Source organism: Sphingomonas sp. (genome assembly GCF_041661825.1).
Classification (GTDB): Bacteria; Pseudomonadota; Alphaproteobacteria; order Sphingomonadales; family Sphingomonadaceae; genus Sphingomonas.
Genome location: NZ_JBAZTU010000002.1, coordinates 561,724 through 1,017,047, shown reverse-complemented (window position 1 = coordinate 1,017,047; position 455,324 = coordinate 561,724). Strand labels below are relative to the sequence as shown.

The following is a 455,324-nucleotide window of genomic DNA, read 5'->3' as shown; positions in this document are numbered from 1 at the left end:
CGATATCGACCACTGCGTCGGTCAGGTTGATGTCGAGCAGGATGTGCGGGTGACGCTGCACGAACGCGCCGAGTAGCGGCACGACGCATAACCGGCCATGCGAGAGGGACGCGCTGACCCTCAGGCGCCCACGTGGCGCGCCCTGGTCGGCGATCGCCTGTTCCGCATCGTCGAGATCGGTCAGAATGCGCCGCGCCGCGCCGAGATAGGCCTGTCCTTCGGCGGTTAGCGTCAGTGCTCGTGTGGTGCGCAATAACAACCGGACGCCGAGCCGGGCCTCGATGCGGTCGATCGTCCGCCCGACCGCTGACGGCGTCAGATCTAGAGCGCGCCCGGCGCCCGAGAAACTGCCAGCGGCCGCTACTGCCGCAAACACTTCCAGAGCTCGCGCCCTGTCAGTCGCGGCAACCATCTGTGCATCCATGTCACAAATCCTTGGCTTTGCGATGCGCTACTGCTTGCCATCCATGCAGCCCATCTGTGCTTGGAGATACGGAAAGGGTCAATCATGGACTATCGTCAATTGGGCTCGACGGGCTTGCGGGTTCCCATCCTCAGCTTCGGCGCCGGCACTTTCGGTGGCTCTGGGCCGCTGTTCAGCGCCTGGGGTCAGAGCGATGCCGCCGAGGCGCGTCGGCTGATCGACATCTGCCTGGAGGCCGGGGTCAATCTGTTCGACACCGCCGACGTCTATTCGGACGGCGCGTCGGAGCAAGTGTTGGGCGAAGCGATCCGCGGGCGGCGCGACGCCGTGCTGATCTCCACCAAGACCGGTCTGCCGATGGGTGACGGTCCCGGCGACTGGGGCGTGTCCCGGGCGCGCCTGATCCGGGCGGTCGAGGATGCCCTTGGGCGCCTCGGCACCGACCATATCGACCTGCTTCAGCTTCACGCTTTCGATGCCTCGACGCCGGTCGAGGAACTGCTCGCGACACTCGACATGCTGATCGCCGCGGGCAAGGTGCGGTACGCCGGCGTCTCCAACTATCCGGGCTGGCAGCTGATGAAAGCGCTGGCCGCGGCCGACCGCCATGGCTGGCCACGTCTGGTCGCGCATCAGGTCTATTATTCGCTGATCGGCCGTTCCTATGAGGACGATTTGATGCCGCTGGCCGCCGATCAAGGCGTCGGCGCTCTGGTGTGGAGCCCGCTCGGCTGGGGCCGGTTGACCGGCAAGGTCCGCCGTGACGCCCCGATCCCGGAAGGGAGCAGGCTTCACCAGACCGCCGCCTTCGCCCCGCCGGTCGAGGACGAGCATCTCTATCGCGTCGTCGATGTGCTGGATGCCGTCGCCGAAGAAACCGGGAAGACCGTGCCGCAGGTCGCGATCAATTGGTTGCTGCAGCGCCCGACGGTCTCGTCCGTCATCATCGGCGCGCGCAACGAAGCGCAGCTCCGCGACAATCTCGGTGCCGTCGGCTGGTCGCTGAGCCCCGCGCAGATCGCGGCGCTGGATGCCGCAAGTGCCGTACTGCCGCCTTATCCCCACACGCCTTATCGGCAGCAGGAGGGCTTTGCCCGCCTCAACCCGCCTTTGGTCTGATCGTCGAGGCTCCTTCCATGAAACTCAATGCTCCTCTTCTCGCCCTCGCGGCGGGCGCCTTCGGCATTGGTGTGACCGAGTTCGCGCCGATGGGCCTGCTGCCCGTGATCGCACAGGACCTGCGCGTCTCGATCCCGGCGGCCGGATTGCTGATCAGCGCCTATGCGCTGGGCGTCATGCTCGGCGCACCGCTGATGACGCTGACCACCGGCCGCGTTCCGCGCCGGACCCTGCTGATCGGTCTCGCCGCCATCTTCACGATCGGCAACCTGCTGTCGGCGGTGTCGGACAGCTACGGCATGCTGCTGATCGCGCGGGTCATCACCTCGCTTAACCACGGCGCCTTTTTCGGCGTGGGCTCGGTCGTAGCCGCGAGCCTTGTGCCGCCGGACCGGCGCGCCGGCGCCGTGGCGGCGATGTTCATGGGCCTGACCATCGCCAATGTGGTGGGCGTGCCCCTTGCCACCTGGGCGGGCGACCAGCTCGGCTGGCGCGCGTCCTTCTGGGGCATCGCCGGGCTTGGTCTCGTGACCATGGCGGCACTCCGCCTGACCCTGCCGCCCATGCCGACCCCGGCCGGCGGCGACATGATGGCGGAGCTGCGCGTGTTGACGCGTGGCCCGGTGATCGCGGCGCTCGCGCTGACCGTGCTGGGCTCGAGCGCCATGTTCACTGTCTTCACTTATGTCGCGCCGATCCTGCGCGAGGAGACGGGCGCGTCGCTCGGCTTCGTCACCGCGATGCTGATGACCTATGGCGTCGGCCTGACGGTCGGAAACTGGCTGGGCGGCAAGTTCGCCGACCGGTCGGTGGATCGGACGCTGATCGTCACGCTAGGTGGACTCTCGGTCGTGCTGATCGCCCTGGCGCTGCTCATGCGCCATCCGGCGCCTACCGCCGGCCTCGTGTTTCTCTGGGGCGTGGCGAGCTTTGCCCTGGTGCCGCCATTGCAACTCCGGGTCATGGCCGCGGCAGCCGATGCCCCGAATCTGGCCTCGTCAGTCAATATCGGCGCCTTCAATCTCGGCAACGCGCTCGGCGCGGCGCTCGGCGGTGCGGTGATCGCAGCGCGTCTGGGCTATCCGGCGGTCGCCCTTGCGGGTGCGGCGACCTCCGCCCTTGGTCTGGCGATGGTCCTGTTCCTGACCCGCCGTCCGGCCGGCGCTCCCAGCGAGCGGCCCCTCGCGGGAGAGGCAGGATAGCGTGTTACGGCACGACGGCAGCGAATGGCCGCCGCATCCAGTCAATGAACGCGCGGAGCGGGGGGCGGACATGGCGATGGCCGGTATGATAGAGGTAGAAACCCGGAAAAGCCGGACTCCAATCCTCCAGCAAGGCAATCAGCCGGCCCGACGCCAGATCTTCCCGAAGGCTCGCCTCGAAGAGGAACCCGATACCGGCCCCATCGCGACATAGCGTCAGGGCAAGATCGTCATCATTCACGATCAGCGGCCCTTGAACCGCGATATTAAAGGGGGCGCCTTCTTTTTCGAACTGCCATTGGTGCAGCCGCCCGCTCTCCAGCCGCAACGCAATGCACGGCAGGTCGAGCAGATCGCGCGGGTGAGCCGGCGGGGCATATCCTGCGAGGAAAGCAGGTGATGCAACCGCGACCATCCTTTGCGGCCCGCCGATCGGGATCGCGATCGTATCGCGTTCGAGCTGCTCGTGCAGTCTGATGCCGGCGTCGAAACCGGCGCCCACGATATCGACCATGCTGTCGTCGACGTTGATCTCGAGTTGAATGGAGGGATAGGCCCGAACAAAGGCAGCCAGGCGATCTGCCAACAAAAAGGTCGTGCAGAGACGCGGCGCAGTGATCCGCAGGCGCCCGCGCACCTCGCCCGGCTTTGTACGGCTAGTCTCTATCGCTTGTTCGATGCTCGTCAGCGCCGGCGCCACCTGCGCCAATAACTGCTCACCTTCGGGAGTGAGTTGGACGCTGCGGGTCGAGCGTTCGAACAGGCGGGTGGCGAGCGACCGTTCGAGCCGCGCGATCGATTGGCTGATCGCTGACGACGACAGATTCAATTGGCGCCCGGCTTCGCGGAAACTGCTGACCCGCGCGACCGAGACGAAGATGCTTAGTTGGGAAAGATTTTCACGCTCCATTGCTCACTTCTAGTGAACAGTCCGCGTCATTGTCACCACCTACCGCTCCCGCCCCGATGTGCCGACACTATGCGCATGCTGAATCGGATCATCCTGGCTTCGTGCCTGCTCGCCGCGTCGCCCGGAGCGGCGCAGGAAACCATCCTCGCCGTCGGTCTGGAGGCGGACGCACGGCTGGTCGGAAGCGACGCAGTGCCTCCCGAGCGGATAATGCCGGATCAGGTGGTTTTTTTCGATCTCGTCTCGGGATCGCTGCGGCGATCGGGAACGATCGATGTCCCGGTCAGCTTCCAGGGGCCGCCAGCCTCGATCGCCATCACGCCGGATCGGCGCCTGGCCTTCGTGCCGGCGGCAAACGGCCGTGTCGCCGATGCTCCCCGGACACTCGTGCCGATCGATACGCTCTCCATCATCGATCTATCCGGTGACGCGCCTCGGCTGGTGCAGACGCTACGCCTTGGTCTTGCCGGCACATCGGCTACGCTGAGCCCCGACGGCGCCATGATGATCGTCACCCACGCCGACGACGACAGCGCCACGATCCTGCGCGTCGCGGGAAAGCGCGCCGAGATCGCGAGCCGTCTCAGATTCGACAAGGGCTCGCGGCCGCTGGCCGTGGCGTTCCTGCCGGACGGCCGCTCGCTGGCGATCACTTTTGCCGGCAGCAACCGGGTCGCGCTGTTCCGGTGGCACGGCACGGAGATCGAGCCGCGGCCGTTTCGGGAAATCAGCACCGGCCTCTATCCCGCATCGATCGCCGTCTGCGGCAACACCGGTTACGCGGTGGTGGGCAATTACGGGACGGTGTCGGGCGATAGGGACACGATCAGCCTGATCGACCTGCGCGCCGAACCAGCCCGGGCGATCGACACCGTCAGCGTCGGGCCTTCTCCGGAAGGCGTGGATTGCTCGGCCGATGGCGGTTTTGTGGTCACCGCGAACCAGAATATGAGCACGATCGACCGCGCCGACCCGCGCTACTCACCCGATAGCGAGGTCGTATTGCTCGCGATCAGGGACCGCAGGCTGGTCGTTGTGGACAGGGCAAAGATCGGCGCCTGGGCTCAAGGCGCGATGTTCGTATCCAGCGATCTCATCGTAGCGGAAAGCATCGAGGACCGCCGCCTCCATTTGTTCAAGCGCATGAACGACCGTCTTGTCCGTCTCAGCCCCATCACCTTCGAGAACGGCGGGCCGGCAACGCTCGGGCGATCGCCCGGTTAGACTTCAACCGTTCGCAGCATGGGTCAATCCGCAGTCAAGACGGGGTGATCCAGCCGGACGGTGTCGAGCAACCGCTCAATCTCCGCAACCTCGCGTGGCGTGCCGCTCGGTCGTACCGACCAGTTGAACGGACCATGGGTCGCGAGGTCGTGCAGATGCACCGGCCCGATCGCGATGCGCCAGCGGCGGGCGCTGCCGCCCAGCTTGCGGGTCAATCGCGCGATGAGCATGTCCTGGAGCTGGCTGGCGGTCATGGCCGGCCTCTTTGCCGTGTCCGCCGGGTTGCGCAACCCCTCCGCATGAGCCGTCATTTGACGGGCCGATAGGCCGGGTCGCGCACATCGATCGCTGCCTGCCAGACCCGCAGGACGTTGCCGCCCCACAGCTTGTCGATCTGCTCCGACGTGTAGCCGCGGCGCTTCAGTTCGGCGGTGACGTTGGCGGTCTCGCCGACATCGGCCCAGCCGGTGACGCCGCCGCCATGATTGAAGTCCGAGGAGAGGGCGACATGGTCGATGCCGATGCGCTTCACGGCGTAGTCGACCGCGTCGACCAGGTTCGAGACGGTCGCGACCGGTTCCTTGCCGACAATGTCGTGATAGCGGCGATCATACTCGGCCTGGCGTTCGGTCGAGAGCGCCTTGCCCGCGGGCGTCAGGCCATATTCGGCCTGGAGATCGGCGACTGCCTTCAGCGTCCCGGGGCTCCGCGCGCGCAGATAGGCGCTGAACGCGTTGATGCCGATCACGCCGGCCTTGGCCTTCAGCGCGTCGAGTTGCGCGTCACTCAGGTTGCGCGCGTTGTCGACCAGCGCGCGCACATCGGAATGAGTGGCGATGACCGGCGCGCGGCTGAGCGCAAGCACCTGGTCGAATGCCGCCTCCGACAGTTGCGACACGTCGATCAGCACGCCGAGATCGTTGAGGCGCTTCACCGCCTGGCGCCCGAGCGGCGACAGGCCACCATGCTCCGTCGGACGATCGCCCAGCTGGAGTGCAGGGCGCGAGGAGTCGGCGAATTGATTGTGTCCCGCATGGACGAACCCGATGATGCTCACGCCACGGGCATACCAGCGGTCGAACGCATCGAGGTCCTCACCCAGCGGCCAGGCGTTCAACAGGCTCTCGACGACCGCGAATTTGCCGGTTGCGACGATCCGGCGGACGTCGGCGGGCGAGCGTGCGAAATCCGCGTAGGTCGGGTTGCGGTCGGCGATCGCGTGGATCGCCGCATCGCGGGCAACGAAGGCGGCTTGCGCGGCTGCGAGAGACGCGGGATCACGCGCGCCCTGCGGCACGAACAGCGCGATCGCCGCCGTCGTCAGCCCGCCGTTGTGCGCGCGCTCCAGGTCGAATTGCGAGCTGGCATCCGATAGGCCGGTCCAGCCGGGTGCTACGGCCGATTTGGGAAGGTCGATATGAGGATCGAAGACGATCGTCTGTGCTGCGATCGGGGTGGTCGCGAGCATGGCTGCGAGGCACGTCATCAGATACCGCATGAGGCAGGTCCTTCCGGTCAGCATAAGTCGGGATAGCCAGCGATCGCGGCATCGATCTCCAGCGTGCGAAGCGGGACGAAACGGTCGACGCTGCCGGGGACGATGTCGGCGAGAAAGAGCGCGGCACGGACGTCGGCCAGCCCCGGGTCTGCCGCGACATCGGCCAGTGCGATGCGCAACGCCGCGACGGTTTCGATGCTGGTGCCGCGCGCCGTCACGAATGGTGGCGTCGATGAGGCGACAGTCGTGCCGATCGTCTGCAGCGATTCCGCCAGCTCAGGCTCGGCGCGCGCGATCGCGGCAAAGGTCACGGCATCGATCGCGGCGATGTCCGCATCGCCCATCACGATCGCGCTGAGACTCTGCCGGTGGGCCCCGGTCTCGCGCACCTCACCGAAGAAGCGGCCGCCGGTGGCGAAGGGGGCGACGGCGGCGCGCAACAGATTCATGCCGGTGTTGGACTGACGATCGTTGATCGCCGCTCGGCGGCCTCGATAGGCGTCGAGCGTGGTCGCATCGCCCTGACGGGTAACGAGGAAGCTGCGATGCAGCGCGGCGCCGGAGCCCGGCGTATCATAGACTGGCAGTGCCAGAACACGCAGCGCGAGCGTTGTGTCGGTGATCAGCGGGAACCCGCAAATCTGCCCGAACAGCAGGTCGGGATCATGCCAGCTGTCCTGGACCGAACGGCCGCGTTCGAGCCGGTCTGGCACCCCGGCCACGCCACGGTCGCGGAGGATACGCGCGATCGCAGCCCAAAGGCGGTCATTTGCGTCGCGCTGGCTCGCATGATCGTACATGCCGAGCGAGGCAGTGCCGGTCCTCACGCGCTCTTGTCGCGATATTGGGGGTGCAGCACCGCGTCGTGCGCGTTCACGGCAAAGCGGCGGAAGATCTCGCCATAGCTGCCATAGAGGACGGCGCCGTCGCCGATCAGGCGCGCCCGATGCTCGCGGTGGTAGGACGGCAGCCTGTACCACGGCAGGCCGGGCCGCTCATGATGCGCGGCGTGGAGGTTGTTGTTGAGGAACAGCAGCGCGAGCGGTCCACCTCGCTCGACCGTCGCAGCCCGGCCTTTGGTCGCGAGATCCGCCCGGTGCTCGGCATAGGACCGCAGATTCGTCAGCGCCATGCCGGGATAGACGAAGAACAGGACATAGCGGGTGATGCTCAGCCCGACATGATCGAGCCAGAGCAGCAGCAACCCGACCGCGAGCAGGTGCGGCAGCCAGTCGCGCGCCACCTGCAACGGGGCAGAAACGGCGCGCCTGCTCTCATGGGCGGCAAACCGCGCGATCGCGATCGGGGGCCCGAACAGCAGATGGCCGGGCAAGGTCGATTGGAGCCGGGCGGCCAGCCAGGCGAGGCCGAAGCGCCGGTCGACATAGCGGGATTCGGGATCCTCGTGCGGGTCAGTGATCGCCGGACTGGCATGATGGGCGAGATGGCTGCTGCGATAGAGGCGGTACGGGAGCCACAATGCCAGCGGCACGAAGCCGATGGCACCGTCGAGAAGCCGAATGCCGGTCGGGTGACCATGGATCGTCTCATGCTGCAGCGACCCGTGCCACGCGAGAAGCCAGCCGCCGCTCAGGACGAGCAGCGGCGTGGGGATCGAGCCATGCCTCGCAGTCACCACGATCCAGCCGGAATAGATCGCCGCTGCGACGGCGAGGGTCGGCCAATCGAGGTGGCGGCCTGGGCGGATTTCCAGCGGCGAGTGAGACGGACTCATAGGGGCGACGCGACCTTTCACAGTGTCGCGATCTAATCTCCATCAATTTGATGGGATATTCAACGCTGGCGCAAATTGGCTGCGGCGAAGTTTTGCTTTTCCGGGGCGGGCTGCTGTGCGCTCGGGCCCGTCCGATTCAAGCGACTGATTGGGTCTGGCGCTTATGTAGCGAGCGACTGGCCGTCATCGACGGTGACCACGGACCCGGTGACATAGGCGCTCTGATCCGAGCAGAGATAGATCAGTGCGCTATCCAGCGAATCCTCTCCCATCAGCCGCCGTCGCGGCCATTTGGCGATCTGACGGGCGCCGGCATCGGTGTGGAACCATTCTCCGTTGAGATCCGTCTCGATATAGCCCGGGCAGAGGATATTGACGTTGATGCCGCTGCGCGCCCAGTCGCGCGCCAGCGTCCGCCCGAGCTGGAGCGATGCCGCCTTGGAGGCGGCATAGAGCCCGAGTCCGGGCGAGATCGCGGTGGCGGTGATCGAGGAAATGATCACGATCCGGCCGCGCCCCGTATCGGGCGACCCCGCCGCGATCATCCGCCGCGCGCCCTCGCGCGCCGTCAGGAACACGCCGCGGACATTGACCCCCATCACCGCGTCGATCGCATCCGCATCCACGTCGAGCGCGGCGCCGGCGATATTCATCCCGGCATTGGCGATCGCCGTATCGACCGGGCCGAACCGCGCCGCAGCAGCATCATAGGCGGCAATGACCGAGGCTTCGTCGGTGACGTCCATCGGCACGGCCAGCGCCTCGCCACCGGTCGCCTCGATCGCCCGCACGACATCGGCCAGCTGGGTTTCGCGCCGAGCGCCGAGCACCACTTTGGCGCCAGCATCTGCCAGGACCCGGGCGAAGCGGGCACCGAGCCCGGACGATGCCCCGGTGATCAGCGCGACGCGTCCTTTTAGCGTTTCCATCGCGGTCCTCCCGTCAGCCCCGCGCCGCGGCGGCGTCGCGCTTGATCTTCTTGGCGAGACTCCATTTGTGCACCTCGGTCGGGCCGTCATAGATTCGGAAAGCGCGGATCTCGCGGAAGATCTGCTCGACGATCGTATCGCCCGACACCCCGGTGCCGCCCATCACCTGGACGCAGCGATCGGCGACGCGCATCAGCGCCTCCGAGACGGCGACCTTGGTCATCGAGCTTTCGGTCGTGCCGGGCGCGCCGCTGTCGAGCACGCCGGCGCACCAATCGATCATTAGTTCGGCCTGTTTCAGGTCGATCAGATTCTCGGCCAGCATGAAGCCGACGCCCTCATGATCGATCAGCGGCTTGCCGAACGCCTGGCGCCTGCAGGCATAGGCAGTGGCGATCTCGTTGGCGCGGGTGGCGCCCCCGTGCCAGCGCATGCAATGCGTCAGCCGCGCGGGCGCCAGGCGGACCTGAGCATATCTGAACCCCTGGTCGGGCTCACCCAATATCTGGTCGGCAGGCACGCGCAGCCCGTCGATCGCGACGATCGAATGACCGCCCGGCATCGAGCTGTCGATCGTGTCGAGCACACGCTCGATGCGGATCGCGGGGTCGGGCAGGTCGACCAGGAACAGAGTCGCGCCATGCTCGGTCTTCGCCATGACGATGCCGAGCGCCGCGCCATCAGCGCCGGTGATGAAGGCCTTGCGGCCATCGATCACCCAGTGATTGCCGTCCTGGCGGGCGATCGTCTTCATCATCGACGGGTCGGAGCCGGCGCCCCCCTCGTCGGCTGGCTCAGTCATGAAGAAGGCGGATCGCGCCTCGCCTGCGATCAGGGGTTTGAGGAAACGTTCTTTCTGCTCGGCGGTCGCGACCTTGCCGAGCAGGAACATATTGCCCTCATCGGGCGCAGCGACGTTGATCGCGACGGGGCCTAGCGGCGAGAGGCCGGCGGCCCGCAGCACGATCGCGGTCCCGGCGTGGTCGAGATGGCTGCCATCGGTGAGGATGTGCGGTGTCATCAGCCCCACGGCGCGGGCATGGGCACGCAGCTCGGCGACCAGCTCAGCCGAGGGGCCATGCGCACCGCAGCGTGAATCGCGCTCATAAGGGGCGATCGTCTCACGGACAAAAGCCTCGACCCGGACGGCGATATCGCGTGCGCTCTGCGTTGAGGTGTTGGTCATTCCAGTCCTATTCCCGTGGTCAGCCGGGTCGCGCCGGTCAGGATGCGATGTCGAGCGGCGCGCCGATGCGCAACGCGAAATCGGCGACCTGGCGACCGACCAGCGCGAGCTGCTCGGCCACTTCGGGATCGCTCGGCGCGCCATTCGCATCGAAGCGGCTCAGTCGGCAGTTGACCGCGGCGGCAAAGGGCGTCGGCCAGCCGCGAAAGGCGTGGACGATCGCGCGCAATGCCGCGATCGTGCTGCCCGTTGCCTGCCAGCCATAAGCGGTGGCGATCAGGCCCACCGGCAGATCGGTCAGATAGGGGCGGGCGTCGCGCGCGGTCTCCTCGAGCAGGTCGAGCGCGTTCTTGACGACGCCGGAGACATTGCCGTGATAACCTGGGCTGGCGAGGATCAGACCCGACGCGTCGCGTACCGCCGTTACCAGCGCGGCCTCGCCTGCCGTACGGGTCGACGATTTCGCAGTATAGTGCGGCAGCGCGGCGATTGCCTCGCCACCGAACAACAGGGTCCGTGCGCCCAGGGCCTCGGCCGCAGCGAGGGCGATGCGCAGCGCCGTCTCCGTCGAGGAACTGCCGCCGGTGGTGCCGCCGATGCCGACGATCAGGGGGCTATGCGCTGCCACGATGTCGCTCCATGCTTATTCAAACGATGATTGGTTATTTGCCGCGATCGGCGCGTAAGTCAACGCAGCTTATGGGCAGTGGTCAGCAGCACGGGGGAAGTGCCGTCGAGGAAATTGGCCTCGTCGGCGCGGGTACGCCGATATGCCTCGCTCCCGGCGACCGTCCGCATCTCGGCGGTCGATCCGAACCAGGTGATCGCGGCGCCGTGAAAGGCGATCGCGGGATCGCGCGCCGCCGCCGTCAGGTGGTTCTGTTCGTAGCGCAGGAACGGGATCGCGCAGGCAAGGGGGCCGTGACAATCGCGCCAATAGCGATCGAAATCACCATGGCGGAGGTCCGGGCGGCGCCGGATCAGCTCGATGCTCTTGATCGCGTCGGGCGGCTGCGGCCCGTCGCGGATGACCGTCACCTCGACCGGCAGGAGCACATCGTCGCCATCCGGCGAGGCCCGGGCGGTGCGGGCGTCGGCCGAGGCGTAATATTCCTCGGCATACCCATCGAACAAAGGCTCGCGAGCACGATAGCCGCCAGCGAGGCAATGGTTCTGGACATAGCCGAGCAGTCCGGCGATCGAATCCACCGTCGCCAGCGCCTCGGCCAGCCAGGTGGCATGGAAGATGTCGGGCGTCATGCCGGCCGGACGGCGGCGCAAGCGGATCAGCTTGTACACGGCCATCACATCTCCTGCGCCTGGGGGCGGATCAGGATCTCGTTGATATCGACCGCATCGGGCTCGCCGATCGCATAGGCGACGGCACGGGCCACCGAATCCGCTGGCAGGGCGATCGCCGCCGCCCCGGCGAGCCGCTTGAGTGAGGCGGGGTCGGTGATCCGGTCGAACAATTCGCTCTCGGTCGCGCCGGGCGAGACGATCGTCACGCGGATACCGTTGGCGGTCATCTCCTGGCGCAGCGCCTCGGAGATCACCCGCACCGCATGCTTGGTCGCGGCATAGACGGCCGATCCGCCGTTGATCTTGTGCCCGGCGACCGACGAGATCGAGACGATATGGCCGGACCGCTGCGTCTTCATCCACGGCAGCGCTGCGGCGATCGCATAGAGCACGCCCTTGATATTGGTGTCGATCATCCGGTCCCAGGCGTCGATATCGAGCACATCGAGCCGCGAGATCGGCATGACGCCGGCATTGTTGATCAGCACGTCGATCCGGCCGAACCGTTCCACCGCGCCGGCGACCAATGCCTCCATCGAGTCACGACTCGTCACGTCGGCCGTGACCGCCAGCGCTTTGCCACCCGTCGCCGTGATCTCGGCGACCAGCGCGTCGAGCCGGTCCGCGCGACGCGCGCCCAGCACCACTGCCGCGCCACTCGCCGCCAGCCGTCGCGCGATCGCCGCGCCGATGCCGCTGCTCGCCCCGGTTATCACCACCGTCTTGCCCGCGATATTGTCCATGCCTCTCCCTCCGCTTGACCTGCCGGTATCGGCCGATAGTTTATCTAACATTGATTGGAAATAAAACGCCTGATACGTCATCGGCTAACGTTTTGCCCAGCTGGAGTGCCCGATGCTGAAACCTACCGCCTATATCGTCGACGCCCTCAGGACCGCTGGCGGGCGCCGGAATGGCAAGCTCGCGGGCTGGCATCCGGCTGATCTGGGCGGTGCCGTTCTCGACGCGATCATTGCGCGCACCGGTTTGGATCCGGCCGCGGTCGAGGACGTGATCATGGGGTGCGTCAGCCAGGGCGGCGAACAGGCCTTTCAGATCGGCCGCAACGCGGTGCTCGCCTCGCGCCTGCCCGAAAGCGTGCCGGCGGTGACGATCGATCGCCAATGCGGCAGCTCGCAACAGGCGATCCAGTTCGCCGCGCAGGCAGTGATGTCGGGCACGCAGGATGTGGTGATCGCCGCGGGCGTGGAGAGCATGACCCGCGTGCCGATGTTCTCGCCGGGTGTGCTGTTCGAGCAGGCCGGGCTCGGCAAGGCCAAGTCGCCGCGCCAGGAGGATCGCTATCCCGGCATCCAGTTCAGCCAGTTCACCGGCGCCGAGGCGATCGCCCGGAAATATGGCCTGACCCGCGTTGACTTGGATCGCTACGCGCTGGAGAGCCACCGGCGTGCGGCCGCGGCCACCGAACGTGGCGATTTCGACGCGGAGATCGTACCGCTGGAGATCGAGACGCCTGACGGCCCTGTGCTTCATGGACGCGATGAAGGCATCCGGTACGACGCGACGTTTGAATCGATCGGTTCGGTCAAGCTGCTCCAGGATGGCGGGGTGATCTCCGCCGCCAATGCCAGCCAGATCTGCGACGGCGCGAGCGCCGTGCTGATCGTATCGGAACAGGCACTCAAGGATCACGGCCTGACCCCGCTCGCACGGATCCACAACCTGACCGTCACCGGCGGCGACCCGGTGATCATGCTCGAGGAGCCGCTGTTCGCGACCGACAAGGCGCTGAAGCGGGCGGGCCTGAAGATCGGGGACATCGACCTGTACGAAGTCAACGAGGCATTTGCGCCGGTCCCGCTTGCCTGGCTGCAGCACACTGGCGGCGATCCCAATCGGTTGAACGTCAACGGCGGGGCGATCGCACTTGGCCACCCGCTTGGTGCTTCTGGCACCAAGCTGATGGCAACCCTGGTTCACGCGCTGCACAAGCGCGGCGGGCGCTATGGCCTGCAGACGATGTGCGAAGGCGGCGGCACCGCCAACGTCACCATCGTGGAGCGGCTGTGAGCGAAACGCTCCGCGTCGAGCGCCGCGGCGCGGTCGACTGGGTCACGCTTGATCGGCCCGATCGGCTTAACGCGCTCGACGCGGCGCTGATCGATGCGCTGCTGCGCTATTTCGAGCGGCTCTATGACGATGACGCTTGCCGGGTGGTCGTGCTGCGCGGTGCTGGCCGTGCCTTTTGTGCCGGCGCGGACCTGGGCGGCGAACTGACCCGCCATGTTACCGATGACGGTATCGCCGCGTCGATGCGGGTGCAGCGCAAGATTCGCAACATCATGCTGGCGATGCGCCGCAGTCCGCAGCCGATCGTCGCCCTGCTCCACGGCGCCGCAGTCGGTGGCGGCTTCGCCCTCGCGCTCGCCAGCGATATCCGCCTCGCCGCGCCCGATACGCGGATGAACGCCGCCTTCATCAGGATCGGGATCGGCGGGTGCGATGTCGGCGTCAGCTATTTCCTGCCGCGGCTCATAGGCGCGTCGCTGGCGCACGAACTGATGCTCACCGGCCGCGACCTGCTCGCTGATCGTGCGCTCCGGCTCGGCCTTGTCGCCGATGTCGTCGAGCGCGAGCGGCTGGAGGAAAGCGCGGGCGTCTATCTCGAGGCAATGCTCGCCACTGCGCCAATGGGCCTCGCGCTCACCAAGGAAGTGATCAACGTCAATCTCGACGCGCCCGGGCTCGAGGCGGCGATGGCGCTCGAGGACCGCAATCAGGTGATGCTCTCGCAAAGCATGGATTTCCGCGAGGGCGTGGCCGCCTTCCGCGAGAAGCGCGCGCCGAAATTCACGGGTCGATAGGAGGGGGCAACATGGAGATTTCAGGCTGCGCCGCGGTGGTGACTGGCGGTGCATCGGGGCTGGGCGAGGCAACCGCGCGCGCGCTGGCCGCCAAGGGTGCGAAGGTCGCGCTGTTCGATCTCAACTGCGAGAAGGGCGAAGCGGTGGCGGCCGATATCGGCGGGCTGTTCTGCGAAGTGGACGTCACCTCCGACGCGAGCGTCGATGCGGGCTTCGCCGCGGCGCGCGCGGCGCATGGACAGGAGCGCATCCTCGTCAACTGCGCGGGCACCGGCAATGCGATCAAGACGGCGAGCCGCTCGCGCGAGGACGGCAGCATCAGACATTATCCGCTCGATGGCTTCGACCGGATCATCCAGATCAACCTGGTCGGCACCTTTCGCTGCATCGCCAAATCGGCCGCCGGCATGTTGACGCTGGAGCCTGGCGACGACGGCGAACGCGGGGCGATCGTCAACACCGCCTCGGTCGCGGCCGAGGACGGCCAGGCGGGGCAGGCGGCCTATGCCGCGTCCAAGGGCGGCGTAGTCGGCATGACCCTGCCGATCGCACGTGACCTGATGGGCGAGGGGATCCGCGTCAACACCATCCTGCCCGGCATCTTCGATACGCCGCTGCTTGCCCAATCGCCCCAGCACGTCCGCAATGCGCTGGCTGCCTCCGTGCCCTTCCCCAAACGGCTCGGCCGGCCGGCTGAATATGCACGGCTGGCGCTGATGATGGTCGAAAATGGCTATTTCAACGGCGAGGACGTCCGCCTCGACGGGGCGATCAGGATGGCACCGCGCTGATCGGAACGGGCTTGTTATCTAACAGTGGTTGGTTTATTCTCCGGCTAACGAGGAGAGGGATATGACGCCGATCACGGTCGCAGATGCCGAAGCCGTCAGCTGGGACCGCGAGGCCGATGTCGTCGTCATCGGTTTTGGCGGCGCGGGTGCCAGCGCCGCGCTGCAAGCGCGCGAAGAAGGCGCTGAGGTCATCCTGATCGATCGCTTTGGTGGCGGCGGCACCACCACCTATAGCGGCGGCGTGATCTATGCCGGGGCCACGCGCTTCCAGCGTGAGGCGGGACTGGAAGATAGCGTCGAGAACATGCACGCCTATCTGAAGATGGAAGTGGGCGATGCGGTGCGGCCTGAAACCTTGCGCCGCTTTTGCGAGGGTAGCGCGGGCGATGTCGAGTGGCTGGTCGCACACGGCGTCGGCTATGCCTCCGATACCTATCTCGAGAAGATCACGTATCCGCCCGAGGGCAAGTACCTCTATTATTCGGGCAACGAGAAATCGCCGTCCTTTGCCGCCCAAGCGAAACCCGTGCCGCGCGGCCACCGCGCAGTCGGCCCGGGCTTTGGCGGCGCGCACTATATCGCCGCGCTGCGCAAGGCGGCGATCCGCGAGGGCATCGCGCTGATGCTCCATACCCGCGTCACCCGGCTGGTCGCCGACGCCACCGGCCGCGTGCTCGGCGTCGAGGCGGTCGCACTGCCCGCCGACAAGCATGCCGAACATCAGGCGCATTATGCCGGGGTCAGCCCCTATGTGCCGCACAACCACGCGAAGACGGAGCGCGCGGCGAAGGCGATGGCGGCGCTGGAGGCGAAGCATGGCCGCACCCTGCTGATCCGCGCGCGGGGGGGCGTGATCCTTTCCACTGGCGGCTTTGCCTATAGCCGCGATCTGGTCGGCGAGAGCGATCCGGTGCTAGGCAGGCATTACGACGTCAGCCACCGCCTCTCGACCATGGGCAATGATGGCTCTGGCGTCGCGATGGGCTTGTCGGTCGGCGGCGCGACCGGGCACATGGACTCGGTCTATATCGCGCGCAACATCGCCCCGCCCGAGGCGTTGCTCGAAGGCATATTGGTCAATCGCGACGGCGAACGGTTCGTCGCCGAGGATGCCTATGTCAGCCTGATCGGCGGCGTCCTGGCGCGCCAGCCCGAAGGCAAGGCGTGGCTGATCGTGCCGGCCAGGGCTTTCCGCACGTCGATCCGCGAGGCGCTGACCTGCGGGTGGCAGCGCTTCAAATATTTCGGCGTGCCGATGCTGATCAATTATGCCCTGGGCGGCACCCGCCGCGGCAGCAGCGTCGAGGCGCTCGCGCGAAAGGCGGGGATCGATCCGGCAGCGCTCATCTCCACGATCACCGCGCACGATGCCGATCTTGCTGCGGGACGTCCCGACAAGGTCGGCAAGACCGAGGAACTCCGCACCGCGCTTGGCAAGGGGCCTTTCTACGCGATCAACATGGCGATGGAGAACCGCCACGCCCTCACCAAGTTCATGACTCTGGGCGGCCTCACCGTCGACGAGGACAGCGGCGCCGTCACCCGCCAGGACGGCAGCGCGGTGCCGGGGCTCTATGCCGCCGGCATGTCAGCGGTCGGCCTGCACTCCAATGGCTATATCAGCGGCCTGTCGCTTGCCGACGGCGTGTTCTCGGGCCGCCGCGCCGCACGCCATGCCGCGGCAGCATCTGGTCCCAAGCCGGCCAACCGCCCGCTCGAAACCGCCGGGGGGATTTGAAGCCATGAAGAACAACGCGCTTTCCAGCATCGATGAGATCATCGACGAGGCGAAGAACGGCCGGATGTTCATCCTGGTCGACGATGAGGATCGCGAGAATGAAGGCGACCTCGTCATCCCCGCCCAGATGGCCACGCCCGAGGCGATCAACTTCATGGCGCGCGAGGGGCGGGGCCTGATCTGCCTGTCGATGCTGAAGTCGCGGATCGAGCAGCTCGGTCTCGACCTGATGAGCCGCGACAACCGCACCGCCTATGAAACCGCCTTCACTGTCTCGATCGAGGCGCGCGAGGGGGTGACCACCGGCATCTCAGCCGCGGATCGCGCCCGCACCATCGCGGTCGCCATCAACGCCGCCAACGGCCCGGACGAGATCGTCACCCCGGGTCATGTCTTCCCGCTCGTCGCCCGTGATGGTGGCGTGCTCGTCCGCGCCGGCCACACCGAGGCAGCGGTGGACATCGCGCGCCTCGCCGGTCTCACTCCGGCCGGTGTGATCTGCGAGATCATGAACGAGGACGGCACGATGGCGCGGATGGACGACCTCGTCGCTTTCGCCCAGCGCCACAATCTGAAGATCGGCACGATCCGCGATCTGATCGCCTATCGCCTGCGCCGCGACCATAATCTGCGGAAAGTTGGTGAGGCGCGGTTCCAGAGCATGTTCGGCGGCGACTGGACCGCCATCACCTTCCGCAACAAGGCGGTCGACAGCGAGATGCTCGCGTTGGTGAAGGGGCATGTCGATCCGGACAAGCCAACGCTCGTCCGTATGCATGTGGTCGACGTCTTCACGGACATGCTCGGGGTTGCCGGCGAGCGTCATGGCCTGCTCCAGAGCGCCATGGCCGAGATTGCGCGCGAAGGGGCAGGGGTGATCGTGATGATCACGCAGCAGATGCCCAACATGCTGACCCGCTTCGTTGCCCGCAAATCGGACGAGAGCCCGGCGGTGAGCGATCTCGACGCGCTGCGCGATTACGGCGTCGGTGCGCAGATATTGTCAGCGCTCGGTGTCCACGACATGACCCTGCTGACCAACTCGCCGCGCACCCTGGTTGCGTTGCAGGGCTTCGCACTCGATGTGGTAGGGCACCGCGCGATGACCAGCACGCCGCCCTCGACCTGGATCCAATGAGCGAAACCGCGCCGTCGCTCCATGCGCCGCTGAGTCTTCGCCGCGGCCCCGCCATGCGCAACCGCATGGCGCTGGCGCCGCTGACCAATCTGCAAAGCCATGACGACGGCACGATCTCCGACGACGAATTCGCCTGGCTGGTGAAGCGCGCCGCCGGTGGATTCGGCATGGTGATGACGTGCGCCGCGAGCACGCACGCGCTGGGCAAGGGCTTCCCCCGCCAGCTCGGCGTGCACGACGACGCCCATCTCGCCGGCCTCGAACGCCTTGCCACCGCGCTGCGGAAGGCGGGAGCATTGTCGTCGGTCCAGCTCCAGCATTCCGGCGGTCGCGCCCCGCGCGACCTGATCCCCGGCGATCCCGTCGGTGCGATGGACGATCCGAAACGCGGCGTCCGCGCGCTCTCGACCGGGGAAGTCGAGCGGGCGATCGAGGACTTCATCCTTGCCGGTCTGCGCGCTGAACGCGCCGGCTTCGACGGCGTCGAGGTGCACGGGGCGCATGGCTATCTGCTCTGCCAGTTCCTCGACACCCGCAACGCCCGCGCCGATCGTTATGGCGGGAGCGCGGAGAACCGCGCGCGCATGATCCTTGAGGTGATTGCCGGTCTGCGCGCCCGTACCCGGCCCGATTTCCAGATCGGCGTGCGCCTCTCGCCCGAGCGCTATGGCGTCGACCTCGGTGAGATCCGTGCGCTTGCCGCCCGGCTACTGCGCGAAGGCCAGATCGATTATCTCGACATCTCCTGCTGGGACACCTTCAAGCAACCTGAGGATTCCGCCTGGCACGGCCGCACGCTGATGGACTGGTTCACGGATCTCGATCGCCACGGCACCGCGCTCGGCGTCGCCGGCAAGCTGACGAGCGCGGCGAGCGCTCGCCAATGCCTCGTGCGCGGCGCAGATTTCGTGCTGATCGGCCGTGGCGCGATCCTGCATCATGATTTCGCCCGGCGCGCCGAGGATGCCGACTTTGCCAGCGCGGCGCTTCCCATCAGCCGCGCGCACCTTGCCGCCGAGGGGCTGGGCGGTGATTTCATCGACTATATGGCGACCTGGCCGGGCTTCGTCGCCGAGGAGGAAGCGGCATGAGCCGGACGCTGCAGATCGTCGAGGTTGCCGCGCGCGACGGTCTCCAGAATGAAAGCGTGCTCGTCTCGACCGCCGACAAGATCGCGCTGATCGAACGCATGATCGAGGCCGGGGTCCGCCGCTTCGAGGTCGGCAGCTTCGTCAACCCGAAGCGCGTGCCCCAAATGGCCGACACGCCCGAGGTGATCGCCGCACTGCCCGATCGCGCCGATGTCAGTTATATCGGCCTGTGCCTCAACCTGAAGGGTGTCGAGCGCGCGGCGCGATCCCGTGACGGCAACAAGCGCGGCGTCGACGAGGCCGGCTGCGTCACTGTCGCCAGCGACAGTTTCGGCAAGGCCAACCAGGCGCAGACCTCGGCTGAATCGGTCGCCGAGAATATCGCGATGCTGGCGCTGGCGACGCGCGCGGGGCTGGTGCCGCAGGTCACGATCGCGGTGGCGTTCGGCTGCCCGTTCGAGAAGGCGGTGCCGCCGCAGCGCGTGCTCGACATCGCCCGCCGCCTCGCCGAGGCCGGCCCGGTCGAGATCGCGGTCGCCGACACGATCGGCGTCGCCGTGCCAGGCCAGGTCCGCGACCTGATCGGCGCGTTGCGCGAGCAGCTTCCGGCGGAGATCCGCCTTCGCGCTCATTTCCATGACACCCGCGCGACTGGTGTCGCCAATGCCTGGGCGGCGTGGGAAGCGGGCGCCGACATCCTCGACGCGTCGCTTGGCGGCCTGGGCGGCTGTCCCTTTGCCCCGGGCGCCACCGGCAATGTCGCGACCGAGGATCTGGTCTATCTATTCGAGCGCTCGGGCGTGCCGACCGGCATCGACCTCGACCGGGCGATCGCTGTCAACAGATGGTTCGCCAGCGTGATGGGCAAGCCGCTCCCCTCGAGTGTCGGCAGGGCTGGAGGCTTCTGATTTTGGCTGTTTTACGACTTATAATTTTTTTCCGCTGTTATGTTGGATTTTGGGGTTGGATTTATGGCTTGCTTTCAAGCGTTTGTGTCCGCTTTCCCTGTTATCGAATAACAGCGGAATAAATGCGGAATAACAGCGGGCATTTCCGCTGTTCCCCGGGAAAACAGCGGACGTCGATCGTCCTGTTTCTTCAAGCTGAGAATGAGCGGGACGGCCGCCCAGGGCGAGCGTCGTCCGATCGCATCCTGCCATGGTCTGTCGTCGAGTTTGAATCGAACCGCGACACGCGCCGGTGGATCAATCCACCTCAAATGCCTAGCTCGCCGGAGGCAGCATCGCGCTGGAAATGCCCTGATCGGCCAGCACGAACGACCCCTGCAGCGCCTTTGCCGCATCGGAGCACAGGAACAGCGCCACCTGGGCGATATCGTCGGGCTCCATCATCGCATTGCCATAGGGGCTGATCGATCGCGCCTCGCGGCGGACCATGCCTTCCTGCTGCTCGGGCGTCAGCTCCTCGCTTTCGAAGCCGAGCATCGGCGTGCGGACCGAGCCCGGGCCGATCGAGTTGCAGCGGATGTTCGATCGCCTGAGCTCGGGCGCCAGGGTGCGCGTGAAATGGGCGATCGCCGCCTTGGTCGAGGCATAGACGGCGAATTCGTTGACGCCGAGCACCGCCGCGCCGGAGGAGATGTTGACGATCGATCCGCCGCCGCTGCGGCGCATCACGGGCAGCGCAGCCTGGATCATCGAGATCGGGCCGATCACGTTCACGCCGAACATCAGGTCGATCCTCTGTGCGCTCATCTGTTCGATCGGCCCCCAGAAGCACACGCCGGCGCTCTGGATGAGGATGTCGAGCCGGCCATGGTCGCGCTCGACGCCGTCGATCAGCGCGGCGATGGCTGCGCGGTCCGTGATGTCGCACGTCGCGGCATGCGCCTTGCCGCCCGCGGCGATGATCCGGTCGACCACCGGCTGGATCGCCGCGAGCGGCTGTTCGGAGGTGACGATCACGGTCGCGCCGTTCCTGGCGAACAGCGCGGCGGTCGCGGCGCCGATGCCGGAACTGCCACCGGTGACGATGGCGATCTTGCCGTCAAGCATGACTGGTCTCCTGGATGCGGCCGGCGAAATGCCCTTCGCGGATCGCGATCAGCAGGTCGCGCGGCGCGTTGGCATCGCCGATCAGGTGCAGCTCGTACGGCCGCGGCGCCCGCGTCCCGCCGCCGAGCGCGCGGTAGAGATCGCTCTGCGCTTCGTTGTAGGAGATGAACACCACCGTCTCCGCCGGCACCTCCCAGGTCTGCTCGCCGTCGAGATAGCCGAGCGTGCAACTGTCCGCGCCGATCGCGACCAGTCGGCCGCCCACCACCAGCGTGAAATCGCCCTGGCGCAGCCGGCGCAGCGCCGGGCTGGAGCGGACGATCACTTCGATCTGCGGCGCGAACGAACTGTGCCGCGCGACGAAGGTCACCTTCACGCCGTTGACGATCAGCTGCTCGGCCGCGGCGATGCCTTCATAATGGCCGACATCGTCGAACACGACCGCCGACTTGCCGAGCTTGTCGGGCGGGAGGAACAGCAATTCGTGCGAGCTCAGCACATGCCGCTGGCCGAAGCCCGGCACCGGTGCTTCGGGCCGTGCGGCCTGCAGTCCGTCCATGCGCGGCAGCGATCCGGTTGCGACGATCACCACGTTGGGCTGTTCGGCCAGCACGTCCTCGGCCTCGGCATAGGTCGACAGCCGCACATCGACACCGAGATGATAAAGCTCCTGTTCCTGCCAGTAGGTGATGTCGCCGATCGTCGCGGACTTGGGCGCGCGCCTGGCGATGTTGATCGTGCCGCCCAGCGAAGGCTGCGCCTCGATCAGCACCACCTTGTGCCCGCACATCGCCGCCAGCCGCGCCGCCTCCATGCCGGCCGGGCCGCCACCGACGATCACCACCTTTTTCGGGTTGGCGACCGGCACGATCAGATCTTCGGACAAGGTGCGCTCATAGCCGACCACCGGATTGACGGTGCAGCCCATGCGCTGCTGCGCGGTGCGGATGCCGCCGACACAGCCCTGGTTACAGGCGATGCAGGGCCGCACCCGCTCGGCATTGCCGGCCAGCGTCTTGGCGACGAGGTCGGGCTCCGCGATCATCGGCCGTACGAAGCTGACCATGTCGCCCAGGCCTTCCTTGATCGCCTGGTTGCCTTCTTCAAGCGTGCGGTAACGGCCGGCGATCATCGTCGGCACATCGGCGCGTTTCGCGATCGGCTCGGCCGAGCTGAGCATATAGCCCGCCGGCTGGTCCATGCAGCCGAGCATGGTCGAGATGCTGTAGGGGCTGCCCATCGACGCGCTGACATAATCGACCATCTTGCCGGCGCAGAGCCGCGCGACGACCTCGCCGGCCTCTTCGGGGGTCAGCCCGCCGGGCGCGTTGTAGTCGGACAGGCGGATGCCGACAGGATAGTCCCAGCCGAGCCGGTCGCGCACCGCCTGCACGATGTCGCGCCCGAAGCGCATCCGGTTGTCGAGACTGCCGCCATAATCGTCGTCACGGCGGTTGGTCAGCGGGCAGAGGAACTGGTGGATCAGATAGCCATGGCCGAAATGGAGCTCGACGCCGTCGAGCCCGCTCTTCTGCACGCGCACCGCGGCATCGACATAGGCCTGGCTGATCTCGTCGATCTGGTCCTGCGTCATCGCGAACGGCGTGTTGACCAGGCCGAGCGGGCAGGGGACGTTGGAGGGAGAGATCGGCGCCTGGCCCGTCGCCGGCGCCCAGCGATGGCCGCCGTGCCACAGCTGTACGAAGGTCCGCATGCCATAGTGTGCGCCCGATTTGGCGAGCGCGGCAAAGCCTGGAATGATCGAATCGTCGACCGCGTCGACCGTATGGTTGGCGGACGAACGATGGATCACCGTCGCTTCGAGGATGTTGAGTCCGACCCCGGATTTCGCCCGCGCCTCGTGATAGGCGATCAACTCGTCGCTGATCACGCCGCGGCCATAGCTGGTGCCGTGGCTGGCGCGGACGATGCGGTTCTTCACCTCCAGCCCGTTGATCGTGATGGGACTCAGGATGTGATCGAGCGACACGGTGCACCTCTCCAACGCGCCGGCCGTTGCGGCCTGGCGCAACCTATAGCGACCAGACCACCTTGTCGGCGATCAGCCCGTCGATCTCCGCCGCCTCAAACCCCGCCTCGGCCAGGATCTCGGTTGCCGGTCGCGCGGTGCGCGGGTTGATCGCGGTGACGAGATCGGGATGGCCCGACAGGCGCGGCGCCGGCGCGGCAGTGAGTACGCCCCCGTCATCCACCGTCACCGTCGCCCGTGCGGCATTGTGCGGATCGTGGGCAAGCTCGTCCACCGTCAGCACCGGCGCGCCGCAGGAATCGATCGCCGCGAACAGCGGAGTCCACTCGGCCTGAGATTTTGTCCGGAACGCTGCCGCCACCCGCTCGCGCAGCGCCGGCCATGACGACCGGTCCATCTGCGCTTGTGCCGTGGCATCGACATCGGTCAGCCCCAGGATGGCAAGCATCGCCGCATAGAATTTCTGCTCGATGGCGCCGACCGAGAACCATTTGTCGTCGGCACAGCGATAGACGCCGTAGAAAGGCGCCTTGCCGATGAGCATCGAATGGGCCGGGTCGCCGTCCCACAACCCCAGTTCCAGCTCGCCGAACATCGCGCCGAGCATATAGGAAGCGCCGTCGACGATCGCGGCGTCGACCACCTGGCCCTGGCCGGTGCGCTGCCGTTCGACCAGCGCCATCAGCACGCCGATCATCAAGGTGTAGGAGCCGTTGGCGAGATCGCCGAGCAGGCCGGGCGGCGCGGTCGGCTTGTCCTCGCCGGTCACGTTGAGTGCGCCGGAAATGGCCAGATAATTGATGTCGTGCCCCGCGCGCGTCGCATAGGGGCCGCTTTGCCCCCAGCCGGTCAGCCTGGCGTAGATCAGACCAGGATTGGCCGCGATCAACGCATCGGGCCCAAGGCCGAGCCGCTCCATCACACCGGGGCGGAAACCCTCGACCAGGATATCGACCGACCGGGCCAGCCGCCGCGCGGTTTCCTGCCCGCCGGGCGAGCGCAGATCGAGCCCGATCGCATCCTTGCCGCGCGACATCGCGACGGCGGGGTCGAAGGGCATCGGATCGGGACGCCGGACGCTCAGCACGCTGGCGCCGAAATCGGCGAGCATCATCGTCGCAAAGGGCGCGGGGCCGAGTCCGCTCAGATCGAGGACGCGCAGCCCGGAAAGCGGGCCGCGGCCGGCCTGGCTGGCCTGCGCCACGGTCAGGCGTTCGCGGCCAGTGCCGGGCGCGGCTGTGCGCCGAGTTGCGGCACGACCTCATTTCCCAATATCTCGACCATCTCGACATATTCTTCGCGCGGCACGCCGCCCATGTCCATCTTGATCAGGTTGACGTCGGCGCCGACCAGATTGCTGAGTTCGATCAGCCGGTCGGCGAACTTCGCCGGCCCGCCGACGATCGCCGGGCCCTGAGTCGACAGGAACTCGTAATCGAAGGTCGAGGTGAGATAGGCGGGCGGGTTGTCGTTCACGCTCTTGATCATCGCCTGGTTGAAGGCGTGATACCCCGCGTAACGCGGTTCGTAGCGCTCGCGGGCGATGGCATCGGTCTTGCCGACCCAGCCATGCCAGCACGCGCCGACGCGTGCGGCGTGCTTGTGGCCCGCTTCGGCGAACGCCTCGCGATAGATATCGGCGACCGCGACGAACTTGTCGGGCTTACCGAAGGCGCTGGGCAGCATCAGGTTGAGGCCGAGTCTGCCGGCGAGCTTCGCCGTCGTCGGCGAGCTGCCGCCGCCGACCCAGAAGGGGGGGCGTTCGCGCTGAATCGGGGTCGGCTCGAGATGCTGGCCAGTGATCGGCGGGCGGAACTGCCCCTGCCAATGGACCGGCTCGCCCGACCATAACAGGCAGGCCAGCTCCATCGCCTCGGCAAAGCGGGCGGGCGAATCGGCGGCCGACTGGCCGAACAGGTCATAGGTCTTCTCGAAGAAGTTGCCGCGCCCGGTGACCAGCTCCAGCCGACCGTTCGAGATCACGTCGACGGTGGCATAATCCTCCACCATCCGCAGCGGATCGAGATTGGCGGCGAGCGCCACAGAGGTGCCGAGGCGCAGCCGGGTGGTGCGCTCGGCGATCGCCGCCAGCACCACGGCGGGCGACGAGAAGGTGTAGTTGATGCCGTGATGCTCGCCGACATAATAGCCCTGGATGCCGGTCCGGTCGGCGACCTCGGCCGCGTCCAGCGTCATCCCATAGCGCTCGCTCGCGGAGAACCGGCGCCCCGTCACGGGATCGTCCATGATGTCGCCCAACGACATAAGTGCGAGTTCCATGCATCCCTCCCGTATCGACGTTTGAACTTCTCTTACAGTGTATGTTTCGAATCGCAATAGGCTTTCGTAATCAGTGATTGGCCAGCGCCTGAAAGGGTGTGCTGCAGCGGCCGCTCACACCTGTAGAAGAGCCTTCACAAAGCTGTTGCCCGTCAATTCTGTCGATGTTAGGTTATGACTCGGAACGGTGCCGCGCTTCAGGCGGTCGGCGGAGCAACGAGAGGATATCGGGATGGGCGTTCACCACTTTGCGATCGCGGCGAAGGACTTCGACACCTCGCATCATTTCTACACCGAGGTGATGGGCTTTCCGCTTGTCGCGGGCGTGAAGCGCCAGGCGCCGGGCGGCGGCTGGACCAAGCACATGTTCTACGACATCGGCGACGGCCAGACGATGGCGCTGTGGGATTTGCGCGGGATCGAGGGCATTCAGCTCAACCCCGACGAATGGCGCGGCGCGATCTCGACCGGCCTCGGCCTGCCGCGCTGGGTCAATCACTTCGCCTTCAACTGCAAGGGCGGCGAAGAGGAGCTCCAGCAGCGCAAGAAGAACTGGCTCGACAATGGCTATCATGTGTCGATGACCGATCACGAGTTCATCCGGTCGATCTACACCTTCGATCCGGACGGCAATCTCGTCGAATGGACCTATGACACGCGGCCGATCGACGCGAGCGACACCCAATATGCGGAAGAGATCCTGGTGGACAATTCGCCGGCGACCGAGCCCGATTACGAGGGGCCGTTCGAACGTTCCACCGTGCCGAAATATCGCGCCACGCCGACGCCGATGCCGGTCGGCTGAACCTTCTAAGCCCCTCCCCTGAAGGGGAGGGGCTTTGAGTCGCGGCATGGGGAGCACGCGTGAGCATTCAGATTGAAACCCCGCCCCATGGCCGCAACGAGGGCGGCCCGGCGCTGATCGAGCTGTATCGGAGCATGGTGCTGATCCGCGAGGCGGAGAAGAGCTGCGGCGCATTGTTCGCCGCGGGCGAGATTCCCGGCTTCATTCATCTGAGCGACGGGCAGGAGGGCATCAGCGTCGGCGTGATGGCCTCGCTGCGACCCGACGATACGATCGCCTCGACGCATCGCGGGCACGGTCATGCCCTGGCCAAGGGGCTCGGCCTCGACGGCTTCTTCCGCGAACTGATGGGCAAGGCGGATGGCGCCTGCAAGGGACGCGGCGGATCGATGCATGTCGCGGACCTGTCGGTCGGCATGCTCGGCGCCAACGGCATCGTCGGCGGCGGGATCGCCATCGCGCTTGGGTCGGGTCTCGCCCAGAAGCTGCGCGGCGGCGACGGGCTGGCGGCGTCCTTTTTCGGCGATGGCGCACTGGCCGAGGGCATCATCCACGAATGCCTGAATATCGCCCAGCTCAAAACCATTCCGATCCTGTTCGTGTGCGAGAATAACGGCTGGTCGGAATTCAGCCCGACCTCGACCCAGGTGACCTTCACGCTGGAGAAGCTCGCGGCGGCGTATACCATCCCCTATTTCGGGATCGACGGATCGGATGTGGAGAAGGTCGCCGCGCTGGCCGCCGATCTCGTCGCGCGGATCAGGCGCGAGCGTGGGCCGATCGTCCTGGAATGCTCCACGACGCGCATCAGGGGCCATTATGAGGGCGATTCCCAGCGTTATCGCAACGACCCTGCGCCGCCGGTCGATCCGCTGAGCATCACGCGCGCGGCGCTCGAGGAGCGCGGTGTCGCCATCGCGGAACTCGAGGGGCTGGAGGGAGGCATCCGTGCCAGGGTCCAGCAGGCAGTCGAGGCAGCCCGGCTGAGCACCGAAGAGTCGCTGAGCGCCGCACAGGCCGAAGTCTATGCGGCGGGGGCGGCGCGATGAGCGAGGCCCGTTTCGCCCATGCGATCAACCGCTCGCTCGATGACGCCATGGCGCGCGATCCCCGGGTGCTGCTGCTCGGCGAGGATATCGCCAATGCCGGCGGCACCTTCGCGGTGACGCGCGGGCTGCTCGACAAATATGGTGCCGACCGGGTGATCGACATGCCGATTGCCGAGAATGCCATTGCCGGCATGGCCGTCGGTCTCGCGCTGGGCGGGTATCGTCCGGTGATCGAGATCATGTTCATGGACTTCATGACCTTGACGATGGACGCCGTCGTCAACCAGGCGGCCAAGCTCCATTTCATGTTCGGCGGGCAGGGTGCGGTGCCGATGGTGGTGCGCACCCAGCATGGCGGCGGGCTCAACGCCGGGCCGCAGCATTCGCAGTGCCTGGAGGTGTGGTTCGCGCATGTCCCGGGGCTGAAAGTGGTGGTGCCGGCGACACTGGATGACGCCTATGCGCTGCTGCAGAGCGCCATCGACGATCCCAATCCGGTGATCTTCGTCGAGAACAAGGCGCTCTATCCGATGAAGGGCGACCTGTCCGACGCGCCAGCGCCAGTGCCGCTCGGCAAGGCACGGATCGCGCGGGCCGGCAGCGACGTGACGATCGTCAGCTATGGCGCGATGGTGCACAAGGCGCTGGCCGCGGCGGAGACGCTCGCGGGCGAGGGGATCGATGCCGAGGTGATCGACCTGCGCACCGTGCAACCCTGGGACGAGGCCGCGGTGCTGGAGTCGCTCTCGCGCACGCACCGGCTGGTCGTCGCGCACGAAGCGGTCGAGGCGTTCGGCGTGGGCGCGGAGATCGCCGCGCGAATGGCGCAGGTGGGGTTCGACGAGCTCGACGGGCCGATCGTGCGGGTCGGCGGCGCCTTCATGCCGGTGCCGTTCGGGCGCACGCTCGAGGTGGAATATATGCCGGGCGCGGCGCAGATCGTCGATGCGGCGCGGGCGACCTATGACTGAGGATGCGCCCGCCGCGATCGTCATGCCCAAGCTCGGCCTGACCATGTCCGAGGGGTTGATCGCCGAGTGGCTGGTCGCGCCGGGCGATGAGGTCGCCGCGGGTCAGGTCCTGTTCGTGGTCGAGACCGACAAGATCAGCAACGAGATCGAGGCACCAGCACCGGGCCGGATCGTCTCGTTGCTGGTCGAGGCCGGCGATACGGTCGATGTCGGCACGCCTCTGGCGATGTGGACCGGGCCGGGCATCGTCGGCGCGCCGCCGGTTGTCCCGGCTGAGGCGGCGGCCATATCGCCGCAGCCGGACATGGACGCATTGGTCGCAACCTCATCCACCGGCGCTCAGCGAATCCGATCCACACCCTTTGCCCGGCGGTTGGCGAAGCTCGGCGGGATCGAGATTGCGCAGATCGCGGGGACAGGTGCGCGTGGCCGCATCCAGGCGCGCGATGTCCAGGCGGCGATCGACGCGCGCCACGCGAAGCCCGCCCGGTCGACGTCCGCAACGGGCCGCGACCTTCGTCCGCTGATTGCGGCGCGCGTGTCGCGCAGCAAGGCGGAAATCCCGCATTTCTACGTGACCGCCGATGTGCGATTCGATGCGCTGAACGCGCTGCGCGGCGATCTCAACACCGATCCGCAGGCACCGCGCAAGTTGAGCGTAACCGCTTTCCTGGCGATCGCTGTCGCCCGCGCGCTCGTGCTGGTGCCCGAGGCGAATGTCGTGTGGCGCGGCAACCGCGCCGAGCCCTTGTCGCGGATCGCGATCGGGATCGCGGTCGATACGCCGGGCGGGGTGATGGCGCCGGTGGTGCCGGCGACGGGCGGCATTTACACGTTCGCCGATGCGCTAGACGGCGCGATCGAGCGGGCGCGGCAGGGACGGATCGGCGCGGCCGATGCGGGCGAGGCGGCGATCGGTATCTCCAATGTCGGCATGTTCGCGGTGCGCTCGCTCACCCCGATCATCGATCCCGACCAGAGCTTCATGCTCGGCGTCGGCGCGCCGCAGGCGGTGTTCCGGCCGGGCCCAGATGGCGCTCCACTGGCAGTGCAGGAAGTGACTCTCAGCCTCGCCTGCGATCACCGCACGATCGATGGGGCAGGGGCCGCGCGCTTTCTCGCGACGATCGTCGACCTGCTCGAACATCCGGGCCGGCTGCTGGTACCGCAGGCATAGGATAGCCCATGCGTGACTGCGATGTCCTGATCGTTGGTGGCGGCGGCGCGGGCATGGCCGCGGCGATCGAGGCGGCGGACAGCGGCGCGTCGGTGACCGTGCTCGAGGCGGGCAAGCGCGCGGGCGGGTCGACGGCGCTGTCGGGCGGGGTGTTCTATGCCGCCGGCACCAGCGTGCAGCGAGCCGCCGGCGTCGCCGACGATGTCGAGCGGATGTATTGCTATTACATGACTTTCAACCGCTGGAACCTGGAGCCCTGGTTGATCCGGCGCTTCTGCGAGGAATCCGCGCCGACGCTCGAATGGCTGCTCGGGCTCGGTGTCGAGATGCCGGTCGAGGGGCTCTATATCTCCGGCGTCGAAGACGTGCCGCGCGGGCATCACACCCGCGGCTCAGGCGCCGCGCTGTTCGAGCATCTGCACGGCGCGGCCGTGGCGCGAGGCGCGGCGATCCATTGCAACGTCCGGGTCGACTCGCTGCTGGTCGAAGATGGCCGCATCGTCGGCATCGTCGCGCAGGGCGCGAAGATGCGTGCCGGCGCGGTGGTGCTGGCGACGGGCGGATATGGCGCCAATCGCGACCTGCTCGCGGCGTTCAACCCGGATATCGCCGGGCAGGATGTGCGCTGGTCCTTCTATTTCGGATCGGAGACGAGCCAGGGGGACGGCATCCGTATGGCGCGCGACCTCGGGGCGGCGGTGGTTGGAGAGGGCCGGCTGCTGGTCAACGCGTCGCCGGGTTTTTCGCGCGACGTCGCCGATTTCCATCCGCCCTGGCTGGTGTTCGTCAATCGCCACGGCCAGCGCTTCATGGACGAAACCTGGCCCTATTGCATCGCCGGCCACCGGATCGAACAACAGCCCGACCGGCTATGCTTCGCGATTTTCGACGAACCGACGCGCGCCGCTTCGCCCTCGCGGCACCCTTTCGCCGACAAGCTGGGGGTAGGCGATTTCGCTTATTCCGGCGACCGGCTCGCCGAGGAAGCGGCGAAGGGCAGAGTGCTGGTGGCGGAGACGTTGGAGGGACTGGCGGCAAAGGCAGGGGTCGATCCGGTCGGGCTGGCCGGGGCAGTCGCGCGCTACAATGAGGATGTGCGGGCCGGGGGTGATCACCAGTTCTTCAAACACGGTACGCTGACGACGATCGAGACCGCACCTTTCTATGCCGCCGAGGTGCATGCGGCGAGTTTCGGCGCGACCTCGGCCGGGTTGCGGATCGATCCCGATGCGCGGGTGCTCGGGGCGGACGCGCGGCCGATTGCGGGGCTGTACGCAGCCGGGGAGACGGCGGGTGGCGTGCTCGGGGAGCGTTACGTCGGAGGCGGAAATTATATCAGCAATGCACTGATCTTCGGGCGGATCGCCGGACGCGGCGCGGCGCGGTTCGCAGGATGAAGGTTCACGTCTCGAACGTGACCACCTGATCCAGCCCGACACGCGTCGTGCGGAAGCCGTTGGCGGGATGCTCCGGATCGGCATAACCGAAGGAAATGCCGCAGACGATCTTGCGGTGCGCCGGGATGTCGAAATGGGCACGAATGAAATCGGACACGCCGGCCAGCGCCGCCTGGGCGATGGTGGCGATGCCGAGGCTCTGCGCGGCGAGCATGACATTGGCGACATAGGCGCCGCAGTCGATCGCGCCGTAGATTCCGAGATCCTCTTCGGTGGTGATGATCATCACATGGGGGGCGCCGAACAGGCGGAAATTCTCGAGCATCTGCTTGCCCGATCCGACGCGGTCGCCATGCGTGACGCCGACGCTGTTGTAGAGCGCCCAGCCCGTCTCGCGCTGGCGTTCCTTGTAGATGCCGACATAGCGCGCGGGAAAGGCGAAGTCGGGCTGTTCGGGCCGAGTCTTCTGGTCCTCCCAGCGATTGCCCGTCGCGTGCGCGAAGAGCGCGTCGCGGAAGCGTTCGGTCGCTTCCCCCTCGGTCACGATCGCCTGCCAGGGCTGGGAATTGCACCAGGAAGCGGTGCCCTGGGCGATCCGCAGCATCGTCTCGATCGTCGCGTGCGCAACGGGGGTCGGCAGATACCCACGGCAACTGTGTCGAGCCGCGACCAGCCGGGCCAGTATCTCGGCATCGGCCGGCAATCGGGTGTCGGTAGCAGCGTCCATCATATCCTCCCCTGGAATGTTGCCCGAATATCGTGCCCGGCCCGGCTTGGCTACCTTACATCGTTTGATTATTGAATCCGGCAATGATAGCGTTTCGCGAAAGAATGCCGGAGGGGATGGTTTGACCGAGATCACGCAGGAGCTTCGCGACCGCGCAGCCGAGGATCGCGTGGCGATGCTGCGCCGCCTGATCGCGCGCATGGGGCGGATCGCAGGCGCGGGCGAGGACCGCTTCGTGATCGAGCCGGCCGCGGGCGCGTTCGACCGGGTCTATGGCGGGCAAAGTCTCGCCGAAGCGCTGATGGCCGCTGCGCGGACCGTCGAACCCGAGCGGCAGGTCAATTCGGCGCATTGCTATTTCCTGCGGCTCGGCGATCCGGCGCGGCCGGTCACCTATGTCGTCGATCGGCTGCGCGACACACGGTCCTTCTCCGTCCGTCAGGTGCGCGCCGAGCAGGACGGACAGGCGATCATCACCGCCACCTTCTCCTTCGCGACACCGGGGTCGGGGATCAGCCATCAATGGCCGATGCCCGAGGCGCCGGCGCCGGAGACGGTGCTGCCGCGCGACGTCGAGCTGATCGCGCTGCACGACGGCGACTTGCCGAAAAATGCCGGGGTGCCCTGGCCGATCGATCTGCGCCATGTCGATCGCCGGCCGTGGGACAAGGTCCTTGGCGATGGCCGCCACCGCGTGTGGATGCGCGTCGACGAGGAGTTGCCCGACGACCCGCTGCTCCATGCCTGTGTGCTGCTCTACGCCAGCGACCTGACCATGGCCGATGCCGTGACGGTGCAGCATCCGATCGTGTGGGAAGACCTGATCGCGGCGCGGGGAATGTTCGGCGCCTCGCTCGACCACGCCTTCTGGCTGCATATGCCGGTGCGGGTCGACCGCTGGCTGCTCCATGTCCAGGAATCGTCGCGCGCGGCGGACGGGCGCGGCTTCACCACCGGGCGCTTCTTCGATCAGGCGGGCAATCTGATCGCCTCGGTCGCGCAGGAAATCTTCATCAAAAAAAGCGGAGCGCGCGCATGAAACCCTGGGTGCATGACTGGGTGGCCTATCACGCGGCGCGCCAGCCCGAGGCGCCGGCGCTGACCAGCGTCGAGCGCGGCGTGACCCAGAGCTGGGGCGATCTCGACCGGCGCGTGGGAAGGCTGGCCTGGCTGCTGCGGCATCGCTTCGGCCTGGCGCCGCGCGACCGGGTGGCGATGATCGCCGAGAACGATATCCGTATCTTCGAGCTGCAATTCGCCTGCATGCGCGCCGGGCTGATCCTGGTGCCGATGAGCTGGCGGCTGGCGGTGGCCGAGATGGTGACTCTGGCGAAGGATGCCGAGCCGAAGATCATCTTCCAGGACGAGACCTGGCGGACCACCGGCGATGCCGTCGCCGACGCAGTGGGCATCGTGCCACGCGTGCTGTGGTCCGACGATCTTGCTGCGAGCGGGTATGACGCGATGATCGAGGCGGCGACCGAGACATTGCCTGTCACCGCGCATGACGAGGACGAGATCACGCACGTCCTCTACACCTCGGGCACGACCGGCCTGCCCAAGGGGGCATTGTGCAGCTGGGGGACACTGAAGCATCACGCGCTCAACAAGGCGCAGGTGTCGCGCATGGCCGAGCGCGGCGGGCATCATCTCAACATCGTGCCGCTGTTCCATGCCGGTGCGCTCAACACCATGTCCAACCCGATGCTCTATTGGGGCGGGCATGTGACGACGACGCGGCGCTTCGACCCGGCCGTCACCTTGCGGCTGCTGACCGACCCCGAAGTGGGCATCACCCATTTGTGCGGCGTGCTGCAGATGTACGAGATGATCACTGCCTTGCCGCAGTTCGACGCGGCGGAGTTCCCGGCGTTGCGCACAGGCCTGTTCGGCGGCTGGGGGCCGAAGACGGTGTGGGTGCACCAGAAATGGCAGGATCGCGGCTTCTTCCTGCAGCTCTCCTATGGCTCGACCGAGCAGGGTCCGAACGTCTCGGTGTTGAGTGGCGGGCGCGAACTGGCGCTGAAGAATTGTTCGGGATTCGTGATGCCGGGCACCGAGCTGCGGCTGGTCGATGCCGACGGGAACGACGTGGCGCAGGGCGAGGTGGGCGAAATCTGGACGCGCGGGCCGGCGATCACGCCGGGCTATTGGAACCGCCCGCGCGAGGATTATTTCACCGGCGACTGGTTCCGCACTGGCGATTGCGGGCGGCAGGACGAGGCGGGGCGGCTCTACATCGTCGACCGGCTGCGCGAGGTGTACCGGTCGGGCGGCGAGAATATCTATCCGGCCGAGGTCGAGCTGGCGCTGTCCGGCGCGCCGGGCGTGAAGGAAGTGGCCGTGATCGCGGTGCCCGACGATCGCTGGGGGGAGGTGGGCATGGCGATCGTCGAGCCGATGCCGGGCGCCGTGGTGACGCTCGACGGGTTGCTCGCGCATGCCGCCGACCGCATCGCGCGGTTCAAGCAGCCCCGGCATTTCGCCCTGATCGACGAGATGCCGCGCAACGCGACACTGAAGATCGACCGGGCGGCCTTGAAGAAGACCTATGGGGCGGCGCCCGCGGTCTGAGATGACATTGCGGTCCGCTTCAGGAACGCGCTGATCGCCTCGCCAAAGGCATCGTTGCGGTCGCCCGCGACCATGTGCCCGGCGCGCGAGACCGCCACCAGTTCGGCCTGAGGCGCCTGGCGGCGGAATTCCTCGATCGCGTCGGCATCGACCACGTCGCTCTGGGCGCCGGAGACCAGCATCAGCGGCAGTGACGCAGGCAGGCCGGCGAGCCTCTCGCTCAGCAGCTCGGTCAGCTCGGGGCCGGGGGCCTCGCCGACCACTGCCGGGTCCCAGTGCCAGCGCAGCCGGCCGTCAGGTCCCTGGCGCAGCGAGCGCATCAGGCCGTCAGGCGTCTTCGAGGGGGGCCGGTTGGGGTTATAGGCCCGGACCGCCGCCGCGGCTTCCTCAAGCGCGGCAAAGCCTTCGGGATGGGCCTGCATGAAAGCGCGGATTCGCTCGACCCCGCCCGACGCAAAGCGCGGCACGATGTCGACCAGCACCAGTGCGCGGACAAGATCGGGCACGGAGGGGGTGGCAAGCAGGCCGCTGATCCCGCCCATCGACGCGCCGACCAGCGCCGCCGGGCGGCCCAGCGCGCGCAATACCGCCACCAGGTCCCGGGCGTGTGCGGGCATGGAATAATCCTTGTCCGGTGCCCAACCGCTGTCGCCATGCCCGCGTGCGTCATAGGTGCCGACCGCGAAGCCGTCCTCGACGAGCCGTCGCGCCGTGCCCGCCCAGGCATGGCGGCTCTGACCGCCGCCGTGGAGGAGCATCACCAGGGGCGCCGTTGCCGGTCCTTGCACCTCGCCGCGGAGGGGGATGTTCTCGTCGGTGACGACATGGATCGGCGTGCTCAAGCCGGCTGGCCTTTCCGCGCGGCAAAGGCGGCGAACGCGGCGGCCGCCTCGGGCGTTGCGAGCTGCCGGATGAAGGCGTCGCGATCCGCGGTCAGTGCTGCCTCGATCGCCCCTGCATCGCGCATCAGCTCTTTGGTGGCGATGACCGCCGACAGGGGCTTGGCGGCCAGCGCGCGTGCCGCCGCCGATGCAGCCGCTGCGACTTCCTCCGCCGGCAGCGCCTTGTTGGCGATGCCGAGCGTCGCGGCCTCGACACCGCTCAGCTTCTCGCCGAGCGCGAACAGCGCGAACGAGCGGACATGGCCGATCCGCGCCGGGATCAGCAGCGCCGAGGCGGCTTCGGGGACGAGGCCGAGATCGATGAACGGCGTGCTGAGCTGCGCGTCCGCGGCGACATAGACGAGATCGCAGTGGAGCAGCATCGTCACCCCGATGCCGATCGCCCGCCCGGTGACGGCGGCGACGATCGGTTTGGGGCAGGTGCTGAGCGCGCGAAGGAACGGCCCGACATTCGACTTGGCGATGTCGGATTCGCCGGACGCGGAAGCCGCGAACATCGAGATGTCGTTGCCGGCGCAGAAATCGGCGCCTTCGCCACGGATTAGTATCGCCCCGATGGCCGGATCGTCCGCCGCGCCGGTCAACGCGGCGGCGATGTCACCGTACATCGCATCGGTGATCGCGTTCTTCTTGGCCGCACGGTCGAGGATGATCGTCATCACCCGATCGGCAATCTCGATCCGGATGTCGCCCATCGCCCTCACCCCTTGGCGGGCTGGAGCCCGCGTCCGAGCGAGGAGCCGCCGTCGCAATCGAGGATCGCGCCGGTGATATATTTGGCGGAATCGCTGCACAAATAGATGGCGAGATCGGCGATGTCCTGCTTGGTGCCGTAATCGCGTAGCGGGATCACCGCCTTAAGCGCAGCCTCGGCTTCGGGCGTCGGTGTCAGCCGCGCCATGCCTTCGGTATCGGCGATCGGCCCCGGCGCGATCGCATTGACCCGCACGCCCGCAGGCCCCCATTCCATCGCCAGCACCTTGGTGAGCATGTTGATCCCCGCCTTGGCGGCGCAGACATGACTCTGGAACAAGGTCGCGTTGACCGCCTGGCCAGCGGTGATCGAGATCACCGAGGCGCCGGGCTTGCGCAGGAATTCGTAACTGGCGCGCAGCACGTTGAAGGTGCCGAGCAGGTCGATATCGATCACTGTCTTGAAGGCATTGGCCGACATGCCGATCGCCGGCGCGAGGAAATTGCCCGCTGCGCCCGAGATGACCCCGTCGATCTCGCCCCAGGCGGCATGGGTGGCGCGCAGCGTTTCCTCGACCGCGGCATAGTCTCTGACATCGGCGGCGGCGCCCATCGCCTCGGCGCCGGCGGCCTTGAGTTCGGCGACGGCGGCCTCGACCTTGTCGATCTTGCGGCTGATGATCGAGATACGGGCGCCGGCCTCCGCCAGGCCGTGGGCGATGCCGAGATTGATGCCGCTCGAGCCGCCGGCGATGAAGACGGTCTTGCCCTTGAGCAGGCCGGGTGTGAAGGTTTGCATGGTCTCTCTCCTAGCAGCGGGGACGCCGGGTTTCGGCCCGGGCGATGATGGCGGCGGCGTGCGACGCGGTGTCGGCGGCGCCGGTGATGGGGCCGTTGGCGGGCAAGGTTGCGAGGCCGGCTGCGACGGAATCGATGCTCGGCGCGAAATCCCAGAAGCCGTCGAGATCGCCGATCCTGGCATAGCTGATCCACCCGGCGAAGGCCTGGACGATCGCGCCATTGTCGGCGCAGTCGGGATGGCAGAGCCACGCCGCGACCGGCGCCACCAGATCGGGCGAGAGATTGCGTCGGAGCGCTTCGGTATAGTCGGGCGGACGTTCGGTTGCGTCGACCATGCGAGTGAAGGCGCCGGGGCTGAGGCAATTGGCGGCGATGCCGGTGCCGCGCACGGCGGCGGCGATCGACAGGGTCAGCCCCTGTACCGCGGCCTTGGCCGAGGCATAGGCTGCGCTTGGCGCGGCGCCGTACAGCCCCTGAGTCGAGCAGGTATTGACGATTCGCCCGGCATCCGCGGCCTGCATATGCGGCAGTACGGCGCGGCAGAGATTGTAGGTGCCGCCGCAATGGCTGCGCCAGACGCGCTCGAACTCGGCGAGCGTCGTCTCGGTGAAGGGCTTGGGCGGCAGGAAATTACCCGCATTGTTGATCAGCGCGTCGATCCGGCCATGCTCGGCGATCAGGCGTGTGATTAGAGCGGCGCTTTCCTCGGGCGAGGTCACATCGGAGGCGTCCGCGCTCGCGCTGCCGCCGGCAGCGACGATCTCCGCCACCGCTTCCTCCGCCGGGATTGGCGAACGGCCGGTGCCGTCCATCGCCACGCCGAGATCGTTGACGACGACGTGCGCGCCGAGCCCGGCGATGTAACGGGCATAGCTGCGGCCAAGGCCGCCACCCGCGCCGGTGATCAGGACGATCCTGCCATCGAGCCGTCTTGCCCCCATATCCGCTCCCGGTTGACGCCATTAACAAAGCGTTGTTAGGTTTACCTTGTCGCAGGAGTCGAGACGCATGACAAGTTCATCCATCACCTATGCGCGCGTGACGGCCGAATTCGATCGCCCGATCGAGACGGTCTGGGCACGGATCGCCTGCTTCGGCGGGCTGGAAGACTGGGCGGATGGTGTCAGCGCCTGTTCGGTGGAGGGGAAAGGTGTGGGCGCGATCCGCACCGTCGTGCGCAACGGCAACAGCGTGCGCGAGCGGCTCGAGACGATCGACCCGGTGAAGCATGTGCTGCGCTACCAGATATTGCCGCCGCATTCGCTGCCGGCACAGGCAGTGCACGGCAATGTGATCCTGCGGTCGCTCGGGGCAGGGCGGACCGAGATACTGTGGCGATCGGACGCGACGGATTTTACGGTGCCGCCTGAGGTGATCGGGGCGCGGATCGAGGCTTTTTATGCGGCGTCGATCGAAGGGTTGCGGCGGGTGTTGGAGAGTAATTTTCCCTCTCCCTTTGGGAGAGGGAGGGGGCCCATCGCGTAAGCGATGGGAAGGGTGAGGGTGACCGGCCTGAGCGTCTCGCACTCAACCTCACCCCGCGCTGCTGCGCAGCTTGCCCCTCTCCTGAAAGGAGAGGGGAGGGGGTCACCGATCCCTTATCCGGAATCCTCCATCCACATTCAGGATTGCCCCCGTCACGAAACTCGCTTCATCCGAGGCCAGGAATACTGCCGCATCGGCAACCTCGCGCGGTTGGCCCAGCCGCCCCGTCGCCTGCATCATCGCCATTGCCTCCAGCAGCGCGTGATTACCCGATTTCGCGACATGCGCACGCATCAGCGGCGTGTCGACCACGCCGGGGCAGATCGCGTTGCAGCGGATCGGCAGGCGGTTCTCGCCGCAATGGAGCGCGGTGCTTTCGGTCAGGTTGAGCACGGCCGCCTTGGAGGCCGAATAGGCCGCCTGAGTCGATCCGGGCCGCTGGCCCCGCGCGGAAGCGATGTTGACGATCGCGCCGCCCTGCTCGTCCATCAGCCGCACCGCGTGGTGGCAGCCGAGAAAGACGCTGAGCGCATTGGTGTCCATCACGAACCGCCAGTCGGCTTCGGTCGCGTCGGCGATCGAGCCGGTGCGGCTGGTGCCGGCATTGTTGACCAGGATCGCGAGCTTGCCGAAGCGAGCCTCGGTTGCCGCGAGCGCGGCAACCCAGTCGTCGTCGCGAGTCACGTCGAGCCGGTGGTAGAGCGCGCGTTCGCCATGGCGCGCCGTCAGGTCACCACCCTCGTCGTCGAGATCGGCGACCAATACGCGCGCGCCCTCCTCGACGAACCGGTCGACGATCGCGCGGCCGATGCCGCGCAGGCCGCCGGTCACCAGCGCGACCTTGCCATCCAGCCGTCCCATGCGGTCAGCGCGGCGTGAAGCGGACGCGCAGGCTCTTGTACCCGTAAAAGATATAGCTCGGCACCATCTCGAAATCGTCCTGCAGGATCTCGACGTCGAAGCGCGCAAAGGCGCGGGTGAAGAACGCCACCAGTTCGGTGCGCGCGAGCATATGGCCGACGCAGAAATGCAGGCCCGGCCCGAACGACATGAAATCGCGCTGGTTGGGCCGGTCGATATCGGTGACGAAGGGATCGTCGAACATGCGCGCATCGATGTTCGCGCCCGCGTGCATGATCCACATCAGGTCGCCCTTGGCGATGGTCTGGCCGCGCATCTCGATATCCTCGGCGGCGTAACGCGTCATGCATTTCACCGTGCCGGGATAGCGCAGCAGCTCGGTAACCATGTTGAACGCGCAGGACGGGTCGTCACGTAGCCGCTGGAGCAGGGCCGGGTTGTCGACGATCCGGACGAGCTGGGTGGCCAGGGTATGGGCGGTGGTCTCTGCGCCGGCCACGACCATGCCATGAAGCTGGGCGAGCATTTCGTCATTGGTCAGCTTGTTGAGGCCATCGCGGGCATGGACCATGCCGGAGATGAGATCGTCGCCGGGGTTCTTCTCGCGCTCCGGGATGAAGGTGTTGAAGACCTCGTTCATCGTCCGGATCGACTGGTCGAGCTGGAGCAGCAATTCGGGGGTCACGGTCGCGGCGGCGCTCGCGGCGGTGAAATCCGAGGCGAGCTTGAACAGCAGCGGCTGATATTCCTCCGGAAGATCGAACAGCCGGCGCATCACGCGGGTGGGCAGCACGGCGCCGACCACGGACGAGAAATCGAACTCGCCGAGCCTTTCGCATTCATCGAGGATCTCGTCGACCACCTCGTTGATGAAGCCCTCGACCTTGGCGATCGCGCCGCGGTCGAAGGCCTTCAGCATCAGCACGCGGACGCGGGTCAGGTCGCGGCCGTCGAGGCGATTGACGAGCAGGCTGGTGTAGAGCCGTACTGCCTTGAGCTGCTCCTGCAGTTCGGGCGGCATGCCGCGGAACAACTGCTCGACACGCGAGGCGGACAGCCGACGATCAGCAAAGGCCGCGCGGACATCGTCATAGCGCGAGATGATCCAGCCGCCCTGGTTCTTGCTGTAGAAGATCGGGGCTTCTTCCTGAAGGCGGATCAACGGCGTCCAGGGATCGGCGAGGAAAGCGGGGTCGGCGAAACTGACATCCTCGACCTCGTCCAACTTCTGGGTTGCGCTCCGACCGCTCATGACCTCTCCCCGCGGATTTTCCCGCTGCTGCGCACCGCCTGGGGCTTCCAGACTTACGGCGATAGATAACCCCGGTCGCGCCTTATTGGCAATCGTTCATTTGTGCACCAGTGCTGAAACTTCCAGAAGAGTGTGAGTCGTGCTGCGTATAATCATACATCGCTTGAATGACTCGCAAGGCCGGCATAGCCTAGTGCGAACGATATGGGAGGATGCCCGATGCCGAACAGCCTGCTGAGCCGCATACCTGTCGATCAACTGCCGGAGGATCTGCGGCGCCTGCACGAATCGAGCATCGCGGTGGCCGGGGACGGCGATCGGCTCGAGATCTTCGGCAACCACCCGGCGCTTTATCGCTGGTATCAGGGCAATTTCTACGGCTCGATCTTCCAGAACGGTCAGGGCGACATGGTCGTCGAGACGAAGTGGAAGGAATTGATCCGGCTGAAGCTGTCGCTGACCAATGGCTGCTTCGTCTGCAATGCGCACAACGTCCCGGCGGCGCTCGCGGCAGGCTACAGCCAGGCGCAGATCGATGCGATGGGTGATGCGGAAAGCCCGCTCTTCTCGGCCCAGGAGCAGGCGGTGCTCGCGCTGGGTGAGGTTTTCGCGATCACGAACGGTGACGGTGCGCTGACGCCGGAGCTATATGCACGGCTGTCCGCGTTCTTCTCGGACGCGCAAATCCTGGAGCTTGGCTTCGTCGCGACGATCCTGAGCGGGTGGACCAAACTGATCTTCGCTTATGACATGGTCACCCGGGAATGCCCGATCAACAGCCCTGAGCGGGCGCTGGCACCGAGCGAAGTGCATGTGCGGTAGCTCCCCTCTCCCGCAAGGGGAGAGGGGAAGGATTTAGAGTGCCAGCCCCTTGGGATGCAGGCGGTAGAACGGGTCCCGGGGCTTCGGTCCTCCGCGATTCTCCAGCCCCGCATAGCGTCCGCTGTCCCACACCGAATTGCCCGGCCGTTCATTGTACCAGTCGATCGCCAGCGTCCGCGCGATGATGCGCCATTCGCCGGCACGCCGCTCATGCCGGTCGAGATAGCGGCCGCCGACCACACGCTCGAGGCGCCCGCCGCCATCGGCGGGGAAATCGTGGAAGCCCTGGAAATAGCATTCGGAAAAGGCGCTGTCGGGCCCGGTGATGTCGACCCAGATATTGGTGATGCTGTGCGCCGACATCACGCCTTCCATGAAGGGGAAGCTATAGGCGATGAACGCCTCGACATCGCCCTTGAACACGGCGTGGTCGTCGATCGCGTCCGGCCAATAGACCCGGCGCATCAGGTCTGCGTCGCGGCGGTCGATCGCGCGGCAATAGCCGAGCAGGACCTCGGTGATGGCCTGTTTGTCGAGCAATTCCTGAAGGGCCTCGGCCGATGGTGGCGCCAAAATGCTCTCCTGTTTTCCGTCGGCGCTTGACCGCGCGTTTTTCGGGTCTAGTTATACCAATCGCTGTTAGGAAAACAAGCGCGGCAGCGCCGATTGGGAGAGCGGGATGGGTGCCGAGGAAACCGTGCTGGCCTTTGTCGCGGCGTGGAACGCGCTCGATCAGGAGCGCATCCACGCGCTGATGGCGGACGACATCTTCTATCACAACATGCCGCTGAAGCCGGTGCATGGACGCGAGGCGGTCAAGGCGCATCTCGACGGCTGGCCGGTCGATGCCTGCGAATGGGCGGTCATCAACATTGCGACAAAGGGCAATGTCGTGCTGACTGAGCGGGTCGACCGCTTCGTGCGTGGGGAGGACCGGATCACCGTCCCGGTGATGGGCGCGTTCGAGGTGGCGGACGGGCGCATCGTTCAGTGGCGCGACTATTTCGACATGGGCGCGCTCAAGCCCGAGCTACGCTGACCATGACCGCGAGCATCGTGCCGGATGCCGAGCTGCGCACTGTCGCCGACCATGAGACGGGCGGGTACAAATGGTATGTGGCGGTGGTCCTGTGCTTCGCCCACACCGTCGCGATCATCGACCGGTTCGTGATGGTTCTGGTCGCCGAGCCGCTCCGCGCGACCATGCATCTGAGCGATCTGCAACTCGGCTTGCTCCAGGGCACGGGTTTCGCCCTGCTCTATTGCGGCTTCGCGGTGCCGCTCGGCGCGGTTGCCGATGCGACCAACCGGCGGAACCTGATCATGGTCGGGATCAGCCTGTGGAGCCTGGCGACGATCGCCGCAGCCTTCGCTACGTCGTTCGAGACGCTGTTCGCGACGCGTTTCCTGGTCGGCATGGGCGAGGCGTGCCTGGTGCCGGCGGGCATGTCGCTGCTCGCCGCCTATTTCGCGCCAGCCAATCTGGCGCGCGGCACCGCGATCTTCGGCATGGGCGCCAATTTCGGGCTCGGCTTCGCCTTTCTCGGTGGCGGTGCGCTGCTCTCGGCGCTGGTCGCGCGCGGTGGCCTGACCTTCCCCGGCGGCGCACATTTCGAGCCCTGGGAGGGGATTTTCATCGCGGCCGGCCTCGCCGCCGTGCCGGTGCTGATTCTGCTGCTCTGGTTGCGCGAGCCGCCGCGGACGCAGCCCGCGAGCGCGCGCATGGCGGCGCTGCGCGAGGGCTTCGCTTTCATCCTGGCCAATCTGCGCGGCTATCTGCCCTTCCTGGTCGTCGGCGCGATGACGGCGGTGACCGGCTATTCGGTGACGAGCTTCTCCTCGAGCCTGTTCGTCCGCATGCACGGGTTGAGCCCGGCGGAGGCGGGCAAGCTGATCGGACTGGTCGGGCTCCTTGCCGGGCCGCTCGGCACCTTCAGCGGCGGGTATGCGCTCGACCGCCTCCGCGCCCGCGGCGTCGACGGGGCGCCGCTGGTGGTGATGGGGGTGGGATCGGTTTTCGCGGTGATCCTCGCCACCGGCACTTCCTTCGCGTCGAGCCTGCCGGTCGCGACTGGATTCTTCTGCCTGTTCGTCTTCGAATCCACCTTCGTGCTGCCCGCGCTCTATGTCGGGATGCAGTTGCTCACGCCCGATCGCTTCCGCGGTATCGCAGCTTCGTTCAACATGATGGTTTATACGCTCGCCGGCCTTGGTCTCGGTCCGCCGGTGGTCGGCGCGATCAGCGATCGACTGAATCTCGGCGACCGCTCGCTCGGCTTCGGTATCGTCATCGTCGAACTGGCGATGGTGTTGATCATCCTGCCCGTCGCGCTTGTCTCACGACGCGGCTTCCAGGCGAAGATGCGGGCCGTGACGCGCTGAGGCGGTCGATTCCTCCGATTCGAACCTAACGCGCACTCCTGCCCCGCGACGAGCGCCGCGAACCCTATGCCAGACGGTGACATAGGTCAGATTCCTGAGGGAGATAGGTCTATTTTCCGATCTTTCTTGACAGAAAACAAATCACCATTAGATTTAATGGCAAGGTGCCCGATTGAGGCGCCAGCACGGCGCAGGCACCCGATGCGGGGGCCCGCCGACAGGACGGGAGGGCCTGATATGAGGATGAATCCGTTTTCGACGACCAGTGCGGCTTGGGTGCTCGCCGCCGCCATGGTCGCGGCATCGCCGGCCGCAGCGCAGGATGCCGGCACTCAGGCTGGCGCGACCACGCCCGCCAGGGCGACCGCCCAGGCCGAGGCTGCGCCCGCCGAGGGCGATCAGACGGGGAACGACATCATCGTCACCGCCCAGCGCCGCGCGCAGCGGCTGCAGGACGTGCCGATCTCGATCACCGCGCTGACGTCCAATGAACTCAGCAGCCAGGGCATCACCTCGACTCACGACATCGCCCAGTCGGTCACCGGCCTGACCATCACCGAGAGCGGCGGCTATGTGCAGCCCTTCATCCGCGGTGTCGGCTCGACCGTCACCAATCTCGGCGAGCCGGGCTCGGCCGCGACCTATATCGACGGCGTCTATATGCCGACGGTCAATGGCCAGCTTTATGAACTCGCCAATCTCGATTCGATCCAGGTGCTGAAGGGGCCGCAGGGCACGCTGTTCGGCCGCAATGCCAACACCGGCGCGATCATCATCACCACGCGCCAGCCATCCTATGAGCCGGCCGGTACCTTCACGGCGAGCTACGGCAATTTCAACGCGCTGAAGTTCAACGGCTTCGCGACCACCGGGCTGACCAGCAACATCGCGGTCTCGCTGGCCGGCAATTACGACAGCCATGACGGCTGGTTCCACAACCTCAATCCGGCCAATGGTTTCGGCGCGCGCGTCGGCGATGCCGAGCGCTGGACGCTGCGCGGCACGATCCTGATCGAGCCGACCTCCAACCTCAAGATCACGCTCAGCGGCGATGGCATGCATGGCGACGACGCCAGCCCGATCCTGATCCAGCCGATCAACGGCTATCAGGGCTACCTCCCGGGTGGGCTGAAGATCAACGGCCCTTATGACTTTATCGGCAACGAGCACGTCGGCTATCTGACCGGCCAATATGGCGGATCGGGTCGGGTCAACTGGGATGCCGGCAGCGGAATCGCCGTGACCTCGACAACGGCCTGGCGGCATTATCTGTCGCGCTCGGTGGCCTATGATTCCGATACGACGCCGACGCGCTTCGTTGCCATCTCCAACCGCGACGTTGGCAGCAACTTCACGCAGGAAGTGCTGGTGAACTCGACCGGCAAGGGCGCCTTTACCTGGGTCGTCGGCGGCTTCTACCTCCGGCAGGACGGTAAGCTCGATCCGCTCAGGACCTTTACGCCGGGCATGTCGGACCTGACTGTTCAGCAGGTGACCGAGGCCTTTGCCGGTTTCGCGGACGCGACGCTCAGGTTCGGCGCGCTCGAGGTCACCGGCGGCCTGCGTTACAGCACCGAGACCAAGACGATCTCGGGCCAGCGCAACGGCGCCGTCATCGTCACCGGGGCCAAGCACACCTGGAATGCGGCGACGCCGCGTGTCGTGCTCGCCTATCATCCCAGCTCCGACGCGATGATCTATGCGAGCTTCTCGCAGGGCTTCAAGAGCGGCGCCTACAACGCCAACGCGCTGTCGGCGACGCCTGTGCCGATCAATCCGGAAAAGGTGGACGCGTATGAGGCGGGCCTGAAATTCTCGCCGATGCCCGGCGTGACGATCAACGGTTCGGTGTTCCATTACATCACCAGCGATCTGCAGGTGCAGGCGCTGAACCCGAGCACCAACCTGATCGAACTGCGCAACGCGGCGAAGGTGCGCTCCAATGGTGGCGATCTCGACATCACTTACCGCCCGGTGCGCGACCTGAGCCTGAAGCTGGGCGTGTCCTATCTCAATGCCGTGTTCACCAGCTTCCCCGCTGCGCAGGTCTATCTGCCGGTGGCGGGCAGCGATGGCCGCAACGCCTCGACGATCCTCAACGTCACGGGCAAACGAAATGTCCGCTCGCCGGACTGGACGGTGAATTTCGCGGCGGACTACAAGATCCATGTCGGCGAAGGCTCGGTCGTCCCGTCGTTCAACGCCTATTATTCGTCGAAATTCTACTGGACGGTCGACAATCGCATCGTCGAGCCGGCGCATTTCGTCGCCAATGCCAGCATCACCTGGAACCTTCCGGGCGATCGTTTCTCGGTGGCGATCTGGGGCCGCAACATCACGGACGAAGTGCGCTTCCGCAACGTCTCGGCTTCCGGCCAGGCGGACCGGCGCGCGGCCGACGAACCGGCGCTCTACGGCGTCCGGCTCGGCTATAAATTCTGATGGGGGAGGGGCGGATGCCCACGGGTTCCGCCCCGATTCCGACCGACCCGGATGGGAATATCGATCACCACAGTGCAGATTTCGCGCGCGACCATGCGGCGCTGTATCGTCACGCCCGAGCCGAATGCCCGGTGCTCCGCTCCGACGCTTATGGCGGCTTCTCGATCCTGACCCGTTATGCCGACAACCGCGCCGCGTTGCGCGATGCCGAGCATTTCGCTTCGGGGCGGTTCCCACTCGATGACGGCCGGCTCGGCGGCGGCGTCGCCATTCCGCCGAACGGCATGCGGATCGGCATGATCGAAATGGATGGCGCCCAGGCGACCGCGCTGCGCGCGCTGCTCAAGCCCTGGTTCGAGATTCCCGCGGTCGAGGCGGCAAGCGCGCGGATCGTCCAGATTTCGCACTGGCTGATCGACACGCTGATCGCTCGCGGCGAATGCGACGTGGTCGAGGATCTCGCCCGGCCGATGCCGACCCTGTTGATCCTCGATATCCTCGGCCTGAAATTCGAGCATTGGCGCGATTACGGCAGGGTGCTGCATGAGGCGGTGGCCAAGGCGAGCGGCTCGATCGACGGCCTGCGCTGGCTGGCGGGCGATCTGCGGCGCAGTGTCGAGGAACGCGATTACGACCCCGACGGCCTGCTCGCGGCGCTGGTTGCGGCCGAGATCGACGGCGCGCCGCTCGGCCCCGGGCTGGTGTGCGAGCTGGCGATGATGCTGCTGTTCGGCGGCACCGACACCACCATCGCCGCGATCGGCCACGCGCTGCGCCATTTGACCGAGCACCCCGAGGATCGCGCCCGCCTGATCGCCGAACCGCGGCTGATGGCGGCAGCGGTCGAAGAGGTCATCCGCCTCTATTCGCCGAGCACCGGCGTCGCGCGCACCGTGACGGCGCCGGCCGAGATCGGGGGCGCTCAATTCGAGGCGGGCGACCGGGTGCTGTGCGCGATCAACTCGGCCAATCGCGACGAGACGGTGTTCGTCGATGCCGAGACCTTCGACCCCGAGCGGCCGAAACGTCCGCATCTCGGCTTCGGCTGGGGCGCACATGCCTGTATCGGCCAGAATCTCGCCCGCGCCGACCTGCGGATATTCCTGACCGAGATCCTCGAACGCATGCCCGACTTCGACGTCGATCTGGCACGAACCGGGCGGTACGACAGCATACCGTTGGTCAATGGCCATGCCCGTATGCCGATGCGGTTCACGCCCGGCCGGCCGAGCGGGCCCGTCGGTGCCTGGCCGGTGCTGACCGCGCCGCGCCTCAGGCCGATCCTCCGGGGATAAGGTTTTTAGGAAAGGTCGAACATCGCCAGCATCGATCCGGCGTGGTCGATGAAGCGCATCTCGTCCCGGGTCGCGTCCTGCGCGACTTCGGGGGCGGCACGGGCGCTCGCCATCTGATCGGGATCACTGAAGAAGATCATGCCGGCGCCGTCGAAACGGTCGGCGGGCGGGAGGCCCGGACACGTCGCGCTGTCGGCATGAAGCTGGCGGTAACCGGTGGCATCAACGCGCTGGCCGAAGGACGCATGCTCGTTCAGCCAGCGGGCGCGATAGGCAGCCGGGGTGAAGTCGGCGCGGCGTCGGGTGAGCATCGTCACGAGGATCGCACCGTCGCCTGGTGTGACGATATGCTGGATGCCGATCAGCAATACCGAGCCGGCGAGATCGATCGCACCAGCCGCGCGATTCAGAGTGGTGCGAAGTGCGGGGATTCTGGCCGATGCTGGTCCCGGTGCGAGGAGGATCGCGGCGAACGGGCAGGGCAGCAAGGGGAGCGGTGCGCCGGTGTCGGGATCGCGCTTGGGCAGGTCGGCACCGATGCGTTTGCCGACACGGACGCCGGGCATCGCTAGCGCGGCAGCGATCTCCGCGCCGGAGCGGCCCGGCGCGGCGGCGGCGAACAGGGCCAACGCCGGGCCAGCGGGATAGCTCATCCGGTCCGCTCGAGATGGGCGTCGGCCAGCCAGGGCGAGTCGCCACGCGTCCGTGCTTCCTGCGCGGCGATGGCGCTCTCGAAGGTCAGTGCGAGGGCTATATCGTCGATGCCGCCGAGCAGGCGCTCGCGGCGCTGCGCGTCGAGCGTGAAGTCGAGCACGCCGGCTGCATGGGCGATGGTGCCGGCTGCCAGGTCGATGGTCATGGTCGCCGTCGCGGGATCGGCGGCCTCGGCCATCAGCAGGTCGATCGTCGCGCGGGGCAGGGCGATCGGCAGGATGCCGTTCTTGAAGCAATTGCCGTAGAAGATGTCGGCGAAGCTCGGCGCGATGATGCAGCGGATGCCGAAATCGAGCAGCGCCCAGGGGGCATGCTCGCGGCTCGAGCCGCACCCGAAATTGTCGAGCGCGATGAGGGTGCGCGCCTGCCGCCATGGTTCGCGGTTGAGGATGAAATCGGGCCGCTCCCCGCCCTCGGCATCGGTACGGAGCGCGTGGAGCAGGCCCTTGCCGAGGCCGGCACGCGACACCGTCTTCAGGAACTTCGCCGATAACAGCATGTCGGTGTCGACATTGGCGATCGGCAGTGGCGCGGCCACGCCAGTGAGCGTGCGGAACGGTTCCATCAGGCCAGCGCCCGTACGTCGACGAGTGCACCGGCGATCGCTGCCGCCGCGGCCATGGCCGGCGAGACGAGATGGGTGCGCCCGCCTGGACCCTGCCGCCCTTCGAAATTGCGGTTGGAGGTGGAGGCGCAACGTTCGCCCGGCGCGAGCCGGTCGGGGTTGAGACCCAGGCACATCGAGCAGCCGGCATCGCGCCAGTCGAAGCCGGCCGCGCGGAAGATCGTATCGAGTCCCTCGTCCTCGGCCTGCCGCTTCACCGCGGCCGAGCCCGGCACGACCAACGCGCGGACGCCGGCGGCGACATGGCGGCCGCGGGCGATCTCGGCGGCGGCGCGCAGGTCCTCGATCCGGCTGTTGGTGCAGCTGCCTATAAAGGCGGCCTGGATCGGCAGGCCGGCGAGCGTCTGGCCTGGCGCGAGGCCCATATAGTCGAGCATCCGCTGGAGTTGCGCGCGGCGGGCGGGGTCGGCCTCCGCTGCCGGATCGGGCACCGTGCCGGCGATGGTGGTGACGGCTTCGGGGCTCGTGCCCCAGGTGACCATCGGCGCGATATCCGCCGCGTCGATCGCGATCTCGGTGTCATAGGTCGCGCCGGGGTCGCTGCGCAGCGACCGCCACGCCGCGCGGGCGCGCTCGAAGTCCGCACCTTGCGGCGCACAGGGCCGTCCTTCGAGCCAGGCGAACGCCGTGTCGTCGGGCGCCATCATGCCGGCGCGGGCGCCGGCCTCGATCGTCATGTTGCAGATCGTCATTCGTCCGGCCATGTCCATCGCGTCGATCGCGGTGCCGGCATATTCGATGACATGGCCGGTCGCGCCCGCCGTGCCGATTCGGCCGATGATCGCGAGGATCACGTCCTTCGGCGTCACGCCGGGGCCGAGCCGTCCGTCGATCCGCACCAGCATCGACCTGGAAAGCTTCTGGACCAGGGTCTGGGTCGCCAGCACATGCTCGGCCTCCGACGTGCCGATCCCGAAAGCCAGTGCGCCGAACGCGCCGTGGGTCGAGGTGTGGCTGTCGCCACAGACGATCGTCGCGCCGGGTAGGGTGAGGCCCAGCTCGGGGCCGACGACATGGACGATGCCGTGGCGCGGCCCGTCCAGCTCGGCATAGGGCAGGCCGAAGTCGCGCGTGTTGCGCTCAAGCGTCGCGACCTGGAGGTGGCTTTCGGGATCGCGGATCGCGGCCAGCCCGCCAGCGCGATTCTCGGTCGGCACATTATGGTCGGCGACCGCGAAGGTCAGGTCGGGGCGGCGGACCTTGCGGCCGGCGGCGCGCAGGCCGTCGAACGCCTGGGGGCTGGTCACCTCGTACAGCAGGTGGCGATCGATATAGAGCAGCCATTCGTCGCCGCCGAGCGGGGCGACGGCATGGGCATCCCAGACCTTGCGGTAGAGCGTGCGCGGAACAGCTTTGGCCATGTCAGATCACGCCGTCGCGCCGCAACGCGTCGATGCCGGCCGGGTCGATCCCGAGCAGGTCGCCCAATATCAGATCGGTGTGTGCGCCGATCGCTGGCCCTGCCCAGCGTATGTCACCGGGTGCTTCGACGATATGAGGGACGATACCGTTGTGGAGCACCGGATCGTCGAAACGGGGATCGGTGACCTCGCGCACCATGCCGCGCTCGCGATATTGCGGATCGGTGGCGATGTCGGCGGCGGTATAGGCACGCGAGCTGGGAATATCCGCCTCTGTCAGCATCGCCTCCAGCGTGTCGGCGTCGAGTGTGCGGGTCCAGTCGCCGATCATCCTGTCGAGTTGCGCGACATTGGCGACGCGTTCCTGGTTGCCGGCATAGCCCGGCTTGCCGATCAGGTCGGTGCGGCCGACCAGGTCCATCAGCCTGGCAAAGAGCGGCTCGCTATTGGCGGCGATCAGCATCCAGACGCCGTCTGCGGTCGGATAGGCATTGGTCGGCGCCGCGGTGGCGATTCCGCCGCCGGCCGGCTGCTTGATCTTCCCCAGCGCGCCATATTCCGGAAGCATCCCCTCCATCAGGCTGAGGATGCTTTCGGTGAGCGCTACGTCGATCGTGCGACCAAGGCCGTCGCCGCTGCCGCGATCGCGCTGCCATAGAGCGGCGAGCACGCCGAGCGCTGCATAGAGGCCGGAAACCGAATCGCCGATGCTCACGCCGACCCGGACCGGCGGCAGGTCGCTGGTCCCCGGCGCATGGTCGGTCAGATGGCGCAGGCCGCCGATCGCCTCGCCGATCACGCCGAACGCCGCCCGATCGCGATAGGGGCCGGTCTGTCCATAGCCGGAGATGTGCGCGATGATCAGATTGGGTCGGGCGCCGCGCAGCGTGTCGGGAGAAAGGCCGAGCCGGGCGAGCTGGCCGGGGCGGAAATTCTCGATCACCACGTCGCAATGCGGCACCAGCGCCAGGACGAGGTCGCGCGCGCGCGGGTGCTTCAGATCGATGGCCATGCTGCGCTTGTTGCGCGCGTGCATCGACCACCAGAGTGAATTGCCGTCGATCTGTTCGCCCCATTGGCGCGCCGGATCGCCGGCGGGCGGTTCGATCTTGATGACATCCGCGCCAAGGTCCGCGAGCAGGCGGGTCGCGAACGGCGCGGCCACGAAATGGCCGATCTCCAGCACGCGCAGGCCGCTCAGCACTTGTCGCGTCATGGCCGACGTGTCTGCCATCCGATCCCCTCGATAGCCGTTTTGCGTGATTGAATAACTAACGATGTTTGATATAAAAGTAAATGCCAGGAGGGGCGAGGATGTACGAACGCGCGCTGAGCCCGATCAACATGGGTGGCATCGAGGTCAAGAATCGCATCGCGCGCACCGCGCATGCGACGATGATGGCACGTGGCGGGCGAATCACCGACGAACTGATCGCCTATCACGCGGCGCGGGCGCAGGGCGGAGTCGGCCTGTCGATCCTCGAGGCGGCGGGGGTCCATCCCTCGTCCTTGCTGTCGCTAGCCAATCTCGATGACTCGATCGTCGACGGCTATCGCGCGTTGACGACGGCGATCGCGCCTACGGGCATGCGATTGTTCCAGCAGCTCTGGCATGGCGGGCATATCTATCCCGCGCCCGATGGCGGGCCGCCGCTGGCGCCCTCCGATATTCCGAGCCACATCGCCGGCATCGCGCCGCGGCCGTTGACCCGGCGCCAGATCGACGAGATCATCGCCGGCTATGCCGCCGCGGCACGGCGGTGCGAGCAAGGCGGGCTCGACGGCGTCGAGATCCATGCCGGCCATGGCTATCTGATCGCGCAGTTCCTCTCGCCCGTGCTCAACCGCCGCGAGGATGAATATGGCGGCGACCTGGAGGGGCGGATGCACTTCCTGATGCGCGTGCTGGGCGCGGTACGCGATGCGGTGTCGCCTGGTTTCGTCGTCGGTGTGCGTCTCAGCGACAGCGCCGATCCGCGGATTCTGGCGATGAGCGATGTGGCGATCGTCGCCGCGCGGATCGAGCGTGAGGGGCTGATCGACTATGTGAACATGTCCTATGGCGACTATTACGCGCTGCACCGTCAGGTCGGCGGGATGGACGCGCCGACCGGTTTCCAGATTCCCTTCACCGCCCCGCCGGTGGCCGACAGCCGCCTGCCGCGCCTGCTCAACGGCCGGTTCCGCACGCTGGAAGAGGTCGAGCAAGTGCTGCGCGCCGGCGAGGCCGACCTGATCTCGATGGTGCGGGCGCATATCGCCGACCCCGATATCGTCGCCAAATCGGCGGCCGGCCATCCCGAGCGTGTGCGGCCCTGCATCGCCTGCAACCAGGGCTGTATCGGCCGGGTCGCGACCTTCGGCCGGCTCGGTTGCGTGGTGAACACCGCGGCCGGCGACGAGACCAGGTTGGCGGAACGACTGATCGCGCCGGCCGCGCGGCCGCAGCGCGTGCTGATCGTCGGCGGCGGGCCGGCGGGAATGGAAGCAGCGCGGATCGCGGCGACCGCCGGGCATCATGTCATCCTTGCCGAGGCGATGCCGAGCCTTGGCGGGCTGACCAATGTCTATCGCAACGCCCCGCGCATGGGCACGATCGGCGACATTGCGGGCTGGCTCGAGCAGGAGGTCTATCGGCTCGGCGTGGAGGTCCGCCTGTCGAGTTGGCTCGATGCCGACGACATCGTCGCGGAAGGCGCCGACACCGTGATCCTGGCGATCGGCGCCGATCTCGATCCGGTGCTGCGCCAGGTGCAATTCCCGGCGGACACGGTTGAACTGGAGCACGGCGCGCGGATCATTTCGTCGATCGAGCTGTTCTCGGAACGCGGCATGGATCGCGGTCGTAGTGCCGTGGTCGTCGATGAACTCGGTCACTACGAAGCGATCGCCAGCGCGGAGCATCTGCTGGCGCAGGGCGTGGCGGTCACCTTCGTCACTCGGCACAAGATGTTCGCGCCGGGCATCGACATCACACTCCGCACCCAGTCAGCGCTCGAACGCCTGCACGCGCTGGGCGACTTTGCGCTGCGGGTCGGCACGCAACTGATCGCCGCGCGGCCCGGCAGCGTCGAGGTCAGGCCGCAATTCGGCGGGCGCGTCGAGACCGTGGCGGCGGATACCGTGGTGTGGGTGCCGATCCGCCCGGGTCAACCCGCCCTTGCCGGGGAGCTGGAGGCGCGAGGCGTCAGCGCGCTCTGCATTGGCGACATGCTTGCGGGGCGGAATTTGCAGACTGCGATCCGCGAAGGGCATCTTGCCGCGCGCGGGCTGCAATCGAGCGCAATCGTGCGGACGCCGGAACCGGTCGACGCATGAGCCCGAACAAGAAGCGCACTTCATCATCGCCGTCGGAAGGAATGAGGATGTTCACCGAGACACTGCACGCCGATGGGGTCCTCGAACTCGTCATCGATCGACCGCCCGTCAATGCCTTCAGCATCGGCCTGTTGCACGATCTCGCCGCGCGCATCGAAGCGGTGCGCGACCAGGCGGATGTGCGAGCGGTCGTGCTGCGCAGCGCGGGGCGCGGCTTTTGCGGCGGCGGCGACGTCAAGGAGGTCGAGGGGCTGTCGGGGTTCGAGGGGATTCTCGGCCAGTCCTCGGGCTCGCTCCGGACGAGCCTGGCGGTGCTGCAATGCGCGGTGCCGGTGATCTGCGGCGTACATCATTATTGCGTCGGGGTAGGCGTGCTCATCGCCGGTTCCGCCGATATCCTCGTCGCCTCGCGCGACACGCGGTTCGTGCTGGCCGAGATCGACAATGGCGCGACGGCGGGTGCGGTCCAGGCGCTGAAGTTGATGCCCGAAAAGCGCGTCCGCGCGGCGATGATGACCGCCGAGCCAGTGCTGGCGCAGGAACTGCACGCGCTCGGCAGCATCTATCGGCTGGTGGAGACCCATGACGCGGTCGCCGCGGAAGCGATGGCGGTCGCGGCCAGGGTCGCGGGCAAGAGCGCGGAGGCGATGCGGCGGCTGAAGACGTCGCTCAACAACAGCACCAAGGCGCATGAACTGAACACGCTGTACCGGGCCGAGATGAGCTACACCTACGAGCTCAACATCATGGGTGAAGCCTCAGCCGGCCGGTCAGCTTTTATCGACGGCGCCCGCGGCAGCTACACCGCCGACTGATCGTCAGGCCTTGTTCGCATTCGCCTCGGGTTGGAGTGGCGCGTCCATCCCGGCGGCGGCATAATATTCGTCGAGGACCGCATCGACCGCCGCCTTCGCCATCACCTCGAACACGCGCGCGCGCGAAATGTCGCGGTTCCGGCGGACATGGAACAGGAACGGATTCTGCTCCTGCCAATCGTCGGTGCCGGTGTCGGCATCGGCCGCCGATTCATAGGCGGCGGAGCCCAGTGCCAGCGACTCAAGGCCTTCCATCAACGGCATGATCACGCCGGGCGGGACGCCTTGCACCGCGAGCAGCCCGGCCGTGGCATTGTGCTCGGTGAGGCCGATGCGCAGCGGATGGCGGCGCATCAGGATCGGGATCAGGTTCGGGTGCGCGCGCAACGCCTTCCAATATTCGATCGCATTACTGATCAGCCATTCGCGCCAATCGGCGTTTGTCGTGTTCGGCGTGCGGACATTGGCCAAAGCGAGCTCGGAAGCGCCGACGAGGATATGCTCCTTGCTCTTGAAATGATGGTAGAGCGAAATGCCGCGCACATTGAGTTCGTCGCCAAGACGGCGGATGCTCAAGGCATCCAGACCTTCCTCGTCGATGATCCGCAACGCGACTTCGAGCGTCTTGCGGCGGGAAATGAGCGCCTGTTTTGGCCGGCCCATGGGCAGCTTTACTCCGGAAATGCGTGTCGTGTCTGGTATGGCTCTAGCCGGGCTTGGCCGATGGAGCGATCATTTTCGTCAGTTCGGCGCTTGACGAATTGCTTCATAAAACTATCAGTGTTAGGCAACTACTCACAAGGCCGCTCCATGGCGGTGGAAATCAGCGAGGCGGAGGGTGTCGATGCAATATGCCGCGGCGGACTGGGTGGCGAATTATGCCCGGACGCAGCCTGAGGCGCGGGCGCTCACCAATTTCGATACCGGCGAGACGCGCACCTGGGCGGCGCTCGACGCCCGGGTCGGGCAGATTGCCCATGCGCTCCGGCACGGATTGGGCCTCCAGCGCGGCGATCGGATCGTCAATATCTCCGATGGCGACCTGCGCCATTTCGAACTGCAATTCGCCTGCGCGCGCGCAGGCCTGGTGTGGGTGCCGCTCAACTTCCGCCACACCATCGTCGAGCTGAGCCGGGCGTGCCGCGAGATGCAGCCACAGCTGATGCTGACCGATGCCGTCTGGGGCGAGACCGCACGGGCCGTGGCGGCGGAGACCGGCATCCCGGTCACGCTCGACTGGGGCAAGGGCGGTGGGCTCGATGCCTTGCTCAACCAGGATCACTACCTGCCGGCGAGCGCAGATATCGATCCCGATGCACCGCTCCAGATCCTCTACACGTCGGGCACGACCGGTACCCCCAAAGCGGCGATCGTGACGCTCGGTGCGATGGTCTGCTATGCCCTGCAGCAGGTGCAGTTCTGCGCCAATGCCGAGCCCGGCGGGCATCTGTTCCAGCCCATGCCGCTGTTCCATTTCGGCGGGCTCAACACCGCCAGCAACCCGATCCTGTTCTTCGGCGGCCAGGTGACCGTGACGGCGCGCTTCGATGCGACCGCCACGACGGCGTTCTGCGGCGATCCAGCCAACGCGGTCACTCATCTCTGCCTGCCGCCGGTGATGTACCAGATGATGGCGGACAGCCCTGCCTTCGCCGCGGCCGATTTCTTGACATTGCGCCGCTTCATTTGCGGCGGCGGTCGCGTGTCGGAACGGCTGCGCGCGGCTTACGATCCCAAGGGGGCGCGCTTCGTGCCGCAATATGGCGGAACCGAGACTGGACCGGTCACCTCGTTGAATCCAGACCGGCTCGACAAGGTCATGGCCGGATCGTGCGGACAGAAGTCCAACTACATCGATATGCGCGTGGTCGACGAGCAGGGCGAGGATGTCGAGCGCGGCCAGCCCGGCGAGGTGTGGGTGCGGGGACCCGGCGTCACGATCGGTTATCTCGGTGCCGATGCGCGGATCGAGCGGCCGGAAGGCTGGCTGAAGACTGGCGATGTCGTGTGGGAGGATGAGGAGGGTTTCTTCTACGTCGTCGACCGGGTGAAGGACATGTACAAATCGGGCGGCGAGAATGTCTTCTCGGCCGAGGTCGAGGGCGTGCTCCTGACCAATCCGGCAGTCGCCGAATGCGCCGTGATCGGCGTCGCCGACGATCAATGGGGCGAGGTCGGGTTGGCGGTAGTGGTCGCGACCGCGGGGCATGAGGTGACGATCGAGTCCCTCCGGGCGACCTGCGAAGGCAAGCTCGCCCGCTACAAGCATCCCAGGCACGTGGCGCTCGTGGAGTCCTTTCCGCGCAACGTCACCGGCAAGATCTCGAAACCCGCACTCCGCGTCCAGTTCGGCGGCAGCCGCAGCGTGTGACCAGCAAGGATCCGAAGATGGCAGAGCCCGTCCGTTACAGCCGCACGCCGTTCCTGATCGTCCACCGCGAGAACAGGGTGCGCAAGGACGTTTATGGCGCGATCGACGATGCGATCGTGCTGCAGGCCCAGCATATCCGCGGGCCCAATCCGTCGGACACGGTGCTGATCGTGATGCATCCGATTGGCGCACCGGCCTGGTTGCCGGTGTTCGCGCAGCTTGCCCGCGCCGGCCACCACATCATCGCCTGCGCCTCGCGTTACTGGACCGGCGACGCGCCGCTCGAGATGGAGAATGTGCTGCTTGATCTCGGCGCCTGCATCAAGGATGCGAAGGAGCGGCTGGGTTATGGCAAGACGGTGCTGCTCGGCTGGAGCGGTGGCGGCTCGCTGATGGCGGGCTACCAGGCGGAGGCCGAGAAGCCAGTGATCCAGCTCAGCGCCTCGGGCGAGGAGACGCCTTTGGCCGGCGCGCCGCTGATCGCGGGCGATGCGATCATGCTGGTGGCCTCGCATCGCAGCCGGCATAAATTGCTGACCGGGCAGATCGACCCGTCCGTGCTCGACGAGGCTGATCCGGACAGGCGCGACCCGGCGCTCGATCTCTACGATCCCGCCAATCCGGCGCAGCCGCCGTACCAGGCCGATTTCCTCGCCACCTATCGCCAGGCGCAGATCGACCGCAACCGGCGGATCAGCGCCTGGGCGAAGGACAAGCTTGCGAGCCTGAAGGCGAAGGGCGACGAGCATGGCGAGTTCTGCTTCGTCGTGCACCGCACGATGGCCGATCCGCGCTGGATCGATCCGACGGTCGACCCCAACCAGCGCAAGCCCAACTGGACCTATCTCGGCGATCCACGCGTGGTGAATAACAGTGCGGCGGCGCTCGCCCGGTTCAATTCATTGCGCGGCTGGCTGTCGCAATGGAGCTATGACGACGCACAGGTGGACTCGGTCGATGCCGGGCCGCGCATTTCAGTGCCCGGCATGGTGATCACCGCGGGCGCCGACGATGCCTGCCCGCCCGAGCATACCGACCTGATGTTTGACGCGCTCGGCTCGACCGACAAGCGGAAGATCACGATCGACGGGGCCAACCATTATTTCACCGGCGCGGACGGCAAGTCGCATTTGACCCAGGTGGTCGGGATCATCTCCGATTGGCTCGCCGAGCGCGATCTCGTCAACGATACCGTGCTTGCCGCCACCCGCATCGCCGCCTGACCGGGAGACTATCATGGCCTTGTTCGACGATTATCAGGCGATCCTGTTCAGGCGGCGCGGTCGCGTGCTCGAGGTGACGCTCAACCGGCCCGAGAAGCTCAACGCGACCGACGCCGTGCTCCATGCCGAGCTGGCGCGCGTGTTCGTCGATATCTCGAACGATCCGGAGAGCGACGTGGTGGTGCTGACCGGTGCGGGCCGCGCTTTTTCGGCGGGTGGCGATATCGGCTGGATGCAGGAGATGATCGACCGCGAGAACGGCTTCGACCAGACCGCACGCGAGGCCAAGCAGATCGTGTTCGGGCTGATCGATTGCGAGAAGCCGGTGATCGCCAAGATGAATGGCCACGCCACCGGGCTGGGCGCGACGATCGCGCTGTTCTGCGACGTCATCTTCGCGGCCGAGCATGCCAAGATCGGCGATCCGCATGTCAGCATCGGCTTCGTCGCCGGCGATGGCGGCGCGGTGATCTGGCCGCAGCTGATCGGCTATGCCCGTGCCAAGGAATATCTGCTGACCGGCGACATGATGACGGCGCACCAGGCCGCGCAGATGGGGCTGATCAACCATGCGGTGCCGGCCGACGAGCTCGATGCGCGGGTCGACGCCTTTGCCGACAAGCTCGTCGCCGGGGCGACCCAGGCGATCCGCTGGACCAAGATGTCAGTCAATATCGGGCTGCGCGATCTCGCCACCTCGATCATGGATGCCTCGCTCGCCTATGAAGCGCGCTCCAACGACACCCCCGATCACCAGGAGGCGGTGCGGGCCTTTGCCGAGAAGCGGGCACCCGTATTCGGCCATGCAAGGGCAGGGACGTGAACTTCGACGAAGACGAGATCGTCACTTCGCTGCGCGACTCGCTGGAGAAATTCGTCGAGCGGGAGATGCCGCGCAGCGCGGCGCAGGATTGGGATGCGCGCAACCATTTCCCGCGCGAGGTGCACAAGAAACTCGCCGATCTCGGCGTGCTCGGCCTGACCATTCCCGAGGACTATGGCGGTTACGGCCGCGACATCGTGGCGACGATGGTGGTGATCGAGGAATTGTCGCGGCGGAGCCTCGCGGTGTCGGTGCCGTACATCATGGCCGCCTGCTATGCGGGCATGAACATCGAGGAATGCGGCACCGAGGCGCAGAAGCGCGAGCTGTTGCCGAAGATCGTGTCGGGCGATCTGCTGTTCGCCTATGGCCTGACCGAGCCCGATGCCGGCGCAGACCTCGCCAGCGTGAAGACGCGTGCCGAGCGCGATGGAGACGTGCTGCGGATCGAGGGCAGCAAACGCTTCTGCTCGGGGGCAGGGATCGCTGACTACATCTATACGTTGGTGCGGACCGGCCCGGCCGAGGAGCGCCATCGCAACCTCAGCTTCGTGCTGGTGCCGCCGACTGCGCCGGGCGTTACGATCACCAAGATCGAATCGATGGGCATGAAGGGGGCGGCGACGACTGATGTCAGCTTCGACAATGTCGAGGTGCCGATCGGGAATCTCGTGGGCGGCGAGGCGGGCTGGAATGGCGGCTGGAAGATGCTGGTGGGGCCGGGGCTCGACGTGGAGAAGCTGGAAGTGGCGGCGATCGGCATCGGCATTGCGCGCGCCGCGCTCGACGATGCCTGGGCCTATGCGCTGGAGCGCCGGCAGTTCGGGCGGACGATCGGCGAGTTCCAGTCGATCCAGCACAAGCTCGCCGACATGCAGACTCAGGTCCATGCTGCGCGGCTCGTGCTGTACCAGGCCGCCTGGCTGGCAAATGAGCGGCGGCCCTGTTCGGCCGAGACGTCGATGGCCAAGCTGTTCGCGACCGAGGTGGCCAAGACGGTAGCGCTCGAGTGCCAGACGATCCTCGGCGCCTATGGCTATGTGAAGGATTTCGATGCCGAACGTTACGTTCGGGACGCGCTGCTGATGCCGATCATCGGCGGATCGTCCGCGGTCCAGCGCAACAACATCTTCAAGCTGGTCGGCGCGCGGCGATGAAGGTTGCGCTGATCGGGGCGAGCGGCAAGGTCGGCGGACGTCTCGCCGCCGAACTGACCGCGCGCGGACATCAGGTGACGGGTGTCGCCCGGCAACCGGCCGAGACCGGTGTGGTGATGGTGGTGGCCGACGCCAACGACCGCGGGGCGCTCGCCGCGGCGATCCGTGGCAGCGATGCACTGATGGTCGCCGGCCGGTTCGTGTCGATGGATGCCGCAACGATCCTCGGCGCCGTGGCCGATGCAGGCGTGCCGCGCTTGCTGGTCGTCGGCGGCGCGGGCAGCCTGTTCGTCGCGCCCGGACTGCAGCTGATCGATGCGCCGGGCATGCCGGCCGAATTCCTGCCCGAGGTTTCCGCCGGCAAGCGCTTCCTCGAAACCCTCCAGGCGAGCGATGCCGACTGGACCTTCCTCTCGCCCGCGGCGCAATTCGGCCCCGGTGAGCGGACCGGCCTCTACCGGGTGGGTGGCGACGACCTGATGCGCGATGCCCAGGGCGAGAGCCGGATTTCCTATGAGGATCTCGCCAAGGCGCTGGTCGATGAGCTGGAAGAGCCGCGTCACAGCCGGAAGCGCTTCTCGATCGCCTATTGAGCGGTCGCTACCAACACCTTGCGGAGCCAGTGCATGACGATCCTTCGCCATTACAGGATGGCCGCGGCCGACGGCCGTGGCGGCGATCTCCGGTCCGCTCTTCAGGACCTTGTGGAAAAGGTCAGGCCCTTGCCCGGTTGCGAAGGGGTGCGGCTGTACGCCGATCCCGACGATTCCCTGACTTATGTCTTCATCGAGGAGTGGCGGTCGCTCGACGATCACAAGGCCGCAGGGCGCGCGCTCGGCAAGGAAGGGTTCGCACCGGTGATGGCGGTCCTCTCCGGCCCGCCCGAAGGCCGCTACCTCGAACCGATCCCCTGACACTTGTCTTCCGACCATAAGAAAGAGCGCGCCGGTACGGGTCCGGCGAGGGATGACATGCCGGATCCCGTACCATGGTTGAATCGACGCCTCTGACAGGGTTGTGGGGACGAGCGGTTGCGGTGTGGGGACGAGCGGCGGGAGATATGGGACACCACTTGTCCCATATCTCCCGCCCCCCACCTCGGTGAAGGGTTTGAAGAATATTATTATATATCAAATACTTAATGAGAAACAGATGATCCTGGGCGAGGCCGGGCGCGGGCCTCGCGAGATGGGGTGCCGTCGCGCGATTGCCGGTTATTTCTTCCCGGCGACTCCCTGAGCGGCAGCCCCCTTCTTCGCCTGGCGGATGACATAGGCCCGGATATTCTCCGCATCCTGGGGCGTCAGGATCTTGTCGAAGGCGACCATGCCCTGGTCCTTCAACACGCCGTCGATCACCACCGATTTCCACAGCGCCGGATCGTGCAGCGCGCCGGAGCGCCGCAGATCGGCGGTATAGGAGACCGACGCGTTGGCGCCGTGGCAGACCCCGCAGGTCCGGTCATATTCAGCCATGCCGAGATCCGCATTGCCGGTCGAACTCAGCCCGGCGACGTCGATCGGCGCCTGCTCGACGGCGGGTGCCTTGGGCAAGGTCGCGGTGCCGCCCAGCTTGAACACCATCAGCCGCCCGTTGCTGCGCGGCTGGTTCGGCACGATCTTCCCGACCAGCGCGCCAGCGCCGCCAAAGCCGGCCATCACCGCGATATATTGCTCGCCGTTGATCCGGTAGCTGATCGGCGGCGCGATGATGCTCTGGCCCGCCTTGAACGACCAGAGCGGTTTGCCGTCATAGGCGTCATAGGCGCTGAGCACGCCGTCCATGTCGCCCTGGAAGACCAGGTCGCCAGCGGTCGCCAAGGTGCCGCCATTCACGAACCAGCGTTTCGGTACCGACCAGCGCGCCTTTTGCGCAACCGGATCCCAGGCGAGCAGCTGCCCGGTCGTCGCGGCGAGGATCTGGGGGAGCTGGTCCTCGGGAAATTCGGGTATCGTGATGCCGGCATTCTGTCCCACCGGACGGTGCTGAAACTTGTCGAGCTTCTGATAGGCGCCGGTAGTGAATTGCACCGGGATATAGACCAGGCCAGTGCGGGGACTGAACGACATCGCCTGCCAGCTATGCGCACCGAACGGCCCGGGCTGCAGGACGGCAGGGCCGTTCTGGTAATGGACGTTGGGCACGAAATTCGGCCGGCCCGTCTTCATGTCGATGCCGGTCGACCAGGTCACCGGCGCGAACGGCTTGGCCGACAGCAGCTTGCCCGTCTTGCGATCGAGCACGTAGAAATAGCCATTCTTGGGCGCCTGCATCAGCACGTCGCGCGGCTGGCCGTCGATCTTCAAGGTCGCGGTCATGATCTGCTGGGTCGCGGTATAATCCCAGCTGTCCGACGGCGTGGTCTGATAGTGCCAGCGATATTTGCCGGTATCGGGATCGACCGCGACGATCGAGGAGAGGAAGAGATTGTCGCCCTTGCCGCCCGAGCGGACCTGGTAATCGAACGGCCCGCCATTGCCGGCGCCGATATAGAAGAGGTTGGCCTCCGGATCATAGGTCATGGCGTCCCAGGCGGTGCCGCCGCCGCCGCTCCTGCGCCATTCGCCGTCGCCCCAGCTCTGATAGGCCTTGGCCTTGAGCACGTCGTCCGACGCCGCGCCATCGGGTTTCCCGTCCGGATTGGGCGTCAGGTAGAAGCGCCAGGCGAGCTTGCCGCTGGCCGCATCATAAGCCGTGACGAACCCGCGCGCGCCCATTTCGGCGCCGCCATTGCCGATCGCGATCTTGTCCTTCACCACCCGCGGGGCGCCGGTGATGGTGTAGCGCATCGTCGATGGCGCGCCTTCCAGGGTGTTGACCTGCCAGGCGAGCTTGCCGCTCTTCGCGTCGATCGCGACCAGCCTGCCGTCGAGCGTCCCGACATAAACCTTCCCGCCCTGTACCGCGACGCCGCGGTTGATCGCGTCGCAACAAGCGCTGATCAGCGAGTCGTGCGGGGTCTTCGGATCATAGACCCAGCGCTGCTTGCCCGTCGCCGCGTCGAAGGCATAGACGAGTGACCAGGCGGTGCTGACATAGACCACCCCGTCCACCATCAGCGGCGTCGCTTCCTGGCCGCGATCGCTGTCGACTTCGGCCGACCAGGTCAGGCCGAGCTTGCCGACCGTAGAGCGGTTGATCAGGTCGACCGGGCTGAAGCGCTGCTCCTGCCGATCATGTCCGTAATAGGGCCATTCGTCCGACCCCGTCGCGCCGGTTCCTTGCGTCCCCGTGCCGTGGCAGCCGGCCATGAGCAACGCCAGCCCGCTCGCGAGCCCAATGAATGTCCGCTTCATATCACCCCCAAATGTCAGGCGAGGACCGATGACGGCTCTTCGTCCAGGATAACCGTCTTGGCTTCGAGATAGGGCAGCAGGCCGAGCCGACCGCCCTCCCGGCCGATGCCCGATCGCTTCCAGCCGCCAAAGGCGATGCCGAAATCGCTGCGAAACGCGTTGTGGCCGACGGTGCCGGCGCGCATCCGCCGCGCGACCTGCATCGCCCGGTCGCGATCGGCGGTGAAGACCGAGCTGTTGAGGCCGAAATCGCTGTCGTTCGCCATCGCGATCGCCTCTTCCTCGTCGCGCGCCGGGATGACCGAGATGACGGGGCCAAAAATCTCCTCGCGCGCGATTTTTGCATCGTTGCGCACGTCGCCGAACAGGGTGGGTTCGAGATAATAGCCGCGGTTGAAGCCGTGCGGCCGGCCGCCGCCGGTGGCGAGGGTGAAGCCGTCGGCCTTGCCGCTCTCGATATAGGATTCGATGCGGTCGCGTTGCCGCTTCATCGACATCGGCCCCATCTGGGTCGCGAGATCGAACGGGTCCCCGACCTGGATCTGTTTCAACGCGTCGGCGATTCCGTCGAGCAGGGCATCGTGGCGGTGCTGGGGGACGATCACCCGGCTGAGCGCCGAGCAGAATTGCATGCCGAGCATGCCGACCTGCGGCGCGATCGCACTGACGACGATATCGAGCGGCGAATCGTCGAGCACCACGGCGGCGGACTTGCCACCCAGCTCGAGTGTCGCGCGGGCCATGCGGCCGCCGCAGATCGAGGCGACGCGCTGGCCGACCGCGCTTGATCCGGTGAAGCTGATCTTGTCGACGCCTTCGTTGCGGACGAGCAATTCGGAAACGTCGCGGTCCGCCATCACGATGTTGATCACACCCGGCGGCAGACCCAATTCCTGGACGATCTCGCCGAGCAGCACGCCTTCCAGCGGCGCCTCTGGCGACATCTTCACCACGACGGTGCATCCGGCGAGCAGGGCGGGGGCCAGCTTCGAGGCGAGCATCAGGATCGGCGCGTTCCAGGGGATGATCGCACCGACCACGCCGACCGGTTCATGGATCAGCAGGCCGATATTGCCGCCCGCGGTCGGCGCATGCCGCTCGATAAAGGGGAAGTCGTCCGCCATCCGCGCGAAGTCGCGGATCATCGTGCACGACCCGGCGACCATGTGGCCGCCATAGCCGATCAACCCGCCGACCTCCGACGTCCAGATCCGCGCGAACAGATCGGACTTCGCCTCGATCGCATCGGCAAGGCGCGCCAGGAAATCGCTGCGGTCGCGATGCGACAGGCGCGGCCAGGGGCCGTGATCGAAGGCGCGCCGCGCGGCATTGACGGCCAGCTCGATATCGTCGGCGGTGGCGAAGGGCACCGCGGCGAAGACCGTCTCGTCGGAAGGGGTGACGATCTCGAACAGGGTGCGATCCCCGGGCTCGATCCATTCGCCGTCGATCAGGAAGCGGCCGCGCCGCACGCGATCGAGCATCTGTTCGTCCGCCGTCATCACATCTCCAGCCCTGCGGCCCGTTGAGTCGGCCGCTTTTGCAGGTTTACCCTAACGCTGTTTCATAATCGCGGCAAGGCGCCCTTCAACCGGTGGCCTGTCGCGACCTGATCATCTCGCACCTGCGAAAAACATAGGTTGCGTAAAGAACACGACGTCGAAACGATCTTTTGGCTGACCCAAAACTGGTCGTTGCAATCCATTGCGAACGACGATAACAAGCTAACACCGTATGGTTCAATGGCGAACCGGAGGGCAGGAGGACCGCCGACAAGAGCGGCCCCGGTTGGGGAGGACGAAATGAACACTCGTGTCATGTTGCTTTCAGGTGTCGCGCTGGCCGTTGGTGTCGCGGCCCCGGCCTATGCCCAGTCAGTCGAACCGGCCGCCGCAGGCGCGCAGCCCCAGGCCGACGATACTGCGCTGCCGGACATCATCGTCACCGCGCAGCGCACCTCGCAATCACTCCAGCAGGTGCCGATCGCCGTTACCGCCGTGACTGCGGGCGATCTCGCCTCGCGTCAGGTGATGAACACGCTCAACCTCGATACGGCGGTGCCGAACCTGACCCTGAGCGAGAATGGCGTATCGGTGACGCCGTTCCTGCGCGGCGTCGGCTCGAACCAGTCCAACCCGAACGACGAGGCGTCGGTCGCGACCTATATCGACGGCGTCTATATCCCGTCGGTCACCGGCAACATCTTCAAGTTCAACAATGTCGAGCGGATCGAGGTGCTCAAGGGTCCGCAGGGGACGTTGTTCGGCCGCAACGCCACCGGCGGCGTTATCCAGATCATCACGCGCGATCCGGTCCAGCAACCTCTGGTCGATGCCAGTGTGGGCTATGGCACCTTCAACACGCTCGAAGCCCAGGCCTATGTGTCGGGCGGGCTCGCCAGCAATCTGGCGGCCGATCTCGCCTTCAGCTTCGATCGCAACGGCGACGGCTATGGCAAGGACATCAACCGCAATGCCGACATCTTCCTCCGCAACCAGCTCGGTCTCCGCTCGAAGATCCTCTGGACCCCGGGGGCGAACACCGAGATCCGGCTGACGGGCGATTACAGTCGGCTGAAGTCGACCGGCGCCGACTATCAGCTGGCTCCGGGCGTGATCGGCGCGGACGGCGTCACCGGCTATCCGGGCAAGCGCAAGACCAACACCGACTTCCGCAACACGGCCGACAACGAGGTCTATGGCTTCTCGCTGCGGATCGATCAGGATCTGGACTTTGCGCGCCTGGTCAGCATCTCGGGCTATCGCCATGTCACGGGCGAATTCCAGCTCGATCAGGACGCGACGCCGACGCCGATCGTCCAGGCCACGATCAACCAGTTCGCCGAAAGCTTCTCGCAGGAAATCCAGCTGCTCTCGAAGAAGGATTCGACGATCGACTGGCTGATCGGCGGGTATTTCTTCGACGCCAAATATGCCTATACGCCGCTGCGCATTGCCGGCTTCGCCGCCGCGCCGCTTCCCAATATCGATCTGTTCGGCTCGCAGAAGACCCGGTCCTATTCGGGCTATGGCCAGGCGACCGTCCCGATCTTTGCCGACACCAAGCTGACAGGCGGCCTGCGCTACACCTATGAAACCCAGGATACCGACGGCTATACCGAGAGCGGCGGCGTGGTGTTCCCGCATGCCCCCAATCCGCTATGCCCCGGCGCCACCACCCATTGCCCGCAATCGCAGAACATCAAGAAGCTCACCTGGCGCGCCGCGCTCGACCATAGTTTCTCATCCGATATCCTCGGCTATCTTTCGTACAATCGCGGCATCAAGAGCGGCGGCTTCAACATGATCAACGCCGGCACACCCGGCTATCGGCCCGAGGTGCTCGATGCCTATGAAGCCGGCCTGAAGATGCAGCTCTTCGACCACAAGGTCCGTTTCAACATCGCGGCCTTCATCTATGATTACAAGGACATCCAGGTCTTCAACATCACCGGCGGCGGCGCGGTGCTGACGACCAATGCGGCGGCCGCGCGCGTCCACGGCGTGGATGCCGACCTGACGATCAAGGCATCGCGCTACTTCACCATCTCGGCGGGCGCGGGCTGGCTCGACGGCAAATATACCGACTTCCCCAACGCGACCTTCACGCCCTCCTCGCCCTTGCTCGGCGGGCAGAGCTCCGTGAATGCGACGGGCAACGACATGATCTATGCGCCGAGGGTCAGCGGCAACCTGTCGCTCGACTATCGCATTCCGACCAGCTTCGGCGACATCGGGCTGAACGCCACGGGATCCTATCGCGACAAGGTGTTCGTCTCGGCCGCGAACCGGCTGTTCATCCCGTCCTATGCGGTGGTCAACACGACGCTCGGCTGGACCTCGCCCGACAAGCGCTACGGCGTCCAATTCTGGGTCCGTAACCTGTTCGACAAGGATTATTACCTGAACCGTACCGAGCAGGCGCTGGGCGACATCCAGTTCCTGGCGCCGCCGCGTACCGTCGGCGTTACGGTCAGCTTCAAGAACCGTTGACCGGTCGGACCGGGCAACGGCAGGAATTGGTGACCGGCGGTCTGGCCGCCGGTCACTCGCCATCAAGGGAGTGACGATGGTCAGGGTCACGTACAAGGATGTGGACGGCATCGAGACCGTGGTCGAGGCCACGGAGGGCGCGAGCCTGATGGAGACGGCGGTGCGTAACGGCGTCGTCGCCATCGAGGGCGAGTGCGGCGGGGCGCTCGCCTGTGCGACCTGCCACGTCCACATTCCCGACGAATGGCGCGCGGTGACCGGCGAGGCATCGGACGACGAGCGCGAGATGCTCGAATTCGGCGTTGAAGTGCACGAACGCAGCCGCTTATCGTGCCAGATTCATGTCACCGCGGCGATGGAGGGGATCACCATCCTCACCCCGAGCAGCCAGCGTTAAGCGCGACCAGGAGAGCCAGGATGACCGCGAACCATACCGAGGCCGACTATAATCATCACAGCCCGGAGATCGCACAAGATCCCTACAGCTTCCTGGCAGAGGTCCGCGGCAAATGCCCGCTCGGCCATTCCAACGAACTCGGCGGCTTCTATTTCCCGACCACTTATGACGGGGTGAAACGGGTCTTCGCCGAGTACAAGACCTTCTCTTCGGCTGAAGGGGCCGGGTTGCCCGACCAGCTCGTGCGTTTGCTGCCGGTCGATCTCGATCCGCCGAGCCACACCCGCTGGCGCCGTGTGCTCAATCGCTTCTTCACCCAGGAAGCGGCCGAGGCGGACCGCCCGCGCATCCAGGGGCTGGCCGACGAACTGATCGACGCGTTCGCCGCGCGGGGCGCCGCCGATCTCGTCAACGAGCTGACCCGGCCGTTTCTCGCCATGACCACGCTGCCGGTGCTGGGCGTGCCGCTCAGCGACCGGCAGATGCTGTCCGAGAAACTGTTGTGGATGGTGCACCACCGCCTCAACGATCATGACGGATGGGTCCAGCGTTATGGCGAGATCGCCGGCTATCTCACCAACCTCGTCGCCGAACGGCGCGCCGCGACCGAGCGCCGCGACGACCTGCTGCAATGCCTGATCGAAGAGGAATTCGACGGCCGCATGCTGACCGACACCGAGGGGTATCAGGTCCTGATCCTCGCGCTGTTCGGCGCACTCGATTCGACCAGCTCGGCGATGAGCGGGTCGCTCTATCACCTCGGCGAGCATTCCGAGGACAAGCAGCGCCTGCTGTCGGGAGAGGTTCCCTGGGAAGGTGCGATCGAGGAGTTTCTGCGCTTCACCACGCCGATCCAGGCACTGCGCCGTACCGCGACGAAGGAAACCGAACTCGATGGCGGAATCGTCCACCCCGGGGATTTCGTGCTCGCGATCAACGGTGCGGCGAACCGCGATCCGGCCAAGTTCGCCGATCCCGACCAGTGCATCATCGCGCGCGACGCGCGCGATCATATGTCGTTCGGCACCGGCGCCCATGTCTGCATCGGCCGGCATTATGCGCGCGTGATGATCGACATCTGTCTCAAGACCGTGCTGCGCCGGATCGGCGACTATCGGATCGCTGACGGGTTCGAGCCCGATTACACGTCGAGCGAAGCCCGGGCGCTGAAGACGCTGCCGGTGGAATTCACGCCCCGCCCGATCGCCGGATGATCGCTGCCGATCGGGCCGCGAATACCGGGACGACGGCTGTCCGCCAGGGCTATGGTTTCGACGAGGCCCGGCTGAATGACTGGATGGCGGCGCATATTCCCGGTTATGCTGGCCCGCTCGTGGTCGAGCAGTTCAAGGGTGGTCAGTCCAACCCGACCTATCGTCTCGCCACCCCCGGCCGCGATTATGTGTTGCGGCGCAAGCCGCCCGGGGCCTTGCTGAAGGGCGCACATGCGATCGAGCGTGAGGCGCGGATCTTCTCAGCGCTCGGTGGGGCAGGTTTTCCCGTCCCGCATGTGCATGGCCTGTGCGACGATGAGGGGGTAGTCGGCACGCCCTTCTTCGTGATGGACATGGTCGAGGGGCGAATCTTCTGGGACGCGACCCTGCCGGAGATCGAGCGAGACGCGCGTCCGGCCTATTTCGACGCGATGAACGCGGTGCTGGCGCGGCTCCACGGGATCGATCCGCAGGCGATCGGTCTCGGCGATTATGGCCGGCCGGGCAATTATTTCGCGCGCCAGATCGCCCGCTGGTCGCGTCAGTATCTGGATGATGGGGAGGCCGGTCGCGATCCCGATATGGACCGGCTGGTCGAATGGCTGCCGGCGCACATTCCCGACGGGGAGGATGTCGCGATCGTCCATGGCGATTTCCGCATCGACAATCTGATCTTCCATCCGACCGAGCCGCGCATCCTGGCGGTGCTCGACTGGGAATTGTCGACGCTCGGTCATCCGCTCGCCGATTTTGCCTATCACGCCATGATGTACCATATGCCGCCGCACATCGTGGCGGGCCTCGCCGGTGCCGATCTGGCGGCGCTGAATATCCCGTCGGAAGCCGATTATGTGGCCGCCTATTGCCGCCGCACCGGACGGGCCGGGATACCGGACTATGGGTTCTATCTCGCCTTCAACTTCTTCCGCCTCGCTGCGATCTTTCACGGCATCAAGGGGCGGGTGATCCGCGGCACGGCCTCGTCTGCGCATGCGCGCGAGCGGGCCGAGAGCTTCCCGGTGCTGGCCGGGCTGGGCTGGCGCCATGCAACTGCGTTGCCGCAGCAGGCCGGCGCCGGTCATAGCGGTTAGCGCGCGTTCACGGGAATGCGCGTTCAGGGCATGTTTTGATGTCGCGCGCCGCCGACGTGGCGCGTTCGTTCCCGCGATGAAACTCCTCACGCAATTCGTGCGATTGTGCTTGAAGAAGATCAAGCTATAATACAGGATAAGCGAATAACGTGCGATATCGGGGAGAATAATGCCGACAGCTCAGATTATCGCCGACGATTCCATCGGGTCGGGCGGCGGTTCGGCCTTCCTGTGGTTCGTGGCGGGCGTTTCGGCGCTCGGCGGCCTGTTGTTCGGTTACGATTGGGTCGTCATAGGCGGCGCCAAGCCCTTCTACGAAGCCTATTTCGGCGTGGTCGAGCCCCAGCTCCAGGCGTGGGCGATGAGCTGCGCACTGGTCGGCTGCCTGATCGGTGCGGTGGGGTCGGGCGCACTCAGCGAAGCGCTCGGCCGACGTCGCGCGCTGCTCGTCGCGGCGCTTCTGTTCGCCGTTTCGGCGATCGGCACGGGGCGAGCGATGAGCTTCGACGGTTTCGTCGCCTGGCGCGTCATCGGCGGCCTTGCCATCGGCATGGCGTCGGTCCTGTCGCCGGTTTACATTGCCGAGATCGCGCCCGCCGAGATCCGCGGCAAGCTGGTCTGCCTCAACGAACTGACCATCGTGCTCGGCATTGTCGGCGCGCAGACCGTCAACTGGCTCATCGCCGAACCCATTGCGGCAGGAGCGACGATCGACGCCATCCGCGTCAGCTGGAATGGCCACACCGCCTGGCGCCACATGTTCGAAGCCGCGGTCGTTCCGGCGATCCTGTTCTTCCTCGGGGCGCTGGTCATTCCGGAAAGCCCGCGCTGGCTCGCGGGGAAGGGCCGGTGGGCCGACGCCGAGGCCGTGCTCGCGCGCTTCGGCGGCAGCGCCCGGGCGAAGATCGTTGTGGAGGAGATGCGCGCCGGCTTCGCCGCGGCGCCGTCGCGCGACGTCTGGGGCACGATCCGCCAGCCGCGCACGCGGCGGGCGCTCGCCATCGGCATCACGCTCGCCGTGCTCCAGCAATGGTGCGGGATCAACGTGATCTTCAACTATGCGCAGGAAGTGTTCACGGCCGCCGGCTATGCGCTCTCCGCGATCCTCTTCAACATCGTCGTCACCGGTGTCGTCATGTGCATCTTCACCTTCGTCGCGATCGGCACGGTCGACCGGTGGGGGCGGCGGCCGCTCATGCTCATCGGCTGCGCTGGCCTTGCTATGATCTATCTCGTGCTCGGCGCGCTCTATTTCGGCCATTTCCAGGGCTGGCCGCTGCTCCTGCTCGTAGTCGCGGCGATCGGCGTCTACGCTATGACGCTCGCCCCGATCACCTGGGTCATCCTCTCCGAGATATTCCCCAATGAAGCGAGGGGGGCGTCGGTCGCGATCTGCACCACCGCGCTCTGGGCGGCATGCTTCATACTCACCTACACCTTCCCATTGCTCAACGCGTCGGTCGGAACCGCGGTCACCTTCTGGATCTATGCCGGTATTTGCGCTGGCGGCTTCGTCTTCGTGCTGCGCAATCTTCCCGAGACCAAGGGGCAGAGTCTGGAAGAAATCGAGCAGGGCTGGGACCGCTGAGTCCCTTCGCAACATCTTCATGAGGCACGCATGACACTCAACTGGCTCGATCTCGCCGTCATGGCGGTGTATCTGATTGGCATCACCGCCTTCGGCATCATCGTCGGGTACCGGCGCAACAGCAGTGCGCAGCAATATTTTCTAGCCAGCCGTTCGCTCAACTGGTTCACGGTGGGCGCTGCCGTCTTCACCTCGAACATCTCGACGCTGCATCTGGTGGGCCTGGCTGCTGGCGGGGCGAAGGACGGCCTGGTCATCGGCAATTTCGAATGGATGGCGTCGTTCACGCTCATCCTGCTCGCCCTGATTTTCGCGCCCTTCTATATCCGGTCGGGCGTCCAGACCCTGCCCGAGTTCATGGAGCGGCGTTATGGCCCGTCTGCCCGCACCTTCCTGGCGGTGATCGGCCTGCTCGGCGCGCTGCTGGTGCATATCGGTATCAGCCTGTTTGCCGCCGCCAAGCTGTTCGAGAGTTTCCTCGGCCTGCCGATGTTCCCGATCATCGTCACGCTGTCGCTGTTCACCGTCGTCTACACGGCATTGGGCGGACTACGCGCGGTCGTGCTGACCGAGAGCATCCAGGTCTGCCTCCTGCTCGGCGGTGCTATCCTGATCACGACGCTCGGCATCCAGGCCTTGCCGGGCATCGGGGTGCACGATGTCGCCGCGTTTCGCGAGGCGGCCTCGCCCGAACGGTTGAGCATGCTGCAGCCGATCCACGATGGGGCGGGCAACCTCAACGGATTCTCATGGCTCGCCGTGCTGCTCGGCTATCCGATCCTCGGCATCTGGTATTGGTGTGCCGACCAGACGCATGTGCAGCGTGTGCTGGGCGCGCGCGATCTGCGGGCCGGGCAGAACGGCGCGCTGTTCGCCGGCTTCCTCAAGATCACCCCAGTGTTCCTGATGGTCCTTCCCGGCATCATCGGCTTCGTGCTGTGGCGCCACGGCGCGTTCCAGTTGCCGGTGGTTGCCGGTACCAGCCAGCCCGACTTCAATGCGATGCTGCCGGCGCTCATCAACCATCTGGTGCCGGTGGGGGTGCGCGGCCTGCTGGCCGCCTGCATGGCCGCGGCGCTGATGAGCTGCATGGCGGCGGCGCTCAACAGCTGCGCCACGCTCGTCTCGCTCGACATCGTCCGCCGGATCAGGCCCGAAACGAGCGAGCGCAAGCTCGTGCGGATCGGTCGCATCGCGACGGGGGTGATCATGCTGCTCGCAATGGCCTGGTCGACCCAGGGCGATCAGTTCGGCACCATCTTCGAGGCGATCAACAAGATTCCGATGACATTCGCGCCGGCGGTGACCACCGTGTTCCTCCTCGGCATCCTGTGGCCGCGCGGCAACAACCAGGGCGCGATGGCGACCCTGTTCATCGGCACGGCGATCGGCCTCGCCTATTTCATTATCGATCTCCCCTCGGTCGGGCGCGGGCTGCTTGGTCTGGCGCCGGCGGAGGCATTCGGTGGCCTGATCAGCGATCCGCACTACGGGGTCGGGATTCCGTTCATGCTCGTCGGGCCGCTGCTCGCGGCTTTGTGCATCGCGATCTATGTGGGTGTCAGCCTGGCGACGCCGCCAATGGATCCGGTGCGGGTCGCCGCCGTGTCATGGGATCATCCGCTCGCCTTCCTGCGCGGGCCGGTCCAGGGACCTACCGATCCGCGCATCGTCTCCGGGCTGCTCTTCGCGACAGTCGCCCTGCTCTACATCTTTCTGCATTGACGGACGCGTCGCGCGCCAGATGCGTCAGGCCGGGGTCGGCGCGGATGGCGCAAGGAACCCCGCCGCACGCAGATGACGCCACAAGCCGCCCGGAATGGCGGCCTCTGTCCAGCTGGCCAGGTCGGCCACCTGCGCCGGCGTGGCCAGGCCGGCGACGACGCTCGTGACGGCGGGGTGGGCGAGCGGAAACTGCAGCGCGGCGGCAGGCAAGGCGACCGCGTATGCCGAACACGCGGCCCATAGTGCCTGCGCCCGGGCGACGGCGGGCGCGGGTGCCGTCGCATAGTCATAGTGCAGCGCGCCGCCATTCGGGGCTTCGACGAGCAGGCCGGAATTATATGGCCCGCCGACGATCACCTTGACGCCGTCGCGCGCGCACCGATCGAGCAGGGGTAGCGCGCCCTGTTCGAGCAACGTGTAGCGCCCGGCGAGAAGAATGACATCGAGCGGCACTTCGTCGAGGAGCCGCTCGCAGACCGCGATTTCGTTGACGCCGATGCCGATGGCGTCGATCCGCCCGGTCTCCTTGAGGCGCCGCATCGCGGGATAGCCGCCGCCCAGGAAGTCGTCGAGATGCCGCCCGGCCGTGGCGCCGTGGGTGAGGGTGCCGAGATCGTGCGCGAGGAGCAGATCGACCCGCGCCAGGCCCAGCCGCGCAAGGCTCGCCTCATGCGATGCGAGCACGGCATCCTCGCGATAGTCGAAGTCCGGCTCATAGGGATCCGCATCGACAAAGCCGTGCCGCGTGCCGCCTGCTGCGGTGGGCGCGAGCAACCGACCGACCTTGGTCGACACGAGCGGCGCGGGGCCGCCGTGTTTCGCCAGCGCCATCCCCAGCCGGCGTTCAGCCATGCCGAAGCCATAGTGCGGCGCGACGTCGAAATAGCCGATGCCATGGGCAAGGGCCGCCTCGACCGTTGCGATGGCGTCGTCGTCCGACATTGCCCGATAGAGATTGCCAAGGGCACTGCAGCCCATACCGAACCGCGGTAGGCGCATATCGTCTATACCTCGATCAGCGCCTTGATGACATGGCTTTCCGGATCGATCCAGTCGAGCAGTGCACGTGGAAACTCGTCCAGCGTGGCGCGATGCGAGCCGAAGGCGTCGGTGGGCACCTTGCCCTCGCGCATCGCTCGCATGACGGTTTCGAAGTCGGCGATCGTGGCATTGCGCGATGCGAGCAGGGTCGTCTCGCGCTTGTGGAATTCGGGGTCCGAGAAGGTGATCGCTGAACTCACCACCGAGATCAGCACATAGGTTCCGCCGTGCGCCACATAAGCGAAGCCGGTCTCCATCGCCCTGGGGCTTCCCGTGGCGTCGAAGACGACATCGAAGAAATCGCCATTGGTGATGCGACGCAGCGACGCCTCGGTATCGTCCGACAGCGGTACGACATGGTCGACCTGAAGCTCGCGCGCCGCGAATGCCAGCCGGTCTTCGCGCGTGTCGACGACCGTGACGCGCCCGCCCGCCAGCACGCTGAACAGCGATGCCGCGAGTCCGATCGGGCCGGCGCCGACGATCAGGGCGCGCTGGCCGGGGCGGATCGCTGCCCGGCCGACGGCGTGCGCGCCGATCGACAGGAACTCGACCATCGCGGCCTGGTCCAGGCTCAGGCCGTCAGCCTTGAGGATGAACTGGACCGGGACGCTCACATAATCAGCGAGGGCGCCGTCGCGATGCACGCCGAGGACTTCCAATTTGCTGCAGCAATTCGTCTTGCCCTGCCGGCAGGCACTGCAGGTCCCGCAGGAAAGATAGGGCATGACCAATACGCGATCGCCCGCCGTGAGGCCGCTGCCTTCCGGCGCCGCTTCCACGTCCCCGGCGAACTCGTGTCCCATGACCCTGGGATAGGAAAGATAGGGCTGGCGGCCATGGAAGATGTGCATGTCGGTGCCGCAGATTCCCACCCGCCGGATACGGATCAGCGCCTCGTCCTCCGCCCTTGTCGGCTTCGGTCGCTCCTCCAGCAGGAGCGAGCCTGGTTCCAGACACACCAGTGACCGCATGCGAATCTCCAAACAATCTTGCCTTTACCTGTAATATAGGGATACACACTATTGTCGATAGGCATACGCATATTGGAGTGGATGTGGGACTAGTTGCGGTGCGATGCGCATGGGATGCCGGCTGCCTGCTTGGGGAGGGGCCGGTCTGGGACGCGCGCACGAGGGCCGTGCATTTCGTCGACCTGAAGGGCGGTGCCGTGCACTCCTGGAGCCTGGACGGTGGTCACCGGACATGGCAGCTCGACGGGATTGTCTCAGCGCTCGCGCTGACCGAGGCGCCGGACGCGATTCTGTGCGCCACCAGCCGTGGTTTCGAGTGCCTGTCGCTGGAGACTGGCGCGCGCACGCTCATTTCCCGGCCGCTGCCGATGGCCGATGGCATGCGCACGAACGACGGCGGGTGCGACGCGCAGGGCAATTTCTGGATCGGAACGATGGACGATGCGGAGCGTAGCTTTGCCGGAACACTCTACCGAATCAGCTTCGGACAGGAGCCGGTCACGAAGCTGGAGGGGGTCGGCGTGTCCAACGGGCTCGGATGGAGCCCGGATGGCAGCATGTTTTACTTCACGGATTCGCTGCGCCGGTCGATCTACCGGTTCGACTGCGATGTCGCGTCGGGTACCTTGGGTGAGAAAACCCTCTTTGCCGAACTGACGGATGGGGAAGGGGCGCCGGACGGCCTGACGGTCGATGCCGAGGGCCATGTCTGGAGTGCGATCTGGGACGGATGGCGGATCATCCGCTACGATCCCGACGGCCGTATCGACCAGGTCGTCGAGATGCCCGTGCCGCGCCCAACCTCGCTCGCATTCGGCGGGCCGGATCTCGCCACGCTCTACATTACCACGGCGCGCATCGGGCTGGCCGACGAGGTACTGCGCGCCGCGCCGCTCTCGGGCGCGCTGCTTGCACTCGAGCCTGGCGTGCGCGGCCTTGCTGCCAGTCGCGTGCAGCTGTGAAGGGCGTGCGCTCCCGCCGCATCGGCATCGCCGCCGCGCTCCTGTCCCTCGCGCTCGCCACCCAGGCCGAGGCGCAGAAGCTGGTGACGCCGGGCTATCTGTTCAATTCGGATCCGACCTGCCGCCAGATCGGCGACCGCTTCTACCTGTTCACCACGCAGGATCCGTTCACCGTTCCGTTCCAGCGCGACAACAGCTTCTTCCGCGGCATGTTCGCCTATCACGCGCTCAGTACAACCGACTTCGACCATTGGGTCGATCACGGCTCGATCCTGACCGGCCGCGACGTGACCTGGAATTCGGGCGGCGCGCTGTGGGACGGCGATGCGGGCATCCCGCACCAAGGTCGCTTCTACGCCTATGCGCCGTTTCGGGTGAACGCGAAGAGCGAGCAGAATTACGGCCGCTTCCAGCTCGGCGCGTTCGTCGCCGATCGGCTCGACGGCCCGTACCGCGACGTCTTTGCCGGGCCGATGCGCGGCATCGACGGCAAGCCGATCGAGGCGCTCAGCCCCTACGTCGTCACCGCTGATAACGGGGAACCCTATCTCCTTTGGGGTTCGGGCGACACTGACAAACATGAAGTGTGGATCGCGAAGCTCGCCGCGGACATGACGAGCCTGGCGGATGCGCCCCGGCAATTGCGCGTTCCAGAGCGCGACGCGTGCGGCAACCTCGAATATTTCGAAAGCCCGATGCTGTTGAAGTCGGGCGGGCGCTGGATCCTGACTTATGTCGCCTATAAGGAAATCAGGGCGAAGGGCTGCGAGGCCAAGGGTTCCTATGTCCGCTATACGAGTGGGCCCAGCATGTTCGGGCCGTTCGACCAGGAGGCGCCGCGGACGCTGATCTACCCCGCGCCCGGCGGACATGAATCGACCCAACAGGGCATGTGCCGGTACAAGGGCCGCGACTATCTGGCCTATCACGTCCCCTATGACGATGTGCAGCCCTATGCCGACCATCACCGGCAAGTAGCGGTCACCCGGTTGGAGTTCCTGAACGACGGTACGTTGCGCCCCGTCCGGCCGGAACAGGATGCCGGGGTCGGGACACCGGGGGTCACGCGTTTGACACTCGATGCCTTTGCCACGCGCAGGGAAGCGGTCGAGTTCCATGTTCGCACCGGTGCGACCGGCGAAGCGGGGCTGGCCGGCGAATATCAGATGAAGATGAAGCCGGGCGGCTATCTGCTCTATCGCAACATGGATTTCGGCACCGGCGCGCGGACCTTCCGGGCCGAGGTCAGTGCGGAAAATGCGGGCATCCGCGATGCCCGGCTCGAGCTGCGGCTCGATCATCCTGCCGGGCGGCTGCTCGGCACCGTCCAGGTCGAGCCGACCGCCGAGCAAACCAGCTACCGGCTGGCCGAAACGACGATCAACGCCCCGGTGCGGGGGGTGCACGACCTGGTCCTAGTCGCGCGAGGTTCGGGCGCGGATATCGACGGGCACGTCTTCAACATCACCTGGTTTGCCTTCGATCCGAAAACGGGTCGCGCGCGGCGATGATCTTCACGGGAGGAAAGCAGAATATGGCACTGAAGAATGTCCGGACGCGCCGAGGCGCTGCGATGGTCGCGCTGTTACTGGCGGGCGTGCCGTCGCTCGCGCACGCGCAGCTCTATCGCGACCCCGACGCCCCGGTCGAAAAGCGCGCTGACGATCTCGTCGGGCGGATGACCCTCGACGAGAAAGTGCGCCAGATGCAGAACGCCGCGCCGGCGATCCCGCGGCTCGGCGTGCCCTCCTATGAATATTGGAACGAGGCGCTTCACGGCGTCGCCCGGGGCGGCGAGGCGACGATCTTCCCCCAGGCGATCGGCATGGCGGCGACCTGGGACCGCGACCTGATGCACGCGATGGGCAACACGATCGGCGTCGAAGGCCGCGCGCGGTACAATCTCGCCCAGGCGCAGGGCAATCACGACCGCTATTTCGGCCTGACCTTCTGGACGCCCAACATCAACATCTTCCGCGATCCGCGCTGGGGCAGGGGACAGGAAACGCTCGGCGAGGACCCGTTCCTCACCGGGACGCTTGCCACCGCGCTGGTCCGCGGCATCCAGGGCGACGATCCGCGCTATCTCCAGGCGATCGCGACGCCGAAGCATTTCGCGGTCCATAGCGGCCCCGAGCCGCTTCGCCACGGCTTCGACGTCACCCCGAGCCCGCGCGACCTGAACGAGACCTATCTCCCGGCCTTTCGCCGCGCGGTGGTCGACGGAAAGGCGCATTCGCTGATGTGCGCCTATAACGCCGTCGACGGCGCGCCCGCTTGCGCGAACCCCGAATTGCTGCAGACGACGCTGCGCACCGCCTGGGGTTTCGACGGCTTCGTCACCTCCGATTGCGGGGCGATCGACGACATCACCCGCGGCCATCATTTCACCAAGACCAATGTCGAGGGAGCCGCGGTAGCGGTGAAGGCCGGCACCGACACTGCCTGCACCTTCCGCGACGAATATCTCGATCTGGGCGAGAGCGTGCGCAAGGGGTTCATTGCGGAGGGTCAGCTCGACGTGTCGCTTCGCCGGCTCTTCGCGGCGCGAATCCGCCTCGGCATGTTCGATCCGGCAGCGCGCGTTCCCTTCTCGAAAGTGCCGATCAGCGCCAATCACAGCCTCGAACATCAGGCACTGGCGCTCCGCGCCGCTCGCGAATCGATCGTGCTGCTCAAGAATGACGGCGTGCTGCCGCTGGCGGCGAAGGCCGGCAATATCGCCGTCATCGGGCCGAGCGCCACCTCGCTCATCGCGCTCGAAGGCAATTACAAGGGCACACCCGTCTCGCCCGTGCTTCCGCTGGACGGGATCGAGAAAAGGTTCGGCGCAGCGCGCGTGACCTATGCGCAGGGCGCGCCGTTCGTCGACCAGATCGCGCTCCCGGCGCCCCGCACCTTGTTCGGCCAGGGCCTAAAGGTCGAATTCTTCAACGGCACCGATTTCTCAGGTCCGGTTGTGGCGCGGCGCACCGATCGGCAGATCGACTTCGACTGGAACGCCGTCGCACCGGCCCCGGGCGTCGACCCCAACGCCTTTTCGGCGCGCTGGACCGGTACCATCGCGGTGCCGGCGCCGGGCGATTATAGTTTCGAAGTCGCCGACCGTCGTTGCGACCCGAGCGAAGACCATGAAAGCTATACGCTGCGAGTCGAAGGCGCCGGGGATTTCCAGGCGGGCTCGACCTGCGAGGATTTCGGCAAGCCGCGCAGCACGGTGACCGTCCATTTCGCGGACACGCGCCCGCGCCGGTTCAGCTTCGAATACAGTCACCGCTCGCCCCGCTTCTCTGCCGGGGTCACACTGTCCTGGAAGGCGCCTCGGCAAACCCTGCTCGACGAAGCAGTGGCGGCGGCGCGCAAGGCCGATGTCGCGATCCTGTTCGTCGGCCTGATCCCCTGGCTCGAGGGCGAGGAGATGCCGCTGAAGGTCGAGGGCTTCGACGGCGGCGACCGTACCGACCTGCGCCTGCCCGGGGCCCAGCGCGACCTGGTCGATGCGCTCGCCGCGACGGGCAAGCCGATCATCCTCGTTCTTGAAAGCGGCTCGGCGATCGCGCTCGGGCCGACGGGCGAGAAGGCCCGGGCGATCCTTCAGTCATGGTATGGCGGAGAGCGCGGCGGCGAGGCGATCGCCGATGTGCTGAGCGGCGCGGTCAATCCCTCGGGCCGCCTGCCGGTCACCTTCTACGTCTCCGCCGATCAGCTTCCGCCGTTCACCGACTATGCGATGAAAGGCCGGACCTATCGTTATTTCGACGGCAAGCCCGAATACCCGTTCGGCTGGGGGCTGAGCTATACCCGCTTTGCCTATTCCGACCTCTCGATCGGCGCCCCGACTCTCGCGGCCGGCGGCGAGCAGCGTGTCTCGGTAAAGGTGCGCAACGCTGGCAAGCGGGCCGGCGACGAGGTCGTTCAGCTCTATCTTTCCGTCCCGGCCATGACCGCGGCGCCGCTCCGCTCGCTTCGCGGCTATGAGCGTGTTCATCTCCTCCCCGGCGAAACGAAGACAGTGCAGTTCACCCTGTCGCCGCGCGAGTTGGCGTTTGCCGGCGAGGACGGTCGGATGCGGGTCGAGCCCGGGCGCTACCAGCTCTGGGCCGGCGGCGGGCAGCCGGGCGGGCAGGCGCAGGGCATCTCGGGGGAATTCCAGACCACGGGCAGCTCACTGCTCCCGCGCTGACCATCGGATCGAAAGGAGTGCGTAATGGCTAAAGGAATCGTCAGTGCCGAGGATGTCGCTGCCTATCAGCGAGATGGCTATGTCCTGGTGCGGGGCATGCTCTCGCCGGAGGAAATCGGCGCGGTCGCGCGGGCGGCGCGCGAGGACCGGGTGCTCGACCAGAAATCCTTCGGGAAGGACGATGGCGAAGGCGGCGTCGTCCGCCTGTCGCTGTGGAACCATCCGACCGACACGATCTACGGCATGGTGGCGCGGTGCCGGTCGATCGTCGGCTCGGCCGCCTTGCTGCTCGAGGACGAGCCTTATCATTATCATTCGAAGATGATCATGAAGGATGCGCGCGTCGGCGGTGCTTGGACCTGGCACCAGGACTATGGCTATTGGTACCAGAACGGCGTGCTCGAGCCGCACCTGACCAGCGCCTATATCGCGGTCGACCGCGCCACGCGGGAGAATGGCTGCCTGCAGGTGGTCCGCGGGTCGCATCGCCTGGGGCGCATCGAGCATCAGCTGTCGGGCGACCAGGCCGGTGCCGACCCCGAGCGCATGACGGAGATCCTCAAGCGCTACGAGCTCGTCCATGTCGAGATGGAGCCGGGCGATATCCTGTTCTTCCATGCCAATATGCTGCACCGCTCGGACCAGAACCTGTCCGAGCATTCGCGCTGGTCAATGATCTGCTGCTACAATGCGAAGTCGAACGACCCGTACAAGGAGTCGCACCACCCGCGCTACACACCGCTCGAGGTGGTTCCCGACAGCGCGATCCTTGAGGCCGCCGAGCGGCGGTTTACCACGGACGAAACGGCGGCGTGGCTCGACGATGCGGACGATCGGAGCGCGCGTGGCCTGACGGCCGCCTGAGCATGGCGACTCGACCGCGCCTCGCGAGCTTCATGCACTGGCTCGCGCTCGATGGGCTCGATACGCCGTCCCAGGGATGGCCGGCGGCGATCCGCGCCGCCGGCTATGATGGGGTGCAGTTCATCGAGCCGCTCGACGCAGGATTGGTCGAGGCAGTGCGCGCCGAGGGACTCCGCGTCTGTGGCAGCGGCCGGGTCAATCGGTCGGAGGATGCGTATCGGCTTGCGGCGGAAGGCGCCGCGGCCGGGCTCGAATGCCTGACGATCCATCTGGGCTGGGGCATCGAGGACGACGACGAGGCGTATCGGTTGATCGAGGCGGTGCTCGATGCGGCGTCGGTCGAGCGCTTGCCGTTGTTCGTGGAAATCCACCGGGCGACCCTGTTCCAGGATATCTGGCGGAGCGTAGGATTCGTCGGGCGCTTCCCGGAGCTGCGCCTCAACGGGGATTTCTCGCACTGGTATACCGGCCTCGAGCTCCCCTACGGAGATTTCACCCACAAGCTCGCCTTCATGCGGCCGGTGATCGACAGGATCGACTTCATGCACGGGCGGATCGGCGATGGCGGCGCGATTCAAGTCGGTCTCGGTACGCTCGAGGACGCGCTTGCGCTTCCGTTCGTCGAGCATTTCCGTCAGCTCTGGGGCGCCGTCTTCCGCAGCTTCCTTGACCGTCACGGCCCGAATGCCGAATTTCCGTTCGCGCCGGAACTTCTCTCGTCCCGGATCTTCTATGCGCGCACCCTTGATGGTCGCGAATATTCGGACCGTTGGGAGCAGTCGCGGCTGCTCGTGCGGCTTGCCGAGCGATGGCTGGACGAGGCTGCGGCATGACGGATCGGTACGCAGCGAGGGGTGTTGCATCGATTCAAACTGGCGGTCACCCATGGCAGGGTGGGATACGACGGTGTTCTCTCTGGCACCGCCCCGCTCTTTCTCATCGTTGTGAAATGGATTTCCCTGTTCCGGGAAAATTTTTCCCTGTTATTCAATAACAGGGAAATTCAACTAACATATTGTTTGTAAACTGTAATTTACGCTAAAATCTGCTCGATCGGCTCGAAAAATAAAAGATTTCCCTGTTATTTCCCTGTTCCATGGCCAGGAACAGGGAATTGGTGCTTTGTCGGTGGGGCGGTTCAGCCGATCGGCGTTCGGGTGTCCTGGATGCCGTGATTATCGTCCGGTAGGCCGCGCAATCCTGTGAGCCGCGCATCGCCTATCTCAGCCAGCGCGCCCCGCGCCGGTTCCGGGATATGGGCCGCAGGCGGCAGCCCCTCCTGCAGCACATAATAGCGCAGCATGACCTCGAGCACGCGGCGTTGGTCGGGCGGCAACCGGGCCATGGTCAGCATCGCCTGCATCGCCGCGTCGAGCGGATTGGCCACCTTTTCTCGGGGAGCGTCGACCCACCAATAATTGATCAGGACGTTCACCGCGTCGAGCGACTGGACGTGGTGCCACCAGTAGAAGGGCAGGTAGAGCGCGTCGCCCGGCTCGAGCCCCGCCACCAGCGCCATCGCCATCGCGTCGGCAAAGGCCGGGAAGCGGTCCAGGTCGGGCGCGGTCAGGTCGACCAGGCTGGTGAGTGGCCCGGCCGGGGTGAATTCGACCGGCCCGACATAGAGCTTGTCCATCGCCTCGGGCGGGAACAGCGTGAATCGCCGCCGCCCGGCGACATTGACGGCGATGTTCTCGCTGAGATCGGCATGGATCGCGACGCAGAGCGCATTCCCGATCCAGATGCGCGGTATCGCCACCGCCGGCGGCAGCGCGAGCGGGTTGGCCTCCATGAAGCCCGGCAGCAGCTGGGGCACCGCGGCGGATTGCAGAGCGAGCGCATGAGGTCGCGCGGTGTCGCGGTCGTGCAGCAGCCGATTGAGAAAATTGCCCAGGCTCGATCGACCGCGCAGGAAGTTGAGCCCGGAGAGATCGCGCTCGTACGACAGGCGACCCTTCACCTTCGGTGGCGCGACCACCACATCGACCGGCCCATCGACAGCCAGATCCGCAATGTAGCGCAGGATCGCCTCGTCGCTGTGCCGGGCCCGCGCCACGGCGGGCCAGTGCCGCGCTACGCCGCGCAGCACCGCGGGGCGCCCGAGCGGGCGTATCTCGGCCTCGAAGCGTGCCCGGTCGACCGCCTCGAACTCCGCGATGGGGGCTGGATCAGGCAGCCGGAACATGGTCGTCGGGCTGCGGCTCGGTCGCGTTCATCTGGCGCAGCGCGTCCATGTGCAGTGGCATTTCCGCCACCGCACCGGTGATGGCGGTCCGCGCCAGATCGATCTGGCGCCCGACCTTGTCGGGATCGAGCGCGTCGGTCAGCGGATCATATCCCGACGGCCAGCCATTCTGGCCGAGCATGACCGCGACCCAGCTGTTCAGGGTGAACAGGTCGTTGTCACCCTTGAGATATCGGCCGCGGCGCAGGAACAGGTCCATGCGCTGCGCCAATGTCTCGGGGACGCTCATCTCGCGGCAATAGCGCCAGAACTCCGTGTCGTCGCGCTGGGTCAGCTTGTAATGAAGGATGATGAAATCGCGCACCGCCTCGAAGCTCGCGCGCATCTGGCGATTATATTCGTCGCGCTCGGTGGGGGCGAAATCCTTGTCCGGCATCAGCGCGAGGAGCATCGAGATGCCGTGCTGGATCAGATGGATGCTGGTCGACTCCAGCGGCTCGACGAAACCCGCCGCCAGCCCGAGCGCGACGACATTGCGGTTCCAGGCGAGCCGCCGCCGGCCGGTCGCAAAGCGCAGCGGTCGCGCCGCGCCCAGCGCCGCGCCCTCCAGATTGGCGAGCAGGATCGCCTCTGCCCGGTCATCGTCGAGAAAGGCGGATGCGTAGACATGGCCGTTGCCGGTGCGGTGCTGGAGCGGAATGCGCCATTGCCAGCCGGCCTCGCGCGCGGTCGAGCGGGTGAAGGGGTGCGGCGCGCCGTGGTTCTCGCTCGGGACCGCGATCGCCCGGTCGCAGGGCAGCCAGTGCGACCAGTCCTCGAAGCCCGTCGACAGCTGCTGCTCGATCAGCAGGCCGCGAAAGCCCGAGCAGTCGATGAACAGATCGCCGCCGATGCGCGTGCCGTCAGCCAGCAGGATGGACTCGACGAAACCCGTTTGGGGATTGAGCGCGACGTCGACGACGCGGCCTTCGCGCCGCACGACACCCCGCCGCTCGGCAAAGCTACGCAGGAACAGGGCGTAGCGGGTGGCGTCGAAATGATAGGCATAGGCGATGTCGTGCGTCGGCTGGGACGGGTCGGCCCGCGGATGCGTGAATCGCCCGGCCAGTGCGGCCTGTGCCCCGATCGAGAAGGAGTCGATCGGCGGTAGCGGACGACGCTGCCGTTCGCGAAGATAGAGCTGGTGAAAGTCGATTCCCGCGATGTCGCGCCCGAACCGCCCAAAGGGGTGGATGTAGCGATCCCCGGGCCGCCCCCAATCGACGAACTCGATGCCGAGCTTGAACGTGCCCGAAGTCGCGCGCAGAAACTCGGCCTCGCCGATGCCGAGCAAATGATTGAACTTCTGGATCGGCGGGATCGTTGCCTCGCCCACGCCGATCGTGCCGATCTCGTCGGATTCGACCAGCACCACTTCGGTGCCGCCGGGAACGATGAAGCGTCCCAGCGCCGCCCCCGCCATCCATCCTGCGGTTCCGCCGCCGACGATGACGATCCTGTCGAGGCGCAGCCCTGTCATCGTACATTCTCCATCGGGAAGCGCTGCCCGGTTTTGACAGCCGCGGCGATCCGCTGCCGCGCGTCCGCAAGCGATATGGCGCTGGCAAGAGCGTCGCGCCGGCGCGGGCGGATGCCGAGCCCGAGCAGCAGGCCGACCCATTCGTCCGCCTCGATGCCGTCCTCGTCCCGCGGCACGAGCCGGCCGCGCTCGGCGAACAGCTCGATGTCCTCCGCGAGCGCGGCGGACAGGCCGGCTGAGCACCGGTCCACGCCGAGATAGTGGAGTTGGACGAAATCGCGCAGGCGGTCGGCCTCCATCGCGGCGCGGCGATTGTACAGGCCGATCTCGACCGGATTCAGGCCGCCTCCCGGCCAAAGCCCGATCAGCCGCTCGATCTGCTGGCAGACCAGATGCAGCGCCGTCGCCCCGATCGGTTCGAGCGCGACCGCCGCCGAGCCGATCGCGACCATATTCCCGCTGAAAGGCTCGGCGAGCCGACCCTGTTCCAGCGCAAGCGTGCACGTCTCGTCCGGCTGCGGCCCTTGCGCTGTTTCGAGGGGCGCGTCCTGCGCCAGTCCGGTCAACCAGATCATCGCCCCGGCGAGCGACATTTCCATCTGCCAGCCCCCCGGCCGAGCGACCAGCCGGTCGAATGGCGTCGGCGCCGTGGCCGAGCTTCGACGTTCCCAGACGAGCTGGCGCGTCGGCAGGCTGGCGGACCAGTCGATCCATCCCGCTTCAGGCCGGCCGGTCAGGGACCGTTGCCCGCCGGTCGCATCCACATAGAGGTCTGCCGTCAGGTCAAGGCCGTTCGACAGGCGCACCCGCTCGATGACCGCGCCGTCGGCCGACCGCGTGATGTTGGCAAGCGTCGCCTCGATGCGGACGACGCCGGCGCGCGCGCTCAGCGCGCGGAGCGCTCCCCGATAGCCATTGAGATCGAGTTGAAGCGCGGGCGTCCCGTCGACGCATCCGCCTCGGATGATCGCGCTCCACGCCGGAACCTCGGCGTCGTCGTACAGGCGCAGCCAGAGATGGTGGATCGGCACCCCCGCGCTGCCCTGCGGCAACGGGCAATGCGTCCGCAGAACGGCCTTGGCGCTCCATCCTTCGATCATCGTCCCGAAGCGGACGCCGCTCGTCGTGCGGTGCAGGATGTCGCGCTCGTCCAGGCCGATGGCGCGATGATAGGCACCAAGCGATGGCCGCGCCGCGCCGGCCAGATCCTCGACGGCATCCTGTGTCCGGCCAGTGTCGATCCAGCTGACCTCGATCCAGGGGAGGCGCCGCGCAAGCGCGACCGCCGCCATCGCGGCAGCCACACCGCCGCCGGCGACCACGACACGGCGCAGCCGCCCGGTCACGCCAGGCCCGCCGGGCAATAGTCAGCGACATAGTCGCCGTGCGGCGCCATCCCATCGCTCGTCGCGGCGATCCGGTCGCGCATCTCCCGCAAGGCCGCGGCCAGATCGGCATCGGCCATCATGTCCGCGCGGACGTCATGGTCGCGTGGGAGGACGCCCTGGCCGATCAGCACGGCAAGCCAGCTCGGTTCGAGGAACAGGCCCTGCGCATGCGGTTCGATCCGGCCCCGCGCGCGGAACAGCGCGATGCGCTCGACCAGGCTGTCGGGGATCGGCATCGTCCGGACATAGTCCCAGAACGCTGAATCGGCGCGATCGGTGGCGTGATAGTGGAGGATCAGGAAGTCGCGGATCCGGGCATATTCGAGGTCGAGCGTGCGGTTGAACGCGTCCCGTTCGACCGGCGAGCCGCTGCCTTCGGGAAACAGCTCGAGCAGGGCCGTGATCGCCGCCTGGATCAGGTAGATGCTCGTCGATTCGAGCGGCTCGAGAAAGCCGCCGGACAGGCCGATCGCGATGCAGTTGCCGACCCAGGCGCGGCGGCGGCGCCCGGCCTTGAAGCGCAGGACGCGCGGCTCGGCCAGCGGCGCGCCTTCGATCGCCCCGAGCAACGCGTCGGTGGCTGCCTGTTCGTCGATAAAGGCACTGGCGAAGACATAGCCGTTGCCGGTCCGGTGCTGGAGCGGTATCCGCCAGCGCCATCCCGCGGCCATGGCATAGGCCGAGGTGTACGGCGTGAGGGCCTGGGTCGTGCGACAGGGCAGTGCGACCGCCCGGTCGCAGGGCAGCCAGGCGCTCCAGTCTTCGAAGGGTTCGCCCATTGCTCCGTCGACCAGCAGCGCGCGAAACCCCGAGCAGTCGATGAACAGGTCGCCTATGATCCTGCGGCCGTCGGCAAGGATCAGCGCGCTGACGTCGCCGGTCTCGGGATGGCGTTCGGCATCCACCACCCGGCCTTCGGTGCGTACCGCTCCGGCAGCTTCCGCGATCCCGCGCAGATAGGGAGCGAAGCGCGTCGCATCGAACTGATAGGCATAGCCATAGCCCGCCTCGATGCGGCGGTCGTCCTGCGCCGGATGCGCGAAGCGATTGCCGCGCGCCATCGCCGCGGGCAGGCAGAAAGCGTCGAGTGGCCCCGGCACAAGACCCCGATGCAGCGCGCGTGTCCAGAGATGGTGAAAGCCCACGCCGTTCGCGTCGCGCCCGAACCGGGCAAAGGGATGGAGATACCGGTCTCCGGTCCTGGCCCAGTCGACGAATTCGATGCCGAGCTTGAAGGTCGCCGAGGTCGCCCGCATGAAATCGGCTTCGTCGATGCCGAGCCGCGCGTTGAACCCGCGCAGATGCGGCAAGGTCGCCTCGCCGACGCCGACGATCCCGATCTCCTCGGATTCGACCACCTGTACGATGCACGAATTGCCGATCAGGCGCGCGAGCGCCGCGGCCGTCATCCAGCCCGCCGTGCCCCCGCCGACGATCACGACGGAGAGAGGCGATATGCGGGCCTCGGCCGCCGTCATGGTTCGGGGGTGAGGGTGACGACCAGGCTTTGCTCCGCTTGGAGCGGTGCGAAGACCACCAGCCTGCGGCCCTGCAGCGTCTCGACCAGCCCGACCTTTGGCGCCGCATCGCCCGTGCGCGCGCCCTCGATCGTCACCCGGGCATTGCCCTGCCAGCCCTCGACCACGAACGCGGGGTTCATCAATGGCTGCTGCGTGCTGGCGGCGATCTCGATGCGGACCGGCCCGGCAGTCGCGCCGCGCTCGATCACATAGGCGCGTTGTGCCGCGTCATAGCGCGCCGTCCCGCCGTCGCCGACCTTCGCTGCCGGCGCCGTCAGCCAGGAGCGCGCACGGGGTGCCAGGTCGGCAGCGCCCTGCGTGGTCAGGCCGGTCAGCAGATGCCGCACCAGGCGCTTGTCGTCCTTCTCGGCGATCGGCCAATAGATATGCGAGAGCGAGCTGTGGCTCGGCCGGTCCGACGTCAGCGCCGGGCGCCCGCTCGACCGGATCTGCGCCACGGGCCAATGGTTCCACCATTCGAAGCTCGACATCGACGGTTCCCAGTTGATCCCTTCGAACTTCGCCGGCCCGGCGCCAGCGACCTCGAACGGCTTCCAGGTCGATTTGAGGTTGATCCACTGGATCATCGGGTCGTCCAGTCCAGTGAAATGGTCGGGGCCGCGAGGCTTGGCGAAGTCGGTCGCGGTGCGCCTGAGCCATTGATAGGTCTTCGTCTCGCCTTTCAGATTGGCCAGAGTCAGGGCGTCCAGATTGATATTGTCCTCGGGCGTTTCCCCCGCCGGGATCATGACGATCGATTCCTGGAACTCACTCGCCTCGCGCTCGGGATGGTCGGTCCACAGCACCTGCTTCCGCACGGCCACCGTATCGGGATAGACCGTCCAATATTCGTCGGCCCAGGCACCCCAGTTGCGCGGATCGGCAGCGTCCGCCAGCTTGTCGTTCTCGACTTCCGACAGCGCATAGCGCCAATGCACCACAGCACGGGCAGGCGTGCTCTCCAGGATCTCGACATGCGAATAGCGGACATGCTTGTCCGACATCGGCTCGCAATCCTCGCCATCGGGGCAGCGCGGCTTGCCGTAGATCTCCATGAACTGGTCGCTGTACCAGCGTCCGTTCTCGGTGACCCAGGCCGGAATATAATTGGCGCCCTGCCAGAAGACGAGCTGGGCCGGGGAATCGGCGAAGCGCACGACGACGTCGCTGCCATCCGCCACCCGGCGCGGGCTGTCCCAGGCGGGGTCGTAGCGCAAGGTCGCATGGAAAGCGCCGAACGGCCCCGGCCCGCCCGTCCATCGCGGCAGGCCGGGCGCCGGTGCGGTCGCGCGCTGGGCAATAGGGACATCGCCCAGCAGCGCGCGCGCCTGGCGGGCGGTCATCGCACGATCGAACACGGTCAGGCGCGCGATGCTGCCTTCCAGGCTGAAACGGACCGGCAGGATCGGATGGATCGCGTTGCTTGGGAAGGGCAGGGCCGGCGCTCGAACCCGGCCAATCAGCAGCGGCGTGTCGGAACTGTCGGGTGCGGCCGCTGGCACATCGGCCGCGGTGGCGGCAAGCGGCTCGCCGTTCATCCACAGCTGCATTTTGGCCTTGTCGAAGCTGAGCGCTACCAATGTCCAGGCGCGCGGGCCGATGGCTCGTGTGGAGACGATCCTTTGTGCCGCACCGCTCGCGTCGCGGCGTTGCGCGATCAGACGCCCATAGGCGTCGAACCCGAGGAAGAGCTTTCCGCCGGGGCCCGCCTGATCGAGGATCGGCGCCTCGTTCCAGGGCAGGGCGTCGAGCTTGATCCAGGCGCTGACGCTCCAGCTCGATCCATCGACCAGCCGCTCGACCGGCGCCATCGAGATCGACGTGGTGTCACCGTCAAGCCTGACGGCGGGGCCGAGGGGGGAGTCGGCAATGGTGAAAGCGCCGTCGATCCGGGCGCGGGCCCCGCTGACGCCGTCGACCAGTGCTGAGGCTTGCGGGTCGTAGGCGAGCCGGACGACTGCGTTCTGCGCCACGGCCGGGGTCGCAAAGGGGGCCAGGGCAGCGGCGCCAAGCAGACGAAGGAGAAAGGTCATGAAGGTTCCCGGAGAAAGATGTTAGCCGAACAGGAATTCGGGCGTGCCCGAGACGCCGATATCGAGCGCATAAAGTGCGCCCTCGTTGGGGCTGGCACGCTCGTCCGCCGGCAAGCCGAAGCGGGCTGAGGTGACGAACAAGGTGGTGAGGCCGGGGCCGCCAAAGGCGCAGCTCGTCGGCTGAGAGCAGGGCAACTCGATCACCCGATCGACATGTCCTTCCGGAGTGATGCGCATCACGCAGCCGCCGCCGACCCGGCAGTTCCACAATCCACCGTCGCGATCCAGCGCCGATCCGTCCGGAAGCCCGGGGGCGCCGCCCGCAAGGAGACGCCGGCGCTCGCCCAGGCCGTCGCGGCCCATCGGGTAGAAATAGAGTTCGTCGGCCAGGGTGTCGGCGCATCGAAAACCACCGTCCACGGTCCATGCCATGGTGTTGCAGATGCCGAATTCCCGCGGCGTAAGCGCGTCGACCCGCCCGTCTCGCCAGACGCGATAGATCGCGCCGCTCGAGCGGTTCATGGTGACGGGTTCGCCATCCGGGCCGATATTGTCCTGCATGGTGCCGACCCAGAAGGCGCCATCGGGCCCGACCTTGCCTTCATTGAGGCGATTGTCGGCAAGGTCGGGCTCCGGAATCGCCAGGGGACGAAAATCGCCCTGCCAGTCCCACAGGGTCACCGCGCGCCTCAGGCCGACTACGGCCTCGCCATTGGCGCACAATCCGATCGACGTGGGGAGATCCGGTGTGTCCCATGATTCAAATTGTCCCGACACCGGGGTAAGAGCGTTGATTTTCTGACCGACGATATCCACCCAGATGATGCGACCGGTCCGCTCGCACCACAGGGCGCTTTCTCCGACTGAATCGCCGCCCGCATGAATCCGTTCGATGCTGGCCACGCTTCCTCCTTGGTCATTGTCTCAAAACATTAGCTACCTATCATACAGAAATGTCAATAATGGCGCCAAAGGCTAGCGGAGAAAAGCGCATGAAGAACAGGACGGTGCTACTGACGGGTGGGCTGGGCTCATTGGGGCGGGCGCAGGCGCGTGCGTTTGTCGGCGCTGGCGCGCGGCTGCTGCTGCTGGACCGGGCATCTGCCGACGAGACGCGGCCCGTGATCGCGGAGATCGATCGCGCCGGGCCGGGCAGCGTCGACTATGTCGAACAGAATCTCACCGATCTTGAAGCCTCGCGCGCTGCCGTCGGGGCGCTCGCGCAGGCGTTCGGTGGGATCGACGTCCTGATCAACAATGCGGCGTTGATCGTGAACCGCCCCTTCGAGGCGTTCTCGCTGACGGAATATGAGGAGCAGATGCGGGTCAATGTCGGCGCGGCCTTCGCGCTGGCGCAGGCAGTCGCGCCGGCGATGAAGGCGAAAGGTGCTGGATCGATCGTCAATTTCTGTTCGGTGACGCTGAGCGGCGCGTGGGACGGCTATGTTCCCTATGTCGCGTCGAAAGGCGCGATGCTCGGCCTGACCAAGGGCCTAGCGCGTGAACTCGGCCCGTTCGGCATCCGCGTCAACGCCGTCTCGCCCGGCGCAGTGGTATCGGAGGCTGAGGCGCGCGTGTTTGGCGATCGCGCCGATGCCTACGCCGCCTGGGTCCTCGAGCGGCAATGCCTCAAGCAGCGCATCGAACCTGAGGATATCGCGTCGGCAGTGTTGTTCCTGGCAGGCGATGGCGCGCGCATGGTCAGTGGCCATGTGCTAGAGGTTGATGCCGGTTGGTGATCAACGTTGTCAGTATCTGTCAGCGAGCCTAAGATGTTATTGCAGTAGAGATTTGGAGAAAATGATGGCGGATTTTGATGCGCCGCTCGAGAAGGAGGTGGCATGGCGCGGCGACGGGATGGTCGCGCGTACGATCAATGCCGTCATCGACCTCATCCAGTCCGGCGGGCTTCGACAGGGCGACCCTTTGCCCGCCGAGAGCGCGCTCGCCAAGCGGTTCGGCGTATCGCGGATCGTGATGCGCGAGGCGAACCGGTCACTATCCGCGCTCGGGATCGTCGAGGTCGGCAACGGACGGGGCGCGCGGGTCTCCGTGCCCGACGAGAATGTGGTGGGGCTTCTGCTCGACCATGTGGTCCATACCCGCCATGTCACGGTACAGCAGGTGCTCGATGTACGGCGCAGCCTCGAGGTCCGCGCTGCCGCTCTCGCCGCGTTGCGCCGTTCCGATGAGGAGGCCGAAACCATTCTCGGCCATGCGCGCGCGATGCGCACCGCGTTCGACCGCCCTGACGACATCTGGCAACATGACATCGCGCTCCACGCTGCCATCGCCGATGCAAGCCAAAACCCGCTCTTTTCGATCATGATCAAGGCCTTTGCGCCGGTCACCCGGCAAACCTGGCCCCTGGGATGGAAGAATCGCGTCCATGCGGAACGGGAGGCGATGATCGTCGAGCACGAGGCCATCGCCGAGGCCATTGTGAACCAGGATATCGTGGGAGCGCGCAATGCGATGTCCGCTCATTTCGATGACACGGTGCGGGTCCTGGCGGGTGCTGGCGTCACCTAGCTGTATTGCGATTCGGCAAAACCTTTAATACAGGTGTCTCCCAGAATTTAGGGGAGGCACATGATAGACAGGCGAACGCTGATCAAAAGCGGCACTGCCGCTGGGCTTGCCGCGATCGTTCATCCCGCATTGGCGGCCGGGCGGAACGCCGCGCTTCGCGTTCGCCGGGAATGCCCCGACACGGCAAAGACCCGGCTGGCTGTGCAGGAATTGCACAGCGGCGTCGTCGCGCTGGGCCTGGCCCCTGGAATCATCGAATCGCCTGACCGGGTGCCCGGTCTCGAACTTGTGCTTTCGATCGTTCCAGCGCTGGGCGGCGAGAGTTATGAGATCACTCGAGCCGGTGAGGCGGTGTTGTTGCGGGCGGCCAGCGAACAGGCATTGCTCCACGCGGTGTTCGACCTGCTCGAGCGGCAGGGCGCGGTGTTCGGCCTCGACGGAATGACGACCCCGCCGGAAAGGGCAAAGGGCTGGACCCTTCCCGAAAACGGTCGGCCCTGGCGCGCCACACCTGCGTTCGCCACCCGGGGGCTGTTGCCCTGGCCGGACTTTCTGAACTGCATCAGCGTGTTCAACCAGGAGGACTTTCGCGCCTATTTCGCAGCAATGCTGCGTATGCGGCTCAATCTGTTCGGCATGCATGTCTACACTGACACGCTGCAGCCGACTGAATCCTATTTGTCGGTGCGCTTCGCGGGCGCGGGGCAACAGGCGGAGCTCGAGACGACTGCAACGCGCGGCTGGGGCTATCTGCCGCAACGGACATCGACCTATGGAATGGGCTCGGCGGCGCTGTTCGACCGGGAAACCTTCGGGTCGGACGCCGCACGCCTTGCGGCGGACAATTGGGAGGTCGCTGATCGCACGACGGCGCTGCTGCGCGATGGTCTTTCTTTCGCGCGCGATCTTGGCATTCGCACGGGTATCGGCTTCGAGCCGTACAAGCTCCCGGCGGCGATCGGCGAGGCACTGCCGCCCGAGGCACGATCGCACCCGGCGGGTTTCACCGAAAGCGCGACAGCCAAGCGCCTGCTTGAGGCCAGGCTGGCCGATCTGCTCGAACGTTACCCGATGGTGGACCATGTCTGGCTCTGGGAGGACGAGACCTCCAATTGGGACAGCCGTGCGAAGGACGTGCCGATCTCGACCACGGCCTTCGTCCAGGCCCATGATTTCCTGCGGCGCCATGCTCCTGAAAAGCGACTCGTGGTCGCGGGTTGGGGCGGGTTCGCGCGTCACTTCACGCACCTGCACCGGAGCCTGCCGGGTGACATCGTGTTTTCGGCGCTCGGTGATACGCTTGGATGGGATCCGGTGTCGGAGGCGTTCGGCGCGCTCGGGGACCGCGAGCGCTGGCCGATCCCCTGGCTGGAAGACGATCCCTCCATGTGGTTCCCGCAATTCCGCGCGTCGACCGTCGAACGGGATATGCACCGCGCCAGGTCGCTGGGGTGCCAGGGCATGCTCGGCATTCATTGGCGGCACCGGATCGTCGATCCCACTGCGACCTATTTTGCCAGGGCGGGCTGGGATGCGTCCCTCTCCACGCGCACGCATTATGCGCGCTTCGCCCGCGCCCAGGCATCGTCGGCGCGCGCGCCCAAGCTTGCCGAACTGATGCTCGACTGCGACACCGGCGGCGCCATCGCGTCGACCTTCACCGGTAAAACGACGCCCGACGGCCATGCCGGGCATGCCGAGCTTTCGGCTGACTATCAGGACGCCTTCAAATATCGCGAGAACACGCCCGACCCGGCGATGCTGGTGCGCCAGCGCCGCACGGCGGCCCGGTTCGAGGCGCTGGCGCGGCTTGCGGACTCAGCGCTCGAGCGAGAGCGGCTCGGCTACCTCGCTGGCTTCGTGAAGTTCATGGTGCCCTATTGCGACGCCTACACGAATGCGCACGCGCTCGATGCGGTGCTGGTGCGCGCCGATGCCCTGCGTAAAGTCGGCGACATGGCCGGGGCACAGGCGCTGATCCGGGCTGAGGGCTTGTCGCTCTGGCTTGCGCTCCTGCCCCAGGTACGTACGGCCGTGCTCGATTTCCAGGCGGTGATCGCGACCCGCAACGACCTCGGCCAGCTCGCCTCGATGCAGAACAAGCTGGTGCGCATCGCCGTCGAGCGCCTGAAGCTCTCGCTTGAGGAGTTCCTCGGCGAGCTTCCCGAGGAAGCGACGCAGGCCTATGTCGCAGCGCTGGCGCCGCCCGCGCCGACGCCACGCCTGTTCCTGCCGACCCGGCCCTCGATCCTGCGCGCCGGCGAGAAATTGCGCCTGTTCGTGGTGGCGCCCGGTGTCGCGCCGGGCACGCCGATCACGCTGCTGCATCGCGGGCTTGGTCAACCGGAGTGGTCGCGCTCGGCGGCTGTGCATGAGGGGCGGGCGGTGCATAGCGTCGCACTTGGCCCCTTCGACGTCGCGCCCGGCGTGCTCGAATATCGTGTCGAGGCGCAAGACGCGCAGGGCCCGATCTCCGATCCGCCCGCAGGGGGTGCCTATCACGCGGCGCTTTTCGCATGACGGGCGTCAATCCGGGCGGCCGTGTCTCCAAGGTGGTGATCCTCGGCGGCGGCACGGCGGGCTGGATGACGGCTGCCGCGTTGTCCAAGATCCTCGGCGGAGGCGGCGTAGCGATCGAACTCGTCGAATCCGACGAGATCGGGATCGTCGGGGTCGGTGAGGCCACCATCCCCCAGTTGCTGCACTTCAACGCGCTGCTCGAAATCGACGAGGACGCCTTTGTCCGCGCGACCGAGGCGACCTACAAGCTGGGCATCGAGTTCGTCGACTGGATGGCGGTCGGCGAGCGCTATTTCCACCCGTTTGGCTCCTACGGACTGCCGATGCTCGGGGTCGATTTCCAGCATTTCTGGCTGAAGGGCAGGTTGCTCGGCGACGCGATGCCGCTCGATGCCTATTCGCTCGCGGCGGTCGCGGCGCGCGAGGGGCGGTTCGTGCGGCCGATCCCGGCGCAAACGCGGTCGCCGCTCAGCCGCCTGTCCTATGCCTTCCAGTTCGATGCGAGCCTCTATGCCCGTTTCCTCCGCAGCATCGCCGAGCCGCAGGGCGTCCTGCGTACAGAAGGCATGGTCGTCGACGTGGTGCGTGACGGCGAATCCGGCCTCGTGCAGGCGCTCCGGCTTGCCGATGGCTCGCTAGTGGAGGGAGACCTATTCATCGACTGCTCGGGGTTTCGCGGCCGCCTGATCGAACAGGAGATGGCCTCGGGTTACGAGGACTGGAGCGACTGGCTGCCGTGCGACCGCGCCGTCGCGGTGCCGTCGGCGCGGATCGAGGAGCCCATTCCCTATACTCGCGCGACCGCCCGCGCCGCGGGCTGGCAGTGGCGTATCCCGCTCCAGCACCGCACCGGCAATGGCTATGTCTATTCCAGCTGCTTCCTGTCGGACGACGAGGCGATAGCGACCCTGCTCGGCAATCTGGACAGCGAACCACTCGCCGATCCGCGTCCGCTACGCTTCGTCAGCGGTTATCGCCGGCGTCCCTGGATCGGCAACGTCGTCTCAATCGGTCTCGCCAGCGGATTTCTCGAGCCGCTCGAATCCACCAGCATCCATCTCGTACAGTCGGCCATCGCCCGGCTGATGGCTCTGTTCCCGACGCGCGCCTTCGACGCCGCGGAGATCGAGGCCTATAACCGGCAGACGATCCAGGATTATGAAACCATCCGCGATTTCCTGGTGCTCCACTACAAGGCCACAAGGCGCGACGACACACCCTTCTGGCGCCACTGCCAGAACCTGCCGGTGCCCGAAGGACTGCGGCGCAAGCTCGACCTGTTCGGCGCCAATGGCCGGATCGTCCGGGAGAATGACGAGCTTTTCACCGAGACGAGCTGGTTCGCCGTCCTGGCCGGGCAAGGTGTCCAACCGCGCGGCTATCATCCCGTACTGGATTTGCTGTCGCGCGAGGCGACCCTCGACCGATTGTCCGATGTTCGCGAGGTAAACCGGCGGGTCGCCTCGATCATGCCACGCCATGCCGATTTCCTGGCAGGACACCGTGAGCTCCTGACGCCGCCATGAGGAAGGCATTTGGATTGAGTCTGGCCGCGCTGCTGCTGCTTCAGCCGGCGCGCGGGCTGACGGCAGCCGCGGAGCCGTCGTCCAGCGTGTCGCAGATCCTTTATGGCAGCTCCTATTACAGCGAATATATGCCCGCCGATGTGGGGCCCGATCGGATAGCGACCGACGTCGCTCTCATGCGGCAGGCGGGTATCCGCGTCGTGCGCATGGGGGAATCGAGCTGGGCGACCTTCGAGCCGGCCGATGGCAGGTTCGACTTTGCCTGGATGGACCGCGCCGTGGCTGCATTCGGCGCAGCAGGAATCAAGGTGATCCTCGGCACGCCGACCTATTCGCTCCCGCCCTGGCTCGCTCGCGCGCATCCCGAGTTGCTGGCGAGACCGCTGGGCGGCGGCGCGATCGGTTACGGCATGCGTCAGAACATGAACTATGACGACCCGTTGTTCCGGGGCTATGCGGAACGGATCGTTACGCGCCTGGTGACGCGCTACCGCGACAATCCCGCGGTGATCGGCTGGCAACTCGACAATGAGACCGGTCCGAACGGTGCCGCCAACGACGATATCTTCAGCGCCTTTGTCGGGCATTTGAAGACGAAATTCGGAACGCCCGAGACGCTCGACCGGGCGTGGCTCCTCAATTATTGGGGTCAGGCGATCCACGACTGGGACGACATGCCCCGGCCGGACTTCTCGGTCAGCCCGAGCTACAAGCTCGAGTGGAACCGCTTTCAGAAATCGCGGGTCACCCGATATCTCGCCTGGCAGGCAATGCTGGTGCGCAAGCTGCGCCGGCCCGACCAGATCGTCCTGCACGATTTCGCGAGCGCCATGCGGGGCGATGTCGACGAATTCGCCATCGCTCCCCTCCTCGATGTCGTCGGCATCAACGTCTATCACGCCGCCCAGGACAAGATGGACGGCCAGTGGCAGGCCATGACGGGTGACTATGCACGCTCACTCAAGCGACAGAATTATTTTGTCACCGAGACCAGCGCGCAGACGATCGGCTGGAACTCGCAAGGGCAATATCCACCCTTTGACGGGCAACTGCGGCTCGACCTTTACGCCAACGTCGCAAGCGGCGCGAACATGCTGCTCTACTGGCATTGGACGTCGCTGCATGCCGGGCTGGAGACATATTGGAAGGGGGTGCTTGGCCATGATCTCAAGCCCGGGCGCGCTTATGCCGAGGTCAGGCGTACCGGTGCGGAGCTGGCGCGGCTCGGGCCCGCGATCGCCAACCTGAAGGTTCGAAACCAGGTGGCGATCCTCTATAGCGCGGATTCCGCCACCGCGCTTTCGTTGATGCCGTACCAAAAGGAAGGTGGCGGCGACTGGAAGCCCGAGCAGACCAGCGGCTATGCAACCACGCTGCGCCAGATGCACCGCGCGCTCTATCAGGCCGATATCGGCGTCGACTTCCTGTCGGCGAACGACCCGGCGCTCGACCTGACGCGTTACAAGCTGGTGCTGATTCCCAGCCTCTACATTGCCGATGACGGGCTGCTTCAGCGGATCGAGGCCTATGTGCGCGGCGGCGGCCACGCGCTGATGACGATCAAGAGCGGCTTCGCCAATCAGGATAACGCTGTACGAGCACAACTGGCACCCGGCCCGTTGGCCGAGGTCGCTGGCTTCACCTATCAGGAATTTTCGACTCTCGACCGGCCAGTTGCGTTGAAGGGGGACCCGTTTGGGGCCGGCGAGGCCAATCAGGTCGGTACCTGGGCCGAGTTCATCGCGCTCGGCACCGCACATGCGCTCGCCTGGTACGATGATCCCGCGCTCGCCCGGTGGCCCGCGATCACCCGCAACCGCTTCGGCGCGGGGTCCCTCACCTATGAAGGGACCCTCGTATCGGACGGCCTTCAATACAGCGTCGTACGCGACCTGTTGCGCGAAAGCGGGGTTTCGTCGTTGGTACCGGTGCGACCCGACGTCGTCCGGACCCGCGAGGCCGTTGGTCGCGACGGCCGCCCCATCCGTTTCTTCTTCAACTTCTCCTCCCGCGTCCAGATCATCGCTTACCGCCACCCGGGCGGCACAGATCTGTTGCGCGGCAAGCCGGTCGGGACGGGGCAGGTGATCATGTTGGAGCCTTGGGACCTTGCCATCGTCAGAGAGAGTCGCGGAGGTATGCGATAGGAGAGATATGCATCATAGTGTGCAAATTAGGCATTGAACTATAATATAGCTTTGCTAATAACTGTCGCAGAATCGAGCGTGAGCAATATATTTGCCGCGCATCAGCTCGAACAGGGCAAGGGAAGGGGACGGCATGACGGCTTTGGACAAGGGGCTTCTTCGGCGACTGGCAACAGTGCGGACACTCGCGGCGGGCGTTTCGGCTATCGCCTTGTCGATCGGCACAGGTGCTCATGCGCAAAACGCCGATCAAGCGGCTTCTCTCCCGGCCGGGCAAGGTTCACAGGCCGGTACCGATCCGGCCCCGCAGAGTGACGCCGATGCGGCTGCCGGCGACATCATCGTCACTGGTATCCGCGCCTCGCTCCAGTCGGCGCAGTCGATCAAGCGCAACGCCGACACGTTTGTCGACGCCATCACGGCGCAAGATATTGGCGCGCTGCCGGACCGGTCGGTCGTCGAATCGCTGCAGCGCATTCCGGGCGTCACGATCAGCAAGTTCCAGGGCGGCAACGATCCCGACCATTTCTCCGCCGAGGGCACCACGGTCCAGATCCGCGGCCTCAGCCAGATTCAGACCCAGGTCAACGGCCGGGACAGCTTCACGGCCGGCTTCGGCCGCACGATCAATCTCGCGGACTTTCCCGCAGAGCTCCTGAGCTCGATCGAGGTCTATAAGGAGCCGACCGCCGATATGGTCGAAGGCGGCCTTGGTGGAACGGTCAACCTGAACACGCTGAAGCCATTGGATCGCAAGGGTTTCCACGCCGCGTTCGACGTCGAGGGAATTTACAGCGACTTCCGCGACAAATGGTCGCCGGTGGCCTCGGCACTGGTAAGCGATACCTGGGAGACGGGCATCGGCACCTTCGGCCTGCTGCTCGACTATTCCTATTCCGACCTGAAGGTCCGCTCGGATGGCATCCAGGCGACCAATTTCCAGACCCGCGACGGGCTGACCACGCCAGCGGGCGTGCTCCGCAACCGGCTTCCCGGGAAGAATGTCGCGTTTGCCCCGATCGGCGCAAGCTTCCGCACGCAAGAGACCGATCGCAAGCGCTACGGCACCGCGGTGGCCGCGCAATGGGAGAGCCCGGATCACACGATGCAGCTGACCGGCCAGTTCCTGCGCACCCTCGCGACCCGGGCCTGGACCGAGCACACTTTCGAGACTGAAAGCGGTCTGTCAGAGTACAACACCTTTCCGGCCGGATGCCTGCCGAGTGCAAACTCGTCGGCCAATTGTCCTGCCGGCTTCACCGACTATCAATATGACGCCGACGGGGTCTTCCAGAAGGGTTATATCACGCAGCCCGGCACGGGTTGGCGCAGCGCGACGTCGGGTCAGCCCAATTCGCCGAGCCCGACCGGCGGCATGCAGCAGAATCTGTCGCGGCGCGACCGGTTCGAGCGGACGGTGACCAGCGACTTCTCGCTCAACTGGAAATGGAAGCCGACGCCGCGGCTCTCGCTCTCGCTCGACGGCCAGTATGTCACCTCGCGCGCCCGATCGTTCGACTTCACCTCCTATACCGACACCTTCGCTGACGAGGAACTCGACCTGACCGGCTCCCTGCCGGTGGCGATCCCGCACAAGCCGCTGAACAATGCCTCGCCCAACGCGCGCATCGCCGGCCAGAACGACAGTCAGTATTTCGCCGATCCGGCCAATTATTTCTGGCGCGCCGCGATGGACCATATGGACGAGAGCGACGGGGATGAATGGGCCTTCAAGGGCGATGTCAGCTACGACATCGATGAGGACATCCCGTTCCTCCAGAAGATCCAGGGCGGAGTGCGCTATTCCGACCGCGAGCAGACCGTGCGCTATACCGCCTATAACTGGGGCTATGTAAGCGAGGTCTGGGACGGGACGGGCGATGCCGTCTATCTCAACCAGGCGGGCCAGAGTCAGGCCGAGCTGTTCCAGTTCGACGATTTCTTCCAGGGCAAGACACCGGGTCCGCAGGGCTGGTATTACGCCCATCAGCAGCTCGACAATTATGCTGACGCGTCAAAATTCTTCCAGGACATCAACAAGGTCTGGCAGCAGTCGAACGGTGGGTTCGCCGGTGGCTGGGCCCCGGTCGGCCAACGCGCCGGTGTGGTGCCTGGTACGCCTTATCTCCCGGGCGAGATCGACAGCTCGGGCGAGAGCACGACGGCTGCTTATCTGCGCCTCGACTTCGGCTCCAAGGAACCGGTCTTCGGCGGGGTGAAGATCCGCGGCAATATCGGGCTGCGTTATGTCGATACCCGAAATCACGCCACCGGGTCGATCCAGTTCCCGGCGAACACGCTCGGCGGAAGCTATGCCCAGATCTGCCAGACGGGGGCGTCGCCGCCGCCGATCTGCGCGCGGGGTGAGCCATTCTACAACAGCCTCGTCGCCTTCAGCAACGCGGCCTCGACCCAGGCGACGGTGAAGACCAACCTCGGTCACTGGCTGCCCAGCGTGAACCTGATCGTCAACCCGACCGACAATCTGCAGTTTCGTTTCTCCGCGTCGAAGCAGATCCAGCGGCCTGATTTCGGCTTCCTGCGCAACTATGTCGCGATGTCGGTCAATAGCGGCGAGGTACCGCTGACCGCGACAGCGGGCAATCCGTATCTCCGGCCCGCGGTGTCGCGCCAATGGGATATCGGTGCGGAGTGGTTCTTCGCGAAGGTCGGATCGATCAGTTTCGATTATTTCCAGAAGAACATCGACGGTTTCTTCTATCAGAGCACCGTCCAGCGAAGCTTCACCAACAATGGCGTGACCCAGACTGCCTTCCTGCTCGCGCCGGCCAATTTCAACGGCACTGGCACGATCAAGGGCTTCGAGGTCGGCTATCAGCAGGCGTTTGATTTCCTGCCGGGCATCCTCAACGGGTTCGGGGCCGGTGCCACCTACTCGCATGTCGTGAGCAAGGGGCTGCCCAACGCCTTTCTCTCGAACGTGTCGGTCGCTCCGGCGGCCCAACCCTCGACCGGGCGCGGCAATTTGCCCTTCGAGGGGCTGTCGCGGGACAATATCAACCTCACGGCCTTCTACGAGAAGGGGCCGGTGTCGCTTCGAGTGGCGTATAATTGGCGCTCACGGTTTCTCGAAACCGCGGTCGACGAGATCTATCCCTATTTCCCGGTCTACCAGAAGGCCACCGGACAGCTCGACGCCTCGGTGTTCTACAATCTGACGAAGCAGATCAAGATCGGCATCCAGGGCGTCAATCTCACCAACACGGTGACCCAGACCGAACAGCAATACACGGCGAGCGGGATGATCGCCCCACGCTCCTATTTCATCACGGACCGGCGCTTCGCGCTGATCCTGCGCGGGAATTTCTGACTCCCGGGTGCCCCCCGGGTCTCTCCTGTGGCCTTCCCGCTTGCGGGAAGGCCACTTTTTTTGGCGTATAACTGTCGAAAGGCGTCCATGCGAATTACCCGAGTGACAACGAAGATCGTGCACGCGGAAATGCGGAATTGGGTCTTCGTGCGTGTCGATACCGATGTGGACGGGCTCTACGGCTGGGGCGAAGCCACGCTGGAGTGGAAGACTCGTGCCGTCGATGGCGCGGTCCGCGATCTCGAGCCACTGATCATCGGTCGCGACCCCCGCGACATCGAACAACTCGTCCGCATCATGACCAAGCACAGCTTCTGGCGGCTCGGCGTCATCGGCCGCTCAGCGATTTCCGGGATCGAGATCGCTTTATGGGACATTTTCGGCAAATCCGTAGGTCTGCCGGTCTGGCGACTGCTGGGCGGCAAGGTCCGGGACCGGGTCAAGGTCTATACCCATCTCGGTATGGGCGACATGCGCGCGGTTTATGAGACCGACAGCGTGGAGGCGCTCGCCGAGCGCGGACGCGCCGTGGTGGAGAAGGGCTATCGCGCCCTCAAAGCGGTCTTCATCCCCTATTCGCACTACGGGGTCGATCGACGTACGGTAGACCATGTCTCCCGCATGATGGACGGCCTGCGCGCGGCGGTGGGGCCCGATATCGACATCATGGTGGATTTTCACGGCCGGCCGGCGTCGATCGGCAGCGCACTGGCCTATATCGAGGCGCTCGCGCCGGGCCGCCCGATGTTCGTCGAGGAGCCGCTGCCGCCTGGAGAGACGCTCTCGTTGGCCAAGCTGGCTGCAAAGACGAACGTGCCCATCGCGACCGGCGAGCGGCTGGTCGACCGGGTCGAATATGACGACCTGCTCAGGATGCGGGCGGTCGATATTATCCAGCCCGACATCTGTCACTGCGGTGGCCTGCTGGAAGCCAAGAAGATTGCCGCGATGGCAGAGGCCGCCTCGGTTGGCGTCGCGCCACACAATCCCCTGGGACCTATCGCCGGTGTTGCAGCGCTGCATTTTGCTGTCTCAACGCCCAATCACGTCATCCAGGAAGAGATGGTCGGTGCGGTGCCTTGGTATGACGATGTGGTGCAGGGGCCCATTCGCATGGTGGATGGCCATTGGCAGCTGCCCGAAGCGCCAGGGCTCGGTATCGAGGTCAACGAGGCGGTTTGCGACGCCCACCCCTTCCAGCAGGAAGTGATCCACGCCAGCGAAGCGGTGCTCGCCGACGGAACGATCGTGGACTGGTAGCCGGCGCGGGACCGACGGGCGGATCATCATCGAGTTTCACACCGCCTTGCGCTAGAGTGGCGTATGGAAGGCGAACGGTTCCTGCGCGACATCGTCGACATCGCGCTTCCGAGCATTGTGGGGAATGCCCATCTCGACTTCGCCGATCAGTAGTCGGGGAGCGAAGAAAGGCCCTGAACTTGCTATTGTCGACTGCTTGTGGGTCGATCGACGTCCGACCGCTACACTCGGCCAACCATCTCGAATACTTGAAGAAATATATCAAGGTGTATTGCCTGAGACGTTCTCGCAAGGTTGCGCTTCGGCCTGGATGATTGCGAAACATTTCGGGGCCCGCCGCCTATGGTTCATCGAGCCTCGTCACGGCGACTGTCGCCACGTCGATGCAGTTTCGCATCTTTTCCTGGATGATCGATGCCGCCTGTTCGTCGAGTCGAGGCTGCTCGATATCGATGATCATCGTGTCGCCGACCCGTACTGCCTGCACGCGAGACGGACAGAGCCCGCGTTGCGCGAAGTGATTCAATATCCGCAGGAGAATGTCGTCCGCGACCTGGGCGGAGATGGTAAAGCGGACCATCTTCGCTCACGCAGCGACCCGCCTCGCACTGACGATAATCTGCTCAGCCATTTCGTCGGCAACCCTGTGCGTGGGCCTCCGGTCGCGGTCTGCGGATGCCAGCAGGGCCGCCAGCCTGTTCGGGATCTGGCCGACCCGTTGGCGGACCTGCTCTGTGGTCTCGCCGAGATATTCTGCGGAGACATTGATGATCCCGCCCGCGTTCACGAGATAATCCGGCGCGTAGACGATGCCCCGTTCAAGAAGAGCCGCGCCGTCCTCGTCGGTGGCAAGCTGGTTGTTTGCGGCGCCACAGACCAGCCGAGCCTTGAGACGGGGAATGCTATAGTCATTCAGAACCGCGCCCAGCGCGCACGGTGCAAACACATCCGCCTCGACCGCGAGGATGTCATCGACGTCCACCACTCGAGCGTCGAGTTCCTGGGCGAGATGGTTCACCCGGGCTCGGTCGACATCGGCGATGATCAGGCGCCCGCCCGCCTCCTTTACGAGGCGGCAAAGATGTGCGCCCACGTTGCCGACGCCCTGGATCGCGACCGTCAGGCCTTCGACGTCCGAGCCAAAGGTGAGTTTGGACGCTGCCTGTATCGACTGGAACACGCCGAGAGCCGTCCAGGGAGAGGGGTCGCCACCGGCTTTCCCAGGCTGCGGTTCCAGGCCGGCCACAAAGGACGTTCGCTGATGGACAGCATGCATGTCGTCGAGCGACGTGCCCACGTCTTCGGCGGTTATGTAGCTGCCACCGAGAGCAGCGACTGCGTCGCCGAACGCGCCGAAGAGGGCGGCTCGATCGAATTCGCCGAGCGGGCGCCTGAGCACGGCCTTGCCCCCGCCGAAGGGAAGTCCGGCCAATGCGTTCTTGTAGCTCATGCCGCGGGCGAGCCGTACGGCGTCATGAGTCATCGCTTCATCCGATTCATAGTGCCAGAAGCGACAGCCGCCGGCAGCAGGCCCGAGCGCCGTCGAGTGAATGGCAATGACCCCGCTGAGGCCCGATCGCTCATCGTTGATGAGGTGGAGTCCCTCCTGAAGATCATTCCTGCCGACAACGCGTTGAACCATGGCCCTGCTCCTTCAATGAGGAATAGCTAGCACGTGTGGCGGCGATAAAAATTGCGCGTTATCGAAGCACAAGGTAGATAATCGAATGATCTATGCGGAATTAAACAGAATTGGGAAATATCCATGCTTGAGGACCTTGATGAGTTTGAGCGCAAGATCCTCGCTGTCGTTCAGCGCGACTCGTCGAAGCCGACGACCGAGATCGCCAATGAAGTTGGTTTGTCGCAGGCGCCCTGCTGGCGCCGTATCCAGCGGCTCAAGGAGGAGGGCTATATCCGCGCGCAGGTGAGCATCCTGGACCGGAAAAAAATCGGGCTGAACGCCCAGGTATTCGCTCAGGTCAAGCTCAATCAGCACGGGCGCGCGAACATGACGGCTTTTTCGGACGCGATCCGGGAGCTTCCCGAAGTGCTCGATTGCTTTGTCCTGATGGGAAATGTCGACTTCATGCTGAGGATCGTCACGAAGGACATCGAAGCATATGAGCGCTTCTTTTTCGACAAACTCTCCCAGCTTCCCGGAATTCAGGAAGTCAATTCCATGGTCGCCCTCTCCGAGATAAAATCGACGACCGAACTGCCTTTGCACATCGCCTTCGACATGCCCTCCCACTGAGAAAGGACTATCGGGAAGGGCGTTGCGCAGGGCACGCGCTTTGGCCTGCACCTCGGCCCGTGCCGCCATGACGCCGTCCGGAGTGCTCGGCGCAGCACCGCGGTCCTCAATAATTGAGATCGACGCTGATCAGGCCTCCCATCCAGGCTATCCAGACGATGCCGATCAAGGCGATGGCGACCATCACGCTGCGCACTTGCGCACCCCAGCTTCGACCGGGCGCGAATGCGAGCTTGGCATTCCAGACGCCGATGACCGCTCCGACGAGCGGGACGATGGCGGCGACCTGCAACAGTCTCGTCCAGCCGTCCAATCCGGCGTTGTAGACATAGAAGCGATTGCTCAGGACGGGCGCGAGCATCATGTACCAACCCCCCAGATAGACCAGGTCGCCCACCGCTGCGACGCGCGTCAGCAATTTCACGCGCGCCGCCTGTCCGGCGGGACTGACCTGTCCCGGATAGGAACGGCGCAGCCAGGCGGCCACCGGCCAAAGGAGTGCGGTCGCCAGCAGGATGAGGAAAGAGAAGAGGCCGACGAGCAGATTCAGCATGGAATTGCGTGCGAGCGGTACCGCCTGCGACACGGAAACGGGATTTTCGCTGTCGATGATGGTCCGGCGGCCCCCTGTATCGGTGACCTGCAATTCCCTCGTTCCGTCGACCTCCTGCCAGAGATTGGGCGCGATCTCGCGGAAGCTTTTGTCTTCGATCGATGCGAGGCTGATGGTGCCGTCCGGGTTGGCGGTCAGCACGTCCTGCTGCAGCAGGTAGAAGAGGCTGATGAACCCGGTTTCCACGCGCCGCGAGCTCTCGTAGCGGCCGGCGAGCGTGCCGGCATGCGCCGCAGCGTTGGCGATCGCCGGCGGAGTCGTGGCCGGCGGTGCCGGGAAATAACGATTCATGAACAGTGCGAAGAGACGCTGGCGCGCGCCGTAGACGGCACTATTCTCGCCGCGGCTGTTGAAGCTGACGAAGAAGCCGACGCCCTGTTCCGGCAGCAGATTCAGGTCGGTGTGGAACACGATCGTATCGCCGCCATGACCGATGACGAGCTTGCCGTTGCGGTGCTCGTAGAAAAAGCCATGCGCCAGCTGAGCGAAGCCAGGGGTCTCCTTGAGGGACGGACTGTGCATCAGCCGCATGGTCTCGGGGCGCAGGATCTGGCCGGTGCCGAAGCGCCCCTGCTGGAGATGGGCGATCATGAAGTTCGCCATGTCCGTGCCGGTGGCGCTGACGCTGCCCGCGGGCGCCGTCGTCACGAACTCGAAGGCGCCGGGTGGCATATTGCTCTGCGAGTAGCCCTTGGACATGGACGCTGCGAGCGCCGGGGGCAGGGGCTGGAAGAAGGTCGTACGGGGCATCTGCAGCGGTTGCAGGATATGGCGCTCGACATAGGTCGCGAACGGCTCGCCCGATACGCGCTCCACGATATACCCCGCGAGCGCCACGCCATAATTGGAATAGGCCGGCACCGTACCCGCGGGGAAAAGCTGGGGGCGAGGATTCTCCTTCAGATACCGCTCGGTCGTCTTGAACCGTGCCGGGTCGATTGCGAGAAGATCCTTCAGCCCCTCCTCGAATCCCGCACGGTGCGTCATCAGGTCGGTCATCGTGATCGCCCGGCCCGATTTTGGCGTGATCTTGAAATCGAGATACTTGTTCACGTCGGCATTGAGATCGATCTTGCCGGCCTCGACCAGCTGCATCACCGCGGTCCAGGTGAAGAGCTTGGAGGTCGACCCGATCCGCATCAGCGTGCGGTCGACATCCATCTTCGTCCCGGCGGCGACATCGGCATAACCATAGCCCTTCTTGAAGAGCACCAGGCCGTCCTTGACGATGACGACCTGCGCACCGGCGATCTTGCCCTGCTCCAGCGCGGCCGGGAGATTGCCGTCGAGCCAGGCGCCGACATCGGCCGCGGTGAGGGCGGGCGTTTCGGGGATCGGCACGGCGACGACCGGCGTTGCGACGACCGGCGGGCTCTTGGGCCCGATGGGTTGCGGCTGCGAAATGGCCGGCGCCACTGCCAGCATGCAGGCGAGCATCGCAATCAAGCCTCTTTTGGTGGTCGTCATCTCAATCCCTTAAAATGCTTTGCGATGCGCACCGGGCGCGTTTATTTTTCCGCGGGCGCCGGCGCGAACGCCAGATCGCGATAGTCGAAGCTGAAGTCGGCGATCGGCGACACGGGCGCGGCGGTGATCCGCGACACTCGCCCTTCGGCGTCGAGCGCGAAGGTCAGATAGGCCGACTCGATTCCCGGATCGTCGAACTTCGCGATGAAGGTGTCGTACTGATAATGTTCAAGCCGCGCCTTCATCCGCGGTGTCGGTACGAAGTCGACCGTCAGGCCCTGCGGTCCGGCGCCGACAGTCAGCTTGCCGTACCAGGGGTCGACATATTGCCCGGCATAGCGATCGAGCGGCAGCGATGGCCCGATCTTCGCCGGTGCCGCCACCTTGGCGGCAACCGCCGCTTCGGCCGCGGCGATCCGCTGCTTGCGGTAGGCGCCGAACCGCGCCGGCCAATCCTGTTTCGGACGGCCGAGATAATGGTCGAGCAATTCGTACATCAATCCTTGGCGCGGCTCGGTCTCTTCGCTGTTGAGCTCGATCGAAAAGCCGACATTCTTCTCCGGGATGAGCACCACCACCGAGGTGGAACCATAGACGCCGCCCGCGTGCCAGACGATCTTCGTGCCATGATAGTCGCGCACTTCCCAGCCAAGCGCATAGGACTGGAAGCTCGGCTGCGTGCCGGCGACCGGTTCGGGGAGGGTCGCGATCGGGATCGGCGTTACCGGCGTCCACATCTGCTTGGCCTGAGCCTCGCTGAACAGCCGCCCGCCGCCTGGCACTGCACCCTGTGCCAGCTGGACCTGAAGCCAACGCGCCATGTCGTTGGCGCTCGCGGCAACGAGCCCGGCGGGGCCGGACGCCTGGGGCAGATGATCGCGCTCGTCGAGCATGCGCATTTCGCCCGTGCCGCGCACGGGGCCGCCATAGCGGGCATGGGACTGCGAGCGATTGGCAACCGTGAACGTACGGGTAAACTCATCCTCCGCATGCATCATTCCGGCGGGCTTGAAGACATGCTCGCGGAGATACTCTTCCCAACTCTGGCCGCTGACTTCCTCGATCAATTGACCCGCGACGATGTAGAGCACATTGTCATAGGCATAACCGCTGCGGAAGCTCGTGGCCGGCTTCACATACCGCAAGCGCCTGACGATCTCGGCGCGCGAATAGCTGCCGCGTGGGATGTAGAGCAGATCGCCCGCGCCCAGCCCAAGACCGCTGCGGTGCACCAGCAGGTCGCGCACGGTCATCTCGCGCGTCACCCAGCTATCGTACATCTGGAAGCCGGGCAGATGATCGATCACCTTGTCGTCCCAGCCGAGCTTGCCGGCATCGACCAGCGTGGCGATCGCCGCGGCGGTCATTGCCTTGGCGGTCGACCCGATGGTGAAGATCGTATCGGCATCGACCTTTTGCGGCGCGCCGAGCTTGCGGACGCCGTACCCCTTGGCGAGCACCACCTTGCCGTTCTCGACGATCGCGACGGCCATGCCCGGCGTGCCTGACGCCTTGCGGAGCGCTTCGACCCGCGCGTCGAAGCCGGCGGGCAGCTCGGCGGTGGCCGGCGCGGCGAGCAGCGCCAGCGGCAGGGCCAAAGCGGACAACTTCTTCATAGCGTCTCCGGCTGATGGGCCGTGCCCCTGATGCGCCGGTAGGCGACGAGCAGCAGCAACGGCAGGACGTAGATGGCGATCAATACCCAGGCGAGCGCGCGGTAGCCCGACGCGATCAGGGTCACGAGCCCGATGCGTTCCGCGAGCAGCATGCAGGGCACCAGCAATGCCAGTGCCGCGAGCGCGCGGACCGCAGGAGAGAGAGTGATCCGCCGGCTGCCCGAATGCAGGATGCGTTCATTGACGGCGTGGACGGCGCCCGTCCCGCTTTCGAGCAAGGCGCCGAGGATCATTACCTGAAAGATGATGTGGAAGACCGGATGGCCGAGCCGGCTGAGGATATAGTCCGAGGGTAGCACCGCATTTGCGATGTCGGGCAGGAATGCCGTCATGCTGACGAAGAACAGCAGTGCCGGCAGCATCGCGAGTGGTGCCGCGATCAGCCCGGCGGTCACCGCGTCCCGTCCCGAGCGGAAATGCCGCGTGACGGGCAGCACGACGACGGCGCCGACGATGTTGTATCCGGCATAGGTGATGCCGCCCAATGCCCAGGGGCCTTGCGGCGGGGGCGACATGGCAAAGGCCGCGGCAATCCTGTCCCCGACACCGCTGAGCGCAAGGATCAGGAACACGGCGTAGGTTCCATACAACAGGGCCGAAACCCACACGAAGACGCGCTCCACCCCGGCATTGCCGAAAGCGACGCAGGCGGCGATGCCGATCATCAGCGCCAGCGTGCCGGCGATCGGCGGCGCTCCGAACGTGGCGGCGGCGATCTCGCCCGCGGCGGCGCCGAAGACGGCGAGGATCAGGATCAGGAAGATCGCATAGGCGACCTCGAACAGGATCCATCCCCGACCGAGCAATGCCCGGAAGAAAGTGCGGTAGTCCTGCGCCCTGGCGGCATGCGCGAAGGAGAAGGTCGCCGCAGCGACGACTGCCCAGATGAGCGTCGCGAGCAATATCGCGAGCAGCCCGCCCCACGGCCCCGCCGGCAGGAAGAATTCGGCAATCTCCCGTCCCGTCGCATAACCCCCACCGATGACGACGGCCTTGAAGGCCAGGCCCGGGAGCACGAACCGGCGGAAGCGATCGATCGTCGCGGGGCTCATGCCTGGCACGTGTCGAGCAGGCGTTCGAAGGCGCGTCCGCCGCGGATGGGGTCAGCTGCCGGCAGGTCCAGATGTGCGCTTGTCCAGGCGATTGCCCTGTCCGCCGCATTCGCAGGCATGCCGGAGGTGTTCAGGCTCACGCCTGCGCAGCGGATCGCTGGGTTGGTCAGCCGACCCAGCATCAGCGTCTGCTCGATGACCGCTTCGACCAACGGTACCCGGTAGCCCGCGGCACCCAGCATTTCCTCGCGTCCCGGCTGGTGACAGACGACGAACAGGTCGGGCTGGCTGCCGTGCAGCAGCGCCAGCGAGACCGCGGCATAGGATGGGTGAAACAACGATCCTTGCCCCTCGATCACATCGAGATGGTCGGGTGTTGCGTCGGGGCTGAGCAGCTCGGCTGCGCCGGCGGCAAAATCGGCGACCACTGCGTCGATCGCGATACCGTCGCCGGCGATCATGATTCCGGTCTGCCCGCTTGCCCGGAACGTCGCGTCGACGCCGCGCGTAACAAGGCCCCGGGTAATCGCGAGCGCGGTGTATTTCTTGCCCAGCGCGCAATCGGTGCCCACCGTCAGCAGCCGCCGGCCGGTGCGCTTGCGTCCGCTGGCGATCGGCAGATCGGTCGGCGGTACGCGCAGGTCGATCAGGCGACGACCGCGGCGTGCGGCGAGCTCGCGCAGCGGCGCCAGGGTGCTCAGCTGGGCATGCATGCCGGCGATCAGGTCGAGCCCGGCGTCGAGCGCAGCAAGCAGGGCGGGCATCCAGGCGGGCGGAATCAGCCCGCCGGGATTGGCGACCCCGATCACCATCGCGCGTGCGCCCTTTGCGGCCGCCTCTGCCGGCGTCATGCGCCGCAGCCCGGTGGTGACCGTCGCGGCCGGCAAGGCATGCTCGCCCAGGCAGCGATCGCCCGCCCAGTCGCGCAGCCCGAACGCCGTCTTCGCATATCCCGGTTCGACAATATCCCCCAGGAACAGCAGATACGGCGCCGGGAGGGCATGGATTCCGCCCTCCCGGACCGGGCGTTCCAGCGACAAGAGTTCTGTCACGCCTAGAAGCCCGCGCCCAATGTCACCCCGATCGTGCGGGGCCGGATCACGCCGGTTCCCACCGAGCCGAACGGCGAATTGCCTTCGCCGACGACGTTGGTCTTGCCATCGATATTGGTGAGGTTCTTCGCATAGACCTCGACCGAGTAGCGTCCGAACTCCACCCCGGCGCGCAGATCGGCCACCGCATAGGATGGGATGTGCGACTGGCGGCCATTAGCTGCCCGGTAGTCGGCGCTGAAGGGGCCAGCCTGCTCCCCGAGGAAACGGAGCGAGCCGCCGACATAGGCCGTGGCGCTGCCGCCGACCTTCCAGTCGTAATCGCCATTGACCGACACGGCGTATTTGGGCGTGAAGGGCAGCCGGTCGCCTTTGAGACCGCCAACGATCGGATCCGTGTCCTCGAGCAGCTTTGCCTGTGTGTAGGCGCCATTCACCGACACCTGGAGACCGCGTGTTGGCCGCATCGTCGCGGTGAACTCCACGCCGTCACTATAGGCCTTCCCGCCATTGGCGTTGACACCGTAATTGTTGATCGAGGCGAAGAGCTGGATGTCGCTCCAGTCGATGTGGAACGCCGCGATATCGATGCCGAAGCTGCGATCGGCCGTTTCGGCTTTCAGACCCACCTCATAGCTGATCAGCGAATCCGACCGATAGGTCTTGACGCTGGTGGGCGCGCCGGGGGGCACGATGTTCGGGCCGCCGGGCCGGAAGCCTTTCGCGACGCGGGCATATAGCGCGGCATTGGGGTTGATCTTGAACTTGGGCGCGACCGACCAGGTGAACACGTCCTCCTTCGACGCGGAATCGAGGGCAGGGGGCGCAAGCAGGCCCGTGCCGCCCTGATCCGCAACCTGGTCGTTGTGGCTGAAGCGGCCACCGGCCGTCAGGTCGAAGCGCGAACCGAGATGAAGCGTACCGTTCGCGAAACCTGCGAATTCCTCGTAGCGCGAGTGCGTTGCGCCGTCGAACAACTGTGGCACGCCGGCGAAGATATTCAGCGTGCCGTGATCGTAGACATCCAGCCGCTGCACGATCTGGCCCGTCTCGCGATCATAATAGCCACCGAGCAGCCATTCGAAGCTATCGCTCTTGCCGGAGGAGAGGCGCACTTCCTGGGTGAAGCGCGACACATCGGTGTGCTGGACAAGGCCGATATCCGCGGCGGGACCAGCCGGCTCGCTATAGAGCCCGAGCGCATTGCCATAGAGAGCCGAAAGGTCGTCGCGCAGCGACTCCTTCAACATGCTGTAGCTGGTCGAGGACGTGAGCGTCGCGAAGCCCAGATCGAGATCGGCCGTGCCGTTGTACAGCCGATAGGCGATGTCGGTATATTCCGGTACATATTGCGACTGGACGAAATTGCCATAGCGGGTCTTCAGCGAGACGGGGTCGCTTTCGACCACGCTGGCCGCGTCACTGTCGAGATTCTGCAGGACCGCGGTCAATCGGACCGAGAATGTACTGCTGGGCTTGAATAGCGCGGACACGCGACCGCCATAGCTCTTGGAATCGTTGATGTTCTTCGCGACGTCCGAGCCGGCCAGCCCGGTCGAATCGATAAAGCCGCCATAGCTGCGGTAGAAGCCCGATCCACGGATCGCCAAAGTGTCGGAGACGGGCAGGTTGACCATCGCCGAACCGAGATAGGACAGGTCGCCACCCTGCACTGACTCGAGGCTCGCCCGGCCACGGACCTCGACCTTGTCGAACTTCGGCTCGATCGTCACGAACTTGATGACGCCGCCAAGCGAGCTTGCGCCGTAGAGCGTACCTTGGGGGCCACGCAGGACTTCGACCCGGGCAACGTCGAACGTGTCGAGCTCGCCGGCCAGGATCGCGCCGTTCACTTGCCCGCTCGACGATCCGAAGGGCGTTTCGTCGATATAGGTCGCAACGGTCGCGGCCACGCCGCCGGTATTGATGCCGCGCAGGACGATCCGCGCCTCACCCGCATTGCTTTGCGCAATCTGCAGGCCGGGGACCAGTTTGGCATAGTCCTGGAAGTTGAACGCCTGTTGGCGCTCCAGCACGGCACCCGACACGACGCTCACGGATTGCGGCACGTCGATCAGCAGCTGCTGGCGCTTCTGCGCGGTCACGATGATGTCGGGGTGTTCGGTGTCTGCCGTCGTAGCGCGCTTCGCGTCGGGCGTGTCCTGGGCCGCCGCGGCACTCGCCGCCAGTGGGATGGCAAGCGCACTGGAAACGGACAAAAATAGCCGAATTTTTTTCATCGGAGGTATTCCCTGGGCACGTTTTTTATATTTTTGGAGTATTTGTCCTGATCAGAGAACTGTCAACCTAATTCGGCCCGTACGCGAACGCGTCGCTCGGATCGGTCTATCAGCAGCAGCATCGCGGCCGAGGCGAGCGCGACGGCGGCCAGGATCGCGAAGAATTCGGCGTGGCGGGTCCAGCTCCATAGCGTGCCGACAAAACCTGCCGCGAGACTGCCGGCGAAGCTCGCGAGGAACCAGGCGGCCACGGTCGTCGACCCGAGGCCGCGCGGCGCAAGGCGCGCGAACAGCCCGAGCCCCGTCGGCAGGATGTGGAGCTCGCCCAGCGTCAGTAGGACGAAGAACAGGACAAGCCACAGCCAGTGCGCGGTGTCGCCCACCGCTGCCAGCGCGGCTAGCAGTAGGAATGCCCCGGCAACGATTGTCGCGCCGACCGCCATCTTGCGCGCAGGGCGCTCCTCCGTCCCGGCTGCGGCGCGGCGGCGCCACAAGGCGAGCAATGGCGGCGTCATCACCATCACCAGCAAAGGATTCAGCGACTGGAACCATGTCATCGGAATGATCGCCGTGCCGGCATGCCGATCGACGCCGACGTCCGCCCATAAGGGCAGGGTGTTGCCGACCTGCTCATACGCGCCGCGAAAGACCGTGACCGAGAGCGCGATTGCAGCGAGCAGCAGCAGGGTCTCTCGCGGGAAGGACGCGCGCGGCGCATCCCGTTTCGGGAGCGGCGGTGCCTTTGCTTGGGCAGGAAGGTAGCGCTGCCCCCAGATATAGACGCACAGCCCGGTCAGCATCCCAATGCCGGCGAGGCCGAAGCCCCAATGCCAGCCGTAAAGTTCCCCGACCGTGCCGCACACCAGGGGAGCCAGGAATCCCCCGATGTTCACCCCGACATAATAGACATTGTACGCCCAGCCGACCCGAGGATCGCCCGGCTGGTAAAGGTCGTCGATCTGGCTCGGCAGGCTCGGCAGGAACAGGCCGTTGCCCAGCGCGATCGTCGCAAGTGCCGGATAGAACAGCGCCTCTGACGCCATCATGAAATGGCCGGCGGCCATCACGAGCCCGCCGGTGATGATCGCGCGGCGCTTGCCGAGCCAACGATCCGCGATCAGGCCGCCGATGATCGGCGTGAAATAGGCGCAGGCGGTATAGGCGCCGTACACCACCGATGCCGGGGCCTGGGCCATCATCAGCTGCTTGGTCATGTAATAGATCAGCAGCGCGCGCATGCCGTAATAGGAGAATTGCTCCCACATGTTCGTAAGGAACAGGATCGTCAGCCCGCGCGGCTGGCCGAACCAGGTGGGCTGGTCGTTCATGCCGCGACAGGCTCTCCCGCGCCCCATATCTCGGGCCCGGCGTAGAGCATGCCGTCCGCATAGGTGACCGAGGGGCTTCGATCTTGTGCGAGAAAGGTCGGGCCATCGAGATCGACCAGATCGGCCGATTGCCCGAGGATGAAGCCGGTCGCGGTCGCAAGGCTGGTGCCGATCATCGTGCCGACCATCACGCCGAGCCCGAGCCGCCTTGCTTCGGCCGCCATCAGCAACCCCTCGGTGAGGCCGCCGCACTTGTCGAGCTTGATGTTCACGACATCGAAGCGCCCGACGGCGCCCGGAACATCCGCGAGCGACAACAAGCTCTCGTCGCCTGCGAGCGGGATCGGCGAGGAGAAACCGTCCAGCTCCGCCTCACGTCCGCGTGCCAATGGCTGTTCCAGAAGGGAAACCCGGTGCTCGACAAGCCCGGCGACGAGCGACGGCAGGTCGTCACGGACGAAACCCTGATTGCCGTCGACGCCCAGCCATATGTCCGGCCGTGCCGCGCGGATCGCCGCGACCCGGGCGAGATCGAGATCCACGGTGCCCGTCAGCTTGACCTTGATCGACTTCGCATCGGCATAGGCGATCGCCCTGGCTGCCATCGCCTCGGGCGTGTCGGCGCTCACGGTGAAGGTGGTGACGATGGGACGCGGCGGCGCGTCCAGCCCGGCCAGCGCCCATACCGGCCGGCCACTTCGCGCCGCCTCCAACTCCCACAGTGCGGCATCGATCGCGTTGCGCGCGCCGCCGGGGGGCAGAACCCCCCTCAGCTCTTCGCGGGTCAGCCCCGCCTCGACGGCGCTGCGCGCATGCTCGATTGCCGAGCGCATATTGGCCAGATCGTCGCCGAGATAATAGGCGCCCGCCGCTTCCCCGCGACCGCGGTGGCTGCCGTCGTCGAGGGTGACCACGAGCACGTCGGCGGTTTCGAAGACATAGCCTGCGATGCGGAATGGTTGCGTCAGGTTCAGTGTGTCGGTGGCCACGCTCAGCGAAAGGCGCGCCATCAGTAGTTCACCGTCATTGCGAGCAGGCTGTAGGCCGAGGCGGTGTAGAGCACGATCAGCCCCGCACCGAGGACGATCACGCTCCATATCTTGCGTGCCCAGCCGCGACCGTCGCGCCAGGTCAGCCAGGCGTTCCAGGCAGCAATGCCGACCATGCCGACAAAGATGATGGCGCCGCTGATCTGCAGGAACCACAACAGGGTGTCGGCGCTTGCCGTCAGCATGCTGATGTCGCCGAACAGCACCGTGATCGCTGCCATCCAGCCGCCCAGTACCGCCAGCACCAGCAGCGCCATGATCCGCGTCGCGCGATACGCTTTGAGCGCCTGGCCCGTCACCGCGATCGGCGCGGCATAGCGCCGCCGGATCAACCAGCTCACCGGCCAGTAGAGGACGGTCAGCAACAGCGCCGCTAGGCTCGCATAGAGCGCTGGGAGCAGCCAGCCGGCCGACCGGATCGCCGGTACGCGGTCATAGACCATGAAAGGCGAGATCAGGTCGAAGCTCCACCGCACGACCTTGCCGTCGACGACCTTGGCGGCCAGCCGGTCATGTCCGTTATGATCGCGCCACACGAACGGCGCGATCTCGTCCCACACGATCACCGCCCCGCCCGGGCCCTTGAGCGCCGGCACCACCAGCCTGCCCGTGTCGTCGACGGTGATGTCGACCTGACCGACCAGATTGAGGATATTGATGAAGTTCGAGACCGACCGGCGGCTGACTTCCCAATGACCGACCATCATCCGCGCATGTTCAGCCGCGGTCTTCGCATCGACCCGGCCGTCGCGCCCGGTCGACGGGAAATAACGGTCGGCGAAATCCTGGAACAATTGCCCACGCACCACATGCGCCGCGCCCTCGCGTCCGGCGCTGTTGAACGACACGTAGAAGCCGACATGATCTGCCATGAAGAGATGCAGCGAGGTATGGAAGTGATTGGTGTCGCCGAGATGGGCGATCACTTCGCGCCCATTGATGTTGGTCTCGAAGAAGCCGAGCTCCATGCGGTTGAGCGGCGGGATCAGCGACATCGGATTCACCCGGTCGAGCGGGCTGTTGTGCATCATCGCCGCAGTTTCGGGCTTGAGGATGCCCCGTCCGTTGTCGAGATGCGCGATCATGAACCGCGCCATGTCGAGGCCCGAGGATGACAGCGATCCTGCCGGTGCCGGACCGACGAACTCATAGCCTTTGGCGGGGAGCGATGCCTGGTCGTATCCCGTGGACATCAGCGGCTGCAGCGTCTTGGGCAGTGGCTGGCGGAAGCTCGAATGCTGCATGCCGAGCGGGGCGAAGATGCGGCGCTCGACATAGTCGTCGAAGGGCACGCCTGACACGCGCTGAACGACATAGCCGGCCAGGGCGGTCGCCCAGTTGGAATAATCGGGCGTGGTACCGGCATCGAAGATCCGCGTGGGGACCCAGCGTTTGAGGTAGGTCTCGAGCGACGTGTTGATCTTCGGGTCGTAGAAGATGATGTTCTTGAGCACTTCCTCGAAGCCGCCGGTATGCGTCATGATCTGGCGCATGGTGACCGGCTTGCCGTTGCGGGCGGGAATCTTGAAATCGATATAGGTGTTGATGTCCTGATCGAGATCGATCTTGCCCTCTTCCACCTGCTGCATCACCGCCGTCCAGGTGACGAGCTTCGACGTGGATCCCGGCCTGAACAGCGTCGCCGCCGGGTCGACCGGGCGCCGCTTGGCCATATCGGCATAGCCATAGCCGCGCGCCGCGATCACCTGCCCGTCCTTGACGACCGTCACGACCGCGCCGGCGATATCGCCATTGTGGAGCGCGTAGGGCAGATAGCCGTCGAGCCAGGTGCTGACATCGGCACCCGTCAGCTCGTGCGCGCCAGCCGGCGCCGGGGCGGTCGCTGCGACCACCGCAGGGGCGGGCGACGGTGCGGCCACCGGTTTCTGCGCGGTCGCGATCCCGCCGATCAGCGCGACCGCGATCACGGCCAGCTTAGCCAAACGCATCGACCGTCTCCCCTTATCCGTTGCGGAGCCGTCCGAGTTTCGGTAGCATCGGACAATTGTTCCAATTGGGATTGTTTTATCCTGATTGGAGATATCGTCAATGACCTGAGAAAGGTTTTCCTTGTCGACTCCTTCACCGACCCTTGGTGCCCTGTTGCGCGGCCTCCGTGCACGCGAGGGCTGGACGCTCAAAGAGATGAGCGCGAAAACCGGCATTCCGGTATCGACGCTGTCGAAGATCGAGCATGACCGCCTGACGCTTACCTACGACAAGCTCCAGTTGCTCGGGCAGCGGCTTGGACTGCGGATGTCCGAACTGTTCGCGGAGACGGACGAGGAGCCGGCCCAGCCAGTCACCGCGCGTCGCAGCCTGGGCGATGTCTCGCGTTCGGTGCGCGTCGAGACGCCCAATTACGATTATTATTATCTCTGCACCGAGCTTCGCCGAAAGCGCATGATCCCGGTGATCACGAAGATCCGCGCCCGGTCCGCAGAGCAGTTCGGCGACCTCGTTCGTCACACGGGCGAGGAGTTCCTCTACGTCCTGAGCGGCAAGATCGTGGTGCACACCGAATTCTACGATCCGGTCACATTGGGCCCGGGGGAGGCGCTGTATATCGATTCGAGCATGGGCCACGCCTATCTCGCCGCGGAGGATTGCGACGAGGCCGAGGTGCTGGCGGTGATGTCGAGCGCCGAAGAGGAATTGATGGAGTCGCTGCTCACGCTCCATGAAGAACAGCGCCAGGGCGCCGTCGCGGCGAACGACGGTGTCGATGTGCCGGGCGCGGCTCGTCGTGTCAGGAAGAGCCGTTGAAGCGCTCCCTCTTCCTGTTGTCCGCAGTCGCGATGCTCGCGGCGCCGACGGCATCATTGGCACAGGACTATACCGCCCGTGTCGCGCGCATCCTGAAGACGACGCCGCTGATCGACGGGCACAATGACTGGCCGGAGGCACTGCGCGAACGCGAAGGGGACGCGCGCTGGACGGCCGATCTGACCGATCTTTCAGGGCGCCCCGTACGCTACAACACGGACATCACGCGGCTGCGCAAGGGGCTGGTCGGCGGCCAGTTCTGGTCTGTCTGGGTCTCTCCCACGCTCCCCGGCAAGGAGCAGGTCGAACAGACGCTGGAACAGATCGACCTCGTGAAGTCGATCGCCGCGCGCTATCCCCAGACCTTCACCATGGTTCGGACCGCCGACGAGGTCGTCCGTGCGCATGCGGCGGGTCGGATCGCGTGCCTGATCGGCGTCGAGGGCGGGGGGCAGATCGACAACAACCTGTCGGTCCTGCGCAGCTATGCCGCACTCGGTGCCGGTTACCTCACGCTCACGCATTCGCGGGCCATCGAATGGGCGGATTCGGCGACGGACGATCCCAAGCATAATGGCCTGACCGACTTTGGACGGTCGATCGTGCTCGAGCTCAACCGGCTCGGCATGCTGGTCGATCTCAGCCATGTGAGCGAGGCGACGATGCGCGACGCGCTCGCCGTGTCGAAGGCGCCGGTCATCTTCTCGCATTCGAGCGCGCGGGCGATCGACGACCACCCGCGCAATGTTTCCGATGAAGTCCTCAAGCTGGTCCGCGTGAATGGCGGCGTCGTGATGGTCAATTATGCGCCGGCCTATGTGTCGGACGCCTATCGCCGCTGGTCGGCGGATTCGATGGCCGAAAAAGCCCGGTTGAATTCACCGCCCTATGACGGGCTCGACATCGGGCAGCCCGAAAAGGCGAAGGCCGATTATGCGCTTTGGCTGAAGGGCCATCCCGCGCCGCGCGTGACCCTGTCCGAGGTGGCGGATCACATCGTGCATATCGCCCAGGTGGCGGGTGTGGATCATGTCGGGCTCGGGTCCGATTTCGACGGCGTCGGCGATGCGCTCCCGGTCGGGCTCGAGGACGTCGCGACGTACCCGGCGTTGCTCGCGGAACTGATGCGCCGGGGCTGGAGCGATGCCGATGTCGCCAAGGTCGCCGGCGGCAACGTCCTGCGCGTCATGAGGGGCGCGGAGCGCGTCAGGGACGGTCTTCGCTAAGCGGCGTCAGACGGGAAGGGCGGTCGTGTATTTCGTCATCGACAAGGCGAAGTGCGACGAACCGCCCGCGACCGACGGATGGCCGAGCAGCGTCTGCATCAGGAACTGATTGTAGCCGGCGACATCGGCCACGACGACGCGAAGCAGATAGTCCCAGTCGCCGGACATCGAGAAGCACTCGACGATCTCGGGGCGCCCGTCGACGAAGCTTTCGAACTCCTGTCGCGCGCTGAGCGCGTGGTTGTGCATGCGGATGTTGCACAGCACGTTCACGCCCCTGCCGATCGACGTCGGATTCACCAGCCGCACCGTGCCGACGAACACGCCGGCGGCCTCGAGCGCCTTGATGCGGCGCCAGCAGGACGCGGCTGACGCACCGACTTCTTCGGCAAGATCGGCATGGCTGAGCGTCGCGTCCGCCTGCAGGCGTGCGACGATTCGCCGGTCGATGGCATCGAGTCTATGGTCTGATTTCATACTATTGCATTATCGCGTAATTCTGTTTCACGGACAATGGCATTCGCGCGAAGATAGAGAGGAAATTCCGGCTGAGTCATGCGATTTGTCTCACATGGCCCACGCAGAACTCACCCGCCCCGAAGGCGCCGCTTCGGATTGGACGATCCCCCAGCGATGGGACGCCTATACCCCGCAGGAGCATGCGACCTGGGACGCGCTGTTCGCCCGCCAGGCCAGGATGCTGCCCGGCCGCACAGCGCCGGAGTTCCTGCAGGGCCTCGATGTCCTGCGTCTGTCGAAGCCGGGCATTCCGGATTTCGAAGAGCTTTCCGACCGGTTGATGAAGGCGACCGGATGGCAGGTGGTTGCGGTGCCCGGCCTGGTTCCCGACGATGTCTTTTTCGATCACCTGGCCAACCGGCGCTTCGTCGCGGGCAATTTCATCAGGCGGCCCGATCAGCTCGATTATCTGCAGGAGCCGGACGTCTTCCATGACGTGTTCGGCCATGTGCCCCTGCTCGCTGATCCGGTCTTCGCCGACTATATGCAGGCTTATGGAGAAGGTGGCCGGCGTGCGGCCGCGCTCGGCGTCATCGACAGGCTGGCGCGGCTCTATTGGTATACGGTCGAGTTCGGACTGGTCCGCTCCGGCGAGGGTCTCCGCCTCTATGGTGCCGGGATCGTTTCGTCCTTCACTGAGTCCGTCTTCGCCCTGGAGGATCCGTCCCCAAACCGGATCGGCTTCGACCTGAAGCGACTGATGCGCACGAAATATCGCATCGACGATTTCCAGCAGAATTACTTCGTCATCGACAGCTTCGAGCAACTGCTCGACCAGACGCTCAACACCGATTTCGGTCCGCTTTATACCGAGCTCGACGGGCAATCGGATATCGAGATCGAGGCCATCCTGCCCACCGATCGCGTCTTCACCTACGGGACCCAGGCCTATGCGCGGGCGAAGATGCCGGCATGACCGTCATCCTCGCCTGGCCGGGCGCTCCTCGCTCCTGAATCCGCGAGTCCAGCACGCAACGCCGCTGGTTCTTAATTAAGCATTTGATATACAACTATATTATCACGATTGGCTCGATAGGGCGGTGGCGGGAGATATGGGACATGACGGTGTCCCATATCTCCGCCGCTCGGCTCCTCAACCTGTCGCTGGCGCTGATTCAACCATGAGGCAGGATAGGGCATGTACCCCTTGCCGGGCTTGCACCGGCTCGCTCTTTTTTATTGTCGGATCAGCAATGCTCCGCTGTCCGGAAGATCAGATACCGGGGCAGGGGTGGCGCAGCACCGCGCCGCTTCGCGAGCCGGTCGGCTGACCCTTTGCGAGCGCGAGCGCCCCGTTGACGATCACCTCGCCGATGCCGTCGGGCGCGGCGGTCGGCGCCTCATAGGTCGCGCGATCCCTGATCGTCGCGAGGTCGAACACGACCAGGTCGGCACGCATGCCTTCGCGCAGCAAGCCGCGGTCGGCCAGTCCCAGCCGCTGCGCTGGCCAGGAGGTCATCTTGCGGATCGCGTCGGGTAGCGTGAGCACTTTTCGCGCAACCACATATTCGGCGATGATGCGCGGGAAAGTGCCATAGGAACGTGGGTGTGGGCGCCCCTGAGCCTCGGGATCGACCGTGCTGTCCGATACGGAGGCATCGGTGCCGATGCTCACCCAGGGCTGCTTCATCGCCAGGTCGATGTCGCGGTCGTCCATCATGAAGTAGAGCGCGGACGCGCGCGCCGGCAGCGCGCCGAGCCAGATGTCCCAGGCGGCATCGGCCGGGTCCTTGCCCAGCGCCGTGCCGATCTCGGCGAAGTTCTTGCCGTTGAAGCGCCGATACTGCTCGGTCTGGCCGCTCGCCAGCACGACGTTCTTCCAGCCGCCCGACGCATGGACGAGGTTCGACCAGTCGGGCTGCGGCCCGGCCGCAAGCTCCTTCTTGAGTTGCACGCGCACCCTGGGATCGCGGACTGCCGCATAGGCGGCGTCGCGGCCCTTGGCGAAGACGTGCGTCGGTACCGTCACGTCGAGCCCGGTGCCGCCGGCGCGATAGGGATAGATGTTCGCGCCGACATCGACACCGCGAGCGCGTGCCGCCTCGATCCGTGCGATCGCCTGCGGCATCAGTTTGCCCCACAGAGGCGCATAGGCCGCCTTGATGTGGAAGATCTCGACCTTCGCGCCGCTGCGCTCGCCGATCGCGACGGCCTCGTCGATCGCGGCGAGCAGCTGGCCGCTCTCGTCGCGCATGTGCGTCGCATAAAAGCCGCCGCACTTGCCCGGAATCGCCGCGAGCCGCGCGAGGTCGCCGGTCGATTGGAAAGTCGCCGGGGAATAGATGAGCGCGGACGAAATGCCGAAGGAACCGGCTTTCATTGCCGCGCGGACTTCGCCTTCCATCGCGCGGAGCTGGTCTTCACTCGGGCTCCCGGCGCCGTCGCCCATCACTTTCTCACGCGCTTGGATCGCGCCGTAATAGGTGCCGAAATTGACCGCGATTCCTTGTCGCTCGAGCGTGCCGAAATAGCCGGAGAGCTCGCTGGCGGGCACTGCGGTGCCGCCTTCTCCGGCGATGAGCGTGGTCACCCCCATGCGCAGCTTGCTCGCCGCCGATCCGTCGCGCAGGAGGGTCTTCCCTGACTGGTCGAGCATGTCGATGAAGCCGGGTGAGACATAGCGCCCGCGCGCGTCGATCTCCTGCCGCCCCGCTTCCTGGATCACGCCGATACGAGCGATGCGGCCGTCCCGGATGGCGACGTCGGCGGTGATCCAGGGATTGCCCGCCCCGTCGAGCACCCGGCCGCCGCGAATGACGATGTCATAAGCGGGGTCGGGTGCCGGCGCGGCGGCGCCCGCCAGCAACGAGATAAGGACGAGCGCGATCGAGCGGGTCATGCGGGTTTCCTTGAACTGGCGGATTCAGGCTTTTGCGGGAGAACCCTCAATCCTCGACATAGACATACTGGGTCTGCTGGCCGTCGTTGATCGTCAGCGTCCGCTTGCCGCCCCTGGTGCCGACAAGCGCATCGACGCCGATATTGCCCGGGCCGACCGAGATGATCGACATGGTGCTATCGGCATTCTTGCGGGTGGCGATCGGGCCTTCGACGAAGCCGGCCTTGATCCACTTCTGGCCCGCCTTCTCGCTGACCGTGATCTGACCGACGCTCGGATGGCTATAATGGCCGGCAAGGTTGCCGAGCACCGCGGTATCGCCTGGATAGGTCAGCCGGCTGCGGCGTGCCTGCGCCTGGGACTTGCCCCGCGCGGCCGCGGCGGCGACATCGCGCTCGGCTTCGGGCTGTCCGTCATAGAGGACCTCCATCAGGCGACGCAGGACCGGGCCGAACAGCTGCGCGCCCGGATCGGCATTGGTGAGGATCACCAGGCCGACGCCGGATTCGGGAAGCGCATACCAGTTGCTGTGGAAGCCGAGCAACGTGCCGCCATGGGTGACCACCTGAACGCCCCAGGCATCGCGCTGAAACAGACCCATGCCGTACCAGCTGTCCGGGCCGACCTGGACGCCCTTCTTGCGACGCTCGACCAGATTGGCTTCACTCACCAGCCGTTTGCCTTCGGGCGTCACGCCCTTGCCCAGCTCGAGCTGGACGTAGCGGACCATGTCGGCAGTGGTCGAGAAGGCTGCACCTGCAGGGCGATAAGGATAGGGCGCCGCGTTGAAGTCGTTGGACATCCTGGTCACCCGTCCGTCGATGTCGAGGCCGTGCGGCGATGCCCAGTTGCCCGCCATGCCCTTGGCATAGTCGAACGTGCTGTCCTTCATGCCCAGCGGCTTGAAGATCTTCTCCTCCATTGCCCGGTCATAGGCGGCGCCGAATTCCATCTTCGGGTAAAGGAGGTGCCCGGCGACATAGCCCGCCGCCGAGGCCATCTGATTGTTATACTGGAACAGATCGCCGAACTTGCTGGTGGGCATGGTGGCAGCGAGCTGCGTGAAGGTAGCCGCGGCGGGCGCACCCTTGTCGGCGAGGATGAAGCCATAGTCCTTGCGCGGCAGACCGGTGCAGGCACAGACGAGATGCCTGACCAGCACCGACTGGGTGACCTCGTCATTGCCGAGACGGAACTGCGGATAGAGATCCACGACCTTCTCGTCCCAGCGCAGCTTGCCTTCGTCGGCCAGCACCGAGAGGAGCAGGGTGGTAAGCCCCTTGGTGTTCGAGGCGATCATGAACTTGGTGTGCTCGTCGACCTTCTCGGGCGAGCCGAGCGCGCGCACGCCGATGCCGCCCTGCCAGACCACTTTGTCGTGATCGATCAGGGCAAAGCCGACACCCGGCACTTCCAGCTGACGGGCGCTCTGCTCGACGAAGCTGCGCAGCAGCTCGACGCGCTCCGGGGTAAGCCGCTTGGCGACCTTGCCCGCGAAGGTCTCCTGCCGATAGCCGGCCGGGCGCAGGCCGGCCTGCACCACGGACATTGCCGCCGAGCGCTTGGCGGCGGTCCCCGCTGAGCCGTCGACGATCAGCACGGTCCATGTCGTCCCCTTGCGCAGCGCCAGCGCGGAGCGCGTGGCGCGCTCGGTCGGCAGCGTTTCATAGGCGACGCTCACGCGCTCCTCCCAGCCGTCGCCCGGAGGGGCCGCCGTCGTGAGCCGCGGGGTCGGCGCACCGGTGGGACGGTAGATCGACCATGCCTTGGCGGCGGCTTCCTTCGCGTCGGCGACACCGCCGACATCGATCACCGCGAGCTTGAGGTCGCCTTCGGGTGAGGCGAACACGATCACCGGACCCTGGATCGTCGCGGTCCAGTCCTTGGGCTGGACATATTGAACTCCCGCCGCGGTTTTGCCGGGCGTGTCGGCAGTCGCGGCCGCCTGCGCATAGGCGGCAACGGGCGCGCAGGTGAGCGCAAGCGCGATCAACAGCTTCATGACGTGCTCTCCTCGGTCGGTCAGGGCTGAACCAGATGGTAGGCAGTGTGCGGCTGGGAGCTGAAGGACAGGCGCCGGTGCCCGTCCTCGCCGTAGAAGCGCAGGCGCTCATAGGGTCCGCCGGCGCGAGCGCCGGTCACCTGTTCGAACAGCAGCGGGCCGATCCGTTCCCAGTAGGTAGTGCGGCCTTCGCTGGTGACGGCGACCGCATCGGCGCCGGCGGCGACAACCTTGAGGTCGCGTTCGGGATTGGCCGGCTTTGCATAGTCGCGCCGGTTGCCGCGATAGGCGCCGAGCGGCAGCTTCTCGCTCGCCGGCGCGGCGACGCGCGGTGCCGATGCCAGCGGGAACAGGCGGCCGATCAGTGCCTCGGTCAGCTCGGTGCGGCCGCCATAGCTGCCCTGGCCGCCGGTTTCCGAGACGAAGAATCCAAGCCCGGCCTCGGGCGCGAGGATCATGTTCGAATGAAAGTCACCGGTGTTGCCGCCATGGCCAACAAGCCGCGGCCCCGCCTTGCGGACGACGAAGAAGCCGTGCGCCATGCCGGGCAGGTCGGGCGCGTTCGCATGCGAGTCGCTCATCAGCAGCCGGACCGATTCCGGCTTGAGGATGCGCGCCTTGCCCAGGCTGCCGCCGTTCAGCATCGCCATCATGAACTTCGTCATGTCGGGCGCGCTGCTCGTGCCGGAGCCGGCCGGCATGATCATGCTGAATAGCTCGAACGGCTGTGCGAGCAGCTTGCCATCCTTGTACCGGTATCCAGTCGCCATGCGCGGTGCCAGCGCGGGCGGCAGGGGCTCGCGGAAGGTCGTCGACTGCATGCCGAGCGGCGCGAAGATATGCCGCTCGACATAGTCGGGAAATTTCTCACCCGAAACCTGTTCGACGATATAGCCGGCCAGCGCCGCACCGTAATTGGAATAGGAGACCTCGGTGCCGGCCGGCCACAGCCGCTGCGGGATATGGGTCTTCATCCACTCGCGATAGGGCACCAGCTTGTCGAGCGACGGCGCGGTGATCCCGCCGACATCGCTCATGCCCGGCGTGTGCGAGAACAGGTCGCGCACCCGGATCGGCTTGCCTTCGAACTCGGGAATCTTGAAGTCTAGATAGGTGTTCACATCGGCATCGAGGCTGACTCGGCCAAGCTCGACCTGCTGCAGCAACGCGGACCAGGTGAACATCTTGGAGACCGATCCCGGCCTGAACAGCGTCTGTTGCGCATCGACCGCAACACCCTTGTCGACATCGGCGAAGCCATAGCCGCGCGCGAACAGCACCTTGCCGCGATAGACCACGGTGACGACCGCGCCGGCCACTTCGCGCGTGGCGATCTGCTGCGCCATCACGCCATCGACGAACTCGGCGAGTCCGGCGATCCGCGCCGCGGGAACGGCATAAGTGGTGGCGGGCTGTGCCTGCGCGATCGCGGCGGGAGGCAGGACTGTCGAGCCGAGCAATGCAGCGGCAACTGACGCACGGCGCAGGGCCGAGAATCGGGTCATGAAAGGTCTCCCGGACGAATGAAGCTTGAAGAATCCGCGGCGCGGAGAGGTGCTGCGGCAATGGTCATGCGAGACAGCTGTCGACAAGCGCGTCGAACGCTGGACCGCCGCGGATCGGATCGGCAACCGGCAGGCCGAGTCGCCAGCTCTCACGAGCCATCAGCGCGACCGCTTCCTCTTCTTCCAGCGCTGACGTGTTGAACGCAAACCCGCCGCAGCGGATTGCGGGGTTGGTCCGGCGACCGAGCAGGAAGGTCAGCTCGACGATCTCCTCAATGCTGGTCAGCTGGTAGCCGGCCGTACCCAGCATCTCGGTGCGTCCGGGCTCATGGCAGACCACGAACACGTCCGGCTGGCTGCCGTGGAGCAGACCGAGCGACACTGCGGCATAGGAAGGATGGGTAATTGCGCCCTGGCCTTCGATCACATCCCAATGGTTGGCGGGCGCGTCGGGCGAGAGCAGTTCCGCGGCACCTGCCTCGAAGTCGGAGACGACGGCGTCCATCGGGATCCCGCCGCCGGCGATCATGATGCCGGTCTGCCCGCTCGCGCGGAAGTCCGCTTCCACGCCGCGCAGCTCGAAGGCGCGCGCCAGCGCCAGCGCGGTGTATTTCTTGCCCAGCGCACAATCGGTCCCGACGGTAAGCAGCCGCTTGCCGCTGCGCTTGCGCCCCGTCGCGATCGGGATCTGTGTCGGCGGCACGCGTACGTCGATCAGCCGCCGGCCAAGCCGTCGCGCCGCGTCCGCCAGCTCCGGGATGTCGGCGAGGCGCATGTGCATGCCCGCGATCAGGTCGAGCCCTGCCTCCATCGCCTCGACCAGCGAGGCGCGCCAGCTCGGCGGGATCACGCCGCCCTGGTTGGCGACGCCGATCACCAATGCGCGCGCGCCGCGTGCGCGCGCCTCGGCCGGAGTCAACGCGTCGAGGCCGGTCGTGACCGTCGCGCCCGCGAGCCGCAGCTCGCCGACGCATTTGTCCGGTGCCCAGTCCCTGAGTCCGAACGCGGTCTTGGCGAAGCCCGGGATCGTGGTGTCGCCCAGGAACAGGACATAGGGCTGGGGGAGCGTGAGCGCCCCGACCATGCCGTCAAGGGGTGCATTCATCGCGCGGCTCGCCGTGTCGGAAGAAGGGGCAGGGTCGTCACGATCAACCACCCCAGGTCGCGGTCAGCAGCCGCTGGAAATTGCCGCCGAGCACTGCGAGGATGTTCGCGTCGGAATATTTGCGTCGGATCAGTTCCTCGGTGAGGTCGAACATCTTGAGCGGGTGATCGAACCCGTCGATGTCGATCTTCTCGCGAAAGGCATAGCTGTCCTTGTAGGCGCCGCGCAGCATCTTGTTCATTTCGGGCGACGTGTCGTCATAGCCGTAGAGGTCGGAGTCGGTGCCGATGCCGACATGGTCGATGCCGACCAGTTTCACGACATGGTCGATATGATCGACATAGTTCACGATCGTCGTCGGATCGGTCTTGCTCACGAAGTTGCGCACGCCGGTGATGCCCATTACGCCGCCCTTGACGGCAAGGGCCTTGATCGCCTCGTCGGTCTTGACGCGCGGATGATCGAGCAGCGCGCGGCAATTGCTGTGGGTGATTGCGATCGGCTTGGTCGAGATCGCGATTCCGTCGAGCGTGGTGCGGTCCCCGCAATGCGATACGTCGACCAGCATGCCGACATCGTTCATCGCCTTGATGATCTCGGCGCCGAAATCGCTCACGCCGCCGTCGACGCGGTCGGTCGACCCCGATCCGATGCGGTTCTGCGAATTATAGGTGAGCTGGGCGCAGCGTTGCCCGATCTCGTAGAAGGTCTTGACGTCGGCCGCGCGATTGAAATGGTCTGCGTTCTGCAGCCCCATGATCACTGCCACCTTGCCGTCGCGCTTGGCGCGCAGGATGTCGGCGAACGTGTCGATGCCGGTGAAGACATGGCTGTTGCGCGCGACGAAATTGCCCCAGATCGCGAAGAAGCTCAGCGCCTGTTCCTTCGCAGTGGGGCCGCCAATGCCGATTGCGTGATGGATCGCGTTGATGCCGCTCGCGCGGAAGTCCGCTGTCTCCTTTTCGCTCAGCGCCTTGGTGTAATATGCGGGGTCGAAGTCGATCTTGATCGGGGCGAGCATGTCCACGACCACCGCGCGGTGGACCAGATCCACCGCCCGCTTCGAGTAGGTCCGGTTGGTTACGGGGCTTATCTGGAGGCTGGCGCGCGCGACATAGGGAGCGGCGATGGCTGCGCCTGCGGCGCCGAACAGCGCCTGACGACGGGATAGAAACATGATGACTCCCCTGAGTTTCTTATCGGGATCATATGATCCTATTTAGAAACGTCAATCATTTTGGTGAAAATCGATGTCGCACGGGTCACGGCACGAAGGGCAGCTCCACATAGGATTGGCGGCCCGGCCCGTGATGGATGCTGTTGTCGGCGATCACGGCCTTGCTCTCGCTCTCGTTCGGCCCGCCGGTGTTGAGGTTGCGCACGAACTTGGGGAAGTTCGACGACGTGACTTCTATGCGGATGCGGTGACCGGCGCCGAAACGGATGCTCGTCGCGATCGGTGAGGGCTTGATCGTATAGACCTCGCCGGGGCGCATCATCGCCAGCTTGTCGAAGCCCTGGCGATACCGCGCGCGGAAGATCGTGTCGCCGATGATCCATGCGGTCCCGTCAGGTGCGACGTCGACCAGCTTCACGGCAAAATCGGTGTCGGGCGCGCTCGAGGAGACCTGCAGCACTGCGTCGACGAAGCCGCTCACCTCGATCGGATCCTTCAGCGGCTCGCTCGAATAGACCAGCACGTCGTTGCGGGCCTCGACGCCGCGCTGGTCGAAGGCGCCGGGGATGACGATGCCGCCATTGCAGCAGTCGCCGCCGCCTACCGTCGGCACCGGGTTCAACGGGTCGTAGCGATAGCGGTCGGGGCGCTGCGTGCCGGGCGCGGTGGCGACCAGCCTGCCGCCGCCGTTGAGGCTGTTCGCGTCGCCGTTGCTGCTGAGGTAGAATCGCAGCGGCCGGGTGCCGCGCGGCGGCCAGGTCCCCGCGCTCTTCCACGCATTCTCGCCCATCAGGAAATAGCGCACGTGCGGCGTCGAGTCCGGGAAGGCGGCGGCATTGCCCTTCAGCCAGCGATCGAACCAGCCGAACACCGCGCCGTCCATGTCGAAGCTCGTGTCACCCATCGCCCGCTCGCCGACGATAGTATTCGGCCCCATCCGCGAATAGCCGCAGTGCGTGACCGGCGCGATCACGGCATATTGGTTCGCGCTCGCCTCGGCATCGCCGCTGTTCATGCGTGCAAGGTTGAACAGCTCGAGATTGGGCCCGATCGATACGTCGTACCAGCTGTTGAACCACAGGGCGGGTACGCCCCAACCCATATCCTCGTGATAGAGGCCGCCCGCCCGCCACGCCGGATCGGCGGGCGTACGATTGATGAAGCTGTCGAAGGTCGCCGGCGGCTCGCCCAGGCTCGACATCAGCGCCGAGACCGGCAGGTCGCGGATATGTCTGGACCAGTCGACCTTGGGCTTGGTCGCGGCGAGATCGTTGTTGAGCGAGGCGCGGGCGCGGGTCGCTTCGTCCAGGTCGGGGGAAAGCTGCGCGCGCGCCGGATTGTCCACACCGTACAGCCACACGAAGAACAGGCTGCGCGGCACGCCGCCGGTGTACCAATTGCCCTGCTCCTGGAAGCGGCCGACCTTGCCGATGCCGGCGCCAGCCGACATCGGCACCATCGCGGCATGTGCCGGATGGTTCTGCGCGGCCAGCGCGAGCTGCCATTCGGCGGACGATGAGCAGCCCAGCGTGCCGACCTTGCCGTTCGACCAGTCCTGCGCCGCGATCCAGCTCAGCGTGTCATAGCCATCAGTCTGTGGACGGCCGAGGATTTCCCATTTTCCTTCGGAGAAATAGCGGCCACGCTCGCTCTGGACGATGAAGACATAGCCGCGCCGCACTGCCTCGAGCGCATAGCGCTGCGACGATCCGCGCAGGCGATGCTCGTTATAGGGCGTCTTCCACAGGACGACCGGCAGCCGGCCATGCGCGCCCCGCGGCGTGTAGATATTGGTCGACAGACGTACGCCGTCGCGCATCGGCACCATCACCGCGACTCGCGACTCCGCCGTCGTCGCGAGTTCGCGATCGAGCGCTTCGGGCGTGTATTTCGACAAATCCTGCGCCGCGGCCGGCTGAACCGAAGCGGCCGCGAGAAGGGTAGCTAACAGCGTAGACACGCGCGGCATGGGAAGGCTCCATCATTTCGGCACCGGAACCGATTCGGCGCACCCGGCGCTAGCAACCTCAATGCGACGGGCCTGTCAATAATAGGATAAAATGTCTCAAATTCGTATCATATCAGATAAAAATGAAACGACTTGTCCTGATTAGGACAATATGTCAGATTCCCGATATCAGCAATGGACTGAGTTCGAGCCGTAAAAGTGCGGCCGTATTCCGGGGGGTCAATCGATGCATAAAGCCGTTACCAGCCTAGCTCGCGTACTCGCTCACGGGGGCAGCTTGTCCGCCCTGGCGGCGGGATTGTTGATCTCACTGCCTGCGACGGCGCAAACGTCGCCACCGTCCGATCCCGTTGTCGAGGAACCGGACTCGGAGGAAACCATCGTCGTCACCGGATCGCGCATCGAGCGCGCTGGATTCGACCAGCCGACGCCCACCACGGTGATCGGCGAGGTCGAGCTGCGCCAGGGTCAGCGTTCGAACCTGCAACAGGTGCTGAACGATTCCCCGCAATTCCGCCCGACCACCACGACGCAGGTCTCGGCGGGCAACACCTCCAGCGGTAGCGCGCCGGTCGACCTTCGTGGTCTCGGCGCCAATCGCACGCTGACCTTGATCAACGGGCGGCGCTTCGTCGGGCAGAACAACCTCAACTATGTGCCCCTCGGGCTGGTGCAGCGAGTCGAGGTCGTCACCGGCGGCGCATCGGCTGCTTACAGCTCGGACGCGGTCGCTGGCGTCGTCAACATCCTGCTCAAGAACAAGGTCGAGGGGATCACCGTGGGCGTGCAGTCCGGCGTCTCGTCGCGCGGTGACGGTTCCCGCTATGGTGGCGACATTACGCTCGGTACCTCGTTCGCTGACGGCCGGGGCCAGTTGATGTTCGCCGGTGAATATGTGCGGGACCAGGCGATTCCCGACCGAAATTCGCGCCGCAACCTGGGCAGCGCGGCGATCGTCCGGCTCAACCCGAGCTCCACAACAGACCTGCGCCAGATGCTGGTGCGCGACGTCAATTCCGGCAACGTGGCTTCTGGCGGCCTGATCACCAGCGGCCTCTTCGCCGGCCAGGTGTTCAACGACGACGGCACGCTGCGCGCCTTCCGCGGCGGCACCTCGCTGGCGGCGAATCCCGCGACGACGCCTTTCCCCGCGCAGATGATCGGCGGCCTCGACGGGGTGGGCCTGTTCGACGTCGTGGCCGTTACCACGCCGCTGGAGCGGATCAGCACGTTCGGGCGGGCCACCTACGATTTTGGCGGCGTGACCTTGTGGGCGGACGCAACCTATGGCCGCTCGCGCTCCAAATATAATTTCCTGCCCGATATCGCGGCGCCGGCGAGCATCACCGTCCAGGCGAACAACCCGTTCCTGTCGTCGCAAATCCGCACTGCGCTCGCGGGCGCGGGGCAGACGAGCTTCACGGTCGGCCGGTTTTTCGACGGACCGTTCATGGTCGAATTCGACGGCACGCGCGAACAGAAGGAAGGCGCGATCGGCATCGATGCCGATCTGGGCAGCAGCTGGAAGCTGCGCGCGCACTACAGCCATGGCGAGACCGACTTCAGGCAGCGAGTCGGCAACACGCGCGTGGTTTCGCGCTTCAACAATGCGATCAACGCGGTGCAGGTCGGCAGCCAGGTCGTCTGCGCGATCAACGCCGACGCTTCGACAGCCAATGACGATGCGGCGTGCCGTCCGCTCAACCTGTTTGGACGCAACGCTCCTTCGGCCGACGCGCTCGCCTATACCCAAGGCACGCAGCGCAGCGACACGAAGAACAAGCTGGATGCGGCTGCAGCCGAGATCCAGGGCGATCTCTTCTCGCTCTGGGCTGGCCCAGTCACGGTCGCCGTCGGCGCCGAGGCACGCTGGGAGAACCAGCGCGCGGTGAGCGGCGCGCTCGACCTTGCCGGCGCGTTCGGCGGGCTGACGCTGTTCGGCAGCCCGGTGAGCGGCGGCTTCAACGTCAAGGAAGCGTTCGGCGAAGTCGCACTGCCGCTGGTGGACATCGAGAATGTGGTGAAGGTCGACCTGAACGGTGCCGCGCGTTATTCGGATTATAGCCGCAGCGGCGGAATCTGGTCGTGGAAGGGCGGCGCCACCGTCAGCCTGTTCGACACCGTCATGCTTCGCGCCACGCGGTCGCGCGATATTCGCGCACCAACGATCGGCGAATTGTTCGCGGTCCGCTCGCTCAACGTTGGGCCGCTGGTCGATCAGGATACCGCAGGACGGCTCGCCGCCAACCCGGCCTATAATTCGGCGCCGCAGCAGGTGCGGACCTTCACCGGCGGCAATCAGGACCTACTGCCCGAGATCAGCCATACCACGACGATCGGGGCCAGCTTCACACCCCGCTTCCTGCCTGGCGTCAATCTGTCGGTCGATTATTATGACGTCGAGATCAACGGTGCGATCACCGCCCTCTCCGCGTCGAACCTGACGGCCGCGTGCCGCAACGGCAGTGCCGCGGCGTGCGGCCGGATCACGCGCGATGCGACCGGGACGGTCGTCGAAGTTCTGTCGAACCAGCAGAATCTCGCGATCTTCGAGACGTCCGGCCTGGATTTCGAGGCGTCGTATCTCGTGCGCCTGTCAGATGTCGCCAATTCGATCCCGGGCACGCTGCGGATCCGCGCACTGGCAACTCATGTGCGCGAGTTCGTGCTCGACACCGGTATCCCGCCGGCCGGCACCACGGCGACCCGGGTCGATACCGCCGGCGATGTCGGCAGCGGCACCGGGAATACGATCCCCAAATGGCGTGGGACGTTGAGCTTCACCTATCAGGACGACTGGATGGGGCTGGATGCCCGCGTCCGCTATGTCGGAGGCGGCAAGCACAACCACCTGCTCGTCGACAATCCCGCCACGACGACCCTGGAAGGGCTGGTCAATAACGACATCGCCGCGCGCGCCTATCTCGATCTCGGCGCGCAGTTCAAGGTAGCGGACCGCTTCACGCTGTCGGCCAACGTCAACAACGTGTTCAACTCCGCGCCGCCGATCACGCCGGCACAGGCTTTGTACTATGACGCGATCGGCACCTATTTCACCGTCGGCGCGCGTATGAAGTTCTAATCGAGGGGGCGGGCGCGATACGCCCGCCCCAATTTTTCCCGAATAAGGGGCGTTCCCGATTCACCGGGAACCGAGTGCCCCGGCGTGTTGCCTGTTTCTTGCCCGGACCTTGTGCAATCCGAAGGCTCGCAACCGGCAGTGCTTGCAGCTTTCCCTGACTCCGACCGCGATTTCGCTCGCGCAAGGACGTGCTTGGCCCAATGCCTCGATGAAACGTTCCGGCGGCGAGGGCTCGCCCGAATCGGTGATGGCACCGATCTCCATGTGCATCCCTCAAGCGATCGCGATGGCCGGGTTCAGCCGGCCCCGCGGCAACGAACTCATTAAATCCGGCGAGATCCGATCGCCGAGGGCGGAAATTGTACCTTCCCGCGTAGCGCTGAGCGCCTTTTCCATTGATCGCGAGACGAGCAGTTTCCGACATGCTGCGTTCCAGACGCAACCCTTCACGCGAGCCATTAAACAGGCTGGTGACCCCTACGAGAGTAGAACTTTATTCTCAAGCAATATCAGGGTGTCCCTAAGTCCCCTGTAAAATCAGGGATTTGTCTTGTAGCGTGTTCGCGGTCGGTCGCCCTGATTTGCCTGAATTCCCATCAAAAAGTGGGAACGATTGTGGGATCATTTCAGGCAGGGAATAGAACCGATGGCTCTTACTGCGCTCAGGGTGAAGAACGCCAAACCCGGCCGCCATGTTGATGGTCGAGGGCTGTGTCTGCTGGTCAAGGACAGCGGCGCGCGGACATGGGTGCTGCGGATGCAGAAGAACGGCAGGCGGCGCGACTATGGCCTGGGATCGGCGCTGGATGTGTCGCTGGCCGAGGCACGCGACGCGGCGGCGGCGTTGCGCCGTCAGGTGCGCGAGGGCGTCGATCCGGTCGCCGAGCGGCGAAAGTCGCGCAAGGTGGTGCCGAGCTTCGAAACGGCGGCGCGGGCCTGCTACGAAGCGATGAAAGAAGGATGGAAGAACCAGCGTCATGCAAGCTGGATATCCAGCCTTGAGAACCATGTCTTTCCGCTGATCGGAACAAAGCCTGTGAACGAGGTGGACAGCGCGTGCGTGGTGGAGGTGCTGTCCCCCATCTGGCTCGACATTGCCGACACCGCGCGGCGCATCTTGCAGCGCATCGGCGCGGTGCTGGACTTCGCGCACATCAAAGGATGGCGGAAGGAAGAAACCTCGCTGCGCTCTGTCCGCAAGGGTTTGCCGCGTCAGGTGGATAAGGGCGGGCATCTCGAAGCCATGCCCTATGCCGAGGTTCCTGCGTTCATGGCGAAGCTGGCCGCAGCGTCGCCGACCACGGGGCGGGATGCGCTGCGGTTCACCATCTACAATGCGGTGCGCTCCAACGAGACGCGCTTTGCCGTGTGGACCGAATTCGACCTGGACAAGGGTATCTGGACCATTCCGGGCGAGCGGATGAAGGCGGGCGAAACTCACGTCGTGCCGCTGCCGTCGCCTGCCGTGGCGTTACTGCGCAAGCGGTGGAAGGAGCGCGAGAGCGATACCGGTCTCGTCTTCTCCGCCGATGGGGAAAAGGCGATCAGCGACATGACCATGACCAAGCTGTTGCGCGATGACGGAATCAAGGGCGTGACAGTCCATGGCTTCCGCTCCGCTTTCACCGACTGGTCATCGGAGAGAACGCGTTTTCCCAAGGAGGTAGCGGACAAGGCGCTGGCGCATAAGCTGCCCAACAAGGTGGAAGCCGCCTATCGTCGGACGGACTTCTTCGAAAAGCGGCGCAGCCTCATGGCGCGTTGGGCCGAGTATCTGGATCGCGTGCCCGCGAAGGTGAGCAAGGACGCCGGCCCCACGGCGTCCGAGCCTATGCCGCTCCGCGCCGCCGCCTGACCAGATCATGTAGGCTGGCGGTGGTGATGCGGGTGGACTTGCCGAGCTTAACCGTTTCGACTTCGCCAGCCGCTATCAACTCGTACAGCTTGGTGCGGCCGATGCCGATCATGCGGGCGGCGTCATTGACGCGCACGCAGATCGGATCTGGAGAGGGCGGGGCGATCATTGCCCCGCGCGCCCGGCGCGATCTTCGCGGTAGGCTACAGGATTGGCGATCCAGCGATTGACGGCGGACTCGTGCCAGCCGGCGCCGTGAATGCTGATCCGCACCTTATCGGGAAAGGTGCCATCGGCCATCTTGCGATAAAGCGTCGAGCGCGAGAGCCCGGTACGATCGAGAACGGTCTTCAGACGAATGATGCGATCAGGGTTGGACATGGGCGTGTCTTTCAAGTCACGGGTTTTCAAACGCCCCCATGAACTTGCATCGGATAGCCTGGCGTCCCAGGCAAGTGCCGTGTTGGGTGCTGGTTGACTCACAAGTGCTAGCGCCGGTGAAGACCGGCGGTCCGTGGCGGACTATGGCGGAAGGCGGCGTGATTTGGCGGAAACAGCTGCCGATTGGCATCAGCGCAGTTTCTGTCCCAGCGTTGCTTTTGTGTCACGTCTGCCGGCGCGGTTTTGCCGCGATTTAAGCCGCGTTGCGCTTTGCTCCGATCGGTTCTTCATGGCGCTTCATCCTGGTCGATGGTCTGCCCGCCATCGATCAGGCTACGTCAGTCCTTCCCGGCGCGAAACCGTGGCGGCACTGTCGTGCCGGTTTGCGCAGTTACGGTAGCCTTTGCGCTGCGAAAGCCCTTCCGCGCACAACCGGAAGCGTCATCGGATCGCCAGCTTCTCTTAGCTCGACAGGGCGGCTTGTTCGTCCAGCTTTTCGCGGCGCTCGACTTCGCGCTCAATGATCTCTCGGATGAATGCAGCTCGTCGCTGCCGCCCGACAAGCTTGTTGATGCGCTCGCCAAGACCCTCCGGCAAACGAATGTTGGTCGATTTCACCTTGAGCGACGGCCTTCCCATGCTCGCGTCGTAACCGCGCAAAGGGAGCTTTCAATCGGAAGCAGAATAAGCGGTGCCGCTTATGGCTCTGGGCGGAATTCGCCGCCTTCGAGACAGCAGACGAGGAAGGCAGCACCATGACTCCACGCAATCTCCCTCTCGATGATTCGTCGATTGCTCCCCGCACATCACGCCGCGCCCTGATTCGGGCGCTGGCAGTAACCCCGGTTGCGGCTTCCCTTGTGAACCCGGCCTGGGGCGAGGCCCTGGTGAGGCTCCACAAGGAGCACGACGACGAAACGGCATTGCTCTGTCGCAGCAGGGAAGGGCGGTGCCTCAGCAGGTTCCGCTATCATCGGGCGGAGAGCTTCTTTCAGACTCTCGAAGCCGGAATTCTCACGACCAATGACGATGTTTTCTATTATTCCGGTATCGTCGCCCAACTGGCGCTGAGCAGCTATTTGCTCGACATCGGCTTTGAGGATGAATGGTGCGCGCGATTCATCGGTTTGCGCGTGGCCAAGTCTCTTGCCTACGCCGAGGCTACCGGACTGGGCCATGATTGTCCGCACTTGGCGCGACTGGCGGCGGTGCTAACGCCCTACTGGAAATGGCGCCAACCGCGATGGAATGATCCAACACCATCCAGTGACGGCTTTACGGGAGATCAGGTGCGTCCGCTGCTTCGCGCGCTGCTAGACCGCGTGCATGAGGTGACAGGTCATACCCGGCCGAACGGCTGGCGGCGGCGCCTGGGTGGTAAATGAAGCGCGTCATGGCGAATGCGCCGGACCATGATGCGGCCACGCTTGTTGCTCTTGAAACTGCGACCGAGGCGCTGCTCCCGCTAACGCGCGTGGTGTTCCTGCTGCACCGCGTGGACGACCTTTCCTATGAAGCTATCGCTTGCCGCCTCTCGATCGGCGTTTCGGCCGTGGAAAGTGGTTTGGCTGACGCGCTGTATCGGTTGTGCTGCACTCTCGATGGCGACACCGCCGAGCGCGCCATGCCCGAGGCTCTCGCCGACGCTCATGCGCTCTTGAGCCGGCGCTATCGCTGCTATTGCGAAGGGAGGCTCCGCGCGCTCGACATTCCCGCGCCGCTTGATTGGGATGACGGCGAAGATGACGACGTCGCCGTGATGCGGGCGATGATACAATCGATGCCATCTGCAGTGCTGCAGACATTTATCCTCAGCGAGACCGGGAACCTGACGTGCACGCAGATTGCCAAGCGGATGGGGACGTTCCGATGGATTGTGCGCAGGCGAATGCTCCGCGCGATTTATCGCGTCGCTCAGCGCCCAGTGTCGTTCGAGCGATGGTTGCGAGGCATTTGAGCGGCGGATTGAGACCCAAATATTACCGCTTAGGCGGGTGGGCACCGCTCCCGAAAACTGACCGGCAGCTTTGCATCTTCACAGAGCATGGTGTCCCGACCGTCGAACGGCTTGGTCTGGTGGGAAGGGGAACGTCCGATTTTGCACAGGCTCGGGCGAAAGCGGATGCTTATGCGAACCACTCAACACCAACTATCAATCGACGTAGTTCGTAATTGCCGTGACGAGTAGCGGAGTCTTCGAGGATGCAACGCTTCAGAAGAACCACGGAATATCAGCGGGCGACGTGTAGATTTCCACGATCTTGCCGTTCCGAACAGAAAGCCAGCTGATATAGTAGAGCATTCCTTTGTATACCCATTCGATGCGAATGCGGTCGCTTGCCTTCAGGTAGTAGGGCGCGGCGGGTACGGTTTGCTCTCCGAAGGGAAGACCATCAAAATCGCCGAGCAGGGTGCATTCCAAATGCCCTGCAGCGGAGCAGGCTCGATTGTTCGGCCCCAGGGCAACAGTGGATTTGAACCTTCCCACAGTTCCACTGCGATAAGCGTTGAGAAAAGCCGCGACCACCCTAGCTTCGGTCTCCGGCAGGGGAGAGGCACCCGGCGCCGCAGGAATGAGGCCGCGTTGCTGCTTTCCGTTAGGACGGGTCACATCACCGATCCTCAGCCCGTCCCAAGGTCCTCCGTACAGACGTTTCTCGGGGTCACCGAGCAACCCGCCACTGGACGGAAAGTCGGCTTTGACAGGTATTAAAGTTAGATTGAGGTAGATTGAGCGAACGATGTTGTCTTTTACCCCGATGGCTAACAGTCGAACCGGCGCATCATCCGTTAGTGTCGGGCACACAAGTCGGAACAGAAAATAGACCCGATCGGGCTTTATCACGCCCGGACCAATATCCTCCGGCGACAGCGCCGTGCATCCGGTCAGTTCCGTGTGCATCCGGTCCGCCATGTTGACATCCGAAGCTAGGACGCCGGGAAATGTTGACGGGGCGCTGATGCCGACGATCTCCATATCGGGCGCGCCGGGCAAGGCCGTCGGTGCACCAGATTTTAGGATCGTAGTCACAGCCGTCACTGCCGCCGCACGGCTCGCTGAGCTCAGCGGCGTGGGCGGTGCGTCATAGCTTCTCGGCAGAGCCATCACCGCGCCCGGTGTGCCGGGAGCACTGTCGACCATGATCGCGCCGGTGGATTGGCCCAATAAAGGTGTGGTCCCCGCGAGAAAAAGCAGCAAAGGCGCGAGCAGCCGCACTACAAGCGCGCGCCTCCTCAACACGAATATTGGCGCCATGAGTTTGTCCCCCATGACAATATTCATATCCAGGCTAAGGTGATCCGCAATTGGAATCTTGCGGGAAAATGAACTGGAACGCGGACGGCGTGCGAAAAAATGCGCGCTCGTCACGGTTGGTTCCGGCTTTTTTCATTTCACGCCGATTGAAAGGGCTGGCCGAGGCGCTCTGTGGGGTTCGAAAAAGCTGACGGTCGGAATTCAGCGGAGCAATTTTTTCACTGAACGGCAACAACTGGGGCGGGAGCAGAACGGCCGGTTTTTAACAAGCAGTCCGGCAGCTATCGACACCGCGCCCACCGAAAGCTGGCCGGCGGGAAAGTCCCATTCCTTACCGCTCGCCGGTGGGCAATTCCCCTTTTGCGTCGATCCGCATGAGGGGCGAATCTCCTGCCTGTTCCGCCGCGAACGCACGGGTGCCTTTGCGCTTCCAAACGGCGAGCGCGTGATCGCGATCCTCACCGCGCAGTTTGTCCGAGATCGAGATCAACGCGCCGTAAAGTGTGGCGCGATCATCATCCGTCAGATCGATCAGCCCCGCCTTCACAATCAGGCCGCCGAGCTCGATCAGGTGCCGCGTTCGCTCCCGTCGTTTCACGACCCATTCGCGCATGTCGGTTCGCGCCTTCTTTGCCTCAAGCCGATGCCGCGCCGCCGTCGAGCGGTAAAGTGCCGCTCGGCTGGCGCTGAGTTCGCGGCGCAGGCTTTCGTGTTTGGCCCTGAAAGAACGCCGCGCCCCGCTTGCGCCAGCCCTCCTTTGTCGCAGCGTCCTTCATCGCGACAGCATCGAGCAGCGCGCCCGCGAGCATATCGGTGTCGAGCGCATCCGCCCCAGTCCCCGCAACCAGTTCGCCAAGCTGACGCACCCGGCGTTCCTTGAGTTGCCGCGCCTTGTCGGCGAGGGCTTTCAGTTCCGAATCGAAGTCACGGGGCTTGCGCATCGAAAGTCTCCTTGAGAGATGATGCGGCCATGATAATAGAGGGCAGGGCGTAATGCTGTAGCGTCACCGGGACAGTGTGGCACTCGCTAGTCCCTCACCGGAATTTTTCGAGTGAGGGCGCGCTTATACGTCGTGCCGACGTGCGCTCAGAAGTGTAGATGGTACGTCGCTATGGCGATCTACCATTTCTCGGTCAAAGTCATCAGTCGCGCCAGCGGGCGCAGCGCCGTCGCCGCTGCCGCCTATCGCGCGGGCGACCGGCTGCGCGACGAGCGGCTCGACCGCGACCATGATTTTACCAACAAATCGGGCGTCGTGCACAGCGAAGTGCTGCTGCCCGAGAACGCGCCCGAGGAATGGCACGACCGCGAACGGCTCTGGAACGATGTCGAGGCGTTCGAGAAGCGGAAGGACGCGCAGCTTTCGCGTGAGGTCGAGTCCGCCATTCCGCGCGAGATGACGCAGACGCAGGGCATTGAGCTTGCCCGCGATTTCGCGCAGGCCGAGTTTGTTGATCGCGGCATGATCGCCGACCTCAATGTGCATTGGGACATCGGCGCGGATGGGCTGGCCAAGCCCCATGCCCATGTCATGCTCACCATGCGCGAGGTTGGCGACGACGGGTTCGGCGCGAAGGTTCGCGACTGGAACCGCACCGAACTTGTCGAGCAGTGGCGCGAGCGCTGGGCCGAACACGTCAACGAAAGGTTGGCCGAACTCGATATCGATGCGCGCATTGATCACCGCTCCTTGGAAGCGCAGGGCATCGACCTTGAGCCGCAAGACAAGATTGGCCCGGCCGCGCAGCGCATGGGCGAGCGTGACCTTGAATCGGAGCGGATCGAGGATCACCGCGAGATCGCGCGGCGCAATGGCGAACGCATCATTGCGGAACCGCGCGTCGCCCTCAATGCGATCACCCACCAACAGGCGACATTCACCCGCCGCGATATGGCGATGTTCATTCATCGCCACAGTGACGGGAAGGAGCAGTTCGACGCCGCGATGAACGCGGTGCGCGGCTCGCCTGATCTCGTCGCCCTGGGGAAGGGCGGGCGCGGCGAAGATCGGCTTACCAGCCGCGAGATGATTGAGGCCGAACAGCGGTTGCAGCGCGCCGCCGAACTGATGGCGGAACGCTCGCGGCACCGCGTTTCGGAGAGCGGCCGGGAAGGGGCGCTGGCGGGCGCGCAGGAACGTGGGCTGGGCTTGTCGGGGGAGCAGCGGGCGGCGTTCGACCATGCGACTGATGCGCGGGGCTTGAGCATGGTCGTGGGCTATGCGGGAACCGGCAAGAGCGCCATGCTGGGCGTAGCGCGCGAGGCTTGGGAATCGGCGGGCCTCAATGTACGCGGCGCGGCCTTGTCAGGGATCGCCGCCGAGGGCTTGGAGAACGGCTCCGGCATCGGCTCGCGAACCATTGCCAGCATGGAACATGGATGGGCGCAGGGCCGTGACTTGCTCACGGCCCGCGACGTGCTGGTGATCGACGAGGCGGGCATGGTCGGCACGCGCCAGATGGAGCGCGTGTTGTCCCACGCGGCCGACGCGGGCGCGAAGGTCGTATTGGTCGGCGATCCGCAGCAATTGCAGTCGATCGAAGCAGGGGCTGCATTCCGGTCGATCCATGAGCGGCATGGTGGTGTCGAGATCACCGAGGTTCGCCGCCAGCGCACCGGCTGGCAGCGCGACGCCACGCGCCATCTTGCCACTGGCAGGACCGGCGAGGCGATCCGCGACTATGGCGATCACGGCGCGGTCCATTCGGCTGCCACACGCGGTGAGGCGCGCGATGAACTTGTCGATCGCTGGGACCGACAGCGGCAGGCCAATCCCGGCGATTCACGCATCATCCTTACCCACACCAATGACGAGGTGCGCGATCTCAACGAGACGGCGCGCGGCCGGATGCGCGATGCCGGCGAACTGGGCGACGATGTGCGGGTGAAGGTCGAACGCGGCGAGCGGGATTTCGCGTCGGGCGACCGCGTGATGTTCCTGCGCAACGAGCGTGGCCTTGGCGTGAAGAACGGCACGCTGGGCACCATCGAACAGGTCAGCGCGCAGAGCATGGCCGTCCGCACCGATGACGGCCGATCGGTCGCGTTCGATGTGAAGGATTATGCCCATGTGGATCACGGCTACGCGGCAACGATCCACAAGGCGCAGGGCATGACCGTGGACCAGGCGCATGTCCTCGCAACCCCAGGCATGGATGCCCACGGAAGCTATGTCGCGCTCTCCCGCCATCGGGATGGTGTCGAGCTTCACTACGGTCGCGACGACTTCGCCGATCAGCCCCGGCTTGGCCGCACGCTATCTCGCGAACGCGCCAAGGACATGGCGGGCGATTACGAGCGCGCCGATCCGGCGCGTGCATTCGCGGAACGGCGCGGGATCACGTTCCGCGAGCGCGTTGCCGAGATCGTCCGCGTCGGGGCAGAGAAAGCGCGCGGGATCTTCGACAGTTTCAAGCCGAAGATCCCCGCGCCGCGCGAACAGGACATGTTCGCGGATTTCCGGCCCGAACCGCGGGAACCGGCAAAGCCCGAGCTGTTGCGCGTCGGGGGACAGCGTGGTGCGATCGAGCGCTATGCTAAGGTGCTCCACGAGATCGAACGGACGCGTGAATCTCGCTCGGCCGTGATGCCGCACCAGCGCGAGGCGCTGGAGCGCGCCAGAGAGGCACTGGACGCTATCCGGCCCAATGCCTCAACCGATCTGCGCGCGGCCTTCCAGCATAGCCCGGAGCTTGTCGGCGAGGCCGCTAAAGGCCGCAGCCAGGCAGCGATGCGCGCGATGCAGCTTGAGTCCGAAATCCGCACCGATCCCTTTCAACGTGCCGACAAGTTCGTGGAAGGGTGGCAGCAGTTGCAGCGCCACCGCGAGGATTTGCAGCGCGACGGAGATTTTCGGGGCGCGCGCAAGGTTGGCGGCCAGATGGCGGGCATGGCGAAGAGCCTCGAGCGCGACGCGCAGGTGGAATCGCTGCTGCGCGGCCGACGCCATGAACTCGGGATCGGCACCGACATCAGCCGCAACCTGTCCCGCGACCTCGTGGATCATGTGTCTTTCGAACAGTCCCGCAGCCTTGGAATGAGCCGATAGGAGGAAGAAATGCCCGACGAACAATCCTTGCTGAGCGAGCCGGAACCCGCACCGGAAACTGCCGCGCAGGCGTTCGCGCGCCTGGATGGCCGGATCGCCATGATGGCGCGCGCGGTCGAGCATCTGGCCGCCGAGCGGGCGAGCATCGATATTCCCGACTACAGCGCCACGCTGGGCCAGATGAACACCCGGCTTGCCGCCATCGCGGAAGAGCTGGCTGACATTGCCGAAAAACCCGCCATGCTGTTGACACCGGAAGGGCTGGCGGCGCGGATGGACGCGGCGGCGGAGAAATCCCGCCGCGCCGACAGCGCGACGCTTCGTGAAGCGCGGGAGGCCCATCAGGAAGCGGCGAGGATTATCCGCGACCTTGCAGGAGTGGTCCGCGAGAAGCACGAGCAGCTCAAGCATGTTCTATGGGCCGCAGGCGGCGGCGTGCTGGCGGGATGCCTGTTGTGGTCGTTCCTTCCCGGCGTGGTGGCCCGCACGCTACCTGAGGGCTGGCATATGCCCGAGCGCATGGCGCGCCATATGGTCGGCGAGCCGACCTTATGGGAAGCGGGAACGCGGATCATGCGCGCGGACAGCCCGGAGGCTTGGCGGGCCATCGCGGACGCCGCCGAGATGCGGCGCGATAACCGCGAGGCCATCGACGTCTGCGAACAGGCCGCCAGCAAGGTCAAGCAGCCTGTGCGATGCATGATCAGGATGAGGGCTGGCGGAAGGTGAGGCGACCGGGCCGCTCCAGCTACGTGGCCGGCCGCAGTGACTCCTTCCTGTCCTCTCTCCTCTTCGACCTATGTCGATTCGCTCATGAGGATGCGCGGCATCTGGCATGGGCTGCCGTGAACAAGCTTGAATGCTACATCCTGCTGAAAGATGGCGACCCAAACAAAGCTGGGATTGCCTTATCGACTCGCAGATGGAGATCGGGGAACGCGCCGACCCCAACTTCGCTAATCTCGAGGCCAAGGGATATGATTTTGCGGCGTCGATGGCTCGTCTGTCCGAAGATAGCGTCGGCTACGCGATTTCTGCGGCGGCCTTTCCAAGTCGGCGGGGAGGGACTCCCGTTGACCCTTCCTGGCGCACTCTTTAGTGCACCAGGAAGCGGCGCCGATTCCCTCAGTGCTTGATGATTCCGGTCAAATCCTGATGGCCACGCCGCTTCCCTCTGCGCCTGATACGCCAGCCATCACGGCGCACCTTAACGAACACGTACCCGAAAATTAATGCCACCACGATCATCCCGACCCCGATGGCCAACAAGGTCGGACCGGTTGTGCCGAAGGACGACTCAGTCGTGCCTGTTGTCATCGAACGAGTCCCTATGCTGCTGAGCGTGCCGCAAGACATAGGCTGGAGCAGTGGTCGGGTAAAGGTACGGGCGGCATCAAGCGATGCAGCGGACCTCTTTCATCAAGGGGACGGCCTGGCTATGCTGCGAAGCATGGGGGCTGCATGAATATCGAACGACCGCAAGAACGGGCGGCCAGCCGCTCTCGTGTGAGCTATCGCCCGGAGATCGACGGGCTTCGTGCCGTCGCTGTCGCAGCCGTCCTGCTATTCCATTTCGATCGATCGCTACTGCCCGGCGGTTTTGTCGGCGTCGATATATTTTTCGTCATCTCCGGGTTTCTGATCAGTTCGATATTGCTGAGCGATATCTCGAACGACCGCTTCTCTCTTGGCCGCTTCTACCAGCGCCGTATATCCCGAATATTTCCGGCCGCGTTACTCGTCATTCTTGTGACGACTCTGGCAGCATCTCAAATCTATTCTGATCAGGATCTGGCATCGCTGGGCGTCACCGCCGCGGCGGCGGCGGTGTCGCTGATCAATTTCAAGCTCCTGTCGCAGCACGGCTATTTCGTGATGTCGGCGGACGCGCAGCCGCTCCTGCATTATTGGTCTCTCGCAGTCGAAGAGCAATTCTATCTCGTCTTTCCGCTGCTGCTTTGGCTGCTGATGCGATTCGTCGCTCGTCCGCTACGCGCCATGTTCTGTATGACCGTTCTCAGCTACGTGCTGTGCGGCTTCGTGACGGCATATTATCCAACCATCGCGTTCTACATGCTGCCTACGCGCGCATGGGAACTCCTCGCTGGTTCATGCCTGGCGCTCTATGTCGGTCATGGCGCGCACCGCGACGGGACGAGCGGCTGGTGGGCACCGTGGGCTGGTCTCGCTTTGATCGTATTGTCGGTTTTTGTAATAGATGAGGCCTCGCGCTTTCCAGGTTGGCTGGCCGCGTTGCCGGTTCTTGGGGCGGTCCTGCTGATCGCCCCTACCGATGGAACGAAATTCGGCCCGGTCAAGCTTCTCGCTCAGCCGGCTATGGTGGCGATTGGCGTCAGATCCTACTCGCTATACCTCTGGCATTGGCCGGTCTTCTCGCTTGTCGACTACCAGTTCTTCCAGGACGGAGACCTTTTGCGCGCTGTGTTGAAGGTTGGCCTCACCATGGCCTTGACCGAGTGCAGCTATCGCTTCGTTGAAACGCCGGCGAGGATCGCCCTGAACTCTCCGGCGCGCCGCTGGTATGTCTTTGCAGGCGCATTCGCTCTGGTCGGAGCGATCGGCGTAGCGGGCTTTCAGATGCGGTCGTCTCTCTATTTCGATGTGCCGCCTGGATCGATTGCTGCAGGGGGGAAAGTCGTCTCCGGTGGCAGTGGAGGGAAAGTTCTGCTGTCAGGCGATAGCGAGGCGGCAATGTACGGGGCGGAACTCGGATCGCTCGCTCGGGAGCGCGCCTTTACGCTCTATGCGGTCGGTGTGGCGGGCCAGAACGAGCTTCCCGGTGCAGACCAGACCCTTTGGCCCTCCGTCGAGACTCTGATCGCACAGACAAAGCCGGATGTCGTCGTGCTCATCAACGATTGGTCAGCGAAACTCACGAGCGCGGAGCCGTTGCGGCAGGCAATAGCTTTTAGTCTCGCTCACGCCCGACGCGTCGTTATCGTCACGCAGCCACCGATACTCCCCGACAACGTCAGCCGCGAAGCAATCCGGGCCGGCCTGCGCGGGCCGTTTAGGGAGCCGCCCGATCAGGCGCGCCGTCGCATGGCGGCCAACGCGATCATCGAATCCTTTCAGAGCGAGCGCGTCATCGTCGTCGAGGCCGCCGACAACTTCCTCGCTCCGGATGGATCGATCCGCATTGTGGATGCCGATCGACGGATGACGTTCAAGGACGCCCGTCACCTGTCGAATAGCGGCACGCTTATGGCCCGCCAGGAGCTTGGGGCAGCGCTCGGCCACGCGCTCGCTATTCCCTAAGAGAGCAAGGCAGTTCGCGGCGGATTCGTGGGCGGCGGACAGCCTGTCAGACCCAGCGAACCGGGATGCGGCCGAGGCGCCTCCAGGCGTTGAACACAAGGGCGGCGAGGTGCCGCCGCCGTGCCAGGCACCGGAGCGGCCCGGGCCGGCATCGAGGCAACGCTCAATGCAGAAAAAACGCTAAACTATCGGACGGATCTCCTGATCACCCCTTTCGAACAGCCTCGCGGACGTGCCGCGTTTGCTGGGGCTGCGTGTGACGGATGGGGGCGAGATGGTTTCGATTTTCACTGGGCTCGGCGCTGGTTTCGGGCGTGGATCGGCGACAACGCTGGGATCCTCGGGCTTGCTTGGGTCGGGTTCGCTGGGGCGCAACAACGAGCAGGTCTCGCTGAACGCTGCGACCGGCAACCTGCTGATCGGCCAGCGCGACGAGTTCCTGGTGGGGTTGGGGCCGGATTCGCCGATCGGGCGGACCTACAACAGCCTCGAGGATGTCACGGACGGCGACAACAACGATCATTGGCGCCAGGGCACGACGCGCGGCATCCATGGCCTGACCGGCACGCTCAACACGACGGGGAGCACCGTCAAGCGCACCTCGGGCGATGGGTCCGACATCACCTACACGTGGAACGCAACCGCTTCCGCCTATGTCGCCACCGACGGCGACGGTGCCCATGACACGCTGAGCTATGCCGCGGGCGTGTGGACCTGGACGGACGGTGCCAGCCAGTTCACCGAGAAATACGCAGCACACGGCGTCTATGGCCTGACCGGCACGGTCAACACGACCGGCAGCACGATCACGCGCATCAAGGCCGATGGCACCAGCAGCACCTATACCTGGGACACCGCGACCTCGAAATATATCGTCAGCGCGGGGACCGCCAGCACCGACAACCTGACCTATGCGGGCGGGGTGTGGACCTGGTCGAACAGCGGCACCCCGCTCACCCAATATTATTACAACAACGGCGCGAACTGGCGGATCACGGAGCTGGCCAACACGATTGGCCAGAAGCTTACCTTCACCTATGCCGGCGCGACCCTGGACAAGGTGACCACCCAGGACGGCAGCTATGAGCAATATAGCTGGTCAGGCGGCCATATCAGCCAGATCGTGACGGGTTATACTAACCTGGCCACGGGCGCTGCGAACCAGACGCTTACCCGAACACGCTACGGCTATGATGCGTACAACCGGCTGACGACGGTCACGGTCGATCTGTCGCCTAACGACAATGTCATTGCGGATGGCAAGACGTACGTCACTACCTACACCTACAAGTCTGCTACCGCCGGAACTCCCGGCTTCACCCAGGTTGCGACGATCGCCCAGACCGACGGTTCCTCGATCTCGGTCGACTATGATGGTGCAGGCCGCGTCACGACCTTCACCCAGGCGGTCGCCGGCGGCGTCACGCGAATGACGTCGATCGTGTACGGCGCCGGCTCGACGACGATCACCGATCCTCTGATGCAGGTGACCACGCTCGAGTACAATGCCGACGGGTCGCTGAAAAAGGTCACCGCGCCTCCGGCCTATAGCGGCGCGGCGGCCCAGGTCGCGCAGTTCGGCTACGATGGCAGCGGCAATGTCCTGACGACGACCGATGCGCTCGGTGTCGCTTCCACCTTCACGTACGACGCGTCGGGCAACATGCTGACCTCGACCGATCGCCTCGGCAACGTGGTCACCCGCACCTATAGTGCGAAGAACGAGTTGCTCACGGAGACCCGGACGGGATCGGATGCCAGTGGGGCGAGCGTTAGCCACACCACGCGCTATGCATACGACACAAATTATCTCCTGCGATATGCGGTCTCGGCAGAGGGGGAAGTGACCGAATATCGTTACGACGCGCTTGGTCGGGAGACGTCGCAGCTCGTCTATACCGATCAAAAATTTAGTCTCTCGGGATATACAAGCACCCAGCCTGTCCCGGAGACGTCCCTTAACGCATGGGTGGTGGGGCTGGCGGATCGCAGCACGGTACAACGCACGGATACCGCATATAATCTGCGAGGAGATCCAATCAGCACCACGAGCTATGGTGTCCTGTCAGCGGGCGGAACCGCTCCAGGAGACGTCTCCGTGATCCAGGCCGGGGCGGGTACCACGGCGAGTCTGCAAACGAGTGGCCTGACCCGCATTGCAAAAACGAGCGGCACTACTGCGTTTGACGCCGATGCGTCCTCAACCATGGGCGCGAGCGGGGATTTCGCCCTCCAGATAAAGCCAAATCAGACCAACGCCAATCTGATGGTAGGGGTGTCGCAAAACCCGAGCAGCTCGACCTCGAACGTCAGCCTTCAATATGCCTTCTATTTCCAGGGCTTCAACGTCAACAGCGCGGATAGCGGTAACGCGCTTCTGCTGAGTCCGTCATTTGCAGTCGGCGATACGTTCTGGCTGGTCAGGACCGGGACCACCATCAATTATTACAAGGGGGCGACGCTGGATGCAGCGATCGCGGCAGGCAGCCTTCGCACGGTCGCAGGGGCGACGGGTACCTTCTATTTCGACTGTACGGTGCAATCGACCGGTGCGTCGTTCGACGTAGCGTTCATGTCTGACCCCGCCGGAATCCAGGCCGGGGCGGGTACCACGGCGAGTCTGCAAACGAGTGGCCTGACCCGCATTACAAAAACGAGCGGCACTACTGCGTTTGACGCCGATGCGTCCTCAACCATGGGCGCGAGCGGGGATTTCGCCCTCCAGATAAAGCCAAATCAGACCAACGCCAATCTGATGGTAGGGGTGTCGCAAAACCCGAGCAGCTCGACCTCGAACGTCAGCCTTCAATATGCCTTCTATTTCCAGGGCTTCAACGTCAACAGCGCGGATAGCGGTAACGCGCTTCTGCTGAGTCCGTCATTTGCAGTCGGCGATACGTTCTGGCTGGTCAGGACCGGGACCACCATCAATTATTACAAGGGGGCGACGCTGGATGCAGCGATCGCGGCAGGCAGCCTTCGCACGGTCGCAGGGGCGACGGGTACCTTCTATTTCGACTGTACGATGCAATCGACCGGTGCGTCGTTCGACGTAGCGTTCGCAGCAATCGATTCCGGCACCGATACCTCCCGCACCGCTTATATCTACGACCAGGCCGGACAGGTGCTCAGCCGGACGATCACCGGGCTCGGCACCGAGACGTTCGTCTATGACGGCCTGGGCCGGATCACGGCATCGACCGACCTGAACGGCAACACGACCAGCTTCGTGTTCAACGATTCCACGATGCAAACGGTGGTCACGCTCACCAACGGCTATGTCCAGACCTCGGTCTATAACAAGGCGGGTGAACTGGTGTCGTTCACCGACTCCGGCAGCAACGTCACCGGTGGTACCGCCTATTACGCCTATGATCAGCGCGGCCAACTGCGCATCACGACCGACGCGACCAACCACAACAGCTATGTGGTCTATGACAAGACGGGCAGGAAGGTGGCCGATGTCGATCACTACGGAAACCTGATCGAATATCGCTACGACGCGAATGACCTGCTGGTCACGACGATCCGCTATGCTACCGCGATCACCTCAACCCAGCTCACGACGCTGCAAAATCCCCTGTCGAACGTCGAGATGTCGACGCTTCGGCCGAGTGCGGCCGCGACCGATATGTGGGCATGGACGGTTTACGACGCCGAGGGACGCGTCGTGGAGGCGATCAACGGCGACGGCGGGGTCACGACCTATCAATATGACGGAGAGAGCCGCCTGATCGGCACGGTCAGCTATTACAACAAGCTGACCTCGACTCAGGTCACAACCATCAAGGCAACGCCGCCATCCAGCGCCGTGCTGCCGACCGTGGATGCCGTACGCGACAGCGTCGCCCGTAATTTCTACGACAAGTCCGGCCGGCTGATCGGTGTGCTCGACAGCGAAGGCTATCTCAGCCGGATCACCTACGACGCTGGCGGCCGCAAGGTTGTCGAGACGGCGTTTGCGACGATCACCACGGCTGGCCTGCGCGCGACGGGCAGCTTCAACGCCTTGGTCACCTCGGTCACGACGGTCACGAACCCCGCCGATCGCATCATGCGCTATGTCTATGACGGGCAGGGTTATCTTCGCTTCCAGATCGATAGCCTGAACCAGGTCACCGAATATGTGTATGATTCAGGCGTTGCCGGGGGCGCGATCGGAGTCGTCAGGCAGACGATTCAATATGCAGGCACGATCGGTGCGCTGAGTGACTACAAGATCGCAACCGTCAAGATGGCGGTGGCGGCGCTTGCGAGCAACCCCGACAATCGCAAGAGTTGGGCGGTCTACGACACATCCAACCGGCTGGCCTATGCGATCGACGCCACCGGCGCGGTCACCGGATTCAGCTACGACAATCTCGGCCAGGTCACCAAGAGCGTCCGGTTTGCCACCACGCGGTCGACCGCGACCCTGCCCGATCTTGCGACGATGATCTCCTGGCAGACCGCCAATACCAGCGCCACGACAGATCGCGTCACCCGCAACTACTACACCGCGCGCGGCGAGCTCCGCTATGCGGTCGATGCGGAAGGGTATGTCACCCGCTTCGACTATGACGCAGAGGGTCGGACGATCGGCACTGCGCGGTGGGACACGGCTATCACCGCCAGCGACAGCACCACGATCGCCAACGTCGCGACCCTGGCGACCGGCACCTACGCCACCACCGCGACCAGCTACGATATGGACGGCCGCGTTGCCACCCGGACCGACGGCGAAGGCGTCGTCACCGGCTATGTCTACAACGCCAACGGCACGCTGCTCTGGACGACGGTCGCGACCGGGACGAGCGACGAGGCGAAGACCGTCTATGAGTACGACAATGCCGGGCGGGTGGTCACCCGGTACGACGCGTACGGCACGGCCGAGGTGGCAATCACCCGGTTCACCTATGATGGTTTCGGCAATGTCCTGACGGTCACCGATCCGGCCGCTGCCGTCACGACCCGCACCTATGACCGGCTGGGGCAGGTGCTGAGCGAGATCAACCCGCTCTCGGGCGCGGTCGCGTATCAGTACAACGCGTTCGGCGAGGCGGTGAAAGCCACCGACGAACGCGGTAACGTCAGCTTCAGCTATTACGATACTCTTGGCCGGGTCACGCTCAGCTACGATGCCGGGCAGTACGGCACGCAGAGCAGCTACACGGTGTTCGGCGAGCTCGCCTCGGTCAAGCGCTGGTACAACAAGGCGAACAATGCCGGCAGCGTCACCGTGACGACCCAGCCCACCTTCACCGCGGACGCCGCGCGCGATGCGACGACGAGCTTCCTCTATGACAAGGTCGGCCGTCTCCTCGGCTCGACCGACGCGCTGGGGGCGGTCGTCAGCTATACGCTCAATGCGTTCGGCGACATCGTCACCGAGGTAGATCCGCTCGAGAGCAGCCCGGCAACCACGATCCAGACCACGCGCACCTATGACCGGCGCGGCCTGCTGAAGACGCAGGTGGTGGATTCGGCGGGCGGGGGCAAGGCGCTCACCACGACCTATGGCTATGATGCGTTCGGCCGGGTCGTCTCGCTGACCAATCCCGCGAGCCAGGTCACGACCAGCAGCTATGACCGCAACGGGCGGCTCAAGACCCTGGTCGACGCGCTCAGCCACACCACGACCTACAGCTATGACAAGCGCGGCAACCTGGCGGCCGTCCAGGACGTGATGAGTCAGATCACGCGCTACACCTATGACGGCAACGACCGGCTGATCTACACGGTCGATGCGCTCGGCGGCGTCACCCAGAACAGCTATGACGCCGATGGCCGGGTGATCCTGAGCAAGGCCTATGCGAGTGCGATCTCGCTCGCCGGCCTGGTGACGATCACCACCACCGCCGCGATTACCGCTGCCCTGGCCGCGCGCGTCTCTCCCTCGAGCAACGACCAGCTTACCCGATCGGTCTATGACACGAACGGGCAGCTCCGCTTCAGCGTCGATGCCGCGAACTTCCTGACCGAGTTCGTCTATGACGCCGCCGGCAACGCCATCCGTAGCATCGCCTATTCGACCGCGATCGCATCGGCGCCCACCTACACCATGGCGACCATCGCCACGCAGATCGCCGGGATGAGCGCCCCCGCGATCGTCGCTTCGCCGATCATCCGGAATGTCTACAATGCCGACAACCAGCGCGGCTTCACGATCGATGCGCTCGGCAACGTCACTGCCTATACCTACGACGCCCAGGGCAATGTCGTGAAGCAGCAGCGGGTGGCGGCGAACTACGTCACTGCCGGCGACCCGACCGATGCCGCGATGGCGACGTGGCTCGCCAGCAACGGCAACGCGACCAACGACCGGATCTCGCGCGCGATCTACGACCAGAACGGCCAGCTGCGGTTCGATGTCGATGCCGAAGGCTATGTCACCCAATACACCTACAACGCCGCCGGCAGCGTCCGCACGACCGTCCGTTACGCTGACCGCTTCAACGGCACCGGCGGATTCACTGCGTTCACCGACGCTACGACATTGGCGCAGGCGATTGCCAATGTCGCCGCGACTCCGACCGCCCCTGCGGCGATCACCGAGTTCAAATACGATAGCGCGGGCCGGCTGACCGAGACGGTCGATCCCGAAGGCACGCGCACCGTGATGACGCTCAACCAGCTCGGCCAGGCGCTGAGCACGGCGGTCGCTTACGGCACCGCCGACGAGAGCGTCACGACCAACAGCTATGACGCGCTCGGCCGCGTGCTCACCGAGACGCGCGGCTACGGCCAGCCTGAGGCGACGACCCGCACCTTCATCTATGATTCGATCGGCAACATGCTCACCGAGCAGGATGGCCGTCTCAACACCGTGACCCGTACCTATGATGCGCTGGGCCATGTGCTGACCGTCACCGTGCCGCTCGATGCGAGCACGAACGCGGTGACCACCAACAGCTACGACGCGTTCGGCAATCTGGTGAAGATCGTCGATCCGCGCGGCAATAGCGGCTATTTCTATTACGACGCACACAACCAGCTGGTCCTGCAGGTCGATCCGGAGGGCTATGCCACCGCGACCAGCTACACCTTCACCGGCCAGACCGCGTCGGTCACCCGCTATGCGGTCAAGCCGACCGGTACGCCGGCGATCGGTGCGCCGCCCACTATCGTGTCCACGCCCGCCTCGGACGCAGTCTCGACCTTCACCTATGACAAGCTCGACCGCGTGCTCACGACGGCACAGGTCATCGATACCACGCCGTCGCACAACATCACCGAGAGCTATGGCTATAATGCCTTTGGCGACCGGACCAGCGTCACCAACAAGCTTGGCGGGCTCACCACCAACAGCTTCGACAAGCGCGGGCTGCTGCTGACCGAGGTCATTCAGGTCGCGGTGGGCAGCACGATCACCAACACCTACGCGTACGATGCGCGCGGCAACCTGACTCAGATGGTCGAGGCGAGCAGCACGGCCAAGCCGCGCACGACCGGCTACGCCTATGACAAGCTCGACCGGCTGACGACGACCACGCATGACCAGGTCACGGTCAGCACGAGCGACCTGTCCTCCACCTCGTTGGTCACGCCGGTCGACGTCCTGACCTATGATCGCCGCGGCAACGTCATCAAGTCGGTGACGGCGCAGGTCGGCGGCAGCGGCGGCGCTGCGACCTGGGCCTATTATGACGATGCCGACCGCAAGATCGCCGAGATCGACGCGCTCGGCACGATGAGCAAATGGACCTACGACGCCAACGGCAACACGCTCACCGCGACGGTCTATGGCGACGCGGTGACGCCGACCGGTCCGGGTGGTACGCCGCCGGCGCCTGTCTCCCCGACCAACGCCCGCACCACCACCTATGCCTATGACAAGAACAACCGGCTGACCACGACGACCGGTCCGGCGATCAAGATGGGCGGCTATAACGGCACCAGCTATGTGATCACGACCGATGCCGCGGTCGCGACCAACGAGTATGACGCGGCCGGCAACATCATCACCCAGACCGACGGCCGCGGCAACAAGACCTGGTCCTTCTACAACAAGCTCGGCCAGCAACTCGCCCAGGTCGATCAGGAGAATTACCTCACCACCTGGGTGCGTGACGCGAACGGCAACGTCACCAGCGAGACACGCTACGCCAACAAGATCACCGGCGCCTTCACGACGACGAGCACCGTTGCCGCGCTCCAGACGCTCGCCGGCACCAACGCGACGTCTGACCGCACCACGACCTTCACCTATGATCTCGCCGCACGCCGGTTGACCGAGACGCGCATCGGCGTCGTCACCCTGGCCAACACCAGCGGGACGCCGACGACCTCGCTGCAGGACTCGCAGATCGTCTACACCTATAACGGGCTGGGTGAAGTGCTGACCAAGCGCGAGGCGAACGGCGACACGACGACCTATGGCTATGACGCGATCGGCCGCACGCTCACCCAGACCGATCCCGGCTACAATAACCAGAGCGCGCAGGCGGTCGCCCGGCTGACCACCTACACCTATGACGGCCTGAACAACGTCCTGAGCGTCACCGTCAGCGACGCGCTTGGCCATTCCGGCGGCGAACAGCATGGCACCACCTATGTTTATAATATCGGCGGGCGTCTCGCGTCGGTAACCGACGCGCTGGGGAAAACCCGCAGCTACGCCTATGACGCCGCCGGTCGCACCCTCGGCGAAAGCTATACCCGCACGCCGGGAAGCGGCGCCGCGTTCAACGAGACGATCAACTATCGCTACGACACGGCCGGTCGGCTGACGTATCAGACCGTCGCGCACAAGGCGGTCGGCGCATCCACCTGGATCTTCGACGCGGATACCAACCAGATCCAGTACAATGCCTATGGCGATGTCACCGCGCGCGGCATGAACGGCCAATGGCAGGAAACCTATGATTATGATGCGGCCGGCCATGTCTGGCGGTCGAACTCGGGCGATGGCAGCGCGCGCATCTATCTCTACGACAAGGGCGGCGACGCGACCCTGACGATCGCCTCGTCGGGCGGCGTCAACCTCGCCACCTACACGCTCGATGCCGCGCTCAATCTCGTCACCAACACCGGCGCGTCGGCGGCGGGCAGCATTGCCGTAACCGGCGCGGTCGTCACGATCGATGTGTTCGACAAGCGCAACCAGGATATCGACACGCGCGAAGCGTTCCGCGAGGTCAACCCCAACATATCCAACCCGGCGATCTACGATACGGCGCTGATCCGTCACCAGCGTAGCTACAACGCGTTCGGCGAGGTGGCGAGCGAGACGGACGCACGCGGCAACGTGACCAACTACACCTACAACACCATGGGCCGGGTGATCAAAAAGGAGAACCCGACCGTCAGCGTCACCGCTGAAAATGGCGGGATCAGCTCGGTCCGCCCGACCGAGGACAATTATTACGATATCTCCGGGCGCCTGGTGGCGGTGAAGGACGCGAACGACCACACCAGCCGGCGCGTGCTGCTCGCCGGGACCGGCTATGGCGGCGGTGCCGCGCTGGTCGTCACGGATACCCATGCGGACGGCTGGAGCGCCCTTACCGCCTACGACGTGTTCGGCAATGCCCGCACCCTGACCGACGAATTCGGCAATGCCGAGACGCAAACCTATGATCTCAATCGCAACCTGCTCACCGTCGCGCATCGCGGCGGCCTGCTCACCGACTATTATGGCTATGACGAACTCGGCCAGCGCACCCGGCACTGGAACAGCCAGTTCAATACGAACCCCGCCAGCCCGACGATCCTCGACCTGACCAATTACGACGGACAGGGCCGGGTCATCTCCCAGGTCATCTCGTCCGGCTCGCCGGACGCGGCAACGACCACCTATGGCTATGCATGGGTCGCGAACGGCGGCGCTGGCTATTGGACCAAGACCACCGTCAACACCGCCGGCCTCACCGCGACCGAGAATGACGATTATTTCGGGCATGTCCTCGCCCGGACCGATTTCGGCGGGCATGTCTTCAGCTATGTCTATGATTATGCCGGCCGCCTGACGGCGCAGACCAACAATGCCGGCGCGAACATCGCCTATAGCTATTACAATAGCGGCCGTCTGGCGAAGATCGTGACGGGCACCGACAACGGCTATTCGAGCGAAACAGCGACCTCGCTCTACTCCTACGACGTGGACGGCAACCGCACGCGTGAGAACCATGCCGTCACCGGCTATTGGTACGATTATTACGACGGCATCGCTTATGCCTATACCACCTCCCACCAGGATGCGACCGCCGTCTGGGACGCGATGAACCGGATGGTGAGCTTCACCGATAGCGGCGCCAGCGGCAGCGCACCCGCCTCGATCGTCTATGAATATGACGCGGTCGGCAATGTCCGGCACATGGGTGCAAGCTATCGCGCGCTCGATGCGCAGGGCAACGTCGCCGGGACCGCGACGACCCAGGATTACTGGTACCGCTATGACAGCATGGACCGGTTCGTCACCACCATGGGCACTTTCACCGGCACCCGCGGCACGACCGGCGCGATCACGCGCGGCGCGACCGGCATCGACATCACCTATGACCAGGCCGGCAGGCGGGCGACCGCGACCGGCACGACGACGCTGAACTGGTCGGGCTGGAAGGCCCATAATAAGGGCGATACCTCCTATTATTGGTATGAAGACGAGCAAGGCGATTGGGGCGATCCGATCAGCGTGATCTGGCTCCAGGCGTCGACGACGTTCCAGGGCACCTATCAGGACACCTACACCTATCGCGCCGACGGGCAGTTGATGGGTGTCACGACCGCGACGCAGGTCGGCCACGGGTCGGGCTCGTCGGTCGTCGGCGGCGAAATGGGCGGCGCGGGCACGACGGGCACCTATGTCCGCGACGCCATGGGCCGGACGACGAGTTATACCGCGCCCAATTACAGCGCGACCTCGACCTATGATTACCTGAACGCGCTGACCAGCCAGACCACCGACACGGCGCGCTCGGACGGCAGCTATCATGCGGTCACGACCTATGATTACCGCGCGGAGACCTATGCGGGCTCGGGCGTCTGGACCGGCGCCTATCAGGGCGGCTCGGTCGTCCAAAGCGTCACCACCACCACCAAGGGCGGCGTGTCGCAGCCGACCACCGACACGAAGACGACATTGGTCTGGTGGGACAGCGCCCAGGCGAGCCACGTCACCTTCACCCCCAATATCGCCAGCCCGGGCACGACCAACAATTCGAGCTATTATTACGACGATGCCGGCCATCTCCAGTCGGTCTATATCCAGGACGGGCGCAGCCGGACGGTGAGCTTCGTCAACAATGCCGAGGGGCAGATCCTCTCGCGCGACGAATCGGACAGCCTGGGCACCGGCGATCCGCGGCAGCTGCATTATTATTTCAACGGCCAGCGCATCGGCGACATCTCGAACAACGGCTCCTCGAGCGTCGATTATGTCGCCGCCAATGCCCAGCGCACCGGCGTGCCGGGCACCGGCCCGTTCGCGGGCGGCTCGGCGACCAGCGTGCCGTACGCCGATTTCGACCAGAGCTACGATCCGATCAACGGGCTGGACTATGCGCAGGCGGCGAGCCGCTACACGGTCAATACCGGCGACACGCTGGCGAGCATCGCGACCCAGCTCTGGGGCGATGCCAGCCTGTGGTACAAGCTGGCCCAGGCCAACGGCCTGACCGGCTCCGAGACGCTCGTCGCCGGCATGAGCCTGATCGTGCCGGCGGGCGTCCGCTCGAGCAGCAACAGCGATTCGACCTTCCGGCCCTACGATCCGAGCGTCGCCCAGGGCGACCTGTCGCCCACCGCGCCCAAGCCAGCCGCGAAGAACAAGAATTGCGGCGTGTTCGGGATGATCCTGCTCGCCGTGATCGCGGTCGCGGTGGCCTATTTTGTGGGGCCCGAAGCGATCCACTTCTTCCAGGGGGTGCTCGGCGGCCTGACGGGGACCGGTGCGGTGATAGCGGGTAGCGCGGGCGCGATCGGTGGCGCGATCGTGGGCGGTGCCGTTACGGGGGCGATTGCCAGCGTGGTCAGCCAGGGCGTCGGCGTTGCGACACGTATCCAGGACAAGTTCAGCTGGAAAGGCGTGGCGCTGGCGGCGCTGTCAGGGGCTGTGGGCGGCGGGGTTGGCCAGATCAAGGGCCTCGACGGCATTTTGGCAGGCACTGAAAAGACAGCCGTGACCGGCTTAAGGTCGGTCACCTCCGCCATCGGCCGCGCGGTGATCGGCAATGTTGCGACACAGGGCATTGCGATTGCCACCCGCTTGCAGAAGGGCTTCGACTGGACCGGTGTGGCCACGGCGGCGATCTCAGGCGGGGTGATCGACGTGGTCGGGCGCGCGGTCGGCGTGCAAGCCGGCGTACGGTCGGTCGGCAATGCGTTGCGCTCCGGTGTTGCAGGCGCCGCCGGTGCCATCGCCAGTGCGGGCACGCGAAGCATCGTCGAGGGCACCAGCTTCGGCGACAACGTCATGGCCGCACTGCCGGATGTGATCGGACAGACGATAGGCAATATAGTGGCTGGCGGCATTGCCAGCATCGGAAAGCACGGAAAGCCCATAAACCTGCTTCCCGAGGGCTTATACGACACCTCGCCCGACGTGGTTGTAGCACCCGGTCCAGCGGCCGCCGGCGCTGGCGATGGATCGGATGCCGAAGGAGCGTACGCTGGCTTAGCCGCCCTCACGGGACGTTTTCCGGGTGGCGGCACTCTCAGCAACGCAAGCTTTCTTCAGGACGTGCCGGAATCTCTACCAAGCGACGATCCCTTCGGCATGACCTCCGCCCCAGCGGATGAAGTGGAGCCCGACGTCGTCGTCACCGGCCAGCGCATGACCGAGGAGCAGAAGCGTGAATACGATGCCAAGCACGGCTTCTTCTGGCATCTGGGCAACATATTCTCAGGTCGGACCTGGGATGGCACCACAAATAAGGCCTACGAGGCGCGTGCCGAAGCCGAGATGGCCAATCACCGCCTCGCTGTCGCGATCGGACAAGGGACTATGCGATGGATGAATACGCCAGTGACGAAGCCAATCCCGAGAACCTATTTTCCAGCAGATCCCGCACTTTCCCGTGGCATGATGGTTGCCCAAGGAATGGGGTTTGGCCCTCCAGACCTTCCTCCGACCTACAAATCGCCTATAACAAGAGGTGAAGTTATCGGCCATGTTGGAACCGCCGCCAGCATCGTTAGTCCGCTCGCATCTTTGGCTCGTCTTGAGAGGGGAGCCGCCGCAGGCGTGCGAACTGGCACTCTGGCCGCAGAGGAGGCGTCGCTTCGCTTGCCGGTTGCGGGAGATGCGAAGTTCATCGGACCCATTAAGCCGGATTTCATCAAAGGGGCTTCTGAAGGGTGGGGTGAATACCTGACCAGGATGAAGGGGCCAGCTCCAGACGGCATGTTTGATCCTCATGCCCATCACATCGTTTTGCAAGCAGGAAATGGCGCTGCCCAGAAGGCATTGGTTGCAGAGGGGCAGGGTATACTGCGAAGTGTCGGTATCGATCCAATCACCGGCCCCGAAAACCTAGTGTGGGCGCCTATGCGTGTGGCTGACCAGCACGCGATCGGACCATTGAGAACGGTCGTTACAGAACTGCGAGAAGCGCAGCAATTCGGCCTGAGTCGTGATGCTATGGTTGAAATTTTGACGCGTAATGGTAAGCTGGCAGCGGCAAGAAGGTGAAAACGATGTCGGAAAACAAATCTCCCACTGCAGAAATTTGGGAAGCAATATCTAGGGGCGATATTGACCAAACTCGGTATTTATTTTCTCGCTATCCTGACATGATCAATTCTTTCATTCCTTTTGGTGGTGGGACATTTCTACATTTAGCTGCCAGTAGGCAAGGACCTGACCTGATTGAGGCAATGATTGAGATAGGTTTTGAAGTAAATAAGGCGGGCCGCGTTGCAGGCGATACGGCGCTAGTTTCTGCAAGCTCATATGGAAACTACGCGGTAGCAAGGTATCTTCTCGATCATGGGGCAAAGATGGATGTTGAAGCTCCAGAGAGGAATCCATTGTTTGCCGCAATTATTGGAAGCTCTCCGGACATTGTTCGGATGCTGCTCCAAGAAGGCGTTGACAGCAATGTTCATTATACTGGTGAGAGCATGAAAGGTATGGACGCTATTGCCTTCGCGCTAGAAAGAGGTGAGCGCGAGATTGCCACCATTATTGCCGAGTGGATTAGTGATGGCGATCTCGATAAAATAGAAAATCTAATAGAGCAGGGAATGAAAGCCGCGCAAATGAGTAACAGTGCAAATTAGAGGGCGGTGTCAATTTTGAAGTGCAACAGTTGGCGCTGAGCTGGCGGCGGTTTCGGCGAGCTGATGATAGACCTCATAGGGTGTCTGGAAGTCGAGGGTCTTTCTGGGTCTGGAGTTGAGGCGGTAAGCGATGGCATCGAGGTCATCCTGGGAGAAGGATGAGAGATCGGTTCCCTTGGGCAGATACTGACGGATGAGACCATTCATGTTCTCGTTGCTGGCGCGCTGCCAGGGTGAGTAGGGGTCGGCGAAGTAGACTTTGACGCCGGTGTTTTGAGTGAGCTCGGCGTGGCGGGCCATCTCGGTGCCGCGATCATAGGTCATGGTCTTGCGCATGGGCTCGGGCACCTGGCGGAACAGGCTTTCGAAGCCCTGCCGCGCAGCGACGGCATCCAGGCCTTCCATGCGGGCGATCCTGACGAGGCGGCTGGTGCGTTCGACGAGGGTGCCGACAGCGGAGCGGTTGTGGGCGCCCTTGATGAAGTCGCCCTCCCAATGGCCGGGGATGAGGCGCTCGGCAATCTCCTCGGGCCGCTCGGCGATCCTCAAATCGTCGGGGACGAACCCCCGGCGATCGGCGCCGCGCGAGCGTGGCCGCCGCGTCTGGCGCCCCTGACGCAGCCAGGCGAGAAGCTCGCGGCGCAGTTCGCCGCGCGGCAGCGCGTAGAGCGCGACATAGATGGTTTCATGGCAGGCGCGTGCGCGGCGGTCCTCGGGGTCCATGCGGCGCAGTCTGCCTGCGATCTGCGAGGGCGACCAGCCCTCGCGCAGATGGGTCGCGACCTGCGCGAACAGCGGCGTATCAGGCCGCAGCTTGCGGTGACCTCGCCGGGCATGGCTGCGCCGCGCAAGCGCGCCGAAGAACGCGGCGCAGGCGTCGTAGCGACCGTACCCCGGCAGGGCATTGCGCTCCAACTCCCGGCTGACCGTCCCGGGGTCGCGTTTGAGCCTTCGGGCGATCGCCCGAAGGCTCAAACCAGCGCGCTGCCCATCGGCGATCTCAAGCCGCTCGACATAGCTCAAATGACTGTAGCTCATCCCGTCTCTTCCAGTTTCGTGACACAGGAATTACGGTGACAGTTTACTAATTAGCCGACGTTCGCTACCATCGGCACATGGCACGTTTGGCAAGAGTCGTGATCCCCGGCGTCCCGCACCACGTGACGCAGCGTGGCAATCGGCGCGGCCAGACCTTCTTCGAGGATGCGGATTATGCGCTCTATCGCGATCTGCTCGGCGAGGCGGCGGGCAAGGCCGGGGCGGAGGTCTGGGCCTATTGCCTGATGCCCAACCATGTCCATGTCATCCTGACGCCGTCTGACCCGGACGGCCTGCGCCGGACCTTTGCCGATCTCCATCGCCGCTACACCGGCATCATCAACGCCCGACATCGCTGGACCGGACATTTGTGGCAGGGGCGGTTCGGTTCGGTCGCGATGGATGACGCGTATCTGGCCAGCGCCGCCCGCTATGTGGCGATGAACCCGGTCCGGGCGCGCCTGGTCGACAGGCCGGAGGACTGGCGCTGGTCGAGCGCCGCCGCCCATCTCGCGGGCGAGGACGACAATGTGGTGAAGGTGGGTCCGGTGCTCGATCGTACGGGAGACTTCCGTGCCTTTCTCGGCGATGATGAGGATGCCGCGGCCTATGCCGCGTTGCGCCAGTCCGAGACGACCGGCAGGCCGCTCGGCGGTCCGGCCTGGATCGAGGCGATCGAGCGGCAAACCGGCCGGACCCTTGCGCCGCAACGGCGGGGGCCGAAGCCGAAGGTGGTTAATTAGTAAACTGTCACCAAAATGCCACCAAAATGCCCCGCGTTCCAAAAGTAAGCGCAACAGGGCATCTTCCTGTTGGCTGAAATGGGAGCGAAGCGATGGGAGAGCGTTACGAGCATCTAAGCTATGTCGAGCGACTGTCGATCAGCGAGGGTCATCGCGCCGGACGTAGCAACGCCGAGATCGCGCGCAGGCTGAACCGGCATCGATCGACGATCAGCCGCGAGTTGCGGCGTCCCTGTCTGTATCCGGCCGCGAGCTATGATCCCGCGAACGCTTATTTCGGCGCCGTCCGACGCCGCTCTGAAAGCCGGACCGGCGTGCGCAAGTTGCGCCCCGGCACGAGGCTGTTCGATACCGTCACCAGCCATTTGCGCGACGGCTGGTCGCCGCTGCAGATTGCCGGCAGACTGCGCCGCATGGACGCCAATGACCGCCCCGGCACCGTCTGCCACGAGACCATCTATGGCGCGCTTTATGCGCTGCCTCGCGGCGAGCTGCGGCGCGAACTGCTCGCCGCCTTGCGCCAGGGGCGGCAGAACCGCCGGCCCCGCTCGCGCGGCACCGACCGCCGGGGGTTCGTCACCGACGATGTCAAAATCACTGAACGGCCACAGGAAATCGCCGAACGCCTGATCCCCGGCCACTGGGAGGGCGATCTGATCAAGGGCGCGGCAAACCGCTCCGCCGTCGGCACGCTGGTCGAGCGCACCAGCCGCCTCGTCCTGCTCGCTCGCATGGACGCGCTCGATGCCGAGACCACCCGCTGCGCCTTCGAACGCGCCTTCGACCAGATCCCTGCGACGCTGCGCAAAACGCTGACCTATGATCGCGGCACCGAAATGGCCCGCCACACCGAGCTTACCCGCAACACCGGAATCAAGGTATACTTCGCCGATCCCTACAGCCCATGGCAGCGCGGCAGCAACGAAAACGCCAACGGCCTGATCCGCCAGTATCTTCCTAAAGCAACCGACCTGTCGCCCCTCTCACAGGACGACCTCAACGACATCGCCGAACGCCTGAACAACAGGCCGCGAAAGGTCCTCGACTTCCAGACGCCCAATGAGGTGTTCCAGCAACTGATCGCCAGCGCAAAACTATTGGCGACAGTGTTGCACTTCAACATTGACACCGCCTGCTCCCGCGGCAGAAATAAATATCTCCTTGTAAATAAAATAAATTATTATCAGACGCCGCCCAGGAATGTCAGCGACCCTACTGACATTCCCAACATGCGCGCTCGATTCAACCGCTGAGCCGCATCGCATAGAACGACATCATGGCGGACGCTCGCGTCTCGTTTCCTTCTCATCGTTGCAACAAGGGCGCATGCCCCGGAGCGGCCCGCAAGCATCGCAATCAGACCATGATGCCTTGGGTCGCCTGAAACAGTCCAGCCGCTTCGGCTCCCGCTACGATCGCCGCGCCGCCCCAATTCACCGGCCTCGTTCATCTCGACGCTGCCGCACATCAACCGTACCGATTCGCGTATGTTGCCGGGTCCGCACCACTCCGTTTCGCATTACAACCAAATCGGAGGCAATTTTTTTCTGCCTTTGCAACGGCCTAATTCCGCGAGTCTGCGGCCAATTGCCGGCTTGACCTGAACGTTACCCCGCTTGACCGATCCGGCCCCTTATGTCCCATAACGAGACAGCAGCACCGGGGGAAATATGTCGGGACTCATCGAGTCGGCGACGGCGATCTTGAGCGCGTCCGAGAGGCGGCTTGAGGTTGTTTCGTCTAATATATCAAATGTTTCCACTCCTGGATACAAGCGTCAGGTGAGCTTTGCCGACCTTGTCGCCAATGGCGGCAGGGATCAGGTCGGCGCGCTGGCGATGCGTGTCCGGGCCGATCTCGCGCAGGGCAAGGTGAGCAACACCGGCAACCCGCTCGACCTTGCGATCGGTAGCGACGGCTTCTTCCAGCTGCGTAACGGCGACGACCTCGTCTATTCGCGCCAGGGCCAGTTCAAGCTCGCGGCCGACGGCACGGTGGTGACGTCGCAGGGCTATGCGCTGCAGCAGGCCGGTGGCGGCGATCTGGTGCTCGACGGATCCGGCGTGGAGATTCTCGCCGACGGCACCGTGCTCGACGGCGAGCGTCCGGTCGGGCGGATCGGGGTGTTCTCGCCGTCCGATGGCGCGGCGGTGCAGCCGCTCGACGGGTCGCTGTTCCGCTTCGGCGGCAATGTCGGCGAAGAGGTGGCCGAGCCGCATCTGCGCCAGGGCACGATCGAGGCGTCGAACGTCTCGGTCGGTGACGAGATGGTGACGATGATGGCGTCGCTGCGCCAGGCCGAGACCGGCGCCAGGCTGGTGCAGACCTATGACGATCTGCTGGGCCGCGTAATCACCGCATTCGGGTCGGGCGGGCGATGAACGGCGCTTTCTATATCGGATCGGTCGGCCTGCAATCGCAGCAGCGCGCGCTCGACATCATCGCCAGCAACATGGCGAACATCAACACGCCGTCGTTCAAGCGCTCGGAGATCCGTTTCTCCGAGGTCCTGGCGCGCCGCGCCGACACCGACACACCGAGCATCGACATTGCCAATGCCGCGTTCGACGGCGGCGGCGTGATGGTCGATGCGACCGCGATGGTGAACGAGGTCGGGCCGATCCAGACGACCGGCCATGCGATGGACCTGGCGATCGACGGCCAGGGCTTCATCGAGTTGATGGGGCCGTCCGGACAGACATTGTTGTGGCGCGGCGGAACGCTGAAGGTCGGCGAGGACGGGCTGCTCGCGGCGGCCAACGGCCTTGCGCTCAAGGCGGCGATCACCGTTCCCGACGACGCCACGTCCATGACCATCGGATCGGACGGTATCGTGCGTGCGGTGACCGGCGACGGAGCCACGCCGGTCGAGCTCGGCCAGATCGGCCTGGTGAAGATCGACGACGCGACCACGCTGACCCGCCTCGACGGCGGCCTGTACCGCGCGGCCGAAGGCGCCCGGCTGGCCGATGCGCAGGCGGGCGAGGATGGCACCGGCCTGCTCGTCCAGGGTGGCATCGAAGGATCGAATGTCGAGATGACGACCGAGATGGTCCAGCTCATGCTGGTCCAGCGCGCGTACGGCGCGAATGCCCAGATCCTGCAGGCAGCCGACCAGATGATGGCGATCGCCAACGGATTGCGGCGGTAACGACGTGATCGTGATGGCTGCCTTGCTGACGCTGACGTCCGCCGCGCCCGCATCGGTGCCTGCCCGTGCTGCGATGCCGCAGCGGAGGGTTGGCCAGCCGGGCTGTCATGCGCTGACCCGCCCGGTGCCGCACGGCATGGCGATAGAGCCTGATGCGGTGGAGTCGGTGCCGTGCCGCGATCAGGTGCCGGTGCGGCTCGCCTTCGATCGCTCGACCGCGCTTGCCGTCGCCGTGGATGATCTCGACGCCGGCGCCTATCTCGGCCGTGCGGCCATCCGCGCCGCGACCGGCATCCGCAAGGGCGCCGCGTTGCGGCTCGTCTCTACCGCCGGCCCGGTGCGCATCGAACGGAGCGTGACCGCGATGCAGCCGAGCCGTGGCGGGCGGGTCTTCGTCCGCGACGAGGACGGGCAGGTCTATTCCGCGCGCCTGGCCGATGTCGGAGGCGGACGATGATCGCGCGCGCTACACTGGTTGCCATCGCCGCCCTGTTGGTGGCGCAGGCCGTGCAGGCCGAGGATCTGTACAAGCCGAACGGCTGGGCCGCGATGAGCACCGATCGCAGGGCGACCCAGGTCGGCGATGCGCTCACCGTGGTGGTCTATCAGTCGGCCGAAGCGACCAATTCCGCCAAGAGCGATTCGAGCAAGAGCACCAATCTGAGCGGTGGCCTCACTGCCGGATCGATCAACGAATCCGGTGCCCTGCGCGTCGGCGGCAACTATACCGGCGGCGGGCAGGTCCAGCGCAGCGAACGCTTCGTCACCCAGATCACCGTTCTGGTCGAAGAGATCCTGCCCAATGGCGATCTGCGCATTGCCGGCCGGCAGCGCATGCATGTCAATGGCGAGACCAGCGATATCGGGGTGCGCGGCCGCGTCCGTCAGGCCGATATCACCAGCGACAACCAGATATTGTCGAGCCGCGTCGCCGACGCCCAGATCGACTATGACGGCCGCGGCTTCGTGTCGCGCAGCGCCAAGCCGGGGATCATCAACCGCGTCTTCCGCTTCCTCGGATTGGGCTGATGCACATGCCGGTGTTTGTGCGTGCGTTGATAGGGTTTGCCTTGCTCTCCTTCAGCCTGGCGGTGCCGGCCGCAGGACAGGATGTTTCCCTGCGCGGTCTCGGCCGGTTCGATGGCTGGCGGGAGAATGCGCTGATCGGCTACGGCCTGGTGACCGGCCTCGCCGGATCGGGCGATACGCGGCGCAGCGCGGTGACGCGTCAGGCGCTGCGCAACGTGCTGAGCCGGCTCGGCACCACGGTTTCCGACGATCAGATCAGCAGCCGCAATGTCGCGGTGGTGATGGTGATCGCGACCCTGCCGGCGTCAGCCAATGTCGGCGACCGGATCGACGCGACCATCTCCTCGATCGGCGACGCGCGCAGCCTGGCGGGCGGCACCTTGTTGATGACGCCGATGCTCGGGCCGGATCAGCGCCCCTATGCGCTGGCGCAGGGCGCCCTTGTCGCCGGCGGCTACAGCTTCGAAAGTGAGCTCAACCAGCAACAGCGCAACTATCCGACCACTGCGCTGTTGCAGGGCGGCGCGACGGTCGAAACCGCGGTCGACGCGCATATCCTCAAGCCTGACGGGCAATTGTCCTTCCTGCTCAGCGATCCGGGTTTCGAGACGGCGCAGCGTATCGCCGACGCTATCAACAACCGGTTTGGCATCGGCTCGGCTACCGCGAAGAGTGCCGACGAAGTGAAGGTTCGCTACGCTGGCGATCCGGCTCAGCTCACGACCTTCCTCGCGCAGATCGAGGCGATCTCGGTCCGGCCGGACAGTGCGCCACGTGTCGTGGTGAACGAGCGCACCGGCACGATCGTCGCGGGCGGCGACGTGCAGATATCGAGCGTCGCGATCTCGCAAGGTGACATCAAGATTACGATCAAGGCGGAAAACATCGCGTCGCAACCCGGCTATTTCTCCGGCTTCGCCAGCGATGTGCGCAGCCTGGTCGTCACCAATACCAAGCTGGATGTCGAAGAAGGCGTCGGCGATACGGTCGTCCGTTTTCCGAACACCACGGTTGCGGATCTGGTCCAGGGCCTGTCGCGCGCTCACGTCAATACCCGCCGGATGATCAGCATCCTGCAGGCCATCAAGACCGCCGGCGCGCTGCACGCCGACATCATCGTACAATAGGGAGCGAAGAGTTGGACGCGATCTCCTCGGTCATCATCAACAAGGCGCTGGACGGCCTTGCGCTTCGCGCGGAAGCGACGGCGCAGAATATCGCCAATGCAAATGGCAGGAATTACCGGCCGGTGCAGGTCAGCTTCGAGGAGAGCCTCCGGGCGGCAGCCGCCAAAGGGTCGGAGGCAGTTCGCGACCTGCCCCTGTCGATCACCGCGGCGGCCCAATCCGCGTTCGGCGACGAGCCGAGACTGGACCTGGAACTCGCGACGGCGGCGGGGACGGCGTCGCGATATTCCGCGCTGCTCAATCTGCTCGGCCGTGAAATGCAGATCGCGCGGATCGCGGTCCAGGGTGGGCAGTAGTGACGATGAGCCCCATGCAGATCAGCCGCACCGGCCTTGATGTCGAATGGCAACGGCTGCAGGTCATTGCCCAGAATCTGGCGAACCTGAACAGCAGCAAGACGGTATCGGGCGCGCCGTTCCGGGCGATGCGGCTGATATCGGGCGCGAAGACGAGCTTCGCCGACATGATCGCGAAGGGGCCGGCTGCCCAAGGAGCCGAAGGCGTCGCGGTGCTTGGCCTGGAGCCGATCGAGAACGGCGTTCGCCGGGTCTATGATCCCACCGACCCCGAGGCGGACAAGAGTGGCTTCGTCAGCCACCCGTCGATCGATCACGCGACCGAGATGACGCTGCTGATCAGGACCTCGCGCGCTTATGAGGCAAATCTGACCGCATTGAATATCGCCGGACAGATGTTTGCCCAGGCGCTGCAACTGGGCCGGCAATCATGAGCGCGATCGCCGCGATCGGCGCGGTCACGGGCGATCCCGTCATCCTGCAATTGGGCGTTGCCCCGCCGGTACAAGCGGCCCAGTCCAGCGGCTTTGGCGACATCCTCGCGGCCGGCATGAAGCAGGTCGAGGCAAAGCTCTCCACCGCCGACAGCCTCGTCCGCCAGTTCGCGCTGGACGACACGATACCCGTCCACCAGGTCACCTATGCGCTCGAGGAAGCGCGGATGTCGGTCGAACTGGCGATGCAGGTGCGTTCGCGGCTGGTCGAGGGCTATCGCGAACTCATGAACATGCAGCTCTGACGATTCATGGCTGACCAGGCGACTCCTCGTTCGGGCATTTTCGCAAGCCAGCGGCGCGTGTTCGTCGCGCTGTTTGTCGCATTGTGCCTTGCCTTGCTCGCGGGATATTATCTGTTCCTGCGCACTGACTATGCGGTGCTCTATACCGACATGAAGCCGGCCGATGCGTCGGCGATCGTCGCCGAGCTGGATGCCAAGGGCATTTCCCACCGATTGGCCGACAACGGCACGACGATCCTGGTACCGTCGAACCAGACCGACAATGTCCGGCTCGCGGTGGCGGGCTCGGATATTCCCCTGAAGGGTTCGGTCGGCTTCGAGCTGTTCAACAAATCCGACATGGGGCTCACCGACTTCGCGCAGAAGATCAACTACCAGCGCGCGTTACAGGGTGAACTGGCGCGGACCATCATGATGATGGACGGGATCGAAACCGCGCGCATCCATCTGGCGATTCCGGAGCGATCACTGTTTCGCGGCAATCGTTCGACGCCCAAGGCAGCTGTCGAGGTGCTCACGAAGCTCGGGCGACCGCTCACGCCCGACCGGGTGGCCGGCATCCAGCAGCTGGTCGCGTCAGCGGTGCCCGACCTTCCGCTCGCCGACGTTGTCGTGCTTGATGGCGATGGCCGGATCGTCAGCCAGGCGCCTGTGACGCAGGCGATACCGACCGCGGATGTCGAGGAGCAGACCGCCGCCCAGAACTATTACAGCGCGCGCGCCAAGGCGGCGCTGGCAAAGCTGATGCCCGGTCTGCAATTCGACGTGAAAACCCTGGTGCTAGCTCAGGGTCCCGGCGCCGGGTCCGCAGAAAGTCCTGTGGCGGGGGAGGGCGATGCCCCTGTCGACGGGCAGCGCAATTTCCAGCTGCGCGTCACCGTTCTGACGCTCACGACCTTGAATGCCGAAGATCAGGGCATGGCGCGTAGTGCCGTCGCCGCGGCGACAGGCCTGAACGAGCAGCGCGGCGACACCCTTATTTTCGAGATTGGTCCGACGACTGCGCCCGCACCGGCGCCGGCGATCGCGACGGCTCCAGCGGCGCCGGCCGATCTGGTGCGGAACGAGACGTCGGGCGCCCCAATGCCGGCGGAACTCGTGAAGAGCTTCTCCTGGTGGATGCTGGTGCTTGCCCTGGTGCTGGCGGGCCTCGCGGTTGTGCTGGTCGTGCGTGCGCGCCAGCCCGGAATATCGGCGCGCGACCGGAATGCCTTTGTCAGCCGGGTGAGGCGGCAGCTTGGCGTGGCGGAGGTCGACGATGCCCGGCTCTGAATCGATCGAAAGCTTGGCGCTCGAACTGGCAGCGATGGCCCCGCGCGCGCGGGCTGCGATCCTGCGGTCGCTCAGCTCGGTCGAAAGGCAGATGCTCGCAAGCGGAGGCGACGGCAGCCCTCGCGCGTCGGAGTCGATCGGAGCGGATCGATTCTCGCCCTGGCTTGCTATGCTCATCGAGCAGGCGCGGGCCGGGCCGAACGGCGGCGAGGCTGGTCGCCTGACGACCGCCACGCGCCAGGCATTGCTGCGCAGTGCCGATGGGATCTCCGGCAATGATCGTCCGCGCGGATCCGGTCAGGGCGCCACGGGGCGCTCCCTGTTCGACGCGATGGGCGGGTTCCTGTCGCCGCGAAGGGTACGGCCATGACCGGACTCATCAAGGCTGCGTCCGCGGGCGCCGTCGTTCGGTCGCTGGCTGCCGGCTCGCCGCGCCGCGCTGGTGGCGAAGGTCCGGTTGCCTCGGCCCGGTCGCAGACCGAACTCGCGCTCGATGAGGCTCATGAGGAGATATCAAGGCTTCAGACGACGCTGATCGAGGCGCGCGCGCTTGCCGAACGCACGCAGAAAGAAGCGCGAGAGGCTGGCCGGAAAGACGGCCGGCGCGAGGCCGAAGACGATATGGCGCGTCGGCTCGCCCTGATCGGGAAGGGCATCGAACGGGCCGAGGCCGCCTGGCATGAAAGGCTCGGGGCGCTCGACGCGCTGGCCGCCATGCTGGCGCGTTCGGCCCTCGCCAGGATCGTCGGCGATAGCGCCGATCTCGCCGATCTCGTGACCCGCGCCATTGCCTTGCGCGTGCGCGGTTTGCGCAACGAGAGCGTTGTCGGCATTCGGGTAAGCCCTGGCGATTTTCCGGACGCCGATGCGCTGGACGCGCTTCGGGCAGGCGCGGGCATTCGCTCGGTCGATGTCGTTGCCGACCCCGTGTTCGACCCGGGCGAATGCAGGCTCGATCTGCAGCTCGGCCATATCGACCTGGGCATCCGGCCGCAGTGGCGCGAGCTGGATCGTTTTTTCGAAGCGCTAGCCGCGGACCCAGCCGCATGAAGCAGCACCGGTTCCTGCACCGGCTCGAGCAAGCCGATTTCGCGCCTGCTTATGGTCATGTGCGCAAAGTCGGGGCGGGTGTCGTCGAGGCGACGGGCCCGATCGCCGCGCCGGGCGATCTTTGCGATATCGAATGCGAGCGGGAGAACGGTCACGGCGAGCGCTGGGTGCCGGCGGAGATCGTGGCGGTCGACGAACGACGCATCGTGCTCATCCCGCTTGAGTCCGGCGGCGTGATCAGGCCGGACGCGAAGGTCGTTGCCCGGCCGCATCACCGCCGGGTGCCGGTGGGAGACGGTTTTGCAGGACGTGCGGTGGATGCGCTGGGACGACCGATCGATGGCGGTGCCGAGATCCTCGCCGCTGCAGCCATGCCGCTCGACGGAATCGTGCCGAGGCCGATGGAGCGGGCCGATCCCTCCCGCAGTCTCGAGACCGGATTGCGGGCGATCGACGGGCTCCTGACGCTTGGGATCGGCCAGCGCATCGGCGTCTTCGCGGCGAGCGGCGTCGGCAAGACGAGCCTGATGGAGCAGCTGGCGACCCAGATCGGAAGCGACCGCTGCATCATCTGCCTGGTCGGCGAGCGCGGTCGCGAAGTGGAGGCAATGTGGAGCCTGCTTTCGGCACGCCCGGACGCGCCGCGCTTCACCCTTGTGGCGGCGACGTCGGACGAGAGCGCCGCGCTGCGCGTACGCTCCGTGCAATATGCCCTTTGCCTCGCCGATTATTGGCGCGCGCGGGGCGAGCATGTCGTGCTGATGGTGGACTCCGTCACGCGCATGGCCATGGCGCTGCGCGAGATCGGCCTGGCGGCCGGCGCCCCACCCACGGTTCGGGCCTATACACCCAATGTCTTTGCCGCCTTGCCGCGTATCGTCGAGCGGTGCGGGGCCGTGCGCAGCGGCGGCGCGATCACCGCAGTGATGACCGTGCTGAGCGAAACCGACGATGTTGACGATCCGATCGTTGAGCTCATGAAGTCGCTGCTTGACGGACATATCGTCCTGTCGCGCAGCCTTGCCGAGCAGGGCCATTTTCCGGCGATCGATATCGCACGCAGCATCAGCCGCCAGTCAGAGCGGCTCGTGTCGGGCGACCAGGCAACAGCGATGCGCGCGGCGACCGGAATGCTCGCCGCCTATGACGAGGCGCGCGTCATGATCGAAAGCGGCGTCTACAAGGGCGGCACCAATCCCGCGGTCGATCGCGCGATTTCGGGGAGGGCGGCGCTCGGGAGCTTTCTGCGCCAGGCACGGCGCGAACATAGCCGCCCGGATGAGACGGTTCAGCGGCTGCGGGGCCTTGTGGATGGTGTACGCGTCAATGCGTAGGCGCAACGATCCGCGGCAGATCGCCAAGCTGGTCGAGGTGCAGCGCGCCCGGCGTGCGGCGGCCGATGCGGCGCTCGCCGCAGCGCGCGACGGCGCGCTACAGGCGCGGGCGCAGGAAGGCGTGGCGCGCGAGGGCGCGTCCGCCGCGCAGGACGACTGGTTCGCTTTCCTCGCGCGCACCGGCTTCGCACCCGACTATATGCGGGCCCTGGCTGTCCGTCTGGTTGCGCGGGAAGCCATCGCCGACCAGGCCGCCGAGCAACATCGCGCCGCAGAGCGCGCCCATCTGCATTGCCAGGAGGACTGGCGCCTGTCGGAGGCACAGGTGAAGCTGACCGAGGCCAGCCTCGATCGCGCCCGGCGCGATGCGAGCCGGGATCGCGAGGAGAGACGTCTCGGGGAGCTTTCCGACCGCGTCAGCTACGCCTGGGTGTCGCGATGACGGTCGTGCTCAATCCGTTTCTGCCTCGGCCGATACCCCCGTCGCCACCGGCCCCGGCCCCGGCGGCCCCCGGCAATCGCGTCGTTCCGACGCGCTTCGGTGACCTGCTGAGGGATCTGCACGCCCAGAACGAGCCATCGGTGTTTCTCGGAGACGCGGTCTCCCACGAGCCTGGCGACCAGACGCAGGCCAATGTCGGCGCCGACATCTTTAACGAGCACGGGCTTTTCCAGGGCGCGACGTCGAATGCCGCCGCGCAGTGGCTTCCCGAACGCGACCAGGTCGCTGCCGATGCAGAGGCCGCCATTGAGGCATCATCGGTCGCGGGTCCGTCGATTGCCGGGTCCGGCACGCCGCCCGCATCGACGCTGGCTCGGGAGGCAACGGATATGCACGTGGTCGGGCTATCCCGCCCCGGACAACCGGAGGTCGTGGTTTCCGGCCAGGGCCAGGTGACAGACGCGGCCGCGCTGGCGGCCCGGGGTCTTGTCGCGCGTACCCCTGGCGGAGCGGTCGTGGTGCCCCGGTCGCGATTGCCACAGGTCAATGATGGCGCGCCGGCACGTATCGGGCCGTCACGGTCGCGGCTATGGGCGCTGCTGTCCCGTCAGGGCGCACGCGAGGGCGCAGGGCCCAATCCGCAGCTATCGGTCCAGGCCGTGGAGCAGGGCCTGCGCGTAGTTGCGCGACTGGACGCGCTCGACCGGACGGAACGCGTGCGGCTCCGGGACAGGATCGCCGGTCTGTTGTCGCGCCACGGTTTCGTCGGGCGCGAGATTGATGTGACTGGTCACGGCCCGACAGAAGAGGAATCCCAGACATGCAGGTAGGTGCCATTTCGCCGGATTCATCGGCGGCGGCCACGGCCAGCGCAGGATCGCAGGAGACGGCGACATCAGCGTTCGGGCTCGGCTTCGATGCGTTGCTGAAGATCATCCTGACTCAGCTGACCTATCAGGATCCGCTGAAGCCGATGGACAATTTCCAGTTCGTCTCCCAGCTCGCGCAATTCTCGCAGATTCAGATCGGCCAGACGACCAACGAGAGGCTTGCGACGCTGGTCACCGCTCAGGCCAATACGCAGGCGACTGGCCTGCTCGGCCGCACGGTCGATATCGGTGCCGGGGCCGGCATCGTGACGGGCAAGGTCACGGGGATCGCCTTCGACAATGGCAGCCCGCTGCTGACCGTCGAGACCGGCGACCAGCGCACGATCAGCGGCATCTCGCTGGGCAGCATCTCGCAAATTCGCTAAGGAGAATAACGATGTTCGGGTCGATCTATATCGGGCTCAGCGGGCTTAATGCGTATTCGCGCGGGCTGAAGCAGGTCAGCAACAACGTCGCCAACCTGAACTCGCAGGGGTTCAAATCCTCGACGGTCTCCTTCACCGACCTGTTCGGGGCCAGACAGAATGGTGGCCTTTCCTATTCGGCCGGCCAAGGTTCCTCGGGGCACGGCGTCAGGATGGGCGACACCGTGTTCGACATGAGCTCGGGCGAGTTGCGCCAGACGGATCGCGACCTCGATCTTTCCATCGACGGCAGCGGCTTTCTGATGCTCATGCGCGGCGGCGAAGTTGCCTATACGCGCACTGGCAGCTTCGAGGTCGACAAGGATGGCTATATCGTCCTTTCCGGCTCAGACTATCGCCTCGCGACCCTCGATTCGGCCGGCCGGCCGGTCAGCCTGTCGATCGATCAATTGGGCACCAATCCGCCAAAGGCGACTACCAAGATCGTCCTTGCGAACAATCTCTCGGCGGATTCGACCGTCCCCCAGCTCGTCAGCAACATCAAGGTCGTCGACCTGGACGGCGGCCAGCATGTCTGGCAGGCCAAGTTCGAACGGGTGGCGAACAGCACCGGTCAGTGGACGGCCACCGTAACCGATGAGAAGGGCGTTCAGGTCGGGGGCAGCCCCAAGACATTCACGATCATCAATGGCCGGATCGATCCGGCGACGTCCGTGCTGGACTTCACCACCTCAGGGTGGACCGTCTCCTTCGACATGGCCGGCATCGGTTCATATGCAGGCGGCAATACGTCCACATTGAGCGCGGCATCCGTGGACGGATATGCGGTCGGCACCATCACCTCCCTGTCGGTCAACAAGGATGGCGAGCTCGAGATCGGCTATTCGAATGCGCAAAAGAAGCAGCTGGGCGCGGTCGCCGTCGCCGATTTCCGCGATCCGCAGGCGTTGGAGCAGCGTAGCGGCGGTCTGTTCTCCGATTCGGGCGGGGCAGGGCGCCAGCTGCTGGCCAGCACCGACCCGCGCGTCGGCCTGGTCAAATCTCGTACGCTCGAAGCGTCGAACGTCGACCTGTCGCGCGAATTCGGCGACCTGATCCTGATCCAGCGTGGCTTCCAGGCATCATCGCAGATCATCAGCGTGACCAACGACATGATCCAGCAGCTGTTCGGCATCCGGGGCCAGGGCTGACGTCAGCCAGATCGAGGAATGGGTTTTGCGTCTGTATCGATCTTGGTTGCCCGAAGCGGCATTGGAAGACTGCGCGGCAGAGCAGTTGCTTGCTGACCTGACGCGGCAATGGTCAGCCAAATGGTTTGCCCGTCAGAACATGCGGCCGCTGGGCTCGATCACCTATCGGACGCCGCCTGAGGCGAGCGCTGACGGGGCTGGCTGGCTGGTCCTGGATGAGGATCTGGCGATCGCTGTTCCCGATGCGTCGCGCATCGCGATCGCTTCCGCGATGCTGGACAGGCCAATCGACGACGCGACGCTGACCGATGCGGATCGTCAGACAGTCGGCGATCTCGCCGCTGCGGGCCTCGACGATCTGTGCCGGCGCCTTGCGGAGATGTTTCGGTTGTCGGGCGACGCGCGCTGGAGCCAGCTGGATTCGGGGCTGCGGCCCTCGATCGATCGGCCGAGAGGGTGCAGCATCGGTGTCAATGGGAGGACTCCGCTTCTTCAGTTCGTCGCCAGCACCGATCTGCTGATAACGTCCATCAAGTCCGCACTGATCCCCCCGCTTTCGGGCAGTCCGCTGCAACCGATCGCCTCTGGCCTCGCTGCCCAGTCCATAACCGTGGCGGCGGTGCTGGGGCGTTGCCAGCTCACGCTCGCCGATATAGCCGACCTCAGCGAAGGCGATGTACTTGTGTTCGATCGGGATACGCACGCCTCCCTGCCACTGGCCATCGACGGCCGAACCCAGGGCGGGCGGTGCTCGGTCGAGCAATCGAACGACTGTCTTCAGCTCAAGCTTCTCGAACCCCCAATCAGGTAACCGCCACACGTGACCGATCAGAAAATCAAGCCGGGCGTCGCCCCCTCCACTGCCCAGAACGCGCCGGTTCGCAGAATCAATACGAAGCTTATCGATGCCGTCGAGGTGAGGCTGGACGGTTTTCTCGGTAGCGCGAGAATGACGGTGGCGGAATTGAGCGCGCTCAAGGAGGGCGGCGTCATCATCCTTGACGCAGCGCTCAACGCGCCCGTCGAGCTGCGCCTCAACGGTGTTGTCGTGGCGCGCGGCGAGCTGGTCGCGGTCGGAGACCGGTTCGCGGTGCGGCTGACCGAAATCTCTTCCTGATGCCGTTCGCCTTCGTTCTTCTGGCCGCCGCCAGCGCGGTGCCACTTCATGCGGCACGGCTGGGCGGTGGCGGGGCGATCGACGTCTCGCTCGGCCGGATCGTCATCTCTTTCGTAATCTGCATCATCATCGCGGCCCTCGCGATCCTCCTGATTCGCCAGCGTAGCGGTAGGAATGATCTCGCCGGCTTCTTCGCCAGGATGGAGCCGCGCGCGAGAGAGATTCAGATCGTCGAGACGCGCCGGTTGAGCCCTCATGCCGATATCTGCTTGGTCCGCCAGGGTGGCCGCGAATATCTCCTGGTCCTCCAACAAGGCGGCACGCAGGTTTTGCGCGATCAGGCCGTTCCCCCTCGGGATGATGCGTCATGCGCCTGACACGACTTGTCGCCCACACGAGTGCGGCGGCCATATCTCTTCTCGTCAGCTCACCGGCCTGGGCGACGACTCCAGGCCTCGGCCTGCCTTCGGACGTCGTGCGCACGGCGCTGATCCTGACCCTCCTGGCGGTAATACCGTCGATCCTGATCTGCATGACCAGCTTTGTCCGGATCGTGGTCGTGCTGTCGATGGTGCGGCACGCCTTTGGCATGCCCGAAACCCCGCCCAACCCCGTGCTCGTCAGCCTGGCGCTTTTCATGACCGCGTTCGTCATGTCGCCTGCGCTCACCGCCGTGAATTCAACGGCAATCCAGCCTTTGCTCGCCAACCGGATCGGGGTCGAGGAAGCGATGAAGAAAGGGTCGGCGCCGCTACGCGATTTCATGCTGGCCCAGACCCGCGATGCGGACATCGAGGCGATCTACGCGATCGCGCATGCGACGCCGCCCGAGCGTCCCGAGCAGGTCGAGATCATGAAGCTCGCACCCGCATTCATGCTCAACGAGCTTCGAGTCTCGTTCACGATCGGCTTCGTGATCCTGCTGCCCTTCCTGCTGATCGACCTGGTGGTCTCGGCCATCCTGCTCTCGCTCGGCATGATGATGGTGCCGCCGGCGACGATTTCGCTGCCGATCAAATTGCTGATGTTTGTCCTGATCGACGGCTGGAGCCTGGTGCTGCAAGGGGTTCTCGGAAGCTTCCGGTGATGCAGGCGAGGGACCCAACCGGACTGGACCTCGTGGTGGACCCGATACGGGCCGAAGCGTCGTTGTGGCGGCGGTTCCGGTTCGAGGACGACCTGAAGTGCCGGGAGACCTTGTTCAACCGCTATTTCGCGCTCGCGCGTGCCATTGCCGGCCGGCTGTTCCGGCAGCGCATGACGAAGAGGCTCGATCGCGGCGATTTCGACCAGTTCGCATGCGAGGGCCTGCTGCACGCGATCGACCGGTACGATCCCCTTCGCGGTGTTCCGTTCGGGGCCTATGCCCGCCGGCGGATCAGCGGCAACATCGCCGATGGAATCGCGACCTTGAGCGAGGTCGATGCGCAGCTCAGCCACCGGCACCGTATGGAACAGGAGAGGCTTCGCTCCATCGGCAGGTCCGGGTCCGATGCGCTCGCCGCCCTTTCGGAGCTTGCGGTTGGCCTTGCGGTCGGCCTCATGCTCGAAGGCACCGGCCTCATCGATGGTGGTGATGCCGTCGATACACGCCCGAGCGCCTATGACAGCCTGGCCTGGCGCGAAACGCAGACGCTGCTGGTGAGCGAGGTCGCGCGATTGCCCGAGAGCGAAGCGATCGTGGTTCGCCAGCATTATGATCATGGGCTACCCTTTGCGCAGGTCGCCCAGTTGATGGGCGTGAGCCGGGGTAGGGTGTCGCAACTGCATCGTGCTGCGCTCGAGCGGCTGCGCAAACGCTTAAGGACAAGGGGATGAAGCAATGACGACCGGCCTGTGCGACGATGCCGAACTGGAGGATCTGATGGCGGCGATCCAGTCCGACGATCGTGACGAAATCCTGCGCGTGGACCGGCTGATCGGATCCTATCCAGACGACCCGCGGCTCCACTTCCTGCGGGGATCACTCCTTGCCTCGATCGGGAGGCCGATCGAGGCCCTGTCGTCGCTGAAGAAAGCGGTGGACCTGGCCCCGGATTTCGCGATCGCGCGGTTCCAGCTTGGATTCTTCCAGCTCACATCGGGGGAGGCCGTCGATGCCCTGACCACTTGGGGGCCCATCGTGCTATTGCCGGAAGGTCACTATCTTCGCTTCTTCGTCGGAGGGCTGACCCATCTCATCCGCGACGAATTTCCGGAGACGATCGCGCGCCTGCAGGAGGGCATTGCGGCGAATGAGGAAAACCCTGCGCTCAACCGCGACATGCAGTTGATCATCGACCAGGTAGTCGCCATTCCGCGCGACATGCCGGACGGCGGTGGTGAGCCGACGGCATCGGCGACGAGCTTCCTGCTCGACCAGTTTGCCGGTCGCCGGTCGAGCTGAGCGCCATGACTCGCGTCTCCGGTGCCGACCATGTTCTCCTGTTGCTACAGGAGCAGCTTAGCAAGCTCGGCAAGGAAAGATCGGGGCGCCGCGCGCCGGGCTCAGCTGTCCAGGGCGCAACGCCCGAACCCATGGCTCGGCTGCGCGCGATGGCGGCCCGAGACGGCCTTTCGGACGAGGACCTGCGGCGCGCCCTGGTCAGGACGTTGCTGGTCCGGCAATTGGGCGAAGCGCTGGGAAGCGATCCGGCGTTCGAGGCGATCGCCGGTGATGTCCTGCGGATGATCAGCGAATCGCCCGAAGGTCCAGCCCTGCTCGATCAGGCGATGCGGCAGCTCTCGGAACCTTCTAGCTGACGCCCATTCCCATCTTCGCCAACGCCTGACCGATTGTGCGGCCACTGCCGTCGATAGGCGTGCGAGCCGCGTGCTCGAAGATTCGCCGCGCGGTTTCGTGGTTGCCGTCGCTGGCTGCCAGCAAGGATTTTGCGAGCGCCGCGGAATAGCATTGCCGGTCGAGTCGGAGCGCCACATCACTCTTCCGGCGCGCCTCTTCCAGATCGCCCGCGAGCAGGTCGAGCACCGCGAGCGATCCGTGCGTTTCAGCGAATGTCGGATCGAGCTCGAGCGCATGGTCGAAACGAGCCCGGCTCGTCACCTGGTCGCCGTTGACGAAATAGGCCCATCCGGCCGCGATCCAGGATCCGAGGTGATCCCCGAACATCTCGGCGCCTTTGTCGATATCGGCGGCTGCGGTGTCTGCCTGTCCGGTCATCAGCTTCGAAAGGCCGCGTCCGATCCAGGCACGAGGGAGATTGGGATTGCGGTCGATCGCCCGCTCGAAGATATCGAGCGCGTCGGTCGCATGATCGTCGCCGAGTGCGAGTGTTCCCAGTGTCGTCAGGGCATCGGGATGATCGCCGGCTCTTGCCGCGCACGCTGCGGCCAGCTGCTCGTCGTCAATGTCGAGAGCCAGGACCGAGACCGCCGCCATGAGCCCGCGATGATCGGGGAAAAGCTCGACATAGTGTCGGGCGACATCACCGGCGGTCTCGAAGTCGCCGAGCTGATGCAGTAGTTGCACACGAAGCTCGGCTGCCTGTGGCAGGACGCGCGCCGCATCATCGTCGAGCACGTCAAGCGCGGCCTCGAAATCCTTCAGATTGGCTCTCGCCCAGGCAAGATTGAAGCGGACACCGGGATCGTGCGCCCCTGTTTCGAACAATGCGCCAAACGCCGCAGCCGCCTTGTCGAACGCCCGCGCCTGCAACGCCGCGATGCCGGCCAGATTGATCTCGCGTGGCGGAAGCGGGGCGATATCGGCATAGCGCGCGAGGAGCTCTTCCGCGACCTCGGGCCGGCGATCGTCGAGCGCGGCTTCGGCCGTGTCGGCAAGCAGCATCAGATTGCCGGGGTCTGTCTCAAGCATGGCCAGCAGCGTTTCCAATCGGCCCTGCAGTGTCGCGTTCGCCTCAGTCATCATGATCCTTTCGTGACCGCTGCTACGGATATCGCCTTGTGCCATGTCAGCCCTCGACGCGCACGACATCGAAAGAGCGCAAGTTGATGCGCATCGGTATTTCGTTCACGGACAGCACCGACAACTTCGGAATGCTGCGCCTGGTAAAGGCCTTCAAGTGGCGACGCAGGTCCGGACCGCACAGCAGAACGGGCGCGCGGCCATCATGATGCATTGCCTCCACCATTGAGGATAATTTGCGGATCAACTGCTCGGCGAGGCGCGGTTCGACCAGCATCGATCCGGACGCGCCGCCCTGGTTGATATTGGTCGAGATCTGGTTCTCGATCCGCGGATCCAGGCTCAGCACCGCGAGGTCGGCGTGCTTGCCGCGCAACTGATGGCAGATCGCGTAGCTGAGGCGCTGCCGTATCAGCTCGGTCAATTCCGCCGGATCCTTCTGCGTGCGGGCCAGATCGAGCAGATGCTCGAGGATCAGGTCGAAGTTCGCGACCGATACCCCTTCCGCCAGCAGGTTCTGCACGACCCGCTGCACGTCCGATATGGCGAGACCGTTGGGGATCAATTCCTCGACCAGCCCCGGTTGCAGTGTGCGCGCCTCCTCGAGCATCTTGACGACCACCGCGCGGGTGACCAGCGTCGGCATCTCGCTCCGGACAATCTCGCCGAAATGCGTGACCAGGACGGTGACCGGGTCGATCACGCGAAGACCCATGTCCCGAGCGTCCGCCTCCTGCCCTGGCTCGATCCAGGATGCGGGAAGCCCGAAGGCCGGGTCCCGTGTCTCGATGCCGTCCATCCTCTTGCCGGTCTCGTCCTGGTGGATCGCCAGCATCCGGTCCGGATAAACCTCGGCGATCGCAAATCGCGACCCGAACAGCCGGATCTCATATTCGAGTGCCCCAAGCGCGGAGCCGTCCGCCACCCGGACGGCCGGAAACCCGATGCCATAATCCTGCTCGTGCAGGCGGCGCAGGCTCGCGATCCGGTCCATGATGATCGGCTCCTGGCTCTTCCAGGCTTCCCCCAGGTCCGCGCCGAGCCGGATTTCCAGGGGAGGGGCGTGGCTGGTGGCGCCCATTTGCGCGCCCGCGGCTTCCTCGATCCGCTGCTCGGTCGCGGCGGCCATGGTCGCGCGTCGCGCGCGGTGCCAGCCGAACAACGAGAGCGCGATGATCACGACGATTGGCCATTTGGGCATTCCCGGCAGCAGCAGCAGGACCAGCAGGACGCCGGCGACGATCAGTGGAATTCGAGGCACCGAGGCGAGCTGGCGAAACACCTCGGTGCTGAGCTCGCGGTCTGCCGACGAGCGGGTCACGATGATACCGGTCGCGATGGAGATGATGAGCGCCGGCAGCTGGGTCGCGATGCCGTCGCCGATCGTCAGGAGCGTGAAATGGGAGAGCGCCTCGTCCCAGGCCATCCCCATCTGGACGACGCCGACGATCCAGCCAGCGATGATGTTGATCAGCAGGATGATGATTCCGGCGATGGCATCGCCTTTCACGAACTTGCTGGCGCCGTCCATCGCGCCGTAGAAGCTCGCTTCCTTCTCCAGTTCCTCGCGGCGGCGGACTGCATCCTTCTGGTCGATCAGGCCCATGTTGAGATCGGCGTCGATGCTCATCTGCGCGCCGGGCATCGAGTCGAGCGTGAAGCGGGCTGCGACCTCCGAGACGCGTTGCGCGCCTGAGGTCACCACCACATATTGGACGACGACCAGGATAAGGAAGACCACCAGTCCGATGACGAAGTTGCCCTGGACCGCGAATGTCCCGATCGACGCGATGACGTCGCCTGCGCTGCCGCCGGTCAGGATCAGGCGTGTCGCCGCCACGTTGAGGGAAAGCCTGTACAGGGTCGCGACCAGCAGCAGGGACGGGAAGGTCGAGAATTCCACGGGCTTGCCGACATAGAAGGTCAGCAGCAGGATCGTCAGGCCGAGCCCGAAATTGGTGATGATCGCCAGGTCGAGCATTGCCGGCGGGATGGGCGAGAAGAGGATGACCAGAATGAGGACCATGGCCGTCACCAGCGCGAGATCCTTGTTGTTGCGCAGAATCCGGTTGATCATTCGACGTCCTTGTCGGTGCGGTCGGCGGCATCGGCGCGCAGCTTGAAATAGAGTTCGGCCACGGCGTGATAATGGTCTTCGCCGATCTCCCGCCCGGCCTCGCAGTCCGCATAGAGCGCGCGTGCGAGAACCGGGCTTTCGAAGATGGGGATGCCCAGAATGTTGGCCCGGCGTTTCAGCAGCAGGGCGTGCAGGTTGCGCCCCTTGGCGCGTACCACCGGCGCGTTGCCGCCGGATCCGTCATAGGCGAGCGCCACCGCGACGTGCTCGGGATTGACGACCAGCATGTCCGACCCGGGCAGGGCGCCAAGCCCCGCGGAGCGTTTGACGAACTCGGCATGCAACTGCTTGCGCTTGCGCTTGAGGCGCGGATCGCCTTCGCGCTCCTTGCTCTCTCTCGTCACTTCGCGGCGGCTCATCCGCATCTGCTTGCGAAATTCGCCGCGCGTCAGGATCTGGTCGAGGACCGCAAAGAAGAAGGCGAGCACAACGAAGACCCAGAGCATGCGCATGCCGGCGGTACGCATCGCCTGCGCCAGGCTCCCCGCATCGGTGATGGCGCTGCCGGCGCCCGAGATGGCCGCCCGAATGAGCAGTACCGCAACGATCGTATAGATGGTCATCTTCAGGACGCTCTTGAGCGCTTCCTTCAGGAGCCGCATGGAAAACAGGCGCTTGATGCCCTTTGCCGGATTGATCCGGCTGAAATCCGGCTTGAGCGGTTGCGTGCTGAAAACGAAGCCGCGAAGCTGGATGACTTCGAGAAGGCCGACGATCGCCAGGATCGTCCCGCCGAACAATATTATCGGCTGCAAGGTGGGCCAATAGGTGGTCGCGGCCAGGCTGACCGCCTCGTGCGGGTCCCCGGCGCTCCGGATGCCACCGGCCAACGCGCGGTGCATCATCTGCGCGAGGCGGCTTACCGTCTCTTCACCCGCGATCGTCAGGAAGCCGGCCAGTCCGAGCAAGCCGGCAAAGAAGCTCAGGTCGACCCCGCGCGCGACCGAGCCTTTTTCGCGGGCACGCTGCAGCTTGAACGGCGTCGCCTCTTCGCTCTTGTTCTGTTCGGGACTTGCTTCAGCCATGGTTCAGATCAGACGCGGCGCGGTTTCGAGCGCGTAGCGCAGCATGCGCAGGAACAGGGATCCCGATAGCGCCAGCGCGATCGGAAGGACCGCCAACATGACCATTGCCTTTACCTGGAAGCCCATGAGCATGACGTTCATCTGGGGGAGCGTGCGGGACATGAAGGCGATCGCCAGATCGCTCAGGAAGAGGACAAGCGTGACCAGCCCGCCAAGACCGAACGCCATCACGAAGACGGCGGAAATATAACTGCTCAGGACAGTGATATCGCCGCCAAGGGCCGCACTGCCCAGCGGGACCTGGTCGAGCGACTCCGACCAGATCGCCAGCAGGTCGGTGGGGCCCTCGGTTGCGAAGAAGATCGCGCCTGCCGCATAGGCGAACAATGTTCCGACGAGCGGTAGCTGAGTCCGGGTCGTGGGATCGATCAGCATTGCCATGCCGAAGCCGGCCTGGACGTCGATCGTCCGTCCGGCGGTGAAAAGGGCGGCGAAGGCGAGCTGAAGCGAGAGCGACAAGGCGATACCCAGCAGGAGTTCGCCGATCGCGGTCAGGAATAGCCCGTTGGTACGGTAATCGGCCTGCCAGTTTTCGCCGGGACGCGCTGCGACTAGCCAGCCCGCGAGCCCGATGGCGAGAAAGACACGAACGAGTGCAGGCACGCGAACGAGCGTGAACGGAGGCGAAAACCCTAGGGTCGGTGCTATGCGCAGGCTGATCAGCAGGATCGCGATCGCCTTGTCGGTCAGTTCCCCCATTGGCGCTTGTCAGCCCCCGAGCGAAGGGATGACGGAATATAGCGAGGTCGCGAATTGAGTGACGCGTCCCATCATCCAGGGACCGATCGCAATGAGGAGGAACGCGGCCACGAGGATTTTGGGCACGTAGCTCAGGGTCATTTCCTGTAGCTGCGTCGTCACCTGAAAGACGCTGATCAACAAGCCAACGAGAAGGGTTGCGATAAGGACAGGGCCGGCGACGAGGAGGCTCGCCCACAGCGTCTCGTTCAACAAACTCAACGCTCGGTCGGCGCCCATTCTATCCCCCCGGATCAGGCATCGCGCCGAACGTCAGCAGCGATTCGCCGACGTCATCTCCACCTGTCCCAAATTTAGACAGCTGAGCAGAACAGGCAACGTATTTCGCTACATAGGGGCGGATGGATACATCCATTCTGGTGGATTTTTCGCGGACGCCCTAGGAAAGATGCTAGGCTCATGGGCGCTAACGCTACGACGGTTGCCATACAGCGGAGTAGGTGTGAATCAACAGCGCCACCGTGACGAATGCCAGACTGCGCATCGGGGGGTGATTGCCCAGCGCGCATCGGAGTTTTGGTTTTGCCAATGCGGGCATTGCTCGGACTTGCGTGGACGCGTCCAAATCGAAGGCAGTGCCCATCCTCGGTGCCAGTTCGACGGCAGTGATTCCCCGATCGGTCGAGTCGACCCTAAGTAGTATTTGCTCGCTTGCGAGGCGCTTTCCCTGTCCAAACCAGACATCGCGTTAGCCTCCGGTGGGCTTCGGCACACGATGGGGCGTAGTTTCCCTCTCTCAGGAAGTCTGCTGCGAGTTGTGCCGGCCTGTTTTGTCATGAGGCGTGCAAAGGTCGACGACGTCATCATCATCGGGCGCCTCTGCTCTCTTGGGAAGAATGAATCACTCCACTGCCGATACCTCAAGACGGCTTTTCAATAGAATCGGCGTATGCGTGCAGGGAAGGCCGTGCGGTGAACGACCTTATCTAGGGAGCGTCGAAAGTCCGGGAGTGGCTAGCTGCCGGCCGAAAAGTGTCTCGGCAAGGCCCGCATCATACCATCACTCCCCATGCAATATGTGGGAACGTCTGTGGTATCGGTTTCCGCGGGGCTAAAATTTATCACGTAAGATCAATGCGATAAATCGCTTGACTGGTGACCCCTACGGGAATCGAACCCGTGTTTCAGCCGTGAAAGGGCCGCGTCCTAGACCGCTAGACGAAGGGGCCATACCCGTTACCGAGTGTGGGCGTGCCGGTTAGGCAAATGCGGAGGGCTGGTCAACCCACTGCGTCATCGGCACGACGATGACAGACCGCCTGGAGCTTGTTTCCATCGGGATCGCGGACATAGGCGCCGTAATAATGCGCGTGATAATGCGGCCTCAAACCGGGCGCGCCTTCATCGGTACCGCCATGGGCGAGCGCTGCTGCGTGGAACGCGTCGACCGCCGCACGATCGGGCGCCAGGAACGCCGAATGCGGTCCGTTGCCGGGGTGGGCGCCACCGCCGTCGAACGGGCTGACGATGAACAGTTTGAGTCCCGCCAGTTCCCCGAACACGAGCGTACCCGGCAGTTCGAACGGCTGTTCGACGCCCAGCGTCGCCATCACCGGTTCGTAAAAGCGACGCGCGCGCTCGATATCATCGGTGCCGAAGGTGATGTGGCTGAACATGCGTCCCTCTCCTCAATCGGCCCAGGCTGCGTCGTCGAGATGCAGCTCTGCCGCCGGCTTTGCCCCCCAGTCGTCGATTCGGGCGCGACCCGCGAGCCACAGCCGGCGATGCGGCGGGGCGCCCAACAGGGCCGCGCCCAGTGCGGTCTCGGCCTGGCGGAACGCGACCGTCTTCAGCACGCGCCCGTCATCGCCGCTGACGATCGCGCGGACATGGCCGTTGCCGACGATATCCGCCTTCACGATCCGTACTGGCCCGGCGACCACGCGCGGCTGGGGCCAGCCCATGCCATAGGGCCCGCCCGCGTCCATCGCCTGGACGAGGGCAGGGGTGACGCCCCCCGCGGTCAACAGCGCGTCGAGCAGCAGCGCACGGTCGCCGATCGACCGGGTGACGGCGGCGTCGAGGCGCTCTTCCAGGAAATCGGCAAAGGCCTCGAGCTGGTCCTCGGCGATGGTCAGTCCCGCCGCCATGGCATGCCCGCCGCCCGCGACCAGCAGGCCGCTGTCCTTCGCCGCCAGCACCGCCGCCCCGAGATCGACGCCCGGGATCGACCGGCCCGATCCCTTGCCCACGCCCTGATCGTCGAGCGCGATCACCAGCGACGGCCGCCCGAATTTCTCCTTCAGCCGTCCCGCGACGATGCCGATCACGCCAGGATGCCAGCCGCGCCCCGCCACGACCATCACTGCCCGGTTGCCCTTGGCGCCGGCCAGCGCCTCGGCCGCGTCCTGCACGATCGCCTCGATCGCGCGGCGCTCCTCGTTCAGGCGATCCAGTTCGGCGGCAATGCTGGCCGCCTCGGCCGGATCGCGCGTGGTGAGCAGACGCACGCCCAGATCCGACTTGCCGACCCGCCCGCCCGCATTGATCCGCGGCCCCAGCGCGAAGCCCAGATCGGTCGCGGTCGGCGCGCGCGTCAGCCGCGAGGCGGAGATCAGCGCGTTGAGCCCGATATTGCGCCGCTGCGCCATCACCTTCAGCCCCTGGCTGACAAAGGCGCGGTTGAGTCCCTTGAGCGATGCGACATCGGCGACGGTGCCGAGCGCGACGATATCGAGCAGGTCGAGCAGGCGCGGCTCGGCGCGGTCTTCGAAAAAGCCGCGCGTCCTGAGCAGCCGGATCAGCGCCGCGCCGAGCAGGAAGGCGACGCCAACGGCGGCGAGATGGCCGAACGCGGCGCCCTCGGCCTCGTCGAGGCGGTTCGGGTTCACCAGCGCATGCGCATGGGGCAGGGCGGCGGCGCATTTGTGGTGATCCACCACGATCACGTCCACGCCGGCCACGCGCGCCATCTCCAGCGCCTCGAATGCCTGCGCGCCGCAATCGACCGTGACGATCAGGCTCGCGCCTTCGTCCTTGAGCCGGACGAGCGCCTCGCCCGAGGGGCCGTATCCCTCCATCAGCCGGTCGGGGATATAGGCGCGCGCCTCAAGCCCCAGGTCGCGCAGCAACAGGATCATCAGCGCGGCGGAGGTCGCGCCGTCCACGTCATAATCGCCGAAGACCGTCACCTGCTCGCTGGCCTGAATCGCATCGGCGAGCCGCTCGGCGGCGCGGTCCATGTCGCGGAAGATCGACGGATCCGGCATAAAACCGCGGATGCTCGGCGCCTTGTGCGCGTCGAGCGCCTCGCGCGGGCACCCGCGCGACAGCAGCAGCTGAGTGACAAGATCGTCGGGCGAAAAGCCCGGATCCCGCGTGTCGGTCTCCAGCGCGCGCCAGCGCCAGGGTTGCCCGAGGATGGAGTGCGAGATGTTGAGGACGGTGTTCACCCGCCCTCTGTAGCGCTCAATGACTCCCCCGCGAAAGGTTCGATCGCGGTTCGGCTATCCGGGTGCGGATCGTTCAGCGCCGGCGTTCGCCCGGTGGGGTAGGATCGATCATCGGCTGACCAGGGGTGAAGCTGACATCGCCGGACGGGCTGGACGCGCTGCGGGGGCCGTCCGCCGGCCCCATCTGCGATTCGACCGGCTTGAAGTCATTGCTGCCGTCGCGGTGCTGGCAGCCCAGGCGGCGCTGCTCCGCCTCGAAGGCATTCAGCCGTATGCCGGTCGCAGCGACCTGCCCGATCGCGCCCCGAAGCGATTCGGGGCGTCCACCGGCACCCGCCTCCATGTTCGCGTCCTGGAAGCGTTCGAACAGCTTGGCGCACGTCGCGGGGTCGCCCGGTGCCGGGAGGGTCAGCTCGTTGAGCTCGCCCTCGATCGCCATCGAGAACAGGCCGAGCGTAAGGCCCTTCGAGCGGAAGGCGGGGGAAACGAAATCGTCCGGCGCATTGCCGCGCTCGACATGCGCGGTGACATGCGTGCTCTTGCCGTCGGCGCTCGGCTTGAAGTCGGCGATCATCGTCACCGCGACCTTGTCGCCGCTCATCACCTTCCACCGCATGGACGTGTCGGTACGCTCCAGGTTGAACACCGGCGTCACGCCGCCCGATCGCGACGGATCGGTGCCGGGCGACCCCGGCTGATCGCGAATGTCGAGATCCTCCAGCGCGCGCATCACCTCGGCCTGGGGACGCGCCACATCGCGTGACCAGCCGCCACCGCCGAGCGAACCGCTGACGTACATGCCGCCGAGGATCACCGGCAAGGCGATCGCAAAAGTCTTGAGAAACATCGTGGGCCCCCCGGAATTCCGACGGGGAAATGCTAGGCGGTCGCAATGAAGCTGCTGCTAAGAGCGATGGTTAAAACCGCCTCTATTCAGGCGCTTGAATGTCCATTTCGGCCCTATCGCGCAGGGGGAGGAGCCGCTCGATCGCGATCGCTGCCGCCTCGGCACCGTTCTCGGGCCTGATCAGTGCCCCGACGCGCTCAGCCTGGGCGCGATAGGCAGGTGTATCGAGCAGGGCGGCGATCATCGGCGCTGCACGGCGAGCACTGAAGCGTCGCGCCTTGAGGACCAGTCCGATACCCATCTTGCGGATGCGATGCGCGTTGTCGGCCTGATCGCCCATATGAGGCACGACAAGCTGGGGTTTGCCTGCCCTCAATGCCTGGCCCGTCGTGCCGATGCCGCCATGGTGGATGATGACAGCGGCCCTGGGAAACAGCGTGGAATGCGGTGCATAGGCACGGACCAGAATATCGCCTTCGGACTGCAACCTTGTCCTCTCGCCGGTCAGCAGCACAGCGCGGGTGCCGAGCAGCCTGGCCGTGGCCGCGGCCTCTTCGTAAAAGTCGCCCGGCGCGTACACAGCGAACGAGCCGAGCGTGAACACCAACGGGGGCGGGCCCTCGGCCAGAAAAGCCTCCAGTTCAGGGTCCGGCGCCTCGGTCTCGCCGCCCTGGCTGTCATAGATCGGGAAGCCGACGATCTCTGTATTGGCGGGCGCGTCCTTCTGGGGCGGGCCGAAGATGGGCGAATAGCAGCACAGGGTCAGCGCGGTTTCGCGGCTGATGTCGAACATCGACGGGTCGCACGCCGGGCTCAGGCCGTGGTGCGCACGGACCTCGTCGACCCTCCGGCCATAACGGAGCCGCATGATCTTGCGGATGACGCCATAAGCGAGCCGGTTCCATCGGACGCCGATCGGACTGCCCGGCGCCTGGATCAGCATCCAGAAATCCGATGTCTTGGGCGGCGTGTGGACCGAGAGGATGGCCATCGGTTGAAGGATCACCGAGACCAGCGGCACACGACGCTTCTCGGCGATGATCGGCGCGCCGAACACGAACAGCGATCCGACCAGCACGTCGGCACCGCCAACCACCTCGTCCAGGGCAGCCGTGCTCGATTCGAGCCAGGGCAGCAGCACCTGCTCGAGCAGATAGGTCTGGTCGGCCATGACGCGCTTGACCGCGTCGTCCTCGCCCATCCCCATCCGTTCGCGGATCGCGTCGAAGCTCGGCAGCACGGCAACCGCTTCGAGCCCGGCCGCCTGCGTTTTCGCGACATGATCCGCGGGCACCGCAAGCACGGGCCGATGTCCACGCCGCTTGAGCGCGAGGCCGATGGCGATGAACGGATGAAGGTCGCCCAGGGTGCCGACGGTAGTAAGCAGGATCTTGCGCATGATTGGCTCGACGACACTCGGCTCGCGCCGCCTTATTGCTTCAGCCAGGCGCCCTCGCGGAACCACTTGGTGACGATATATTTCGTGCCCTTCACCACCGGCATGCCTTCATGCAAGGTGAATTCGTTCGGGCTGCCATCGGGGTGCATATTGTTCCAGGCGAGCAGCAGCCCGCGCTTCGGTGCCACGCGGATGCCGGCCTGGGGAAACCAGGTCGCGCCGCCTTCCTCGACATTGTTGAGATAGATCATCGCCGTCCAGGTGCGCTGTCCGCCGCTCGCCTTCATCGCCTCCCAATAATGCTGGCCTTCATGGAAGAAGTCGTGGTGGGCGCGGAATTGCTGGCCGGGTGCGTAGCGCTGGCCCTGCATCGTCTCGCCGTTCGCCGGGGGCAGGCCGAGCAGGTTGGCGATCGATTCGTCGATCGGCTGAACCGCCGGCGACCACCGATCCATGTCGCAGCTCTCGCTGGTGCGGAAGGTCGTGTCGCCGGATTCGGAAAGCAGGGTGGAGGGCCGGCGGTTCGAATCGATCAGCCGCATCAGCGCGGTGCACTGCGCCGGGATCAGGAAATCCATGTGGTAATAGACCTGCGCCTTGTCGATCTTGGCGCGCTTCACCGCCGGATTCGCGTCGAGCCGCTGCGAGACGGTCTCGCCCGCCAGCTTGCGGATCGGGGAGGGGCCGCCCGGTTTTTTCGGGACGAGGGGTTTCTTTGAGAACAGAGACATCGCGCCGCAATCTGCCGCCACGCCCCCAAAAAACAAGGGGCCAAAAACAAGGGGCCCGGCGACCATGCCGCCGGACCCCTCGCTTCATCTCATCCTCTTACCAGAAGATGTCGTAGACCGTGTCGACCACCTGGCCGGTATAGATATCAACCAGCAGCGCGTCGTTGTAATAGCGCACCCAGCGATACGGGCCATAGGCCGGCGGCAGGCCGTAATATTCCGGATCGTCGATCCAATAGTTCTGTTCGAACAGGATCGAGTTCAGCGTCAGGCCGATGCCGAAGCGGCGATAGCCATAGTCCCATCCGTATGGCGCATAATAGCGGGGCAGATGGTAGTTGTTGCGATACTGGTTGCGGCGCGACTGCCAGTTGTAGCGATTGTCGCTGCGCCAGCCGCGGTTCCAGTTGCGGCCGTCATTGCCGTTCCAGCCACCGCCCCGGCCATTATTGCCACGCCAGTTGCCGTCATTGCGACCATTGTTCCCGCGCCAGCTTCCGCCGTTGCGGCCGTCATTGCCGCGGCCGTCGTTTCCGCGCCAATTGTCGTCGCGCCGGCCGTCATTGCCACGCAGATTGCCATCGCCACGGCCGCCATTGTTGTTACCGCGCCAGTCGCCACGGCCGCCCGGACGGCCGCCATTGGCCTGGGGCTGCTGGGGCTGTTGTGGCTGGACTACTACGCCGCCATTCCGGCCGTCGCCACCACGGTTGCCGCCACGGAAATCGGGGCGGCCATCGCCCCTTCCGCCCCGGGCATCGGGGCGGCCATCATTGGCGCCATCGCGGCGGAACATCTGCGGGTTGAACTGTGGGCGCGGCTGCTGTTGCGGCTGCGCCTGAACCTGGGGCTGCTGCTGCGTGCGGCCCTGCCAGCCGCCGCCGCGACCGCCACGATCACCACCCCAGCCACCGCCATTGTTGGCGGGCCGTTCGACGCGCGGCTGCTCGACGCGGGGCTGCGGCTGCTGTGCGGGTTGAGTCTGCGGGCGCTGGAAATCCGGGCGCGCCTGGCGCTGCTCGCCGCCGCGATCCCCACCGCGATCCTGACGGTCCATGTCGCGCGCATAGGCAGTCGCCGGCACGATAGCCGCCGTCGCCGCCAGAAGCGCGATGATGAAAGAAGTACGCATCTTAGTCCTTCCGGTACGTGGACGTATGATTCGCCCGAACGATGCACGGCTTTTGCAGTATTGGCGATGAGCCGTTTCTGAATTGCGGTGTCAGCATTGCGAAAGGATTCACCCCACCTGACTTCAGCGTTGCTGTCGTCCCCCCGGCGTCAGTGCCGGCACCAGCTTCGCGGCGCTCGCGGGATCGATCCCGGGCGAGGCGCCGACATCGATCGTCTCGTCGCCGCGCTGGACACGCGCCGCGCGCATCACTGCCTCGACCACGCGCGGATAGACCCCGCACCGGCACAGATTGGTGATTGCGCTCTTGATGTCGTCCTCGGACGGATTCTTGTTCTTCTTGATCAGCACCGCCGCGGCCATGACCATGCCCGGGATGCAAAAGCCACATTGCGGCACATTCTCGGCGATCCAGGCCAGCTGGACCGGATGCGCCCGCTCGCGCGACAGGCCTTCGATCGTGGTGACGAAGCTGCCCTCGATCGCGCCGATCGTCGCCTGGCAGGATCGCACAGCCTCTCCATCGATATCGACGGTGCAGGCCCCGCATTCGCCATTGCCGCAGCCATATTTGGCGCCCGTCAGGTTGGAGGCGTCGCGGAGCGCCCAAAGCAGCGGCGTCTTCGGGTCCATCTTGTATTCGACGGGCTGGTTGTTGACGGTGAAGCGGGTCATGCCGGCAGCTTACGGCAAAGGCCGGTATTGGGAAACGGCGTGTTTCCGCAGGCGCGATTGCGATGCGTCGGGGCGAGACCGATATCCCCCGCATGACACTTCCCACACTCTTCGTGCCGCATGGCGGCGGCCCCTGCTTCTTCATGGATCCGGCGGGCGGCCCGCCCGATCCGATGTGGCAGCCAATGCAGGAGTATCTCGCCGGCCTGATCGCCTCGCTGCCCGAACGCCCCAAGGCGATCCTGATGGTCTCCGGCCATTGGGAGGAAAAAGACGTAACCGTCCATGCCGGCAACGGCCAGCCGCTGCTATATGACTATTACGGCTTCCCCGAACACACCTATCGCCTGCGCTGGGACGCCCCCGGCGCCCCCGATGTCGCGCGCCGCGTCGAGGCATTGCTTCAGGATGCCGGCTTCCCGGTGCGCGAGGAAACCGTGCGCGGTTGGGACCACGGCGTGTTCATCCCGATGATGGTCGCGGTGCCCGGCGCGGATATCCCGCTGGTCCAGCTGTCGCTGCGCAAGGATCTCGATCCTGCCGCGCATATCGCGATCGGCCGCGCCCTCGCGCCGTTGCGCGACGAGGGCGTGCTGATCGTCGGATCGGGCATGAGCTTCCACAACCTCCGCGCCCGCGGCCCCCAGGTCACGCCGGTGGCTGACGAATGGGATGCCGCATTGACGGCGGCGGTGACCGATCCAGATCCGACCGCTCGGGCGGAGCGGGTCGCGCGCTGGGAGGAACTGCCGCACGCAAGGTTCGCCCATCCCGAGGCGGAGCACCTGCTCCCGCTGATGGTGGCACTCGGCGCTGGCGGCGATGGGCCGGCGGTGCGCGACTATGCCGACCATGTGCTCGGCTGGGCCGTCTCAGGCTATAGATTCGGCTAAAATCTCCCTCTCCCGCTAAAATCTCCCTCCTTGTGGGAGAGGGAAGGGGCCCATCGCAAAGCGATGGGAAGGGTGAGGGGGACACGCGTCGTTGTGGTCCCGAACCTCACTCCCCCTCATCCGGCGCTTCGCGCCACCTTCTCCCACAGGGGGAGAAGGATCAGTTCCGCCAGCTCGTGTCGATCTTGTCGACCAGCCGCACCATCGCCTCGAAATCCGCCTTGCCCGGCCCGCCGGGGATCGAGACCTGGTGCAGGTCGCGCTGGTGCACGGCCACCACTTCGGGCGGTACTTCGATCGGGGTCCCCATGCCGGCGGTCGCGACCTGGATCTCGCAGGCGCGCTGCAGCGACCAATGCTTGATGAACGCCTCCGGCAGGGTCCGACCCATCACCAGGATGCCGTGGTTCTTCAGCAGCATCACCCGCTTGTCGCCGAGATGCTCGAGCAGCCGCTGGCCTTCCTCGTCGCGCACGGTGACGCCTTCGAAATCATGATAGGCGATCTGCCCATAGAAATTGCAGGCATAGAAATTCGTCGCACGCAGCCCGCCCTCGACCGAACTGACCGCCATGCCCGCGGTCGTATGCGTGTGCATGATGCAATGAGCATCGGGCAAATGCCGGTGGAACAGCGCATGCTGCACGAAACCAGCCCGGTTCACCGGATAGGGATTGTCGTCCAGCTTGTTGCCGTCGATGTCGATCTTGACCAGGCTGGAGGCAGTGACCTCGCTGAAATGCAGCCCGAACGGGTTGATCAGGAACGCGCCTTCCTCGCCCGGGATCTTCAGCGTGATGTGGTTATAGATCATCTCGGACCAGCCGAGCATCGCGAACACACGGTAGCAGGCGGCAAGCTGCTGGCGCGCCTCCCATTCGGCTTCGCTCATCTGCGAATTGCGAAGGACTGCGGTGGCCATGGCGCTTTCTCCTATGGGTTCTTCTTTGCAACCCATATCGCATGACAGCGCGAGGCAGGCAATGTTTTCGCCGATCTTTGAGCGAGCAGAGTCAATCATATCGTTATCGAAACGATCTCTCCGACGTCACAATTCTGCCTGAGAGGAAATCGCGACAATATGTTGATATAAAATGGATTCTCATAATTGCCTGAGACAAGAGATACGGGACAGGCGGTGTCCCATATCTCCCCTGAAATGGACGCCGGAGCCGGTCGATTCACGAGGCAGAATCGCTCGTTGCACCATGACCATGCAAGTCGTGCCCGACCAGGCCAACCGTCGCTAGGCGGCGCCCATCGCGCCGGATTCGCGCAATGCGGTCATCTCGTCGTCGGAAAACCCATAGTCCCCCAGGATCGCATCGGACTCGGCCGGGCCGGCCATCACCGGCGGCACGGTGTCGCTCAGCGAATAGCGCGGGGCGGGGGCCGGCTGGACCACGCCGCCGGCCTCGACGAAGGTGCCTCGCGCACGGTTGTGCGGATGCGCCGCCGCCTCGTCGAAGCCGAGCACCGGCGCAAAGCACGCCTCATGCCCGGCAAAGGCGGCGACCCAGTCGTCCTGCGATCTTTCCTTGAAGCGCCGGGCCAGTTCGGCCTTGAGTCGCGGCCACATGGCGGGCGCGAACTGTGCGTCCCATTCTCCCCCGTCGAGCCGCATCACCTCCCGCAGCGCCTTGTAGAATTGCGGCTCGATCGACCCGATCGCCACCCATTTCCCGTCAGCGGTTTCATAGCTGTCGTAGAAATGCGCCCCGCCATCCAGCAGATTGGTGCCGCGCCCATTTCCCCAGCGGCCCATCGCGCGGAATCCCCACATCATGCTCATCAGCAGCGCGGAGCCGTCCGTCATCGCGCAATCGACCACCTGGCCGCGCCCGGTCGCCTGTGCCTGCAGGATCGCGGCGAGCATGCCGAAGGCGAGCATCATGCCGCCCCCGCCGAAATCGCCGACCAGATTGATCGGCGCCACCGGCTTGCCGCCCGCCTCGCCGAACGCATGCAGCGCCCCGGAGATCGCGATATAGTTGATGTCATGCCCGACATCGGCCGCCATCGGCCCGGTCTGCCCCCATCCGGTCATGCGGCCGTAAACCAGCTTGGGATTGTCCGCGAGCAGGGTCTCCGGCCCAAGCCCGAGCCGTTCCATCACCCCCGGGCGAAAACCCTCGATCAGCCCATCGCTGCTCTCGACCAACCGTCGCACGGCCAGCACCGCCAGGGGATTCTTCAGATCGAGCGTGATCAGCCGGCGCGACCGGAGCAGCGGGTCCTTTGCAGAAACGGAAAGGCTGCTGCCCTCGTCGGGCCGCCCGATGCGGATCACCTCGGCGCCGTGATCCGCCAGCATCATGCCGCAGAACGGCCCCGGGCCGATGCCGGCGATCTCGATGATGCGAAGGCCGGCCAGGGGTGCGCTCATCCGGGGTCATCCTGTCCAAGCATTGGCGCGGCGCGGTCCAGCGCCAGCCGCGATTCCGAGAAGGCGATCGGTGTGCGCAGGCCCGGAATGGCCATGCCGTCCCGGTCGAGCGTCAGCGCCATGCCGCGATGAATCACCTGCGGATCGGCAAAGGCCTGGGCGACGCTGTTGATTGGCCCGGCGGGTACGCCCACGGCTTCAAGCGTCGCGAGCAACGTGTCGCGCTCGTGTCGCGACGTCTCCTTCCGGATCGCCGCGAACAGCGGCTCGCGAAACTCCAGCCGCCCGGCATTGGTCGCGAAGCGCGGATCGGCCCTCAGCACGTCCAGCCCCAGCGCATCGCAGAACCGCACGAACTGCCCGTCATTGCCGACGGCGAGAATGAACCAGCCGTCGCTCGTCGGAAAAACCGCATAGGGCGAGACGTTGAGATGCGCATTGCCGAGTCGCGGCGGAGTCACACCGCTCACGAAGAAATTCATCGCCTGATTGGCCAGCACGCCGACCATGGTATCGAGCAGCGCCATGTCGATCTGCTGCCCGCGCCCGGTCTTCTCGCGCTGGGCGAGCGCCGCCTGGATCGCGATCACCGAATAGAGCCCGGTCATGATGTCGGCGAATGCGACACCCACTTTTTGCGGTGTCCCGTCCGGCTCGCCGGTCAGGTCCATGATGCCGCTCATGCCCTGGATGATGAAGTCATAGCCGGCGCGACTGGCGTAGGGCCCGTCCTGGCCGAACCCGGTGATCGAGCAATAGACCAGCCGCGGATTGATCGCGCTGAGGCTCGCATAATCGAGCCCATATTTGGCGAGGCCGCCGACCTTGAAATTCTCGATCAGCACATCCGCGTCGGCGACCATGCGCCGGACTTCGGCCTGACCCTTGGGCGTGCGGAAATCGAGGACGACCGATTTCTTGCCGCGATTGGTCGCGTGGAAATAGCCGGCGTCGCGGCTGCCGTCGGGGTTCTCGACGAAGGGCGGGCCCCAGGTGCGGGTGTCGTCGCCCTCCGGGCTCTCGACCTTGATCACCTCAGCACCGAGATCGGCCAGCGTCTGCCCCGCCCACGGCCCTGCAAGGATGCGGGCGAGTTCGATGACCTTCAGGCCGGAGAGAGGAGAGGTGCTCATCTTCTCACCCTTGACCTTCCCCGGCGAAGGCCGGGGCCCAGTGGGGAAGGCCGGGGTAACGAAGCGCAGCACCAGCCAATTCGGGACGCTCCAACTGGGCCCCGGCCTTCGCCGGGGAAGAAGATGGGCGGGGCGCCAGCCTCAAAACGCCGCAATTCCCGTGATCGCGCGCCCGAGGATCAGCGCATGAACGTCATGCGCGCCTTCATAGGTATTCACCGTCTCCAGGTTCATCAGATGCCGCATGACCTGATATTCGCCCGAGATGCCGTTGCCGCCATGCATATCACGGCTCATCCGCGCGATATCGAGCGCCTTGCCGACATTGTTGCGCTTCATGATCGAGATCATCTCGGGTGCGAACTTGCCCGCGTCCATCAGCCGCCCGACGCGCAGGCTTGCCTGGAGCCCCAGCGCGATCTCGGTCTGCATGTCGGCCAGCTTCTTCTGGTAGAGCTGGTTCGCCGCCAGCGGCTTGCCGAACTGCGCCCGGTCGAGGCCGTATTGCCGCGCCGCATGGAAGCAGAATTCGGCCGCCCCCATCGACCCCCAGCTGATCCCGTAGCGTGCGCGATTGAGGCAGCCGAACGGCCCCTTCAGCCCCTGCACATCGGGCAGCAACGCGTCCTCGCCGACTTCGATGTCGTCCATCATCACCATGCCGGTGATCGAGGCGCGCAAGCTCAGTTTGCCCTCGATCTTCGGGGTGCTGAGGCCCTTCATGCCCTTTTCCAGCACGAAGCCGCGAATGCCGCCGCCATGCTCGTCGGACTTGGCCCAGATGATGAAGACGTCGGCAATCGGCGCGTTGGAGATCCAGGTCTTCGAGCCCGAGATCCGATAGCCATCGGCGGTCTTCACCGCCCGCGTTTTCATGCCCCCGGGGTCGGAGCCGGCATCGGGCTCGGTCAGCCCGAAACAGCCGATCCATTCGCCGGTCGCCAGCTTCGGCAGATATTTCCGCTTCTGCTCCTCCGACCCGTACGCATAGATCGGGTACATCACGAGGCTCGACTGAACGCTCATCATCGACCGGTAGCCCGAATCGACTCGCTCCACCTCGCGCGCCACAAGGCCGTACGCGACATAAGAGGCGCCCACCCCGCCATATTCCTCGGGGATGGTCGGTCCGAGCAGTCCGAGCTCGCCCATCTCGCGGAAGATCGACTCGTCGGTCGTCTCGTTGGCGAAGGCGTCGATGATGCGCGGCGCGAGTCTGTCCTGGGCATAGGCCCGCGCCGTATCGCGGATCATCCGCTCGTCATCTTCGAGCTGATCGTCGAGAAAAAAGGGGTCTGCCCAGTCGAATACGCCCATGCCGGCCATGTGTTGATCTCCTTGCGGCCTCGCTGCCAGCGGAGCGAGGCTGTTGTCCAGCCTCAGCCAGTTTTTTCAGAGGTCCAGTACCCGATCGTCGAACAGCCCGAACGCCAGGGTCGAGGCGTAGAAGGCGACGGCCTTCTCGCGCGGCATGGTGCTCGCCCATTTGCGCATGTCGAAGGCGGCGTTCTGCAACGCCATCAGCGCCTGCGATGCGACCAGCGCGTCGACCGGGCGGATCGATCCTTCGGCGATCCCGTCCATCATCGTGCCCGCATAGCGCCGCGCGATCCGGTTGGAGCGCTCGACCATCGCGCGCCGCACGGTGCGCGGCAGGCCCGACAGCGCCGTGGTCCGCAGCAACGGCCCGCGCTCGGAGAATTGCACGTCGAGCAGAGTCGCGATCGTGCCCGTCAGCCGCTCCCAATGGCTCCCGCCGCGCTCGTCGGCGAGCTGCTGCGCATCGGCGATCGTGTCGAAGCTGCGCTTGTAGCAGGCGATGACCAGATCGTCCTTGGCGTCGAGATGATGGTAGAAGCTGCCCTTGGTGACGTTCAGCTCGGACGCGATCTTCTGCACCGACGCGCCGCGATAGCCGAGCTCGTTGATCAGCCGGGTTGCCGCCAGCAGAAAGGCCTCGCGCCCGGGCTCGGGCTCTTCATGCTCGAGGTTGATCAACTGGGGCGCCCAATTCTGGTTCGGCCCGGCAATGCCGTGTTCGAACACGTCCATCAGCCGATCCTCGATTCGGCCGAACTGGTCGAGCTCGTACCGGACCAGCCAGAGCGGCAGCCAGAAGGTATTCTCCAGCAGCACATGCGCGCGGGCACCGTGCAGGTCGGTCTGGGCACGGTTCGCTGCGGGGCCAAACAGGTTGCGCGTGGTGCGGAACACCCGCTGCCAGCTGGCGAGCAGGCGGCTGCGCACCGGCTCCTCCATCGCGCGCAGGTCGGACAGCACGGCAAAGGCCTGTTCTTCGCCGCGCTCGATGCGAGAAAAACGCTCCATGTTGAGCGCCAGATAATGCGCGACTCGCGCCTGCGGCGTGGCCTTTTGCTGCGATTCGTCGAGCATCGCCTGAAGCCGGTCGAGCGTATGCTCGAAACAGGCAGCGGCCAGATCCTCCTTGCGCTTGAAATAATAGGTGACGCTGGTGGTGTTCAGCCCCACGCGCCGCGCCACATCGGCGAAGGTCATGCCCTTCGCGCTCTGTTCATTGATCGCTTCGGCGGCGGCGGCGAGAATCGCATCCCGCTTGGCGCGGAACCGCTTCGTGCCTGCCTCCTCCTCCCCCTGGACGTCTTCGGCAGCTTGCATGACCGAAACTGTAACATCTTCTTTTCGAAGAGACAGTGTTTTTTCTGCGCGCCCGTTCGACTGCGATTTCGGCCGCAAAGGCGCTTTACCGAAAACGCGGTACGGTCTAACGCCCATGGAAAGAGCGATGGAGGATGCACCATGGATTTCACGCTGAGCGAGCGCGAGACCTATTTTCGGGACCGCGTGAAGACCTTCATCGACCAGAATATCCGGCCGCGGCAGCACATCTATGACGAGCAGTCGCATGAAGGCGAACGCTGGAAGGTCATTCCCGTCATCGAGGAGATGAAGGTCAAGGCACGCGAGGCGGGGCTGTGGAATTTCTTCATGCCCCCACACTCCGGCCAGAGCCATGTCGACGACAGCTTCGAGTTCGAAGGCACGCAGCTCACCAACCTCGAATATGCGCTCTGCGCCGAGGAGATGGGCAAGGTCGGCTGGGCGTCCGAATGCTTCAACTGCTCCGCGCCCGACACCGGCAATATGGAGGTGTTCCACCGCTACGGCACGCGCGAGCAGAAGGAAGAATGGCTCAAGCCGCTGATGAACGGCGAGATCCGCTCCGCTTTCCTGATGACCGAGCCGGCCGTCGCCTCGTCCGACGCGACCAATATCCAGACCTCCATGGTTCGCGACGGCGATCATTATGTGATCAACGGCACGAAATGGTGGTCGTCGGGCGTTGGCGATCCGCGCTGCAAGGTCGCGATCGTCATGGGCAAGACCAATCCGGAGAGCTCGCGCCACAGCCAGCAAAGCCAGGTCCTGGTCCCGCTCGATGCGCCTGGCGTGACGATCAAGCGCATGCTTTCGGTTTACGGGTATGATCACGCGCCGCACGGCCACGGCGAAGTCGAGCTCAAGGACGTGCGCGTTCCGGTCGAGAATCTGCTGCTCGGCGAGGGCCGGGGATTCGAGATCGCGCAGGGCCGCCTCGGGCCGGGCCGCATCCATCATTGCATGCGTACGATCGGCGTCGCCGAGGTCGCGATCGAGGCGATGGCCAAGCGCCTGCTCAGCCGTGTCGCCTTCGGCAAGCGCATCGCCGATCATTCGATCTGGGAACAGCGCATCGCCAAGGCGCGCATCGATATCGAGATGACCCGGCTGCTCTGCCTCAAGGCCGCCGACATGATGGACAAGGCCGGCAACAAGTCGGCCCAGCTCGAGATCGCGATGATCAAGGTCGCGGCACCCACCATGGCGCTGCAGATTCTCGACGACGCGATCCAGGCGCATGGCGGCGGCGGCGTCAGCCAGGATTTCGGGCTGGCCCATGCCTGGGCCGCGATGCGCACCCTGCGCTTCGCCGACGGGCCGGACGAAGTCCACAACCGGGCGATCGCCCGCAACGAGTTCGGGAAATACGCTGACCTGCCAGAGGCAATCGCCGCCAAAGAGGCGGTGCGCCGCTGATGAAAGCCGCCGTCCTTTTCGAGCCGAAGACGCCGCTCCGCATTGAGGAGATCACCGTCTCCAACCCCGGTCCGCGCGAAGTGCTGATCCGGACCGTCGCGGTCGGGGTGTGCCGGTCCGATCTGCACTTCGTCGACGGTGCCTATCCGCACGCACTGCCGACGATCCCGGGTCATGAAGCGGCGGGCGTGGTCGAGGCGGTCGGCAGCGACGTCTCGACCGTCAAGGTCGGCGACCATGTCGTGACCTGCCTGTCGGTGTTCTGCGGCCACTGCGAATTCTGCGTGACCGGCCATATGTCGCTGTGCATCGATCCCAGCGTGCGCCGCCCCAAGGGCGCCCCGCCGCGTCTGATGATGGGCGACCAGCCGATCGCGCAGATGCTCAACCTGTCGGCTTTTGCCGAACAGATGCTGGTGCACGAGCATGCCTGTGTCGCGATCGACCGCGACATGCCGCTCGACCGCGCCGCACTGATCGGCTGCGCGGTGACGACTGGGGCAGGGGCGGTATTCAACACCAGTGACGTGACCCCGGGCGAGACGGTGTGCATCGTCGGCTGCGGCGGGATCGGCCTCGCCGCCGTCAACGCCGCGAAGATCGCCGGTGCCGGCAAGATCATCGCGCTCGATCCGGTGCCGGAAAAGCGCGCGCTCGCCGAAAAACTCGGTGCTACGCATTCGATCGACGCGCTGTCCGATACGGCGGCCGACCAGGTGGTCGAGATCAGCAGGGGCGGCGTGCATCACGCGATCGAGGCGGTCGGCCGGCCGCAATCGGCCGCGACCGCGGTCAAGGTGCTCCGCCGCGGCGGCACGGCGACGATCCTCGGCATGATGCCGCTCGGCGAGAAGGTCGGTCTGTCGGCGATGGATCTGCTTGCGGGCAAGAAGCTCCAGGGCGGGCTGATGGGCTCGAACCGCTTCCCCGTCGATATCCCGCGCCTGGTCGATTTCTACATGCGCGGGCAGCTCGATCTCGACACGATCATCGCTGACCGCATGCCACTCGAAAGGATCAACGACGCGTTCGACGAATTGCGGCAGGGCGATTCGACGCGGTCGGTGATCACTTTCGCATGATCGGGCGCGAGGACGCGAACATCACCATGGTCGGGACCATCCCGGTTCCCGAAGACGACACGATCGATCCGCGCGCGGTCGATCGCTGGATGACCGGCCACACGCCGGGCTTTGCCGGCCCGGTCGCCTTGTCGAAATTCAAGGGTGGCCAGTCCAACCCGACCTACCGCGTCGACACGCCGAGCAAGAGCTATGTCCTGCGCCGCCAGCCCTTCGGCAAGTTGCTGCCCTCGGCGCATGCGGTCGACCGCGAATATCGGCTGATCGCCGGGCTGCACCCGACCGGCTTCGCGGTGCCAGCGCCGTTCGGCCTGTGCCAGGATCCCGAAGTGATCGGCTCGATGTTCTACATCATGGAGCTGGTCGAAGGCCGCAACCTGTGGGACGGCTCGCTCCCCGGCATGGCTCCCGAGGGCCGGCGCGACATTTACAACGCGATGGTCGATACGCTCGCCGCGCTCCACAACACCGATTATGTCGCAGCCGGCCTCGGCGAGTATGGCAAGCCAGGCAATTATTTCGAACGCCAGGTCGCCCGCTGGACCAAGCAATATCGCGCGTCAGAGACCGAGCACATGCCCGATGTCGAGGCGCTGATCGACTGGCTGCCGCGCACCTTGCCGGAGCAAACGCGCACCTCGATCGTCCACGGCGACTATCGTATCGACAATATGATCTTCGCTGCCGACGAAGCGCGGGTGACCGCGGTGCTCGACTGGGAGCTGTCGACGCTCGGCGACCCGCTCGCTGACTTCTCCTATTTCCTGATGAACTGGGTCACCCAGCCCGAGGGCCGATCGGGCGTGATGGGGCTGGCCGGGCCTGAAACCGGCATCCCGACGATCGAGGATATGGTCGTGCGCTATTGCAAGGCGACGAAGCGTGACGGCGTGCCGCAGCTCGACTGGTATTTCGCCTACAACCTCTTCCGGCTGACCGGCATCGTCCAGGGTATCAAGAAACGCATCGTCGACGGCACCGCATCGAGCGCCCAGGCGGCAAAAACTGCCGAGCGTGTGCCGGGGCTCGCCTCGGCCGCCTGGGGCTTCGCGAAGCGGGCAGGGGCCTGACGAAAAGGAAAAGAGGATGAGCCAGTTCGATCTGACCGGGAAGGTCGCCATCATCACCGGCTCCTCCAAAGGGATCGGCAAGGCCAGCGCCTTCGAGCTGGCCGAACATGGCGCCAAGGTCGTCATCTCCAGTCGCAAGCAGGACGCCTGCGATACGGTCGCCGCCGAGATCAATGCGCGCTACGGCATGGGCACTGCCATCGCGGTCGCCGCCAACATCTCCGACAAGGCCGGGTTGCAAAACCTGGTCGATGAAACGCGCCGCGCGTTCGGTCAGGTCGACGTCCTCGTCTGCAACGCTGCCTCCAATCCCTATTACGGCCCGCAGGAAGGGATCGCGGACGATCAGTTCCGCAAGATTCTCGACAACAACATCGTCTCCAACCATTGGCTGATCTCGATGGTCGCGCCCGAGATGCGCGCGCGCCGATCGGGGTCGATCATCATCATCTCCTCGATCGGGGGCTTGCGCGGATCGCCGGTGATCGGCGCCTATTGCATCTCCAAGGCAGCCGACATGCAGCTCGCCCGCAACCTCGCGGTCGAATTCGGGCCGGACAATGTCCGCGTGAACTGCATTGCGCCGGGCCTGATCAAGACCGACTTCGCCCGTGCGCTGTGGGAGGACGAGAAACTGGCCGAGCGCCGCAACGCGACGACGCCGCTGCGCCGCATCGGCAATCCGGAGGAAATCGCCGGCGGTGTGGTATTCCTCGCCTCGTCGGCCAGCACGTTCATGACGGGTCAGACGATCGTGATCGACGGTGGTGTGACAATCTAGACCACCCGTCACCCCGGACTTGTTCCGGGGTCCACGGTGCCGCGCGTGCGCGGCTTGAGTTTTGAATGCCGGGCCCAGCCGCCCGGTGGATGCCGGAACAAGTCCGGCATGACGGAGGAAGAAGATGGCGCGTTTCACCGGCAAATCGATCATCGTCACCGGCGCCGGGTCGGGCATCGGCCGCGCCGCCTCGCTCCTCTTCGCCAGCGAAGGCGGCCAGGTGATCGCCGCCGACAAATCGGACGCGGTGTTCGAGACAGCGGACCTGATCGACAAGGCCGGCGGCACTGGCCACGCCATCCAGATCGACGCCGGAACCGAGGAAGACGTGATTCGCGCCGTGACGGTCGCGTGCGAATATTATGGCGGGCTCGACGTGATGTTCGCCAATGCCGGCATCTCGGGCGGCATGGCCAATATCTTCGATACCGATGTCACGCTGATCACCGAAGTGCTGCGCGTCAACCTGATCGGACCCTATCTCGCGATCAAGCACGCCGCCCCGAAGATCGCGGAACGCGGCGGCGGGGCGATCGTGCTCACCGCGAGCGTCGCGGGCATCCGCTCCGGCGCCGGCAGCCCGGCCTATTCAGCGTCCAAGGCCGGCGTGATCAACCTGGCGATGGTCTCCGCCCAGCAACTCTCGGGCTCGAACGTCCGGGTCAACGCGATCTGCCCCGGCCTGACCGAGACCGGCATGACCAAACCCACCTTCGATTACGCGCGCGAGGCCGGGAAGATGGACCGGGTCGGCCGCCTCAACCCACTGCGTCGCGGCGCCCAGCCCGAGGAGCTGGCCAAGGTTGCCGCCTTCCTCGCCTCGGACGATGCAAGCTACGTCAACGGCCAGGCCATCGCGGTCGATGGCGGCCTGTCGTCCAGCCATCCGGTGATCCGCCAGGAATATGGCAAGACCGCCGTCTAGGGCGCCTTGGCATTCGGCGGCGGCTCATGGGTTGATTCAACATCTCCCCGAACGATGGCAATGTACGATCCGTCGGCCCCTTGGGGGGGCGTCGGCTCGCTCTTTCTCAGCTTCGATTGGTGAATTCCTGCTGGCTGATAGCTGGCTGTTCCTTGGCTGTTATTCGATAACAGCCAGCATCGTCGCAAGCGTTTGAAAGCGCACCGTAAATTCGGGGTCAAAATCCAACATAACAGCCACAAAAAAATAAAAGTCAGGAACAGCCAGCAAACTTCATCTTTGTTGGATGCCACCCTTGCCTCTGAGCAGCTGTCCGGCGCTCAATTGTCGCCCTCGCCCCTGAAAGCCGGGCGCGGAGCGTGGAGCGTGCGCGACGGGCGTTCTACCGGCCGCTCAGCGTCCGCCGCCTTGCCGGTGAGGCTCGCCAGCATCGTCATGATCGCGTCGCGCTCCCGTGTGTCGAGCTTGGCGAACAGGTCGATCAGGAGCCGTTCCTCATCTCCCTGGCTTCCGTCCTCGCGCCGGCCAGTGAGGATATAGCCGATATCCACGCCGTGCCCGGCCAGCCGGTAGAGATATTCGACGGTCGGGGCGGTCTTGCCGGTCTCATACGTGACCTGACTGTTCTTCTTCACGCCCCCCAGTGCGGCGAAGTCCTGCTGGTTCGCGGCCATGAGAATCCGCATTTCGCGCAGCCGCTCGCCAAACCTGCGAAGTTGCTCGTCGCTGTTCATCGCGTATTGCGTGGCACGTAATTTCGGTATAAGTTTGAAATATCGGTCCATGGTTCACGGTATGACGTGATGTCGCTTGAGGGAATGCACAAGGAAGACGTCAAAGCCGCCCTGCGCAAGAGGTTCGGCTCCGTTGCGGCGTTCGAGCGGGCGCATTCGCTTGCCACACAGTCCGTTTCCGAGGTCCTCAGGGGTCGGCCGAGCAAGCGGACGAGCGACGCCATCAAGCGAGTGCTGCGGGAGCAGGCGAGGGCAGCCGAATCCATAACTGCGGTTGATACCGACGTGCCGCCCGCATTTCATCGTCTAAATGCCGGGAACCATCGGGTGGCTCCGTAAGTACATGCCCTGCATCGACTCGAAGAGGGGTGCATTGGTACGAAAATCCAGCAACTGGCGCGGTGTGGTCCATCTTGCAAAACGTTCCGCCCGGCCAGCGTTTCATCTCCCGTTCATCGCCCAAATGCAGAGATTTGCCAGCTATGATGACAGTGCACGCCAATGATCTCGACCACGGCCCGCTCAGCGACTCCGAAAGGGCGGCGTTGCGTGCCCTTCACCGTGGCTGGCGTTTCGGCGTCGACACCCAGAGCGAGCAGAGCCTCGAGCGGCGCGGGCTGCTGACGGTCAGCAACTGGCAGGTCGGCGTGCTTATGTTCCATGAAATGCCCTTTCTCACCGATCACGGCGCGCGGATCGCTGCCCGGCTGGTTGAGGAACAGGACTCGATGTCTGGCCGGCGCCACCTGCCGCCGGGATTCTCGGTCATTCAGGGCGGCCTCGCATAAGCCAGCGCATCGGCGGCGATTGACAGTATCGCGCCGTACCAGCACCCTCTCGCCAAATCGGGGAGGGGCGCATGAATATCCTGGCAAAGGCACTTGTTTCCTTGACCTTGGTCGCGGGTGCGGCACCGGCGGTCGCGCAGGAGATCGTCGTCACCGGCTCGCTGCTGCGCTCGCGCGGTCTCGTCGATGTCGCGCCGTCCATGCCCTCGGTCACGATGCGCCGGATGGCCGATTTTGCGGTCCAGCGCGTCACGCTGACCGGCGATACGCGCGAGGCCGCGCGCCGGCGCGACGAAATCTATGCGATGGTCCGCGGCGCGATCGACCTTCAGGGCAAATATGGTGTGGAACTATCCACCGGCACGCTGGTCGTGGAGCCGCTCACCATCGCCAATTATCGCGATCTGCCACTTGAGAAGGACGATGACGACCGCGCCGATACCGAGACGACGACCTTCCTGGTCAAGACGAGGCTCGCACCCGGCATGGACGCCAAGGCAGCGCTCGATCGCATCACCAAATTCATCGCCGCAGTGCCGAGTGTCGGCCGGGCCGAGTTGAAGGCCGACGGCGACATGACCTTGTCGGTGGTGAAGCCCGAGCAATATCGCGGCGCGATCGTCGATCTGATCGCAGCGGATTCCGCCGCCAATGCGGCCAAATTCGGGGCGGGGTACGGCGTCGAGGTGCGCGGTCTCGACCGGCCGGTCGAATGGGCGCGGGCGAGCTTGACCGAGGTCTTCCTGTATCTGCCGATGAGCTACACAGTGCGCCCGAAATAGCCTCGACGGAGAGGTGGCCCTGCACCCTCGTATACTACCCCCGGCGCGCCCTTTCGGCGAAGGTCGCGGCCGTGAGGCCATCCAGGGGAAGCATGCCAAGATGAGCGACGACTATGATCTGCAGCGTTTCCTTGCGGCGCAGGAGGGCGTGTATGACGACGCCCTTGCCCTGCTTCGCGGCGGGGCGATGTGTTCGGACAAGATGGACTTCATCTTCCCGCGCCTGCTCGACGGCGATCCCTATGGCATCGGCTCCCTGGATGAAGCGCGCGCCTATCTCGCCTTCCCCGTGCTCGGCGGACGATACCGCGAATGCGTCGAGGCGCTGTCATGGTTCTCGGACGAGACGCCGGCCATGGTCTTCGGCGATCAGGACGCGAAGAAGCTGCATTCCTCGCTGACCCTGTTCGGTGAGGCAACCGCTGAGCCGCTGCTGCGCGCCATGCTCACCGTCTGGTTCGACAACCGCGCCGATGAGGACACGATGACGCGGATCGACCTCGTTCCCTGAACTAGTCGCGCACCCGCATCAGCCCTTCCTGCGCGACGCTCGCCACCAGCCGCCCGTCGCGGTTGTAGATGCGGCCGCGGTTGAAGCCGCGGGCATGGCCGGCCCAGGGGCTGTCGCAGGAATAGAGCAGCCAGTCGTCGGCGCGGAACTCCTCGTGCAGCCACAGCGCATGGTCCAGGCTGGCGGTTTGCACGTTGTGCGTCATCCAGTTGATCCCGTGCGCCAGCATCGAGGTGCCGAGCAGCGACATGTCCGATGCATAGGCCAGGATCGCGCGGTGCATCGCGGCATCGTCGCCGATCGGCGCGACCAGCCGGAACCAGCTATCCTGCTTCGGCTCCTGCTTTACCGGCCTGAACCAGCTCCGCGGATGCACCGGCCGAATCTCGATCGGCCGCGACCGCAGCATGTGCCGCCGGAACTTCTCCGGGATCTCGTCGATCATCTCGCGACGCAGTTCGACATCGGACTTCAGCTCATCGGGGCCCGGCACGTCGGGCATCTTGTCCTGATGGTGCAGCCCTTCCTCGGGAACCTGGAAGCTGGCCGCCATATTGAGGATCGGCTGCCCCTGCTGCATCGCGATCACCCGCCGGGTCGCGAAGCTGCGCCCTTCGAAGTCACGCACCACGCGGAAGATGATCGGGAAATCCTCGTTGCCCGGCCGCATGAAATAGGCGTGGAGCGAATGCGCGATCTTGGGCGCATCGGTCGATCGCTGGGCTGCCTGCAGCGCCTGCGCGATCACCTGTCCGCCGAACACGCGGCCCACGCCGCCGGGCTGACGCTTGCCGCGATAGAGATCGGTGTCGATCTCCTCGATTTCGAGCAGATCGACCAGCCCCTGGGCGAGCGCTTCAGGGGGCATGTCGGGCGGGGTATTGAGGTCCATCAGTAGCCCGCCGCCCGTGCGAGCTTGTCGGCATGGAAGTTCGCATCGCCGAACATCTCTGCCAACACCCGCGCGCGCTTCATGTAGAAGCCGATGTCATATTCGTCGGTCATGCCGATGCCTCCATGCATCTGCACGCCTTCCTGCACGCTGAGCGTGGTGGCAAGTGCGGTCATCGCCTTCGCGACTGACACCGCTGCATCTGCCTTGTCGTCACTGGCGTCGAGCAGCTGTTGCGCCTTGAGCACGGCGGCACGCGCGACCTCCATCTCCGAATAGAGATGCGCTGCACGGTGTTGCAGCGCCTGGAAGCTGCCGATCGTCACGCCGAACTGCTTGCGCTCCTTGAGATAGGAGACCGTCATGTCCATCGCGCCGCCACCGACACCGAGTAGTTCGGCCGACGCGCCGGTGCGCCCCGCCGCCAGCAATCGCGCGAGGGGATCGCGGCCTGCATCGACTTCGCCGATCACGGCATCGGCGGTCAGCTCGACCCCGTCGAACTCAAGGCGCGCCGCGATGCTCGAATCCGCCAGCCGTTCAGCCTCGGCACTCAGCCCCGCCGCGCCCTTCTCGACCGCGAACAGGGTGATGCCGTTCGTGTCGTCGGTCGAACCAGCGGTACGCGCGGCAACGATGATCAGGTCGGCGACATGGCCGTGCGTGACGAATTGCTTCTTGCCCGACAGCCGGAAGCCATTGCCGGACCGCTCCGCCTTCAGCGCGACGTTGTCACGGTGCTTGGCACCCTCGTCGATCGCCAGTGCGGCCACGGTCTCGCCGGCAAGGATGCCCGGATACCAGCGCCCCGCCTGCGCGCTGCCCTTCAACGCCTCGACCGCCGCGACTGCGGTGGACAGGAAGGGGGACGGCGAAAGGTTGCGGCCGATTTCCTCCAGCACGATCCCGGCATCGACATGGCCAAGGCCAAGCCCGCCATCATCCTCGCCGATCAGGATGCCGGTGAAGCCCATCTCGGCAAAGCTCTTCCACAGATCGCGAGAAAAGCCCGCCGCATCCTTGTTATCGCGCAGCTTGCGCATGTGCGACACGGGCGCATGCTCGGCGACGAAATCGCGCGCGGTATCGCGAAGCATCGTCTGTTCGTCGTTCAGATAGAGAGGCATTTCATTTCCTTCTTCCCTCCCGTGAAAGCGAGAGGGGACTGGTCCGGTCAGTTGCTCGGCAGATCCAGGATCCGCTTGGCGATGATGTTGAGCTGAACCTCGCTGGTGCCGCCCTCGATCGAGTTCGCCTTGGTCCGCAGCCACGCCCGCGCGCCGGCGCCGCCAGAGGACCGTTCGCTCTCCCATTCGAGCGCGTCCGATCCGCCCGCGGCCATCATCAGCTCATGCCGGCTCTTGTTCAGCTCGGTACCGTAATATTTCATCATGCTCGGCTGTGCGGGATGCGCGCGCCCCGCCTTCAGCTCGTCAATGAATCGCTCCGACATCATCCCGAACGCCTTGGATCGAACCTCGAACAGCGCGATGCTCGCCCGCAGCAGCGGGTCGGCGAGCCGTCCGTCATGATCGAGCCCGACCGTCGCGATCGCGCCGTCGATCAGCGGATTGCCGCCCACCGAGCCAAGGCCCATGCCCGAGATCATCTCGCGCTCATGCCCGAGCAAATACTTGGCGACGTCCCAACCCTTGTTCTCGTCGTGCACGCGTTGCGACTTGGGCACCGCCACATTGTCGAAGAAGGTCTCGCAGAAGGGCGAATAGCCGGAGATCAGCAGGATCGGCTTGGTCGAGACGCCTTCGCTCGCCATGTCGAACAGGACGAAGCTGATGCCGCCCTGCTTGGTCGTCTTGTCGGTGCGGACGAGGCAGAAAATCCAGTCGGCCTTGTCGGCGTAAGACGTCCAGACCTTTTGTCCGTTGACCAGATAATGGTCGCCCTTGTCCTCGGCCGAGGTGGCGAGCGCCGCCAGGTCGGAGCCGGCATTGGGCTCCGAATAGCCTTGGCACCAGCGGATCTCGCCGCGCGCGATCTTGGGCAGATAGTCGAGCTTCTGCTCCTCGGTGCCGTATTTGAGCAGCGCCGGGCCAAGCATCGAAATGCCGAAGCTGTTGAGCGGATTGCGCGCCCGGATGCGCCCCATCTCCTCGCGCAGGATCTTGGTCTCGGCCGGGCTCAGCCCACCGCCGCCATAAGCCTTGGGCCAGTCGGGCACGGTCCAGCCGCGGGCGCCCATCCGGTCCATCCAGGCCTTTTGCGCCGGCGTCAGCATGCTCTGGTCGCGACCGCCCCACACGGCGTCCTTCTCGGAACGCACCGGCTCACGCATCTCTGGGGGGCAATTCTCTTCCAGCCACGCGCGCGTCTCGGCGCGGAATTGGTCGTCGCTCATTACGTCACTCCTTCGCGGCTGCGGGCCGCTTGAACTGGATCATCTCGATTTCGTGGCCCTCGGGATCGCGCACAAAGGCAAGGCGCATCCCGGGCAGGTCGAGCGGCGCGCGCATATCCGTTGCGCCATTGGCGAGAGCATGGGCATAGGCCGCGTCGACATCGCTGGTCAGGAAACCGACCGGGCCATGGCCGCTGCCGATCTCGATCTCCCGGCCATCGGTCCAATGGTAGAGGACGAGCGTGAACTGCTCGCCCGGCAGCGACAGCATCGCTTCCTCGATCCCTGGAATCCGGATCCGCTCGCCGCGCTGCTCGAAGCCGAAAGCGCGCGCGTAGAAATCAGCCATCGCGTCGATGTCGCGCACCACCAGCTTGAAGAAATTCAGCCGAAAGCCGAGCGCGGAAAGCTCAGGCGAAACGGCTTGCGCTGCACTGCTCATCCGATGGCTCCATCGACAAGCCGGGCGACGGCAATGGCGGTGTGGTCGCGGTTGAGCCCGGCGATCACCTGCATGCCGATCGGCAGCCCTTCGGCGGTCTTGCCGATGGGCACCGAGGTCGAGGGCAGGCCGGGATAGGTAGCGAGGCCAGGCCAGGCGAATTGCAGGGCAAAGGCAGTCTGCTCGCCATCGACCGTCAGCGTCCGGTGGCGCAGATCGGTATCGTCATGCGCGAAGGCCGCGCTGCCCAATGCCGGCGCGAACACCACATCGAAGTCCTCGAACAACCGGGTCCAGACGCGGGTATTGCGCGCCTGGGTGTCCATCATGTCGAACCATTGCGGCAAGGTCGTCGCCGCGCCACCTTCCGGGGCGACACCGCGCGCCATCGCGATGGCGAGCATGCGCATATAATCGCCCTGCTGCTTCGCAAGATCGGGCAGCAGGTCGGTCGACCGCGAGACGACGGCGCCCGCCGCCTCCAGCCTGGATGCCGCATTCTCGATCGCCGCGACGATCGCGGGCTCCGCCTTGGCGAGCGGATGCTCGGTCAACAGCAGGATACGCAGGCCTCGCGGGCTTTCGATGGTCGATCGCGGCTGCGGCACATCGGCGACGAGATCGAACGCCAGAGCCAGATCGGCTCCGTCACGCGCCATCGGCCCGATCACCGACAGGACGACGCGCGCGCCGTCAGTACCAGGGAAGAAATGCCCCTCGGTCGACAGCACGCCGAAGGTCGGCTTGTGCCCCCACACGCCGCAGAAATGTGCCGGCACCCGGATCGACCCGCCAATGTCGGAGCCATATTCGAGCGGCACCATGCCGCTCGCCAGCGCCGCCGCCGATCCGCCCGAGGAGCCGCCCGGTACGCGGCCATGATCGTGCGGATTGTTGGTGCGGCCGTAGATCGGGTTGACCGATTGCAGGTCGGCCAGGCTGACCGGCACATTGGTCTTGCCCAGGAACACCGCGCCCGCCGCTTTCAGCCGCTGGACCGCCACCGCATCCTTCTGCGCGATATGGCCGCGATGCGCCTCGAAGCCCCAGGTCGTCGGCAACCCGGCGATATCGTAGCTTTCCTTGATCGTCATCGGCACGCCAAGCAGCGGCGCGGTATCGCCGGCTGCCAACCGGCGATCCATCTCCGCCGCCTGGTGCCGCGCCCGATCGAAATCGCGCACGACGACCGCGTTGATCGGCCCGTCGCGCGCCTCGATGCGGGCGATCGCCGCTTCGCATTCGAGGAGCGCGGTCGTCTCGCCGGAGCGGATCGCCGCGGCGGTCTCGAGGGCCGAGCGTTCGCTCAATTGAACCGCCCGCCGCTCTCCGCCTTCTCCTTGAGAAGCGGCGCGACCTTGAAGCCGTGCTTCTCCAGCCCGGCGACGACCTTTTTCAGGCCCTCGGTATCGGCCCAGAACATCGGCCCGCCGCGATAGACCGGCCAGCCATAGCCATAGATCCACACCACATCGATGTCCGACGCGCGCTGCGCCATCTTCTCCTCGAGGATCAGCGCGCCTTCGTTGACCATGGTGTAGAGCGTCTTCTCGATGATCTCCTCATCGCTGATCTCGCGCTTGGCGAGGTTCGATTTGGACCGGAACTCCTTGATGATCTCGGCGACCCGAGGGGAAGGCGTCGGGTTCCGCTTCTCGTCATAATCATAGAAACCCTTGCCGGTCTTCTGGCCCCAGCGGCCTTCGGCGGCGAGTGCGTCGCGGATATTCTCGATCCGCGTCGGGTCGCGGTGCCAGCCGATATCGACGCCGGCGAGGTCGCTCATCTGGAACGGGCCCATCGGCATGCCGAATTCGACATGGACGCGGTCGATCTGCTCGGGCGTCGCGCCTTCCATCAGCAGCTTGTTGGCTTCGACCTGGCGCGGCATCAGCATGCGGTTGCCGATAAAGCCGTGGCAGACGCCCGCCACGACGGCGACCTTCTTGATCGTCTTGGCGAGCGCCATCACCGTTGCGAGAACGTCAGGCGCGGTCTTCGCGCCGCGTACCACTTCGAGCAGCTTCATCACGTTCGCGGGCGAGAAAAAGTGCATGCCGAGCACATCATCGGGCCGCGAGGTGCTTGCCGCGATCTCGTCGATATTGAGATAGGAGGTGTTGGAGGCAAGGATCGCGCCCGGCTTGGCGATCGCATCGAGCTTGCCGAAAATCTCCTTTTTCACGTCCATATTCTCATAGACGGCCTCGATGATGAGGTCGCAGTCCTTGAGCGCCTCGAAATCGAGCGTCGGGTTGAGCGCGCCCATCGCGGCCTCGACCTGCTCCGGCTTCATCCGCCCCTTGGCGGCGCTCGCTTCGTAGTTCTTGCGGATGGTGCCGGTGCCGCGGTCGAGCGCTTCCTGCGCCATTTCGACGATCGTCACCGGAATGCCGGCGCTGAGGAAGTTCATCGAAATACCGCCACCCATGGTGCCGGCGCCGATCACGCCGACGCGCTTGATCGGACGCAGCGCGACGTCGGCGGGCACGCCGTCGATCTTGGCTGCCTGGCGCTCGGCGAAGAAGATGTGGCGCTGCGCGGCGGACTGGACGCCCATGATCAGCTTCATGAATTCCTGGCGCTCGAAGGCCACGCCCTCGGCATAGGTCGATCCATCCGACGCCTTTTCGACGCAGGCGATGTTCGCGGCCGGTGCCTCGAAGCCGCGGAAGCGCTTGGCATTCTCCTTCTTGAACGCGGCGACTGCGTCCGGATCGGGCGTTGCGGTCTTCTGGCTGGCGCGGGGCAGGGGAGTCGTGTCGGCGACCTCGCGCGCAAAGGCAATCGCGTCGGCCTCGAGGTTGTCCTCACCGGCGAGCTTGTCGATCAGGCCTGCATCGAGCGCACGCTTGGCCGAGATCGGATCGCCCTTGGCGGTCATCTCCAGCGCGAGCGGAACGCCGGCGATGCGCGGGATGCGCTGCGTGCCGCCGGCACCAGGGAGCAGGCCGAGCTTCACCTCGGGCGTGCCGATCTTCGCCGAGGGCACGGCGATGCGGTAATGGCACGCCAGCGTTACCTCGCAGCCGCCGCCGAGCGCCGTGCCGTGGATCGCCGCGACGATCGGCTTATCCGACGCTTCGATCATGTCGACCAGCGTCGGCAGTCCCGGCTCCTGCATCGGCTTGCCGAATTCGGTGATGTCGGCGCCGGCGAAGAAGGTGCGCCCGTCGCAACGGATCACCATCGCCTTGATGCTGGCATCGGCCAGGCCTTCCTTCACGCCTGCCTCAAGGCCCTGGCGCACGGCGGCGCCGAGCGCGTTCACCGGCGGGTTGTTCGAGATGATGACCAACACTTCGTCATGGCGTTCGGTACGGATGGGGGAAGTCATGAGTCTCTCCTGCAATTTCGAATATCGGTTCGCCCTCCTGCTTGGGATGGCGGATGGATCAGGTCAAAGCCGAATAAATCATCGTCTTCAGCTCGCGACGAATGGGGTAGACGTTGGACGGGCTCATCTGGGTCATGAACACCATGGTCAGCCGCTCGACCGGGTCGATGAAGAAGGCGGTCGAAAACATCCCGCCCCAATAATATTCGCCGACCGAACCCGGGATCATCGAGCGCGCCACATCGATATTGACCGCGAAGCCCAGCCCGAAGCCGGTGCCGGCATTGGCTGCCTCGCTGAACAGCGATTTCGACATGCGAGACAGGTCCGATCCGCCGGGCAGATGATTCTGCGTCATCAGTTCGATCGTCTTGCGCCCGACGATCCGCGCGCCGTCCAGCTCGCCGCCGTTCAGGCACATGCGGCAGAAGCGGTGATAGTCGAGCGAGGTCGACACCAGCCCGCCGCCGCCTGAAACGAGCCTGGGCGCGCGGCTCCAGGCACTCTCCGCGCCGCGGTCATACATCACGCGACCCTTGCCGGGCACGAAGGTGTAGCAATCGGTCAGCCGGTCGATCTTGTCTGCCGGCACGTCGAAGAACGTGTCGTCCATCTTCAGCGGCGCGAAGATGCGGGTCCGGAAGAACTCGGCCAGCGGCAAGCCCGAAACGCGCTGCACCACCGCGCCGAGCACATCGGTCGACACCGAATAATTCCAGGCCTCCCCCGGCGAGAATTCGAGCGGGATCTGGCCGAGCGCGGCGACGAACTGGTCGAGGTCGAGATTGCCGTGCCAGTTCTCGATCTTGCCTTCGCGATAGGCGGCATCGACGTTCGACCGGTTCTGGAAGCTGTAGGTCAGCCCCGACGTGTGCCGCAGCAGGTCGACCATGCGCATCGGCTCACCCGTGGGCTTGGTCTGGAACGGCACGCCGGCCCCACCGCCATTGTAGACGCCCAGGCCCTTGAACTCGGGGATGACGTGATGGACCGGGGTGTCCACCGCGACCTTGCCCTCCTCGACCAGCATCATGAAGGCGATCGAGGTGACCGGCTTGGTCATCGAGGCGATGCGGAACAGCGACGATTCGTCGATCGTCTTGCCGCCTTCCCGCGCGGCGCCCAGATTGGCGAAATGCACGATCTCGCCGTTACGGCCGACGAGCAATTGGGCATTGGGAAGCTTGCCTGAATCGACATAGCGATCCTGCAGGAACGCATCGATCCGGGCGAGCCGAGACGCATCGAAACCCTGCGACTCGGGCTTGGCGATCTTCATGTGTTGCCCATACCCCTCATTCGAAACATGATCTTTCCTATTGCCTTGAGCGGCGCGCGAATCAACACTAACCTTGGAAAAAATGGCGGATAAGCCAAACCCGACATTCAAGTCCCGCCTGCACGTGCCGGCGGACGAGACATGGAGAGAATGCGTCTTGGATACCGAACCGCTCATCGCGCTCGATCCGGCCTGGCCGAAAATGACTCTGCCCGAGGTGGAGGCCGCGCTCACGGGCCCCGGCGGGCGGTTCGAGATGGAGACGGTGACGATCAACAGCGTGCCGACGCGGACCTGGAAGAATGCGCCGCCCTCGCTTGCCTGGCTCGCCCAGGCGTCGCGCGCGCATGGCGAGCGGGTCTTCACCATCTATGAGGACGAGCGCGTCACTTATGACGCGAACTTCCGCGCGGTTGCGACGCTGGCGGGCAAGCTGCAGGACATAGGGATCGCGAAGGGCGACCGGGTCGGGCTGGCGATGCGCAACCTGCCCGAATGGCCGGTGATCTTCTTCGCGACGGTCAGCATCGGTGCGATCGTCGTGCCGCTCAATGCGTGGTGGACGGCCGGCGAGCTCGAATATGGCATCGACGATTCGGGTGCGCGGCTGCTGTTCGTCGACGACGAGCGCTATCAGCGGCTGAAGGCGCATGGCGCCGCGCTGCCGGCGCTCGAGCGGATGATCGTCTCGCGCGCTTCCACCGCGCTCGATGACCGTGCGCTGCGGCTCGAGGATCTGATCGGCACGCCGGGTGCCTATGCCTCGCTGCCGGATGCCGCTCTCCCCGACGTGGCGATCGCGCCGGACGACGAGGCGGCGATCTTCTACACCAGCGGCACCACCGGCCATCCCAAGGGTGCACTCGGCACGCATCGCAACATGACCAGCAACATCATGTCGGGCGGCTATAACGCCGCACGCTCGCTGCTCCGTCGCGGCGAGGAAATCCCGGCGCCGACGCCGCGCGTGACGCTCACCGTCATCCCCCTCTTCCACGTCACGGCCTGCAGCGCAGGGATGATGGGCTCGATCGCGGCGGGCAGCTCGCTCATCTTCATGCGCAAATGGGACACGGTCCGCGCGATGGAGATCATCGAAAGCGAGAAGGTCAACATCACCGGCGGCGTGCCGACGATCGCCTGGCAGCTGCTCGAACATCCCGACCGCAGCAAATACGACCTCTCCTCGCTCGAGGCGATCGCCTATGGCGGCGCACCCTCGGCGCCGGAGCTGGTCCGGCGCATCCATACCGAGTTCGGCGCGCTGCCCGGAAACGGCTGGGGCATGACCGAGACGATGGCGACGGTCACCGGCCATTCGAGCGAGGATTACCTCAACCGCCCGACCAGCGCGGGCCCGCCCGTGCCCGTTGCCGACCTCAGGATCATGGACGAGGAGGGCATCAACGAGCTGCCCGTGGGCGAGGTCGGCGAACTCTGGGCGCGCGGGCCGATGATCGTGAAGGGCTATTGGAACAAGCCCGAGGCGACGGCGGCGACCTTCATCGACGGCTGGGTGCGCACCGGAGACCTCGCCCGCGTCGATGAGGAAGGCTTTGTCTATATCGTCGACCGGGCGAAGGACATGATCATCCGTGGCGGCGAGAACATCTATTCGTCCGAGGTCGAGAATGTCCTCTACGCCCACCCCGCGGTCACCGATTGTGCGCTGATCGGCATCCCGCACCGCACGCTGGGCGAGGAACCCGCGGCGGTGGTGCATCTCGCGCCCGGCATGGAAGCGAGCGAGGCTGAGCTCCAGGCCTGGGTTCGCGAGCGGCTTGCGATCTTCAAGACACCGGTCGCGATTCGCTTCGTCCACGAAACCCTCCCGCGGAACGCGAATGGCAAGATCCTGAAGAAGGATCTGAAAGTGCTGTTCGAGGACCGCGTCGGTCAGGCCGCATGACCTGACCCTTGCTAGCGCGCGGCCGCGACACGCTCCTTCGCGGTCGCCACGAAGGTCGCTTGGGTTTCCGGCGTATCGAATGCCCTTGGTGGAATGATGAAGGCATTTCCGCTGCTGCCCTCGACGACGACATAGCCTCGCTCTTCGGTGACGGACCGGATATTCTTCCACGAAATCCTGCCGCTCTTGCGCCCGACGACCGTCGTGACGCCCGATGTGCCGATGGTGATGGTGCGGGTCTGCGGCTTGAAGCGGATTTGCGGATAAAGGATGAGCAGGGCGACCGGAATGGCGCCGATCGCCATCGGGACGGCCAGATGGGGCGACGCGGTGCCGAAAAGGATCAGATCCGCCAGCACCGAGACAATCAGGAAGATCCGCAGGTGCGATTTCCACAGCCGCTGCCGCCAGGCGCGCCAGTACCAGGTCCAGATTTCCCCGCGGCGGGAGGCATATTCGATCGTCACGACGCAAGCTCCTCTGCGGGATGGCCGGCTTCAAGCATCTCGCTCGCACCGTATCAACCGGATGATGAAAAGGAGCGGGTGTAACAATCCAGCAATACTCTAACGTTTGCCCCATCCTCGGGCCGCACGCTATGATCCGCGCCGACACGCCAGATGTCAGTCGCGAGACCATGATCTCGCCTAGGGAGAGCCATCATGCGTTTGCCGTTCATCGCCCTTTCGTTCGCCTGCTTGTCATTGGCCGGCGCCGCCATTTCCATGCCGCTTCTCCAGTCCGAGCCGGCGCTGACCGCCGCCGTGGCGGGCTCGACCCGCTCGCCCGCCAATGTCGCGCGCGACCCGCATCGCCATCCGGCCGAAACGCTCGCCTTTTTCGGGGTGAAGCCGACCGATTCCGTGGTCGAGATATGGCCCGGCGGCGGCTGGTATACCGAAATCCTCGCGCCTTATCTTTCGGCAGGCGGCAAGCTGACCGTCGTCTCGCCGCCGGGACGCCCCTCGGAAGGAATCAACGCCAAGCTCGACAAGGATGCCGCCACCTATGGCAAGGTCGCCCGCGCCAATTTCCCGAGTGCGCTCGGCGGCACGGGCGTGGCGCCCGGCACGGTCGACAAGGTGCTGACCTTCCGCAACGTGCACAATTGGCGGATGGGCTATCTGCGCCCCGACAAGACCGACTACAGCGCCGCCGCCTTCCAGGAGATCTATGCGATGCTCAAGCCGGGCGGCGTGCTCGGCATCGAGGATCACCGCCTGCCGGAAGACGCCGACAGCGCCCGGGAAAAGACGAGCGGCTATATCAAGGTCTCGACCGTCCGCGCGCTGGCCGAAGCGGCCGGCTTCCAGTTCGCCGGATCGAGCGAGGTCAATGCGAACCCGAAGGATACGCATGACTGGGCCGACGGCGTCTGGACCCTGCCGCCAAGCTATCGCCTGGGCGACAAGGATCGCGAGAAATATGCCGCGATCGGCGAGAGCGACCGCATGACGCTGAAATTCGTCAAGCCGGCGAAGTAGCGGGCGGCGCGATTCGGCGGCTGTTTTCGGCTGTTACCGACGGAATTTTTTTCTTCCGCTGTTATGTTGGATTTTCGACCGGAATTTGCGGTTTTCTTTAAAGTACTTGCGCGTGTTTTTCCCTGTTATCCATAACAGCGGAAAAACGACGCGATAACAGCGGGTTTTTCCGCTGTTTCGCGCGCAAAACAGCGGGTGCGATCTCCAACGATATTCAACCTGAGAAAGAGCGGGGCGGTGCTCTAAACGGAGCGCCGCCCGGTGCCCCGATATCGTGACCGCCGCGATGTTGAATCGAGCCGGTGCTATTTCGGCGCGAGCGCAAAATCGACGCTGACGCTCACCTGGCTGGTATTGGTGCCCGCCATCACTGGCGGCGCGGCCAGGGCTTGCGGCGCGACCTTGTCCATCATCGCCATCGATTCATAGGCCATCGGCACGGCCGATGCGCCGCCATCGCGGATGGTGAGGATTCGGGCGACCTTGAGATTGGCGGCCTGGGCATAGGTTTCCGCCCGTGCCCGCGCGGCCTTGTACGCATTGGCATAGGCGGATCGGCTCGCCGCTTCGGGATCGGCGACGCGCAGGTCGGGACCGGACAGGACGTTCGCGCCCGCCTGAGTCACGGCCGAGATGGCAGCGCCTGCCTTGTCGACGGTGCGCATGCGGACCGAGACGACGTTGCTCGCCTCGAACTTGTTCTTGTTCGGACCCCAGTCGATCCGGGAGACGGTCAGCCGCTGAGTCTGGATGTCGGCCTTGGCAACGCCGAAACCTTCCAGCGCGGACACGACCTTGTTCATGATCGTGTTGTTGGCGGTGGTCGCCGCATCGGCCGTCGCACCGATCGACGACACGCCGGCAGAGAACCGCGCCTCGTTGGGCGCCGTCTCGGCCTGGCCGCTGGCGGTGACCTGAAGCAGCACTTCGTCGTGCGCGACGCCGCGCGGGTCCCGGGAGCCGGGGGAGCAGGCGCCCAATGCGAGCGCGCCGCCCATGGCCATCCATCCGATCGTCGATCCGCGCATATCCAACTCCTCTGGTTCCGCCTCACTCCCTGGCGATGACGCTGCGTACTGCCTTGTTCCAACCCGTCAGCCGTCGATCCCGCACCTCGGCCGCCATCTCGGGCTCGAACATCTCGACCGCCCCGCGCATGACCGCTGCCTCTTCGAGGCTCTTGAACAGCCCGCACCCGACGCCCGCGAGCATCGCCGCACCGAGTGCAGTGGTCTCGGCGAATTTCGGCCGTTCGACGCTCACACCGAGCATGTCGGCCAGGTCCTGCGCCATCCAGTCGTTCGCAACCATGCCGCCGTCGATGCGCAGCGTCTTCCAGTCGACACCGTCGGCCGCGAAGGCGGTCTTCAGGTCGTTCGCCTGGTGCGCCATGGATTCGAGCGCGGCGCGGACGATATGCGCGCGTTCGCTGGAGAAGCTGAGGCCGGAGATCGTCCCGCGCGCATCGGGTTCCCACCACGGTGCGCCGAGCCCCGACAAAGCCGGCACGAAATAGACGCCGCCGCTCGACTCCACGCTGCGCGCCAGCTTCTCGGTCTCCGCTGCATTGCCGATAAGGTTGAGCGTATCGCGCAGCCATTTGACCAGGCTGCCAGCGACGAACACCGACCCCTCCAGCGCATAGGCGCGGCGGCCGTTCAACTGCCAGACGATGGTGGAGAGCAGCCGGTTGCGCGAGGTCGGCGGAATCGGCCCCGCCTGAGTCAGGACGAAGGCACCGGTGCCGAAGGTCGCTTTGGTCTCGCCGGGCTTCAGGCAGGACTGGCCGATCGTGGCTGCCTGCTGGTCCCCGGCGATACCGCAGATCGGGATGGCCGCGCCGAACAGGGTGGTCTCGCCGAACTGCCCGGCGCAATCGACGATCTCCGGCAAGGCGGCGCGCGGCGCGCCGAACAGGTCGATCAGCCCGTCGTCCCACTGGCCGCTGCCGATCGCCATCAGCGCGGTGCGGCTGGCATTGGTTGCGTCAGTGATGTGTTGCCCGCCGGTCAGCTTCCAGATCAGCCAGCTCTCGATCGTGCCCACGGCCAGCCGGTTGCCAGCCTCCCGGAGCTGCGGCCAGTTGGCCATCGCCCAGCCGATCTTCGAGCCCGAGAAATAGGGATCGAGCAGCAGCCCGGTCCTGGCCTGCACCACCGGCTCGTGCCCGGCCTCGCGCAGGTCGCGGCAGATTGCGGCGGTACGCCGGTCCTGCCAGACGATCGCGGGCGCCAGCGGCTCGCCGGTCTCGCGGTCCCAGAACACCACCGTCTCGCGCTGGTTGGTGATGCCGATCGCGGCGATCCGCTCCGCGCCGCCGCCGCGCTCGACCACCGCGCGGCAGACGGCGAGCGTCTTGTCCCAGATCTCCGCCGCATCATGCTCGACGCGGCCGCTCTCCGGATAATGTTGGATCAATTCGGCGGATTCGCTCGTAAGGCAGGTGCCGTCGGGCGCGAACAGCATCGCCCGAGTGGAAGTGGTGCCTTCGTCGATAACCAGGATCAGGTCGCGCATGCGATCAGGCTAGCCGGGATTACAAGCGAGGGGAATGCGGCTAGGTTGTCCGCGAAGACTGTAGCGTAGAGGGGGCGGACGAGTGGCGGAGGGTTCCGGACAGGGCGCAGGCAAGGCCCCCGGTGAAGGCGCATTCGGTTTGCCGATCGACGGCGAGGAAGCGGGCGACGAGGCACGGGTCGGGCAACGCCGCGACAGGCTGCTCGCCGCGCTGACCCTGATTGCCGGCATCGGCCTCGCGCTCGGCACGCCCTTCGCCTTGAAAGCCGGTGCCGAATTCTTCCTGCCGACCACTGCCGCGCTGGTCATCGCCATTGCGCTGGTGCCGGTGCTCGAATGGCTCGAGCGGCACCGCGTGCCCTCGGCGCTTGCCTCGCTCACCTGCGTGCTGCTGTTCCTCGTCGCGGCGAACATCGCGCTGGCCGCGATCATCGTTCCGGCAACCGAATTCTTCCGCAAGCTGCCCGACCGGATCGACCGCATCCAGATGAACATCGCGCCGGTGCTCGATCTCTATTCGAACCTCGAAAAATATGTGAACCGCACCGTGCGGCATCTCGCCGCGAGCGGACCGGTGAATGCGCCGCAAACCACTGCCGTCGCGCCGCCCAGCTCGATCCTGGAGCTTGCCGCGACCTCTGCGCCGACCGCGATCGTCCAGGTGTTTTTCGGCATCCTCGTCGTCTATTTCTTCCTGTCGGGCTGGACGCGGCTGCGCCGGCGGACGATCACGAGCCGGTCGAGCTTCGGCGGCGCGATGGCGACCGCCCGGGTGATCCAGGACGTGGTCGACGACACCTCGGCCTATCTCGGCACGATCACCATCATCAACCTGTCGCTCGGCCTGGTCATCGCCTTCGCGTTGTGGCTGCTGGGCATGCCCTATCCGCTGATGTGGGGCGGCATCGTCGCGCTGTTCAACTACATCCCCTATTTCGGGCCGATCGTCGCCGCGCTGCTGCTCGCGCTGGGCGGGCTGATGACCTTCCCCGATATCTGGGTGGCGCTGCTGCCCGCCGCGATCATGATCGGCGCGCATCTGCTCGAGGCGAACGCGATCACGCCGTTCATCGTCGGCCACCGGCTGACGATCAACCCGATCATGATCCTCATTTCACTGAGCTTCTGGGGATGGGTCTGGGGCACGCCCGGCGCGCTGCTCGCCGTGCCGCTGCTGATCATCATCCAGACGATCATCGGCGCCGCGGGCAAGCCCGACATCGCCGGCTTCCTGTTCGAACATGGCACGCTGACCCAGCAGCGGCGCGACCGACGCGCGGCGCGGGACGATGCGGACTGATACCAGATCGGGATGAGGGGCATGATGAGCGACGGCGCCCACGCCCCCTGGCGGTGGCAGGACCTAGGCCTCTCGTCGGTCGCCTTCCATCTCGGCCCGTTCGACATTCGCTGGTACGCGCTGAGCTACCTCGCGATGATCGGCCTGGGCTGGTGGTATCTGCGCAGGCTGGTCGCTGAGCCCGGGGCGCCGATGACCCGCCAGCATGTCGACGATCTCGTCTTCTACCTGACGATCGGCGTGATCGCCGGTGGGCGGATCGGCTATTCGCTGTTCTACAAGCCGGACATATGGGGCACCCCATTGGAGGTCCTGAAGCTGTGGGAAGGGGGCATGTCCTTCCATGGCGGCCTGATCGGCGTGCTGATCGCGCTCGGCGTCTTCACCTGGAAGCACGGGCTGAAGATGGTGCGGGTATGCGATTACGTTGCCTGTGCCACGCCATTCGGGCTGGTGCTGGTGCGACTCGCCAATTTCGTCAACGGCGAGCTCTGGGGACGGCCGACGAGCCTGGCCTGGGGCATGGTCTTCCCCGGCGCGGGCGACGATCTGCCGCGGCACCCCAGCCAGCTCTATGAGGCAGGTCTCGAAGGGCTGGTGATGGGGATCGCCCTGTTCTGGCTGTTCTGGTTCACCAACGCCCGCAACCGGCCCGGCCGGCTGCTCGGCACGGGCCTGCTGATCTACGGCACCGCGCGATTCCTGCTCGAACTCGTCCGGCAGCCCGACAAGGGCCTCGAGCATCTGTGGTGGGGCCTGACGATGGGCCAGACGCTGAGCCTGCCGATCGTCGCGGCTGGCGTCTATTTCGCGTTCCGGCCTTTGCGCGAGCGGCCGGACCTGCCTGCCGGAGCCATTGCCGGGAATAGTTGAGCGCATAGTTGGGCGGGGGGCGAAAACGAGCGTTGACAGGCTTGGACACCTCGCCTAGTTGCGCCGCCTCACGCTTTCCAAGCGGGTGTAGCTCAGTTGGTTAGAGCGCCGGCCTGTCACGCCGGAGGTCGCGGGTTCGAGCCCCGTCACTCGCGCCATTCTTCTCCATCAGAAGAGGATCGGCGCCGTCGCGATGGCGATGTGCTGCCGCCTGGATCGGGCCCGACGACGATGATGTCGCGTCGGGCCTCGCCTTCCCCATCAGGATGCGCACCGTCATTCCCGCTACTTGCGGACGATCTCGACGCGTCGGTTTTGCGCGCGCCCCGATTGGGTTTGATTGGACGCCACCGGCCGCTCGAGTCCGAAGCCGACGGCCGACAACCGGTCCGGCGCGATTCCCGCCGAGACGAGATAGGCCCGGACCGCCGCCGCGCGCCGCTCGGAAAGATCCTTGTTGAAGGCTGCCCCGCCCACATCGTCGGTATGGCCCTCTAGCGTGACCTGCCACGCGGCGTTCTCGTCGAGCATCCGCGCCACCTGATCGAGCAGCGATCGCGATCCGGGCTGGATCGTCGCCGCGTCGAAATCGAAATTGACGCCGTCGAGCCGTGCCCGGCCATCCTCGCGCAGCTCTGCCGAAAGCTGCGACTGTGCGGCCTTGCCGTGCCAGTCGGCGATGGCCGGACAGTCGCCGATGTCAGTGCTGACCTTGTTGGCGCTGTATTTCGCCGCCAGGCTGCGGGAGGCATCTTCGCCGGGCTGGCGGGTAAGGCCGAAGGTGAACTTGCCGTCCTTCGAGAAATAGAACAGCCCAAGCTGCTTGTCCGTGCCGCCGCCATCGACTTTCTCGGTCATTTCGACCTTGAGCAACCGGCCTTCGACTCCGCCGGCGATCAGCCCCTCGCGATAGTCGTAGCAGCCGGTGACACGAGATCCCTCCTGCTTCAGACGGACCTTGCCCCAGCCGCTCGCACCCTCATAGGTGCCGCTGACATCGGCGATCGTCGCGCTGTGCGTCAGTTGCTCGCCATAGCCGTGAAATCCGGTCAGGCCGTAATAGTCGTCACCATAATTGCTGGATATCGTCAGCCTGACATAGCGCCCCACAGCGGGAGCGGAGACCGCGAAGGACTGGCCGTTGACGCCGCTCTTCAGCTCGGTCGCCAGCACCGTATTATAGCCTTCGCCGGCTGACATATCGGATATCTCGACCGTGATCTTCCTGGGCGATTTCTCGTCGCGGAGCATGCCGGCGGTGTCGAACGCCAGACGGGAGATCGCGGTCCGTTCGGCGAGTTCGAGCACCAGGATCGCGGGCTTTCCCGCCGCCTCCGACGTCCAGTCGGTCACCAGGGATTCGTCGATCATGTTGATCGGCCCGTAGTTCAGGTCGCCATAGTCGTTGCCGGCGGGAATCTGGACGAATTGCGCGCCCGCCGCATAAGCGAAGAGATCGTCGGACGGTGCCGCGGTGGGCGGCGCTTGCGCAGCGGTTACGGCGGCAGGCGCCGGTGCGGCGACATTGCCGGCGGTGGCGCTGGCGGCCGACTGCTTTTCGCCACATCCGGCCAGCCCCAGGGCCAACCCCAGCAGAACCACACCGATTGCCGCCACGCTTGCCCTGGTCATGTCCGTTGCTCCGATGAGTCGTGAGAATCCGATCGCGCGGCGGCGGGGCGCCGTTATTTGCAGTCGCCGATCCGGCGTCCGACGCTGGTGCTCGTCATGGTGGTGGCCATCTCGCCGCTGGTGACGGATCGCCCGGTCGCAGTGAACCCCGTCGGCGTGAAGCTGCCGGTGCTGACCGCCGTCATCGTCCCGCCGCCCTGCCGGCAGCTCATCGCCGAATCGAGCCGCCCGCCGACCATCGAATAGCGCGTGAACACGCAGGACTTGTCGGATTTCAACAGGTCCTGGGGGCCGCGCGCGGCGGCCTCGGGCGTGATGCAGTGCCTGACGCGGGTCGTCTTGCCGATCATCATCTTCGCAATGCCGGGGGGCACACCCTTCATCTCCATCGAGTTGATGGTGATCGCGATTTCCCACTGGCCGGGCTGAACGCCTGCGGCTTGTGCCAGTGCGGCGCCCGCACCGAGGGCGATGGCCAGGGTTGCCGCACCCGCGATCGATTTTCTGGTGTTCATGGTCGTCTCTCCCGCTCGGGCCCGGCCCGTTTCATCCAGCGCTTACCAGCCGAAGGTCATACCGACGCGACCGCCGCTCGATCCCTTGACGGTCGATCCGGCGATGCCGCCGCTCATCCATATCCGATCGGTGACCTTGGCCACCGCGGCACCCGAGAAGCCCTGCTGCCCCCGATAGGTCGCCAGGTTGAACGAGATCGCGAACTTCGAATCGGGCGGCAGCAGCGTTCCGCCAAGGGCCATCGCGGCGGCGATGCCGCCTTCGGCCTGGCGTGCCTGGCGCGTCAGTGTCGCGGTTCGCCCTTCGAGCGCCGACGCGCGGCCCTCCAGCAAGGTCGTTCGCCCCTCGAGCGCCGTAGCCCGTCCCTCGAGCGCCGTGGTCCGGCCACCGAGGCCGGAAAGCACGCCGATATCGAGCGCCGATGTCGCGAGATTGCCCAGGCCATCGGTGGTCACCAGGCTCAACGCGCCGGCCTGCGCGTTCCTGCTCGCGGACGAGACGATCCCGGCAACGGTGACGGTCGTGCTGGAATTGCCGACCGCGACCTGGCCTGCGCGCGTTGTCGCCACACCATCGCCGATCGCGACGCTGCCCGCTTGCCCTGCGCTGCTGTTGTTGCCCAGGGCGACGGCGGCCTGGCCGGTCGCGCTATTGTTGTTGCCGATCGCAACGGCGCCCTGGCCCGTTGCCGTGTTGTCGTGACCGAGCGCGACGGCGCCCTGACCCGTCGCCACATTGGGGTCGCCGATCGCCACCGCGCCGTTGCCGGACGCGGTATTGCCGGCGCCGATCGACACGGCCTGGCCGTTGACCGCCCGGGCACCATCGCCGATCGCTACCGAGGAGGTACCGCTGGCGACGCTCGACGGACCGACGGCGATCGCATTGGTGCCGGTGGCCTGCGGCCCCGGGCCGGTCGCGTTGGAGCGGAAATAGGCCCCGTTGGCGAGCGCCGTGTTCGCCGTCGTTTGAGCGGCGGCAGCGTTGACGATGGCGGTGTTGGCCGTGCCTTGCGCCGCGGCGGCATTGGCCAGCGCGGTATTCGCGGTCGCCTGCGCGGCGGCACCACTCGCGCCGGCATTGTTCGCCGCCGCGAGCGCCTGATCGGCAGTGGTCTGGGCCGTTGCCGCATTGGCCAGTGCCGTGTTGGCGACGCCTGAAACGGCGTTCAACTGGCGGAGATTGACCGCGTCGGTTGCCTCCGTGCCGTCGGCGACGTTGATGATCTGGCGCTGGAACGCGACCGCACCGTTATTGGTGCTGGCGTTGCCCACCGACACCGTATTGTCGCGGGAGGTGCCGTTGGTGAGATAAGTGGTCGAGCCCTGTCCGAGGGCCACGCTGTTGAACGATGCATCGGTCAACGCGCCCAGCGCCACTGCCCCGGTGCCATTGGCCTTGGCGCCCAGGCCGATGGCGACCGCGTTGTCGCCGGATGTCCGGGTGTTGTGCCCAAAGCCGCCCACCTCGACCGCGCCCCCGATCGCGACGCTGCCGGAGCCGCCCGCCGTGACGGCCGTTCCGATCGCGATGGAGCGTTCGTCGAGCGCCTGCGCCGCGGTCCCGAGCGCAGTGCTGTACGTCCCCGCGGCGCCGCTGGCCGAACCGATCGCGACGGCGTCGCTTCCTGTCGCGCCGGCACCGGCGCCGCTGCTGTTGATTCGGATATAGGGATTGTTGGCGAGCGCGGCGACGGCGTCCAGCTGCGCCTTGTTGACCGCGTCGAATGCCTCGGTGCCTGCAGCCACATTGATGATCTGGCGCTGGAAGATGGTCTGACCGAACAGGTCGGTGCCGCTTCCGACCGACACCACTCTGTACCGTGTCGACGCCGAACCGCCGCCGATGTTGACCAGGTCGGTTGAGTTCGTGCCCAGCGAGACGCTGTCGTCGCGCGCCGAGGCGTTCATGCCGATCGCCGTGCCCCCGACCACGCCGGTGGCGCCCGGGCCGATCGCGACGCCACCGATCGAGGAGGTCGAATTCGAGCCGATCGCCACCGAAACCGCCGCACCGCCGGTGAGTACGGCATGGGCGTTGTGGCCGATCGCTATGCTGTCCGCGACCTCGGCCTTGGCCCCCTGCCCAAGTGCGAGCGTATAGTCCGCCGTCGCCTTGGAGCTCTCGCCGATCGCCACGCTGCTCGTGCTGCTCGATTCGGCATCCGATCCCATCGCGATGCTGTTGCTGCCATTGGCCGCCGCGCTCGTGCCGAATGCCATCGCCTGATACCCGCCGGCTATGGAAAACGAGCCCAGGGCGATTGCCCGGAGCTGCAGCGCCTTTGCGGTCTGGCCGATCGCGATCCCCGCGAGTTGCGATGCTTCGGCAAAATTGCCGAGGGCAAGCGAATATTGGCCGGTGGCGGAGCTCGCCCGTCCGACCGCCGTGGCGTCGCCGGCGGCGGTGGCCTGATACCCGACGGCCACGCCGCGAACCTCGGCGCTCGCCGACTCGCCGACGGCGACCGCGACATTGCCGGATGCGGTCGCTGCAGGACCGCAGGCGACGGAGCCGTCGACACCGACGGCGATGATTCCCGACGGGTTGCCGTTGGTATCCTCGCAGACGACGTTCTGGGCGGCGGCCGGCGAGGCGACGGCCAGGCTGGCGATCAGCGCCAGCGGCGCGGCGGTGGTGAGAAGCTTGGTGGAAGTGCGCATCGTCCATTCCCTTGTTCGCGGCCTGCGGCCGCCTCTGGTTGAGAAACTTCGACCCAAGGGGTGACGCATGATTGAGCCCCGCGCCGTGCCCCACGCCGCCAGCGCGCCAATGGCACGAGGTTGCGCTTGCCTCGCACCGGCGGCATCCATAGGAGTGCCGTTCGATCCGAGAGACGCGACGCAAGACGAGAAAAAACCATCGAACCGGACACGCCCTCCGACATGAATTCAGTGGGTCCGGTCGATGTGCTGGTCGCCTCGCTCTATGACGAGTTGCGGGCCATCGCACGCCGCGAGCATTTCCGGGCGGGCGCTCCGCAGACGCTGCAGCCCACCGCCCTGATCAACGAAGCCTATGTGAAGCTGCGCAAACGCGAGGGCTGGGAGAGTCGGACGCATTTCCTGGGCTGCGCGGCGACCGCGATCCGCCACATCCTGATCGATGCGGCGCGGGCCCGGATGACGTCGAAGCGCGACGGGCAGGTTTTCGCCTTTACCGAGCGGCTCGATTCACTGGCCAACGCCGTGCCGGACGACAATGAGGTGGTGCGGCTGGGCGCTGCGCTGAAAACGCTGTCGACGGTCGATCCCAACCTGGCGCTGCTGGTCGATTGCCGCTTCTTCGCCGGGCTGGACGAGCAGGAGACCGCCAATGTGCTGGGCGTCAGCGACCGGACCGTGCGGCGCTGGTGGGTCCAGGCCCGCGCCTGGATCCATCACGAGATGGCGGCATAGCCGAAGGGTTCGACCGTTGCCGCGGCGGTGTCAGCCGGCCCTGGCGATCCGCTGCCGCAATGTCTGGAAGGATTTGAGGTAGGATTCGCCCGCTGGGCCCAGACTCCGGAGAATCGCCTCCCCTCGATCGACCTCGACGCGCGCTTCGTTCAACCGGCCCAGTTTCAGGAAGGTAATGGCGCGCGCCCGCGCCAATATGCCGTGCGGCAGGCCGACTTTCGTTATGGCCGCGAAAAGCGGGCTCACTTCAGCCATCAAATGTTCGGCGCTCGCGGTATCGCCGGTCTCGGCCATTGCCTCGATCAGGCCAGCCTCGATCAGCAGGCTCATCACCGCGCGCGGCCCGAGATTGTCGATCGCAATCGGCCGTGCCTGCTCCAGAGTCCGGCGCGCTTCGGCAAATTTACCGAGCGCCAGTTCGGTGCGGCCCAGCTGGAGGAGATCGACCGCCAGCCCGGCAGATTCACCGAACACGGCGCGGCGCCGGGCCGCGACCTGACGGAAAATCGCTTCGGCTTGCGTCGTCTGACCAATTTTGAGCAACCGGCCGCCCTTGAGCGAGGCGATCGCCAGCCCGGTCGTGCTGCCTTCCTGGCCGGTACGCTTCAGTACGGCATCGGCCTGGGCGAATACCGCCGGCATGGCGTCCAGCTGGTTCGCCTCGACCATATAGACCAGCAGGTTGTTGTAGAGCGTGAGCAGGTCGCGGTGATTCTCGGCATAAACGCGCTCGGCGAGCGGCAGGTTGGTGGAGAGCAGGCGGATCGCCGTGTCGTAATCGCCATTGCGTCGAGCGAGCTGGGCGCGGACGCTCGCGATGTCGAGCCGTTCGCTGCGGAACCGTTCGGGGTCGCGCCCGAACACTGCCTCGGCCGCATCGAGCAACGACGCCATGTCCTCCGTCCGGTTGAGCGAGGCCGCCGACGAGGCGAGGCGCACCTTGATCTGCGCGGTCGCGACGGGATCGCCCTTGCCGATGCCCTTCGCCAGTGCGCGTTGCAGCAGCGAATCCGCTCCGGCATCGTCTTCGAGGTTCACATACAGGTCGGACAAGGTGGTGATCAGCGTTGCCGATTTCGGGCTGGTATCGAGCGAGTCCACCAGCCGGGTCGCCGTCTGGTCGAGCATCTGCTTGACCGTCGCCTCGCTACCCTTGTCGGTGTCGGCCGTATCGCGGAACATCACGGTCAACATGCGCACGATCGCCTCGGAACGTCGCGCCTCTCCCAGTGCCAGGTCGCGCTCGATCGCCGTCTTCCGCGCCTGCCATGCAACGCCGGCGGTACCGATCAGGATCGCCGCCAGCGTCGCGACGCTCGCCCCGACGGCCCATCGATAGCGACGCACGAACCGGCCCAGCATGTAGCGGGTCGATCCGCCGCGCGCGTGCACGGGTTTCAGTTCCTGATGGCGCCGCACGTCGTCCGCCAGCTCGGTGACGCTGCGATACCGGTCGGCGGGCTCGCGCCGCATCGCCTTCAGGATGATGGCATCCAGGTCGCCGGCGATGCGCGCGGCCGGAACCGGGGCGCCGGGGCGTGCGGCGGCCTTGCTCGGCAATGGCGGATCGTCATGGAGCACGCGGCGAATGATCGCGGGGATGGAGCTTCCTTCCCGCTGCCACGGGCCTCTGCCGGCCACGAGCTCGTACAGGATGACGCCCAGCGCATAGATATCGGTCGCGACCGTCGCGTCGTCGCCATCGAGCTGTTCGGGTGCCGCATAATCGGGCGTGAGCATGGCCTGGGTGGTTGCCGGCATGATGCTGGTTTCGTCGAGCAGCTTCGCGATGCCGAAATCCAGCAGGCGGACATTGCCGTTATGGTCGATCAGGATGTTCGACGGGGTGAGATCGCGGTGCACCACCAGATTGGCATGCGCGTAGCTGACGGCCTCGCACACCTCGCGGAACAGGGCGAGCCTGCGGCTCAGGTCGGCGCCATGATCGTTGCACCAGGTGCTGATCGGCGCGCCGTCGACATAGTCCATCGCCATATAGGCGCGGCCGTCCGGGGCGATGCCACCGTCGATCAGCCGGGCGATGCCGCGATGTTCGAGCCGGGCGAGCAACCGGCGTTCGCGGGCGAACATGTCGCCGCGCGCGGCGGCCTCGGCGCGCAGCATCTTGAGCGCGACGCGCTGCTCGAAATCGGCCGCTGCGCGGTGGGCGAGATAGACCTCGCCCATGCCGCCACGGCCGATCAGCCGATCGATCACGAATCCGCCGATCGGATCGCCGGGGCTCAACGAGCTGTACCCCGCGCCGGCGTCGGCGTCGCCGAGCACTGGCGGCTTCATGTCCAGGATACCCGGATCGGCCGAGGCGGCGAGCAACGCCGCCACCTGCCGCGCGAGTTGCGCCGGAGCTCCGCTGAGGTGTCTGGTTTGCTCGGCGGGAGGAAGGTCGACCAGGTCGTCGAACAGTTGCTGGACCGCGGCCCACGCCGGTTTCGTCTCGCCCACCATCGGCTGTCCCCCGACACCGCTTGTCTCAGAGCCGGGGAGCCGTTCCGTCGCGATGCGAAGAGGAGCGTAACGACGCGCCGGCGCCAAGTCGATGCACCAATCCGTCGCCGCGCGGTGGCGTCACCAGATCCCCGTCTCCATCCAGCGCAGCATGCGGCGCATCGGCAATATCCACAGCCAGACGATTCCGGCCACCAGATAGAAACCGAGCTGCAGCAGCACGTGCCATTGGCCGATCACGCCCGACAGGCTGGCGACCAGCACCACCCAGACCAGGATCATGCCGAGGATCGCGAGCATGCCGACGGGTTTGCGCCAGGAAGGGGTCATTGCGGCGTGATCCAGTCTCGTTCGGTGATGATGGCGTGGAGCGGCACGTCCCACGGCTCTTGCGGCAGGCTTTCGACCTGTTGCACCGACCAGGCAACCCCGACGCGCCACGCGTCCGGGAATTGCGTGAAGGCGCGGTCGTAATAGCCGGCGCCCTGGCCGAGTCGGTTCAGCGCCGAATCGAAGGCGAGCAGCGGCGTCAGGATGATGTCGGGCGCCATCGCCGCTGCCTCGTGATGCGGCTGCGACAGGCCGAATGGGCCGTCGATCAGCGCCGCCTCGCTGTCCCAGGCAAGGAACCGCATTGGCTGCGAACGCACGGTGACGTGCGGCAACACGATCGCGCACCCGCGCTCGACCGCGGCGCGGGCGAGCGGCGACGGATCGATCTCGCTGCCCATCGGCACATAGGAGGCGACGGTCAGGCCGTGTTCGAGCCGGGCAAGCAGGGCAAGGGGTGGGTCGATCGCGGGCGGGCCGCCAGCGAAGAAACGGTCGCGCTCGGCACGGATGCGGGCGCGCAGAGCGGATTTTTCGGGGTTCATGTCCACGCCCCATCAAGAGCGGTGGCGGGACCGCCATGGCCGTTTGCCTGAATATCCTCTGACGCCGTTAGCATCAGGTGGGGATCGTGTACGACAGGCCAGGGCCAGCGCAGGGACAACCCCCTAGGAAGAATAATCGCCTCAGGGATAATCGGTAAGGCTCGTACCGGGCAGTGCCCGCCACTGACGGATATAGGCCCCAAGGGGTTAATTCTCAAGGGCCGCCGCAAGTCGTTCCAGCCGTTCGGCGACCTGTTCCAGCATCACCGCTCCGGCGCCTTCGGGCGGGCGGCGATGCGCCTCGTCCAGCTCGTCCGCCAGCATCAGTGCGACGAACAACATCGTCCGCTCGCCGTTCAGCCCGCCAGAGGCGCGCGCGGCGGTCGACCAATGCTTGTCGAGCAGTTCGCCCAGCTTGCGCAGCTGCGGCTCCTCGCCATCGCGGCAGGCGACGGTGTGGCGGCGATCGCCGATGGTGAGGGTGACGTCGGCCATTATCCGCCTTCGCCACGCGCAATGACGTCGTCCAGCGTCGCCACCGCTTGCTCGATCCTGGCGCGCAGCACCGCGTGACGGCGCACCGCCGCCTCGGCCACACGATCGCGCTCAGCCACTGCTGCTTCGATTCTAGCAATCGCGCGATCGATCCGGTCGAGCGCGGGCGGAGGCGTCTCGTCTGCCATCGCTCCCGGATAGCATGGCTTTACGGGCGGGCAAGATCGATTTGGCGTCCTGCGGTTGACGGGCGGGTCCGCCCACCGCAAAGACCGCGCGGCTTATCAGACTCGCCGGTCGCCCTTTCGCGCATATCAGCGCCGCGCCCGGTATCCGCGACGGAGGTAATTGCGATGACGGTGAAGGTTGCGATCAATGGTTTCGGGCGTATCGGTCGCCTCGTTGCACGGGCGGTACTCGAGCGGGGCGATACGGGACTTGAGCTCGTCGCGATCAACGACCTTGCCGACGCCAAGTCGAATGCCTGGCTGTTCTCGCGCGACTCGGTGCACGGCAAATATCCGGGCAAGGTCTCGGCCGAGGGCAATGACCTGGTCGTTGACGGCAAGCGCATCCGCGTCACCGCCGAGCGCGATCCGGCCAAGCTGCCGCATGCCGAGCTGGGCGTGGACATCGTGCTCGAATGCACCGGCTTCTTCACGGACCGCGAGAGCGCCCAGAAGCATATCGATGCGGGTGCCAAGAAGGTGCTGATCTCGGCCCCGGCCAAGGGCGTCGACCTGACCGTCGTGTTCGGCGTCAACAACGACAAGCTCGAGGCCGGCCACAACATCGTGTCCAACGCATCGTGCACGACCAACTGCCTGGCGCCGGTCGCCAAGGTACTGAACGATGCGATCGGCATCGAGCGCGGCCTGATGACCACGATCCACGCTTACACCAACGACCAGAAGATCCTCGACCAGATCCACCCCGACCTGCGCCGCGCCCGCGCTGCCGCCATGTCGATGATCCCGACCACCACGGGCGCTGCCCGCGCCGTGGGCGAGGTCCTGCCCGAGCTCAAGGGCAAGCTGGACGGTTCGGCGATCCGCGTGCCGGTGCCCGACGTCTCGCTGATCGACCTGACCTTCACGCCGAAGCGCGACACGACCAAGGAAGAGGTCAACGCGATCCTCAAGGCGGCATCGGAAAGCGGGCCGCTGGTTGGCATCCTCGATTACACCGACGAGCCGCTCGTCTCGATCGACCTGATGCACACCTCGGCAAGCTCGACGATCGATAGCCTCGAGACGGCGGTGCTCGACGGCAAGCTCGTCCGCGTCGTCAGCTGGTACGACAATGAATGGGGCTTCTCCAACCGCATGGTCGACACCGCCGGCGCGATGGCCGCGTTCCTGTAAGGGCGCGGAATCGAACCACGGGGTTAGCGAGGACGAGATGACCAAGCCATTCAAGACGCTCGACGACATGGGCGATGTGTCCGGCAAGCGCGTGCTGGTCCGCGAGGACCTGAACGTGCCCATGGCCGACGGTGCCGTCACTGACGACACCCGCTTCCGCGCGACCCTGCCGACCGTGACCGAGCTGGCGGACCGCGGTGCGATCGTCCTGATCCTCGCCCATTTTGGCCGCCCCAAGGGCAAGCGCGATCCGGAGATGTCGCTCGCGCTGGTGACCAAGCCCTATAGTCAGGTGCTCGGTCGCCCGGTGCGCTTCATCGAGGATTGCGTGGGCGAGGGCGCCGCCGAGGCGATCGCGACGTTGAAGGACGGCGACATTGCGGTGCTGGAGAATACCCGATTCCATGCCGGCGAGGAAAAGAACGACCCCGAACTGGCCGCCGAGATGGCGAAGCTCGGCGACCTGTACGTCAACGACGCCTTCTCCGCCGCGCACCGCGCCCATGCGTCGACCGAGGGTCTCGCGCATGTCCTCCCGGCCTTTGCGGGCCGCGCGATGGAAGCGGAATTGACCGCGCTCGACAAGGCGCTGGGCAATCCCGAACATCCGGTCGCGGCAGTGGTCGGCGGGGCCAAGGTCTCGACCAAGCTCGACGTGCTCAAGCATCTCGTCGCGAAGGTCGATCACCTGATCATCGGCGGCGGCATGGCCAACACCTTCCTCGCCGCGCGCGGCGTCGATGTCGGCAAGTCGCTGTGCGAGCATGACCTGACCGGCACTGCCGAAGAGATCTTCGAGGCAGCAGAACGCGCCAATTGCACCATCCATCTGCCGTACGATGTGGTGGTCGCGAAGGAATTCCGCGCCAACCCACCAGTCCGCACCGTCAACGTGCACGAGGTCGCGGCGGACGAGATGATCCTCGATGTCGGCCCCGCTGCGGTCGAGGCGCTGGCCGATGTGCTCAAGAACTGCCGCACCCTGGTATGGAACGGCCCGCTCGGCGCCTTCGAGACGCCGCCCTTCGATACGGCGACGGTAGCACTTGCGCGCACCGCAGCCGCGCTCACCCGCGACGGCTCGCTCGTCTCGGTGGCGGGCGGCGGCGATACCGTGGCGGCGCTCAATCAGGCCGGGGCAGGGGACGACTTCACCTTCGTTTCGACTGCCGGCGGGGCGTTCCTCGAATGGATGGAAGGCAAGGAGTTGCCCGGGGTTGCGGCGCTCACGGCGTAGGAAGGCGGGCTTTCCGTCACGGTTCCAACGGGAGGCGATTGGTCGGCACATGACAACTGCACGGATCGCGCTACGGTTGCGCATGCTCGCCCGCCCTCAACGCGCCGCCCTGTGCCGGTTGCTCCTCGCCGCACCGCTGGTGTCGGCGGCAATGCCCGCACACGCGCAGCAACAGGACGAGCAGCTATGGCTGCAGATCAACACCAACGTACCGCTCACGGATCGGGTGCGGATTACGCTGGAGCAGATCGCGCGCTTCAGCGACCGGCAGGACGGGCTGTACCAGACCGAGTTCGGCGGCCTGCTGGGCTATCGCACCTCCAAACGGATCGAATTCGGTTTCGGCTATCGCTGGGTCGGTGCGCATAACGGCAACACGGCCGCCGATGAGAACCGCCTGCGTCAGCAGGTGGTGGGGACGTTCGGACCCGTCACGACCCGTTTCCGGGTCGACGAGCGTTTCAACCCGCGCGGCGGCGAAGTGGGTTTCCGCGTCCGCCCGCTCGTCCGCTACAATCACCGGCTCGGCACCAAGGGCGTGGCGCTGTTCGCCAGCCATGAAAGCTTCTTCCTCCCCAACAGCACGAGATGGGGACAGCGCGCCGGGTATGAACGGATGCGCAACATCGTCGGCGTCACGCTGCCGCTCGGACGCGCGGTCACGAGCGACATCGGCTATCTCAACCAGTATCGCCCGGGTCGTGGCGGTGCTCAGGCACAGATGGACCACGCGCTGAACCTCCAGCTCACGATCAACCTGCGTGGTTTCACCGGCTCGCAGGTCCACGACTGACGGGAAATCCCCGCGGACAAGCCTTGGGCGGTCAGGGCGCTATCGTATAAACCGGCTTGCCGTTCGCGGTGATGGTCGACGCCCATTGCTGACGCATGCGTTCCTTGATGGATTGCGGCAGCGGCACATAATCCAGGCGTCCGGCGGCCTGGTCGCCGTTTCGATACGCCCAGTCGAAGAATTGGAGCACCGTAGCCCGCTTGGCGGCATCGGCCTTGTTCTTGGGCAGGAGGATGAAGGTCGCCCCCGTGATCGGCCAGCTCGGTGCGCCCGCCTGATCGAGCAGCAGCAGATAATTGCCCGGCGCGTGCGCCCAGTCGGCGCCCAGCGCAGCGGCCGCGAACGACCTGGCGGATGGCTGGGGATAAGCGCCGGCACTGTTCTGCAGCAGGACGTGGATCGCCCTGGTCTGCTTGGCAAAGGCATATTCGACATAGCCGATCGAGCCAGGGGCGACCTGCACCGATGACGCGACCCCCTCATTGCCCTGGCCGCTGATACCGGCCGGCCAGGTGACCGAGTCGCTCGCGCCCACCTTGGCGCTCCAGGCCGGATTCTTCATCGCCAGATAGGAGGTGAACAGGAAGCTGGTCCCGGACGCGTCCGACCGGTGTACCGGGGTGATGCGCAGATTGGGCAGGGTCAGGCCGGGGTTGAGCGCGACGATCTCGGGTGCGTTCCACTTCTCCAGTTTGCCGAGATAGATGTCGCCGAGCACGGCACCGGTGAGCTTGACCTGGCCCGGCTGGATGCCCGGCAGGTTGACCACCGGCACGACGCCGCCGATGACGGTCGGAAACTGATAAAGGCCATTCTTGTCCAGCTCTTCCGGCTGGAGCGGCCGGTCCGACGCACCGAAATCGACCTTGCCGGCTTCGATCTGCTTGATGCCGTCGCCCGAGCCGACCGGCTGATAATTGACCGCGACATCGCCTTCGGTCCGATACGCTTCCGCCCATTTGGCATAGAGCGGTGCGGGGAAGGTCGCGCCGGCACCCGACACGCTTGCCTTGGCCTGCGCCGCGGCGCTCTCCGACGCGGCCTCTCCGCTACAGGCGCTCAACAATCCAAGTGCCGCGACCGCGGCGAGCAGTTTTGCGTTCACAGGAAGCCCTCCCTCTTATTGTTGGAATCGCTGCGACAACTGGCCCCGATACGCGGCGTAAACCCGTCATTCCGAAACGCTTCACTGGCACCGCGCGCGTCATGGCCGCGGGGCCGCCCTGGAAAATCTGGAGGGCGCACCCGGCAACGCCGCTCCGAAGCTTGAAAACTGCCCGGCCGGGCGGGCCATGCGCGCTCGGCGTCAGGGATAGGGGAGGCCGTAATAGGTATAGACCTGCTCGCCATAGGCGCGGTCGAAGCTCGGCTCTTCATCGGCACCGTAGCGCGGCGCCTTTTCGAGCATCTCCTTGTCGATATCGACGACATACCCGCCCTGCTCGGGCTCGTAGGTCAGCGATTCCCACGGGAGCGGATAATAATCGGCGCCCAGGCCGAACAGTCCGCCAAAGGTAAGCACGGCATATTCGACCTGGCCCGACTGCTTGTCGACCATGAAGTTGTGGATCGTGCCGAGCTTGTCACCGTCTTCGTTGAAGACGGCCGTGCCTTCGATCTTGTTCGAAGCGATGAGCCAATCCGATTCGTCGATTTCGATATCGTCGATGTCGATTTCATTGTCCGTCGGTGCATCGGTCATGTCGGAGTCTCCATGCGATTTCCCCGCCGGGGTCATCTTGAACCCCGGACGCGACAATCATGTGACGATGCCGCCTCAGCAGATCCTGCCGGGCGTTGGGCGGCAGCGCCGCTCCCGCTATTCGCGTGTGCGAGGGGACTCAGTTCGTGGCGACTGCCGCTGCCGGAACCGGCTCCCTGAGCAATGGCACGATGATCTGATTGAGCGCATCGAGATCGAACGCCCCCGCCTTGGCGTAGCGGATATGGCCCGACCGATCGATGACGTAGTTGGTCGGCACGCCTTTCAGGATGGGATAGCCGCCCTTGATCCGCTTCGCCGACGGGATGTGCATCACGGCGAAGAGTTTCTTGAGCTGGGACAGCGGCACTGAATCCTCGGTCGCGATCGCGAAGACTTTCAGGCCCGCCTTCTGCTGGATGTCATAATATCGATCCAGCAGCGGGAGTTCCTCGCGGCAGGGCACGCACCACGTGGCCCAGAAATTGAGCACCACCACCTGGCCGCGGAGCTGGTCGAGCGTCACCCTTGATCCGTCGATCATGGTCAGCTCGAAATTGGGGGCGACGTCACCGACCTTGGGCTCCTTGGCGGCGGTCAGGAACAGGGCGCCCATGCCCAGGCCGAGCAGCTTCAACCAGTGCGAGAAGGACGGCCTCATGATATTTTCCCCTTTGTTGCGAACCTGATGCAGGCGAGAGGCCGCGTCAATATGAGGGGAGGGGCCGGCACGGCCTGTTCCCCGCCGCGGCACGCCCGTTGCCCCTGGCGCGATCGCAAGCTAACAGCCGCGCAGCATCTGCAGCAGCAAAGGGATCGCGATGACGCCGACCGTGAAGGCCATTCTCGACAAGTACGAGTCCGACAATGCCGGCGTGAAGGCGAACCTCGCCCGCATCCTGATGCACGGCAAGCTCGGTGGCACCGGCAAGCTCATCATCCTGCCGGTCGACCAGGGTTTCGAACATGGTCCGGCGCGCAGCTTCGCGGTCAACCCCGCGGCCTATGATCCCCATTATCACTATCAGATCGCGATCGACGCCGGGCTCTCCGCCTACGCAGCGCCGCTCGGCATGATCGAGGCGGGCGCCGAGACCTTTGCCGGCCAGATCCCGACCATCCTGAAGGTCAACAGCTCGAACAGCTGGGCCCAGGGCGCGAACCAGGCCGTCACCGCCGGCGTCGAGGACGCGGTGCGGCTCGGCTGCTCGGCGATCGGCTTCACCATCTATCCCGGCTCGGACGATCTCTTCTCGATGATCGGCCAGATCCGCGAGCTCTCGGCCGAGGCCAAGGCGCTCGGCATCGCCACTGTCATCTGGTCCTATCCGCGCGGCGGCGCGCTGCCCAAGTCGGGCGAGCTCGCGCTCGATGTCGGCGCCTATGCGGCGCACATGGCCGCCCTGCTCGGCGCGCACATCATCAAGGTGAAGCTGCCCAGCGATCATATCGAGCAGAAGGAAGCCAAGCCGATGTACGAGGGCACCGACTGGTCGAAACAGTCGGACCGCGTGAAGCACGTCGTGCAGTCGAGCTTTGCCGGGCGCCGCATCGTGGTGTTCTCGGGTGGCGCGGCCAAGGGGGCCGATGCGGTCTATCAGGATGCGCGCGACATCCGCGACGGCGGCGGCAACGGCTCGATCATCGGCCGCAACACCTTCCAGCGCCCGCGCGACGAAGCGCTGGCGATGCTCGACAAGCTGGTACGCATCTACAAGAACGAGGAATGAGCGACGCGCCGGTCATCGGACGGCGCGGCTTTGTCGGCGGGGCGGTGGCGATCGCGATGATCGGCAGCGCCACGCCCCTCATGGCGGAGGACGGTGCGATGTTCGGACTCATCGGCAAGCTGAAGGCCAAGCCCGGCCAGCGTGACGCGCTCGCGGCGTTGCTGGCGGGCGGCTCGGAGACGATGCCGGGCTGTATCAGCTATGTCGTCGCCGAGGATCTCGCCGATGCCGACGCGCTCTGGATCACCGAAATATGGGAGAGCAAGGCCGCGCATGACGCATCGCTCTCCCTGCCCGCGGTGAAGGAGGCGATCGCCAAGGGCCGTCCGCTGATCGCCGGTTTCGAAAGCGGCGCGCAGACCCGGCCGATCAGCGGCGTGCCGGGCGCGACCAAATGAGCGACGCCGCCTGGACCGCCGTCGACGACTATATCGTCGGCCATTTGCTGGGCACCGATCCGGTGCTCGATGCGGCGCTTGCCGCGAACGAGGCGGGCGGCTTGCCCGCGATCGACGTGTCCGCGGCGCAGGGCAAGATGCTCCACTTGCTCGCCCGCATGGCCGGCGCCCGGCGCATTCTGGAGGTCGGGACGCTTGGCGGCTATTCGACGATCTGGCTCGCGCGGGCGCTGCCCGAAGACGGCCGGCTGGTCACGCTGGAGCTTGAACCGCACCATGCCGACGTCGCCCGCGGCAACATCGCAGCGGCAGGATTCGCCGACAAGGTCGACGTCCGCGTCGGCCCGGCGATCGAGTCGCTCGACGCGATGATCACGGGCGGCGAGGGGCCGTTCGACTTCATCTTCATCGACGCCGACAAGCCGAGCAATGTCGCCTATCTGCGCGCGGCGATGGCACTCGGGCGCCCCGGTTCGACGATCATCGTCGACAATGTCGTGCGCGAGGGCGGGGTGCTCGACGCGGATAGCGACGACGATCGCATCCGGGGCACCCGCGCGCTGTTCGAGGCAGTCGCTGCCGAGCCCCGGCTGAACGCGACGGCGGTCCAGACGGTCGGCGCAAAGAAGTGGGACGGGTTCCTGCTGGCCGTGCTAGGCGCCGCCGAATGACTGAAGACGATCCCCTCGGCCCGCTCGATCCCGATTTCGCGGCCAAGTTCACCCGCGACATCCGGCGGCCGCCCTGCCAGCTCTATCTGGTGTCCCCGCTCGACGTCGGCGGTGCCTTCCCCGACCGGCTGGCCCGCGCGCTCGATGCCGGGCCGGTCGCGGCGTTCCAGTTCCGCGTGAAGGATGTGGATCAGCACGAAGCGACCCGCCTGGGCGAGCCGCTCCGCGCAATCTGTGCCGAGCGGGAGGTGGCGTTCATCGTCAACGACAGCATCTCGCTCGCCAAGCGGCTCGGCGCCGATGGCGTGCATCTGGGGCAGGGCGATGGCGATCCGCGCGAGGCGCGTTCGGTGCTCGGGCCGACGACGCAGATCGGCGTAACTTGCCACGACAGCCGCCACCTGGCGATGGAAGCAGGCGAGGCCGGGGCCGACTATGTCGCGTTCGGCGCCTTCTATCCGACCACCACCAAAGAGGTGAGCCACCACCCCGATCCCTCGATCCTGAGCTGGTGGACGACGGTGTTCGAAATACCCTGTGTCGCGATCGGCGGCATCACGCCCGCCAACGCCCCGACGCTGGTAAAAGCGGGCGCCGATTTCCTGGCGGTTTCCAATGCTGTGTGGGGCGGGGACGAGGCTGCCGCGATCAAGGCGTTCGAGGCAGTCCTCGTCAAATAACCCCAGGTCGATTCAACCCTTGGGCCTGGCATAATACCAGGACATGCGCGGGGGCCGCATTTCGCTGACTGCGCCGTCGATATAGCTGCCGGGCAACAAGCTGGTCACCGTGGTGCGCCAGGGGAAGTCGGCGCGGCTGCGGTCCTCCGCCCAGATGTGCTGGAGGTCGTGAGTCTTCTCGAACCGTTGGGCGATGATCTCGGTAATGCCCGGCACCGCGAACTCGTGCAGCTCGAGCAGGAAGGTCGCGGTGGCGAGCGCCGGTACCTTTGCCGGGTCGAGCAGCACGCTCTCATAACCCTCGACATCCATGATCACGACTGCGCCGCTCTTCCCGTCGAGCACCGCATTCAGGCCCTCGGGCTCGCACGTCGCCAGGATGGTCACCTGGTCGGTGACATTGTTGGCAGCGGCCATCTCGGCGATCGCGGTGCGGCCGCTGGCCTCCATCTCGAACGCGATCATCTGCGTGTCGGGGAGGCGCGAGGCAAGGCCGACGGCATAATAGCCCTCGGCCGCACCGACATCGACGATCAGCGACGGCTTCGATGCAATGATCTTCTCGACCACCGCCGCCAGCTCACGCTCATAGATGCCCAGCAGCTTGGGGACATAGGCGCTGCCGACCGACCGATCGATATAGCGCAGGCCCTTGAACGGGCCGTCGATCACCTGCTGTCCAGTGCGGTCGCGCGCCAGCGCGGCGAAGTAGCGATAGGGTCGGACGGCGTCCGGCGTGAGCTTCCGGGCGAGGTTCGTTGCGAATCGAAGCATGGAAATGGCGGCCCCCAGGGTCGTGGTCGCGGCGGCTATACTATGGGTCGGCGCTTATGTCTGCTGCCAGCGACGCACCGGGCCCGTATCGACATGGATAAAGCCGTCGCGCGGATAATAGCCGACCCCGCCGCCGCCCAGCGCGAGCGCCGCGCCACGCAGCCGCTCCAGCGACACGCCAGGGATCATGATATCGGTCGCCTTGCCGAGCATGTGCTGGCTCTGGCTCGCAACGCCGGTGCGCTCGCCGCCATGGGCGCGCAGCGACGCATTGGTCTGGGGGGAGCGATAGCCCGAAATCAGGTCGATCTTGCGGCTGCCGCTTACTTCCAGCTTCTCGCGAAGCCGGACGAGCAGCGCGAGCAGCTTGCGGTCCATCGGGTGGATCTGGCCCGTCCGCCAGTCGCGCAGGCCGTGGTTCAGCTCGGCAAGCCCATCGGCGACGAAGCTGCCGCCCCGCGCGAAAACGGCGTCGACACTCTCGTTGTTGTGCACGTTGCGGATCGCCAGCCGTAGCTCCTTGCCAGCGGCCATTGCGGGCAGGGGAAAGGCGAGCGCCGCGCCGGCCGCCATCGCGCCGCCGATCAGGGCGCGTCGCGAGAAGATGGGGCCCTCGACTTGTTCCGGGCCGGAAACAAGCCGGCTGTCCATCGTTGATTGCATGACGACTAATCTAGGAACTTGAAACTATGAGAAAAATAACGGTCACTGCGGCCTGTCTCGCTTTTGCCTCGATTGGCCCCGTTAGTGCGGCCGACCCGGGAACAAAGCTTAAGAATGCTCAAACGGTTGATCGCTCGACCCTGCATGTTCAGGTGATTCTCGATCATCTCGGCTTCTCGCCCGGCATGCTTGATGGTCGGGCCGGCAAGTCGCTCACCGCTGCGCTGAAGGGGTTCCAGGAAAATCGCGGCCTCAAGGTCACCGGGGAAATCGACAAGGCGACCCTGTGGGCGCTCCATCCCTATCGCGCCTGGCGGCCGACGCGGACGCTGGCGCTCACGGCGGATACGCTGGCCGGGCCTTTCACCTACCCGTTTCCCAAGGACCCGCAGCAACAGGCGAAGCTCCTCGCGCTCGGCTATAGCTCGCCGATGGAGAAGCTGGCGGAGATGTTCCACACCACGCCTGCGGTGCTGGTCGCGCTGAATAACCCGGAGACCCGGCTTGAACCGGGCACGATGGTGACCTTCCCCAACGCATTGCCGCTGTCGCGCGCCTATGACGCGAAACTGCCGGCCGACTGGCGCAAGACGCTCAATGACCTGAACGTGTCGGCCGACCAGCCCGAGGGAGCGAAAGTGGTGGTCGACAAGTCGGACGAGGTGCTGCGCGTGCTCGACAAGGACGGCAAGCTCGTTGGTCAGTTCCAGGCGACCATGGGCAGCACGCACGATCCGCTGCCGGTCGGTACCTGGAAGATCCAGGGTGCCTCCTACAACCCGCCCTTCCATTATAATCCGGACCTGTTCTGGGATGCGAAGGACAGCGCCAAGGCCGCCAGGCTGCCGCCGGGGCCCAATGGCCCGGTTGGGGTGATCTGGCTTGATCTGTCCAAGCCGCATTATGGCATCCATGGCACGCCCGAGCCGAGCACGGTCGGCCGCGCCGAAAGCCATGGCTGCATCCGCCTCAGCAACTGGGATGCGGCGCGCCTGTCGCTGATGGTGAAGCCGGGCACGCCGGCTGTGTTCCAGGAATGACGCGATGAGAAAGCTCGGCTGCGGCCTTCTGATGCTGGTGTGCGGCGTTGCCGGCATCTTTGTGGCCCTGTTGCTGTTCGGTCGGGCGCTGCCCGACGCGAAGCAGCAGCCCAAGGTGGCGATGGCGATGGTGACGACGACCGCGACGACATCGGCGCCGGGCCAGGTCGTGGCCGATCCGGGCGGGCCGCTCGCCATTCCCGTCGCAGGCGTGGCGCGGAGCGCGATCGCCGACAGCTGGGAAGATCCGCGTGAGGGCGGCGCCCGCCAGCATCACGGCACCGACATCATGGCGCCCGGCGGCACTTTGGTGACCGCGGCGGCGCCGGGCACGATCGAGAAGCTGTTCCAGAGCGTGGCGGGCGGCACGACGCTCTATGTCCGGTCGCCGGACCGGTCATGGGTCTATTATTACGCGCATCTCGCCGCCTATGCGCCGGGAATCCATGAAGGGCAGGTGGTGAAGACCGGGGATGCGCTCGGCTATGTCGGCGATACCGGCAATGCCGGGGCAGGCAATTTCCACCTCCATTTCGGGCTCAGCCGCACCACGCCCGAACAGCATTGGTACCAGGCGCAGGACGTCAATCCTTACCCGTACCTTGCCGGAAAGCCCTCTCAACGCTAAAGGCCCCGCCTTCGCTCTTTCCATCACAGGCATCCCCATGAAGATCAACGCGGTCGAGATTCGTCCCGGCAACATCCTCGAATATGAAGGCGGCATCTGGCGCGCGGTGAAAATCCAGCACACGCAGCCGGGTAAGGGCGGTGCCTATATGCAGGTCGAGATGAAGAACCTCATCGACGGCCGCAAGAACAATGTCCGCTTCCGCTCGGCCGAATCGCTAGAGAAAGTGCGGCTGGAAACCACCGATTTCCAGTTCCTGTTCCGCGAGGGCGATCAGCTGACCTTCATGGACAAGATCAATTACGAGCAGATCACGCTCGACGCCGGCATCCTCGGCGATGCGGCAGCGTTCCTGCAGGATGGCATGGACGTGGTGATGGAGCTCTGGGAGGAGCGCCCGATCTCGGTGCAGCTCCCCGACACGATCGAAGCGCTGATCGTCGAGGCCGATGCGGTGGTGAAGGGCCAGACGGCCTCGTCCAGCTACAAGCCCGCGATCCTCGAGAACGGCGTTCGCGTGATGGTCCCCCCGCATATCGGCGCGGGCACGCGTATCGTGGTCGATGTGTACGAGCAGACCTATGTAAGGCGCGCTGACTGAGCCTGTTCTTCCCCTCCCTGCAAGGGAGGGGGCAGGGGGTGGGTGGCGAGCGAAGCGAGCCTTCCTACCTCACCGATAAAAGCGCCGCCGGAGGCATCGAGCCTCCGCCGCCGCTAACCCACCCCTTGCCCCTCCCTTGCAGGGAGGGGTGGAGAAGCATTTTGGTTAGTCATTCAGGCCTCATCACCGTCATGGATCGCGCCGCGCGCAAGGCAGCGCCGCGGATTCGTCGTGACTTCAACGAGGTCCAGCACCTGCAGGTGAGCCGCAAGGGCCCGGCCGACTTCGTCACCATGGCGGACCAGCGCGCCGAGCAGACGATCTTCGAGGAACTGTCCAAGGCGCGCCCCGACTGGGGGTTCCTGATGGAGGAGCGCGGCGAAGTAGCCGGCGACCCTAACAAGCCGCGCTGGATCGTCGACCCGATCGACGGCACGACCAACTTCCTCCACGGCATCCCGCACTTCGCGATCTCGATCGCGGTCGAGGAGCCGCTCGCCAACGGCAAGCGCGAGATCACCACGGGCCTCATCTACAACCCGATCACGGACGACAGCTTCTGGGCCGAAAAGGGCCGGGGCGCCTGGATGCAGGAGCAACGCCTGCGCGTCTCCGCGCGCCGCGACCTGCCAGACGCGCTGATCGCGACTGGCATTCCTTTCCTCGGCCATGGCAATTTCGCTGAGTGGAGCCGAATCTTCGGTGCGATCGCGCCGGAAGTGGCAGGCATTCGCCGGATCGGCGCGGCCGCGCTGGACCTTGCCTGGGTCGCCGCGGGTCGCTTCGACGGTTTCTGGGAATCTGGCCTGAAGCCTTGGGACGTCGCTGCCGGCATTCTGCTGGTGCGCGAAGCGGGCGGCTTCGTCACCGATTTCCGCGGCGGCGACCGCATGATGGAACGCGGCGAATTCCTGGCCGCGAACGACGCGCTTCAATCGAAGCTGCACAAGCTGCTGGCGAACGCGCTGCGCTGATCCTTTTTCTTCCCCGAGCAGGCTCGGGGAGGATTGTTTTTGCGAGTGATTCTCACTCCTCGCGGCCTTGCCCAACTAGGGTCATCGTCCTAAAGCCGCGCCAGTCATTCGCACCTGCGAGAAACCCATTGGTCGACCTGTCGCAATATCTGCCGATCCTGCTGTTCCTTGGCGTCGCGATCGTGCTGTCCAGCGCGTTCGTGTTCCTGCCGATCATCGCTGCGCGCTTCACCGGCGCGCACAAGCCGACGCCTGAGAAGCTGACCGAATATGAATGCGGTTTTCCCGCGTTCGAGGATTCGCGCAGCCAGTTCGACGTGCGTTTCTATCTCGTCGCCATCCTGTTCATCATCTTCGATCTCGAAGCCGCGTTCCTCTATCCCTGGGCCGTCAGCGTGTTCTCGCTCGGCTGGACGGCATGGTTCGCGATGATGGGCTTTATCGCCGAACTCGCGCTCGGCCTCGTCTATGCATGGAAGAAGGGAGCGCTCGAGTGGGAGTAGAACTCACACCAGCCGCCTCCGGTGGCGCGATCATCCCGCCCGACCAGACGTTCTTCAACGATCTGAATGGCGAGCTGACCGATAAGGGCTTTCTCGTCACCTCGACCGAGGATCTGTTCCACTGGGCCCGCACCGGCTCGCTGTGGTGGATGACCTTCGGCCTCGCTTGCTGCGCGGTCGAGATGATCCACGTGAACATGCCGCGCTACGATCTGGAGCGCTTCGGCGCCGCGCCGCGCGCATCGCCGCGCCAGTCCGACGTGATGATCGTCGCCGGTACGCTGTGTAACAAGATGGCCCCGGCGCTGCGCCGGGTCTACGATCAGATGTCCGAGCCGAAATACGTCATCTCGATGGGCTCCTGCGCCAATGGCGGCGGCTATTATCATTATAGCTACAGCGTCGTGCGCGGCTGCGACCGGATCGTGCCGGTCGACATCTATGTCCCGGGCTGCCCGCCGACCGCGGAAGCGTTGCTGTATGGCATCATGCAGCTGCAGCGGAAGATCCGCCGCATCGGAACGATCGAACGGTGAGGGCGCCGGCGCCGGCCTACACGGCCAATGACGGGATCATCGATCGCGCGGGCGAGCTGCTGGGCGCGAAGCTGTTGTCGTCGCTCGACGCAGTGGGCGAAGTCGCGCTGACGGTCGACCGCGAGACGCTGGTCGAGACGATGGTGGCGCTGCGCGACACGCCCGGCCTCGAATATCAGCAGCTGATGGAAATTGCCGGGGTCGACTATCCGGAGCGGCCCGACCGCTTCGAAGTGGTCTATTGCCTGCTCTCGCTGACCCGCAACCACCGCATCCGCGTGCATGTGCAGACGGACGAGGAAAAGCCGGTGCCATCGGTCACGGGCATCTGGCCGGTCGCCGGCTGGCTCGAGCGCGAAGTGTACGACATGTACGGCGTGCTCTTCTCCGGCAACGCCGACCTGCGCCGCATCCTGACCGATTACGGTTTCCGCGGCCATCCGCAGCGCAAGGACTTCCCGCTGACCGGCTATGTCGAGCTGCGCTATTCCGAGGAAGCGAAGCGGGTGGTCTATGAACCCGTCCAGCTCGCCCAGGATTTCCGCACCTTCGACTTCATGAGCCCGTGGGAAGGCGCCGAGTACATCCTGCCCGGCGACGAAAAGGCCAAGCTCCCCGAAGCCAAGGGCGCGCCCACGCCGCTCAAGGCCGACGAGATCCAGAAGGCGGATGCGGCCAAGACTGCCGCCGCTGCGCCTCCGGCGACGCCCAAGGTCACCGAGAGCACGGCGCAGACCGGTGCCGGCAAGGCCTCGCCCGATGCAGCGCCCAAGCCCGCCGATCCCGATGTGGTGAAGAAGCCGCGCGCCGCGCGTGCCAAGCCCGCCGCCTCGGGCGACGCGCCGACCGCACCCAAGCCGCGTGCGCCGCGCAAGCCGAAGGCATCATGATGGGCGCTCCTTCCGTCATCAATCTGGGCGAGAAGTTCGGCAGTTTTGCCGATCACTGGAATCCGCGCATCGTCGGCGGGTACAACGGCAATGAGCTGCGCCTGGCCAAGCTGCAGGGCGATTTCACCTGGCACAGCCATGCCGACACCGACGAGCTGTTCCTCGTCGTGAAGGGTGAGATCGGCATCGAGTTCCGCGACGGCGTGCGTCGCATCGGTGCGGGCGAGATGATCGTCGTGCCGCGCGGCACCGAGCACCGGCCCTTTGCCGAGCAGGAGGCCGAAGTGCTGCTGATTGACCGCGAAGGCGAGCCGAACACCGGCGTCGCGCCTTCGCACATGACTCGCGAAAAGCTGGAAACGCTCTGATGGCCGATCATCTCGAAGCGATCGAGGGCAGGACCGATGCCGCCGACCCCGAAGTCGGCGATGTCGCGATCCAGAACTACACGATCAATTTCGGCCCGCAGCATCCGGCCGCGCACGGCGTGCTGCGCCTGGTGATGGAACTCGACGGCGAGATCGTCGAGCGCGTCGATCCGCATATCGGCCTGCTCCACCGCGGCACCGAGAAGCTGATCGAATACAAGACGTACATGCAGGCGCTGCCCTATTTCGACCGGCTCGATTACTGCTCGCCTTTGTGCATGGAGCACAGCTTCGTGCTCGCGATCGAGAAGCTGCTCGATCTCGAAGTGCCGATCCGCGCGCAATATCTCCGCGTGTTCTTTGCTGAGCTGACGCGCATCTCGAACCATATGCTCAACCTCGGCAGCCATGTGATGGATGTCGGCGCGATGACGCCGAACCTGTGGCTGTTCGAAATCCGCGAGGATTGCCTCAACTTCTTCGAGCGTGTCTCCGGCGCGCGCATGCATTCGGCCTATTTCCGGCCGGGCGGCGTGCACCAGGATACGCCGCTCAAGCTGCTGACCGATATCGCCGACTGGCTCGACAATCGCCTGCCGCGCATTTTCGAGGACGCGATCAGCCTCGTTGCCGACAACCGCATTTTCAAGCAGCGCAACGTCGACATCGCGACGGTCGGCCGCGACGATGCGATCAAATGGGGTTTCTCCGGCCCGATGATCCGCGGCTCGGGCATTCCGTGGGATCTGCGCAAATCGCAGCCCTATGATGTCTATGCGAAGATGGACTTCGACGTGCCGGTCGGCACGCGCGGCGATTGCTACGACCGGTTCATGGTGCGCGTGGAGGAAGTCCGCCAGTCGGTGCGGATCATGAAGCAGTGCCTAAACGAAATGCCCGAAGGGCCGATCGCCAGCCTCGACCGCAAGGTCGTGCCGCCCAAGCGCGCCGAGATGAAGCGCTCGATGGAAGCGCTGATCCACCATTTCAAGCTCTACACCGAGGGCTTCCACGTCCCCGCCGGCGACGTGTACGTCGCGACAGAGAGCCCCAAGGGCGAGTTCGGCGTCTATCTGGTCGCGGACGGCAGCAACAAGCCGTATCGCTGCAAGATCCGCCCGACCGCCTTCTCGCATCTCCAGGCGATGGACTTCATGGCCAGGGGCCACATGCTCGCCGATACCACCGCCATTCTCGGCGCGATGGATATCGTGTTCGGGGAGTGCGACCGGTGAGCGCACTTAGATTTTCACGAGCCGCGCTCTTGGGCAGCATAGCGCTCTATGCGGTGGCGACCCTGTCGACATTGATTGGGTATTCGTCGGTTTTCTTCCTTCTCGCCATCGCCGCGACGTGGGGGATCACCATCAGCGCTGCCTCCTGTGTCGTTATCCAAATAGCCGCATTCATTCGCGGTTGGAATTTGAAGCATGGCTGAATCACCCAAGATCCCCGACGAGGCCGAGACCCGCGCACGCTGGGGCGCGTTCATCTGGACGGCCGAGAACCGCAAAAAAGCGACCGAGATCCTCGGCCGCTATCCCAAGGGGCGCGAGCAGTCCGCGTCGCTGCCCTTGCTCGATCTCGCCCAGCGCCAGGTCGGCACCGAGACCAAGACCCAGGGCTGGCTGCCGGTGCCGGTGATCGAATATGTCGCCCGTGAAATCGGCGTGCCGTACATGCGCGTCTATGAGGTCGCGACCTTCTACACCATGTTCAACATGGCGCCGGTCGGCCGCTATCATGTCCAGGTTTGCGGCACGACGCCGTGCATGCTCGGCGGCTCGGACGATGTGCTCGCCGCCTGCAAGAATCGCGGTCTCGTCAAGGGCGCGACCACGCCCGACGGCCTGTTCACCTTGACTGAGGTCGAGTGCCTCGGCGCCTGCGCCAATGCGCCGATGGTCCAGATCAACGACGATAATTACGAAGACCTGGATTATGATCGCACCGCCGCGATCCTCGACGCGCTGGCCGAAGGCAAGACGCCGGCGCCGGGATCGCAGACCGGCCGCCGCGACAGCTGCCCGGCGGGCGGCCCCACGTCGCTCAAGGAAATGGTCGACGACAACCATGATTACCGGGGAGAATGGGCATGAAGGGCGTGAATCCGATCGTCGCAGTCCTCGCCGTCATCGGCGGACTGGTCGTGCTGGGCTGGGTGCTGCGGATCACCTTCAGCCTGATCCCGCTGCTGATCCTGATCGGCATCGGCGTGGTCGTCTATTTCATGGTTCAGGGCGCGACGGGAAAAGGCAAATAGATGCTCGCCGACAAGGACCGTATCTTCACCAACGTCTACGGGTTTCAGCCGTGGAATCTCGACGCGGCGCGCAAGCGCGGCGATTGGGATGACACCAAGGGCCTGATGGCGCGTGGCCAGGACGCCCTGATCGACGCGGTCAAGGCATCGGGCCTGCGCGGCCGCGGCGGCGCGGGTTTCCCGACCGGCACGAAATGGTCGTTCATGCCGAAGGAGCCCAAGCCCGAGCGGCCGAACTTCCTCGTCATCAACGCCGACGAATCCGAGCCCGGGTCCTGCAAGGACCGCGAGATCATGCGGCACGATCCGCACAAGCTGATCGAAGGCGCGCTGATCGCCGGCTTCGCGATGCGCGCGCGTGCCGCCTACATCTACATCCGCGGCGAATATATCCGCGAGGCGGAGGTGCTCTTCGCGGCCGTCGCGGAAGCGTACGACAAGGGCCTGATCGGCAAGAATGCCAGCGGTTCGGGTTATGATTTCGACGTGTTCGTCCACCGCGGCGCCGGCGCCTATATCTGCGGCGAAGAGACCGCGATGCTCGAGAGCCTCGAGGGCAAGAAGGGCCAGCCGCGCCTCAAGCCGCCTTTCCCGGCGGGCGCGGGCCTTTATGGCTGCCCGACCACGGTCAACAATGTGGAGTCGATCGCGGTCGTCCCGACGATCCTGCGGCGCGGCCCCGAATGGTTCGCCAGCTTCGGCGCGGAGAACAACCGCGGCACCAAGCTGTTCCAGATCTCGGGCCATGTGAACCGCCCTTGCGTGGTCGAGGAAGCGATGAGCATTCCCTTCCGCCAGCTGATCGAGGAACATTGCGGCGGCATCCGCGGCGGGTGGGACAATCTGCTCGCGGTCATCCCCGGCGGTTCTTCGGTGCCGTTGGTACCGGCGGCGCAGATCATGGACTGCCCGATGGATTTCGACGGGCTGAAGGCGCTCGGCTCGGGCCTCGGCACCGCGGCGATCATCGTGATGGATAAGTCCACGGACATCGTCCGCGCGATTTCGCGTATTTCGTACTTCTACAAGCACGAGAGCTGCGGCCAGTGCACGCCGTGCCGCGAGGGCACCGGCTGGATGTGGCGCGTGATGGAGCGGCTGCGCACCGGCGATGCCGATATCAGCGAGATCGACACGCTGCAGCAGGTCACCAAGCAGATCGAAGGCCACACCATCTGCGCGCTCGGCGACGCGGCGGCCTGGCCGATCCAGGGCCTGATCAAGCATTTCCGGCCCGAGCTGGAGCGGCGGATCAAGGAACGCGGCGGCGATCTCGCCCCGATGATGGAAGCCGCCGAGTGATGAGGCGCCACGCCTGGCCTTTATGTGACGGCAACGCCGTCTCGCGCTTCATCGCGTTCGCATCGCTGCTTGGTGCCGGCTGCCACGGTACCGCACTGGCGCAAGAGGGGGCGGCCAGCGCTTTTCCGATGGTGGCTCATGCGCAGTGCCTGGTCAGACACAACTCGACTCGAGTGGGACGCGTGCTTGAGCCGGAATCCCGCGAGCGTTTCGACGCCGCGGTATCGCGGCTGGCGACCAAGGAGTGCAATGACGGTGCGGTGCCTTCCGCCGCTTCGTTGCGTGGCCCCTTGTTCAGGGCGGCATACACGAAATTCGGCCCCGCTGCCGGGCGCTCGGCGGCGAACGTGATCAACAATTGGGCCCCGAAGCTTCCGGCCGATGATCCGATGGTCGGCTGGTATCAGATTGGATCGTGCCTGGTCGGCAAGGCGCCTGACGCCGTGCGTGATCTGGTTCGCGCTGCTCCCGGATCGGAGAATGAGAACACCAGGCTCACCGCGCTCGCGCCCCAGCTTTCGGGCTGCCTACCCGGCGGCCAACAGTTCGCCGTCAATCGGGCGACGTTGACCGGCGTGCTGGCGGAGATCGTCTACCGCGTCGACGTCGCTCCGCCGCTCAGCGCGTGGTCACGCTGATGTTTGCGGAAATACTCTACAAGGGACCCGTTCGGGCGGACCACTCGGGTGGCGGGCAAGTGATGCACAGGCGCGGCGCGACATCTGTCAAGGAGAGAGCGAAATGAGGGCTATCATCGTTGCCGTTGCGGCCGCTGCGCTGCCGCTGATCGCTACCGGCGCAGCCGCGGCTGATGACACGGCGAAACAGCGTGAAACCTACGCGACGGCGGCATGCGTCGTGGAGCAGGAACCGACTATGGTGAAGGCGCTGTTGCGGACCCTGCCGGGCTCCAGCGACGAAAGCAGCGTCGCTGCAGATCTTGGGGAAATCTACACCGCCTGCAGTGGCGACAAATATGCGCTGACGATCAGCCGCTGGTCGCAGAGCCTTTATAATGGCCGGCCGGCGATGGCCGCCGCCGCAGCCACGGCTGCCGCCGACGAGCGAGGCACCAATGTCGCGCGCCTGAGCGAGGCGAGCGCCTGGTATAGCTATGCGATTACCGGAAAGAGGCCGGGCTCGGGTTACGACGCCGTCTCGCTCGGCATGCAGGAATTCGGCACGTGCGTCGTCAAGGCGGCGCCCGACGGTGCGCTCCAGCTGGTGCGGTCCAAGGCCGGCAGTGCCGAGGAAACGCAGGCGCTTGCCGCGATCCGGCCGGCGCTACCCGGCTGTGTCGTCCAGGGCAAGCCGATCAGCATGAAGCGCGATCAGCTCCGCCTGATGATCGCCGAACCGCTTTATCACGCCATTGTCGACGGCCCCGCGGCCGGCCGGCGCAGCTAGCAAGTACGAAACGCATGCCAAAGCTCAAAGTCGACGGAATCGAGATCGAGGTGCCCGCGGGCGCCACGGTGCTGCAGGCGTGCGAGATCGCCGGCAAGGAGATCCCGCGCTTCTGTTATCACGAGCGCCTGTCGATCGCGGGCAATTGCCGCATGTGCCTGGTCGAGGTGAAGCCGGGGCCGCCCAAGCCTCAGGCTTCGTGCGCGCTGCCCGCTGCCGAGAACCAGGAGGTCTTCACCAACACCCCGATGGTGAAGAACGCGCGCGAAGGCGTGATGGAATTCCTGCTGATCAACCACCCGCTCGATTGCCCGATCTGCGATCAGGGCGGCGAGTGCGACCTGCAGGACCAGAGCCTGGCCTATGGCCGCGGCCATTCCCGCTATGACGAGAACAAGCGGGCGGTCACCGAAAAGTACATGGGCCCGATCGTGAAGACGGTGATGACGCGGTGCATCCAGTGCACGCGTTGCATCCGCTTCGCCGAGGAAGTCGCCGGCGTCGAGGAAATCGGCGCGATCGGTCGCGGCGAGGACATGCAGATCACCTCGTACCTCGAAGGCGCGGTGACGAGCGAGCTGTCGGGCAATGTCGTCGATCTCTGCCCGGTCGGCGCGCTGACCTCCAAGCCCTATGCCTTCGAGGCGCGGCCCTGGGAGCTCAAGAAGACGCTGACCATCGACGTGATGGACGCGGTCGGCACCAATATCCGCCTCGACAGCCGCGGCCGCCAGGTGCTGCGCGCGCTCCCCGTGATCAACGAGGACGTCAACGAGGAATGGGCGAGCGACAAGACCCGTCACGCGGTTGACGGCCTGGTCCGCCGCCGGCTCGACCGCCCGTTCGTGCGCAAGCAGGGCAAGCTGACCGAGACGAGCTGGGACGAAGCCTTCGCCGCCATCGCCGCGGTAAACGCCGGCTCCAGCGTCGCCGCGGTGCACGGCGACCTGGTCGATTGCGAGACGCTCTACGCTGCCAAGGCATTGCTCGGCGCGATGGGCTCGACCCTGCTCGAAGGCCGCCAGACCGGCATGGCCTACGATGCCTCGTCGCTGTCCGCGGTCAATTTCAACACCACGATCGCCGGCGCCGAAGAGGCCGACGCGATCCTGCTGGTCGGCACCAATCTGCGCTGGGAAGCGCCGCTGGTGAACACCCGCATCCGCAAGGCGATCAAGAAGGGCGCGAAGGTCTTCGCGATCGGCGAAGAGACGGACCTGACCTACAAGGTCGAATGGCTCGGCAACGACCTGACCTTGCTTGGCAAGCTCCCCAAAAGTGCGGCCGAGGCGTTCAAGAACGCCCAGCGCCCGATGATCATCGTCGGCGGCGGCGCGCTCAAGGGCGGCCATGGCGCCGCGCTCAAGCTCGCCAAGTCGCTCGATCTGGTGCGCGACGGCTGGAACGGCTTCAACGTGCTGCACATGGCGGCGTCGCGCATGGGCGGCCTGATGCTCGGCCTCGCGCAAAAGGGCGGCATTGCCGATATCGTCGCGGCCAAGCCGAAGCTGACCTTCTTCCTCGGGGCCGACGAGGCCGATTTCTCGGCCTTCGCCGACAGCTTCAAGGTCTATATCGGCCATCACGGCGACAAGGGCGCCGCGGCTGCGGACGTCGTGCTGCCGGGCGCGAGCTATGCCGAGAAGTCGGGCACCTGGGTCAATCTCGAAGGCCGCGTCCAGCGTGGCGAGCGCGCGGTGTTCCCGCCGGGCGACGCCCGCGAGGACTGGACGATCCTGCGCGCGCTCTCCGCGGTGCTGGGCAAGACCCTGCCGTTCGACACGCTCGAGGAACTGCGCGCCGCGATGGGCGTCGACACGCCCGATCTCGCCACGCTCGGCCTGCGCCGTTTCGCCTGGAACGCGCCAGCGCTCGACGCCAAGAGCGAGGGGCCCGTCGGCTATCCGATCAAGGATTTCTACCTGACCAACGCCATCTGCCGTGCGTCCCCGACGATGCAGCGCTGCTCCGCCGAGCTGATCCACGGGGTGGAATTCGCGGAGGCGGCAGAATGACCGCCCTCTTCGTATCCTGGGGCCTGAACTACGGCTGGGCGTGGTTCCTCGCCACGATCATCGGCATCCTGGTCATCGCGCTGCCGCTGATGCTGGCGGTCGCCATGATCATCTATGCCGATCGCAAGATCTGGGCGGCGATGGCGCTGCGCCGCGGCCCCAATGTGGTCGGCCCGTTCGGCCTGCTGCAGAGCTTCGCCGACGGCCTGAAGGTCTTCCTGCAGGAAACCATCATCCCTACGAGCGCGAACAAGGGCCTGTTCCTGCTCGCGCCGATCATCACCTTCACGGTCGCGCTGATCGTCTGGGCGGTCATCCCGTTCCAGGCGGGCGTGGTGCTGGCGGACATCAATGTCGGCCTGCTCTATGTGCTCGCGGCGTCGTCGCTCGGCGTCTACGGCATCATCCTGGCGGGCTGGTCGTCCAACTCGAAATATCCCTTTTATTCGGCGATCCGCGCCGCGGCACAGATGGTGTCGTACGAGGTCGCGATCGGCTTCGTGCTGATCTCGGTCGTGCTGTGGGCAGGGAGCTTCAACCTCTCCACCATCGTGATGGCGCAGCAGAACGTCTATCTTCACCTCAACGGCTTCTTCCTGAACCCGCTGCTGTTCCCGATGGCGATCGTGTTCTTCATCTCGTCGCTAGCCGAGACGCAACGCGCGCCGTTCGATCTGACCGAGGCGGAGAGCGAACTCGTCGCCGGCTACCAGACCGAATATAGCTCGATGAGCTTCGCGCTCTTCTGGCTAGGCGAATATGCCAACGTCATCCTGATGTGCGCGCTCAACGCGACGCTCTTCTGGGGCGGCTGGCTGCCCCCGGTCGACTGGGCGCCGCTCTATTATGTGCCCGGCATCATCTGGTTGTTCGCCAAGATGCTGTTCTTCTTCTTCGTGTTCAGCTGGGTGAAGGCCACCGTCCCGCGCTACCGCTACGATCAGCTGATGCGGCTGGGCTGGAAGATTTTCCTCCCGCTGTCGCTGTTCTGGGTGTTCCTGGTGTCGGGCTTCCTGATGCTGACGCGTTTTGGAGTTTCGTCATGAACGTCGGCCAGATCATCAAATCCTACACCCTGTGGGAATTCGTGAAGGCGCACGCGCTCACCCTGAAGTATTTCTTCAAGGCGAAGGCGACGATCAACTATCCGTTCGAGAAGAACCCGATCTCCCCGCGATTCCGCGGCGAGCATGCGCTGCGCCGGTATCCCAATGGCGAAGAGCGGTGCATCGCGTGCAAGCTGTGCGAGGCGGTGTGCCCGGCCCAGGCGATCACGATCGAGGCCGAGCCGCGCGAGGACGGCAGCCGCCGCACCACGCGCTACGACATCGACATGACAAAGTGCATCTATTGCGGCCTGTGCCAGGAAGCCTGCCCGGTCGATGCCGTGGTCGAAGGGCCGAATTTCGAATTCGCCACCGAAACCCGCGAGGAGCTGATCTACGACAAGGCGAAGCTGCTCGATAATGGCGATCGCTGGGAACGCGCGATCGCCGCGAACCTTGCCGCCGATGCACCGTACCGTTAAGCGCCAGCCGAATCCGAGGGGCCTCCTGATTCCGTGATACAGACACTCGCCTTTTATCTGTTCGCCGTGATGGTGCTGCTGTCGGCAGCGCTGACCATCACCGCGCGGAACCCGGTCCATGCCGTGCTGTGGCTGATCCTCGCCTTCTTCAACGCGGCGGGGCTGATGGTGCTGCTCGGCGCCGAGTTCATCGCGATGCTGCTGATCATCGTCTATGTCGGCGCGGTCGCGGTGCTGTTCCTGTTCGTCGTGATGATGCTCAACATCGATTTCGCTGAGCTGCGCAGCGGTTTCGCGCGCTACCTGCCGATCGGGCTGGTGCTCGCGATCGGCCTTGCCGCCGAGATCATCGTTGCGATCGGCGCTTACGGCGCCGGCGCGATCGAGCTGAGCCGCCGCGCGTCGCCGATTCCCGATGACGTGCCCAACATCGTGGCGATCGGCAACCTGCTCTACACCCGCTACCTGTTCATCTTCGAAGGGGCCGGCCTCGTCCTGCTCGTCGCGATGATCGGCGCGATCGTGCTGACTCACCGCGAGCGTGGCGGCACCCGCCCGCAGAACATCAACCGCCAGGTCTCGCGCCGGCCGCAGGATGCGACCCGCAACACCCAGCCTGGCGTAGGGCAGGGGATCGAGCTATGATCGGCCTGACGCATTATCTCGTCGTTGCGGCGATCCTGTTCGCGCTCGGCGTGCTCGGCATCGTCATCAACCGCAAGAACCTCATCGTCATGCTCATGGCGGTCGAACTGATCCTGCTCGCGGTAAACCTGAACCTCGTCGCCTTCTCCGCCTATCTCCACGATCTGGTCGGGCAGGTGTTCGCGATGTTCGTGCTGACCGTCGCCGCCGGCGAGGCCGCGATCGGGCTCGCCATTCTGGTCATCTACTTCCGCGGACGCGGCACGATTTCGGTCGACGACGTCAACCGGATGAAGGGGTAATTCGTTGATCCTCCTCATCGTCTTCCTGCCGCTGCTCGCGGCGATCGTCGCAGGCCTGGGCAACCGGGCACTCGGCAACACCGTCGCCAAGTCGATCACGACCGGCGCGCTGTTCGTCTCGTGCCTGCTGAGCTGGCCGATTTTCATCGAGTTTCTAACGGCAGGCTATAGCTCCGGAACAATGGTTTTCGACGCGAACGCCATTCCGGGCGGCGGCGTCGTAGTACCGGTATTCGACTGGATCCGCTCAGGCGATCTGAATGTCGCCTGGGCGCTTCGTGTCGATGCGCTGACCGCGGTCATGCTGGTGGTGATCACCTCGGTGTCCGCGCTCGTCCACCTGTATAGCTGGGGCTATATGGCGGAGGATCCGGATCAGCCGCGCTTCTTCGCTTATCTGTCGCTCTTCACCTTCGCCATGCTGATGCTGGTGACCGCGAACAACCTGGTCCAGATGTTCTTCGGCTGGGAAGGCGTCGGTCTCGCCTCGTACCTGCTGATCGGCTTCTGGTTCAAGAAACCCAGTGCCAATGCCGCGGCGATCAAGGCGTTCGTCGTCAACCGCGTCGGCGATCTCGGCTTCATGCTCGGCATCTTTGCCACTTTCCTGGTGTTCGGCACCGTCTCGATCCCCGAGATCCTCGCCGCCGCGCCCGGCATGGCTGGGTCGACCATCGGCTTCCTCGGCCATCGCTTCGACACGATGACGATCATCTGCCTGCTGCTGTTCGTCGGCGCGATGGGCAAGTCGGCGCAGCTCGGCCTGCACACCTGGTTGCCCGACGCAATGGAAGGCCCGACCCCGGTCTCGGCGCTGATCCACGCCGCGACGATGGTCACCGCCGGCGTGTTCATGGTCTGCCGCCTGTCGCCGATGTTCGAGACGAGCCCGTTCGCGCTCCACGTCGTGATGACGGTCGGCGCCGCGACCTGCTTCTTCGCCGCGACCGTCGGCCTGGTCCAGACCGACATCAAGCGCGTCATCGCCTATTCGACCTGCTCGCAGCTCGGTTACATGTTCTTCGCCGCCGGTGTCGGCGCGTACAATGTGGCGATGTTCCACCTGTTCACGCACGCCTTCTTCAAGGCGCTGCTGTTCCTCGGTGCCGGCTCGGTGATCCACGCGATGCACCATGAGCAGGACATGCGTTATTATGGGGGCCTGCGGAAACACATCCCCGTGACCTTCTGGGGCATGATGGCGGGCACGCTCGCGATCACCGGCGTCGGCATCCCCGCCGTGTTCGGCAACCCGCTCGCGATCGGTTTTGCCGGCTTCCATTCGAAGGACGCGATCATCGAGGCAGCCTGGGCGGCCGGCCAGGGCGGCGCCTCGATCGTCGGCATGATCGTCGCGCTGCTGACCAGCTTCTATTCCTGGCGCCTGATGTTCCTGACCTTCTGGGGCAAGCCGCGCTGGATCCAGTCCGAGCATATCCAGCACGCGGTGCATGATGCGCATGGCCATGACGATCACGCGCATGCCCATGACGCGCATCACGACGATCATGGTCATGCGCATGATCATGGCCCAGCAGATCAAAATGGGGGCACCGGCGGCTATCATCCGCATGAGAGCCCGCTGTCGATCCTGGTCCCGTTGATCCTGCTGTCGATCGGCGCGGTCGCTGCCGGCTTCGTCTTCCACGGCTATTTCATCGAGCCGACCGCGGGCGAGCATTATTGGAGGGGCAGCGTCGCCTTCAGCGAGCATCTGATGCATTCGATGCACGAGGTGCCGCTGGGCGTGAAGCTCTCCGCGACGATTGCGATGCTGCTCGGCCTGTGGGGTGCCTGGATGGCCTATATCCGCAACCCGGGCTTCCCGGCGAAGCTCGCGGGGCAGTTCAGCGTGCTCTACGATTTCCTGCTCAACAAATGGTATTTCGACGAGCTCTATAACATCCTGTTCGTCCGCCCCGCTTTCGCCCTTGGCCGCCTCTTCTGGCACCGCGGCGACGAGAAGACGATCGACCGCTTCGGGCCCAACGGCTCGGCCTGGGTCGTCGCACTCGGCTCGCGCGTCGCCGGCAGGGTCCAGACTGGATATGTCTACACCTATGCCTTCGTCATGCTGATCGGCCTGACCGCCGCTGTTACCTGGGCGATCACACGATGAGCGGTATTCCCATCCTGTCGCTGATGCTTGCGATCCCGGCGATCGCCGCTGTCGCGTGCCTGTTCGTCAGCGCGAACGCAGCGCGCTGGATCGCGCTGATCGCGACGCTGGCCGATCTGCTGCTCGGCATCGGCCTGTGGGCGCAGTTCGATATCGGCGGGCCGCAATGGCAGTTCGTCGAGGCGCACGAGAATCTGTTCGGCCCGATCGGCTGGAAGCTCGGCATCGACGGCTTTGCGCTGATGCTGATCATGCTCAGCGTGTTCCTGATGCCGATCTGCATCGGTGCCAGCTGGGTCGCGATCGAGAAGCGCGTCCAGGAATATATGTGCGCCTTCCTCGTCACCGAGCTGCTGATGATCGGCACCTTCGCGGCGCAGGACCTGTTCCTGTTCTACATCTTCTTCGAAGCCGGCCTGATCCCGATGTACCTGATCATCGGCATCTGGGGTGGCGCGAACCGCATCTACGCGTCGTACAAATTCTTCCTCTACACCTTGCTCGGCTCGGTGCTGATGTTCATCGCGATGCTGTGGATGGCGCAATATGCCGGCACCGCCGACATCCCGACCCTGCTCAACACCGATTTCCCGGCGCATGCGCAGACCTGGCTATGGCTCGCCTTCTTCGCCTCCTTCGCAGTGAAGATGCCGATGTGGCCGGTCCATACCTGGCTGCCCGACGCGCACGTGCAGGCGCCGACCGCCGGGTCGGTCATCCTGGCCGGCGTGCTGCTGAAGCTCGGCGGATACGGTTTCCTGCGCTTCTCGCTGCCGATGTTCCCGGAGGCGTCGGCCGAGTTCGTCTGGCTGATCTTCGGCCTGTCGGCGGTGGCGGTGATCTACACCTCGCTCGTCGCACTGGTGCAGTCCGACATGAAGAAGCTGATCGCCTATTCGTCGGTCGCGCATATGGCGATCGTGACGATTGGCCTGTTCGCGTTCAACCGCCAGGGCATCGAAGGCGCGATGGTCGTCATGCTCAGCCACGGCCTGGTCTCGGGCGCGCTGTTCCTCTGCGTCGGCGTGATCTACGATCGGCTGCATACTCGCGAGATCGACCGCTATGGTGGCCTCGCGATCAACATGCCGCGCTACGCGCTGTTCTTCATGCTGTTCACCATGGCGTCGGTCGGCCTGCCCGGCACCAGCGGCTTCGTCGGCGAGTTCCTCTCGCTGGCCGGCACCTACAAGGTCTCGACCACCGTCACCCTGTTGTGCACGACCGGGATCATCCTCGGCGCCGCCTACATGCTCTATCTCTACCGCCGCGTCGTGTTCGGCGATCTGACCAAGGATGACGTCCGCGCGATGCCCGATCTCAGCTTGCGCGAAATCGCGCTGCTCGCCCCCATTGCGGCGGTGGTGCTGTGGATGGGCGTCTATCCGGAAAGCTTCCTCGCCCCGATGCGCGGTGATGTCGCCACGCTCGAGGCGCGCATTGCCCGTGCCGCACCGGCCGGTGACTCGTTGCCGACCGCAGGCAAGCCCGCTGCTCCGTCGGCTCATCATGGGGAGGCACATCAATGAACGCCTCGCTGCTGATGACCCTGCCGGAACTGGTGCTGACCGCTGGCGCGCTGATCCTGATGCTCGCTGCCGCCTGGGGCGGCCAGGCCTCGACCAAGGCGATTTCCTGGACCTCGGTCGCGGTGCTGATCGGTGCCGGGATCGCGCTGTGCGGCCCGGCTTCGTCGGGTGGTGAAGCGTTCGACGGTCTGTACCGTGCCGACGCCTTCGCCGCCTTCGCGAAGGTCCTGATCTACATCGCCGCCGCGGTGGCGATCATCATTGCCCCGCGCTTCTTCCAGCAGACTTCGGGCGACGATCTGCGCCCGGAATATCCGGTCCTGATCCTGCTCTCCGCCATTGGCATGGGCATGATGGTGTCGGCCGGCGACCTGCTGACGCTGTATGTCGGTCTCGAGCTGCAGAGCCTCGCCGCTTATGTGCTGGCAAGCTTCATGCGCCGCGACACGCGGTCGGCCGAAGCGGGCCTCAAATATTTCGTGCTGGGCGCGCTGGCGAGCGGCATCCTGCTCTACGGCATCAGCCTGGTTTACGGTTTCAGCGGTACGACGCTCTTCTCGCTGATCGCCGACGCATACGGCGCAGGCCATTCGCTCGGCCTGACCTTCGGCCTGGTGTTCGTCTTTGCTGGCCTCGCCTTCAAGATCAGCGCGTTCCCGTTCCACATGTGGACGCCCGACGTCTACGAAGGCGCGCCTACCCCGGTGACGACCTTCTTCGCCTCCGCCCCCAAGGTCGCGGCGATGGCGCTGTCGGTGCGCGTGGCGGTCGAGGCGATGGGCCCGGCGACCGACCAGTGGCGCCAGATCGTGATCTTCGCCTCGCTCGCCTCGATCATTTTCGGCGCGGTCGCGGCGATCGGTCAGACCAACATCAAGCGCCTGCTTGCGTACAGCTCGATCAACAATGTCGGCTTTGCGCTGGTCGGTCTCGCCTGCGGCACGGCCGAGGGCGTGTCGGCGGTGTTGATCTACCTGACCATCTATGTCGCCATGACGCTCGGCAGCTTCCTCGTCGTGCTCCAGATGCGCGACCAGAGCGGCCAGCCGGTGGAGACGATCGCGAGCCTGTCGGGCATGTCCAAGACTCAGCCCGCCCTCGCGCTGGCGCTCGGCCTGTTCATGTTCAGCCTGGCCGGCATTCCGCCGCTGCTCGGCTTCTACGCGAAGTTCGTGGTGTTCCAGGCGGCCGTGCAGGCCGGGCTGTTCCCGTTTGCAGTGGCCGGCATCGCGGCTTCGGTGATCGGTGCCTATTATTACCTGCGTGTCGTGAAGACGATGTACTTCGATGATGCTGCGACGGCTTTCGCGCCGGTCGGCAGCAAGGTCGAGGGCGGGCTGATCGCGGTTGCCGCGACCTTCGTCTCGCCGATCGGCTATCTCGCCATCCCGTGCCTCGGGATATGGGCCGCGGCCGCCGCCAAGGCGCTGTTCTGACGCATACGATCCGTACCGTCGCCGAGACGGGGTCGACTAACGCCGACATGCTGATGCTTGCCGGCACCGGGGCAGGCGAGGGCCTCTGGCTCCGCGCCGAGCGCCAGACCGGCGGCCGCGGGCGGCAGGGCAGGGCCTGGTCCTCGCCCGAAGGCAATCTCTACGCGTCGACCTTGGTGCGGCTGCGCCCGCACGACCCGCAGGCTGCCACGCTGGCGCTGGTGGCCGCTGTGGCGCTCGAGGAGGTCACTTCTGCTTACCTGTTCCCCCGCGAAGGCCGGGGCCCAGCATCGGGCCGCCCGCAACTGGGCCCCGGCCTTCGCCGGGGAACGCTTATCAAGTGGCCCAACGATCTCTTGCTGGACGGTGCAAAGCTCTCAGGCATTCTCCTTGAGCGCGCTGGGGATGCCGTGGTCATCGGCATGGGCGTCAACCTCGCGCACCACCCGACCGACCTCGAACGCCCCGCCACGAGCCTCGCAGCGCATGGCGCCGCCCCTGACCCGGCCGACTTCCTAGAAACCCTTGCCGACGCGTTCGAACGCTGGCTTGGCATCTGGCGCGTCGAGGGTCTTGCCCCGATCCGCTCCCGCTGGCTCGAACGCGCGCACGCCCCCGGCACCGCGCTCACCGCGCGCCTGCCCGATGGCGGCGCGATCGACGGCCTGTTCCAAGGCCTGAACGGCGATGGTGCGCTCATCCTGCGCTTGGCGGACGGATCGAGCCGTGTCATTCACGCCGCCGACGTCTTCCTGATCTGAGGCCGATAGACATGCTGCTCGCGATCGATGCCGGCAATACCAACGTGGTCTTCGCGCTCGTCGATAGCGGGACGATCAAGGCGCGCTGGCGCATCGCGACCGACCCGCGCCGCACTGCCGACGAATATGCCGTCTGGCTCAGCCAACTCCTGACGCTGGAAGGCTATGACCGCGGTGCGGTCACCGGCGTGATCATCGCCACCGTCGTCCCGCGCGCGCTCCACAATCTCCAGACGCTCGCGCGCAAATATTTCGGCGGCGAGCCGCTGATCGCCGGCGAGCCGCCGGTCGAATGGGGCATGCAGCTCGACGTGGAGGAGCCGCACGCCGTCGGCGCGGACCGGGCGGTCAACATGATCGCGGCGCACGCGCTCCATGCCGGCGACCTGATCACGATCGATTTCGGCACTGCGACCACCTTCGACTTCTCGGACTTCCGCGGCGCGTACAAGGGCGGGATCATTGCGCCGGGCATCAACCTGTCGCTCGACGCGCTCGTCACCGCAGCGGCCAAGCTGCCGCGCATCGCGATCGAAGCCCCGGCGGGCAACATGTCGGTCATCGGCCGCGACACGGTCAGCCAGATGCATATCGGCATCTATTGGGGCTATATCGCGATGATCGAGGGATTGGTCGGCCGGATGAAAGCGGAGGTCGGCCGCCCGGTAAAGGTCATCGCGACCGGCGGCCTGGCGACGCTTTTCGAGAAGCAGACCGACGTTTTCGACGTGATCGAACCCGACCTCACCATTCAGGGGCTGGCGATGTTGTGGGATCGCGCCCATATAGGGGGCTGATGTGCGATCCCGGCAAGGGATCCCGTGGCGTTACCGCCACCCCCATCGCGACATTATTCAGCGCTGACCGCGCATCCAGTACGTCCCCGCAGTCGCGCGGACTCCACGACAAGAAAGAACAAAAACTACGTGACTCCCAATAACGAACTCCTCTTCCTGGCCCTTGGTGGGTCGGGGGAGATCGGCATGAATGTCAATCTCTACGGCTGCCGCGGCAAATGGCTGATGGTCGATTGCGGCATCACCTTCGCCGACCCCCAATATCCGGGCATCGACGTGATCCTGCCCGATCTCGCCTTCATCGAGGAACAGATCGACAATCTCGTCGGCATCGTGCTCACCCATGGCCATGAGGACCATATCGGTGCGCTGCCCTATCTCGCCGAAGACCTCGGCGTGCCGCTCTACGCGACGCCTTTCACCGCCGGCCTGATCCGCGGCAAGCTCGAGGAAGAGGGCAACGCCGACCGCGTCCGCCTCAACCTCGTGAAGCCCGGCCAGCGCATCGATATCGGCCCGTTCGGCGTGAACTTCGTGCCGATGTCGCACTCGATCCCCGAAGCGAACGCGCTGCTGATCGATACGCCGTACGGCCGCATCTTCCACACCGGCGACTGGAAGCTCGATGCCGCGCCCGTGCTCGGCAAGCCGGCCACGCCGGAGCAGCTCGAAGTGATCGGCGATGAGGGCGTGCTCGCGCTCGTCTGCGATTCGACCAACGTCTTCAACGCCGAGCCCTCGGGCTCCGAGGCCGAAGTCCGCGTCGGCCTGTCCGAGGTGATCGCCAAGGCCAAGGGCCGGGTGCTCGTCACCACCTTCGCCTCCAATGCAGCCCGGTTGCACACGCTTGGGCTGGTCGCGCGCGAGACGGGGCGCAAGCTCTGCGTCGCCGGCCGCTCGCTCGACCGCATCCTGAAGGTCGCCCGCGCGACCGGCTATCTCAAGGATTTCCCGGAAACGGTCGATCCCGATGCCGCGATGCGCCTGCCGCGCAACAAGGTGCTGATCGTCGCAACGGGCGGGCAGGGCGAGGAGCGCGCCGCGCTGGCGCGGGTCGCCTCGGGCACGCACCCGATCAGCCTCGATGCCGGCGATACCGTCGTCTTCTCGTCGAAGCAGATTCCGGGCAATGAAGTCGCCATCGGCCGCATCCAGAACCAGCTCGCCACCAAGGGTATCGAGATGATCACGGAGCGCCAGGCGCATGTCCACGTCTCCGGCCATCCCGGCCGCCCCGAGCTCGCGGCGATGTACCGCTGGATCCGCCCCGAGATCCTGATGCCGGTGCACGGCGAGATGCGCCACCTGATGGAGCAGGCCCGGTTCGGCCTGTCGGAAGGCATCCCGCGCGCCCTGGTGCAGACCAATGGCGATATCGTCCGCCTCGCCCCCGGCGCGCCGGAGAAGCTCGGTCATGCCCATGTGGGCCGCCTGGTGCTCGACGGCGACGTGATCCTGCCCGGCGATGGCGCGACGATCAACGAGCGCCGCAAGCTCGGCCTGTTCGGTCAGATCTCGGTCGCGGTGGCGATCGATCGCGGCGGCAAGATGATCGGCCAGCCCCAGGTTCGCCTGCAGGGCATCCCGGTCGAGGAGGATCGCGATCCCTTCCTCGACGAGGCAGTCGATGCCGTGGCGGAGGCGACCCGCAAGGGCGGCCGCGACCGCGACAAGCTGCGCGAGGATATCCGCCTCGCCGCCCGCCGGGTGGCGACGCGCTGGACGGGCAAGAAGCCCATCGTCGACGTCTTGCTGATCGAGGCCTGATCCGATGCGCTGGCCGTCGATGCTCGCGATCTACTTCCTGTTCTGGGCCTTTTCGGTCTTCCTCGTCCTGCCCTTCGGAGTCAGGACGGCGGACGAGGCAGGAACCGAACGCGTGCCCGGCCAGGCCGAAAGCGCGCCCCATGAATTCCGCGTGGGGCGCACGGCACTGCGCGTGACGATCGTCGCGACGATCCTCTTCGGCATCTTCCTGCTGAACTATTATTACGGCTGGGTCACGCCCCAGACGCTGGACTTCTACGGCCTGTCGAACGAGGCCGCTTCTTAATTCCCCTCCCTGAAAGGGAGGGGTTAGGGGTGGGTGCGCGCGTCTGCGCGCTCAAAGACTCATCACCGTCATTACAAACAGCAACGGCGGGGGCATCGAGCCCCCGCCGCCGCTAACCCACCCCCGGCCCCTCCCTTGCAGGGAGGGGAGGTCACTCAACCGTCGTCGTCAGCCGCCTTGCTCTGCAGCTGCACATAATTGGCGATGCCCATGCGCTCGATCATCTCGAACTGGCGCTCGAGCGTGTCGACATGCTCTTCCTCGCTGTCGAGGATGCGGCGGAACAGGTCGCGGCTGACATAGTCACGGACCTTCTCGCAATGTTCGATCGCGTCGCGCAGCAGGGGCAGCGCCTCCATCTCGAGTGCGAGATCGGCCTTCAGCACTTCCTCGACCGTCTCGCCGATGCGCAACCGCCCGAGCAGCTGGAAATTGGGCAGGCCGTCGAGGAACAGGATCCGCTCTGACAGCATGTCGGCATGCTTCATCTCGTCGATCGATTCGTGCTTCTCGAACTCGGCGAGCTTGCGCACGCCCCAGTGATCGAACAGCCGATAATGCAGCCAATACTGGTTGATCGCGGTCAGCTCGTTCTTGAGCGCCTCGTTCAGATAGTCGATGACCTTGGGGTCGCCCTTCATGTCGTGTCTCCGTGATGCCTGCGCAATCTAGCGCAGAACAGGGACTCCGAACAGGCGAAAAATGGCGGAAATCTGCGGTTTTCTGGGCTTGCGAACGCTACGCAGCCGCACGCTCTTCATCGATAATGGCTCGCGCGAACGGCACGCACTGGCCGCATTTCGGCTGGCGGCCAAGCGTGCGATAGGCCTGGCAGGCGCTTTTCGCCCCGCCGCGTGCCGCCTCGCGCACATCCTGCTCACGAATCGCATTACAGATACAAACGACCATGGGTGCTCCCTCGCCTGACCATGATCTAGGGCTAATGCGAACTACTCGCAAGCGCTTTTGCGCATCACTCGCAGAAGGCTCAATCGCCCCCGGCGGCCCCGCGCATCGGCTGGAACCGCATTCGCGCCAGCGATCGCCACAGCCATTCGAGCGGACCGAATCGGAAATGCGCGAGCCAGGGCTTCGACCAGAGCAGCATCAGCACCCACACCCCGATCACCACCGGATAGAGCTGCGCGCGCGAGAAATGGCCGTACCAGCCGAGCCCATAACCGTAGAACAGAGTCGAGCAGAGGATGCTGGTGCCGAGATAGTTGGAAAAGGCCATGCGCCCCGCTGCCCCGATCCGCGCGACGATCGCGCCGCCCGACCGAGCGAGCAGCACGATCAGGCACGCCCAGCCGATGATCATCAGCGGCCGGAACAGGGCGGGCAATGCAAGCGACCCGAGCATCAGCGGGAACATCGCGAAACCCCGCGACGCCACATACCAGGCAAGCACCGAATAGGCCGGCACGCCGGTCCCGAAACCGATGACGATCCAGCGCAGATAGCGCTTCCGATCCCAGTCGCCGGTCAGCATCCCCGATTTCAGGCACGCCATGCCGAGCAGCATATAAGCCAGCGTCTCCGCCCCGACAAAGGCGACGGTCTGCAAGGTCGTCGTCAGCGCCTTGGCCAGCCGGTGCGCCATCAGCGCCGGATAGGGCCCGCGATGCAGCGCCAGGTCCTTCGCCAGCGCCTCGGGCGTCGGCACGCCGAATCCGCGCTGGAACTCCTGATATTGGCGGACAGCCTCGGCGCTCGGCTTGGGCGCCTGCATCGCGATCTCGCTCGCGCGCACGCTCATCGTCACCGAGGAGATCAACGCGAACTCGACCAGCAACAGGATGATCGCGATCGCGACCAGCTTGTGCGGCGCCGCCTTGCGGAACAGGTACGCGATGCAGCCGATCAGCGCATAATGGTGGAGGATATCGCCCCACCATAACAGGATCATGTGCGCCTCGCCGAACAGGAACAGCCAGAACATCCGCGAGAAATGCACCTTGGCCGGGCTCTCGCCCTTCGCCGTCGCCAGGTCGATCACCAGCAAGGTCGAGGCGCCGAACAGGAAGGAGAACAGCCCGCGCATCTTGCCGTCGACAAGGACGAAATTGAACGCCCACACCGCCAGATCAGCGCCCGTGTGTCCGCCAAAGGCAGCCGGGTTCATATAGGCGACCTCGGGCATCGCGAACGCGACGATGTTCATGATCAGGATGCCCATCACCGCGACCCCGCGGATCACGTCAAGCGTCGCGATCCTGCGCGGCCCGGTCGCGGGCGTCGCCATCTCTTCCGTCGTCGTCATGCAGTCCCCCGGTGCAGCGCGTGCGGCAGCTTACATCAAGTCGGAGGTGAATCGCCACCGGGTCGCCGATCGGGCGACCAGTGCGATCGGGATGCCGACCAGCACGACATGGCTGAACAGCTGCATTGCCACTTCCGTGGGATCGATCACCGGGAACATGGTCGGCCAGCGCCACGGCAGCACGACCCAGTACATCACGCTCCACAGCACCAGGCCGTATCCGACCCCGCTCAGCACGGCGAGCCGGTTGAGCAGCGCGATGCGCCCGGCGAGCACCAGATACACCGCCGCCATCACCGTCATGATCGCGAAATGCAGCACCAGGCCGCCCGCGGCGAGCGTGACCGGCCCGACTGCCTCGCTGTCGAGGATCGCTCCGCCGACGCCGCGCAGTACGCCCAGCGGCGATCCCCCCGCCATGATCGCGAAGGCGAACGCCGACAATATCTCGAGCGTCCCCGCAATCACCGTCGCGATCACGATCGCCCGCGCGAGCGCCTTTGAAGAATAGCTGGACTCCACGATCCTGCTCCTGCCCCGTTGGGGAGAAGCTATCGGCCGCAATCGGCCCGGTCTACGCCGTCCTGAGGCTCTTTCGGATCATCAGTTTCAATCCGGACCACTTCTCGTCGACCGCGCAGACTTTCACATCGACCAGCCCCGTCGGCAACGCGACCTCGCGCACGACATTCTCGGTGATGTCGGTATCGGTCTTCGCCGCCTTTTTCGGCCAGGACACCCAGAGGAAGCCCGCCGGCGCGAGCAGGTCGCGCAAGCCCGCTACCTCGCGGACCAGGTCCGCGCGCCGCGTCACGAAGATATGCGCCGCTTCGATCCCGGCGGAAGGTGCCGCCTGCTCCGACAGCCCGAGCGCGTCCACCCCGATCTCGGCCCGCACGCTGTCCGGCATGTCGAGGAACCAGGCGCGCATGCCCGGTTTGAGCCCGAGCTTCTGCGCAAGCGGCGTGCCGGAATATCCTGCGGTCATGGCCTGCCCCTAACCGTCACCCCGGACTTGTTCCGGGGTCCACTGATCCAAACGCACGGGCGATTGTGAGGCACGGTGGATGTCGGAACAAGCCCGGCATGACGATTGTGATTTATACGATCGTGTCGCCCATGAGGGTCGGAAAGAACCCCTCATGCGCCGCGCGCAGATCGGCCAAGGTCACGACATGGTCGTCGTCATGCAGCTCGAAGATCAGCCGCCCGGCGATGGTCCGCCCGATCCGCTCGACGTCGATCCCGGCAGCACCAGCGCCCGCCAGCGTGTCGAGCAGCGCATGGTCGGCGACCGTCACGACATACAGCCCCTGGTCTTCGCCGAACAGCGAACAGGCCACGCCGCAGGGCAGGGGGGCATGCAGCATCGCGCCGATGCCGCTCGCCAGCGCCATCTCGGCGATCGTCACCGCGACGCCGCCGTCGGAGACGTCATGCACCGCGGTGAATGCGCCCGAGGCGATATGCGCGCGCACGAACTCGCCGTTCCGGCGTTCCGCGGCGAGATCGACCGGCGGGGGCGGGCCCTCCTCGCGGCCATGCACTTCGCGCAGCCACAAGGACTGGCCGAGATGGCCGGAGCGAGTCCCGACCAGCAGGATGACATCGCCAGTGCCCTTGAAGGCGATCGTCGCCGATTTCGACCAGTCGTCGAGCAGCCCGACGCCACCGATCGCGGGGGTGGGCAGGATCGCGCTTCCCGTGCCGTCGTCATTCTTCGTTTCGTTGTAGAGCGACACATTGCCGCTCACGATCGGGAAATCGAGCGCGGCGCACGCCTCGGCCATGCCCTCGATGCAGCCGACGAACTGCCCCATGATCTCGGGCCGCTGCGGGTTGCCGAAATTCATGCAGTCGGTCGTGGCGAGCGGCTTCGCGCCAACCGCGGAAAGGTTGCGATAGGCCTCGGCGATCGCCTGCTTCCCGCCCTCATAGGGATCGGCAAAGCAATAGCGCGGGGTGCAATCCGTGGTGATCGCCAGCCCTTTGTTGGTCCCATGCACCCGCACGACCGCGGCATCGCCGCCCGGGCGCTGCACCGTGTCGGCGCCGACCATGTGGTCGTACTGCTCCCAGATCCAGCGGCGGCTGGCGATATCGGGCGACGCCATCAGCGTCAGCAGATCGGCTGCGATATCGCTCGTGTCGGGCACATTGGTCAGCGGCGCCGGCGGCGGGGTCTTCACCCAGGGCCGGTCATAAGCCGGCGCTTCGTCGGCCAGCGGCCCGAGCGGAATGTCGGCGACCGTCTCGCCCTGCCACTTCAGCACCATGCGCCCGGTATCGGTGACATGGCCGATCACCGCGAAATCCAGCTCCCATTTGTGGAAGATCGCCTCGGCAAACGCTTCGCGGCCGGGCTTGAGCACCATCAGCATGCGCTCCTGGCTCTCGCTCAGCATCATCTCGTACGGCGTCATGCCGGTCTCGCGCTGCGGTACCGCATCCATCACCAGCTCGATGCCGACGCCACCCTTGGACGCCATCTCCACGCTCGAGGAGGTAAGCCCCGCCGCGCCCATATCCTGGATCGCGACGATCGCGTCGGACGCCATCAACTCCAGGCACGCCTCGATCAGCAGCTTCTCGGTGAACGGATCGCCGACCTGCACCGTCGGGCGCTTCTCTTCCGAATCCTCGGAGAAATCGGCCGAGGCCATGGTCGCGCCGTGAATGCCGTCGCGCCCGGTCTTGGAGCCGACATAGACGATCGGATTGCCGATGCCCGACGCGGCCGAATAGAAGATCTTGTCCTGCTCGGCGACGCCCACCGTCATCGCGTTGACCAGGATGTTGCCGTCATAGGCACGGTGGAAATTCACTTCGCCGCCGACCGTCGGCACGCCCACGCAATTGCCGTATCCGCCGATGCCATGGACGACGCCCGCGATCAGATGCCGCATCTTGGGATGATCGGGCCGACCGAAGCGCAGCGCGTTGAGATTCGCCACCGGCCGCGCACCCATGGTGAACACGTCGCGCAGGATGCCGCCGACTCCCGTCGCCGCGCCCTGATAGGGCTCGATGTAGGACGGATGGTTGTGGCTCTCCATCTTGAAGATCGCGGCCTGGCCGTCGCCGATATCGATGACTCCCGCGTTCTCGCCCGGGCCGCAGATCACCTGGGGGCCGGTGGTCGGCAGCTTTTTCAGATGGATACGGCTGGATTTGTACGAGCAATGCTCGGACCACATCACCGAGAAGATGCCGAGCTCGGTCAGGTTCGGCTCGCGCCCCATGGCGTGCAGCACGCGCTCATATTCTTCCACGGAAAGCCCATGCTGGGCGACGATCTCGGGGGTGATCTGGCTCATGCCCGCGGGCTTTAGCGGGGCATGGCCAAGCGGGCTAGAGCCTTCCGAGAGGTGCCGGATCGGTCCGAATCATGCTATGGGCGAAACGGATCGAGGGAGGGCAGGATGGACGCACGTTTCGCAACCCCGGAACCTGGCGTGTTGTACCTGACGGAGGGCGGCCAGGAAACCGAGATCATGTACAAGTTCGGCTATGATCTGCCGCACTTCGCGATGTTCACCCTGCTCGATAATCCGGCCGCGGTCGGGGAACTGCAGGGCATGTATCGCCGCTATCTCGATACTGCGGCGCGCCATGGTTTTGGGGCCTTGATGGGCGGGCTCGACTACCGGGCGAGCCCCGACTGGGCCGCGCTGCTCGGCTATTCGGCGTCGGGCCTTGCCGAAGTACAGCTGCGCTGCATCGATTTCCTGTACGACACGGCCGCACCCTATCAGGGCCAGCTTCCCGCGATCCGCATCGCGGGCGTTATCGGTCCTCGCGGCGATGCCTATTCGATCAATCGAACCATCACCGAGGAGGAGTCGGAGGACTATCACAGCGCGCAACTCGAGACCCTGGCCAGAACCGGTGTGGACATCGTCAGCGCGATGACCTTCAATTCCGTGCCGGAGGCAGTCGGCTTGTCGCGCGCCGCCGCGACATACGGCCTGCCGCTGTCGCTGTCCTTTTCGCTCGATGCCGCGAGCAGGCTCAACTCCGGCCCGTCGCTGCGCGAGGCGATCGACGCGGTCGATACACAGGCCGGAGAATCGCGCCCCGCCTTCTATGGCATCAACTGTTCGCACCCGCTCGAATTCGAACCGGCGCTCGAACCCGGCGACTGGATTCTCCGTTTGCGCAGCCTCAGGCCCAATGCAGTCTCGATGGACAAGATTGAGCTTTGCCAGCTCGGCCATCTGGAAAGCGGCGACCCCGCGGATCTCGGCCGACGCATGGGCGCACTGGCGGCACGCTATCCGCATATCGATGTGTGGGGTGGATGCTGCGGCACCTGGGAAACCCATCTCGACCGCATCGCCGAACAGGTTCTCGCGGCGCGCCGGCAATAGCGCGGTCTTGGTTGTGGTCCGACTCGCCGCTGCAATATCGCGCCGCTACGATCCCGCCGGGACACAGGGGGACACTCGACGATGCGCGATCCGTTCAATCCGCTGCAGGCGGCGATCCTCAAGGCGTTGACCGAGGCGCTGTTCCACGGCGTCGACATGAAGATCCCGCCCGAGCGCGTCGTCGCCAATCTCCAGCACCAGTTCGGCATGGTCGAAGGCGGCAAGCCGCGCGAGATCGGTTTCACCCTCTATCTGATCTGCCTGCTCATGGGCGGCCCGCTCTTCCTGCTGATGGGCCCGGCCTGGCGCAAGCGGCGCGTGGCGAAGCGGCTCCAGCGCAGCCGCAACAATCTGATGCAGGATCTCGCCCGCATCCGGGGCATCGTCTATGCCGGCTATTACGGCCACTGGATCGGCGCGGCCGAGGTCGACAATGATGCCAATCCGGTGCTCCAGGCGATCGGTTTCGAGCTGCCTCATCAGCGCAAGCGTGGCGTCCGCGAAGTGCAGATCGAGCCGTTTCCCGGCCGCGACCTCGCGCATGACGATGTGCTCGACCCCAGCGAGGCGCCCGCTTCCGCGGACGTGATCGTCATCGGCTCGGGCGCCGGCGGCGCTGTCTCCGCCGCCAATCTCGCCCGCCATCACGACGTGCTGGTGATCGAGGCCGGCCCGCATTTCCCCTCGGGCGCGATCACGCACGAGGAACGCCGCATGACCGCGCGCCTCTTCGTCGATGGCGGCGTGCAGACGAGCCGCGACCACGACATCGTCGTCTTCCAGGGCCATTGTGTGGGCGGCTCGACCGTCATCAACAACGGCATCGCGCTGCGCGTGAAGCAGGATGGCCTCACGCACCCGCAGGCGAACGACGTGTTCGCCACCTGGGCCGCGCTCGGCGCGCCGGTCGACACGGCGCGGTTCGAGGCTTCCTATCGCGCGGTCGAGACCCGGCTCGGCATCGAGCCGATCGACCCGAGAAGCGGCCGCAACAACGGCACCCATCTGCTCAACGGCTGGGCCGCGCATGCCGCTGCCAGTACGGACCCGATGGACACCGCCGCGCCAGCGCTCTGGTTCAGCAAGAATTACGGCCCGCGCAGCCTCAAGGCGGACTGCGCCTATTGCGGCTATTGCAACACCGGCTGCCCCTATGGCCGCAAGCAGGGCATGGCCCAGTCCTTCCTGATCGACGCGCGCCGCTCGGGCGCGCGCATCCTCGCCGAGACCAGGGTCGAGAAGATCGTCTGGGGCGATCCCGATGGCGACGGGCGCCGCGTCGCGACCGGCGTGGAGGTCCTGCTCCCCGATGGCACCCGCCGCACGATCCAGGCGACCAGGGGCGTGGTCGTCGCCGCCGGCACGATGGCGTCGAGCCGGATCCTCGACAAAAGCGGCATCGAGGGCACGGGGCAGGGCATCTCGCTCAACATCGCCTGCCCGGTGGTCGCGCTGATGCCGGGGCAAGTCCGCGCCTGGGACGAGGATCAGATGGCGACCTATGTCGATCGCGGCGATTTCCTGCTCGAATCGCACTTCCAGCCGCCGATGAGCATGTCGACCCTGATGCCCGGCTGGTTCGGCCGCCATGCAAATCGGATGCTCAACTACAACAGGCTCGCCTCCGCCGGCATCCTCTTCCCCGCTGACCGCCAGGGCCGGCTGATCGGCGGCACGCTTCACTTCAAGCTGCGCGCCGATGTCGAGCTGCCTTTGCTCCGCCGCGCCCTCGGCACGCTTGCGAAAGTCCATTTCGCCGCGGGTGCCACCGAAGTCTATCCAGCCCTCGCCCGCGGCCAGACGCTACGCAAGGGCGAGGATGTGGACGCCTTTTTCGACCGCCACATCGGCGAGGCGGACGACGTCACTTTGTCCAGCTCGCACCCCCAGGGCGGCAACGCCCGCAACGCCGATCCGGAAAAGGGCGTGGTCGACCTGGATTGCCGCGTCCATGGCACCGCGAACGTGCTGGTCACCGACGCCAGCACCTTTTCGAGCTGCATCCGCGTGAACGCGCAGCTCACCACCATGGCGATGGCGCATTACGCGACGGCGACCGATCCCTTCGTCAGTGCGTCCTGACCACGGCATGCAAAAGGGGGGCGTCGTGAATAGATATGCTGATCCGGGTTGCCTTTTTTACCAGTTTGCGTGGCAGTCGGGGTTTTCGCGGGACGGAAAAAAGCGGGGCCATGCTGCTGCTGTATCCAGCCGGCAGTCCATATCCGTCTGGCGCGCAATGCGCCGCTGCGCGGCAGCGGGGGGAAACCCCTCACCGTTCGACTATCCCAATTTCGGCGGCAATCCCCATCGGTTTCTCCTCGATAGAAACGCACGGAGGATCAGACGCGCGGTTCGTTTGGGGATGCCACGCGAAATTCTGGAGCGGCGTGGTCTGTTCGACGCACTGAGGCATCACCAGGCATTCCGGGCGTTTCGTAAAACGATGAAGATGTCTCCCGCTCAGCTTTCCCGGACGCGATGGTCACATTTTCGGTGACGTCACCGAAATACTCGTCAACGCGTTCTGAACACCAGTTGGAAGGGCTGGGCGGGCATGCCCGTCACGGACTTGAAGTTCATATAGGGCGCCCGGTTAAACCAGATCTCGTAGCGCCGGCCCGGCAGCGTCGTGCAACGGAGCGTGAAGGTCCGCCCGTCCGCTGAAACCTGCGGCCGCGGCTCGCACGCCGGATAGGTCTCCGCCGACATCTGGACGAAGGAAAAGCTCCCTTCGCGCATGGGCTGGTCGAACGTGACCGAGAGCGTGAGCGGCCCGGAGGGGATCGTGTCGCCCCGTGCCGGATAGGTCGCGACGACTCTTGGGGCGGCGGCTGGGGCCGGGCCTTCGCTCTTCTGGTCGGGCGCAGAGACCCAGAACAGGATCGAGGACAGAGTCAGGAATATCATGAGGATTGCTCCACCTGCATAGAGAAACAGGCGGTTGCCGCCTGCGGTCCGCATCGCGTCCCGGGGGCGAACAGCCATGGTGGAGCCCTGGTCGCCAACCCCGATATCCTTGTCCCCAAGGAATTTGGGGTCGCCAGCACCCGACGCACACAACAGGCGCGCCGCCTCGCGGCTGCTCGACACCCCAAGCTTGCGCCGCGCGTCCCGCAGCCGCTCGTTCACGGTGTGCACCGATAGACCAAGGGCATTCGCCGCGGATTTGGCGTCATGGCCGGCTAACAACAGGCGCAACACCGCGCGCTCCCGCTCCGAAAGGCTGGCGACACGGTCAGTCAATCGCGGCTCCTGCATGCTCGATCCCGGTCGAGTTTGCAGGCGCCGGAGGACGGCATCAAGGGGCGTCCGGGGACACTAACTATGTCGACCGAAATTTTGGAGCGGCGTGGTCCGTTGGTGCGCTAGGTATCACCTGATTTAGATTCGGGGACACTATACTAAATTCTACGTGGACCGCCCCCTGGAGTGTACCCCTGAGATGAGACACGATAATTAGGGACAGTGCGCTGCTGTCATGGTCGCCGGCAAATTCTCCACCCCGATCTTCTCCGGAGACCGCCGCGTGATTTTCGCCGTGCCGAACAGCACGTCCCGGAAGAACAGCAGACTGCCGAACTCGCGCTGTATATAGACCGCTGAAGTGACGGGAACGGGAAACGGAATGACCTGGCTTGCAGGTTCGATCGCGATCGCGATAGCGATGCTCGGCACACCGGTAGCTGCGGTCGCCGCAGAGGATCGAATGATCGCGACGGCCTGTCCGGTCGACCAGGGGCTAAGCGACTTGGCGGCCGGCTCGGATTTGATTGTCCTCGGCAGAATGGACCTGCCGACAGCAGAACTCTCCAGGCGAGCGCAACAGAAAGCGCCCGAGTGGTTGAACATCCCGGTCGAGGTCACGCGCACGCTGAAAGGCGAGGACTCGAAAAAGGCTATAGTCCGCGTCTACCCGGTCGACGAAACATATAAGCCGTCGAATGCCGCCTTGCTCCAATTGGCAGGCGCTCCGTCCCTTCTCTTCCTCACACGGGTGGATGAGGGGGAGGCCGGCCTCTATTTCGCCGGGTATACGCCCTCTGCGCTGCGGCCCGGATCGGAAAGCGAGGTTGCGGCCGTCACGGCCGAGGTCGCCCGTCAGAACGAAATACTGCGCGTCTGGCGCACGACCCCGTCAGCCCCTCACGAGCGGGCGGTTCGCGATCTCCTCTCCCGTCTCGGCCAGGTGAAGGGCGGGGCGCAGCAACAGCTGTTCGACCGGCTGGTCGCGCTGGGCCCCGAGGCGGTCCCGGCGCTCGTATCGCAGATGGATGACCGCCGTCCGCTCGCGGAGAAGTCGATCTCTCTGGTGAACCACGCTGCGGACGCTTTCGAGGGGACGCGGCATTATGGACCCGAACTCGTCGTAGATGCGCTGGACGCTATCCTGAACCAGATAACCGGGGCGAGCTTCGGATCGATCGTGAACGGCGGCTCAGATCGCGAACGTGCGGCGACCGTCGCTGGATGGCGCGTCTACGCCGCTGATCTCCACTGTCGCGAATCCGCGTCAAAAGGCAGGTAGCGGGCGAAGCTATTTGGGTTTCCCGTCACGCGGCGCCGGCACCAGCGGCCACAACAACTGCGCCGCAGCCGTGGTCGCCGGCAAATTCTCCACCCCGATCTTCTCCGGATAGCGCCGCGTGATCTTCGCCGTGCCGAACAGCACGTCCCAGAAGAACAGCAGATTGCCGAAATTGCCCTTATAGTGGGTCACGCCGTCATCGGCATGCTTGCCGTGATGCGCGGCATGCGTCGCGGGCGTCGAGACGGTGCGTTCGACCAGCCACATCACCGGGGACAGCCATGGCACCCGATAAAGCGGCGCATCCCAGCGCCGGTCCGAATGCGCCGCGATGATCACCGCCATCTTGACCACGACGTACCCCGCATAGACCCAGCCCAGCCCGAGATAGACCAGCACGCCCGACAGCCAGAGCGACGGCATCAGCAGATAATAGAAGATGTTGTTCCGATAGACGATCCGCACCGACATATACTCGGCATTGTGGTGCGGCCGGTGCAGATTGTAGAGCCACGGCACGGTGTGCGAGAGCCGGTGCCACCAATATTGCATCATGTCGTCGCACAGCAGCAGCAAGGCGATCTGCGTGAGGATCGGCCAGCCGGAAAGCGCGCCTTGCGCCTCGGGCGCGGCGAGATGGGCCAGGAAGATCCCGCCCGCGAGCGCCAGCGGCTGAGTCACCACCAGCAGCACGGTCGTGCCGATCACCTCGACCACCGCATCCTGCCGCGTCGCGCCCGATTTGCGGAAGAACCCGGTGGAGATCGCCTCAGCCAGCGCGAACCCGACATAGATGGCGATGATCGCGATCAGCTCGACCTTCATGGCGCTCTCCCCGGCGCTCCTGGTGGAGCGCTCTCAAGCTTGTGGTAGCAGAGCCGCGCGCGTATGAATGACAAGTTCTTTGCAATCGGAGAAGTCGGAATGACATCGGGCCTGATCGCATTAGCCATCCTGGCGGTACTGGTCGTCCTGGTCCTTCGCGGCATTCGCGGACATGTCCGCTCAGGTGACACGTCCGAAAAACCGGATGGCATTGGAAATCCCGGGACGGATGGCTACGACCACTGACCGCGCACGCTTTGTAAGCGGCACAATCGCCAAGTCCGTTGCAATTAAGGGTCGCGTGGCTGGTCTGGTTTTCCTCGACGCACCTGGCCTTGCCTCGATGCTGCCGCCGGGAATGTTCGAACGCCTCTGCGCCTCCGGCACACGCATGTCCTATGCCGAGGGCGCACTGGTCCAGGCCCGCGGCGATGCCCGGCCCGGCCTGTCGATCATCCGCGACGGTGCGGTCCAGATCGGCAATCCTGGCCTCGACGGGTCGTTCGTCATCACCTCGATCCTCGGCCCCGGCCATTGCTTCGGCGAGATGACCCTGTTCGCCGACCTCCCGCGCACCCACGACGCCGTGGCGAAGGGCGCCACCCTGATCGATCTTGTCTCGCCCGCCGCTTACGAGCGCTTCGCCGAGGCGAACCCCGCGCTGACCCGCGCGATCATGACGATGATGGCGCGGCGGCTCTACGCGCTGCTCGAATTCGCCGACGATCTCCGCCGCCTGCCGCTCAGGGTGCAGCTGGCCAAGCTGTTGCTGGCGACGGCCGGGGAGGACGGGGTCACCGCCACGCATGAGGAACTGGCGGCGCGGTTCGGCGTCTCGCGGGTGGCGATCGGCACGGCGCTGCGGGGCCTGGAAAAGGATCAGCTCGTGAGGCGGCGCTACGGCCGGATCGAACTACCGGATCGCCCGTCGCTCCGGGCATGGATCGCCGATCGGACCATGCTCGCGCCGGTCTGACCGGCCGGCAAGCGGGCGGATCGATTCAACTTCGGCCGACATCTCTCCAGCATGGCATCGGACGCGGTTCGCCTCGGCCGGCTCTTTGACATCATGAAGGAAAATATCGGCGACGAAATCTGCCGGGAACAGCGGAAAACAGCCGCTGTTTTCGTGCAATTCTTCCGCTGTTTTTCCGCTGTTATCCATAACAGGGAAAACCCATTCCAAGTACCTGAAAGTTAAGAGGAAATTCGTGCCGAAAATCCAACATAACAGCGGAAGAAAAAAACTAGTCCCCCAAACGCTGGGAAAGTTGGAGAATCGGTGCTCCGATCTACAGGATCTCGCGCACCTTCTCCGGCGGCCGTCCGAGCCTGACACCCTTTTCGGTCTCGACCAGTGGCCGCTCGATCAGGATCGGGTCGACCATCATCGCATCGAGGATCGCGTCGCCATCGGCATATTTCAGGCTGCGCGCTGCATCCTCGGCCATGCGCAGGCCCTGGCGCGGGGTCATGCCGGCCCGCTGGTACAGCGCGGCGAGCTTCTCGCGGGTCGGCGGGGTCTTCAGATACTCGATCACCTCGACTTCGACGCCGGGCGTCTCCTGCAGGATCGCCAGTGTCTCGCGCGACTTGGAACAGCGCGGATTATGCCAGATCGTCGCCTTCAACCCTCAACTCCCAACCTTCAGCTCTCGTGTCAGGCTCACCCACCAGGCAAGCAGCGCGAGCAGCACATAGGCAAGGAGTCCGAGAATGGCGAGCGATGGCGGCGGCGGATCGACGATCGTCTTGGGTTCCGGCCCGAACCAGTTGAACGCCTGGAACGCGGCCATCGCCACCGCCAGCGCCGCGACGGGCGCCCATGGCCCGCGCGTCTTCGCGACGAACCAGGCAAGCGTTCCGTAAGCGAGGATCAGCTCGAGCGGCATCTCGATCGCCGGATAATTCCACAGGCCCAGCCCGAAGGGTGGCGGGCCGCCCGCCAGGGTCAGGTCGGGCCGGTGGACGAACAGGTCGATCAGCCAGTGCGAGAACACCACCGCACCGCCGATCAGCGCCGTCACGCTGCTCCGCCGCCAGAGCCATATCAGCAGCGCGAACCCCGCCGACCAGGCCAGCGCCCCGACCATGCTGTGAGTCCAGGGCATGTCGTACAGGTCCATCGGGTTCGTCGCGGTGATGCCGGGGACGAGCCGCATATGCTCCACGCCGAGCAGCACGAAGGAGAAAAAGGCGAGATCGACCAGCTGGGCCGCGACGAACAGCGTGCCAAGTCGCGGTGCCCTGGGGGATGTCGCCGCGACAAAGGCAGCGCTGTAGTGGCCGATGAACATGTTCGCTCTCCCGGCCGGCCGCCTGGCGGCGTCAGCGTTTCAGTACCGCCGTGATGGACGCGATGGCGGCGCGGACAAAGCCCGTCTTGCCGGGGCCGCCGCGCAGCCAGCATGGCGGGCAGGTCAGTTCCTCGTCGAGCAGCTGCCGGTCGCAGATCGGGCAGAATCGCGCCGGAAGCATCGAGTCGGGGCGTGGCGCCGCGCGACATGCCTCATCGATCGCCCGTTCGAGATCCTCGGGGGCGACGACAGGCAGAGCGGGCGGCGGCGCCGCGTCAACGAGCTTGCGGATCATGGCTTCCCCTCAGCCGGTCCAATCGATCATCGAGGCTAGGCCGCACCGGATGACGAGTCGAGTGTCATTGCAGTCACGTTGGCGACGCGCGGACTCAGTCCTCCTGGCGCGCCAGCCACTCCTCGAGCCACTTGATCGTATAGTCGCCCGCCTGGAAATCCGGGTCCTCGATCAGTGCCTGGTGCAGCGGGATCGTGGTCTTCATGCCCTCGATCACGAACTCCTCCAGCGCCCGGCGCAGGCGACGGATCGCCCCCTGGCGGGTGGTGCCGTAGACGATCAGCTTGGCGATCATCGAGTCGTAATAAGGCGGCACGCGGTACCCGGCATAAAGCCCGCTATCGACGCGCACGTTCATGCCCCCCGGCGCATGATATTGCTTCACCAGCCCCGGCGAGGGCGCGAAGGTCCGCGGGTCCTCGGCGTTGATGCGGCATTCGATCGCATGGCCGCGGAACACTACGTCCTGCTGGCGCAGGGTGAGCGGATGGCCCTCGGCGATGCGGATCTGTTCGCGCACCAGGTCCAGACCGGTGATCATCTCGGTCACCGGATGCTCGACCTGAAGCCGGGTGTTCATCTCGATAAAGTAGAACTCGCCGTCTTCCCACAGGAACTCGATCGTGCCCGCGCCGCGATAGCCCATGTCGGACATCGCCTTGGAGACGATCCCGCCCATCCGCTCGCGATCCTCGGCGCCGAGCACGGGGGAGGGAGCCTCCTCCAGCACCTTCTGGTGGCGCCGCTGCAGCGAGCAGTCGCGCTCGCCGAGATGGATGGCATTGCCCTGGCCGTCGCCGAACACCTGGAACTCGATGTGGCGCGGGTTGCCGAGATATTTTTCCATATAGACGGTCGCGTCGCCGAACGCTGCCTTGGCCTCGCTGCCCGCCTGCATCATCAGCGTTTCGAGCTGATCCTCGGACGCGCACACTTTCATGCCGCGCCCGCCGCCGCCCGAGGCGGCCTTGATGATCACCGGATAGCCGATCGCCCGCGCGATCGCCTTGGCCTCGACCACGTCGCTGATCGCGCCGTCCGAACCGGGTACCAGCGGCAGGCCGAGGGCGCCCGCGGTGCGCTTCGCCTCCACCTTGTCGCCCATGGTGACGATATGCTCGGGCTTGGGCCCGACGAAGATGATGCCATGCGCTTCGACGATCTCGGCGAAACGGGAATTCTCGGAGAGGAAGCCGTAGCCGGGATGGATCGCATCGGCATGGCTGATCTCGGCCGCCGAGATGATGTTGGCGACGTTGAGATAGCTCTCGGTCGCGGGTGGCGGGCCGATGCAGATCGCTTCGTCGGCAAGCCGCACATGCATCGCGTCGCTGTCGGCGGTGGAGTGCACCGCGACCGTCTTGATGCCCATCTCATGGCATGCGCGATGGATGCGCAGCGCTATTTCGCCGCGATTGGCGATCAGGAGCTTCTTGATTTCAGCCAAGGTGCGTTACTCAACCACGACGAGCGGCTGGTCGAACTCGACCGGCTGGCCGCTCTCGACCAGGATCGCGCGGACGATGCCGGCGCTGGGCGCGAGGATCGGGTTCATCACCTTCATCGCTTCGACGATCAGCAGCGTGTCCCCCGCGGCGACGGTCTTGCCGGTGCTGACGAACGGCGCCGCGCCCGGCTCGGCGGAAAGATAAGCCGTGCCGACCATCGGCGATTTGACCGCATTGGCGGCAGGAACCGCCGCTACCGCCTCGACCGGCGCGGCGGCGGCTGCCACGGGCGCGGCAACGGGTGCCGGCGCATATTGCACCGCCGGCGCCGCAGCGGCTGCCTTGCGGGCGATACGGATACGACGCCCGCCGTCCTCGACCTCGATCTCGGTCAGCTGGGTTTCATCGAGCATCTGTGCGAGCTGGCGGACCAGCTCGACATCGATCCGCATCGGATCGGAATTCGTTTCTTCGGCCATGCGACCCCTGTTCTCCCTTATTGGGCGAGCGTCCTGTCAGAGACGGGCGGCGGCTTCAAGCGCAAGCAGGTACGAAAGCGCGCCAAAGCCGGCGATGGTTCCCCGTGCGGCACGACCTACCCAGCTCAGATGCCGGAAGTCTTCGCGCTTGTGGGGGTTGGAAAGATGCACCTCGATCACGGGCGTCCTGATCGACTTGATCGCGTCGTGGAGGGCGACCGAGGTGTGGGTGAAAGCGGCGGCATTGAGAATCACCGCCTTCGCGCCGCTCGCCTGCGCCTCGTGCAGCCAGTCGATGAGGTGACCCTCGTGATTCGACTGGCGCATGTCGATCTTCAGATCGAGCTCCCGCGCGCGGTCCTCGAGCTGGCCGGCGATATCGTCGAGCGTGTCGCTGCCGTAGATCTCCGGCTCGCGCAGCCCGAGCAGGTTCATGTTCGGACCGTTGAGGACGAAGATCGTATCGGCCAAGGAAGAGCCTTTCGGTTGCGGGCACGTGCCGGTGCTTCCTATATGAGCCGGGGTTGGCGATCAAATGCGTCCTCAGCCCGAACGGAAATTGAGGGTATCTTGCACACCGACCACACCGTCTCGATCCGCGTCAACGGCGAGCACCGCCGCGTCGCCGCGGGCCTCAGCCTTGCGCAGCTTGCCGCCGATCTCGGCCTCGTCCCCGAAAAGGTCGCGGTCGAGCGCAATCTCGAGGTCGTACCGCGCTCGACCCTCGGGCAGGTGATGGTCGAGGACGGCGACGAGCTTGAGATCGTGCATTTCGTCGGCGGCGGCGACGTCACGCCCGTGCTCGACACCTGGACGGTGGCAGGCCGCACCTTCCGCTCGCGGTTGATCGTCGGCACCGGCAAGTACAAGGATTTTGCCCAGAACGCCGCCGCGCTGGAGGCCTCGGGCGCCGAGATCGTCACCGTTGCGGTGCGTCGCGTGAACGTCTCCGATCCCAACGCGCCGATGCTGACCGACTTCATCGACCCGAGGAAAGTCACCTATCTCCCCAACACCGCCGGCTGCTTCGACGCCGAATCGGCGATCCGCACCCTGCGCCTGGCACGCGAGGCGGGCGGCTGGGATCTGGTGAAGCTCGAAGTGCTGGGCGAAGCGAAGACGCTTTACCCCGACATGGTCGAGACGCTCCGCGCGACCGAGATCCTCGCCAAGGAGGGCTTCCTGCCCATGGTCTATTGCGTCGACGATCCCATCGCGGCGAAGCGGCTGGAGAATGCCGGCGCGGTCGCGATCATGCCGCTGGGCGCGCCGATCGGCTCGGGGCTCGGCATCCAGAACAAGGTGACGATCCGCCTGATCGTCGAGGGCGCGAATGTGCCGGTCCTGGTCGATGCCGGCGTCGGCACGGCGTCGGACGCGGCGGCGGCGATGGAGCTCGGCTGCGACGGCGTGCTGATGAACACCGCCATCGCCGAGGCGAAGGACCCGATCATGATGGCGGCGGCGATGAAGGCCGGGGTAGAGGCGGGCAGGCTCGCTTATCTTGCCGGGCGCATGGGCAAGCGCCTGTATGCTGATCCTTCAAGTCCTTTGGCGGGGTTGATCTGATGAAGTCGGTGCATTTCGGACTGCTATTGCTTGCGGCCACCGCGCTGTCGTCGTGCGACAAGCCGGAGACCAAGTACAACAATGTGCCACCCACCGCGGCGCATGCCTGGGCGCCCGTGACTTTCAAGGCCGATGACGACCTGACGGTCTTCGGGCGCCGCTATGACGCGGCCAGGCCCAAGGCGGTCATCCTGCTGTTCCACCAGGCGGAATCGAGCAAGGGCGAATACACCGAGATCGCCCCCAGGCTGCGCGACGCGGGTTACACCGCCATCGCGATCGACCAGCGCTCCGGCGGCAAGCTCTATGGCGACAACGAGACCGTCGCGCTGCTCGGCAAGAGCACCGACTATCTCGACGCGAAACGCGACCTGCAGGCCGCGCTCACCTTCGCGGGCGCGCTGAAGCTGCCGGTGATCCTGTGGGGCAGCAGCTATTCCTCCTCGCTGGTCTTCCCGCTCGCGGCCGAGAACCCCGGCAAGGTCAGGGCGATCCTGGCCTTCTCCCCCGGCGAATATTTCCCGGACAAGGCCCTGGTGAGAACTGCGGCGGCCAAGGTGCAGGTACCGGTATTCGTCACCTCGGCGAGCGATCCAGAAGAGGTTGCCGAAGCCAAGGCGATCGCAGCGGCAGTGCCGGCCGGAAAGGCCGAGCAATATGTGCCGGCGGCGGCTGTCCACGGCTCGTCGATGCTGATCGCGGCGAAGGAACCCAAGGGCGCAGAGGCGAACTGGGCGGCAGTGATGGCCTTCCTGAAGAAGGTCGCGCCCTAAGAGGGATCGATACGGCGGGGTGGTCGATTCAACACTGCCGCCGACAATGAGAGTGTGACGTTCGACGGCGCCCTTCAAGGCATCGACACGCTCTTTCTCAGCTTTGCCCTAGACTTTCCGCGCCAGCCAGACGGTCGCCCCACCGCAGCCGGGGTCCTCGGCGACATGTGCCATCTCGACGAGCCCGGCCTTCAGGAACGCCGCGCGATATTCGGCCGGGTCGAGGCTGGCGTGATAGACCGGCTCGCCGCAATAATCGCCCGTTACGGTGTCGCGCTTCGGCCCGCTGTTGAACAACAGGCGCCCGCCCGGCTTCAACCAGGTCGCGATCCGTGCGATCATCGCTTCCTGGTCGTCATGCTCGAGGTGGAACAGGCTGCTCCAGGCGATCACCCCCTCGAACCGATCCGCGATCGCCAGCCTGCGCATGTCGATCTGCAGCCAACGATGGCGCGGGAAGCGCTTACGGGCGAGCTCGATCATCGTCGCCGAGCTGTCGATTCCGGTCATCGCGAAGCCGTGATCGACGAGATGGCGCGCGATCGGCTCCCCACCGCCGCAGCCGAGATCCAGGATCGCCCCGCCGCGCGGCAGCGGCATCACGAAGCGTTCGATCCACGACCGCTCGACGAAACCGTGCGTCCGATCGCGATCGAAAGCATGTGCATGGCGCTCGTAATGATCGACTATGCGGTCCGGCACAGCAGCTTCCCGGGCCGTTTTTCAATGCGTTGCGAGGCAGGTGCGCGGCGAGCCGCAGGAACTGCGGGCGCGATCAACCGTTCTTGTTCCGGGAGTGGCTGGCGCCGGCCTTCGGCGCCGCACGGACATCAAGGAGCAAGCACATGGGTGAACTCGTCGACAAGATCAAAGGCAATGTCAACGAAGCCGTCGGCAAGGTCAAGCAGCAGAGCGACAATCCCGATACGCGCGATGAAGGTGCCGGTCAGGAAATCAAGGGCAAGGCCCAGCAGACGATCGGCAAGATCAAGGGCGCGCTCGGCGACGATATCTGACACGATGCGTGCCAATTGTTTGAAGGGCCGCCCCGGAGTAACCGGGGCGGCCTTTTCTATTCTATGAAGCGCGAATAGATTGCACGGCATGTTGATCGAAGCCTGGCAGGTGGCCCCGGTGCTCGTGGTGCGCGATCTTGCGATCAGCATCCCCTATTGGCGCGATCGCATGGGCTTTGCGGTGATCGGCACCTTCCGCGATCCGCCGGTGATGGCGTTCATGGGCCGGAGCGGCGTCCAGTTCATGCTCCAGGGCAATGGCGATAACCCGATTCCCGGCACCAATCGGGGTTATATGGACGGTGTCTGGGACGCGCATGTCTGGATCGAGGACGCCGATGCGCTCCACGCCGACATGAAGGCACGCGGCGCGCAAGTGAGCGACCTGTGCGACACCTTCTACAACAATCGGGAATTCGAGGTGACCGACCCGGACGGCTATATCATCGCCTTCGGGAGCCAGGTCCGCCGCGACTAACGCTTCCGGATCGCCGAGATCGTCGTCGCTGGCGTGATCACCTCAAGGTCGGTCTTGAGGTGCAACAGTCGCACCCCGGTCTCCGCCATGGCGCGGGCAAGGGCTGGAGCGAACGCCTCGGTCGTCTCCACCGTCTCCGCCCAGCAGCCATAGGCCCGGCCCAGCGCGGCGAAATCCGGGTTGCGCAATTCGGTGCCGGAGATGCGCCCGGGATATTCGCGCTCCTGGTGCATGCGGATCGTGCCGTACCCCCCATTGTCGATCACCAGCACCAGCATATCGGCGCCATGCCCGACCGCGGTCGCGAGTTCCTGGCCGTTCATCAGGAAGCATCCGTCGCCCGCCAGCGCCACGACCATACGATCCGGATGCCGCAGCGCGGCCGCCGTCGCGGCGGGCACGCCATAGCCCATCGCCCCGGCGGTCGGGGCAAGCTGGCAGCCCGGACCGGCATAGCGCCAGTAACGATGCCACCAGCCCGAATAATTGCCCGCCCCGTTGCAGATGATCGTGTCGGCCGGCAGCACCTCGCGCATCGCCGCGACGCAGGGGCCGAGATCGAGCTTGATGTCGCGCGGGGCGGGGGTGGTCCATGCCTCATAATCGGCCCGCGCTTCCGCGGCGGCATTCAGCGGTGGGATATCGATCGACAGCACGCCATCGGCGAATTCGCGCATGCCGGCGCAGATGGCGAGATCGGCGCGATAGGTGCTGTTGAGCTCGTTCGGGTCAGGATGGACATGCACGATCGTCTGGCCGGAATGGTCCGGCGTGATCAGCGTATAGCCATCGGTCGTCGCCTCGCCGAGCCGCGGTCCAACGACCAGGAGCAGATCGGCATCCTTGATCCGCTGCACCAGCTTCGGATTGGGCCCATAGCCGAGGTTGCCGGCGTAAGCGGGCGAGCTGTTGGGGATGGCGTCCTGCCGCCGGAACGCCGCTACGACCGGCAATCCGCTGCGTTCGGCGAAAGCCTGGAAGTCGCGTGTCGCGTCCGCATCCCAGCCGGCCCCGCCGACAATGGCGACCGGCCGCGATGCCCCGCCGAGTACGCCAGCCAGTTGGCACATCACGATCGGGTCGCTGGCCTGGACCGGTCGCGTAATGCGCGGCCGATCGACGGCGACGACCTCATCCAGCAGCATGTCCTCGGGCAGCGCCAGCACCACTGGCCCAGGCCGTCCCGACATCGCGATGCTCCACGCCCGCGCGACATATTCCGGGATGCGCGCCGCATCGTCGATCTTCGCCGCCCATTTCACGACGGGCCCGAACATCGCCGGGAAATCGATCTCCTGGAACGCCTCGCGATTCTTCGTCCCGCGATCGACATCGCCGATGAACAGCAGCATCGGCTGCGAATCCTGCATCGCGACATGGACGCCGATCGACGCATTGGTCGCCCCCGGCCCGCGCGTCACGAAGGCGACGCCCGGCCGTCCGGTCAGCGCGCCGTCGGCGCAGGCCATGAAGCCGACGCCGCCCTCCTGCCGACACACCACCAGGTCGATCTCCGGCGTGTCGTGGAGCGCATCGAGCACGGCGAGGAAGCTCTCGCCGGGGACGGTGAAGATTCGGTCGCAGCCTTGCGCGACGAGCTGGTCGACCAGGATGCGGCCGCCGGTGCGCCGGTCGGTATGGGGGTTCGTCATGCTGCGATTCCTGGACCGGCCAGCGGCAATTTGCTAGCCCGTGCCGGTCGAAAAGAAGCAGGCCGGTATCGGTAAGCCCGGCCACCGCTCTCGTGCGCGAGAGTGCTCTCCGTATCCGCTCCGGCGGAACCCGCGACAGGAAGGGACGCGATATCCGCGTTCCCGGCCTGTCGGGGTGCGCCCCAATGGGCCTGTATGGAGAAACGACATGCCGATCATCATCAGCGGAACCGGGGTCATCACCCAGATCAACGTCTTTACCTGCGATCCCGCCAATCAGGCGGCGCTGATCGCGCTGCTCGCGGAAGGCGCGCGCTCGGTCAGCGACGTGGAAGGCTGGATGTCCGCCAGCATCCATCGCGGGCTCGAGGGCGATCGGGTGGTCAACTATGCCCAGGTACGCGACCGACCGGCGCAGGATCGGGTGATGGCGCGGCTAAGGGCGAGCGACTTCTTTGCGCGCAACGCCGCGCTGGGGACCGCGCATCCCGGGCTGTACGAGGTCGCCGTCACCATCGGCGGCTGAACTGTCGGAAGGATTTACAGTCGGCGCCGGGCGGGGAGGGGCGTTAACCATCGAGATGCCCGGATTTACGTCGCTGGCCCGGACTGGCATGCCGACTGCATAGTCTGAAGCATGCCGAGCGTTCATCGCTTCAGCAGGACGGACCGATGCTCCCCTCCGATCTCGCATCGGTCCGTCCTACCCGGCCTCAATTACCCGGCCTTCGAAATTCCTGCATTCTCGAGCTGACCGAAACCGGCATATTGCCGCGCCTTGCCCTTGGTGCGCGCGGCGGCATGCGCCATCGCCTTGGGGTAGATCTCGCCGAACAGCCGCCCAAAGGTCGCGTTCCAGCTGAAATTCTGCTCGACATGCGCCCGCGCTGCGAGGCTCATCGCGGCCGGGCCTTCCTGCCATAGCTTCATGACATTGGCGGCCATCGCATCGACATCGTCGACCGGCCCAAGCAGGCCGAGACCCTGCGGCACGCGGTCGGGCATCGCCCCGCTCGCCACGCCGACCACCGGCAGGCCGGCCGCCTGCGCCTCGAGCACTGAGATGCCGAACGTCTCGTCCGCCATGGCGGAGACATAGATGTCGGAGGAGGCAAGTGCCTGGGCCAGGCTCGCCCGGTCCTTCTCGAAACCCGGAAAGGCGATCGGCAGGCCGGCGGCCTCGGCGACGAGCCGGTAGTGGAGCTTGCCGTTGCCGATCATCACCATCGCCGCGTCGAGCGAGGGCGGCAGTCGGCGGAACATGTCGATCAGCTTGTCGGCGCGCTTCTCATTGTCGATCCGCCCGGCATAGACGAGCAGCGGCCCCTTGCCCGGCAAGCCGAGCTGCGCGCGATAGTCCGGGTCGCGCGCCGCGGGGTTGAACAGCGTGGTGTCCACTCCGAGCGACAGCACGTCGGTGCGCTTCACGCCGTGCTGCTCCAGCGTCAGCCGCGCGGGTTCGCCCAGCGTATAGACGCGGTCGAACGCGTTATAGGTCGCTTTGGCATAATGATAGGACAACGCCCTGAGCGCGCCCGCGATCGGCGCACCGAACAGCTCGACCCCGACGCGATAGATATGCGCGTTGGGAAAATCGGTGCGATAGCCGGCGACCAGGGTCGTCTCGGGAAAGGCACGGCGATGGTTGATCGCGGTCCAGGGCAGCACCCAGGGGCACAGGGACTCGATCACGTCCGGCTGGTAGCGCGCCAGCAGGTCGCGGACGATGTTGGTGCGGAAGATGAAGCGGTAGTTCGGGCTGCCGCGCACCTGTGGGGCGGCGACTTCGGCGAAGATGTGACGGCCGTTGACGGTGATGCGGTCCTCGGGCCCCGGCACGATCTGCAGCAAGTGATGCGGCGTATGAGTCAGCACATAATCGCGCTTCTCGCGAAGATACGTGCTGATGCCTCCCCCGCCCGCGGGGGAGTAGCTCTGGGTCAGGTCGCAGACGAGGAGAGGTGTCCGCCCGCGGTTTTCACCGCGCGCGAAATCCGCTTCGTACAACATGTGCCGTCCCTTTTTCCCTCTTTATCCTGCCTGAGCGACACCCTGCTCTTCGAAGAGCTGCGCAAGCTCGCCGCTCTCGTACATCTCCATCATGATGTCCGATCCGCCGATGAACTCGCCCTTCACATAGAGCTGGGGAATGGTCGGCCAGTCCGAGAACGCCTTGATGCCCTGGCGCACACCCTGGTCCTGCAGCACGTCGACGCTGTCGAACTCGGCGCCGAGATGGTTGAGGATGGCGATCGCGCGGCTGGAAAAGCCGCATTGCGGGAAGAGCGGGCTGCCCTTCATGAAAAGAAGGACGTCGCTCTTGGCGACTAGCTCGGCGATGCGGGCCTGTGCGTCATCGGTCACTGGTTCTACTCCTGCTTACTCTGGAACCGCGGTGGTGAGCTGCAATGCGTGGAGCACGCCGCCCATCCGACCGCCCAGCGCGGCATAGACCGCCTGGTGCTGCTTGATCCGGGGCAAGCCCCGGAAACTCTCGGACGTCACGCGCGCCGCATAGTGATCGCCATCGCCCGCGAGGTCGGTGATCTCGACCCGGGCATCGGGGATACCCCCGGTGATCAGCGCCTCGATCTCTTCGGCTGCCATCGCCATGCTGGTTACTCGGCCCCCATCTTATTCGGACTGCATCAGCTGGCGCCGCGCCTCGATCGTGTGGTCCTCGATCGCGCGGCGCACCGCGCCCTCGTCGACCTCGATGCTGGCCGCGTTCAGGTCGCTGACCAGCTTGCGGATCACGTCCTCGTCGCCGGCTTCCTCGAAATCGGCCTGTACGACTGCCTTGGCATAGGCATCGGTCTCTTCCGGGGTGAGTTTCATCTGGGCCGCTGCCCACTGGCCGAGCAGCCGGTTGCGCCGCGCCGTGATGCGGAACGCCATTTCCTCGTCGCGCGCATATTTGGTTTCGAAAGCCCGCTCGCGATCGTCGAAAGTGCTCATGGTTGCTCGTTCCCCTTGGGCGTTTCCAATTGTTACGGTCGAGATAGGGGCGAGGGTGCTGCGACGCAACCGCGTGAGCACCACCAATTCCTCCCCGGAACGGGGAGGGGGACCGCCGAAGGCGGTGGAGGGGCTGGAGCGCGGGTCAGATGTTCCGCGCTCCAAGCCCCTCCACCACCCGCTGAAGAAGCGGGCGGTCCCCCTCCCCGAGCAAGTTCGAGGAGGAACGATTATTCGGCCACCGTCACCACCAGCTTGCCGATCGCCTGGCGCGCGGCCATGCGGGCGATCGCCTTGCCGCCATCCTCGAACGCGAAGGTTTCTGTCACGCGGGGGGCGATACGGCCGTCCTTCCATAGCCGGAACAGGCGCTCGATATGTGCCTGGTTCGCCTTGGGGTCGCGCGCGGCGAAGGCGCCCCAGAACACGCCGCACACGTCGCAGCTCTTCAGCAGCGTCAGGTTGAGCGGCAGCTTCGGAATGCCCGCCGGGAAACCGACGACCAGATAGCGCCCCTCCCAGGCGATCGAGCGTAGCGCCGGCTCGGCATAGTCGCCGCCGACGGGATCATAGACCACGTCGGCACCGCCCGGCCCGAGCGCCGCCTTGAACTGGTCGGCCAGCGCTTTCGACTGGTCCTTGTCGAACGGCGCGCGCGGATAGACCAGCGTCACATCGGCGCCGGCGTCCTTGGCGACGGCGGCCTTCTCCTCGGACGAGACCGCTGCGACGACACGCGCGCCAAACGCCTTTCCCAGCTCGATCGCGGCCAGCCCGACGCCGCCGGCAGCGCCAAGCACGAGGAGCGTATTGCCCTCGGCCAGATGCCCGCGGTCGAGCAGCGCATGGATCGTGGTGCCATAGGTCAGCAGCAGCGACGCACCCTCGGCGAAGCTGCGCCCCTCGGGCAGGCGGAACAGGCTGGTGGCATTGAGCGCGATCTTCTCGACCAGGCCGCCCGATCCGGTAGTGGCGATCACCCGATCACCAACGGCCCAGTCGGTCACGCCCTCGCCGAGGCTCTCGATCACGCCGGAGATCTCGCTGCCCGGCGCGAACGGCCGGGGCGGCTTGAACTGATATTTGTCCTCGATGATCAGGACGTCGGGATAGTTGATCGAGCACGCCTTGACCGCGACCACCACCTGGCCCTTGCCGGCCACGGGATCGGGAAGGTCGTCGATGACGAGGGTATCAGGGCCGCCCGGCGCCTTCGACAACAATGCCCGCATAGATCCTGTCTCCGCTCATCCATGGCCGGTGCTCGTCGACACCGGACTCATATTTCGAAATCGCGGTATCCCTTGCCAGCGTAAGCCCGATCTCGTCCAGCCCCTCCATGAGGCACTGGCGGCGGAACGCGTCCAGCTCGAAGGAAAACCGGTCCTGGAAGGGGGTGGTCACCGTCATCGTCTCGAGATCGATGGTGACGGGATCGGTCTTCGCCACCTCGACCAGCCGGTCGACCGCGTCCTGCGGCAGAACGACGGGTACGATTCCGTTCTTGAAGGCGTTGCCCGAGAAGATGTCGGAGAAGCTCGGCGCGATCACGGCGACGATGCCCATGTCGGCGAGCGCCCAGGCGGCATGCTCGCGGCTCGATCCGCAGCCGAAATTGTCGCCCGCGATCAGGATCGGGCTGCCGGCATAGCGCGGATCGTCGAAGATATTGTCGGGTTGCGCGCGCACCGTCTCGAACGCGCCCTTGCCAAGGCCCTCGCGGGTCACGGTCTTCAGCCAGTGCGCCGGGATGATGACGTCGGTGTCGATATTCTTCGCGCCCCAGGGATAGGCGCGGCCGGAAACCTGACTGATGGCTTTCATTACTGGCTCGCGATCGTTCCGTCGGCGGGCCTCGCCTTGGCGGTGGCGGCATAGGCGGCGATGCCGCTCAGCACGGTGCCCAGGATCAACAGTACAAGTGCCTTCTTCATGGTCTCGACCCTCCCATCAGGTCGCGGACATCGCTCAGCCGCCCGGTGACAGCCGCTGCTGCCGCCATCGCGGGTGAAACCAGGTGCGTCCGCGCTCCAGGCCCCTGACGCCCTACGAAATTCCGATTCGAAGTGGAAGCGCAGCGTTCGCCCGGCGGCACTTTATCCGGATTCATTGCGAGACACATGGAACAACCCGGCTCGCGCCATTCGAACCCTGCGTCGACAAAGATGCGGTCGAGCCCCTCGGCCTCGGCCTGGCGCTTGACCAGCCCCGATCCGGGCACGACCAGCGCGCGCACGCCGTCGGCGACATGGCGGCCGTTCGCGACCGAGGCCGCGGCGCGCAGATCCTCGATGCGGCTGTTGGTGCAGCTGCCGATGAAGACATGCCCGACCGTCACGTCCTGCATCGCCGTGCCCGGCGTCAGGCCCATATAGTCGAGCGATTTCCGCGCAGCGGCACGCTTGGCGGGGTCGGCGAAGCTGTCGGGATCGGGCACCACGCCGGTGATCGGCACGACATCCTCCGGGCTCGTCCCCCAGGTCAGCGACGGCGCGATATCGGTCGCATCGAGCCGCACGCTGCGGTCATAGGTCGCGGCGGGATCGCTCGGCAGGGTCTTCCACCAGGCGACCGCCTTGTCCCAATCGGCACCTTTCGGCGCCATCGGCCGGCCCTTCAGATACGCGAAGACCGTCTCGTCGGGCGCGATCAGGCCAGCGCGCGCGCCGCCCTCGATCGACATGTTGGCGACGGTCAGCCGGCCCTCGACCGACATCGCGCGGATCACCTCACCGGTATATTCCAGGACATAGCCCGTGCCGCCGGCCGCGCCGATCTTGCCGATGATCGCCAGGATCACATCCTTGGGGCTGACCCCGAAGCCGAGCGATCCGTCGACGCGGACCTCCATCGTCTTCGACTGGCTCAGCAGCAAGGTCTGGGTGGCGAGCACATGCTCGACTTCGCTGGTGCCGATGCCGAACGCCAGCGCGCCCATCGCGCCATGCGCCGAGGTATGGCTGTCGCCGCAGACCAACGTCGTGCCGGGCAGGGTGAAGCCCTGTTCGGGGCCGACGACATGGACGATGCCCTGCTCGGGCGCGACCGCGTCGATATAGTCGATGCCGAACTCGGCAGTGTTGCGTTCGAGCGCGTCGAGCTGCGCCGCGCTCTCCACATCGAGGATCGGCAGGCGCTTGCCCGCCGCATCGAGCCGCGCCGTGGTCGGCAGATTATGGTCGGGCACCGCCAGCGTAAGATCGGGCCGGCGCACCTTGCGCCCGGCCGCACGAAGGCCGGCAAAGGCCTGCGGGCTGGTGACCTCATGGATCAGGTGGCGGTCGATATAGATCAGGCACGTGCCGTCATCGCGCCGTTCGACGACATGAGCGGCCCAGATCTTTTCGTACAGGGTGAGCGGACGGGAAGCCATGCGGGCGCTCTAGCCCTTTCTTGCGCGCAATCAAGCACGTGCGGCATTTAGTTGCGCATAGCCTGGGTTTGGCCTCGCGCGGAAAGTCAGACGTCCTGTCCGTCGCCGGAGGTTTCCGCCACGCACGATCCGCAGACCCCGGAGACTTCCACGATGTGGCGCGACACCGCGAAGCCGCCCGCCATGGCAACCTCGTCGAGCGCATCGAAGGCGTCAGCACAGGTGATCTCGGTCACCTGGCCGCATTGGCGGCAAAACAGGGTCACCCTGCACTCGCCGCTTCCGGGCGCATAGCCTCGTGCAACCAGGACCTTGCGGATCGCGCCGCGCTCGACGAGCTGCCGAATCCCCCGGAAGATCAGGTTGGGCCCGATCGGGTCCCCCTGCCGGTGGAATATCTGCCTCAGCTCAAGCGCGCTCAGCGGCCGGCGTGCGGCGTGCAGCGCCTGGAGGACCGTCTCCCGCAGATAACCGGCGCGGCGCCTGTTCTCAGCCATGGCGGTGGCGGCGATGGCGCAGCCGCCAGTTGCCGATATGCGCCGCGACGAGACAAAGGCTCCCCGCGATCGTGACGGGAGTCTCGTACGGGCCACTGAGCAGGAGGAGCGCGCCGGCCGAGAGCAACGCGAGGCCGACGCACCCGGCGGCCAGCGGGCGCAAGCTCCGATGTCGCCTGGTGCCCAGGAGCAGCGCCATACCGGAGGCGGGTATCGCCAGGATCAGGATCCACAGGTGAAAGTGTTCCGGCAGCGCGATCAGCCGGGACAGCGCCGGCAGCGCCGCCAGCAGCAGCGGCAACCCGGCGCAATGGATCAGGCACAGGATCGACGCGCCGACCGCCGCCCGTTCGACCCAGTCGGTGACGGGCGCGCCGGCTGCCTGCGGTCCGCAGTGCATATAGTCTCCAATTCTGTTCGTCGGCGGCCCCCGCCCGTGCTCAAGCCCCCAACAAGGAGGACATCGGCACGGGCGGGCGTCGCGTTGCTGCCGCTTTAGAAGCCGGCGCGCACCGTCACGCGGAGATCGCGGCCGCCGAGCGGCGCGAAATCCTTGAGGAAGCTCGAATGGCGCCGGGCATCGACGTCGAACAGGTTGTTGGCGCTGAGCAGCAGCGAGATCTTGTCGTTGCCGGCGATCGGCTTGAACCCGATCGACGCGTTGACCAGCGTATAGGCGCTGGTCTCCGTCTCGAACGGCGCGATCCGGTCCTGGTCGAACACATGTTCGACCTCGACGCGGCCGGTCACGCGGTTCGACTGCGCCTCGATGCCCCCGAGCACCCGCATCGGCGGGATGCGCGGCACCGGGCCCATATCGACGATATTGGCATGGACATAATCGCCCAGCGCATCGACGTTGATCGTATAGCCGCCGATCCGCGCGATGCGCAGCGACGCATCGGCCTCGAACCCGTAATAGCGGGCATCGGCCTGCTGGAACTGGAAGCAGGGCAGGTCGACCTCGCGCCCGCTCGGTGCCGCCACTGCCTCGCAGACCGAAGGGTCGACCTGGTTCTCGGAGATATAGTTGGAGAACCAGTTGTAATAGGCCGAGGCGTCGAGGCTGAAGCCTTCGCGGTGGACGTGCAGCGTGCCTTCGATGCCCCAGGATTTTTCGAGCCTGAAATCGGGACTCCCGACTTCCCAGGATTGCGTGCCGGCATGGCCGCCACGGGCGAACAGCTCCTCCGCCGAGGGCGCGCGCTCGGTGCGGGAGACGTTGACGCCCAGGCGGACGCCCTCGGCGAGCGCATAGGACAGGCCCGCCGATCCCGAGACGGCGTCGAAATGGCGCTTGCCCGCGAAGAAGCGGAGATCGCCATCCTCGGGGTTCGCTTCCAGATCGCTCGATTCGTAGCGTACGCCGCCCTCGGCGCGCAGCGCGCCCACCTCGACCTGTTGCAAGGTGAACAGGCCGATCTGGCTGGTCGAGTTCTTCGGCAGGAAAGCCTCGTCGCCGACGACGTTGAAGTCGCGGTTGAAGAACTGCACGCCGGAGGCGCCGCTCCAGCCGCCCCGGGTCGATTGCACCAGTTCCAGCCGGCCTTCGATCCCCTTGTTGTAGAAGGCGGTGCCGACCGATCCATCCTCTTCCAGCTCGAAATGCCGGTAATTGGCATAGCCGGCGCGCAGCCGGATCTGCTTGAGGAAACCGCCGCCGGTATCGACCTCGCCGCGCAGGTCGAAGCGGTTCTGCAACAGGCTCAGGCGCGGGGCCTCCTGCTCCTCGCCGGACGCTGTCGCATAGCGGATCGGCACGCCGTAGAAGCTGTCATAATGGCTGTAGGAGACGCCGAGGCTACCGGTATCGGTGATGATCGATGCGCCGACACCCGCCGTCCAGGTCTTGGCGGCGGTGTTGGGCAGCGTGTCCTTCAGCGCCGCCGTCGCCGCGAAATCGGGGTCGTCCGGGGTGGTCTGGCCGGCCGCCGCGGCCAAGGCCTGGGCACGGGCGGCGGGCGAGAGCACATAGCCGCCAATGTGCAGGTCGTCGCTGTTCAGATAGGAGCCATCGGCATGGAGCACGATCTTGCTGCCGATCGCGACGTCGCCGGCCCCGCCGACCGACCGTTCGTTCGCGGCCGAGCCATAGCTGGCGATCGCGTTGACGCGGTAGCCATTCTCCGGGACGCTGCGCGGGATCCGGCTGTCGATGACATTGACGACGCCGCCGATCGCGGACGAGCCGTACAGCAGCGCTGACGGGCCGCGCAGCACCTCGACGCGCTCGGCGAGCAGGGGATCGATGACGACCGCGTGGTCGACCGAGGTGTTCGATACGTCGATCGAGCCGATGCCGTCGGTCAGCACACGCACGCGCTCGCCCTGGAAACCGCGCAGGATCGGGCGCGACGCGCTCGGTCCGAACGAGGTGGCCGAAACGCCTGGCTGCCTGGCGAGCGTTTCGCCGATGCTCGGCCGCAGGTCGCGGGTCAGTTCCTCGCCGGTAAGGATCGAGGTTCCGGACAGCACGTCCTTCTCGCTTTGCTGGAGCACGCCCGTGACGACGATGTCCTCGCCCTGGTTGGTGGTCGTGCTTTGCCCGTCAGGGGCGGAATCGGCCGGGGCCGCATTGGCGGCATCCGGCGGCGTGTCGTTTGGCGCGGCATAGGCGCCGGCGGGGAGGGCGAGCGCGATCGAGGCGACGCTCAGCAGATACAGATGACGCATGAAAATGAACTCCAGGAACCTTGTCGACAGGACGGATGGAAACGCCACGCGTGTGGACGCGCACAGGCGCGTCCCCCTTTCGCGGGTGGCGGTTCCTCAGGCTTGGAGCAGGACGGGAGGCGCGCGACTCTGCCAGGCGTGCGATCGCCGGACGAGGACGGGACGAAGCACCACCGCCGCGCCGAAGTCGAATGTCGTCGCGATCGGCGCGTCGATGGTGGCCAGGGTGGGAAAGAGATAATAGCCGGCATGCGCGATTTCGCGGCAGATCGGGCAAGTGGCCGGCTGATCGGGAGACGTGCGGTCCGGAAGCGCCGTGGCGGTGCCCACACCCTGCGTCGTTGCCGTGGTGAAGGCGGAAGCGAAATGCTGGTGCGTCTGGGTGAGGAAGCTCTGCCACGAAAGGGCAAGGGTCACCGCGAGAAGGAAAGCGAGCCATCCGGCGCGGATGCGCGACGGCAACAGGGGTTGCGCCACGGCGCCATCGAGCCGGGCGCGAAGCTGTGGCGCCCTTCTGCGCCCGGAGCGCACGCTCGACTGACCACCCGCCGTCATTGACCTACCATTTGCGACAATTCTCAGGCTAATGTTATGTTACATAGTCACTCAGATCAAGCCTTGTCGAGCGATGGGCTGTCAGCCCTCAGGTGGCAGGAAGTGGCAGCGGGCGCCCAGGAACAGGGGAGGATTGAGCGATCGACGTGGTCGTATGGCCATGGACCAGGAACCGATCGATCACGCCATCGAGCTCGTCGAGATCGTGCAGATAGGCTTTGACGATGAAGCAATCCTCGCCGGTGATGCGATGGCATTCCACGACATTGGGCATTTCGCGCGCGATATCGGCGATCGCCTGAAGCCTGCCCGGATTGGGCCGGATGCGGATGAATACCATGACGGTATAGCCAAGCGCGCGCGGGTCGAGCATCAGCTGACGCCCGGCGATCACTCCCATATCCTCCAGCCGTTGAACCCGCTCGCGCACAGCGGGGGCCGACATGCCGACCTTGCGGGCGAGTTGCGTGGTCGCCAGACACGGGTCCTCGACGAGATGGCGCAATATCTCCACATCGGTCGGGTCGCGGAGCGACTTGCTGGGTGCGTAGGTCATTTCCAATTTTTCCTGCGAAGTGGAAAGAAAAGAGGCTGGTCTGCCTTTATCTGACCATGGCGCGCCGGGCAACGCAGCCTAGACTCCGGGCCATGGCCAATTCAGCGTCCAGACCACCCGTCGATCCCGGTCATCGCTTCGATAGCGACAGCATCCACAGGGCCCGTGCGGCCGCCAATCTGCTGGCCTGCTTTCGCCGTGCCGGCAAAGCCCGGCCGACGGACGCGCCCACAATCGGGGTCGCGCCCTATCTCTATTTCCTCGTCAGCGGGATCTTCCACTATCTCGGCCCCGCTTTCGCCACCTTGCTGTTCGCGGTCATTGCACCGCTGGGCGTCGCCTGGCTGCGGATCACGGTTGCGGCGATCATCTTCGCGGCATGGCGGCGGCCCTGGCGGAAACTGGGCGGGATGACCCGCCGCGATTGGCAGCTGACCGGCGCGCTTGGCCTGACCCTCTCTGCAATGAATATCTGCTTCTACCTGGCCATCGCGCGCCTGCCGCTCGCGACCGTCGGCGCGATCGAGTTTCTCGGGCCGATCGCCGTCGCCGCGACGGGACTGCGCGACCGCCGGAACTGGCTGGCGCTGCTGATCGCGGCGGTCGGCGTCTATCTGCTGACTGGCGTGCGCTTTTCGGGCGAGCGGCTCGGCTATCTCTTCGCCTTCGCCAATTGCGCGCTGTTCATGCTGTACCTCGTGCTCGGCCACCGCGCGGCGGCGGACGGATCGGCAGCCGGCATCGACCGCGTCGCAGCCGCGATGGTGGTGGCGGCCATCGCCGCCACACCGCTGTGCCTCGGGCCGAGCCTGCCTGCTTTGGCATCGCCGATCCTGATCCTTGCCGGGGTCGGCGTCGCGGTCAGCTCGTCGGTCATCCCCTATGTGACCGATCAGCTCGCCATGGCGCGGCTGCCCAGGAACAGCTTCGCGCTGATGCTGGCCCTCCTGCCGGCGATGGCGGCGGTGATCGGCGTGCTCATCCTCGGCCAGAAGCTGTGGCCGTCCGAATTTTCGGGGATCGCGATGATCGCCGCTGGTGTCGCCCTTCACCGCCCGGCGCGGCCTGTCGCCGGTCCCGCAACTTGAACCCATCGAGGAATTCGTGATGCATTATGTCAATCTCGGCCGCTCGGGCCTCAAGGTCTCGCGTCTCGCGCTCGGCTGCATGAGCTTCGGCGTGGAAGCCCGCGCCTGGCGAGTCGACGAAGCGGCGAGCCGCGCAGTGATCCGGCGCGCGCTCGATCTGGGGATCACCTTGTTCGATACCGCCGACATGTACGGCAAGGGCGAAAGCGAGATCGCGCTGGGCCGGGCAATCGCCGATTTCGTGCCGCGCGACGAGATCGTGATCGCGACCAAGCTGTTCTATCCGATGCGGCCGGACGCGAACGGTCGCGGCCTGTCGCGCAAGGCGATCCTCGCCGCGATCGATGCCAGCCTGAGCCGCCTCGGGACCGACCATGTCGATCTCTACCAGATCCACCGCTGGGACCCAGAGACGCCGATCGAGGAGACGATGGAGGCGCTTCACGACGTCGTGAAGATGGGCAAGGCGCGCTATATCGGCGCATCGTCGATGTTCGCCTGGCAATTGCTCAAGGCGCAATATGTGGCGCGCCAGTCCGGCTGGACCAGCTTCGTCTCGGTGCAGCCGCACTATAATTTGCTGAACCGCGAGGAAGAGCGGGAGATGATCCCGATGTGCCTGTCCGAAGGCATCGGCGTGCTTCCCTGGAGCCCGCTCGCGCGGGGGCGGCTCGCTCGCCCGTGGGACGCGCCGTCGAGCTCCGATCGCGTCAGCCACGATCGGACCGCCGCGTTGCTCTACCAGGCGACGGAGGAGGCTGATCGGCGGGTCGTCGCGGCGGTCGGCGCGATCGCGCGGGCGCGGGGGATCTCACAGGCGCAGGTGGCGCTTGCCTGGCTGCTCTCGAAGCCGGGGGTGACCAGCCCGCTTATCGGATCGGGCAAGATCGAGCATCTGGAGGATGCGCACCGTGCGCTGTCGGTCTCGCTCGACGCAGCGGAGATCGACGCGCTGGAGGCGAGCTATATCCCGCATGCCGCCAGCTTCTATCAGGAAGTTCCAGGCCCGGATCAGGATCGCTGAACGCGGGGGAGGGCCGAATTTACCGCTTGCCGAATCGATATTTCGGGAATATTCGAAATATAGAAGCAAAGGAGACAGCGGTCATGAAGCGCCTTCATATGCATGTCAGCGTGCCGGACATCGAGCAGGCCATCGCGTTCTACAGCACGCTGTTCGACGCTCCGCCGTCCGTCGTGAAGCATGATTATGCGAAGTGGATGCTCGAGGATCCGCGCGTCAACCTCGCCATATCGTCGCGGGCCCGGGCGAACGGGATCGATCATGTCGGCGTGCAGGTCGATAATGCCGAAGAACTTGCCGAGCTTGCCACGCGTCTGAAGGCGGCGGGATCGACCACGTTCGATCAGGCGGCAACGACCTGCTGCTACGCCAAATCCGACAAGTCATGGGTGACGGACACCGCCGGCGTTCGCTGGGAGACTTTCTTCACGCACGGCGAAGCGACCGCGTACGGCGAAGACGAAATATTCCCGGCGGCTGCGAAGACGGCGTGCTGCTGATGCAGTTGCCCATCGCCGTGGAGGCGCTGTCAGCGCTCGCTCATGCCAGCCGCCTGGCCGTGTTCCGCCTGCTCGTGCGGGCGGGCGCGGAGGGCATGGCGGCGGGCGATATCGCCCGCGAAGTCGGGGCGCTCCCGAACACGCTGTCGACGCATTTGACGATCCTCGGCCATACCGGGCTGATCCGGTCCCGCCGCGAGGGGCGATCGATCATCTATTCGGCCGATTATGATCGTATGCGCGATCTGCTCGGCTTCCTCGTCGCCGACTGTTGTGCCGGGCGCCCGGAGATCTGCGGGTCGCTTGGCGACCTCGCGACCGATGCTGCGTGCTGTCCATGACGCTGTCGCGGCGGATCGTTGCCGAGGTCGTCGGCACGGCAATGTTGCTCGCGATCATTGTCGGTTCGGGGATCATGGGCGAGCGCCTTGCGGGCGGGAATGACGCGGTCGCGTTGCTCGGCAATACGATGGCGACGGGAGCTGGGCTTGTCGTCCTCATCCACATGTTCGGGCCGATATCCGGCGCGCACTTCAACCCGGCAGTGACATTGGTCGTCCTGCTGAAGCGCGAAACCACGGCGCGGGTTGCGATCCTCTATGCCGGCGCGCAGCTGGCCGGGGCGATCCTCGGCGTATGGACGGCACACGCCATGTTCGCCGAGCCGATCCTTCAGATATCGGGCAAGGCCCGCGACGGCCTTTCGCAGGGGCTCGCCGAATCTGTCGCCACCTTTGGACTGATCGGGACGATCCTGAGCACGCAACGCAACCGGCCCGGAGTCACGCCGGCGGCGGTCGGGCTCTACATCACCGCCGCCTATTGGTTCACGGCATCGACATCCTTCGCGAACCCCGCCGTCACGATCGCCCGAAGCCTGTCGAACAGCTTTGCCGGGATCGCGCCCGCGTCGATCGCCCTCTTCATCGCCGGGCAGCTTGTCGGCACGCTCGCGGCTGTCGCCTTTTTCGGCTGGTTGTTGCGAGAGGAGAGCCACCCGTGACTGACGCCTTCCCGATCACGATCTATCACAATCCCGATTGCGGCACCTCGCGCAACACGCTCGCGATGATCGAAGCGGCCGGATATGCGCCGACGATCGTCGACTATCGCCAGGCCGGCTGGACGCGGGCGGTGCTCGACGACTTGCTGGCGGCCATGAGCGCGAAGCCTCGCGACATCCTGCGCGAGAAGGGCACGCCAGCGGCGGAGCTCGGGTTGCTCGATTCCTCGGTGTCCGACGACGCGATCATCCATGCCATGGTCGAGCACCCGATCCTGGTGAACCGGCCGATCGTGGCGACGCCGAAAGGCACGGCGCTATGCCGTCCGTCCGAGGCCGTGTTGCCGCTGCTGGACCGCACGCCGGACCAGTTCACGAAAGAAGATGGCGAGGTCGTGCGGCCGTAGCGCGAGCGGCCTCATGGCTCGTCGTCAGCGATATCCCGGATCACCACGGATCCCGATCGCGGGTCGACCAGGATATCCTCGGCATAGGGATCATGCTCCCCGGCCGTCTCGTCCCATTCGCGCCGCTTGGCCGCTCGCTCCTTCGCCTCGCGCTCGATCACATTGTAGATCGCCAGTTGCGCCCGCTTCTGGATGGCCTCCGCCTCCTGCACCATCGCCGCCCAGCGGCGTTGCGCGCTCGGATTGCCGCTCAGCGCGGCGATGCCCATTGCGCGGAACACGGCGCGGTTCATCGGCAGGCTGGTGACCGAGTCGCCCTCGCGGATCTCCACCGTCCGGTACGCCTCCTCGAGGATCATCTGGCGCGTCGGCTCGGTCGCGCCGCGCAGCCGGTCGCCCGGCGCGCCCGATCGGCGCGGCCGGCCGGCCGGATTGCCCGATCGTCCCTGCTGGAAACGATATTCGACCGGCGGCTTGCCCGGTCCGATCTGCCGGCTCGCGGTCGCCGCCTTGCTCGATTCAACTTTACGTTCCGTCATGTCAGCGTCCCATGGAAGAAGGATGCCTCATGAAAGCAGGTTTCACCGGACGTTTGAATCAAGCCGCCGATTGGGCGCCGGCCGCCTCGCTGTTTTCTACAGCACGGCCTCCCTGTTCCGCCCCATTTCCTCCCTGTTATTCAGGAACAGGGAGAATGCCGCATAATATTATGATATATAATGATAATATTTCCAACAAAGTTGGAGATAACAGGGAGGAAAAAAATTCGCTCCTATTGCGCCGGCACCTTGGCGGCTTCCGCCGTCAGATAGGCCTGGATCGCCGCGATCTCCTCGTCGGTCAGCGCGTGCATCCCGGCAACCGCGACCATCCGCATCAGGCCAAGGTCGCGCTTCGAGGCGCCCACGCCGGTCCGCAACAGGGTGCGGAACGCAGCCGGATCATAGGCCGCGGCGATCGGCGCCAGCGCCGGCACGATCTGGTTGCCGTGATGCGCGGGCGAGGGTTCGTACATCTTGTGGCAGGCGGCGCAGGAGATATCGACGAAGTATTTGCCGACATCCGCTGGCCGGGTGTGCGCGGAGACCTCGGGGATCTGGACGCTCGGGCGCACCTTGCCGGCGAGCACGAGCCCACGACCCAGCGGCCCCAGCCGCATCGTCTCGCGCGAATCGGTCGGCTGTGCCTTGAGCGAGCGGATCCAGGCGATGATCCGCGCGGCATCGTCGTCCGCCAGATAGGTGTGCGCATCGGTCGGCATGATGAACAATGCGCTGCCGTCGCGCCGCACGCCGTGGCGGATCGCGCGGAGCAGTTCGGCATCGCTGTAGCGCGCCGCCACCTGCGAAAAGGGCGGCGAGGCGATGGTGCCGAGCATCGGGTCCTTCAGCAGCACTGCGCCGCCGCCATTGGCGCCGTGGCAATCCCGGCAGCCGGTGATCTTGGCGAGCCGCGCGCCCTCGGCGATCGAGGCGGCGTCATGCGGCACCGCGACCGGCGTCAGCGCCACGTCATAGCCGCGGCGCAACGTCCATTCCGATCCCGCGTACAGCACCACAACCGCAAGCACGACGATCGCGACCAGCCCAAGGCCGATCCGCTTTATTATCCGCACGACAACTTCCCCGCTTCCTCAAAAAATCGAGCGGGGCGCCTAGAAGGAACAGCCAGCCGGTGCTGCGGTCGCGCGACTGGGGCGACTAATTTGCGACAAAGACTTCCTTCGGCGACACATAATCGGCGTCATGCGCGAACGGCAGTTCCGCGTCATGGCGCAACGCGTCGAGCACCGCCGCGAAATCGGTCTCGCACCGGAAACCCAGCACCCCTTCGGCAAGGCTCGCATCGTACACCCGGTCGATCGATGGCGGCAGCTGCCATCCGCGCCGCGCATAGAGCGCCGCCGCGTCGGGGAAATGCCGTGCGATCACCGCGGGCGCATCGGCCTTCAGCGCGGCCACCTCGTCGCGCGCAAACGGGGTGGGGGCGGAGACGATGAAGGTGCCAAACCCGATCTCCGGCGCCCGCGCCAGCGCGACGATATGCGCCTTTGCCGCATCCTCCACCGTCAGCCGGCGGTGGAGCAGCTCGTTCGCCTTCATGTTCTCGCCCGACAGCGCCAGGTGCGTGTCGTCATCCTCGGGGAAGAAGCGCGACGTGCGTAGGATGATGACGGGCAGGCCATGATCGGCATGGATCAGCCGGCACAGCTGCTCGGCGGCAAGCTTGGTCACGCCGTAGATGTTGCGCGGCTCGAGCGGCGCCATCTCCTCGTCGATCCACACCGCCGTCTCGCCCCGCGCTTCGCGGATCGTGCTCGAGATCATCAGCGAGGTGGTCGAGGTGAAGACGAAGCGGCTCGCACGGTGGGCGACCGCGGCCTCGAGCAGGTTGAGCGTGCCGCTGCTGTTCACGTCGATGAACGCCTGATTGGGATAGCGCACGATGTCCGGCTTGTGCAGCGCGCCGCCATGGATCACCGCTTCGATCCCGCGTTCGCCGAACAGACGGTCGATCAGCGCGCGGTCGGCGACGCTGCCCACCACATCGGTATCGGTCCCCGGCGCGACGTCGAGCCCGGTCACCTCATGCCCAAGCGCGCGCAGTCGGGGCGCGAGATAACGTCCGAGCCAGCCGCTCGATCCGGTCAGCAGGATATGCATTCACTTCCTCCGTTCGGGCAGGGTCGCCACCCACGCCTCCAGCGCTGCCGTATCGCGCAGATTGCCCGGGAAGGCATGCACTGGATCGAGCGGCACGTTCGATCCGCGCTTGCGCCCGCGATAGACCTTCATCGGCACGGAGAGGCGCGAGACGCCGCTCGGCAGCACGTCCTGCCGCACGTCCATATACAGCGTATCGGCGCTGGTCTGCTGGCCGATCTGGATCGCGCCCAGCGCCTTCCACAAATCGGCCGCGTCGAGACAAGCCGATCCGCAACCGGCATCGGTGATGAAATAGACCGGGCCGCGCGGCGGAAGGGGAGGGTCTCCAGGAACGGGCGGCTCCTTCGATTCGGGGTCGCGCCACAGCGTCTCGCCCCTGGCGCGGGCTGCCTGCATGCCGGCGATGGTGCGATCGAACCACTTCATCGATTCGGTCGACAGGATCGCCTTGCGCTGTTCGCGTGTCTGCACGAGCGAGGCGATGTTGGCCTCGGAGGTGCGCCACTCGACCGAGTCCGGATCGATATCGAGCCCGGCGAAGCGCTGCTCGCCCCACAGGATCGTGGCGATCTGGCGCGACCAGTCGGACGATCCGCCGTTATTGCCGCGCAGGTCGAGTATGATCGCGGGCGCGGTCTGCAGCGCCGCACGGTTCGCCTTCATTCCAGCGATCACGCCCGGCAGATTGCGCCCGGCATCCGAGGCCGGGTCGCCGCTGAAGTCGCTGAGCGAGTACCAGCGAGTCCCGTCAGCCAGCGTCCGCGCGCCGACCGGCGGTCGGATCACCTGGCTGGTAACGGCGAGGCGCGGCGTGAGCGCTTCGGGCGCGATTGATTTCCAGGTGAGGCTGACCTGCTCGAGTCTGCCGCCAACCTCGAACACGCAGGTCGTGGGCCGTCTGATGAAGGGATTGCCGCGGTCCACGAACACCTCGCCGCCGCGCCAGACATGGCGCGACGCCATGAACCACCGGCCTTCGAACGCGCCGACATTCTCCGCCGCAAGCGAGTCCGCCGGCATGCCGTCGCACGAGGCAAGCCGGGCGCCGAGCGGCAGCGGCGCATCGTCGGCGCGCGACATCACGCGCTGCGCACCGGTCGCGTCGAAGCCGGTCAGGAAACCTGGCCATTTCGTGTCGAACTTCGGCGCGTCGCTGGTCGTGCCGAAGCCCATATGGCCGTCCTCGAACGAGGCGACATAGGCCCGCATCGCATACCAATAGCCGGCGAAATCATGCACCTGCCCAGCGCGTTTCAGCGCCAGCACAAGGCCTTCGTCGTTGCGCTTGGCGAAGTCCGGATCGAGCGTGTTGATGGGACCAGGATGGTTGGTCGCGGCATCGTCATGCAGCGCCTGCGCATCCTGACGGAGCGCCTGCGACCAGTCGCGCTCGGCGGGGGCGGCGGCAAGGAGAAACGGCAAGAGGATCGCTGTCTTCATGCGCCTTCTCCTACTCCCGCGCGTGTTATCTCCGCAATACAGCGGTTATTGAAGCACAGTATTCAGGAAAGCGACGCTTTCCGCCAGCACCGGCGCCTTGCCACGGAATGGCTTGGACAGTGCCATCACCACATCCTCGTGATTGAGCCCGGGGTGGATGCGCAAGGTCACCGGCGCGCCGAGCGCCTTCAGCCGCGCCTCGAGATGCACGGCGTTGCGCGGTCTGACGGTCATGTCCTTGTCGCCGGAGACGAGCAGCATCGGCGGCGCATCGGCGCGCGCGAAATGGATCGGTTGGGTCATGGCCGGATCGGCCACCCCCATCATCGCCGCTTCCGATCGCGGCGACGTCCAGGGATAGAAATCATAGGGCCCGCTCAGCCCGATCGCTGCCTTGACGATACCGGGGTCGACGCCCTCCGCCTCGAGCCAGCGCCGGTCGAGGGCCAGCATCGCGACAGTATAGGCGCCGGCGGAATGGCCGGCGATGGCGATGCGCGACGGATCGCCGCCGAACTCGGCGACATGGTCGCGGGTCCATTTCACGGCTTCGGCGCCGTCCTGCAGGAAAGCGGGGAAGCGGATGGTGGGCACCTTGCGATAGTCGGGCACGACCACGACGAAACCGGCCCTGGCGAAGGCGCGGGCGGCAAAGGCATAGGCGCGGCGGTCGCCCTTCACCCAGCCGCCGCCATACCAGAAGATCAGCACCGGTCGTGTTGCGCTGGCCTTGCCGGCCGGTCGCCACACGTCGAGCGTCTGGCCATGGGTGCCGAAGGGCAGGGCACTCCCGGGCCGGCTCGCACCGCTGCCGCCGCCCATCGTGCCGTCAACCAGGCTCAGCAGTCCGGGCGGGGAGACGAACGCCACCGTCAGCCCGAGCGAGACGATGATGAGGAGCGCGGCGGCAGCGAACGCACGCCGCATCACACCCGGAAATCGGCGGTGATCGTCCCTGCGGCGGCGAGTTCGGCCTCATGCGCCGCCTCGCGCCAGCTTTCGGTCAGCGCGACCTTTTCCCAATCGAGCATCGCCGGATGATCGAGGATGCGCGCGACCCATGCGGCACCCGCCGCGCCGACATCGAGGCCATAGGTGCGCACGCGGAAGGCGACCGGCGCGAAAAAGGCGTCGACCGCCGAGAAATCCGCGCCCGCCAGCCACGGCCCGCCGAAACGCGACAGGCCCTCCGCCCAAAGCTCGCCGAGCCGCGCGATCTGTCGCGCCAGCGCGGGCGAGGGCGGGTTGGGCGCGACGCGGACGCCGACATTCATCGTGCAGTCGTTGCGCAGCGCGCCGAACCCGCCATGCATCTCCGCCGTCGCGCAGATCGCCCAGGCGCGCGCCGCCTCATCCTTTGGCCAGACGCCCGGATGCCGCTCGGCGAGGTACAGGACGATGCCGAAAGAATCCCAGATCGTGCGATCGCCGTCGATCAGCACCGGCACTTGCCCGCTCGGCGAGAAGGCGCGGAAATCCTCGTAATTGTCGGGCTTGGCGAAGGGCTCGAACCGCTCCTCAAAGGCAATGCCGAGCGCCTTCATCAACAGCCAGGGCCGCAGCGACCAGCTCGAATAGTTCCGGTTGGCGGTGATGAGGGTATAGGCCATCAGGCCAGATACTGCGCCGTCGTCTTCGCCGCCACCTCATCCGCCGTCACGCCCGGCGCCGTCTCGATCAGCCGGAAGGGGGAGCTGTGACCGGGGCGCTGAAACACCGCGAGATCGGTGATGATCATGTCGACCACATTCTTGCCGGTCAGCGGCAGGGTGCAGGCGGGGATGAACTTCGGGTCGCCGTTCTTGCTGGTGTGCTCCATCACGACGATGATCTTCTTCACCCCGGCGACCAGATCCATCGCGCCGCCCATGCCCTTGATCATCTTACCCGGGATCATCCAGTTGGCGATGTCGCCATTCTCGGCGACTTCCATCGCGCCGAGCACGGTCAGGTCGATATGCCCGCCGCGGATCATCGCGAAGCTCTGATCCGATCCGAAATAGGCCGATTGCGGCAGCTCGCTGATCGTCTGCTTGCCGGCATTGATCAGGTCGGGATCGACCTCGTCGTCATATGGGAACGGCCCGATGCCGAGCATGCCGTTCTCGGACTGAAGCGTGACGGTCACGCCCGCGGGGATATGATTCGCGACCAGAGTCGGGATGCCGATGCCGAGATTGACGTAGAATCCGTCCTGCAGCTCGCGCGCGGCACGCGCCGCCATGTCGTCACGGGTCCAGGCCATGTCTTACTTCTCCGTGGTCGCGGGCGCTGCCCAGCGTTTGTCTGCAGGAAATACGTCGTCGAACCCGCCCTTGAGGCCGCTGCCATAGACGGGGTTGGGGAGCACGAACCAGCCCGCGCCCCATTTCGCCACGACCGGCGCAGCCAGCGTTGCGTCTCGGCGCGGAGAGGGGGCGAGGCCGGCATTGAACAGGTCGCTGAAATCGCCGAGCTGGTCGCCGCCCATCGCGAGCACGCAGTATTTGGCGGAAATCACGGCGCGGCGGCCGTCCTTCTTCGAACCCAGGGCGTCGTCGCCCGACAGGAACATGGTCTCGCCATGCACTGCCGGGCCAAGGCCCGCGCCTTCGATCGCGGCGCTGGTCTGGGCGGCACTACCGGCCGAGCGGTTGGTGTTGAACACCACCGTCACGCCCAGCTTGCGCAGCCGGTTGAGCGCGTCGACCGCACCGGGGACGGCAGCGACCTTGTCGGCGCCGGTCTTCTCCCAGGCCTGCCAGCCCGCCTCGTCATAGGGCCGCGGATTGGCGGCTTCGGAATATTCGAAGCCGAGGTTGAGCAGGACGGTCTCGTCCACATCAAACACCGCGGCGAAGGGCTTCCTGCCGCACGGTACGAAACTCGGGGCGACAAGCGTCGCTCCGGACGCGAGCACGACGCTGTCGCGCGGCCGCTTGCGGACTTGCTGCGCAACATAGCCGGTAAGCCCACGCCACGCCTGCAGGCTGATCGCCGAGCCTTCGCCGGAGCCGTAGAGGTACTGCATGCCGGGTGGGACGGTCGGGGCGGGGGGAGGCACAGGTATTGGAGGCTGCGGTGGCGGTGATGCCTCTACCGGCGGTACATACGGCGCAGGCGGCGCGACTTGCACCGGCGTTTCCGCATGCGCGCAGCCGGCGAGGATCAGTGCCGACGCCATAATAAAGCCCCTCCCCTTCAGGGGAAGGGTTGGGGTGGGGGACTCCACAATCGGCACGCGCCGGTCTTGTCGGAATGCCCCACCCCAAACCACTCCCCTGAAGGGGAGGGGTTTAAGAGAAAGAGGCTTTCTCACGCGGCCACCCGCTCGCGCACCGTGCGAAACTCGATCTTCTTGTCGTACGGCGCGCCGACAATCATCCGTTTCACATAGATCCCCGGCAGATGGATGCAGTCGGGATCGAGCGACCCGACCGGCACCACTTCCTCCACCTCGGCGACGCAGATCTTGCCGGCGGTCGCCATCGGCGCGTTGAAGTTGCGGGCGGTCTTGCGGAAGATCAGATTGCCGCTCTCATCCGCCTTCCAGCCCTTGATGATCGAGATATCGGAACGGATGCCGCGCTCCAGGATATATTCCTGGCCGTCGAAGACCTTCACTTCCTTGCCCTCGGCCACCTGCGTGCCGACGCCGGTCTTGGTGTAGAAGCCGGGAATGCCGGCGCCACCCGCGCGGCAGCGCTCGGCCAGGGTCCCCTGAGGGCAGAATTCCACCTCCAGCTCGCCCGCCAGATATTGCCGCTCGAACTCCTTGTTCTCGCCGACATAGGAGGAGATCATCTTCTTGACCTGGCGGGTGCGGAGCAGCTTGCCCAGCCCCTCGCCATCCACGCCGGCATTGTTGCTGGCGATGGTCAGGTCCTTCGTGCCCGCATCGCGGATCGCGTCGATCAGCCGCTCGGGAATGCCGCACAGGCCGAACCCGCCCGCGCAGATCGTCATGCCGTCGAACAGGAGCCCCTCGAGCGCTGCCGCTGCATCGGGATAGAGCTTCTTCATCTCATGGTCTCCGCAAACATCCTCTTGGGCGCGCATAAGCCATTGGCGCGTCCGCCGGTCAATCAGGCGCTGGCTGCAAGTGCATGTGCAGGAAATGCAATCGGCCCACTCGCGGAGGCAATGTCAGAGCTGCGTACCGGCAAGCTTGCCGATCAGCGCGGTCGCTCCCATTGCCAGCGCTCCCCAGAAGGCGACGCGCAATGCGCCCCGCCCCATATTCGCCCCTCCCGCCCGGGCGCCGATTGCACCGAGCAGAACCAGCAGCATCAGCGATGCGATCGTCACCGCCGCCACGAGCCATATACCGGTGAAGACAAGTGCCGTCAGGACCGGCAGGATCGCGCCTGCGGCAAAACTCGCGGCGGAGGCGAACGCCGCCTGCACCGGTCGCGCAACCGTCGCTTCGTGGATACCCAGCTCGTCGCGCATATGGGCCGCGAGCGCATCGTGCGACATCAACTGATCGGCGACCTGCAACGCAAGCGCTGGGTCGAGCCCGCGCGTCCGGTATATCGCGGCAAGCTCGCGCCGTTCGGATTCAGGCTCTTCCTCCAACTCGCGCTTCTCGCGGTCGCGATCCGCATTCTCGGTGTCGGATTGGGTGCTGACCGATACATATTCACCCGCCGCCATCGACATCGCGCCGGCGACGAGCCCGGCGATGCCGGTCAACAGGATCGCCGACCGGCTCGAATCGGCGGCCGCAACGCCGACGATCAGGCTTGCGGTGGAAACGATGCCGTCATTCGCGCCTAGCACCGCGGCGCGCATCCAGCCGATCCGCTGGACCAGGTGTCTTTCACGGTGTCGGATCATCGTTTCGTTCCCTCGGTCCGGTGCCGCCGCCGTCGATTCAAGTTCGGCGTGAGACGATATACTCGAATCGACGCTAGTTGCGCTTGGCGCGGCAGCCTTATTCCTGAAGCATGCCGCCGAAGTCGTACGGGAAGACTTTTGAGGGGAGGGGCCGATGTCCGCCACGCTTGATGCGGTTAGCTGGTTGCAGGTCATCGGCCTTGGCGGAGCCATGGGGGCGCTTGGCCAGGGTATCCGCGCGATCGTCGGCATCAAGAAGCTGAACGACGCCGCCAACGGCACGCCGGCAAGCACCAGCGATCTGATCGAGCCGAGCCGGATCTGGATATCGTTCGGTATCGGCTTCATTGCTGGCGCGCTCGCGGCGGTGAGCCTGATCACTGACCTCGCTCATGTCAGCTCGCAGCAGATCTTCATGCTGATGGCGGCAGGCTATTCGGGCGCCGATTTCGTCGAAGGGTTCATGTCCCGGCAGGAGGTCGCGGTGACGATTGCCACAACGCCGGAAGCGGGGGGGCCGGATGCCGGGGGAACGCCGCCCCCGCCTGCCACAGCGACGCCGCCCGCGGTCGACGGATCGGTGGGCTGAACATGGTCGCGCAAATCCTCGTCACCGGACAGGTGCAGACCACGTCTACGGTCAATCTCCGCCAGGGCGCGCCATCGACGACCGCGCCGGTCCTGCGCAAGGCACAAACGGGCACCACCTTGGCCGTCTCCGCGATCGTTGCGGGCGACTCGGTCGAGGGCAACCCGCTCTGGTACAAGGTCGCCGAGGACGCCTTCGCCTGGAGCGGTGGCTGCGGTCCCTTCAAGCCGGGGCCTGCGCCCGCCACTGTGCCGCAGACCGGCACGCCGGTCACGCCTGCCGCGGCGATTCCGTTCCCGCCGGCGGTACCGCTCGTCCTCGACATCTATCACGGCGATGTGGTGACCAGCTTTCCTCAGGCCTTCGCGGCCGGCGTGCGCGGCATCATCCACAAGGCGACGACGGGCGGCACGGGTCGCGACTCGCTTTATGACGATCGCCGACCCGCTGCGCTCGCGGCGGGGATGTTGTGGGGCGCCTATCACTGGGGCACCGCCGCGCCGGCCAAGCAGCAGGTCGAGAATTTCCTCGGCTGGGCCAAGCCCGACGACAAGACTCTGGTGGCGCTGGATTATGAGCGCACCAACGGCAATCAGATGACGCTGGATATCGCCCGCGAATTCCTCACCCTGATCGAACAGAAGCTCGGCCGGAAGGCGGTGATCTACAGCGGGGAGCTGGCCAAGGCCGATCTCGGCACCCGCGTCGATCCCTTTTTCGGCGCGCACCGGCTGTGGCTCGCACAATATGGTCCGACCGCGGTCGTGCAGAAAAGCTGGGCCACCTATTGGCTGTGGCAATATGCCGAGAAGGTCGCGAACATCCCGGGCATCCCCGGCAATGGGATTGGCGCGCTCGATCTCGATCACTTCAACGGCACGGCCGCACAGCTAGCGGCGCAATGGGCCGGCTGAATCAGTACGTCAGCTTCAGGCCGGGGCGCGGCCAGTCCATGCTGACCAGCTGACCCGTGCCTGACAGGGTGATGTAGGCGGTGCGCCGGTCCTGCCCGCCCCAGCAGATATTGGTGGTGAAGGGATCATGTGTCGCCACGAACTCGACCAGTTCGCCCGCCGGCGAAATCACGCTGATCCCGCTCTCGCCGATCGTCGCGACGCAGATATTGCCGCCTTCCTCGACACCGAGCGAGTCGAAGAATTTGTATCCGGCAGGCCGATAGAGTGGGATCCCCGCGCCGCCGAGCCCAGCGGTCGCATCGATCTTGCCCGGCGCGATGACCTGGAACGCCATCAGCCGGCAGGTATAGGTCTCCGCCGCATAGAGCATGGTGCCGTCGGGCGAGAGGCCGACGCCGTTGGGGTTCTCGCTGGGGAACACGACTTCCTCGAGATGGCTGCCATCGGCCTTCGCATAGAAGATGCCGGTGATATCGCGCTCGCGGGGGCGGTTCTTGCCATGGTCGGTGAACCAGAAGCCGCCATGCGCGTCGAACACGATATCGTTCGGCCCGCGCAGCACGCAGCCGAAATCGCCGTCCTTGTAGAGCGTCTCCACCGTGCCGGTCGCGAGATCGATGCGCTCGATCCGTCCGCCGGAATAGTCGTCGGGCTGGCCATGCGGGATCAGCAGCCCGCCGCGCTCGACATAGGTGAAGCCGCCATTGTTGCAGCAATAGAGCTTGCCGTCCGGTCCCATTGCCAGCCCGTTCGGCCCGCCACCCGGTTCGGCCACTGTCTCGGTCGATCCGTCGGGCTTCACCCGGGTGATCCGGCCCGCCGCGATCTCGACCAGGATCACGCTGCCGTCAGGCATCGCCACGGGCCCTTCGGGAAAGCGCAGCCCAGTGGCGACGGTGGTGAATGCGGACATATGCCTCTCCCGTTTTCGGCGAGCTTGCCGATGTCGCACTGACCTGTCGAGCGGCATCATTCATCGACCGTTCAGCCAATTGACTACAGATGTAATCGATACGATTACAACTGTGGTCATTACGGGGAGCGAGTCGTGAGCGAACGGATCAGCGATGCCGAACATGCGGTGATGGAGGTGCTCTGGGATGAGTCGCCTTTGACCGCGCAGGACGTAGCCGAGCGCATACCGCCGGAGCGCGACTGGTCGGCCAATACGGTGAAGACCCTGCTCGGCCGATTGCTCGCCAAGAACATCATCGGACATCAGGAGGATGGCCGCCGCTACCTCTACCGTCCGCTCGTCGCGCGCGGCGACTATGTCGAGGGTGAATCCCGTCGCCTGATGGACCGGCTGTTCGGCGGAAAGCTGACTCCGCTGGTCGCGCATCTCGCCGAGCGCGACGCGCTGACCAATGAAGACATCGCCGAGATCGAGGCGCTGCTCAAGGGCCTCAAGTCGTGACGGCCTGGGCGATCGAGGCGCTGATCGCCTCCGCCGTGCTGATGGTCGCGGTGCTGTTGCTCCGCGGCCCCGTCCGCCGCGCCTTCGGGCCGGACATCGCCTATGCGCTCTGGGCGTTGCCCGCGCTGCGGCTGTTCCTGCCGCCCTTACCCCAGTCCTGGCGCGAGATCGCAGTCGCGCCGGTGATCCGTGCGAGCGAGCAGATCACGGTCTACGTGATCGAACCGCTCGGCGGAGACGCCGCTGCGCCCGTCGCCCAAAATCCCTCGCTTGGCCCCATATTGGTCTCGCTATGGGTGCTGGGCGCGGCGGCGTTCATTGCCTGGCACACGACGGTGCACGCTCGCTTCGTCCGCCGCATGCTCGATCAGACCGCGCGCGAGACGGAGATCGAGGGCGGCATCCAGCTGATCGAGACCGATGCGGCGAGCGGCCCGCTCGCCTTCGGCATCTGGCGCCGCTACGTCGCCTTTCCGCGCGACTTTACCGAGCGCTATGATCTGGAGGAGCGCGATCTCGCGCTCGCCCATGAGCTTGGCCATCACCATCGCGGCGACCTGATCGCCAACTGGATCGCGCTGGTCGTGCTCGCGCTCCACTGGTTCAATCCGATCGCCTGGCGTGCCTTCCGCGCCTTCCGCGCCGACCAGGAGATCGCCAACGACGCCCGCGTCCTTGCCGGGAAGAACCCGATGATGCGGCACACCTATGCCTGCGCGATCGTCAAGGCGGCCCATGGTGGCGCCGTGTCGGCCGCCTGTCACCTGCACACCATAGAGGATCTGAAAGGGAGACTGAGAATGCTGACCACCAACAAGACGTCGCGTCTGCGCCTCGTCAGCGGCTGTGCCGCGGTCGCGATGCTGACCGTGGCCGGGCTGGGCGTCACCGCCTCCGGCACCCAGGCCGCCGAGCGCGTCCGCTCGGGCATGGAGAAGGCGACCGGCGTAAACCTCGCCGAGTTGAACCCAATTGCCGCGATGGCACCGCTCGTCGCCCCGGCGCCCGTGCCGGCACTCGCACCTGTTCCTGCGGTCGCACCGGTTCCCGCAGTCGGTGCCGTCCCAGCGCCGATGCCGGCGCAGGAGGCTGGTGCTGCGCCGGTCGCGCCGCCGGCGCCGCCGGCTCCTCCCGCGCCGCCGGTATGGGGCGATGACGAGGACGGTGTCACCACTACGGTCTCGCCCGACGGCAAGGTCACCAAGCGGAAGGTTGTCCGCATCGTCCGTCGTGACAAGGACGGCAAGATGATGACCGAGGACTTTGCCGGGATGCCCGCGATCCCCGAGATTCCCGAAATCTCGTCGCGCAATTGCCCGGGCGATGGCGAGCGTCACCAGATGGTGATGAACCAGAAGAAGGGCGACAAGCGCGTCATCATCATCTGCACCAACCGCATCGAGCGGGCAGCCCGCGAGGGCGCGGCGGTGGCGGCCAACAGCAGGGAAATCGAGCGCAACGCCTATCGCTCCGCGCTGGAAGGCCTGCGCAGCGCCCAGGCGCGGATGCGCGCCGACCAGGCGATGGGCGAGCAAGCCCGCGATGAAGCGATCAAGGCGATCGACGAGGCGATCCGCGACATGGAAGCCGATATGGCCAAGCCGAACTGAGGAAGGAAACCGCTTTTCTTCCTCTCTTCCCTCTCCCTTCACCCAGGGAGAGGGCAGGGGTGAGGGTCCTTCTTCCTGGCAACGGCGGGAAGGCCCTCACCACTGCAATTACGGAGCATCGGCCCGAAGCCAGACTCTCCCTCCGCCAAGCAGGGACAGGCTTGCGCCACCGGCGCCGAGCGGCCATCTGCACTGCATGAGCGAGCAACTACCAGGCGTCGCCGAGCAACTCGAACCGCTCGTCACCCGCATCCTCGCGCCCAATCCGTCGCCCTTCACCTTTACCGGCACCCAGACTCATCTGGTGGGCACGAGCGACCTCGCCGTGATCGATCCGGGGCCCGACGATGCTGGCCATGTCGCGGCGTTGATCCGCGCGATCGCCGGCCGGCCGGTCACCGCGATTGTCATCACCCACACGCACCGCGACCACAGCCCCGCGTCGCGCGCGCTGAAGACGGCGACCGGTGCGCCGATCATCGGCTGCGCCCCGCTCGCGCTCGACGATCTCGGCCCGCGTGCCGATGCCTCGTTCGATGGCGACTATGCGCCTGATCGCGTGCTGGCCGATGGGGAGTCGGTGTCGGGCGAAGGCTGGACGCTCACCGCCGTCGCCACACCGGGCCATACCTCGAACCATCTCGCCTTCGCGCTGCCCGAGACCAGGGCGCTGTTCTCGGGCGATCATGTGATGGGCTGGTCCACCACCATCGTCTCCCCGCCCGATGGCGACATGGCGGCCTATATGGCCAGCCTCGACAAGCTGATGCACCGCGACGACCGCATCTATTATCCCGCGCATGGCGATCCGGTGGAGAATCCCCGCCGGCTCGTCCGCGGCATGATCGGCCACCGCAAGCAGCGCGAGGGCCAGATCCTGCGCCTGCTCCGCAGCGAGCCCCAGGCGATCCCGGCGATGGTCGAGCGCATGTATGTCGGTATCGATCCCCGGCTCTTCCCCGCGGCGGAGCGATCCGTGCTTGCCCATCTGATCGATCTGCGCGACCGGGGCGTTGTCTCCCAGCAAGGAGACGACTGGGAGATGGCCGCATGAAGTTCCTCGGCAAGTTCGCCGGTGCGCTGGCGTTGATCGCCCTGTTCATCGCGGGCGGTTTCTGGGCGCTCGGCTATTATGTCAGCGGCAAGATGAAGGGCCCCGATCCGGTGACGATCGCGAGCGCCTCACTTCAGGGCCTCAAGGAGCAGAACCGCCTGTCCGCCTTCGCCGCGCGGTTCGTGGCGGTGACGACCTCGACTCAGTCGCAATTCGGGCTGAGCGCAAAGAAGACGCTGATCATGCCCGGCATGGTCCGCTACGAGGTCGATCTCGCCAAGCTGCAGCAGAAGGACGTGACCTGGGATGCCGGCACCCGCACGTTGGGCGTGGTGCTGCCGCCGGTCGAGGTCTCTCAGCCGCAGATCGACCTGACCCAGATGCGCGAATATGGCGAGGGCGGCATCCTGTCGGCCTTTACTGACGCTGATGCGAAACTGCAGGACGCCAATCGCCGTGCGGGGCAGCAGGAACTGGTGCGCCAGGCGCATGAAGCGGTGCCGCTGAATCTGGCGCGCGATGCGACGCGGCGGGCAGTGGAGCGGAGCTTCGCCATGCCGCTCAAGGCGGCGGGCATGGATGTGACGGTGAAGGTGCGCTTCGCCGACGAGGCAAAGGACAATAGCGAAGTGTGGGACACCACGCGCTCGCTCGACCAGGTACTGGGGAACAGGAAGTAACCATGGACGCACGTAACGGCATTGGCGGCACACTCACCGGCCTCGATCTCCGCGCCGAGATCGACCGGCTGCGCAAGGAACGCAACGCAGTCATCCTCGCGCATTATTACCAGAAGCCGGAAATCCAGGACATCGCCGATTTCGTCGGCGACAGCCTCGATCTCAGCAAGAAGGCGGAAGCGACCGATGCCGACGTCATCGCCTTCTGTGGCGTGCGCTTCATGGCCGAGACCGCGAAGATCCTCTCGCCCCAGAAGATCGTGGTGCTGCCCGACATGAACGCTGGATGCAGCCTGGAGGACAGCTGTCCGCCCGAGCAGTTCGCCGCCTTCCGCGCCGCGCATCCGGATCACATCGCGCTGACCTATATCAACTCCTCCTGCGAGGTGAAGGCGCTGAGCGACATCATCGTCACGAGCTCGTCGGCGGAGAAGATCCTCTCGCAGATTCCGGCCAGCCAGAAGATCATCTTCGGCCCAGACAAGAATCTCGGCGGCTATCTCGCGCGCAAGACCGGGCGCGACATGCTGCTCTGGCCCGGCGTGTGCATCGTGCACGAGGCGTTCAGCGAGACGGAGTTGCTCAAGCTCCAGCAAAAGCACCCCGGCGCGCCCGTTGTCGCGCACCCGGAATGCCCGCCTTACATCCTCGAACACGCCGATTATGTCGGTTCGACCCGTGGCATCCTGGAATATGCGCTGGCGATGGAGGGCGACACGCTGATCGTCGCCACTGAGCCGCACATCATCCACCAGATGCAGAAGGCGGTGCCGGACAAGAACTTCATCGGCGCGCCGGGTGCCGACGGCAACTGCAACTGCAACATCTGCCCGTATATGGCGCTCAACACGATGGAGAAGCTCTACGTCGCGTTGCGGGATCTCGAACCACGTATCGAGATCGAGGAGGGCCTTCGCCTCCGCGCCAAGAAGAGCCTCGACGCCATGCTCTCGATGGCGAGCGCGACGGTGGGGATGGGCGATCTGGGCCCGGTGAAGGTGACGGGCGACTGAGGCCGCCGGCGCGGAAGGGGAAATAGGACCATGTTCTTCCGCAAGAAAAAGGCGAAGGGCCTGGCCGACGGGCCGGCCGTGACGACACCGTTCCGCCGGATCGTGACCGGGCATGACGATGCCGGCTGGTCGATCCTGCAGAGCGTCGACACGCTGCGCCCGGTCACCAGCGGTACGGGCGAGGCGGCGCTGGCCCAGGTCTGGTCGACCCCCGAAGTGCCCGCCAACCTCAACGACGACAGCGATGGCGACCGGATGCCGGGCGACGAAGGCGGCTCGATGATCCGCGTCGTCGATTTCCTGCCGGGCCGCAAATCGCGGATGCACCGCAGCTGGTCGATCGATTACGCGATCGTGCTGGATGGCGAGATCGAACTGCAGCTCGACGGCGGCGAGGTCGAGCATCTCGAGACAGGCGATATCGTCGTCCAGCGCGGGACGAGCCATCTCTGGCGCAATCCCGGCACAGAACCCTGTCGCGTGGTGTTCGTCCTCATCGAGGCGGTCCCGGTCGCGATCGAAGGGCATCTCCTGCGGGAGGAATAGCGGACTTTGTCGCTCTTCAAGTCCTCTTGCTCGGGCCTCCCGTCCGCGGCATATATGGAACATAATGGCAACCTATCGACCTGGATGGGCAGTCGGGACCAGTAGGGCTGCGTGCATTGCGGCGTTGCTGCTCGCCGCCTGCGGATCCGAGAAGTCAGGGCCGATTCCTCAGGATCCGAAAATCACGAAGCTCGGGATACCGGCAGCACCGGTTCGTGCAGCGCGTCAGACCTGCCCTGAATGGTATCCGCCGAACGATGGGAAAGATTATGGAGAGGCCGACAAGGCTCCTTCGATTCCCCGGGAGTATCGCGACATCGTCAGTTCGACGAAAACCGTGATCACCATCCAGGGTCTCGCCGGCAAGCCGGCATGCGTGGCGCTAAGCTGGATATCTGAAATCAGGGAGGTCACCCTGAGCGATGACAAACGCTTTCTCGATTTCGGTCATTCCGGGTTTGAGGCATCCGGGCATCAGGTGGTCGATCGGCTCAGTGGAGCAAACGTCGATGTCGGTGGCCTGCCCGATTTTTCGGAGGACCGCAGCCGGATCGCGTCCGCACAGGTCGATCCGAATACTCAGGACGATTTTGTGGGTATCGGCGTTTGGGAGGTCCGGCGGGACAGCATCGTTCGGCTGGCCTATGTCAGTGCCGAAGATTTGCCATCCGGGCAAGTATATGAAGTAGATCGCTGGGTCGGAAACGACTGCGTCGAACTGTCGTCGCTGTCGAGCGAGGATAGTGAAAAACTGCAGGACCAGTGGCAAAGCCACCCGGCACGTGCCGATCGTTTTGCCCGCCTGCACTTCCGTTTCGCGCCAGTCGCCGGCAAGTGGCGGCTCGAACAGACCCGGGACGCATCGCCCTGTTTTCGGATCGAGGCGTTGCGCGGTACCACACAACGCCCCTGATCGTGCGCCGGGGCGAGGCCGGCTTAGCCCTGGAAACAATCCTAGCCGTTTGCCACGAGCTTGAGCGTCGGCGCCGGCAGGAAATCGTCGATCGATAGATCCGGATGCGGATAGTGGAATTCGTTGACCGCCATCGGCAGGACGAACCCTTCCGCAGCGTCGGGCACGAAGTAGTTGCCCTGATATTTGTTCGGCGCGGTCCGCGAATCCATTTCGGGATAGCGCTTGCCGATCGGGGCATAATTCAAGTCGAGACCGAACACCGCGTACATCGCCATGTCGACGAAATTCATGTGGTGCACTGTCCCGCGCAGATGCGTGTCCTGCGCGATGATCGCGACGAGCTGCTCGCGCACGAACGACAGCGCCGCCATGTCGCGCACGACCTGGTTGAAATCATGCGCGCCGTCATGATGGACGATGGTGCGCACCGGCTCTTCCAGCATCACCGTCCGCACATAGGAGGGCAGGTCGCCGTGAAACAGGCGGATGCGGCCGGTGCTCTCCGGATACATGCGACGGACGCGCTCATAGGCGAATTGCAGATAGTTGGCGCTGATATCGACCATGTCCAGGTCCACGTCGAACGGGCCGATGCAGCCTGCGAAAATTCCGGACGAACCGCCCATGAAGACGCCGACTTCGACCAGGCGATCGAACTCGCCGTTGAAATCGCGCAGCGTACGGACCAGGTCGAAATAATATTCGGTCGAGCACTGATCTTCATAGGGAAGATCGAGCTTGGAAAGCCGGGCGATGATCTGGTCGAAGATGCGATTCTGGCCCTTCAGGTGCCGGGCATGCTTGGCCGCGCGAAACCCCGAATGAATCTGGATGTTCAGCGCCTCGGCTGGATTGGCGAGGTCTTCCAGCGCCTGATTGGGTTCGATGAATGCGCCGTGCGCCATGGTGAATGTCTCCGCCCGCTTTGTCGGTCCGACGATAGGCGGCGATGGTTAACGGTCAGTTATCCATATGATCCTCTGGCTGGGCGCTTGCGTTCGCTCCGTTGTGTGGACAAAGCTGAACCGTGGCAGTTGCGGAGCGGATGATGATGTCGGACACTCTTTCTCCGGCACAGCAGGTCGGTCCGACTGACTGGATCTTGCCCGGCTTCGACCTGCCTGCCTTTGTCGCCGCCACACTGGCCGAGGACCTTGGCGATGCCGGCGACATCACCTCCACCGCCGTCATCCCCGCCGATGCGCGCTTCACTGGCGTGATGGACAGCCGCGACGCGATCGTCGTCGCGGGCTTGCCGATCGCCGAGGCGTTCTTCCGCGCGCTCGATCCGGACGTGCGGATCGAGCGGCTGGTCCAGGATGGCGACCGGGTCGCGGCAGGCACCGATCTGATGCGTCTGGAGGGCAGCGCCCGCGCCATGCTGACGGCCGAGCGATCGGCGCTCAACACCGTCCAGCATCTGTCGGGCATTGCCACGCTGACGCGCAGCTATGTCGACAAGATCCTCGGCACGGGCGCCATTTTGCTCGACACGCGCAAGACCATCCCCGGCCTGCGCCTGCTGGAGAAATATGCCACGCGGATGGGCGGGGCGACCAATCACCGCATGGGTCTGTGGGACGCGGCGATGATCAAGGACAATCATGTCGCGGTTGCCGGCGGCATCGGTGAGGCAGTGCGGCGCGCGAAGGTCGCGGGGATTGCGCGGATCATTGTCGAGGTCGACTCGACTGACCAGATCGAGCCGGCGCTTGCCGCCGGCGCCACGCACCTGCTGCTCGACAATATGGACCCGCCGATGCTGCGCGGCGCCGTCACCCTGATCGGCGGGCGCGTGCCGACCGAGGCGTCGGGCGGCGTACGGCTCGACACGATCCGCGCGATCGCTGAAACCGGGGTCACCTTCATCAGTGTCGGGCGGCTGACCCAGTCGGCCCCGGCCGCGGATATCGGGCTCGATTTCACTGCCGCCGCCTGACGGTTGCATGAGAACAAAAGAGGACTAAGCTGCCGACAGGCGGAGGGGTGCGACTCGGTGAAACGACCACGATCGATATTGATGTTCGAGCGCTTCTATCTTGCGGCGTTCGTGATCAACGTCGTGAGTATCATACTCGCCTGGCCGCTTCTGAGGTTCCTGACGATCGGGCTGGGGCGCTGGTATCTGCCGGTATCGACGGCGATCGGCTTCGCGATACCGCTGCTCCTCTGGTTCTTCATCGCGTGGCGGGGCAGCGTGATCGCGAAGTGGATTGCGACGGTTCTGGTCGCGTTTGGCGTGATCATCGCCGCGATCACCCTTTTGTCGATCGGGTCGCGGGATCCGATCCGCACCGCATTTGCCATCGTCCAGCCGATCCTCCAGATCGCTGCGATCTGGTTCCTTTTCCGCCCTGACACGCCGGTCTGGTTCGGCGAGAAGCCGGCGGAGAGCGTCTGAATCACCATTGAGTCCCGGGGGTCGCCCGGCATATCGAATCAACCGGGGGGAACGCATCGATGAGCAGGCCGAATTCGATCATCCAGTTCGAACGTTTCTATCTCGCCGCGATCGGCGTCGATGTGGTCAACACGGCCCTGTCCTGGTCCGAACGGGAGGAGCGGGCGCTGCTGACGCCGCAGATGTTCGGCAACGCGACCCTGCCGCTGACAACCGCGCTAGGGTTCGGCATCGCCGTGCTCCTGTGGTTCTTCGTCGCCCGCAACGGCAGCATGATCGCCAAATGGGTCGTCACCATCTTCGTCGCTTTGGCGTTGGCATGGACGCTTTATGCGATCCCGACCGGGCATTATTCGATGGGGCTGAGCGGCCTGCTCGGCCTGTTCTCGACCGTGCTTCAGGCCTATGCAGTCGCGATGCTGTTCCGCCCCGACGCCAGGCCCTGGTTCGGCGCGAAAGCGGGAGTGGTCGCATGAAGCCGGCGCTCCTCGTCGCGGCCCTGCTTGCCGCGGTTCCAAGCGTCGCTCAGGCTCAGGCCTATAAATGCGCGATTCCCGCCAATCTTGCGCGCCCGCGGCCTGACCTGCCGAGCCGAAGCGAGCCGAAACGGGTGCTGCCGATCGGCGGCTATACCCTCGCCGTCACCTGGGCCCCGCAATATTGCCACGACCATGCCCGCAATGCTTCGGCACGGCTCGAGTGCGGCAGCGGCAATCGCTTCGGCTTTACGCTCCATGGCCTATGGCCGGATGGCGTGGGCAAGGAATGGCCGCAATATTGCACTGCAACCGCGATCCTGCCGCGCCAGGTGATCCGCAAGCATCTTTGCGCAACGCCCTCGGTACAACTGCTGCAGCATGAATGGGCCAAGCACGGCACCTGCATGCGCACCACGCCAGCCGACTATTTCGCCCGCTCGACCGGGCTCTACGCGAAACTGCGCTATCCGGACATGGACACGCTCTCGCGCGCCAATCCGACGGCGGGCGGATTCGCGGCGGCCATGGCCAAGGCAAACCCCGGCCTGCCGGCGAATGCGATCCGGGTGACCGCCAACCGTCAGGGTTGGCTCGACGAGTTGTGGATCTGCCTCGACAAAAGCTTCGCTTATGAGCGCTGCAAGCCGGGCAGCGGCGGCTTGCCGGCGACGGCCGCGTTGAAGATCTGGCGCGGATCCCGCTGAAGCGCGATCCGTGCGTTGCTATTGATCGATCACCGCCGTCGAAGGATGGTGCTTGTCGAGGTGACGCTTGATGATCCGCAGGTTGCGGGTGTTCGAGCGGAAGAAGAAATCGGGGACTGCGCCGACCCAGGGGATCAGGCCGAGCAGGAAGTCGACGCCGATATTGCCTGCCATGCGCGCGACCTGCGATTTGGACATGCCCAGGTTGCGGGCTTCCCACGCCATCCAGGCGCCCATCAGCGCGGCAATGGCACCGCCACCGATCGGGATCACGTCAAGGATCACGTCGAGCCCGACCTTACGGTTGATACCGGGGATGGTGAACAGACCCTCGAGCAGATGCTCCATCGCCACGATGCGCTTGCGCACCGACGCGGCGTCGCTGCCGGTCAGGCTGCCCGCGATCTTGCCGAGGGGGTCTGGGGTCATTCGGGTCGCACGGTTCGCCATGTCACCTCATTTGGTGTCGTTACGCAGGTGATTCAACGGGTGCCAGGCACGAGAGTTCCCCTGCCACTGCCCCAGCCGCAGCGCGACGAGCGACCAGCGTAGCGGCCGGGCAATGGGAATATAAGCGATATCGGCTGCCACCGCGGCATCCGCCTCAGCGATCCGGGCCGCGCGTTGCTCCAGTGTCGGGGCGTCGCGGGCTGCTTCCACTGCTGCCTGCGCGTCGGCGCCGCAGGGCTGGCAGGCAGTGCCAAGATACCAGCGCGCGCTGTCATAAGGGGCGACTGCATCGATCAGACGCAGATCGGCATCCGCGTCGATCGCCACCCGCTGCGTATCGATGCCGATCCGCTGCAGCCCCGATGCCACGATACCATAGAGAATCGTCGAACCCGGCCCGGGCGGCAACGCGATGCGGAGTACCAGCGGCCCGTCATGCGTCGCGCGCCACGCGCGCACCCGCTCGATCGCTGGTGTCGTATCCGTGGCGGACGCGACCCAGCCGGGGGTGGGCGGTGCCGCTGAATCGAGCCGGTCGGGCAGGAGCTGCGCGGTCGCATTCCAGGCGGGGGCGAAGGCGCTGACGATCGCCTGGCGATCCACCGATCGGGCAACCACGGCGCGGTTCGCGGCCTCGGCCAGGAATCCCGCGCGGCTGGCGATCGCCAGGCCGAACAGCCCGGCGGCAGGGTCGACCCGCTGGTTGGCGGGCGCGATCTCGGCGGTGGCGAGCAGCGGCCAGTCAGCAAAACTGCCGCCGGTGACCATGTCCGAATCGCGCTTGGCAAACCGTGCGATGGCGCGTGCCGCGCGCTCGCCGATCAGGCGGACATTCTGCTCAGGGCCAGGCTCCGCAGCCTCGTCGTCCGGCGAGCGCGCCGGATCGAAGGCCGGGCGCAACATCGCGCCGTCGTGATAGCTTTCCGTGACGCGGAACGGGCCGCTGCCGCCCGGTGGGCGGGTGCGGAACAGGGCGAGCTCCGGCTGGGCGAAGAGCTTGAGCAGGTCGGGGCGCGGCCGTTTCAGCCGGATTTCGATCACTTGCGGCGTCATCTCGACGATTTCGTCTATTGCGCTCAGAAAGGGCAGCAGGGGATTGCGCGAACGGGAGTTTATTTGGCGGCGGAGGATCGCCACCACCTCGTCAGCGCTCACTGGCCGACCATCGCTCCATTCGGTGTCGCGCAGCCGGAAGATATAGCTCATGCCGTCGTCGATCACGATCCAGCGCTCGGCGACGCCCGGCTCGATCTGCCCGCTGGTATCGAAGCGGACCAGACCTTGTGCGGTGGAATCCACCAACAGGCGGGAGGGCGTGCCGAGCGGCCCTTGCGATGAATCGGCGAGTGCGGGCGCCTCGCCGATCGCGCTGACCACGACCGGACCTGCATCCGACCGACGACCGCAGCCCGCCAGCAGCAGCGCGACGAGGAGCACCGCGCCAATCTTCATCGCGAATCCCGGTACAGCAGGCGGCTGGGATGGATGTTCATTGCATTATCCTGCCATCCCTGAACGTCGGGCGCCACCAGCGAGCGGCTGACATAATGATAGATCGGCAGGATCGGCGCGGCACGCAGCAGGCGCTCCTCCGCCGTCTGCAGCAGCGCGGCGCGGGCGGCCGGATCGACCGTGTCGAGCGCCTGTGCGACCAGCCGGTCATATTCGGCATTGGCATAACCCGAATAATTGACCGCGCCCGCGCCGCTCAAATGCACCGCGAGGAAATTCTCCGCGCGCGGCACGTCGGCGATCCAGCCGGATCGGGCAAGCTGGAAATCGCCGAGCCGCAGCGCGGCGAAATGCAGCGCTGCCTCGCTGTTGAGCAGCCGCGCCTCGACGCCGTAAGGCCGCCACATCGCCGCGAGCACCACCGCGATCCGCCGATGGTCTCCGCCGCTGTTGAACCGGACATCGAAGACGAGCGGGTGCGCAGGGCCGTATCCGGCTTCCGCGAGCAAGCGCCGGATTGCGGCTGGGCGATCCGGTGCGACGAAGACGTCGGGGTCGCGCCCGCCGAGCACTGACGGCACCAGGCCGAGCGCACCAGTCTCGCCGGTACCCATCAGCCGGGTCGCGATCCAGTCGCGGTCGATCGCCATCGAGAGTGCGCGGCGCACACGGACGTCGTCGAACGGCGGCTTGCGGGTGTTGAAGGCGAGATAATAGGTGCCGGCGTAAGGCGCGATCCGCGCCGCGCCGGGCAGGTGCTTGCGCACCCATTCGATCCGACTCCCCGGAATGTCGCTGATCGTATCCGCCTCACGCCCGCGGAAGCGTCGCAGCGCCGCCAATTTATCCTCGGCTGGCTGCCAGACGATGATCGGAGTGGGGGCAGGGCGATCATGCCAGAAAGGGTTGCGGGCAAGCGTCAGCCGGTCGCCGAGCCGCCAGCCCGTCAGCCGGTAGGCGCCCGAGGTGACGAGCGGGCGGTCGCTGGTCCAGCGGTCCTCCGCCGCGGCGATCCGGTGCATCGGCAGCGCCGCAAGCGCGGGTTGGGCGAGCAGTTCGTCGAGCCAGGGCAAAGGACGGTGCAGGGTGACGGTGACGGTCGCCGGATCGTCGGCCACGATGGCCTTGATGCCCTCGAACAGCTTCGCGTTGGGCGCGGTGGTCTTCGGGTCGCGCAGCCGGGCAAAACCGGCCGCAAAGGTCGCGGCGGTGATCGGCGTGCCGTCAGAGAAACACAGGCCTGGTTTCAAGGTGAAGCGACAGGAAAGCTTGTCCGCGGTGCAGCGCACTGTGTTCGCCAGGCCCAGTTCGGCATGCCCGTCGCCGCGATGCCGTGTCAGCCCCTCGAACTGGTCTTCGGCGACGCGAAGCGAGGTAAGATCGGAGATTTTCTGCGGATCGAGATTCTTGACCTCATCGTCCGACAGCCGGACCAGGGCGGTATGCGCGCCGTGCTCCTTCCGGCTGCAGCCGCCGGTCAGCGCGGTGACGCACAAGGCCGTGACGAGAAGGCGACAGGGTCTTCGCTGAGGCCCGCGACCGGGGCGATTCTGGAGAGGCGAGGGGGAAACCACGTCCGTTCCTATCGTCTTGCGCGCCGGGCTTCCACCTGCTTGCGGTTCTCGCCGGAACAGAAGGGGACAATAGCCATTCCGGTCGAATTCGATCAGCGAATCCAGATGGAATCCACGACGTTCACTGTGAGGCTTGATGAAGAGCGTCACCCTTTTTGGCGATGCTATTGAGAACGAAGATCGGATTGAAATTCGTATCTATTCTATCCATGAAAATTATCCGATCCGGCCTGGATGATTATTCGGAATCTCGTCGGTATCGTCTGTGGTGTCAATCTATGCCAGCGTGAACAAGAAATATCCAAGTAATACTATCCATAGTTTCTTGCGGGTATAGCGTACAAAGTTGCCAGATTGCCGTAAAATTCTGCAATACCGCGTGCATCTATAGACAAGGCGAATGTATGAGGCGCATGAATGCATCGTACGTTAGAATACATGCTCCTATTGAAAGTATGAACGCCGTGTTGCAGGGTACAGTGCAAGCGCCGCAGGATGTTGCGCGTCATATCGACCTGATTTCTTCGTCAAATCGCCCCTCGCTGCGCATCCTGCTCGACCGAACGGCGGTGCTCCTGCTCGGCACGGCCGTGGGGGCAGCGATCGGCTGGGCCTTTCAGGCGGGCAGCAGCGCATCCGCCGCGGCGGCGCTGTCGCCCAGGCCGGCCGTTTCCCGGCCGATGCCGGTATCGGCCCAGGTTGAGGACGCGCTGATCCGCCAATATGCCGCGCCGTTCCAGCAACTGGTGAAGACGGTTGCGACCGGCGATCGGATCAAGGTCGGGGTGTTCGGCGACAGCTTCGGCGACGGAGTGTGGTGGGGGCTCGCGCAGCAGCTGCCCAGCAAGGCGGGCTATGAGGTCGTGAAGTATAGCCAGCCGGCCACCGGCTTCACGCGCTACAAGAGCCTGAACCTGGAAACCCACGCCGCGGAACAGCTTGGCGACGCGCCGCTCGACATTGCGATCATCTCGTTCGGCGCCAATGATGCGCAGGGCATCATCACACCCCAGGGCAAATATGCCAAGTTCATGGGGCCGCTCTGGCAGCAGGAAGTCGGCGGACGCCTCGATCGCTACGTCGCGCTGATGCGGCGCCATCACGCGATGGTCTATTGGGTCGGCCTGCCGCGCATCGGCAAGGAATCGCTCGATGCCGATGTCACGGCGATCAACGATTTCTATGCCGAGCGCATGGCGAAACTCGGCGTGCCGTTCATCGACACCCGCCCCGTCGCCTCCGACGCGCAGGGCAATTTCGCGACCTATCTGAACGATCCGAAGTCGGGCAAGCGCACCCTGATCCGCGCCGCGGACGGCGTGCATATGTCGATGACCGGCTATCTCTGGATCACGCGCGGGCTGGCTGGTCGGATCCGCAACTATGCGGACGCTGCCCGCACCGTCGCCGGCACGCCCGCCACCGGGGGCGGGGAAGCAGCGAAGTGAAACTCGCCGTGCTGACTCTGGCCGCGCTTTCGACGACCGCGGTCGCGTCGAACTGCGCCGGGCCGATGTGCAATCCCGAAGCGCTGGCGCCCTATTTCGCCAGGCTCGAAGCTGCTCGCGGCGCGACGGGTATAGCGCCGGTCCATATCCTTCAGATCGGCGACAGCCATACCGCAGGCGACGCGATCACCGGCGCGTGGCGCGACATGTTGCAGGTGCGGTTCGGCGGCGGGGGCCGGGGCGTGCTGCCGCCGGGCCGTCCCTATGACGGCTATATCACGCGCGGCGTCACGGCCTCCATGTCGTCCGGCTGGGCGGTCGGTGCGACCTTCGGCAAGGGGGCGGTCGCGCCGCGACCGCTGCTCGGCCTGTCGGGCTTCAGCATGACGGCGATACGCGCCGGTGCGAGCATGGCGCTGAACGCAGGGCCGGGCATGGCGTTCGACCGGTTCGTGCTCTGCGCCATCGGCGGGCCGGATATGGGCGGCGTGGCCGTCCGGTTTGATGGGGAAGGTCAGGGGCAGCTGGATTTCACCGCCCCGTCGCAGCGCCCGATCTGCCGGACGATCCGCTCGGCCATGTCGCGCATGTCGGTCGAGATCATCGCCGATACCCGGGGCCTCACAATCACCTCCTGGGCGACCTTTCGCGATGATGGCGGCGTTGCACTGTCCAATCTCGGCGTGGTCGGGTCGCAGCTCGCGCATTTCGCGCGGACTGACGATGCGGTCGTGGCGGAGGAATTGAAGACCTACCGGCCCGATCTGATCGTGCTCGCCTTCGGTACCAACGAAGGCTTCGCCCCGCACTTCGATCCGGTCGCGTTCGAGGCGGTGCTGCGCTCGCAGGTCACCCGCCTGCGCCTGCTGTCGGGCAATGTTCCGGTGCTGCTGCTCGGCGCGCCGGATTCGCTCAGCCGGCAGCCCATGCTGCGCACCAACGCACCCGGCGCCCTGATCGGGTGCGGGGGCGGGGGTGAATTGCCAACATTGTTCGCCCCGCCAGCTTTGGCCGCTGCGCGCGATATCCAGCGCCGGGTGGCGGGCGAGATGGGTCTGGCCTGGTGGGACTGGCAGGCACGGATGGGCGGCCCCTGTGCCGCCCGCAACTGGGTCCAGCGCGAAACGCCGCTGATGCGCGGCGACCATGTCCATTTCAACACCGCGGGCGGACTGGAGATCGCACGGCGCCTTCAGGCCGACCTCGACAGGGGAGCCGCATCCGCGGAATAACCATGCTGTTTCCGACGCTCACCTTCGGCGTTTTCTTCCTCTTCGTCTTCACCCTGGTCTGGTCGATGCGCTCCAACGAGTGGCGCAAGATCCTGCTGCTCGTCGCGAGCTGGGTCTTTTACGGCGCGTGGGACTGGCGCTTCGTGCCGCTGCTGATCTTTTCCGCGCTGATGAACTGGGCGGTTGCCGCGGGTCTCGCGAACGATCGTTTCGCCGACCGACGCAAACTGCTCCTGCTCTGCGGCGTCGCGGTCAATCTGATCATCCTCGGCTTCTTCAAATATTTCGACTTCTTCACTGAACAGATCGGCGCGACGCTTGCCGCGATCGGGTTCGAGCGCGACTTGCCGATACTAAGGGTGATCCTGCCGATCGGCATCTCCTTCTTCACCTTCCAGGGCATCAGCTATGTCGTCGACGTCTATCGCCGGCGGGTCCAGCCCGCGGCGTTGCTCGACATCTTGCTGTTGATGTCGTTCTTCCCGCACCTCGTCGCCGGACCGATCGTCCGCGCGGCCGATCTGGTGCCGCAGTTCCAGACCCGCCCGAAGCTCGACCGGTCGATGGTGTCGATGGCGCTGCTGCTGATCGTCTGGGGCCTGTTCAAGAAGACGGTGATCGCGTCCGAGCTTGCGGTCGGTTTCGTCGATCCGGTGTTCGCTGATCCGGCCTCGCACTCGGCGCTTGACCTGCTGTTCGCCGCCTATGGTTATGCGGTGCAGATCTATTGCGACTTCTCCGCCTATACCGACATGGCGATCGGGCTGGCGGCGCTGCTCGGCTATCGCTTCCCACGCAATTTCGACCAGCCCTATCGCGCAACGTCGCTGCAGGACTTCTGGCGGCGCTGGCACATCACCTTGTCGCAATGGCTGCGCGACTATCTCTATATCGAGGCGCTGGGCGGCAGCCGGGGCGGCAAGATCGCCACCTATCGCAACCTGATGCTGACCATGTTGCTCGGCGGCCTGTGGCATGGCGCAAGCTGGACCTTCGTCATCTGGGGCGGGCTGCATGGTGGCGCGCTGGCGGTGGAGCGCTTCTGGGCCGACTACGTGCCGAAGCACTGGCCGCCGCTCCCGGTCTGGGCGAAGCTGCTGCTCACCTTCCATGTCGTTCTGCTCGGCTGGATCTTCTTCCGCGCGGCGAGTTTCGCCGATGCGATGGCGTATCTCGGCGGGATCCTTGATCCGTCCGGCGGCCCGGCCGGCTTCACCGCCTCGCCGTTGATCGTGCTGTTGATAGGCCTCGGCCTGGCAATCCATGCCGTACCGACGCGGTGGATGGGCGGCATGGCCATCCGTATCCGCACCATGCCCGCGCCGCTGGTCGGTGTCGGCCTGGCCGCGCTGATCCTCGTCATCGATGCGATGCGTTTCGAGGGCGTCGCGCCGTTCATCTATTACCGCTTCTAGGAAGAGAGCATGTCCAGGCCACAGGAATTCCCCGTCGATCTGCCCGGCCCGGCGGGGCAGGAGCGCGCCCTGCGCTGGACGGCGATCGTCATCGGTGTGGCGACGCTGTCGCTCGCGCTGACCAATGCCAATGCAATTACGAGTTGGGGAGCCGAACAGACGCCCGGGCCGCGCGTTGCACAGTTGCTCGAGCGGGCGGATCGCTGGCGTGAGACCACCGACAGCGTCGGTCTGGGCGCACCCCGCGCGACGATGCATCGGATTTGGAAGAAAATCGAAGAAGCGCGCTGGTCGCCGGAAGATGGCGTCGGAGCGGCATAGCGACCGTAACGGGCTAATTCCCGCGATTTTCTGGTACAATGCCCTCCACATGATGCTCCGATAGATTAAACCGAATCGGGGACATTTTCCCTTGGCGGCCCGAGCAGTCGGCGCATGCTCCCTGATGGGGACTGTATGGGGGGCATCTTATGGACTCGGTCAGGCCGTTTCGGGCTTTCGTGAGCTATTGCCATGCCGACGCGGCCTTTGCCGCGCGACTCCAGAGAAGGCTCGAAGCCTATCGGCTTCCCCGAAGGCTGGCGGATCAGGTCGCGCCGCTGCCGGGCCAAGGGCAGGGGCGGATCGGACCGATCTTTCGCGACCGCGACGACCTGTCCGCTGCGGAGGACTTGTCCGCCGCGGTGCGTGGGGCGATCGCCGCCTCGTCCGCGCTGATCGTCGTCGCGTCGCCTGACGCGGTGGGGTCGCATTGGGTCACGCGCGAGATTGAGTTGTTTCGCGAGCTTCATCCGAAGTCTCTGGTCCTGGTGGCGCTCGCGCGAGGAGAACCGGGCGTTGCCTTGCCGACCGCGCTGGTCGTCGGCGGTATCGAGCCTCTTGCCGCGGATTTCCGCGCGAACGGAGATGGAGAGCGCCTCGCCTTCCTGAAAATCGTGGCAGCTTTGGTCGGCGTGCCGCTCGACGCGCTGGTCCAGCGCGACGCGCAACGACGTTTGCGGCGCGTGATGGCGATCACGCTTGGTGCCGTGGCGGTCGCGCTACTGATGATTGCAGTCACCGCATTCGCCCTGGTTTCCCGGGCACAGGCGGTGAGCGAACGCAACCAGGCAGAAGGGCTGATCGAGTTCATGTTGACCGACCTCAGAGAGAAGCTGCGGGGCGTCGGCAATATCGACGTGATGGAGCGGGTCAACGAACGCGCCATGGCCTATTACGCGGCGCAAGGCGACCTCTCGCGCCTCCCCGACGACAGCCTGCTCCGGCGTGCGCGCATCCTTCACGCGATGGGCGAGGACGACAAGGAACGCGATCAAGGCAAGGCGGCGCTAGCCAAGTTTACTGAGGCGCATCGCGTCACTGCAATGCTGCTCACGCGCCGGCCGAACGACACCAACCGACTATTTGCTCACGCGCAAAGCGAATTCTGGCTGGGCAGCGCGGCGTGGAAAGTCGACAACTTTGCTACTGCACGCCGCCATTTTCAGCAATATTCGAGGCTGGCACAGCGATTGGTTGCGGGCGATCCGCGTAACAAGGATTGGCAGATGGAAGCGGGGTATGCCACCAGCAACCTCGCTTCGCTCGCGTTGACGGACGAGAAACGCCCGGATCTGGCGCAAACGTTGTTCGAACATGCGGGTGCGCATTTCGAGGCAGCGCGCCGCTTGGCGCCGCATGACGACGAGGCGGCGCGCCAGCTGGCGGACAATTACGGTTGGGTGGCCGACTCATTCTACCAACAGGGTGGGTTCGGGCAAGCACATGCCGCTCGACTACGTCAATTGTCGTTAGTGGAGGGATTGCTTTCGCGTGATTCGGGCAATGCGTTGCTGCGACGGAACTTGGTTGGTTGCCTCATCGGGCTTGGTCGCGCCGCGGCGCAATTACGCAGTACGGGGGAGGCCATCGCGCACTTCCAGCGCGCCAGGTTGATCATCGAACCGCTTGCCGCAGGGGATCCGGAAAACCGCTCATTCGCCCGCCAAAAGGCAGGCGTGACTGTGCGGTTGGCAGGGCTTCTTGGCGCCGATCCGAGTCAGGCGCGCAAGGCGCGTTCTATCGTCGCCGCCGCTCTACATGCATGCGCGACACCCGGCGCTCTTGCCGGCAAAAATGAAGAGCTACAGCTGTGCGAAGCACTTCGCAGCCGTGAGTCAGGCGTATCGGTGAAATGATAGAGGAGGTTGTTATGGCAGACGGTAATGCGGTTCCCACCACGGAAAAATTTTTTATGAGGGCGTCGCCGGTTGCGGCTGCTCCTTTGAAGCCTTGGCACGGGCCGACACATCTCAATTACGCATTTCTGGTGCGCATAAATGTATGCGACAAGATCAGCCCAAGAATTGACATGTTTGAACCCTATCGAATGGCAAGCCCCACCCCGCAATCAGGCATCACAAAGAGCCTTATCGATGAAATTGCAGGCGTATCAAATTCGAGCGCCGATACAAATTACGATTTTGAGTGCAACATCAGTTCTCACGCTTTTATTATATTTGAGATCGTTGATAAAAATGCTCGCTTTCGTGAAGCGGATACGAAAGGTGGGCGGGCTATTGGCATCATGGAAGAATTTGGTGCTGTTGGCAGGTTGCTGTACAGCTCTGAATGGGTCCAGGGTTATCCAAATTTCTGTGCATTTAGCGTAGTGCTGAGCGGTGTAGTCACTGGGGCGAACGCGGAGCAGATATACGGGCTCGCCGTGGACTTCCTGCAGCCAGACGGTAGCTACAAGCCCGACGTTATCGATCCGAAGGTGGAAAATGACGGCGATGGGGGCGCGGGCGTGCCGACCACTCCCTGATTTTTATGGCCATTGAGGCGCGAGGCGTCCGTGATCACGGCGAGGTAGGTGATTCCCCTCGGCATCACCAGTTCGGGTCCGAAAGGCGCGAGCCGGGGGAGTTCTTGCCGCGCGTGAATTGCGAGGTGGCCGGTCACATTCGACCAAGGCCGGAATGAAACGCAACTGTGTCAAATGCTGATGGTGCGGACGGCGGGACTCGAACCCGCATGCCCTTGCGGGCGAGGGATTTTAAGTCCCGTGCGTCTACCAATTTCGCCACGTCCGCTTGATGCCCTGCGAAGCGCATGGGCGGGCAGGCGTCAAGCCGTGCCGGCCCTCAGACGTTCAATCGAACGCGCATTTCCTTGCCGGGCTTGAAATAGGGGACGCGCTTGGCGTCGACCTCGACCACTTCGCCGGTCCGCGGGTTGCGGCCGATCCGGGCGTCACGCGCCCGGGTGGAGAAGGCGCCGAAGCCGCGCAGCTCGACACGGCCGCCGGTCGCGAGGCGTTTCGAAATCTCGTCGAAGAAGGTGGTGACGATCGCTTCCACGTCACGCATCGCCAGATCGGGATTGTCCGCGGCGAGCATTTCGACAAGTTCGGAACGGATCATGGCGTCGTCGACTCCTTCTAACCCCAAATTATCGAGCTACCTCACGGCGCTCGACCTTCCCCCCGGAAGGCCTTGGCGAATTAGTCCCGTTCCGGACAAATGACCGCCTCGGACCTATTGTGTAGCTCAAGCGTCGCGCGGCGAATAGGATCGAATCGACGCAAATTTGTAAAAAATCGCCATTTTCCGGGCAGGCGGACGTGGCCACCTGCCCGGAATGGGGTCTTTTACTTCTTGGCTTCGCTGCTGCGGGCCTTGAGGGCCTCGCCAAGGATGTCGCCCAACGACGCGCCCGAATCGGACGAGCCATACTGTGCCACGGCCTGCTTCTCTTCGGAGATCTGCATCGCCTTGATCGAGAAGGTCGGCTTCTTGGAACGGTCGAAACCGGTCACCATCGCATCGAACTTCTGGCCGACCTGGAAACGCTCCGGACGCTGCTCGTCGCGGTCGCGGCCGAGATCGGTGCGCTTGATGAAGCCCGTCGCACCATCGTCGCCGACCTGGACCTCGAGGCCCGCGTCGCGGACTTCGAGAACGGTGACCGTGACGATCGCGTTCTTGTTGAGGCCGCCCGTACCGCTGCCGCTCGAAGCGGTTGCCGTGCCGCCAGCTGCCGGAGCGCCACGCTCGAGCTGCTTCATGCCGAGCGAGATACGCTCCTTCTCGGCATCGATGTCGAGCACGATGGCCTGAACCATCTCGCCCTTGCGGTGCAGGTTGAGTGCGTCCTCGCCCGAAACGCCCCAGGCGATGTCGGACATGTGGACCATGCCGTCGACGTCGTTGTCGAGGCCGATGAACAGACCGAACTCGGTGGCGTTCTTGACTTCACCCTCGACGGTCGAGCCGACCGGATGCGCTTCGGCGAAGGCCTCCCACGGGTTCGACTGGGCCTGCTTGAGGCCAAGGCTGATGCGGCGCTTGTCGGGATCGACCTCGAGCACGACGACATCGACTTCCTGCGAGGTCGAGACGATCTTGCCCGGATGGACGTTCTTCTTGGTCCAGCTCATTTCGGAGACGTGGACGAGACCCTCGATGCCCGGCTCCAGCTCGACGAACGCACCATATTCGGTGATGTTGGTCACGCGGCCCGACAGCTTGGCGCCGATCGGATACTTGGCGGCGGCGCCTTCCCACGGATCGCTCTCGAGCTGCTTCATGCCGAGCGAGATACGCTGCGTGTCCTTGTTGATGCGGATGATCTGAACGCGGACGGTGTCGCCGATGTTCAGCACTTCGCTCGGATGGCCGACGCGCTTGTAGCTCAGGTCGGTGACGTGCAGCAGGCCGTCGATGCCGCCGAGATCAACGAACGCACCATAATCGGTGATGTTCTTGACGACGCCGTCGATCACCTGGCCCTCGGCCAGCGACAGGATCAGGCCCGAACGCTGCTCGGCGCGGGTCTCTTCCAGGATGGCGCGGCGCGAGACGACGATGTTGCCGCGCTTGCGGTCCATCTTCAGGATCTGGAACGGCTGCGGGATGTCCATCAGCGGGGTCACGTCGCGGACCGGGCGGATATCGACCTGCGAACCGGGCAGGAACGCCACGGCGCCGTTCAGGTCGACGGTGAAGCCACCCTTCACGCGGCCGAAGATGACGCCCTCGACGCGAGCGGTCTTGGCGAATTCGGTTTCCAGCTTGTCCCAGGCGGCTTCGCGGCGGGCGCGATCACGCGACAGCATCGCTTCGCCGTGCACATTCTCGACTCGGTCGACATAGACTTCGACTTCGTCGCCGACCTTCAGATCGGCCTTCTGGCCGGGCATGGCGAATTCACGGAGCGGCACGCGACCTTCCGACTTGAGGCCGACGTCGATGACCGCGAGATCATTCTCGATCGCGGTGACGGTGCCCTTGACGACCCGGCCTTCAAAGCCGTCTGCGTCGCCGAGCGTGGCTTCCAGAAGTGCCGCGAAATCATCGCGCGTGGGGGATGCCGAAGTGGCCATAAATCTCTGATTCCTAAGTACTATGTTTCCGGCCAGCCGGTTGTCTCCGGCGGTCTTGGCCTATATGCCGCGGCGGCCGATTGCCGGTCGCGACGCCCAACGTCCATCGCCCTCGCGAAAGATCATGACAAAGCGAAAAGGGCGCGTAAGCAGGACCGGCGAGTTACCATCCGTTGCCGGATGAGCCGTTTCCGCTTCGCGCCTCGCCCCGGCTAGGGTGATTCCACCTGCGCCGCTGTCCGAGCCTCCACGAGCGCAACGGCCCGCTGGATGGCGGCGTCTATAGAGAGAAAGCTGGTGTCCAGCAAGGCGGCATCGTTCGCCGGTGCCATGGGCGCGATGCCCCGCGTCGAGTCGCGCAGGTCGCGGGCGCGGATGTCCGCCAGCACGCGATCCAGGCTGACCTGCGATCCGCGCTCGCGCAACTCGGCATGGCGGCGCTTGGCGCGGATCATCGGCGTCGCGCGGATGAACAGCTTGGCATCGGCATCGGGCGCGATCACGGTACCGATATCGCGCCCGTCGAGCACGGCGCCGCCCGGCTGATGGGCGAAGCGACGCTGGCGGTGGAACAAAGCCGCCCGTACTAGCGGATGCGCGGACACGACTGAGGCATATTTGCCGATTTCGTCGCTGCGCAGCTCGGGATCCTCGAGCAGATGATCGTCGAAATCGCAGGCGGCGACCGCATCGGCCTCGATCGTCGGGTCGAGTTCGAGCCGCTGCACGTTCGCCGCGACCGCTCGGTAGAGCAAGCCCGTGTCGAGATGCGGCAACCCGTAGCGCTTGGCGAGCGCGCGGGCGATGGTGCCCTTGCCCGATGCGGCGGGTCCGTCGACGGCGATGATCATGAGCCTGCAACCACTTCTGTACCCTTCAACGCATCCAGCGTTTCGAGGAACATAGGGTAGGATGTTGCGATGGGCGAGACATCGTCGATGGTAAGCGCAGATTTCGCGGCGAGGCCCGCCACCGCCATGCTCATCGCGATGCGGTGGTCGAGTTGCGAGGCGATGGTCGCGCCCCCGGCGATCGGTCCGCCGCCATTGCCCTGGATCGCGGCGCCGTCCTCATACTCTTCCACCAGGACGCCGCACGCACCCAGCGCATCGGCCATCGCCGTGATCCGATCCGATTCCTTGACGCGCAGCTCATGCGCGCCGCGGGCGATCGTCCGCCCCTCGGCAAAGGCGGCGGCGACGAACAGCACCGGATATTCGTCGATCATGCTCGGCGCGAGATGCATCGGCACCTCGATCGCCCGCAGCGACGCATGGCGCACGCGCAGATCAGCGACCGGCTCCCCGCCGACGATGCGCGGATTCTCCTCGACGATGTCGGCACCCATCATGCGTAGCGCCTCGAACAGGCCGGCGCGGGTCGGGTTCAGGCCGACATTCATGACGAGCACGTCGGATCCCGGCACGATCGAGGCGGCAACCACCAGGAAGGCGGCGGAGGAGGGGTCGCCCGGCACCACGATCGATTGCGGCTTCAGCTCGGCCTCGCCGACGAGCGAGATGATCCGGCCCTGATTCGTTTCCTCGACGCTAAGCTCGGCGCCGAAGCCGCGCAGCATGCGCTCGCTGTGATCGCGCGTCGCGACCGGCTCGATCACGCGGGTGATACCCGGCGTGTTGAGCCCCGCGAGCAAGATCGCCGACTTCACCTGAGCCGAGGCGACGGGCAGGGTGTATTCGATCGGTACCGCCGGGTTCAGCCCGCGCACCATCAGCGGCAACCGACCGCCCGGGCTTGCGGTGAACTCGGCGCCCATGCGCGACAGCGGCTCGATCACCCGGCCCATCGGCCGCTTCGACAGCGAGGCGTCGCCGGTGAAGGTCGTGGTGATCGCATGGCTGGAAACCAGCCCCATCAGCAGTCTTGTCGAGGTGCCCGAATTGCCCATGTCGAACGCGGCTTCCGGCTGGAGCAGGCCACCGACGCCCACGCCATTGACCAGCCACGCGCCATCGTCCCCGCATCGTATGTCTGCGCCCATCGCTCGCATCGCGGCTGCGGTGGCGAGCACATCCTCGCCCTCCAGCAACCCCTCGATCCGGCTTTCGCCGACGGCGAGTGCGGACAGCATCAGCGATCGATGACTGATCGACTTGTCGCCGGGCACGACGGCGGTGCCGGTAAGCGGGCCGGAGCGGTGGATTTCTAGCGGGCGGGGCAGGGGGTGCGGCATTGGCGCGGGCTTTTGACAGTGCGCTTGCGCTATGGCAAGGCGCGCCCCACTTTGCGGGTCATCTCGCAAAACTCCCATTTTCTTCGAAAGGTCGAATCGGCATGATCAAGCCGGAATGGGGCACGAAACGGTCGTGTCCGAAATGCGCAACGCGCTTCTACGATCTCGGGAAGGACGATCCGGTCACCTGCATCTCCTGCGGGTCGACCTGGGTGCCCGAGCCTATTCTGAAGTCGAAACAGCCGCTGCCGTTCGACGCGCCAAAGCCCGAACTCGTCAAGAAAGATGCCGACCTGGTCGGTGACGACGATGAGGATATCGACACCGGCGAAGACGAGGAGCCCTCGCCCGACGACGAGGTCGATCTCGGCGGTGACGACGATCTCGGCGTGGAAGCGCCGACGGACGACGACGAGCATTGATCGATTGATGGGCGCCCCCGGCCTCGGCCGGGGCGCCCGGAAATCCCGGGACTGAATTTTTTGATAGGGCAACCGGTATAGCCGCTTGCCAAGCATGCATCGCCTCGGTAGGGGCGACGCCTTCGCGGGAAATTCCAGACCCGCGACGATGGGGCCGTAGCTCAGCTGGGAGAGCGCTGCGATGGCATTGCAGAGGTCTGGGGTTCGATCCCCCACGGCTCCACCATTTTCCTGAATAAAGCGATTCGAGATCGCGCCATGCGTCTGGCGGTGGGCCGCCCGTGCTCGACCACAAGTCCGGGCTTGAGCACGGCATCCATCACATAGGCATGGCTGAAATGCCGCCATATCGCCGCACAGCACGGCAATGATTTCCTGCGATCGTTTGGGGTGCGGCGGATTCGGGGAAAAGGGGCGACCCGGCACATGAGTGCCGGGCCGCAGGTTACGTCTTGCTAGGGAGCATCAACGCAATGCTTATCTAATCCCTATCAGATGACTGGGAAATACAGACCTGCTTTGCTTTGCGATAGTCCGCCTTCGTGATCAGACGAAATCAGGGGACGAAATCCAGGCGATCACGCGGAGCAATAAAAAGGCCGCGCGACCAGCTGGTCGCGCGGCCCTGTTCCGGCGCCGCTTGGGAACGCCGGAGTGCGGCTCAGTGAGCCGCAACGTTCTCGGCGCTGTCCAGGGGAGCAGTCGCGTTGTCGACCACAGTCGCGTTGTCCGTCACGTTCAGCACTTCGTCGGTCGCGTTCACGTCCAGCGTGTCTTCGCTGTTCAGAGCAACTTCGCTGCTGTTGTTATCGACGGCTGCCGGCTTCGGGTCGCAAGCGGCGAGGCCGAGCGAGGCGACGGCGATGAGCGGCAGGATAACGAACTTCTTCATGGACGATTTCTCCGTGGTTGATTCAGGACATTACGGAGAGACGTCGATCGTCACCCGTTCCGTCCTGGTGTGTGTCCGCAGCCTCCATGGCTCAATTCCCATGCGTTTAATAGGAAAAAATGCGATGGGACGGTATCGAAACCGGACGTGTCGTCGCCGTCGATGGCTGGACGTCGCGTGCGGTGACGGATGATGTCGTCGCAAGGCCGGCGCGCATGATCTGAACAACCGGCACGCTCGGTCGTTACGCGTCTGTGTCGACATCGCCGCTCCCCGTTCTGGTCAACCGCAAGGGAGGCACCGCCGCATCCGCTGGCGAGGATCTCGAACACACTCTGATCGACGCCTTCGCCGCTGCCGGTACCAATATCGCCGTGCGATTGCTTGATGGACCCGACATGCCCGACGTGGTGCGGAAGGCGGCCGCGACCAGTCGGCGTGTTGTCGTCGGCGGCGGTGATGGCACCGCGGCCTGCGCGGCAGCCATATTGGCGGACAGCGATGTGGAGATGGGTCTGTTGCCGCTCGGCACGCTGAACCATCTCGCGCGTGATCTCGGCATTCCTGCAACGCTGGAAGAGGCGGCGGCGCTGGCGGCCAGCGGCACCGCGACCTCGATCGATCTCGCCGAGGTCAACGGCCATGTCTTCGCCAACAACGCGTCGATCGGCCTGTATCCGATGATGGTGCGGCGGCGCGACGCCTATCGCGAAAGGCTGGGCGTGCCGAAATGGCTCGCCGCGATTCCCGCCTCGTGGAGTGCCTGGACGCGGCTGCGGCGCTACCGCCTCAGCCTGGACATGGGCGAGGGGCAGAGGCCGCTGGTCACGTCGTTGCTGTTCGTCGGCAACAACCGCTATTCGCTCGAACGCGGGCAGATCGGCGAGCGGGCCTCGCTGAAGCAGGGCAAGCTGTCGGTCTTTGCGCTCGCTGCGCCGGGGCGGTTCGCGCTGCTCTGGTTCGCGCTTCGTGCGGTGGCCGGACGCGCCGATCATCACAAGGATTTCGTCGAATATGGCGAGTGCGAGTCCTTGACCGTCCATGCGCACCGCACGCGTGTCGATGTCGGGCTCGACGGCGAAGTGCAGGAACTCGAATTCCCGCTGCATTTCCGGATCAGGGCAGGGGCGCTGCGGATCGTCGCGCCGCCGGAAAAATCCCTAGCCGAACGCCCAGCGTAATGTCCGCGCGATCCCGAAGGTCCCGGCGCGCACCAGCGGCCGGGTCAGTCGCGGCGCTGAAAGCCCGTGCATCGCCCGTGCCCAGTCCGGCAGCAAATCGACCGCCGCCTGGAAGGTGATCGCCTGCACCGGCCCTGAAGACAAGGTGCGCGCCGGCTGCTTCAGCACCAGCGCGGCAACCTCCCGCGTCCGCGCGTCGGCCGTCAGCTCGGGCCGCATCGCGGCGATCAGCGCGTTCGCTTCGGCCCGGCTGCGCGGCACCGGATCGGCGCCCAGCGCTTCGGGGATGCGCGCGAACTCGGCGAAGTACCGGTCCTGGTCGGCGGCCGACATCCCCGGTTCGCTATAGCGGATCCAGGCGTCGAGGAAGCTGGTCGCCTCGCTGACATGCACCCAGGCAAGCAGTTTCGGATCAGCCGCGCGATACGGCGTACCGTCGGGCAGCACGCCATCGACCTTGCCATGGATGCCGCGGACCCGCGCGATCGCGGCTTCCGCCTCGTCCCGCCCGCCATAGGTGGTCATCGCAATGAACCGGGCGGTACGCCGCAACCGCCCGAGCATGTCGGTGCGGAAGTTTGAATGGTCCCACACGCCTGCGAGCACGGCCGGATGCAGCATCTGCAGCAGCAGCGCGGCGACCCCGCCGACCATCATCGTCGTCACATCGCCGTGCACGCGCCACACGACCGTTCCCGGATCGAACAGCGCGTTATCGCTGCGCATCACCGGGCGTTCGCCCTTCTTGGTGTCGTTGAGCACGGCGCGCACCTGCCTGACGAGGCCGCGCCGCACGCCTTGCGTGATCGCAGCCCCGATCCCGGCATGGCTGGGGAGGGAGGGGCGCGGCATGGCGGTCAGCCTTCCTCGATCGTGCGGATATCTTCCGGCCCGACCGCCAGTTCGCGCCAGTCGAGTTCTTCCTCGAGTACCTCATAGGCGTCCTCGCCGATCTTTTCCTCGTCGCGCAGCGCGAAAAGCCTGTCGCGCTGCGCGGCGATGGCGGCGCGCTTCAGTCGTTGGCGCTCTTCGAAAGCTTTGCAGGCGGCGGCGTCGACCAACGCATCCCGGTCGATCTCGAGCTGCCGGCGCGTTTCCTCTGCGACCGTGCCTTTGGCATCGGCGATTGCCTCCAGGGCAACGTCGGCGAGAGATTTGCGCGCGGCGGCCATCTCGCGCTCCTCCGCACCGCCGTCGTGCAGCTTGAGCAGGCGGATCAGCGGCGTCAGCGTCAGGCCCTGAACCACCAGCGTCGCCAGCACCACGCCGAACGCGGCGAGCAGGATCATGTCGCGGTGCGGGAAATCGGTAGGCAAAGCGAAAGCGGTCGCCATGGTCACCAGCCCGCGCATGCCGCACCAGCCGACCACGATGCTCTGGGCAAGGCTCGGCGCCTTCAAGGGGCCGCGGATCACCGCGAAGCGCTGAGCAAGCCGGTTGTAGAGCATTACCCATGCCATGCGGGTCACCACGACGCCGGCGACCACCAGGCCGGCGAACTTCAGCGCTTCCTGCAGCCGCTCCGGCGGCATGTCGCCGACGATCTCGCGCACCTGCATGCCCATCAGCAGGAAAGCGAGCACGTTGAGCAGGAACACCACGCCGCCCCACACCGCGAAGGACTGGATCCGGCTCCGCGCGCTGGCGCGTACGATCGGGGAATTGGCGAGGAACATCGCCATCGCGACCACGCACAGCACGGCGGACAGGCCGAGCCGGTCGGCGATCATCCATACCAGGAAGGTGTTGACGAACTCGAGCAGGTTCCCGCCGAGCGTTCCGCGCGTGTACGGCACCACATAACGATGAACCCAGCCGCAGGCGATGCCGAGCGCAATGCCCCCGGGTACCGCGAGGCCAAGGCGCAGCGCCACCCCGCCATCGATCCCGCCATGGCTCTGGACGGCCAGCGCGGCGCTGAACAGCAGCAGCGCGGTCGCGTCATTGAGCAGGCTCTCGCCGGTCAGCACCTCGACCGTGCGCCGCGGCAGCTTGGCCGATCGCAGCACGGTCGTCGCGGCCGCGGCATCGGGCGGGGCAACGATCGCCCCCAACGTGATGGCGGCGGCGATCGGCAGCCCCGCGAACGCCCAGCCGATCCACGCGACCACCCCGGTCGTCATGAGGACCGCGCCGACCGCCAGCGCGAGCAGCGGGCGCCACAGGCTGCGGATCGCCGCCAGCGGGAAATCGAACGCCGCGTCGACCAGCACCGGTGCGATGAACAGGGCAAGGGCGGTATGCCCGTCGAGGCGGATCACCGGGCTGCCCGGGATCAGCGCCACGATCACCCCGGCGGCGGCGAGCATCGTCGGATAGGGAATCCAGGTCCGCCGCGCCACCTGCAGCAGCAGGATCGCCATCAGCAGCAGCGCGATCAGGCTTTCGAAGAACGTCACACCGTCATCCTAACCTGCACGAAGCCCCCGTCCAACCTCGCTCGACAGGCACGAAAAATGTCGCGCCCGCCACTGTCCCGGTATTGGACGCGCGTTAACCGAATTCCGTGCTGGCTCGAATCGTAAACGCGGCGTTAACTGTTGCGCATGGCTCAGCACCTCGCCCTTCCGGCCACCGCCGCCCGCCACCCGTTCCGCCAGCGGCTCGCCCTGGTGCAGCCTCAGGCGCTGCCCCGCAAGCCAGCGCGGGCGCGCAGCGACGATGAGGATCTGAAGCTGTTCGCGCTGAGCTTCACTGCCTTCTTCATCTGCATTTACACCTTCATCTTCTGAAGGCGGCGCGTCGCCGCTACGCGTCGATTCAAATATATAGTCGATCATCGCAAGGTGATGGCGGAGGGCGCTGTGGCGTCGATCCCGCTGTTTCTCATCGTCGGCGAATGCGGATTTCCCTGTTCCGCGCAGATTTTTCCCTGTTACCGGGAAGGAATTCCCTGTTATTCGATAACAGGGAATTTAGCGATAACACATTCTAATATATAAACAATATTGCAGATAATTCGGCGAAAAACTGCTCAAAAAAAAGAAATTCCCTGTTAATTCCCTGTTCCGGGGCAATTAACAGGGAATTCCCCTCGCTCGGTACGGGCCGTCTAGTCGCAGGCCAGATGCAGCTTCTGCGCGAGCCAGGCCGAGACCAGGCACATGCCGGCCACCACGAACAGCATGTTGTCGGGTGTCACGCCCAGCGCCGAGGCGCCCAGCACCAAGAGCGTCCCGACCACCATCGCGCCCGAATTGACGACATTGTTGGCGGCGACGGTGCGCGCCGTCTGATCCTTGGTCACGGTCGTGGTGAGGAAGGTATAGAGCGGCACCACGAACATCCCGCCGGTGATCGCAATCCCCATCAGCACCAGCACCAGCGGGATGGCCCGGGGAATCTGGAAGAAGGCGATCCAGTCGTACAGCGTGCCCTCCGGCGCGGCCGGCCAGGCGCGGATCATCAGCGAGAAGACGACGACCAGGCAGCCCATCGCGATCACCGAGGCTGGCGCATATTTCGCGGAGACCCGGCCCTTGAGCATGGTGTTGATCGCGATCGATCCGATCGCGATCCCGATCGAGAACAGCGCGATCACGATGCTCGACACCTGCGGATCGGCGGTGAGCACGTTCTTCACCAGCGGCGGGAAGGTGACGATTAGTACCGCGCCGATCGTCCAGAAGAAGCTGATCGCGCAGATCGCGAGGAAGAGGCGCGGGATATGCATCGTCGCGTTGATCAGCCGCCACGATGCGGTGAAGGGGTTGTAGTTGATCGAGAGTACCGCGCCCGCGCGGGGCGCCGGCGGCACCATCCGGCCGGTGATCCAGCCGACGATCGCGACGCAGATGCCCATGATCGCGGCACCCTCGACCGACAGGATGCCGGCAAAGATCGTCCCGAGCAGGATCGCCAGATAGGTCGCTGCCTCGACCAGGCCAGTCCCTGCGAGCACCTCGTCAGGCTTCAGATGCTGCGGCAGAATCGCGTATTTGATCGGCCCGAAAAAGGTCGAATGCGCGCCGAGGCACAGCACGGCACCCAGCATAAGACCTAGTCCGGTGGTCCAGAATCCGGCTCTCGCGACCATCAGTCCGGCGGCGCCGAGCAGCATGATCGCGATCTCCACCGTTTTCACGATCCTGATGATCTTCGCCTTGTCGGTCGTGTCGGCAAGTTGCCCCGACAGCGCGGACAGCAGGAAGAAGGGAAGGATCGCCAGGCCGGTCGCCAGCGCATTGAAGCTCTGTTCGACCTTGGGGTCGTTGAACACCTGGTATGTGGCGAACAGCACCATCGAGGTCTTGAAGAGGTTGTCGTTGAAGGCACCGAGAAACTGGGTGATGAAAAGCGGCATGAACCGGCGCTCTTTCAGCAAGCCGAGCGCATTGAGCATGATGGGAAACGGCCTCACATGTGGCGAAATAGGGGCAACGCATAGCCGAGCGTGCGATGGCGCAGCAACCGAATAGTCGGTTACCGTCTCCCGGCCGCCCGATGGAGGCGCGACTCGAGCATTGCGGGGGAAGGCGCCGGACCCTAGGTTGTCCTTAATGCTGACCTTGCCCAACATCCTCACCCTCTCGCGGATTCTCGCGGTGCCGCTGCTCGTCGGCTTTTTGTGGTGGCCGGCCTGGCCGGCCGGCTATGCGGTCGCCTTCGCGCTGTATTGCCTGATGGGCATCACCGATTATTTCGACGGTTATCTGGCCCGGTCCAAGGGCACCGTGTCGAAGCTCGGCATCTTCCTCGATCCGATCGCCGACAAGATCATGATCGCCTCCGTCGTGCTCATGCTGGTGGCGACGCGCGATATCGCCGGATGGTCGCTGATCGCGGGGATCATCATTCTGCTGCGCGAGATCGCGATTTCCGGCCTGCGCGAGTTCCTCGCCCAGCTTCAGGTCTCGGTGCCGGTGTCGAAGCTGGCCAAGTGGAAGACGACCTTGCAGCTCGTCTCGCTCGGCGGGCTGATCCTTGCCGGCGCGTTGCCCGCCTTTCCCTGGATCCAGACCCTCAGCATCGCCGCCCTCTGGGGCGCCGCGGTGCTGACCCTGATCACTGGTTGGGACTATCTGCGGGTCGGCCTGAAGCACATGGACTGAGCGCCGCGATGGCGATCGACCTGCTCTATTTCTCCTGGGTGCGCGAAGCGATCGGCACGGGCAGCGAGACGCTCGATCCGCCCGAGGGGCTAGCGCGCGTCGCCGATCTGATCGACTGGCTCGCGACACGCAGCGAGGGCCATGCCCGCGCCCTGGCCGATCGCGGCCGGCTGCGCGCCGCGGTGGACCAGATCTTCGTCGGCCTCGATTCGCCGCTCGGGCGCCCGCGCGAGGTTGCGATCTTCCCGCCGGTGACCGGGGGATGATCCGCGTGATCGTCCAGCACGAGCCGATCGATCAAGCGGCAGAGTTCGAGGCGATCATGGCGTCGGGCGTCGGCGGGATCGCCACCTTCGCTGGCGTGGTCCGCGCCGACGATGGCGTGACCACGCTGGAACTCGAACATTATCCGGGAGCGACCGAGGCTGCCTTGCGCAGCCTGGCCGAAGAGGCCGCCGGCCGATGGGGCCTTGCCGCGGCAAGCGTGGTGCACCGGGTGGGCGTGATGCAGCCGGGCGAACTGGTCGTATTCGTCGGCACGGCCGCGGCGCATCGCAGCGCGGCACTCGAATCATGCGCCTTCCTGATCGATCGTCTGAAGACCGAGGCGCCTTTCTGGAAGCGCGAGACCCGCGGCGACGAGGCCCGCTGGGTCGAACCGCGCGACGGTGACACGCATGCCGCCGCGCGGTGGGACAAGCCCTAGGCCGGCTTAGCCAAGCTTGGGCAACAACACGCCGTTGACGACGTGCACCACGCCGTTCGACTGGCGGACGTCTGGCACTTCGACATAGCTCTTGTTGCCGTTGACATCGGTGATCTGGATCGCGCCGTTGAGATCGGTGACGGTCAAGGTCTCGCCCTCGACGGTGGTGAGCTTCGCGGTGCCGCCGCCCGCAGTCATCTGCTGCTTCAGCTGTTCGAGCGTGATGGCACCAGGCACGACATGATAGCTGAGCACCTTGACCAATGTAGCCTTGTTTTCGGGCTTCATCAGCGTGTCGACCGTGCCGGCGGCAAGTCGCCCGAATGCGTCATTGGTCGGCGCGAACACGGTGAACGGGCCGGGGCCCGCCAGGGTTGCGTCGAGCCCGGCTGCCTTCACCGCGCTGACCAGGGTCGTCAAATTGGGGGCGGCCGCTGCGTTGGCCGTGATCGGCTTGGTCGCGTCCATCGCCGCGCCGCCGACGGCGGGGTTCGGTGCTGCCTGGGCCGCCGGGGCGGCGGGGGCAGGGGCGGCCTGAGGGGGACGAGCTTCGGTGGCGGAGGCGACCATCAACAGGCCGGACATCGCCACAACCGGAAGCTTGGTGGAAAATCTCATCAGTCTCTCCAGCTATATCGAATGCGCCCAAGGGAAATGGTCCCTCGGGGAACGCGCATGACAAGATACGGTCCGGCGGCTGAATGGTTTCAGAACCGCAGGCTACTGCGCTTCGGCAAGTACCTCGGCGAGCAGGTGGAAATCCTTTTCGCGCGGCGATGCGCGGCGCCAGACCAGCGCGATACGGCGTGCAGGATTTGCGGCATCCAGTGGCCGTGCGGTGAGTCCCGTATGATCCAGGATGCCTGCCTTCAGCGCCATCTCCGGCAGCATCGTCACGCCCAGTCCATTGTCGACCATCTGGACGATGGTGTGGAGCGAGGTACCCATCATCGTCGCTTCAGCGCGCAGTTCGGGCCGGTTGCACGCGGCGAGCGCGTGATCCTTCAGGCAATGCCCGTCCTCGAGCAGCAGCAGCCGGTCCTCATTGATGTCGTCGGCATGCATCGCGCTCGTAGCGCTGCCGATCTCGCCTTCGGGCCCCGCGACGAACAGCCGATCCTCGAACAGGAACTGCGACGCCACCTCGCCGCAAGCATAGGGCAGGGCAAGCAGCACGCAATCGGTCCGGCCATTGTGCAAGCCCTCGCACGCTGCGCCACTCGGTTCCTCGCGCAGGAACAGCTTCAGGTCGGGATAGTCGCGCCGCAACCGCGGCAGGATGCGCGGCAGCATGAACGGCGCGATGGTGGGGATCACGCTCATGCGCATCTCGCCCGACAGCGGCCGTCCGGCGGCGCGCGCGAGGTCACCCAGCTCCTCCGCTTCGCGCAGCACCCGGCGCGCCTTGTCGGCGATGCGATCGCCCAGCGGCGTGAACCGCACCACGCGTCGGGTGCGCTCGACCAGCGTCACGCCGATCAGCGTCTCCAGTTCGCGGATGCCGGCCGAGAGCGTCGACTGCGTGACGAAGCACGCATCGGCCGCCCGGCCGAAATGGCCATGGTCCTTCAGCGCCACGAGATATTGCAGCTGTTTCAATGTGGGCAGGTAGGTGGCCATAATCGCCTCAGTCGATCAACTCGGTCTAAATAACCTGTTGGATCGATTAAATGCCAGCCTTATATGCAGCCCCGCACAGACGGCGAATCAATCGCTGCACCTGCGAGGATGCCGAAGGCCGACCCAATTCCTGAGGAGGCCAATATGCTTACTGTCGGTGACAAGCTCCCCGAATTCACCGTTCCCGTCCAGCAGGGCATCGACGCGCTTCCCGCCGGCGAGACGCTCAGCCACGACGCCTTCCCGGGCCGCTGGAAGATCCTGTTCTACTGGCCGAAGGATTTCACCTTCGTCTGCCCGACCGAGATCGTCGGCTATGCCGCGCTCAAGGAAGACTTCGCCGATCGCGACGCCGTGCTGATCGGCGCCTCGACCGACACCGCGCACGTCCATCTCGCGTGGCGCAAGTCGGATCCGGATCTGGCTGCAGCCGATTTCCCCTGGCTGGCGGACAATGGCGCAGTTCTGGCGTCGAAGCTCGGCATCCTCGATGCGAACGAGCATGTCGCCTATCGCGCGACCTTCATCATCGACCCGGACAATGTCATCCAGGCGGTGCAGGTCAACGGTCTGAACGTCGGCCGCAACCCCGCCGAGACGCTCCGCGTCCTCGACGCGCTGCAGACCGACGAGCTCTGCCCGTGCAACTGGAACAAGGGCGACGACGTCCTCCAGGTTGCCGCGTAATTGACGAAGTTTGAAGGGGCGCGGGGCCAGCGGCCCCGCGCCCCTTCGTTTGATTGGAGTACATCATGTCGCTCAAGGAATTCGCGGGCACGCTGCCTGACTTCGCCAAGGATATCCGGCTGAACGTCGGCTCGCTGCTCAACGAGGCGCATCTGCCCGACCAGCAGAAATACGGCCTGCTGCTTACCTGCGCGCATGGCTCGGGCTACAAGCCGCTGGTCGACGCGACCGAGGCCGAAGTGGCCGACAAGCTCTCGCCCGAGGCAGCCAATGCGGCTCGCGCGGCGGCGGCGGTGATGGCGATGAACAACGTCTATTACCGGTTCACCCATCTGGCGGGGAACAAGGAATATCTCACCATGCCGGCCAAGCTGCGCATGAACGTGATTGGCGCGCCGGGCATCGACAAGGTCGATTTCGAGCTGTTCAGCCTCGCCGTCTCGGCAATGAACGGCTGCGGCATGTGCATCGACGCGCATGAGAATGTGCTGAAGAAAGCCGGTGCCACTGCCGAAGCGATCCAGACCGCAGTGCGCATCGGTGCCGTGATGACGGCGGTTGCGACGGTGCACGCAGCGGTGAACTGAGCTTTCCCAAAGCCCCTCCCCTTCAAGGGGAGGGGAGAAGCGTCATTTCGTCAATGCCGCCCAGATCGTATAAGCGCTGGTCACCGTCAGCAGCACCCCGACCATCGCCATCAGCAATCTTGCCGGCACGCGTTTTGCCAGCAGCCCACCGAACGGCGCCGCGATCAGCCCGCCAATCAGCAGTCCCACCGTCTGCAGCGTGAACGCCGCGAACCCCATGGTCGCGATAAAGGTCGCGGAGATGGTCGCGGTCAGAAAGAATTCCGACGTGTTGACCGTGCCGATCGTGCTGCGCGGGCTCGCGCCCTGGACCAGCAGGTTGGACGTCACCACCGGGCCCCAGCCGCCGCCGCCCGCTGCATCGAGGAAACCGCCGACCAGACCGAGCGGCTCGATGATCTTGGGTTCGCGCGGCTCGACCCGGCCACGCCAGGCGCGGTACAGCAGGTAGAGACCGATCGAGGCGAGATACGCCATCACGAACGGCTTCGCGACCGCGGCATCGACATTGCTCAGCACATAAGCGCCGAGCGCACCGCCAATCACCCCGGGGATCACCAGCCGGCGGAACAGTTTCCAGTTGACGTTCTTGTGAAAGATATGGCTCGCGCCCGACGCGGCGGTGGTGAAAGTCTCCACCGCGTGGACGCTCGCTGAGGCGAGCGCGGGGGGCACGCCGAGAAAGCTCACCAGCAGCGTGTTGTTGATCACGCCGAACGCCATGCCCAGCGCCCCATCGACCATCTGCGCGGCAAAACCGACAGCGATATAGGGCAGCACAGTTTCAACGGTCGCCAGCGTTACGTCGAACATCAGGGTGAACTCTCCGCGACCGATTTGTGCCGAATTGCCGTTCCTGCGAAATCCTACAAGCAAGATAGGGTTTATGCCGCGAAAGTTCGCGACAGTCTGGTCCTTTAATTCGCCCGATTGAACGCCTAGATATCGGCGCTGCAAAGGGGAGCGAGATGATGGAGCGGATGATCGCCTATCTCGATTCGATCAAGGCGCGCGATCCGGCGCCACGGTCTCGGCTGGAGATTTTGACCTATCCCGGGGTGTGGGCGCTCGCCTGGCACCGCGTCGCGCATCGCCTGTTCAAGGCGCGCCTCTATTTCCTCGCTCGGCTGGTGAATCACTTCTCGCGCGCCTGGACGGCGATCGACATCCATCCGGGTGCGAAGATCGGCCGCAACTTCTTCATCGATCACGGCTTCGTCGTGATCGGCGAGACGGCGGAGATCGGCGACAACGTCACCATCTATCAATGCGTCACCCTGGGCGGCACCAGCCCCGACAATGGGGTGGCGGGCAAGCGCCACCCGACCATCATGGAGGGCGCGATCATCGGGTCGGGCGCGCAGGTGCTCGGGCCGATCACCGTCGGCCGCGGCGCGCGTATCGGCGCCAATGCGGTGGTGACTCGCGACGTCGCCGAGGGCGCGGTGATGGTCGGCATCCCGGCGCGCGCGACCATGGTCGAGGGTGGGCAGAAGCCACAGGAATTCCTCGCTTACGGCACGCCGTGCAGCGAGATGTTCGATCCGCAGACGCAGAAACTGGAATTGCTCCGCTGCGAGCTCGACACGATGCGCAAGCGGCTCGACGCGCTGCTCGCTGAATCCGAACCCAAGCGCAAGAACGTGCGCGATCGTGCCTGACGGCCTGGGCGCTGAGCGCTGATGGGGACGGTAACCCCTTTTCCGCTGCCGCAGGGGCGCGCCGGCCAGGTCGGCTTCGAACGCCTCGAACTCACTCGTATCCTCGATCTCTACGGCCGGATGGTTGCGGCCGGCCATTGGCGTGATTATGCGATTGAACTAGGTCGCGACGCAGCGGTCTTCGCCGCCTTCCGCCGCGCAACCGAGCGGCCCGAGTACCGCATCCAGAAGCACCCCGCGCTGCGTAGCCGCCAAGGTATGTGGTCGTTGGTCAACGAGGCCGGGGTGGTACTGAAACGTGGGCACGAGCTAGTACCGGTGCTGGCGCCGCTCGAGCGCAGGCTGATGAAGCTCGTCGATTGAGGCGGATCGGCGTTGGCGCCGGTCGTCCCTTGATTCAAGATCTGCGCGGATGCTGGCAATGCACGGGTCGGCAGCACCCTTCCGGGTGTCCCCCGCTCTTTCTCAGCTCGAATTAACATAGCGGAATTTGCCGGCTGTTATTCGATAACAGCCAATATCGTCACAAAGCCGGGAAGCGCTGCGCCGCCCCCTTTTTGGTCGCATGACAGTGGCTACTGGCCGGCGCGACATCCACCGGGGAATCGTACGCGGCCTGCGCCACAAAAAGAAACCCCCGGCGGCCCATGGGCTGCCGGGGGCAGTTTGGCTTGGCAGGTTCTTGCGTCAGGCGGTGGCCATTGCCCCGACTGGCGGAAGCTTTTCGCTCAGGCCGCCCAGGGTGCCGACGACCAGCCGACGCATCGGGTGCCAGAAGGCCGAGAGCGTCAGTAGCGCGGAACCGATCACCAGCGCGGTGAAGGCCCAGGCCAGTTCGACCGCACCTGCAGTGACGAACAGCGAATACATGGCGTAGAGGACATAGGCGAGGCTGGAGACGAGCAGCGCGCGACGGTCGACCGCCAGCGCCACGAAGGCGAAGGCGAGGTACAGCACGAGCACGATTCCCGCGGTGTTGAGCGTGATGGTCTCGTTGAACACGCCGAGCATATGGAACACGGGATGCGCGATCAGCGGCGCGGCGGCGAGATGGAGCCAGAAGGCGACGTCGGAGCGGCGCGTGCGGCGCTCCCGGTCCGACATGTCCCACCACATCGCCAGCGCGAACACCGCGAGGCCGCCGGCGAGAAGGATCGGATAGATCGCATCCTTCGCCGCCGGGATCGCGGCGAGCGTCAGCGCGACCGCGACCGCGACCAGCGATGCAGCGCCGGCCGCAACGGTGATCGGTACCATGAAGCGCTTCCAGTGCACCCAGGCCGCGCCGGCCGCGACCAGGCCGATACCTGCGCCGATCACGGCGTTGGTGCGGTCGGAGAGATCGGGATCGATCTCGACCATCATGCCGACCAGGGTCGCTGCCACGCCGCCGACAAAGGCGATCAGCAGCAGGATGCTGGGCAGTGCCATGCGGCGCTGCCGGGTGAAATATTCCGCGAGCCCCCACGCGGCGATGGCGACGAGTGCGCCGGCGAGCGGCGTGAAGATCGACTCGCCGATCCAGGCGAGGGCGACGAGGACCAGCCCGACTGCGATGGCGACGAAGATGTCGTTGAATCCGCTGAGGAGTTTGAAATGCTCCTCGTCCACCGCCGGTGCCGAATGGCTCCTGGCGACATGGCTGCGCAAGGCCGCGGCAGCTTCGCGGGAGATGGCCCCCGCCGCTACCGCGTCGTCAAGATCGCTCTCGCTGTACATGGCATTCCTCCTGTTTTGTTACGGGAGGAATACCACTAGTGTATTGCCATTGCAATACACCGGTACGGTTCAACCGCCCTGAAGCTTTTTCAGGATCGACATGGCCTGTTCGCCACCCGATTGCGGGGTCATCTCGCCGGTGCGATCGACGATCTCGCTCCAGTGCGCCGCGATGCCCTCGGGGCTCAGATCCTCACCGGTCAGCAGCTTGCCCTGGGTCAAGGTGACATAGGCTGCCTGGAACACGCCGGCGCCGGCACCGACGATCATGTTGGTCGGCGCATCCTCCGATACGAGATAGAGCGCGGCGGGGACGACCTTCTCCGGCGCAAAGGCCTGGAACGCCTCGGGCGGGAACAGGTCTTCTGTCATGCGCGTGCCCGCAGTCGGGGCGATCGTGTTGACCTTGATGTTGTTCTTGGCGCCCTCGAGATAGAGCGTCTTGGCGAAGCCGGCGAGGCCGAGCTTGGCGGCACCGTAATTGGTCTGCCCGAAATTGCCGTAGAGCCCGGTCGAGGACGCTGTCATCAGGATGCGGCCGTAATTCTGTTCGCGCATCGTCTCCCACACCGCCTTGGTGACATTGGCGGATCCGATCAGATGGACATCGACCACGAACTGGAAATCGGCCGGCTCCATCTTGGCGAAGCTCTTGTCGCGCAGCACGCCGGCATTGTTGATCAGGACATGGACGCCGCCCCATTTCTCCTTCGTCTTGGCGACGAGCTCGACCATGTGATCATATTCGGTGACGCTGCCGCCGTCCGACATCGCTTCGCCGCCAGCCGCCTCGATCTCGGCGACGACCTTCAGCGCTGCGTCGGAATGGCCGGTGCCGTCGCGCGATCCGCCCAGATCGTTGACGACGACTTTCGCGCCGCGCTTCGCCAGCTCGAGCGCATAAGCGCGACCGAGGCCGCCGCCTGCGCCGGTGACGATCGCGACGCGGTCCTTGAAACTGATGGTCATGCGGGCGCTCCCAAAGATGATGAAGCGCTTCCTATTCTATCGCACCGCCAAGGCAAGTAGCGGCGGTAGGGGCGGGCGCTCCCGGGCGCCCGCCTGTCATATCAGCGTCCGCCGCGCTGCATGCATTTGTCGAACTGGCCGCGCTTGCAGATCGGGTATTTCGCGAGCGGCGGCGGCGGGGGGAAGGCCTGGTCCGGCGAGGGCGCCTGGACGAAGGTCGGCTTCACGCCTGGCTGGGGCGTACCCGACAGTGCCGGCTGGCTGGGCTGATAGCCGCCGACCGGATCGGGCGTCGTCGCCGCATCGGTGGTGGCTGCCGTCTGCGGGGCGGGCGTTTCCTGCGCCACCGCCGGCATCGCGACCGCAAGAGCGGCCAAGAGCATGAGTTTCATCACTGTCTCCTGCATTATAGGCGCAGGCTATCGCCGCGCCCGCCCCCAACGCGCGGGCGGGCGCATGGCTCCACTGTTTCGCAGGCGATTCGACAAGAAATCCCCCTCCCTTCGGGGAGGGGGATTTATCAGGCGCCTGAATCCAGCGCGTACCCTGCGGACCGCACTGTCCGGATGATATCCGGCCGGTTCGTCCCGTTGATCGCCTTGCGCAGACGGCGAATGTGAACGTCGACGGTCCGCGATTCGATGTCGGAGTCATGCCCCCACACCGCATCGAGCAGCCGCTCGCGGGAGAAGACCCAGCCCGGATGCTCGAGGAAATGCTTCAGCAGGCGGAACTCGGTCGGGCCAAGCGGCACGACTTCGCCCGCACGGCGGACCTTGTGGCCGACCGTGTCCATCTCGACATCGCCGTAGGTGAGCTGCTCGCCCGCCAGCGCCGGCCGCACGCGACGCAGCACCGCGCCGACCCGCGCCACCAGCTCGCGCGGCGAGAAGGGCTTCGTCACATAATCGTCCGCGCCGGTTTCGAGTCCGCGCACGCGATCTTCTTCTTCACCGCGCGCGGTGAGCATGATGATCGGCACGTTCGCCGTCTCGGGCATGCGGCGCAGGCGGCGGCACACCTCGATGCCGGACAGCCCCTCGACCATCCAGTCGAGCAGCACGATATCGGGGGTCTGCTCCTTGGCGAGCAGCAGGGCTTCCTCGCCGTCCGGGGTCTGCTTGACCTCGAAATCCTCGCGCTTGAAATGATAGATCAGGAGTTCGGCAAGCGCCGCATCATCCTCTACCAGCAGCATTTTCGCTCGGGCCATCGGTCTTGCTCCTTCAGATCGTTTCGATCGTCGCGCGGTCACGCTCGGCCATGTGCGTGCCCGTTGCGGCATAATATACCATTTCGGCAACATTGGTCGCGTGGTCGCCGACGCGTTCCAGGTTCTTTGCGATGAACAGCAGGTGGGCGACCTGGCCGATCGTCTTCGGGTTCTCCATCATGTGCGTCACGAGCACCCGGAAGAGGCTGTTGTAAAAATCGTCGACTGCCTTGTCGCGCTCGCACACCGAGACCGCGGCTTCCGCGTCGCGTGCGGCAAAGGCGTCGAGCACGTCGTGGACGAGCGCGGCGGCGAGCGTTGCCATCGCGGGCAGCACTGACAGCGGTTCGATGTCGCTATGGCTGTCGATCAGCGGCACGCGCTTGGCGATGTTCTTGGCATAGTCGCCAATCCGCTCGACCACGCCGGCGATCTTCAACGCTGCGACCACCTCGCGCAGGTCGACCGCCATCGGTGCGCGCAACGCGATGATGCGCACGGCAAGCTGCTCGACCTGCATTTCCAGCGCGTCGATCTTCTTGTCCTCGGCGACGATCTGCGCGGCGGCTTCCAGGTCGTGGCGCTGCAGCGCCTCGATCGCGGCGCGGATCGCCTGTTCGGCCAGCCCGCCCATTTCCGCGATCAGGCCGCGGAGCTGCCCGATATCGTCGTCGAAAGCCTTTACCGTATGTTCGCTCACTGCCTCTGTCCCGTCGCTCAGCCGTACCGGCCTGTGATATAGTCCCTCGTGCGCTCCTCGCGCGGGTTCGTGAAGATGTCCGAGGTCGCGCCATATTCGATCAGCGTGCCCAGGTGGAAAAACGCCGTGCGCTGCGACACGCGTGCCGCCTGCTGCATGTTGTGCGTGACGATCACGATCGCGTAGCGGCCCTTCAATTCGTGGATCAGCTCCTCGATCTTGGCGGTCGCGATCGGGTCGAGCGCCGAACAGGGCTCGTCCATCAGGATCACCTCGGGGTCGACCGCGATCGCGCGGGCGATGCACAGCCGCTGCTGCTGGCCGCCCGACAAGGCCGTCCCGCTGTCCTGCAGCCGGTCCTTCACTTCCTCCCACAGGCCGGCGCGCTTCAGCGACTGCTCGACGATGCCGGAAAGCTGGCTCTTGCTCGAGGCTAGGCCATGGATGCGCGGGCCGTACGCGACATTCTCGAAGATCGACTTGGGGAAGGGGTTCGGCTTCTGGAACACCATGCCGACTCGGGCACGGAGCTGCACCACGTCCATCTCGGGGGCATAGATGTCCTCGCCGTCGAGCCGGATATCGCCCGTCACCTTCGCGCTGGCGACGGTGTCGTTCATCCGGTTGAGGGTGCGCAGGAAAGTTGATTTACCGCAGCCCGACGGGCCGATGAAGGCAGTGACGAGATCCTGGTCGATGTCGATCGACACGTCGTTGATCGCCTGCTTCTTGCCGTAGAAGACGTTGACGTTGTGGGCCGTCATCTTGAGAATTTGGGTCATTACCAGCGGGTCTCGAATTTATTGCGGAGGTAGATCGCGACGCCGTTCATCGCGAGCAGGAAGACGAGCAGCACGATGATCGCCGCGCTGGTCTTCTCGACAAAGCCACGATTGACCTGATCCGACCAGAGGAAGATCTGCACCGGCAACACCGTCGCCGGATCGGTCAGCCGCTCGGGCGGGGAGGCGATGAAGGCGCGCATGCCGATCATCAGCAGCGGCGCGGTCTCGCCCAGCGCGCGCGCCATGCCGATGATCGTGCCGGTCAGGATGCCGGGCAGGGCCAGAGGCAGGACATGGTGGAACACAACCTGCACCGGCGAGGCACCGACGGCGAGCGCCGCGTCGCGGATCGAGGGTGGCACGCTCTTGATCGCGTTGCGCCCGGCGATGACGATCACCGGCATGGTCATCAGCGCAAGCGTGAGCCCGCCGACGATCGCCGCCGAGCGCGGCAGATGGAAGGTGTTGAGGAACACCGCGAGGCCAAGCAGGCCGAAGATGATCGAGGGCACCGCCGCCAGGTTGTTGATCGATACCTCGATCAGGTCGGTCCAGCGGTTCTGCGGCGCATATTCCTCGAGATAAAGCGCGGAAAGCACGCCGATCGGGAAGGCGAGCAGCAGCGTGACGATCATCGTGTAGATCGATCCCTTCAGCGCACCCCAGATGCCGACCATGGTCGGGTCGGTCGAATCCGCTTCCTGCAGGAAGGAAAGGTTGAAGCCGGTGGTCAGTACGCCCGCCGCCTTCAGCTTGGCCACCTGCGCCTCGGCCTCGGGCGATCCTTCGCCCTTGGCGGCGATGTCGATCGAGTCCGATGCGGGCACCGCAATCGTCGCGAGGCCGCGCAGCAGCGCCGGATCCGCCTTCACTGCGCTGCGCACGCTCAACCATGCGCCGTCAGAGATCAGCCGGCCGCCATCTTTGCCGAAGGCGGCGATCGCCGCGCCGTCGGTCGCGCCCTGGATGCCAGCCCCGGCCAGCGCCAGGTCGGCGCCCGGCCCCGCCAGCCGCGTCGCATCGAGCGTCAGCCCGGCCCTGGGGAAGTCGACCGGCAGCTTGATCTCGGTCCGGCTGAAGCCGCCGATGCCGTTCGCCAGCATCGTGGCGAGGAGGAAGACGAGGAAGCCGGCCGACATCAGCACGGCTGCCAGCCCGAGCAGCTTGAAACGGCGCTCGGCGCGATAACGGCGGCGGATGCGGCGCTGCATCACGTCGGCGCGCCAGTCGGTCGGCGTCTTCTCGATGAGGGGGCTACTCATTCATACGCCTCCCGGTACCGCTTCACGACCGTCAGCGCGATGATGTTCAGCAGCAGGGTCACGACGAACAGCGTCAGCCCCAGCGCAAAGGCGGCGAGTGTCTTCGGGCTGTCGAACTCGGCCTCGCCGGTGAGCAGGTCGACGATCTGCTTGGTGACGGTGGTCGCGCTGGCAAAGGGGTTGAGCGTCATGGTCGCGACACCGGAGGCGGCCATCACCACGATCATCGTCTCGCCGATCGCGCGGCTGACCGCGAGCAGGACGCCGCCGACCACGCCGGGCAAAGCCGCGGGCAGAAGCACGCGCCGGATCGTCTCGGACGAGGTCGCGCCCATGGCGAGGCTGCCGTCGCGCATCGAGGAGGGCACCGCGGCGATCGAATCGTCGGCCATCGAAGAGACGAAGGGGATGATCATCACCCCCATCACCAGCCCGGCAGCCAGCGCGCTTTCCGACGACGCCCAGGTCACGCCCAGCGACACCGCGAGATCGCGCACCGCGGGCGCGACGGTCAGTGCGGCGAAATAGCCATAGACGACGGTCGGCACGCCCGCGAGCACCTCGAGGATCGGCTTCATCCAGGCACGCACCCGGGGCGCGGCATACTGAGTCAAATAGATCGCGCTCATCAGCCCGAACGGGATCGCGACGATCATCGCGATCACCGCGCCGATGAAGAAGGTGCCCCAGAACAACGGCACCGCGCCGAGGGCCGAGCCTGGATCGTTGGCTGGTATGACCTGCGGGCTCCAATGCGTGCCGAACAGGAAGTCGCCGATCGGCACCATGCGGAAGAAGCGCGCCGATTCGAAGAGCAGCGACGCGACGATACCCAGTGTGGTCAGGATCGCGATCAGCGATGCCGCGAGCAGCAGCAGCATCACCACCCGCTCGATCTGAGTTCGCGCGCGGAAGGCGGGGCGAACGCGTGTGAACGCCCAGGCACCGGTCGCAAAGGCGAGCAACAGGGCGGCCGCGCTACCGATCCAGTCATAGCGCTTCTGCGCCGAGGCATAGGATGGTGCGAGCGTTTGCGAGAGCGGGTTGAACGTGCCGAAGCTCCGTCCGGCGGCGAGGTTGCGTGCCTCGGACAGCACCGACGCGCGCTCGAACTTGTTGGCCGGCAATTGCGCCGCGGCGGGCGCCTCGAGCACGGCATCCGTGACGAGCGCAGGCGACACCGACGACCAGATGGCCAGGAACAGAGCAGCCGGCAGCACCGTCCACATCGCGACATAGGTGCCGTGATGCGAGGGGAGCGAGCTGAACCGCGCGCTGCTGTCGCGTCGGAAGCTGACGGCGCGGACGCGCGCGGTCAGCCAGCCGATCAGCCCCAGCCCGGCGATCAGGAACAGAAGGGCAAGGGCCGACATCTAGTGAAGCTTGCCCGGGTCGAGCAGGGTCTCGTTCTTGATGATCGACGCCGATTGCTTGCGCACTTCGGGCGGGGAAGCGATCAGGCCGCGCTTCACCAGCGGTCCGCTTGGATCCCACAGCTTCGAATATTCGACGAGAAAGCGGCGCAGGCCGGGGATCGCATTCAGATGCGCCTTCTTCACGTAGAGGAACAGCGGGCGCGACCCGGGATAGCGGTCCTGCGCGATCGTCTCATAGGTCGGCTCGACGCCATTCAGCGGCACGCCGTTCACCTCGTCGCGATTCTCCTCGAGATAGGAATAGCCGAAGATGCCGATCGCGGTCGGATTGGACTGCAGCTTCTGGACGATCAGATTGTCGTTCTCGCCCGCATCGATATAGGCGCCGTCCTCGCGCACCCGGCTGCAGATCTTCGCGTAGCCGTCCTTGTCGGTGTCCTTCAGCGCCTTCATCTCCGGCATTGCCGTCTCGCAGCCCTTGTTGAGGATCAGCTCGGTTAGCGCATCGCGCGTGCCGCTGGTCGCGGGCGGGCCATAGATCTGAATCGGCGTGGCGGGCAGCGCCGGGTTCACGTCGTGCCAGGTGCGCGCGCTGTTCTTCTTGCCCATCGGGCTTGCCGCCATCGCCTTGAACAGGTCGACGGGAGTCAGCTGGAATTTCGGCCCGTTATTCGCCTCGGCAAAGGCGATGCCGTCCATGCCGACCTGGATCTCGAGGATGTCGCCGGCGCCGTTGGCCTTGCAGGTGGCATATTCGGATGCCTTCATCCGGCGCGACGCCGCCTCGATATCGGGGTGCGCGGCGCCGATGCCGGCGCAGAACAGCTTCATGCCCGCGCCGGTACCGGTCGATTCGATCACTGGCGTGCGGGCATCCGGGCTGGAGTTGATGAACTGCTCGGCGACCAGAGTGGTGAAGGGATAGACCGTCGAGGAGCCCACCGCCTTGATCTGGTCGCGCGATCCCGCGCCGCCGCCATTCGCCTGATCCTCACACGCCGAAAGGGCGAGCGCTGAGAAAGCGAGAATCAGGGCGATTCGTGTCACTGGCGGTTTCCTCGGGAGCAATTTCCTGAGTCGCGCTAGCAGCGCGATCAACGCGCCTGTGTGACAATCGCGTTACCGTTTGATGACAGTGGTTCCGTGGGCGGGCAGCAGCACCGTGACGGTCGTGCCCTTGCCGACAGTGCTGGCGATGTCCAGCCGGCCGCGATGCCGCTCGACGATGTGCTTGACGATCGCCAGGCCCAGGCCGGTGCCGCCCGCCGCGCGGCTGCGCCCGGCATCGACCCGGTAGAATCGCTCGGTCAGCCGGGGGATATGCTCGGCGGCGATGCCGTCGCCTTCATCGGTCACGCTGATCCGCACCATGCCGGTCTGGTCCCGCCACAGCCGCACCGCGACCGGCGCGCCCGGCCGGCCATATTTTATCGCGTTCCCGATCAGATTGTGGAGCATCTGGCTGAGTTGCGCCCGGTCGCCCGCCACGGGCGGCACTTCAGCGCCGATATCGGCCGCGATTTCGTTGCCGCGCGAGTCGCGCGCATCGAGCAATTCGGTCTTTACCTCGTCGATCAGGTTGCCCAGATCGACCGCGCTGTCGGGCAGCCGGTATTTCTCGGCCTCGATCCGGCTGAGCGAGATCAGATCCTCGACCAGCCGCTGCATGCGCCGCGATTCGTCGAACATGATCTTGAGGAAGCGGCTGCGCACTGCCTTGTCGGCGCCGGCTTCCTCTTCGAGCGTCTCGATATAACCCAGGATCGAGGCGAGCGGCGTACGCAGCTCATGGCTGGCATTGGCGACGAAATCGACGCGCATGCGCTCCGCGGCGTAATTGCCGGTCTGGTCGATCAGATGGACGATGCGCTGGCCGCCCGCGGCGCGCCCGACATGCATCTGCCAGCGCTGATCGAGCGTGCCGAGTCCGACCAGGTCGATCGGCCCCTGCGGCACGCCGCCCGGCGCGCTGGCGAGCCGTTCCGCAGCGGCGGGGTGGCGGATGGCAAGCCGCACATCTTCGCCCACGATATGCCCGCCAAGCAGCGCGCGCGCCGCGGCATTGGCATGAGTCACCCGGCCCTGGTTGACGATCAGCACCGGCTCGACGATCGCCTCGATCACTTCGGCGATCTCGGGCACCGCGGGTTCGGTTGCATCCACCCTTGGATCAACGACCTCCGCGGTCTCGTCGCCAGCGCCCGCCGCGAGCAAGGCGGCGGCGATCCCGCCGACCAGGGTGATAAGGGCTGCCGGCACGTCGGACGAGATCAGCAGCACCGCGACCGCCGCGACGATGGCGATGACGATGGCGGTAAACGTACGGTGGCCGAACCCAAGCATTGCGGCTGCTCTAGCCATTCATCCTTAACCGGGCCAGCCTTGCTTGCCAGTCATTTGCGAATGTGAAAGGGCTAAGGTGGTAAAGGGCGCGATCATGAGTGACGACAAGCAGGACATGATGCCGCAGGACGGCGTGAATCGCCGCCGTGCGTTGATGCTCGGCGCGGTCGGTGCGACCGCGATCGTCTCGATCCGCCCGGCGCTTGCCCAGACCGCAGCGTCCGTCATCACCTGCGAGATTCCGGTGCCCGATCCGGCCCGGGCCGGCAGCTATATCGCGGCCGACGGTTCGCTGGTGCCGAGCGGCACGGTCGGGGCGTTCGCGCCCGCCGCCAAGCCGTTCAAGGGCCAGGATGTGAAGACCGCGCTCGGCGGCGGCCAGCTGCCCGGCACGACCTACGACCAGAACCGCGCCTATACCAATTACATCCGCCGCCTGCAGTCGGGAACGAGCGGCTTCACCTGCTTCGCCTCGTTGCAGATGCCCCGCGGCTGAGGACTTGTCCGACCCCTTGTACCGGATGGCGCGGGCCGAGAGCCTGAGGATCGTCCATCTCGACAGCTTCACCGCCGTCTATCACCGCAGCTCCGGCATCACGCATCTGATCACGGCGCCCGCGCCGGAGATCCTGGCGACGCTGGGCGAGGCCGGCATGAGCTTCGCCGCGCTGACCGAACGGCTCGCGGCCGATTATGATCTCGGCGACCTCGAGGCGGGTGCGCTCGCCGCGCGTCTCGACGAGCTGGTCGCGGCCGGGCTGGTGTCGGCGGCATGAGGCATGTCTTCTCCGTCAGGATCGGGCCCATTGGGTTCCGCATCGGCTCCGACTGGCGCGCGCCGATCGCGCAGATGGAAAGCCTTTATGCGGACTATCCCGGCCCGCATGACGGCGTGCCCGACTTCAACGTCCGTCTGTTCGCGGCGCGGCCGTGGCGGCGCGTCGTCCGGCCATCAGTGATGATCGGCGGCGATTTCGTGCTGCCCGAGGCCGCGCCGCTGCCGCTCGCCCAGGGGCTGCTCGCCGCCGAGATGGGGATGAACCTGCAGATGGCGCTGGGCCAGCGGCGCTATCTGCTGCTGCACGCCTCGGTCGTCGAACGCGACGGGCGGGCGCTGGTGATGACCGGCATCTCGGGCGCGGGGAAGTCGACACTGGCCGCGCTGCTCGGCACGCGCGGCTGGCGGCTGATGGGCGACGAATTCGCGCTGCTCGATCCCGAGACCGGGCTGATCCACCCCTTTCCCCGGCTGATCAGCCTGAAGAATGCAGCGATCGGCGTGGCTGAGGCGGCGGTGCCTGACGGCATCTTCGGTCCGCTGCTGCCCGGCACGCCCAAGGGCGATATCCGCCATCTCGTGCCGAACGCGGCCGCCATCGCCGGCATGGACCGCCCCGCCGATCCGGCGCTGATCCTGTTCCCGCGCTTCGGCTTCGAGGCGGCTGAGCGCCCCGTCGCGCCGAGCGAGGTGTTCGTCCGGCTGACCCAGGCATCGACCAATTATGTCGCGATGGGCGAGCGCGGCTTCGATGCGCTGACCCGGCTCGTCACGACCGTGCCGGCTCGGGCGATCGACTATCCCGATACCGACAGCGCCCTGGCGCAGGTCGAGGCGCTGTGGCGCGACCTGTGACCGACGGCTGGCTCCTCGCCCGCGCGCTACGCACGCCCGACAGCATCCTGACGCTTGATGCGGAGGGCTGGACCGCCCTGATCGCGACCGCGCGCGCCGAGCAGATGATTGGCACCCTCGCACACCGGCTGGACGGCTTGCGCGTGCCGCAGACGGCCGCCCGTCTGCTCGCCGATGCCCGTGCCTCTGCCGCGCAGGGCCGTGTCGCCGCCCTGTGGGAGGCGGAGGCCGCGCGACGTGCGATGGCGCCGATCGGCGTGCCGGTGGTGCTGCTCAAGGGAACTGCCTTTGTCGCGGCCGATCTTAAGGCGGGGCAGGGGCGGTCGATCGGCGATCTCGACATCCTCGTGCCGCGCGACCGGATCGATGCGGTCGAAGCAGCGCTGATCTCGGCGGGCTGGGAATGGGTGAAGCCCGATCCCTATGACGACGCCTATTATCGCCGCTGGATGCACGAGCTGCCGCCGCTGATCCACCGCGAGCGCGATCGGATGATCGACGTGCACCACACCATCCTGCCGCTCACCGCCCGTATCACGCCCGACGCAGCGGGCCTGCTGGCGTGGAGCGTGGAGGTGGAGCCAGGCGTGCGGATCCTCTCGCCCAACGACATGCTGGTCCATGCCGGGGCGCATCTGTTCGCCGATGGCGATCTGGCGGGTGGCATGCGCAACCTGTGGGATATCCATTGCCTCGTCGACCAGTTCGGCACGATAGGCCTTGCCGAGCGCGCCGCGCACCACGGCCTCGCCCGCGAAGTCGTCCGCGCCCTGCGCCTATCCGCTGCGCTCTATGGCGAGGGTGCCCGGCTCAACCCGGCCGACCATCTCTACCTCCGCCGCCTGACCGCCCGCGACGGCTGGGGCAGGGCGACGCGCCCCTTCACGCGTCTGGGCTTCTATGTCCGCTCGCACTGGCTGCGCATGCCGCCGGCGATGCTGGCGAAGCACCTGTGGACCAAATGGCGCGGCGGGCATCGGGGCGGAGGCGTCTAGAGCGCAGCTCAAGAAGCGGACGACCGGCCGGAAGCGATGACATTGCCGCCGTTCCAGTTCGAGATCGAGCGGCTTGGTACTTGCCTCTCCTTCGGAATGACTTGAGTATGCGGCGCTGCATCGTCCAATGCTACGTTCGCGGGCACGTGATGGGCGGCCCGGCATGTTAACGCAGGAGGAAATTTTGTCGGAAGCGCCAGAGGTCGAACTGTTGCACGCGAGCATCCAGCGCGTCTGGAACGAGCGCGACGACACCGCCCGGCTCGCTGCAATCGACGAGATCTATCACACAGATGCAACAATCTTCGAGCCGGCACGTGCCGTCACCGGGCATCAAGCCATCTCGGAGGTCGTGGCGGGCGTCCTTGCCGACATGCCGCCCGGGTTCCGCTTCGAAATCGATGGGCCGGGCCTGGGCCATCACGGCGTCGCTACGGCGCGGTGGAAAGGGGGCCCGCCCGGTGAAATCACCGTGACCGGCGTCGATGTTGCCCGCGAGAAAGACGGGAAACTGATCGAACACTATTTCTTCTTCAATCCTGCGCAGTGAGAGATCGCAGAAGGACCGCTATCTGAAGGATACTGCCGACAGCCGCCTATCTGCAAACCGCCCAAATTCCCTGGACCGCCGACAGCGGGCGAGCACCGTTCGCCCTGTTCCTGGCGATTAACAGGGCGGAACAGGGTGAGGATTTTTTCTCTCCCTGTTATTTCCAACTTTGTTGGAGATTTCTTGCTTGTATCTCAACATATTACTGCCCTTTCTCCCTGTTCTGGAATAACAGGGAGAAATCTGGACGGAACAGGGAGGGTTCGCGCCGTTAACAGGGCGGTTTTCTCAGTGACAGGGACGGATGAGGCGAGGAGGCCGCGACCGTCATGGGAAAGAGCGGGCCGGCGTTTTTTCGCACCCCGGCTACTCTCCATAGTGCACCGATCCGGAGCGACGTTGAATCGATCGGCGACGATTTTTTGAGCGGTGCGATCTGACGAGCGCGCGGCAACTGGCACCGGATCGGTTGCGAGACTCCGCGCCCGCTCGACCGGTCATGCTAGCTTCCGGCAAATCGATCCGAACAGAGGATGCCGCGCCAATGGTTGTCACCAACGCAATCGAGCTTCCCCGCGACCAGTATCTCCACCCCAACGCGCCCAATGAATGGTGGTGGCATATCGGCACGCTGAGCGCCGGCGACCGGGTCTTCGGGTTCGAGATCAACGCGGCGACGCGCGTGATCGGCGAGACCGTCTCGTTCAGCCAGATCATGCTCACGGACGTGCAGGGCCAGAAACACTATCAGAAAACTACCCTGGTCCCGTTCGATCCGGCGTGGGCCGAATCCGATCAATCCAAGCCGTGGTATTGCCGGCTAGACGCTGCGGACGGTGACGGCTCGATCTCCATGACCGCGCTGGCGAGCAATATCGAGACGATGATGGTCTCGGCCAGCTTCGTTGACGTCGCCAGCGGGGATACGGTGTCGTTCGACTTGAACATGCGCCAGGAAGGTCAGCCCCTGCTCGTCTGGGGCGACGGGGTCAGCCCCCAGCCGGTCGGCAGCGGCACCGATCCGCTGCAGGTCTATAATTACTATTATTCCTTCACCAACCTGCAGGCCTCGGGGACGATCACGGTCGGATCCGAGACCTGGCAGGTGAAGGGCGTGACATGGATGGACCATGAATATGGTGCCTTCGCCGCGGCCCAGGCCTGGGTGCTGCAGGACGCCCAGCTCGACAATGGCGTGCACCTGTCGAGCTTCTTCGCCTCGACTCCGCCGGTCGAGGGTCAGCAGACGCCGTCCTTCGTCACCATCCTGACGCCTGACGGCAACTCGACCTTCTTCAAGAGCCTGACGACGCCGCTCGGGCCCGTGTGGAAGAGCCCGGAAGGGGTGACCTATTGCCTGACCTATCAGGTCAATATCGAGGATGTCGGGGCGTGCCTGACCTTTGTCAGCTCGATGCCCGACCAGGAATTCGCGAGCCAATATGCGCCGGTCTATGAAGGGGTGGCGACCGTGACCGGTCACTATGCCGGCGATGCCGTGAGCGGCACGGGCTGGATCGAGCAGGCGCTGGGGCCGCTATAGCCGCAGGACGCGACGCTCCGCGTTGATGCGCCGGAACTGGCCGGCGATCAGCAGCACGAGGACGATCATCGTCGTGTCGGCCACCCAGTCCATGATGTCGCAGTCGCGGTGGATCCAGGGGATCGACTGAACCACCTCGATCATCGCGCCGAGGAAGGACAGGCGCTCGCCGATCCGCGACAGCGGCGTATCGGGAAAACCGGCCGCGGCGAAGGCAGCGAGCGTGCCGAAGGCGAGCATATGCCCGGCCTTGTCGCCGAACTGGTCGATCGGCGTGTGCGGCGGGTGGGGCAGGACCGCCATCACCACGGCAAAGATCAGGGAACCCCAGAAGGCGAGCCTTGCCGCCAGCGTGCGACCCGTCAAACAGCGATCCTTTCGAGTGTCGGAATCAGCTCCGCATAGCTGTCGATCACGGCATCCGCACCCAATTCCTCGACCGGACCCAGCAGGAAACCGAAGCTGACCGCGATGCCCGGCACTTCGGCGTTCTTCGCTGCCTGGATATCATAGACCGTGTCGCCGACGAACGCGGCGCGTCCGCCACCCAGCCGCCGGATCATCTCATCGATCGGGGCGCGGTGCGGCTTGGCGAAGCCCTTGCCCATGGTGTCGCCGCCGATCAGCGTATCGAACCGGTCGCGCAGGCCGAGTTCGGTCAGCAGCTTTTCCGCCAGCCCCTCGAACTTGTTGGTGACGATGGCGGTCTTCACCCCCATCGCCCGCAGCGCCTCGATCGCGTTGACCGCGCCGGGGAAGGGGCGGCTCTCCACTGCGATATGCGCTTCGTAATAACCGAGCAGCAGTTTGTAGAGCCGGCGGAATTCCTCGTCGCTGCAGCCGCCCGTCGCCGCCAGCGTCCGCTCGAGCATGATCTTCGCGCCGGCGCCGATCATCGGCTTGACCTGCTCGACCGTCAGCGGTGCCCGCCCGGCCTCGCCAAGCGTGAAGTTCACCGCGGCGCGCAGATCGCCGATCGTGTCCAGGAAGGTTCCGTCCAGGTCGAAACCGACGATATCGAATGAAAACTTCGTCATGGCGTGCGCGACTGCCAGCCGCGCTATGGAATTGGCAAGACAATCATGGCAGGGCCGCGCTTACAGGGCTCTTTTTTCCCGTTCGCCCTCGGCTCGAACGGAGTAGGTTTCAGGCATCGTGACCAACCGACCCATCGCCGCCATCATCCTTGCCGCCGGCAAGGGCACGCGCATGAAATCCGACCTGCACAAGGTGCTCCACCCGATCGCGGGGCGGCCGATGCTGCTGCACCTGATCGACAGCGTGTCAGCGCTGAAGCCCGAGCGCACCGTGGTGGTGACGGGTGCGGGGCGCGAGCAGGTCGAGGCGGTGGTCTCGCCGCTTGGGGTGATGACGGTGGTGCAGGGCGAACAACTCGGCACCGGCCATGCCGTGCATCAGGCCGAAGAAGCGATGGGCGGTCTCGCGGGCGATATCCTGATCCTGTACGGCGACGTGCCGCTCGTCACTACCGCGACCATGGCGCGGATGCTCGATCGGCTGCACGGCACCGACCAGCCGGCGACGGTGGTGCTCGGTTTCCGCCCGGCCGATCCGGGCGCCTATGGCCGGGTGATCGCCGATGGCGACGGCCGCATCGCGAAGATGGTCGAATATAAGGACGCGACGCCCGAGGAGCGCTCCGAGACGTTGTGCAATTCGGGCCTGATGGCAGTGCGTGGTGAGGATCTGTTCGCGCTCCTCGCTCTGGTCGGCAACGACAATGCCGCCGGCGAATTCTATTTGCCCGATATCGTGACGCTTGCAGGCAAGGACGGCCGGTCCTCCGCGGTAATCGAGACCGACGCGACCGAAGTGGCAGGGGTCAACAGTCGCGGCGAGCTGGCCGCGGTCGAAACGAGCTGGCAGCACAGCCGCCGCGCGCGGGCCATGGCCGAGGGGGCGACGCTGATCGCACCCGAGACGGTGTGGTTCGCCTATGACACGCAGATCGGTCGCGACGTGGTGATCGAGCCCAATGTGTTTTTCGGCCCCGGCACCAGCATCGCCGACGGCGCGACGATCCACGGTTTCAGTCATATCGAGGGCGCGACCATCGGGCCCAAGGCCGAGGTCGGTCCGTTCGCCCGCCTGCGTCCCGGCGCAGTGATGGGCGAGAAGTCGAAGGTCGGCAATTTCGTCGAGATGAAGAAGGCCGTGCTCGGCCCCGGTGCAAAGGCCAATCACCTCACCTATCTGGGCGATGCGGAGATCGGCGCCGGCGCGAACATCGGTGCCGGCACGATCACCTGCAATTACGACGGCTATTTCAAATACAAGACGGTCATCGGCGAAGGCGCATTCATCGGATCGAACAGCGCCCTGGTCGCGCCAGTCACGATCGGTGCCGGCGCGATCGTCGGTGCGGGATCGGTGATCACGGCCGATGTCGAAGCCGATGCGCTCGCCATCGCCCGGGGCAAGCAGGAGACACGGCCCGGCCGCGCCAAGCGCTTCCGCGACGTGATGGCGGCGAAGAAGGCGGCAACGAAGAAGTGACTTCGCCCCTCCCTGAAAGGGAGGGGTCGGGGGTGGGTAGCGAGCGAAGCGAGCCTTCCACCCTCACCGTAAAAGCGGCGGTGGAGGCATCGAGCCTCCACCGCCGCTGACCCACCCCCAGCCCCTCCCTGAAAGGGAGGGGGGAGATTTTGAGTTATGTGCGGCATCGTTGGAATTCTCGGCAAAGGCCCCGTCGCGGATCGGCTGCTCGACGGCCTGAAGCGCCTCGAATATCGCGGCTATGACTCAGCCGGCATCTGCACCGTGCATGACGGCGCGTTCGACCGCCGCCGCGCGCCGGGCAAGCTGCTCAACCTCGCCGCCGAGCTGGCCAAGGATCCGCTCCCCGGCGATAGCGGCATCGCGCATACCCGCTGGGCGACGCACGGCGCGCCGACGGTCGACAACGCCCATCCGCACATCGTCGGTGATGTGGTGCTGGTCCACAACGGCATCATCGAGAATTTCAAGCCGCTGCGGGACGAGCTGATTGCCGAGGGCCGCGAGTTCCAGAGCCAGACCGATACCGAAGTCGTCGCGCATCTGATCGACCGCGAGCTGAGCCGCGGCTTCGCCCCGCGCGAAGCGGTGGCGAATGTGCTGCCGCGGCTTCACGGCGCCTTTGCGCTGGGCGTGATGTTCAAGTCGGAGCCCGATCTCCTGATCGGCGCCCGGCTCGGCGCGCCGCTGACCGTGGGCTATGGTGACGGCGAGAATTATCTCGGCTCCGACGCGCTCGCGCTGGCGCCGATGACTCAGCGCATCGCCTATCTCGACGAAGGCGACTGGGCGGTGATCAGGCGCGAGGGCGTGCGGGTCTATGACCGCGACAACAACCCGGTCACGCGGCCAATCGTCAACTCGGGCGCCTCAGGCCAGTTGATGGACAAGGGCAACCACCGCCACTTCATGCTCAAGGAGATCTACGAGCAGCCAGTGGTCGTGGCGCAGACGCTGCGCTCCTATCTCCGCCCGCTCGAGGAAATGGTCGCGCTACCCGACATGGAATTCGATCTCGGATCGGTCGAGCGCGTCGCGATCGTCGCGTGCGGCACCGCATCCTATGTCGGCATGATCGGCAAATACTGGATCGAGCAGTTCGCTCGCCTGCAGGTCGAAGTCGATGTCGCGTCGGAGTTCCGCTACCGCGATCCGGTCCTCACCCCCAACATGCTCGGCATCGTCATTTCGCAGAGCGGCGAGACAGCCGACACGCTTGCAGCGCTCCGCCACATGAAGGCGGCGGGGCTGACGACCGCGGGGATCATCAACGTGCCGACCAGCTCGATGGCGCGCGAGGTCGACCTGTTGCTGCCGACTCATGCCGGGCCGGAGATCGGCGTCGCCTCGACCAAGGCCTTTACCTGCCAGCTTGCGGTGATGGCTGCGCTGGCGATCAACCTCGCCCGCGCCAAGGGCAAGCTCACCCATGAGGCGGAGCGCGAGATCGTTGCCCATCTGCGTGCCGTGCCCGAGGCGATGAGTCACGCGCTGTCGCATGACGAGGAGATCGCGGCGATGGCGCCGAAGATCGCGGTGGCGCGCGACGTGCTCTATCTCGGCCGCGGCCCGGATTATCCGATGGCGCTCGAGGGAGCGCTGAAACTCAAGGAAATCAGCTACATCCACGCGGAAGGTTATGCGTCGGGTGAGATGAAGCATGGGCCGATCGCGCTGATCGACGATCAGGTCCCGCTGATTGTCATCGCGCCGTCAGGCCCGCTGTTCGACAAGACGGTGAGCAACATGCAGGAAGCCCAGGCGCGCGGCGCGCAGGTGGTGCTGATCTCCGACGCGGACGGCATCGCCCAGGCCGGCGAGAACACCATCGCGACGATCGAGATGCCCAAGGTCCACCCGCTGATCGCGCCGCTCGTCTATGCCGTGCCGGTGCAGCTGCTGGCGTACCATGTGGCGGTGGCCAAGGGCACGGATGTGGATCAGCCGCGCAACCTGGCGAAGTCGGTGACGGTCGAATAGTCGCCGGCAACCTTACTTTCTTCCCCGGCGAAGGCCGGGGCCCAGTTGGGATGGCCCAGGTAAGACAGCGCAACACTTGGCCAAGGTTCGTTGCGTAACTGGGCCCCGGCCTTCGCCGGGGAAGGTAGAAGAAGTCGTCGGATAGCTGCGGCCGGTTACAGCGACACCTTGCCGGTGAACACGCTGACGCAGCGGCCGCCGACGCTGGCGCGAATGCCATCGTCCGTGCGCCAGGCGCGGACCGCGAGCCGGCTTTCGCGGCCCATCTCGACTCCCTGTATGGCCTCATAGGCGAGCGTCTCCTCGCCGGAGAGCGACAGCCTGAGCGCCGCCAGCGTTGCATTGGCGCTGCCCGTCGCCGGGTCTTCCCACGTGCCTGCCAGCGGCGCGAACATCCGTGCACGGACACCCGAGATGGTCGGAGCATAAACGAAGATCGACAGCCGCCCGCCGAGATCGGGCATGCCGTCCGCGAGGCGCCGATAGGCGGCGATATTCGGTGTCGCGGAGGTGAGCGCGTCGGGCTTGACCGCAACAACGACGAAGTTGACTCCCACACTCGCCCGGATCGGGGTGTGCTCGGCCAGCACGATCGCTTCGGTCGGCACCGAAAGGCAGGCGGCTATCTCGGCGGGGGGTAGCTCGCCCTGGAGGCTCAGCGGCTGCGGCGCGTCGATCTCCGCCCCGATCACCGCGCCTGCCTCTTCTGTCAGACGAACTTCGACCAGCCCTGCGATCTCCTCGAAGCGCAGAGTCCTGCCCTGTGCGAGCCCGAGCTGGGCCAGCACGAAGGCCGTCCCGACATTGGGGTGCCCGGCAAAGGGCATCTCCGAAGTGCGGTTGAAGATGCGGACCTGCGCATCGTTTGCCGGATCAGCGGGCGGCAGGACGAAGGAGGTCTCGCTATAGTTCATCTCAGCGGACAGCGCCTGCATGGTCGCGGTATCGAGGCCGGCCGCGGCGGGGAACACCGCCAGCGGATTGCCGCCGAAGCGGCGTTCCGTGAACACGTCCACGGTGTAATATTCATAGTCCGCCATGGGAAAATACCCCTTTGCCGCCGCCGGTGAAGCGGGCGCTAGCCGGATTTCTCGACCTTGTCGCGGCCGTACACGCTCTGTCGGATCGACAAAATCAGCGAAAGTTTAACCGATAAGCCTATAGTGCCGCCCGATGACCGGGGGGATCAGTATCGGCGGCGCCTGGCGCTTCTTCTGGCGGCTAGCGCTCGGGCTGGTCGTGCTGATCGTCGTCCTGCTGCTCCTGTTCCGTGTTGCCGCCGCCTTTCGGGAACGGAGCGAGGCAGTGCCGGCCACCTCCACCCTCGTTGCGACACCGCTCGGCCGCGTCGCGGTCGCGCTGTCGGGGCCGGTCGCCGGTACGCCGGTGATGCTGATCCCGGGCACCGCGGGCTGGAGCGGCTTCTGGCGCGACGTGTCGAGCCATCTCGCCGGGCGCGGCTACCGCGTGATCGCGGTCGATCTCCCGCCCTTCGGCTATTCCGACCGCGACCCGCAGCTGCGCTACGACCGGGCTGCGCAGGCGCAACGTCTCGCCGCTGTCCTGAAGGCCCTCGCGCCCAATCGCCCGGCGATCGTCGTCGCGCACAGCTTCGGCGCGGGCGCGGCGACCGAGCTGGCATTGCGCACACCGGGACAAATAGGGCGGCTGGTGCTGGTCGATGCCGCGCTGGGCATCCTCGATCCGCCGGGCGCTCCCGCCTCGGGCGGCCTGATCCATCAGCCGATCGTCATGCAACCCGCCATCGCCGCTTCGCTCACCAACCCCTGGGCGCTGCCGGCGCTGATGCGATCGCTGCTCGCGCGCAAGGATGCGGCGGATCCCTGGATCGAGACGATCCGTCAGCCGATGCGCCGGACCGGCTCGACCGCTGCCTATGCCGCCTGGGCGCCGGCCTTGTTCTCGACCAATGACGGCGGTTGGAGCTGGCGGAGCGACAAGCTCGCCGCGATGAAACCGCCGGTAGCGATCATCTGGGGCGAGGCCGACACCGTCACCCCGATCGCCCAGGGTGAGCAGCTCGCCAGGATCCTGCATGCGCCGCTCCAGCGCCTGCCCGGTATCGGGCATATCCCGCATATCGAGGATCCGGCGCATTTCCTGCCCGCGCTGGACCGCGCCATCGAGGAACGACCATGAAACGCAAGAAGCTGCTGATCACTGTCTCGGTGATCGCGCTCATCGCGGCGAGCGCGACGATCTACGCGCTGCCGCTCGCCGCCGATCCGGTCGGCGCCAAGGATTGCGGCGACATCCTGCCCCCGCTGCCCGCGCTAAAGGGCCGTGCGGCGAGCGTGCCCGAACCGCATTGGGCGCAGCGCGGCGGCACCGTCAACGACGCAAGCTGCCTTAGCCGCACGCCCGTTGCCGGCGTAGTCGCGGTGCGCAGCGAACAGGATGTCGCCGGCGCGATTGCCTATGCCCGCGCGCACGGCCTCACCATCTCGCCCGCCGGGATGAAGCACAGCATGGGCGGCCACGCCTTCCGCAGGGGCGGGGTGGTGCTCGACATGAAGGGCCTGAGCGCCATCGTGCTCGACGCGGCGAAGCAGACCGTCACCGTCGGTTCCGGCGCGACCTGGCACGATATCCAGAAGGCGATCCACCCGCGCTTCGCGGTCAAGGCGATGCAGTCGACCGACATCTTCACCGTCGGCGGCTCGATCTCGGTCAATGCGCATGGCATGGATCACCGCGCCGGCGCGGTGATGCGCTCGATCCGCAGCCTGCGCGTGATGCTGGCCGACGGGCGCATCGTCGCGGCGTCGCGCACCGAGAATCCCGATCTCTTCAATCATATCGTCGGCGGTTACGGCCTGTTCGGCGTGCTGCTCTCGGCCGAGCTCGATGTAGTGCCCAACGACGTCTACCGTTCCGAACGCGCGATGATCGACTATCGCGATTTCCCGAAGACCTTCGCCGCGCTCGAGGCCAATCCCGCGGTCGGGCTGACCTATACGCATCTCTCCACCGCGCCCGGTTCGCTGCTGCGTGAGGCGCTGGTCTACAGCTATCGCAAGGTACCGGAAGATCAGGGCCTGACGCGCGCGCCGCTGACCGAAGTCAGCTCGACCAAGCTGCGGCGCCTCACCGTCAACCTCGCCAAACGCAACGACTTCTTCGCGTCGGCCAAATGGTGGTCGGAAAAGCATATCGAGCACCGGCTCGAAACCTGCACCATCACCCGCGCCCAGGCGATGAAGGACGGGGAGGCGTGCCTCGTCTCGCGCAACGATCCGATGCACGACAGCGTTGCCTATCTGCGCAACGCCTTGCCGGCCGAGACTGACATCCTCCACGAATATTTCATCCCGCGCGACCGGATCGTGCCCTTCATCGATGCAATGCGCACGCTGTTCCAGCAACAGCACGCGAACCTGGTCAACGCCTCGATCCGCGCGGTCGATACCGAGAGCAACGCGCTCAGCTATGCACCCGCACCCGCCTTCTCGATCGTGCTCTATCTCAACCAGAAGACTGATGCCGAAGGCACGAAGGCGATGGCGAAGCTGACCAGCGACCTGATCGACCTGACCGTGAAGGAGGGCGGGCGCTTTTTCCTGCCCTATCAGCTCCACTACACGCCGGAGCAGCTCAAGCGCTCCTATCCGCAGATCGGCGACTTCTTCGCGGAGAAACGGCGCTGGGATCCCGACGGCCTGTTCAGCAACAGCTGGTATGCCCGTTACGCCCCGGCCTTCAGCGCGCCCGTGTCGAAGAGCTGAAACAGCCCGCGCCGATCCGTCCCTCGATCACCAGCCGCGCGCCGTTGCGGTAAAGCGCGGCGACGAAGCCGGGCTTGTCGGACCGGGCCAGGGTCGCGCCATCCCGTACTTCCACCACCGTCCCGCCCGCCGCCGCAATGGCGCGCAACGCCCGTGTCCGATCGCCGACCACGGCCACCTGCCGTGCCGGCCCGACAAAGGGCATTGCGAGCATGATCGCCGTCCAGCCGCCCAGCACCAGCGCGACGCGCGTAGTGATGCGGAGCAGGGTTTTGGGTGTGGTCACAACCACATCGTCATGCCGGACTTGTTCCGGGATCCACCGTTCCGCATACTCGTCGCGGCCTTGGTTTGCGGTACGGTGGACCCCGGAACAAGTCCGGGGTGACGGAAATTCGGTTGGTCGAGGTCGGCCCTAATAATCATAGATATGCTCGACCGCCCCGCCGCGCGCCTTCACCGCCCGCAGCAACGCGAGCAGCTTCGGCACCTTGGTCGAGATACCATAGCGTCTCCAGCCGGGCCGGTCGGCCAGCGATTGGGAGATCAACACCGTTCCATCTTCCGCTCTGGGCGCGGCAGCGTCCGGGGCGAGAGTCGTGACCAGGATGTCGTCATTCCCGGAAATCTCGACGATCTCCACCGGCGACGCGGCCAGCTTGCCCAGCAGATCGGTGAACTGCGCATAACGCGGCGCCTCGACCACCGTCAGCCCGCCCGCCGTGCGGGTCGGTTTCAACCGAGGATCGATCGCCTGGATTACCGCCGGCGAGCCCTTCGCAACGAACCACAGCTTCGGTGCCGCCGGGTCCATCGTCGCGCCCGCGGCCGATCCGATCAGCTTCGCATAGCCCGCTTTCACGCCATATTCGGCACTCAAGGCAAACCGCCGTTCGACATGCCGCAACCGGTTCTTGCTGTCCGCCGTCCGCCATTCGCCGCTGAACGCCTTGCCGAACGGGAACATGTACCAGGGCGTCTCATGCATGAACTGGCCATATTCGCGCTGCACGGCGGCGGCGTAGCGGTCGTCGGCGCTCTGCCAGCCGCCGGTCCATTCGAAGAACCGCCCGATCAGCCGCTCATACGCCGCCTTGACCAGCATCTCGACTGAATAGCTGATCCCGATCGTGTAGATCATCATCTTGGCGTCGCCCGCATCGCCGCCCGCCGTCGCGCGGTTGAGCGCACAATAGCTCGACCAGAAACCGCCGATATCGCCGCCAAAGGCATAGCCGCTCGGCCGCTGCGCCGCGGTCAAATGCCGGCCATAGCTCTCCGCTGAATAGACGATGTGCCATTCGGGATAGGTCAGAAAGGTCCGGGCCTCGGGCCGGCGCTCGGCGGGCCGAAGGATCGGCTTGTACGGCGCGCCCGGGTCGAACCCGGCGATCGGCGAGCGGCAGCCGACCTCGATATAGGCCATCGGGATCAGGATCGTCGCGGCCAGCACGCAGCCGGCCCCGATCGCGATCTTCCAGCGCCGTTTCATGAAGCCGCGGCTGGCTGCCGCGCGAGGACATAGCCCGTGTAGATCGCGAAGCCGCCGATCAGCAGATGCGGCAGGTTGGCGAAGAACCGGATCGTCAACGACAGGTCGAGCGGCCCGTAGAGGAAGATGCCCCCGTCGAGATAGCCGCTGCCGGTGATCAGTCCGAGCACCCCGTCGAGGAAATAGAGCGGCCCGAACAGCCGGAAATAACCGCGCGATGCCCGGTAGGAGAGCCAGGCGGCAACGCCGGCCCAGATGCCCGAGGCGAGATGCAGGCTGTCGTCATAGAGATCGAGCTTGAACAGCCCGAACAGATTGCCGTCCGCATCATGGAATCCGGGCACATAGCCGATCGCGACCACGGCGATGAAGCCGGCGAAATAGCCCCAGGCAATCTTGCGTACTCGATCCATCGCGTCCTCCCCGGTTGAACCGGAGGCATCCTGCCGCGAACTCCTTACCAAAGCGACAGTGAAATCCGCGACTTGCAAGCACGGGGTGACTAGGGTCGTTTTCCGTTACCGCTGTCGACCATATTCGCGACGCCGTCCTTCTCTCCCACTGGAGAGGAAAAAGGCAGCGCATGTCGATTTAGATCCGCCCTAACGCAGTTCGAATCCCAGGTCGCCCAGCACGGTCCGCAGCACATGCCTCCCCGCCATTGAGGCCGGCCCGCGTGTCCGTTCCCCGGCGAGCTCGGTCCAGCCGCGCTCTGCCATTCCCTGTTCGCGCTGGAAGGCGCGCAACCTGTCGTCATAGGCCTGCGCACCGTCATGCTGCCGGTCGGTCCAGGCATAGGTTTCGTGGAACAGCACGGACGATTGGGGCAGGCGCGGCTTGATCGAGGCCGGACGGTCCGGATCGGGCTTGCCGACGACCAGGCCGAACAGCGGGAACATTCGCGGTGGCAAGTCGAGTTCCGCCGCAACCTCCGCCGGTCGGTTGCGGATGCCGCCGATATAGACCGAGCCCAGCCCGAGCGACTCCAGCGCGACAACCGCATTTTGCGCCGCCAGCGAGGTATCGACCGATCCGAGCAGGAAGGTCTCGGTATAGTCGAGCGCCTCCGCCGGCACGCCGCGCGAGGTCGCCAATTGAGTCAGCCGGTCGAAATCGATCAGCCAGACGAGCAGCAACGGCGCCTCGAGGATGTGCTTCTGCGATCCCGCCAGTTTCGCCAGCCGCGCCTTGCGCTCGGGGTCCTGCACCGCGACCACGCTCCACACCTGCAGGTTGGAGGAGGACGCAGCCGATTGCGCCGCAGCGACCAGCGTTTCGATCGTTCCCTCGGGCAGCGGATCGGGCAGATAGGCCCGCACCGACCGGTGCTCGATCAGCAGGTCGATCGCGGGGTTGCGGTGGATCGCGGCGCTGTCGTCATGGCGATAGCGCGCCTGAAGGGCCTCGCTCACGACGCCTCCGCCACGGCAGGGACGCGGCCCGCGAAACTGTTCTCCGGGCGCCTCAGCCCCAGATTCTCGCGCAAGGTCTTGCCTTCATAGCCCTCGCGGAACAGCCCGCGCCGCTGCAGGATCGGCACCACCTGGTCGACAAAATCGGTCAGGCCGGTCGGCAGGATCGGCGGCATCACGTTGAAGCCGTCGGCCGCGCCGGTCTCGAACCAGGTCTGGATCAGGTCGGCGACCTGCTCGGGCGTGCCGACCGTGGTCAGATGCCCGCGCGCGGTCGAGACCTGGCGGTAGAGCTGGCGCAGGGTCGGCCGCTCGCGCTCGACCAGGTCGGAGACCAGCTTGAGGCGGCTCTTGCTGCCATTGGTGTCGCCCGGCAGCGGCGGCGCGACATCGTCCAGCGTGTAGCTGGACAGGTCGACACCCTGATAATGCCGGTTCAAAATACCCCAGGCGACCGCCGGGTGCACCAGCGACTGCAGCTCCTCATATTTCGCCTGCGCCTCCGCCTCGGTGCCGCCCAGCACGGCGAAGATGCCCGGCATCACCAGCAGATCCTCGCGCCGCCGGCCATATTTGCCGAGCCGCGCCTTCACATCGCCGTAAAATTCCTGCGCATCCTCCAGCAGCAGATTGGCGGTGAAGATCACCTCCGCCGTCCGCGCCGCCAGCTCGCGCCCGGGCTCGGACGCGCCGGCCTGCACGATCACGGGATAACCCTGTGGCGGCCGCGCGATATTGAGCGGCCCGCGCACCTGGAAATGCTCGCCCTTGTGGCCGAGCACATGGAATTTGTCGGTGTCGAGGAACACGCCCGCCGCGCGATCGCGCACGAACGCATCGTCCTCGTAACTGTCCCACAGACCCTTCACCACATCGATATATTCCTCGGCGCGCTCATAGCGCTTCGAATGCTCGAGATGCTCGGTCCGGCTGAAATTGGCCGATACATCGGCGCCGGTGGTGACGACGTTCCACGCCGCGCGTCCGCCGGTGACCCAGTCGAGCGAGGCGAATTTGCGCGCGGTCGTATAGGGGTCCTCATAGGTGGTGGTGGAGGTCGCGACGAAGCCGACGCGTTCGGTCACCTGCGCCAGCGCGGCCCAAAGCGTCACCGGCTCGAAATGCGCTGCCTTGGCGTTCTGGCGGAAGGTCGCCTCGTCGGTGAAATCGGCGTAGCCGCCCGGGCTGTCGGCGACGAACACCAGGTCGAACTTGCCACGCTCCGCGGTGCGCGCGAGGCCCTTGTAATGCTCCAGATTATGCCCCGCATCGGCGTCGGTATCGGGATGCAGCCACGCCGAGACATGATGGCCGGTCGCCTGGAGGAAGGCGCCGAGACGAAGCTTTCTGTCTGTGGTCATGCGGGAATCCTTTCGCTGCGGGCATAGGGAGAGGTGGCGGCATCGACCGCGACGCCGAGCAGGCCGAGAAGCTCGTGTTGAAGCGCTGCGGTCCGTTCGCGCCGGGCGATGCCGTCGGGGGGCAGGGCGACGCGGATATCGGCGACGATCTTGCCGTCGTCGAGCACGACCACCCGGTCGGCCAGCTCGATCGCTTCGTCGACGTCGTGCGTCACGAGCAGGACGGCGGGGTTATAGACCTCGGACAGGCGCCGGAGCAGCGCGTGCATGCGGATCCGGGTCAGCGCATCGAGCGCCCCGAACGGCTCGTCCGCCAGCAGCAGCGCCGGCCCGCGCACCAGCGACCGCGCCAGCGCCACGCGCTGTTGCTCGCCCCCGGAAAGCTCGTATGGCCAGCTGGTCTCGCGCCCGGCCAGCCCCACTTCGTCGAGCGCCTTCAGCCCCCGTTCGCGGCGGTCGGCACCGGTCAGCCCGAGCAGCACATTGTCGAGCACGCGCTTCCACGGCAGCAGCCGCGCATCCTGGAACACCACCGACAGCCGCTCCGGCACCAGGATCGTGCCGGTGCCCTCGGCCTCATGGTCGAGCCCGGCCAGCGCGCGCAGCAAAGTGCTCTTGCCCGATCCGCTGCGCCCGAGCAGCGCGACGAACTCGCCGGCGGCGATGTCGAGATCGATGCCTTCGAGCACGCCCTTCTTCGTGAAGCGGCGGACCAGCCCGCGGACCTGAACGACCGCGCTCACGACGCGAGCGTCCGGCGCCAGCGCAGCGCGCGCTGCTGGATCAGCCGCACCACCGCATCGGATGTCAGGCCGAGCAAGGCATAAACGACCAGCCCGACCAGCATGATGTCGGTCTGCGCATAGTTGCGCGCGAGGGTGATCATGTACCCGATCCCGCTCGTCGCATTGAGCTGCTCGACCACGACCAGCGCCAGCCAGGACGCCGTCACGCCGAAGCGCAGTCCGGTGAGCAGGCCCGGCAGCGCACCGGGCAGCACGACATGGCGGATGAAACCCCAGCGGCTCAGCTCGAGCGTCTCGGCAAGCTCGACCTGCTTCAGGTCGATCGCGCGGAGCGCCGTGTGAGTCTGGATATACACGGGCGCGAACACCGTGACGGCAATCACCGTCACCTTCATGCCTTCGCCGACGCCGAACCACAGTACCATGAACGGGATCAGCGCCAGCACCGGGATGCCGCGCTTCAACTGCACCAGCCCATCGATCACATAGCCGCCCAGCAGGGTCAGCCCGGACAGCAAGGCGAGCACCACCCCGACGGTGGTGCCGAAGACAAGACCCTGTGCCGCGCGCCAGGCCGACACCGCCAGATTGTCCTGCAGCCGGCCGTCGCGGATCAGCTCGATCGCCGTCTCGACGGCGGTCCACGGCGCCGGCAGCACCCGCGGGTCGAGCCAGCCGGTAGCCGATAGCACCGACCAGTAAAGCAGCAGCAATCCAGGCCCCAGCACCCAGCCCCAGGCGAGCGGCGCGCCGAGACCCAGCCGGCGCAGGCCCGGCTGCTGGCTCGGCGCGATTTGCGCGGGGGCGAAATGGCGGGGGCGCGCGACGACCAGTTGGGGGAAGGGAGCGTTCATGACACCTCCGGTCATTTGGAACTGGCGAGGGAAGGGGCCGCCCCGGTGAATCCACCTGCGGCAACGGCCTCGAATCGGCGGTCGAACAGCGTGCCGGCCTCGAAGCGGGGGTTGCCCAGCTCGGGCGCAAGGATATCGATCGACGCCTGCTGATACTGGATCGCATCCGCCCATTCGGCCGGGATATCGGGCTTGCCCGCTGCGGTGACGATCAGCCGCGCATCTTCCAGCTTCAGGCCCTGCTCGCCGACATAATAGCCGCGTGTCAGCTCCTCCGGATGGGCCTGGCGCCAGGCCCATGCCCGGCCCCACAAGGCCACGAATTGCTTCAGCGCAGCCGCCTTGGCGGGGTTTTCCAGCACGTCGACCGGCACATAGGCAAAGACCGGATCGTCGCGGAAATCGGGATGTTTCAGGACAGTCGCGCCGTCGTCGCCATATTTGCGCAGATAGCGTTCGGCGACGATGCCGCCGCCGATCGGCGCCATGTCGACCGCGTTGCTGGCCAAAGCGCTGGTATAGACGTCGCCGCCGATGCTCGACGGCAGCTCGACCAGCGTAACCTCGCTCTTGGCGATGCCCGCCGTCTTCAGGGTCTGGAGCACGATCTGCCCCTGCACCTGGCTCGGGCTGATCGCGATCCTCTTGCCGCGCAGGTCGGCGATCGTCCGGATATTCGCCTTGGGTGCGATGCCGAGCACGAAGGCCGGGTGATTCAGCGGATCGCGCCGATAGGCGGTGGCGACGATCCTGACCGGCAGGCCGACCCAGGTCGCGTGGATCGGCGGCACGTTCGCGCCGAGCCCGACATCGAGCGCCTTGGCGTGGAACGCCTCGGTCACATCGGGACCTCCGGTGATCTGGACCCATTTGATCGTGAAGTTCAGGTCCTTGTCCCAGCCATTATGCTGGACCACCCACTCCGTCACCGGATCGCCGACCGTCAGCACGGTGCCGTCCGGAATGGTGTCGGGCAGGGGTGCCGACAGTGCCAGCCCGCCCGCCGCTTTGGCCTGGCGGTTGGGGGCGAACAGCACCAGCAGGCCGATCGTGACCGCGACGAACGCGGCCAGAGCGATACCACCCCAGGGCTTCGATCTGGCCGCGGACGGCATCAGCCGAGCACGTTGAACAGCTCGCCTTCGAGCTGTTGCGAGACGAAGCCGTCGGGACCGCGGGCCTGTTCGCCCGCGACGGTGATGCGGCGTACCGCGCGCGCCAGGTCGAATTGCGCGTAATCGATCGGCCCGGCATGGGCGACTGCCTGGTTGTCCCACACCACCAGGGATTTCGGCCGCCAGTGGAAGCGCACCTGATATTCGGGCCGGGTCGCCTCGTAGAACAGCAGGTCGAGCAGCGCCTTGCTCTCCGGCTCCTTCAGCCCGACGATATGGCTGATCGTGCCGGGGTTGAGGAACAGCAGCTTCTCGCCGGTCTCGGGATGGATGCGGACCAGCGGATGGAGTGCCACGAACGGGCCCTTGCTGCGCCCATCGCGGCGCGGCTCGCGGGTGCCGCCGTCATAATCGGTGGTGCGGTGGACTGCCTGCAACCCGTCGATCAGGTTGCGGATCGGCGCGGACAGCCCCTCATAGGCCGCAATCAGATTGGTGAAGAGCGTGTCGCCGCCATAGGGCGGGATCTCGACGCCGTGCAGGATCGAATAGCGATTGGGGTTGGCGACGAAGGTGATGTCGATGTGCCAGCCCTTGTAATCCCGCGGCGGTTCGCGGCCGGGGGGCAGGGCGAAGTTGCGCTCGCGCCGGGTGCGATATTCGTCGACCGTGCGCTCCCAGATCTCGGGGTGATCCTCCAGCCCTTCGGCGATCGGGTGCGCCGGAGTCAGCGGGCCGAACGCGCGGCCGAATGTCTTCAACTGATCGTTGCTGATATCCTGGTCGCGGAAGAACACGACGCGCCAGTCGTGCAGCGCGCGCTGGATGTCGGCGGCGATTTCGGGCGTGATCGGCTCGCGCAGGTCGACGCCGGAAATCTCGGCGCCGATCGTCGGCGTCACTGCCTCGACGGTGATGTGGTCATAGGAGAAGCGGTCGCGGTTGGTATCGGGGCGAAGCGCAGTGATGGCGTTCATGATGGGGCTCCTTCGGCGGGTCGTTCAGGCGGCGATGGGCTCAGGCGGAACGAGCTTGAGCGCTTCGGCCGGGTAGCGGGCGCCAGTGGTTGCGCCGCGCGGGAAGGCCGCCTCCAGTGCCACGAGCGACTCTGAATCGAGCTCGAGATGATTGGCCGCCCAGTTGGACTCGAGATGGTTGATGTGGCGGGTGCCGGGGATCGGCACGACCTGCTTGGACAGCACCCATGCCAGGCTCACCTGGGCGACGCTTGCGCCGACCCGCTTGGCGACCTGCTCGATCGTCGCGCGGCGCAGGCTGTTCGCTGCGACCGCTTCGGGCTGGAAGCGCGGATGCTGGCGCCGGCGATCGTCGGGATCGCTCACCTCGGCACCGGCGAGGAAACCGCGGCCGAGCGGGCTATAGGCGACGAAGCCGATGCCCAGCTCGCGGATCGTCGGCAGGATCTCGACCTCGACGTCGCGGGTCCAGAGCGAATATTCGCTCTGCAGCGCGGTGAGCGGGTAGGTCGCATGAGCGCGCCGGATGCCCTCGGCTGATGCTTCGGACACGCCGACGCCGCCGATCTTGCCTTCTTCGACCAGCCGCCCGAGCTCGCCGATCGACTCCTCGATCGCGATATCGGGATCGACGCGGTGCAGATAATAGAGGTCGATATGGTCGAGGCCGAGCCGGGTGAGGCTCGCTTCGACGGCGGCCCGCGGCGTGACCGCCGGGACCGCAGCGCCACCGCCGTTGGGCCGGTGGACGAACTTGCTGGCGACCACCAGGCTGTCGCGGCGATCCTTGATCGCCTTGCCCAGCAGCTCCTCGTTATGCCCGGCGCCATAGCCGGTCGCCGTGTCGAAAAAGGTGATTCCCAAGTCGATCGCGCGGTGCAGCGTCTTGATCGAACTGGCGTCGTCGGCCTGCCCATAGGTGTGCGACAACCCCATCGCACCAAAGCCCTGTGGGCTGACGTCTAGCTTTCCAATGGATGGCATCTCTGGTCCCCGAACGAGTTGTTGAAGCCAAAGACTGCCTCGGAGCGGTCGATCGGCGAACGTAGGATATCTATCCTTTGAGGTAGAATCCATATCTAACTAATGGGAATTAGGAGGTGGAACCGTTTTCGGGCATGGACGTTCGCGCGCACCGTCTATCAATGGCCGGAGTTCCAGCTAACTTGTTATCCTGCAATGGATAAGTTCGTCGGCGGGGCGCTCCTGCGGAGCGACGAAACGAGGCGGCTTTAGAAAATCTTCGCGCCGCCGAAGAATCAATTCCCATTGACTCGATAGGAATTAGGAATCAGCCTTGGGCCTTCGATCTGGGCGGGTCGGGCCGTCCCGCGGCATGCGCATCGCATGGCGTCGAGAGACGGCCGGCCCCTTGCCGGGCCGCCTTTGGAGAGGGGCGGCCGCGACCGGTCGATCACGTGTTTACCGGGGCAAGGGAGGCCACCATGAAGACATTCCGCCAGTCACTTCTGCTGTCATCGATCATCGCGGGAATGGGGCTCGCCCAGCCGGCCTTCGCCCATGGCGCCGGACCGGAAGGGGAGGAGGCCATCGCAAAGGCGGGGGCAGCGGTAGCCGTTGCGGCGGCGGAACCCGATCCCGCCTCCACAACCCCCGATGAGGGCGCCGATGTCGTGGTCACGGCGCGCCGCACCTCGGAACGCGCCCAGGACGTGCCGATCGCCCTCTCGGTGGTCTCGGGCGAGACGCTCGAGCGCAAGGGCGGCTATACGCTCACTGACGTCCAGTTTCAGACGCCCAGCCTCACCGCCTATAATTCCAACCCGCGCAATTCCTCGATCGGCATTCGCGGCATCGGCGTTTCGTCGGCCTCGGACGGGCTCGATACGTCGGTCGGCGTCTATATCGACGGGGTCTATCTCGGCCGCCCCGGCATGGCGCTGTCCGACCTGATCGATGTCGACCGGGTCGAGGTGCTGCGCGGTCCGCAGGGGACCCTGTTTGGGCGCAACAACTCGGCCGGCGTGCTCAACATCACGACGCGAGGGCCTGAGTTCGAATTCAAGGGCACGGCGGAAATCTCCGGCGGCACGTATAATTACAACCAGGAACGCGTGAGCGTCACTGGCCCTATCATCAACGGGCTGCTCGCTTTCCGCGTCACCGGGTTCAACACCCACCGCGACGGCGTGCTCGACAATATCAAGACCGGAGTCGACGCCAACAGCGTCGGGCGCAGCGGCGCGCGTGTCCAGTTCCTGGCGACGCCCGCCAGCAACCTTACCTTGCGGCTGATCGGCGATTATTCGATCGAGGACGACACCTGCTGCGTCAGCGCGACCAAGCTGGTGCTGCCCGCAAGCCTCAGCGCGACCACCGCCCGCACGCTTCAGGCGCTCGCCGCGCTTGGCTATGTGCCGAAGCGGAGTCTCGACTACACCCAGAACAACTCGCTCCAGAACATGAAGACCGACCAGAAGGGCGTGTCGTTCCAGGCGGACTGGGATCTGGGGCCCGTCACGGTGACCTCGATCAGCGCCTGGCGTTACTGGCATTTCAACCCGCTTCAGGACAGCGACGGCACGCCGCTCGACGTCATCCAGGTCAACGTCGCCCAGACCGAGGACGACCAGTTTTCGCAGGAAGTCCGCATCGCTTCAAAGCCGGGACGATTCACCTGGCAAGTCGGCGGTTACCTGTTCCACCAGGTTCTGCGCGACCATTTCATCCTCAACCAGTTCGGCACCGACGCGAGCAATTTCTACACCACCTATGCCCGCCTCGCGAACCCGGCAGCGGCCGCGATCACCATCGCGCCAGGTTCGCAATATCTCGATGACGTCCGCACGACGGTCGACAGCGTCGCAGTGTTCGGACAGGCCAACTACTCGGTCACGGACGCGCTGACCCTCACCGCCGGCATCCGTTACACGCACGACAAGCGCTGGGGCCGGTCCGACACCTCGACGGTGGGCACGCCCAATCCCGCGACCTCGATTCCGTTTCACTACAACACCTCAGTGAGCGACGATAACGTGTCCTACCTCGCCAGCGTATCCTACAAGATCACGTCGGACGTGCTGCTCTACGGATCCTATTCCACCGGCTACAAGGGCTCTGGCCTGAACCTCAATGCGGCCGTCTCGGCGGGTACGCCGCTTGTTCTCGCGCCGGAGGAAGTGAAGAATTGGGAGCTCGGCCTGAAGACTCAGTTCTTCGACCGGCGCCTGACCTTCAACCTCAGCGCCTTCTCGACCGACCTGTCCGGGCTTCAGGCCAATATCGTGCCCACCAACGGCAACCGCTCCTATCTCGCCAATGTCGGCGACGTGCGGGCACGCGGCGTCGAGGTCGATGCGTCGCTCAAGGTCACCAACAATCTGACGATCGACGCCAACGGATCGTACAATGACGCCAAGTACAAAAGCTATGCCAATGCCCCATGCCCGGTGGGTGTCACCGGTGTGTGCGATCTCACCGGCAAACCGTTGTTCCAGGCGCCGAAATGGGTCGCGAATGCCTCGATCGACTATCACATCCAGCTCGGGAACGGTGCGCGCCCTTACGCGCTCGCTCAGTTCAGCTATCGCTCGAGCACCTTCGGCACCGCGGATGCCGGGCCCTATAGCCGGATCGACCCCTACGCCCTGTTCAACTTTCGCGTCGGCACGTCCTTCCGCGACGGGCAGTTCGACGTGTCGGCCTGGGTGAACAACGCGTTCGACAAGAAATACTTCCAGAACCTCTCGACCACGGCGATCGTCGGCACATCGCCCTTCGCTTATGCCGGCCAGCTCGGCACGCCGCGCACGGCGGGTGCCACCTTCCGGGTGAATTTCTGATTTGCTAAGTTATTGATAAATAAGGGCCGCTCTGTTGGAAATGTCAGTGACCCTACTGACATTTCCAACACGCCTCAGAAGAACAGCTTCCGGATGCTGATCCGCACGCTCCGCCCCAGCGGGTCGAGATAGTCCGGGTTGTAACTGACCGGGGTTATCCCGTTCGCATCGGTCACGCGCTGCTTGCCGTCGAAGATGTTGGTCACCCCGATCGTCAGGCGCGTGCCGCGCAGCCAGGGATGCTTCTTGATCAGGTCGAGCCGTTGGCCGAAATCGGCGAACAGCCTCAGGTCGAGCGTGCCGAGCCCCGAAAAGTCCAGCTGTTGCGGCGCAGCGGGCGTGCCGCCATTCACCTCGGTGCCGGTGCGGTAATTGCCCGACAGGCGGAAACCGATACCGTTGTTGGTATAGCCGGCCTGTGCCTCGAATTCGTGCCGCGACTGGCCGCCATTGCCGCCGGTCGCGTCGCCGTTCAGCAGGTCGAGCCGGGGCCCGCCATTCTGGACCAGTACTTCCTCCTTGAAGTGCCAGGTATGGTAGAGCGCGAAGTTCAGCCGCCCGCCGCCCTGGCCGCCGCCACCGAATCCGCCGCCACGCCCGCCAAAGCCGCCGCCGCGTCCACCAAAGCCGCCGCCCTGACGCGGGCCGCCATCGCCCGCGCCGGGCCCGCCGCCCGGCGGAGGACCGCCTTGCTGCCCGGCCGGCGTCTCGCCTGCCGGCGTGCCGCCGTTGCGCGCGCTCCCGTCGGGCGTGGCGTCCGCGCCGTCCCTGTTCCGTCGCCTGAAGCCGCCGGGCGGCTGCAGCCCCGCGAACGGGTTCGGCCCGGTGCCCGCGCGGAACGCCTCCAGCTCCTTCTGCACCTTCGACTTGATCGCCTTGGAGAAGTTGATCCCCCAGCGCAGCTGCGACCGGCTGCTCTCGGCGAAGTTGATCGGCCGCATGTCGATCCGGGTCAGCTGGCCCGACCCGTCGCGCTCGAAACGGCCCGGAAACGCCGCCTCGATCGCCGCCGTCGCGCTCGGGAAGCCGGTGATTGGGTTCTCGGTGCGGCTGGTGACGTAATTGGCGGTAAGGCTCAGGTCCTTTTGCGACCAGGGCTTCAGGGTCAGGCCGATCTTGGTCACATGATTGTTGCTGGCGAGCAGATTGGGGTTTCCACCGGTCAGCGTCGTGATGTCGACCGTCTCGCCCCGAACATAGTCGAACACGCGCACGTTCGGCGTCGTGATCACCGGATTGCCAAGCTGCTGCGCACTCGGCGCCTGCTCCTGGTCGGTATGCGAGACGATGAATCGGATCGCATCGACCGGGATCCAGTTCGCGCCATAGCCGAGCGTCTGCATTGTGCCGAAGTCGGAAAGATGGTCCTCGGCGATGTTGAAATTGGCCGAGAGCTTGCCGAGGAAGGGCAGGAAGCCATTGGTCTTGCTGGCGATCGGGATGTCGATATTGACCTGCCCGTTGACTGTGTCGCGCGAGACCGATCCGGTCTGGTTCCCGGTGATACGATAGGACCGCGTGTCGAACCCGCTGGTATCGGCGCCCAGCTTGATGCTGGTCGAAACATCGCCCGCCGGCAGCTTGAACAACGGGCCGTTGAACAGCGCGTCGAGCCCCGCGTCGTTCGAGATGCCATAGGCGCGGTTGGCCGCGCGCGCGCTGATCCCGCCGGTGCCGGAAATGTCGACGCCCGTCTCGCTGAAGGTCTTGGTGTCGCTGCGATCGTAATTTCCCGTCACCGACCAGCGCCATTTCGGGCTGATCGAGCCGTTCAAGGTGGTGCCGAGATGCGCGGTCAATGTGGAATTGCGCTGCTGCAGCGGCAATACGCCGTTGAGTGCCGGATCGGTCACGCCGTCCGGCAAGCCGTTGGTGCGGGTGCCGTCGGTATATTCCACCCGGCCGTTGATCGTCGCGGAGATCTTGCCGATCGGTCGCGCATAGATGGTGTTGGCCGTGAAATCCCGGCTCGAGCCGAGCAGGCTGCGATAGGGATCCGGATCGATGATATCGCGCTCGTTCTCGGTCAGCGCCGACTGCGCTTCATATCCGAGGTGCAGGTTGAAGCGCCCGTCGCCGCGGATGTGGAGCAGGTCGAGCTCGCCTTCGGCATCGTTGCGCCCGCCCGCGGTCGGGACCCGATCCGCCAGCTCCACCGTGGTCGCGCGGAAGCGGCGGCGCAGGACGATGTTCACCACCTTCTGGTCGGCGCGGTAACCGTATTTGAGCGAGACTTCCTCGGGCAGGATATCGACCCGCGCGATCGCCTCGGTCGGGATGTCGCGGATTTCGGAGAAGCCGGAGATGCGCTTGCCGTTGAGCAGCACCACCGGCGCGCCGCCGCTGCCGCGTCCGCTGGTCGTCTGCGGGGCCAGTTCGTTGAGCAGGTCGGATACCGAGCTCACGCCGTACGAGCGGATGTCCGCCGGGCCGAGCTGCTCCTCGGGCTGGATGTCGCCGATCACTGCGCCGGGCAGGTTGCGCTGCCCGCGCACGATGACGTCCGGCTCCTCCACATCGGCCTGGTCGTCGGTCTGCGCCGTCGGCGCGGCGGCTGGCGCAGCGCTCGTCGCTTCCTGGGCCGCCGCCAGGGCCGGGGCGCTGGCCGAGGCCAACAGGAACAGGATGCCGATACGCCGCATGGTTACTCCAACTCGAATCACCGTCGGAGCCCTAGACTCCATTTGTCGCAAGAATGTGCCGATCGGCGCATTGACGTACGATTGACAGTATTCGGGCGCGGGGCGGATAGCATCGGCATGACCAGTCCCCTGATCGCCGGCATCGAACTCGGCGGAACCAAGTGCATCTGCATCCTCGGCTCCGGCCCGGACGATATCCGCGAGGAAGTCCGCATCCCGACCACCAATCCGGAGGAAACGCTCGCAGCGGTCGAGGCAGTGCTTGGCCGCTGGTCGGGTTACCAGGCGCTCGGCATCGCCAGCTTCGGCCCGGTCTCGATCGATCCGGAGGCGGCGAATTACGGCTTCATCACGGCGACGACCAAGGCAGGCTGGTCGAACACCGATGTCGGCCGCCGGCTTGCCAGCCACGCCGATGTGCCGCTTGGCTTCAACAGCGACGTCGCCGGCGCCGCGTTGGGCGAGGGGCGCTGGGGTGCCGCGCAGGACGTTGGCGACCATGCCTATGTCACCGTCGGCACCGGGATCGGCATCGGCCTGGTCATGGGCGGCGACCCGACTAACGGCCTCACGCACCCCGAACTCGGCCATATCCGGCCGGTGCGCCTGGCCGGAGACGACTGGGCCGGCGCCTGCCCCTTTCACGGCGCCTGCCTCGAAGGCCTTGCCTCAGGCCCGGCGATCAAGGCCCGGGCGGGCAAGCCGGCGGAGCAGCTCGCCGAGGACGATCCGGTATGGGACGGTGTCGCCCATGCGCTGGCGCAGCTCGCACACACGCTGGTGCTCACCGGCATCCCGCGCCGCATCGTGATGGGCGGCGGGGTGATGACCGGCACGCCGCATCTCTTCCCGCGAATCCGCGAGAAGCTGGTCGCGAGCCTGGGCGGCTATGTCGCCGCGCCGGGTCTCGATCCGGTCGAGGACTATGTCGTCCCGGCTGCACTCGGCAACCATGCGGGGCCGCTCGGCGCGATCGAACTCGGCATCCGGGCGCTTCGTCCCGTCGCAACGTCGTTTACACGGCTTTAACCGCGTCCGGTTACGCCGTGGCAAGGGGCAGACGCGCCCTCAATGATTAACCACGGCGGTGTTTCCATGCGCATTCTGATCGTCGACGACGAACCTGCGATGCATGATTCCTACAGGCGCAGCTTCGCGCCGATAGGGAATGCCGATGCTGGTGCCCTCGATGCGATGGCAGCGGAACTGTTCGGCGACGATGACGACGCTCCGGCAGAGCCCGGCACTGCGATGGATTTCGCGCTCACGCACGCCATGCAGGGCCTCGCCGGCGTCGCTGCGATCGAAAAGGCGATCGCCGATGGCGATCCCTTCGCCGTCGCCTTCATCGACGTGCGCATGCCGCCCGGCATCGACGGCAAGGAAACCGCCACCCGCATCCGTGCGCTCGATCCCGACATCAACCTGGTGATGGTCACCGGTTATTCCGATTTCTCGCCGATCGAGATCAGCAAGGCCGCCGGTCCTGCCGACAAGATCTTCTACATCGCCAAGCCGTTCGAGGTCGCCGAGGTGACTCAGATGGCGTCGGCGCTGTCGCATCGCTGGCAGCTCGACCGCGAACTGGCCGCGACTCGCGCCGCGCTCGCCGAAAAGATCGTGATCCTCGAAGAGCAGGGCCTGGAGCTCGCCGCGAACGAGAGCAAGGCGGTCCATATCGCCAATCACGATTCGCTGACCGAGGCGCCTAACCGTCTCGCCTTCCTGCGCACGCTGGCCGAAAAGACTCGCGGCAATGAAAGCTTCGCCACCGCGATGGTCGATCTCGACCGGTTCAAGCTGGTCAACGATACGCTCGGCCATCTCGCCGGCGACGACCTGATCCGCCAGATTTGCGTCGTGCTGCAGGATGCTATGCCCGACGGCGGTATGGTCGCGCGGCTGGGCGGCGACGAATTCGGTCTGTTGTTCGAATCGCCCGGCGAGCAGGCCGCCTGCATGGTGGTCGAGCGGCTGATCAAATTGTGCTCCGCCAGCTTCAAGATCTTCGGCCATTCGGTCCAGTGCGGCGCCTCTGCCGGCTTCGTCTATGTCGAGGCAGGCCAGAAGCATGATCCGGTCGACGTGATGCGCCGCGCCGATCTCGCGCTCAACGCCGCCAAGCAGGCCGGCCGCGGCGTGGTCCGCACCTTCGACGATACGATGGACGAATCGATCCGCTTCCGCCGCCGCATCGAGGGCGGTCTCAGCAAGTCGATCGAGAAGGGCGAGCTCAACCTCGTCTATCAGCCGATCGTCGCCCGCGACGGGCTCGAGGTCGTCGGCTTCGAGGCCCTGCTGCGCTGGGATACCGAGGAATTCGGACCGGTCAGCCCGTCGATGTTCATCCCGATCGCCGAGGAATCGAACCTGATCCATGAGCTCGGCACCTGGGTGCTGTGCGAGGCGGTCAAGGAGCTGAAGGACTGGCCCGGCCAGTACGTCTCGGTCAATTTCTCGCCGCGCCAGTTTCGCCGGCACAATTTCATCGGCCATGTGCTGGAATGCGTCCAGCGCGCTGGCGTCGAACCCAACCGCGTCCAGATCGAGATTACCGAAACGGCGATCTTCGACGATGCGGACCGGGCGGCCGATACGCTGTACCGCCTGCGCCAGATGGGCTTCCGCATCGCGCTCGACGATTTCGGTACTGGCTATTCGAGCCTCTACAACATCCGCAAGTTCGCGCTCGATTGCCTGAAGATCGACCGCAGCTTCATCGATGGCATGGGCCGCGAGCGCGAAAGCGCGGCGATCGTCCATTCGATCATCCATCTCGGCCGCGCGCTGGGGCTGGGCGTGATTGCGGAAGGTGTCGAGACCGAAGCCCAGGTCATGGCGCTCCGCGCTGCCGGTGCGTCACACCTCCAGGGCTTTTATTTCTCGCGCCCGGTGGCGGCCGACGCGGCGCGCGAGATGGCCCTGGCACGCTTCATCCCTGATCCGTCGGGGCTCGAGGAAGAATATCTCGAACCGGAACTGGGTAACGGGACTCACGGCTGATGTCCCCTGTTCTCCGTGCCCTTGGCGGCCGGATCGGGGCGTTTCGCAATCCAAGCTCGCTTGGCGCAAAGCTGGTCCTGATCCTGACCGCAGTGGGGCTGATCGGCTCCGCCGCGATCACCTTGCTGCTCGCCAGCGTCATCGTGCCCAGCTTCAACCAGCTCGAATCCCGGTCGGTCGATGCGCATGTCGAACGCACCCGCGCGGCGCTGGGCGAATATGCGTCCAAGGTCGAAAGCGCCGTGCGCGACTATGGCGACTGGAATTCCAGCTACGATTATATGGCGAACCAGACCGAGGCGTTCGAGCAGGAATCCTTCTCGCCCCTCGCCATGGCGAATCTCGGCGTCAACGGCATGGCCTATGTCGCGAGGGACGGTCGCATCGTCATCGCCCGCTGGCGCGATGGTGAGAAGGACGATTCCGGCATGCGCGCGGCGCTGATCGCGCAGATTCGCGAGATCGATTTCCGCAAGGCCCTCGGCTCCCGCAATTCGGCGAGCTTCTTCGTGCGGCTCGGCCCCGTCGTCTCGGCCGTCGGCGTTGCGCAGGTTCGCCGCAGCGACGGCAGCGGAACCCCGCGCGGCTATGTGTTGATGGCGCGCCGCATCACGTCGCAACAGCTTTCCGGCCTGCTTCAGCTCACCGCCGGGCTCGATCTCGCCAACGTCACCGATACGAACCTGATCACCCCCAGCCGGGAGACGATGCGCATCGCGGTGCCGATCCTCGGCCCGGCCGGTCACGCCGTGGCGAGCGCTGCCTTCACCGTGCCGCGCGACGTATCGGTGCTCGGCCGGCGCATGCTGATCCTCGCGGTGGCGGGTTCGACGATCCTGCTGCTCGTCGTGCTCCTCATGCTGCGCCGAATGATCGGCCGGCTGGTGCTGCGCCCGCTGCGCCGCGTGGAGAATCATATGCAGGTCGTCCGGGCTTCGGGCGCGCTCGGCCTGCTGCCCGACGAGGCCGCGCGCCAGGATGAGATCGGCTCGCTCGGCCGCAGCTTCAACGCGATGCTCCGCCAGCTGAAGGATCTGCGCGAGCAGCTCGAGGTGCAGAGCTTCGCGCTCGGCCGCAGCGAGAGCGCCGTCGCGGTGATGCACAATGTCCGCAACGCGCTCAACCCGATCAGCACGATCCTCAGCCAGGGCATCGCCCAGCCGGCGCCGATGGATCGCGGCACGCTCGATCGTGCCGTCGCCGAGCTGGCGAAGGACGACATTCCTCCGGCCCGGCGCGCCAAGCTCGTGGCCTTCGTCGCCGCGGCAGTCGAGGCCGAGGCGAAGGACCGCGAGGAACGCCGCCGCCAGCTCCAGGTCGGCCGCGAAGCGATGAGCCATGTGCTCGAGATCATCGGCGAGCAGCAGCATGCCGCCAACGGCCGGCCCGAGCTGGAACCGTGCGACGTAACCGAGATCATCGCCAGGAACGCCACGATCGCACGCTATTCGGGCGAATTGTCGATTGCCTTCAGTTTCCCCGCGCGCCCCTATCGTGTGATGGGCAGCCGCGTGATCCTCAGCCAGGTGATTGGCAATCTCTTCGCCAATGCAGCCGAGGCGATCGGCGCCATGGAACTGGGCGGCGGCACCATCGGGGTGACGATCGAGGAAGGGAACGGCCAGACCGTCATCGCCATTCGCGACGATGGCGAGGGCTTTGCGATCGACCGCGCGCCGACTTTGTTTCAGCGCGGCTTCTCGACCCGCAAGGACAAGTCCGGCGGGTTCGGCCTGCACTGGTGCGCGAATTCCATGACCGCGATGCAGGGTTCGCTCAGGCTGGAGAGCGAAGGCGAGGGCAGGGGTGCCGTCGCGGTGCTGACCCTCGCGACGGCGGTGGCCGAGCAGCAGGAGCTAGCCGCCTGACGCCGGCGGCTACGGGATTTCAGACGAAACGCGTTATCGGCACTTGGCGCCCGTGTGGGTCCCAACCTGGTCCACGACGACCCGCGACGGCCCCTTGGGCGTCTGCCCCGACATGATGAGGCGCGCGGTGAAGCTTGCGCCATTATAGGTGCCCGTGCGCGTGACGCGCACCGGGTCGCCCTTTTTCTGCGGGCACATCATGACCTGGTCGACACGGCCGCCGGCGACCGAGGATCGTTCCACGCTGCATTTCGCCTTGGGATCGGGCGAGAACAGCGCGGCGGCGCCCGCCCGGGCCTGTTCGGGCGCCACGCATTTATGGTCGGTCTTCGAGCGGCCCTTCATCATGCGGAGCATGAAGCCGGGCGTGCCGGGCACGACGAGTTCGACGGCGGTCGACTTCACGTCCCAGTTGCCGGGAGACACCGCCTGCGCTGAAAGAGCGGTCGGCAGGAGGGCGAACAGCAGCAAGGGGGAGCGGATCATGAGGGCGCTTTGCGGCGAAACCGGTTCGCAGACAAGACTTCGGGGTCAATCTCCCGGCACGAACCAGGTCGTGAATCCGCAAATGGGAATGGCCGTTATCGCCCCAACATCAGTCATTCAGCGGTGGCGCCTAGTTACCCCAATTGCGGACGTCTCAATCTCGTGCAAGTTGTGGTGCTAACGACGTGGCTTGGGAGTGTGGGCGGTGAGCAGAGTCATGACGAAAATCATCTTAATCACAGCTTTGGTGGTTCAGATGGCCGGCTTCTGCACCCTTCTTGTCACCGATTTTTCCAGCCAGACCTCCGATATCGCACTATGGGTGGTGATCGGCGCAGGGATTTTAGAGGTGATTCTAGCGTTGCACGCCAAGCGTCAAAATGATGCTTTGACGGGCTGAATACGCTCCTCATCGAACGTCGGGAAGCGCAATTGGCGTTCAGGGCGCTCGAAAGTCCGCCTTTCTTCAAGTTCCAGTCGGAAGCTGCTGTTCCGCTTCCCACCACTTCCTCCCGTTCGCGGTCTACTATCTAGGTTCCGAACGGCAGGATGCTTTCGTAGCGCGCCAGCGCAGGCGCCCCGATCACCTGCCGGCCATGGCGCAGCAGGAAGGCATGCCGCACGATCTCCGCCTGCTGCTCGATGCCATAGCGGTGCAGCGGCAGGCCGGGCCGGATGGCATAGTCGTAGCGGCAAAAGGGATGGCGTTTGATCGGGAGCCTGATGCCCTTCTGGTGCTGCCAGATATGAGTCATCTCATGGATGAACAGGCCCTGGTCATCGAGCGACCCGGCCGCGAAATCATCGCGGTAGCGGCTGCCCTCGGGGTGGAAATGAATCGATCCAGTCGGCGCCATCACCGTCTCGCGGGGCTGGAAGAACGCCCATTTGCGTCGCGCGATGCGCACCGGCGCATAATCGATCGCGTCGCCGAATACGCTTCGCGCCAGCGCGATCTCGCCCGGGGTCAGCGGGCGTCCGGTCCGGTCGGCGCTCAACTGCCCGGCGCGCCCTCGCCCGCGCCGACCGCGGTGGCCTTGTAGGTGACGCGCTGCCCGTCGGCGAAGGTGAGCAGCAAGGGCACCGGCGCGCCGGGCTTGATGCCGGGGTTCACGTCGAACAGCATCACATGCTTGCCGCCCGGCGCGAAAGCGATCTCGCCGCCGGCGGGCAGGGCGACCTGCTGGATCGGCTTCATCGAGGCCATGGATCCCGCCAATGACCCTGATGTCATCGATTCGTGCATCTCGGCGCGGATCGAGACATCGCTGGTGACGCTGACCAGAGTCGCGTCGGCCGGTCCGCCATGCAGCGTGAAATAGGCCGCCGCCGGCCCGCGCGGCACTGCGGCGAGCCTCACCCAGGCGTTGGTGACGTGAATTTCCTTGGGACTTTCACAGCCGGCAAGCGCCAGCAGGACACCAAGGAGGGGTAGGATACGCATCATATTCTCCCGCTTCGGGAAATCTTGGGGCGTCTCTAGGGAGTCGAAAATCTTGCGGCAAGCGAAAGCCCCCCTATATCGCCAGCAGTAAGTGTCGCGTCGCTCAGTTCGGGGGCGCGGCCGAGAGGCAATTTTTTTGAAGACGGGGGCCGAAGAGGACCATGGCTAAAGTAATCGGTATCGATCTGGGCACGACCAACAGCTGCGTTTCCGTGATGGAAGGCGGCAAGCCCAAGGTCATTGAGAATGCGGAAGGCGCACGCACCACGCCTTCGATCGTCGCGTTCGCCAAGGATGGCGAGCGGCTGATCGGTCAGCCGGCCAAGCGCCAGGCAGTGACCAACCCAGAGAATACGGTATTCGCGGTGAAGCGCCTGATCGGCCGCCGCTTCGACGATCCGGTGACCAAGAAGGACACCGAGCTGGTTCCCTATCACATCGTGAAGGGCCCGAACGGCGACGCATGGGTCCAGGCCGGCGGCAAGGATTATTCGCCCGCGCAGATCTCCGCCTTCACGCTCCAGAAAATGAAGGAAACCGCTGAGGCCTATCTCGGCGAGACAGTGACTCAGGCAGTCGTCACGGTTCCGGCATATTTCAACGACGCGCAGCGCCAGGCGACCAAGGACGCCGGCCAGATCGCTGGCCTCGAAGTGCTGCGCATCATCAACGAGCCGACCGCGGCGGCGCTTGCTTATGGCCTCGACAAGCAGGACGGAAAGACGATCGCGGTCTACGATCTCGGCGGCGGCACGTTCGACATCTCGGTGCTCGAGATCGGTGACGGCGTGTTCGAGGTGAAGGCCACCAATGGCGACACCTTCCTCGGCGGCGAGGATTTCGACGACAAGATCCTGCGTTTCCTGGCGGAAGATTTCCGCAAGGCCGAAGGCATTGACCTGACCAAGGACAAGCTTGCCCTGCAGCGCCTCAAGGAAGCTGCGGAAAAGGCGAAGATCGAGCTGAGCTCGGCTGCCACGACCGAGGTCAACCTGCCCTTCATCACCGCTGACCAGAATGGCCCGAAGCATCTGGTGAAGACCATCACCCGCGCCGATCTGGAGCGGCTGGTCGAGGACCTGATCCAGCGCACGCTGGAGCCGTGCCGCAAGGCGCTGCAGGATGCAGGGCTCAAGGCAGCCGACATCGCCGAAGTGGTGCTGGTCGGCGGCATGACCCGCATGCCCAAGGTTCGCCAGATCGTGAAGGACTTCTTCGGCAAGGAGCCCCATTCGGGCGTCAACCCGGACGAAGTCGTGGCGATGGGTGCCGCGATCCAGGCCGGCGTGCTGCAGGGCGACGTCAAGGACGTGCTGCTGCTCGACGTGACTCCGCTGTCGCTGGGCATCGAGACCTTGGGTGGCGTGTTCACCCGCATGATCGATCGCAACACCACGATCCCGACCAAGAAGTCGCAGGTCTACTCGACCGCTGACGACAATCAGCAGGCCGTGACGATCCGCGTCTTCCAGGGCGAACGCGAGATGGCCGCCGACAACAAGATGCTCGGCCAGTTCGACCTGGTCGGTATCCCGCCGGCGCCGCGCGGCGTGCCGCAGATCGAGGTCACCTTCGACATCGACGCCAACGGCATCGTCAACGTGTCCGCCAAGGACAAGGGCACCGGCAAGGAGCAGCAGATCCGCATCCAGGCCTCGGGTGGCCTGTCGGATCGCGACATCGACCAGATGGTCCGCGATGCCGAGCAGTTCGCCGAGGAGGACAAGAAGCGTCGCGAGGCGGCCGAGGCGAAGAACACGCTCGACAGCCTGATCCACACCACCGAGCGTCAGCTCGCCGACAATGGCGACAAGGTCGATGCCTCGCTCAAGGCGGAGATCGAAGCTGCGGTCGCGACGGCCAAGACGGCAGTCGAGGGCGGCGATCCGGAAGCGATGCGCGAGCAGGCCAATGCGCTGCAGCAGGTCGCGATGAAGCTCGGCCAGGCGATCTACGAGAAGCAGGCTCAGTCGGAGGCGTCACCCGCCGCCGAGGCAGCGCAGGAAGCGCCTGCCGAGGACGTGGTCGATGCCGAATTCTCGGAAGTTGACGATACCAAAGCGTAACTTGTTGCGTTCCCCCCGTTATTCCTGCGAAAGCAGGGGTAACGGGGAGGGCGGGGGCCCAAGATGACCACCGAAGTCGATTTCTACGAATTGCTCGAATGCGAGCGCACTGCGGACGATGCGACGCTGAAGGCGTCCTATCGCAAGCTCGCGATGAAATATCACCCCGACAAGAATGACGGGTGCAAGGACAGCGAGTCCCGGTTCAAGGCGATCAGCGAGGCGTATGATTGCCTCAAGGACCCGCAGAAACGCGCGGCCTATGATCGTTTCGGCCACGCTGCCTTCCGTAACGGCGCGGGCGCCGGTGGTGCCGGCGGCGCGCAGGATTTCGGTGCGTTCAGCGACATCTTCGAAAATATTTTCGGCGAGTTCATGGGGGGCGGCCAGCGCGCCCCGCGCGGACCGCGTCGTGGTGCCGATCTGCGCTACGACATGGAGATCACGCTGGAGGACGCGTTCCGCGGCAAGTCGACCGAGATCACCGTCGATGTCTCCGCGTCGTGCGATCCGTGCCATGGCACGGGCGCCAACCCCGGTACCAGCGCCAAGGCCTGCGGCACGTGCGGCGGCCATGGCAAGGTCCGGGCGCAGCAGGGCTTCTTCGTGGTCGAGCGGACCTGCCCGAGCTGCCACGGCGCCGGCCAGGTCATCTCCGACCCCTGCGGCCATTGCCGCGGCGAGGGCCGGGTCGAGAAGACCAAGACGCTCACCGTCAACATTCCGCCCGGCGTCGATGAGGGCACCCGCGTCCGCCTGACCGGCGAGGGCGAGGCCGGCGCGCGCGGGGCGCCTTCGGGCGACCTCTACATCTTCCTGCACGTGCAACGGCACGCACTGTTCGAGCGCGAGGGCACGACCCTGTTCGCCCGCGCCCCGATCAGCTTCACCACCGCGTCGCTGGGCGGGGAGATTCGCATTCCGGGCCCGGACGGCGAGCGCCACACGATCAAGATCCCTGCGGGCACCCAGAGCGGCCGCGAACTGCGCCAGCGCGGTGCCGGCATGCCCGTACTGCAGGGCCGCGGCCGCGGCGACCTGGTGATCCGCGTCGAGGTCGAAACCCCGACCAAGCTGACCGCCCGGCAGCGTGAACTGCTCGAGCAATTCCGCGCCACCGAGACAGGCGAGGAAAACCCGCAGACCACCAGCTTCTTCAAGAAAGTGAAAAGCGCCCTGGGCTGACTCCTTGGATCCCCCTCCCGCTTGCGAGTTTCAGGTCGGTCAGGCTCCCAGCCTGACCTGAACGATGCGGGGCATCGTTCACCTGAAACTGGGTTAGGGGAGGGCCTGTCCGGTCTCAGCCAATCCCGAAACTATCGACCAGTTCGACCGACAACCGCACCGGCTCCACCGGGGTGGCACAGCGCGCTGCCAGATCCGCCTGATAGGTCTGGAACGACGCGAGCCCGGTCAGCGCATCCGCATCGTCGCCCGCCAGGTTGACGAGCAGGTGGATGAACTCATCCCCATCCCGGAACAGCGCATAGCCGAGCTTGTCCGGCGCGGTCGTCCGCACTTCGTCGAACACGGCGCGCGACAGCCGTTCATTCTCGGCCGTGGCTTCGGGCTTGGTCGCATAGCGTACCATCGTCACTCTCTGCATGATGTGGGTCCTTTATCGACGCAGTATGGCGTCGGAGAAAAAGACGGCGCCGGTTCCGCAAAGGATTCGGCTGCCGAAAAAAGAATCTGCACCCGAATCCTTCGCGCTTCCGGCGGCGTCCTTGGGATAAGGGAAAAGCGGAGGCGCGTGTGACGGATCGGTTGAACGACTGGCTGGGCGAGGTGCGGCCGCGGCTGCACCGCTACGCCGCGCGCATGATGGGTTCCGCTTTCGACGGCGAGGATGTCGTGCAGGATGCGCTCGCCAAGGCGGCGGAGGCGCTTGGGGCCGGCGCCCAGGTGGCTGAGCCCGACGCATGGATATTCCGTATCGTCCACAATGCGGCGCTCGACGCACTGCGCCGCAGGAGGCGGCAGGAGGTGCGAGATTCCCTTGCCGTCTCCGAAGACGTGTCGACCGACGAAGCCGATCGCCGGATCGCGGTGGAGGCGGGACTGGGTAATTTCCTGCACCTCGTCCCCGCGCAGCGGTCGAGCGTGGCGCTCATCGACGTGCTCGGCCACTCGCTTGCCGAAACGGCGGTGATCCTCGGCATGACGGTGCCGGCGGTGAAGGCAGCACTCCATCGCGGTCGCGGCAGGTTGCGCGCGTTGGCGCAGCAGGTCGAGGTAACGGCCGTCATCGTGCCCGCCGAGCGTGAGCGCCTGCGCGCCTATGCCGATCGCTTCAACGCACATGACTGGGACGCTCTGCGCGCCTTGCTAGCCGACGATGTGAAGCTCGACCTCGCGAACCGGAGCACATTGTCCGGTGCGCGCGACGTCTCGGTCTATTTCACGCGCTACGCCGCCCTGCCCGACTGGCGGGCAAGCGTTGGCATTGCCGAGGGTCGCCCGGCATTGCTGATCCGGAAACTGGGGGATGAGACAGGCGCACCCGTCTTTGTCGTCCTGCTCGATTGGCGCGGGGATCGGATCGCGGCGATCCGCGATTTCCACTTCGCGACCTATGTCATGGACGGATTGAACTGGTCCACGATCCCGCCGGCCTAGCCACCCCTTTGACAAGGGGTGGGCGGGCCGATGGATCAGAGGGCTACGACCTCGACCACCAGCGCAAGAGCCGTGAAGGTCAGCACGGTGCTGATCACGGTTTCAAAAAAGCGCATGGTAGGGTCTCCGAGCCGGAAAATACCGGCTGCCCCCCATGTGGAGATTGTTGCGGACTCACGCAATATTATTACAGGCCTTCGCAGTTGCAGCATTTGCACTCGTCTCATCGACGAATGGAAACGGTTCGCCTCGCGCCTGCCGACGGCGGCGGCGTCAGTCCGTATCCCCGAACACCCGGGCGAAGATCGTATCGACATGCTTCAGATGATAGCCAAGGTCGAACTTGTCCTCGATCTCCGCCGGGGAGAGCGCCGCGGTCACTTCCGGATCGGCCTTGAGCAGCTCGAGCAGCGAGAGTTCGCCGTCCGATTCCCACACCTTCATTGCATTGCGCTGGACGAGGCGATAGGCGTCCTCGCGGCTCACCCCGGCCTGAGTCAGCGCCAGCAGCACGCGCTGCGAATGGACCAGGCCGCCCATCTTGTTGAGGTTCTTCTCCATCCGCGCCGGATAGACGAGCAGCTTGTCCATCACCCCCGTCAGCCGTGCCAGCGCGAAGTCGAGCGTGATCGTCGCGTCCGGCCCGATATAGCGCTCCACCGACGAGTGGCTGATGTCGCGCTCATGCCACAGCGCGACATTCTCCAGCGCCGGCGTGACATAACCCCGCACCATGCGCGCCAGGCCGGTGAGGTTCTCGGTCAGCACCGGATTGCGCTTGTGCGGCATCGCCGACGAGCCCTTCTGTCCCGGCGAGAAATATTCCTCGGCCTCGAGCACTTCGGTGCGCTGCAGATGGCGGATCTCGGTCGCGAGCCGCTCGATCGAGCTGGCGATCACGCCCAGCGTCGCAAAGAACATCGCGTGACGGTCGCGCGGAATGACCTGAGTCGAGACGGGCTCGACGCTCAGCCCCAGCTTCTCGGCGACATAGCTTTCCACGAACGGATCGATATTGGCGAAAGTGCCGACCGCGCCGGAAATCGCGCAGGTCGCGATGTCCGCCCGCGCTGCGACGAGCCGCGCGCGGTTGCGGTCGAACTCGGCATAGGCCTGGGCGAGCTTGAGGCCGAACGTCACCGGCTCGGCATGGATGCCGTGGCTGCGGCCGATCGTCGGGGTCAGCTTGTGCTCCACGGCGCGGCGCTTCAGCACCACCAGCAACGCATCGATATCGGCGATCAGCAGGTCGCTCGCCTTGGCAAGCTGCACCGCGAGGCAGGTATCGAGCACGTCCGACGAGGTCATGCCCTGGTGCATGAAGCGCGCCTCGGGCCCGACATGCTCGGCGACGTTGGTCAGGAACGCGATCACGTCATGCTTGGTCTCGCGCTCGATCTCGTCGATCCGGTCGACCTCGAACGCGCCCTTCTCCCAGATCGCCCTGGCGGCTTCTTTCGGCACCACGCCAAGCTCGGCGAGCGCGTCGGTCGCATGCGCCTCTATCTCGAACCAGATGCGGAATCGGGCTTCGGGCGTCCAGATGGCGACCATGTCGGGGCGTGAGTAGCGTGGCACCATTGCAACGGTTCCTGAAATTCCGGTTTCGGTTCGCCGCGAATCCTGAACGGACTCGCGATGAGCCGCGCGTTAGCAGGGACGGGGCGAAGCTTCAAATCGAGAAAAAATGAACTATCTCGATGGCTGAGGGGTTCTATCTTCAAGTTTCGGTCAACGGGAAAAATGGCCGGCTTATGTGTCTTGAAGTAACACCAACGGAGAGAACCATGTTGAAATATATTCTTCTTGCAAGCGCCATGACTATTTCTGTCCCTGTTCTTGCGCAGGATAAGCCTGCGGATACACAGGCGGCGCCGACTACGCAAACCGCACCGGCGTCGACTGCACCGGAAGCGACTCCGGCCGCGCCTGATGCTACGGCACCCGCCACGGGCTCGCCCGTCGACCAGGCGATGCAGGCAGTGACGCCGGTCACCGACCAGGCCGCGCCGCAGACCGCGCAGACCACACCTGCTCCGGTTGATCCGTCGGCGGCACCCGCCCAGACGGCACAGACCACCCCGGCTCCGGCCGATCCTGCCGCCGCGGCGCCTGCCCAGACAGCTGCCGCCCAGCCAGCGACCAGTGCCGATCAGATCGCCCAGGTCGTGAGCACCGAATTCCCGACCTATGACAAGGACGCGAGCGGCACGCTCAACGAGACCGAGTTCAGCTCGTGGATGGTCGCGCTGAAGACGGCGAGCGATCCGACGACCAAGGCGGAAAGCGCCGCGACCAAGAGCTGGGTAAACCAGGCCTTCGCCAGCGCCGATACCGACAAGAACAAGTCGCTGTCGAAGACCGAGCTGACCGGGTTCCTGACCAAGGGCTCGTAAGCGATCCTAGCGGGACGCGCAGTCCCTCCGGGGCGGCCGTCGGACCTTCGGGCCCGGCGGCCGTTCGCCGTTTCAGGCGATCACCCCCACCATGGCTCGCCCGGCGCAAGATTCGCGCGCAGATAGGAATCGTCCAGATCGAGCCCGAGCCCCGGCTCCTGCGACACTGCCATGCGACCGCCCTTGATGACCAGCGGGTTCGCCTTCGCCCATTTGAAATCGACCGCACGCCGCGAACATTCGATCCGCGGGCAATTGAACAACGCCGCTGCCAGCTGCTGCGACGCCATGTTGAGCAGCAACCCGCTCACATTGTGCAGCGCGACCGGGATCCGATACCGCCCGGCGATTTCCGCGATCATCCGCGTGCCGGTGATGCCACCCGAATTGATGATATCGGGCTGGAAGATGTCGACTGCCTGATTCTCCAGGAACGGCACGGCATATTCCGCCAGCTCCATATTCTCGCCTGTCATGATCGGCACCCGGGTTGCGCGGCGCAGCGCATTCCACCCCTCCGACCAGGCCGGAGCGAGCGGGTCCTCGAAATAAAGCGGGCGGATCGGCTCGACCGCGCGCGCGATGCCGATCGCGCTCGGCACGTCGAATTCGCAGTGGCAGTGGACCAGGATGTCGATGTCGTCGCCGAACGCCTCGCGCGCCATCGCATAGGCGCGCTCCATTTTCCGGAAATCCTGCGGGCCGAGCGAGGGTGTGTATTGCTGCATCGGCACGCCGAGCACGTGATGCGTATCGACCTTGTACGCCTGGAACCCCCAGGGATCGGCCGCGAGCCGCTGCGCCCGGTCGCGCCACTCCGCCTTGTCGAGATAATTGCCGCCCGGGCAGTGCGAATAAAGCTCTATCTCCTCGCGGAAATTGCCGCCGAGCAGCTTCGACACGGGCTGCTTCAGGATTTTCCCCGCCAGGTCCCACAAGGCCATGTCGATCCCGCTCAGTACGCGGATCGCCCGACCGCGCTGCTCATAGGCGTAGAACATGTTGTGGAAATGGACCTGGATGGCGAGCGGGTCCTTGCCGATCAGCCCGAGATGCGGAAGCCGCCCGCCGCCATTGTAAGCCGCGATCACCGATCGCGCCGTCGGCCCGTCCGCACCGCACTCGCCATAGCCGCTGATCCCGGCATCGGTCTCGATCTTGATGAGGGTCTGCCCCTCCTTCAGCCGCACCGCCTTGATCGCGCTGATCTTCACCAGCCCGCGCGCGGGTGCCGCAAGGGCATCGAGCGCCCTGAACAGCGGCGACAGAGCAACGGCGCCGAGCGCTTTCAGGAGATCGCGACGACGCATGGCATTCGGCCCATGATTTCGGATCGGGCAACGCTATCCGGCCGGGAATCGCGACGTCAATCGACCGCCTCTGGTGCTCCTCAAGGGCTGAGAGGGGGCATGGAGCCAACGTTCCCCACCGTCATGCCGGACTTGTTCCGGCATCCACCGTTCCGCAAGCGCCACCTCTCCAGTGGGAGAGGAGAGTCTGCGCGAATGTCGATCCGTAAAACGCCTGTCCTTAATTGGCGCCAGTAGGGACAAGCCCGTGGTGACCCGGATGATGCCGCCCGAATCCGCCCCTACATCAACCCCAGCGCCCGCAGGCTCGAATGCCCGCTCGTCCCCATGATGATATGGTCGTGCACCGTGATCCCCATACGCTTGCCGCCCTCCACCATATTCCGCGTTATCTCGATATCGGCGCGGCTCGGTGAAGGGTCGCCGCTCGGGTGGTTGTGCACCAGGATGATCGCCGCCGATCCCAGATCCATCGCGCGCTTGATCACTTCGCGGACATAGACCGCCGCTTCGTCGATCGATCCTTCGCTCATCAGCTCGTCGCGGATCAGCATGTTCTTGGTGTTGAGGTGAAGCACCCGCACCCGCTCGTTGACGTGATGCGCCATGTCCGCCCGCAGATAATCGAGCAGCGCCTGCCAGTTGGACAGAACCGGCCGCTCCGCCACCTCGGCACGCAGCAGGCGCAGCGCGATGGCATGTGCGACCTTGACGGCCGCGATCTGGGTCTCGCCCATGCCCTTGATTCGCGCCAGCGCTTGATGGTCCGCAGTCAGCAGCCCGCCGATTCCCCCGAATTCCGCGAGTAGCGCCTTGGCCAGCGGCTTGGTGTCGCGCCGCGGGATCGTCAGCGCGAGCAGATATTCGATCAGCTCATGATCGAGCAGCGCGTCGGATCCGCCCTCGTTGAGCCGTTGGCGCAGGCGGGCGCGGTGGCCGCTATTGTCTGGTTCGGGAACGCTCATTGCGGTTGAAGGATTAGTGCGGGGGCTGGCCACGCGCAATTGTGCGTGCTTTGGGGGCCATGCTGAAAGGCGTGGCCTTGTGCCGCAATCGGGAGTGGCAAGCTGAGTCTGGAAGAAGCGATCGAGGACAGGCCCCGCTGGCGTCGGGCGCGTCGGGTCGTGCTCGTCGTCGCGCTGGTCCTGCTTGGCGGGCTGATCGCGCTATGGACTCAACGCAAGCCGATCGCGTCGGGCTATATCGACAAGGCGCTCACCGGCTATGGCGTGCCCGCGCGCTACAAGATCGCCGATCTCGGCTTCAACCGCCAGCGGCTGACCAATGTGTCGATCGGCGATCCGGCGCATCCCGATCTCGTCGCTGACTGGGTCGAGCTGCGCACCAGTATCGGCCTGTCCGGCGCCACCGTCACGGCGATCCGCGCCGGCCATGTCCGGATGAACGCGCGGCTGGTCGACGGCAAGCTCTCGCTCGGCGCGCTCGACAAGCTGATGCCCGCGCCTTCCGGCAAGCCCTTCGCGCTGCCCGCACTCTTTGCCGATGTGCAGGATGTGCGGATCAGGCTGGTCGCGCCGCAGGGCGTGATCGGACTCAAGCTGAGCGGGAAGGGCAGGCTGAACAACGGTTTTGCCGGCCAGGTCGCGGCGATCACCGAGCGGCTCGATCTCGGCGGCTGCGTCAGCGGCCCGGCCACCGCAGTGCTGGCGGTGAGTATCGCCTCGGCGCGCCCGACCCTGCGCGGCCCGGTGCACACTGGCAATCTGGAGTGCGCGGACACTGTCGTGACGGATGCCGGCGCCGATATCTCGGTGACGCTGGAGCAGGCGCTGGACGCATGGCGCGGTGACGCGAAGCTCGCGGTGGCGAAGATCCGCCATCCCTCCGCCGAACTCCACACCCTGACCGGCACGATCGACTTTGCCGGCAAGGCCGACGGCACTGCGGGCAAGCTCGATCTCAAATCGGGCATCGCCTCGGCCCGGGGCGTCGCGGCCGATTCGGCGACGCTCGCCGGGACCTACCGGGTCGGCACGGCGGGCATCGCGTTCGAGGGCAAGGTAGGTGCCCGCCATGCTTTGTTGGGCAAGTTGATGCGCACCCGACTCGCCGCGTATCGCGACACGGGCGCCGGCACGCCGGTGGGACCGCTCGTCCACAAGGCAGTCGACGCAGCGGTGGCCGCGGCGCAATCCGCCGATCTCGACGCCGATATCGCCGTCTCGCTCAACGGCGGACGCGGCCAGGCCAGGGTCTCGCGCCTCCAGCTCGCGACCGCGTCCGGCGCCTGGGCGACCGTCTCCGGCGGCGAGGGTGTCGGCTATGCCTGGCCCGGCGGCGGCGTGCGCTTCGACGGCTTGGTCGATCTCGGCGGCGGCAACCTGCCGACCGCCACCATCCGTATCGCCCAGGCAGTGCCTGGCGGCCCGGTAAGCGGCACCGCCACCATGCAGCCCTATGCCGCCGGCAATGCTCGCCTCGCGCTGACGCCGGTCAGCTTTACCGCGACGTCAAGCGGCACCACCCGCATCGCGACGCGCGTCACGCTGTCGGGGCCGCTCGCTGATGGCCGGATCGACAATCTCGTCCTGCCGGTGAACGGCCTGTGGGACGGCCACGACCGGCTCCAGATCAATCGCACCTGCGCGCCGCTGTCGATCGGTGCGCTCGCGGTGTCGAGTTTCAGGCTGCGCCAGACCTCCGCCACGCTCTGCCCGGTCGATGGCGCGATGTTCCGTCTCGATGGCAGCCGCATTGGCGGTGGCGTCCAGTCCGGCGCACTACGGCTGTCGGGCACGATCGGCAGTTCACCGCTCACGCTCTCCACCGCCGGCCTGATGCTTCGCCTGCGCGACACCCACGCCGATCTCCGCGACGTCGATGTCCGCATCGGCGCGCCCGAGCGCGTGACTCAACTCTCCTTCGCGCGGGTCGAAGGCGGCCTGTCGCGCGGCACTATGGCCGGTACGATCGAGGGCGGTTCGGGCCACATCGCCAACGTGCCGCTGCTGATGTCGGAAGCGCAGGGGCGCTGGACCTTCGCCAAGGGTGCGCTCGACCTGACCGGCGGCACGCTCAAGGTCGCCGATGCCGATCCGACACCACGCTTCGAGCCGCTCGCCGGCAGCGAGGTGGCCCTGCGCTTGGCGGACAACCGGATCACCGTCACCGGGCGGCTGAGCACGCCCGAGAAATATGTCTTCATCAGCGGCGTCGCGATCGAGCACGACCTGTCGAACGGCACCGGCCATGCAGATCTCAGCGTGCCCGGCATCGGTTTTGGGGAGGCGCTCCAGCCCGACCAGCTCACCAGGCTGACCAAAGGCGTCATCGCCAATGTGGTCGGTACCGTCTCGGGCGAGGGCCATATCCGCTGGAACCAGGCCGGCGTGACCAGCGACGGCGTGTTCCGCACGCCCGGCACCGATCTCGCCGCCGCGCTCGGCCCGGTCACCGGCATCGCGGGCGAAATCCGCTTCACCGATCTGCTCAACCTGGAGACGGCTCCCGGCCAGATTGCCACGATCAAGACGATCAACCCCGGCATTGCGGTCAATGACGGCACGATCCGCTACCGCCTGCTCGCCGGCACCCGCGTCCAGATCGAGGACGGGCGCTGGCCCTTCGCCGGCGGGGCGCTGGCGCTCGAGCCGACCATGCTCGATTTCGGCCAGAGCATCGAACGCCGCATGACCTTCACCGTCTCCAGCATGGATGCCGGCCAGTTCCTTCAGCAGTTCGAGTTCAAGAATCTCAACGCGACCGGCATCTTCGACGGCACCTTGCCGATGGTGTTCGACGAACAGGGTGGGCGGATCGAGAATGGCCAGCTGAAGGTGCGCCTCGGCGGGGGCACGCTCGCTTATGTGGGCGAGGTCAGCCAGGAGGATACCGGCTTCTGGGGCAATCTCGCTTTCCAGGCCCTGAAATCGCTGCGCTATCGCAGCCTGGAGCTGGTGATGAACGGTCCGCTCGCAGGCGAGATGGTCACCGAGGTGCGCTTCGAGGGCGTGGGGCAGGGTGAGGGGGCAAAGCGCAACTTCATCCTCGACCGGCTGCAGAAGCTGCCCTTCATCTTCAACGTCCGCATCAGGGCGCCCTTCCGCGGCCTGATCGATGCGACCGCATCCTTCTACGATCCGAAGCGCCTGATTCAGCGCAACTTGCCGGCCCTGCTCGAGGAGCAGCGCAAGCGCGCAAAGCCGCCTGCGGAGGTCCCGCCCCCGATCCAGCCCATTCAGCCTGCCGAAAGCGAGAAACTGCCATGACCGAAACAGGATTGACGAAGCGGAAGTGGAGACCGACGAGTACAGTGATGAAGAAGATGATATCGATCATGGCCCTGGGCGCCAGCGCCGCGACTACCGGTTGCGTCAACGTGACCGCCCCGGACAAGCCGATCGAGATCAACCTCAACATCAACGTCACTCAGGAGGTGGTCTATCGGCTCGATGGCGAGGCGAAGAAGTTGATCCAGCAGAACCAGGATATTTTCTGATGAAGACGATGGCCAAATTCACGATGATCGCAGCGGGACTGGCACTGGCGGGCCTCGCCACGGCGGCCTATGCGCAGCGCGACCCGGCCTATCAGGCCGCGCGCTCGGCCGGCCAGGTCGGCGAGCAGCCCGATGGCTATCTCGGCATCGTCGGCGCGGGCACACCCGATCTGCGCGCGCTGGTCAACAGCATCAACATCCAGCGCAAGGCGAAGTACACCGAGAGCGCCGCCGCAGGCGCGACGGTCGAGCAGATGGCCTTCGCCAGCGGCTGCAACCTGATCCTGAAAACGGCGCCGGGCGAAAAGTACAAGACGCCGGGCGGCACCTGGGCGACCCGCGGCGCGGGTGCTCCGGAACGCGATTCCCGCTGCGTCTGACGTTCTTTCCCGCCCCCTCGTTCCGGGGGCGGGCTTGAGGTCAGGTAATCTGGGGCAGGCGCTCCAGATGCTTGTCGAGCGTGATCGGATACTGGCGCACGCGCACGCCGGTCGCGTTGTAAACGGCGTTGGCCACAGCAGCCCCCACACCGCACAGGCCCAGCTCGCCCACGCCCTTGGCCTTCATCGGTGAGGAGATCGGATCGACTTCATTGAGGAAGATCACTTCCTGATGCGGGATGTCGGCATGGACCGGGACCTCATAGCCGGCGAGGTCGTGGTTGACGAAGAAGCCGAAGCGGTGGTCGACCGCCAGTTCCTCCATCAGCGCCGCGCCCACCCCCATCGTCATCGCACCGATCACTTGGCTGCGCGCTGCCTTGGGGTTGAGGATTCGGCCGGCCGCACACACTGCGAGCATCCGCCGCACGCGCACTTCGCCGGTATAGGCATCGACCCCGACCTCGACGAAATGGCCGGCAAAGGTCGATTGCTGAAATTTCTTGTCCAGATCGCCATATTCGATGTGGTCTTCGGCGACGATCTCGCCGCCCTTTGCCGCATCGCCCAGCTTCGCGCTGCGGTTCCCCGATCGTACCTTGCCGTCGGAAAAGACGATGTCGGTGGAGTTGAAGCCAAGCTTCTGCGCCACCGCTTCGCGCAGCTTGACGCACGCCGCATAGACGCCGGCGGTCGAGTTGTTGGCGCCCCATTGCCCGCCCGACCCGGCCGAGGCGGGGTGGTCGGAATCGCCCAGCACGACCTTCACCTGATCGAGATCGACCCCCATCATCTCGGCCGCGGTCTGCGCCAGGATCGTGTAGGTGCCGGTGCCGATATCGGTCATGTCGGTTTCCACCGTGATGATGCCGCTCGCGTCGAGCCGCACCCGCGCTGCCGACTTCATCAGCAGATTGTTGCGGAAGCCGACGGCGACGCCCATGCCGACCAGCCACTGTCCGTCGCGAACCATGGCGGGTTTCGGATTGCGCGCTTTCCAGCCGAAGCGGTCGGCGCCCTGGCGCAGGCATTCGACCAGCTGGCGCTGGGAGAATTTGCGCTCGGGCTTGGCCGGGTCGACCTGCGTATCGTTGAGCGCGCGGAAATCGATCGGGTCGATGCCAAGCTTCTCCGCCATCTCGTCCATCGCGATTTCCAGCGCCATCAGCCCCGGTGCCTCACCCGGCGCGCGCATCGCATTGCCCTCGGGCAGGTCGAGCACGGCAAGCCGCATCGCGGTCATGCGGTTCTCGCCGGCGTAGAGCAATTTGGTCTGCGATACCGCGGTCTCGGGGCCGCCGCCCGGCAGGTCGCCCGAACCGCTTTCATGCGCGATCGCGGTGATCTTGCCCGCTTTTGTCGTGCCGATGCGGATGCGCTGCATCGTCGCCGGGCGGTGCGTGGTGTTGTTGAACATCATCGGCCGGGCCAGCGCGACCTTGACCGGCCGGCCGGCCGCCTTCGCGCCGAGCGCGGCGAGGATGGCATCGGCCCGCACGAACAATTTCCCACCGAACCCGCCACCGATATAGGGCGAGTCCAACCGGACCTTCTCCTTCGGAATGCCAAGCGTCTTGGCGACCTCACCCTTGCCCCAGGCGATCATCTGGTTCGACGTCCAGAGCGTCAGCCGGTCTCCATCCCAGGCCGCGATGCTGGCATGCGGCTCCATCATCGCGTGGCTGTGATCGGGCGTCTTGTAGCGGGCGTCGAGCTTCACCTCGGCGGACGCGAACGCGGCGTCGAAATCGCCCACCCGGGCGATCGGTGGGCTCTTCTCGTCATCGCCCTTCAGCGGCGCGGTCTTCAAGGCGGCGGCGAGGTCGAACCGTCCGTCGGAGGCGCGTGCATAGTCGACCCGCACGAGCGCCGCGGCCGACCGCGCCTGCTCGAACGACTCCGCCACGACGAGCGCCACGGCCTGGTGATAATGCTCGATGTCCGGCCCGCCGAGCAGTCTGGCGGTGTTGAAGTCGCCCTTGCCCAGCTTGCCCGCACTCTCCGCGGTCACGATCGCCAGCACGCCCGGCGCCGCCTTGGCATCGGCCAGGTCGATCGACCGGATCCGTCCCTTGGCGATCGCCGATCCCACGACGACGCCATAGGCCTGGTTCGCCGCCACATCGTGTCGTTCATAGGCATAGGGCGCGGTGCCCGTCGTCTTGAACTTGCCGTCGATGCGATCGGTGGGTTTGCCGATCACTTTCAGCTGGTCGATCGGGTTCTGCCCGGCGGGAGTGTCGAACTTCATCGGTTCAGGCTTTCGCTTCTGCGAGGACCGCGGCGATCGTACGCTCGACCAGCGGTACCTTGAATGCATTGTCACGGGTTGGCTTGGCACCGGCGAGAAGGTGCGAGGCGGTTGCCTTGGCACCGCGCGCCAGTTCCGCCTCGGCCGCCTCGACGCGCCACGGCTTGTGCGCGACACCGCCGATGGCGATCCGCCCGCTGCCGTCTTTCTGCACAACCGCGGCTACAGAAACGAGCGCGAACGCATAGGAGGCGCGGTCGCGCACCTTGCGATAGATATGCGTGCCGCCGATCGGCCTGGGCAAGGTCACCGCCGTGATCAGCTCCCCCGGAGCGAGCGCAGTCTCGATATGCGGCGTATTGCCCGGCAGGCGGTGGAACGCGGCAATCGGAATGCTGCGCGCGGTGCCGTTGGGCTGCACCGTCTCGACCGTCGCATCGAGCAGCCGCATCGCCACTGCCATGTCGCTGGGGTGAGTCGCGATACACGCCTCGCTGCCGCCGATCACGCCGAGCTGCCGGCTGAAACCCCCGATCGCGGCACAGCCGCTGCCCGGCTTGCGTTTGTTGCACGCCTGGTTGGTGTCGTAGAAATAGGGGCAGCGCGTACGCTGGAGCAGATTGCCCGCGGTCGTCGCCTTGTTGCGCAACTGGCCCGAGGCGCCAGCCAGCAGGGCGCGGCTCAGCACGCCATAATCGCGCCGCACCCGGTCGTCGGCCGCCAGCGCGGTGTTCCGCACGAGCGCACCGATGCGCAGGCCGCCATCGTCGGTCTTGTCGATCCGGTCGAGCTTCAGGTCCTGCACGTCGATCAGATGCGCCGGCGTTTCGATCTGCAGCTTCATCAGGTCGAGCAGATTGGTGCCGCCGGCGATGAATTTGGCACCGGGCGTCTGCGCGACCGCAGCAGCGGCTTCTGCCGGGGTCGTCGCCCGCGCGTAGCTGAAGGGCCTCATGCGCGTGCCTCCGCGACGTCGGCCATCGCTTCGAGGATGTTCGAATAGGCGCCGCAGCGGCAGATATTGCCGCTCATCCGTTCGCGCATCTCCGCGTTGCTGACCTTCGGACGCTCGGTCAGGCTGGCGCTGGCATGGCTTGGGATGCCCGACCGGATTTCGTCGAGCACCGCGACCGCCGAGCAGATCTGCCCCGGCGTGCAATAGCCGCACTGGTATCCGTCATGCTTGATGAAGGCCGCCTGCATCGGGTGAAGGTCGCCCGGGGTGCCGAGCCCCTCGATCGTCGTGACCTTGTCGCCGACATGCATCACCGCGAGGGTGAGGCAGGAATTGATCCGGACGCCGTCTACCAGCACGGTGCAGGCACCGCACTGGCCATGGTCGCAGCCTTTCTTGGTGCCGGTCAGCTGGAGATGCTCGCGGAGCGCGTCGAGCAGGGTAGTGCGCGTATCCAGCTCCAGCTCGCGCTGCTTGCCGTTCACCTGCAGCGCGACCTTCATCATCGTCGGCGCGGGCTGCGGCATGGCCGGGCTGGCGACGGCCTGCGGGACGGTGGTCAGCGTGGCCAGCGCCGCGCTACCGACCAGGATGCCGCGTCGGGACATCTCCAGTTCGTCAGATATGTCCATAACCATTGGTCCCTTTCGCTTACCCGCCGGTCGCGCCGCCGCTGATGCGCTCCCGGTTTGGAGCAGTCTAACGCATACAGGACCGAAACGATGCGGTGAATGCCGCAAAAGCCCGGCGCGGTCGGATTCCGAAAAGGGGGGCGGAATGATTTTTTCTCGCGCCGGATATGTGGGAGGGGAGGGTCGCGCTACCGTTCGCATCACTCCATCGACGCTTTCGACCGGTTCACCGTCACTTTGCGATCATGACAACAATGTAATGATGTAACATCGATCTTCACCTCTATCGGCCTGCTCCGTCAGCGCGGGCTGGCAGCATGAGGTGAAAGGGATTGTGATGGTTCGGTCGATGTTGCTCGCGGGGTGCGGCTTGGGGCTCCTGGTTGCGTCTCCGGCCTGGGCCAAGGACGCGCCCGCCGCTCCCGCGCCCACCACGCCTGCAGACGACGCGGTCCCCAAGGATATCGTCGTCACTGCGCAGAAGCTCGATGCCGCGCGGGACGCCATCCTGCCGTCGCTCGGCGCGAGCGACTACAGCCTCGACCGCACCATGCTGGAGAAGCAGCCGGGCGGGGTCGACCGCAGCCTCTCCCAGGTGCTGCTCCAGGCACCGGGCGTCACGCTCGACAGCTATGGTGCGATCCATGTCCGCAACGAGCACGCCAATCTCCAGTACCGGCTGGACGGGGTGATCGTGCCGGAGAGCATCTCCGGCTTCGGCTCCACCTTCGATCCCCGCATCGCCCAGTCGATCGATCTGGTGACCGGCACCTTGCCCGCGCAATATGGCTATCGCACCTCCGGCGTGGTCAGCCTGAAGACGCGGTCGGGCGCGTTCGACAATGGCGGCGATGTCGGTTTCTACGGCGGCAGCCGGGGCAGTGTCGAGCCGAGCGGGTCGCTCCACGGATCGAGCGGCAACCTCAATTATTTCGTCTCGGGCAGCTTCCAGGAGAATGATCTGGGCGTGGAGAACCCGATCGCCACGCGCGATGCGATCCACGACCATACCCGGCAATACCGCGCCTTCGGTTACCTCTCCGACATCCTGTCGGACACGAGCCGGCTCACCGCGTTCGGTGGCACCTCGATCGGCTATTTCCAGATCCCCAACAATCCAGGCCAGGGCGGGGCAGGGCCGGGCGGCATGAACTGGAACCTCGAGGGCAAATCGGATTTCGACTCCGCGACGCTCGACCAGAACCAGCGCGAGATCACGCACTACGGCGTCCTCGCCTATCAATATGCCGGCGGTGCCCTCAACTTCCAGATCGCGCCCTTCGTCCGCTATTCGCAGACGCGCTTCACGCCCGATCCGCAGGGCGGCGATCTCATCCTGGGCGGCGTCGCCGACAATTCGCGGCTGTCGAGCCTCACGGCCGGCGTTCAGGCCGACGGCAGCTACAAGCTCTCCGACAGCCACATGCTGCGCTTCGGCTTGTTCTTCCAGAACGAGCGGACGCGTTCGACCGTCACCTCGCGCGTCTTCGCGATCGATACGCTTCCCGGTGGCGATGTCGTCCAGACATCCGATACGCCGCTGTCGATCACTGATTCCGCCCGGCGCAACGGCCAGCTTTACGGCATCTATCTCCAGGACGAATGGTCGCTCACCCCGACGCTCACGCTCAACTACGGCGCCCGGTTCGACGCCGTCCGCGCCTATACGCGCGAGCAGCAGGTCAGCCCGCGCGTCAACATGGTGTGGAAGCCGCGCGAGGGGACGACCTTCCATCTCGGCTATGCGCGCAATTTCACCCCGCCGCCGCAGGAATTGATCGCCGCACCGACGCTGGCGCTGTTCGCGGGCACGACCAAGGCGCCCGAGATCATGACGGCGGATCCGGTGCGCGCCGAACGCGAGCATTATTTCGACGGCGGCGTGCAACAGGCGATCGCGCCGGGCTTCAAGGTCGGGCTCGACGCCTATTACAAGATCAAGCGCAACCTGCTCGACGAGGGGCAGTTCGGCCCGTCGCTCGTGCTGTCCCCGTTCAACTATGCGAAGGGCTATGCCTGGGGCGTCGAGCTCAGCGCCAACTACACCCACCGCGCGCTCGATCTCTACGCCAACGTCGCGCGCGGCGAGGAAAAGGGGCGGAACATCGTCTCCAGCCAGTATTTCTTCGCGCCCGACGAACTCGCCTACATTGCGGGCCACAGCATCTTCACCGACCATTCGCAGCGCTGGACCGCGTCGGGCGGGGGCAGCGTCACGATCAGGGACGGCATCGGCACGCTCGTGCCGACCATGTCCTTCCTCTATGGCGACGGCCTGCGCGCCGACGATCCGGCCGGCCTGGTCCCCAATGGCGGCAAGCTGCCCTCCTATGTCACCGCCGATGTCGGCATCGCGCAGAATCTCGACGGCCCCGGCGTGCTGAAGGGCCTGTCGATCCGCCTCGACGTCACCAACCTATTCGACCGGAGCTATCTGATCCGCGACGGATCGGGAGTCGGGGTGGGTGCGCCGCAATATGGCGCGCGGCGCGGCGTCTTCGCGGGGATCAGGAAGAACTTCTAGAAGAAGGGGGGCAAAGTGATTTTCCAGCGCCGCTAGACGCGAATGCCGGCCTTCTCGACCACGGCCTGCGCGGCGACGAGATCCTGGGCGCCGATGCCGACGAAGGTGGCGATCGTGATATCGTCGGCACCCCGGCGCCCGATCGTCCGTCCGGCGAGCACGTCGCCGATCTCGCCGGCGATGGCGTCGCGCTCATAGGCTCCGGCAGCGATCGCGCGATGGACATCGCCATTGGCGACCGCCGTCTCGATCGAATCGACGAACACCCGCGCACGCCCCAGCGCCGCCGCGTCCAGCTCGCATTTGCTCGGATCGTCGGCACCGACCGCGGTGACATGTTGTCCCGGCCGCAGCCACTCGCCGCGCAGGATCGGCTCGCGCGACAGCGTCGTCGTCAGGACGACATCGCCGGCTTCCACCACGTGCCGCAGGTCGGTGTGGCACTGCACCTCGATCCCCGGCAGCCGCGCCAGCAGCCTGTGCGCGAGCGCCTCGGCCTTGACCGGGTCGCGCGCCCATATCTTCAACATCTCGAACGGCCGTTCGCCATATAGCGCGAGGGTCTGCCAATAAGCTTGCACGCCCGAGCCGAGCACGCTCGCGGTTCCTACCCGCGCCGGGGCGAGCATCCGCGCGGCCAACGCCCCGGCGGCGGCGGTGCGGATGTCCGAGAGATAATGCCGGTCGTCGAGCAGGGCCAGCGTATGCCCGGTCCGGCTGTCGAACACCGCCAGGAAGCCGCCCTGCGGCTGTCCCTGCTCGACATTGATGGCGAACCACGGCGCGACCTTGACGATATGGACCGGCGCTCCGTCGAGCGTGCCCGTCTTGACATAGACGTCGCCCCGGGTCCGGTCGGCGATCGGGAACATGGCGACGAAGCCGTTCTCGGCTTTCCCCGCGCTCGATTGCTGGAACGCGTAGGAGACAGGCTCGATCAGACCCTCGAACGACACCAGCGACTGAAGCTGCTCCCGGTCGATGATCGGCACGCTCATGGCGCGGTGTCCAGCACGGCGTGATGCTGCACGGTCAGGTCGGGCACCAGGCCATGGACTTCGTCGTCGGGATACAGCACCGCATCGTCCGGACGTTCCCCGGCATAGGCGCGCACGCTGTCCATGTCCTGCCAGAGGGAGGTCAGCGTGAAGATCGCCCAGCCGTCCGCGTCGCGGCGCCACAGGCCGATATCGAGACAGCCCGGCTGAGCCCGATAGTCGCTGATGCCGGTGGCGAGCAGATGGCGGTAGAAACCGTCGGCCTGGTCGACCGGCACCTTGCCGCTCCATGACCGCGCGATCACGGCAGCACCTCGATCCGTCCGCTCCCCACGATCGCCACCTCGCCGCCGACCTTGACTGAATGGACGCTCTCCGGGGTGCCATGAGGCTCGACGATCATCTGGCTTGGCCGGCCAGTGAAGCGGCCCTGGTTCAGGGTAAAGGCTCCCCCCGAGACCGCGCCGCAATGGCGCAGGCGATAGGCGCCGATCGTGCCGGCGGCGCTACCCGTGGCGATATCCTCGACGATCCCGTCATTGTTCCAATGGCGTATCTCCAGCGCCGCTTCGTCGAACAGCACGGCGAACTGCGCGCCGAAATCCTGCAGCAGCGTCGAGATATCGGCGTGGATCGACGCACGCGGCAGCACACCGGGCCGGACGGGAACGATGAGATAGCGCAACCCGGTACTCACCACCGCCAGCGGCAGCGACGGATCCAGGTCGCGACCCGACAGGCTGAAGGCGGCAGCGACAATGTCGCGCGCCGCCACCTCGCCGAGAAACGCCGCCGGCCCCTGATCCAGCAGGCCGAAATACCCGTTCCCCCGTCGCTCGGTCACGACCGTCACGCTCTTCTCGGCGAGATCGAACGTCCAGGTTCGGGGTCCGTCGCTGCCGTCCCGGTGATGCAGCGCCGCCGCGGCGCCGATGATCGGATGGCCCGCAAAGGGCAGTTCCTCGAACAGGTCGAAAACCCGCGTCCGATATCGGTCCGCCTCATCCGTCCCGGTCAGGAAGATCGCCTCGAAGTGGCGAAGCTCCTGCGTGATGGCCAGCATCTGCCGGCTGTCGAGCGCCGGGGGATCGAGGAACACGGGCAGGCTGTTCCCCGCATAGGGCCGGGGGGCGAACACATCGACGTGCAGATAGGAAAGCGCGGCCATCAGAGGCTCGCCGCCAGCGCAGCGGTGAAGCGGGCGATCGCCCCCTCGTCTCGCCGGTAGAAGGTCCAGCCCTTCTTGCGCGTGGCGATCAGCAGACCGCAATCCACCAACAGGGTCAGGTGCCGCGACGCCGTCGCCGGTGCGATGCCGAGCTTGTCGCGCAGGAAATCGGCGCAAATGCCGTCGGTGACCGGGTCGCCGTCCACCTGGGGCGGGAAATTGCCCGTCGGATCCTTCAGATACTCCAGCACGGCAAGCCGTACAGGGCTGGCAAGGGCCTTCAGGGCGTCGAGCCTGCCGGGTTCAATGGATTCGCTATTTCGCATAAAGACGAATTACTATGCTGGGGCGGGCTCGTCAATCGGCCGCCCAAAATGTCAGTGACCCTCATGACATTTTGGACGGTGTCCGTGCGCGAGGCGCACGCGCTGACACGGTGATTCAAGTCACGCAGCGAGGCCACCATGCCGCGTTCATGACATCGGGCGCGTCCAGCCCGTCGCCTGGGCCGAAGCGATGGACGAAGATCGCGAAACCCACCCGGGGGTTAAGGTTGACTCAAGCCGACCCCTTTTCTAAACGGGCGCCGCAACGGGGGCTCGCCCCATGTTTTCCGTCGCCGTGCGCAAGCCCGGCGGCGTTTTCTTATCAGGATGCTTTCGCGTTGGCCGACGACCGCCAGAACGATGACCTTGAAAGCCGTATCGCGAAAGCGCGCGCGGTCGAAGAGGCGCGTACTGCCGGGAACCCCGCGGCAAAGCCCGCCAAGGGCTATGGCCAGGGATCGCGCGTGCTCGCGGAGATGATCGGCGTTCCGGCGGGCGGCGCGCTGCTCGGCTGGGTACTGGATTCCTGGCTCGGCACCGGCCACTGGCTGCTGCTCGTCTTCCTCGTGCTCGCCATCGTCGCGGCGGGCCGCAATATCTACAAGATCTCGAAGGAGCGCGCGGAATGACCGTCGCTTCCGACAGCAACGCACAAGGGTAAGGCGATCGTGGCCGGTAAAATTGACCCGATGGAACAGTTCCTGGTCGAGCCTGTGCTCGGCCGGCATCTCAATCTGTTCGGATACGACGTGTCCTTCACGAACTCGGCGCTGTTCATGGTCGTCGTGTTCGCGCTGCTGTTCCTGTTCATGTGGGGCGGCATGAAGCGTCAGCTCGTGCCGGGCCGGTGGCAGGTTGCCGCTGAATCGGTCGTCGGCTTCATCGACAACATGATGCAGGTGAACATCGGGCCGGAAGGCAAGAAGTTCGCGCCCTACATCTTCTCGATCTTCATGTTCATCCTGTTCGCGAACCTGGTCGGCGTGCTGCCGCTGGCGATCGTGCCGGGCCTGCACACCTTCGCCGTGACCAGCCACATCACCGTCACCGCGGTGCTGGCCTTCCTGTCGTTCGGCATCGTGCTCGCGGTCGGCTTCTGGCGCCACGGCTTCCACTTCTTCTCGCTGTTCGTGCCGCACGGCGCGCCCGGCTGGCTGATGCCCGTCATCATCCCGGTCGAGTTCGTGTCGTTCATGGTCCGCCCGTTCAGCCTCGGTCTGCGACTGTTCGTCGCGATGACCGCCGGCCACATCCTGCTCGAAGTGTTCGGCAGCTTCGTGGTGCAGGGCCTGAATGCGGGCGGGGGCCTCGGCATCCTCGTCAGCATCCTCAGCTTCATCATGATCATCGGCGTCAGCGCGCTCGAGTTGCTGGTGTGCGCGATCCAGGCCTATGTCTTCGCGCTGCTGACATCGCTCTATCTCAACGACGCGGTGCACCTGCACTAAGTCATTCGAATTTCGTCTAACTATCGTATTTCTAAGGAGCTTATCATGACTGATCTTGGTGCAATGTATATCGGTGCCGGCCTTGCGGCGATCGGCGTCGGCCTGGCCGCGCTCGGCGTGGGCAACGTGTTCGGCTCGTTCCTCGAAGGCGCGCTGCGCAATCCGGGCGCTGCAGACGGCCAGCAGGGCCGCCTGTTCATCGGCTTCGCGGCTTCCGAGCTGCTCGGCCTGATCGCGTTCGTCGTCGCGATCCTCATCCTCTTCGTCGTCCGTTAAGCGAAGAGCGACCTCAATGCCGCAGCTATCCCAAATCGGAGAGATCTACGCGTCGCAGCTGTTCTGGCTCGCGATCGTATTCGCCCTGATCTATTTCGGGATCGGCAAGGCGATGGTCCCGAAGATCGAGCGCACGATCGACGATCGTAACGCCCGTATCGGCGGAGACCTCGCCGCGGCGGAGGCCGCGAATGCCGCCGCCCGCGCGTCGGAGCTTGAATATCAGACCGGGCTGGACTCGGCCCGGTCCCAGGCCCTGCGCTCGGTGACGGAGGCCAAGGCCAAGGCTGCGGCCACGGCCGAGACCAAGGTGAAGGCGGGCGATACGGCCATGGCCGAAGCGCTCGCCACCGCCACCGCCCGCATCGGCACCGCCAAGACCACGGCCATGGCCGAGATCGAGACGGCGACCGTGGACGCGGTGCAGGACATCGTCGCCAAGCTTTCGGGCGTGGCGGTCGATCGTTCGGCGATCGAACAGCAAGTGAAGGCGGAACTGGCGCATGGCTGAAGCGCATCATGAGAGCCTGACGGCGGCAACCGGCACGACCGAGCTGCATCACGAGCCCACGGCTCTGGGCATTTCGGCGCCCGGCTTCGTCGCGCTGTCGATGCTCGTCGTCATCGGCCTGATCATCTGGAAGAAGGTGCCGGCCATGATCGCCGGCATGCTCGACGCGCGGATCGCCACGATACGCACCCAGCTCGAAGAGGCCACGCGCCTCCGGACCGAAGCCGAGGCGCAGCTTGCCGAAGCCAAGGCCCGCAACGCGGCGAGCGCCGGCGATGCCGCTGCGATCATCGCGCATGCCGAAGCCGAAGCGAAGCAGATGATCGCCAAGGCCGAAAGCGACTCGGCCGATCTCGTCACCCGCCGTCGCAAGATGGCCGAGGACAAGATCGCCGCGGCCGAGCGCGCTGCGATCGCCGAGGTTCGCGCCACGGCCGCCGATGCCGCCACCCGCGCGGCTTCCGCGATCATCGCGCAGCGGCATGACGCTACGGCAGACAAGCCTTTGGTCGATCAGACCATCGCCGGTCTCGGGCGCCTCAACTAAACCTCTCTTAAGTCAGCACTCCTGCCGTTTCACGGTGTCTCGATCCCGGCTACACCCGGGCCCGGGGCACCGAGTCGCGTGCCTGCACTGGAGAGAGTTCCCATGAAGCTTGCCGCCCTTACCGCCGCCCTGTTCGTGATGACGGCGGCGCCTGCCCTGGCACAGAACGCCCCCGCGGCACCGGCCCCGGCAGCTCCCGCCGCCGCGCCGGCAGCAACCGCGGACGCCGGCCCCGCCGCGAAGTTCACCCTCGACACGCCGATCGAGACGATCGCGGCAGACCCTGCCGGCAAGGCCGTGCTCGACGCCGATCTTCCCGGCATGACCGCGCACCCGGCCTATGAGCAGTTCAAGGTCCTGTCGCTCGCGGCGGTCCAGCCCTTGTCCAACGGCGCGATCACCGACGCGCAACTGGCCAAGGTCAAGGCAGACCTTGCGGCGATCAAGTAAGCCCTAATAGCGGATCATCACCCGCCGTGCGATGGCGGGTGACAAATTATACACCGCGTTGAGCACCGCGGTCATCCCGATATTCGCCTGGTTCCGTCCGCCCGCCATCGCCGCCACGATCTGCCGCCCGCATTCCGCCGCCGGCATCTTCCTGTGCCGGTTCTCCTCGGTCATCCGCGTCTCGACCACCGGCGGCAGCGCCTCCATCACATGCACTCGCGTGCCCGCCAGCTGCGCCCGCAACGCCATGGTGAAGCTCCGCAGACCCGCCTTGGTCCCGCAATAAACCGGGCCCTTGCCGCTGGGCGCGATCGCCAGCCCCGAGGTCACATTGACGATCATCGCCTCAGGCCGCGCCCGCAGCCCGTCGAGCAACCCCGCGATCAGCCGGATCGGCGCGTTGAGATTGAGGAAGATGCACCGGTCGATCTCGCCCACATCGAACGGCACCCCCACCTGGAAAGTCGCCCCCATCCCGGCATTGTTGACCAGCACGTCGATGTCCCGCCCGCTCAACTCCCTCACCAAAGCATCGCACCCCGCCGCATCCGACAGGTCAGCGGTAATCGTATCGAACCCCTCCGCCAGCGCCGCGGCAAGCCGCCCCACGTCGCGCCCCACCACGATCACCTCGGCCCCCGCCGCCAGCAGATGCCGCGCAATCTCCAGCCCGATCCCGTCGCTGCCCCCGGTCACGACCGCCGTCTTGCCCTTCAACTGCATGTCCAGCTCCCCTGTTGAGCACGATATACCCGTTGTTGCGCGCGCCCCGGAGTCCTAACTGGAACCACGATGTCGTCTCCCAACACCCCCGATCGATTCAACGAGGAAAAGGCCACCTTCACCGTGCGCGGATCGGACGTGCCCGATCTGGAGGCCGGCGTGGCGGCGATCCGCAATGTCCTGAAGACGCTGCCCGCCCGCCCCGGCGTCTACCGCATGCAGGATGCCAAGGGCGACGTGCTCTACATCGGCAAGGCCCGCGCGTTGAAGAACCGCGTCACCAACTACACCCAGGTCGATCGCCTGCCCAAACGCCTCCAGCGCATGGTCGCGCAGACTCGCTCGATGACCATCGTCACCACCAACAACGAGGCGGAGGCGCTGCTGCTCGAGGCGCAGCTGATCAAGCGCTATCGCCCCGCCTACAACGTCCTGCTGCGCGACGACAAAAGCTTCCCCTTCATCCTGCTGCGCGCCGATCATGATTTCCCGCGCATCCAGAAGCATCGCGGCGCCCGCCGCGCCAAGGGCAATTATTACGGCCCCTTCGCCAGCGCCGGCAGCGTCAACAACACGCTCAACGCGCTGCAGAAGCTGTTCCTGCTCCGCTCCTGCACCGACAGCTTCTTCAGGACGCGCGACCGGCCCTGCCTGCTCTACCAGATCAAGCGCTGCTCGGCCCCCTGCGTCGATCGCATCTCGAAAGAGGATTATGGCGAGCTGATCGGCGACGCCAAGGCCTTCCTCGCCGGCAAATCGACTCAAGTGCAGACCAAGCTCGGCGGCCAGATGCAGGCGGCGGCCGAGAACATGGATTTCGAGCTGGCCGCGATCATCCGCGATCGGCTGAAGGCGCTCACCTTCATCCAGGGCAGCCAGGCGATCAACGCGGAAGGCGTGGGGGACGCCGACATCTTCGCGCTCGCCAACAAGAACGGCGTCATGGGCATCCAGGCCTTCTTCATCCGCGGCGGCCAGAATTGGGGCCATCGCAGCTTCTTCCCTGCCCACACCAACGATGTGCCCGAGGCGGAGGTGCTGGCGAGCTTCCTCACCCAATTCTACGAGGAGGTCCCGCCGCCGCGCATCATCTTCGTCGATCGCGAACTGGAAGAGACCGAGCTGCTGCAGGAGGCCTTCGCCGAGCGGGCAGGGGCGAAGGTCGCCATCTCCATCCCCCAGCGCGGCACCCGCCGCCGCCTGCTCGATCAGGCGAAGCGCAACGCCGAGGAAGCGCTCGACCGCCGCCTCGCCGAAAGCACCACCCAGGCGAAGCTGCTGCGCGAGGTCGCCGACCTGTTCGATCTGGCCGAGCCGCCCGACCGGATCGAGATCTACGACAACAGCCATATCCAGGGCACCAACGCGCTCGGCGCGATGGTCGTCGCCGGGCCGGAGGGTTTCCGCAAGGGCCAGTATCGCAAGTTCAACATCAAGGACGCGAAGACCATCCCCGGCGACGATTTCGGCATGATGCGCGAAGTCTTCGGCCGCCGCTTCGCCCGCGCCCAGGCCGAGGATCCCGATCGGGATTCAGGCGAATGGCCCGATCTGGTGCTGATCGACGGCGGCCGCGGCCAGCTCAATGCGGCCAGGGGCGTGCTGGAGGAACTCGGCATCGAGGATGTCTGCCTGGTCGGCGTCGCCAAGGGCCCGGACCATGGGCGGGAGGGCCGCGAGGTCTTCCACCTGATGGACGGCCGCGAGCTGACCCTGCCCACCAACGCGCCCGTCCTGTTCTACCTCCAGCGCCTGCGCGACGAAGTCCACCGCTTCGCGATCGGTGCCCACCGGGCGAAGCGAGCGAAGGCCATCGGCGCGAGCCCGCTGGACGAGGTCCCGGGCATCGGCCCGGCGCGGAAAAAGGCGCTGCTGATGCATTTCGGCACTGGCCGGGCGGTGCGCAATGCGAGCCTGGAGGACCTGCAGAAAGCGCCGGGGGTCTCGGCGCTGGTGGCGCGGCAGGTTTATGATTTTTATCATGGGCGGTAGGGAAAACGGCAGGGCATTGACGACAAAGCGCGCAAGGTGCCAAGTTACGGAAGAGCGTTTCGGATCAAGCCGTTAATGTCGCCTCCTTGGTTTTGAGGTCAGAGCAGCTGCTACGACTTGCCAGAAGAGTGCGGTCAGGTGATCTTGCAAGCGTGAAGCCCATCAGTCCCATCGTATCAGCCGTCCTCGGTGGCGTGACCGGCGGCGTCGTCGCGTTCGTCGTCGCGATCATCATATCCAGGCCCTCTGTTTGGGCCGGATTCACGGGAATCTCGGGTGGAGAATGGCTCCAGGCGCTAGCCGCGGTCGTCGGAGTCTTTCTCACCATTCAGGGTACGCTCTGGCTAGAAGAGCGGAAGCGGAAACGCGACCGTATGGAGGAGCAACGTTTGCTCAAAAGCGCCCTGATCACTTTTCGAAATATGGCAACCGCGATCGTCGCGCCGGACGCGGAAGACGCATCCCTTCAACAGCGTGCTCTAAAGACCGCGGCCCACTTTGAAATTCTCCGGAACGCCTATGGCTCGCTGGAGTACGCGCGGCAGAGCTACCGGATCACCGACATCAAGCTGTTCATGGCGCTCGACACGCTCAAGCAAGATTACGAGGCGGCTCGGGTCAAATTGGGGAGCGAAGAGAGCTTAGCTCGTGGGCGGCACGTCACCGAGCCCGCCCTTGCAATCTGCCGTAGTGAATTAAAGGACTTCGTGGACGAGATGCAGTTGCCGACGAATGAGGCGATCGATGCACTTGAAAAACTGAAACTCTGAACGGTTAGAGCGTGCTGGAATGACGCAGCGGGCTGTAACTGATGTGTTAACTCCGGCCGCTCAACTCTTCTTTTGGGGCAGGCTTGGATACTGCCGTTCCTATGGGCTGGCTTAGCGCCAGTGGCCGGGCAGGTTGTCAGGCTCCCGCATCTTCACCGTCTCGAAGAAGAGGGTGGACGGAGCGTAGGGCGCTTCGGCCTCAGGCTCTGCTATGAATTTCGGCTTTGGCGTGCGCCGCAGCTGTGCATAAGCGACGGCTACAGTAGCCACGCCGATGACGACGGTAGCAGTGTTGAAGGCAACGGTAAGAAAATCGCTCATAATCATAAATCCGAACGCGTGATTGCGCTTGGGTTTTGCTTAGGCTTGTGAGAGCCGCAGTTCACGAGATTTTGCAGCAACCGCGACTCACCACTATATCTTTTTAGTTAGAGTGACCTCGTTTCCCAATCTTCAGAATGAACGACAGCGTCGATCGGTTCCCTATTGGCTTCGCGGTTGGAACCGGCCAAGATCGCCGTCTCGGTGCGGTTCGCCGCACAGCCTTGAGAAGCTGCTTGGGGCCGGGACCAGATTTCGATGGGGGCGGGATGAAGAGGCTTGTTTTAGTGTTGGCGCTGTTCGCCTGCCTCCCCGCCCAAGCTGAGCCAACGGGCCGCTGGTGGTCCGGGTTTGGGCAAGGGAACCTCGAATACGGTATCAAGAATGACAGCGCCGGGAGCGATGAGTTCTACATCGCGTGTATGCAGGATCGGACCTACATTAGCCTTCGAATTGGCGGTGTCGAGCCGAAGCAGGGGCAATCCGCCATCGTGACCATTGGCCCGGATGAGTTCGAGGTTCAACTTGGCAAGGATGGCTACGTGGAGACCGCAAGCCATGTTGGTTATGACACGTTTCGGGCGTGGTGGGCCGCGATGCGTGCCGGAGCGAATATGCGCGTTCGATTGAGTACCGGGCAATCCACCAACTTCACCCTGAAGGGTGCCGCCAAAATCTTGCCGCGTGACGCGTGCGAGACTGACTTTCAGCGCTGAGCCATCATGGGAAACGAGATTTCGAGCGCGTTGATCGGTCTAGGCGGAGGTGTGCTCGGCACCGGCATAAGCACGCTATCGAGCTTCATGCTCGCCCGGTATGGGGTTCCGGTGAAACTCCACTCAATTACCCAACACACCGGTGCGCCAGTGAATTAAGTGAAGTGTCACCGGAACTCCCAGAAGAGGTGTGGCCTCGATCTTTTCTGACATCGGTTGTCCGAACAATTTTGGACGACGGTACGATCCTCGGAGAATCAGGAAACGCACTTTTGGTGTTGGGAAACCCGGAAGACTTGGACATTAAGCCAGAATTTACCGTCGAGATCGATAGTTCGACGTCGGCAATTAACCGCGTGATCGCAAAGGAGCCTATCCGCGTTCGTCAACATCCCGCAGAAGAACAAATTTCTCCAGCCTCATTTTTGGTCAAGCCTCAGAGCGATGGTTTGACGTTCGACGATTTTGGTGGTTACCAAAATGTGGTCCTTCGTGCAAAGGAACTCATTGAGACCCAGCTTGAGCGACGCGCCGAACTCGAAGCAATTGGAGCGCGCCCCGTCAAGGGCATACTTTTCACTGGTCCACCGGGAACTGGGAAAACACATCTGGCTCGGATTATCGCGAACCAGGCCGGTGCAAATTTTTACGACATAAGCGGCCCATCGATCGTCAGCAAATGGGTTGGTGACACGGAAGATTTGCTTCGCAAGATCTTCGATCACGCAGAAAGCTCGAAATCTGGAAAGTCGATCATCTTCTTTGATGAGATAGACAGTATAGCAGAAAGTAGAGCAGGAGATTCCCACGAGGCATCTCGTCGGCTGGTGGCGCAGTTTCTGACTCTCATGGATGGCTTCGACTCAAGCAAAAGCGCGACGGTCGTCATAGCCGCCACAAACAGAGCCGATGCGCTCGATCCCGCTCTAACCCGACCTGGCCGCTTTGACTGGGAGATAGAGTTCGGGCTTCCTACCCTGCTAGATCGCCTCGCAATTCTCAAAATCGGTACCCGCAAAATTCAATGTTCGGAAGACCTTCCGCTTATCGATATCGCCATAAGATCGCATGATTGGTCCGCTGCACGCCTGACATCGATCTGGACGGAGGCCGCCATGATCGCCGCATCAGATAGGCGCAAGCAGATAGCTGCGGAGGATATGGCGCAGGCTTACGAACGAGTTGCTCGCCGACCTGATCGCAAAATGGAAGGTCGGCCGTAGATGGTTAGATTCAAGCGTCAATTTCCATGGATAGGACGCAGGAACGTCCAATCTGGACTTGGCCCGGACCAAGCTCCGGAACCCCTGAGGGAGTTTGTCTATCTGGACGAAGTCAGCCTCGGCAGTCTGTTGGCCTCGCAAAAGGGCGAGATAACGGAGAACATCACATCGCAGATGGGGAGCGAGCAAATCGCTGAAATTGGTGGTAAGATATCCGCCAATAGCCCAATGCTACTTTCTACGGAGATTAACTCCCGTTTTCAGACCACCAATAGCAACGCTCTACAAACTCTGCGAAAGGCTACCGCTCAATCACTCTTCCGCGAGCTGCACAAGCTGCCCAACCTCCGTAAAATACAGCCAATACAAATCATTAAAGAAGCGGAATCGTTCGAGGATTTACTTTCGGAGGCGTTTACGGGGGCAGTACACAACGTTAAATATTTAATGAGGGGTGACTTAGTAGAATTCAAGGTAAAATTATCGGCGTCGTGGATTTTTCAGATTAGTTACATGGTGGCTGAATTTTCGGAGATGTTTGACGAAAGCCCTGTCCTGCTTATGGAAAGTGTAAATTTTAGTGATTTATACCAAGCAAAGAATGCAAACAAAATAATTACTAAGCTATTAGCTGGACTAGTACCTGTTGATGGTGTTGTCTCGGATTATGTTGTTGTTCCGTTCGGAGAAGATAAGTTTATTACGCATAAGGACTCGATCAAGGGCATTAGAGTAAATTTTTCACCACTGAGGATCGTAGGCGTCACCGAGCATTTGGCATATTGGAAGGATATTCGTAGAATTTTGTTCGCAGACAACGAATTCATCATGCTGTGTAGGCTATCGAAGAATGGTATCCAGAAAGCCTGGAACCCTATTAAGGTCGCCGATATCTTCAAAGAGTTTGCCCCAGATATCGCCAAGCAGATTGAGGTATCTAGCCGGACCGCAATGTTGCAATCGGCAAATGGTCAAAATTACGAAAATGTAGAACCCGCAGCTGCTAGGCTGAGTTTGGCCCTGCTCAGATATCAAGACAAATTGCTTGGGAAAATTGATCATTGCCTCACGGTCGATGAAGTCTCTGAACTGGATCGCGAAATCGCTAGCCTCCAGTTTGATGGCGCCACTGCTGAGGGACAGAGGTCCGCATTCGCGGCCGTCAAAGCGACGATCGAAAGTCGCACAGGTCATACAATCGATTCGGCCGCAGACTTGGAACTGCGCGAAAGCATTCGGAGGAGCCTGGAGATTCCGCTGTTCCCGCAGCCTTCGCAAACTGGGCGGATTGTGGCAGACGTAGGAGATACGGAAGCCCAAGTTGAAGAAGCAAACCTTCTCGATGTCGAAGTGGTCGCGATTTACTGGTAAATTAGCTCGCTAGCCCGGCGTCAAAGCCGATACCTTTTCGAGTATGAAATAATCATCTCATTTAAGAGCGGTATTTCGGGGCACTATACTAAACTATCCACAGCGCGATCGACTTCACGTGATCACCCCGCTCCGCCTGATCGGGTTCTCCCGCTCCAGCGCAATCCGCTTCGCAATCTCCCGGTTCAGCTCCGTCGGATGCTCGGCAAAGGCCCGCGGCGTCATCCCGGTGAAATGCTTGATTTCCCGCGTCACATGCGACTGGTCGTAGAATCCCTCTTCCAGCAGCCCGTCCAGCTCGGGGTCGCGGTGGTATTACGGTGACGGGTGCAATAACCCCTTTACTCTGCGATGCTTTTCCAAAAGCCTCATCCCAATTCTCCGTCTTCTGCTGCTTGGAATGCGGTTATCCCGCAGAGCTTTGTCGGTACCTCTCCCAGCTACGAACGTGCCTTCATCCACACCGATCGATATGGCAGCCCGGTTGATCGACCAGCCCATCGCCGTCGCTCTGTGTATATTTTGTCTCCAGGCGATTTTGGCTCTGGCCAGGGTTCATAGTCGAGGAAGGCGATGATGGCCTGATTTTGTTCAGGCCATGTCGGCAGGGAATAAGAGAAAATGTGGTCGGCCAGCGATCACAATATGTGAGTCGATTCAGCGCAGAACTTGAGCGTAAATAGTGGGTTTCGATTGTGATCCAGGACCGACATCGTCCACAGTTCCGCATGCCAGAATCGTTCGGGCATCTCTTTCAGAACCTCGGCCGCGTATCTGACGGCTTCGATTCGCGCTTCAGCCAAATCCTTCCACTCCGATCCCTGCAAATCTGGAAAGTCGTGACCGTCCTTAATGTCGAAGAAGTATCGGGGCATAGTGTTCTCCAGCCTCAAGGCGGGAGCACTCAGTCTCTCAGCCGCTAGAGCCTCATTTGTTGGCTAGCGATGAGAAAACATACATTAATATGGTGGATGCTACAAATGAGAGCCTGACGGATTGCATCACATTGGAATTACGGTGACAGTGCATTTAATTACTCACCCAAGCGCCGCCGCCCCGCTTGACCTGTCGATTGAATGCACTGTCATCGTTATCTTGGACCAAGGCAGGGCGTAGCAGAAACCCAGGCGCCGCGTTCAATCCCGTGCGCGCTGCTCGGTCACCTGGATCGCGGTCTCGACCATGCAATTGTCGACGAAGTCGTTGAGGAACACCAGCAGGTGATCGGGCGACAGCCGCTTGGCGGCGTTGGCGCGCAGCCAGGGATTGGTCGCGGCGTCCATTACCGGCTTGGTCGCGAGCAGGGGCGAGGAGGCGTCGCTCGACGTGACGACCGAGGCCGCGACGACCGCGCCGATCTTGGTCGCCGTCGCCTGCATCTGCATCACGACATGGTTGGCGCCCGCCGGCATGTCGCGCTTCATGCCTTCAAAGGCCTTGATGATGGGGGCGGGCCTCAACGTGGCATAGGCCCCGCTCCAGCTGTTGTAGAAGCGGTTCCCGTTCTGGATCTCGTTTGAGAAGATCAGGCGGGTATTGTCGCGGATCAGCGCATCGTAGCTCCTGACGAGATCGGTGGACATGCCGATGCCGATCGGCCGGGGCGGTTTGACCCTGGCGATCGCGGCATTGAGCGCGTCCCTCACGGCCTGGGCAGTCGGCTTCATCGCATCGGCTGCAAAGCCCTGGGTGTTCGGGTTGACCACCACGATCTCGCCGGGATTGGCCTCGAGCCAGCGCAGCACGTCCACCAGGAAATCCACATAGGGATATCCGGGGACCAGTCCGTGCTGGTGGTAGAGCGTGTTCCCGAAGAAAGGGCGGATCGCGGGATGCATCCAGCCGGGGCGAAAATCGAAATAGCGGGTGCCGATATCGAGCTGCGTGCGGATATCGTCCTTCTGCGTCATCGAGAGATTGGCGATGGCGCGCGGCCCGAGCGCGGCGGCGGCCACGCCCATCGCCGCGCCGAGCGCGAGGACGAACGCGGGATTGTGCACCACCTTCCGTACCGGGCGCATGTCGAACATGCCGGCATCATGGGAACCGGGCAGCGCGAACCGGGCGAAGGGCCCGCGCGCGACACGCGGATTGCGCTTCGCGAGATCACCCATCCAGCGGCGCTGATCGCGCGTCGCATAGACGTAGAACTGATGCTGGTTGGTCATCCCCGAGATCTTGCCCGATCCCGCGTCGTAGAGGCCCCAGCACACGGTCGGATTGCCGATCCGCGGCGGCGAGTTGAACATATTGTGCATCGTGCCGGTGTAGAGGTTGCCGTCGAGCGAGCTGATGTTCTGCCAATGCCTGATCATCTCCTTGCCGCGATCGGTCGTGACCCATTCCAGCCTGCCGGTATAGTTGACCGGATCGGGGATCATGTCCGATCGGACCTGGAAGTTGTTGTGCTCGAAATTGGCCTCGGGGCCGTGTGAACGATGAGTCTGCGGCACGGCCAGATCGGTGCGGAGATCTTCCGAATCCGAGTAAAGATAATAATCGATTCCCTTCGCGACCATGATCTCTTCCTCTCGCTGATTCAGATCGTTTCGCACGCGAAACTTGAACGCGAAAGTCTATTACACGGTTATCGAAGAATTATTCTAGAAAGCGAAGCATCCCTCGTGGCTGCGGCCGGGTTGACGACCTTTTCGGCGAGTTCGAGCCGTTCATCGGTCGTGTAACGCGAGGCGAGGCGAAGTTCCGTTGCGCATACCGGCAGGATATTCCGGGGACGCAATACTGAACCATCGGCAGAGTCACCTGCCTCAGGTAATCACACCACTGCGCCTGATCGGATTCTCCCGCTCCAGCGCAATCCGCTTGGCGATCTCCCGGTTCAGCTCCGTCGGATGCTCGGCAAAGGCCCGCGGCGTCATGCCGGTGAAATGCTTGATCTCCCGCGTCACATGCGACTGGTCGTAGAATCCCTCTTCCAGCATCTCGTCCAGCTCGGGGTCGCGATGCGTCATCGCCACCGCCGCGCGCAGCGCCCGGTATTTGCGCGCCAGCACCTTGGGCGGCGACCCGAAATAGCGTTTGCAGCTGCGTTGCACCTGCCGCAGCGACAGGCCAGTCAGCGCGACCAGGTCGTTGATGTCGGGCGCGGCGGCACCCGCGAGCCACTCGTTCACCTGGCCGACGAACGCCTGATATACCGGTTTCTGCCGCATCATCAGCGTGACTAGCATCTCCTCCAGGATCGCGACGCGCGCATCGAAATCCTGCGTGGCGCGCAGTTTCCCGAAAACCTCGGTCACGATGGGGCCGAACAGATCCTTCGCGTCGAACAGCCGGTTCGCCGCCGCCGAGGCATCCATCGGCACCAGCGCGGCCCAGCCATGCGGCATCAGCCCGACGCCGATCGCCTCGGCCGCGCCGTCGCAGCTCAGGCTCGAGGATCCAGTGGTGGGGCCCAGCACATAGATGTCCGGCATCGCCTGCTCGGTGCCGTCGACAAAGCGATAGCGTGCGTTGTCGCCCCGCAGAATGAAGCGAAACTGCGCATAATCGGCGCGGTCGACTCCCTCGAAACGCTCATCGTCCTGCTGGAAATGGTAGAAAAACGAGAAATGATCGGCCAGCCGGGCAGGGGGTTGGCGGAAATCCATCTTCAGGTTCGACATAGGTGTTGCTCAGTCGACGATGTTTCTTGCGCGATTCCCGCTACGGGAATGCGGCTTTTTTCACAATCATTTCGCCGCGGAATCCCTCAGATTGCGGCCATTAGTTAATCCGCCTATCATCCACCCGCTGTGGCGGCGCTGAAGGAAGCGCAGTTCCCTCGTCAGGAACGACCGTGCAACGTGGCGCAGGTGGTAGCGCGATCGCTGGAATGACGTGCGATAGGTCGCGGGTTCAAATCCCGTCGTGAGTAGGGAAGCCGGTGTCGAGTCCGGTACACAGCGCTATCAGGAGTCCGGTATTCCGGTGGGTATTCCGGTGACACTCCACTTATCTCCAGTATTCCGGTGACACTCCACTTATCTCCAGTTTGGCGCGCCACCCCATACCGGCAGCCCCGCCTCACTCCTCCTCCACCCGCCGCACCACCGTCCGCCCGATATTCGGATCGACCACGATCTCGTCCGTCCATTTTATATCCAGCACCGGTCCCCAGCCGGGCCGGATCACACGTTTGCGTTTCGGCAGCTCCAGCACATTGTACAGCACATGCTGGTCGCGCTTCTGCTGCGCCTCGGCGGCCTCCACCATCTCGATCCATTTGCGTTGCGCGATCCTGCTTCCCTTCAGCGCGCGCTCCATCATCGCGCGGAACACCGCCCGGTTCGCGGTCATCTCGACCTCGTCTTCGCCGTCCCGCACGGTGATCGTCCGATACGCTTCCTCCAGGATCATCACCCGCGTCGGCTCGTCCGATCCGATCAGCCGATCGCCTGGCGCGCCCGATCCGCCGCGCACTTTCGGCCGCCCCCGGGGATTGCCCGACTTGCCCTTGGCGAAGCGCTTGCCGATCGGCGGCCTGCCTTTGCCGACCGCATAGGCGTCGGGCTCGGCGCCTTCCTCTGCCACCGCCATATCGTCGCCCGATTCAATCTGCCGTTCCGCCATGTCATGCACTCGCTATGGACCATCCCGCCCTTTCAAGACCCGATCCCGGCGAACATTTGAATCAAGCAGGGGAATTTTCGGCGCGATTTTGTCGCGAACAGCGGAAAATTCCGCCGCTGTTCGGCCCGTTTTTCCGCTGTTATCGCGTAACAGGGAAAACGGGGATCTTGCCCTTGAAATCGCACGCTTATTTCGGGGCGAAAATCCAACATAACAGCGGAAGAAAAAAACTGCGCTCCAATCGCACCGGACCGCTCCCGTTTTCGCACCATTCGCGCGCTAAAAATCCTTTCCGCCCCCGCTTGTCGCGTCCGCGCGCCACGCTAGAGTCGTTGCAGGACAAGGGGTAACATCATGTATCGGCCGATCTTCTTCGCCACGCTGCTCGCAGCCGGCTCTGCCGCCCATGCCGGCGACAAGCCGCTTTATGCGCCGACGCCGGATTGGGTGAAGCCGGCCCCGCCGCTCGACCCGGCGACCGTGAAGGACGATTCCCCCGTCTACCTGATCCTGGACAATCAGCAGCGGCTGAAGGACGGGCAGGTCACCGGTTACGTCGAAACCGCGGCCCGCGTCGGCTCGACTCAGATTCTCGACTCGCTCGGCACGGTGAAGCTGCAATGGTCGCCGGACAAGGGCGACCTGATCGTCCACCGCGCCGAGATCATCCGCGGCACCGAGCATATCGACCTGCTCGCCGCCGGAGAGCGTTTCTCGGTGCTGCGCCGCGAGGAGCAGCTCGAGCAGCGCATGCTCAACGGCATGCTCACCGCAACCATGGCGGTCGAGGGGCTTCGCGTCGGCGACGTGCTGCACCTGAGCTATTCGACCACCGAGAAGGACGCGACGCTCAAGGGCAATGTCCAGGCCTTCGCCTTGCTCCCCACCGAGCCGCTGCGCATTCAGTTCGCCCGCAGCCGCCTGATCTGGCCGCAGGGCGTCGATATCCGCTGGAAGGCCAATATCGGCGCTGCCCAGCCCCTGGTGACCACCGCGGGCGGCTATCGCGAGCTGACCATCGCGCTGCCTCTGGCCAAGCCGGCCGAGATGCCCGCCGACGCCCCCGCGCGCTTCCGCCGCCCGCCGATGCTCGAGGCGACCAGCTTCGACAGCTGGAACACCATCTCGAAGGTGATGGCGCCGCTCTACGCGACGGACGGCCTCGTCGCGGCGGGCAGCCCGCTCGCCGGCGAGATCGCCAAGATCAAGGCCGCCGAGACGGATCCGCTGAAGCGCACCGCGCTCGCGCTCCAGCTGGTGCAGGGCAAGGTGCGCTATCTGTTCAAGGGCATGGATGGCGGCAATTACGTGCCCCAGACGCCGACCCAGACCTGGAACCTGCGCTACGGCGACTGCAAGGCCAAGACCCTGCTGCTGCTCGCCATCCTGCACGAACTCGGCATCGAGGCCGAGCCTGTGCTGGCGAGCAGCCAGCTCGGCGATCTGTTGCAGGATCGCCTGCCGACGCCCGGCGCGTTCGACCATGTCTTTGTCCGCGCGACCGTGGCGGGCGAGGCACTGTGGCTCGACGGCACCGATGGCGGTGCGCGGCTGGAGGATATCCACGATGCGCCGCCCTTCCGCTTCGTCCTCCCCGTACGCGTGGCGGGGTCGGGGCTGATCCCGGTGCCGCTGCGGCCCGATGCGCGGCCGGAGCTGCGCGCCGAGATCGAGCTGGACGAGACCGCCGGGGTGAACTTCCCCGCGCCGTTCAAGGTCGCGGTCACGGTGCGCGGGCAGCTCGCCGAGCTGTTCCGCGCCGGCGCGCTCCAGGCGAGCAAGGACCAGCTGGCCGACATGGCGGGCAAGCTGATCGCGCCCTATCTCGACGAGCCGACGATCATGACGCGCAACATCAGCTTCGACGATGCCGCGGGCACCGCGACGCTTCACGCGGCGGGCGTCGCCTATCCCGACTGGGACAAGGAGAATGAGCGTTATCGCGATTCGCTCGACCGTGCCGTCACCCAGCTCAATTTCCAGCCCGACCGTACCCGTCCCGCCTGGCGCGACATCCCGGTCGCGACCGAGAATCCGCATAATTTCGTGATCCGCACGAAGATCCGCCTGCCCGATGGCGGCACCGGCTTCACGCTCGAAGGCAATCAGGCCCTGTCGGCCACCCTGGCCGGCACCAAGGTGGAGCGGACGACGACGCTGGCCGATGGCTGGGTGACGACCGAGGACCGGATGATGTCGACCGGTGCCGAGATCGCGGTTGCCGATATCGGCGCCGAGCGCCAGCGGCTCGATCAGGCGAAGCAGCACCTGCTGCGCGTGGTCGCCCCGGCCGATTATGCCGCGCCGTACCAGATCGTCGCAGCGGGCAAGAAGGCCAAAAGGTTCGATGCGATCCTCGCGCAGTACAAGCAGGGCATCGCCGACGATCCGGCCAAGGCCGAGCCCTATCGCAACCGCGCCTGGTTCCTCGAGCGCATCTATGAGCGCGGCCCGGCGATCGAGGATCTGACGCGCGCCATCGCGATCGACCCCAATGTCGATTTCTATCTGTGGCGCGCGCGGCTCTACGAAGCGACCGGCGACAAGGCGAAGGCGCTCGACGACATCAACGCTGCACGCAAGGTCGATCCGGCATCGGGCGCGGCGATCAACCAGCTCGCCTCCTTGCTCGCCGACGACGGCAAGAAGGATCAGGCGCTGACTCTGCTCGACCAGCGCATCGACGAGGGCGGCAAGGACAAGCCCAATTTCATGGCCGCCAAGGCCGAGATCCTCGGCGACAGCGGCGACAAGGACGGCGCCATCGCGACGATCGACGCCGCCATCGCCGCGACTCCGGGCAGCCCGGTGCTGCTCAACGCGCGCTGCTGGGTGAAGGGCACGCTCAATGTGATGCTCGACACCGCGCTGAAGGATTGCACCAAGGCGATCGAGCTGAGCGATTCGCCTCAGTCGATCCTCGACAGCCGCGCGATGGTCTATTTCCGCATGAACCGCTTCGAGGATGCGCTGAGCGATCTCAACGCGGCGCTCGATCTCGAGCCGGGCCTCCCCGCGAGCATGTATATGCGCGGCGTGGTGCGCAAACGCATGGGCGACGCCAAGGCAAGCGAGGGCGATCTGGCGGCAGCGCGCATGATGACGCCCGAGATCGACCGCACCTACGCCAAGTACGGAATCGTGCCCTGACCGCAAAATCGTGTTGCTGCTTCGTAAACGGAAAGGACGTTGAAAGAATTTTCACCTGCGCCCCTTAGAAGTCGGCGGCGATGCCTACGCCCGTCTTCCTCACTGTCGATACCGAGCTGATGTGGCGCCACCATATCGACGGGCTCGACCGCGCCGCGATCTACGATCGCTCGATGGAGCCCGCCGGGGTCGGCGTGACCTATCAGCTCGAGATGCTCGCGCGGCACGGGCTCAAGGCGTGCTTCTTCGTCGATCCGATGCCCGCGCTGATCTTCGGGCTCGAACCGACGCGGCGGGTGGTCGGCACGATCCTCGATGCGGGGCAGGAGGTGCAGCTCCACCTCCACCCGCACTGGACCGGCGCCAAAAAGGATGACGGCGGCGCGAGCTTCGGCCGGTTCGAGATGATCGACTATTCGGAGAACGAGCAGCACGATCTGATCGCCGGCGCCACGGAATTGCTGATCGCGGCAGGCGCCCCGGACCCGATCGCCTTCCGCGCCGGCAGCTACAGCGCGAACGACGACACGCTCCGTGCGCTGGCCCGGCTTGGCTTCGCGTACGACAGCAGCCACAACGGCGCCGAGCATCCCTGGCCCAGCGCCATCGGACTGCCGCCGACGCACATCGCGCCGGTCGAGCGCGAGGGACTGACCGAGGTGCCGGTGACGCTGATCGAGGATCGCCCGGGGGCACTGCGCAACTTCCAGATCTGCGCCCTGTCGGCCGGCGAGCAGCGCGCCGCGCTCGAGCATGCCGCGATGGAGGATCACGCCGCGGTGACGATCGTCAGCCACGGCTTCGAGCTCGCCAACCGCGCCGGCACCCGCGCCAACGCCGTCCATGTCCGTCGCTTCGAGGCGCTGTGCTCGCTGCTCGCCGAATGGGCCGAGCTGCTCCCCACCACCCATTTCGCCGACCGCCCGGCCTTGCGCCTCGGCCGCGCCGATGCCCCGCTTGGCCCCAACTCGCTGCGCACCCGCTGGCGCCAGGCCGAGCAGCTCTGGTCGAACATGGTCGAGGAGCGCGCGGCATGAACGCGGTCCCGATGCCGCTCCGTTTCCAGATCGGCGCGCGCACGCTCGCCTCGATCCAGCGCCAGCTCGTCCGCGTCCCGCTGACGCTCGATGAAGCGCTGGAGGGGCGGCTGCCCGTCCTGCCGCCGCTCGATCGCAGCGCCCACGGCTACCAGATCACCTCGCTACCCGAAGATCGGCTGGAGGCGATGGCCTTCGCCGCCGGCGGCATGATCGCCTTCGTGCGGCAGCGCTACACCCGCCGCTATACCGACCTCACGACCAGCTACGACGCCTGGCTCGACACCATGTCGTCCAACGCGCGCTCGAGCCTGAAGCGCAAGGCGAAGAAGGTCGCGACCGTCTCGGGCGGTCAGCTCGACATCCGCCGCTTTCGCACGCCAGACGAGATGACGGCGTTCCACGACGTCGCGCGGCGCATCTCGATGCGCACCTATCAGGAGAAGCTGCTCGGCGACGGCCTGCCCGACGATTCGGCCTTCCTCCGCTCGATGTACCAGCTGGCGGCGGCGGATTCGGTGCGCGGCTGGCTGCTCTACATCGCCGGCGAACCCGCGGCCTATCTCTACTGCCCGATCAATGCCGGCGTCGTCCGCTACGACCATGTCGGGCACGACCCCGCCTTTTCCGATCTCTCCCCGGGCGGCGTGCTTCACCTGGAGGCGATGCGCGACCTGTTCGGCGCCGGGCTCAGCCGCTTCGACTTCACGGAAGGGGACGGCCAGCACAAGCGCCAGTTCTCCACCGGCGGCGTCGACTGCCTCGACATGCTCCTCCTCCGCGCGAGCCTGGCAAACCGCCTCACGACCATGGCACTCGGCACGTTCGACCGCACGGCCGCCTTCGGCAAACGCACCGTCGAGAAGCTCGGCCTGCAGCAGCTCGCCAAGAAGATCCGGCGCTCCTGATTCACTTTTCCAGCGGGAGAGCGCTAAGGGCAGTCAATGCATCTCCGCGCCGAAGCCCTGGTCCTCGCGATCCGCCAGCATGGCGAGCACGGCGCAATCGTCCGTGCGCTCACCGCCGAACATGGTCTGCAACCCGGATATGTCCGCGGCGGCCGCTCGCGCCACATCCGCCCGATCCTGCAGCCGGCGAACCTCATCCTCGGCGAATGGCGCGCCCGCACCGAGGATCAGCTTGCCGGCCTCACCGTCGAGCTGATCCACAGCCGCGCCCCGCTCTTCGCCGAACCGCTCCCCGCCGCGGCGCTCGAATGGGTCACGGCGCTGACCGCAACCGCCTTGCCCGAGGCGCAACCCTATCCGCGCCTTCACGGCGCGCTGGACGGCGTGATCGGCGCGATCGAGGCAGCACCCGCCGCGCGCGGCTGGGCGGTGGCGCTTGCCCGGTACGAACTGCTGCTGCTCGCCGAGCTCGGCTACGGCCTCGAACCCGATCGCCTGCCGGATATCCTGCGCACCGGCGGCGAAGCGGACTGGCCCGATATCCTCGCCGCGCTCCGCCTCACCGGAGAGGCGCTGGAAAGCGATATCCTCACCGATCGCCGCGCCGAAACGCTCGCAGCGCGAGCGCGGCTGATCGACCGGCTGAAAAGGGCGGTTGCGTGAGCCGCGCCCGGGCGGCAAAGGGCGGCTGACTCCGTTCGTCCTGAACAAGGGCCATCCTGTCCGCTGTCGAAGAAGAACGGAGCTTCGACACGCCCAGCCCGAACGGAGTCCTCGTGCCCCTGATCGCAATCCTGCCCGGAGACGGCATCGGCCCCGAAGTCACCGCAGAGGCACGCCGCGTGCTCGAGGCACTTGATCTCGGCCTGTCGTTCGAGGAGGGGCTCGTCGGCGGCATCGCCTATCACACGACCGGCCATCCGCTGCCGCCCGAGACGCTCCATCTCGCGAAGCGCGCCGACGCCATCCTGTTCGGTTCGGTCGGCGATCCGACCTGCGACAATCTCGAACGCGGCCTTCGCCCCGAACAGGCGATCCTCGGCTTGCGCAAGGAACTGACGCTCTTCGCCAATTTGCGCCCGGCCAAGCTTTTCCCGGGCCTTGAGGACGCGTCCTCGCTCCGCCCCGAGATCGCGCGGACAATCGACCTGTTGATCCTGCGCGAGCTCAACGGCGACGTCTATTTCGGCGAAAAGGCCATGCGCACCACGCCCGCGGGCCTGCGCGAAGGCTATGACGTGATGAGCTATGACGAGAGCGAGGTCTCGCGCATCGCGCATGCCGGTTTCCAGGCGGCGCAGCGCCGGCGCGGCAAGCTCTGCTCGATCGACAAGGCGAACGTGCTGGAGACGTCGCAATTGTGGCGGGATGTCGTGATCGAAACATCGGCGCAATATCCGGACGTCACCCTGACGCACATGTTGGTGGACAATGCGGCAATGCAACTGGTGCGCGATCCCGGCCAGTTCGACGTGATCGTGACGGGCAATCTCTTCGGCGACATCCTGTCCGATCTGGCGAGCATGTGCGTCGGCTCGATCGGTCTGCTGCCGTCCGCGGCGCTCGATGCGAACGGCAAGGGCCTGTACGAGCCGATCCACGGCAGCGCGCCCGACATCGCAGGGCAGGGCAAGGCCAATCCGGCGGCCGCGATCCTGTCCGCTGCGATGATGCTCCGCTTCTCGCTGAATATGCCCGAGCCCGCCGACCGGATCGAGGCGGCGGTCGCAACCGCGCTGGCGAATGGTGCGCGCACGGCCGATCTCGGCGGGACGCTCTCGACCCGCGGTATGGCCGACGCCGTGTTGGCGGCGCTTGCATGACCGCACCGTTGCTCGACCTCGCGATCGTCATCCCGACCTTCAACGAGGCGGGCAACGTGCCGCTGCTCATCGCCAAGCTCGATGCCGCGCTCCAGGGTCACGAGTGGGAAGCGATCTTTGTCGACGACAACAGCCCGGACGGTACCGCGGGCGTGGCGCGCCAGATCGCGCGGATCGACCGGCGCGTCCGCGTGGTTCAGCGCATCGGCCGGCGAGGCCTCTCCTCGGCCTGTATCGAAGGCATGTGCGCCACTGCCGCGCCGATCGTCGCGGTGATCGACGGCGACATGCAGCATGATGAGACGATCCTGCCGGCGATGCTCGACCGGCTGCTGCAGGACGAGAGCCTGGATCTCGTGATCGGCTCCCGCTTCGTCGAAGGCGGCGGGACCGGCGACTGGGATCATGACCGCGTCGCGAAATCCGCCTTCGCAACAAAGCTTTCACGCCAGATATTGAAGGCCGATCTCAACGACCCGATGAGCGGCTTCTTCATGATCCGCACCCAGCTCGTGCGCGACGCCGTGCCGCATCTCTCGGCGATCGGCTTCAAGATCCTGCTCGACATCATGACGTCCAATCCGCGACCGCTGAAATTCGAGGAAGTGCCCTACACTTTCCGGCTGCGCACTGAGGGCGAGAGCAAGCTCGATCACGTCGTCGCGATGGAATATCTGATCGCGATCTATGACCGGATGTTCGGTCGGGTCGTGCCGGTGCGTTTTGCCATGTTCGCGGCGATCGGAGCGCTCGGCGCGGGCGTTCATTTCCTCGTGCTCGGGCCGTTGTTCAAGGAACTCGAGTTCGGTTTCCTCGTCTCGACGATCATCGCGACCATCGTCGCAATGACCTTCAACTTCTTCCTCAACAACGCGCTGACCTATCGCGACGGGCGCTTGAAGGGCGCCAAGCAGCTGTTCGAGGGTTGGGTGTCGTTCTGCGTGGTCTGCTCGGTCGGCGCGATCGCCAATGTCGGCGTCGCGGCGTTCCTCTATGACGCACAGTCGGACACCTGGGCGTTCTCGGCGCTAGCCGGAATCATGGTCGGCGCGGTGTGGAATTACGCGCTGTCCTCGCGGTTTACGTGGGGACGCTATTAGGCGCGGGCGCCCTATTCATCCGGGTAGGGCATGATGCAGCGACGCTGATCCTTCCGATCGCCGACCTCGCAATCGCGCTGCTGTTGCGTCCAGCGCTCCACTTTCGGTTCGCGTGGCGGCTTGCGGGTCGATGCTTCCCTCGGCGGATAGGGCGGCTCGTTCGGCCTGTCGAAGGTCGAGCAGCTGCACAGCATCGCCACCATGCCGATCGCCACTATCGCCCGCATCGGGTGCTCCCTCACCGGATTCGCTGACGCCAAGCTGTAGCTGGGCCGCTGAACGCTTGCTGACTGGCTCTCAGGGCCAGGTCGGGAACCACATCCAATGCCTGAAATCTTGTGGGTTACTCAGCGGCATCGCCGAGATGATCGGGTAGAAATAGGCGAACAGGCAAAAGGCGAGGACCAGGAACGCCTCGTCCCAATGCGCATAACGCCCCTTGGCGAACCGGTCGGATGCAGCGGCGAGCGGCAGGGCCAGGAAGATGCTCGACAGGTAATAATAATAGAAGAAACCGAGCGACTTCGGGATGGCGGCCCAGACCGCGTAGGAAGCGATCCACAGCATCGCGACGGCCAGCATCCGCCCCGATCCGTCGCGCATCCACGCATAGAGGCACGCCGCCACCGCAATCAGCCCGCCCCACAGGATCGCGGGATTGCCGACCATGAAAATCCCCCGCACCGCTCCGTCGACCGGTTCGTAGAGATACCAGATCGGCCGGATCATCAGTGGCCAGGTCGGCCAGCTCGACTGATAGGTATGCGGCGGCAGGACCTGGGTTTGCGATGCGTACATCCGCGCCTGGAACTGGATGAAATCGCCAGCGGTCAGCGGAAACTGCGTGTAGAAAAAGGCGGGGAGGAAAGTCAGACTGTAGACCGCGACGCTCACCACGCCGAGCGCGAACAGCGCGGGCACCACGGGAAGGCCGGGCCAATAATTTTGGTCGCCGGGGTTGAGCGCGGCGTAGATCGACCGTTTGCGCGCACGCCCGTCGATCAGCCGGACCGTGACAAGGGCGATCGCCGCATAGGCGATATAGGGCACCGCTGCCCATTTCGTGCCCACCGCCAGGCCGAGCAGCGCCGCGCCGAGCAGCCAGCGCCGCCATGTCTTGCCGGGCGGCGCACGCATCGCCCAGAGCAGGGCGGCAATCCCCGTGACGACGAAAGCCGCCATGAAGCCGTCGAGCATGCCGATCCGCGCCTGGATGAACACGGTGATGTTGAGCAGCACGCAGATCGCGCCGATCGTCGCCGTCCGCACGCGGCGGAACAAATGCCACAGGATCGCGAAGATGCCGAGCACGACGGCGGTTGCCGCGAAGGTCGACATGATCCGCCAGCCCAGGCTGTTGTCGCCGAAGATCAGCATGCCGAGCGCGATCAGTTCCTTGCCCAGCAGGGGATGCTCGATGTTCGACGGGCCGCTCATCTCCATCAGCACGCGCGCCGCCGCCACATAATGCGTTTCGTCGAACACCAGCTTGTGCGGCGTGGTGAGTCGGAAGCTGAACAGCAATTGCGCGACGAGGCCGATGATCGCGGCGGCGCGGTACGGGCGGGGCGGCGACTCGGCGGTCATTACCGTGCCATTCCCACTTCGGCGGCGCCCTTTCAAGAGTCGGCCATTGACGCAGGGCAATCCGTCCCGGCAAAGCGTCCCGCATGAAACGCCATACCGGACAAGACCGCTCGATCACCAGCAACTGGCGCCCCGCCACCCAGGCCGTGCGTGGCGGCACCGCGCGCTCCGAATGGGGCGAGACGTCGGAAGCGCTCTTCCTGACCTCGGGCTATGCCTATGACTGCGCCGGTGATGCCGCGGCGCGCTTCGCGGGCGACCAGGTCGGCATGACCTATTCGCGCCTGCAGAACCCGACGGTGCAGATGCTCGAGGAGCGGATCGCGCTGCTAGAGGGCGCCGAGGCGTGCCGTTCGATGGCGACCGGCATGGCGGCGATGACCGCGGTGCTGCTCTGCCAGCTCCAGACCGGCGACCATATCGTCGCAGGGCGTGCCGCCTTCGGCTCGTGCCGCTGGCTCACCGACACCCTGCTGCCCAAGTTCGGCATCGGCGTGACGATCGTCGATGCGCGCGATCCGCAGCAATTCGCCGATGCGGTGCGGCCCGAGACGAAGCTGTTTTTCTTCGAGACGCCCGCCAATCCGACCATGGACGTGGTCGACCTGAAGGCGGTGTGCGACATTGCCCGGAACAACGGTATCCTCAGCGTCGTCGACAACGCGTTCGCCACGCCGGCGCTGCAACGGCCGCTGGAGTTCGGCGCGGATGTCACCGCTTATTCGGCGACGAAGATGATGGACGGGCAGGGCCGCGTGCTCGCCGGTGCCGTGTGCGGGACCGAGGATTTCATCAACAACACGCTGTTGCCCTTCACGCGCAACACCGGCCCGACGCTCAGTGCGTTCAATGCCTGGGTGGTACTCAAGGGACTGGAGACGCTCGACCTGCGTATCCGCCGCCAGAGCGAGAACAGCCTGAAGGTCGGCTCCTTCCTCGAAAGCCGCGTGCCGCGCATCCTCCATCCCGGCCTGCCGAGCCATCCGCAGCACAATCTCGCCATGGCGCAGATGGACGCGTGCGGCCCGATTTTCGCCTTCGAGGTCGAAGGGCGCGAGCAGGCACACGGCCTGCTCGATGCGCTCACTCTGGTAGATATCTCGAACAATATCGGCGACTCGCGCTCGCTGATGACGCATCCTGCCTCGACCACCCATTCGGGCGTGGCCGAGGAGAAGAGGCTGGAGATGGGCGTCACCGAGGGCATGCTTCGCCTCAATGTCGGCCTGGAGGATCCGGAGGACGTGATCGAGGATCTCGACGGCGCGCTCCGGGCGGTGGGGTTGTGAAGGCGCTCTTCCCCAATGTCGCGGAAACGCGTGGCGTCATCGTACGCGTTTCGGTCAGCTATCTCCCCGAACAGTCGGAGCCCGGCCGCGGCCGCTGGTTCTGGGCCTATCATGTCCGGCTGGAGAATGAGGGCGAGATGGCGGTGCAGTTGCTCACCCGTCACTGGATCATCACTGACGGTCGCGGTGCGCGCCACACGGTCGAGGGCGAGGGCGTGGTCGGCGAGCAGCCGCTGATCCTCCCGGGCGGCAGCTTCGACTATGTCTCGGGTTGCCCGCTGGCGACTCCAACCGGATCGATGCAGGGCAGCTATCACATGCTCGGCGAAGACGGCTCGGCGTTCGACGTCGACATCCCCAAATTCGCGCTGCTGGCGCCGGCGGTGGGGGCGTGAAGCGGACTCATCTCCCGCTCAACGGCCTGCGCGTGCTCGACGCCGCGGCGCGGCATCTGTCCTTCACCCGCGCCGCCGACGAACTCGCTGTCACGCCGGCCGCGGTCGGTCAGCAGATCCGCGCGCTGGAGGATACGCTCGGCGTCGTCCTGTTCCGCCGCACTACCAAGGGTCTCGAACTGACGCCGGAGGGCGAGGCGGGCCTTGCCGCGCTCCGTCACGGCTTCCTCCAGTTCGAGGAGGCCGTCCGTGCGATGCAGGCGGGCCAGACCTCCAAGTCGCTGACCATCGCCGCACCGCGCGATCTGACCGAGAAATGGCTGATGCCGCGCCTCGCCGAGATCGCGCGCGCCGACGGCGAGCTGCGCTTCGTGCTGGTCTCCGCCGACGACGATATCGACTTCACCGAAGCGAACCTCGATCTTGCGATCCGCTGGGGCGACGGGCCGGGCGAGCATGAAGGCGAGGCGCTCGAATCCGAGGGCATGGTGACGATCGAGCGCCCCGGTGGCGGCATCGACACGCGCATCTCCTGGCCGGGCTGTCTCAACGATCCCGATGTCTCGCTCGTGCGGGTCGGCGATGCAGGTCTCGCGATCGACGCCGCAGCGCAGGGTCTCGGCCGCGCGACCGTGCCCGAACTGCTGGCCGCCGCCGACCTCGCATCGGGCCGGGTCGTCATCATCGGCGACGCGCGGCCGTCGGCACTCGGCTACTGGATCGTCGCCCCGCTGCCGCAATGGCGTCAGAAGAAGGTGCGGGCGCTGGTCGACGCACTGACGGCGTGAGCGAGCTTCCGGTCATCGAGACCGAACGGCTGCGCCTGCGCGAGCGCACGGCCGGCGATGCTGAGTCGCTCTTCCCGACGCTCTCCGATGCCGACTTGATGACCTGGTGGTCGCGCGCGCCCTTCGCCACGGTCGAAGAGGTTCGGGAGAACTTCGCGCCTGGCGAGCTCTGGTCGGGCTGGCATGCCTGGGCGATCACCCGCAAGGGCGACGACCGCGCCATCGGCTATGTCGCGACGGGCGAGAAGCGCCAGGGCAAGGTCAGCGAGATCGGCTATGTGCTCGAACGCGCCGCCTGGGGCAGCGGCATCGCGCGCGAGGCGGTGTCGGCGCTGATCGGCCATCTCTTCGCCTCGGGCCAGCGCCGCGTCTTCGCCGATACCGACCCGGACAACAAAGCCTCCAACGCCTTGCTCACCCGGCTCGGCTTCACGCTCGAAGGTCGGCTGCGCGGGGAGTGGGAAACGCATATCGGTGTCCGCGACAGCCTGATCTGGGGCCTGCTCGCGGAGGAGTGGAAACAGTCATGACCAAGCCCGACCTGAACGACCCCGCTCAGCGCGCCGCCTATCGCCGTGAGCTGCAGGGGGTGGCCAAGCCACTGCGCTATACCGGCGTCGCCTTCGCGCTTCTGGGGGCGGTGCTGGCGATCATCCGCAGCAAATGGGCGCCGCAGATGCCCTCCGCCATCCCGCTGGCGGCGCTGGCGCTCGGCGTGCTGAACATGCTGGCCGCGATCGCCCTTCGCACGCGCTATCACCAGCAGCGCATGAAGAGCTCGGATTCCAAGGCCTAGTTCGTCGGCGTGAGTTCGATGGCCCGGCGCATCAGCGCAGCGAAGCGGCCCTCATTGACCGCGGCGGCCGGGTTGTTCCAGCTTCCGGACAGCGCGTACCAGATGCCGCCTTTCGCCTGCAGCAGGAAGGTCATGTTGATGACCCCCGGCTCCGATCCGCCCTTGAAACCGACATAGTTCCAGGCGCTTGCCGCCGGGCCGATGCCGGAATTCTTCGCCAGGATGGCGCGTGCTTCGGCCGCCGGGCCGTCTTCGGTATGGCGCCGCAGCCAGTCCATCGTGCGTGCCAGGTCTGCGGGGCTCGCGAACCATTCGATCGTGTCGATCGCCATCGGTTTGCCGAGCGCGAACAGGTCGCCCCGGATCTCCGAGATCGGCATCGCCTTAACCTCGCCGTCGAGTAGCGCACGCCGATCCTTCTCGTCGAGCGCGGCGTAGCGCGTGCCGAGTGCGCCGCTCTTCAGCTTGAAGGCCTCCAGAGTGCCAAGAAACGGCCGGTTGTGCCCGGCGGTGAAGCCGACCACCGGCAGCATCGCCTCGATCTTCTCGCGGCCGAGCGTGGCGAGCAGGATGTCGGTCGCGCTGTTGTCGCTGACCGAGATCATCCGCTCGGCAATCTCGCGCAGCGTGGCCTTGGTGCCTGCCGGCTTGCCGGCATAGAGGCCGCCGGGGAGGGGTGCGCCATCGAGCGTCACGACATCGTCCCAATGTCGCTCGCCCGCCGCGACGCCTCGTACCAATTCGGCAAGGATAACGAGCTTGAACGCCGATCCGATCGCGAAGGGTCGATCCACCTCGCGCGATGCGATGATGGCCGGAGCCGCACCGCCGAGTCGCGTCAGGGTGAAGGCTGTGGTCCCGGGCAGCGCCGCGAGGCTGGCGACGACTGCGTCAAGCGACGCCTCACGCGCACTCGTACCAGTGATACGCAACCCGGTGATCTGGTGCGGCGCGGTGGGATCAACGGCGACCTGCATCGTCACGACTCCGCGCTCGAAACCCATCGCCAGTGTCCCACCGAAGGCCGTGACCGGAGTCAGTTTTTCGATGCCCGTCACGCCGCCGGACGCTGTCGTGAGTTGCGCGGTGACCGCATCGAATTGCGCCCTGGGCACCTGGGCCCGGAACGCCGGCGAGAAAAGAGTGTCATAGTCGCCCTTGCCCGCCAGGAACGCGGCGACATCCTTCGCCCGCGCCTCGAGCGACGGATCAGCGACAGTCTGCTGCGCGGATGGCGTTGGCGATGGCGTTTGCGCGGCAGCTGGGGAGACGACGAGCAAAAGGACACAGGCGATCAATCGTGACATGGCGAGTCTCCTGCGGAATATCTTGCTGGCCCATAGAGCCCAAACCACGCCGATGTTGAATCAGGCGTCGATCGCGGCCTCGTCCATCCGCGCCGCATTCTCCTGGATGAAGGCGAAACGGTGCGCCGGGTTGTTGCCCATCAGCCGGTCGACCAGATCCTTCACCACCGCGCGCTCCTCATATTCCTGGGGCAGGGTGATGCGGAGCATGCCGCGCGTCTTCGGATCCATCGTCGTTTCGCGCAGCTGCATCGGGTTCATCTCGCCGAGACCCTTGAAGCGCGCGACATCGACTTTCTTGCCCTTGAACTCGTTCGCCTCGATCGACGCGCGGTGCGCATCGTCCATTGCGTAGAGGCTCTTGGTGCCGGCGGTCAGGCGGTAGAGCGGCGGCTGGGCGAGGTAGAGGTGCCCGCGCCGGACGAGCTCCGGCATCTCCTGGAAGAAGAAGGTCATCAACAGGGTCGCGATGTGCGCGCCGTCAACGTCAGCGTCGGTCATGATGACGATGCGTTCGTAGCGCAGATTGTCGGGCACACAGTCCTTGCGCGTGCCGCAGCCCAGCGCCTGGATCAGGTCCGCGATCTCGAGATTGGCGAGGATCTTGGCCGATGTGGCGGAGGCGACGTTCAGGATCTTGCCGCGGATCGGCAGGATCGCCTGGGTCTTGCGGTCGCGCGCCTGCTTGGCCGAGCCACCGGCCGAATCGCCCTCGACGATGAAGATCTCGGTGCCCTTGGGGTCGTCGGCCGAGCAATCGGTGAGCTTGCCGGGCAGACGCAGCTTCCGCGCGCTGGTCGCGGTCTTGCGCTTGACCTCGCGCTCCTGCTTGCGGCGCAGGCGCTCGTCCATTCGCTCCAGCACATAACCGAGCAGTGCCTTGCCGCGCTCCATATTGTTGCTGAGATAATGGTCGAAATGGTCGCGCACGGCCTTCTCGACGAGCACGGCCGCCTCGGGCGAAGTCAGCCGGTCCTTGGTCTGGCTCTGGAATTGCGGCTCGCGGATGAAGACCGAGAGCATCAGCTCGCTGCCGGTCATCACGTCCTCAGGCGCGATCTCCTTGGCTTTCTTTTGCCCGACCAGGTCGCCGAAGCCGCGGATGCCCTTGACCAGCGCCGCGCGAAGCCCCGCTTCGTGCGTGCCGCCATCGGGGGTCGGGATGGTGTTGCAGTACCAGCTGTAGCTGCCATCGCTCCAGAGCGGCCAGGCGACCGCCCATTCGACCCGGCCCTTCGAGTCGGCAAATTCCTGGTTGCCGGTGAAAAAGTCCGCCGTCGCGCATTCGCGCCCGTTGATCTGTTCGCGCAGATGGTCGGCAAGGCCACCGGGGAACTGGAAGACGGCTTCGGGCGGCGTATCGTCGCTGACCAGCTCGGGCGCGCATTTCCAGCGGATCTCGACGCCGGCAAACAGATAGGCCTTGGAGCGCGCCAGCTTGTAGAGCCGGGCCGGCTTGAAGTGCATCTCCGGCCCGAAAATCTCCTCATCGGGGACAAAGCTGACCGAGGTGCCGCGCCGGTTGGGCGTGCCGCCGAGCGATTCGAGTGGGCCGAGCGTGATGCCGCGCGAGAAGCGCTGGCGGAACAACTCGCGGTTGCGGGCGACCTCGACCGTCGTGTCGGAGGAAAGGGCGTTGACCACACTGACGCCGACGCCGTGCAGGCCGCCCGAGGTGGCATAGGCCTTGCCGTCGAACTTGCCGCCCGAATGCAGCATCGACATGATCACTTCGAGCGCGGACTTGTCCGGGAACTTCGGGTGCGGATCCACCGGCATGCCGCGGCCGTTATCGACGATGGTCAGCCGGTTGCCCGGTTCGAGCGTGACCTCGATCCGCGTCGCGTGCCCTGCAACGGCTTCGTCCATCGCATTGTCGAGCACTTCGGCGGCGAGGTGGTGCAGCGCGCGTTCGTCGGTGCCGCCGATATACATGCCGGGACGCCGCCGGACGGGCTCGAGCCCCTCCAGCACCTCGATCGAGGAGGCGTCGTAGTCGGTGGTCGTCTTGGATGAGGAAGCGAAAAGGTCTTCGGCCATGGAAGAGCTATAGGGTCCGGTGAGTCAGGAGCGCAAGAATCCTTCTCTCGGCGGGAGAAGGATGGCGCCCTCCCTCTCCCACAAGGGGGAGAGGGAGTTGAATCAGCGAACCCGCGGGCCGCCGAACGGCAGGGGCGGCGGGGGGCGGCGATCGCGGCGCGGGAGCTGCGCCTGATAGGCGTGGCCGCAATGCGCGACGCAATAGGGGAAGCCCGGGTTCACCTTGTCGCCGCAGAAGTGGAAATCGGGCTCGCCGGGATGGCCGAGCGGCCATTTGCAGATCTTGTCGTTGAGATCGAGCAGGGTTGTCTTGCCCGCCATGTCGGCCGATGGCTTGGCCGGCACGAGGCGCCGCGGCGGGGCCGGGGTGATCGGGGCCTGCTGCTCGCCCGGAGCCTGGCGCAGGAAGCCGCCGGGGCCGACCGAGCGCATGATGGGCTGGGGCGGCGCGGGGGGCGCCGCGACGACCGCGACATCGCCGTCGATATCATCGTCGTCATCCTCTTCGTCGACCTCGACCGGGGCCTTGGCCACGATCGGCGCAGGTGCGGGCGCGCGCTCCGGGGCCTTGGGCGGGATGGGCCTGGGTTCCGCCGGTGCCGCGTTGGCGGCGGCCGCTGCTGCGGCCGCCTTGTCCGGCTCGTTCGGCTTCACGGGCGACGGGCGCGACTGCAGGCCAAGGCGATGCGCCTTGCCGATCACGGCGTTGCGGCTGACACCGCCCAGTTCTTCCGCAATCTGGCTGGCGGTCTGGCCAGCTTCCCACATCTTCCTCAGTGTATCGATTCGCTCGTCGGTCCAGGCCATCTTTATTCCTCAAGTCGCATTGCCGGGTTGCGGGCGGCGGCGGCAGCTATTAGCGCGTCCGCAATGAGCAGCCAGCCCCCAATCGGCGAAATCCAGTCGGCGGTGATGAACGCCCCCGGCGTTCCCGTGATCAGAAACGTCAATTGGGGCGGTCTTCGAACGCTCTATATCAAGGAGGTGCGCCGTTTCTTCAAGGTGCAGCTTCAAACGGTATGGGCGCCGGCGATCACGACGCTGCTGTTTTTGATCATTTTCACCGTTGCGACGGGCGGAAAACGCCCGGTTCATGTCGGCGGAGTCGATGTTCCCTTCGCCGATTTCATCGCGCCGGGCCTGATCGTGATGGGCATGCTGCAGAATTCGTTCGCCAATGCGAGCTTCTCTCTGCTGGTCGGCAAGATCCAGGGCACGATCGTCGATTACCTGATGCCGCCGCTGTCGACCTCGGAACTGCTCGCCGCAATGGTGGGCGGCGCCGTGACCCGCGCCTTCTGCGTCGGCGGGGCAGTGTTTCTCGCGATGCTGTTGTGGCCGGGCGTCCATGTCTTCCCGCTGCACCCGATTGCGATCCTGTGGTTCGGGCTGCTCGGATCGGTGTTCCTGGCGCTGATCGGCATCCTGACGTCGATCTGGGCGGAGAAGTTCGATCATGCCGCCGCGGTGCAGAACTTCTTCATCGCGCCGCTGACCCTGCTCTCGGGCACCTTCTACTCGGTCGATCATCTCGCCCCGGCGTTCCGCGTGTTCAGCCATGTGAACCCGTTCTTCTACATCATCTCGGGCTTCCGCTACGGCTTCCTCGGTACGGCCGACTCGCCGGTACTGCTCGGCAGCATCATCATCCTGGCGCTCGACGTCGCGCTCGGGATTCTCTGCTACCGGCTGCTGCGGAGCGGCTGGAAACTCAAGAATTAGGGCCTAGACCCAGCCCTCCAGCACCTGGTCGGGCGGCCGGTGGCCGTCGGCCCACATGCGGATATTGGCGATGACCTTTTCGCCCATCGCCATGCGGCCCTCATAGGTCGCTGAGCCCATGTGCGGGATCAGCATGACATTGGGCAGCGCGAGCATGCGCGGATCGATCTCCGGCTCGAACTTCCACACGTCGAGGCCCGCGCCAGCCAGCCGGCCATGTTGCAGGGCGTCGATCAGCGCATCCTCGTCGACGATGCCGCCGCGGGCGGTGTTCACGATGCAGGCGGTGGGGCGCATCAGCCCGAGCCGCCGCGCGTCGATCATATTCTCGCTATCGGCGTTGCGCGGCGTGTGGATCGTCAGGATGTCGATCGCTTCGAGCATGCCGTCGAGCATGTCGTGCCAGATCGCACCGAACTCGGCCTCGACCGATTCGGGCAGGCGATGGCGGTTGTGATAGTGGATCGACAGGCCGAAGGCCTGCGCGCGCTTGGCGACGGCGCGGCCGATCCGGCCCATGCCCGCAATGCCCAGCGCCTTGCCGCCGATGCGATGCCCGAGCATCCCGCTCGGCGCCCAGCCTTTCCAGAGGCCGTCGCGCACCAGCCGCTCGCCCTCGGCGAGGCGGCGTGGCACCGAGAGGATCAGTGCCATGGTGATGTCGGCGGTATCCTCGGTCAGCACGCCCGGCGTGTTGGTGACGACGATGCCGCGTGCCCGCGCCGCCTTCAGGTCGATATGGTTTACGCCCGCGCCGAAATTGGCGATCAGCTTCAGCCGCTCGCCCGCGCCCTCGATCAGTGCCGCATCGATCGAATCGGTGACGGTCGGCACGAACACGTCGCAATCCGCCATCGCTTCGGCCAGCCGCGCACGGTCCATCGGCAAGTCGCCGCGGTTGTTCGTCGTGTCGAACAGCTGCTCCATCCGCTCCATCACCATATCGGCGAGCTCGCGGGTGACGTTTACCTTCGGGTTCGGGACGCGTCTCATTTCGGGCATGAATCCGGCTTGGCGAAGGCTTTTGCCCTCGTCAACTTGGTTGAAGCACGCACGCCGAACAGGGTAAACGAATCCCGATCAGGGGAAGACCAAATATGCGTTTCGGGATGAGTATCGTGCTTGCGGCAACCGCGGCCAGCCTGGCCGCGTCAGCGGTCGCACCGGCGCTCGCCGCTCTGGTCCAGAAGAAGACGCCCTATTTCGCCTCGATCGTGGCCGGCAAGGCGCGGATGCGTACCGGCCCGGGCAAGACCTATCCGGCGAGCTGGCTGTATCAGCGCGCCGATCTGCCGGTGAAGGTGATCGACATCTATGATCGCGGCGCCTGGATCAAGATCGAGGACCCGAGCGGCACGCAGGGCTGGATGATGGGCACGCTGATCAGCGACACCCGTACCGGGCTGGTAATGGGCACTATCGCCGAGCTGCGCGATTCGCCGCGTTATGGTGGCCGGGTGGTCTGGCGGGTCGAGCCGGGGGTGGTCGGCCGGCTGAGCAAATGCGCGCGGGGCTGGTGCTATTTCGACGTGCGCGGGCAGGGGGGGTATGTCGAGGCGAACCGTCTCTGGGGCGTGACGGCGGACGAGACGCTGAGCTGATCTTCGACCATGCGCATCGTTCGCGACGACCTGACTCACCCCGATGTCATCGCCCTGCTCGAATTCCATTTGCGATCCGCCTTCGAGAATTCGCCGCCCGGCAGCGTCTTCGCGCTCGACCTGACGGGCCTGCGCGATCCGGCTGTCACCTTGTGGTCGGCCTGGGACGGTGAGGATTTGCTCGGCCTCGGCGCCTTGAAGCGCCTCGATGACGATCATGGCGAGCTGAAATCGATGCGGACCGCGCCGGCGCATCTGCGCAAGGGGGTGGCGGCTGCCATGCTCGACCACCTGATCGCCGAGGGCAGGGCGCGAGGCTATAAGAGGCTGAGCCTGGAGACGGGCAACAACGCCCCCTTCGCGCCGGCACGGGCACTGTACGAGCGGGCCGGGTTCGCGCCTTGCGGGCCATTCGCCGACTATGTCGACACCGATTTCAGCCGTTACTACCGGCTGGACCTGTAGGCAGCGATCGACGACGGATTCTCCCAGTTCCGGGCGCGTAACAGGGAAGAAACAGGGAGAGAAAAATATCCTCCCTGTTTCGGCTATTTTGGTACGATATTTCAAAGATATATCAACGGCTTGATGAGGGTCCTCCCTGTTATTCGATAACAGGGAGGGAAACCCAATTAACAGGGAGGGTTTTCGCCGGAACAGGGAGGCGCGACGGAAGAACAGGGACCCGGCATCTTCCAACAGATGTGGGTCATGAGAAGGAGCGAAGCGATATACGGGCAGCATTCGCCCGACCCAGATTGCAGCGTTTTTTGCGATGTTGAATCAATGGACGAAAATGGAGTGGGAATTTGGGCGCGAGCGGTGACGGTCTCTGCATCCGATCAATTCTTCGTCGTCATTTCCTCGCTCCTGCGGCTTGCCAAGGGCGCTCCGTCCTTCCATCAATAGCGTGAGAACTGGGGGGCCAGATGAAGATGAAATTGTTCGCGGCTGCTGCGATGCTCGCAGTGGCGGTGCCAACGTCTGCACAAACGGCGAGACCGGCTGATTCCCTGATTCTGACCGCGGGCAAGATGGACGCGATCGCCAATCCTCAAAAGACGTTCGACGCGTGGACCGTCGCCCTGACCGCGCTCAAGGCCGAGAAGCCGCAACGCCGAGCCGAGGTTGCCAATGCGATGCGCGCACGTGCCGATGCCCTGCTGAGCCTGAGCCGCACCGAAGAAGCCATTGCCGAAGCGCAGGCGGCGCTTTTGCTGCTCGATACGAGCCGAGACGCCGACATCGTGCGCGCTGGACTTTTCACCACGCT

Annotated in this window: 439 protein-coding genes, 4 tRNA genes and 1 pseudogene (2 of these 444 only partly in view); 233 read left to right on the top strand and 211 right to left on the bottom strand. The window is 65.4% G+C overall.

Features of this window, described 5'->3' with window-relative positions; all coding sequences use genetic code 11:
- Positions 1–424: the 5' end (the start) of a LysR family transcriptional regulator gene (locus WC729_RS12040; protein WP_372852947.1), read on the bottom strand. 482 nt of this gene lie to the left of the window's left edge; the window shows 424 of its 906 coding nt (coding positions 1–424); the start codon lies at positions 422–424; its stop codon lies beyond the left edge, outside the window.
- Between the two features lie 84 nt (positions 425–508).
- On the opposite strand from WC729_RS12040, the gene WC729_RS12035 reads away from it, so the two are divergent.
- The gene (locus WC729_RS12035) at positions 509–1,543 is read left to right on the top strand and encodes an aldo/keto reductase (protein WP_372852945.1); all 1,035 of its coding nucleotides are present in this window, start codon (positions 509–511) and stop codon (positions 1,541–1,543) included.
- Positions 1,544–1,560: 17 nt separating this feature from the next.
- Positions 1,561–2,745, top strand: a complete 1,185-nt coding sequence (locus WC729_RS12030; protein ID WP_372852943.1) for an MFS transporter — start codon at positions 1,561–1,563, stop codon at positions 2,743–2,745.
- Positions 2,746–2,749: 4 nt separating this feature from the next.
- Here the strand turns inward: WC729_RS12030 and WC729_RS12025 are convergent, their stop codons facing one another.
- Positions 2,750–3,655: a LysR family transcriptional regulator gene (locus WC729_RS12025; protein ID WP_372852941.1), complete on the bottom strand. Its 906-nt coding sequence runs from the start codon at positions 3,653–3,655 to the stop codon at positions 2,750–2,752.
- 75 nt (positions 3,656–3,730) lie between these two features.
- On the opposite strand from WC729_RS12025, the gene WC729_RS12020 reads away from it, so the two are divergent.
- Entirely contained in the window at positions 3,731–4,879 is a 1,149-nt protein-coding gene (locus tag WC729_RS12020) for a YncE family protein (protein ID WP_372852939.1), read from the top strand.
- A gap of 23 nt (positions 4,880–4,902) precedes the next feature.
- Here the strand turns inward: WC729_RS12020 and WC729_RS12015 are convergent, their stop codons facing one another.
- The 9 genes from WC729_RS12015 to WC729_RS11975 form a co-directional block, all read right to left on the bottom strand.
- Positions 4,903–5,133, bottom strand: coding sequence for a hypothetical protein (locus WC729_RS12015; protein ID WP_372852937.1), 231 nt, complete (start codon positions 5,131–5,133; stop codon positions 4,903–4,905).
- 53 nt (positions 5,134–5,186) lie between these two features.
- Positions 5,187–6,377, bottom strand: coding sequence for a dipeptidase (locus WC729_RS12010; protein ID WP_372852935.1), 1,191 nt, complete (start codon positions 6,375–6,377; stop codon positions 5,187–5,189).
- A 17-nt stretch (positions 6,378–6,394) separates the two neighbouring features.
- Positions 6,395–7,204 (bottom strand): phosphate/phosphite/phosphonate ABC transporter substrate-binding protein, encoded by an 810-nt coding sequence (locus WC729_RS12005; RefSeq protein WP_372852933.1) that lies wholly within the window; start codon positions 7,202–7,204, stop codon positions 6,395–6,397.
- On the bottom strand, positions 7,201–8,112 hold the full coding sequence (locus tag WC729_RS12000; protein ID WP_372852931.1) for a fatty acid desaturase: 912 nt from the start codon (positions 8,110–8,112) through the stop codon (positions 7,201–7,203). Before WC729_RS12000 ends, WC729_RS12005 begins: the two co-directional genes overlap by 4 nt.
- Positions 8,113–8,273: 161 nt before the next feature.
- Positions 8,274–9,041 (bottom strand): SDR family NAD(P)-dependent oxidoreductase, encoded by a 768-nt coding sequence (locus WC729_RS11995; protein WP_372852929.1) that lies wholly within the window; start codon positions 9,039–9,041, stop codon positions 8,274–8,276.
- Positions 9,042–9,054: 13 nt separating this feature from the next.
- Entirely contained in the window at positions 9,055–10,227 is a 1,173-nt protein-coding gene (locus WC729_RS11990) for an acyl-CoA dehydrogenase family protein (protein WP_372852927.1), read from the bottom strand.
- 37 nt (positions 10,228–10,264) lie between these two features.
- Positions 10,265–10,855, bottom strand: coding sequence for an NADPH-dependent FMN reductase (locus WC729_RS11985; protein ID WP_372852925.1), 591 nt, complete (start codon positions 10,853–10,855; stop codon positions 10,265–10,267).
- 59 nt (positions 10,856–10,914) lie between these two features.
- On the bottom strand, positions 10,915–11,532 hold the full coding sequence (locus WC729_RS11980; RefSeq protein ID WP_372852923.1) for an EthD family reductase: 618 nt from the start codon (positions 11,530–11,532) through the stop codon (positions 10,915–10,917).
- The gene (locus WC729_RS11975) at positions 11,532–12,272 is read right to left on the bottom strand and encodes an SDR family oxidoreductase (RefSeq protein WP_372852921.1); all 741 of its coding nucleotides are present in this window, start codon (positions 12,270–12,272) and stop codon (positions 11,532–11,534) included. Before WC729_RS11975 ends, WC729_RS11980 begins: the two co-directional genes overlap by 1 nt.
- A gap of 112 nt (positions 12,273–12,384) precedes the next feature.
- On the opposite strand from WC729_RS11975, the gene WC729_RS11970 reads away from it, so the two are divergent.
- The 7 genes from WC729_RS11970 to WC729_RS11940 all read left to right on the top strand — a co-directional run bounded on the left by WC729_RS11970 (position 12,385) and on the right by WC729_RS11940 (position 20,020).
- Positions 12,385–13,560 carry an acetyl-CoA C-acetyltransferase gene (locus WC729_RS11970; RefSeq protein ID WP_372852919.1) on the top strand — a complete coding sequence of 392 codons (1,176 nt, stop codon included), beginning with the start codon at positions 12,385–12,387 and terminating at the stop codon, positions 13,558–13,560.
- Positions 13,557–14,354, top strand: coding sequence for an enoyl-CoA hydratase/isomerase family protein (locus WC729_RS11965; RefSeq protein WP_372852917.1), 798 nt, complete (start codon positions 13,557–13,559; stop codon positions 14,352–14,354). The genes WC729_RS11970 and WC729_RS11965 overlap by 4 nt, the downstream gene beginning before the upstream one ends.
- 11 nt (positions 14,355–14,365) lie before the next feature.
- Complete coding sequence (locus tag WC729_RS11960) at positions 14,366–15,145, top strand: SDR family NAD(P)-dependent oxidoreductase (RefSeq protein ID WP_372852915.1); 780 nt, start codon at positions 14,366–14,368, stop codon at positions 15,143–15,145.
- 61 nt (positions 15,146–15,206) lie between these two features.
- A complete protein-coding gene (locus WC729_RS11955) occupies positions 15,207–16,883 on the top strand; it encodes an FAD-binding protein (protein WP_372852913.1) in 1,677 nt (558 codons plus the stop codon).
- A 4-nt stretch (positions 16,884–16,887) separates the two neighbouring features.
- Entirely contained in the window at positions 16,888–18,021 is a 1,134-nt protein-coding gene (ribB, locus tag WC729_RS11950; protein ID WP_372852911.1) for a 3,4-dihydroxy-2-butanone-4-phosphate synthase, read from the top strand.
- Entirely contained in the window at positions 18,018–19,112 is a 1,095-nt protein-coding gene (locus WC729_RS11945) for an NADH:flavin oxidoreductase (RefSeq protein ID WP_372852909.1), read from the top strand. Before ribB ends, WC729_RS11945 begins: the two co-directional genes overlap by 4 nt.
- Entirely contained in the window at positions 19,109–20,020 is a 912-nt protein-coding gene (locus WC729_RS11940) for a hydroxymethylglutaryl-CoA lyase (RefSeq protein ID WP_372852906.1), read from the top strand. Before WC729_RS11945 ends, WC729_RS11940 begins: the two co-directional genes overlap by 4 nt.
- Before the next feature lie 315 nt (positions 20,021–20,335).
- Here the strand turns inward: WC729_RS11940 and WC729_RS11935 are convergent, their stop codons facing one another.
- The 4 genes from WC729_RS11935 to WC729_RS11920 are packed head-to-tail and all read right to left on the bottom strand — an operon-like array spanning position 20,336 to position 25,397.
- Positions 20,336–21,127, bottom strand: coding sequence for an SDR family NAD(P)-dependent oxidoreductase (locus WC729_RS11935; RefSeq protein ID WP_372852904.1), 792 nt, complete (start codon positions 21,125–21,127; stop codon positions 20,336–20,338).
- A complete protein-coding gene (locus WC729_RS11930; RefSeq protein ID WP_372852902.1) occupies positions 21,120–23,117 on the bottom strand; it encodes an FAD-dependent oxidoreductase in 1,998 nt (665 codons plus the stop codon). Before WC729_RS11930 ends, WC729_RS11935 begins: the two co-directional genes overlap by 8 nt.
- Before the next feature lie 43 nt (positions 23,118–23,160).
- Positions 23,161–24,321 carry a CaiB/BaiF CoA transferase family protein gene (locus WC729_RS11925; protein ID WP_372852900.1) on the bottom strand — a complete coding sequence of 387 codons (1,161 nt, stop codon included), beginning with the start codon at positions 24,319–24,321 and terminating at the stop codon, positions 23,161–23,163.
- A gap of 2 nt (positions 24,322–24,323) precedes the next feature.
- Positions 24,324–25,397: an LLM class flavin-dependent oxidoreductase gene (locus WC729_RS11920; protein WP_372852898.1), complete on the bottom strand. Its 1,074-nt coding sequence runs from the start codon at positions 25,395–25,397 to the stop codon at positions 24,324–24,326.
- 232 nt (positions 25,398–25,629) lie between these two features.
- On the opposite strand from WC729_RS11920, the gene WC729_RS11915 reads away from it, so the two are divergent.
- The 5 genes from WC729_RS11915 to WC729_RS11895 are packed head-to-tail and all read left to right on the top strand — an operon-like array spanning position 25,630 to position 30,796.
- Positions 25,630–26,202 (top strand): VOC family protein, encoded by a 573-nt coding sequence (locus tag WC729_RS11915; protein ID WP_372852896.1) that lies wholly within the window; start codon positions 25,630–25,632, stop codon positions 26,200–26,202.
- A 59-nt stretch (positions 26,203–26,261) separates the two neighbouring features.
- Positions 26,262–27,251 carry a thiamine pyrophosphate-dependent dehydrogenase E1 component subunit alpha gene (locus WC729_RS11910; protein ID WP_372852894.1) on the top strand — a complete coding sequence of 330 codons (990 nt, stop codon included), beginning with the start codon at positions 26,262–26,264 and terminating at the stop codon, positions 27,249–27,251.
- Positions 27,248–28,222: an alpha-ketoacid dehydrogenase subunit beta gene (locus WC729_RS11905; RefSeq protein ID WP_372852892.1), complete on the top strand. Its 975-nt coding sequence runs from the start codon at positions 27,248–27,250 to the stop codon at positions 28,220–28,222. The genes WC729_RS11910 and WC729_RS11905 overlap by 4 nt, the downstream gene beginning before the upstream one ends.
- Positions 28,215–29,399, top strand: a complete 1,185-nt coding sequence (locus WC729_RS11900; protein WP_372852890.1) for a dihydrolipoamide acetyltransferase family protein — start codon at positions 28,215–28,217, stop codon at positions 29,397–29,399. Before WC729_RS11905 ends, WC729_RS11900 begins: the two co-directional genes overlap by 8 nt.
- An 8-nt stretch (positions 29,400–29,407) precedes the next feature.
- Positions 29,408–30,796, top strand: a complete 1,389-nt coding sequence (locus WC729_RS11895; RefSeq protein WP_372852888.1) for an FAD-dependent oxidoreductase — start codon at positions 29,408–29,410, stop codon at positions 30,794–30,796.
- Positions 30,797–30,800: 4 nt separating this feature from the next.
- Here WC729_RS11895 and WC729_RS11890 read toward each other — a convergent pair whose 3' ends face one another.
- Positions 30,801–31,523 (bottom strand): nitroreductase, encoded by a 723-nt coding sequence (locus WC729_RS11890; protein ID WP_372852886.1) that lies wholly within the window; start codon positions 31,521–31,523, stop codon positions 30,801–30,803.
- Between the two features lie 121 nt (positions 31,524–31,644).
- On the opposite strand from WC729_RS11890, the gene WC729_RS11885 reads away from it, so the two are divergent.
- Positions 31,645–32,562 carry an acyl-CoA thioesterase gene (locus WC729_RS11885; RefSeq protein ID WP_372852884.1) on the top strand — a complete coding sequence of 306 codons (918 nt, stop codon included), beginning with the start codon at positions 31,645–31,647 and terminating at the stop codon, positions 32,560–32,562.
- Positions 32,559–34,097, top strand: coding sequence for a class I adenylate-forming enzyme family protein (locus tag WC729_RS11880; protein WP_372852881.1), 1,539 nt, complete (start codon positions 32,559–32,561; stop codon positions 34,095–34,097). The genes WC729_RS11885 and WC729_RS11880 overlap by 4 nt, the downstream gene beginning before the upstream one ends.
- On the opposite strand, the gene WC729_RS11875 is transcribed toward WC729_RS11880, so the two are convergent.
- Genes WC729_RS11875 through WC729_RS11860 form a run of 4 tightly spaced genes read right to left on the bottom strand, consistent with a single transcriptional unit; the run spans position 34,073 to position 37,434 of the window.
- Positions 34,073–34,939 carry an alpha/beta fold hydrolase gene (locus WC729_RS11875; RefSeq protein WP_372852878.1) on the bottom strand — a complete coding sequence of 289 codons (867 nt, stop codon included), beginning with the start codon at positions 34,937–34,939 and terminating at the stop codon, positions 34,073–34,075. The genes WC729_RS11880 and WC729_RS11875 overlap by 25 nt on opposite strands.
- Positions 34,936–35,694: an enoyl-CoA hydratase-related protein gene (locus tag WC729_RS11870; protein ID WP_372852875.1), complete on the bottom strand. Its 759-nt coding sequence runs from the start codon at positions 35,692–35,694 to the stop codon at positions 34,936–34,938. The genes WC729_RS11875 and WC729_RS11870 overlap by 4 nt, the downstream gene beginning before the upstream one ends.
- Positions 35,695–35,699: 5 nt before the next feature.
- Positions 35,700–36,491, bottom strand: coding sequence for an SDR family oxidoreductase (locus WC729_RS11865; protein WP_372852873.1), 792 nt, complete (start codon positions 36,489–36,491; stop codon positions 35,700–35,702).
- A 10-nt stretch (positions 36,492–36,501) separates the two neighbouring features.
- Positions 36,502–37,434: an SDR family NAD(P)-dependent oxidoreductase gene (locus WC729_RS11860; RefSeq protein ID WP_372852871.1), complete on the bottom strand. Its 933-nt coding sequence runs from the start codon at positions 37,432–37,434 to the stop codon at positions 36,502–36,504.
- Between the two features lie 67 nt (positions 37,435–37,501).
- On the opposite strand from WC729_RS11860, the gene WC729_RS11855 reads away from it, so the two are divergent.
- On the top strand, positions 37,502–37,978 hold the full coding sequence (locus WC729_RS11855; protein ID WP_372852869.1) for an SRPBCC family protein: 477 nt from the start codon (positions 37,502–37,504) through the stop codon (positions 37,976–37,978).
- Positions 37,979–38,080: 102 nt separating this feature from the next.
- On the opposite strand, the gene WC729_RS11850 is transcribed toward WC729_RS11855, so the two are convergent.
- Both WC729_RS11850 and WC729_RS11845 read right to left on the bottom strand, forming a co-directional pair.
- The gene (locus WC729_RS11850; RefSeq protein ID WP_372852866.1) at positions 38,081–38,839 is read right to left on the bottom strand and encodes an SDR family NAD(P)-dependent oxidoreductase; all 759 of its coding nucleotides are present in this window, start codon (positions 38,837–38,839) and stop codon (positions 38,081–38,083) included.
- A 4-nt stretch (positions 38,840–38,843) separates the two neighbouring features.
- Complete coding sequence (locus WC729_RS11845) at positions 38,844–40,091, bottom strand: cytochrome P450 (RefSeq protein ID WP_372852864.1); 1,248 nt, start codon at positions 40,089–40,091, stop codon at positions 38,844–38,846.
- A gap of 219 nt (positions 40,092–40,310) precedes the next feature.
- Between WC729_RS11845 and WC729_RS11840 the strand changes: the two genes are divergently transcribed.
- On the top strand, positions 40,311–40,913 hold the full coding sequence (locus WC729_RS11840; RefSeq protein WP_372852861.1) for a carboxymuconolactone decarboxylase family protein: 603 nt from the start codon (positions 40,311–40,313) through the stop codon (positions 40,911–40,913).
- 33 nt (positions 40,914–40,946) lie between these two features.
- On the opposite strand, the gene WC729_RS11835 is transcribed toward WC729_RS11840, so the two are convergent.
- Entirely contained in the window at positions 40,947–41,486 is a 540-nt protein-coding gene (locus tag WC729_RS11835; RefSeq protein ID WP_372852859.1) for a nuclear transport factor 2 family protein, read from the bottom strand.
- A 106-nt stretch (positions 41,487–41,592) separates the two neighbouring features.
- Here WC729_RS11835 and WC729_RS11830 point away from each other — a divergent pair, with 106 nt between their 5' ends.
- From WC729_RS11830 to WC729_RS11815, 4 genes are all read left to right on the top strand, one after another.
- On the top strand, positions 41,593–41,952 hold the full coding sequence (locus WC729_RS11830; RefSeq protein ID WP_372852857.1) for a limonene-1,2-epoxide hydrolase family protein: 360 nt from the start codon (positions 41,593–41,595) through the stop codon (positions 41,950–41,952).
- A gap of 2 nt (positions 41,953–41,954) precedes the next feature.
- The gene (locus tag WC729_RS11825; protein WP_372852855.1) at positions 41,955–43,295 is read left to right on the top strand and encodes an MFS transporter; all 1,341 of its coding nucleotides are present in this window, start codon (positions 41,955–41,957) and stop codon (positions 43,293–43,295) included.
- 237 nt (positions 43,296–43,532) lie between these two features.
- Positions 43,533–45,737, top strand: coding sequence for a TonB-dependent receptor (locus WC729_RS11820; RefSeq protein ID WP_372852853.1), 2,205 nt, complete (start codon positions 43,533–43,535; stop codon positions 45,735–45,737).
- 14 nt (positions 45,738–45,751) lie between these two features.
- A complete protein-coding gene (locus WC729_RS11815) occupies positions 45,752–47,032 on the top strand; it encodes a cytochrome P450 (protein WP_372852851.1) in 1,281 nt (426 codons plus the stop codon).
- Between the two features lie 5 nt (positions 47,033–47,037).
- Here the strand turns inward: WC729_RS11815 and WC729_RS11810 are convergent, their stop codons facing one another.
- The 4 genes from WC729_RS11810 to WC729_RS11795 are packed head-to-tail and all read right to left on the bottom strand — an operon-like array spanning position 47,038 to position 50,966.
- Entirely contained in the window at positions 47,038–47,685 is a 648-nt protein-coding gene (locus WC729_RS11810) for an EthD domain-containing protein (protein ID WP_372852849.1), read from the bottom strand.
- Positions 47,682–48,311, bottom strand: a complete 630-nt coding sequence (gene leuD / locus WC729_RS11805) for a 3-isopropylmalate dehydratase small subunit (RefSeq protein WP_372852847.1) — start codon at positions 48,309–48,311, stop codon at positions 47,682–47,684. Before leuD (WC729_RS11805) ends, WC729_RS11810 begins: the two co-directional genes overlap by 4 nt.
- Complete coding sequence (gene leuC / locus WC729_RS11800; protein WP_372852845.1) at positions 48,311–49,732, bottom strand: 3-isopropylmalate dehydratase large subunit; 1,422 nt, start codon at positions 49,730–49,732, stop codon at positions 48,311–48,313. The genes leuD (WC729_RS11805) and leuC (WC729_RS11800) overlap by 1 nt, the downstream gene beginning before the upstream one ends.
- A 1-nt stretch (position 49,733) precedes the next feature.
- Positions 49,734–50,966, bottom strand: coding sequence for a CaiB/BaiF CoA transferase family protein (locus WC729_RS11795; RefSeq protein WP_372852844.1), 1,233 nt, complete (start codon positions 50,964–50,966; stop codon positions 49,734–49,736).
- Positions 50,967–51,046: 80 nt separating this feature from the next.
- On the opposite strand from WC729_RS11795, the gene WC729_RS11790 reads away from it, so the two are divergent.
- Together WC729_RS11790 and WC729_RS11785 are read left to right on the top strand one after the other, a co-directional pair.
- A complete protein-coding gene (locus WC729_RS11790; RefSeq protein WP_372852842.1) occupies positions 51,047–53,050 on the top strand; it encodes an FAD-dependent oxidoreductase in 2,004 nt (667 codons plus the stop codon).
- Between the two features lie 47 nt (positions 53,051–53,097).
- On the top strand, positions 53,098–53,865 hold the full coding sequence (locus WC729_RS11785; RefSeq protein WP_372852840.1) for an enoyl-CoA hydratase-related protein: 768 nt from the start codon (positions 53,098–53,100) through the stop codon (positions 53,863–53,865).
- A 3-nt stretch (positions 53,866–53,868) separates the two neighbouring features.
- On the opposite strand, the gene WC729_RS11780 is transcribed toward WC729_RS11785, so the two are convergent.
- Positions 53,869–54,528 (bottom strand): TetR/AcrR family transcriptional regulator, encoded by a 660-nt coding sequence (locus WC729_RS11780; RefSeq protein WP_372852838.1) that lies wholly within the window; start codon positions 54,526–54,528, stop codon positions 53,869–53,871.
- 181 nt (positions 54,529–54,709) lie between these two features.
- Between WC729_RS11780 and WC729_RS11775 the strand changes: the two genes are divergently transcribed.
- The 6 genes from WC729_RS11775 to WC729_RS11750 are packed head-to-tail and all read left to right on the top strand — an operon-like array spanning position 54,710 to position 60,353.
- Positions 54,710–56,236, top strand: coding sequence for a class I adenylate-forming enzyme family protein (locus WC729_RS11775; protein WP_372852836.1), 1,527 nt, complete (start codon positions 54,710–54,712; stop codon positions 56,234–56,236).
- 17 nt (positions 56,237–56,253) lie between these two features.
- Positions 56,254–57,459, top strand: a complete 1,206-nt coding sequence (locus tag WC729_RS11770; protein WP_372852834.1) for an alpha/beta hydrolase — start codon at positions 56,254–56,256, stop codon at positions 57,457–57,459.
- Positions 57,460–57,472: 13 nt separating this feature from the next.
- Complete coding sequence (locus tag WC729_RS11765) at positions 57,473–58,282, top strand: enoyl-CoA hydratase/isomerase family protein (RefSeq protein WP_372852832.1); 810 nt, start codon at positions 57,473–57,475, stop codon at positions 58,280–58,282.
- Positions 58,279–59,439, top strand: coding sequence for an acyl-CoA dehydrogenase family protein (locus WC729_RS11760; RefSeq protein WP_372852830.1), 1,161 nt, complete (start codon positions 58,279–58,281; stop codon positions 59,437–59,439). Before WC729_RS11765 ends, WC729_RS11760 begins: the two co-directional genes overlap by 4 nt.
- Positions 59,436–60,032 (top strand): NAD(P)-dependent oxidoreductase, encoded by a 597-nt coding sequence (locus tag WC729_RS11755; RefSeq protein ID WP_372852828.1) that lies wholly within the window; start codon positions 59,436–59,438, stop codon positions 60,030–60,032. The genes WC729_RS11760 and WC729_RS11755 overlap by 4 nt, the downstream gene beginning before the upstream one ends.
- Positions 60,033–60,065: 33 nt before the next feature.
- Entirely contained in the window at positions 60,066–60,353 is a 288-nt protein-coding gene (locus WC729_RS11750) for a putative quinol monooxygenase (RefSeq protein WP_372852826.1), read from the top strand.
- Between the two features lie 300 nt (positions 60,354–60,653).
- Here the strand turns inward: WC729_RS11750 and WC729_RS11745 are convergent, their stop codons facing one another.
- Together WC729_RS11745 and WC729_RS11740 are read right to left on the bottom strand one after the other, a co-directional pair.
- The gene (locus WC729_RS11745) at positions 60,654–62,735 is read right to left on the bottom strand and encodes a PQQ-dependent dehydrogenase, methanol/ethanol family (RefSeq protein ID WP_372852824.1); all 2,082 of its coding nucleotides are present in this window, start codon (positions 62,733–62,735) and stop codon (positions 60,654–60,656) included.
- Between the two features lie 14 nt (positions 62,736–62,749).
- The gene (locus tag WC729_RS11740) at positions 62,750–64,237 is read right to left on the bottom strand and encodes an aldehyde dehydrogenase (protein ID WP_372852822.1); all 1,488 of its coding nucleotides are present in this window, start codon (positions 64,235–64,237) and stop codon (positions 62,750–62,752) included.
- Positions 64,238–64,537: 300 nt separating this feature from the next.
- On the opposite strand from WC729_RS11740, the gene WC729_RS11735 reads away from it, so the two are divergent.
- The 6 genes from WC729_RS11735 to WC729_RS11710 all read left to right on the top strand — a co-directional run bounded on the left by WC729_RS11735 (position 64,538) and on the right by WC729_RS11710 (position 72,742).
- On the top strand, positions 64,538–66,727 hold the full coding sequence (locus tag WC729_RS11735; RefSeq protein ID WP_372852820.1) for a TonB-dependent receptor: 2,190 nt from the start codon (positions 64,538–64,540) through the stop codon (positions 66,725–66,727).
- A 76-nt stretch (positions 66,728–66,803) separates the two neighbouring features.
- Positions 66,804–67,124: a 2Fe-2S iron-sulfur cluster-binding protein gene (locus tag WC729_RS11730; protein ID WP_372852818.1), complete on the top strand. Its 321-nt coding sequence runs from the start codon at positions 66,804–66,806 to the stop codon at positions 67,122–67,124.
- A 20-nt stretch (positions 67,125–67,144) separates the two neighbouring features.
- On the top strand, positions 67,145–68,338 hold the full coding sequence (locus WC729_RS11725) for a cytochrome P450 (RefSeq protein WP_372852816.1): 1,194 nt from the start codon (positions 67,145–67,147) through the stop codon (positions 68,336–68,338).
- Positions 68,335–69,429 (top strand): phosphotransferase family protein, encoded by a 1,095-nt coding sequence (locus tag WC729_RS11720; protein ID WP_372852815.1) that lies wholly within the window; start codon positions 68,335–68,337, stop codon positions 69,427–69,429. Before WC729_RS11725 ends, WC729_RS11720 begins: the two co-directional genes overlap by 4 nt.
- A 169-nt stretch (positions 69,430–69,598) precedes the next feature.
- Positions 69,599–71,017, top strand: a complete 1,419-nt coding sequence (locus WC729_RS11715; RefSeq protein ID WP_372852814.1) for a sugar porter family MFS transporter — start codon at positions 69,599–69,601, stop codon at positions 71,015–71,017.
- Positions 71,018–71,047: 30 nt separating this feature from the next.
- Positions 71,048–72,742, top strand: a complete 1,695-nt coding sequence (locus WC729_RS11710; protein ID WP_372852813.1) for a sodium/solute symporter — start codon at positions 71,048–71,050, stop codon at positions 72,740–72,742.
- 24 nt (positions 72,743–72,766) lie between these two features.
- Here WC729_RS11710 and WC729_RS11705 read toward each other — a convergent pair whose 3' ends face one another.
- Together WC729_RS11705 and WC729_RS11700 are read right to left on the bottom strand one after the other, a co-directional pair.
- Positions 72,767–73,720 (bottom strand): aldo/keto reductase, encoded by a 954-nt coding sequence (locus tag WC729_RS11705; RefSeq protein WP_372852812.1) that lies wholly within the window; start codon positions 73,718–73,720, stop codon positions 72,767–72,769.
- A 26-nt stretch (positions 73,721–73,746) separates the two neighbouring features.
- Complete coding sequence (locus WC729_RS11700) at positions 73,747–74,757, bottom strand: zinc-binding alcohol dehydrogenase family protein (protein WP_372852811.1); 1,011 nt, start codon at positions 74,755–74,757, stop codon at positions 73,747–73,749.
- On the opposite strand from WC729_RS11700, the gene WC729_RS11695 reads away from it, so the two are divergent.
- The 5 genes from WC729_RS11695 to WC729_RS11675 are packed head-to-tail and all read left to right on the top strand — an operon-like array spanning position 74,748 to position 81,599.
- The gene (locus WC729_RS11695) at positions 74,748–75,719 is read left to right on the top strand and encodes an SMP-30/gluconolactonase/LRE family protein (protein WP_372852809.1); all 972 of its coding nucleotides are present in this window, start codon (positions 74,748–74,750) and stop codon (positions 75,717–75,719) included. The genes WC729_RS11700 and WC729_RS11695 overlap by 10 nt on opposite strands.
- 5 nt (positions 75,720–75,724) lie before the next feature.
- Positions 75,725–77,230 carry a family 43 glycosylhydrolase gene (locus WC729_RS11690; protein ID WP_372852807.1) on the top strand — a complete coding sequence of 502 codons (1,506 nt, stop codon included), beginning with the start codon at positions 75,725–75,727 and terminating at the stop codon, positions 77,228–77,230.
- Positions 77,231–77,253: 23 nt separating this feature from the next.
- Positions 77,254–79,902 (top strand): glycoside hydrolase family 3 C-terminal domain-containing protein, encoded by a 2,649-nt coding sequence (locus WC729_RS11685; RefSeq protein WP_372852805.1) that lies wholly within the window; start codon positions 77,254–77,256, stop codon positions 79,900–79,902.
- Positions 79,903–79,926: 24 nt separating this feature from the next.
- On the top strand, positions 79,927–80,766 hold the full coding sequence (locus WC729_RS11680) for a phytanoyl-CoA dioxygenase family protein (RefSeq protein ID WP_372852803.1): 840 nt from the start codon (positions 79,927–79,929) through the stop codon (positions 80,764–80,766).
- A gap of 2 nt (positions 80,767–80,768) precedes the next feature.
- Positions 80,769–81,599 carry a hypothetical protein gene (locus WC729_RS11675; protein WP_372852801.1) on the top strand — a complete coding sequence of 277 codons (831 nt, stop codon included), beginning with the start codon at positions 80,769–80,771 and terminating at the stop codon, positions 81,597–81,599.
- A gap of 305 nt (positions 81,600–81,904) precedes the next feature.
- Here the strand turns inward: WC729_RS11675 and WC729_RS11670 are convergent, their stop codons facing one another.
- The 6 genes from WC729_RS11670 to WC729_RS11645 are packed head-to-tail and all read right to left on the bottom strand — an operon-like array spanning position 81,905 to position 90,314.
- Positions 81,905–82,951, bottom strand: a complete 1,047-nt coding sequence (locus WC729_RS11670; RefSeq protein ID WP_372852799.1) for a cupin-like domain-containing protein — start codon at positions 82,949–82,951, stop codon at positions 81,905–81,907.
- Positions 82,935–84,470 (bottom strand): tryptophan halogenase family protein, encoded by a 1,536-nt coding sequence (locus tag WC729_RS11665; protein WP_372852797.1) that lies wholly within the window; start codon positions 84,468–84,470, stop codon positions 82,935–82,937. The genes WC729_RS11670 and WC729_RS11665 overlap by 17 nt, the downstream gene beginning before the upstream one ends.
- Entirely contained in the window at positions 84,467–85,816 is a 1,350-nt protein-coding gene (locus tag WC729_RS11660; protein WP_372852795.1) for a tryptophan 7-halogenase, read from the bottom strand. The genes WC729_RS11665 and WC729_RS11660 overlap by 4 nt, the downstream gene beginning before the upstream one ends.
- Positions 85,813–87,336 (bottom strand): tryptophan halogenase family protein, encoded by a 1,524-nt coding sequence (locus WC729_RS11655; RefSeq protein WP_372852793.1) that lies wholly within the window; start codon positions 87,334–87,336, stop codon positions 85,813–85,815. Before WC729_RS11655 ends, WC729_RS11660 begins: the two co-directional genes overlap by 4 nt.
- Complete coding sequence (locus tag WC729_RS11650; protein WP_372852791.1) at positions 87,333–89,411, bottom strand: LamG domain-containing protein; 2,079 nt, start codon at positions 89,409–89,411, stop codon at positions 87,333–87,335. Before WC729_RS11650 ends, WC729_RS11655 begins: the two co-directional genes overlap by 4 nt.
- A 21-nt stretch (positions 89,412–89,432) precedes the next feature.
- Positions 89,433–90,314 carry an SMP-30/gluconolactonase/LRE family protein gene (locus WC729_RS11645; protein WP_372852789.1) on the bottom strand — a complete coding sequence of 294 codons (882 nt, stop codon included), beginning with the start codon at positions 90,312–90,314 and terminating at the stop codon, positions 89,433–89,435.
- A gap of 89 nt (positions 90,315–90,403) precedes the next feature.
- On the opposite strand from WC729_RS11645, the gene WC729_RS11640 reads away from it, so the two are divergent.
- From WC729_RS11640 to dgoD, 7 genes are all read left to right on the top strand, one after another.
- Positions 90,404–91,150, top strand: coding sequence for an SDR family oxidoreductase (locus tag WC729_RS11640; protein ID WP_372852787.1), 747 nt, complete (start codon positions 90,404–90,406; stop codon positions 91,148–91,150).
- Positions 91,137–91,943 carry a FadR/GntR family transcriptional regulator gene (locus WC729_RS11635; protein WP_372852785.1) on the top strand — a complete coding sequence of 269 codons (807 nt, stop codon included), beginning with the start codon at positions 91,137–91,139 and terminating at the stop codon, positions 91,941–91,943. The genes WC729_RS11640 and WC729_RS11635 overlap by 14 nt, the downstream gene beginning before the upstream one ends.
- A 60-nt stretch (positions 91,944–92,003) precedes the next feature.
- Positions 92,004–94,463 (top strand): hypothetical protein, encoded by a 2,460-nt coding sequence (locus WC729_RS11630; RefSeq protein ID WP_372852783.1) that lies wholly within the window; start codon positions 92,004–92,006, stop codon positions 94,461–94,463.
- Positions 94,460–95,989, top strand: coding sequence for a tryptophan halogenase family protein (locus WC729_RS11625; protein ID WP_372852781.1), 1,530 nt, complete (start codon positions 94,460–94,462; stop codon positions 95,987–95,989). Before WC729_RS11630 ends, WC729_RS11625 begins: the two co-directional genes overlap by 4 nt.
- Positions 95,986–98,136 carry a beta-galactosidase gene (locus WC729_RS11620; protein ID WP_372852779.1) on the top strand — a complete coding sequence of 717 codons (2,151 nt, stop codon included), beginning with the start codon at positions 95,986–95,988 and terminating at the stop codon, positions 98,134–98,136. Before WC729_RS11625 ends, WC729_RS11620 begins: the two co-directional genes overlap by 4 nt.
- 133 nt (positions 98,137–98,269) lie before the next feature.
- Positions 98,270–101,467, top strand: a complete 3,198-nt coding sequence (locus WC729_RS11615; protein ID WP_372852777.1) for a TonB-dependent receptor — start codon at positions 98,270–98,272, stop codon at positions 101,465–101,467.
- A gap of 27 nt (positions 101,468–101,494) precedes the next feature.
- Entirely contained in the window at positions 101,495–102,727 is a 1,233-nt protein-coding gene (gene dgoD / locus WC729_RS11610; RefSeq protein ID WP_372852775.1) for a galactonate dehydratase, read from the top strand.
- Between the two features lie 340 nt (positions 102,728–103,067).
- Here dgoD and WC729_RS11605 read toward each other — a convergent pair whose 3' ends face one another.
- Together WC729_RS11605 and WC729_RS11600 are read right to left on the bottom strand one after the other, a co-directional pair.
- Positions 103,068–103,307, bottom strand: coding sequence for a hypothetical protein (locus WC729_RS11605; RefSeq protein WP_372852773.1), 240 nt, complete (start codon positions 103,305–103,307; stop codon positions 103,068–103,070).
- A gap of 6 nt (positions 103,308–103,313) precedes the next feature.
- Positions 103,314–104,369: a Leu/Phe/Val dehydrogenase gene (locus WC729_RS11600; protein WP_372852771.1), complete on the bottom strand. Its 1,056-nt coding sequence runs from the start codon at positions 104,367–104,369 to the stop codon at positions 103,314–103,316.
- A gap of 123 nt (positions 104,370–104,492) precedes the next feature.
- Here WC729_RS11600 and WC729_RS11595 point away from each other — a divergent pair, with 123 nt between their 5' ends.
- Positions 104,493–104,984, top strand: a complete 492-nt coding sequence (locus WC729_RS11595; RefSeq protein WP_372852769.1) for an Lrp/AsnC family transcriptional regulator — start codon at positions 104,493–104,495, stop codon at positions 104,982–104,984.
- 106 nt (positions 104,985–105,090) lie between these two features.
- Here the strand turns inward: WC729_RS11595 and WC729_RS11590 are convergent, their stop codons facing one another.
- The 8 genes from WC729_RS11590 to WC729_RS11555 form a co-directional block, all read right to left on the bottom strand.
- Positions 105,091–107,064 carry a serine hydrolase domain-containing protein gene (locus tag WC729_RS11590; protein ID WP_372852767.1) on the bottom strand — a complete coding sequence of 658 codons (1,974 nt, stop codon included), beginning with the start codon at positions 107,062–107,064 and terminating at the stop codon, positions 105,091–105,093.
- A gap of 41 nt (positions 107,065–107,105) precedes the next feature.
- Positions 107,106–108,680 carry a serine hydrolase gene (locus WC729_RS11585; RefSeq protein WP_372852765.1) on the bottom strand — a complete coding sequence of 525 codons (1,575 nt, stop codon included), beginning with the start codon at positions 108,678–108,680 and terminating at the stop codon, positions 107,106–107,108.
- Entirely contained in the window at positions 108,677–109,792 is a 1,116-nt protein-coding gene (locus WC729_RS11580; RefSeq protein ID WP_372852763.1) for a hypothetical protein, read from the bottom strand. Before WC729_RS11580 ends, WC729_RS11585 begins: the two co-directional genes overlap by 4 nt.
- Positions 109,789–110,844: a DUF1611 domain-containing protein gene (locus WC729_RS11575; protein ID WP_372852761.1), complete on the bottom strand. Its 1,056-nt coding sequence runs from the start codon at positions 110,842–110,844 to the stop codon at positions 109,789–109,791. The genes WC729_RS11580 and WC729_RS11575 overlap by 4 nt, the downstream gene beginning before the upstream one ends.
- 2 nt (positions 110,845–110,846) lie before the next feature.
- A complete protein-coding gene (locus tag WC729_RS11570; RefSeq protein WP_372852759.1) occupies positions 110,847–113,063 on the bottom strand; it encodes a TonB-dependent receptor in 2,217 nt (738 codons plus the stop codon).
- 83 nt (positions 113,064–113,146) lie between these two features.
- A complete protein-coding gene (locus WC729_RS11565; protein ID WP_372852757.1) occupies positions 113,147–114,412 on the bottom strand; it encodes a peptide MFS transporter in 1,266 nt (421 codons plus the stop codon).
- Positions 114,409–115,422 (bottom strand): dipeptide epimerase, encoded by a 1,014-nt coding sequence (locus WC729_RS11560; protein WP_372852755.1) that lies wholly within the window; start codon positions 115,420–115,422, stop codon positions 114,409–114,411. Before WC729_RS11560 ends, WC729_RS11565 begins: the two co-directional genes overlap by 4 nt.
- Positions 115,422–117,410, bottom strand: a complete 1,989-nt coding sequence (locus WC729_RS11555) for a serine hydrolase domain-containing protein (protein WP_372852753.1) — start codon at positions 117,408–117,410, stop codon at positions 115,422–115,424. The genes WC729_RS11560 and WC729_RS11555 overlap by 1 nt, the downstream gene beginning before the upstream one ends.
- 121 nt (positions 117,411–117,531) lie before the next feature.
- Between WC729_RS11555 and WC729_RS11550 the strand changes: the two genes are divergently transcribed.
- Together WC729_RS11550 and WC729_RS11545 are read left to right on the top strand one after the other, a co-directional pair.
- Positions 117,532–118,227, top strand: coding sequence for a helix-turn-helix domain-containing protein (locus WC729_RS11550; protein ID WP_372852751.1), 696 nt, complete (start codon positions 117,532–117,534; stop codon positions 118,225–118,227).
- A gap of 32 nt (positions 118,228–118,259) precedes the next feature.
- Positions 118,260–119,453: a dipeptidase gene (locus WC729_RS11545; protein ID WP_372853315.1), complete on the top strand. Its 1,194-nt coding sequence runs from the start codon at positions 118,260–118,262 to the stop codon at positions 119,451–119,453.
- Positions 119,454–119,459: 6 nt separating this feature from the next.
- Here the strand turns inward: WC729_RS11545 and WC729_RS11540 are convergent, their stop codons facing one another.
- Positions 119,460–119,930: an Lrp/AsnC family transcriptional regulator gene (locus WC729_RS11540; RefSeq protein ID WP_372852749.1), complete on the bottom strand. Its 471-nt coding sequence runs from the start codon at positions 119,928–119,930 to the stop codon at positions 119,460–119,462.
- 94 nt (positions 119,931–120,024) lie between these two features.
- On the opposite strand from WC729_RS11540, the gene phhA reads away from it, so the two are divergent.
- Positions 120,025–120,888 (top strand): phenylalanine 4-monooxygenase, encoded by an 864-nt coding sequence (gene phhA, locus WC729_RS11535; protein ID WP_372852747.1) that lies wholly within the window; start codon positions 120,025–120,027, stop codon positions 120,886–120,888.
- A gap of 297 nt (positions 120,889–121,185) precedes the next feature.
- Here the strand turns inward: phhA and WC729_RS11530 are convergent, their stop codons facing one another.
- From WC729_RS11530 to WC729_RS11505, 6 genes are all read right to left on the bottom strand, one after another.
- A complete protein-coding gene (locus WC729_RS11530; protein ID WP_372852745.1) occupies positions 121,186–122,811 on the bottom strand; it encodes an amidohydrolase family protein in 1,626 nt (541 codons plus the stop codon).
- A gap of 46 nt (positions 122,812–122,857) precedes the next feature.
- Positions 122,858–124,813: a serine hydrolase domain-containing protein gene (locus WC729_RS11525; protein ID WP_372852743.1), complete on the bottom strand. Its 1,956-nt coding sequence runs from the start codon at positions 124,811–124,813 to the stop codon at positions 122,858–122,860.
- Positions 124,814–124,833: 20 nt separating this feature from the next.
- A complete protein-coding gene (locus tag WC729_RS11520; RefSeq protein WP_372852741.1) occupies positions 124,834–126,318 on the bottom strand; it encodes a serine hydrolase domain-containing protein in 1,485 nt (494 codons plus the stop codon).
- A 64-nt stretch (positions 126,319–126,382) separates the two neighbouring features.
- Positions 126,383–127,423 (bottom strand): DUF1611 domain-containing protein, encoded by a 1,041-nt coding sequence (locus WC729_RS11515; RefSeq protein ID WP_372852739.1) that lies wholly within the window; start codon positions 127,421–127,423, stop codon positions 126,383–126,385.
- Positions 127,424–127,466: 43 nt separating this feature from the next.
- Positions 127,467–128,600 (bottom strand): dipeptidase, encoded by a 1,134-nt coding sequence (locus WC729_RS11510; RefSeq protein ID WP_372852737.1) that lies wholly within the window; start codon positions 128,598–128,600, stop codon positions 127,467–127,469.
- Positions 128,601–128,685: 85 nt separating this feature from the next.
- Entirely contained in the window at positions 128,686–130,569 is a 1,884-nt protein-coding gene (locus tag WC729_RS11505; protein WP_372852735.1) for a CocE/NonD family hydrolase, read from the bottom strand.
- A 301-nt stretch (positions 130,570–130,870) separates the two neighbouring features.
- Between WC729_RS11505 and WC729_RS11500 the strand changes: the two genes are divergently transcribed.
- The 3 genes from WC729_RS11500 to WC729_RS11490 all read left to right on the top strand — a co-directional run bounded on the left by WC729_RS11500 (position 130,871) and on the right by WC729_RS11490 (position 135,506).
- On the top strand, positions 130,871–133,651 hold the full coding sequence (locus WC729_RS11500) for a TonB-dependent receptor plug domain-containing protein (protein WP_372852733.1): 2,781 nt from the start codon (positions 130,871–130,873) through the stop codon (positions 133,649–133,651).
- A 208-nt stretch (positions 133,652–133,859) separates the two neighbouring features.
- On the top strand, positions 133,860–134,186 hold the full coding sequence (locus WC729_RS11495; RefSeq protein ID WP_372852731.1) for a hypothetical protein: 327 nt from the start codon (positions 133,860–133,862) through the stop codon (positions 134,184–134,186).
- 111 nt (positions 134,187–134,297) lie between these two features.
- Entirely contained in the window at positions 134,298–135,506 is a 1,209-nt protein-coding gene (locus WC729_RS11490) for a tyrosine-type recombinase/integrase (protein WP_372852729.1), read from the top strand.
- Here the strand turns inward: WC729_RS11490 and WC729_RS11485 are convergent.
- The 3 genes from WC729_RS11485 to WC729_RS11475 form a co-directional block, all read right to left on the bottom strand.
- Positions 135,481–135,675, bottom strand: a complete 195-nt coding sequence (locus WC729_RS11485; RefSeq protein WP_372852726.1) for a helix-turn-helix domain-containing protein — start codon at positions 135,673–135,675, stop codon at positions 135,481–135,483. The two genes, WC729_RS11490 and WC729_RS11485, sit on opposite strands and share 26 nt — an antisense overlap.
- Complete coding sequence (locus WC729_RS11480; protein ID WP_372853313.1) at positions 135,672–135,887, bottom strand: helix-turn-helix transcriptional regulator; 216 nt, start codon at positions 135,885–135,887, stop codon at positions 135,672–135,674. Before WC729_RS11480 ends, WC729_RS11485 begins: the two co-directional genes overlap by 4 nt.
- 462 nt (positions 135,888–136,349) lie before the next feature.
- Positions 136,350–136,547: a hypothetical protein gene (locus WC729_RS11475; RefSeq protein ID WP_372852724.1), complete on the bottom strand. Its 198-nt coding sequence runs from the start codon at positions 136,545–136,547 to the stop codon at positions 136,350–136,352.
- Positions 136,548–136,642: 95 nt separating this feature from the next.
- On the opposite strand from WC729_RS11475, the gene WC729_RS11470 reads away from it, so the two are divergent.
- Positions 136,643–137,272: a hypothetical protein gene (locus WC729_RS11470; RefSeq protein ID WP_372852722.1), complete on the top strand. Its 630-nt coding sequence runs from the start codon at positions 136,643–136,645 to the stop codon at positions 137,270–137,272.
- Complete coding sequence (locus tag WC729_RS11465) at positions 137,269–137,844, top strand: sigma factor-like helix-turn-helix DNA-binding protein (RefSeq protein ID WP_372852720.1); 576 nt, start codon at positions 137,269–137,271, stop codon at positions 137,842–137,844. Before WC729_RS11470 ends, WC729_RS11465 begins: the two co-directional genes overlap by 4 nt.
- Positions 137,845–138,099: 255 nt before the next feature.
- Here WC729_RS11465 and WC729_RS11460 read toward each other — a convergent pair whose 3' ends face one another.
- The 3 genes from WC729_RS11460 to WC729_RS11450 form a co-directional block, all read right to left on the bottom strand.
- Positions 138,100–139,257, bottom strand: a complete 1,158-nt coding sequence (locus WC729_RS11460) for a hypothetical protein (RefSeq protein ID WP_372852718.1) — start codon at positions 139,255–139,257, stop codon at positions 138,100–138,102.
- A 217-nt stretch (positions 139,258–139,474) separates the two neighbouring features.
- Positions 139,475–139,756 (bottom strand): conjugal transfer protein TraD, encoded by a 282-nt coding sequence (locus WC729_RS11455; RefSeq protein ID WP_372852716.1) that lies wholly within the window; start codon positions 139,754–139,756, stop codon positions 139,475–139,477.
- A gap of 22 nt (positions 139,757–139,778) precedes the next feature.
- Positions 139,779–140,084, bottom strand: coding sequence for a conjugal transfer protein TraD (locus WC729_RS11450; RefSeq protein WP_372852714.1), 306 nt, complete (start codon positions 140,082–140,084; stop codon positions 139,779–139,781).
- Between the two features lie 171 nt (positions 140,085–140,255).
- Here WC729_RS11450 and traA point away from each other — a divergent pair, with 171 nt between their 5' ends.
- Both traA and WC729_RS11440 read left to right on the top strand, forming a co-directional pair.
- Positions 140,256–143,192: a Ti-type conjugative transfer relaxase TraA gene (gene traA, locus WC729_RS11445; protein WP_372852712.1), complete on the top strand. Its 2,937-nt coding sequence runs from the start codon at positions 140,256–140,258 to the stop codon at positions 143,190–143,192.
- Between the two features lie 9 nt (positions 143,193–143,201).
- Positions 143,202–143,921: a DUF6118 family protein gene (locus tag WC729_RS11440; protein ID WP_372852710.1), complete on the top strand. Its 720-nt coding sequence runs from the start codon at positions 143,202–143,204 to the stop codon at positions 143,919–143,921.
- 396 nt (positions 143,922–144,317) lie between these two features.
- Here WC729_RS11440 and WC729_RS11435 read toward each other — a convergent pair whose 3' ends face one another.
- Complete coding sequence (locus tag WC729_RS11435) at positions 144,318–144,509, bottom strand: hypothetical protein (RefSeq protein WP_372852708.1); 192 nt, start codon at positions 144,507–144,509, stop codon at positions 144,318–144,320.
- A 144-nt stretch (positions 144,510–144,653) separates the two neighbouring features.
- Between WC729_RS11435 and WC729_RS11430 the strand changes: the two genes are divergently transcribed.
- The 3 genes from WC729_RS11430 to WC729_RS11420 all read left to right on the top strand — a co-directional run bounded on the left by WC729_RS11430 (position 144,654) and on the right by WC729_RS11420 (position 160,670).
- The gene (locus tag WC729_RS11430; RefSeq protein WP_372852705.1) at positions 144,654–146,471 is read left to right on the top strand and encodes an acyltransferase family protein; all 1,818 of its coding nucleotides are present in this window, start codon (positions 144,654–144,656) and stop codon (positions 146,469–146,471) included.
- 232 nt (positions 146,472–146,703) lie between these two features.
- Complete coding sequence (locus tag WC729_RS11425; protein WP_372852703.1) at positions 146,704–160,080, top strand: LysM peptidoglycan-binding domain-containing protein; 13,377 nt, start codon at positions 146,704–146,706, stop codon at positions 160,078–160,080.
- 5 nt (positions 160,081–160,085) lie between these two features.
- Positions 160,086–160,670, top strand: coding sequence for an ankyrin repeat domain-containing protein (locus WC729_RS11420; protein WP_372853311.1), 585 nt, complete (start codon positions 160,086–160,088; stop codon positions 160,668–160,670).
- A 9-nt stretch (positions 160,671–160,679) separates the two neighbouring features.
- On the opposite strand, the gene WC729_RS11415 is transcribed toward WC729_RS11420, so the two are convergent.
- On the bottom strand, positions 160,680–161,708 hold the full coding sequence (locus tag WC729_RS11415; protein ID WP_372852701.1) for an IS30 family transposase: 1,029 nt from the start codon (positions 161,706–161,708) through the stop codon (positions 160,680–160,682).
- Positions 161,709–161,785: 77 nt separating this feature from the next.
- Here WC729_RS11415 and WC729_RS11410 point away from each other — a divergent pair, with 77 nt between their 5' ends.
- The 25 genes and pseudogenes from WC729_RS11410 (at position 161,786) to WC729_RS11290 (ending at position 179,255) form a co-directional block, all read left to right on the top strand.
- On the top strand, positions 161,786–162,451 hold the full coding sequence (locus WC729_RS11410; protein WP_372852699.1) for a transposase: 666 nt from the start codon (positions 161,786–161,788) through the stop codon (positions 162,449–162,451).
- A gap of 92 nt (positions 162,452–162,543) precedes the next feature.
- Positions 162,544–163,542, top strand: a pseudogene (locus tag WC729_RS11405) (IS30 family transposase); the annotation flags it as partial.
- 579 nt (positions 163,543–164,121) lie between these two features.
- Entirely contained in the window at positions 164,122–164,832 is a 711-nt protein-coding gene (locus tag WC729_RS11400) for a flagellar hook-basal body protein (protein WP_372852697.1), read from the top strand.
- Positions 164,829–165,602 (top strand): flagellar hook-basal body protein, encoded by a 774-nt coding sequence (locus WC729_RS11395; RefSeq protein WP_372852695.1) that lies wholly within the window; start codon positions 164,829–164,831, stop codon positions 165,600–165,602. The genes WC729_RS11400 and WC729_RS11395 overlap by 4 nt, the downstream gene beginning before the upstream one ends.
- Positions 165,603–165,615: 13 nt before the next feature.
- Positions 165,616–166,059 (top strand): hypothetical protein, encoded by a 444-nt coding sequence (locus tag WC729_RS11390; RefSeq protein ID WP_372852693.1) that lies wholly within the window; start codon positions 165,616–165,618, stop codon positions 166,057–166,059.
- Positions 166,056–166,631, top strand: a complete 576-nt coding sequence (locus WC729_RS11385; protein ID WP_372852691.1) for a flagellar basal body L-ring protein FlgH — start codon at positions 166,056–166,058, stop codon at positions 166,629–166,631. Before WC729_RS11390 ends, WC729_RS11385 begins: the two co-directional genes overlap by 4 nt.
- Positions 166,632–166,648: 17 nt before the next feature.
- The gene (locus WC729_RS11380; protein WP_372852689.1) at positions 166,649–167,758 is read left to right on the top strand and encodes a flagellar basal body P-ring protein FlgI; all 1,110 of its coding nucleotides are present in this window, start codon (positions 166,649–166,651) and stop codon (positions 167,756–167,758) included.
- A gap of 11 nt (positions 167,759–167,769) precedes the next feature.
- Complete coding sequence (locus WC729_RS11375; RefSeq protein ID WP_372852687.1) at positions 167,770–168,114, top strand: flagellar basal body rod protein FlgB; 345 nt, start codon at positions 167,770–167,772, stop codon at positions 168,112–168,114.
- A gap of 5 nt (positions 168,115–168,119) precedes the next feature.
- Positions 168,120–168,548: a flagellar basal body rod protein FlgC gene (gene flgC / locus WC729_RS11370; RefSeq protein ID WP_372852685.1), complete on the top strand. Its 429-nt coding sequence runs from the start codon at positions 168,120–168,122 to the stop codon at positions 168,546–168,548.
- Positions 168,545–168,853 carry a flagellar hook-basal body complex protein FliE gene (locus tag WC729_RS11365; RefSeq protein ID WP_372852683.1) on the top strand — a complete coding sequence of 103 codons (309 nt, stop codon included), beginning with the start codon at positions 168,545–168,547 and terminating at the stop codon, positions 168,851–168,853. The genes flgC and WC729_RS11365 overlap by 4 nt, the downstream gene beginning before the upstream one ends.
- A gap of 6 nt (positions 168,854–168,859) precedes the next feature.
- A complete protein-coding gene (fliF, locus tag WC729_RS11360; protein ID WP_372852681.1) occupies positions 168,860–170,125 on the top strand; it encodes a flagellar basal-body MS-ring/collar protein FliF in 1,266 nt (421 codons plus the stop codon).
- The gene (locus WC729_RS11355) at positions 170,112–170,495 is read left to right on the top strand and encodes a hypothetical protein (RefSeq protein WP_372852679.1); all 384 of its coding nucleotides are present in this window, start codon (positions 170,112–170,114) and stop codon (positions 170,493–170,495) included. The genes fliF and WC729_RS11355 overlap by 14 nt, the downstream gene beginning before the upstream one ends.
- A complete protein-coding gene (locus WC729_RS11350) occupies positions 170,492–171,175 on the top strand; it encodes a hypothetical protein (protein ID WP_372852677.1) in 684 nt (227 codons plus the stop codon). Before WC729_RS11355 ends, WC729_RS11350 begins: the two co-directional genes overlap by 4 nt.
- The gene (locus WC729_RS11345) at positions 171,172–172,509 is read left to right on the top strand and encodes a FliI/YscN family ATPase (RefSeq protein ID WP_372852675.1); all 1,338 of its coding nucleotides are present in this window, start codon (positions 171,172–171,174) and stop codon (positions 172,507–172,509) included. The genes WC729_RS11350 and WC729_RS11345 overlap by 4 nt, the downstream gene beginning before the upstream one ends.
- Positions 172,502–172,951, top strand: coding sequence for a hypothetical protein (locus WC729_RS11340; protein WP_372852673.1), 450 nt, complete (start codon positions 172,502–172,504; stop codon positions 172,949–172,951). The genes WC729_RS11345 and WC729_RS11340 overlap by 8 nt, the downstream gene beginning before the upstream one ends.
- A complete protein-coding gene (locus WC729_RS11335) occupies positions 172,948–173,781 on the top strand; it encodes a hypothetical protein (protein WP_372852671.1) in 834 nt (277 codons plus the stop codon). Before WC729_RS11340 ends, WC729_RS11335 begins: the two co-directional genes overlap by 4 nt.
- Positions 173,772–174,206: a flagellar hook capping FlgD N-terminal domain-containing protein gene (locus WC729_RS11330; RefSeq protein ID WP_372852669.1), complete on the top strand. Its 435-nt coding sequence runs from the start codon at positions 173,772–173,774 to the stop codon at positions 174,204–174,206. The genes WC729_RS11335 and WC729_RS11330 overlap by 10 nt, the downstream gene beginning before the upstream one ends.
- Positions 174,207–174,217: 11 nt before the next feature.
- Positions 174,218–175,396: a flagellar basal-body rod protein FlgF gene (gene flgF, locus WC729_RS11325; protein WP_372852667.1), complete on the top strand. Its 1,179-nt coding sequence runs from the start codon at positions 174,218–174,220 to the stop codon at positions 175,394–175,396.
- 46 nt (positions 175,397–175,442) lie between these two features.
- Positions 175,443–176,207 (top strand): FliM/FliN family flagellar motor C-terminal domain-containing protein, encoded by a 765-nt coding sequence (locus WC729_RS11320; RefSeq protein WP_372852665.1) that lies wholly within the window; start codon positions 175,443–175,445, stop codon positions 176,205–176,207.
- A gap of 9 nt (positions 176,208–176,216) precedes the next feature.
- Complete coding sequence (locus tag WC729_RS11315; protein ID WP_372852663.1) at positions 176,217–176,513, top strand: FliM/FliN family flagellar motor switch protein; 297 nt, start codon at positions 176,217–176,219, stop codon at positions 176,511–176,513.
- On the top strand, positions 176,513–176,890 hold the full coding sequence (locus WC729_RS11310; RefSeq protein WP_372852661.1) for a hypothetical protein: 378 nt from the start codon (positions 176,513–176,515) through the stop codon (positions 176,888–176,890). The genes WC729_RS11315 and WC729_RS11310 overlap by 1 nt, the downstream gene beginning before the upstream one ends.
- A complete protein-coding gene (gene fliP, locus WC729_RS11305) occupies positions 176,881–177,600 on the top strand; it encodes a flagellar type III secretion system pore protein FliP (RefSeq protein ID WP_372852659.1) in 720 nt (239 codons plus the stop codon). The genes WC729_RS11310 and fliP overlap by 10 nt, the downstream gene beginning before the upstream one ends.
- Positions 177,601–177,635: 35 nt before the next feature.
- A complete protein-coding gene (locus tag WC729_RS11300) occupies positions 177,636–178,331 on the top strand; it encodes a sigma-70 family RNA polymerase sigma factor (protein WP_372852657.1) in 696 nt (231 codons plus the stop codon).
- Positions 178,332–178,377: 46 nt separating this feature from the next.
- Positions 178,378–178,899: a tetratricopeptide repeat protein gene (locus tag WC729_RS11295; RefSeq protein WP_372852655.1), complete on the top strand. Its 522-nt coding sequence runs from the start codon at positions 178,378–178,380 to the stop codon at positions 178,897–178,899.
- Between the two features lie 5 nt (positions 178,900–178,904).
- Positions 178,905–179,255, top strand: a complete 351-nt coding sequence (locus WC729_RS11290) for a hypothetical protein (RefSeq protein ID WP_372852652.1) — start codon at positions 178,905–178,907, stop codon at positions 179,253–179,255.
- Here WC729_RS11290 and WC729_RS11285 read toward each other — a convergent pair.
- From WC729_RS11285 to WC729_RS11225, 13 genes are all read right to left on the bottom strand, one after another.
- A complete protein-coding gene (locus WC729_RS11285; RefSeq protein WP_372852650.1) occupies positions 179,248–180,381 on the bottom strand; it encodes a tetratricopeptide repeat protein in 1,134 nt (377 codons plus the stop codon). The two genes, WC729_RS11290 and WC729_RS11285, sit on opposite strands and share 8 nt — an antisense overlap.
- Positions 180,382–180,424: 43 nt before the next feature.
- The gene (locus tag WC729_RS11280; RefSeq protein ID WP_372852648.1) at positions 180,425–182,455 is read right to left on the bottom strand and encodes an FHIPEP family type III secretion protein; all 2,031 of its coding nucleotides are present in this window, start codon (positions 182,453–182,455) and stop codon (positions 180,425–180,427) included.
- A complete protein-coding gene (locus WC729_RS11275; RefSeq protein WP_372852646.1) occupies positions 182,452–183,540 on the bottom strand; it encodes a flagellar biosynthesis protein FlhB in 1,089 nt (362 codons plus the stop codon). The genes WC729_RS11280 and WC729_RS11275 overlap by 4 nt, the downstream gene beginning before the upstream one ends.
- A 3-nt stretch (positions 183,541–183,543) precedes the next feature.
- Entirely contained in the window at positions 183,544–184,299 is a 756-nt protein-coding gene (locus WC729_RS11270) for a flagellar biosynthetic protein FliR (RefSeq protein WP_372852644.1), read from the bottom strand.
- A 9-nt stretch (positions 184,300–184,308) separates the two neighbouring features.
- Positions 184,309–184,578, bottom strand: a complete 270-nt coding sequence (locus tag WC729_RS11265; protein ID WP_372852642.1) for a flagellar biosynthetic protein FliQ — start codon at positions 184,576–184,578, stop codon at positions 184,309–184,311.
- An 874-nt stretch (positions 184,579–185,452) separates the two neighbouring features.
- Positions 185,453–185,528, bottom strand: a tRNA-Glu gene (locus tag WC729_RS11260).
- Between the two features lie 51 nt (positions 185,529–185,579).
- Positions 185,580–185,975 carry a VOC family protein gene (locus WC729_RS11255; protein WP_372852640.1) on the bottom strand — a complete coding sequence of 132 codons (396 nt, stop codon included), beginning with the start codon at positions 185,973–185,975 and terminating at the stop codon, positions 185,580–185,582.
- A 12-nt stretch (positions 185,976–185,987) separates the two neighbouring features.
- Complete coding sequence (recJ, locus tag WC729_RS11250) at positions 185,988–187,751, bottom strand: single-stranded-DNA-specific exonuclease RecJ (protein WP_372852638.1); 1,764 nt, start codon at positions 187,749–187,751, stop codon at positions 185,988–185,990.
- A 73-nt stretch (positions 187,752–187,824) separates the two neighbouring features.
- Complete coding sequence (locus tag WC729_RS11245; RefSeq protein ID WP_372852636.1) at positions 187,825–188,598, bottom strand: hypothetical protein; 774 nt, start codon at positions 188,596–188,598, stop codon at positions 187,825–187,827.
- Between the two features lie 82 nt (positions 188,599–188,680).
- Positions 188,681–189,997 (bottom strand): glycosyltransferase, encoded by a 1,317-nt coding sequence (locus tag WC729_RS11240; RefSeq protein ID WP_372852634.1) that lies wholly within the window; start codon positions 189,995–189,997, stop codon positions 188,681–188,683.
- A 32-nt stretch (positions 189,998–190,029) separates the two neighbouring features.
- On the bottom strand, positions 190,030–190,728 hold the full coding sequence (locus WC729_RS11235; protein WP_372852632.1) for a prolyl hydroxylase family protein: 699 nt from the start codon (positions 190,726–190,728) through the stop codon (positions 190,030–190,032).
- Between the two features lie 97 nt (positions 190,729–190,825).
- A complete protein-coding gene (locus WC729_RS11230; RefSeq protein ID WP_372852630.1) occupies positions 190,826–191,860 on the bottom strand; it encodes an RcnB family protein in 1,035 nt (344 codons plus the stop codon).
- Positions 191,861–191,983: 123 nt separating this feature from the next.
- Positions 191,984–192,535: a (2Fe-2S)-binding protein gene (locus WC729_RS11225; RefSeq protein WP_372852628.1), complete on the bottom strand. Its 552-nt coding sequence runs from the start codon at positions 192,533–192,535 to the stop codon at positions 191,984–191,986.
- A 92-nt stretch (positions 192,536–192,627) separates the two neighbouring features.
- Here WC729_RS11225 and WC729_RS11220 point away from each other — a divergent pair, with 92 nt between their 5' ends.
- Complete coding sequence (locus WC729_RS11220) at positions 192,628–193,428, top strand: class III extradiol ring-cleavage dioxygenase (RefSeq protein ID WP_372852626.1); 801 nt, start codon at positions 192,628–192,630, stop codon at positions 193,426–193,428.
- A gap of 160 nt (positions 193,429–193,588) precedes the next feature.
- Here WC729_RS11220 and WC729_RS11215 read toward each other — a convergent pair whose 3' ends face one another.
- The 5 genes from WC729_RS11215 to WC729_RS11195 all read right to left on the bottom strand — a co-directional run bounded on the left by WC729_RS11215 (position 193,589) and on the right by WC729_RS11195 (position 199,584).
- Positions 193,589–194,350: a class II aldolase/adducin family protein gene (locus WC729_RS11215; protein WP_372852624.1), complete on the bottom strand. Its 762-nt coding sequence runs from the start codon at positions 194,348–194,350 to the stop codon at positions 193,589–193,591.
- 324 nt (positions 194,351–194,674) lie between these two features.
- Complete coding sequence (locus WC729_RS11210; RefSeq protein ID WP_372852622.1) at positions 194,675–195,814, bottom strand: CaiB/BaiF CoA transferase family protein; 1,140 nt, start codon at positions 195,812–195,814, stop codon at positions 194,675–194,677.
- On the bottom strand, positions 195,811–196,947 hold the full coding sequence (locus WC729_RS11205) for a CaiB/BaiF CoA transferase family protein (protein ID WP_372852620.1): 1,137 nt from the start codon (positions 196,945–196,947) through the stop codon (positions 195,811–195,813). Before WC729_RS11205 ends, WC729_RS11210 begins: the two co-directional genes overlap by 4 nt.
- A 141-nt stretch (positions 196,948–197,088) precedes the next feature.
- Complete coding sequence (locus WC729_RS11200) at positions 197,089–198,273, bottom strand: acyl-CoA dehydrogenase (protein WP_372852618.1); 1,185 nt, start codon at positions 198,271–198,273, stop codon at positions 197,089–197,091.
- A gap of 66 nt (positions 198,274–198,339) precedes the next feature.
- Positions 198,340–199,584, bottom strand: coding sequence for a TetR/AcrR family transcriptional regulator (locus WC729_RS11195; protein ID WP_372852616.1), 1,245 nt, complete (start codon positions 199,582–199,584; stop codon positions 198,340–198,342).
- A 141-nt stretch (positions 199,585–199,725) separates the two neighbouring features.
- Between WC729_RS11195 and WC729_RS11190 the strand changes: the two genes are divergently transcribed.
- The 5 genes from WC729_RS11190 (at position 199,726) to WC729_RS11170 (ending at position 204,861) form a co-directional block, all read left to right on the top strand.
- Positions 199,726–201,003: an acyl-CoA dehydrogenase family protein gene (locus WC729_RS11190; protein WP_372852614.1), complete on the top strand. Its 1,278-nt coding sequence runs from the start codon at positions 199,726–199,728 to the stop codon at positions 201,001–201,003.
- On the top strand, positions 201,003–202,085 hold the full coding sequence (locus tag WC729_RS11185) for a Zn-dependent alcohol dehydrogenase (RefSeq protein ID WP_372852612.1): 1,083 nt from the start codon (positions 201,003–201,005) through the stop codon (positions 202,083–202,085). The genes WC729_RS11190 and WC729_RS11185 overlap by 1 nt, the downstream gene beginning before the upstream one ends.
- On the top strand, positions 202,082–203,155 hold the full coding sequence (locus tag WC729_RS11180) for a phosphotransferase family protein (RefSeq protein WP_372852610.1): 1,074 nt from the start codon (positions 202,082–202,084) through the stop codon (positions 203,153–203,155). Before WC729_RS11185 ends, WC729_RS11180 begins: the two co-directional genes overlap by 4 nt.
- A 16-nt stretch (positions 203,156–203,171) precedes the next feature.
- Positions 203,172–203,936, top strand: a complete 765-nt coding sequence (locus tag WC729_RS11175; RefSeq protein ID WP_372852608.1) for an SDR family oxidoreductase — start codon at positions 203,172–203,174, stop codon at positions 203,934–203,936.
- A 124-nt stretch (positions 203,937–204,060) separates the two neighbouring features.
- Positions 204,061–204,861: an SDR family NAD(P)-dependent oxidoreductase gene (locus WC729_RS11170; RefSeq protein WP_372852606.1), complete on the top strand. Its 801-nt coding sequence runs from the start codon at positions 204,061–204,063 to the stop codon at positions 204,859–204,861.
- A gap of 320 nt (positions 204,862–205,181) precedes the next feature.
- On the opposite strand, the gene WC729_RS11165 is transcribed toward WC729_RS11170, so the two are convergent.
- Complete coding sequence (locus WC729_RS11165) at positions 205,182–205,595, bottom strand: helix-turn-helix domain-containing protein (RefSeq protein WP_372852604.1); 414 nt, start codon at positions 205,593–205,595, stop codon at positions 205,182–205,184.
- Between the two features lie 69 nt (positions 205,596–205,664).
- Between WC729_RS11165 and WC729_RS11160 the strand changes: the two genes are divergently transcribed.
- The 4 genes from WC729_RS11160 (at position 205,665) to WC729_RS11145 (ending at position 207,676) form a co-directional block, all read left to right on the top strand.
- Positions 205,665–205,934: a helix-turn-helix domain-containing protein gene (locus WC729_RS11160; protein ID WP_372852602.1), complete on the top strand. Its 270-nt coding sequence runs from the start codon at positions 205,665–205,667 to the stop codon at positions 205,932–205,934.
- 146 nt (positions 205,935–206,080) lie between these two features.
- Entirely contained in the window at positions 206,081–206,383 is a 303-nt protein-coding gene (locus WC729_RS11155; protein WP_372852600.1) for a hypothetical protein, read from the top strand.
- A 71-nt stretch (positions 206,384–206,454) separates the two neighbouring features.
- A complete protein-coding gene (locus tag WC729_RS11150) occupies positions 206,455–207,165 on the top strand; it encodes a TonB-dependent receptor (RefSeq protein WP_372852598.1) in 711 nt (236 codons plus the stop codon).
- A 100-nt stretch (positions 207,166–207,265) separates the two neighbouring features.
- On the top strand, positions 207,266–207,676 hold the full coding sequence (locus tag WC729_RS11145) for a DUF1810 family protein (protein ID WP_372852596.1): 411 nt from the start codon (positions 207,266–207,268) through the stop codon (positions 207,674–207,676).
- A gap of 1 nt (position 207,677) precedes the next feature.
- Here WC729_RS11145 and WC729_RS11140 read toward each other — a convergent pair whose 3' ends face one another.
- The 7 genes from WC729_RS11140 to WC729_RS11110 are packed head-to-tail and all read right to left on the bottom strand — an operon-like array spanning position 207,678 to position 215,982.
- Complete coding sequence (locus WC729_RS11140) at positions 207,678–208,568, bottom strand: acyl-CoA thioesterase (protein ID WP_372852594.1); 891 nt, start codon at positions 208,566–208,568, stop codon at positions 207,678–207,680.
- Positions 208,568–209,695 carry an acyl-CoA dehydrogenase family protein gene (locus WC729_RS11135; RefSeq protein ID WP_372852592.1) on the bottom strand — a complete coding sequence of 376 codons (1,128 nt, stop codon included), beginning with the start codon at positions 209,693–209,695 and terminating at the stop codon, positions 208,568–208,570. The genes WC729_RS11140 and WC729_RS11135 overlap by 1 nt, the downstream gene beginning before the upstream one ends.
- A gap of 47 nt (positions 209,696–209,742) precedes the next feature.
- Positions 209,743–210,924, bottom strand: a complete 1,182-nt coding sequence (locus tag WC729_RS11130; protein WP_372852589.1) for an acyl-CoA dehydrogenase family protein — start codon at positions 210,922–210,924, stop codon at positions 209,743–209,745.
- 4 nt (positions 210,925–210,928) lie between these two features.
- The gene (locus WC729_RS11125) at positions 210,929–211,366 is read right to left on the bottom strand and encodes a VOC family protein (RefSeq protein WP_372852587.1); all 438 of its coding nucleotides are present in this window, start codon (positions 211,364–211,366) and stop codon (positions 210,929–210,931) included.
- A complete protein-coding gene (locus tag WC729_RS11120) occupies positions 211,363–212,676 on the bottom strand; it encodes an amidase family protein (protein WP_372852585.1) in 1,314 nt (437 codons plus the stop codon). The genes WC729_RS11125 and WC729_RS11120 overlap by 4 nt, the downstream gene beginning before the upstream one ends.
- Entirely contained in the window at positions 212,673–214,703 is a 2,031-nt protein-coding gene (locus WC729_RS11115) for a 3-hydroxyacyl-CoA dehydrogenase NAD-binding domain-containing protein (protein ID WP_372852583.1), read from the bottom strand. The genes WC729_RS11120 and WC729_RS11115 overlap by 4 nt, the downstream gene beginning before the upstream one ends.
- Before the next feature lie 58 nt (positions 214,704–214,761).
- Positions 214,762–215,982: a serine hydrolase domain-containing protein gene (locus tag WC729_RS11110; RefSeq protein WP_372852581.1), complete on the bottom strand. Its 1,221-nt coding sequence runs from the start codon at positions 215,980–215,982 to the stop codon at positions 214,762–214,764.
- Positions 215,983–216,184: 202 nt separating this feature from the next.
- Between WC729_RS11110 and WC729_RS11105 the strand changes: the two genes are divergently transcribed.
- On the top strand, positions 216,185–217,891 hold the full coding sequence (locus WC729_RS11105; protein ID WP_372853309.1) for a class I adenylate-forming enzyme family protein: 1,707 nt from the start codon (positions 216,185–216,187) through the stop codon (positions 217,889–217,891).
- A gap of 11 nt (positions 217,892–217,902) precedes the next feature.
- Here WC729_RS11105 and WC729_RS11100 read toward each other — a convergent pair whose 3' ends face one another.
- A complete protein-coding gene (locus WC729_RS11100; protein ID WP_372852579.1) occupies positions 217,903–218,358 on the bottom strand; it encodes a YcxB family protein in 456 nt (151 codons plus the stop codon).
- A gap of 195 nt (positions 218,359–218,553) precedes the next feature.
- Between WC729_RS11100 and WC729_RS11095 the strand changes: the two genes are divergently transcribed.
- Positions 218,554–219,375 (top strand): class I SAM-dependent methyltransferase, encoded by an 822-nt coding sequence (locus tag WC729_RS11095; RefSeq protein ID WP_372852577.1) that lies wholly within the window; start codon positions 218,554–218,556, stop codon positions 219,373–219,375.
- Between the two features lie 305 nt (positions 219,376–219,680).
- Here the strand turns inward: WC729_RS11095 and WC729_RS11090 are convergent, their stop codons facing one another.
- On the bottom strand, positions 219,681–220,403 hold the full coding sequence (locus WC729_RS11090) for an SIMPL domain-containing protein (protein WP_372852575.1): 723 nt from the start codon (positions 220,401–220,403) through the stop codon (positions 219,681–219,683).
- A gap of 22 nt (positions 220,404–220,425) precedes the next feature.
- Complete coding sequence (gene glpK / locus WC729_RS11085) at positions 220,426–221,892, bottom strand: glycerol kinase GlpK (protein WP_372852573.1); 1,467 nt, start codon at positions 221,890–221,892, stop codon at positions 220,426–220,428.
- 82 nt (positions 221,893–221,974) lie between these two features.
- Here glpK and WC729_RS11080 point away from each other — a divergent pair, with 82 nt between their 5' ends.
- The 3 genes from WC729_RS11080 to WC729_RS11070 all read left to right on the top strand — a co-directional run bounded on the left by WC729_RS11080 (position 221,975) and on the right by WC729_RS11070 (position 224,223).
- Entirely contained in the window at positions 221,975–223,192 is a 1,218-nt protein-coding gene (locus tag WC729_RS11080; RefSeq protein ID WP_372852571.1) for an AI-2E family transporter, read from the top strand.
- 24 nt (positions 223,193–223,216) lie between these two features.
- Positions 223,217–224,065 carry a prolipoprotein diacylglyceryl transferase gene (gene lgt / locus WC729_RS11075; protein ID WP_372852568.1) on the top strand — a complete coding sequence of 283 codons (849 nt, stop codon included), beginning with the start codon at positions 223,217–223,219 and terminating at the stop codon, positions 224,063–224,065.
- Between the two features lie 81 nt (positions 224,066–224,146).
- Positions 224,147–224,223, top strand: a tRNA-Asp gene (locus WC729_RS11070).
- A gap of 127 nt (positions 224,224–224,350) precedes the next feature.
- Here WC729_RS11070 and WC729_RS11065 read toward each other — a convergent pair.
- From WC729_RS11065 to WC729_RS11055, 3 genes are read right to left on the bottom strand one after another with little or no spacing between them, the layout of a single operon-like run.
- Positions 224,351–225,697: an OmpA family protein gene (locus WC729_RS11065; protein WP_372852566.1), complete on the bottom strand. Its 1,347-nt coding sequence runs from the start codon at positions 225,695–225,697 to the stop codon at positions 224,351–224,353.
- A 53-nt stretch (positions 225,698–225,750) separates the two neighbouring features.
- The gene (locus tag WC729_RS11060; RefSeq protein WP_372852563.1) at positions 225,751–226,212 is read right to left on the bottom strand and encodes a DUF3617 domain-containing protein; all 462 of its coding nucleotides are present in this window, start codon (positions 226,210–226,212) and stop codon (positions 225,751–225,753) included.
- Between the two features lie 42 nt (positions 226,213–226,254).
- A complete protein-coding gene (locus WC729_RS11055) occupies positions 226,255–228,876 on the bottom strand; it encodes a YadA-like family protein (RefSeq protein ID WP_372852560.1) in 2,622 nt (873 codons plus the stop codon).
- Positions 228,877–229,098: 222 nt separating this feature from the next.
- Here WC729_RS11055 and WC729_RS11050 point away from each other — a divergent pair, with 222 nt between their 5' ends.
- A complete protein-coding gene (locus tag WC729_RS11050) occupies positions 229,099–229,611 on the top strand; it encodes an ECF-type sigma factor (RefSeq protein WP_372852558.1) in 513 nt (170 codons plus the stop codon).
- 30 nt (positions 229,612–229,641) lie between these two features.
- On the opposite strand, the gene WC729_RS11045 is transcribed toward WC729_RS11050, so the two are convergent.
- The 5 genes from WC729_RS11045 to WC729_RS11025 all read right to left on the bottom strand — a co-directional run bounded on the left by WC729_RS11045 (position 229,642) and on the right by WC729_RS11025 (position 233,635).
- On the bottom strand, positions 229,642–232,077 hold the full coding sequence (locus WC729_RS11045) for a protein kinase (protein WP_372852555.1): 2,436 nt from the start codon (positions 232,075–232,077) through the stop codon (positions 229,642–229,644).
- A 120-nt stretch (positions 232,078–232,197) separates the two neighbouring features.
- On the bottom strand, positions 232,198–232,407 hold the full coding sequence (locus WC729_RS11040) for a DUF2842 domain-containing protein (RefSeq protein WP_372852553.1): 210 nt from the start codon (positions 232,405–232,407) through the stop codon (positions 232,198–232,200).
- A complete protein-coding gene (locus WC729_RS11035; protein ID WP_372852551.1) occupies positions 232,404–232,952 on the bottom strand; it encodes a 5-formyltetrahydrofolate cyclo-ligase in 549 nt (182 codons plus the stop codon). Before WC729_RS11035 ends, WC729_RS11040 begins: the two co-directional genes overlap by 4 nt.
- A gap of 207 nt (positions 232,953–233,159) precedes the next feature.
- Positions 233,160–233,447 carry a cell division protein ZapA gene (locus WC729_RS11030; protein ID WP_372852549.1) on the bottom strand — a complete coding sequence of 96 codons (288 nt, stop codon included), beginning with the start codon at positions 233,445–233,447 and terminating at the stop codon, positions 233,160–233,162.
- A complete protein-coding gene (locus tag WC729_RS11025) occupies positions 233,447–233,635 on the bottom strand; it encodes a hypothetical protein (protein WP_372852547.1) in 189 nt (62 codons plus the stop codon). Before WC729_RS11025 ends, WC729_RS11030 begins: the two co-directional genes overlap by 1 nt.
- Positions 233,636–233,800: 165 nt before the next feature.
- Between WC729_RS11025 and gap the strand changes: the two genes are divergently transcribed.
- From gap to WC729_RS11010, 3 genes are read left to right on the top strand one after another with little or no spacing between them, the layout of a single operon-like run.
- Positions 233,801–234,811: a type I glyceraldehyde-3-phosphate dehydrogenase gene (gene gap, locus WC729_RS11020; protein ID WP_372852545.1), complete on the top strand. Its 1,011-nt coding sequence runs from the start codon at positions 233,801–233,803 to the stop codon at positions 234,809–234,811.
- Positions 234,812–234,848: 37 nt separating this feature from the next.
- Positions 234,849–236,048: a phosphoglycerate kinase gene (pgk, locus tag WC729_RS11015; RefSeq protein ID WP_372852542.1), complete on the top strand. Its 1,200-nt coding sequence runs from the start codon at positions 234,849–234,851 to the stop codon at positions 236,046–236,048.
- Positions 236,049–236,097: 49 nt separating this feature from the next.
- Positions 236,098–236,841: a DUF2490 domain-containing protein gene (locus tag WC729_RS11010; RefSeq protein ID WP_372852539.1), complete on the top strand. Its 744-nt coding sequence runs from the start codon at positions 236,098–236,100 to the stop codon at positions 236,839–236,841.
- 31 nt (positions 236,842–236,872) lie between these two features.
- Here the strand turns inward: WC729_RS11010 and pstS are convergent, their stop codons facing one another.
- From pstS to WC729_RS10995, 3 genes are all read right to left on the bottom strand, one after another.
- Positions 236,873–237,946, bottom strand: coding sequence for a phosphate ABC transporter substrate-binding protein PstS (gene pstS / locus WC729_RS11005; RefSeq protein ID WP_372852537.1), 1,074 nt, complete (start codon positions 237,944–237,946; stop codon positions 236,873–236,875).
- A 201-nt stretch (positions 237,947–238,147) separates the two neighbouring features.
- Complete coding sequence (locus WC729_RS11000; RefSeq protein ID WP_372852535.1) at positions 238,148–238,543, bottom strand: PRC-barrel domain-containing protein; 396 nt, start codon at positions 238,541–238,543, stop codon at positions 238,148–238,150.
- 139 nt (positions 238,544–238,682) lie between these two features.
- Positions 238,683–239,204, bottom strand: coding sequence for a TlpA family protein disulfide reductase (locus WC729_RS10995; RefSeq protein ID WP_372852533.1), 522 nt, complete (start codon positions 239,202–239,204; stop codon positions 238,683–238,685).
- A gap of 160 nt (positions 239,205–239,364) precedes the next feature.
- On the opposite strand from WC729_RS10995, the gene WC729_RS10990 reads away from it, so the two are divergent.
- Genes WC729_RS10990 through thiE form a run of 4 tightly spaced genes read left to right on the top strand, consistent with a single transcriptional unit; the run spans position 239,365 to position 242,022 of the window.
- A complete protein-coding gene (locus WC729_RS10990; RefSeq protein ID WP_372852531.1) occupies positions 239,365–240,273 on the top strand; it encodes a class I fructose-bisphosphate aldolase in 909 nt (302 codons plus the stop codon).
- Positions 240,270–240,671 carry a putative quinol monooxygenase gene (locus tag WC729_RS10985; RefSeq protein ID WP_372852529.1) on the top strand — a complete coding sequence of 134 codons (402 nt, stop codon included), beginning with the start codon at positions 240,270–240,272 and terminating at the stop codon, positions 240,669–240,671. The genes WC729_RS10990 and WC729_RS10985 overlap by 4 nt, the downstream gene beginning before the upstream one ends.
- Complete coding sequence (locus WC729_RS10980) at positions 240,668–241,342, top strand: O-methyltransferase (protein ID WP_372852527.1); 675 nt, start codon at positions 240,668–240,670, stop codon at positions 241,340–241,342. Before WC729_RS10985 ends, WC729_RS10980 begins: the two co-directional genes overlap by 4 nt.
- Positions 241,339–242,022 (top strand): thiamine phosphate synthase, encoded by a 684-nt coding sequence (gene thiE / locus WC729_RS10975; RefSeq protein ID WP_372852525.1) that lies wholly within the window; start codon positions 241,339–241,341, stop codon positions 242,020–242,022. The genes WC729_RS10980 and thiE overlap by 4 nt, the downstream gene beginning before the upstream one ends.
- A gap of 12 nt (positions 242,023–242,034) precedes the next feature.
- Here thiE and WC729_RS10970 read toward each other — a convergent pair whose 3' ends face one another.
- Both WC729_RS10970 and WC729_RS10965 read right to left on the bottom strand, forming a co-directional pair.
- A complete protein-coding gene (locus WC729_RS10970; protein WP_372852524.1) occupies positions 242,035–242,796 on the bottom strand; it encodes a hypothetical protein in 762 nt (253 codons plus the stop codon).
- A gap of 54 nt (positions 242,797–242,850) precedes the next feature.
- Entirely contained in the window at positions 242,851–243,447 is a 597-nt protein-coding gene (locus WC729_RS10965) for a DUF882 domain-containing protein (protein ID WP_372852522.1), read from the bottom strand.
- A gap of 38 nt (positions 243,448–243,485) precedes the next feature.
- Here WC729_RS10965 and WC729_RS10960 point away from each other — a divergent pair, with 38 nt between their 5' ends.
- The 26 genes from WC729_RS10960 to WC729_RS10835 all read left to right on the top strand — a co-directional run bounded on the left by WC729_RS10960 (position 243,486) and on the right by WC729_RS10835 (position 267,156).
- A complete protein-coding gene (locus tag WC729_RS10960; RefSeq protein ID WP_372852520.1) occupies positions 243,486–244,499 on the top strand; it encodes a L,D-transpeptidase in 1,014 nt (337 codons plus the stop codon).
- A 4-nt stretch (positions 244,500–244,503) separates the two neighbouring features.
- On the top strand, positions 244,504–245,127 hold the full coding sequence (locus WC729_RS10955) for a M23 family metallopeptidase (protein WP_372852518.1): 624 nt from the start codon (positions 244,504–244,506) through the stop codon (positions 245,125–245,127).
- A 37-nt stretch (positions 245,128–245,164) separates the two neighbouring features.
- A complete protein-coding gene (gene efp / locus WC729_RS10950) occupies positions 245,165–245,728 on the top strand; it encodes an elongation factor P (RefSeq protein ID WP_301085315.1) in 564 nt (187 codons plus the stop codon).
- Positions 245,729–245,889: 161 nt separating this feature from the next.
- On the top strand, positions 245,890–246,702 hold the full coding sequence (locus tag WC729_RS10945) for an inositol monophosphatase family protein (protein WP_372852516.1): 813 nt from the start codon (positions 245,890–245,892) through the stop codon (positions 246,700–246,702).
- 128 nt (positions 246,703–246,830) lie between these two features.
- Positions 246,831–247,205 (top strand): NADH-quinone oxidoreductase subunit A, encoded by a 375-nt coding sequence (gene ndhC, locus WC729_RS10940; protein WP_272625746.1) that lies wholly within the window; start codon positions 246,831–246,833, stop codon positions 247,203–247,205.
- Positions 247,196–247,741: an NADH-quinone oxidoreductase subunit B family protein gene (locus WC729_RS10935; protein WP_372852514.1), complete on the top strand. Its 546-nt coding sequence runs from the start codon at positions 247,196–247,198 to the stop codon at positions 247,739–247,741. Before ndhC ends, WC729_RS10935 begins: the two co-directional genes overlap by 10 nt.
- Positions 247,738–248,631, top strand: coding sequence for an NADH-quinone oxidoreductase subunit C (locus WC729_RS10930; protein ID WP_372852512.1), 894 nt, complete (start codon positions 247,738–247,740; stop codon positions 248,629–248,631). Before WC729_RS10935 ends, WC729_RS10930 begins: the two co-directional genes overlap by 4 nt.
- Positions 248,631–248,999: a cupin domain-containing protein gene (locus tag WC729_RS10925; protein ID WP_372852510.1), complete on the top strand. Its 369-nt coding sequence runs from the start codon at positions 248,631–248,633 to the stop codon at positions 248,997–248,999. Before WC729_RS10930 ends, WC729_RS10925 begins: the two co-directional genes overlap by 1 nt.
- Entirely contained in the window at positions 248,999–250,234 is a 1,236-nt protein-coding gene (locus tag WC729_RS10920) for an NADH-quinone oxidoreductase subunit D (RefSeq protein WP_372852508.1), read from the top strand. Before WC729_RS10925 ends, WC729_RS10920 begins: the two co-directional genes overlap by 1 nt.
- Positions 250,235–250,429: 195 nt before the next feature.
- Positions 250,430–251,098: an NAD(P)H-dependent oxidoreductase subunit E gene (locus WC729_RS10915; RefSeq protein ID WP_372852506.1), complete on the top strand. Its 669-nt coding sequence runs from the start codon at positions 250,430–250,432 to the stop codon at positions 251,096–251,098.
- Complete coding sequence (locus tag WC729_RS10910) at positions 251,095–251,262, top strand: hypothetical protein (protein WP_372852504.1); 168 nt, start codon at positions 251,095–251,097, stop codon at positions 251,260–251,262. Before WC729_RS10915 ends, WC729_RS10910 begins: the two co-directional genes overlap by 4 nt.
- On the top strand, positions 251,263–252,564 hold the full coding sequence (nuoF, locus tag WC729_RS10905; RefSeq protein WP_372852501.1) for an NADH-quinone oxidoreductase subunit NuoF: 1,302 nt from the start codon (positions 251,263–251,265) through the stop codon (positions 252,562–252,564).
- On the top strand, positions 252,564–253,202 hold the full coding sequence (locus tag WC729_RS10900) for a hypothetical protein (protein WP_372852499.1): 639 nt from the start codon (positions 252,564–252,566) through the stop codon (positions 253,200–253,202). The genes nuoF and WC729_RS10900 overlap by 1 nt, the downstream gene beginning before the upstream one ends.
- 103 nt (positions 253,203–253,305) lie before the next feature.
- Positions 253,306–253,971: a hypothetical protein gene (locus WC729_RS10895; protein ID WP_372852497.1), complete on the top strand. Its 666-nt coding sequence runs from the start codon at positions 253,306–253,308 to the stop codon at positions 253,969–253,971.
- Between the two features lie 14 nt (positions 253,972–253,985).
- Positions 253,986–255,986 carry an NADH-quinone oxidoreductase subunit NuoG gene (gene nuoG, locus WC729_RS10890; RefSeq protein ID WP_372852495.1) on the top strand — a complete coding sequence of 667 codons (2,001 nt, stop codon included), beginning with the start codon at positions 253,986–253,988 and terminating at the stop codon, positions 255,984–255,986.
- Positions 255,983–257,032 carry an NADH-quinone oxidoreductase subunit NuoH gene (gene nuoH, locus WC729_RS10885; RefSeq protein ID WP_372852493.1) on the top strand — a complete coding sequence of 350 codons (1,050 nt, stop codon included), beginning with the start codon at positions 255,983–255,985 and terminating at the stop codon, positions 257,030–257,032. Before nuoG ends, nuoH begins: the two co-directional genes overlap by 4 nt.
- Positions 257,029–257,514, top strand: a complete 486-nt coding sequence (gene nuoI, locus WC729_RS10880) for an NADH-quinone oxidoreductase subunit NuoI (RefSeq protein ID WP_372852491.1) — start codon at positions 257,029–257,031, stop codon at positions 257,512–257,514. Before nuoH ends, nuoI begins: the two co-directional genes overlap by 4 nt.
- Before the next feature lie 33 nt (positions 257,515–257,547).
- Positions 257,548–258,159: an NADH-quinone oxidoreductase subunit J gene (locus tag WC729_RS10875; protein WP_372852489.1), complete on the top strand. Its 612-nt coding sequence runs from the start codon at positions 257,548–257,550 to the stop codon at positions 258,157–258,159.
- Positions 258,156–258,461 carry an NADH-quinone oxidoreductase subunit NuoK gene (gene nuoK, locus WC729_RS10870; protein ID WP_372852487.1) on the top strand — a complete coding sequence of 102 codons (306 nt, stop codon included), beginning with the start codon at positions 258,156–258,158 and terminating at the stop codon, positions 258,459–258,461. The genes WC729_RS10875 and nuoK overlap by 4 nt, the downstream gene beginning before the upstream one ends.
- Before the next feature lie 4 nt (positions 258,462–258,465).
- A complete protein-coding gene (gene nuoL / locus WC729_RS10865) occupies positions 258,466–260,580 on the top strand; it encodes an NADH-quinone oxidoreductase subunit L (RefSeq protein WP_372852485.1) in 2,115 nt (704 codons plus the stop codon).
- A complete protein-coding gene (locus WC729_RS10860; protein WP_372852483.1) occupies positions 260,577–262,109 on the top strand; it encodes an NADH-quinone oxidoreductase subunit M in 1,533 nt (510 codons plus the stop codon). The genes nuoL and WC729_RS10860 overlap by 4 nt, the downstream gene beginning before the upstream one ends.
- Entirely contained in the window at positions 262,106–263,545 is a 1,440-nt protein-coding gene (nuoN, locus tag WC729_RS10855; protein ID WP_372852481.1) for an NADH-quinone oxidoreductase subunit NuoN, read from the top strand. The genes WC729_RS10860 and nuoN overlap by 4 nt, the downstream gene beginning before the upstream one ends.
- 47 nt (positions 263,546–263,592) lie before the next feature.
- Positions 263,593–264,306, top strand: coding sequence for a biotin--[acetyl-CoA-carboxylase] ligase (locus tag WC729_RS10850; RefSeq protein WP_372852479.1), 714 nt, complete (start codon positions 263,593–263,595; stop codon positions 264,304–264,306).
- A gap of 11 nt (positions 264,307–264,317) precedes the next feature.
- On the top strand, positions 264,318–265,103 hold the full coding sequence (locus WC729_RS10845; RefSeq protein ID WP_372852477.1) for a type III pantothenate kinase: 786 nt from the start codon (positions 264,318–264,320) through the stop codon (positions 265,101–265,103).
- Between the two features lie 129 nt (positions 265,104–265,232).
- Positions 265,233–266,870 carry a ribonuclease J gene (locus WC729_RS10840; RefSeq protein ID WP_372852475.1) on the top strand — a complete coding sequence of 546 codons (1,638 nt, stop codon included), beginning with the start codon at positions 265,233–265,235 and terminating at the stop codon, positions 266,868–266,870.
- A 4-nt stretch (positions 266,871–266,874) separates the two neighbouring features.
- Complete coding sequence (locus WC729_RS10835; RefSeq protein ID WP_372852473.1) at positions 266,875–267,156, top strand: DUF1467 family protein; 282 nt, start codon at positions 266,875–266,877, stop codon at positions 267,154–267,156.
- A gap of 155 nt (positions 267,157–267,311) precedes the next feature.
- On the opposite strand, the gene bfr is transcribed toward WC729_RS10835, so the two are convergent.
- The 6 genes from bfr to purL all read right to left on the bottom strand — a co-directional run bounded on the left by bfr (position 267,312) and on the right by purL (position 272,736).
- On the bottom strand, positions 267,312–267,797 hold the full coding sequence (gene bfr / locus WC729_RS10830) for a bacterioferritin (RefSeq protein WP_372852471.1): 486 nt from the start codon (positions 267,795–267,797) through the stop codon (positions 267,312–267,314).
- Between the two features lie 97 nt (positions 267,798–267,894).
- A complete protein-coding gene (locus tag WC729_RS10825) occupies positions 267,895–268,065 on the bottom strand; it encodes a bacterioferritin-associated ferredoxin (RefSeq protein ID WP_372852469.1) in 171 nt (56 codons plus the stop codon).
- Between the two features lie 79 nt (positions 268,066–268,144).
- On the bottom strand, positions 268,145–269,419 hold the full coding sequence (locus WC729_RS10820; protein WP_372852467.1) for a DUF418 domain-containing protein: 1,275 nt from the start codon (positions 269,417–269,419) through the stop codon (positions 268,145–268,147).
- Between the two features lie 30 nt (positions 269,420–269,449).
- Positions 269,450–269,941: a hypothetical protein gene (locus WC729_RS10815; protein ID WP_372852465.1), complete on the bottom strand. Its 492-nt coding sequence runs from the start codon at positions 269,939–269,941 to the stop codon at positions 269,450–269,452.
- Between the two features lie 52 nt (positions 269,942–269,993).
- Positions 269,994–270,407 carry a hypothetical protein gene (locus tag WC729_RS10810; RefSeq protein WP_372852463.1) on the bottom strand — a complete coding sequence of 138 codons (414 nt, stop codon included), beginning with the start codon at positions 270,405–270,407 and terminating at the stop codon, positions 269,994–269,996.
- A 112-nt stretch (positions 270,408–270,519) separates the two neighbouring features.
- Positions 270,520–272,736, bottom strand: a complete 2,217-nt coding sequence (purL, locus tag WC729_RS10805) for a phosphoribosylformylglycinamidine synthase subunit PurL (RefSeq protein ID WP_372852461.1) — start codon at positions 272,734–272,736, stop codon at positions 270,520–270,522.
- 105 nt (positions 272,737–272,841) lie between these two features.
- Here purL and WC729_RS10800 point away from each other — a divergent pair, with 105 nt between their 5' ends.
- Together WC729_RS10800 and WC729_RS10795 are read left to right on the top strand one after the other, a co-directional pair.
- Positions 272,842–273,789, top strand: a complete 948-nt coding sequence (locus WC729_RS10800; protein WP_372852459.1) for a homocysteine S-methyltransferase family protein — start codon at positions 272,842–272,844, stop codon at positions 273,787–273,789.
- Positions 273,790–273,870: 81 nt separating this feature from the next.
- Positions 273,871–275,871 carry an FAD-dependent oxidoreductase gene (locus WC729_RS10795; RefSeq protein ID WP_372852457.1) on the top strand — a complete coding sequence of 667 codons (2,001 nt, stop codon included), beginning with the start codon at positions 273,871–273,873 and terminating at the stop codon, positions 275,869–275,871.
- Between the two features lie 435 nt (positions 275,872–276,306).
- On the opposite strand, the gene WC729_RS10790 is transcribed toward WC729_RS10795, so the two are convergent.
- Positions 276,307–277,035, bottom strand: a complete 729-nt coding sequence (locus WC729_RS10790) for a helix-turn-helix transcriptional regulator (RefSeq protein ID WP_372852455.1) — start codon at positions 277,033–277,035, stop codon at positions 276,307–276,309.
- Between the two features lie 382 nt (positions 277,036–277,417).
- Between WC729_RS10790 and WC729_RS10785 the strand changes: the two genes are divergently transcribed.
- The gene (locus tag WC729_RS10785; RefSeq protein WP_372852453.1) at positions 277,418–278,317 is read left to right on the top strand and encodes a hypothetical protein; all 900 of its coding nucleotides are present in this window, start codon (positions 277,418–277,420) and stop codon (positions 278,315–278,317) included.
- A 9-nt stretch (positions 278,318–278,326) separates the two neighbouring features.
- Here WC729_RS10785 and WC729_RS10780 read toward each other — a convergent pair whose 3' ends face one another.
- Entirely contained in the window at positions 278,327–279,142 is an 816-nt protein-coding gene (locus WC729_RS10780) for a sterol desaturase family protein (protein WP_372852451.1), read from the bottom strand.
- A 63-nt stretch (positions 279,143–279,205) separates the two neighbouring features.
- Here WC729_RS10780 and WC729_RS10775 point away from each other — a divergent pair, with 63 nt between their 5' ends.
- Both WC729_RS10775 and WC729_RS10770 read left to right on the top strand, forming a co-directional pair.
- Positions 279,206–279,388, top strand: a complete 183-nt coding sequence (locus tag WC729_RS10775) for a hypothetical protein (protein WP_372852449.1) — start codon at positions 279,206–279,208, stop codon at positions 279,386–279,388.
- 55 nt (positions 279,389–279,443) lie between these two features.
- Entirely contained in the window at positions 279,444–280,118 is a 675-nt protein-coding gene (locus tag WC729_RS10770) for a Crp/Fnr family transcriptional regulator (protein ID WP_372852447.1), read from the top strand.
- Between the two features lie 316 nt (positions 280,119–280,434).
- Here the strand turns inward: WC729_RS10770 and arsC are convergent, their stop codons facing one another.
- The 6 genes from arsC to aroQ all read right to left on the bottom strand — a co-directional run bounded on the left by arsC (position 280,435) and on the right by aroQ (position 284,132).
- A complete protein-coding gene (gene arsC / locus WC729_RS10765; protein ID WP_372852445.1) occupies positions 280,435–280,773 on the bottom strand; it encodes an arsenate reductase (glutaredoxin) in 339 nt (112 codons plus the stop codon).
- Positions 280,774–280,776: 3 nt separating this feature from the next.
- Entirely contained in the window at positions 280,777–281,439 is a 663-nt protein-coding gene (locus tag WC729_RS10760) for a hypothetical protein (RefSeq protein WP_372852443.1), read from the bottom strand.
- 31 nt (positions 281,440–281,470) lie between these two features.
- Positions 281,471–281,734, bottom strand: a complete 264-nt coding sequence (locus WC729_RS10755) for a hypothetical protein (protein WP_372852441.1) — start codon at positions 281,732–281,734, stop codon at positions 281,471–281,473.
- Positions 281,735–281,828: 94 nt separating this feature from the next.
- On the bottom strand, positions 281,829–283,181 hold the full coding sequence (gene accC / locus WC729_RS10750; protein WP_372852439.1) for an acetyl-CoA carboxylase biotin carboxylase subunit: 1,353 nt from the start codon (positions 283,179–283,181) through the stop codon (positions 281,829–281,831).
- Between the two features lie 6 nt (positions 283,182–283,187).
- Positions 283,188–283,661, bottom strand: coding sequence for an acetyl-CoA carboxylase biotin carboxyl carrier protein (gene accB / locus WC729_RS10745; RefSeq protein WP_372852437.1), 474 nt, complete (start codon positions 283,659–283,661; stop codon positions 283,188–283,190).
- A 36-nt stretch (positions 283,662–283,697) separates the two neighbouring features.
- A complete protein-coding gene (gene aroQ, locus WC729_RS10740; RefSeq protein ID WP_372852434.1) occupies positions 283,698–284,132 on the bottom strand; it encodes a type II 3-dehydroquinate dehydratase in 435 nt (144 codons plus the stop codon).
- 99 nt (positions 284,133–284,231) lie between these two features.
- On the opposite strand from aroQ, the gene thiS reads away from it, so the two are divergent.
- Both thiS and WC729_RS10730 read left to right on the top strand, forming a co-directional pair.
- Positions 284,232–285,230, top strand: coding sequence for a sulfur carrier protein ThiS (thiS, locus tag WC729_RS10735; RefSeq protein WP_372852432.1), 999 nt, complete (start codon positions 284,232–284,234; stop codon positions 285,228–285,230).
- Positions 285,230–286,003: an alpha/beta hydrolase gene (locus WC729_RS10730; RefSeq protein ID WP_372852430.1), complete on the top strand. Its 774-nt coding sequence runs from the start codon at positions 285,230–285,232 to the stop codon at positions 286,001–286,003. Before thiS ends, WC729_RS10730 begins: the two co-directional genes overlap by 1 nt.
- Before the next feature lie 108 nt (positions 286,004–286,111).
- Here WC729_RS10730 and WC729_RS10725 read toward each other — a convergent pair whose 3' ends face one another.
- Positions 286,112–286,705, bottom strand: a complete 594-nt coding sequence (locus tag WC729_RS10725; RefSeq protein ID WP_372852428.1) for a trans-aconitate 2-methyltransferase — start codon at positions 286,703–286,705, stop codon at positions 286,112–286,114.
- 143 nt (positions 286,706–286,848) lie between these two features.
- On the opposite strand from WC729_RS10725, the gene WC729_RS10720 reads away from it, so the two are divergent.
- On the top strand, positions 286,849–287,019 hold the full coding sequence (locus WC729_RS10720; protein WP_372852426.1) for a CsbD family protein: 171 nt from the start codon (positions 286,849–286,851) through the stop codon (positions 287,017–287,019).
- An 88-nt stretch (positions 287,020–287,107) separates the two neighbouring features.
- Positions 287,108–287,497, top strand: coding sequence for a VOC family protein (locus tag WC729_RS10715; RefSeq protein ID WP_372852424.1), 390 nt, complete (start codon positions 287,108–287,110; stop codon positions 287,495–287,497).
- Here the strand turns inward: WC729_RS10715 and WC729_RS10710 are convergent.
- The gene (locus WC729_RS10710; protein WP_372852422.1) at positions 287,494–289,149 is read right to left on the bottom strand and encodes a thiamine pyrophosphate-binding protein; all 1,656 of its coding nucleotides are present in this window, start codon (positions 289,147–289,149) and stop codon (positions 287,494–287,496) included. The two genes, WC729_RS10715 and WC729_RS10710, sit on opposite strands and share 4 nt — an antisense overlap.
- 208 nt (positions 289,150–289,357) lie before the next feature.
- Between WC729_RS10710 and WC729_RS10705 the strand changes: the two genes are divergently transcribed.
- Positions 289,358–289,675, top strand: a complete 318-nt coding sequence (locus tag WC729_RS10705) for an antibiotic biosynthesis monooxygenase (RefSeq protein ID WP_372852420.1) — start codon at positions 289,358–289,360, stop codon at positions 289,673–289,675.
- Positions 289,676–289,866: 191 nt separating this feature from the next.
- On the opposite strand, the gene WC729_RS10700 is transcribed toward WC729_RS10705, so the two are convergent.
- The 12 genes from WC729_RS10700 to WC729_RS10645 all read right to left on the bottom strand — a co-directional run bounded on the left by WC729_RS10700 (position 289,867) and on the right by WC729_RS10645 (position 299,761).
- On the bottom strand, positions 289,867–291,159 hold the full coding sequence (locus WC729_RS10700) for a glycosyltransferase (RefSeq protein ID WP_372852418.1): 1,293 nt from the start codon (positions 291,157–291,159) through the stop codon (positions 289,867–289,869).
- 21 nt (positions 291,160–291,180) lie between these two features.
- Positions 291,181–291,513 (bottom strand): Grx4 family monothiol glutaredoxin, encoded by a 333-nt coding sequence (gene grxD / locus WC729_RS10695; RefSeq protein WP_372852416.1) that lies wholly within the window; start codon positions 291,511–291,513, stop codon positions 291,181–291,183.
- A 15-nt stretch (positions 291,514–291,528) separates the two neighbouring features.
- Complete coding sequence (locus WC729_RS10690; protein ID WP_372852413.1) at positions 291,529–291,762, bottom strand: BolA/IbaG family iron-sulfur metabolism protein; 234 nt, start codon at positions 291,760–291,762, stop codon at positions 291,529–291,531.
- A 21-nt stretch (positions 291,763–291,783) separates the two neighbouring features.
- Positions 291,784–292,107 (bottom strand): DUF1476 domain-containing protein, encoded by a 324-nt coding sequence (locus tag WC729_RS10685; RefSeq protein WP_372852411.1) that lies wholly within the window; start codon positions 292,105–292,107, stop codon positions 291,784–291,786.
- A gap of 230 nt (positions 292,108–292,337) precedes the next feature.
- Entirely contained in the window at positions 292,338–293,339 is a 1,002-nt protein-coding gene (locus WC729_RS10680) for an NADPH:quinone oxidoreductase family protein (RefSeq protein WP_372852408.1), read from the bottom strand.
- Positions 293,302–293,931: a 3-isopropylmalate dehydratase small subunit gene (gene leuD, locus WC729_RS10675; protein ID WP_372852406.1), complete on the bottom strand. Its 630-nt coding sequence runs from the start codon at positions 293,929–293,931 to the stop codon at positions 293,302–293,304. The genes WC729_RS10680 and leuD (WC729_RS10675) overlap by 38 nt, the downstream gene beginning before the upstream one ends.
- Positions 293,932–294,037: 106 nt before the next feature.
- Positions 294,038–295,480: a 3-isopropylmalate dehydratase large subunit gene (leuC, locus tag WC729_RS10670; protein ID WP_372852404.1), complete on the bottom strand. Its 1,443-nt coding sequence runs from the start codon at positions 295,478–295,480 to the stop codon at positions 294,038–294,040.
- Positions 295,481–295,566: 86 nt separating this feature from the next.
- Positions 295,567–295,977: a Fur family transcriptional regulator gene (locus tag WC729_RS10665; protein WP_372852402.1), complete on the bottom strand. Its 411-nt coding sequence runs from the start codon at positions 295,975–295,977 to the stop codon at positions 295,567–295,569.
- The gene (locus WC729_RS10660) at positions 295,970–296,377 is read right to left on the bottom strand and encodes a MerC domain-containing protein (RefSeq protein ID WP_372852400.1); all 408 of its coding nucleotides are present in this window, start codon (positions 296,375–296,377) and stop codon (positions 295,970–295,972) included. Before WC729_RS10660 ends, WC729_RS10665 begins: the two co-directional genes overlap by 8 nt.
- Before the next feature lie 95 nt (positions 296,378–296,472).
- Positions 296,473–298,650: a TonB-dependent receptor gene (locus WC729_RS10655; RefSeq protein ID WP_372852398.1), complete on the bottom strand. Its 2,178-nt coding sequence runs from the start codon at positions 298,648–298,650 to the stop codon at positions 296,473–296,475.
- 96 nt (positions 298,651–298,746) lie between these two features.
- Entirely contained in the window at positions 298,747–299,127 is a 381-nt protein-coding gene (locus tag WC729_RS10650) for a DUF2946 family protein (RefSeq protein ID WP_372852396.1), read from the bottom strand.
- 166 nt (positions 299,128–299,293) lie between these two features.
- Positions 299,294–299,761: an Lrp/AsnC family transcriptional regulator gene (locus tag WC729_RS10645; RefSeq protein WP_372852395.1), complete on the bottom strand. Its 468-nt coding sequence runs from the start codon at positions 299,759–299,761 to the stop codon at positions 299,294–299,296.
- 92 nt (positions 299,762–299,853) lie between these two features.
- On the opposite strand from WC729_RS10645, the gene WC729_RS10640 reads away from it, so the two are divergent.
- The 6 genes from WC729_RS10640 to WC729_RS10615 all read left to right on the top strand — a co-directional run bounded on the left by WC729_RS10640 (position 299,854) and on the right by WC729_RS10615 (position 303,783).
- Complete coding sequence (locus tag WC729_RS10640; RefSeq protein ID WP_372852392.1) at positions 299,854–300,849, top strand: DMT family transporter; 996 nt, start codon at positions 299,854–299,856, stop codon at positions 300,847–300,849.
- On the top strand, positions 300,800–301,873 hold the full coding sequence (locus WC729_RS10635; protein ID WP_372852390.1) for an aldo/keto reductase: 1,074 nt from the start codon (positions 300,800–300,802) through the stop codon (positions 301,871–301,873). The genes WC729_RS10640 and WC729_RS10635 overlap by 50 nt, the downstream gene beginning before the upstream one ends.
- An 83-nt stretch (positions 301,874–301,956) precedes the next feature.
- Complete coding sequence (locus WC729_RS10630; protein ID WP_372852388.1) at positions 301,957–302,373, top strand: ArsI/CadI family heavy metal resistance metalloenzyme; 417 nt, start codon at positions 301,957–301,959, stop codon at positions 302,371–302,373.
- Complete coding sequence (locus WC729_RS10625) at positions 302,373–302,714, top strand: ArsR/SmtB family transcription factor (RefSeq protein ID WP_372852386.1); 342 nt, start codon at positions 302,373–302,375, stop codon at positions 302,712–302,714. Before WC729_RS10630 ends, WC729_RS10625 begins: the two co-directional genes overlap by 1 nt.
- The gene (locus WC729_RS10620) at positions 302,711–303,376 is read left to right on the top strand and encodes an aquaporin (RefSeq protein ID WP_372853307.1); all 666 of its coding nucleotides are present in this window, start codon (positions 302,711–302,713) and stop codon (positions 303,374–303,376) included. Before WC729_RS10625 ends, WC729_RS10620 begins: the two co-directional genes overlap by 4 nt.
- 65 nt (positions 303,377–303,441) lie before the next feature.
- Positions 303,442–303,783 (top strand): arsenate reductase family protein, encoded by a 342-nt coding sequence (locus WC729_RS10615; protein ID WP_372853305.1) that lies wholly within the window; start codon positions 303,442–303,444, stop codon positions 303,781–303,783.
- 11 nt (positions 303,784–303,794) lie between these two features.
- Here WC729_RS10615 and WC729_RS10610 read toward each other — a convergent pair whose 3' ends face one another.
- The 10 genes from WC729_RS10610 to WC729_RS10565 all read right to left on the bottom strand — a co-directional run bounded on the left by WC729_RS10610 (position 303,795) and on the right by WC729_RS10565 (position 312,707).
- On the bottom strand, positions 303,795–304,322 hold the full coding sequence (locus tag WC729_RS10610; RefSeq protein ID WP_372852384.1) for a DUF5681 domain-containing protein: 528 nt from the start codon (positions 304,320–304,322) through the stop codon (positions 303,795–303,797).
- A gap of 233 nt (positions 304,323–304,555) precedes the next feature.
- Complete coding sequence (locus tag WC729_RS10605; RefSeq protein WP_372852382.1) at positions 304,556–305,398, bottom strand: c-type cytochrome; 843 nt, start codon at positions 305,396–305,398, stop codon at positions 304,556–304,558.
- 85 nt (positions 305,399–305,483) lie between these two features.
- Positions 305,484–306,446: an NAD-dependent epimerase/dehydratase family protein gene (locus tag WC729_RS10600; RefSeq protein ID WP_372852380.1), complete on the bottom strand. Its 963-nt coding sequence runs from the start codon at positions 306,444–306,446 to the stop codon at positions 305,484–305,486.
- Positions 306,447–307,889, bottom strand: coding sequence for a S41 family peptidase (locus tag WC729_RS10595; RefSeq protein WP_372852378.1), 1,443 nt, complete (start codon positions 307,887–307,889; stop codon positions 306,447–306,449).
- Positions 307,890–307,934: 45 nt separating this feature from the next.
- Positions 307,935–308,816: an alpha/beta hydrolase gene (locus WC729_RS10590; RefSeq protein ID WP_372852376.1), complete on the bottom strand. Its 882-nt coding sequence runs from the start codon at positions 308,814–308,816 to the stop codon at positions 307,935–307,937.
- A complete protein-coding gene (locus tag WC729_RS10585) occupies positions 308,816–309,499 on the bottom strand; it encodes a glutathione S-transferase family protein (RefSeq protein ID WP_372852374.1) in 684 nt (227 codons plus the stop codon). Before WC729_RS10585 ends, WC729_RS10590 begins: the two co-directional genes overlap by 1 nt.
- A complete protein-coding gene (locus WC729_RS10580; protein WP_372852372.1) occupies positions 309,499–310,134 on the bottom strand; it encodes a 3-oxoacid CoA-transferase subunit B in 636 nt (211 codons plus the stop codon). Before WC729_RS10580 ends, WC729_RS10585 begins: the two co-directional genes overlap by 1 nt.
- Before the next feature lie 3 nt (positions 310,135–310,137).
- On the bottom strand, positions 310,138–310,899 hold the full coding sequence (locus WC729_RS10575; protein ID WP_372852370.1) for an HAD family acid phosphatase: 762 nt from the start codon (positions 310,897–310,899) through the stop codon (positions 310,138–310,140).
- A gap of 284 nt (positions 310,900–311,183) precedes the next feature.
- Complete coding sequence (locus WC729_RS10570) at positions 311,184–311,891, bottom strand: CoA transferase subunit A (RefSeq protein WP_372852368.1); 708 nt, start codon at positions 311,889–311,891, stop codon at positions 311,184–311,186.
- Between the two features lie 123 nt (positions 311,892–312,014).
- Positions 312,015–312,707, bottom strand: coding sequence for a VIT family protein (locus WC729_RS10565; protein ID WP_372852366.1), 693 nt, complete (start codon positions 312,705–312,707; stop codon positions 312,015–312,017).
- A 154-nt stretch (positions 312,708–312,861) separates the two neighbouring features.
- Here WC729_RS10565 and WC729_RS10560 point away from each other — a divergent pair, with 154 nt between their 5' ends.
- Positions 312,862–313,296: a hypothetical protein gene (locus WC729_RS10560; RefSeq protein WP_372852364.1), complete on the top strand. Its 435-nt coding sequence runs from the start codon at positions 312,862–312,864 to the stop codon at positions 313,294–313,296.
- A 2-nt stretch (positions 313,297–313,298) separates the two neighbouring features.
- Positions 313,299–314,210 (top strand): glycoside hydrolase family 25 protein, encoded by a 912-nt coding sequence (locus WC729_RS10555; protein ID WP_372852362.1) that lies wholly within the window; start codon positions 313,299–313,301, stop codon positions 314,208–314,210.
- A gap of 1 nt (position 314,211) precedes the next feature.
- Here the strand turns inward: WC729_RS10555 and WC729_RS10550 are convergent, their stop codons facing one another.
- Positions 314,212–315,126, bottom strand: a complete 915-nt coding sequence (locus WC729_RS10550) for an SMP-30/gluconolactonase/LRE family protein (RefSeq protein ID WP_372852360.1) — start codon at positions 315,124–315,126, stop codon at positions 314,212–314,214.
- Between the two features lie 135 nt (positions 315,127–315,261).
- On the opposite strand from WC729_RS10550, the gene WC729_RS10545 reads away from it, so the two are divergent.
- The 7 genes from WC729_RS10545 to WC729_RS10515 all read left to right on the top strand — a co-directional run bounded on the left by WC729_RS10545 (position 315,262) and on the right by WC729_RS10515 (position 321,446).
- Positions 315,262–315,630, top strand: a complete 369-nt coding sequence (locus tag WC729_RS10545; RefSeq protein ID WP_372852358.1) for a BlaI/MecI/CopY family transcriptional regulator — start codon at positions 315,262–315,264, stop codon at positions 315,628–315,630.
- Positions 315,627–317,240 carry a M56 family metallopeptidase gene (locus tag WC729_RS10540; RefSeq protein WP_372852356.1) on the top strand — a complete coding sequence of 538 codons (1,614 nt, stop codon included), beginning with the start codon at positions 315,627–315,629 and terminating at the stop codon, positions 317,238–317,240. The genes WC729_RS10545 and WC729_RS10540 overlap by 4 nt, the downstream gene beginning before the upstream one ends.
- A 196-nt stretch (positions 317,241–317,436) precedes the next feature.
- Positions 317,437–318,294 carry an MBL fold metallo-hydrolase gene (locus tag WC729_RS10535; protein ID WP_372852354.1) on the top strand — a complete coding sequence of 286 codons (858 nt, stop codon included), beginning with the start codon at positions 317,437–317,439 and terminating at the stop codon, positions 318,292–318,294.
- Positions 318,291–318,974, top strand: a complete 684-nt coding sequence (locus WC729_RS10530; protein ID WP_372852352.1) for a DUF4230 domain-containing protein — start codon at positions 318,291–318,293, stop codon at positions 318,972–318,974. Before WC729_RS10535 ends, WC729_RS10530 begins: the two co-directional genes overlap by 4 nt.
- 2 nt (positions 318,975–318,976) lie before the next feature.
- Positions 318,977–319,987, top strand: coding sequence for a quinolinate synthase NadA (gene nadA / locus WC729_RS10525; RefSeq protein WP_372852350.1), 1,011 nt, complete (start codon positions 318,977–318,979; stop codon positions 319,985–319,987).
- Positions 319,988–320,017: 30 nt separating this feature from the next.
- Positions 320,018–320,533 (top strand): cupin domain-containing protein, encoded by a 516-nt coding sequence (locus WC729_RS10520; protein WP_372852348.1) that lies wholly within the window; start codon positions 320,018–320,020, stop codon positions 320,531–320,533.
- 124 nt (positions 320,534–320,657) lie between these two features.
- Positions 320,658–321,446: a hypothetical protein gene (locus tag WC729_RS10515; RefSeq protein WP_372852346.1), complete on the top strand. Its 789-nt coding sequence runs from the start codon at positions 320,658–320,660 to the stop codon at positions 321,444–321,446.
- A 41-nt stretch (positions 321,447–321,487) separates the two neighbouring features.
- Here the strand turns inward: WC729_RS10515 and WC729_RS10510 are convergent, their stop codons facing one another.
- A complete protein-coding gene (locus WC729_RS10510) occupies positions 321,488–322,354 on the bottom strand; it encodes a hypothetical protein (protein WP_372852344.1) in 867 nt (288 codons plus the stop codon).
- A gap of 143 nt (positions 322,355–322,497) precedes the next feature.
- Between WC729_RS10510 and nadC the strand changes: the two genes are divergently transcribed.
- The 4 genes from nadC to WC729_RS10490 are packed head-to-tail and all read left to right on the top strand — an operon-like array spanning position 322,498 to position 325,033.
- Positions 322,498–323,388: a carboxylating nicotinate-nucleotide diphosphorylase gene (gene nadC, locus WC729_RS10505; protein WP_372852342.1), complete on the top strand. Its 891-nt coding sequence runs from the start codon at positions 322,498–322,500 to the stop codon at positions 323,386–323,388.
- 57 nt (positions 323,389–323,445) lie between these two features.
- A complete protein-coding gene (locus WC729_RS10500; protein ID WP_372852340.1) occupies positions 323,446–323,850 on the top strand; it encodes a hypothetical protein in 405 nt (134 codons plus the stop codon).
- A 59-nt stretch (positions 323,851–323,909) separates the two neighbouring features.
- Entirely contained in the window at positions 323,910–324,326 is a 417-nt protein-coding gene (locus tag WC729_RS10495) for a hypothetical protein (protein WP_372852338.1), read from the top strand.
- Entirely contained in the window at positions 324,323–325,033 is a 711-nt protein-coding gene (locus tag WC729_RS10490; protein ID WP_372852336.1) for a ribonuclease T, read from the top strand. Before WC729_RS10495 ends, WC729_RS10490 begins: the two co-directional genes overlap by 4 nt.
- An 18-nt stretch (positions 325,034–325,051) precedes the next feature.
- Here the strand turns inward: WC729_RS10490 and WC729_RS10485 are convergent, their stop codons facing one another.
- The 3 genes from WC729_RS10485 to WC729_RS10475 are packed head-to-tail and all read right to left on the bottom strand — an operon-like array spanning position 325,052 to position 328,431.
- On the bottom strand, positions 325,052–325,462 hold the full coding sequence (locus WC729_RS10485) for a DUF4112 domain-containing protein (protein WP_372852334.1): 411 nt from the start codon (positions 325,460–325,462) through the stop codon (positions 325,052–325,054).
- 27 nt (positions 325,463–325,489) lie between these two features.
- Positions 325,490–326,935, bottom strand: a complete 1,446-nt coding sequence (locus WC729_RS10480; RefSeq protein WP_372852332.1) for an ABC transporter substrate-binding protein — start codon at positions 326,933–326,935, stop codon at positions 325,490–325,492.
- Complete coding sequence (locus WC729_RS10475) at positions 326,932–328,431, bottom strand: ABC transporter substrate-binding protein (protein ID WP_372852330.1); 1,500 nt, start codon at positions 328,429–328,431, stop codon at positions 326,932–326,934. Before WC729_RS10475 ends, WC729_RS10480 begins: the two co-directional genes overlap by 4 nt.
- 542 nt (positions 328,432–328,973) lie before the next feature.
- Between WC729_RS10475 and WC729_RS10470 the strand changes: the two genes are divergently transcribed.
- From WC729_RS10470 to WC729_RS10445, 6 genes are all read left to right on the top strand, one after another.
- Positions 328,974–329,957, top strand: a complete 984-nt coding sequence (locus WC729_RS10470; RefSeq protein WP_372852328.1) for a GDSL-type esterase/lipase family protein — start codon at positions 328,974–328,976, stop codon at positions 329,955–329,957.
- Positions 329,954–331,189: a GDSL-type esterase/lipase family protein gene (locus WC729_RS10465; protein WP_372852326.1), complete on the top strand. Its 1,236-nt coding sequence runs from the start codon at positions 329,954–329,956 to the stop codon at positions 331,187–331,189. The genes WC729_RS10470 and WC729_RS10465 overlap by 4 nt, the downstream gene beginning before the upstream one ends.
- Before the next feature lie 2 nt (positions 331,190–331,191).
- On the top strand, positions 331,192–332,604 hold the full coding sequence (locus tag WC729_RS10460) for an MBOAT family protein (protein WP_372852324.1): 1,413 nt from the start codon (positions 331,192–331,194) through the stop codon (positions 332,602–332,604).
- A gap of 9 nt (positions 332,605–332,613) precedes the next feature.
- The gene (locus tag WC729_RS10455) at positions 332,614–332,925 is read left to right on the top strand and encodes a hypothetical protein (RefSeq protein WP_372852322.1); all 312 of its coding nucleotides are present in this window, start codon (positions 332,614–332,616) and stop codon (positions 332,923–332,925) included.
- A gap of 149 nt (positions 332,926–333,074) precedes the next feature.
- Positions 333,075–334,781, top strand: coding sequence for a toll/interleukin-1 receptor domain-containing protein (locus WC729_RS10450; protein WP_372852320.1), 1,707 nt, complete (start codon positions 333,075–333,077; stop codon positions 334,779–334,781).
- A 14-nt stretch (positions 334,782–334,795) separates the two neighbouring features.
- Entirely contained in the window at positions 334,796–335,410 is a 615-nt protein-coding gene (locus tag WC729_RS10445; protein ID WP_372852318.1) for a hypothetical protein, read from the top strand.
- Positions 335,411–335,591: 181 nt separating this feature from the next.
- Here the strand turns inward: WC729_RS10445 and WC729_RS10440 are convergent.
- The 5 genes from WC729_RS10440 to aroA all read right to left on the bottom strand — a co-directional run bounded on the left by WC729_RS10440 (position 335,592) and on the right by aroA (position 340,163).
- Positions 335,592–335,678: transfer RNA gene (locus WC729_RS10440), tRNA-Leu, on the bottom strand.
- 51 nt (positions 335,679–335,729) lie between these two features.
- Positions 335,730–336,008 carry an integration host factor subunit beta gene (locus WC729_RS10435; RefSeq protein WP_272625862.1) on the bottom strand — a complete coding sequence of 93 codons (279 nt, stop codon included), beginning with the start codon at positions 336,006–336,008 and terminating at the stop codon, positions 335,730–335,732.
- A 227-nt stretch (positions 336,009–336,235) separates the two neighbouring features.
- Positions 336,236–337,969, bottom strand: a complete 1,734-nt coding sequence (gene rpsA / locus WC729_RS10430; protein ID WP_372852314.1) for a 30S ribosomal protein S1 — start codon at positions 337,967–337,969, stop codon at positions 336,236–336,238.
- 212 nt (positions 337,970–338,181) lie between these two features.
- The gene (gene cmk, locus WC729_RS10425) at positions 338,182–338,820 is read right to left on the bottom strand and encodes a (d)CMP kinase (RefSeq protein ID WP_372852312.1); all 639 of its coding nucleotides are present in this window, start codon (positions 338,818–338,820) and stop codon (positions 338,182–338,184) included.
- Positions 338,817–340,163 (bottom strand): 3-phosphoshikimate 1-carboxyvinyltransferase, encoded by a 1,347-nt coding sequence (aroA, locus tag WC729_RS10420; RefSeq protein ID WP_372852310.1) that lies wholly within the window; start codon positions 340,161–340,163, stop codon positions 338,817–338,819. The genes cmk and aroA overlap by 4 nt, the downstream gene beginning before the upstream one ends.
- 101 nt (positions 340,164–340,264) lie before the next feature.
- Here aroA and WC729_RS10415 point away from each other — a divergent pair, with 101 nt between their 5' ends.
- Positions 340,265–340,585, top strand: a complete 321-nt coding sequence (locus WC729_RS10415) for an FYDLN acid domain-containing protein (protein ID WP_372852308.1) — start codon at positions 340,265–340,267, stop codon at positions 340,583–340,585.
- 150 nt (positions 340,586–340,735) lie between these two features.
- Positions 340,736–340,811: transfer RNA gene (locus WC729_RS10410), tRNA-Ala, on the top strand.
- 435 nt (positions 340,812–341,246) lie between these two features.
- Here the strand turns inward: WC729_RS10410 and WC729_RS10405 are convergent.
- Positions 341,247–341,477, bottom strand: a complete 231-nt coding sequence (locus WC729_RS10405; protein ID WP_372852306.1) for a hypothetical protein — start codon at positions 341,475–341,477, stop codon at positions 341,247–341,249.
- A 254-nt stretch (positions 341,478–341,731) separates the two neighbouring features.
- On the opposite strand from WC729_RS10405, the gene WC729_RS10400 reads away from it, so the two are divergent.
- Entirely contained in the window at positions 341,732–342,658 is a 927-nt protein-coding gene (locus WC729_RS10400; protein ID WP_372852304.1) for a diacylglycerol kinase family protein, read from the top strand.
- Here WC729_RS10400 and WC729_RS10395 read toward each other — a convergent pair.
- Together WC729_RS10395 and WC729_RS10390 are read right to left on the bottom strand one after the other, a co-directional pair.
- Positions 342,638–343,510, bottom strand: a complete 873-nt coding sequence (locus WC729_RS10395; protein WP_372852302.1) for an oxygenase MpaB family protein — start codon at positions 343,508–343,510, stop codon at positions 342,638–342,640. The two genes, WC729_RS10400 and WC729_RS10395, sit on opposite strands and share 21 nt — an antisense overlap.
- A 5-nt stretch (positions 343,511–343,515) precedes the next feature.
- Positions 343,516–345,057 carry a cation:proton antiporter gene (locus WC729_RS10390; protein ID WP_372852300.1) on the bottom strand — a complete coding sequence of 514 codons (1,542 nt, stop codon included), beginning with the start codon at positions 345,055–345,057 and terminating at the stop codon, positions 343,516–343,518.
- A gap of 147 nt (positions 345,058–345,204) precedes the next feature.
- On the opposite strand from WC729_RS10390, the gene WC729_RS10385 reads away from it, so the two are divergent.
- Positions 345,205–345,390, top strand: coding sequence for a hypothetical protein (locus tag WC729_RS10385; RefSeq protein WP_372852298.1), 186 nt, complete (start codon positions 345,205–345,207; stop codon positions 345,388–345,390).
- Between the two features lie 320 nt (positions 345,391–345,710).
- On the opposite strand, the gene WC729_RS10380 is transcribed toward WC729_RS10385, so the two are convergent.
- Positions 345,711–347,000 (bottom strand): MFS transporter, encoded by a 1,290-nt coding sequence (locus tag WC729_RS10380; RefSeq protein ID WP_372853303.1) that lies wholly within the window; start codon positions 346,998–347,000, stop codon positions 345,711–345,713.
- Between the two features lie 157 nt (positions 347,001–347,157).
- Between WC729_RS10380 and pgsA the strand changes: the two genes are divergently transcribed.
- Genes pgsA through WC729_RS10365 form a run of 3 tightly spaced genes read left to right on the top strand, consistent with a single transcriptional unit; the run spans position 347,158 to position 348,415 of the window.
- Positions 347,158–347,709: a CDP-diacylglycerol--glycerol-3-phosphate 3-phosphatidyltransferase gene (pgsA, locus tag WC729_RS10375; protein WP_372852296.1), complete on the top strand. Its 552-nt coding sequence runs from the start codon at positions 347,158–347,160 to the stop codon at positions 347,707–347,709.
- An 8-nt stretch (positions 347,710–347,717) separates the two neighbouring features.
- Positions 347,718–347,975 carry a MoaD/ThiS family protein gene (locus WC729_RS10370; protein ID WP_372852294.1) on the top strand — a complete coding sequence of 86 codons (258 nt, stop codon included), beginning with the start codon at positions 347,718–347,720 and terminating at the stop codon, positions 347,973–347,975.
- Positions 347,972–348,415 (top strand): molybdenum cofactor biosynthesis protein MoaE, encoded by a 444-nt coding sequence (locus WC729_RS10365; RefSeq protein WP_372852292.1) that lies wholly within the window; start codon positions 347,972–347,974, stop codon positions 348,413–348,415. The genes WC729_RS10370 and WC729_RS10365 overlap by 4 nt, the downstream gene beginning before the upstream one ends.
- Before the next feature lie 6 nt (positions 348,416–348,421).
- Here the strand turns inward: WC729_RS10365 and WC729_RS10360 are convergent, their stop codons facing one another.
- Together WC729_RS10360 and WC729_RS10355 are read right to left on the bottom strand one after the other, a co-directional pair.
- Positions 348,422–349,033 carry a fasciclin domain-containing protein gene (locus WC729_RS10360; RefSeq protein ID WP_372852290.1) on the bottom strand — a complete coding sequence of 204 codons (612 nt, stop codon included), beginning with the start codon at positions 349,031–349,033 and terminating at the stop codon, positions 348,422–348,424.
- 102 nt (positions 349,034–349,135) lie between these two features.
- Positions 349,136–350,035 (bottom strand): hydrogen peroxide-inducible genes activator, encoded by a 900-nt coding sequence (locus WC729_RS10355; protein WP_372852288.1) that lies wholly within the window; start codon positions 350,033–350,035, stop codon positions 349,136–349,138.
- Positions 350,036–350,179: 144 nt separating this feature from the next.
- Here WC729_RS10355 and WC729_RS10350 point away from each other — a divergent pair, with 144 nt between their 5' ends.
- Both WC729_RS10350 and WC729_RS10345 read left to right on the top strand, forming a co-directional pair.
- Complete coding sequence (locus tag WC729_RS10350) at positions 350,180–350,722, top strand: peroxiredoxin (protein ID WP_372852286.1); 543 nt, start codon at positions 350,180–350,182, stop codon at positions 350,720–350,722.
- 65 nt (positions 350,723–350,787) lie between these two features.
- Positions 350,788–351,309 carry a carboxymuconolactone decarboxylase family protein gene (locus tag WC729_RS10345; protein WP_372852284.1) on the top strand — a complete coding sequence of 174 codons (522 nt, stop codon included), beginning with the start codon at positions 350,788–350,790 and terminating at the stop codon, positions 351,307–351,309.
- A 42-nt stretch (positions 351,310–351,351) separates the two neighbouring features.
- Here the strand turns inward: WC729_RS10345 and WC729_RS10340 are convergent, their stop codons facing one another.
- The gene (locus WC729_RS10340; RefSeq protein WP_372852282.1) at positions 351,352–352,122 is read right to left on the bottom strand and encodes a sulfite exporter TauE/SafE family protein; all 771 of its coding nucleotides are present in this window, start codon (positions 352,120–352,122) and stop codon (positions 351,352–351,354) included.
- A 155-nt stretch (positions 352,123–352,277) separates the two neighbouring features.
- Here WC729_RS10340 and epsC point away from each other — a divergent pair, with 155 nt between their 5' ends.
- On the top strand, positions 352,278–352,970 hold the full coding sequence (epsC, locus tag WC729_RS10335) for a serine O-acetyltransferase EpsC (protein WP_372852280.1): 693 nt from the start codon (positions 352,278–352,280) through the stop codon (positions 352,968–352,970).
- Positions 352,971–352,991: 21 nt separating this feature from the next.
- Positions 352,992–353,333 carry a DUF2794 domain-containing protein gene (locus WC729_RS10330; protein ID WP_372852278.1) on the top strand — a complete coding sequence of 114 codons (342 nt, stop codon included), beginning with the start codon at positions 352,992–352,994 and terminating at the stop codon, positions 353,331–353,333.
- A 324-nt stretch (positions 353,334–353,657) separates the two neighbouring features.
- Here the strand turns inward: WC729_RS10330 and WC729_RS10325 are convergent, their stop codons facing one another.
- The 10 genes from WC729_RS10325 to WC729_RS10280 all read right to left on the bottom strand — a co-directional run bounded on the left by WC729_RS10325 (position 353,658) and on the right by WC729_RS10280 (position 363,355).
- Positions 353,658–354,689, bottom strand: coding sequence for a hypothetical protein (locus tag WC729_RS10325; RefSeq protein ID WP_372852276.1), 1,032 nt, complete (start codon positions 354,687–354,689; stop codon positions 353,658–353,660).
- Between the two features lie 69 nt (positions 354,690–354,758).
- Complete coding sequence (locus WC729_RS10320; protein ID WP_372852273.1) at positions 354,759–355,658, bottom strand: SDR family NAD(P)-dependent oxidoreductase; 900 nt, start codon at positions 355,656–355,658, stop codon at positions 354,759–354,761.
- A gap of 101 nt (positions 355,659–355,759) precedes the next feature.
- Positions 355,760–356,050, bottom strand: a complete 291-nt coding sequence (locus tag WC729_RS10315; protein ID WP_372852271.1) for a hypothetical protein — start codon at positions 356,048–356,050, stop codon at positions 355,760–355,762.
- 128 nt (positions 356,051–356,178) lie between these two features.
- A complete protein-coding gene (gene phoB, locus WC729_RS10310) occupies positions 356,179–356,871 on the bottom strand; it encodes a phosphate regulon transcriptional regulator PhoB (protein ID WP_372852268.1) in 693 nt (230 codons plus the stop codon).
- 13 nt (positions 356,872–356,884) lie between these two features.
- On the bottom strand, positions 356,885–357,571 hold the full coding sequence (phoU, locus tag WC729_RS10305; RefSeq protein WP_372852266.1) for a phosphate signaling complex protein PhoU: 687 nt from the start codon (positions 357,569–357,571) through the stop codon (positions 356,885–356,887).
- Positions 357,572–357,588: 17 nt separating this feature from the next.
- On the bottom strand, positions 357,589–358,353 hold the full coding sequence (gene pstB, locus WC729_RS10300; RefSeq protein WP_372852264.1) for a phosphate ABC transporter ATP-binding protein PstB: 765 nt from the start codon (positions 358,351–358,353) through the stop codon (positions 357,589–357,591).
- A complete protein-coding gene (gene pstA / locus WC729_RS10295; RefSeq protein ID WP_372852262.1) occupies positions 358,353–359,618 on the bottom strand; it encodes a phosphate ABC transporter permease PstA in 1,266 nt (421 codons plus the stop codon). Before pstA ends, pstB begins: the two co-directional genes overlap by 1 nt.
- On the bottom strand, positions 359,615–360,991 hold the full coding sequence (gene pstC, locus WC729_RS10290) for a phosphate ABC transporter permease subunit PstC (RefSeq protein WP_372852260.1): 1,377 nt from the start codon (positions 360,989–360,991) through the stop codon (positions 359,615–359,617). The genes pstA and pstC overlap by 4 nt, the downstream gene beginning before the upstream one ends.
- The gene (locus WC729_RS10285) at positions 360,992–362,041 is read right to left on the bottom strand and encodes a substrate-binding domain-containing protein (protein WP_372852258.1); all 1,050 of its coding nucleotides are present in this window, start codon (positions 362,039–362,041) and stop codon (positions 360,992–360,994) included.
- A gap of 72 nt (positions 362,042–362,113) precedes the next feature.
- On the bottom strand, positions 362,114–363,355 hold the full coding sequence (locus WC729_RS10280; protein WP_372852256.1) for an ATP-binding protein: 1,242 nt from the start codon (positions 363,353–363,355) through the stop codon (positions 362,114–362,116).
- A 76-nt stretch (positions 363,356–363,431) separates the two neighbouring features.
- Between WC729_RS10280 and WC729_RS10275 the strand changes: the two genes are divergently transcribed.
- The 6 genes from WC729_RS10275 (at position 363,432) to WC729_RS10250 (ending at position 368,058) form a co-directional block, all read left to right on the top strand.
- The gene (locus WC729_RS10275; protein WP_372852254.1) at positions 363,432–363,833 is read left to right on the top strand and encodes a hypothetical protein; all 402 of its coding nucleotides are present in this window, start codon (positions 363,432–363,434) and stop codon (positions 363,831–363,833) included.
- 4 nt (positions 363,834–363,837) lie between these two features.
- A complete protein-coding gene (locus WC729_RS10270) occupies positions 363,838–364,113 on the top strand; it encodes an HPr-rel-A system PqqD family peptide chaperone (RefSeq protein ID WP_372852252.1) in 276 nt (91 codons plus the stop codon).
- A complete protein-coding gene (locus WC729_RS10265) occupies positions 364,110–364,970 on the top strand; it encodes an HprK-related kinase A (protein ID WP_372852250.1) in 861 nt (286 codons plus the stop codon). Before WC729_RS10270 ends, WC729_RS10265 begins: the two co-directional genes overlap by 4 nt.
- Positions 364,967–365,965, top strand: coding sequence for a nucleotidyltransferase family protein (locus tag WC729_RS10260; RefSeq protein ID WP_372852248.1), 999 nt, complete (start codon positions 364,967–364,969; stop codon positions 365,963–365,965). The genes WC729_RS10265 and WC729_RS10260 overlap by 4 nt, the downstream gene beginning before the upstream one ends.
- 163 nt (positions 365,966–366,128) lie before the next feature.
- Positions 366,129–366,515, top strand: coding sequence for a nuclear transport factor 2 family protein (locus WC729_RS10255; protein ID WP_372852246.1), 387 nt, complete (start codon positions 366,129–366,131; stop codon positions 366,513–366,515).
- Positions 366,516–367,059: 544 nt separating this feature from the next.
- Positions 367,060–368,058, top strand: coding sequence for a lipocalin-like domain-containing protein (locus WC729_RS10250; RefSeq protein WP_372852244.1), 999 nt, complete (start codon positions 367,060–367,062; stop codon positions 368,056–368,058).
- Here the strand turns inward: WC729_RS10250 and WC729_RS10245 are convergent.
- Together WC729_RS10245 and WC729_RS10240 are read right to left on the bottom strand one after the other, a co-directional pair.
- Positions 368,053–368,424 carry a hypothetical protein gene (locus WC729_RS10245; protein ID WP_372852242.1) on the bottom strand — a complete coding sequence of 124 codons (372 nt, stop codon included), beginning with the start codon at positions 368,422–368,424 and terminating at the stop codon, positions 368,053–368,055. The genes WC729_RS10250 and WC729_RS10245 overlap by 6 nt on opposite strands.
- The gene (locus WC729_RS10240; protein WP_372852240.1) at positions 368,421–369,095 is read right to left on the bottom strand and encodes an HAD-IA family hydrolase; all 675 of its coding nucleotides are present in this window, start codon (positions 369,093–369,095) and stop codon (positions 368,421–368,423) included. The genes WC729_RS10245 and WC729_RS10240 overlap by 4 nt, the downstream gene beginning before the upstream one ends.
- A 118-nt stretch (positions 369,096–369,213) precedes the next feature.
- Between WC729_RS10240 and glmU the strand changes: the two genes are divergently transcribed.
- Together glmU and glmS are read left to right on the top strand one after the other, a co-directional pair.
- On the top strand, positions 369,214–370,575 hold the full coding sequence (glmU, locus tag WC729_RS10235) for a bifunctional UDP-N-acetylglucosamine diphosphorylase/glucosamine-1-phosphate N-acetyltransferase GlmU (protein ID WP_372852238.1): 1,362 nt from the start codon (positions 369,214–369,216) through the stop codon (positions 370,573–370,575).
- Positions 370,576–370,731: 156 nt separating this feature from the next.
- Entirely contained in the window at positions 370,732–372,555 is a 1,824-nt protein-coding gene (gene glmS, locus WC729_RS10230) for a glutamine--fructose-6-phosphate transaminase (isomerizing) (protein ID WP_372852236.1), read from the top strand.
- A 155-nt stretch (positions 372,556–372,710) separates the two neighbouring features.
- On the opposite strand, the gene WC729_RS10225 is transcribed toward glmS, so the two are convergent.
- Positions 372,711–373,595, bottom strand: a complete 885-nt coding sequence (locus WC729_RS10225) for a PhzF family phenazine biosynthesis protein (protein WP_372852233.1) — start codon at positions 373,593–373,595, stop codon at positions 372,711–372,713.
- Between the two features lie 133 nt (positions 373,596–373,728).
- On the opposite strand from WC729_RS10225, the gene WC729_RS10220 reads away from it, so the two are divergent.
- Together WC729_RS10220 and WC729_RS10215 are read left to right on the top strand one after the other, a co-directional pair.
- Complete coding sequence (locus tag WC729_RS10220; protein ID WP_372852231.1) at positions 373,729–374,715, top strand: alpha/beta fold hydrolase; 987 nt, start codon at positions 373,729–373,731, stop codon at positions 374,713–374,715.
- Complete coding sequence (locus tag WC729_RS10215) at positions 374,712–376,301, top strand: FAD-binding oxidoreductase (RefSeq protein ID WP_372852229.1); 1,590 nt, start codon at positions 374,712–374,714, stop codon at positions 376,299–376,301. Before WC729_RS10220 ends, WC729_RS10215 begins: the two co-directional genes overlap by 4 nt.
- Here the strand turns inward: WC729_RS10215 and WC729_RS10210 are convergent.
- The 10 genes from WC729_RS10210 to WC729_RS10165 form a co-directional block, all read right to left on the bottom strand.
- Positions 376,276–376,587: a hypothetical protein gene (locus WC729_RS10210; protein ID WP_372852227.1), complete on the bottom strand. Its 312-nt coding sequence runs from the start codon at positions 376,585–376,587 to the stop codon at positions 376,276–376,278. The genes WC729_RS10215 and WC729_RS10210 overlap by 26 nt on opposite strands.
- A gap of 129 nt (positions 376,588–376,716) precedes the next feature.
- Positions 376,717–377,793 (bottom strand): hypothetical protein, encoded by a 1,077-nt coding sequence (locus tag WC729_RS10205; RefSeq protein WP_372852225.1) that lies wholly within the window; start codon positions 377,791–377,793, stop codon positions 376,717–376,719.
- Positions 377,790–378,206 carry a DUF4383 domain-containing protein gene (locus WC729_RS10200; protein WP_372852223.1) on the bottom strand — a complete coding sequence of 139 codons (417 nt, stop codon included), beginning with the start codon at positions 378,204–378,206 and terminating at the stop codon, positions 377,790–377,792. Before WC729_RS10200 ends, WC729_RS10205 begins: the two co-directional genes overlap by 4 nt.
- 189 nt (positions 378,207–378,395) lie before the next feature.
- A complete protein-coding gene (locus WC729_RS10195) occupies positions 378,396–379,205 on the bottom strand; it encodes an NADPH-dependent oxidoreductase (RefSeq protein ID WP_372852221.1) in 810 nt (269 codons plus the stop codon).
- A complete protein-coding gene (locus WC729_RS10190) occupies positions 379,202–380,566 on the bottom strand; it encodes an LLM class flavin-dependent oxidoreductase (protein WP_372852219.1) in 1,365 nt (454 codons plus the stop codon). The genes WC729_RS10195 and WC729_RS10190 overlap by 4 nt, the downstream gene beginning before the upstream one ends.
- Positions 380,563–381,309, bottom strand: coding sequence for an ABC transporter ATP-binding protein (locus WC729_RS10185; protein ID WP_372852217.1), 747 nt, complete (start codon positions 381,307–381,309; stop codon positions 380,563–380,565). Before WC729_RS10185 ends, WC729_RS10190 begins: the two co-directional genes overlap by 4 nt.
- Positions 381,306–382,166 carry an ABC transporter permease gene (locus WC729_RS10180; RefSeq protein ID WP_372852215.1) on the bottom strand — a complete coding sequence of 287 codons (861 nt, stop codon included), beginning with the start codon at positions 382,164–382,166 and terminating at the stop codon, positions 381,306–381,308. The genes WC729_RS10185 and WC729_RS10180 overlap by 4 nt, the downstream gene beginning before the upstream one ends.
- 11 nt (positions 382,167–382,177) lie before the next feature.
- On the bottom strand, positions 382,178–383,281 hold the full coding sequence (locus tag WC729_RS10175) for an ABC transporter substrate-binding protein (RefSeq protein ID WP_372852213.1): 1,104 nt from the start codon (positions 383,279–383,281) through the stop codon (positions 382,178–382,180).
- A complete protein-coding gene (locus tag WC729_RS10170) occupies positions 383,281–384,258 on the bottom strand; it encodes a TauD/TfdA dioxygenase family protein (RefSeq protein ID WP_372852211.1) in 978 nt (325 codons plus the stop codon). Before WC729_RS10170 ends, WC729_RS10175 begins: the two co-directional genes overlap by 1 nt.
- 24 nt (positions 384,259–384,282) lie before the next feature.
- Positions 384,283–385,242, bottom strand: a complete 960-nt coding sequence (locus tag WC729_RS10165) for an aldo/keto reductase (RefSeq protein ID WP_372852209.1) — start codon at positions 385,240–385,242, stop codon at positions 384,283–384,285.
- Between the two features lie 461 nt (positions 385,243–385,703).
- Between WC729_RS10165 and WC729_RS10160 the strand changes: the two genes are divergently transcribed.
- Positions 385,704–388,061: a TonB-dependent receptor gene (locus WC729_RS10160; protein ID WP_372852207.1), complete on the top strand. Its 2,358-nt coding sequence runs from the start codon at positions 385,704–385,706 to the stop codon at positions 388,059–388,061.
- Positions 388,062–388,135: 74 nt separating this feature from the next.
- Here WC729_RS10160 and WC729_RS10155 read toward each other — a convergent pair whose 3' ends face one another.
- Entirely contained in the window at positions 388,136–390,703 is a 2,568-nt protein-coding gene (locus tag WC729_RS10155) for a TonB-dependent receptor (protein WP_372852205.1), read from the bottom strand.
- A 117-nt stretch (positions 390,704–390,820) separates the two neighbouring features.
- On the opposite strand from WC729_RS10155, the gene WC729_RS10150 reads away from it, so the two are divergent.
- The 3 genes from WC729_RS10150 to WC729_RS10140 all read left to right on the top strand — a co-directional run bounded on the left by WC729_RS10150 (position 390,821) and on the right by WC729_RS10140 (position 395,574).
- Positions 390,821–391,732 (top strand): ROK family protein, encoded by a 912-nt coding sequence (locus WC729_RS10150; RefSeq protein WP_372852203.1) that lies wholly within the window; start codon positions 390,821–390,823, stop codon positions 391,730–391,732.
- 66 nt (positions 391,733–391,798) lie between these two features.
- The gene (locus WC729_RS10145) at positions 391,799–393,706 is read left to right on the top strand and encodes a putative bifunctional diguanylate cyclase/phosphodiesterase (protein WP_372852201.1); all 1,908 of its coding nucleotides are present in this window, start codon (positions 391,799–391,801) and stop codon (positions 393,704–393,706) included.
- Positions 393,706–395,574, top strand: a complete 1,869-nt coding sequence (locus tag WC729_RS10140) for a CHASE4 domain-containing protein (RefSeq protein WP_372852199.1) — start codon at positions 393,706–393,708, stop codon at positions 395,572–395,574. Before WC729_RS10145 ends, WC729_RS10140 begins: the two co-directional genes overlap by 1 nt.
- Before the next feature lie 33 nt (positions 395,575–395,607).
- Here WC729_RS10140 and WC729_RS10135 read toward each other — a convergent pair whose 3' ends face one another.
- Positions 395,608–396,060: a DUF3617 domain-containing protein gene (locus WC729_RS10135; RefSeq protein ID WP_372852197.1), complete on the bottom strand. Its 453-nt coding sequence runs from the start codon at positions 396,058–396,060 to the stop codon at positions 395,608–395,610.
- Positions 396,061–396,277: 217 nt separating this feature from the next.
- Here WC729_RS10135 and WC729_RS10130 point away from each other — a divergent pair, with 217 nt between their 5' ends.
- The gene (locus WC729_RS10130) at positions 396,278–396,460 is read left to right on the top strand and encodes a hypothetical protein (protein WP_372852195.1); all 183 of its coding nucleotides are present in this window, start codon (positions 396,278–396,280) and stop codon (positions 396,458–396,460) included.
- A gap of 130 nt (positions 396,461–396,590) precedes the next feature.
- Here the strand turns inward: WC729_RS10130 and WC729_RS10125 are convergent, their stop codons facing one another.
- Positions 396,591–397,058: a vgr related protein gene (locus tag WC729_RS10125; protein ID WP_372852193.1), complete on the bottom strand. Its 468-nt coding sequence runs from the start codon at positions 397,056–397,058 to the stop codon at positions 396,591–396,593.
- A complete protein-coding gene (locus WC729_RS10120) occupies positions 397,055–397,504 on the bottom strand; it encodes a copper chaperone PCu(A)C (RefSeq protein WP_372852191.1) in 450 nt (149 codons plus the stop codon). Before WC729_RS10120 ends, WC729_RS10125 begins: the two co-directional genes overlap by 4 nt.
- 161 nt (positions 397,505–397,665) lie before the next feature.
- On the opposite strand from WC729_RS10120, the gene dnaK reads away from it, so the two are divergent.
- Together dnaK and dnaJ are read left to right on the top strand one after the other, a co-directional pair.
- Positions 397,666–399,570, top strand: a complete 1,905-nt coding sequence (gene dnaK, locus WC729_RS10115) for a molecular chaperone DnaK (protein WP_372852189.1) — start codon at positions 397,666–397,668, stop codon at positions 399,568–399,570.
- A gap of 63 nt (positions 399,571–399,633) precedes the next feature.
- Positions 399,634–400,755: a molecular chaperone DnaJ gene (gene dnaJ / locus WC729_RS10110; protein ID WP_372852187.1), complete on the top strand. Its 1,122-nt coding sequence runs from the start codon at positions 399,634–399,636 to the stop codon at positions 400,753–400,755.
- Between the two features lie 115 nt (positions 400,756–400,870).
- Here the strand turns inward: dnaJ and WC729_RS10105 are convergent, their stop codons facing one another.
- The gene (locus WC729_RS10105; RefSeq protein ID WP_372852185.1) at positions 400,871–401,176 is read right to left on the bottom strand and encodes a hypothetical protein; all 306 of its coding nucleotides are present in this window, start codon (positions 401,174–401,176) and stop codon (positions 400,871–400,873) included.
- A gap of 149 nt (positions 401,177–401,325) precedes the next feature.
- Here WC729_RS10105 and WC729_RS10100 point away from each other — a divergent pair, with 149 nt between their 5' ends.
- Positions 401,326–402,189 (top strand): sigma-70 family RNA polymerase sigma factor, encoded by an 864-nt coding sequence (locus WC729_RS10100; RefSeq protein ID WP_372852183.1) that lies wholly within the window; start codon positions 401,326–401,328, stop codon positions 402,187–402,189.
- A 273-nt stretch (positions 402,190–402,462) separates the two neighbouring features.
- On the opposite strand, the gene purB is transcribed toward WC729_RS10100, so the two are convergent.
- The gene (purB, locus tag WC729_RS10095) at positions 402,463–403,770 is read right to left on the bottom strand and encodes an adenylosuccinate lyase (protein ID WP_372852181.1); all 1,308 of its coding nucleotides are present in this window, start codon (positions 403,768–403,770) and stop codon (positions 402,463–402,465) included.
- 236 nt (positions 403,771–404,006) lie between these two features.
- Between purB and WC729_RS10090 the strand changes: the two genes are divergently transcribed.
- Entirely contained in the window at positions 404,007–404,585 is a 579-nt protein-coding gene (locus WC729_RS10090; RefSeq protein WP_372852179.1) for an EF-hand domain-containing protein, read from the top strand.
- A gap of 80 nt (positions 404,586–404,665) precedes the next feature.
- Here WC729_RS10090 and WC729_RS10085 read toward each other — a convergent pair whose 3' ends face one another.
- On the bottom strand, positions 404,666–405,895 hold the full coding sequence (locus tag WC729_RS10085) for a mandelate racemase/muconate lactonizing enzyme family protein (RefSeq protein ID WP_372852177.1): 1,230 nt from the start codon (positions 405,893–405,895) through the stop codon (positions 404,666–404,668).
- 281 nt (positions 405,896–406,176) lie between these two features.
- Positions 406,177–406,860 carry a DNA repair protein RadC gene (radC, locus tag WC729_RS10080; protein WP_372852175.1) on the bottom strand — a complete coding sequence of 228 codons (684 nt, stop codon included), beginning with the start codon at positions 406,858–406,860 and terminating at the stop codon, positions 406,177–406,179.
- A 159-nt stretch (positions 406,861–407,019) separates the two neighbouring features.
- Between radC and WC729_RS10075 the strand changes: the two genes are divergently transcribed.
- The 3 genes from WC729_RS10075 to WC729_RS10065 are packed head-to-tail and all read left to right on the top strand — an operon-like array spanning position 407,020 to position 410,734.
- Positions 407,020–410,124 carry a YdbH domain-containing protein gene (locus WC729_RS10075; RefSeq protein WP_372852173.1) on the top strand — a complete coding sequence of 1,035 codons (3,105 nt, stop codon included), beginning with the start codon at positions 407,020–407,022 and terminating at the stop codon, positions 410,122–410,124.
- A gap of 47 nt (positions 410,125–410,171) precedes the next feature.
- Entirely contained in the window at positions 410,172–410,354 is a 183-nt protein-coding gene (locus WC729_RS10070; protein WP_372852171.1) for a YnbE family lipoprotein, read from the top strand.
- Between the two features lie 8 nt (positions 410,355–410,362).
- Complete coding sequence (locus WC729_RS10065; protein ID WP_372853301.1) at positions 410,363–410,734, top strand: YdbL family protein; 372 nt, start codon at positions 410,363–410,365, stop codon at positions 410,732–410,734.
- 40 nt (positions 410,735–410,774) lie between these two features.
- On the opposite strand, the gene paoC is transcribed toward WC729_RS10065, so the two are convergent.
- Genes paoC through paoA form a run of 3 tightly spaced genes read right to left on the bottom strand, consistent with a single transcriptional unit; the run spans position 410,775 to position 414,572 of the window.
- A complete protein-coding gene (gene paoC / locus WC729_RS10060) occupies positions 410,775–412,985 on the bottom strand; it encodes an aldehyde oxidoreductase molybdenum-binding subunit PaoC (RefSeq protein ID WP_372852169.1) in 2,211 nt (736 codons plus the stop codon).
- Between the two features lie 4 nt (positions 412,986–412,989).
- Entirely contained in the window at positions 412,990–413,940 is a 951-nt protein-coding gene (locus WC729_RS10055) for a xanthine dehydrogenase family protein subunit M (RefSeq protein ID WP_372852167.1), read from the bottom strand.
- A complete protein-coding gene (paoA, locus tag WC729_RS10050; RefSeq protein WP_372852165.1) occupies positions 413,937–414,572 on the bottom strand; it encodes an aldehyde dehydrogenase iron-sulfur subunit PaoA in 636 nt (211 codons plus the stop codon). Before paoA ends, WC729_RS10055 begins: the two co-directional genes overlap by 4 nt.
- Positions 414,573–414,909: 337 nt before the next feature.
- Between paoA and WC729_RS10045 the strand changes: the two genes are divergently transcribed.
- Complete coding sequence (locus WC729_RS10045) at positions 414,910–417,096, top strand: TonB-dependent receptor (RefSeq protein WP_372852163.1); 2,187 nt, start codon at positions 414,910–414,912, stop codon at positions 417,094–417,096.
- Positions 417,097–417,128: 32 nt separating this feature from the next.
- Here the strand turns inward: WC729_RS10045 and WC729_RS10040 are convergent, their stop codons facing one another.
- From WC729_RS10040 to WC729_RS10025, 4 genes are read right to left on the bottom strand one after another with little or no spacing between them, the layout of a single operon-like run.
- The gene (locus tag WC729_RS10040; protein ID WP_372852161.1) at positions 417,129–418,094 is read right to left on the bottom strand and encodes an ornithine cyclodeaminase family protein; all 966 of its coding nucleotides are present in this window, start codon (positions 418,092–418,094) and stop codon (positions 417,129–417,131) included.
- Positions 418,091–418,399 carry a hypothetical protein gene (locus WC729_RS10035; protein ID WP_372852159.1) on the bottom strand — a complete coding sequence of 103 codons (309 nt, stop codon included), beginning with the start codon at positions 418,397–418,399 and terminating at the stop codon, positions 418,091–418,093. Before WC729_RS10035 ends, WC729_RS10040 begins: the two co-directional genes overlap by 4 nt.
- Positions 418,396–419,262: a PhzF family phenazine biosynthesis protein gene (locus WC729_RS10030; RefSeq protein WP_372852157.1), complete on the bottom strand. Its 867-nt coding sequence runs from the start codon at positions 419,260–419,262 to the stop codon at positions 418,396–418,398. The genes WC729_RS10035 and WC729_RS10030 overlap by 4 nt, the downstream gene beginning before the upstream one ends.
- Positions 419,262–419,588 (bottom strand): ArsR/SmtB family transcription factor, encoded by a 327-nt coding sequence (locus WC729_RS10025; protein WP_372852155.1) that lies wholly within the window; start codon positions 419,586–419,588, stop codon positions 419,262–419,264. Before WC729_RS10025 ends, WC729_RS10030 begins: the two co-directional genes overlap by 1 nt.
- A gap of 338 nt (positions 419,589–419,926) precedes the next feature.
- Here WC729_RS10025 and WC729_RS10020 point away from each other — a divergent pair, with 338 nt between their 5' ends.
- The 6 genes from WC729_RS10020 to WC729_RS09995 all read left to right on the top strand — a co-directional run bounded on the left by WC729_RS10020 (position 419,927) and on the right by WC729_RS09995 (position 422,820).
- The gene (locus tag WC729_RS10020) at positions 419,927–420,217 is read left to right on the top strand and encodes an AtpZ/AtpI family protein (RefSeq protein ID WP_372852153.1); all 291 of its coding nucleotides are present in this window, start codon (positions 419,927–419,929) and stop codon (positions 420,215–420,217) included.
- 60 nt (positions 420,218–420,277) lie between these two features.
- On the top strand, positions 420,278–421,036 hold the full coding sequence (locus WC729_RS10015) for a F0F1 ATP synthase subunit A (RefSeq protein ID WP_372853299.1): 759 nt from the start codon (positions 420,278–420,280) through the stop codon (positions 421,034–421,036).
- 63 nt (positions 421,037–421,099) lie between these two features.
- Positions 421,100–421,312 carry a F0F1 ATP synthase subunit C gene (locus tag WC729_RS10010; protein ID WP_354280586.1) on the top strand — a complete coding sequence of 71 codons (213 nt, stop codon included), beginning with the start codon at positions 421,100–421,102 and terminating at the stop codon, positions 421,310–421,312.
- 16 nt (positions 421,313–421,328) lie between these two features.
- Positions 421,329–421,823, top strand: coding sequence for an ATPase (locus WC729_RS10005; RefSeq protein ID WP_372852151.1), 495 nt, complete (start codon positions 421,329–421,331; stop codon positions 421,821–421,823).
- On the top strand, positions 421,816–422,370 hold the full coding sequence (locus WC729_RS10000; protein WP_372852149.1) for a hypothetical protein: 555 nt from the start codon (positions 421,816–421,818) through the stop codon (positions 422,368–422,370). Before WC729_RS10005 ends, WC729_RS10000 begins: the two co-directional genes overlap by 8 nt.
- A 102-nt stretch (positions 422,371–422,472) precedes the next feature.
- Entirely contained in the window at positions 422,473–422,820 is a 348-nt protein-coding gene (locus WC729_RS09995; protein ID WP_372852147.1) for a hypothetical protein, read from the top strand.
- A 3-nt stretch (positions 422,821–422,823) separates the two neighbouring features.
- Here the strand turns inward: WC729_RS09995 and WC729_RS09990 are convergent, their stop codons facing one another.
- Positions 422,824–423,543, bottom strand: coding sequence for an SDR family oxidoreductase (locus WC729_RS09990; RefSeq protein WP_372852145.1), 720 nt, complete (start codon positions 423,541–423,543; stop codon positions 422,824–422,826).
- 69 nt (positions 423,544–423,612) lie between these two features.
- Between WC729_RS09990 and uvrC the strand changes: the two genes are divergently transcribed.
- Complete coding sequence (gene uvrC / locus WC729_RS09985; RefSeq protein WP_372852143.1) at positions 423,613–425,535, top strand: excinuclease ABC subunit UvrC; 1,923 nt, start codon at positions 423,613–423,615, stop codon at positions 425,533–425,535.
- Between the two features lie 152 nt (positions 425,536–425,687).
- Positions 425,688–426,305 (top strand): hypothetical protein, encoded by a 618-nt coding sequence (locus WC729_RS09980; protein WP_372852141.1) that lies wholly within the window; start codon positions 425,688–425,690, stop codon positions 426,303–426,305.
- A 111-nt stretch (positions 426,306–426,416) separates the two neighbouring features.
- Here WC729_RS09980 and WC729_RS09975 read toward each other — a convergent pair whose 3' ends face one another.
- Positions 426,417–426,626: a hypothetical protein gene (locus WC729_RS09975; protein WP_372852139.1), complete on the bottom strand. Its 210-nt coding sequence runs from the start codon at positions 426,624–426,626 to the stop codon at positions 426,417–426,419.
- Positions 426,627–426,763: 137 nt separating this feature from the next.
- On the opposite strand from WC729_RS09975, the gene WC729_RS09970 reads away from it, so the two are divergent.
- From WC729_RS09970 to WC729_RS09960, 3 genes are all read left to right on the top strand, one after another.
- Positions 426,764–427,342, top strand: a complete 579-nt coding sequence (locus WC729_RS09970; protein WP_372852137.1) for a hypothetical protein — start codon at positions 426,764–426,766, stop codon at positions 427,340–427,342.
- Positions 427,343–427,572: 230 nt separating this feature from the next.
- A complete protein-coding gene (locus tag WC729_RS09965) occupies positions 427,573–428,565 on the top strand; it encodes a 26S protease regulatory subunit (protein WP_372852135.1) in 993 nt (330 codons plus the stop codon).
- A complete protein-coding gene (locus tag WC729_RS09960) occupies positions 428,566–429,936 on the top strand; it encodes a hypothetical protein (RefSeq protein WP_372852133.1) in 1,371 nt (456 codons plus the stop codon).
- Between the two features lie 114 nt (positions 429,937–430,050).
- Here WC729_RS09960 and WC729_RS09955 read toward each other — a convergent pair whose 3' ends face one another.
- From WC729_RS09955 to WC729_RS09935, 5 genes are all read right to left on the bottom strand, one after another.
- Positions 430,051–430,191: a hypothetical protein gene (locus WC729_RS09955; protein ID WP_372852131.1), complete on the bottom strand. Its 141-nt coding sequence runs from the start codon at positions 430,189–430,191 to the stop codon at positions 430,051–430,053.
- 383 nt (positions 430,192–430,574) lie between these two features.
- Entirely contained in the window at positions 430,575–430,811 is a 237-nt protein-coding gene (locus tag WC729_RS09950; RefSeq protein ID WP_372852129.1) for a hypothetical protein, read from the bottom strand.
- A 261-nt stretch (positions 430,812–431,072) separates the two neighbouring features.
- Positions 431,073–432,455: a hypothetical protein gene (locus WC729_RS09945; RefSeq protein ID WP_372852127.1), complete on the bottom strand. Its 1,383-nt coding sequence runs from the start codon at positions 432,453–432,455 to the stop codon at positions 431,073–431,075.
- Between the two features lie 249 nt (positions 432,456–432,704).
- On the bottom strand, positions 432,705–433,562 hold the full coding sequence (locus WC729_RS09940; protein ID WP_372852125.1) for a helix-turn-helix domain-containing protein: 858 nt from the start codon (positions 433,560–433,562) through the stop codon (positions 432,705–432,707).
- A 400-nt stretch (positions 433,563–433,962) separates the two neighbouring features.
- Positions 433,963–434,508 (bottom strand): DUF5681 domain-containing protein, encoded by a 546-nt coding sequence (locus WC729_RS09935; protein ID WP_372852123.1) that lies wholly within the window; start codon positions 434,506–434,508, stop codon positions 433,963–433,965.
- A gap of 14 nt (positions 434,509–434,522) precedes the next feature.
- Here WC729_RS09935 and WC729_RS09930 point away from each other — a divergent pair, with 14 nt between their 5' ends.
- From WC729_RS09930 to WC729_RS09900, 7 genes are all read left to right on the top strand, one after another.
- Complete coding sequence (locus tag WC729_RS09930; RefSeq protein WP_372852121.1) at positions 434,523–434,858, top strand: hypothetical protein; 336 nt, start codon at positions 434,523–434,525, stop codon at positions 434,856–434,858.
- A 4-nt stretch (positions 434,859–434,862) separates the two neighbouring features.
- Positions 434,863–437,658 (top strand): DUF3857 domain-containing protein, encoded by a 2,796-nt coding sequence (locus WC729_RS09925; protein WP_372852119.1) that lies wholly within the window; start codon positions 434,863–434,865, stop codon positions 437,656–437,658.
- 80 nt (positions 437,659–437,738) lie between these two features.
- Complete coding sequence (locus WC729_RS09920) at positions 437,739–438,695, top strand: polysaccharide deacetylase (RefSeq protein WP_372852117.1); 957 nt, start codon at positions 437,739–437,741, stop codon at positions 438,693–438,695.
- Positions 438,692–439,603 carry a GNAT family N-acetyltransferase gene (locus WC729_RS09915; protein WP_372852115.1) on the top strand — a complete coding sequence of 304 codons (912 nt, stop codon included), beginning with the start codon at positions 438,692–438,694 and terminating at the stop codon, positions 439,601–439,603. The genes WC729_RS09920 and WC729_RS09915 overlap by 4 nt, the downstream gene beginning before the upstream one ends.
- Before the next feature lie 36 nt (positions 439,604–439,639).
- Positions 439,640–440,266 (top strand): DNA repair protein RecO, encoded by a 627-nt coding sequence (locus WC729_RS09910; protein ID WP_372852113.1) that lies wholly within the window; start codon positions 439,640–439,642, stop codon positions 440,264–440,266.
- 119 nt (positions 440,267–440,385) lie between these two features.
- Entirely contained in the window at positions 440,386–441,426 is a 1,041-nt protein-coding gene (gene leuB / locus WC729_RS09905; protein WP_372853296.1) for a 3-isopropylmalate dehydrogenase, read from the top strand.
- A complete protein-coding gene (locus WC729_RS09900) occupies positions 441,423–442,526 on the top strand; it encodes a glycosyltransferase family 2 protein (protein WP_372852111.1) in 1,104 nt (367 codons plus the stop codon). Before leuB ends, WC729_RS09900 begins: the two co-directional genes overlap by 4 nt.
- Before the next feature lie 11 nt (positions 442,527–442,537).
- On the opposite strand, the gene WC729_RS09895 is transcribed toward WC729_RS09900, so the two are convergent.
- Together WC729_RS09895 and WC729_RS09890 are read right to left on the bottom strand one after the other, a co-directional pair.
- Positions 442,538–442,753: a hypothetical protein gene (locus WC729_RS09895; protein WP_372852109.1), complete on the bottom strand. Its 216-nt coding sequence runs from the start codon at positions 442,751–442,753 to the stop codon at positions 442,538–442,540.
- Between the two features lie 70 nt (positions 442,754–442,823).
- On the bottom strand, positions 442,824–444,113 hold the full coding sequence (locus WC729_RS09890; protein ID WP_372852107.1) for a phospholipid carrier-dependent glycosyltransferase: 1,290 nt from the start codon (positions 444,111–444,113) through the stop codon (positions 442,824–442,826).
- Between the two features lie 83 nt (positions 444,114–444,196).
- On the opposite strand from WC729_RS09890, the gene WC729_RS09885 reads away from it, so the two are divergent.
- The 5 genes from WC729_RS09885 to WC729_RS09865 are packed head-to-tail and all read left to right on the top strand — an operon-like array spanning position 444,197 to position 447,381.
- A complete protein-coding gene (locus tag WC729_RS09885; RefSeq protein WP_372852106.1) occupies positions 444,197–445,402 on the top strand; it encodes a PLP-dependent aspartate aminotransferase family protein in 1,206 nt (401 codons plus the stop codon).
- Complete coding sequence (gene apaG / locus WC729_RS09880) at positions 445,399–445,797, top strand: Co2+/Mg2+ efflux protein ApaG (protein WP_372852104.1); 399 nt, start codon at positions 445,399–445,401, stop codon at positions 445,795–445,797. The genes WC729_RS09885 and apaG overlap by 4 nt, the downstream gene beginning before the upstream one ends.
- On the top strand, positions 445,794–446,585 hold the full coding sequence (locus tag WC729_RS09875; RefSeq protein WP_372852102.1) for a LysR family transcriptional regulator: 792 nt from the start codon (positions 445,794–445,796) through the stop codon (positions 446,583–446,585). Before apaG ends, WC729_RS09875 begins: the two co-directional genes overlap by 4 nt.
- Positions 446,537–447,115: a GNAT family N-acetyltransferase gene (locus WC729_RS09870; protein ID WP_372852100.1), complete on the top strand. Its 579-nt coding sequence runs from the start codon at positions 446,537–446,539 to the stop codon at positions 447,113–447,115. Before WC729_RS09875 ends, WC729_RS09870 begins: the two co-directional genes overlap by 49 nt.
- A complete protein-coding gene (locus WC729_RS09865) occupies positions 447,112–447,381 on the top strand; it encodes a hypothetical protein (protein WP_372852098.1) in 270 nt (89 codons plus the stop codon). Before WC729_RS09870 ends, WC729_RS09865 begins: the two co-directional genes overlap by 4 nt.
- On the opposite strand, the gene WC729_RS09860 is transcribed toward WC729_RS09865, so the two are convergent.
- The 3 genes from WC729_RS09860 to WC729_RS09850 all read right to left on the bottom strand — a co-directional run bounded on the left by WC729_RS09860 (position 447,378) and on the right by WC729_RS09850 (position 451,535).
- The gene (locus tag WC729_RS09860) at positions 447,378–448,688 is read right to left on the bottom strand and encodes a serine hydrolase (RefSeq protein WP_372852096.1); all 1,311 of its coding nucleotides are present in this window, start codon (positions 448,686–448,688) and stop codon (positions 447,378–447,380) included. The two genes, WC729_RS09865 and WC729_RS09860, sit on opposite strands and share 4 nt — an antisense overlap.
- 60 nt (positions 448,689–448,748) lie before the next feature.
- Positions 448,749–450,728: a DNA topoisomerase IV subunit B gene (gene parE / locus WC729_RS09855; RefSeq protein WP_372852095.1), complete on the bottom strand. Its 1,980-nt coding sequence runs from the start codon at positions 450,726–450,728 to the stop codon at positions 448,749–448,751.
- 102 nt (positions 450,729–450,830) lie between these two features.
- Positions 450,831–451,535: a GcrA family cell cycle regulator gene (locus WC729_RS09850; protein ID WP_372852093.1), complete on the bottom strand. Its 705-nt coding sequence runs from the start codon at positions 451,533–451,535 to the stop codon at positions 450,831–450,833.
- A gap of 63 nt (positions 451,536–451,598) precedes the next feature.
- Between WC729_RS09850 and WC729_RS09845 the strand changes: the two genes are divergently transcribed.
- Positions 451,599–452,450 (top strand): ABC transporter permease, encoded by an 852-nt coding sequence (locus WC729_RS09845; RefSeq protein ID WP_372852091.1) that lies wholly within the window; start codon positions 451,599–451,601, stop codon positions 452,448–452,450.
- Between the two features lie 3 nt (positions 452,451–452,453).
- Here the strand turns inward: WC729_RS09845 and WC729_RS09840 are convergent, their stop codons facing one another.
- Positions 452,454–453,452: a 2-hydroxyacid dehydrogenase gene (locus tag WC729_RS09840; RefSeq protein WP_372852089.1), complete on the bottom strand. Its 999-nt coding sequence runs from the start codon at positions 453,450–453,452 to the stop codon at positions 452,454–452,456.
- A gap of 107 nt (positions 453,453–453,559) precedes the next feature.
- On the opposite strand from WC729_RS09840, the gene WC729_RS09835 reads away from it, so the two are divergent.
- The 3 genes from WC729_RS09835 to WC729_RS09825 form a co-directional block, all read left to right on the top strand.
- Positions 453,560–454,051, top strand: coding sequence for an SH3 domain-containing protein (locus WC729_RS09835; RefSeq protein ID WP_372852087.1), 492 nt, complete (start codon positions 453,560–453,562; stop codon positions 454,049–454,051).
- Between the two features lie 9 nt (positions 454,052–454,060).
- A complete protein-coding gene (locus tag WC729_RS09830) occupies positions 454,061–454,516 on the top strand; it encodes a GNAT family N-acetyltransferase (protein WP_372852084.1) in 456 nt (151 codons plus the stop codon).
- A 464-nt stretch (positions 454,517–454,980) separates the two neighbouring features.
- Positions 454,981–455,324 carry the start of a CHAT domain-containing protein gene (locus tag WC729_RS09825; protein WP_372852082.1) on the top strand. Its footprint extends 2,518 nt past the window's final position, so the window shows 344 of its 2,862 coding nt (coding positions 1–344); the start codon lies at positions 454,981–454,983; its stop codon lies beyond the right edge, outside the window.

Excerpts from the sequence above, each read along its gene's own strand:
- pstA (WP_372852262.1), bottom strand. The coding sequence starts at position 359,618 with ATGAGTAGCCCCCTCATCGAGAAGACGCCGACCGACTGGCGCGCCGAC.
- WC729_RS11820 (WP_372852853.1), top strand. The coding sequence starts at position 43,533 with ATGAGGATGAATCCGTTTTCGACGACCAGTGCGGCTTGGGTGCTCGCC.
- WC729_RS10910 (WP_372852504.1), top strand. The coding sequence starts at position 251,095 with ATGAAGGGCGTGAATCCGATCGTCGCAGTCCTCGCCGTCATCGGCGGA.
- flgF (WP_372852667.1), top strand. The coding sequence starts at position 174,218 with ATGTTCGGGTCGATCTATATCGGGCTCAGCGGGCTTAATGCGTATTCG.
- WC729_RS10700 (WP_372852418.1), bottom strand. The coding sequence starts at position 291,159 with ATGTTGTACGAAGCGGATTTCGCGCGCGGTGAAAACCGCGGGCGGACA.
- WC729_RS10385 (WP_372852298.1), top strand. The coding sequence starts at position 345,205 with ATGGCTCAGCACCTCGCCCTTCCGGCCACCGCCGCCCGCCACCCGTTC.
- WC729_RS12030 (WP_372852943.1), top strand. The coding sequence starts at position 1,561 with ATGAAACTCAATGCTCCTCTTCTCGCCCTCGCGGCGGGCGCCTTCGGC.
- WC729_RS11960 (WP_372852915.1), top strand. The coding sequence starts at position 14,366 with ATGGAGATTTCAGGCTGCGCCGCGGTGGTGACTGGCGGTGCATCGGGG.
- WC729_RS11040 (WP_372852553.1), bottom strand. The coding sequence starts at position 232,407 with ATGACCCCTTCCTGGCGCAAACCCGTCGGCATGCTCGCGATCCTCGGC.
- nadC (WP_372852342.1), top strand. The coding sequence starts at position 322,498 with ATGATGTCGGACACTCTTTCTCCGGCACAGCAGGTCGGTCCGACTGAC.
- WC729_RS11905 (WP_372852892.1), top strand. The coding sequence starts at position 27,248 with ATGAGCGAGGCCCGTTTCGCCCATGCGATCAACCGCTCGCTCGATGAC.
- WC729_RS11735 (WP_372852820.1), top strand. The coding sequence starts at position 64,538 with ATGAACACTCGTGTCATGTTGCTTTCAGGTGTCGCGCTGGCCGTTGGT.
- WC729_RS12020 (WP_372852939.1), top strand. The coding sequence starts at position 3,731 with ATGCTGAATCGGATCATCCTGGCTTCGTGCCTGCTCGCCGCGTCGCCC.
- epsC (WP_372852280.1), top strand. The coding sequence starts at position 352,278 with ATGATGGAGCGGATGATCGCCTATCTCGATTCGATCAAGGCGCGCGAT.
- WC729_RS10105 (WP_372852185.1), bottom strand. The coding sequence starts at position 401,176 with ATGCAGAGAGTGACGATGGTACGCTATGCGACCAAGCCCGAAGCCACG.
- nadA (WP_372852350.1), top strand. The coding sequence starts at position 318,977 with ATGGACGCACGTAACGGCATTGGCGGCACACTCACCGGCCTCGATCTC.
- WC729_RS10025 (WP_372852155.1), bottom strand. The coding sequence starts at position 419,588 with ATGCGAAATAGCGAATCCATTGAACCCGGCAGGCTCGACGCCCTGAAG.
- cmk (WP_372852312.1), bottom strand. The coding sequence starts at position 338,820 with ATGATCATCGCCGTCGACGGACCCGCCGCATCGGGCAAGGGCACCATC.
- WC729_RS10370 (WP_372852294.1), top strand. The coding sequence starts at position 347,718 with ATGGCGATCGACCTGCTCTATTTCTCCTGGGTGCGCGAAGCGATCGGC.
- WC729_RS11395 (WP_372852695.1), top strand. The coding sequence starts at position 164,829 with ATGAACGGCGCTTTCTATATCGGATCGGTCGGCCTGCAATCGCAGCAG.
- leuD (WP_372852847.1), bottom strand. The coding sequence starts at position 48,311 with ATGGAACCGTTCCGCACGCTCACTGGCGTGGCCGCGCCACTGCCGATC.
- WC729_RS10065 (WP_372853301.1), top strand. The coding sequence starts at position 410,363 with ATGGCCAAATTCACGATGATCGCAGCGGGACTGGCACTGGCGGGCCTC.
- leuC (WP_372852845.1), bottom strand. The coding sequence starts at position 49,732 with ATGGCCAAAGCTGTTCCGCGCACGCTCTACCGCAAGGTCTGGGATGCC.
- pgsA (WP_372852296.1), top strand. The coding sequence starts at position 347,158 with ATGCTGACCTTGCCCAACATCCTCACCCTCTCGCGGATTCTCGCGGTG.
- WC729_RS11410 (WP_372852699.1), top strand. The coding sequence starts at position 161,786 with ATGGCACGTTTGGCAAGAGTCGTGATCCCCGGCGTCCCGCACCACGTG.
- WC729_RS10710 (WP_372852422.1), bottom strand. The coding sequence starts at position 289,149 with ATGACGAACCCCCATACCGACCGGCGCACCGGCGGCCGCATCCTGGTC.
- WC729_RS11545 (WP_372853315.1), top strand. The coding sequence starts at position 118,260 with ATGCTCGCGGCGCCGACGGCATCATTGGCACAGGACTATACCGCCCGT.
- WC729_RS09995 (WP_372852147.1), top strand. The coding sequence starts at position 422,473 with ATGAAGCTTGCCGCCCTTACCGCCGCCCTGTTCGTGATGACGGCGGCG.
- WC729_RS11035 (WP_372852551.1), bottom strand. The coding sequence starts at position 232,952 with ATGAACCCCGAAAAATCCGCTCTGCGCGCCCGCATCCGTGCCGAGCGC.
- WC729_RS11895 (WP_372852888.1), top strand. The coding sequence starts at position 29,408 with ATGCGTGACTGCGATGTCCTGATCGTTGGTGGCGGCGGCGCGGGCATG.
- WC729_RS11790 (WP_372852842.1), top strand. The coding sequence starts at position 51,047 with ATGTACGAACGCGCGCTGAGCCCGATCAACATGGGTGGCATCGAGGTC.
- nuoK (WP_372852487.1), top strand. The coding sequence starts at position 258,156 with ATGATCGGCCTGACGCATTATCTCGTCGTTGCGGCGATCCTGTTCGCG.
- accB (WP_372852437.1), bottom strand. The coding sequence starts at position 283,661 with ATGGCCGAAGAAACGAATTCCGATCCGATGCGGATCGATGTCGAGCTG.
- WC729_RS10200 (WP_372852223.1), bottom strand. The coding sequence starts at position 378,206 with ATGGATCGAGTACGCAAGATTGCCTGGGGCTATTTCGCCGGCTTCATC.
- parE (WP_372852095.1), bottom strand. The coding sequence starts at position 450,728 with ATGGCCGAAGACCTTTTCGCTTCCTCATCCAAGACGACCACCGACTAC.
- WC729_RS11255 (WP_372852640.1), bottom strand. The coding sequence starts at position 185,975 with ATGTTCAGCCACATCACCTTCGGCACCGATGATATCGAGCGCGCGCGT.
- WC729_RS09900 (WP_372852111.1), top strand. The coding sequence starts at position 441,423 with ATGACCGCACCGTTGCTCGACCTCGCGATCGTCATCCCGACCTTCAAC.
- WC729_RS10850 (WP_372852479.1), top strand. The coding sequence starts at position 263,593 with ATGCTGATGCTTGCCGGCACCGGGGCAGGCGAGGGCCTCTGGCTCCGC.
- WC729_RS10835 (WP_372852473.1), top strand. The coding sequence starts at position 266,875 with ATGCGCTGGCCGTCGATGCTCGCGATCTACTTCCTGTTCTGGGCCTTT.
- WC729_RS11680 (WP_372852803.1), top strand. The coding sequence starts at position 79,927 with ATGGCTAAAGGAATCGTCAGTGCCGAGGATGTCGCTGCCTATCAGCGA.
- WC729_RS12015 (WP_372852937.1), bottom strand. The coding sequence starts at position 5,133 with ATGACCGCCAGCCAGCTCCAGGACATGCTCATCGCGCGATTGACCCGC.
- WC729_RS11210 (WP_372852622.1), bottom strand. The coding sequence starts at position 195,814 with ATGAGCGCACCCCTGGCCGGCCTTCGCATCATCGAGATCGCCGGCATC.
- WC729_RS11590 (WP_372852767.1), bottom strand. The coding sequence starts at position 107,064 with ATGACGACCACCAAAAGAGGCTTGATTGCGATGCTCGCCTGCATGCTG.
- WC729_RS10995 (WP_372852533.1), bottom strand. The coding sequence starts at position 239,204 with ATGAGGCCGTCCTTCTCGCACTGGTTGAAGCTGCTCGGCCTGGGCATG.
- WC729_RS09885 (WP_372852106.1), top strand. The coding sequence starts at position 444,197 with ATGAAACGCCATACCGGACAAGACCGCTCGATCACCAGCAACTGGCGC.
- WC729_RS11675 (WP_372852801.1), top strand. The coding sequence starts at position 80,769 with ATGGCGACTCGACCGCGCCTCGCGAGCTTCATGCACTGGCTCGCGCTC.
- WC729_RS10730 (WP_372852430.1), top strand. The coding sequence starts at position 285,230 with ATGAAGTCGGTGCATTTCGGACTGCTATTGCTTGCGGCCACCGCGCTG.
- WC729_RS11105 (WP_372853309.1), top strand. The coding sequence starts at position 216,185 with ATGACTCTGCCCGAGGTGGAGGCCGCGCTCACGGGCCCCGGCGGGCGG.
- dnaK (WP_372852189.1), top strand. The coding sequence starts at position 397,666 with ATGGCTAAAGTAATCGGTATCGATCTGGGCACGACCAACAGCTGCGTT.
- WC729_RS10480 (WP_372852332.1), bottom strand. The coding sequence starts at position 326,935 with ATGAAGATTGGCGCGGTGCTCCTCGTCGCGCTGCTGCTGGCGGGCTGC.
- WC729_RS10345 (WP_372852284.1), top strand. The coding sequence starts at position 350,788 with ATGTCGCTCAAGGAATTCGCGGGCACGCTGCCTGACTTCGCCAAGGAT.
- WC729_RS11465 (WP_372852720.1), top strand. The coding sequence starts at position 137,269 with ATGAAGCGCGTCATGGCGAATGCGCCGGACCATGATGCGGCCACGCTT.
- WC729_RS11350 (WP_372852677.1), top strand. The coding sequence starts at position 170,492 with ATGACCGGACTCATCAAGGCTGCGTCCGCGGGCGCCGTCGTTCGGTCG.
- WC729_RS10720 (WP_372852426.1), top strand. The coding sequence starts at position 286,849 with ATGGGTGAACTCGTCGACAAGATCAAAGGCAATGTCAACGAAGCCGTC.
- WC729_RS09845 (WP_372852091.1), top strand. The coding sequence starts at position 451,599 with ATGAGCAGCCAGCCCCCAATCGGCGAAATCCAGTCGGCGGTGATGAAC.
- WC729_RS10000 (WP_372852149.1), top strand. The coding sequence starts at position 421,816 with ATGGCTGAAGCGCATCATGAGAGCCTGACGGCGGCAACCGGCACGACC.
- WC729_RS10415 (WP_372852308.1), top strand. The coding sequence starts at position 340,265 with ATGATCAAGCCGGAATGGGGCACGAAACGGTCGTGTCCGAAATGCGCA.
- WC729_RS10610 (WP_372852384.1), bottom strand. The coding sequence starts at position 304,322 with ATGACGGAACGTAAAGTTGAATCGAGCAAGGCGGCGACCGCGAGCCGG.
- WC729_RS10165 (WP_372852209.1), bottom strand. The coding sequence starts at position 385,242 with ATGCCATCCATTGGAAAGCTAGACGTCAGCCCACAGGGCTTTGGTGCG.
- WC729_RS11180 (WP_372852610.1), top strand. The coding sequence starts at position 202,082 with ATGATCGGGCGCGAGGACGCGAACATCACCATGGTCGGGACCATCCCG.
- WC729_RS11720 (WP_372852815.1), top strand. The coding sequence starts at position 68,335 with ATGATCGCTGCCGATCGGGCCGCGAATACCGGGACGACGGCTGTCCGC.
- WC729_RS11775 (WP_372852836.1), top strand. The coding sequence starts at position 54,710 with ATGCAATATGCCGCGGCGGACTGGGTGGCGAATTATGCCCGGACGCAG.
- WC729_RS11290 (WP_372852652.1), top strand. The coding sequence starts at position 178,905 with ATGACTCGCGTCTCCGGTGCCGACCATGTTCTCCTGTTGCTACAGGAG.
- WC729_RS11730 (WP_372852818.1), top strand. The coding sequence starts at position 66,804 with ATGGTCAGGGTCACGTACAAGGATGTGGACGGCATCGAGACCGTGGTC.
- WC729_RS11280 (WP_372852648.1), bottom strand. The coding sequence starts at position 182,455 with ATGATCAACCGGATTCTGCGCAACAACAAGGATCTCGCGCTGGTGACG.
- WC729_RS11385 (WP_372852691.1), top strand. The coding sequence starts at position 166,056 with ATGATCGCGCGCGCTACACTGGTTGCCATCGCCGCCCTGTTGGTGGCG.
- WC729_RS09950 (WP_372852129.1), bottom strand. The coding sequence starts at position 430,811 with ATGCCCCGATACTTCTTCGACATTAAGGACGGTCACGACTTTCCAGAT.
- WC729_RS12000 (WP_372852931.1), bottom strand. The coding sequence starts at position 8,112 with ATGAGTCCGTCTCACTCGCCGCTGGAAATCCGCCCAGGCCGCCACCTC.
- WC729_RS10135 (WP_372852197.1), bottom strand. The coding sequence starts at position 396,060 with ATGATCCGCTCCCCCTTGCTGCTGTTCGCCCTCCTGCCGACCGCTCTT.
- WC729_RS09975 (WP_372852139.1), bottom strand. The coding sequence starts at position 426,626 with ATGAGCGATTTTCTTACCGTTGCCTTCAACACTGCTACCGTCGTCATC.
- phhA (WP_372852747.1), top strand. The coding sequence starts at position 120,025 with ATGGCCCACGCAGAACTCACCCGCCCCGAAGGCGCCGCTTCGGATTGG.
- purB (WP_372852181.1), bottom strand. The coding sequence starts at position 403,770 with ATGGTGCCACGCTACTCACGCCCCGACATGGTCGCCATCTGGACGCCC.
- WC729_RS10530 (WP_372852352.1), top strand. The coding sequence starts at position 318,291 with ATGAAGTTCCTCGGCAAGTTCGCCGGTGCGCTGGCGTTGATCGCCCTG.
- WC729_RS10490 (WP_372852336.1), top strand. The coding sequence starts at position 324,323 with ATGAAGCCGGCGCTCCTCGTCGCGGCCCTGCTTGCCGCGGTTCCAAGC.
- WC729_RS11310 (WP_372852661.1), top strand. The coding sequence starts at position 176,513 with ATGCCGTTCGCCTTCGTTCTTCTGGCCGCCGCCAGCGCGGTGCCACTT.
- WC729_RS11140 (WP_372852594.1), bottom strand. The coding sequence starts at position 208,568 with ATGGACCTCAATACCCCGCCCGACATGCCCCCTGAAGCGCTCGCCCAG.
- WC729_RS11215 (WP_372852624.1), bottom strand. The coding sequence starts at position 194,350 with ATGGCCACCGCAGTCCTTCGCAATTCGCAGATGAGCGAAGCCGAATGG.
- WC729_RS10405 (WP_372852306.1), bottom strand. The coding sequence starts at position 341,477 with ATGAAGAAGTTCGTTATCCTGCCGCTCATCGCCGTCGCCTCGCTCGGC.
- WC729_RS09830 (WP_372852084.1), top strand. The coding sequence starts at position 454,061 with ATGCGCATCGTTCGCGACGACCTGACTCACCCCGATGTCATCGCCCTG.
- WC729_RS10705 (WP_372852420.1), top strand. The coding sequence starts at position 289,358 with ATGCCGATCATCATCAGCGGAACCGGGGTCATCACCCAGATCAACGTC.
- WC729_RS10965 (WP_372852522.1), bottom strand. The coding sequence starts at position 243,447 with ATGGACAGCCGGCTTGTTTCCGGCCCGGAACAAGTCGAGGGCCCCATC.
- WC729_RS11770 (WP_372852834.1), top strand. The coding sequence starts at position 56,254 with ATGGCAGAGCCCGTCCGTTACAGCCGCACGCCGTTCCTGATCGTCCAC.
- WC729_RS10365 (WP_372852292.1), top strand. The coding sequence starts at position 347,972 with ATGATCCGCGTGATCGTCCAGCACGAGCCGATCGATCAAGCGGCAGAG.
- WC729_RS11195 (WP_372852616.1), bottom strand. The coding sequence starts at position 199,584 with ATGCAAGCTGCCGAAGACGTCCAGGGGGAGGAGGAGGCAGGCACGAAG.
- WC729_RS11970 (WP_372852919.1), top strand. The coding sequence starts at position 12,385 with ATGCTGAAACCTACCGCCTATATCGTCGACGCCCTCAGGACCGCTGGC.
- WC729_RS11480 (WP_372853313.1), bottom strand. The coding sequence starts at position 135,887 with ATGTCCAACCCTGATCGCATCATTCGTCTGAAGACCGTTCTCGATCGT.
- WC729_RS10785 (WP_372852453.1), top strand. The coding sequence starts at position 277,418 with ATGACCTGGCTTGCAGGTTCGATCGCGATCGCGATAGCGATGCTCGGC.
- WC729_RS10575 (WP_372852370.1), bottom strand. The coding sequence starts at position 310,899 with ATGCAGTACCTCTACGGCTCCGGCGAAGGCTCGGCGATCAGCCTGCAG.
- nuoF (WP_372852501.1), top strand. The coding sequence starts at position 251,263 with ATGCTCGCCGACAAGGACCGTATCTTCACCAACGTCTACGGGTTTCAG.
- WC729_RS10205 (WP_372852225.1), bottom strand. The coding sequence starts at position 377,793 with ATGAAACGGCGCTGGAAGATCGCGATCGGGGCCGGCTGCGTGCTGGCC.
- WC729_RS11560 (WP_372852755.1), bottom strand. The coding sequence starts at position 115,422 with ATGGCGCGCCTTTCGCTGAGCGTGGCCACCGACACACTGAACCTGACG.
- WC729_RS11265 (WP_372852642.1), bottom strand. The coding sequence starts at position 184,578 with ATGGGCGCCGACCGAGCGTTGAGTTTGTTGAACGAGACGCTGTGGGCG.
- WC729_RS11065 (WP_372852566.1), bottom strand. The coding sequence starts at position 225,697 with ATGACCAGGGCAAGCGTGGCGGCAATCGGTGTGGTTCTGCTGGGGTTG.
- WC729_RS11220 (WP_372852626.1), top strand. The coding sequence starts at position 192,628 with ATGACACTTCCCACACTCTTCGTGCCGCATGGCGGCGGCCCCTGCTTC.
- WC729_RS11285 (WP_372852650.1), bottom strand. The coding sequence starts at position 180,381 with ATGATGACTGAGGCGAACGCGACACTGCAGGGCCGATTGGAAACGCTG.
- WC729_RS11515 (WP_372852739.1), bottom strand. The coding sequence starts at position 127,423 with ATGAATGCACCCCTTGACGGCATGGTCGGGGCGCTCACGCTCCCCCAG.
- WC729_RS11245 (WP_372852636.1), bottom strand. The coding sequence starts at position 188,598 with ATGTTTCTCAAGACTTTTGCGATCGCCTTGCCGGTGATCCTCGGCGGC.
- WC729_RS10055 (WP_372852167.1), bottom strand. The coding sequence starts at position 413,940 with ATGAGGCCCTTCAGCTACGCGCGGGCGACGACCCCGGCAGAAGCCGCT.
- WC729_RS11225 (WP_372852628.1), bottom strand. The coding sequence starts at position 192,535 with ATGACCCGCTTCACCGTCAACAACCAGCCCGTCGAATACAAGATGGAC.
- WC729_RS09835 (WP_372852087.1), top strand. The coding sequence starts at position 453,560 with ATGAGTATCGTGCTTGCGGCAACCGCGGCCAGCCTGGCCGCGTCAGCG.
- purL (WP_372852461.1), bottom strand. The coding sequence starts at position 272,736 with ATGAGCCAGATCACCCCCGAGATCGTCGCCCAGCATGGGCTTTCCGTG.
- WC729_RS11440 (WP_372852710.1), top strand. The coding sequence starts at position 143,202 with ATGCCCGACGAACAATCCTTGCTGAGCGAGCCGGAACCCGCACCGGAA.
- WC729_RS10800 (WP_372852459.1), top strand. The coding sequence starts at position 272,842 with ATGGACGCACGTTTCGCAACCCCGGAACCTGGCGTGTTGTACCTGACG.
- WC729_RS10155 (WP_372852205.1), bottom strand. The coding sequence starts at position 390,703 with ATGCGGCGTATCGGCATCCTGTTCCTGTTGGCCTCGGCCAGCGCCCCG.
- WC729_RS11850 (WP_372852866.1), bottom strand. The coding sequence starts at position 38,839 with ATGGGACGGCTGGATGGCAAGGTCGCGCTGGTGACCGGCGGCCTGCGC.
- WC729_RS11030 (WP_372852549.1), bottom strand. The coding sequence starts at position 233,447 with ATGGCCGACGTCACCCTCACCATCGGCGATCGCCGCCACACCGTCGCC.
- WC729_RS10090 (WP_372852179.1), top strand. The coding sequence starts at position 404,007 with ATGACTATTTCTGTCCCTGTTCTTGCGCAGGATAAGCCTGCGGATACA.
- WC729_RS11685 (WP_372852805.1), top strand. The coding sequence starts at position 77,254 with ATGGCACTGAAGAATGTCCGGACGCGCCGAGGCGCTGCGATGGTCGCG.
- WC729_RS11740 (WP_372852822.1), bottom strand. The coding sequence starts at position 64,237 with ATGACGGCGGACGAACAGATGCTCGATCGCGTGCGGCGCGGCCGCTTC.
- WC729_RS11750 (WP_372852826.1), top strand. The coding sequence starts at position 60,066 with ATGACGATCCTTCGCCATTACAGGATGGCCGCGGCCGACGGCCGTGGC.
- WC729_RS10970 (WP_372852524.1), bottom strand. The coding sequence starts at position 242,796 with ATGCTTCGATTCGCAACGAACCTCGCCCGGAAGCTCACGCCGGACGCC.
- WC729_RS10590 (WP_372852376.1), bottom strand. The coding sequence starts at position 308,816 with ATGCGGCGTGCGTTCGCTGCCGCCGCGCTCCTCATCATCGTCTCGCTC.
- WC729_RS11795 (WP_372852844.1), bottom strand. The coding sequence starts at position 50,966 with ATGGCAGACACGTCGGCCATGACGCGACAAGTGCTGAGCGGCCTGCGC.
- WC729_RS11345 (WP_372852675.1), top strand. The coding sequence starts at position 171,172 with ATGAAGCAGCACCGGTTCCTGCACCGGCTCGAGCAAGCCGATTTCGCG.
- WC729_RS09925 (WP_372852119.1), top strand. The coding sequence starts at position 434,863 with ATGTATCGGCCGATCTTCTTCGCCACGCTGCTCGCAGCCGGCTCTGCC.
- fliF (WP_372852681.1), top strand. The coding sequence starts at position 168,860 with ATGGCTGACCAGGCGACTCCTCGTTCGGGCATTTTCGCAAGCCAGCGG.
- WC729_RS11975 (WP_372852921.1), bottom strand. The coding sequence starts at position 12,272 with ATGGACAATATCGCGGGCAAGACGGTGGTGATAACCGGGGCGAGCAGC.
- WC729_RS11810 (WP_372852849.1), bottom strand. The coding sequence starts at position 47,685 with ATGAGCTATCCCGCTGGCCCGGCGTTGGCCCTGTTCGCCGCCGCCGCG.
- WC729_RS10760 (WP_372852443.1), bottom strand. The coding sequence starts at position 281,439 with ATGTTCATCGGCCACTACAGCGCTGCCTTTGTCGCGGCGACATCCCCC.
- WC729_RS11160 (WP_372852602.1), top strand. The coding sequence starts at position 205,665 with ATGTCGCTTGAGGGAATGCACAAGGAAGACGTCAAAGCCGCCCTGCGC.
- WC729_RS11055 (WP_372852560.1), bottom strand. The coding sequence starts at position 228,876 with ATGCGCACTTCCACCAAGCTTCTCACCACCGCCGCGCCGCTGGCGCTG.
- WC729_RS11505 (WP_372852735.1), bottom strand. The coding sequence starts at position 130,569 with ATGCCGCGCGTGTCTACGCTGTTAGCTACCCTTCTCGCGGCCGCTTCG.
- WC729_RS11190 (WP_372852614.1), top strand. The coding sequence starts at position 199,726 with ATGGATTTCACGCTGAGCGAGCGCGAGACCTATTTTCGGGACCGCGTG.
- WC729_RS11725 (WP_372852816.1), top strand. The coding sequence starts at position 67,145 with ATGACCGCGAACCATACCGAGGCCGACTATAATCATCACAGCCCGGAG.
- WC729_RS10435 (WP_272625862.1), bottom strand. The coding sequence starts at position 336,008 with ATGATCCGTTCCGAACTTGTCGAAATGCTCGCCGCGGACAATCCCGAT.
- WC729_RS10960 (WP_372852520.1), top strand. The coding sequence starts at position 243,486 with ATGAGAAAAATAACGGTCACTGCGGCCTGTCTCGCTTTTGCCTCGATT.
- lgt (WP_372852568.1), top strand. The coding sequence starts at position 223,217 with ATGAGCGACGGCGCCCACGCCCCCTGGCGGTGGCAGGACCTAGGCCTC.
- WC729_RS11175 (WP_372852608.1), top strand. The coding sequence starts at position 203,172 with ATGAGCCAGTTCGATCTGACCGGGAAGGTCGCCATCATCACCGGCTCC.
- WC729_RS11995 (WP_372852929.1), bottom strand. The coding sequence starts at position 9,041 with ATGGAAACGCTAAAAGGACGCGTCGCGCTGATCACCGGGGCATCGTCC.
- WC729_RS11935 (WP_372852904.1), bottom strand. The coding sequence starts at position 21,127 with ATGCTTGACGGCAAGATCGCCATCGTCACCGGTGGCAGTTCCGGCATC.
- WC729_RS10170 (WP_372852211.1), bottom strand. The coding sequence starts at position 384,258 with ATGAACGCCATCACTGCGCTTCGCCCCGATACCAACCGCGACCGCTTC.
- phoB (WP_372852268.1), bottom strand. The coding sequence starts at position 356,871 with ATGGCCCGAGCGAAAATGCTGCTGGTAGAGGATGATGCGGCGCTTGCC.
- WC729_RS11860 (WP_372852871.1), bottom strand. The coding sequence starts at position 37,434 with ATGGGGGCAAGACGGCTCGATGGCAGGATCGTCCTGATCACCGGCGCG.
- WC729_RS10250 (WP_372852244.1), top strand. The coding sequence starts at position 367,060 with ATGGTTGTCACCAACGCAATCGAGCTTCCCCGCGACCAGTATCTCCAC.
- WC729_RS11745 (WP_372852824.1), bottom strand. The coding sequence starts at position 62,735 with ATGAAGCGGACATTCATTGGGCTCGCGAGCGGGCTGGCGTTGCTCATG.
- WC729_RS11615 (WP_372852777.1), top strand. The coding sequence starts at position 98,270 with ATGACGGCTTTGGACAAGGGGCTTCTTCGGCGACTGGCAACAGTGCGG.
- rpsA (WP_372852314.1), bottom strand. The coding sequence starts at position 337,969 with ATGGCCACTTCGGCATCCCCCACGCGCGATGATTTCGCGGCACTTCTG.
- WC729_RS10485 (WP_372852334.1), bottom strand. The coding sequence starts at position 325,462 with ATGACCCCAGACCCCCTCGGCAAGATCGCGGGCAGCCTGACCGGCAGC.
- WC729_RS10555 (WP_372852362.1), top strand. The coding sequence starts at position 313,299 with ATGGTCGCGCAAATCCTCGTCACCGGACAGGTGCAGACCACGTCTACG.
- WC729_RS11455 (WP_372852716.1), bottom strand. The coding sequence starts at position 139,756 with ATGCGCGAATGGGTCGTGAAACGACGGGAGCGAACGCGGCACCTGATC.
- WC729_RS09990 (WP_372852145.1), bottom strand. The coding sequence starts at position 423,543 with ATGCAGTTGAAGGGCAAGACGGCGGTCGTGACCGGGGGCAGCGACGGG.
- WC729_RS11450 (WP_372852714.1), bottom strand. The coding sequence starts at position 140,084 with ATGCGCAAGCCCCGTGACTTCGATTCGGAACTGAAAGCCCTCGCCGAC.
- WC729_RS10915 (WP_372852506.1), top strand. The coding sequence starts at position 250,430 with ATGGCTGAATCACCCAAGATCCCCGACGAGGCCGAGACCCGCGCACGC.
- WC729_RS11155 (WP_372852600.1), top strand. The coding sequence starts at position 206,081 with ATGACAGTGCACGCCAATGATCTCGACCACGGCCCGCTCAGCGACTCC.
- WC729_RS11045 (WP_372852555.1), bottom strand. The coding sequence starts at position 232,077 with ATGGTGGGCGAGACGAAACCGGCGTGGGCCGCGGTCCAGCAACTGTTC.
- WC729_RS11335 (WP_372852671.1), top strand. The coding sequence starts at position 172,948 with ATGACGGTCGTGCTCAATCCGTTTCTGCCTCGGCCGATACCCCCGTCG.
- WC729_RS10595 (WP_372852378.1), bottom strand. The coding sequence starts at position 307,889 with ATGAAGACAGCGATCCTCTTGCCGTTTCTCCTTGCCGCCGCCCCCGCC.
- bfr (WP_372852471.1), bottom strand. The coding sequence starts at position 267,797 with ATGAAGGGCGACCCCAAGGTCATCGACTATCTGAACGAGGCGCTCAAG.
- WC729_RS11050 (WP_372852558.1), top strand. The coding sequence starts at position 229,099 with ATGAATTCAGTGGGTCCGGTCGATGTGCTGGTCGCCTCGCTCTATGAC.
- WC729_RS10985 (WP_372852529.1), top strand. The coding sequence starts at position 240,270 with ATGAGCGACGCGCCGGTCATCGGACGGCGCGGCTTTGTCGGCGGGGCG.
- WC729_RS11705 (WP_372852812.1), bottom strand. The coding sequence starts at position 73,720 with ATGGGCTGCAGTGCCCTTGGCAATCTCTATCGGGCAATGTCGGACGAC.
- WC729_RS11785 (WP_372852840.1), top strand. The coding sequence starts at position 53,098 with ATGTTCACCGAGACACTGCACGCCGATGGGGTCCTCGAACTCGTCATC.
- WC729_RS11755 (WP_372852828.1), top strand. The coding sequence starts at position 59,436 with ATGAAGGTTGCGCTGATCGGGGCGAGCGGCAAGGTCGGCGGACGTCTC.
- WC729_RS11170 (WP_372852606.1), top strand. The coding sequence starts at position 204,061 with ATGGCGCGTTTCACCGGCAAATCGATCATCGTCACCGGCGCCGGGTCG.
- WC729_RS10040 (WP_372852161.1), bottom strand. The coding sequence starts at position 418,094 with ATGAGCGTGCCGATCATCGACCGGGAGCAGCTTCAGTCGCTGGTGTCG.
- WC729_RS11530 (WP_372852745.1), bottom strand. The coding sequence starts at position 122,811 with ATGACCCGCTCGATCGCGCTCGTCCTTATCTCGTTGCTGGCGGGCGCC.
- WC729_RS11915 (WP_372852896.1), top strand. The coding sequence starts at position 25,630 with ATGGGCGTTCACCACTTTGCGATCGCGGCGAAGGACTTCGACACCTCG.
- WC729_RS11765 (WP_372852832.1), top strand. The coding sequence starts at position 57,473 with ATGGCCTTGTTCGACGATTATCAGGCGATCCTGTTCAGGCGGCGCGGT.
- WC729_RS10340 (WP_372852282.1), bottom strand. The coding sequence starts at position 352,122 with ATGTTCGACGTAACGCTGGCGACCGTTGAAACTGTGCTGCCCTATATC.
- WC729_RS11510 (WP_372852737.1), bottom strand. The coding sequence starts at position 128,600 with ATGTTTCTATCCCGTCGTCAGGCGCTGTTCGGCGCCGCAGGCGCAGCC.
- WC729_RS10685 (WP_372852411.1), bottom strand. The coding sequence starts at position 292,107 with ATGAGCACTTTCGACGATCGCGAGCGGGCTTTCGAAACCAAATATGCG.
- WC729_RS10980 (WP_372852527.1), top strand. The coding sequence starts at position 240,668 with ATGAGCGACGCCGCCTGGACCGCCGTCGACGACTATATCGTCGGCCAT.
- nuoH (WP_372852493.1), top strand. The coding sequence starts at position 255,983 with ATGACCGCCCTCTTCGTATCCTGGGGCCTGAACTACGGCTGGGCGTGG.
- WC729_RS10645 (WP_372852395.1), bottom strand. The coding sequence starts at position 299,761 with ATGACCTACGCACCCAGCAAGTCGCTCCGCGACCCGACCGATGTGGAG.
- WC729_RS11540 (WP_372852749.1), bottom strand. The coding sequence starts at position 119,930 with ATGAAATCAGACCATAGACTCGATGCCATCGACCGGCGAATCGTCGCA.
- WC729_RS10085 (WP_372852177.1), bottom strand. The coding sequence starts at position 405,895 with ATGCGTCGTCGCGATCTCCTGAAAGCGCTCGGCGCCGTTGCTCTGTCG.
- WC729_RS11665 (WP_372852797.1), bottom strand. The coding sequence starts at position 84,470 with ATGACAGGGCTGCGCCTCGACAGGATCGTCATCGTCGGCGGCGGAACC.
- WC729_RS11145 (WP_372852596.1), top strand. The coding sequence starts at position 207,266 with ATGAGCGACGACTATGATCTGCAGCGTTTCCTTGCGGCGCAGGAGGGC.
- WC729_RS11470 (WP_372852722.1), top strand. The coding sequence starts at position 136,643 with ATGACTCCACGCAATCTCCCTCTCGATGATTCGTCGATTGCTCCCCGC.
- WC729_RS10225 (WP_372852233.1), bottom strand. The coding sequence starts at position 373,595 with ATGGCGGACTATGAATATTACACCGTGGACGTGTTCACGGAACGCCGC.
- WC729_RS11490 (WP_372852729.1), top strand. The coding sequence starts at position 134,298 with ATGGCTCTTACTGCGCTCAGGGTGAAGAACGCCAAACCCGGCCGCCAT.
- WC729_RS11840 (WP_372852861.1), top strand. The coding sequence starts at position 40,311 with ATGCCGAACAGCCTGCTGAGCCGCATACCTGTCGATCAACTGCCGGAG.
- WC729_RS10630 (WP_372852388.1), top strand. The coding sequence starts at position 301,957 with ATGAAGCGCCTTCATATGCATGTCAGCGTGCCGGACATCGAGCAGGCC.
- WC729_RS11655 (WP_372852793.1), bottom strand. The coding sequence starts at position 87,336 with ATGACGGCGGCCGAGGCCCGCATATCGCCTCTCTCCGTCGTGATCGTC.
- WC729_RS11595 (WP_372852769.1), top strand. The coding sequence starts at position 104,493 with ATGCTTGAGGACCTTGATGAGTTTGAGCGCAAGATCCTCGCTGTCGTT.
- WC729_RS11945 (WP_372852909.1), top strand. The coding sequence starts at position 18,018 with ATGAGCGAAACCGCGCCGTCGCTCCATGCGCCGCTGAGTCTTCGCCGC.
- WC729_RS10510 (WP_372852344.1), bottom strand. The coding sequence starts at position 322,354 with ATGGCGCACGGCGCATTCATCGAACCCAATCAGGCGCTGGAAGACCTC.
- WC729_RS11365 (WP_372852683.1), top strand. The coding sequence starts at position 168,545 with ATGAGCGCGATCGCCGCGATCGGCGCGGTCACGGGCGATCCCGTCATC.
- WC729_RS11710 (WP_372852813.1), top strand. The coding sequence starts at position 71,048 with ATGACACTCAACTGGCTCGATCTCGCCGTCATGGCGGTGTATCTGATT.
- ribB (WP_372852911.1), top strand. The coding sequence starts at position 16,888 with ATGAAGAACAACGCGCTTTCCAGCATCGATGAGATCATCGACGAGGCG.
- WC729_RS11715 (WP_372852814.1), top strand. The coding sequence starts at position 69,599 with ATGCCGACAGCTCAGATTATCGCCGACGATTCCATCGGGTCGGGCGGC.
- glpK (WP_372852573.1), bottom strand. The coding sequence starts at position 221,892 with ATGCGCGACCTGATCCTGGTTATCGACGAAGGCACCACTTCCACTCGG.
- WC729_RS10620 (WP_372853307.1), top strand. The coding sequence starts at position 302,711 with ATGACGCTGTCGCGGCGGATCGTTGCCGAGGTCGTCGGCACGGCAATG.
- WC729_RS10820 (WP_372852467.1), bottom strand. The coding sequence starts at position 269,419 with ATGACGACGACGGAAGAGATGGCGACGCCCGCGACCGGGCCGCGCAGG.
- WC729_RS09850 (WP_372852093.1), bottom strand. The coding sequence starts at position 451,535 with ATGGCCTGGACCGACGAGCGAATCGATACACTGAGGAAGATGTGGGAA.
- WC729_RS10030 (WP_372852157.1), bottom strand. The coding sequence starts at position 419,262 with ATGGCCGCGCTTTCCTATCTGCACGTCGATGTGTTCGCCCCCCGGCCC.
- WC729_RS11025 (WP_372852547.1), bottom strand. The coding sequence starts at position 233,635 with ATGGCAGACGAGACGCCTCCGCCCGCGCTCGACCGGATCGATCGCGCG.
- WC729_RS11825 (WP_372852855.1), top strand. The coding sequence starts at position 41,955 with ATGACCGCGAGCATCGTGCCGGATGCCGAGCTGCGCACTGTCGCCGAC.
- WC729_RS10160 (WP_372852207.1), top strand. The coding sequence starts at position 385,704 with ATGAAGACATTCCGCCAGTCACTTCTGCTGTCATCGATCATCGCGGGA.
- WC729_RS11095 (WP_372852577.1), top strand. The coding sequence starts at position 218,554 with ATGCGTTTGCCGTTCATCGCCCTTTCGTTCGCCTGCTTGTCATTGGCC.
- WC729_RS11430 (WP_372852705.1), top strand. The coding sequence starts at position 144,654 with ATGAATATCGAACGACCGCAAGAACGGGCGGCCAGCCGCTCTCGTGTG.
- WC729_RS10130 (WP_372852195.1), top strand. The coding sequence starts at position 396,278 with ATGACGAAAATCATCTTAATCACAGCTTTGGTGGTTCAGATGGCCGGC.
- WC729_RS11845 (WP_372852864.1), bottom strand. The coding sequence starts at position 40,091 with ATGAGCGGTCGGAGCGCAACCCAGAAGTTGGACGAGGTCGAGGATGTC.
- WC729_RS11855 (WP_372852869.1), top strand. The coding sequence starts at position 37,502 with ATGACAAGTTCATCCATCACCTATGCGCGCGTGACGGCCGAATTCGAT.
- WC729_RS10070 (WP_372852171.1), top strand. The coding sequence starts at position 410,172 with ATGAAGAAGATGATATCGATCATGGCCCTGGGCGCCAGCGCCGCGACT.
- WC729_RS10990 (WP_372852531.1), top strand. The coding sequence starts at position 239,365 with ATGACGCCGACCGTGAAGGCCATTCTCGACAAGTACGAGTCCGACAAT.
- WC729_RS10215 (WP_372852229.1), top strand. The coding sequence starts at position 374,712 with ATGAAACGCAAGAAGCTGCTGATCACTGTCTCGGTGATCGCGCTCATC.
- WC729_RS10680 (WP_372852408.1), bottom strand. The coding sequence starts at position 293,339 with ATGCGGGCATTGTTGTCGAAGGCGCCGGGCGGCCCTGATACCCTCGTC.
- uvrC (WP_372852143.1), top strand. The coding sequence starts at position 423,613 with ATGTCGTCTCCCAACACCCCCGATCGATTCAACGAGGAAAAGGCCACC.
- WC729_RS10665 (WP_372852402.1), bottom strand. The coding sequence starts at position 295,977 with ATGGCTGAGAACAGGCGCCGCGCCGGTTATCTGCGGGAGACGGTCCTC.
- WC729_RS10585 (WP_372852374.1), bottom strand. The coding sequence starts at position 309,499 with ATGGCCTATACCCTCATCACCGCCAACCGGAACTATTCGAGCTGGTCG.
- WC729_RS11865 (WP_372852873.1), bottom strand. The coding sequence starts at position 36,491 with ATGCAAACCTTCACACCCGGCCTGCTCAAGGGCAAGACCGTCTTCATC.
- WC729_RS11780 (WP_372852838.1), bottom strand. The coding sequence starts at position 54,528 with ATGGGCCGGCCAAAACAGGCGCTCATTTCCCGCCGCAAGACGCTCGAA.
- WC729_RS10315 (WP_372852271.1), bottom strand. The coding sequence starts at position 356,050 with ATGAAACTCATGCTCTTGGCCGCTCTTGCGGTCGCGATGCCGGCGGTG.
- flgC (WP_372852685.1), top strand. The coding sequence starts at position 168,120 with ATGAGCCCCATGCAGATCAGCCGCACCGGCCTTGATGTCGAATGGCAA.
- WC729_RS10350 (WP_372852286.1), top strand. The coding sequence starts at position 350,180 with ATGCTTACTGTCGGTGACAAGCTCCCCGAATTCACCGTTCCCGTCCAG.
- WC729_RS11955 (WP_372852913.1), top strand. The coding sequence starts at position 15,207 with ATGACGCCGATCACGGTCGCAGATGCCGAAGCCGTCAGCTGGGACCGC.
- leuC (WP_372852404.1), bottom strand. The coding sequence starts at position 295,480 with ATGGCTTCCCGTCCGCTCACCCTGTACGAAAAGATCTGGGCCGCTCAT.
- traA (WP_372852712.1), top strand. The coding sequence starts at position 140,256 with ATGGCGATCTACCATTTCTCGGTCAAAGTCATCAGTCGCGCCAGCGGG.
- WC729_RS11620 (WP_372852779.1), top strand. The coding sequence starts at position 95,986 with ATGAGGAAGGCATTTGGATTGAGTCTGGCCGCGCTGCTGCTGCTTCAG.
- WC729_RS10450 (WP_372852320.1), top strand. The coding sequence starts at position 333,075 with ATGGACTCGGTCAGGCCGTTTCGGGCTTTCGTGAGCTATTGCCATGCC.
- WC729_RS11980 (WP_372852923.1), bottom strand. The coding sequence starts at position 11,532 with ATGGCCGTGTACAAGCTGATCCGCTTGCGCCGCCGTCCGGCCGGCATG.
- WC729_RS09915 (WP_372852115.1), top strand. The coding sequence starts at position 438,692 with ATGAACGCGGTCCCGATGCCGCTCCGTTTCCAGATCGGCGCGCGCACG.
- WC729_RS10895 (WP_372852497.1), top strand. The coding sequence starts at position 253,306 with ATGAGGGCTATCATCGTTGCCGTTGCGGCCGCTGCGCTGCCGCTGATC.
- WC729_RS11625 (WP_372852781.1), top strand. The coding sequence starts at position 94,460 with ATGACGGGCGTCAATCCGGGCGGCCGTGTCTCCAAGGTGGTGATCCTC.
- WC729_RS10690 (WP_372852413.1), bottom strand. The coding sequence starts at position 291,762 with ATGGCGATGGCAGCCGAAGAGATCGAGGCGCTGATCACCGGGGGTATC.
- WC729_RS10330 (WP_372852278.1), top strand. The coding sequence starts at position 352,992 with ATGGGGACGGTAACCCCTTTTCCGCTGCCGCAGGGGCGCGCCGGCCAG.
- WC729_RS11010 (WP_372852539.1), top strand. The coding sequence starts at position 236,098 with ATGACAACTGCACGGATCGCGCTACGGTTGCGCATGCTCGCCCGCCCT.
- WC729_RS11185 (WP_372852612.1), top strand. The coding sequence starts at position 201,003 with ATGAAAGCCGCCGTCCTTTTCGAGCCGAAGACGCCGCTCCGCATTGAG.
- WC729_RS09870 (WP_372852100.1), top strand. The coding sequence starts at position 446,537 with ATGGCGTCAGAAGAAGGTGCGGGCGCTGGTCGACGCACTGACGGCGTG.
- WC729_RS10560 (WP_372852364.1), top strand. The coding sequence starts at position 312,862 with ATGTCCGCCACGCTTGATGCGGTTAGCTGGTTGCAGGTCATCGGCCTT.
- WC729_RS10015 (WP_372853299.1), top strand. The coding sequence starts at position 420,278 with ATGGAACAGTTCCTGGTCGAGCCTGTGCTCGGCCGGCATCTCAATCTG.
- WC729_RS10535 (WP_372852354.1), top strand. The coding sequence starts at position 317,437 with ATGAGCGAGCAACTACCAGGCGTCGCCGAGCAACTCGAACCGCTCGTC.
- WC729_RS10220 (WP_372852231.1), top strand. The coding sequence starts at position 373,729 with ATGACCGGGGGGATCAGTATCGGCGGCGCCTGGCGCTTCTTCTGGCGG.
- WC729_RS10520 (WP_372852348.1), top strand. The coding sequence starts at position 320,018 with ATGTTCTTCCGCAAGAAAAAGGCGAAGGGCCTGGCCGACGGGCCGGCC.
- pstC (WP_372852260.1), bottom strand. The coding sequence starts at position 360,991 with ATGTCGGCCCTTGCCCTTCTGTTCCTGATCGCCGGGCTGGGGCTGATC.
- WC729_RS10550 (WP_372852360.1), bottom strand. The coding sequence starts at position 315,126 with ATGTCCGCATTCACCACCGTCGCCACTGGGCTGCGCTTTCCCGAAGGG.
- WC729_RS11130 (WP_372852589.1), bottom strand. The coding sequence starts at position 210,924 with ATGAGCGACGACCAATTCCGCGCCGAGACGCGCGCGTGGCTGGAAGAG.
- dnaJ (WP_372852187.1), top strand. The coding sequence starts at position 399,634 with ATGACCACCGAAGTCGATTTCTACGAATTGCTCGAATGCGAGCGCACT.
- WC729_RS11415 (WP_372852701.1), bottom strand. The coding sequence starts at position 161,708 with ATGAGCTACAGTCATTTGAGCTATGTCGAGCGGCTTGAGATCGCCGAT.
- WC729_RS10120 (WP_372852191.1), bottom strand. The coding sequence starts at position 397,504 with ATGCGTATCCTACCCCTCCTTGGTGTCCTGCTGGCGCTTGCCGGCTGT.
- WC729_RS11295 (WP_372852655.1), top strand. The coding sequence starts at position 178,378 with ATGGCGGCGATCCAGTCCGACGATCGTGACGAAATCCTGCGCGTGGAC.
- paoA (WP_372852165.1), bottom strand. The coding sequence starts at position 414,572 with ATGGACATATCTGACGAACTGGAGATGTCCCGACGCGGCATCCTGGTC.
- radC (WP_372852175.1), bottom strand. The coding sequence starts at position 406,860 with ATGAGCGTTCCCGAACCAGACAATAGCGGCCACCGCGCCCGCCTGCGC.
- WC729_RS10045 (WP_372852163.1), top strand. The coding sequence starts at position 414,910 with ATGGTTCGGTCGATGTTGCTCGCGGGGTGCGGCTTGGGGCTCCTGGTT.
- WC729_RS12010 (WP_372852935.1), bottom strand. The coding sequence starts at position 6,377 with ATGCGGTATCTGATGACGTGCCTCGCAGCCATGCTCGCGACCACCCCG.
- WC729_RS09860 (WP_372852096.1), bottom strand. The coding sequence starts at position 448,688 with ATGTCACGATTGATCGCCTGTGTCCTTTTGCTCGTCGTCTCCCCAGCT.
- WC729_RS11565 (WP_372852757.1), bottom strand. The coding sequence starts at position 114,412 with ATGAACGACCAGCCCACCTGGTTCGGCCAGCCGCGCGGGCTGACGATC.
- WC729_RS10925 (WP_372852510.1), top strand. The coding sequence starts at position 248,631 with ATGGGCGCTCCTTCCGTCATCAATCTGGGCGAGAAGTTCGGCAGTTTT.
- WC729_RS11275 (WP_372852646.1), bottom strand. The coding sequence starts at position 183,540 with ATGGCTGAAGCAAGTCCCGAACAGAACAAGAGCGAAGAGGCGACGCCG.
- WC729_RS10010 (WP_354280586.1), top strand. The coding sequence starts at position 421,100 with ATGTATATCGGTGCCGGCCTTGCGGCGATCGGCGTCGGCCTGGCCGCG.
- WC729_RS11485 (WP_372852726.1), bottom strand. The coding sequence starts at position 135,675 with ATGATCGCCCCGCCCTCTCCAGATCCGATCTGCGTGCGCGTCAATGAC.
- WC729_RS10145 (WP_372852201.1), top strand. The coding sequence starts at position 391,799 with ATGCGCATTCTGATCGTCGACGACGAACCTGCGATGCATGATTCCTAC.
- WC729_RS10150 (WP_372852203.1), top strand. The coding sequence starts at position 390,821 with ATGACCAGTCCCCTGATCGCCGGCATCGAACTCGGCGGAACCAAGTGC.
- WC729_RS10570 (WP_372852368.1), bottom strand. The coding sequence starts at position 311,891 with ATGAAGAAGCTCTATCCCGATGCAGCGGCAGCGCTCGAGGGGCTCCTG.
- WC729_RS10320 (WP_372852273.1), bottom strand. The coding sequence starts at position 355,658 with ATGACCATCAGTTTCAAGGACCGCGTCGCGATCGTCACCGGCGCAGGC.
- WC729_RS11235 (WP_372852632.1), bottom strand. The coding sequence starts at position 190,728 with ATGTCTCTGTTCTCAAAGAAACCCCTCGTCCCGAAAAAACCGGGCGGC.
- WC729_RS12035 (WP_372852945.1), top strand. The coding sequence starts at position 509 with ATGGACTATCGTCAATTGGGCTCGACGGGCTTGCGGGTTCCCATCCTC.
- WC729_RS11495 (WP_372852731.1), top strand. The coding sequence starts at position 133,860 with ATGAAACGTTCCGGCGGCGAGGGCTCGCCCGAATCGGTGATGGCACCG.
- WC729_RS10175 (WP_372852213.1), bottom strand. The coding sequence starts at position 383,281 with ATGCCGTCCGCGGCCAGATCGAAGCCCTGGGGTGGTATCGCTCTGGCC.
- WC729_RS11940 (WP_372852906.1), top strand. The coding sequence starts at position 19,109 with ATGAGCCGGACGCTGCAGATCGTCGAGGTTGCCGCGCGCGACGGTCTC.
- WC729_RS10900 (WP_372852499.1), top strand. The coding sequence starts at position 252,564 with ATGAGGCGCCACGCCTGGCCTTTATGTGACGGCAACGCCGTCTCGCGC.
- WC729_RS11525 (WP_372852743.1), bottom strand. The coding sequence starts at position 124,813 with ATGAAGCTGTTGATCGCGCTTGCGCTCACCTGCGCGCCCGTTGCCGCC.
- WC729_RS10255 (WP_372852246.1), top strand. The coding sequence starts at position 366,129 with ATGTTAACGCAGGAGGAAATTTTGTCGGAAGCGCCAGAGGTCGAACTG.
- nuoI (WP_372852491.1), top strand. The coding sequence starts at position 257,029 with ATGAACGTCGGCCAGATCATCAAATCCTACACCCTGTGGGAATTCGTG.
- WC729_RS10445 (WP_372852318.1), top strand. The coding sequence starts at position 334,796 with ATGGCAGACGGTAATGCGGTTCCCACCACGGAAAAATTTTTTATGAGG.
- WC729_RS10920 (WP_372852508.1), top strand. The coding sequence starts at position 248,999 with ATGGCCGATCATCTCGAAGCGATCGAGGGCAGGACCGATGCCGCCGAC.
- WC729_RS10655 (WP_372852398.1), bottom strand. The coding sequence starts at position 298,650 with ATGCGTCATCTGTATCTGCTGAGCGTCGCCTCGATCGCGCTCGCCCTC.
- WC729_RS09930 (WP_372852121.1), top strand. The coding sequence starts at position 434,523 with ATGGACCATCCCGCCCTTTCAAGACCCGATCCCGGCGAACATTTGAAT.
- WC729_RS11435 (WP_372852708.1), bottom strand. The coding sequence starts at position 144,509 with ATGACAACAGGCACGACTGAGTCGTCCTTCGGCACAACCGGTCCGACC.
- WC729_RS10355 (WP_372852288.1), bottom strand. The coding sequence starts at position 350,035 with ATGGCCACCTACCTGCCCACATTGAAACAGCTGCAATATCTCGTGGCG.
- WC729_RS09910 (WP_372852113.1), top strand. The coding sequence starts at position 439,640 with ATGCATCTCCGCGCCGAAGCCCTGGTCCTCGCGATCCGCCAGCATGGC.
- WC729_RS11230 (WP_372852630.1), bottom strand. The coding sequence starts at position 191,860 with ATGCGTACTTCTTTCATCATCGCGCTTCTGGCGGCGACGGCGGCTATC.
- WC729_RS11700 (WP_372852811.1), bottom strand. The coding sequence starts at position 74,757 with ATGCGGTCACTGGTGTGTCTGGAACCAGGCTCGCTCCTGCTGGAGGAG.
- WC729_RS09970 (WP_372852137.1), top strand. The coding sequence starts at position 426,764 with ATGAACGACAGCGTCGATCGGTTCCCTATTGGCTTCGCGGTTGGAACC.
- WC729_RS11600 (WP_372852771.1), bottom strand. The coding sequence starts at position 104,369 with ATGGTTCAACGCGTTGTCGGCAGGAATGATCTTCAGGAGGGACTCCAC.
- WC729_RS10455 (WP_372852322.1), top strand. The coding sequence starts at position 332,614 with ATGTCCAGGCCACAGGAATTCCCCGTCGATCTGCCCGGCCCGGCGGGG.
- WC729_RS10775 (WP_372852449.1), top strand. The coding sequence starts at position 279,206 with ATGAATGACAAGTTCTTTGCAATCGGAGAAGTCGGAATGACATCGGGC.
- WC729_RS09840 (WP_372852089.1), bottom strand. The coding sequence starts at position 453,452 with ATGCCCGAAATGAGACGCGTCCCGAACCCGAAGGTAAACGTCACCCGC.
- WC729_RS10380 (WP_372853303.1), bottom strand. The coding sequence starts at position 347,000 with ATGCTCAATGCGCTCGGCTTGCTGAAAGAGCGCCGGTTCATGCCGCTT.
- WC729_RS11060 (WP_372852563.1), bottom strand. The coding sequence starts at position 226,212 with ATGAACACCAGAAAATCGATCGCGGGTGCGGCAACCCTGGCCATCGCC.
- WC729_RS11165 (WP_372852604.1), bottom strand. The coding sequence starts at position 205,595 with ATGAACAGCGACGAGCAACTTCGCAGGTTTGGCGAGCGGCTGCGCGAA.
- WC729_RS11920 (WP_372852898.1), bottom strand. The coding sequence starts at position 25,397 with ATGGAACTCGCACTTATGTCGTTGGGCGACATCATGGACGATCCCGTG.
- leuD (WP_372852406.1), bottom strand. The coding sequence starts at position 293,931 with ATGAAAGCCATCAGTCAGGTTTCCGGCCGCGCCTATCCCTGGGGCGCG.
- WC729_RS11110 (WP_372852581.1), bottom strand. The coding sequence starts at position 215,982 with ATGAAGATCGCCAAGCCCGAGTCGCAGGGTTTCGATGCGTCTCGGCTC.
- WC729_RS11240 (WP_372852634.1), bottom strand. The coding sequence starts at position 189,997 with ATGCGCAAGATCCTGCTTACTACCGTCGGCACCCTGGGCGACCTTCAT.
- WC729_RS10325 (WP_372852276.1), bottom strand. The coding sequence starts at position 354,689 with ATGTACAGCGAGAGCGATCTTGACGACGCGGTAGCGGCGGGGGCCATC.
- WC729_RS11585 (WP_372852765.1), bottom strand. The coding sequence starts at position 108,680 with ATGAAGAAGTTGTCCGCTTTGGCCCTGCCGCTGGCGCTGCTCGCCGCG.
- efp (WP_301085315.1), top strand. The coding sequence starts at position 245,165 with ATGAAGATCAACGCGGTCGAGATTCGTCCCGGCAACATCCTCGAATAT.
- WC729_RS12025 (WP_372852941.1), bottom strand. The coding sequence starts at position 3,655 with ATGGAGCGTGAAAATCTTTCCCAACTAAGCATCTTCGTCTCGGTCGCG.
- WC729_RS09960 (WP_372852133.1), top strand. The coding sequence starts at position 428,566 with ATGGTTAGATTCAAGCGTCAATTTCCATGGATAGGACGCAGGAACGTC.
- WC729_RS11640 (WP_372852787.1), top strand. The coding sequence starts at position 90,404 with ATGAAGAACAGGACGGTGCTACTGACGGGTGGGCTGGGCTCATTGGGG.
- WC729_RS11090 (WP_372852575.1), bottom strand. The coding sequence starts at position 220,403 with ATGCGCGGATCGACGATCGGATGGATGGCCATGGGCGGCGCGCTCGCA.
- WC729_RS11580 (WP_372852763.1), bottom strand. The coding sequence starts at position 109,792 with ATGAGCCCCGCGACGATCGATCGCTTCCGCCGGTTCGTGCTCCCGGGC.
- WC729_RS10640 (WP_372852392.1), top strand. The coding sequence starts at position 299,854 with ATGGCCAATTCAGCGTCCAGACCACCCGTCGATCCCGGTCATCGCTTC.
- WC729_RS10795 (WP_372852457.1), top strand. The coding sequence starts at position 273,871 with ATGCGCGATCCGTTCAATCCGCTGCAGGCGGCGATCCTCAAGGCGTTG.
- WC729_RS10360 (WP_372852290.1), bottom strand. The coding sequence starts at position 349,033 with ATGAGATTTTCCACCAAGCTTCCGGTTGTGGCGATGTCCGGCCTGTTG.
- WC729_RS09920 (WP_372852117.1), top strand. The coding sequence starts at position 437,739 with ATGCCTACGCCCGTCTTCCTCACTGTCGATACCGAGCTGATGTGGCGC.
- WC729_RS11815 (WP_372852851.1), top strand. The coding sequence starts at position 45,752 with ATGCCCACGGGTTCCGCCCCGATTCCGACCGACCCGGATGGGAATATC.
- WC729_RS10825 (WP_372852469.1), bottom strand. The coding sequence starts at position 268,065 with ATGGTCGTTTGTATCTGTAATGCGATTCGTGAGCAGGATGTGCGCGAG.
- WC729_RS11830 (WP_372852857.1), top strand. The coding sequence starts at position 41,593 with ATGGGTGCCGAGGAAACCGTGCTGGCCTTTGTCGCGGCGTGGAACGCG.
- WC729_RS11900 (WP_372852890.1), top strand. The coding sequence starts at position 28,215 with ATGACTGAGGATGCGCCCGCCGCGATCGTCATGCCCAAGCTCGGCCTG.
- WC729_RS10600 (WP_372852380.1), bottom strand. The coding sequence starts at position 306,446 with ATGCATATCCTGCTGACCGGATCGAGCGGCTGGCTCGGACGTTATCTC.
- thiE (WP_372852525.1), top strand. The coding sequence starts at position 241,339 with ATGACTGAAGACGATCCCCTCGGCCCGCTCGATCCCGATTTCGCGGCC.
- WC729_RS11650 (WP_372852791.1), bottom strand. The coding sequence starts at position 89,411 with ATGACCTTTCTCCTTCGTCTGCTTGGCGCCGCTGCCCTGGCCCCCTTT.
- WC729_RS11990 (WP_372852927.1), bottom strand. The coding sequence starts at position 10,227 with ATGACCAACACCTCAACGCAGAGCGCACGCGATATCGCCGTCCGGGTC.
- WC729_RS10140 (WP_372852199.1), top strand. The coding sequence starts at position 393,706 with ATGTCCCCTGTTCTCCGTGCCCTTGGCGGCCGGATCGGGGCGTTTCGC.
- WC729_RS10845 (WP_372852477.1), top strand. The coding sequence starts at position 264,318 with ATGCTGCTCGCGATCGATGCCGGCAATACCAACGTGGTCTTCGCGCTC.
- WC729_RS10565 (WP_372852366.1), bottom strand. The coding sequence starts at position 312,707 with ATGATCCGACACCGTGAAAGACACCTGGTCCAGCGGATCGGCTGGATG.
- WC729_RS10715 (WP_372852424.1), top strand. The coding sequence starts at position 287,108 with ATGTTGATCGAAGCCTGGCAGGTGGCCCCGGTGCTCGTGGTGCGCGAT.
- WC729_RS11520 (WP_372852741.1), bottom strand. The coding sequence starts at position 126,318 with ATGACCCGATTCTCGGCCCTGCGCCGTGCGTCAGTTGCCGCTGCATTG.
- WC729_RS10660 (WP_372852400.1), bottom strand. The coding sequence starts at position 296,377 with ATGCACTGCGGACCGCAGGCAGCCGGCGCGCCCGTCACCGACTGGGTC.
- WC729_RS10460 (WP_372852324.1), top strand. The coding sequence starts at position 331,192 with ATGCTGTTTCCGACGCTCACCTTCGGCGTTTTCTTCCTCTTCGTCTTC.
- WC729_RS11200 (WP_372852618.1), bottom strand. The coding sequence starts at position 198,273 with ATGGCCGGCATGGGCGTATTCGACTGGGCAGACCCCTTTTTTCTCGAC.
- WC729_RS11390 (WP_372852693.1), top strand. The coding sequence starts at position 165,616 with ATGGCTGCCTTGCTGACGCTGACGTCCGCCGCGCCCGCATCGGTGCCT.
- WC729_RS10275 (WP_372852254.1), top strand. The coding sequence starts at position 363,432 with ATGAGTGACGACAAGCAGGACATGATGCCGCAGGACGGCGTGAATCGC.
- WC729_RS11635 (WP_372852785.1), top strand. The coding sequence starts at position 91,137 with ATGCCGGTTGGTGATCAACGTTGTCAGTATCTGTCAGCGAGCCTAAGA.
- WC729_RS10395 (WP_372852302.1), bottom strand. The coding sequence starts at position 343,510 with ATGCCGCGCCCCTCCCTCCCCAGCCATGCCGGGATCGGGGCTGCGATC.
- WC729_RS09890 (WP_372852107.1), bottom strand. The coding sequence starts at position 444,113 with ATGACCGCCGAGTCGCCGCCCCGCCCGTACCGCGCCGCCGCGATCATC.
- WC729_RS11205 (WP_372852620.1), bottom strand. The coding sequence starts at position 196,947 with ATGAGCACCTCTCCTCTCTCCGGCCTGAAGGTCATCGAACTCGCCCGC.
- WC729_RS11400 (WP_372852697.1), top strand. The coding sequence starts at position 164,122 with ATGTCGGGACTCATCGAGTCGGCGACGGCGATCTTGAGCGCGTCCGAG.
- WC729_RS10810 (WP_372852463.1), bottom strand. The coding sequence starts at position 270,407 with ATGACCGCAGGATATTCCGGCACGCCGCTTGCGCAGAAGCTCGGGCTC.
- WC729_RS10780 (WP_372852451.1), bottom strand. The coding sequence starts at position 279,142 with ATGAAGGTCGAGCTGATCGCGATCATCGCCATCTATGTCGGGTTCGCG.
- WC729_RS11880 (WP_372852881.1), top strand. The coding sequence starts at position 32,559 with ATGAAACCCTGGGTGCATGACTGGGTGGCCTATCACGCGGCGCGCCAG.
- WC729_RS11630 (WP_372852783.1), top strand. The coding sequence starts at position 92,004 with ATGATAGACAGGCGAACGCTGATCAAAAGCGGCACTGCCGCTGGGCTT.
- WC729_RS10180 (WP_372852215.1), bottom strand. The coding sequence starts at position 382,166 with ATGAACGCTCCCTTCCCCCAACTGGTCGTCGCGCGCCCCCGCCATTTC.
- WC729_RS09895 (WP_372852109.1), bottom strand. The coding sequence starts at position 442,753 with ATGCGGGCGATAGTGGCGATCGGCATGGTGGCGATGCTGTGCAGCTGC.
- aroA (WP_372852310.1), bottom strand. The coding sequence starts at position 340,163 with ATGCCGCACCCCCTGCCCCGCCCGCTAGAAATCCACCGCTCCGGCCCG.
- WC729_RS11125 (WP_372852587.1), bottom strand. The coding sequence starts at position 211,366 with ATGAGCAGTGCAGCGCAAGCCGTTTCGCCTGAGCTTTCCGCGCTCGGC.
- WC729_RS11670 (WP_372852799.1), bottom strand. The coding sequence starts at position 82,951 with ATGTTCCGGCTGCCTGATCCAGCCCCCATCGCGGAGTTCGAGGCGGTC.
- WC729_RS10955 (WP_372852518.1), top strand. The coding sequence starts at position 244,504 with ATGAGAAAGCTCGGCTGCGGCCTTCTGATGCTGGTGTGCGGCGTTGCC.
- WC729_RS09940 (WP_372852125.1), bottom strand. The coding sequence starts at position 433,562 with ATGTCGAACCTGAAGATGGATTTCCGCCAACCCCCTGCCCGGCTGGCC.
- glmS (WP_372852236.1), top strand. The coding sequence starts at position 370,732 with ATGTGCGGCATCGTTGGAATTCTCGGCAAAGGCCCCGTCGCGGATCGG.
- WC729_RS10755 (WP_372852441.1), bottom strand. The coding sequence starts at position 281,734 with ATGATCCGCAAGCTCGTTGACGCGGCGCCGCCGCCCGCTCTGCCTGTC.
- WC729_RS10615 (WP_372853305.1), top strand. The coding sequence starts at position 303,442 with ATGATCGAAGCGGCCGGATATGCGCCGACGATCGTCGACTATCGCCAG.
- pgk (WP_372852542.1), top strand. The coding sequence starts at position 234,849 with ATGACCAAGCCATTCAAGACGCTCGACGACATGGGCGATGTGTCCGGC.
- WC729_RS11340 (WP_372852673.1), top strand. The coding sequence starts at position 172,502 with ATGCGTAGGCGCAACGATCCGCGGCAGATCGCCAAGCTGGTCGAGGTG.
- WC729_RS11890 (WP_372852886.1), bottom strand. The coding sequence starts at position 31,523 with ATGGACGCTGCTACCGACACCCGATTGCCGGCCGATGCCGAGATACTG.
- WC729_RS10240 (WP_372852240.1), bottom strand. The coding sequence starts at position 369,095 with ATGACGAAGTTTTCATTCGATATCGTCGGTTTCGACCTGGACGGAACC.
- WC729_RS10625 (WP_372852386.1), top strand. The coding sequence starts at position 302,373 with ATGCAGTTGCCCATCGCCGTGGAGGCGCTGTCAGCGCTCGCTCATGCC.
- WC729_RS10005 (WP_372852151.1), top strand. The coding sequence starts at position 421,329 with ATGCCGCAGCTATCCCAAATCGGAGAGATCTACGCGTCGCAGCTGTTC.
- WC729_RS10280 (WP_372852256.1), bottom strand. The coding sequence starts at position 363,355 with ATGGCTAGAGCAGCCGCAATGCTTGGGTTCGGCCACCGTACGTTTACC.
- WC729_RS11115 (WP_372852583.1), bottom strand. The coding sequence starts at position 214,703 with ATGACTTCCCCCATCCGTACCGAACGCCATGACGAAGTGTTGGTCATC.
- nuoN (WP_372852481.1), top strand. The coding sequence starts at position 262,106 with ATGAACGCCTCGCTGCTGATGACCCTGCCGGAACTGGTGCTGACCGCT.
- WC729_RS11555 (WP_372852753.1), bottom strand. The coding sequence starts at position 117,410 with ATGCGTTTGGCTAAGCTGGCCGTGATCGCGGTCGCGCTGATCGGCGGG.
- WC729_RS11420 (WP_372853311.1), top strand. The coding sequence starts at position 160,086 with ATGTCGGAAAACAAATCTCCCACTGCAGAAATTTGGGAAGCAATATCT.
- fliP (WP_372852659.1), top strand. The coding sequence starts at position 176,881 with ATGCGCCTGACACGACTTGTCGCCCACACGAGTGCGGCGGCCATATCT.
- WC729_RS09865 (WP_372852098.1), top strand. The coding sequence starts at position 447,112 with ATGACCAAGCCCGACCTGAACGACCCCGCTCAGCGCGCCGCCTATCGC.
- WC729_RS10190 (WP_372852219.1), bottom strand. The coding sequence starts at position 380,566 with ATGACCACAGACAGAAAGCTTCGTCTCGGCGCCTTCCTCCAGGCGACC.
- paoC (WP_372852169.1), bottom strand. The coding sequence starts at position 412,985 with ATGAAGTTCGACACTCCCGCCGGGCAGAACCCGATCGACCAGCTGAAA.
- gap (WP_372852545.1), top strand. The coding sequence starts at position 233,801 with ATGACGGTGAAGGTTGCGATCAATGGTTTCGGGCGTATCGGTCGCCTC.
- WC729_RS11270 (WP_372852644.1), bottom strand. The coding sequence starts at position 184,299 with ATGGGGGAACTGACCGACAAGGCGATCGCGATCCTGCTGATCAGCCTG.
- WC729_RS10580 (WP_372852372.1), bottom strand. The coding sequence starts at position 310,134 with ATGGCCTGGACCCGTGACGACATGGCGGCGCGTGCCGCGCGCGAGCTG.
- WC729_RS11870 (WP_372852875.1), bottom strand. The coding sequence starts at position 35,694 with ATGGGCGACATCCGGATCGAGATTGCCGATCGGGTGATGACGATCATC.
- WC729_RS09945 (WP_372852127.1), bottom strand. The coding sequence starts at position 432,455 with ATGGTCGCGAAGGGAATCGATTATTATCTTTACTCGGATTCGGAAGAT.
- nuoG (WP_372852495.1), top strand. The coding sequence starts at position 253,986 with ATGCCAAAGCTCAAAGTCGACGGAATCGAGATCGAGGTGCCCGCGGGC.
- pstB (WP_372852264.1), bottom strand. The coding sequence starts at position 358,353 with ATGACCCAAATTCTCAAGATGACGGCCCACAACGTCAACGTCTTCTAC.
- WC729_RS11000 (WP_372852535.1), bottom strand. The coding sequence starts at position 238,543 with ATGACCGATGCACCGACGGACAATGAAATCGACATCGACGATATCGAA.
- WC729_RS11150 (WP_372852598.1), top strand. The coding sequence starts at position 206,455 with ATGAATATCCTGGCAAAGGCACTTGTTTCCTTGACCTTGGTCGCGGGT.
- WC729_RS11135 (WP_372852592.1), bottom strand. The coding sequence starts at position 209,695 with ATGCCTCTCTATCTGAACGACGAACAGACGATGCTTCGCGATACCGCG.
- WC729_RS09935 (WP_372852123.1), bottom strand. The coding sequence starts at position 434,508 with ATGGCGGAACGGCAGATTGAATCGGGCGACGATATGGCGGTGGCAGAG.
- WC729_RS11605 (WP_372852773.1), bottom strand. The coding sequence starts at position 103,307 with ATGGTCCGCTTTACCATCTCCGCCCAGGTCGCGGACGACATTCTCCTG.
- WC729_RS11355 (WP_372852679.1), top strand. The coding sequence starts at position 170,112 with ATGCCCGGCTCTGAATCGATCGAAAGCTTGGCGCTCGAACTGGCAGCG.
- WC729_RS10265 (WP_372852250.1), top strand. The coding sequence starts at position 364,110 with ATGAGGCATGTCTTCTCCGTCAGGATCGGGCCCATTGGGTTCCGCATC.
- WC729_RS10495 (WP_372852338.1), top strand. The coding sequence starts at position 323,910 with ATGAGCAGGCCGAATTCGATCATCCAGTTCGAACGTTTCTATCTCGCC.
- WC729_RS10860 (WP_372852483.1), top strand. The coding sequence starts at position 260,577 with ATGAGCGGTATTCCCATCCTGTCGCTGATGCTTGCGATCCCGGCGATC.
- WC729_RS11330 (WP_372852669.1), top strand. The coding sequence starts at position 173,772 with ATGCAGGTAGGTGCCATTTCGCCGGATTCATCGGCGGCGGCCACGGCC.